General features: G+C 63.0%; 444 protein-coding genes, 1 tRNA gene, 4 pseudogenes and 1 riboswitch (2 of these 450 only partly in view). Of the genes and pseudogenes, 176 read left to right on the plus strand and 273 right to left on the minus strand.

Annotated features, from left to right (window positions below; translation table 11 throughout):
• On the minus strand, window positions 1-227 hold the start of the coding sequence (locus tag IC761_RS30080; RefSeq protein ID WP_195800278.1) for a quinone oxidoreductase family protein. Its footprint begins 787 nt before the window's first position; the window shows 227 of its 1,014 coding nt (coding positions 1-227); its start codon is at window positions 225-227; the stop codon falls past the left edge of the window.
• 2 nt (window positions 228-229) lie between these two features.
• Complete coding sequence (locus IC761_RS30085; protein WP_195800279.1) at window positions 230-1,201, minus strand: fumarylacetoacetate hydrolase family protein; 972 nt, start codon at window positions 1,199-1,201, stop codon at window positions 230-232.
• 907 nt (window positions 1,202-2,108) lie between these two features.
• Between IC761_RS30085 and IC761_RS30090 the strand changes: the two genes are divergently transcribed.
• Window positions 2,109-2,945, plus strand: a complete 837-nt coding sequence (locus tag IC761_RS30090) for an IclR family transcriptional regulator (protein WP_195800280.1) — start codon at window positions 2,109-2,111, stop codon at window positions 2,943-2,945.
• Between the two features lie 248 nt (window positions 2,946-3,193).
• Here the strand turns inward: IC761_RS30090 and IC761_RS30095 are convergent, their stop codons facing one another.
• The 7 genes from IC761_RS30095 to IC761_RS36120 all read right to left on the minus strand — a co-directional run bounded on the left by IC761_RS30095 (window position 3,194) and on the right by IC761_RS36120 (window position 8,709).
• A complete protein-coding gene (locus IC761_RS30095; RefSeq protein WP_195800281.1) occupies window positions 3,194-3,988 on the minus strand; it encodes an SDR family NAD(P)-dependent oxidoreductase in 795 nt (264 codons plus the stop codon).
• A gap of 226 nt (window positions 3,989-4,214) precedes the next feature.
• The gene (locus IC761_RS30100) at window positions 4,215-4,934 is read right to left on the minus strand and encodes an ABC transporter ATP-binding protein (protein ID WP_195800282.1); all 720 of its coding nucleotides are present in this window, start codon (window positions 4,932-4,934) and stop codon (window positions 4,215-4,217) included.
• Entirely contained in the window at window positions 4,934-5,686 is a 753-nt protein-coding gene (locus IC761_RS30105; RefSeq protein ID WP_195800283.1) for an ABC transporter ATP-binding protein, read from the minus strand. The genes IC761_RS30100 and IC761_RS30105 overlap by 1 nt, the downstream gene beginning before the upstream one ends.
• On the minus strand, window positions 5,683-6,558 hold the full coding sequence (locus tag IC761_RS30110) for a branched-chain amino acid ABC transporter permease (RefSeq protein WP_195800284.1): 876 nt from the start codon (window positions 6,556-6,558) through the stop codon (window positions 5,683-5,685). The genes IC761_RS30105 and IC761_RS30110 overlap by 4 nt, the downstream gene beginning before the upstream one ends.
• An 8-nt stretch (window positions 6,559-6,566) precedes the next feature.
• The gene (locus IC761_RS30115) at window positions 6,567-7,436 is read right to left on the minus strand and encodes a branched-chain amino acid ABC transporter permease (protein ID WP_195800285.1); all 870 of its coding nucleotides are present in this window, start codon (window positions 7,434-7,436) and stop codon (window positions 6,567-6,569) included.
• A gap of 33 nt (window positions 7,437-7,469) precedes the next feature.
• Window positions 7,470-8,552 (minus strand): ABC transporter substrate-binding protein, encoded by a 1,083-nt coding sequence (locus IC761_RS30120; protein WP_246791365.1) that lies wholly within the window; start codon window positions 8,550-8,552, stop codon window positions 7,470-7,472.
• 22 nt (window positions 8,553-8,574) lie between these two features.
• Window positions 8,575-8,709, minus strand: coding sequence for a hypothetical protein (locus IC761_RS36120; RefSeq protein ID WP_283814462.1), 135 nt, complete (start codon window positions 8,707-8,709; stop codon window positions 8,575-8,577).
• Window positions 8,710-9,622: 913 nt separating this feature from the next.
• On the opposite strand from IC761_RS36120, the gene IC761_RS30125 reads away from it, so the two are divergent.
• Window positions 9,623-9,760, plus strand: coding sequence for a hypothetical protein (locus tag IC761_RS30125; protein ID WP_438265061.1), 138 nt, complete (start codon window positions 9,623-9,625; stop codon window positions 9,758-9,760).
• A 933-nt stretch (window positions 9,761-10,693) separates the two neighbouring features.
• Here IC761_RS30125 and IC761_RS30130 read toward each other — a convergent pair.
• The 8 genes and pseudogenes from IC761_RS30130 to IC761_RS36230 form a co-directional block, all read right to left on the minus strand.
• Window positions 10,694-11,458: an SDR family NAD(P)-dependent oxidoreductase gene (locus tag IC761_RS30130; RefSeq protein WP_195804810.1), complete on the minus strand. Its 765-nt coding sequence runs from the start codon at window positions 11,456-11,458 to the stop codon at window positions 10,694-10,696.
• A gap of 62 nt (window positions 11,459-11,520) precedes the next feature.
• Window positions 11,521-12,294 (minus strand): enoyl-CoA hydratase/isomerase family protein, encoded by a 774-nt coding sequence (locus IC761_RS30135; protein ID WP_195800287.1) that lies wholly within the window; start codon window positions 12,292-12,294, stop codon window positions 11,521-11,523.
• Between the two features lie 163 nt (window positions 12,295-12,457).
• Window positions 12,458-13,039: a nuclear transport factor 2 family protein gene (locus tag IC761_RS30140; protein WP_195800288.1), complete on the minus strand. Its 582-nt coding sequence runs from the start codon at window positions 13,037-13,039 to the stop codon at window positions 12,458-12,460.
• 26 nt (window positions 13,040-13,065) lie between these two features.
• Window positions 13,066-14,472 (minus strand): FAD-dependent oxidoreductase, encoded by a 1,407-nt coding sequence (locus IC761_RS30145; protein WP_195800289.1) that lies wholly within the window; start codon window positions 14,470-14,472, stop codon window positions 13,066-13,068.
• Between the two features lie 28 nt (window positions 14,473-14,500).
• Window positions 14,501-15,088, minus strand: a complete 588-nt coding sequence (locus IC761_RS30150) for an NADPH-dependent FMN reductase (protein WP_210338495.1) — start codon at window positions 15,086-15,088, stop codon at window positions 14,501-14,503.
• Window positions 15,089-15,100: 12 nt separating this feature from the next.
• On the minus strand, window positions 15,101-16,246 hold the full coding sequence (locus IC761_RS30155) for an LLM class flavin-dependent oxidoreductase (RefSeq protein ID WP_246791366.1): 1,146 nt from the start codon (window positions 16,244-16,246) through the stop codon (window positions 15,101-15,103).
• A 378-nt stretch (window positions 16,247-16,624) separates the two neighbouring features.
• Window positions 16,625-17,494 (minus strand): substrate-binding domain-containing protein, encoded by an 870-nt coding sequence (locus IC761_RS30160; protein ID WP_246791367.1) that lies wholly within the window; start codon window positions 17,492-17,494, stop codon window positions 16,625-16,627.
• Window positions 17,495-17,599: 105 nt separating this feature from the next.
• Window positions 17,600-17,725: pseudogene (locus IC761_RS36230) on the minus strand (transcriptional regulator); the annotation flags it as partial.
• 635 nt (window positions 17,726-18,360) lie between these two features.
• On the opposite strand from IC761_RS36230, the gene IC761_RS30165 reads away from it, so the two are divergent.
• Together IC761_RS30165 and hisD are read left to right on the plus strand one after the other, a co-directional pair.
• The gene (locus tag IC761_RS30165; RefSeq protein WP_210338496.1) at window positions 18,361-18,903 is read left to right on the plus strand and encodes a DUF3237 domain-containing protein; all 543 of its coding nucleotides are present in this window, start codon (window positions 18,361-18,363) and stop codon (window positions 18,901-18,903) included.
• 131 nt (window positions 18,904-19,034) lie between these two features.
• Window positions 19,035-20,348 (plus strand): histidinol dehydrogenase, encoded by a 1,314-nt coding sequence (gene hisD / locus IC761_RS30170; RefSeq protein WP_195800293.1) that lies wholly within the window; start codon window positions 19,035-19,037, stop codon window positions 20,346-20,348.
• A gap of 203 nt (window positions 20,349-20,551) precedes the next feature.
• On the opposite strand, the gene IC761_RS30175 is transcribed toward hisD, so the two are convergent.
• Window positions 20,552-21,466, minus strand: a complete 915-nt coding sequence (locus IC761_RS30175) for a LysR family transcriptional regulator (protein ID WP_195800294.1) — start codon at window positions 21,464-21,466, stop codon at window positions 20,552-20,554.
• Between the two features lie 102 nt (window positions 21,467-21,568).
• Between IC761_RS30175 and IC761_RS30180 the strand changes: the two genes are divergently transcribed.
• From IC761_RS30180 to IC761_RS36010, 6 genes are all read left to right on the plus strand, one after another.
• The gene (locus IC761_RS30180) at window positions 21,569-22,177 is read left to right on the plus strand and encodes an FMN-dependent NADH-azoreductase (protein WP_195800295.1); all 609 of its coding nucleotides are present in this window, start codon (window positions 21,569-21,571) and stop codon (window positions 22,175-22,177) included.
• Between the two features lie 83 nt (window positions 22,178-22,260).
• Entirely contained in the window at window positions 22,261-23,136 is an 876-nt protein-coding gene (locus tag IC761_RS30185) for a pirin family protein (protein WP_195800296.1), read from the plus strand.
• A 334-nt stretch (window positions 23,137-23,470) separates the two neighbouring features.
• On the plus strand, window positions 23,471-23,707 hold the full coding sequence (locus tag IC761_RS30190; RefSeq protein ID WP_246791368.1) for an NAD(P)H-dependent oxidoreductase: 237 nt from the start codon (window positions 23,471-23,473) through the stop codon (window positions 23,705-23,707).
• 415 nt (window positions 23,708-24,122) lie between these two features.
• Window positions 24,123-24,890, plus strand: a complete 768-nt coding sequence (locus tag IC761_RS30195) for an SDR family NAD(P)-dependent oxidoreductase (protein WP_195800297.1) — start codon at window positions 24,123-24,125, stop codon at window positions 24,888-24,890.
• Window positions 24,891-25,031: 141 nt separating this feature from the next.
• Window positions 25,032-26,255 carry an ABC transporter substrate-binding protein gene (locus tag IC761_RS30200; protein ID WP_195800298.1) on the plus strand — a complete coding sequence of 408 codons (1,224 nt, stop codon included), beginning with the start codon at window positions 25,032-25,034 and terminating at the stop codon, window positions 26,253-26,255.
• 192 nt (window positions 26,256-26,447) lie between these two features.
• Window positions 26,448-26,693 (plus strand): pirin-like C-terminal cupin domain-containing protein, encoded by a 246-nt coding sequence (locus tag IC761_RS36010; RefSeq protein WP_246791369.1) that lies wholly within the window; start codon window positions 26,448-26,450, stop codon window positions 26,691-26,693.
• Between the two features lie 140 nt (window positions 26,694-26,833).
• Here the strand turns inward: IC761_RS36010 and IC761_RS36015 are convergent, their stop codons facing one another.
• From IC761_RS36015 to IC761_RS36020, 16 genes are all read right to left on the minus strand, one after another.
• Complete coding sequence (locus tag IC761_RS36015) at window positions 26,834-27,298, minus strand: hypothetical protein (protein ID WP_246791370.1); 465 nt, start codon at window positions 27,296-27,298, stop codon at window positions 26,834-26,836.
• A gap of 2 nt (window positions 27,299-27,300) precedes the next feature.
• Window positions 27,301-27,807, minus strand: coding sequence for a DUF6644 family protein (locus tag IC761_RS30210; RefSeq protein WP_210338497.1), 507 nt, complete (start codon window positions 27,805-27,807; stop codon window positions 27,301-27,303).
• Window positions 27,804-28,304, minus strand: a complete 501-nt coding sequence (locus IC761_RS30215; RefSeq protein ID WP_195800299.1) for a DUF6644 family protein — start codon at window positions 28,302-28,304, stop codon at window positions 27,804-27,806. The genes IC761_RS30210 and IC761_RS30215 overlap by 4 nt, the downstream gene beginning before the upstream one ends.
• A gap of 9 nt (window positions 28,305-28,313) precedes the next feature.
• Entirely contained in the window at window positions 28,314-28,703 is a 390-nt protein-coding gene (locus tag IC761_RS30220; protein WP_195800300.1) for a DUF6152 family protein, read from the minus strand.
• Between the two features lie 41 nt (window positions 28,704-28,744).
• Window positions 28,745-29,527: a hypothetical protein gene (locus IC761_RS30225; RefSeq protein ID WP_195800301.1), complete on the minus strand. Its 783-nt coding sequence runs from the start codon at window positions 29,525-29,527 to the stop codon at window positions 28,745-28,747.
• A gap of 119 nt (window positions 29,528-29,646) precedes the next feature.
• Window positions 29,647-30,129, minus strand: coding sequence for a MaoC family dehydratase (locus IC761_RS30230; protein ID WP_195800302.1), 483 nt, complete (start codon window positions 30,127-30,129; stop codon window positions 29,647-29,649).
• Complete coding sequence (locus IC761_RS30235) at window positions 30,126-31,286, minus strand: acyl-CoA dehydrogenase family protein (RefSeq protein ID WP_210338563.1); 1,161 nt, start codon at window positions 31,284-31,286, stop codon at window positions 30,126-30,128. The genes IC761_RS30230 and IC761_RS30235 overlap by 4 nt, the downstream gene beginning before the upstream one ends.
• An 11-nt stretch (window positions 31,287-31,297) precedes the next feature.
• Window positions 31,298-31,792, minus strand: a complete 495-nt coding sequence (locus IC761_RS30240) for a MaoC family dehydratase (RefSeq protein ID WP_195800304.1) — start codon at window positions 31,790-31,792, stop codon at window positions 31,298-31,300.
• A 111-nt stretch (window positions 31,793-31,903) separates the two neighbouring features.
• Window positions 31,904-32,932, minus strand: a complete 1,029-nt coding sequence (locus IC761_RS30245; protein ID WP_246791371.1) for a D-2-hydroxyacid dehydrogenase family protein — start codon at window positions 32,930-32,932, stop codon at window positions 31,904-31,906.
• Window positions 32,929-34,224 (minus strand): MFS transporter, encoded by a 1,296-nt coding sequence (locus IC761_RS30250; RefSeq protein WP_210338498.1) that lies wholly within the window; start codon window positions 34,222-34,224, stop codon window positions 32,929-32,931. The genes IC761_RS30245 and IC761_RS30250 overlap by 4 nt, the downstream gene beginning before the upstream one ends.
• Window positions 34,225-35,557: 1,333 nt before the next feature.
• The gene (locus IC761_RS30255) at window positions 35,558-36,910 is read right to left on the minus strand and encodes an MmgE/PrpD family protein (protein ID WP_195800306.1); all 1,353 of its coding nucleotides are present in this window, start codon (window positions 36,908-36,910) and stop codon (window positions 35,558-35,560) included.
• A gap of 62 nt (window positions 36,911-36,972) precedes the next feature.
• Window positions 36,973-37,665 (minus strand): alpha/beta hydrolase, encoded by a 693-nt coding sequence (locus IC761_RS30260; protein ID WP_195800307.1) that lies wholly within the window; start codon window positions 37,663-37,665, stop codon window positions 36,973-36,975.
• 98 nt (window positions 37,666-37,763) lie between these two features.
• A complete protein-coding gene (locus tag IC761_RS30265; protein WP_195800308.1) occupies window positions 37,764-38,672 on the minus strand; it encodes an HpcH/HpaI aldolase/citrate lyase family protein in 909 nt (302 codons plus the stop codon).
• Window positions 38,669-39,889 (minus strand): CaiB/BaiF CoA transferase family protein, encoded by a 1,221-nt coding sequence (locus tag IC761_RS30270; protein ID WP_195800309.1) that lies wholly within the window; start codon window positions 39,887-39,889, stop codon window positions 38,669-38,671. The genes IC761_RS30265 and IC761_RS30270 overlap by 4 nt, the downstream gene beginning before the upstream one ends.
• Window positions 39,890-39,983: 94 nt before the next feature.
• Window positions 39,984-40,148: a hotdog family protein gene (locus IC761_RS30275; protein WP_195800310.1), complete on the minus strand. Its 165-nt coding sequence runs from the start codon at window positions 40,146-40,148 to the stop codon at window positions 39,984-39,986.
• Window positions 40,145-40,483, minus strand: coding sequence for a hypothetical protein (locus tag IC761_RS36020; protein ID WP_246791372.1), 339 nt, complete (start codon window positions 40,481-40,483; stop codon window positions 40,145-40,147). Before IC761_RS36020 ends, IC761_RS30275 begins: the two co-directional genes overlap by 4 nt.
• Window positions 40,484-40,642: 159 nt before the next feature.
• Here IC761_RS36020 and IC761_RS30285 point away from each other — a divergent pair.
• Window positions 40,643-41,065: pseudogene (locus IC761_RS30285) on the plus strand (Lrp/AsnC family transcriptional regulator); the annotation flags it as partial.
• Window positions 41,066-41,168: 103 nt separating this feature from the next.
• Here the strand turns inward: IC761_RS30285 and IC761_RS30290 are convergent.
• The 14 genes from IC761_RS30290 to nac all read right to left on the minus strand — a co-directional run bounded on the left by IC761_RS30290 (window position 41,169) and on the right by nac (window position 53,750).
• Window positions 41,169-42,404 carry an ABC transporter substrate-binding protein gene (locus tag IC761_RS30290; RefSeq protein ID WP_438265062.1) on the minus strand — a complete coding sequence of 412 codons (1,236 nt, stop codon included), beginning with the start codon at window positions 42,402-42,404 and terminating at the stop codon, window positions 41,169-41,171.
• A 931-nt stretch (window positions 42,405-43,335) separates the two neighbouring features.
• Complete coding sequence (locus tag IC761_RS30295) at window positions 43,336-44,007, minus strand: 4-carboxy-4-hydroxy-2-oxoadipate aldolase/oxaloacetate decarboxylase (protein ID WP_195800312.1); 672 nt, start codon at window positions 44,005-44,007, stop codon at window positions 43,336-43,338.
• 118 nt (window positions 44,008-44,125) lie between these two features.
• Entirely contained in the window at window positions 44,126-44,971 is an 846-nt protein-coding gene (locus tag IC761_RS30300) for an ABC transporter substrate-binding protein (RefSeq protein ID WP_195800313.1), read from the minus strand.
• A 31-nt stretch (window positions 44,972-45,002) separates the two neighbouring features.
• Window positions 45,003-45,740 (minus strand): amino acid ABC transporter ATP-binding protein, encoded by a 738-nt coding sequence (locus tag IC761_RS30305; RefSeq protein WP_195800314.1) that lies wholly within the window; start codon window positions 45,738-45,740, stop codon window positions 45,003-45,005.
• Entirely contained in the window at window positions 45,737-46,510 is a 774-nt protein-coding gene (locus IC761_RS30310; protein ID WP_195800315.1) for an amino acid ABC transporter permease, read from the minus strand. The genes IC761_RS30305 and IC761_RS30310 overlap by 4 nt, the downstream gene beginning before the upstream one ends.
• Window positions 46,511-46,513: 3 nt before the next feature.
• The gene (locus IC761_RS30315; RefSeq protein WP_195800316.1) at window positions 46,514-47,215 is read right to left on the minus strand and encodes an amino acid ABC transporter permease; all 702 of its coding nucleotides are present in this window, start codon (window positions 47,213-47,215) and stop codon (window positions 46,514-46,516) included.
• Window positions 47,216-47,224: 9 nt separating this feature from the next.
• Window positions 47,225-47,989: an SDR family oxidoreductase gene (locus tag IC761_RS30320; protein ID WP_195800317.1), complete on the minus strand. Its 765-nt coding sequence runs from the start codon at window positions 47,987-47,989 to the stop codon at window positions 47,225-47,227.
• Between the two features lie 107 nt (window positions 47,990-48,096).
• Window positions 48,097-48,867, minus strand: a complete 771-nt coding sequence (locus IC761_RS30325; protein WP_195800318.1) for a LamB/YcsF family protein — start codon at window positions 48,865-48,867, stop codon at window positions 48,097-48,099.
• A gap of 2 nt (window positions 48,868-48,869) precedes the next feature.
• Window positions 48,870-49,283, minus strand: a complete 414-nt coding sequence (locus IC761_RS30330) for a biotin/lipoyl-containing protein (protein ID WP_195800319.1) — start codon at window positions 49,281-49,283, stop codon at window positions 48,870-48,872.
• On the minus strand, window positions 49,280-50,263 hold the full coding sequence (locus IC761_RS30335) for a 5-oxoprolinase subunit C family protein (RefSeq protein WP_195800320.1): 984 nt from the start codon (window positions 50,261-50,263) through the stop codon (window positions 49,280-49,282). Before IC761_RS30335 ends, IC761_RS30330 begins: the two co-directional genes overlap by 4 nt.
• Complete coding sequence (pxpB, locus tag IC761_RS30340) at window positions 50,260-50,919, minus strand: 5-oxoprolinase subunit PxpB (RefSeq protein ID WP_195800321.1); 660 nt, start codon at window positions 50,917-50,919, stop codon at window positions 50,260-50,262. The genes IC761_RS30335 and pxpB overlap by 4 nt, the downstream gene beginning before the upstream one ends.
• Window positions 50,916-52,271, minus strand: a complete 1,356-nt coding sequence (gene accC / locus IC761_RS30345) for an acetyl-CoA carboxylase biotin carboxylase subunit (protein WP_195800322.1) — start codon at window positions 52,269-52,271, stop codon at window positions 50,916-50,918. The genes pxpB and accC overlap by 4 nt, the downstream gene beginning before the upstream one ends.
• Window positions 52,272-52,278: 7 nt before the next feature.
• Window positions 52,279-52,707 (minus strand): acetyl-CoA carboxylase biotin carboxyl carrier protein, encoded by a 429-nt coding sequence (locus IC761_RS30350; RefSeq protein WP_195800323.1) that lies wholly within the window; start codon window positions 52,705-52,707, stop codon window positions 52,279-52,281.
• 146 nt (window positions 52,708-52,853) lie between these two features.
• Window positions 52,854-53,750, minus strand: coding sequence for a nitrogen assimilation transcriptional regulator NAC (nac, locus tag IC761_RS30355; RefSeq protein WP_195800324.1), 897 nt, complete (start codon window positions 53,748-53,750; stop codon window positions 52,854-52,856).
• A gap of 167 nt (window positions 53,751-53,917) precedes the next feature.
• Here nac and IC761_RS30360 point away from each other — a divergent pair, with 167 nt between their 5' ends.
• Window positions 53,918-55,147 (plus strand): aspartate transaminase, encoded by a 1,230-nt coding sequence (locus tag IC761_RS30360; RefSeq protein ID WP_210338499.1) that lies wholly within the window; start codon window positions 53,918-53,920, stop codon window positions 55,145-55,147.
• A gap of 572 nt (window positions 55,148-55,719) precedes the next feature.
• Here the strand turns inward: IC761_RS30360 and IC761_RS30365 are convergent.
• Genes IC761_RS30365 through IC761_RS30390 form a run of 6 tightly spaced genes read right to left on the minus strand, consistent with a single transcriptional unit; the run spans window position 55,720 to window position 61,445 of the window.
• Window positions 55,720-56,040: a 4Fe-4S dicluster domain-containing protein gene (locus IC761_RS30365; RefSeq protein WP_195800326.1), complete on the minus strand. Its 321-nt coding sequence runs from the start codon at window positions 56,038-56,040 to the stop codon at window positions 55,720-55,722.
• A complete protein-coding gene (locus IC761_RS30370) occupies window positions 56,037-57,665 on the minus strand; it encodes an FAD-dependent oxidoreductase (protein ID WP_195800327.1) in 1,629 nt (542 codons plus the stop codon). Before IC761_RS30370 ends, IC761_RS30365 begins: the two co-directional genes overlap by 4 nt.
• A 35-nt stretch (window positions 57,666-57,700) precedes the next feature.
• Window positions 57,701-58,576 carry an ABC transporter permease gene (locus IC761_RS30375; RefSeq protein WP_195800328.1) on the minus strand — a complete coding sequence of 292 codons (876 nt, stop codon included), beginning with the start codon at window positions 58,574-58,576 and terminating at the stop codon, window positions 57,701-57,703.
• Window positions 58,569-59,435, minus strand: a complete 867-nt coding sequence (locus IC761_RS30380) for an ABC transporter ATP-binding protein (RefSeq protein ID WP_195800329.1) — start codon at window positions 59,433-59,435, stop codon at window positions 58,569-58,571. Before IC761_RS30380 ends, IC761_RS30375 begins: the two co-directional genes overlap by 8 nt.
• Entirely contained in the window at window positions 59,432-60,478 is a 1,047-nt protein-coding gene (locus IC761_RS30385; protein WP_246791374.1) for an ABC transporter substrate-binding protein, read from the minus strand. The genes IC761_RS30380 and IC761_RS30385 overlap by 4 nt, the downstream gene beginning before the upstream one ends.
• Window positions 60,479-60,515: 37 nt before the next feature.
• Window positions 60,516-61,445, minus strand: a complete 930-nt coding sequence (locus tag IC761_RS30390) for a TauD/TfdA dioxygenase family protein (RefSeq protein WP_195800331.1) — start codon at window positions 61,443-61,445, stop codon at window positions 60,516-60,518.
• Window positions 61,446-62,098: 653 nt separating this feature from the next.
• Between IC761_RS30390 and IC761_RS30395 the strand changes: the two genes are divergently transcribed.
• Window positions 62,099-63,439, plus strand: a complete 1,341-nt coding sequence (locus tag IC761_RS30395; RefSeq protein ID WP_195800332.1) for an LLM class flavin-dependent oxidoreductase — start codon at window positions 62,099-62,101, stop codon at window positions 63,437-63,439.
• Window positions 63,440-63,595: 156 nt separating this feature from the next.
• Window positions 63,596-64,846, plus strand: a complete 1,251-nt coding sequence (locus IC761_RS30400) for an FAD/NAD(P)-binding protein (protein WP_368367078.1) — start codon at window positions 63,596-63,598, stop codon at window positions 64,844-64,846.
• Window positions 64,847-65,213: 367 nt separating this feature from the next.
• On the opposite strand, the gene IC761_RS30405 is transcribed toward IC761_RS30400, so the two are convergent.
• From IC761_RS30405 to IC761_RS30460, 12 genes are all read right to left on the minus strand, one after another.
• A complete protein-coding gene (locus IC761_RS30405; protein ID WP_246791375.1) occupies window positions 65,214-65,486 on the minus strand; it encodes an EAL domain-containing protein in 273 nt (90 codons plus the stop codon).
• A 2-nt stretch (window positions 65,487-65,488) separates the two neighbouring features.
• The gene (locus IC761_RS30410; RefSeq protein WP_195800333.1) at window positions 65,489-66,202 is read right to left on the minus strand and encodes an SDR family oxidoreductase; all 714 of its coding nucleotides are present in this window, start codon (window positions 66,200-66,202) and stop codon (window positions 65,489-65,491) included.
• A gap of 133 nt (window positions 66,203-66,335) precedes the next feature.
• Complete coding sequence (locus tag IC761_RS30415; protein ID WP_195800334.1) at window positions 66,336-67,739, minus strand: aspartate aminotransferase family protein; 1,404 nt, start codon at window positions 67,737-67,739, stop codon at window positions 66,336-66,338.
• Window positions 67,740-67,752: 13 nt separating this feature from the next.
• On the minus strand, window positions 67,753-69,231 hold the full coding sequence (locus IC761_RS30420; protein ID WP_195800335.1) for an NAD-dependent succinate-semialdehyde dehydrogenase: 1,479 nt from the start codon (window positions 69,229-69,231) through the stop codon (window positions 67,753-67,755).
• A gap of 357 nt (window positions 69,232-69,588) precedes the next feature.
• Complete coding sequence (locus IC761_RS30425; protein WP_195800336.1) at window positions 69,589-70,074, minus strand: Lrp/AsnC family transcriptional regulator; 486 nt, start codon at window positions 70,072-70,074, stop codon at window positions 69,589-69,591.
• Between the two features lie 205 nt (window positions 70,075-70,279).
• The gene (locus IC761_RS30430) at window positions 70,280-71,455 is read right to left on the minus strand and encodes a M24 family metallopeptidase (protein ID WP_195800337.1); all 1,176 of its coding nucleotides are present in this window, start codon (window positions 71,453-71,455) and stop codon (window positions 70,280-70,282) included.
• A 218-nt stretch (window positions 71,456-71,673) separates the two neighbouring features.
• Window positions 71,674-72,864 (minus strand): M20 family metallopeptidase, encoded by a 1,191-nt coding sequence (locus tag IC761_RS30435; RefSeq protein WP_195800338.1) that lies wholly within the window; start codon window positions 72,862-72,864, stop codon window positions 71,674-71,676.
• A 268-nt stretch (window positions 72,865-73,132) separates the two neighbouring features.
• Complete coding sequence (locus IC761_RS30440) at window positions 73,133-74,182, minus strand: extracellular solute-binding protein (protein ID WP_195800339.1); 1,050 nt, start codon at window positions 74,180-74,182, stop codon at window positions 73,133-73,135.
• 68 nt (window positions 74,183-74,250) lie between these two features.
• Complete coding sequence (locus tag IC761_RS30445) at window positions 74,251-75,339, minus strand: ABC transporter ATP-binding protein (protein WP_195800340.1); 1,089 nt, start codon at window positions 75,337-75,339, stop codon at window positions 74,251-74,253.
• Between the two features lie 8 nt (window positions 75,340-75,347).
• Window positions 75,348-76,148 carry an ABC transporter permease gene (locus IC761_RS30450; protein WP_195800341.1) on the minus strand — a complete coding sequence of 267 codons (801 nt, stop codon included), beginning with the start codon at window positions 76,146-76,148 and terminating at the stop codon, window positions 75,348-75,350.
• The gene (locus tag IC761_RS30455) at window positions 76,138-77,019 is read right to left on the minus strand and encodes an ABC transporter permease (protein WP_195800342.1); all 882 of its coding nucleotides are present in this window, start codon (window positions 77,017-77,019) and stop codon (window positions 76,138-76,140) included. The genes IC761_RS30450 and IC761_RS30455 overlap by 11 nt, the downstream gene beginning before the upstream one ends.
• Window positions 77,020-77,577: 558 nt before the next feature.
• Window positions 77,578-78,279 carry an aspartate/glutamate racemase family protein gene (locus IC761_RS30460; RefSeq protein WP_195800343.1) on the minus strand — a complete coding sequence of 234 codons (702 nt, stop codon included), beginning with the start codon at window positions 78,277-78,279 and terminating at the stop codon, window positions 77,578-77,580.
• 393 nt (window positions 78,280-78,672) lie between these two features.
• Here IC761_RS30460 and IC761_RS30465 point away from each other — a divergent pair, with 393 nt between their 5' ends.
• Entirely contained in the window at window positions 78,673-80,328 is a 1,656-nt protein-coding gene (locus IC761_RS30465) for an MFS transporter (protein WP_438265155.1), read from the plus strand.
• Window positions 80,329-80,683: 355 nt separating this feature from the next.
• On the opposite strand, the gene qhpR is transcribed toward IC761_RS30465, so the two are convergent.
• Window positions 80,684-81,625, minus strand: coding sequence for an AraC-like transcriptional regulator QhpR (gene qhpR, locus IC761_RS30470; RefSeq protein ID WP_195800344.1), 942 nt, complete (start codon window positions 81,623-81,625; stop codon window positions 80,684-80,686).
• A 339-nt stretch (window positions 81,626-81,964) separates the two neighbouring features.
• On the opposite strand from qhpR, the gene IC761_RS36260 reads away from it, so the two are divergent.
• The 3 genes from IC761_RS36260 to IC761_RS30480 are packed head-to-tail and all read left to right on the plus strand — an operon-like array spanning window position 81,965 to window position 85,486.
• On the plus strand, window positions 81,965-82,678 hold the full coding sequence (locus IC761_RS36260; RefSeq protein ID WP_438265063.1) for an APC family permease: 714 nt from the start codon (window positions 81,965-81,967) through the stop codon (window positions 82,676-82,678).
• Window positions 82,675-83,466, plus strand: a complete 792-nt coding sequence (locus IC761_RS36265) for an APC family permease (protein ID WP_438265064.1) — start codon at window positions 82,675-82,677, stop codon at window positions 83,464-83,466. Before IC761_RS36260 ends, IC761_RS36265 begins: the two co-directional genes overlap by 4 nt.
• A gap of 52 nt (window positions 83,467-83,518) precedes the next feature.
• Window positions 83,519-85,486, plus strand: a complete 1,968-nt coding sequence (locus IC761_RS30480) for a primary-amine oxidase (RefSeq protein ID WP_195800345.1) — start codon at window positions 83,519-83,521, stop codon at window positions 85,484-85,486.
• Between the two features lie 35 nt (window positions 85,487-85,521).
• On the opposite strand, the gene IC761_RS30485 is transcribed toward IC761_RS30480, so the two are convergent.
• Window positions 85,522-86,751, minus strand: a complete 1,230-nt coding sequence (locus IC761_RS30485) for a M20 family metallo-hydrolase (protein ID WP_195800346.1) — start codon at window positions 86,749-86,751, stop codon at window positions 85,522-85,524.
• Between the two features lie 66 nt (window positions 86,752-86,817).
• Window positions 86,818-88,161 carry an aspartate aminotransferase family protein gene (locus IC761_RS30490; protein ID WP_195800347.1) on the minus strand — a complete coding sequence of 448 codons (1,344 nt, stop codon included), beginning with the start codon at window positions 88,159-88,161 and terminating at the stop codon, window positions 86,818-86,820.
• A gap of 350 nt (window positions 88,162-88,511) precedes the next feature.
• Between IC761_RS30490 and IC761_RS30495 the strand changes: the two genes are divergently transcribed.
• From IC761_RS30495 to IC761_RS30505, 3 genes are all read left to right on the plus strand, one after another.
• The gene (locus IC761_RS30495; protein WP_195800348.1) at window positions 88,512-89,348 is read left to right on the plus strand and encodes a DeoR/GlpR family DNA-binding transcription regulator; all 837 of its coding nucleotides are present in this window, start codon (window positions 88,512-88,514) and stop codon (window positions 89,346-89,348) included.
• A 13-nt stretch (window positions 89,349-89,361) separates the two neighbouring features.
• The gene (locus tag IC761_RS30500) at window positions 89,362-90,393 is read left to right on the plus strand and encodes a helix-turn-helix domain-containing protein (protein WP_195800349.1); all 1,032 of its coding nucleotides are present in this window, start codon (window positions 89,362-89,364) and stop codon (window positions 90,391-90,393) included.
• An 85-nt stretch (window positions 90,394-90,478) separates the two neighbouring features.
• A complete protein-coding gene (locus IC761_RS30505) occupies window positions 90,479-91,252 on the plus strand; it encodes an inositol monophosphatase family protein (RefSeq protein ID WP_195804817.1) in 774 nt (257 codons plus the stop codon).
• A 33-nt stretch (window positions 91,253-91,285) separates the two neighbouring features.
• On the opposite strand, the gene IC761_RS30510 is transcribed toward IC761_RS30505, so the two are convergent.
• Together IC761_RS30510 and IC761_RS30515 are read right to left on the minus strand one after the other, a co-directional pair.
• Window positions 91,286-92,242, minus strand: coding sequence for a choline/ethanolamine kinase family protein (locus IC761_RS30510; RefSeq protein WP_195800350.1), 957 nt, complete (start codon window positions 92,240-92,242; stop codon window positions 91,286-91,288).
• Window positions 92,239-93,120: a phosphotransferase gene (locus IC761_RS30515; protein WP_246791376.1), complete on the minus strand. Its 882-nt coding sequence runs from the start codon at window positions 93,118-93,120 to the stop codon at window positions 92,239-92,241. The genes IC761_RS30510 and IC761_RS30515 overlap by 4 nt, the downstream gene beginning before the upstream one ends.
• Window positions 93,121-93,395: 275 nt before the next feature.
• On the opposite strand from IC761_RS30515, the gene IC761_RS30520 reads away from it, so the two are divergent.
• The gene (locus IC761_RS30520; protein ID WP_195800352.1) at window positions 93,396-94,802 is read left to right on the plus strand and encodes an amidase; all 1,407 of its coding nucleotides are present in this window, start codon (window positions 93,396-93,398) and stop codon (window positions 94,800-94,802) included.
• A 119-nt stretch (window positions 94,803-94,921) separates the two neighbouring features.
• Here the strand turns inward: IC761_RS30520 and IC761_RS30525 are convergent, their stop codons facing one another.
• The 4 genes from IC761_RS30525 to IC761_RS30540 form a co-directional block, all read right to left on the minus strand.
• Window positions 94,922-96,757, minus strand: a complete 1,836-nt coding sequence (locus IC761_RS30525) for an ABC transporter ATP-binding protein (protein ID WP_195800353.1) — start codon at window positions 96,755-96,757, stop codon at window positions 94,922-94,924.
• Window positions 96,744-97,661 (minus strand): ABC transporter permease, encoded by a 918-nt coding sequence (locus tag IC761_RS30530; protein WP_195800354.1) that lies wholly within the window; start codon window positions 97,659-97,661, stop codon window positions 96,744-96,746. Before IC761_RS30530 ends, IC761_RS30525 begins: the two co-directional genes overlap by 14 nt.
• A 2-nt stretch (window positions 97,662-97,663) precedes the next feature.
• Window positions 97,664-98,644 carry an ABC transporter permease gene (locus IC761_RS30535; protein WP_195800355.1) on the minus strand — a complete coding sequence of 327 codons (981 nt, stop codon included), beginning with the start codon at window positions 98,642-98,644 and terminating at the stop codon, window positions 97,664-97,666.
• 156 nt (window positions 98,645-98,800) lie between these two features.
• A complete protein-coding gene (locus IC761_RS30540) occupies window positions 98,801-100,363 on the minus strand; it encodes an ABC transporter substrate-binding protein (RefSeq protein ID WP_195800356.1) in 1,563 nt (520 codons plus the stop codon).
• Window positions 100,364-101,217: 854 nt separating this feature from the next.
• Here IC761_RS30540 and IC761_RS30545 point away from each other — a divergent pair.
• The 18 genes from IC761_RS30545 to IC761_RS30630 all read left to right on the plus strand — a co-directional run bounded on the left by IC761_RS30545 (window position 101,218) and on the right by IC761_RS30630 (window position 121,823).
• Complete coding sequence (locus tag IC761_RS30545; protein ID WP_195800357.1) at window positions 101,218-101,994, plus strand: ABC transporter ATP-binding protein; 777 nt, start codon at window positions 101,218-101,220, stop codon at window positions 101,992-101,994.
• On the plus strand, window positions 101,991-102,716 hold the full coding sequence (locus tag IC761_RS30550) for an ABC transporter ATP-binding protein (RefSeq protein WP_246791378.1): 726 nt from the start codon (window positions 101,991-101,993) through the stop codon (window positions 102,714-102,716). The genes IC761_RS30545 and IC761_RS30550 overlap by 4 nt, the downstream gene beginning before the upstream one ends.
• Before the next feature lie 2 nt (window positions 102,717-102,718).
• Window positions 102,719-103,633, plus strand: coding sequence for a branched-chain amino acid ABC transporter permease (locus tag IC761_RS30555; RefSeq protein WP_195800358.1), 915 nt, complete (start codon window positions 102,719-102,721; stop codon window positions 103,631-103,633).
• Window positions 103,634-103,672: 39 nt separating this feature from the next.
• Complete coding sequence (locus IC761_RS30560; RefSeq protein WP_246791379.1) at window positions 103,673-104,710, plus strand: branched-chain amino acid ABC transporter permease; 1,038 nt, start codon at window positions 103,673-103,675, stop codon at window positions 104,708-104,710.
• 28 nt (window positions 104,711-104,738) lie between these two features.
• Window positions 104,739-105,926 (plus strand): ABC transporter substrate-binding protein, encoded by a 1,188-nt coding sequence (locus IC761_RS30565; RefSeq protein WP_246791380.1) that lies wholly within the window; start codon window positions 104,739-104,741, stop codon window positions 105,924-105,926.
• Window positions 105,927-106,023: 97 nt separating this feature from the next.
• Window positions 106,024-106,752 (plus strand): LamB/YcsF family protein, encoded by a 729-nt coding sequence (locus IC761_RS30570; RefSeq protein WP_195800360.1) that lies wholly within the window; start codon window positions 106,024-106,026, stop codon window positions 106,750-106,752.
• Window positions 106,753-106,793: 41 nt separating this feature from the next.
• Window positions 106,794-107,036 carry an acetyl-CoA carboxylase gene (locus IC761_RS30575; RefSeq protein ID WP_195800361.1) on the plus strand — a complete coding sequence of 81 codons (243 nt, stop codon included), beginning with the start codon at window positions 106,794-106,796 and terminating at the stop codon, window positions 107,034-107,036.
• A gap of 16 nt (window positions 107,037-107,052) precedes the next feature.
• Window positions 107,053-108,453 (plus strand): acetyl-CoA carboxylase biotin carboxylase subunit, encoded by a 1,401-nt coding sequence (locus IC761_RS30580; protein WP_195800362.1) that lies wholly within the window; start codon window positions 107,053-107,055, stop codon window positions 108,451-108,453.
• A gap of 43 nt (window positions 108,454-108,496) precedes the next feature.
• Window positions 108,497-109,372, plus strand: a complete 876-nt coding sequence (locus tag IC761_RS30585) for a 5-oxoprolinase subunit B family protein (RefSeq protein WP_195800363.1) — start codon at window positions 108,497-108,499, stop codon at window positions 109,370-109,372.
• Entirely contained in the window at window positions 109,362-110,339 is a 978-nt protein-coding gene (locus IC761_RS30590) for a 5-oxoprolinase subunit C family protein (RefSeq protein WP_195800364.1), read from the plus strand. Before IC761_RS30585 ends, IC761_RS30590 begins: the two co-directional genes overlap by 11 nt.
• 212 nt (window positions 110,340-110,551) lie before the next feature.
• The gene (locus tag IC761_RS30595) at window positions 110,552-111,517 is read left to right on the plus strand and encodes a LysR family transcriptional regulator (protein WP_195800365.1); all 966 of its coding nucleotides are present in this window, start codon (window positions 110,552-110,554) and stop codon (window positions 111,515-111,517) included.
• 129 nt (window positions 111,518-111,646) lie between these two features.
• A complete protein-coding gene (locus tag IC761_RS30600) occupies window positions 111,647-112,606 on the plus strand; it encodes an AraC family transcriptional regulator (RefSeq protein WP_195800366.1) in 960 nt (319 codons plus the stop codon).
• 169 nt (window positions 112,607-112,775) lie between these two features.
• Window positions 112,776-114,800: a hydantoinase/oxoprolinase family protein gene (locus IC761_RS30605; RefSeq protein ID WP_195804820.1), complete on the plus strand. Its 2,025-nt coding sequence runs from the start codon at window positions 112,776-112,778 to the stop codon at window positions 114,798-114,800.
• 3 nt (window positions 114,801-114,803) lie between these two features.
• Complete coding sequence (locus IC761_RS30610; RefSeq protein ID WP_195800367.1) at window positions 114,804-116,765, plus strand: hydantoinase B/oxoprolinase family protein; 1,962 nt, start codon at window positions 114,804-114,806, stop codon at window positions 116,763-116,765.
• A gap of 20 nt (window positions 116,766-116,785) precedes the next feature.
• Window positions 116,786-117,640, plus strand: a complete 855-nt coding sequence (locus IC761_RS30615; protein WP_195800368.1) for an FAD binding domain-containing protein — start codon at window positions 116,786-116,788, stop codon at window positions 117,638-117,640.
• A gap of 16 nt (window positions 117,641-117,656) precedes the next feature.
• Complete coding sequence (locus tag IC761_RS30620; RefSeq protein ID WP_195800369.1) at window positions 117,657-118,115, plus strand: (2Fe-2S)-binding protein; 459 nt, start codon at window positions 117,657-117,659, stop codon at window positions 118,113-118,115.
• Between the two features lie 14 nt (window positions 118,116-118,129).
• Window positions 118,130-120,493 (plus strand): xanthine dehydrogenase family protein molybdopterin-binding subunit, encoded by a 2,364-nt coding sequence (locus tag IC761_RS30625; RefSeq protein ID WP_195800370.1) that lies wholly within the window; start codon window positions 118,130-118,132, stop codon window positions 120,491-120,493.
• A gap of 568 nt (window positions 120,494-121,061) precedes the next feature.
• The gene (locus tag IC761_RS30630; protein WP_195800371.1) at window positions 121,062-121,823 is read left to right on the plus strand and encodes a helix-turn-helix domain-containing protein; all 762 of its coding nucleotides are present in this window, start codon (window positions 121,062-121,064) and stop codon (window positions 121,821-121,823) included.
• Between the two features lie 381 nt (window positions 121,824-122,204).
• On the opposite strand, the gene IC761_RS36125 is transcribed toward IC761_RS30630, so the two are convergent.
• Window positions 122,205-122,336, minus strand: a complete 132-nt coding sequence (locus IC761_RS36125) for a hypothetical protein (RefSeq protein ID WP_283814464.1) — start codon at window positions 122,334-122,336, stop codon at window positions 122,205-122,207.
• 91 nt (window positions 122,337-122,427) lie between these two features.
• On the opposite strand from IC761_RS36125, the gene IC761_RS30635 reads away from it, so the two are divergent.
• Window positions 122,428-122,721 (plus strand): IclR family transcriptional regulator domain-containing protein, encoded by a 294-nt coding sequence (locus IC761_RS30635; protein WP_246791382.1) that lies wholly within the window; start codon window positions 122,428-122,430, stop codon window positions 122,719-122,721.
• Window positions 122,722-122,943: 222 nt separating this feature from the next.
• Here IC761_RS30635 and IC761_RS30640 read toward each other — a convergent pair whose 3' ends face one another.
• The 9 genes from IC761_RS30640 to IC761_RS30680 all read right to left on the minus strand — a co-directional run bounded on the left by IC761_RS30640 (window position 122,944) and on the right by IC761_RS30680 (window position 133,508).
• Complete coding sequence (locus IC761_RS30640; RefSeq protein WP_195800372.1) at window positions 122,944-123,471, minus strand: hypothetical protein; 528 nt, start codon at window positions 123,469-123,471, stop codon at window positions 122,944-122,946.
• A gap of 207 nt (window positions 123,472-123,678) precedes the next feature.
• Window positions 123,679-125,154 (minus strand): porin, encoded by a 1,476-nt coding sequence (locus tag IC761_RS30645; protein WP_246791597.1) that lies wholly within the window; start codon window positions 125,152-125,154, stop codon window positions 123,679-123,681.
• Window positions 125,155-126,073: 919 nt separating this feature from the next.
• Window positions 126,074-126,577 (minus strand): HIT family protein, encoded by a 504-nt coding sequence (locus IC761_RS30650; RefSeq protein ID WP_195800374.1) that lies wholly within the window; start codon window positions 126,575-126,577, stop codon window positions 126,074-126,076.
• A gap of 695 nt (window positions 126,578-127,272) precedes the next feature.
• A complete protein-coding gene (gene phnF / locus IC761_RS30655; RefSeq protein WP_195800375.1) occupies window positions 127,273-128,025 on the minus strand; it encodes a phosphonate metabolism transcriptional regulator PhnF in 753 nt (250 codons plus the stop codon).
• Window positions 128,026-128,420: 395 nt separating this feature from the next.
• Complete coding sequence (locus tag IC761_RS30660; RefSeq protein ID WP_195800376.1) at window positions 128,421-129,254, minus strand: carbohydrate ABC transporter permease; 834 nt, start codon at window positions 129,252-129,254, stop codon at window positions 128,421-128,423.
• On the minus strand, window positions 129,251-130,108 hold the full coding sequence (locus IC761_RS30665) for a carbohydrate ABC transporter permease (RefSeq protein ID WP_195804822.1): 858 nt from the start codon (window positions 130,106-130,108) through the stop codon (window positions 129,251-129,253). Before IC761_RS30665 ends, IC761_RS30660 begins: the two co-directional genes overlap by 4 nt.
• 83 nt (window positions 130,109-130,191) lie before the next feature.
• Entirely contained in the window at window positions 130,192-131,370 is a 1,179-nt protein-coding gene (locus tag IC761_RS30670; RefSeq protein ID WP_195800377.1) for an ABC transporter ATP-binding protein, read from the minus strand.
• Between the two features lie 529 nt (window positions 131,371-131,899).
• Complete coding sequence (locus IC761_RS30675; RefSeq protein WP_195800378.1) at window positions 131,900-133,171, minus strand: extracellular solute-binding protein; 1,272 nt, start codon at window positions 133,169-133,171, stop codon at window positions 131,900-131,902.
• Between the two features lie 160 nt (window positions 133,172-133,331).
• Window positions 133,332-133,508, minus strand: a complete 177-nt coding sequence (locus IC761_RS30680; RefSeq protein ID WP_195800379.1) for a hypothetical protein — start codon at window positions 133,506-133,508, stop codon at window positions 133,332-133,334.
• Between the two features lie 362 nt (window positions 133,509-133,870).
• Between IC761_RS30680 and IC761_RS30685 the strand changes: the two genes are divergently transcribed.
• The 10 genes from IC761_RS30685 (at window position 133,871) to IC761_RS30730 (ending at window position 142,079) form a co-directional block, all read left to right on the plus strand.
• Window positions 133,871-135,040: an alpha-D-ribose 1-methylphosphonate 5-triphosphate diphosphatase gene (locus IC761_RS30685; RefSeq protein WP_195800380.1), complete on the plus strand. Its 1,170-nt coding sequence runs from the start codon at window positions 133,871-133,873 to the stop codon at window positions 135,038-135,040.
• 24 nt (window positions 135,041-135,064) lie between these two features.
• Window positions 135,065-135,544 carry a phosphonate C-P lyase system protein PhnG gene (gene phnG, locus IC761_RS30690; RefSeq protein WP_195800381.1) on the plus strand — a complete coding sequence of 160 codons (480 nt, stop codon included), beginning with the start codon at window positions 135,065-135,067 and terminating at the stop codon, window positions 135,542-135,544.
• Window positions 135,534-136,130 (plus strand): phosphonate C-P lyase system protein PhnH, encoded by a 597-nt coding sequence (gene phnH, locus IC761_RS30695; RefSeq protein WP_195800382.1) that lies wholly within the window; start codon window positions 135,534-135,536, stop codon window positions 136,128-136,130. The genes phnG and phnH overlap by 11 nt, the downstream gene beginning before the upstream one ends.
• Window positions 136,127-137,311, plus strand: a complete 1,185-nt coding sequence (locus IC761_RS30700) for a carbon-phosphorus lyase complex subunit (protein WP_195800383.1) — start codon at window positions 136,127-136,129, stop codon at window positions 137,309-137,311. Before phnH ends, IC761_RS30700 begins: the two co-directional genes overlap by 4 nt.
• A gap of 61 nt (window positions 137,312-137,372) precedes the next feature.
• Window positions 137,373-138,167, plus strand: coding sequence for an alpha-D-ribose 1-methylphosphonate 5-phosphate C-P-lyase PhnJ (locus IC761_RS30705; RefSeq protein WP_246791598.1), 795 nt, complete (start codon window positions 137,373-137,375; stop codon window positions 138,165-138,167).
• Complete coding sequence (gene phnK, locus IC761_RS30710) at window positions 138,164-138,943, plus strand: phosphonate C-P lyase system protein PhnK (protein WP_195800384.1); 780 nt, start codon at window positions 138,164-138,166, stop codon at window positions 138,941-138,943. The genes IC761_RS30705 and phnK overlap by 4 nt, the downstream gene beginning before the upstream one ends.
• Window positions 138,944-138,958: 15 nt before the next feature.
• Complete coding sequence (gene phnL, locus IC761_RS30715; RefSeq protein ID WP_195800385.1) at window positions 138,959-139,690, plus strand: phosphonate C-P lyase system protein PhnL; 732 nt, start codon at window positions 138,959-138,961, stop codon at window positions 139,688-139,690.
• A complete protein-coding gene (locus IC761_RS30720; RefSeq protein WP_195800386.1) occupies window positions 139,690-140,418 on the plus strand; it encodes a DUF1045 domain-containing protein in 729 nt (242 codons plus the stop codon). The genes phnL and IC761_RS30720 overlap by 1 nt, the downstream gene beginning before the upstream one ends.
• A 4-nt stretch (window positions 140,419-140,422) precedes the next feature.
• Window positions 140,423-141,004, plus strand: coding sequence for a phosphonate metabolism protein/1,5-bisphosphokinase (PRPP-forming) PhnN (gene phnN, locus IC761_RS30725; protein ID WP_195800387.1), 582 nt, complete (start codon window positions 140,423-140,425; stop codon window positions 141,002-141,004).
• 157 nt (window positions 141,005-141,161) lie between these two features.
• A complete protein-coding gene (locus tag IC761_RS30730) occupies window positions 141,162-142,079 on the plus strand; it encodes a LysR family transcriptional regulator (protein ID WP_195800388.1) in 918 nt (305 codons plus the stop codon).
• Here IC761_RS30730 and IC761_RS30735 read toward each other — a convergent pair.
• The 20 genes from IC761_RS30735 to IC761_RS30830 form a co-directional block, all read right to left on the minus strand.
• Window positions 142,043-142,300, minus strand: a complete 258-nt coding sequence (locus IC761_RS30735) for a DUF2274 domain-containing protein (RefSeq protein WP_195800389.1) — start codon at window positions 142,298-142,300, stop codon at window positions 142,043-142,045. The two genes, IC761_RS30730 and IC761_RS30735, sit on opposite strands and share 37 nt — an antisense overlap.
• On the minus strand, window positions 142,297-143,505 hold the full coding sequence (locus IC761_RS30740; RefSeq protein ID WP_195800390.1) for a TraB/TrbI/VirB10 family type IV secretion system protein: 1,209 nt from the start codon (window positions 143,503-143,505) through the stop codon (window positions 142,297-142,299). Before IC761_RS30740 ends, IC761_RS30735 begins: the two co-directional genes overlap by 4 nt.
• Window positions 143,496-144,575, minus strand: coding sequence for a P-type conjugative transfer protein TrbG (trbG, locus tag IC761_RS30745; protein ID WP_195804823.1), 1,080 nt, complete (start codon window positions 144,573-144,575; stop codon window positions 143,496-143,498). The genes IC761_RS30740 and trbG overlap by 10 nt, the downstream gene beginning before the upstream one ends.
• The gene (gene trbF, locus IC761_RS30750; RefSeq protein WP_210338500.1) at window positions 144,575-145,261 is read right to left on the minus strand and encodes a conjugal transfer protein TrbF; all 687 of its coding nucleotides are present in this window, start codon (window positions 145,259-145,261) and stop codon (window positions 144,575-144,577) included. The genes trbG and trbF overlap by 1 nt, the downstream gene beginning before the upstream one ends.
• Window positions 145,262-145,264: 3 nt before the next feature.
• A complete protein-coding gene (trbL, locus tag IC761_RS30755; protein ID WP_195800391.1) occupies window positions 145,265-146,626 on the minus strand; it encodes a P-type conjugative transfer protein TrbL in 1,362 nt (453 codons plus the stop codon).
• Window positions 146,623-146,946: a putative entry exclusion protein TrbK-alt gene (gene trbK-alt / locus IC761_RS30760; RefSeq protein WP_246791383.1), complete on the minus strand. Its 324-nt coding sequence runs from the start codon at window positions 146,944-146,946 to the stop codon at window positions 146,623-146,625. Before trbK-alt ends, trbL begins: the two co-directional genes overlap by 4 nt.
• Before the next feature lie 7 nt (window positions 146,947-146,953).
• Window positions 146,954-147,712: a P-type conjugative transfer protein TrbJ gene (gene trbJ, locus IC761_RS30765; RefSeq protein WP_195800392.1), complete on the minus strand. Its 759-nt coding sequence runs from the start codon at window positions 147,710-147,712 to the stop codon at window positions 146,954-146,956.
• A complete protein-coding gene (trbE, locus tag IC761_RS30770) occupies window positions 147,709-150,147 on the minus strand; it encodes a conjugal transfer protein TrbE (RefSeq protein WP_195800393.1) in 2,439 nt (812 codons plus the stop codon). Before trbE ends, trbJ begins: the two co-directional genes overlap by 4 nt.
• Before the next feature lie 7 nt (window positions 150,148-150,154).
• Window positions 150,155-150,430 (minus strand): VirB3 family type IV secretion system protein, encoded by a 276-nt coding sequence (locus IC761_RS30775; RefSeq protein ID WP_195804826.1) that lies wholly within the window; start codon window positions 150,428-150,430, stop codon window positions 150,155-150,157.
• Window positions 150,430-150,771 carry a TrbC/VirB2 family type IV secretion system protein gene (locus IC761_RS30780; RefSeq protein WP_195800394.1) on the minus strand — a complete coding sequence of 114 codons (342 nt, stop codon included), beginning with the start codon at window positions 150,769-150,771 and terminating at the stop codon, window positions 150,430-150,432. The genes IC761_RS30775 and IC761_RS30780 overlap by 1 nt, the downstream gene beginning before the upstream one ends.
• Window positions 150,768-151,766 (minus strand): P-type conjugative transfer ATPase TrbB, encoded by a 999-nt coding sequence (gene trbB / locus IC761_RS30785; protein WP_195800395.1) that lies wholly within the window; start codon window positions 151,764-151,766, stop codon window positions 150,768-150,770. The genes IC761_RS30780 and trbB overlap by 4 nt, the downstream gene beginning before the upstream one ends.
• Window positions 151,767-152,244: 478 nt before the next feature.
• Window positions 152,245-153,294: an isopenicillin N synthase family dioxygenase gene (locus IC761_RS30790; protein WP_246791384.1), complete on the minus strand. Its 1,050-nt coding sequence runs from the start codon at window positions 153,292-153,294 to the stop codon at window positions 152,245-152,247.
• Window positions 153,295-153,456: 162 nt separating this feature from the next.
• On the minus strand, window positions 153,457-154,143 hold the full coding sequence (locus IC761_RS30795; protein ID WP_195800396.1) for an ABC transporter ATP-binding protein: 687 nt from the start codon (window positions 154,141-154,143) through the stop codon (window positions 153,457-153,459).
• Window positions 154,136-154,882, minus strand: a complete 747-nt coding sequence (locus IC761_RS30800; protein WP_195800397.1) for an ATP-binding cassette domain-containing protein — start codon at window positions 154,880-154,882, stop codon at window positions 154,136-154,138. Before IC761_RS30800 ends, IC761_RS30795 begins: the two co-directional genes overlap by 8 nt.
• Window positions 154,879-155,895 carry a branched-chain amino acid ABC transporter permease gene (locus IC761_RS30805; protein ID WP_195800398.1) on the minus strand — a complete coding sequence of 339 codons (1,017 nt, stop codon included), beginning with the start codon at window positions 155,893-155,895 and terminating at the stop codon, window positions 154,879-154,881. The genes IC761_RS30800 and IC761_RS30805 overlap by 4 nt, the downstream gene beginning before the upstream one ends.
• A 4-nt stretch (window positions 155,896-155,899) precedes the next feature.
• Window positions 155,900-156,763 (minus strand): branched-chain amino acid ABC transporter permease, encoded by an 864-nt coding sequence (locus IC761_RS30810; protein ID WP_195800399.1) that lies wholly within the window; start codon window positions 156,761-156,763, stop codon window positions 155,900-155,902.
• An 83-nt stretch (window positions 156,764-156,846) separates the two neighbouring features.
• A complete protein-coding gene (locus tag IC761_RS30815) occupies window positions 156,847-158,082 on the minus strand; it encodes an urea ABC transporter substrate-binding protein (RefSeq protein WP_195800400.1) in 1,236 nt (411 codons plus the stop codon).
• Between the two features lie 115 nt (window positions 158,083-158,197).
• Window positions 158,198-159,433 carry an ABC transporter substrate-binding protein gene (locus tag IC761_RS30820; protein WP_195800401.1) on the minus strand — a complete coding sequence of 412 codons (1,236 nt, stop codon included), beginning with the start codon at window positions 159,431-159,433 and terminating at the stop codon, window positions 158,198-158,200.
• Between the two features lie 126 nt (window positions 159,434-159,559).
• Window positions 159,560-160,396, minus strand: a complete 837-nt coding sequence (locus tag IC761_RS30825; protein WP_195800402.1) for a phosphodiesterase — start codon at window positions 160,394-160,396, stop codon at window positions 159,560-159,562.
• A 31-nt stretch (window positions 160,397-160,427) separates the two neighbouring features.
• On the minus strand, window positions 160,428-161,597 hold the full coding sequence (locus tag IC761_RS30830) for a cobalamin-independent methionine synthase II family protein (protein ID WP_195800403.1): 1,170 nt from the start codon (window positions 161,595-161,597) through the stop codon (window positions 160,428-160,430).
• Window positions 161,598-161,772: 175 nt separating this feature from the next.
• Between IC761_RS30830 and IC761_RS30835 the strand changes: the two genes are divergently transcribed.
• Window positions 161,773-162,648 (plus strand): LysR family transcriptional regulator, encoded by an 876-nt coding sequence (locus IC761_RS30835; RefSeq protein WP_195800404.1) that lies wholly within the window; start codon window positions 161,773-161,775, stop codon window positions 162,646-162,648.
• A 53-nt stretch (window positions 162,649-162,701) separates the two neighbouring features.
• On the opposite strand, the gene IC761_RS30840 is transcribed toward IC761_RS30835, so the two are convergent.
• The 4 genes and pseudogenes from IC761_RS30840 to IC761_RS30855 all read right to left on the minus strand — a co-directional run bounded on the left by IC761_RS30840 (window position 162,702) and on the right by IC761_RS30855 (window position 165,613).
• Window positions 162,702-163,340 (minus strand): DapH/DapD/GlmU-related protein, encoded by a 639-nt coding sequence (locus tag IC761_RS30840; protein ID WP_195800405.1) that lies wholly within the window; start codon window positions 163,338-163,340, stop codon window positions 162,702-162,704.
• A 221-nt stretch (window positions 163,341-163,561) separates the two neighbouring features.
• Window positions 163,562-163,847, minus strand: a pseudogene (locus IC761_RS30845) (P-type conjugative transfer ATPase TrbB); the annotation flags it as partial.
• A 342-nt stretch (window positions 163,848-164,189) separates the two neighbouring features.
• Complete coding sequence (locus IC761_RS30850; RefSeq protein WP_195800406.1) at window positions 164,190-164,885, minus strand: class I SAM-dependent methyltransferase; 696 nt, start codon at window positions 164,883-164,885, stop codon at window positions 164,190-164,192.
• 254 nt (window positions 164,886-165,139) lie between these two features.
• The gene (locus IC761_RS30855) at window positions 165,140-165,613 is read right to left on the minus strand and encodes a GNAT family N-acetyltransferase (protein ID WP_195800407.1); all 474 of its coding nucleotides are present in this window, start codon (window positions 165,611-165,613) and stop codon (window positions 165,140-165,142) included.
• A 342-nt stretch (window positions 165,614-165,955) separates the two neighbouring features.
• Here IC761_RS30855 and IC761_RS30860 point away from each other — a divergent pair, with 342 nt between their 5' ends.
• On the plus strand, window positions 165,956-167,149 hold the full coding sequence (locus IC761_RS30860; RefSeq protein ID WP_195800408.1) for an MFS transporter: 1,194 nt from the start codon (window positions 165,956-165,958) through the stop codon (window positions 167,147-167,149).
• Between the two features lie 44 nt (window positions 167,150-167,193).
• On the opposite strand, the gene IC761_RS30865 is transcribed toward IC761_RS30860, so the two are convergent.
• The 14 genes from IC761_RS30865 to IC761_RS30930 all read right to left on the minus strand — a co-directional run bounded on the left by IC761_RS30865 (window position 167,194) and on the right by IC761_RS30930 (window position 178,311).
• Window positions 167,194-167,634 (minus strand): CopG family transcriptional regulator, encoded by a 441-nt coding sequence (locus IC761_RS30865; RefSeq protein ID WP_195800409.1) that lies wholly within the window; start codon window positions 167,632-167,634, stop codon window positions 167,194-167,196.
• 7 nt (window positions 167,635-167,641) lie between these two features.
• Window positions 167,642-169,624, minus strand: a complete 1,983-nt coding sequence (locus IC761_RS30870) for a conjugal transfer protein TraG (protein WP_195800410.1) — start codon at window positions 169,622-169,624, stop codon at window positions 167,642-167,644.
• Between the two features lie 41 nt (window positions 169,625-169,665).
• On the minus strand, window positions 169,666-171,405 hold the full coding sequence (locus IC761_RS30875; protein ID WP_195800411.1) for a relaxase/mobilization nuclease domain-containing protein: 1,740 nt from the start codon (window positions 171,403-171,405) through the stop codon (window positions 169,666-169,668).
• An 888-nt stretch (window positions 171,406-172,293) separates the two neighbouring features.
• Window positions 172,294-172,974: a lytic transglycosylase domain-containing protein gene (locus IC761_RS30880; RefSeq protein WP_246791385.1), complete on the minus strand. Its 681-nt coding sequence runs from the start codon at window positions 172,972-172,974 to the stop codon at window positions 172,294-172,296.
• Between the two features lie 247 nt (window positions 172,975-173,221).
• Window positions 173,222-173,557: a DUF736 domain-containing protein gene (locus IC761_RS30885; protein ID WP_195800413.1), complete on the minus strand. Its 336-nt coding sequence runs from the start codon at window positions 173,555-173,557 to the stop codon at window positions 173,222-173,224.
• Window positions 173,558-173,592: 35 nt separating this feature from the next.
• On the minus strand, window positions 173,593-174,138 hold the full coding sequence (locus IC761_RS30890; protein WP_195800414.1) for a S26 family signal peptidase: 546 nt from the start codon (window positions 174,136-174,138) through the stop codon (window positions 173,593-173,595).
• Complete coding sequence (locus IC761_RS30895) at window positions 174,135-174,653, minus strand: DUF2840 domain-containing protein (RefSeq protein ID WP_195800415.1); 519 nt, start codon at window positions 174,651-174,653, stop codon at window positions 174,135-174,137. The genes IC761_RS30890 and IC761_RS30895 overlap by 4 nt, the downstream gene beginning before the upstream one ends.
• The gene (locus IC761_RS30900) at window positions 174,650-174,904 is read right to left on the minus strand and encodes a hypothetical protein (RefSeq protein WP_195800416.1); all 255 of its coding nucleotides are present in this window, start codon (window positions 174,902-174,904) and stop codon (window positions 174,650-174,652) included. Before IC761_RS30900 ends, IC761_RS30895 begins: the two co-directional genes overlap by 4 nt.
• Window positions 174,901-175,539, minus strand: a complete 639-nt coding sequence (gene parA, locus IC761_RS30905) for a ParA family partition ATPase (protein WP_195800417.1) — start codon at window positions 175,537-175,539, stop codon at window positions 174,901-174,903. The genes IC761_RS30900 and parA overlap by 4 nt, the downstream gene beginning before the upstream one ends.
• Complete coding sequence (locus IC761_RS30910) at window positions 175,536-176,657, minus strand: replication initiator protein A (protein ID WP_195804828.1); 1,122 nt, start codon at window positions 176,655-176,657, stop codon at window positions 175,536-175,538. Before IC761_RS30910 ends, parA begins: the two co-directional genes overlap by 4 nt.
• Window positions 176,658-176,670: 13 nt before the next feature.
• Window positions 176,671-176,922 carry a helix-turn-helix transcriptional regulator gene (locus tag IC761_RS30915; RefSeq protein ID WP_195800418.1) on the minus strand — a complete coding sequence of 84 codons (252 nt, stop codon included), beginning with the start codon at window positions 176,920-176,922 and terminating at the stop codon, window positions 176,671-176,673.
• A 208-nt stretch (window positions 176,923-177,130) separates the two neighbouring features.
• The gene (locus tag IC761_RS30920) at window positions 177,131-177,646 is read right to left on the minus strand and encodes a DUF2285 domain-containing protein (RefSeq protein WP_195800419.1); all 516 of its coding nucleotides are present in this window, start codon (window positions 177,644-177,646) and stop codon (window positions 177,131-177,133) included.
• A 61-nt stretch (window positions 177,647-177,707) separates the two neighbouring features.
• On the minus strand, window positions 177,708-177,917 hold the full coding sequence (locus tag IC761_RS30925; protein WP_195800420.1) for a transcriptional regulator domain-containing protein: 210 nt from the start codon (window positions 177,915-177,917) through the stop codon (window positions 177,708-177,710).
• A 130-nt stretch (window positions 177,918-178,047) separates the two neighbouring features.
• On the minus strand, window positions 178,048-178,311 hold the full coding sequence (locus IC761_RS30930) for a DUF2285 domain-containing protein (protein WP_195800421.1): 264 nt from the start codon (window positions 178,309-178,311) through the stop codon (window positions 178,048-178,050).
• A gap of 230 nt (window positions 178,312-178,541) precedes the next feature.
• Between IC761_RS30930 and IC761_RS30935 the strand changes: the two genes are divergently transcribed.
• Complete coding sequence (locus IC761_RS30935) at window positions 178,542-178,775, plus strand: helix-turn-helix domain-containing protein (protein WP_195800422.1); 234 nt, start codon at window positions 178,542-178,544, stop codon at window positions 178,773-178,775.
• 164 nt (window positions 178,776-178,939) lie between these two features.
• Window positions 178,940-179,356: a hypothetical protein gene (locus IC761_RS30940; protein WP_195800423.1), complete on the plus strand. Its 417-nt coding sequence runs from the start codon at window positions 178,940-178,942 to the stop codon at window positions 179,354-179,356.
• 107 nt (window positions 179,357-179,463) lie between these two features.
• On the opposite strand, the gene IC761_RS30945 is transcribed toward IC761_RS30940, so the two are convergent.
• The 3 genes from IC761_RS30945 to IC761_RS30955 form a co-directional block, all read right to left on the minus strand.
• Complete coding sequence (locus IC761_RS30945) at window positions 179,464-179,790, minus strand: DUF736 domain-containing protein (protein ID WP_195800424.1); 327 nt, start codon at window positions 179,788-179,790, stop codon at window positions 179,464-179,466.
• A 588-nt stretch (window positions 179,791-180,378) separates the two neighbouring features.
• The gene (locus IC761_RS30950) at window positions 180,379-180,828 is read right to left on the minus strand and encodes a hypothetical protein (RefSeq protein ID WP_195800425.1); all 450 of its coding nucleotides are present in this window, start codon (window positions 180,826-180,828) and stop codon (window positions 180,379-180,381) included.
• Window positions 180,829-180,973: 145 nt separating this feature from the next.
• Entirely contained in the window at window positions 180,974-181,141 is a 168-nt protein-coding gene (locus IC761_RS30955; protein ID WP_195800426.1) for a hypothetical protein, read from the minus strand.
• Window positions 181,142-181,499: 358 nt separating this feature from the next.
• Here IC761_RS30955 and IC761_RS30960 point away from each other — a divergent pair, with 358 nt between their 5' ends.
• On the plus strand, window positions 181,500-182,204 hold the full coding sequence (locus IC761_RS30960) for a hypothetical protein (RefSeq protein ID WP_195800427.1): 705 nt from the start codon (window positions 181,500-181,502) through the stop codon (window positions 182,202-182,204).
• Between the two features lie 144 nt (window positions 182,205-182,348).
• Here IC761_RS30960 and IC761_RS30965 read toward each other — a convergent pair whose 3' ends face one another.
• Both IC761_RS30965 and IC761_RS30970 read right to left on the minus strand, forming a co-directional pair.
• Window positions 182,349-183,317, minus strand: coding sequence for a phosphotransferase enzyme family protein (locus IC761_RS30965; protein WP_195800428.1), 969 nt, complete (start codon window positions 183,315-183,317; stop codon window positions 182,349-182,351).
• A 186-nt stretch (window positions 183,318-183,503) separates the two neighbouring features.
• Window positions 183,504-184,382 carry a protein-L-isoaspartate O-methyltransferase family protein gene (locus tag IC761_RS30970; protein WP_195800429.1) on the minus strand — a complete coding sequence of 293 codons (879 nt, stop codon included), beginning with the start codon at window positions 184,380-184,382 and terminating at the stop codon, window positions 183,504-183,506.
• Between the two features lie 117 nt (window positions 184,383-184,499).
• Here IC761_RS30970 and IC761_RS30975 point away from each other — a divergent pair, with 117 nt between their 5' ends.
• Both IC761_RS30975 and IC761_RS30980 read left to right on the plus strand, forming a co-directional pair.
• Window positions 184,500-185,084, plus strand: coding sequence for an RNA polymerase sigma factor (locus IC761_RS30975; RefSeq protein WP_246791386.1), 585 nt, complete (start codon window positions 184,500-184,502; stop codon window positions 185,082-185,084).
• A complete protein-coding gene (locus tag IC761_RS30980) occupies window positions 185,084-185,368 on the plus strand; it encodes a hypothetical protein (RefSeq protein WP_195800430.1) in 285 nt (94 codons plus the stop codon). Before IC761_RS30975 ends, IC761_RS30980 begins: the two co-directional genes overlap by 1 nt.
• Window positions 185,369-185,410: 42 nt before the next feature.
• Here IC761_RS30980 and IC761_RS30985 read toward each other — a convergent pair whose 3' ends face one another.
• The 3 genes from IC761_RS30985 to IC761_RS30995 all read right to left on the minus strand — a co-directional run bounded on the left by IC761_RS30985 (window position 185,411) and on the right by IC761_RS30995 (window position 192,066).
• Window positions 185,411-186,340, minus strand: a complete 930-nt coding sequence (locus IC761_RS30985; protein WP_195804830.1) for a DUF2493 domain-containing protein — start codon at window positions 186,338-186,340, stop codon at window positions 185,411-185,413.
• Window positions 186,341-186,667: 327 nt separating this feature from the next.
• Window positions 186,668-187,735, minus strand: coding sequence for a DUF7146 domain-containing protein (locus IC761_RS30990; RefSeq protein ID WP_195800431.1), 1,068 nt, complete (start codon window positions 187,733-187,735; stop codon window positions 186,668-186,670).
• Window positions 187,735-192,066: a strawberry notch family protein gene (locus tag IC761_RS30995; protein ID WP_195800432.1), complete on the minus strand. Its 4,332-nt coding sequence runs from the start codon at window positions 192,064-192,066 to the stop codon at window positions 187,735-187,737. Before IC761_RS30995 ends, IC761_RS30990 begins: the two co-directional genes overlap by 1 nt.
• A gap of 328 nt (window positions 192,067-192,394) precedes the next feature.
• Between IC761_RS30995 and IC761_RS31000 the strand changes: the two genes are divergently transcribed.
• Window positions 192,395-192,733 (plus strand): hypothetical protein, encoded by a 339-nt coding sequence (locus IC761_RS31000; RefSeq protein WP_195800433.1) that lies wholly within the window; start codon window positions 192,395-192,397, stop codon window positions 192,731-192,733.
• 40 nt (window positions 192,734-192,773) lie between these two features.
• On the opposite strand, the gene IC761_RS31005 is transcribed toward IC761_RS31000, so the two are convergent.
• Complete coding sequence (locus IC761_RS31005; protein WP_195800434.1) at window positions 192,774-194,909, minus strand: ParB/RepB/Spo0J family partition protein; 2,136 nt, start codon at window positions 194,907-194,909, stop codon at window positions 192,774-192,776.
• Window positions 194,910-195,037: 128 nt separating this feature from the next.
• The gene (locus tag IC761_RS31010) at window positions 195,038-195,988 is read right to left on the minus strand and encodes an ArdC family protein (RefSeq protein WP_195800435.1); all 951 of its coding nucleotides are present in this window, start codon (window positions 195,986-195,988) and stop codon (window positions 195,038-195,040) included.
• Window positions 195,989-196,631: 643 nt separating this feature from the next.
• On the opposite strand from IC761_RS31010, the pseudogene IC761_RS36025 reads away from it, so the two are divergent.
• A pseudogene (locus IC761_RS36025) lies at window positions 196,632-196,754 on the plus strand (SOS response-associated peptidase); the annotation flags it as partial.
• 61 nt (window positions 196,755-196,815) lie between these two features.
• Here IC761_RS36025 and IC761_RS31015 read toward each other — a convergent pair.
• The 4 genes from IC761_RS31015 to IC761_RS31030 are packed head-to-tail and all read right to left on the minus strand — an operon-like array spanning window position 196,816 to window position 206,112.
• Window positions 196,816-200,211: a TM0106 family RecB-like putative nuclease gene (locus tag IC761_RS31015; protein WP_195800436.1), complete on the minus strand. Its 3,396-nt coding sequence runs from the start codon at window positions 200,209-200,211 to the stop codon at window positions 196,816-196,818.
• A 24-nt stretch (window positions 200,212-200,235) separates the two neighbouring features.
• Entirely contained in the window at window positions 200,236-202,509 is a 2,274-nt protein-coding gene (locus IC761_RS31020; RefSeq protein WP_195800437.1) for a DEAD/DEAH box helicase, read from the minus strand.
• On the minus strand, window positions 202,478-203,797 hold the full coding sequence (locus tag IC761_RS31025) for an ATP-binding protein (protein ID WP_195800438.1): 1,320 nt from the start codon (window positions 203,795-203,797) through the stop codon (window positions 202,478-202,480). Before IC761_RS31025 ends, IC761_RS31020 begins: the two co-directional genes overlap by 32 nt.
• Entirely contained in the window at window positions 203,794-206,112 is a 2,319-nt protein-coding gene (locus tag IC761_RS31030; RefSeq protein ID WP_246791387.1) for a tellurite resistance TerB family protein, read from the minus strand. Before IC761_RS31030 ends, IC761_RS31025 begins: the two co-directional genes overlap by 4 nt.
• A gap of 563 nt (window positions 206,113-206,675) precedes the next feature.
• Here IC761_RS31030 and IC761_RS31035 point away from each other — a divergent pair.
• Window positions 206,676-211,433, plus strand: coding sequence for an AAA domain-containing protein (locus tag IC761_RS31035; protein ID WP_195800440.1), 4,758 nt, complete (start codon window positions 206,676-206,678; stop codon window positions 211,431-211,433).
• Window positions 211,434-211,453: 20 nt separating this feature from the next.
• Window positions 211,454-212,917: a hypothetical protein gene (locus IC761_RS31040; protein ID WP_246791388.1), complete on the plus strand. Its 1,464-nt coding sequence runs from the start codon at window positions 211,454-211,456 to the stop codon at window positions 212,915-212,917.
• A 238-nt stretch (window positions 212,918-213,155) separates the two neighbouring features.
• On the opposite strand, the gene IC761_RS31045 is transcribed toward IC761_RS31040, so the two are convergent.
• From IC761_RS31045 to IC761_RS31065, 5 genes are read right to left on the minus strand one after another with little or no spacing between them, the layout of a single operon-like run.
• A complete protein-coding gene (locus IC761_RS31045; protein WP_195800442.1) occupies window positions 213,156-214,664 on the minus strand; it encodes an SAVED domain-containing protein in 1,509 nt (502 codons plus the stop codon).
• Window positions 214,665-214,667: 3 nt separating this feature from the next.
• Complete coding sequence (locus tag IC761_RS31050; RefSeq protein ID WP_195800443.1) at window positions 214,668-215,546, minus strand: CBASS oligonucleotide cyclase; 879 nt, start codon at window positions 215,544-215,546, stop codon at window positions 214,668-214,670.
• Window positions 215,543-216,043, minus strand: coding sequence for a hypothetical protein (locus IC761_RS31055; RefSeq protein ID WP_195800444.1), 501 nt, complete (start codon window positions 216,041-216,043; stop codon window positions 215,543-215,545). The genes IC761_RS31050 and IC761_RS31055 overlap by 4 nt, the downstream gene beginning before the upstream one ends.
• The gene (locus tag IC761_RS31060; protein WP_195800445.1) at window positions 216,040-216,507 is read right to left on the minus strand and encodes a CBASS system Cap8 protein; all 468 of its coding nucleotides are present in this window, start codon (window positions 216,505-216,507) and stop codon (window positions 216,040-216,042) included. The genes IC761_RS31055 and IC761_RS31060 overlap by 4 nt, the downstream gene beginning before the upstream one ends.
• Window positions 216,504-217,379: an AAA family ATPase gene (locus tag IC761_RS31065; protein WP_195800446.1), complete on the minus strand. Its 876-nt coding sequence runs from the start codon at window positions 217,377-217,379 to the stop codon at window positions 216,504-216,506. Before IC761_RS31065 ends, IC761_RS31060 begins: the two co-directional genes overlap by 4 nt.
• Before the next feature lie 159 nt (window positions 217,380-217,538).
• On the opposite strand from IC761_RS31065, the gene IC761_RS31070 reads away from it, so the two are divergent.
• Window positions 217,539-217,862: a helix-turn-helix domain-containing protein gene (locus IC761_RS31070; RefSeq protein WP_074125173.1), complete on the plus strand. Its 324-nt coding sequence runs from the start codon at window positions 217,539-217,541 to the stop codon at window positions 217,860-217,862.
• Between the two features lie 5 nt (window positions 217,863-217,867).
• The gene (locus tag IC761_RS31075; protein ID WP_195800447.1) at window positions 217,868-218,767 is read left to right on the plus strand and encodes an ImmA/IrrE family metallo-endopeptidase; all 900 of its coding nucleotides are present in this window, start codon (window positions 217,868-217,870) and stop codon (window positions 218,765-218,767) included.
• Between the two features lie 228 nt (window positions 218,768-218,995).
• On the opposite strand, the gene IC761_RS31080 is transcribed toward IC761_RS31075, so the two are convergent.
• The 3 genes from IC761_RS31080 to IC761_RS31090 form a co-directional block, all read right to left on the minus strand.
• A tRNA-His gene (locus IC761_RS31080) sits at window positions 218,996-219,072 on the minus strand.
• A gap of 185 nt (window positions 219,073-219,257) precedes the next feature.
• Entirely contained in the window at window positions 219,258-219,695 is a 438-nt protein-coding gene (locus IC761_RS31085) for a phasin (protein ID WP_195800448.1), read from the minus strand.
• Between the two features lie 308 nt (window positions 219,696-220,003).
• Entirely contained in the window at window positions 220,004-220,381 is a 378-nt protein-coding gene (locus IC761_RS31090; RefSeq protein WP_195800449.1) for a phasin family protein, read from the minus strand.
• A 296-nt stretch (window positions 220,382-220,677) separates the two neighbouring features.
• Between IC761_RS31090 and IC761_RS31095 the strand changes: the two genes are divergently transcribed.
• Window positions 220,678-224,019, plus strand: coding sequence for a PAS domain-containing protein (locus tag IC761_RS31095; RefSeq protein WP_195800450.1), 3,342 nt, complete (start codon window positions 220,678-220,680; stop codon window positions 224,017-224,019).
• Window positions 224,020-224,094: 75 nt separating this feature from the next.
• Here the strand turns inward: IC761_RS31095 and IC761_RS31100 are convergent, their stop codons facing one another.
• The 10 genes from IC761_RS31100 to IC761_RS31145 form a co-directional block, all read right to left on the minus strand.
• Window positions 224,095-225,267, minus strand: coding sequence for a thiolase family protein (locus IC761_RS31100; protein ID WP_195800451.1), 1,173 nt, complete (start codon window positions 225,265-225,267; stop codon window positions 224,095-224,097).
• Between the two features lie 179 nt (window positions 225,268-225,446).
• On the minus strand, window positions 225,447-227,036 hold the full coding sequence (gene serA, locus IC761_RS31105; RefSeq protein ID WP_195800452.1) for a phosphoglycerate dehydrogenase: 1,590 nt from the start codon (window positions 227,034-227,036) through the stop codon (window positions 225,447-225,449).
• Window positions 227,037-227,152: 116 nt separating this feature from the next.
• A complete protein-coding gene (locus IC761_RS31110; RefSeq protein WP_195800453.1) occupies window positions 227,153-228,325 on the minus strand; it encodes a phosphoserine transaminase in 1,173 nt (390 codons plus the stop codon).
• 79 nt (window positions 228,326-228,404) lie between these two features.
• Window positions 228,405-228,659, minus strand: coding sequence for a hypothetical protein (locus IC761_RS31115; protein ID WP_246791389.1), 255 nt, complete (start codon window positions 228,657-228,659; stop codon window positions 228,405-228,407).
• A 110-nt stretch (window positions 228,660-228,769) separates the two neighbouring features.
• Window positions 228,770-229,234, minus strand: coding sequence for a GNAT family N-acetyltransferase (locus IC761_RS31120; protein ID WP_195800454.1), 465 nt, complete (start codon window positions 229,232-229,234; stop codon window positions 228,770-228,772).
• A gap of 17 nt (window positions 229,235-229,251) precedes the next feature.
• The gene (locus IC761_RS31125; protein WP_195800455.1) at window positions 229,252-229,842 is read right to left on the minus strand and encodes a glutathione S-transferase family protein; all 591 of its coding nucleotides are present in this window, start codon (window positions 229,840-229,842) and stop codon (window positions 229,252-229,254) included.
• A 72-nt stretch (window positions 229,843-229,914) separates the two neighbouring features.
• On the minus strand, window positions 229,915-230,739 hold the full coding sequence (locus IC761_RS31130) for an outer membrane protein (protein ID WP_195800456.1): 825 nt from the start codon (window positions 230,737-230,739) through the stop codon (window positions 229,915-229,917).
• Window positions 230,740-230,909: 170 nt separating this feature from the next.
• On the minus strand, window positions 230,910-231,746 hold the full coding sequence (locus IC761_RS31135; protein WP_195800457.1) for an outer membrane protein: 837 nt from the start codon (window positions 231,744-231,746) through the stop codon (window positions 230,910-230,912).
• Window positions 231,747-232,147: 401 nt separating this feature from the next.
• Window positions 232,148-233,491 carry a phosphoglucosamine mutase gene (glmM, locus tag IC761_RS31140; protein WP_195800458.1) on the minus strand — a complete coding sequence of 448 codons (1,344 nt, stop codon included), beginning with the start codon at window positions 233,489-233,491 and terminating at the stop codon, window positions 232,148-232,150.
• Window positions 233,492-233,710: 219 nt separating this feature from the next.
• Window positions 233,711-233,878 carry a hypothetical protein gene (locus IC761_RS31145; protein WP_195800459.1) on the minus strand — a complete coding sequence of 56 codons (168 nt, stop codon included), beginning with the start codon at window positions 233,876-233,878 and terminating at the stop codon, window positions 233,711-233,713.
• Window positions 233,879-233,983: 105 nt separating this feature from the next.
• Between IC761_RS31145 and IC761_RS31150 the strand changes: the two genes are divergently transcribed.
• The gene (locus IC761_RS31150; protein ID WP_195800460.1) at window positions 233,984-235,120 is read left to right on the plus strand and encodes an alpha-hydroxy acid oxidase; all 1,137 of its coding nucleotides are present in this window, start codon (window positions 233,984-233,986) and stop codon (window positions 235,118-235,120) included.
• A gap of 153 nt (window positions 235,121-235,273) precedes the next feature.
• On the opposite strand, the gene IC761_RS31155 is transcribed toward IC761_RS31150, so the two are convergent.
• The 8 genes from IC761_RS31155 to IC761_RS31190 all read right to left on the minus strand — a co-directional run bounded on the left by IC761_RS31155 (window position 235,274) and on the right by IC761_RS31190 (window position 243,912).
• Window positions 235,274-235,900 (minus strand): hypothetical protein, encoded by a 627-nt coding sequence (locus tag IC761_RS31155; RefSeq protein ID WP_195800461.1) that lies wholly within the window; start codon window positions 235,898-235,900, stop codon window positions 235,274-235,276.
• 56 nt (window positions 235,901-235,956) lie between these two features.
• Window positions 235,957-236,796 (minus strand): shikimate dehydrogenase, encoded by an 840-nt coding sequence (locus IC761_RS31160; RefSeq protein WP_195800462.1) that lies wholly within the window; start codon window positions 236,794-236,796, stop codon window positions 235,957-235,959.
• A gap of 54 nt (window positions 236,797-236,850) precedes the next feature.
• Complete coding sequence (locus tag IC761_RS31165) at window positions 236,851-237,495, minus strand: YoaK family protein (protein ID WP_195800463.1); 645 nt, start codon at window positions 237,493-237,495, stop codon at window positions 236,851-236,853.
• Between the two features lie 65 nt (window positions 237,496-237,560).
• Window positions 237,561-239,315 carry a SulP family inorganic anion transporter gene (locus IC761_RS31170; RefSeq protein ID WP_195800464.1) on the minus strand — a complete coding sequence of 585 codons (1,755 nt, stop codon included), beginning with the start codon at window positions 239,313-239,315 and terminating at the stop codon, window positions 237,561-237,563.
• A 106-nt stretch (window positions 239,316-239,421) separates the two neighbouring features.
• Window positions 239,422-239,694 carry a helix-turn-helix domain-containing protein gene (locus IC761_RS31175; RefSeq protein WP_195800465.1) on the minus strand — a complete coding sequence of 91 codons (273 nt, stop codon included), beginning with the start codon at window positions 239,692-239,694 and terminating at the stop codon, window positions 239,422-239,424.
• Between the two features lie 187 nt (window positions 239,695-239,881).
• Window positions 239,882-241,930, minus strand: a complete 2,049-nt coding sequence (locus IC761_RS31180) for an elongation factor G (RefSeq protein ID WP_195800466.1) — start codon at window positions 241,928-241,930, stop codon at window positions 239,882-239,884.
• Between the two features lie 137 nt (window positions 241,931-242,067).
• Window positions 242,068-242,547 (minus strand): DUF992 domain-containing protein, encoded by a 480-nt coding sequence (locus IC761_RS31185; protein ID WP_195800467.1) that lies wholly within the window; start codon window positions 242,545-242,547, stop codon window positions 242,068-242,070.
• A 162-nt stretch (window positions 242,548-242,709) separates the two neighbouring features.
• Window positions 242,710-243,912 (minus strand): pyridoxal phosphate-dependent aminotransferase, encoded by a 1,203-nt coding sequence (locus IC761_RS31190; RefSeq protein ID WP_195800468.1) that lies wholly within the window; start codon window positions 243,910-243,912, stop codon window positions 242,710-242,712.
• 471 nt (window positions 243,913-244,383) lie between these two features.
• Between IC761_RS31190 and IC761_RS31195 the strand changes: the two genes are divergently transcribed.
• The 6 genes from IC761_RS31195 (at window position 244,384) to IC761_RS31220 (ending at window position 248,287) form a co-directional block, all read left to right on the plus strand.
• Complete coding sequence (locus IC761_RS31195; RefSeq protein ID WP_195800469.1) at window positions 244,384-245,034, plus strand: glutathione S-transferase family protein; 651 nt, start codon at window positions 244,384-244,386, stop codon at window positions 245,032-245,034.
• Window positions 245,035-245,189: 155 nt separating this feature from the next.
• Complete coding sequence (locus tag IC761_RS31200) at window positions 245,190-245,366, plus strand: hypothetical protein (RefSeq protein WP_195800470.1); 177 nt, start codon at window positions 245,190-245,192, stop codon at window positions 245,364-245,366.
• Between the two features lie 78 nt (window positions 245,367-245,444).
• Window positions 245,445-245,591, plus strand: a complete 147-nt coding sequence (locus tag IC761_RS31205) for a hypothetical protein (protein ID WP_195800471.1) — start codon at window positions 245,445-245,447, stop codon at window positions 245,589-245,591.
• Window positions 245,592-245,740: 149 nt separating this feature from the next.
• A complete protein-coding gene (locus IC761_RS31210) occupies window positions 245,741-246,553 on the plus strand; it encodes a PAS-domain containing protein (RefSeq protein ID WP_195800472.1) in 813 nt (270 codons plus the stop codon).
• A gap of 72 nt (window positions 246,554-246,625) precedes the next feature.
• Window positions 246,626-247,081, plus strand: coding sequence for a GNAT family N-acetyltransferase (locus tag IC761_RS31215; protein ID WP_195800473.1), 456 nt, complete (start codon window positions 246,626-246,628; stop codon window positions 247,079-247,081).
• Window positions 247,082-247,345: 264 nt separating this feature from the next.
• Window positions 247,346-248,287 (plus strand): aldo/keto reductase, encoded by a 942-nt coding sequence (locus IC761_RS31220; protein WP_195800474.1) that lies wholly within the window; start codon window positions 247,346-247,348, stop codon window positions 248,285-248,287.
• Between the two features lie 16 nt (window positions 248,288-248,303).
• Here the strand turns inward: IC761_RS31220 and hmuQ are convergent, their stop codons facing one another.
• The 3 genes from hmuQ to IC761_RS31235 all read right to left on the minus strand — a co-directional run bounded on the left by hmuQ (window position 248,304) and on the right by IC761_RS31235 (window position 251,554).
• Window positions 248,304-248,627 carry a heme-degrading protein HmuQ gene (gene hmuQ / locus IC761_RS31225; protein ID WP_008544592.1) on the minus strand — a complete coding sequence of 108 codons (324 nt, stop codon included), beginning with the start codon at window positions 248,625-248,627 and terminating at the stop codon, window positions 248,304-248,306.
• Window positions 248,628-248,768: 141 nt separating this feature from the next.
• Window positions 248,769-249,986, minus strand: a complete 1,218-nt coding sequence (locus IC761_RS31230; protein WP_195800475.1) for a DUF1501 domain-containing protein — start codon at window positions 249,984-249,986, stop codon at window positions 248,769-248,771.
• Window positions 249,987-249,988: 2 nt separating this feature from the next.
• Window positions 249,989-251,554: a DUF1800 domain-containing protein gene (locus IC761_RS31235; RefSeq protein WP_195800476.1), complete on the minus strand. Its 1,566-nt coding sequence runs from the start codon at window positions 251,552-251,554 to the stop codon at window positions 249,989-249,991.
• A gap of 114 nt (window positions 251,555-251,668) precedes the next feature.
• On the opposite strand from IC761_RS31235, the gene IC761_RS31240 reads away from it, so the two are divergent.
• Window positions 251,669-251,866, plus strand: coding sequence for a cysteine-rich CWC family protein (locus IC761_RS31240; protein WP_195800477.1), 198 nt, complete (start codon window positions 251,669-251,671; stop codon window positions 251,864-251,866).
• Here IC761_RS31240 and IC761_RS31245 read toward each other — a convergent pair.
• The 3 genes from IC761_RS31245 to IC761_RS31255 all read right to left on the minus strand — a co-directional run bounded on the left by IC761_RS31245 (window position 251,863) and on the right by IC761_RS31255 (window position 253,691).
• On the minus strand, window positions 251,863-252,561 hold the full coding sequence (locus tag IC761_RS31245) for a glutathione S-transferase family protein (protein WP_195800478.1): 699 nt from the start codon (window positions 252,559-252,561) through the stop codon (window positions 251,863-251,865). The two genes, IC761_RS31240 and IC761_RS31245, sit on opposite strands and share 4 nt — an antisense overlap.
• A gap of 123 nt (window positions 252,562-252,684) precedes the next feature.
• Window positions 252,685-252,915, minus strand: a complete 231-nt coding sequence (locus tag IC761_RS31250) for a hypothetical protein (protein ID WP_195800479.1) — start codon at window positions 252,913-252,915, stop codon at window positions 252,685-252,687.
• Window positions 252,912-253,691: a sulfite exporter TauE/SafE family protein gene (locus IC761_RS31255; protein ID WP_195800480.1), complete on the minus strand. Its 780-nt coding sequence runs from the start codon at window positions 253,689-253,691 to the stop codon at window positions 252,912-252,914. The genes IC761_RS31250 and IC761_RS31255 overlap by 4 nt, the downstream gene beginning before the upstream one ends.
• A gap of 162 nt (window positions 253,692-253,853) precedes the next feature.
• On the opposite strand from IC761_RS31255, the gene IC761_RS31260 reads away from it, so the two are divergent.
• From IC761_RS31260 to IC761_RS31290, 7 genes are all read left to right on the plus strand, one after another.
• The gene (locus tag IC761_RS31260; RefSeq protein ID WP_195800481.1) at window positions 253,854-254,768 is read left to right on the plus strand and encodes a LysR substrate-binding domain-containing protein; all 915 of its coding nucleotides are present in this window, start codon (window positions 253,854-253,856) and stop codon (window positions 254,766-254,768) included.
• A 105-nt stretch (window positions 254,769-254,873) separates the two neighbouring features.
• The gene (locus IC761_RS31265; protein ID WP_195800482.1) at window positions 254,874-255,101 is read left to right on the plus strand and encodes a hypothetical protein; all 228 of its coding nucleotides are present in this window, start codon (window positions 254,874-254,876) and stop codon (window positions 255,099-255,101) included.
• A 55-nt stretch (window positions 255,102-255,156) separates the two neighbouring features.
• The gene (locus IC761_RS31270) at window positions 255,157-255,384 is read left to right on the plus strand and encodes a hypothetical protein (RefSeq protein ID WP_195800483.1); all 228 of its coding nucleotides are present in this window, start codon (window positions 255,157-255,159) and stop codon (window positions 255,382-255,384) included.
• A 237-nt stretch (window positions 255,385-255,621) separates the two neighbouring features.
• Window positions 255,622-256,851 carry a metallophosphoesterase family protein gene (locus IC761_RS31275; protein ID WP_195800484.1) on the plus strand — a complete coding sequence of 410 codons (1,230 nt, stop codon included), beginning with the start codon at window positions 255,622-255,624 and terminating at the stop codon, window positions 256,849-256,851.
• A gap of 271 nt (window positions 256,852-257,122) precedes the next feature.
• Window positions 257,123-260,026, plus strand: coding sequence for an excinuclease ABC subunit UvrB (uvrB, locus tag IC761_RS31280; RefSeq protein ID WP_195800485.1), 2,904 nt, complete (start codon window positions 257,123-257,125; stop codon window positions 260,024-260,026).
• A 45-nt stretch (window positions 260,027-260,071) separates the two neighbouring features.
• On the plus strand, window positions 260,072-260,839 hold the full coding sequence (locus IC761_RS31285) for a DpnI domain-containing protein (protein ID WP_195800486.1): 768 nt from the start codon (window positions 260,072-260,074) through the stop codon (window positions 260,837-260,839).
• Between the two features lie 53 nt (window positions 260,840-260,892).
• Window positions 260,893-261,129, plus strand: a complete 237-nt coding sequence (locus IC761_RS31290; protein WP_246791390.1) for a hypothetical protein — start codon at window positions 260,893-260,895, stop codon at window positions 261,127-261,129.
• 106 nt (window positions 261,130-261,235) lie between these two features.
• On the opposite strand, the gene IC761_RS31295 is transcribed toward IC761_RS31290, so the two are convergent.
• From IC761_RS31295 to IC761_RS31305, 3 genes are all read right to left on the minus strand, one after another.
• Window positions 261,236-261,622 (minus strand): hypothetical protein, encoded by a 387-nt coding sequence (locus tag IC761_RS31295; protein WP_195800488.1) that lies wholly within the window; start codon window positions 261,620-261,622, stop codon window positions 261,236-261,238.
• Between the two features lie 108 nt (window positions 261,623-261,730).
• On the minus strand, window positions 261,731-261,910 hold the full coding sequence (locus tag IC761_RS31300) for a hypothetical protein (protein WP_195800489.1): 180 nt from the start codon (window positions 261,908-261,910) through the stop codon (window positions 261,731-261,733).
• A gap of 95 nt (window positions 261,911-262,005) precedes the next feature.
• Window positions 262,006-262,242 carry a hypothetical protein gene (locus IC761_RS31305; RefSeq protein WP_195800490.1) on the minus strand — a complete coding sequence of 79 codons (237 nt, stop codon included), beginning with the start codon at window positions 262,240-262,242 and terminating at the stop codon, window positions 262,006-262,008.
• A gap of 281 nt (window positions 262,243-262,523) precedes the next feature.
• Here IC761_RS31305 and IC761_RS31310 point away from each other — a divergent pair, with 281 nt between their 5' ends.
• The 5 genes from IC761_RS31310 to IC761_RS31330 all read left to right on the plus strand — a co-directional run bounded on the left by IC761_RS31310 (window position 262,524) and on the right by IC761_RS31330 (window position 265,456).
• Window positions 262,524-262,802 (plus strand): hypothetical protein, encoded by a 279-nt coding sequence (locus IC761_RS31310; RefSeq protein WP_195800491.1) that lies wholly within the window; start codon window positions 262,524-262,526, stop codon window positions 262,800-262,802.
• Between the two features lie 195 nt (window positions 262,803-262,997).
• Entirely contained in the window at window positions 262,998-263,438 is a 441-nt protein-coding gene (locus tag IC761_RS31315; protein WP_195800492.1) for a nuclear transport factor 2 family protein, read from the plus strand.
• 207 nt (window positions 263,439-263,645) lie between these two features.
• Entirely contained in the window at window positions 263,646-264,566 is a 921-nt protein-coding gene (locus IC761_RS31320; RefSeq protein ID WP_195800493.1) for a hypothetical protein, read from the plus strand.
• A 172-nt stretch (window positions 264,567-264,738) separates the two neighbouring features.
• Window positions 264,739-265,161, plus strand: a complete 423-nt coding sequence (locus IC761_RS31325) for a hypothetical protein (protein ID WP_195800494.1) — start codon at window positions 264,739-264,741, stop codon at window positions 265,159-265,161.
• A gap of 157 nt (window positions 265,162-265,318) precedes the next feature.
• Window positions 265,319-265,456, plus strand: a complete 138-nt coding sequence (locus IC761_RS31330; protein ID WP_195800495.1) for a hypothetical protein — start codon at window positions 265,319-265,321, stop codon at window positions 265,454-265,456.
• A gap of 38 nt (window positions 265,457-265,494) precedes the next feature.
• On the opposite strand, the gene IC761_RS31335 is transcribed toward IC761_RS31330, so the two are convergent.
• The 3 genes from IC761_RS31335 to IC761_RS31345 all read right to left on the minus strand — a co-directional run bounded on the left by IC761_RS31335 (window position 265,495) and on the right by IC761_RS31345 (window position 266,775).
• On the minus strand, window positions 265,495-265,641 hold the full coding sequence (locus tag IC761_RS31335; RefSeq protein WP_195800496.1) for a hypothetical protein: 147 nt from the start codon (window positions 265,639-265,641) through the stop codon (window positions 265,495-265,497).
• Window positions 265,642-265,840: 199 nt separating this feature from the next.
• Window positions 265,841-266,323 carry a MaoC family dehydratase gene (locus tag IC761_RS31340; RefSeq protein ID WP_195800497.1) on the minus strand — a complete coding sequence of 161 codons (483 nt, stop codon included), beginning with the start codon at window positions 266,321-266,323 and terminating at the stop codon, window positions 265,841-265,843.
• Complete coding sequence (locus IC761_RS31345) at window positions 266,323-266,775, minus strand: MaoC family dehydratase (protein ID WP_195800498.1); 453 nt, start codon at window positions 266,773-266,775, stop codon at window positions 266,323-266,325. Before IC761_RS31345 ends, IC761_RS31340 begins: the two co-directional genes overlap by 1 nt.
• 161 nt (window positions 266,776-266,936) lie before the next feature.
• Between IC761_RS31345 and IC761_RS31350 the strand changes: the two genes are divergently transcribed.
• Window positions 266,937-267,233, plus strand: coding sequence for a DUF4282 domain-containing protein (locus IC761_RS31350; RefSeq protein WP_195800499.1), 297 nt, complete (start codon window positions 266,937-266,939; stop codon window positions 267,231-267,233).
• 116 nt (window positions 267,234-267,349) lie between these two features.
• On the opposite strand, the gene ychF is transcribed toward IC761_RS31350, so the two are convergent.
• The 4 genes from ychF to IC761_RS31370 all read right to left on the minus strand — a co-directional run bounded on the left by ychF (window position 267,350) and on the right by IC761_RS31370 (window position 270,404).
• Window positions 267,350-268,447, minus strand: a complete 1,098-nt coding sequence (ychF, locus tag IC761_RS31355; protein ID WP_195800500.1) for a redox-regulated ATPase YchF — start codon at window positions 268,445-268,447, stop codon at window positions 267,350-267,352.
• A 15-nt stretch (window positions 268,448-268,462) separates the two neighbouring features.
• Complete coding sequence (pth, locus tag IC761_RS31360; RefSeq protein WP_195800501.1) at window positions 268,463-269,077, minus strand: aminoacyl-tRNA hydrolase; 615 nt, start codon at window positions 269,075-269,077, stop codon at window positions 268,463-268,465.
• Between the two features lie 61 nt (window positions 269,078-269,138).
• Window positions 269,139-269,873 (minus strand): 50S ribosomal protein L25/general stress protein Ctc, encoded by a 735-nt coding sequence (locus tag IC761_RS31365; protein WP_195800502.1) that lies wholly within the window; start codon window positions 269,871-269,873, stop codon window positions 269,139-269,141.
• 279 nt (window positions 269,874-270,152) lie between these two features.
• On the minus strand, window positions 270,153-270,404 hold the full coding sequence (locus IC761_RS31370) for an accessory factor UbiK family protein (RefSeq protein ID WP_195800503.1): 252 nt from the start codon (window positions 270,402-270,404) through the stop codon (window positions 270,153-270,155).
• Between the two features lie 160 nt (window positions 270,405-270,564).
• On the opposite strand from IC761_RS31370, the gene IC761_RS31375 reads away from it, so the two are divergent.
• From IC761_RS31375 to IC761_RS31400, 6 genes are all read left to right on the plus strand, one after another.
• Window positions 270,565-271,296, plus strand: a complete 732-nt coding sequence (locus IC761_RS31375; RefSeq protein ID WP_195800504.1) for a dienelactone hydrolase family protein — start codon at window positions 270,565-270,567, stop codon at window positions 271,294-271,296.
• A gap of 15 nt (window positions 271,297-271,311) precedes the next feature.
• A complete protein-coding gene (lgt, locus tag IC761_RS31380; protein ID WP_195800505.1) occupies window positions 271,312-272,157 on the plus strand; it encodes a prolipoprotein diacylglyceryl transferase in 846 nt (281 codons plus the stop codon).
• Window positions 272,158-272,178: 21 nt separating this feature from the next.
• Window positions 272,179-273,294, plus strand: a complete 1,116-nt coding sequence (locus tag IC761_RS31385; protein WP_246791391.1) for a class I SAM-dependent methyltransferase — start codon at window positions 272,179-272,181, stop codon at window positions 273,292-273,294.
• Window positions 273,291-274,058 carry a peptidoglycan editing factor PgeF gene (gene pgeF / locus IC761_RS31390; protein WP_195800506.1) on the plus strand — a complete coding sequence of 256 codons (768 nt, stop codon included), beginning with the start codon at window positions 273,291-273,293 and terminating at the stop codon, window positions 274,056-274,058. The genes IC761_RS31385 and pgeF overlap by 4 nt, the downstream gene beginning before the upstream one ends.
• Before the next feature lie 189 nt (window positions 274,059-274,247).
• Window positions 274,248-274,865: a hypothetical protein gene (locus tag IC761_RS31395; RefSeq protein ID WP_195800507.1), complete on the plus strand. Its 618-nt coding sequence runs from the start codon at window positions 274,248-274,250 to the stop codon at window positions 274,863-274,865.
• A gap of 194 nt (window positions 274,866-275,059) precedes the next feature.
• On the plus strand, window positions 275,060-276,013 hold the full coding sequence (locus tag IC761_RS31400; protein ID WP_195800508.1) for a ribose-phosphate pyrophosphokinase: 954 nt from the start codon (window positions 275,060-275,062) through the stop codon (window positions 276,011-276,013).
• A gap of 98 nt (window positions 276,014-276,111) precedes the next feature.
• Here the strand turns inward: IC761_RS31400 and IC761_RS31405 are convergent, their stop codons facing one another.
• The 9 genes from IC761_RS31405 to IC761_RS31445 form a co-directional block, all read right to left on the minus strand.
• The gene (locus tag IC761_RS31405; protein ID WP_195800509.1) at window positions 276,112-276,573 is read right to left on the minus strand and encodes an SRPBCC family protein; all 462 of its coding nucleotides are present in this window, start codon (window positions 276,571-276,573) and stop codon (window positions 276,112-276,114) included.
• A gap of 10 nt (window positions 276,574-276,583) precedes the next feature.
• Complete coding sequence (locus IC761_RS31410; RefSeq protein WP_195800510.1) at window positions 276,584-277,423, minus strand: XdhC family protein; 840 nt, start codon at window positions 277,421-277,423, stop codon at window positions 276,584-276,586.
• Between the two features lie 11 nt (window positions 277,424-277,434).
• Window positions 277,435-278,643 carry a vWA domain-containing protein gene (locus IC761_RS31415; protein WP_195800511.1) on the minus strand — a complete coding sequence of 403 codons (1,209 nt, stop codon included), beginning with the start codon at window positions 278,641-278,643 and terminating at the stop codon, window positions 277,435-277,437.
• Window positions 278,640-279,506 (minus strand): AAA family ATPase, encoded by an 867-nt coding sequence (locus tag IC761_RS31420; RefSeq protein ID WP_195800512.1) that lies wholly within the window; start codon window positions 279,504-279,506, stop codon window positions 278,640-278,642. The genes IC761_RS31415 and IC761_RS31420 overlap by 4 nt, the downstream gene beginning before the upstream one ends.
• Window position 279,507: 1 nt before the next feature.
• A complete protein-coding gene (locus IC761_RS31425; protein WP_195800513.1) occupies window positions 279,508-281,928 on the minus strand; it encodes an aerobic carbon-monoxide dehydrogenase large subunit in 2,421 nt (806 codons plus the stop codon).
• Window positions 281,925-282,425, minus strand: a complete 501-nt coding sequence (locus IC761_RS31430; RefSeq protein ID WP_195800514.1) for a (2Fe-2S)-binding protein — start codon at window positions 282,423-282,425, stop codon at window positions 281,925-281,927. The genes IC761_RS31425 and IC761_RS31430 overlap by 4 nt, the downstream gene beginning before the upstream one ends.
• Before the next feature lie 12 nt (window positions 282,426-282,437).
• Complete coding sequence (locus tag IC761_RS31435; RefSeq protein ID WP_195800515.1) at window positions 282,438-283,301, minus strand: FAD binding domain-containing protein; 864 nt, start codon at window positions 283,299-283,301, stop codon at window positions 282,438-282,440.
• A 327-nt stretch (window positions 283,302-283,628) separates the two neighbouring features.
• Window positions 283,629-284,819, minus strand: a complete 1,191-nt coding sequence (locus IC761_RS31440) for an MHYT domain-containing protein (RefSeq protein ID WP_195804833.1) — start codon at window positions 284,817-284,819, stop codon at window positions 283,629-283,631.
• Between the two features lie 221 nt (window positions 284,820-285,040).
• Window positions 285,041-285,604 (minus strand): 6,7-dimethyl-8-ribityllumazine synthase, encoded by a 564-nt coding sequence (locus IC761_RS31445; protein ID WP_195800516.1) that lies wholly within the window; start codon window positions 285,602-285,604, stop codon window positions 285,041-285,043.
• Window positions 285,605-285,681: 77 nt separating this feature from the next.
• Window positions 285,682-285,839: riboswitch (FMN riboswitch) on the minus strand.
• Between the two features lie 408 nt (window positions 285,840-286,247).
• On the opposite strand from IC761_RS31445, the gene IC761_RS31450 reads away from it, so the two are divergent.
• Window positions 286,248-286,748 (plus strand): type III secretion system chaperone family protein, encoded by a 501-nt coding sequence (locus IC761_RS31450; protein ID WP_195804834.1) that lies wholly within the window; start codon window positions 286,248-286,250, stop codon window positions 286,746-286,748.
• Window positions 286,749-286,927: 179 nt separating this feature from the next.
• Entirely contained in the window at window positions 286,928-287,755 is an 828-nt protein-coding gene (proC, locus tag IC761_RS31455) for a pyrroline-5-carboxylate reductase (RefSeq protein WP_195800517.1), read from the plus strand.
• 6 nt (window positions 287,756-287,761) lie between these two features.
• Here proC and IC761_RS31460 read toward each other — a convergent pair whose 3' ends face one another.
• From IC761_RS31460 to IC761_RS31475, 4 genes are all read right to left on the minus strand, one after another.
• Window positions 287,762-288,157: a thioesterase family protein gene (locus IC761_RS31460; RefSeq protein WP_195800518.1), complete on the minus strand. Its 396-nt coding sequence runs from the start codon at window positions 288,155-288,157 to the stop codon at window positions 287,762-287,764.
• An 82-nt stretch (window positions 288,158-288,239) separates the two neighbouring features.
• Entirely contained in the window at window positions 288,240-288,443 is a 204-nt protein-coding gene (locus IC761_RS31465; protein ID WP_007596840.1) for a tautomerase family protein, read from the minus strand.
• Window positions 288,444-288,547: 104 nt separating this feature from the next.
• Window positions 288,548-290,068 carry a histidine--tRNA ligase gene (gene hisS, locus IC761_RS31470; protein ID WP_195800519.1) on the minus strand — a complete coding sequence of 507 codons (1,521 nt, stop codon included), beginning with the start codon at window positions 290,066-290,068 and terminating at the stop codon, window positions 288,548-288,550.
• 87 nt (window positions 290,069-290,155) lie between these two features.
• The gene (locus IC761_RS31475) at window positions 290,156-291,238 is read right to left on the minus strand and encodes a branched-chain amino acid aminotransferase (RefSeq protein ID WP_195800520.1); all 1,083 of its coding nucleotides are present in this window, start codon (window positions 291,236-291,238) and stop codon (window positions 290,156-290,158) included.
• Between the two features lie 339 nt (window positions 291,239-291,577).
• On the opposite strand from IC761_RS31475, the gene IC761_RS31480 reads away from it, so the two are divergent.
• Genes IC761_RS31480 through IC761_RS31490 form a run of 3 tightly spaced genes read left to right on the plus strand, consistent with a single transcriptional unit; the run spans window position 291,578 to window position 294,252 of the window.
• Entirely contained in the window at window positions 291,578-292,120 is a 543-nt protein-coding gene (locus tag IC761_RS31480) for a MarR family winged helix-turn-helix transcriptional regulator (RefSeq protein ID WP_246791392.1), read from the plus strand.
• Entirely contained in the window at window positions 292,117-292,848 is a 732-nt protein-coding gene (locus IC761_RS31485; RefSeq protein ID WP_195800521.1) for a response regulator, read from the plus strand. Before IC761_RS31480 ends, IC761_RS31485 begins: the two co-directional genes overlap by 4 nt.
• 18 nt (window positions 292,849-292,866) lie before the next feature.
• On the plus strand, window positions 292,867-294,252 hold the full coding sequence (locus IC761_RS31490) for an ATP-binding protein (protein WP_195800522.1): 1,386 nt from the start codon (window positions 292,867-292,869) through the stop codon (window positions 294,250-294,252).
• Between the two features lie 471 nt (window positions 294,253-294,723).
• Here IC761_RS31490 and IC761_RS31495 read toward each other — a convergent pair whose 3' ends face one another.
• Both IC761_RS31495 and IC761_RS31500 read right to left on the minus strand, forming a co-directional pair.
• Complete coding sequence (locus IC761_RS31495; RefSeq protein WP_195800523.1) at window positions 294,724-295,254, minus strand: DUF3617 domain-containing protein; 531 nt, start codon at window positions 295,252-295,254, stop codon at window positions 294,724-294,726.
• Between the two features lie 44 nt (window positions 295,255-295,298).
• Entirely contained in the window at window positions 295,299-295,607 is a 309-nt protein-coding gene (locus IC761_RS31500) for a hypothetical protein (protein WP_195800524.1), read from the minus strand.
• Window positions 295,608-295,789: 182 nt separating this feature from the next.
• Here IC761_RS31500 and IC761_RS31505 point away from each other — a divergent pair, with 182 nt between their 5' ends.
• The 4 genes from IC761_RS31505 (at window position 295,790) to IC761_RS31520 (ending at window position 298,457) form a co-directional block, all read left to right on the plus strand.
• A complete protein-coding gene (locus IC761_RS31505) occupies window positions 295,790-296,254 on the plus strand; it encodes a hypothetical protein (protein WP_195800525.1) in 465 nt (154 codons plus the stop codon).
• A gap of 119 nt (window positions 296,255-296,373) precedes the next feature.
• Window positions 296,374-297,075, plus strand: coding sequence for a ribonuclease T2 family protein (locus IC761_RS31510; RefSeq protein ID WP_195800526.1), 702 nt, complete (start codon window positions 296,374-296,376; stop codon window positions 297,073-297,075).
• A gap of 54 nt (window positions 297,076-297,129) precedes the next feature.
• On the plus strand, window positions 297,130-297,990 hold the full coding sequence (locus tag IC761_RS31515; protein WP_195800527.1) for a 23S rRNA (adenine(2030)-N(6))-methyltransferase RlmJ: 861 nt from the start codon (window positions 297,130-297,132) through the stop codon (window positions 297,988-297,990).
• A 251-nt stretch (window positions 297,991-298,241) separates the two neighbouring features.
• Entirely contained in the window at window positions 298,242-298,457 is a 216-nt protein-coding gene (locus tag IC761_RS31520; protein ID WP_027534220.1) for a cold-shock protein, read from the plus strand.
• 85 nt (window positions 298,458-298,542) lie between these two features.
• On the opposite strand, the gene IC761_RS31525 is transcribed toward IC761_RS31520, so the two are convergent.
• Entirely contained in the window at window positions 298,543-299,166 is a 624-nt protein-coding gene (locus IC761_RS31525; protein WP_195800528.1) for an outer membrane protein, read from the minus strand.
• A 252-nt stretch (window positions 299,167-299,418) separates the two neighbouring features.
• On the opposite strand from IC761_RS31525, the gene uvrC reads away from it, so the two are divergent.
• The 9 genes from uvrC (at window position 299,419) to IC761_RS31570 (ending at window position 308,218) form a co-directional block, all read left to right on the plus strand.
• A complete protein-coding gene (uvrC, locus tag IC761_RS31530) occupies window positions 299,419-301,494 on the plus strand; it encodes an excinuclease ABC subunit UvrC (protein WP_195800529.1) in 2,076 nt (691 codons plus the stop codon).
• Between the two features lie 105 nt (window positions 301,495-301,599).
• On the plus strand, window positions 301,600-302,217 hold the full coding sequence (pgsA, locus tag IC761_RS31535) for a CDP-diacylglycerol--glycerol-3-phosphate 3-phosphatidyltransferase (protein WP_195800530.1): 618 nt from the start codon (window positions 301,600-301,602) through the stop codon (window positions 302,215-302,217).
• The gene (gene moaD / locus IC761_RS31540) at window positions 302,214-302,465 is read left to right on the plus strand and encodes a molybdopterin converting factor subunit 1 (RefSeq protein ID WP_195800531.1); all 252 of its coding nucleotides are present in this window, start codon (window positions 302,214-302,216) and stop codon (window positions 302,463-302,465) included. Before pgsA ends, moaD begins: the two co-directional genes overlap by 4 nt.
• A gap of 3 nt (window positions 302,466-302,468) precedes the next feature.
• Window positions 302,469-302,951 carry a molybdenum cofactor biosynthesis protein MoaE gene (locus IC761_RS31545; RefSeq protein WP_195800532.1) on the plus strand — a complete coding sequence of 161 codons (483 nt, stop codon included), beginning with the start codon at window positions 302,469-302,471 and terminating at the stop codon, window positions 302,949-302,951.
• Window positions 302,951-303,910, plus strand: coding sequence for a 50S ribosomal protein L3 N(5)-glutamine methyltransferase (prmB, locus tag IC761_RS31550; RefSeq protein ID WP_195800533.1), 960 nt, complete (start codon window positions 302,951-302,953; stop codon window positions 303,908-303,910). Before IC761_RS31545 ends, prmB begins: the two co-directional genes overlap by 1 nt.
• A gap of 92 nt (window positions 303,911-304,002) precedes the next feature.
• Window positions 304,003-304,590, plus strand: a complete 588-nt coding sequence (locus IC761_RS31555) for a phage holin family protein (protein ID WP_195800534.1) — start codon at window positions 304,003-304,005, stop codon at window positions 304,588-304,590.
• A gap of 1 nt (window position 304,591) precedes the next feature.
• The gene (locus IC761_RS31560; RefSeq protein ID WP_195800535.1) at window positions 304,592-305,722 is read left to right on the plus strand and encodes a YihY/virulence factor BrkB family protein; all 1,131 of its coding nucleotides are present in this window, start codon (window positions 304,592-304,594) and stop codon (window positions 305,720-305,722) included.
• 153 nt (window positions 305,723-305,875) lie between these two features.
• Window positions 305,876-307,348, plus strand: a complete 1,473-nt coding sequence (locus IC761_RS31565; protein ID WP_195800536.1) for an EAL domain-containing protein — start codon at window positions 305,876-305,878, stop codon at window positions 307,346-307,348.
• A 15-nt stretch (window positions 307,349-307,363) separates the two neighbouring features.
• Window positions 307,364-308,218, plus strand: a complete 855-nt coding sequence (locus IC761_RS31570) for a TIGR01459 family HAD-type hydrolase (RefSeq protein WP_195800537.1) — start codon at window positions 307,364-307,366, stop codon at window positions 308,216-308,218.
• A gap of 63 nt (window positions 308,219-308,281) precedes the next feature.
• Here the strand turns inward: IC761_RS31570 and IC761_RS31575 are convergent, their stop codons facing one another.
• Entirely contained in the window at window positions 308,282-308,677 is a 396-nt protein-coding gene (locus tag IC761_RS31575; RefSeq protein ID WP_027551917.1) for a response regulator, read from the minus strand.
• Between the two features lie 227 nt (window positions 308,678-308,904).
• On the opposite strand from IC761_RS31575, the gene IC761_RS31580 reads away from it, so the two are divergent.
• From IC761_RS31580 to mutL, 8 genes are all read left to right on the plus strand, one after another.
• Window positions 308,905-309,876 carry a bifunctional riboflavin kinase/FAD synthetase gene (locus IC761_RS31580; RefSeq protein ID WP_195800538.1) on the plus strand — a complete coding sequence of 324 codons (972 nt, stop codon included), beginning with the start codon at window positions 308,905-308,907 and terminating at the stop codon, window positions 309,874-309,876.
• 220 nt (window positions 309,877-310,096) lie between these two features.
• A complete protein-coding gene (gene ileS / locus IC761_RS31585; RefSeq protein WP_195800539.1) occupies window positions 310,097-313,105 on the plus strand; it encodes an isoleucine--tRNA ligase in 3,009 nt (1,002 codons plus the stop codon).
• An 8-nt stretch (window positions 313,106-313,113) separates the two neighbouring features.
• Complete coding sequence (lspA, locus tag IC761_RS31590; RefSeq protein WP_195800540.1) at window positions 313,114-313,608, plus strand: signal peptidase II; 495 nt, start codon at window positions 313,114-313,116, stop codon at window positions 313,606-313,608.
• 93 nt (window positions 313,609-313,701) lie between these two features.
• Entirely contained in the window at window positions 313,702-314,427 is a 726-nt protein-coding gene (locus IC761_RS31595; protein WP_195800541.1) for a hypothetical protein, read from the plus strand.
• Between the two features lie 197 nt (window positions 314,428-314,624).
• Window positions 314,625-316,019, plus strand: coding sequence for a M16 family metallopeptidase (locus IC761_RS31600; RefSeq protein ID WP_438265065.1), 1,395 nt, complete (start codon window positions 314,625-314,627; stop codon window positions 316,017-316,019).
• Window positions 316,016-317,389: a M16 family metallopeptidase gene (locus IC761_RS31605; protein ID WP_195800543.1), complete on the plus strand. Its 1,374-nt coding sequence runs from the start codon at window positions 316,016-316,018 to the stop codon at window positions 317,387-317,389. The genes IC761_RS31600 and IC761_RS31605 overlap by 4 nt, the downstream gene beginning before the upstream one ends.
• 116 nt (window positions 317,390-317,505) lie before the next feature.
• The gene (gene arfB, locus IC761_RS31610) at window positions 317,506-317,922 is read left to right on the plus strand and encodes an alternative ribosome rescue aminoacyl-tRNA hydrolase ArfB (RefSeq protein WP_195800544.1); all 417 of its coding nucleotides are present in this window, start codon (window positions 317,506-317,508) and stop codon (window positions 317,920-317,922) included.
• Window positions 317,923-318,023: 101 nt separating this feature from the next.
• Complete coding sequence (gene mutL, locus IC761_RS31615; protein ID WP_195800545.1) at window positions 318,024-319,838, plus strand: DNA mismatch repair endonuclease MutL; 1,815 nt, start codon at window positions 318,024-318,026, stop codon at window positions 319,836-319,838.
• A gap of 1 nt (window position 319,839) precedes the next feature.
• On the opposite strand, the gene rsmD is transcribed toward mutL, so the two are convergent.
• Together rsmD and IC761_RS31625 are read right to left on the minus strand one after the other, a co-directional pair.
• Window positions 319,840-320,397, minus strand: coding sequence for a 16S rRNA (guanine(966)-N(2))-methyltransferase RsmD (rsmD, locus tag IC761_RS31620; RefSeq protein ID WP_195800546.1), 558 nt, complete (start codon window positions 320,395-320,397; stop codon window positions 319,840-319,842).
• Between the two features lies 1 nt (window position 320,398).
• Window positions 320,399-322,480, minus strand: coding sequence for a pseudouridine synthase (locus IC761_RS31625; RefSeq protein WP_195800547.1), 2,082 nt, complete (start codon window positions 322,478-322,480; stop codon window positions 320,399-320,401).
• A gap of 119 nt (window positions 322,481-322,599) precedes the next feature.
• Here IC761_RS31625 and IC761_RS31630 point away from each other — a divergent pair, with 119 nt between their 5' ends.
• Complete coding sequence (locus IC761_RS31630) at window positions 322,600-323,058, plus strand: nucleoside deaminase (RefSeq protein ID WP_195800548.1); 459 nt, start codon at window positions 322,600-322,602, stop codon at window positions 323,056-323,058.
• On the opposite strand, the gene IC761_RS31635 is transcribed toward IC761_RS31630, so the two are convergent.
• The 4 genes from IC761_RS31635 to IC761_RS31650 form a co-directional block, all read right to left on the minus strand.
• Window positions 323,055-323,960 carry an alpha/beta fold hydrolase gene (locus tag IC761_RS31635; RefSeq protein ID WP_195800549.1) on the minus strand — a complete coding sequence of 302 codons (906 nt, stop codon included), beginning with the start codon at window positions 323,958-323,960 and terminating at the stop codon, window positions 323,055-323,057. The two genes, IC761_RS31630 and IC761_RS31635, sit on opposite strands and share 4 nt — an antisense overlap.
• A gap of 74 nt (window positions 323,961-324,034) precedes the next feature.
• Window positions 324,035-325,318, minus strand: coding sequence for a phosphoribosylamine--glycine ligase (gene purD, locus IC761_RS31640; RefSeq protein ID WP_195800550.1), 1,284 nt, complete (start codon window positions 325,316-325,318; stop codon window positions 324,035-324,037).
• Window positions 325,319-325,554: 236 nt separating this feature from the next.
• Window positions 325,555-325,764: a hypothetical protein gene (locus tag IC761_RS36030; protein WP_246791393.1), complete on the minus strand. Its 210-nt coding sequence runs from the start codon at window positions 325,762-325,764 to the stop codon at window positions 325,555-325,557.
• A 4-nt stretch (window positions 325,765-325,768) separates the two neighbouring features.
• Window positions 325,769-325,972, minus strand: a complete 204-nt coding sequence (locus IC761_RS31650; protein ID WP_438265156.1) for a DUF3606 domain-containing protein — start codon at window positions 325,970-325,972, stop codon at window positions 325,769-325,771.
• Between the two features lie 142 nt (window positions 325,973-326,114).
• On the opposite strand from IC761_RS31650, the gene IC761_RS35755 reads away from it, so the two are divergent.
• The 4 genes from IC761_RS35755 (at window position 326,115) to IC761_RS31670 (ending at window position 330,591) form a co-directional block, all read left to right on the plus strand.
• Window positions 326,115-326,672, plus strand: coding sequence for a hypothetical protein (locus tag IC761_RS35755; protein ID WP_210338501.1), 558 nt, complete (start codon window positions 326,115-326,117; stop codon window positions 326,670-326,672).
• Window positions 326,673-327,088: 416 nt separating this feature from the next.
• Complete coding sequence (locus tag IC761_RS31660; RefSeq protein WP_195800552.1) at window positions 327,089-328,126, plus strand: hypothetical protein; 1,038 nt, start codon at window positions 327,089-327,091, stop codon at window positions 328,124-328,126.
• 453 nt (window positions 328,127-328,579) lie between these two features.
• Window positions 328,580-328,894, plus strand: coding sequence for a hypothetical protein (locus tag IC761_RS31665; RefSeq protein ID WP_195800553.1), 315 nt, complete (start codon window positions 328,580-328,582; stop codon window positions 328,892-328,894).
• On the plus strand, window positions 328,891-330,591 hold the full coding sequence (locus IC761_RS31670) for a tetratricopeptide repeat protein (protein WP_195800554.1): 1,701 nt from the start codon (window positions 328,891-328,893) through the stop codon (window positions 330,589-330,591). Before IC761_RS31665 ends, IC761_RS31670 begins: the two co-directional genes overlap by 4 nt.
• 144 nt (window positions 330,592-330,735) lie before the next feature.
• Here IC761_RS31670 and IC761_RS31675 read toward each other — a convergent pair whose 3' ends face one another.
• The 5 genes from IC761_RS31675 to IC761_RS31695 form a co-directional block, all read right to left on the minus strand.
• The gene (locus IC761_RS31675; protein ID WP_246791394.1) at window positions 330,736-331,149 is read right to left on the minus strand and encodes a hypothetical protein; all 414 of its coding nucleotides are present in this window, start codon (window positions 331,147-331,149) and stop codon (window positions 330,736-330,738) included.
• Between the two features lie 303 nt (window positions 331,150-331,452).
• Complete coding sequence (locus IC761_RS31680; protein ID WP_195800555.1) at window positions 331,453-331,752, minus strand: winged helix-turn-helix domain-containing protein; 300 nt, start codon at window positions 331,750-331,752, stop codon at window positions 331,453-331,455.
• Window positions 331,752-332,303, minus strand: a complete 552-nt coding sequence (locus tag IC761_RS31685; RefSeq protein WP_195800556.1) for a hypothetical protein — start codon at window positions 332,301-332,303, stop codon at window positions 331,752-331,754. The genes IC761_RS31680 and IC761_RS31685 overlap by 1 nt, the downstream gene beginning before the upstream one ends.
• A 242-nt stretch (window positions 332,304-332,545) precedes the next feature.
• Entirely contained in the window at window positions 332,546-333,133 is a 588-nt protein-coding gene (locus IC761_RS31690; protein ID WP_195800557.1) for an inner membrane-spanning protein YciB, read from the minus strand.
• A gap of 289 nt (window positions 333,134-333,422) precedes the next feature.
• On the minus strand, window positions 333,423-334,433 hold the full coding sequence (locus IC761_RS31695; RefSeq protein WP_195800558.1) for an alpha/beta hydrolase: 1,011 nt from the start codon (window positions 334,431-334,433) through the stop codon (window positions 333,423-333,425).
• Window positions 334,434-334,549: 116 nt separating this feature from the next.
• Here IC761_RS31695 and xseA point away from each other — a divergent pair, with 116 nt between their 5' ends.
• The gene (gene xseA, locus IC761_RS31700; protein ID WP_195800559.1) at window positions 334,550-336,184 is read left to right on the plus strand and encodes an exodeoxyribonuclease VII large subunit; all 1,635 of its coding nucleotides are present in this window, start codon (window positions 334,550-334,552) and stop codon (window positions 336,182-336,184) included.
• A gap of 183 nt (window positions 336,185-336,367) precedes the next feature.
• Here xseA and IC761_RS31705 read toward each other — a convergent pair whose 3' ends face one another.
• A complete protein-coding gene (locus tag IC761_RS31705) occupies window positions 336,368-336,517 on the minus strand; it encodes a hypothetical protein (protein WP_195800560.1) in 150 nt (49 codons plus the stop codon).
• 201 nt (window positions 336,518-336,718) lie between these two features.
• Entirely contained in the window at window positions 336,719-337,549 is an 831-nt protein-coding gene (locus tag IC761_RS31710) for a dienelactone hydrolase family protein (protein ID WP_195800561.1), read from the minus strand.
• 253 nt (window positions 337,550-337,802) lie between these two features.
• Here IC761_RS31710 and IC761_RS31715 point away from each other — a divergent pair, with 253 nt between their 5' ends.
• A complete protein-coding gene (locus IC761_RS31715) occupies window positions 337,803-338,030 on the plus strand; it encodes a DUF2093 domain-containing protein (RefSeq protein WP_195800562.1) in 228 nt (75 codons plus the stop codon).
• A 16-nt stretch (window positions 338,031-338,046) separates the two neighbouring features.
• Here IC761_RS31715 and IC761_RS31720 read toward each other — a convergent pair whose 3' ends face one another.
• The 8 genes from IC761_RS31720 to IC761_RS31755 form a co-directional block, all read right to left on the minus strand.
• Window positions 338,047-338,349, minus strand: coding sequence for a hypothetical protein (locus tag IC761_RS31720; RefSeq protein WP_195800563.1), 303 nt, complete (start codon window positions 338,347-338,349; stop codon window positions 338,047-338,049).
• Window positions 338,350-338,566: 217 nt separating this feature from the next.
• Entirely contained in the window at window positions 338,567-339,850 is a 1,284-nt protein-coding gene (locus IC761_RS31725) for an IS701 family transposase (protein WP_195800564.1), read from the minus strand.
• Window positions 339,851-340,045: 195 nt separating this feature from the next.
• Window positions 340,046-341,062 carry a tetraacyldisaccharide 4'-kinase gene (gene lpxK, locus IC761_RS31730; RefSeq protein ID WP_195800565.1) on the minus strand — a complete coding sequence of 339 codons (1,017 nt, stop codon included), beginning with the start codon at window positions 341,060-341,062 and terminating at the stop codon, window positions 340,046-340,048.
• Window positions 341,055-342,401, minus strand: coding sequence for a 3-deoxy-D-manno-octulosonic acid transferase (locus IC761_RS31735; protein ID WP_195800566.1), 1,347 nt, complete (start codon window positions 342,399-342,401; stop codon window positions 341,055-341,057). Before IC761_RS31735 ends, lpxK begins: the two co-directional genes overlap by 8 nt.
• A complete protein-coding gene (locus IC761_RS31740; RefSeq protein ID WP_195800567.1) occupies window positions 342,364-343,077 on the minus strand; it encodes a lysophospholipid acyltransferase family protein in 714 nt (237 codons plus the stop codon). Before IC761_RS31740 ends, IC761_RS31735 begins: the two co-directional genes overlap by 38 nt.
• Entirely contained in the window at window positions 343,074-343,319 is a 246-nt protein-coding gene (locus IC761_RS31745; protein ID WP_195800568.1) for a DUF4170 domain-containing protein, read from the minus strand. Before IC761_RS31745 ends, IC761_RS31740 begins: the two co-directional genes overlap by 4 nt.
• A 59-nt stretch (window positions 343,320-343,378) precedes the next feature.
• Window positions 343,379-344,197 (minus strand): 3'(2'),5'-bisphosphate nucleotidase CysQ, encoded by an 819-nt coding sequence (locus IC761_RS31750; RefSeq protein WP_195800569.1) that lies wholly within the window; start codon window positions 344,195-344,197, stop codon window positions 343,379-343,381.
• Window positions 344,184-345,581 carry a TldD/PmbA family protein gene (locus IC761_RS31755; protein ID WP_195800570.1) on the minus strand — a complete coding sequence of 466 codons (1,398 nt, stop codon included), beginning with the start codon at window positions 345,579-345,581 and terminating at the stop codon, window positions 344,184-344,186. The genes IC761_RS31750 and IC761_RS31755 overlap by 14 nt, the downstream gene beginning before the upstream one ends.
• 273 nt (window positions 345,582-345,854) lie before the next feature.
• Between IC761_RS31755 and IC761_RS31760 the strand changes: the two genes are divergently transcribed.
• The gene (locus IC761_RS31760; protein ID WP_195800571.1) at window positions 345,855-346,373 is read left to right on the plus strand and encodes a DUF6101 family protein; all 519 of its coding nucleotides are present in this window, start codon (window positions 345,855-345,857) and stop codon (window positions 346,371-346,373) included.
• 7 nt (window positions 346,374-346,380) lie between these two features.
• Here IC761_RS31760 and ubiA read toward each other — a convergent pair whose 3' ends face one another.
• Both ubiA and IC761_RS31770 read right to left on the minus strand, forming a co-directional pair.
• Complete coding sequence (gene ubiA, locus IC761_RS31765; RefSeq protein ID WP_195800572.1) at window positions 346,381-347,313, minus strand: 4-hydroxybenzoate octaprenyltransferase; 933 nt, start codon at window positions 347,311-347,313, stop codon at window positions 346,381-346,383.
• Complete coding sequence (locus IC761_RS31770) at window positions 347,310-347,981, minus strand: hypothetical protein (protein WP_195800573.1); 672 nt, start codon at window positions 347,979-347,981, stop codon at window positions 347,310-347,312. Before IC761_RS31770 ends, ubiA begins: the two co-directional genes overlap by 4 nt.
• A gap of 210 nt (window positions 347,982-348,191) precedes the next feature.
• Here IC761_RS31770 and IC761_RS31775 point away from each other — a divergent pair, with 210 nt between their 5' ends.
• Complete coding sequence (locus IC761_RS31775) at window positions 348,192-348,938, plus strand: 16S rRNA (uracil(1498)-N(3))-methyltransferase (protein ID WP_195800574.1); 747 nt, start codon at window positions 348,192-348,194, stop codon at window positions 348,936-348,938.
• Here the strand turns inward: IC761_RS31775 and IC761_RS31780 are convergent.
• Window positions 348,935-349,945, minus strand: a complete 1,011-nt coding sequence (locus IC761_RS31780; RefSeq protein WP_195804838.1) for a helix-turn-helix domain-containing protein — start codon at window positions 349,943-349,945, stop codon at window positions 348,935-348,937. The two genes, IC761_RS31775 and IC761_RS31780, sit on opposite strands and share 4 nt — an antisense overlap.
• A gap of 10 nt (window positions 349,946-349,955) precedes the next feature.
• Window positions 349,956-350,408 carry a hypothetical protein gene (locus tag IC761_RS31785; RefSeq protein WP_246791395.1) on the minus strand — a complete coding sequence of 151 codons (453 nt, stop codon included), beginning with the start codon at window positions 350,406-350,408 and terminating at the stop codon, window positions 349,956-349,958.
• A gap of 349 nt (window positions 350,409-350,757) precedes the next feature.
• On the opposite strand from IC761_RS31785, the gene IC761_RS31790 reads away from it, so the two are divergent.
• From IC761_RS31790 to IC761_RS31815, 6 genes are all read left to right on the plus strand, one after another.
• Entirely contained in the window at window positions 350,758-350,991 is a 234-nt protein-coding gene (locus IC761_RS31790; RefSeq protein ID WP_246791396.1) for a hypothetical protein, read from the plus strand.
• A 204-nt stretch (window positions 350,992-351,195) separates the two neighbouring features.
• Window positions 351,196-352,350 carry an ATP phosphoribosyltransferase regulatory subunit gene (locus IC761_RS31795; RefSeq protein WP_195800575.1) on the plus strand — a complete coding sequence of 385 codons (1,155 nt, stop codon included), beginning with the start codon at window positions 351,196-351,198 and terminating at the stop codon, window positions 352,348-352,350.
• Entirely contained in the window at window positions 352,347-353,324 is a 978-nt protein-coding gene (hisG, locus tag IC761_RS31800; RefSeq protein ID WP_195800576.1) for an ATP phosphoribosyltransferase, read from the plus strand. The genes IC761_RS31795 and hisG overlap by 4 nt, the downstream gene beginning before the upstream one ends.
• A 97-nt stretch (window positions 353,325-353,421) precedes the next feature.
• The gene (locus IC761_RS31805) at window positions 353,422-354,477 is read left to right on the plus strand and encodes a glycosyltransferase family 2 protein (protein ID WP_195800577.1); all 1,056 of its coding nucleotides are present in this window, start codon (window positions 353,422-353,424) and stop codon (window positions 354,475-354,477) included.
• Window positions 354,474-355,319, plus strand: a complete 846-nt coding sequence (locus tag IC761_RS31810) for a ChbG/HpnK family deacetylase (RefSeq protein WP_195800578.1) — start codon at window positions 354,474-354,476, stop codon at window positions 355,317-355,319. Before IC761_RS31805 ends, IC761_RS31810 begins: the two co-directional genes overlap by 4 nt.
• A gap of 124 nt (window positions 355,320-355,443) precedes the next feature.
• On the plus strand, window positions 355,444-356,256 hold the full coding sequence (locus tag IC761_RS31815; protein ID WP_195800579.1) for a DUF2076 domain-containing protein: 813 nt from the start codon (window positions 355,444-355,446) through the stop codon (window positions 356,254-356,256).
• A gap of 71 nt (window positions 356,257-356,327) precedes the next feature.
• On the opposite strand, the gene IC761_RS31820 is transcribed toward IC761_RS31815, so the two are convergent.
• On the minus strand, window positions 356,328-357,143 hold the full coding sequence (locus IC761_RS31820) for a L,D-transpeptidase (protein WP_195800580.1): 816 nt from the start codon (window positions 357,141-357,143) through the stop codon (window positions 356,328-356,330).
• A gap of 313 nt (window positions 357,144-357,456) precedes the next feature.
• On the opposite strand from IC761_RS31820, the gene IC761_RS31825 reads away from it, so the two are divergent.
• Entirely contained in the window at window positions 357,457-358,236 is a 780-nt protein-coding gene (locus tag IC761_RS31825; RefSeq protein WP_195800581.1) for a protein phosphatase CheZ, read from the plus strand.
• Between the two features lie 100 nt (window positions 358,237-358,336).
• Here IC761_RS31825 and IC761_RS31830 read toward each other — a convergent pair whose 3' ends face one another.
• The gene (locus IC761_RS31830; protein WP_195800582.1) at window positions 358,337-358,861 is read right to left on the minus strand and encodes a hypothetical protein; all 525 of its coding nucleotides are present in this window, start codon (window positions 358,859-358,861) and stop codon (window positions 358,337-358,339) included.
• A gap of 319 nt (window positions 358,862-359,180) precedes the next feature.
• Here IC761_RS31830 and IC761_RS31835 point away from each other — a divergent pair, with 319 nt between their 5' ends.
• From IC761_RS31835 to IC761_RS31845, 3 genes are all read left to right on the plus strand, one after another.
• The gene (locus tag IC761_RS31835) at window positions 359,181-359,477 is read left to right on the plus strand and encodes a co-chaperone GroES (protein ID WP_014491914.1); all 297 of its coding nucleotides are present in this window, start codon (window positions 359,181-359,183) and stop codon (window positions 359,475-359,477) included.
• 119 nt (window positions 359,478-359,596) lie between these two features.
• Window positions 359,597-361,228 carry a chaperonin GroEL gene (groL, locus tag IC761_RS31840; protein ID WP_195800583.1) on the plus strand — a complete coding sequence of 544 codons (1,632 nt, stop codon included), beginning with the start codon at window positions 359,597-359,599 and terminating at the stop codon, window positions 361,226-361,228.
• 136 nt (window positions 361,229-361,364) lie between these two features.
• Window positions 361,365-362,576, plus strand: a complete 1,212-nt coding sequence (locus IC761_RS31845; RefSeq protein ID WP_195800584.1) for a hypothetical protein — start codon at window positions 361,365-361,367, stop codon at window positions 362,574-362,576.
• 8 nt (window positions 362,577-362,584) lie between these two features.
• On the opposite strand, the gene IC761_RS31850 is transcribed toward IC761_RS31845, so the two are convergent.
• Both IC761_RS31850 and IC761_RS31855 read right to left on the minus strand, forming a co-directional pair.
• Window positions 362,585-362,983 carry an META domain-containing protein gene (locus tag IC761_RS31850; protein WP_195800585.1) on the minus strand — a complete coding sequence of 133 codons (399 nt, stop codon included), beginning with the start codon at window positions 362,981-362,983 and terminating at the stop codon, window positions 362,585-362,587.
• Between the two features lie 135 nt (window positions 362,984-363,118).
• Window positions 363,119-364,783 (minus strand): L-lactate permease, encoded by a 1,665-nt coding sequence (locus tag IC761_RS31855; protein ID WP_195800586.1) that lies wholly within the window; start codon window positions 364,781-364,783, stop codon window positions 363,119-363,121.
• A 315-nt stretch (window positions 364,784-365,098) separates the two neighbouring features.
• Here IC761_RS31855 and IC761_RS31860 point away from each other — a divergent pair, with 315 nt between their 5' ends.
• Window positions 365,099-366,853, plus strand: coding sequence for an ABC transporter ATP-binding protein/permease (locus tag IC761_RS31860; protein WP_195800587.1), 1,755 nt, complete (start codon window positions 365,099-365,101; stop codon window positions 366,851-366,853).
• Window positions 366,854-367,071: 218 nt separating this feature from the next.
• Here IC761_RS31860 and IC761_RS31865 read toward each other — a convergent pair whose 3' ends face one another.
• Window positions 367,072-368,076 carry a TorF family putative porin gene (locus IC761_RS31865; protein ID WP_195800588.1) on the minus strand — a complete coding sequence of 335 codons (1,005 nt, stop codon included), beginning with the start codon at window positions 368,074-368,076 and terminating at the stop codon, window positions 367,072-367,074.
• Window positions 368,077-368,322: 246 nt separating this feature from the next.
• On the opposite strand from IC761_RS31865, the gene IC761_RS31870 reads away from it, so the two are divergent.
• Window positions 368,323-368,481, plus strand: a complete 159-nt coding sequence (locus IC761_RS31870; protein WP_195800589.1) for a hypothetical protein — start codon at window positions 368,323-368,325, stop codon at window positions 368,479-368,481.
• Here IC761_RS31870 and IC761_RS31875 read toward each other — a convergent pair.
• The 3 genes from IC761_RS31875 to IC761_RS31885 all read right to left on the minus strand — a co-directional run bounded on the left by IC761_RS31875 (window position 368,478) and on the right by IC761_RS31885 (window position 371,435).
• Window positions 368,478-368,807, minus strand: a complete 330-nt coding sequence (locus IC761_RS31875) for a histone (RefSeq protein WP_195800590.1) — start codon at window positions 368,805-368,807, stop codon at window positions 368,478-368,480. The genes IC761_RS31870 and IC761_RS31875 overlap by 4 nt on opposite strands.
• A gap of 70 nt (window positions 368,808-368,877) precedes the next feature.
• On the minus strand, window positions 368,878-370,200 hold the full coding sequence (glcF, locus tag IC761_RS31880; protein WP_195800591.1) for a glycolate oxidase subunit GlcF: 1,323 nt from the start codon (window positions 370,198-370,200) through the stop codon (window positions 368,878-368,880).
• Complete coding sequence (locus IC761_RS31885; RefSeq protein ID WP_195800592.1) at window positions 370,197-371,435, minus strand: FAD-binding protein; 1,239 nt, start codon at window positions 371,433-371,435, stop codon at window positions 370,197-370,199. Before IC761_RS31885 ends, glcF begins: the two co-directional genes overlap by 4 nt.
• A 277-nt stretch (window positions 371,436-371,712) precedes the next feature.
• Between IC761_RS31885 and IC761_RS31890 the strand changes: the two genes are divergently transcribed.
• A complete protein-coding gene (locus IC761_RS31890) occupies window positions 371,713-372,048 on the plus strand; it encodes a putative quinol monooxygenase (protein WP_195800593.1) in 336 nt (111 codons plus the stop codon).
• A gap of 45 nt (window positions 372,049-372,093) precedes the next feature.
• On the opposite strand, the gene IC761_RS31895 is transcribed toward IC761_RS31890, so the two are convergent.
• Entirely contained in the window at window positions 372,094-373,254 is a 1,161-nt protein-coding gene (locus IC761_RS31895; RefSeq protein WP_195800594.1) for an acyltransferase family protein, read from the minus strand.
• A gap of 28 nt (window positions 373,255-373,282) precedes the next feature.
• Complete coding sequence (locus tag IC761_RS31900; protein ID WP_195800595.1) at window positions 373,283-374,776, minus strand: FAD-linked oxidase C-terminal domain-containing protein; 1,494 nt, start codon at window positions 374,774-374,776, stop codon at window positions 373,283-373,285.
• Window positions 374,777-375,031: 255 nt separating this feature from the next.
• Here IC761_RS31900 and cycA point away from each other — a divergent pair, with 255 nt between their 5' ends.
• Window positions 375,032-375,427, plus strand: a complete 396-nt coding sequence (cycA, locus tag IC761_RS31905; RefSeq protein ID WP_195800596.1) for a cytochrome c-550 CycA — start codon at window positions 375,032-375,034, stop codon at window positions 375,425-375,427.
• Window positions 375,428-375,445: 18 nt separating this feature from the next.
• Here cycA and IC761_RS31910 read toward each other — a convergent pair whose 3' ends face one another.
• Window positions 375,446-376,402, minus strand: a complete 957-nt coding sequence (locus IC761_RS31910) for an alpha/beta fold hydrolase (RefSeq protein ID WP_195800597.1) — start codon at window positions 376,400-376,402, stop codon at window positions 375,446-375,448.
• A gap of 332 nt (window positions 376,403-376,734) precedes the next feature.
• On the opposite strand from IC761_RS31910, the gene IC761_RS31915 reads away from it, so the two are divergent.
• Window positions 376,735-376,917 carry a hypothetical protein gene (locus IC761_RS31915; RefSeq protein ID WP_195800598.1) on the plus strand — a complete coding sequence of 61 codons (183 nt, stop codon included), beginning with the start codon at window positions 376,735-376,737 and terminating at the stop codon, window positions 376,915-376,917.
• A 2-nt stretch (window positions 376,918-376,919) separates the two neighbouring features.
• Here the strand turns inward: IC761_RS31915 and IC761_RS31920 are convergent, their stop codons facing one another.
• From IC761_RS31920 to IC761_RS31940, 5 genes are all read right to left on the minus strand, one after another.
• A complete protein-coding gene (locus tag IC761_RS31920) occupies window positions 376,920-377,180 on the minus strand; it encodes a hypothetical protein (protein WP_195800599.1) in 261 nt (86 codons plus the stop codon).
• Between the two features lie 126 nt (window positions 377,181-377,306).
• Window positions 377,307-377,945, minus strand: coding sequence for a tetratricopeptide repeat protein (locus IC761_RS31925; RefSeq protein WP_195800600.1), 639 nt, complete (start codon window positions 377,943-377,945; stop codon window positions 377,307-377,309).
• 106 nt (window positions 377,946-378,051) lie between these two features.
• Window positions 378,052-378,177 carry a type B 50S ribosomal protein L36 gene (ykgO, locus tag IC761_RS31930; protein WP_006611362.1) on the minus strand — a complete coding sequence of 42 codons (126 nt, stop codon included), beginning with the start codon at window positions 378,175-378,177 and terminating at the stop codon, window positions 378,052-378,054.
• 210 nt (window positions 378,178-378,387) lie between these two features.
• Entirely contained in the window at window positions 378,388-378,822 is a 435-nt protein-coding gene (locus tag IC761_RS31935; RefSeq protein WP_195800601.1) for a MaoC family dehydratase, read from the minus strand.
• Window positions 378,823-378,832: 10 nt separating this feature from the next.
• Window positions 378,833-379,309 carry a MaoC family dehydratase gene (locus tag IC761_RS31940; protein WP_195800602.1) on the minus strand — a complete coding sequence of 159 codons (477 nt, stop codon included), beginning with the start codon at window positions 379,307-379,309 and terminating at the stop codon, window positions 378,833-378,835.
• 135 nt (window positions 379,310-379,444) lie between these two features.
• Between IC761_RS31940 and IC761_RS31945 the strand changes: the two genes are divergently transcribed.
• On the plus strand, window positions 379,445-380,329 hold the full coding sequence (locus IC761_RS31945; RefSeq protein WP_195800603.1) for an amidohydrolase family protein: 885 nt from the start codon (window positions 379,445-379,447) through the stop codon (window positions 380,327-380,329).
• On the opposite strand, the gene IC761_RS31950 is transcribed toward IC761_RS31945, so the two are convergent.
• Window positions 380,326-381,006: a glutathione S-transferase family protein gene (locus tag IC761_RS31950; protein ID WP_195800604.1), complete on the minus strand. Its 681-nt coding sequence runs from the start codon at window positions 381,004-381,006 to the stop codon at window positions 380,326-380,328. The two genes, IC761_RS31945 and IC761_RS31950, sit on opposite strands and share 4 nt — an antisense overlap.
• Window positions 381,007-381,280: 274 nt before the next feature.
• On the opposite strand from IC761_RS31950, the gene IC761_RS31955 reads away from it, so the two are divergent.
• The 4 genes from IC761_RS31955 (at window position 381,281) to IC761_RS31970 (ending at window position 385,230) form a co-directional block, all read left to right on the plus strand.
• Window positions 381,281-382,198, plus strand: coding sequence for a LysR family transcriptional regulator (locus tag IC761_RS31955; protein ID WP_195800605.1), 918 nt, complete (start codon window positions 381,281-381,283; stop codon window positions 382,196-382,198).
• A 255-nt stretch (window positions 382,199-382,453) separates the two neighbouring features.
• Window positions 382,454-383,173, plus strand: a complete 720-nt coding sequence (locus tag IC761_RS31960; protein WP_195800606.1) for a hypothetical protein — start codon at window positions 382,454-382,456, stop codon at window positions 383,171-383,173.
• Window positions 383,174-383,246: 73 nt separating this feature from the next.
• Window positions 383,247-384,020: an alpha/beta fold hydrolase gene (locus IC761_RS31965; RefSeq protein ID WP_195800607.1), complete on the plus strand. Its 774-nt coding sequence runs from the start codon at window positions 383,247-383,249 to the stop codon at window positions 384,018-384,020.
• A gap of 103 nt (window positions 384,021-384,123) precedes the next feature.
• Window positions 384,124-385,230: an alkene reductase gene (locus IC761_RS31970; protein ID WP_195800608.1), complete on the plus strand. Its 1,107-nt coding sequence runs from the start codon at window positions 384,124-384,126 to the stop codon at window positions 385,228-385,230.
• A 145-nt stretch (window positions 385,231-385,375) separates the two neighbouring features.
• On the opposite strand, the gene IC761_RS35760 is transcribed toward IC761_RS31970, so the two are convergent.
• Window positions 385,376-385,696, minus strand: a complete 321-nt coding sequence (locus IC761_RS35760) for a hypothetical protein (protein WP_210338502.1) — start codon at window positions 385,694-385,696, stop codon at window positions 385,376-385,378.
• 98 nt (window positions 385,697-385,794) lie between these two features.
• Window positions 385,795-386,079 (minus strand): hypothetical protein, encoded by a 285-nt coding sequence (locus IC761_RS35765; protein ID WP_210338503.1) that lies wholly within the window; start codon window positions 386,077-386,079, stop codon window positions 385,795-385,797.
• 273 nt (window positions 386,080-386,352) lie between these two features.
• On the opposite strand from IC761_RS35765, the gene IC761_RS31980 reads away from it, so the two are divergent.
• Genes IC761_RS31980 through IC761_RS31990 form a run of 3 tightly spaced genes read left to right on the plus strand, consistent with a single transcriptional unit; the run spans window position 386,353 to window position 388,462 of the window.
• Window positions 386,353-387,084, plus strand: coding sequence for a haloacid dehalogenase type II (locus tag IC761_RS31980; RefSeq protein WP_195800609.1), 732 nt, complete (start codon window positions 386,353-386,355; stop codon window positions 387,082-387,084).
• Window positions 387,085-387,114: 30 nt separating this feature from the next.
• Window positions 387,115-387,582, plus strand: a complete 468-nt coding sequence (locus tag IC761_RS31985) for a YbaK/EbsC family protein (protein WP_195800610.1) — start codon at window positions 387,115-387,117, stop codon at window positions 387,580-387,582.
• A 52-nt stretch (window positions 387,583-387,634) separates the two neighbouring features.
• A complete protein-coding gene (locus tag IC761_RS31990) occupies window positions 387,635-388,462 on the plus strand; it encodes an adenylate/guanylate cyclase domain-containing protein (RefSeq protein ID WP_195800611.1) in 828 nt (275 codons plus the stop codon).
• 108 nt (window positions 388,463-388,570) lie between these two features.
• Here the strand turns inward: IC761_RS31990 and IC761_RS31995 are convergent, their stop codons facing one another.
• Together IC761_RS31995 and IC761_RS32000 are read right to left on the minus strand one after the other, a co-directional pair.
• Window positions 388,571-388,924: a hypothetical protein gene (locus IC761_RS31995; protein ID WP_195800612.1), complete on the minus strand. Its 354-nt coding sequence runs from the start codon at window positions 388,922-388,924 to the stop codon at window positions 388,571-388,573.
• Window positions 388,925-389,025: 101 nt separating this feature from the next.
• Entirely contained in the window at window positions 389,026-390,012 is a 987-nt protein-coding gene (locus tag IC761_RS32000) for a tripartite tricarboxylate transporter substrate binding protein (RefSeq protein WP_195804841.1), read from the minus strand.
• A gap of 147 nt (window positions 390,013-390,159) precedes the next feature.
• Between IC761_RS32000 and IC761_RS32005 the strand changes: the two genes are divergently transcribed.
• Complete coding sequence (locus tag IC761_RS32005) at window positions 390,160-390,417, plus strand: hypothetical protein (protein ID WP_195800613.1); 258 nt, start codon at window positions 390,160-390,162, stop codon at window positions 390,415-390,417.
• Window positions 390,418-390,546: 129 nt separating this feature from the next.
• On the opposite strand, the gene IC761_RS32010 is transcribed toward IC761_RS32005, so the two are convergent.
• On the minus strand, window positions 390,547-391,482 hold the full coding sequence (locus IC761_RS32010; protein ID WP_195800614.1) for a LysR family transcriptional regulator: 936 nt from the start codon (window positions 391,480-391,482) through the stop codon (window positions 390,547-390,549).
• A 115-nt stretch (window positions 391,483-391,597) separates the two neighbouring features.
• Between IC761_RS32010 and IC761_RS32015 the strand changes: the two genes are divergently transcribed.
• The 4 genes from IC761_RS32015 to IC761_RS36130 all read left to right on the plus strand — a co-directional run bounded on the left by IC761_RS32015 (window position 391,598) and on the right by IC761_RS36130 (window position 393,986).
• Window positions 391,598-392,350: an SDR family NAD(P)-dependent oxidoreductase gene (locus IC761_RS32015; protein WP_195800615.1), complete on the plus strand. Its 753-nt coding sequence runs from the start codon at window positions 391,598-391,600 to the stop codon at window positions 392,348-392,350.
• Window positions 392,351-392,389: 39 nt separating this feature from the next.
• Window positions 392,390-393,088, plus strand: coding sequence for a pirin family protein (locus IC761_RS32020; RefSeq protein ID WP_195800616.1), 699 nt, complete (start codon window positions 392,390-392,392; stop codon window positions 393,086-393,088).
• 46 nt (window positions 393,089-393,134) lie between these two features.
• Window positions 393,135-393,734, plus strand: a complete 600-nt coding sequence (gene wrbA, locus IC761_RS32025) for an NAD(P)H:quinone oxidoreductase (RefSeq protein WP_195800617.1) — start codon at window positions 393,135-393,137, stop codon at window positions 393,732-393,734.
• 117 nt (window positions 393,735-393,851) lie between these two features.
• Window positions 393,852-393,986 (plus strand): hypothetical protein, encoded by a 135-nt coding sequence (locus IC761_RS36130; protein ID WP_283814467.1) that lies wholly within the window; start codon window positions 393,852-393,854, stop codon window positions 393,984-393,986.
• Window positions 393,987-394,022: 36 nt separating this feature from the next.
• Here IC761_RS36130 and IC761_RS32030 read toward each other — a convergent pair whose 3' ends face one another.
• The 3 genes from IC761_RS32030 to IC761_RS32040 form a co-directional block, all read right to left on the minus strand.
• Entirely contained in the window at window positions 394,023-395,168 is a 1,146-nt protein-coding gene (locus tag IC761_RS32030; RefSeq protein ID WP_195800618.1) for a GNAT family N-acetyltransferase, read from the minus strand.
• Between the two features lie 145 nt (window positions 395,169-395,313).
• A complete protein-coding gene (locus IC761_RS32035; protein WP_195800619.1) occupies window positions 395,314-396,666 on the minus strand; it encodes an O-antigen ligase family protein in 1,353 nt (450 codons plus the stop codon).
• A 34-nt stretch (window positions 396,667-396,700) separates the two neighbouring features.
• On the minus strand, window positions 396,701-397,768 hold the full coding sequence (locus IC761_RS32040; RefSeq protein WP_195800620.1) for a glycosyltransferase family protein: 1,068 nt from the start codon (window positions 397,766-397,768) through the stop codon (window positions 396,701-396,703).
• A gap of 237 nt (window positions 397,769-398,005) precedes the next feature.
• Here IC761_RS32040 and IC761_RS32045 point away from each other — a divergent pair, with 237 nt between their 5' ends.
• Window positions 398,006-398,977 (plus strand): glycosyltransferase, encoded by a 972-nt coding sequence (locus tag IC761_RS32045; RefSeq protein WP_438265066.1) that lies wholly within the window; start codon window positions 398,006-398,008, stop codon window positions 398,975-398,977.
• An 18-nt stretch (window positions 398,978-398,995) separates the two neighbouring features.
• Here IC761_RS32045 and IC761_RS32050 read toward each other — a convergent pair whose 3' ends face one another.
• On the minus strand, window positions 398,996-400,024 hold the full coding sequence (locus tag IC761_RS32050) for a glycosyltransferase family 2 protein (RefSeq protein WP_195800621.1): 1,029 nt from the start codon (window positions 400,022-400,024) through the stop codon (window positions 398,996-398,998).
• 400 nt (window positions 400,025-400,424) lie between these two features.
• Between IC761_RS32050 and IC761_RS32055 the strand changes: the two genes are divergently transcribed.
• The 5 genes from IC761_RS32055 (at window position 400,425) to IC761_RS32075 (ending at window position 406,186) form a co-directional block, all read left to right on the plus strand.
• Complete coding sequence (locus IC761_RS32055) at window positions 400,425-401,210, plus strand: class I SAM-dependent methyltransferase (RefSeq protein ID WP_195800622.1); 786 nt, start codon at window positions 400,425-400,427, stop codon at window positions 401,208-401,210.
• A gap of 297 nt (window positions 401,211-401,507) precedes the next feature.
• Window positions 401,508-403,802 (plus strand): exopolysaccharide transport family protein, encoded by a 2,295-nt coding sequence (locus tag IC761_RS32060; protein WP_195800623.1) that lies wholly within the window; start codon window positions 401,508-401,510, stop codon window positions 403,800-403,802.
• On the plus strand, window positions 403,795-404,604 hold the full coding sequence (locus IC761_RS32065; RefSeq protein ID WP_195800624.1) for a WecB/TagA/CpsF family glycosyltransferase: 810 nt from the start codon (window positions 403,795-403,797) through the stop codon (window positions 404,602-404,604). The genes IC761_RS32060 and IC761_RS32065 overlap by 8 nt, the downstream gene beginning before the upstream one ends.
• Before the next feature lie 17 nt (window positions 404,605-404,621).
• Window positions 404,622-405,614, plus strand: coding sequence for a UDP-glucose 4-epimerase GalE (gene galE / locus IC761_RS32070; protein ID WP_195800625.1), 993 nt, complete (start codon window positions 404,622-404,624; stop codon window positions 405,612-405,614).
• Between the two features lie 230 nt (window positions 405,615-405,844).
• Window positions 405,845-406,186 (plus strand): hypothetical protein, encoded by a 342-nt coding sequence (locus IC761_RS32075; RefSeq protein WP_195800626.1) that lies wholly within the window; start codon window positions 405,845-405,847, stop codon window positions 406,184-406,186.
• Here the strand turns inward: IC761_RS32075 and IC761_RS32080 are convergent.
• The gene (locus tag IC761_RS32080; RefSeq protein WP_195800627.1) at window positions 406,160-410,275 is read right to left on the minus strand and encodes a bifunctional diguanylate cyclase/phosphodiesterase; all 4,116 of its coding nucleotides are present in this window, start codon (window positions 410,273-410,275) and stop codon (window positions 406,160-406,162) included. The two genes, IC761_RS32075 and IC761_RS32080, sit on opposite strands and share 27 nt — an antisense overlap.
• A 293-nt stretch (window positions 410,276-410,568) precedes the next feature.
• On the opposite strand from IC761_RS32080, the gene IC761_RS32085 reads away from it, so the two are divergent.
• From IC761_RS32085 to IC761_RS32095, 3 genes are read left to right on the plus strand one after another with little or no spacing between them, the layout of a single operon-like run.
• Window positions 410,569-411,621, plus strand: coding sequence for an Ldh family oxidoreductase (locus IC761_RS32085; RefSeq protein WP_195800628.1), 1,053 nt, complete (start codon window positions 410,569-410,571; stop codon window positions 411,619-411,621).
• 21 nt (window positions 411,622-411,642) lie between these two features.
• The gene (locus IC761_RS32090; RefSeq protein ID WP_195800629.1) at window positions 411,643-413,010 is read left to right on the plus strand and encodes an LLM class flavin-dependent oxidoreductase; all 1,368 of its coding nucleotides are present in this window, start codon (window positions 411,643-411,645) and stop codon (window positions 413,008-413,010) included.
• Between the two features lie 15 nt (window positions 413,011-413,025).
• On the plus strand, window positions 413,026-413,811 hold the full coding sequence (locus IC761_RS32095; RefSeq protein ID WP_195800630.1) for a fumarylacetoacetate hydrolase family protein: 786 nt from the start codon (window positions 413,026-413,028) through the stop codon (window positions 413,809-413,811).
• Between the two features lie 7 nt (window positions 413,812-413,818).
• On the opposite strand, the gene IC761_RS32100 is transcribed toward IC761_RS32095, so the two are convergent.
• The gene (locus IC761_RS32100; RefSeq protein WP_195800631.1) at window positions 413,819-414,274 is read right to left on the minus strand and encodes an Lrp/AsnC family transcriptional regulator; all 456 of its coding nucleotides are present in this window, start codon (window positions 414,272-414,274) and stop codon (window positions 413,819-413,821) included.
• A gap of 156 nt (window positions 414,275-414,430) precedes the next feature.
• Between IC761_RS32100 and IC761_RS32105 the strand changes: the two genes are divergently transcribed.
• Both IC761_RS32105 and iaaH read left to right on the plus strand, forming a co-directional pair.
• Complete coding sequence (locus IC761_RS32105; protein WP_195800632.1) at window positions 414,431-417,877, plus strand: indolepyruvate ferredoxin oxidoreductase family protein; 3,447 nt, start codon at window positions 414,431-414,433, stop codon at window positions 417,875-417,877.
• A gap of 75 nt (window positions 417,878-417,952) precedes the next feature.
• Complete coding sequence (gene iaaH, locus IC761_RS32110) at window positions 417,953-419,377, plus strand: indoleacetamide hydrolase (RefSeq protein ID WP_195800633.1); 1,425 nt, start codon at window positions 417,953-417,955, stop codon at window positions 419,375-419,377.
• Here the strand turns inward: iaaH and IC761_RS32115 are convergent.
• Window positions 419,372-420,283 (minus strand): LysR family transcriptional regulator, encoded by a 912-nt coding sequence (locus IC761_RS32115; protein WP_195800634.1) that lies wholly within the window; start codon window positions 420,281-420,283, stop codon window positions 419,372-419,374. The two genes, iaaH and IC761_RS32115, sit on opposite strands and share 6 nt — an antisense overlap.
• 140 nt (window positions 420,284-420,423) lie before the next feature.
• Here IC761_RS32115 and IC761_RS32120 point away from each other — a divergent pair, with 140 nt between their 5' ends.
• The 3 genes from IC761_RS32120 to IC761_RS32130 all read left to right on the plus strand — a co-directional run bounded on the left by IC761_RS32120 (window position 420,424) and on the right by IC761_RS32130 (window position 423,814).
• Complete coding sequence (locus IC761_RS32120) at window positions 420,424-421,575, plus strand: HlyD family secretion protein (protein WP_195800635.1); 1,152 nt, start codon at window positions 420,424-420,426, stop codon at window positions 421,573-421,575.
• A gap of 117 nt (window positions 421,576-421,692) precedes the next feature.
• Complete coding sequence (locus IC761_RS32125) at window positions 421,693-423,312, plus strand: MDR family MFS transporter (protein WP_195800636.1); 1,620 nt, start codon at window positions 421,693-421,695, stop codon at window positions 423,310-423,312.
• Window positions 423,313-423,352: 40 nt separating this feature from the next.
• On the plus strand, window positions 423,353-423,814 hold the full coding sequence (locus IC761_RS32130) for a carboxymuconolactone decarboxylase family protein (protein WP_195800637.1): 462 nt from the start codon (window positions 423,353-423,355) through the stop codon (window positions 423,812-423,814).
• Window positions 423,815-423,940: 126 nt separating this feature from the next.
• Here the strand turns inward: IC761_RS32130 and IC761_RS32135 are convergent, their stop codons facing one another.
• The 6 genes from IC761_RS32135 to IC761_RS32160 form a co-directional block, all read right to left on the minus strand.
• A complete protein-coding gene (locus IC761_RS32135) occupies window positions 423,941-424,801 on the minus strand; it encodes a D-amino-acid transaminase (RefSeq protein WP_195800638.1) in 861 nt (286 codons plus the stop codon).
• A gap of 197 nt (window positions 424,802-424,998) precedes the next feature.
• Window positions 424,999-425,730, minus strand: a complete 732-nt coding sequence (locus IC761_RS32140) for an amino acid ABC transporter ATP-binding protein (RefSeq protein ID WP_195800639.1) — start codon at window positions 425,728-425,730, stop codon at window positions 424,999-425,001.
• 12 nt (window positions 425,731-425,742) lie between these two features.
• A complete protein-coding gene (locus tag IC761_RS32145) occupies window positions 425,743-426,435 on the minus strand; it encodes an amino acid ABC transporter permease (RefSeq protein ID WP_195800640.1) in 693 nt (230 codons plus the stop codon).
• A 4-nt stretch (window positions 426,436-426,439) separates the two neighbouring features.
• Window positions 426,440-427,171, minus strand: a complete 732-nt coding sequence (locus tag IC761_RS32150) for an amino acid ABC transporter permease (RefSeq protein ID WP_195800641.1) — start codon at window positions 427,169-427,171, stop codon at window positions 426,440-426,442.
• Between the two features lie 138 nt (window positions 427,172-427,309).
• Window positions 427,310-428,221, minus strand: coding sequence for an amino acid ABC transporter substrate-binding protein (locus tag IC761_RS32155; RefSeq protein ID WP_195800642.1), 912 nt, complete (start codon window positions 428,219-428,221; stop codon window positions 427,310-427,312).
• A 98-nt stretch (window positions 428,222-428,319) separates the two neighbouring features.
• Entirely contained in the window at window positions 428,320-429,705 is a 1,386-nt protein-coding gene (locus tag IC761_RS32160; protein ID WP_195800643.1) for a M20 family metallopeptidase, read from the minus strand.
• 253 nt (window positions 429,706-429,958) lie between these two features.
• Between IC761_RS32160 and IC761_RS32165 the strand changes: the two genes are divergently transcribed.
• Window positions 429,959-431,338: an LLM class flavin-dependent oxidoreductase gene (locus IC761_RS32165; protein ID WP_195800644.1), complete on the plus strand. Its 1,380-nt coding sequence runs from the start codon at window positions 429,959-429,961 to the stop codon at window positions 431,336-431,338.
• 18 nt (window positions 431,339-431,356) lie between these two features.
• On the opposite strand, the gene IC761_RS32170 is transcribed toward IC761_RS32165, so the two are convergent.
• The 7 genes from IC761_RS32170 to IC761_RS32200 all read right to left on the minus strand — a co-directional run bounded on the left by IC761_RS32170 (window position 431,357) and on the right by IC761_RS32200 (window position 440,663).
• Window positions 431,357-432,538, minus strand: a complete 1,182-nt coding sequence (locus tag IC761_RS32170; RefSeq protein WP_195800645.1) for a polysaccharide deacetylase family protein — start codon at window positions 432,536-432,538, stop codon at window positions 431,357-431,359.
• 16 nt (window positions 432,539-432,554) lie between these two features.
• A complete protein-coding gene (locus tag IC761_RS32175) occupies window positions 432,555-433,838 on the minus strand; it encodes a lytic murein transglycosylase (protein WP_195800646.1) in 1,284 nt (427 codons plus the stop codon).
• 94 nt (window positions 433,839-433,932) lie between these two features.
• On the minus strand, window positions 433,933-435,066 hold the full coding sequence (locus IC761_RS32180; protein ID WP_195800647.1) for an outer membrane protein: 1,134 nt from the start codon (window positions 435,064-435,066) through the stop codon (window positions 433,933-433,935).
• The gene (locus IC761_RS32185) at window positions 435,023-436,453 is read right to left on the minus strand and encodes a S8 family peptidase (protein WP_195800648.1); all 1,431 of its coding nucleotides are present in this window, start codon (window positions 436,451-436,453) and stop codon (window positions 435,023-435,025) included. Before IC761_RS32185 ends, IC761_RS32180 begins: the two co-directional genes overlap by 44 nt.
• A complete protein-coding gene (locus IC761_RS32190) occupies window positions 436,450-437,331 on the minus strand; it encodes a hypothetical protein (protein WP_195800649.1) in 882 nt (293 codons plus the stop codon). The genes IC761_RS32185 and IC761_RS32190 overlap by 4 nt, the downstream gene beginning before the upstream one ends.
• A 152-nt stretch (window positions 437,332-437,483) precedes the next feature.
• Complete coding sequence (locus IC761_RS32195) at window positions 437,484-438,878, minus strand: L,D-transpeptidase scaffold domain-containing protein (RefSeq protein ID WP_195800650.1); 1,395 nt, start codon at window positions 438,876-438,878, stop codon at window positions 437,484-437,486.
• Window positions 438,879-439,001: 123 nt separating this feature from the next.
• Window positions 439,002-440,663 carry a thiamine pyrophosphate-binding protein gene (locus IC761_RS32200; protein ID WP_195800651.1) on the minus strand — a complete coding sequence of 554 codons (1,662 nt, stop codon included), beginning with the start codon at window positions 440,661-440,663 and terminating at the stop codon, window positions 439,002-439,004.
• Between the two features lie 140 nt (window positions 440,664-440,803).
• Between IC761_RS32200 and IC761_RS32205 the strand changes: the two genes are divergently transcribed.
• Window positions 440,804-441,232 carry a TfoX/Sxy family protein gene (locus IC761_RS32205; RefSeq protein WP_195800652.1) on the plus strand — a complete coding sequence of 143 codons (429 nt, stop codon included), beginning with the start codon at window positions 440,804-440,806 and terminating at the stop codon, window positions 441,230-441,232.
• On the opposite strand, the gene IC761_RS32210 is transcribed toward IC761_RS32205, so the two are convergent.
• From IC761_RS32210 to IC761_RS32220, 3 genes are all read right to left on the minus strand, one after another.
• Window positions 441,186-441,692, minus strand: a complete 507-nt coding sequence (locus tag IC761_RS32210; RefSeq protein ID WP_195800653.1) for a GFA family protein — start codon at window positions 441,690-441,692, stop codon at window positions 441,186-441,188. The two genes, IC761_RS32205 and IC761_RS32210, sit on opposite strands and share 47 nt — an antisense overlap.
• 155 nt (window positions 441,693-441,847) lie before the next feature.
• Window positions 441,848-442,972, minus strand: coding sequence for an alkene reductase (locus tag IC761_RS32215; RefSeq protein ID WP_195800654.1), 1,125 nt, complete (start codon window positions 442,970-442,972; stop codon window positions 441,848-441,850).
• Window positions 442,973-443,090: 118 nt separating this feature from the next.
• Complete coding sequence (locus IC761_RS32220; RefSeq protein WP_195800655.1) at window positions 443,091-444,587, minus strand: aldehyde dehydrogenase family protein; 1,497 nt, start codon at window positions 444,585-444,587, stop codon at window positions 443,091-443,093.
• Window positions 444,588-444,772: 185 nt separating this feature from the next.
• On the opposite strand from IC761_RS32220, the gene IC761_RS32225 reads away from it, so the two are divergent.
• The gene (locus IC761_RS32225) at window positions 444,773-445,618 is read left to right on the plus strand and encodes an SDR family NAD(P)-dependent oxidoreductase (RefSeq protein WP_195800656.1); all 846 of its coding nucleotides are present in this window, start codon (window positions 444,773-444,775) and stop codon (window positions 445,616-445,618) included.
• Between the two features lie 10 nt (window positions 445,619-445,628).
• Here the strand turns inward: IC761_RS32225 and IC761_RS32230 are convergent, their stop codons facing one another.
• From IC761_RS32230 to IC761_RS32255, 6 genes are all read right to left on the minus strand, one after another.
• Window positions 445,629-445,835, minus strand: coding sequence for a hypothetical protein (locus IC761_RS32230; RefSeq protein WP_195800657.1), 207 nt, complete (start codon window positions 445,833-445,835; stop codon window positions 445,629-445,631).
• Between the two features lie 73 nt (window positions 445,836-445,908).
• Window positions 445,909-446,322: a Rieske (2Fe-2S) protein gene (locus tag IC761_RS32235; protein WP_195800658.1), complete on the minus strand. Its 414-nt coding sequence runs from the start codon at window positions 446,320-446,322 to the stop codon at window positions 445,909-445,911.
• Window positions 446,323-446,329: 7 nt separating this feature from the next.
• Complete coding sequence (locus IC761_RS32240; protein ID WP_195800659.1) at window positions 446,330-447,442, minus strand: amidohydrolase family protein; 1,113 nt, start codon at window positions 447,440-447,442, stop codon at window positions 446,330-446,332.
• A gap of 15 nt (window positions 447,443-447,457) precedes the next feature.
• Complete coding sequence (locus tag IC761_RS32245) at window positions 447,458-448,519, minus strand: amidohydrolase family protein (RefSeq protein ID WP_195800660.1); 1,062 nt, start codon at window positions 448,517-448,519, stop codon at window positions 447,458-447,460.
• A 253-nt stretch (window positions 448,520-448,772) separates the two neighbouring features.
• A complete protein-coding gene (locus IC761_RS32250) occupies window positions 448,773-449,048 on the minus strand; it encodes a YiaA/YiaB family inner membrane protein (RefSeq protein WP_195800661.1) in 276 nt (91 codons plus the stop codon).
• A gap of 40 nt (window positions 449,049-449,088) precedes the next feature.
• Window positions 449,089-449,784 (minus strand): PspA/IM30 family protein, encoded by a 696-nt coding sequence (locus IC761_RS32255; protein WP_195800662.1) that lies wholly within the window; start codon window positions 449,782-449,784, stop codon window positions 449,089-449,091.
• A 101-nt stretch (window positions 449,785-449,885) separates the two neighbouring features.
• On the opposite strand from IC761_RS32255, the gene IC761_RS32260 reads away from it, so the two are divergent.
• Both IC761_RS32260 and hydA read left to right on the plus strand, forming a co-directional pair.
• Window positions 449,886-450,494, plus strand: a complete 609-nt coding sequence (locus IC761_RS32260; protein WP_195800663.1) for a TetR/AcrR family transcriptional regulator — start codon at window positions 449,886-449,888, stop codon at window positions 450,492-450,494.
• 113 nt (window positions 450,495-450,607) lie between these two features.
• Window positions 450,608-452,062, plus strand: a complete 1,455-nt coding sequence (hydA, locus tag IC761_RS32265) for a dihydropyrimidinase (RefSeq protein ID WP_195800664.1) — start codon at window positions 450,608-450,610, stop codon at window positions 452,060-452,062.
• 3 nt (window positions 452,063-452,065) lie between these two features.
• Here hydA and IC761_RS32270 read toward each other — a convergent pair whose 3' ends face one another.
• A complete protein-coding gene (locus IC761_RS32270; protein ID WP_195800665.1) occupies window positions 452,066-452,743 on the minus strand; it encodes a peroxiredoxin-like family protein in 678 nt (225 codons plus the stop codon).
• 98 nt (window positions 452,744-452,841) lie between these two features.
• On the opposite strand from IC761_RS32270, the gene IC761_RS32275 reads away from it, so the two are divergent.
• Together IC761_RS32275 and IC761_RS32280 are read left to right on the plus strand one after the other, a co-directional pair.
• Entirely contained in the window at window positions 452,842-453,747 is a 906-nt protein-coding gene (locus IC761_RS32275) for a LysR family transcriptional regulator (protein WP_195800666.1), read from the plus strand.
• Between the two features lie 63 nt (window positions 453,748-453,810).
• Window positions 453,811-454,978: the 5' portion of an ABC transporter substrate-binding protein gene (locus IC761_RS32280; RefSeq protein ID WP_195800667.1), read on the plus strand. Its footprint extends 455 nt past the window's final position; the window shows 1,168 of its 1,623 coding nt (coding positions 1-1,168); its start codon is at window positions 453,811-453,813; its stop codon lies off the right edge, out of view.

Raw genomic sequence — 454,978 nt, forward strand, 5'->3', positions numbered from 1 at the left:
CCGGAAACCTTCGCTCCGACCTCCCGTATGACGCCGGCTGCCTCCTGCCCGGGTATGAAGCCGGGCGGTGCAGGATACATGCCCCGGCGGAAATAGATGTCGCGGAAATTCAGGCCGACAGCACGCACATTCACCGTTACCTCGTCCTCGGCGGGCTCAGGCTCGGCCACCTCGCGCCACTGCAAGACTTCCGGCCCGCCGGTTTTGTCCATGACGATTGCGCGCATATTCAGGCGCTCGGCATGTATCTTCGCGCCGGAGGCAATTCGACATAGGGAGAGCCTTCCCTCACTTGGATGGACATGGAACCGATGCCGGCCACTTCCATCGATACGGTGTCGCCCCCTTTTATAGGAGATGGACGGATCTCACCATTGTGCCCCCACTGCTCGACCCAGCACAAATTCGGAGCCGTGCCCATCGCAATGACGTCGCCAACTTTTATCGTGGCACCCCGGGACACATAGGCAATCATCTCCTCGATCGAATAGATTGAATGTTCGGTATCACCCTCGCCGATGAGTTCGCCGTTTCGCGCCAGCTTCATTGGCACTTTTAGACGATCGCCGACCCGATATTTCTCGATTTCGGATTTTGTTACAATGCACGGACCAAGCGTATTGCCGCTATCTTTGCCCTTGGTAGGCGCAAGAGTATCGTGCCTGAGCACGTCTCGCGCAGACCAGTCGAGGAAAATCGTGTATCCGCCGATCGCTTCGCCCGCCTGCGCCGGTGTCATATCGCGTCCGCCCCTAGCCATAACGGCAGCAAGCTCGACCTCACAGTCATAGTAGCTGCTGTTCGGAGGGATGATCACGTCATCGCTCGGGCCGAGCAAAGCGCTATTATCACACACATAAAACATTGGATGACTGTAGAGCCGCTCTGGAAGCTTCCCCGTCCCCGCTCCGCCTGGCCCGCCGCCATCGGGGAACATCCACTTCAACGCCCCAAGAAAATGTACTTCGAATCCCATAAAGTCCTTCAGACTCGTCGGCTGAATTGGAGCCAGCAGCTTCACGTCAGCAAGCTTGAGCGAAGGACCGGCGGATAATCTTGTCTCGAGCGAAGCACGCTCCTCCGCACTCATCGCCAATACATCGACAATCGACTGAGCATCCCTCAACACGAAAAGATCCTCGCCCTTCCAGATGCAGGACTTCTCCTCCCCATAGCAAGTGGCGACCCTCACCAGTTTCACCTGACTTCTCCCTGGTATTTGCGCTGAATTTCCAGCGATATTGTGCCTAACCGTAATACGTGAAAATCATTTTCATATCAAGCTAGAATCTTGAATCGTTATCAATGGAAACTGGTTCTGGTGACTTCTGGCCGGATTGAGTTCCACGAAGCGCGAGACAACCACGCGGCGGTGCCGCACCCCTTTGCAAAAAGACGGTCAACAAGACTCAACGATTATCGGCGGACTGCAATAAGAACGCGAAAAAGGGGCGCCGCGATTGTTAAACCTTCTTGCGTTCTATCGGCGGTTTTGTCGTCGGTCGCGGCCCCCGGCGCAGAAGGTGGTACCGTCATCTTTCGAAAGGCGTAACGACTGTACAATGGAATGGTTGGTCGGGCTCGTCTTCAACCGAACTCCATTCATCATCATGGGAAGCTGCAAGTCGAGATCGGACGCATGATGCATGACGTTCTCTCCCGTGAGAGATTCACCGCACTACCGCAGCACATGCGCTAGCGCCATGGAGCTATTGTAACCGCTCACGTCCAGAACATCATCTTTCTTGCCGTCCGGATAGTATTCTGCTGAGACGGATTGGTGGGATCCCTCGCCAGCGACGTAATGATCCCGGTTTCTGCGCCGGCCGGCTGCATGACTTGGCTGATCGACGAGGAAGCATAAGACTCCAGGATTCGCGGATGCCAATCGATACTACGCGCTTGGCAGATGGCTTGAGCTCCGAATTTGGGGGTTGTCGCCAGAATCAAGGTGTCCACGCCAGTGGACTTGAGCGTGACTAGCTGCGAATCGGCAGTGTCATTGTTAAAAGCGCGCTTGCGTACTTCAGGATGATCAACGCTACCTTTGCAATGGCGCGCAATAGATGCTGAATATGCTTGAAGTCGAGGATCATTGGAGGAGCGCAATGACTGCGCGGGAGAAGTCGCGTCGCAAGCCACGCCAAGTCGAATTGCAGATTGCGGGATCGGAGGACATGGCGGACGATAGTCAGTTTCTCACAGCCCTCGCCCGCGGGTTGACCGTTCTTGAAACCTGCGTCAAGGCTGGCGCGCCAATTGGGACAGGTGAGATCACCAAGGAAACTGGGCTTTCTCTGCCGACGGTCTCCCGTATGGCCTACACTCTCTATCAACTTGGTTACCTTCAATACATCTCGCGGGAGCGGCTTTACGTTCCCGGGCCGCGCTCTGCGTTACTCTCCGCCTTGATTTCGATGCGTATTAACTTGCGAACTGTGGCCCGGCCGTTGATGGAAAAGCTGACGCGAGAGACAGATTGCAGCGTTGGGATCGGTACGCTCGTCGATAATCAAATGCGGTATCTCGATGCCTTCGAGGCTGAGTCGATAATCGGTTTGCGGCTCGATGTGGGAATGCAGCTGCCGGTTCTTAACACTGCTATAGGCCGCGCTTATCTTGCGGGAGTTTCAGCGGAAACCTGCGATGAGATTTGTGAAAAGCTGCGGCCGAGAGAAGAAGCGGAGTGGAACGACTTGCGCGCAAGAATCAAAAGTAGTCTGCGGCATTACAGAGACCATGGATATTGCATCAGTATCGGTGAGTGGCATAAGCAGATCAACTCGGTCGCCGCTCCCATTAGTGATCCGAGCACACGGGGGGTCTACGTAGTGGTAGCGGGGGCGCCAGCTTACTCCCTCCCCAAAGAACGGCTTCGCGAGGAAATTGGTCCGCGCCTTCTGGCATTGGTTGCCGACGTCAAAAAGGCGGTAGGCAGCGGGTAATACACACAGCAAGCGCAATCGACTTAACCCAGGATTGACGTAAATCACGCACCCACCTGTCCGCATCCAGCTGTTTCCATCCATCATGGGCTCGCAACCGCAAAAGAGGCGACGCTGGCACGATGGTCCACTTTTGCGGCACGGGGGAGGATTTCTATGGCGCGGCACCCGTGAAATCGACATGACCGCGTTTGCCACGCGTTCATTCCTCGCCGTCGAACACCTGCGATTACACATCCAGGGTGGATTCACGTGAGTTGCGATACGTTGGCCGGCGCGCGAAATACGGTAGATGATGCGCCACCGTCGACGGCCAGCACTTGGCCGGTAATGAAACTCGCTTCGTCGCTGGCGAGAAACAAACACGCTGCCGCAACTTCCGCCGCGCGGCCTGCGCGGCCGAGCGGCGTTATATCCACCGATATGGCGCGAAATCGCGTACTCGAGCGGAGCCGCTCCTCCGTAAGCGGGGTTTCGATAATGCCGGGTGCGATAGCATTAACGCGAACGCCGTGCACGGCGCAGTCGTTGGCCATCTGCCTGCTCAGGCCAATGACGCCCGCCTTCGTCACGGCGTAGGAAGAATTGTTGGGAAAACCGAGAAGCCCCTGTGCGGACGCGATGTTGACGATCGCGCCCCCTCGGCCTTCAGACCGACACAATCGAACGAACGTCCGTGAAATGCGAAACACACTACGTAGATTCACATCCAGAAATAGATCCAGCTCAGCATCCTCTGTATCGTAGATCGAGTGCGCCCCGCCTATTCCCGCGTTGTTGACAAGGATATCGGGAAGGCCGAGACCTGCTTTGGCCTTTTCGATGATCTCCTCGCCGGCGTCAGGGTTGCTAACGTTCACTTCAGCCGCGACTGCGCGACCACCTGCATGTGCGCAAAGTTCAACCGTCTGGCCGAGTCCGTCCGCGAGCCCTGCGGCGATCACCGTTGCTCCTTCGCTTGCAAAGGATACGGCAATGGCCCTTCCTATGCCGGAACCGGCGCCAGTCACGATCGCAACTTTTCCGTCCAACCTGGCCGACATCGAATACTCCTGTGAATGCCCTTGTTTTACTAACGTTCGGCGATTAATTCTTGTGAATCCAGCCACGACTGGGGCATTAGGGATGAAGGATGCAGCTATCGGTCAGTTACTGACGGACGCCAGCGTAAAGACCGCGTCGGCAGTGAGCGTCTCCGCGGGGTCCGGCCGCAGACCGTGCAACTTGCTCAGTAAGCATCTCTTCGCGCTCATCTCTTATGCGCCCCGCTCAGTACAATTCCATAAGCTTGGTGCGATCCATGATCGAGGCTGGCTTCCCCAAGTAAAGAATTCTTCCCGCCTTTAGCACAAGGGCAAGGTCGGCCACCCGCAGTGCGGTCTGGACGTTCTGTTCGACAAGGATGATCGAGAATTGCAGGATCTTCTGAGCGTCCTTAATGGTGATGAGCAGATCTTGGAATAGTTTGGGGGCAAGCCCGATCGACGGCTCGTCGAGCAACAGGCTCTTCGGGTTGGCAGCAAGTGTGCGTGCCAGCGAAAGCATCTGCTGCTGACCGCCGGACAGGAGCCCGGCCCTGCGGTAGAAAAACTCGCGCAAGATAGGCAAAGGCTCGACGACGCGCTCGATGCGTGCGTTGCGCTCTACCTGGCTGAGCTTGAACGCCGCGAGTCCGAGTTTCAAATTGTCCTCTACGGTGATGTTGGGGAAGACGCCCCTGCCTTCCGGCATATAAGAGATACCGTAGCGCATCCGTTCTACCGGCGGCACTCCCTGTAGATCCCTGCTGCGACAGGTGATGGTTCCCTCGCGCGGTGGCAACATGCCGTAGAGAAGCTTGAGCAGCGTAGACTTACCGGCTCCGTTGTGACCGATCAAAGCCATGGTTTGCCCTTGGCCGAGAGTAAAACTGATGTCGTTCAACACGATCCGATCAGCATAACCGGCGCTGACACCGGAGAGTTGCCATTCCGTTGCGACCGCGGACATCAGGCGACCTCCCCGAAATAAATGGCGGTCAACTCCGCATCGTTGAGGATGCGGTCCGGCGAACCTTGGTCGAGGACTGTGCCGCGATCCAGGAATGCAATCTCGTCGGAGATGCCCCGCACAATGTCGAGGTTGTGCTCGATGAGGCAGATGGCGACGCCGGCATCGACGCTCTCGCGCAAGACGGAAAAGAAACGGTCGTAAGAACTGAGGTCGAGGCCTGATCCAGGCTCGTCAAGAAGCCAGACATTGGCGTTCATCGCGATGATGCGGCCGAGCGAGAGGAATTTCTGCTCTCCATAGGAGATATCGACGGCTAGTTCGTCGCGCAGGTCGGCCAGACCGACCTGCCTGAGTATCTCCTCGGCCCCTTCACGCCAGATACGCTTATCAGATCCAGGCGCAAGGAACGACCAGGGGCTGCGCTCCATGACTGTCAGCACGTTCTCTAGCACGGTCATGTGGGAAAACAGGCGCAGCGCCTGGAAGGAACGCGCAATGCCTCTTAGCGCGATAGCACGAGGTGTCAGGCTCCGGATCGTCATGCCCTTATGAGTGACTGAGCCCTGATCCGGTCGAATGTGACCGGTTATGATGTTGAACATAGTGGTCTTACCGGCTCCGTTCGGCCCGACAAGTCCTGTTACTTTTCCGAAAGGCAGCGACAGAGTGACATGATTAGCGGCGGATATGCCGCCGAAATGCTTGCTAACATCCTTTAGTTGCAAAGCAATCCCGGTAGGCTTGCTCATGTCTTCGCCCTTGCTTTACCCACAATTCCAGCGGGTTGATAGATCATCAACAGTACCATCGCCAGACCATAGAGACTTTGCTGCAGATAACCGATGTTCTGCGGTGGCAGCGGCAACCAGCTCAGCGCCGCCGGCAGGAACTGGATCAGCGCGGCGCCGACGATCGGTCCAGCGATAGTGCCCGCCCCGCCGATAATGACCATCGCCATGATCAGCACGGAAACATTCAGCGTGAAGCCATCAGGATTCACGAAAGCAACGTTAAAGGCATAGAGCACACCCGCGACCGCGCAAAGCGCCGATGACGCCGCCACCGCGATTGATTTGATAACCGCCACGTTTTTGCCTGCGGCGGTGGCAGCAGTCTCGTCATCGCGAATCGCACGGAGGTCGCGCCCGAACGATGTCCGCAAGAGGATTATCACGGCTATTGCCACTAGCATGACCAGAACGAGCGTTACCGTCATAAACGCAAGCGGCGAGCTCAGTCGGTATCCGAACAGCACGGCGACTGGAATGCCAATCAGACCGTTCAGGCCACCTGTCACCGACTGCCACTGCTCGAACAAGGTGAAGGCGATGACCTGCAGCCCAAGCGAGGCGGCTACGAAATACTCCCCGCGGACTCGCAGCGCCGGCAGTGATACGCACACTGACGTGGCGGCGCAGGCCGTCATGGCAAGCGGAATCGCGATCGCCAGTTCCGCAGTGTAGTGAAGTGCAAGCAGTGCGGCGACATAAGCTCCGACGCCGTAAAACGCGGCGTGCGCCATTGAGAAAATGCCGGCATATCCGATCAGCAAGTTAAGGCTGATGGCAAGAATCATGCTGATCCCGGTTATCGTCAATAAGTTAGCGACATAGTTGGCCATGGGGCAACCTATACGCGGGATTTCTGGCCAAGGAGGCCGGACGGGCGCAGGAGGATGAATGCCAGCAGGATCACGAAGGTAACCGCATCACTCCAGCCCGCCGGCAGTCGCCAAAATGATAGGCTTTCCGCGACGCCCAACAGGAGGCCGCCGAGACCCGCGCCGCGCAAGCTACCAATGCCGCCGATGATCGTCGCAGCCAAACTGATTAGCATAACCCGATGCCCAGCCGACGGTGTCAGTCCAGCAATAATGGTCTGGAAGACGGCGGCGGGTACCACCAACAAGGACCCAATCATAAGGGCGATCACGCAGAGCCGCTTTGGGGATAGGCCGAAGACTGTAATCAATTCGGGATTGTCTGCAAGGCTACGCAGTGCGAGCCCCATCTGAGTACGCTCGAAGACATAGTTGAGAGCTAGGAAGATTAGCGGGGTTACCGCGAGTATGATCACTCCGAGCTGGGAAACATAAAGCCCCCGGAACGAATGAGCCCGCGACAAAGTTGACGTTACAGAAACAAAACCACTGCCGAAGATCATCGCGAGCACATTCTCCACGACGATTGCCACACCGAACGACGCGACGAAAATTGTGAAAAAAGCCCCTGCATCACGCTGCACCGGGCGGTAGACAAGCAACTGCACCAAAAAGCCGAACGTAGTGGCTAGAACGATCGCCGCCAGGACGGCGATGTGCCATGGAAAATCAAAGACGCTGACGCAGGCGTAGAAGCCATATCCTGCAATGAGATAGGTTGCACCGTGCGCATAGTGAAAAGTTCGAGTCATTCCGAAGACGATCGCGAATCCGACAGCCATCAGGGCATAGATGGCGCCGGCCTGGATGCCGTCCACGAGCAGCTGCAACAGGAGCATCGGAATTCCATTCGGGTGCGAGCGACAGACGCCCTATTGGAGGACATGTACAGCTTTGCCCTCAACGATATTGATCTGTTCGGGTACCGTCACCGTCCCGTCGTCGCGTAACTCAAGCTCACCACCAATTATCGCAAAGGACCTGATCTCGAGAAATTTGTCACGAATGGCCCTGCCGGTAACCTCTTTGCCAGACCTTTCGAGTTCACTGAGTGCCTTGGCCAGGATCATGATGGCGTTATAGAAATTGGCGTCGTAGGGGATTGGGTCCACGCCAAATTTCTGACGAAAGCCTTCGACGAAGCGCCGCGTCAATGGATCTTTCGCCGACCAATCCGCCTTTTGGCTGACATAGATCATGCCCTCACTTGCTGGGTCGGCGATAAGGCTCTGATAGCCAAGGGTAGCAACGCCGACGACTGGCGCGTTTACACCATTATCACGCAACTGTTTCACGAGTGAAACGAGCAAATCCCCACCTTGATAGGCAACGAACACCGCCTCGGCACCGCTCTCCCGCAATTTTGTGGCAACGCTGGCAAACTGCGAAGTCGAGCTGGAAAGTGCAAAAGAAGCAACGATCTCTTGGCCGTTCTTTGGTGCATCCTTGCTCAGGACTCTCGCAATACCCTGACCAAGTGGATCGTCTACATAGACCAAGGCGATCTTCTTGATATTCTTCTTCCCTGCCAGATACGGAAGAAGGGTGCTCACCTGGCCATCAGCGAGCGGGATAACACTATAGAGATATGGCGAGAGGCCAGCCAAGTCAGGTGACGACGCCGCCACATTCAACACCAGTACTTCTCCGCGCGCACCGAGCGGCGTGATCGCCTTCGTCACGCCCGAAATGCTGGTCAGCACAACCGGAACCCGCGTTATGCTAACCAGCTTGTTCATGGCGATGACAGCGACCTGTGCCTGGGCTTGACTATCTTCGAGCACCAGCTCGATCGGCTTCTTGAGCACTTTGTCGGCGTTGATTTGTTCGATTGCGAGCATCGTCGCTCGCAGATGCTGCTCTCCAATGGACGCGGTCTGCCCGCTCATAGGAAACAGCGCACCGATCTTGTAAGCATCTTGAGCGATCGCGCTGCTTCCCAACAGTACAGCCATGGCCACAGCGCCGGATAATCGCTTAAAAATTGTCACCATCTTCCTCCCATCCGGCACCGATCATGTTCGGATGCTCATTATTTGTATTTGCTTGTTTGGAAACTTGGGTGTCGGAAGCGACATCACCGGTTGATGCAGCAAGACCTTCACCGGTCATTTGCTACCTTCTCCCTCGCGGCCAAATCAACTTCCGGCTCTCTTCATCTTTGCTTCGCCTGATCGCCTCGCTAGACGCTTTTTTGGCGTTCATCGGAAGGTGAAGGTTCAGTTCTCGGCAGACCTCCCAGCAACGCGTGAAAATGATTTTCACTAATTGCGCTCGTTGTCAATGAGTTTTGATCGATGTCAAGCGGCTCTTTCCACGCTCCACGTCGTTCAAAGGTGCGGTTTTTGGCCCGAACTTGCCGATAAATCGTCTTCTACAATTGCCAACCATGCCATTCCCGCTGTTCTGAAATAACGAGATACTGCTGGGCAGCTTGACAAGAAGTGGATCGTGCTGTGTTTTGGGGGTGGCGGCATCGTGGGTAGGAAATTTCTATCCGCCCAAGGTTCGCACTTTCATCGACTTCCTGGCTTCCGGAAAAGCGTCTGCTCAGAGGCAGACGAGGAGCGATCGGCAAATTGATCTGCTCGACAAAAAAGTCGTGCCGCAGACAATCAATGGAAACAGAGCGGGCCCCGCATCGGGCAATTGCGGCGCTTGCAAGCCAAACAGCAACGCGAATGTCAACAACGCAACGATCCGCAAGACCCTGATGTTACTCGCGGCTTCTCTCTTCGTAGGATTCGGAAGTGTGTGATTCACTGTCGCATGCGCCTCCGTAGCGACTGGATTGCACGGCCGTGCTTGGATGCAAGACAGACCGAGTGGAGCGAGCACGGCCCGGATATGTCCGATCAAATCACTGGCCGAAGCGCCTCTCCCGCGTAACGTCAGCGTACGCCATTTTCCTACATGGCTCGGCAGTGGCTGCTGCGAGCTGCCGTTTCCTGCGCGCCCGGATTGCTTCTAGCACAGAGGCGGTTGTCGACTACGACCCTCTTGGCCACCGCGCCCGTCATGTCCAATGATGAACTCACAGAACAATGCCGTTCAGGCGGCGCCATCGAAAATACTGGTTCCGGGGGCGACTGGCGGCACGGGGCGCGCGATCGTCGCGCAAGCGCTCGCACGCGGCGAGGACGTGACCGTGCTCGTGCGCTGACCGAGAAAGCGGCGGACCTGGAAGGGGTGGAGCAGCGTGTTCGGCGCCGTGTTCAGGTTATGAAGCACCGAGGCAATCGCCGACGCTTGAGCGACGAGCGGCAAATACTCGGTCGCAACGAACAAACTGCCAGAGCAGGATGGTCTGGCCCTGTGCCTGCGGCATCGTCAGGCCCTAGCTCCGGTGAAGACGCATCAGCAGGATGTGGACCTGGAGAATGATCTGGTTCTCATCGTCCGCTTGTCGCCAATCAGGGCACGGAAGTGCTGGTTGGGCTTGTGGACATCCTCCCGGCAAACGTCATACCCGCCCCCGGGATGGTGCGCATCCTCACGTACCCATTGTCCATCGGAATTTCGCGATTTCCGTGGTGTGGATCCAGATCGTCCAAACAGCGTCTTGCAAAGATCGCAGCGAGTCGATGATGCATCGTTGCGATGCGGTCTGTCCCGATTCACCGTTGGCCATCACGGTAAAGTTCGGGGCAATGACCTCGATACGACTCTATAAGCCCAGGTAAGCTATCCGGATTGGCGCATCCGCTGCAGATTGTCTTACTGTGATCCACCGATCACCCACGTCAACGACGATAACTTTTTTCTCGGCGTTCGGCGCTGCGAGACGGTCCTCATCCTTCTTGTAGCAACCAGGAAAAAGGCCGGGGTCGACGATACGACCCCGGCAGTTGAGGGAGGAGCGCCTAGGGCGCCCAAGCCGGCATTCGCCAATCAATCTTATAGGCCCGCTGCCGGCGGCGGATTCGCGGTACGTTCGCCCGAAGCTCGCTCCGAGCCAAATGTCGGCGAGCATCCGTGAGCGGACCTCGCCTTGACGCACAATTCCTCCAGCTACAGGATCAATTATCGAGGTCGTTTCAAAGAACAGCTGCAGCTGATTGTTCAACGAAGTACGGCCCATACTTCGCATTTTTCCTCAATCCGCCGTCCAGCCACCGTCCAGAAGCAAGCTACTACCAGTGACCAAGCTGGAGGCATCGGAGGCCAAATAGACAATCGCCCCAAGTAGATCCTCGATTTGACCGAGCCGACCTAGTTTTATTTTTGACAGTACTTCAGCCTTGAAGTCAGCATCCTCAAAAAACGGCTTTGTCATCGGGGTCTCGATGAACGTGGGAGCGATTGTGTTGCTGCGGATTCCATGGGGCGCAAAATCGAGCGCAAAAGCTTTATTCATCCCTTCAAGCCCCCATTTAGAGGCGCAATAGAGCGATCGGTTGCGAGCACCGACATGGCCCATTTGAGAGCCAACATGTATGAGTGAGCCGCGAACCTCTTCTGCAATCATACGCTTCGCTGCGGCCTGTCCGACGAAGAAGGCGCCTTTTAGATTTAGACCGACAACCACATCGTAGTCCTCTTCGCTCACTTCGATTGCAGACTTCGGTCGGTTCGTTCCCGCATTGTTGATAAGAACATGATAAGCTGGCCGGCTTTTAAAAAAAGCCGCGACAGCAGCAATATCCGTGACGTCAAGTATCATCCAATCGGCGGTCTGACCTCGACCGCAGATCGCGTTCGCCGCGGCCTCGATCTCGCTCGATGAGCGCGCGATCAGCGTCACCTTGGCGCCTGCTTCCGCAAGCGCTGCGGCAGCGGCAAGCCCAATACCTCGCCCGGCGCCGGTCACGACGGCACGACGCCCATCAAGTCGAAAACTTGGTGTCGTGGGTAAGTGCATTTCCATTTCACTAAAGCCATTTCTTCGCGAGGCCTTCACGGACTCCGCCAAGCTGCAGTCCCTCAATACTTTTCCAAATAGAGATTCATGGTAGCGAGCGCCAAACCGTACGGTACCAGCTCGTGCATCTCGCGACGGATACGTTCCACGATGCACTTGCGCGTATTGCGCAGCGCGGTCGTCGAGCGCGTCGAAAGCTTTTCGGCGATCGTCCACGCGCGCGGGTTCAGCGCATCCCCAGACATCACCTCTCCGACCATGCCCAGCTCATGGGCTTGCCGTGCCGTCAGTTCCTCGTCCATGAGCAGGAAATAACGTCCGCGATTAGGTCCGAGCAGCATTGGAAAGAGAACGTGAACGCCGTCCCCAGGAACCAGCCCGGCAGGAAAATGACCGGAATCGGCGAATGTTGCCGTGTCTGCGGCAAGGACGATGTCGCAGAGTAGCGCGAGCTCGCAATGGCGTGTCGCCGGCCCATTGACTGCGGCGATCATCGGTGCCTCGATAGCCAGAAGTGCGTCCATCATGGCTATCATTTCGCGCTGTGCCGTGTTCGTGTACTCAGTGTCGGTCGGCGGACGGTCCGGCCAGTACTTGGTCGCATCGTTTGCAGTGATCCGCGGGCCGCAGAATTCGTTTCCGGCGCCCGTCAAAATGATCACGCGATTTCCATAATCATCGCCGACTTTCCGAAAGAGCTCGGGCAGTTCGAGATGTGCAAGCTTACTCCATTGCAGGGGACCACCGTTCGTATGCAGCGTGATCTGCAAGATGCCGTCCCGGCGTTCCAATTTCGCGCATTGATACCTGTCAGCATAGTTCTCAAAGGTGCTCATAGTTTCTCCCCTCATCAGTGATTGTCCGCCTATCGACAGGTGGCGCCGGGTTTCCAGCTTGGCTCGATCGGTCAGTTTGGCAGCAGGCGAAAACGGATCTGGTAAATATTTCCCCGAAGGACTGTTGAGGAACTGGCAAAGACATCCTGAAGCCTATTCGGAACTACTGGCATATGCCCAATGCACGTAGCTCTTGAAAAGAGAAGTCATCGCCGTCCCGACGGCCTCGCACCCAACTGGGGCCCCCTTTCGGCTCCGGCTGCATGTCGACGACAATTGACGATTCATAGACGATCGTACGTCTTTGAATCTTCCAACGGTTGTTTCGCCGCTCGAATCGATCAACGCTGCGCCCGGAAATCAGAAGCACCTTGCCTGAAGTCGTATTGCCCTCGACGTCTCCTACGAGCTGGGAGAGCGCATCTTTCGCTTCAGGCGGATAGCACTGAACCACCTGCGCGTAGCTTTCGACAAGTGCGAGGTCTGGTCCGGCGAAATCAATAAGGACGTTGCCAAAGCTGTGCCAGGAGACGCTGATCGTCTTATGCCGCTCCCTTACCCAGAAGACGAATTCCTCAACGGTCAGGTCTTTACCGTGATTGTCGACCGCATCCTCGTGGTAGACCTCCCGGATCAAGTTGTAATCCAGCCGGTCGATGGCACGGGAATAGCGGGCGAGCACGTCTAGAATCTCGATCCGATCGGCGGTCCGTTCGAGTGTGAATTGGTCGGTCCTGGCCGTCATATTGCCTCCCTGCGCCTTCTCGGGAATCACTTTGCTCTGGTTGTGGCGGCTGCGTTCCCACCTGCTAGCCTCCCGAATATGGCTGCTTTTCCAAGGGCAGATCCGCTCGAATAGTCCTGGCCGTGGAAGCCGCCGACAACCTCCCCGGCAGCGAAGACGCGCGGGATATGCTCACCATATGGGTTCACCAAGCGCATCGCGCGGTCTACGGCCAGACCGCAGTAGCTTGCAATCAGCGCGGTCGCACAAGGATATCCGTAAAACGGCGGTTTCTCGATTGTCGGTGGCACTCCGAAATTGCCGCTCAGACTCGCGCGGCCGAACTCGGTGTCGATCCCCGCGCGGATGTCGTCGTTGTAGCGCACCACGGTCTGCTCAAAGATCTGAGGGTCGATGCGGAGCCGCTCGGCTAGTTCCGCTAATGTATCGGCCCGAACCATAAGACCGTTCTTTTCTGCTAAGTCGTAGTTGCAGGGATTGGGCACCGGCTTGGACATTGCCATTATTCGGCCGTCGAGTATCTGGAAGCCGACCGCTTCAGGTTGCTTGAGGCAGGCTTCGCCGATTTCCTTGTATGAAATGGACTCGTTGACAAAGCGCTTGGCTGCGCGGTTCACAATGATGCTGCCATCATACATCGACACGATCAGGATCGGCCGATCATCACGCGCAGTACCAAGATAGGAATTCAACGAGAAGCCGAAAGTCCCCTTAAGATAACCGACGTCGCGATGGTCGGCGCCCAACGCCAGGCCCATCAGAAATCCGTCGCCCGTATTTGCCTCTCCGCCACCTCGGAGCGCGGCTCGCAGATGAGGCGCGTAGCGGTCGATGAGCTCCTCGCTCTGCGTGAATCCCCCCGTAGCGATCACTACGCCGGAAGTCACGCAAAACTCGAATGGGCCATCTTTGGCACAAACGGCAACCGTAACGGGATCATCATGGGAGCGCCCCGGGCGGATACGCTGAGCTGCGCACTCAGTGCGGTAGGCGATCCGCTGGACCTGCGAGATCCTTTTGCGGAGCGCTTCCATCATTTGGCGCGGATCGACTGAATGAGCCCTGGGGACCGACATGCTTGAGGCCAAGGTGACCGGACCGAACTCGACGCCGTGCCTCTGCAGCCATTCGTATGCGTCCAGCTGCCTCTCGACGTAAACGTCGGTAAGATCGGGATCGTTCTTGCCGTTACCGCACTTCATCAAGTCGGCGCGCAGCAAATCGACCGAGTCTTCGACGCCCAGCGCCTTCTGGGCCTCGGTTCCCGCGAAGGCAAAGCCTCCCCCGCTCTGCACTGTGCTTCCCCCGTAGCTGCTCGCCTTTTCTATCAGTGTGACCTCCGCGCCAGCTTCGGCCGCCGACAGGGCCGCGCAAAAGCCAGCCAGGCCTCCACCGGCTACGAGGACTTCCGCGCGCCTATTTTGTTTCGACACTACTAATCCTCTGTCTCATAACTCTGGATTAGGCCGCGCGCCCCATAGTCTTCCAGGCATTAGCCAGTTCGTAGACCTGTTGTCCGACAAGCTCGAGATGGGCGGTGACTGTCGGGTCGACACACTCGCCATCCTTGAAGGGTGTCTGGGCCGAGTTGATAGCGGCCCCGAAGGGTGTGGGCCAGGAACGCAGAGCATGTGCGACGGATCGAAGCGCGCTGAGAGTTGAACCGGTAGCTTGCCAGCCGTAGGCGCACACAATGATTCCGAACGCCCGCCCGTGGAGATAGGGGCGGACATCCGTGCGTAAGTCTTCGACGTAATCTAGCGCATTCTTGACTAGGCCGGAAATCGATCCGTGGTATCCCGGAGAGGCTATGATCACACCGTCAGCTTCCCTCAATGCTGTGATAAGTGCGGTCGCGCTAGCATCACGGTAGGGTAGATCGGGCGAGTAGAGCGGCAGCTCTAAATCGGAGCCCGCAAAGATACGCGTGCGGGCTCCAAGCGATCCGGCAGCCGCAATGGCATGCCGAAGCGCAGTCTCCGAGGTAGACCCGGGCCGGGTTGTACCGCCCAACCCGACTATGAACGGAGCATGCATGTGGGCCTCCATATCCGAGACATCTCAACCGGCCGCATTTGAATGCTGTGGTTTGAATTGTGCCCTGAGACCGCGAGTTTCGAGGATGGGCAACACGTCCCGATTGAAGCGTGCGATGCCATCCTTGAAATTCACAAACGTCATCAGCAGGCCATCCAGCCCTGCGTCGGACAGCGAATGAAGACGGTCAACGATGCTATCGGCAGAACCCACAATCAGCGCTCCTCCACCACCAGCCGCAAAGTTGCGGCGGAGTGAGTGCATCACTTCCGGTGAGGCTCCCTTGCTGGACACTTCTTGTTGCGCCACAAAGCGATCGACGCTCTCAGTGTCCGCATTCTCGACGGCGTAATATTCGACGTAGCGTTCGGCCTCTGCCTGGGTGTCGCGCTGAACTACGGGAGCGAAGGCCCACACTTGCACCTTGCGTCCGAACTCTTCGAGCGCGTACCGTTTGTAATCGGAAATCTGTTGTTGCCACGCCTCAGGACGTTCCGCGTTGAACAGAACGAAGCAGATGTCGGCCTGCTCGCAAGCAAAACGTCGTCCGATTTCGGAGCCGCCCGCGTTCATGATTGGAGGATAAGGTTTTTGGACGGGCTTGGGCATCGACATGCCCTTCTCGATATTGTAGAATTTCCCCTTGAAGTCGAACTCGTCTTCTTCGGTCCAGAGTCGTTTGAGGATCGCAAGCCATTCTGCCAAATGCTGGTATCGTTCGGTATGTTCCTTTAAGGGTGCACCGAACATCTCCAGTTCTGGCTTATTCCAGCCCGCTACAATGTTGAGCGCGAGCCGCCCGCCAGTAATGGCGTCGATCGTGGCACACTGCTTTGCCGCAACAATTGGATGCATCGTCGGCGCGTGAGTAGTCGGGAATATGGCTGAGTACCGCGTCGCTTGTCCGATCGCAGCTGAAAGGGTGAACGGATCGAAAACGACGCCCGTCGGGTGCTTTGTATTGCCGGGCACAAAGCCTTTATAGCGCGCGTACGCAACGATGGCTTCGTATCCGGCGCCGTCCGCCATCTTCGACGCTTCTAGGGCGTTGGCCCAACTTGGCCTGTAGGCTTCGGGAACGAGCGTCTGGGCCGAGCCCCTGCCATTTAAGCCGAAGATGCCGAGCTTGAGGCGGTTCTGTCCGAAGATGGGATTCGTCTGATCGTTCATAGCCATTTCCACGTGATGGTCGGAGCTCTTACTAGTCTCCGATATGTCGTGGATGACTCTAGGCTGGATCATCGCCGCGGATTAGCGGACAAGAGCGAAAAACATTATTTCCCGCCCGGAATGAATGGCCTGTCCTGCTGTAGCCGCGATCGATCTGTAGGAGGAAGCCGTCGCCATAGCTCGCCATTACGGATTGGCACACGGCGAGCGGCTGTGGCTGCATGCCCGCAAACTTCACAGACGCCTAATGCTGCTGGACCGTCCGATGGTGCGAGAGGATTGCGTACATGGTCAGCGGCCTTGCGACATGCGAAGCAGCGAGGCGCCCAATCGGCCTGCTCCATCGGCCAGTTCCAATTGAACGGACTCGCACAGATCCTATCCAGCGGGTCTGACGACGGCAGGCCGCCACACGTACTGAGTTTCGACCCTTTCAACCCCTACTTCTGGTCGTCGTGCAGAATTCCTTACGATCAAATCTCCCTTGACTATCACCTGTCGCGGCGAGGACGTACCTCGCTGGATCAAGTCCATGAGAAGACGTGTCGTTTCGCTCGTCATGATTTCGATCGGCTGCGAATAGCTCGTTAGCGAGAATGATGGCCATCTCGCCGGGCCGGCATCATCGAAGCCTACGATCGAGATGTCGTCGGGGATCCGAAGACCGAATTCGCTGCGACACACCTCCAACGCAGCCAGTGCCATGTGATCGTTTGCGCAAAAGAGCGCGTCGGGAATGGGACCTTGCTTGCACATCAGGCGAACCGCATCCCTGGCCGCTTCGAACTCGTAGTTGCCCACGATGCGCAGAGGCTCTCCATAGCCGTTCTGGGCCAACCAACTCGTGAAGCCATGCTCGCGCTCGCGACTAGTGGAAGTGTGTTCTAGACCGGCCATGAAGCAGAAGCGCCGGTGGCCACTAGCGGCAAGGAACTCCGCGATCGCGCGGGCTCCGTTAACATTATCACCGGTGACGCTCGACACGCTGCTATCGTTCGTCGCGCGATTGAACATTACCACCGGAATGCCGGAGTTGTCGCATTCCCGAGCCAGGCTCGAGGACATGGTCGTCGAACATAGCACCAGGCCGTCCACCTGAAACTGGAGTACTTTCTCAATCCCAAGATCGACCGTGCCGTCCTGATCGGGCGTGAAGAGCAGGACTTGGTAGCCGAGAGCTTGAAGCTCGCGCGAGAGTGCCTGAAGGGCCTGAGGATTGAACTGATTTTCAAGATAGCCGACCGCCACACCTATCACACGCGATTTGCGAGTGATGAGTGACCGCGCGATCAAGTTAGGCCTGTAGCCCAGCGTGCGTGCCGCTTTCAGAATCCGTTTACGCGTAGCTGCAGCGACGCTGGCACCAGGAGTGAATGCTCTTGAAACGGCGGATTGAGATACACCGGCGAGCTTCGCGACGTCAGTGGCGTTTACCTCGCGAGAGACCCGCTCGTCGCCTGCGTCTTGGCCCCTTCTCATATGCTGTCGCTCGCGGCGGAAAATCCCAAGTCTGCTTTACGACATAGCTTTGCTTCGCCGCAACGAAAGTGCCGAATTTTCACGTTTTGCTCCAGGCGCTGTAATCCTCACGTCCGGCCATGTTGCCCTCCAGTTGACATGCTCGAGCGATGCTGTTCATGCACCGCGGTTAGAGCAGTTGCTGTGAGGGCAATCCCGTCCCGCCGCGCATTCCGGTAGCTCGAGTCCTCGGGGCTATCGGTCCGAAATTGGCCGGCTCGTACAGTCATCTCCCAGATAGGCGGCTTGGACGGGTCGGCAGCCCCTGCACGTCCACCGTGGAGACAATCGGGAGCATCGATGCTCCGATCGATCCGGTTGCGACTGCACCGGCAAGGCTTCTTGACGTTGCGGTGGCAAGAGTGCTCTTCCCGACGGTTTCGCACGTTTCATGAAAATATTGCATACGAATGCAGAGCTCAATCGCGAGGAAGTCAGGGATGGTCCTGTCGTTGGCTAGAGATTACAGGGCGGTCTCGGTAGGAAACAAGCACCAAATCTCGCTCGAACATGCGGTTATGGTTGGGATTTCTTTAGAAAGACGCTGCAATGGCAGAGACTTCATAAGACTGACAGTCGAATGGGAAATCCGACACATGCAGGGAGAATCCAAAAGCGATGGACAAACGCCGATGATCGTGCATACGATTGCAAGAGGAAAAGCAGAGGACGTAAGAACCATCATGAGAAAGCTGATCGAAGAATTTGCGTTTGCCTTAACCCTGGAAGTGCCGACGCCCGTCGATCTGGGCAATATTCCAGCAGGAGGTCGGAAGGTGTCCACCATTGTCGGGGGCAAATTCGAGGGACCAACGCTGAGTGGACGGGTGATTGGCGGAAGCGACTGGCTGTTGATGCGGCCCGACGGCGTTCTCCAGATGGATGCCCGGCTTACGCTAGAAACAAAGGAGGGCCATGCCTTTGGCATGAGCTACACGGGATACCGCCACGGTCCCAGGGACGTGCTTGATCGACTGGGCCGTGGCGAAGCCGTCGACCCCGACACGTATTATTTCCGCGCGACCCCGGTCTTTGAGACGTCTTCTCCCGCGCTCGACTGGATCAACAGAACGATCTTCGCGGCGACCGGAACAAGGTCGGCGGAGGGGCCGACCTATTATATCTACGCGATCAAGTAGCCGGCATGCGAACCGAGCCCTCGCCCGCCGCTTGAGTGCATCGCGGCGAGAGGCGATTCAAAAGACAGATACTTGTGAATCTCATACGTGGCCCACGCGTGTGGATTGCAAAGCACTATTAGGGGAGCCGAATGTCCATTTGGTTGAAGCGAGCAGAGGCTCGCGACGCGGCCGACAGCAAGGTGCGCGGGATCGTCGAAGGCATCCTTGCCGACATCGAAAAGCGTGGCGATGTCGCGGTGCGCGAATTCTCGATCAAGTTCGACAATTGGGATCGAGAGAACTATCGTCTAAGCCCTGGAGAAATACAGGGCTGCATCGATCAGCTTGACGAAAGGGATCTGCGCGATATCGAGTTTGCGCAGAAGCAGGTCCGCAACTTCGCTCAAGTTCAGCGTGAAGCCTTGAAGGACGTCGAAGTTGAGACCCTGCCGGGTGTAGTGCTTGGGCATAAGAACGTGCCGGTTAATGCCGCCGGCTGCTACGTTCCGGGCGGCAAATACCCGCTGCTCGCTTCGGCACACATGTCCGTCATCACTGCAAAGGTCGCCGGCGTCAAGCGCGTCGTGACCTGCGCACCTCCGTTCGAGGGCAAGGCCGCACCGGCTATTGTTGCCGCGCAAGCCATGGCGGGTGCCGACGAGATTTACGTGCTCGGGGGTATACAGGCCGTCGGAGCCCTGGCGATCGGGACAGAGTCGGTCGCTTCCGTCGACATGCTTGTGGGCCCGGGGAACGCCTATGTCGCCGAAGCTAAGCGACAGCTTTTCGGTCGCGTCGGCATCGATCTCTTCGCCGGACCGACTGAGACGCTCGTCATTGCGGATGAATCAGTCGACGGCGAGATGTGCGCAACCGATCTGCTCGGGCAGGCTGAACATGGAGCGGATTCCCCTGCTATCCTGCTCACCACGAGCGAGAGGTTGGCGCGGGAGACGATGCGAGAGATCGAGCGGCTTCTCACAATCCTGCCGACTGCGGCGGTGGCGTCGCAGTCATGGTCACACTTTGGCGAAGTGATTGTCGCCGAGAACGAGGAAGAAATGGTTCGTATCGCCGATGAAATCTCATCGGAGCATGTGCAGGTCATGACTAGGGATCCAGATTATTTTCTGCGCAATATGACCAACTACGGCGCCTTGTTCTTGGGCCCGCGCACCAACGTCAGCTTTGGTGACAAGGTGATTGGTACGAATCATACCCTGCCCACGCGCAAAGCAGCTCGGTATACGGGGGGCCTTTGGGTGGGCAAATTCTTGAAGACATGCACCTACCAGAAAGTCCTGACCGACGAGGCATCGGCGATGATTGGTGAGTATTGTTCCCGCCTGTGTGCGCTTGAAGGCTTCGTGGGACACGCGGAGCAGGCAAATATTCGAGTGCGGCGCTATGGCCGGCGAAATGTGCCGTACGGTGGTAGGGCCGACCACATTGAGCGCCTGTGATCGAGGCGGTCCACCCCGCACATCTACCTCAACGCGGCGTCGACGCCCGGATTTAGAGCGGCGTCCGTCTGTTGCGGACCAACAATGTTGCGCGACACTCCCCTGCCCTTTTGCACGGAGGACCTCCTCCTTCTAGCGCAGTGTACGCGCCGCCTTCAGCTCGCGAAGTATCGCCGCTCGCCGCCCGCGACCGGCTCGGAAGGTCATCTTCCGGTCCCAACCAGTTGCTCCAGCAGCCATGAGCCGGCTGGTCCCGGAGGACGGTCCTGTCGATGCACAGCGGCGGTCGCGATCGTTGGACGACGCACATGTTTCGGCCACCTCGCGATCACCAGTTCCACAAGGCGACCTGCCTCGAGGTCGCTGGTGACCATGTGCACCGGCATATTACCCCAGCCCATTCCGGCCAGGAGCATCGCATGCTTCGCGCCCAGGTCCGCAAGGCGGCAGGTGCGTACGCTCACGACACCATTGTCGCGGCCTTTCGTCAGTTCCGAGCGGTCGGTCAGCACGAGCTGCAGGTGGTCGCGCAGGTCTTCGTCTTGCAGTGTCTCTCCGCTTTGCCTTTGCATCAGCGCCAAGGGATGCGTGGGCGCAGTGACCGGAACGAGTTCGATCGCATCCATGGCTACCGACGCCAACTCGTCCGATACGTTGGCGAAGTCGATGACGATGCCAAAGTCAGCGTGACCCTCCAGGACGGTCTTTACGGTCGCCCCCATGGACTCGACATAAAGCCGGGTCTGCACGGTCGGGAACCGCTGATCGAATTTCGACAGTACGATGAAGAGGGACGGCATCGGGAACATCGCGTCGACGACCATGGTCACTTCCGGCTCAATACCCTCGCGCAGCGCGCGTATCTGGCGCTCGAAGCCAGCGCTGGTCTCGATGACACGGCGCGCACGTGGAAGGAGCCCACGCCCGGCTTCGGTTAGATCCGGCCGATATCCGCTGCGGTCGAACAGGGGGACACCGACCGTCCCTTCGAGCTTCTGGATTGCGTAGGTGACGGAGGACTGCGAGCGGTTGAGCCGCCGGGCTGCCGCCGAAAAGCTCCCTTCCTCGACCGTGACCGCGAACACGTGCAACTGATCAAGGTTGATTCCGAACTCCATCGAATTCTCCGATAGACAATCTCCATTCTATCCCAGTTTTTTAGCGGAAGCAATAAGGCTATGTCCGGCGGCGAGTACGCAACGCACTGGATGGAGCACATCATGAAAATACTGCATGTCGATACAAGCATTACCGGCCCCGCCTCGGTCAGCCGCACGCTCTCTGCCGAAGTCGTCCGTGCCCAACGGCTGTTGCACCCCGACGCCGAGGTGACTGTTCGGGACCTTGCATCAGAGCCGATCGGCCATCTCTCCGGCGCGCATCTTCTGGCTGCGCAGGGAACCGTGCCCGAGCAGGAGGCTGTTCGCAACGACCTTTCTGCAGGACGCGGCGCGTTGGAGGAATTTCTCGCGGCGGACACCGTCGTCGTGGGTGCGCCGATGTACAATTTCACCATTCCAAGCCAACTGAAGGCGTGGATCGATCGTCTCGCGGTGCCGGGCGCCACCTTCCGCTACACCGAAAACGGCCCCGTGGGCCTGGCCGGACGCAAGAAGGTCATCGTCGCCTCCTCCCGCGGTGGCTTCTACGGGCCGGGCACAGCCGCCGAGGCGCTCGACCATCAGGAGACGTACCTGCGCGCGATCTTTAGCTTCATGGGCGTGACCGACCTTACGATCGTGCGGGCGGAAGGTGTTGCGCTGGGCGAGGAGGCCCGGGCGAAAGCCATCGATGGCGCGCGCAGCGAGATCGCCGGTTTGGCGGCCTAGTCGTTGGTCCGTCACGCTGTGCTCGCCGCATGCATTGCGGGGGCACGCTGGGCGGCCTCCAAACTCGATCGAGGAGACCTTCCATGACGAATCGCAGCGTTCTCTCCATCCGTACGCCCCGTCGCGAGCATATTGGCTCTCTCGAGACCCGTTTCGCGCTCGGCGATCCGATCGACCATGCCTACGACCCCTTCCTGACTTTAAGCCATCATGGCCCGCAGTTCTTCGGTCCGAACAACCAGGGCATGCCGTTCAGCGACCATCCCCATAGCGGCTTCGAAACCGTGACCTTCATCCTCGAAGGCGCGCTGGTTCACACCGACTCTGGCGGGCATCGGCGCACCGTCGAGAAGGGGGGCGTGCAGTGGATGACGGCGGGCGCCGGCGTGGTCCACAATGAGCAGGTCCCGCCAGACTTCTTTCGAACAGGCGGGCTGCTGGAGGTGATCCAGCTCTGGATCAACTTGCCATCGCGGCTGAAAATGACTCCGCCTGCCTATATCGGCGTTCAGGCCGAGGGTCTGCCTTCAGTGCCCCTGGCAGGCGGGGGTGGGAAGCTACATCTGGTCTCCGGCGAATATGCGGGCGCAGTCGCCCCGATACGCTCGATTACCGGCATGTTCATGTCCCAGGCAGATCTTGTTGCCGGCGGGCGGGTTGAACTACCCGCGCCACGCGGCCGCACTGTCCTCCTCTATGTGGTGCACGGCGAAGTGACGGTCGGCGGTCGGTCGGCGACTGGGGGCGACCTGATAGGTTTCGCTGACGATGGCGATGCGATCGCAGTCGAAGCGCTCTCCGACGCCATTCTCCTTTTCGGCCATGGCGATCCGATCCGCGAGCCTGTCGTGGCGCGTGGGCCGTTCGTTATGAACACCGAGGCGGAAATCGATCAAGCCTATAGCGATTTCCGCGCAGGCTTGTTCGGAGAGCCGCCGTCCGTCGCCGAGATCGCTTGAATGATGAACGGCGGGTTTCGAGAAACTCAAACGCCGCTTTGAATAGCGACAAAGAAGCGTGAAGCCGCCAAGCCGCAGCGGGCGACTGCCCTCCGAAGGCAAAGGTCACATGTTCGAATGGTGTCGAACGCGCCAGTCTTCTTATTTCTCAGGGCGATATGCGCGATACGATAAAAGCTCGATCGCATGCGCATTCGAGAGTCAGCACCCTGACAAAAACTCGACGCTGAGGGTCGATCGCTCAACAGTTTGCGACTTGTGACTCTTCATCGCGGCCCGGTTTCAAATAGGGTCGCGCTCAGGCGCCACTTTCCGCGACACCGAAAACGGCCCCGTGGGCCTGGCCGGACGCGAGAAGGTCAGCGTCGCCTCCTCCCGCGGTGGCTTCTACGGGCCGGGCACAGCCGCCGAGGCGTTCGACCACCAGGAGACGTACCTGCGCGCGATCTTTGGCTTCATGGGCGTGACCGATCTTACGATCGTGCGGGCGGAAGGTGTAGCGCTGGGCGAGGAGGCCCGGGCGACCGCCATCGATGGCGCGCGCAGCGAGATCGCCGGTTTGGCGGCCTAGTCGTTGGTGCGTCTCGCTGTGCTCGCCGCATGCATTGCGGGGCACGTTATTCGGGGACACGGCCGTCGAACTCAGGACCGGTGCGCAAATCCGACCAGCTGTTGACAGCGTCTGAAGATTATTCCGGCCTCTGAAAGAGTCTCTTGCGCCGGTGGCATTTGTCCGAGGCGTGGTTTCGCATACAGATCGTGCCAATATGAAGTTTCAGGGAAGAATCCGGACGGTCTCTTGACTGCGAACGGCATTGCCCAGTTGGGCGTTCTGATCACCGTTTTCGACCGTGGTCGGACCTCATCACCGTGCGCGATCACGTACCACGGGTCGCTCCGAAACGATTCTCGCGCCTCGGTTTGCCATCAATCGCGGCCTGACAGCCGTCGAGGCACGACAAGCCATACATTTCTCGGAGGGCCTCATGGTAGGTAGGCTTTCTGACAAGACAGCCATCGTCACTGGCGCGGGTTCGGGTATTGGCCGCGCGACCGCTATTCGTTTCGCTGAGGAAGGAGCAGTTGTAATCGCTTCGGGTCTCTCTGAGGGTCTCGAAGAGACCGCCGATCTGTGCAGAGCGAAAGGCGCCGTTGCCCTGGCCGTGGTCGCCGATGTCAGCCGGAGCGGTTCGGGGGAGGTCATACTTGACGCTGCCAACAATGTCTCCCGGTGTCCCAATGTGTTGGTGAATAATGTCGGTATCGCCGGCACGACCGCAGTCTACGATACGACGGACGAGGAGTTCGACCGCATCTTCGACATCAATCTCAAGAGCGTGCTGCGTATTTCTCGCCCATTTTTGCTGCTGTGTCGTTCCCAAGAGGCGCCAGGGTCGATCATCAACATATCCTCGGTGCAGGGCATTCTTGGATTTCAAAACAACGCATCCTATGCAGCGACCAAGGCTGGTGTCATAGGCTTGAGCAGGCAGATGGCCCACGATTGCGCCGCGTTCAATGTTCGGGTGAATGTGGTTGCACCCGGGATCATTGAACCGCCGCGGACTGAAGCCCGTCTGCGCGATCCAGCCTTCAGAAAATTTTCTGTTCAATCGACGCCGCTAGGCCGCGCCGGCCGTGCGGATGAGGTTGCCGCAGCATGCCTTTTCCTTGCCAGCGATGAAGCGAGTTTCATCACGGGTCAGGTACTCGCGGTAGACGGCGGGGCGTCGGCAACCGTGTTCCGTTCCTAGTGTTCGGAGACGACCATGCACTTTGTGAGCACCGGACAGTCACATTCAATACGGTCGCGATCTCGCTATGTCCGGCCGTCGACGTCAGCAGTTGGCTGAACAGGCCCAAAAGAAGTGAAATCCAAATCGGAGGAGAATGAAATGCTTTCTAGACAACTGATACCCGCAATGCTTTCGGTGGCTATCGCCACCTTTGCAGCGAGCGCGGCGCTCGCTCAGAAAAAATATGATGCTGGCGCTACAGATACTGAAATCAAAATTGGCAACTTGATGCCCTACAGTGGTCCAGCATCGTCCTACGGCGTGGTCGGGAAGGCCGAAGAAGCGTATTTCCGGATGACCAACGACCGCGGCGGTATCAACGGTCGCAAGATAAACTTCATATCCTACGACGACGCGTATTCACCGCCGAAGGCGGTCGAGCAGACTCGCAAGCTTGTTGAAGGCGACGAGGTGCTGCTCGTATTCAGTCCGGTCGGTACTCCATCGAATACGGCAATCCAGAAATATCTGAACGCCAAGAAGGTGCCGCAGCTCTTTGTCGCGAGCGGCTCCTCCAAATGGGATGATCCGAAGAACTTCCCGTGGACCATGGGGTTTCTATTGAATTATCAGACCGAGGCAGAAATCTATGCAAAATGGTTGATAAAGGAGAAGCCGGACGCGAAGATCGGAATTCTCTATCAGAACGACGACTTTGGAAAAGAGTATTTGAGGGGCGTTAAGGCCGGCTTGGGCGCCAAAGCTTCCAGCATCATTATGGAAGAGAGCTACGAGGTTTCTGAGCCATCGATCGATTCTCACATCATCAAGCTCAAGGCCGCCAGTCCCGACGTGCTGATGATCTTTGCGACCATCAAATTCGGTGCGCAAGCCATCAGAAAAGCCGCCGAACTCGGCTGGAACCCCCTGAAGATCATCAACAATGGAGCATCGTATGTCAGCAGCGTGATGAAGCCGGCTGGCTTCGAGAACGCGCAGGGCGCGCTATCTGCTGCCTTTGCCAAGGATATCTCGGACCCCCAATGGAAAGATGATCCCGGCATGAAGAGGTTGTCCGAGTTCCTTGACAAGTACATGCCGGGCGTCGACAGGACCGATGCCAACATCATATACGGCTACGGCGCGGCTCAGACACTCGTCAAGGTTCTGGAAATGTGTGGCGAAGATCTTACTCGCGCTAATGTCATGAAGCAGGCGGCGAGCCTGAAAGACGTCGCACCTGACACTCTGCTGCCTGGTGTAAAGATCAACACCAGCGCGACTTCCTATTCTGTGATCAGTCAGCTTCGTATGCAGCGATTCAAGGGCGATAGATGGGAGCTGTTTGGCGACCTCCTTGGTAAAGACACCCCTAGCGAATAGTGCGTTAAGGCGGTGATTTCCATAAGGCTCCTGCGGTTCTCCGCAGGGCTAACTTCTTCGGCTCGGAGCAAGCACGACTTCAGCCACTGTCCTGCCCCACTCTCGATCGTCGGAACAACTAGGGTCGCCGACGTCGAAAGCGTCGACGCTTGGCAGTGCGTAACGCGACATGCCGAGGCGGAACATAGCGAGGTGACGATCGGCCGTCGGTCGGCGCCTGGGGGCGATCTGATAGGTTTCGCCGACGACGGCGATGCGATCGCGGTCGAAGCGCCCTCTGACGCCACTCTCCTTTTCGGCCATGGCGATCCGATCCGCGAGCCTGTCGTGGCGCGTGGGCCGTTCGTTATGAACACCGAGGCGGAATCAATCAAGCCTATAGCGATTTCCGCGCAGGCTTGTTCGGAGAGCCGCTCGTCCATCGCCGAGATCGCTTGAATGATCGACCGGCGGAATTTCGGGAAACTCAAACGCCGCATCGAAAAGCGACAAAGAAGCGTGAAGCCGCCAAGCCATCCTCCCGCTCCAGGGACCCTCCAGGGGATGATAGCACCGAGTGGGCTTTACCAGTGCTGCAATCACTCCACCCCGTAATGGCGATGGCACGATGCGCAGACGCCGTCGAGGCGGTCGCTGACTTCAGTGACCGATTTCAGGTCATGGGCTTCCGCCGCCTGGTAGGCCTTGTCTGCGGCGGCGGCCAGTTTCTTCACATAGAGATTCCACTCCGCGTCCTGCGCCCGCCCGGGGATCATCAGCGCGTTGGTGGCTTCGGCCAGCGTCGCCGCGCCGCTGACGATGTCTTCCCAATCCTCGTCGGTCCTGGGCGATAGGTCGCGCTCACCTTTGGCGTCGATCACAGTGCCGTTGACGCTCCAGATCACCCGCGCGGCCGGCGTCAGCACATGCTCCATGAAGGTCTTCATGTCGACATGGGCTTGGAATGGCGTCGGCGAGGGGCTGTCGGACCGCGAGGGTGACGCGGAAAGGCCGGCGAAGGTGACTGTGGCGATCACGCTTACAGCAAATCGGGACCTGTTCATCGTCACAGCACCTGTATGGTGAAGCCGATCCAGCGTCCGCAGGCAACGACCGCGATCCAGAGCAGGATCGACAGCAGGCCTGCGATCCGCGCCGACATCGGCGGCCGCGCCTGCTTGTCCCATTGCGGCATGTCCTTGGCGCTGATGGCATGGAAGATGACCATGTTCAGCCACGCCGCGCAGATGAGCACCAGCTTGGCGAGAAAATAGCCGTTGCCGAGATATTTGGTCGCGTTGGAGATAAACAGGAGGAAGCCCGAGGTCGCCGCAATCGCGAACGCGCCCCACGTCACCGGCAGGATCGCGCTCGAAAGCCGGCTCACCGGCCGCCCGACCGAGGCGAAGCCGAGCAGCCGCAGATCGAGGGTCAGGATGGTGCCGACCACGAGGCAGATCGCGACCACATGCACCGACTCGACGGAGGGAAACAGCGTGTCGCTTTCGCGGATCGCCTCCGCGACGCCAGAGTCCTCGAAGAAGGCAACCAGATCGGAGAACTGCGACATCATCCAGCCTGCGTGTAAGCGATCCAGCGCCCGGCGAACAGAACGCCGCACCAGACGAGGACCGAGAGCGTGGCAAGCGCCTGCCCGGTCAGCCGCCGGCTGCGGTCCTCAAGGAAGCCCGGTGACCCCAGGGCCGTCCGCTGCAAGGTCGCTGTCAGCAGGATGGCAACCAGGAGCAGCGCCATCTTGAGATAAAAGGTGGTGTTGACCAGCGAGCGGCGCGGCTCGCCGATGATGAGCAGGCTGCCCGTGATCAGCAGCATGACGAGGACGGGCCAGATCGGCGGCAGGAAGCGCCGCATCACGTCGCGCAGCTGCTCGTCGCGCTCGAACAGGCGGAAGATCCGCAAATCCACCAGCACCGCGGAGGAGAACACGATCGCCACGCAGAGAATGTGGATGGTCTGAAGGGTCGGGATGATCCAGGTGACGGTCTGGATGGTGTGGCTGAGCGAGGTCGCCGCCAGCCACTTGGAAAGCCCGATCAGCAGCGCTTCCATCCCTCTAGCTCACTGCTCTTCCGGCTGCAGGCTGTAGGTCAGCTCCTTGCCGTCCGGCAGCGTCACCTTGCGCAGGAAGCCGCCCTGCCTGCCGTCGCGCAGCGGCAGATAATTGAACGTGGCGTGATCGCCTGGGCTCAGCGAGCGCTTGGTCCAGCCGGAGCGGGTGAGAACGCCGGGGCTCGACACCTCGAACACCCAGCTGCCGGCCTGCGGCCCTTCCTTGGCGTCGGTCTCTACCACGAAGGTGATGTGCGGGTTGGTCCAGTTGACCTGCCTGACGGTGCCTTGCACGGTCTGCGGATGGTCGCTGTCATAGGCAGCGTTCGAATGGTGCGCCACGGCCACGCCGGCCGAACCCAGCACAAGACACGCGGCAAGCAGAGTAGCGTTCGACATTGCGCTCATTCCCTTTTTCTCTGTCCTCTGACTTTGCCGGGCTATTTGGCGGTATGAACCGTCCCATACGCGCCTTGCGCGTTGGAGACGAAGATGTCGTTGCCGTGCTCGTCCTTGCCCGGCGTCAGATCTTCCTGCTCGCACTCGCCCTCGGTGACCTCGTAATGCCGGTTCGGGTAGCGGCGGAAAATCCGTGTCGTTTTCCAGGTCGCGGTGAGAACGTTCGGGGCGGTGATCTCGAGATCGTCGTGCATGACGTTCGGCTCGGTGAGATGGATGTGCTCGACGACATGCATATCGCCGTTGTTGGGGATGCCGACCGCCTCGCTGATCGCGATATAGGCCTGCGGCATGATCGCGACTGTGTCGGCCACCAGCGTGTCGTCCTCCCAATGGCCGATCGAATGGCCGTGCAGGGAAGGATCGGGATCCTCGGGATGCGGGCGGCCGTCCAGGTAGATGCGCCGCATCCGGTTGCCGTCGACCTCGCCCAGCATGGTGATGCGACCGGGCGTTGCAAGCAGCTCGAATGCGTTATGCGTCATCAGCATCCAGCTCGGCACGCCATGCGGCAGGCAATGGCTTAGGACGAGGAACGGCCGCCCAGCCTTCTCCTCGGCGATGAGATGCTGGACCTGCTTGAGAACTTCCGGTTTCCAAGGCGGCATGTTGGCCGTTTGCTGGCGCATCTGGTCATTGACGTCGGGCAGCCAGACGCCGCTGAGATCGGGTTCGGCGCGGGCGCCTGAGATCGTCGACGCCTGGAATAGGGCGGCAACACAAGCAACGAACGCGAATGTCTTCGTCAGCTTCCTGATAACCATACGACCTTGCGCCTTATTTCGCCGCATGATCCGCGAGCGTCGACGTGCAATACGGGCCCGCAGGCATTCGGGTGAGTTCGATCCTGGATGCCGGCCAGCACGGCCCTGCTCGGCCGCGCTCATGCCGGGCACCAGTGGCTTCGCCGCTTGACCAGCACCGTGCGCTCGGCCTCGCACACGATCTGGTCCGTGTCCGTGACCGCCCAATGGCGGAAGCGGACGACGCCGCCGTCCTCGCGATCGGGCGTGTCCTGTTTCTCCAGCACTTCCGAGTAGGCGTAGATATTCGTCCCGTGGTGCACGGGGGCCTTGAAAGCAATCTTCTCCACGGAGATCTCGGCGAGAGCGTTCTCCGAGGTATCTTGCGATGCAAGCCCCACCATGAGAGCGAAAGTCACGCCGCCGAACACCACCCGCCTGCCAAACGGCATCTGCGATGCGAGATGCTCGTTGAAGTGAGCGGAGGATGTGTTCATCACGAGGTTCGTGATCAGGACGTTCTCCAGCGGATCGAGAGTCTTTCCGCGGCCATGCTTGATCACCTCTCCGACGGTGAAGTCCTCGTAGTAGTTCGTATCGAGGGTGGTGCGGGACGCGCTCATGATTTTGCCTTCCCGAGCAGGTGATCCGAGATGATCCGTAGCTGGATCTCCGACGTTCCTTCGAAGATCTTCGTCAAGCGGGCGTCACGCCAGTAGCGTTCGGCGGCGAACAACGTCGTGTAGCCGCCGCCGCCGTGGATCTGGAGCCCCTCGCTGGCGACCTGCTCCGCCATCTCGGTCGCGAGATATTTGACCATCGCCGCTTCCTTGTCGCAGCGTCGACCACCGTCGATCTCGTCGCACACATGGTACATCAACTGCCGGCTTGCCTCTACCTCCGCGGCCATCTTTGCCAGCTTGAACCGGATCGCCTGGAAATCGCCGATGGGCCGACCGAATTGCTGACGTTCGCCCGCATATGCCGTCGCATCCTCGAGCGCGCCTCGCGCAAGCCCGATCGCGCGGGCCGCTGTCTGTGCACGTGCTTTCTCAAGGCCCTTGCTGACCATGTAGAAGGCCTTGCCTTCTTCGCCCATCACGTTCTCCGCGGGGACGCGCACGTTATCGAGCGCGAGCTCGAACGTCTTCCAGCCGAAGTACCCGATTTTCGGGATCGCTTGCCCGGACATGCCTTCCGGAAACTTTCCGCGCTCCTTCTCGACAAGGAATGCGGTGAGCCCGGCGAACCGCCGCTTGGGATCGATGTTCTGGTCCGAACGTGCGATGACGAGAATGCCGTCGGCAGCGTCGGCGAACGTGCACCAATACTTATTCCCGGTCAGGAGCCATGAATCGCCGTCGCGCACCGCCCGGCAGGAGATGTTCGATACGTCCGAGCCCGTCGAAGGCTCCGACATTGCGAAGGCGATCAGGTAGTCGCCAAGAGCCATTTTCCGCAGGTACTTCTCCCGCTGGTAGGGCGTCATCATGTCGACGGGCAGGAGACTGCCGGCGGTAGAGTGCCGGATAATGCTGCCGACGCTCATCCAGGCGCGCGCGAGTTCCTCTGTGACCAAGCAGTACTCGAACGCGCCGAGCCCGAGCCCGCCGTATTCTTCTGGGATCAGAATCCCGAAGAAGCCTAGCTCCGCCATCTTGTCGCGGAGAGCCATCGGAATTTCGCCGCGTTCTGGATCCAGGCGATTGGCGATGGGAAGAACTTCAGACATCGCGAAGTTGCGCGCGACCTCCTGGATCATCTTTCTTTGTTCGTTCATGTACGACACGGTCAGTTCCTCACGTTCATCATGTTGGTTCTGATATACTCGACGACGACATCGCCGCGCTGATTGAAACCCTGCGTGTGCCAGGTCACCAGCCCCATATCCGGCTTCGTCGCGGACACGCGTTTGTCCTGAACGGTGCTGACGGAGGTCACGGTGTCGCCGGAGTAACAGGAGCGAAGGAAGCGAAGTTTCTCGACGGCGACGAGCGCCCCGACCCGGCCGCCTTCGGTGAGATCCTCAACGCTGAGGCCGAATACAACGAGGTAGACGAAATACGGGTTGATCGGGATCTGGTCCTCGCCAAGCTTCTTTGCATATTCAAGATTGAAGTAAGTCGGATTGGCTGACAGAGTCAGCGTCGAGAACAGAACGCTTTCGCTCAGGTTGAGCGTGCGGCCCCAATGGTGCTCGATTCTTTTCCCGATCTCGAACTGGTCGTACGAGAAACCTTTGGGCCTCGTGACTGCCCGCCCGATGAAGTCCGGCCGCTCAGACATGTCGTCTCCTTAACTCGCCTGCAGATGTGCTGCTTGGTTTCGTCCACCCGATGCCTAGGAACGAGCGTGGACGCCGCAGGCGATTGCAACGTCCGTTCGGCCGTGTGGACGCTAGCTAATCAGTTCCGTCCTCCGCAGAGCTCGGGAGCCGAGTACATCCGGATTGAGCACCCGGATAGGACGAGCGGCGATGAAGGCTTCGACGTTCTCGGCGGTATCACCCCAGAAAATCTTGTAGATTTCCTCCGTCGAAAAACCGAGATGCGGCGTCACCACGACATTGTCCATCTTGCGCAATGGATGGTCCGGCGGAAGCGGCTCCACGTGGAATACGTCGAGACCCGCCCCTGCGATACGTTTCTCCTGAAGCGCGGCGATCAAGGCTTCTTCATCGACGAGCGGTCCCCGTGCCGTGTTGATCAGGTAAGCGCTCGGCTTCATCATCGCGATCTCGCGGGCACCAATCGTGTGACGGCTGCGGTCGCTCAGGACCAGATGCACGCTGACGATGTCGCTCTTCCGGAAGAGATCCTCCTTCGACACCAGGACGGTTCCAGCCTCGGCGGCTTTCTCTGCCGTCAGGTTCGAGCTCCAGGCATGGACCGTCATGTCGAAGGCCTTGGCAACCTGCACCATCTGGCGGCCCACTCGCCCCAGCCCGCAGAGACCCAATACCTTTCCGGTGAGCGACATGCCGACCGTGCTCTGCCAACCACCGGCGCGCATCCGCCTGTCTTCCAGGGCGACGTTCTTGGTGAGTGCGAGGAGATGCGCCCACGAGAGCTCGCACGTCACGGCGAGCGGGCCCCGCATCTCCGTGTAGGACACGACGATGCCAAGCTCCGTCGCCGCGGCGAGATCCAGTGTCCGATGGTAGGGACCGGTCACACAGATCAGCTTCAGGTTGGGCAAACCTTCGAGAAGTGCCCGCGGCAGGCTCATCCGCTCGCGAAGGCAGCAAATGACCTCGAACGGCTCCAGTTCCACCGCGGCCTCTTCCGGAACGGACAGGTTCCGGTCGAACACTTGGATCTGATACGTCTCCGCGACCTTCGACCAATCGACGAGCCGTGGCGAGATCCTGAGGACATCATCGAGAATGGCGAGGCGTCGCATCTCAGGGCCTTTCTTCGCTTTCATGCCTCAGGTAGGGAGGCGGGTCGGAGAACGGCGGTGCCAGGCGCATCGGCGTGAACAAGAACGTCGCCCGGTTCGGGTTGGTGCGGCCGAAGGAAGATCACACCGATCAGCGACAAGAGGCCGACGATCACCAAGTATGAGGCCGGGATCGTCTTGTTTCCCGTCCATTGGATCAAGGCTGTGATGATCATCTGAGAGAATCCGCCGATCAGGACGGTTGAAAGCGCGTACATCGTCGCGAAGCCGCTTGCCCGGACGCTCTTGGGGAAGCTCTCGGCCATGTGAGCATAATATCCGGAGATCATCGCCAGGAGGAAGCTCATCCCCGTGACCGTCGCGAGTAGGACGAGGGTGCTCGGCTTGGCGCTGATCAACATGAAGGCAGGATAGGCCAACACGATGATCAGGATACGCGCGATGATCTGGGGAGGCTTCCGCCCGAAGATGTCCGAAAGGTATCCGCCGAGCGGGGCGAGGACGGCGGTCGTGATCGCGGCGCACAGCCCCGCGCCGACCGACACGCTGACCGGCAATCCGAGCTCGTGGATGGCATAGGTCGGCATGTAAAGATTGAAGATCACGTAGGTGACGTTACCTCCAGCTGCCCCCAGCAGCGCCAGGATCGCGGTCTTCTTGTAGTTCGCGGCCATCACCGTGATCGGCGCGCGCTGCTTCGACTGGGCCGCGGTGACCTCGTCGAGGGTCTCCTCCAGCGTGCGGCGGAGATATCTGGCGATGGGGACAATCATGATGCCGAGAAAGAACGGAATTCGCCATCCCCAAGCGTTCAATTGCTCCGGTGTGAGGGATGCCGACGCGATCCAGGCGGCGCCCGAACCGAACATCGTCGCGATGCCCTGCGTCGCAAGCGCCCAGCTTGCGTAGAATCCACGCCGATTGCTCGGGGCCGATTCGACCAGCAAGGTCGTCAACGCCCCCGTCTCTCCGCCCGACGAGAAACCTTGGAGGAGCCGCCCCGCGAGGACGATGATCGGCGCCAAGAGGCCGACCTGTGCGTAGGTTGGCGCGATCCCGATCAGGCCGGTGCCGGTTGCCATTAGCAGCAGGGACAAGTTGACGGCTGCCTTGCGACCGCGGCTATCGGCGTAATTGCCGAAGAAGACCGCACCAATCGGACGCGCGCAATAACCAACGCCAAACACGCCGAGGGACAAGAGAATCTGCGCACCTGGATCCTGGGCCGGGAACATCACTTGACCGATCACGACGGCAAAGAATGTGTAGAGCGTCAGATCGAAATACTCGAAGGCGTTGCCGGCAGAGGCCGCCATGATGGTGCGGGCTTCCCACCACCACCGTGACTTTTCCCGATTGGTCATACTTGCTCCCCGTTCAAGCTCTATTCGTCTCACCCCTTGTCTCGAGGTGTTAATTGCACCCGGGTCACGCAACGATCGAACGGCGCACTCGCGCAGCGCCACCAACGCTGCCGCCGTTCTGAAGCGGGCGCTGTACCCGCTTCCCATCGGTCCCGGTCTCAAGCGATCCGAAGGACAAGTTGCGTTACGTGAGCCCAACCGGGCCCGCGCCTGCGACTGCAACCGTGTCCGCAACAGCCATGGTTATCCCTACTGTTCGTGCTCGTCGTTTGTCTGCCACCGGCAACGTCACGCCCCTGAATCACGAGGCGCGGCAGCGCGCTGCGAGTGGTCATTGAAAGGGTTAGTCAAAGCACGGCGCCGAAAAAATACCTTGAACGCAAATCATTCTTGTTTCGGTGGAAGCAATTACCGCAGCATCAAGCTGACGTCCCGCAGCGAAGACGGAAGACGATAGAGTCCGCACCATGACGAACGCTTTCCAGCGTACCCTGGCATCAAAACGGGAAGCAGCCCCCATCCCTTTGGGCCATGCTGCAAAGAACTTGAGGGCGAGCTGTTTGAATTTGGCGGTCCACCCGTTCGGGCCAGTGATGCGAACCCCTCGAACACGACGAGACGGGCTCTCTTCAAAGAGGTCAGCGCCTTTTCGGCCATGCTGGGACAGCTTAGATTTGTTGGAGCGACATTTCGCATGAAACAGTCTGCAGCGCTTCGCGCCCCTTATATACGATGACGGCTCAGCCATGGTCTGCATCATGCGATTCTGTCGAAGAGCTCTTTCGGGCGCCGTCCGGACCGCCTTGAACGGACTCCCTAGCCGTGGATGCACCTGCTCATTGCCTCACGCTTTCGCGGTTCCGCTTGGCATCTGGAGAATTTCGGCTCCAGTGTTGAGTATCACCGACCCGGGATTTTGTTCGCTTGCAAGCGCGCCCGCGCCCCCTGCAAAGACGGCTGTCCCGATCACCATCGCAACCATCGGAGCGACGTTTGGAGCAATGATCTCGATTCGATTTCTATGGCATCGCAAATGCCAGCACGGCTACGATGGGGGGGGTCGGCGGGCTCGATTCCAACGCTCAAATGATCGCATCGTATTGCCACTCGCCACGACAAGTTCGCGCCGAGCTTTCTCACTTCTCGTTCGCCAGCATCTCCTGGCTCACACCATTGCACCACGCGAACCAAATTAGCGCGTAGACATTGTGCTTCGGTTTTGCGCAAGGCCATATCGAAGGCGCCTCTATTTTGCGGCATAGCGCTTCAAAAGCTCGACGGCGCTCTAGCCCTGAGGACGCAACAGACTGAATAGCGTGCCGACGCTCGCCTTACGATCACATCTTAATACGGTGCGGCAAATTTCCGACGCCTGATCATCGCCGAGTATCGGCGACGCTAGTGTCATGAACTTGGATGCAAGCCGCTCCTCCTGCAGAGCGAGATTTGTCTCGGGCTTGTTGCTGTCGCAAGAGAACTCCTTGGCGGCACCATCGTTTAGGATCACCCGAACGAAACTGGCTGTCTCTCCAACTTTACCATCATACAGCAGTTCCACTTTTTGACGCCAGCTCTCGATATCGGGATCAGAAATATAGTCTTCGAAATTTGCAAGGTTGCCAGTGCTGATCCCTAACAGGGTCATCGCGACCGTATGGTGCAAACTGAATTTGGCTTGCAGAAAGGTCTTTGGATATCGAATCGCACAGATCCTTTCAGCATGTGGATGGATCCGAACCTCGATCTTGCTCACAGACTCAAACGGTATAGGCATAGTCTCCCTTGCTTTGCGTGCACATTCAATTGGCGCATGCGTAACAAAACAGGAAGCATCATACTTGAATACTGTATCCGGGATAAAATACCCGCGCTCGGCGGCATGTGGCTGTTCCGGTCCACCCTCGTGCGTCAGAGCGAATCCGTCGATCCCTGAAAAGACTGTCTCGGGCGCTGACAGGCCACTCATTGCAAGGGTCGCAGATAAGTGGCCATTGACGGATGCTCGACCTACCTGAATCGACTTCAAGGGCGTACCAAAGGCCGCGCGGAGGCCGGCCGCCTGGGTCGCGGCTATCGCGATAGCAGACAGAGTTTCAGTGCGCGAGGCAGACATAAAACTGCTCGCGGCGATGGCCGCCCCGAAGGTTCCCATCGTTGCCGTTGCATGGAAGCCCTTCCGGGGATGAGCAGGTCCCATGAGCCGTGATAGCGCACACATTCCCTCGTATCCGGCTACAAAGGCAGTAATCAAGTCATTCCATGTCCCCTTCCCGACCTCAGCGAGCGTTAGAACAACCGGTGCGATCGCAACCGTCACGTGGCCGGGAACCGCAGCATGTACATCATCGAAATCCAGGATGTGCCCGGCTGCTCCATTTATGAGCAACGCAGCATCCAGGCTGGTTCTTTCGCGAGTCCCGACGAGAGTAAAGCCATTTGAGGATGACGCCACTGCGCCTCGCAGCTTTTCGATCACGGGATCATTGGCAGCGGCTAGTGCAACCCCGATCCAGTCAAGTAAACAATGCCTGGCAAGTTGGACAACGTTCTCCGGCGCTGGTTTGCGGCGAAGTTCGACGATGCGATCGACTATCTCTCCGATGGAGCTTGTCGCGTTCGCTCCGTTGCTCGCGTCCATGTGCCTGCACTCCACACCAAAGTGACCATGGTTTCATGCTGCGCAACAGGGAGCGCGACATGTCATCCCAGAACGTCTTGCAATTGATTGAAAATCCAACCCCACACCGCGAGTGGCTGTTCGATATGAGAGTTGTGGTGGGCTCCAACGAAAATCGCCGCATCTGGCTGCAATTGACGTAGTTCGTGGGGCGAGATGAATGTATCCAGTTCGCCTGCAGCGAACGACACTCGAGAGTCCAACACACTTAGCAGGTTCGGTGGTTGGGCAGCTACGAAATGGGCCCGCGGATCGGCTGCCAATCTCCACTTCTCATGTTCTTTCACAACGCCTGCGCTCACCATCGGGCTTCTCGATCCCACAATGCCCTCTAAACCACTGACTTTGACATAGTGTTTTTTGGCGTCGATTTCATCGTCGAACCACCTGATCGGCCGCACCGCCCGGCGGGCGCTTCTTTCCAAATCTTCCCGTGACCATTCGAGTTTTATGCCTAATGCGAAGGCCCGTTTGACATCGACTCCGAACCAACCGCTTGCGAGCGCAACAGCCACGGCGGCCCCCATGGAATGACCGAGCACGTAAACGGGCTGTGCCTGGCAGAGAAGCTCTGCGACAGCGGCCGCGAAACGCCCTATGCCATAAGGCATCCCCCAGCACGACCTACCGTGTCCTGGAAGATCCGGAGCAAGCCAGCGTCCCGGCCATTCAGACTGCACATATTCAATCACCGGAAGCCATGCTTCCCCCGTCATGCCCATTCCATGAAGAAGAAGAAGAGTAGGCCCATTACGTCCACCCCGAAGAGTGCAACTGGCTTGGGTCATTTGCCTCGGCAGTCTTCCGGTGGAGATCAAAGGCCCATGCGCTGGGCATGTTCTACTAACAGTCGGTGGTTCCGCACCACCGCTGCGTCAAGCATCTGGCCCTCAAACAAAATGCTTCCGATCCCCTTCGCCTCCGCCTCCGCGTATGCGGACACCACTCTGCGCGCGAACTCGACCTTTTCTCGCGCTGGCGTAAACACCTCCATGGCTGGCGCGACCTGCAACGGATGGATCGCCCATTTTCCGGTGAATCCCATCGCGAGACCGCGACGCGCATCGGCAGTATAAGCATCGACATCGCGAACATCTAAGATTGGCGAGTCGATGGCATCTATTCCGACCGATCGCGCTGCCATGACCATCTGGTAACGGGCAAAATACCACAGTTCGTCCGCCTGCCCGGGCCGCTCGGCCGCCCTCATGTCGATACCCATGGACGCAGCAAAGTCACCCGCCCCAAAAATCAGGGCCTCCACGCGTTCGGAACTTCGAGCAATCTCGAATGCATTGTGAACCGCGTCGACATCTTCGATTATAACTTCGATTCCGATTTTGCGATTAAGTTGCGACTGCTTTTCCACCTGCTCCAAAAGCGTCACAACAAAATGGATGTCCGCCGCGACCTTCACTTTCGGAACCATGATCGTATCGAGGTTTGCGCCGGCGCGGCTAACAATCTCAACGATGTCCTGATAACAATTCGGATTGGATAGATCGTTGATCCGAACACACCTAACCTTATTGTCCCATTCAAGTTCGTTCAAAGCTCGGATGACTTGTTCACGCGCTTGTTTTTTGGCGGTTGGTGCAACAGCATCCTCCAGATCGAGAAAAACATGATCCGCGGGGTTCTGAGCGGCCTTCGCCAAAAGCTTGTCCGTGGTAGCCGGCACCGCCAGCTGAGCGCGGCGCGCTCGTTTCGTTCGGCTACTCATTTTGAGTTCTCCTTCACTGATAAGGTATCAAGCGACAGGCCTACTTCAGCGAGGATTGCAGCAGTATCCTCGCCCAAAAGAGGCGCGCGGCGCCGAATCGACCCGGGCGTGTCAAGAAAATGAACAGGAATGCCGGCGACATGTACCGGCGTCTGGGACCCGGGCTGCTCGACTGCAACGATCATTTTACGGATCTCGAAGTGCGGGTCTCGGACAATCTCGGCAGAACTGTACACCGGGCCAAACGGAAACACGCCGCCGAACAAGCGCATAAGTTCGGCCTTATCCCGCTGCCTCGTAAACGCGGAGATCGTTTCGTAAACCAGATCCTGATGCTTGATCCGTGCGTCTTGGGTCGACGTGCGGGGATCGACGATCAAATCAGGCCGCGAGATGATCTCGCAAAGTTGCTTCCACCAGGAGGCGGATTCGGCAATCCCAATCGCGATCCAGCCATCCCGTGCCGGCACCAAGCCGAAAGGAGACAAAATCGGGTGGCGGTTACCTTCCGGAACAGCCACGGTGCCCGCAAACGACCATTGATGGATGATCCGCTCGCAAATCGAGAGGACCCCATCGACCATCGCCACGTCCAAGAACTGGCCTTGTCCTGTTCGATTAGCATGGTGGAGCGCCGCGACAATTCCGAAAGCCATCATTACGCCAGGCACAAGATCTCCAATACCCGGACCGATCTTGGTCGGCACCTCTTTGTTGGGACCAGTGATGCTGATGATTCCGCCCATGGCTTGCGCCACGATGTCGTATGCAGGCCACTCATTGTACGGGCTGTCTCCCGTTCGGGAGTCCCCAAACCCGCGAATGGCCGCATAAACGAGCTTTGGATTCTCGTTGTGCAAAGTCTCGTAGGATAGTCCGAAGCGATCCATCACGCCCTGACGGAAATTCTCTACGACGACATCCGCCGTACGAACCAATGCGAGGAACGCTTCGCGATGGCTCACCTGCTTGAGGTCCAGAACTATACTTCGCTTGTTGCGATTGACGCTGGCAAAATAGCCGCCAAACGCACGCAAGCTGTCGTCTGGCCGAAAGGGACCGACAGACCTAGTCCGATCGCCAGCAGGCGGTTCGACCTTGATAACATCCGCCCCGTGGTCCGCCAGCGTCTGCGTGCAGTATGGGCCAGCGAGCATCTGCGTTAGGTCGATGACTCGTATACCCTCGAGCGCACCGCCTTTGTCGCTACCGCTCATAATTGTCTCCAATGACTCCGGCGCATCAGCAAAACGGCGCGCTCGGCCCCGCACACGACTTGTTCCGTATCCGTCACGGCCCAGTTTCGAAACCTCACGATCCCGCCGTCCTCGCGTTGCGGCGCGTCAGACTTCTCAAGTATTCTGAAAACGCGTAGATGAGCATTCCGTGAAAAGCGGGAGCCTTGAACGCAATCTTCTCGACGCTGATTTCGGTGATCGCATTTTCCGATGTATCTTCAGAAGCAACAATCATCATGGAACCGGGTCCGGCACTTGTGCTTCAGGAGACGACGCGTTCGGCCCATCTGTAGGCGAAACTGCCTGTCCGACAAATGCCACCGGCGCAAGAGACTCTTTCAAATGCCGGAATAATCGGCAGACGTCGTCATCGATCGCACCGCGAGCGTTGACGGCCAGATTGAGGGTCGCTGCCTCGAGCTCGTTGGGATCGGCTTTGACCCGCCAAAAGCCAGCGCCAAGCACGGTCTCGACCGCGATCGTCTCGCCGAGCGTACGGTGGACCATCTCGGAAAGACCGTTGACGAGGGCGGTCGCACTTATCGCGATTTCAATGGGCTTATCCGAGCGCACTTAATCACACCAAGCCCAACGGCCCTTTCACTTGGATAGCTGCTTGCAAAAGAGACGTATGCCGCTCGAAGACTGCCAGACATCGGTAGAAGACGGTACATGGCAATGCAACTTGCTCGGTGCGAATCAGCAATCGCGGGATGTAAGGAGAGCGTTTACGCCTCGCTCTCAGTGGCCGAGATCGGCGACCGGGTCGGCCTGTCATCCACGCCCTGCTGGAAGCGCATTCAGCGGCTGGAGGCTGCCGGCGTAATCCTGAAGCGCGTCGCGCTGGTCGACCAGAACAAGATCGGCCTCGGCCTTTCGGTGTTCGTCTCCGTGGAAAGCGCCGATCATTCGGATGCCTGGCTGAAGCGCTTTGCCGCGGCGGTCAGCGCCATGCCCGAGGTGATGGAATTCTACCGGATGGCCGGCGACGTCGACTACATGCTGCGCGTGGTCATTCCCGACATGCAGAGCTACGACGTGTTCTACAAGAAGCTGATCCACGCCGTCCCGCTCAAGAATGTCACCTCGCATTTCGCGATGGAGAAGATCAAGTCGATCACGGCTCTGCCGATGCCGCCTGTTACGGTTGACTAAGACGCTACCTTCTCGCGGAAAGACCGGTAACCACAATACGAAAATGGCGGCAGCTTCAGATTAGCCAGCGATGGCGAACGGCGGCCGCCAACAGCCGCATGGATCAATCGTTGACCATCGGCCCGAACGCCTCCCATCGTTTGCCTGTGAAACGCATCATCCGGAACTCCTTGACCACACGATAGTCGGTCGGGCTGGTGTTGACGGAGAGCCCCGGGAGCAGCAGATCGAGTTTCACGTTTTTCAGGCTCGTCGCTTGCGCCATGACATTCTCGCGCGAGAGATTGTCGCCGCATTGCTTCAAGACCTGCACCAGCAGCTCGGCGGCGCTATAGCCATAGACCGTGAAGATGCTCTTCCGGTCGCCTCCCGGATAATAGCCATCCATGAAGGCGCTCCATCGCTTCATGCCTTCGTCATCACGCCAGGTCGGGTCAGCGGCCTCCTTGAACGAGCTCGCCGAGATGATGCCCTTTGCGTTCTCAATGCCCGCCGGGCTCAGGACCGCGTCGATCGAGGACGAGCCTACGCCAAGGAGGTGAACGGGTTTCCAATCGAGCTCTGCCATCTTTCTGATGACTTGGGCGGCGAATTTCGAGGCAGCCATGTTGATGAGGACGTCGACACCGGCCGCCTTGAGACGCACGACCTGCGAGTCGACGGTCGGGTCCGACACATCGTATGAAGCGTCACTGACGATGAGTTCGCCTGCCCTTGCGCCGAGCGCGTCCTTCACCCCGGTCAGATAATCCCTGCCGGTCTCATCGTTCTGATAGAGCAGACCGATTCTGGCATTCGGATAGTTGTCCAGGATGAACCGCGCGTAGACGCGAATCTCCGTGCGCAGATTGGGAGCAAATCCCATCGTCCAGGGGAACTTGATCGGATCCTCGAAACGCGTCGACCGCCCGGCCACGAAGAGCTGAGGGATCTTGCGGTCATTGAGATATTTCTGAATCGCGATGTTCGAGGCATTGCCGAGCGTCTCGAATGTGAACAAGACCTCGTCGCTCTCTATGAGCTTGCGGACCTGCTCCACGGTCTTGGACGGCGTCGCCGCATCGTCGTAGGAAATCAACGTGATCTTGCGGCCATTGACGCCGCCATGATCATTGATCATGCGGAAATAGGCTGCCTGTACCTTGCCGATCGCGGAGGATGCCGACAGCGGACCGCTATAGGGCATCGTCTGGCCGATCTTGATCTCGGTATCACTTGCGCCTGGCCCATATTGACGATCACCTGCGAGCAAAGGGGTCGTGACGAAAAATCCGGCCACAAGGATTGCCGCTCTGGCCGCATTCGTGCGCAAGCTCTTACCCATCGCTGCAACCCTCATCGCTGGAGCGGAGCTCGTGGATTCGGGCGCCGTTCACGAGATGCATGCTCCTTCGCGAACTGAGGAGCGAACTCATCACGCAGCCCGCGAGAAAGCTGTTCGACCGGATTGGATCAGAGCGGACAAGCGCAGTCCAAAGAGCCCTGCCCGCGGTGCGTTGGGAAATCTTCCCGATGTTCGGCAAGCCTATAATCGACAACAAACAACAGCGTTGTGACAGTTTGGCGTTGGCCTTCGGACCAGCGATTGCGAATCCATTCGATGCATTGCGAAGCCCGCAATCGTGGAAACTTGGCGACCCCTGGGGAGAGACATCCGCGAGCGCCCTTAACGCCGATCGTCAAGCGAACAGCAGTCCTGCCCCACCGGCGAAACGAAGACAGGTCCGTTCGCCAAGTGAAGGACGAGATCAGCTTCTCGGTCGCAGGTGCTGTGCTGCTCTTGTTAGTTCGATCAAGTCCAGCCCGACTCCACATCATCTCTCGGACCGACTGCCCAGATTTGCCGTCGATAGAGTTTTCTTGATCTCCCAGGGCACACGTCGTGCACACGACGCCATCTAAGCGATTGAAAACCTTAAACTCTTGCTCCAATCCATCATGGCAAGTTTGAACTAACTACGGCCAAAAAGAACGGGGTCAATCAAGGGTGGTCCGCTTTGCGCCAAGAGCCGCCATCCCCCAAAGTTGCTTGTTGGCCCACCGTGGACGGTCTGCGGTGTTCGTACTTGATTTAGGCCGCTCGTGGTGCGTTGCGTCATCACGGCATCTACCGCGATGACGGCTCCTGGGCTTTGTCGCTGACGGCAGACGGCCTGCGCGATGGGAGGCATTCACTTCGATCTTGGTTGCCCGGGGAGCTCGGATATCCGGCAACGCTAAAAGTCGAACCACCAGAGAAGCAGCGGCCCTTTGGATGTTTACTCTTCAAATCAGCCGTAGGTGCAATTCTTCAGAGCAAGGACTTTGTCCATTCCCGAGAGTTCTAGGATGCTCCCCTTCGCTTCCAGCGCGGCCATCATCCGCGCTTCCTTGGTCTCGCGCTCTGCCGAAGCTTTGACAACCGCTGCAACATTGCTTTTCGGAACCACGACCACACCGTCATCATCTGCGCTAATGATGTCGCCGGGGTTGACGGCAACACCGCCGATCACAATCGGCCGATTGATAGTGCCGAGCGTCTCCTTGACCGTGCCTTTCATGGACAAGCCATAGCAGAAGACGTTGAATCCGCGTTTGCGGATCGCCAAGCCGTCGCGGACGCCGGCGTCCGTGACCAGGCCGACGATGCCCTTCGCCATGCAGGCCGTCGTCAACACCTCGCCAAATCCCCCCTGCTCCGGATGATCGCCGGCGCTGACGATCAAGACGTCGCCGGGCTGGGCGAGGCTGATCGCCGTAATGAGCATCAGGTTGTCGCTCGGATGACAGCTTGCCGTCAACGCCGGCCCGCAGGCGCGCATGCCCGAATAGATCGGCTTGATCCGAGATGTCAGCGCGCCCGTACGGCCCTGCGCCTCGTGCAAGGTCGAGGGCGCATATTGCGAGATTTCCTTGACGAGAGCCGCGTCGGGCCGTTCGAATGATCTGATGACGTGAACCATTGCTTGATATCCCTTGTTGATCGTTTAAGGCGCGCTCGGTCCGGGTGGCGGAGAACGCCACCCGCGCTGCGCAAGATGAACTCACCGTGGCCCGCAGCGCGCCGCTGCGGTCCGCGCATCACGGAATCGGCGTGAACTGCAATTGGCTGAGCGGGACGACCTTTTCCGTCCGCGTCAGGCGATATTCAGTCTCCGGACCGAGCCACTTGTTCCAGAGCTGATTGATCTCGCCGGCGCCGTCCATCGCGACAAGCGTCTCATTGATCTTGGCGAGCAGCGCGGGCTCATCCTTCTTCATTCCGACACCGATCGGTTCGAGTAGCATCGGGTCTTCGATCATCTTGAGCTCGACGCCGCCCTTCTTCGATTCGGCGACCAGCTTCACGATGGTCATCGTGTTGGCGACCATCCCAGCCGCCTTGTTCTGCTGGACCGCCATGAAGACGGATCCGGTGTCCTGAAACACGAGGGGATCGGAGCCGTTGAGCTTGATCGACAATTCCGACGTGGAACCCTTGGTTGAGGCCAGCCGCTTGCCCTTGAAATCGTCCTTGGTTTTGCCGGGATCGGTCGCCCTCACCGCCAGCATCTCCTTGGCGATATAGTAGGGATCACTGAACTGGATTTGCTCGGCCCGGCTTAGCGTATAGGCGAGGTTGGCGACCGCAATGTCGATGTGCCCAAGCTTGACCTCGGGAACCCGCGCCTCGACCGACAGTGGCGTGATCTTGGCGGTCACGCCGAGCCGCTTGGCGATGGCGCCGCACAGATCGACGTCAAACCCGACCATCTCGCGCGTCTTGGGATCCGGCGCCGCAAACGGCGGCACATCGGCAAACGTCCCGCAACGCAACTCCTTGCGCTGCATGATATCCTGGAATTGATCAGCTCGCGCCCCCGCGCTAGCCCCTGCGAGGCTCGCGGCAACGAGAGCGGCTGTCAATAATGGGGCGGTCGAATGCATGTGGGCCTCCTCCAACAAATCGACGATGAAACTACTGGCGCGTGCGCAAGTCCGACAGGAAGCGTTTGGCGCGGGGATGCTCCGGATTGCCAAAGAACTTGTCCGGCGACGCAATCTCGACGATGCGACCGGCATCCATGAACCAGACGCGGTCGGCCACTTCGCGCGCGAAACCCATCTCGTGGGTCACGCACATCATGGTCATTCCTTCGTTCGCGAGGCTGCGCATGACCGCGAGAACCTCGCCGACCATTTCCGGATCGAGCGCACTGGTCGGCTCGTCGAACAGCATCGCCGGGGGCTCCATCGCCAGCGCGCGTGCGATCGCGACGCGCTGCTGCTGACCGCCGGACAGTTGCGCCGGATGCGCTGACGCCTTCGATGCAAGCCCGACGCGATCCAGCAGCAACATCGCCTTGTCGTGGGCCGTGCTGCGATCGACACCTTTGATCCTCATCGGCGACAGCATGATATTGTCGAGCACAGACAAATGGGGAAAAAGGTTGAAGCTCTGGAACACGAAGCCGATGTGACTACGCAAGCGGTTGAGCTGCGTCCCGCTCATCCGGGCGTGGACGTTCTGATCGTCGAACATGAGCTCACCGGACTGAATTTCCTCGAGCCGATTGACGGTTCGGATCAGGGTCGACTTGCCCGAGCCGGACGGACCGCACACGACCACGACCTCGCCGCGCTTCACCTCGGCGTTGATGTCGGCAAGCGCCTGGTAGCTTCCGTACCACTTGTTGACGTTGCAGAATTTGATCATTGAATGATCTCCTGAACGCTCTCGGGCCCAATCGCTGCAGTGCCAACGGCGGTTGCCTGATCAGCGACTCCGTGTCCCGCACGCTTTGCGGCGATGCGGCGCTCCAGCCAGTTCGCGAGCTGCGTCAGCGTCCAACAGACCGCGAAATAGATGACGGCAAGAACGAAGAAGACCTCGAACGGCTTGGTCAGAAGCTGGTTGTTGATCTGGCTGGCCGCGAATGTCAGCTCGGGAACGTTTATGACGTAGGCCAGCGTCGTTTCCTTGATGGTGGCCACGAACTGGCTGAGAATGCTCGGGATCATGTTGTAGAGCGCCTGGGGCAGAATGACGTAGCGCATTGCCGAAATGTGACTATGGCCAAGCGCGCGCGCCGCATCCGTCTGTCCCCTGGGGAGAGCCTGAATGCCGGCACGAACGATCTCGCTCAGAAATGCCGCCTCGTAGACGACCAGTGTGCAGACCATCGCCACAAAGCCGGGCACGATACGTCCGATCAGCAGCGGCAGCAGAAAGTAGACCCAGAAGATAATCATCAAGAGCGGCACGCCGCGCATGACATAGACGAGCGCCGTGGCAGGCCAGTTCAAGACAGGCCAGGGAGAAATCCGGGCGAGCGCCACTAGAATGCTCAGCGGAAAGGCCAGACCGATGCCGAGAATGGACAGTATCAGCGTCGCAGCAATGCCACCGAGAGGACCATTCGGAAACTGTCCGATCAGCAAGAGCAGCCAGTTGTCCGTGACGATCTGGTAGATATTGATCAGCATGGGTCAGGTGGCTCCCACCCGAAGCGACCGGCGGCTCAGCCAGGCGCCAGCCGCCATCAGCAGCAGCGAACACGCGAGATAGACGATCGTCGCGATCAGATAGGTTTCGAACGTGCGGAAACTCTGGTTTTCGACCTCCTTCACCGCATGCATTAGTTCGGTGACGCCGATCGCGACTGCAAGGCTGCTGTTCTTGAACAGCGAAACCGTATGGTTGATGAGCGGGGGCAGCGCGTTGCGCACCGCTTGCGGCATCATCACATAGCGCATCGCGCTGATATAGCCGTGCCCGAGCGCCTTTGCCGCCTCCATCTGTCCGGCTGCAACCGACCGCAGGCCGGAGCGAAAATCCTCGCTGAAATAGGCCGCCTGGCACAGGCCAAGCCCGATCACGGCGAAGATCGCTTCACCGTTGTGAACGCTGATCCAGTCCTGAAGCGCAAGCGGAAGTAGGCTCGACATACCGAAGTACCACAGCATCAACTGCACAAGAGTGGGCACGTTCTGGTGATAGGAGATGTAGACGGCCACCGCGCGGTCTGCGATGCGGCTCGGCGCCAGTCGAATGATGAGCAGCAGGAGGCCGAGGCTCATCGCGAGCAGCCAGGAGCCGATCGCCACCACAAGCGTCATCTCGAAGCCGTCGAGCAGCATCCGGCTGTATTCGGGCTTGAGCAGGATCGCCGAGAGGTCGAGGCTGCTCATCGCGCGGACTCAGCGGCTCGGCTCGGCGGCGGATGCGGCGCCCTTCGCGGTCGACAATCCGCCGGGGACCTGGAGCGTCGGGGTGATCTCCATGTATCCGACGTTGACCGCAATGGGTGCGGCAATCGCAAACGCGATAGCGTCTGCGATGTCCTTGGCTTCGGGCAGCTCGTAGCCTTCGATGAAGCGCTCGTAGGTTTCCTTCGAGGCGCCGTGGACATGGGCAAAGATGTCGGTGGCGACGCGGCCGGGGCAGATCTCGGTGACGCGAACGCGGCGGCCGAACACGTCGATGCGGAGCTGGCTCGACAGCATGCTGATGCCGGCCTTGGTCGCGTGGTAGGAGGAGTTCCCCCCAAAATTGTAGGCGCCGGCGATCGAGCTGATGTTGACGATGTGGCCGCGGTCGCGCGCGGCCATGCCGGGCACGATCAGGCGGCAGAGATGCAAGGCCGCGCGCAGATTCACGTCGACGATGAGATCGATGTCCTCGGCGTCGGCCTTGAGAAACGACTTCGGCCGATCGACGCCGGCATTGTTGACGAGAATGTCGAACTCGACCTCTTTGGCAAGCTGCGTTACACCTGCGAGATCGGTCACATCGAGCGCGTGTGCGATGCAGCCGGTCCGTCGCGCCAGCTCCTCGAGGGCGTTGGCGCTGCGCGCCAGCGCGTGCACTTCCAGGCCCTCGCGGCACAATCGTTCGACGACAGCGGCGCCGATACCGGAAGAGGCGCCAGTGACGAGTGCCTTTCGATAGTCGGAAAACGGCATGGGCTGTCCTTGAGCTCGATGGTTTACGTTATCTCCTCGCCGCCACCCCGGCTAAGACGGAATAACTGTGGCGCGATAAGGCTGCCTTATGTCCGGGCATGCCCATCTCAGCGGCATCCTTGTCGCGAAATGGGCACAATGCAGGCACCGCTGGCCACGACTTCCTCGCGGATGGCTCTCGCCAGGTCGACGGCGCCGTCGGTATCGCCGTGCAACAGAATGCTGGCGGGACGCATTGCCAGCGTGTTGCCGCTGTGGGTCACAACGTTGCCCTGGCGCAGGATGCGCTTGACCCGCTCAAGCACGTGGGCGCGGTCGTGGATCACCGATCCGGCAAGCTTGCGCGAGACCAAGAGGCCGTCGTCGTCATAGGCGCGATCCGCCAGGAAGGTTGTCGCGGCCCGCAAGCCGCAATCGTGGGCGGCCGCTTCCATGGCGCGGCTTGCCGAGGTGAGCAGGATCAGTTTCGGATCGAAGGTTGCAACCGCGCGCACCAGGGCGGCCGCCAGGGCATGATCTGCCGCAACCATGTTGCCGAGCGCACCGTGAAAGCTCATATGGGTCATGCGCGCGCCGCGCGCGCGGCAGATGCCGTCGAGCGCTCCAAGCTGGTAGGTCACGATCGCGGCGAGCTCGGTGATATCGATCTGCATGACGCGGCGGCCAAAGCCCTGGCGATCGGGGAAGCCGACATGGGCGCCGATGTCGACGCCGCGCGCCATGGCGAGCTCCACTGTGCGCTGCATGATCAGCGGATCGCCCGCATGAAATCCACAAGCCAAGTTGGCCGACGACAGCACGTCCAAGAGCGCGGTGTCGTCGCCCATGCGCCAGGGCCCATAGCCCTCGGCAAGATCGGCATTGAGGTCGATGTTCATGGTCAAGCCTCGCTCGCGATGTCTGAAAGTCGGGCGATCTCGGCGCCAAACCCGACGAGCGCGCCCTCCTCTGCTACCACCTCCACGACGACCCCGTCACAGGGCGCATCGATCGGAACCAGCAGCGCGCCAACTTGCAATAGCGCGACCGCCTGGCCGGCGCGAACCAGACTTCCACAGGGCGCGAGCGGAACGCGCCGCATCGGATGGCTATGCAGCAGGGTCCCCACCATCGGCGCCCGCACGGCGACGGTGTGAGCGACTGCCCTCGCGCCGTCCGTCGTCTTCACCTGAAGCTCTTGCTGGATGGCGCACCCAAGGCGTAGCTGGCGGTCAGGCCCGCTCAGTTCAAGGTAGTCGATGCCCGCTTCGGCAAGCCATGACGAGAGTTGGTCAACATGCGGGAACGGCATCATTGCCCTCCCCGCCGTGCACGGAAAAGACCAACGAGGCGACGCGCTTCGGCAAGCCAGCGCTCGTTCGCATCCTGGGCCGCGACAGCGTCATCCCAAGTCACCTCGACAAAGCGAACGCGGCCGCCAATCGGCGTCTGCCCGAGGCGCCACAAGTCGGCCTCGATAACGGTTCCGATCTTGGGATAGCCCCCGGACGGCTGGGCATCGCGCATCTGCACGATGGGCTGACCGCCATGCGGCACCTGGATCACCCCCGGCACGATGCCGTGCGAACGCAATTCGAGCGGCGCCTTCGGCATCAATGGGGTGCCCTCGAGCCGAAACCCGTAGCGATCGCTTTGCGGCGAAATCCGCCATGGCTCGCTCCACAGACTTGCCTGAGCCTGCGGCGTATAGGCCTCGTACTCGGCAGCGCGAAGCACCCGTACGGCCGGCAGGCCATCCACCATCAGCGGCATCGCCAACGCTGGCGGATTAAGGCCCACGCGTGCACTCGCTGCTCGAAACGGTCCGGTTGCAATCTTGTCGCCTGTGCGAAGGGCGCGTCCTTCGAAACCACCAAATTCACCACGCAACTGCGTGCTGCGCGACCCCAGCACCGACGGCACATCGACGCCGCCGGCAAGGCAAAGATAGGCGCGGCTCGCTGCCCAACCGTCGCGTCTGGGAAGTCCGGGTTGAAGCACCTGTCCGGCGCGGGCATCATGCGCGCACCAAGGCAGGATCGCCAGATCATCGAGCCTCGCGTCGCAATCTGCTCCCGTCACGGCGAACGTCGTGTCCTCCTGGAAGCGGATCCGAAACGGAAAAATCTGGATCTCGATCACCGCCGCGTCATCGGGATTGCCGAGCAGGATGTTGCCGGCCGCGACTGCAAGGTCATCCATGGCGCCCGAGGTACCGACGCCCCATTTGAGCGCGCCCCTGCGGCCAAGATCCTGAATCGTCGCAAGTCCGCCGGTGGCGATGACCTCAATCATCGGATCACCGCCGCGATGCGAAAGCGGATGCTGTCACCGGGACGCAGCAGCGCCGGCGGGTCGCTGGCCGGGTCAAAGAAACGCATCTCGGTGCTGCCGATCGTATTCCAGCCGCTCGGCCCGGGCGATGCAGACACGCCGGTCTGACCGCCGCCGATTGAGACCGCGCCTCCCGGAATCCTCAGCGTGGGGATCTTGCGGCGCGGCGTCGCGATCCGCTGGTCCATGCCACCGAGATAGCAATAGCCGGGATGACTGCCGAGCGCGTAGACGTGATAGATCGGCGCACTGTGGATTTCGGCGATGTCGTCGAGGCTCAACCCCGTATGCGCAACGACGTCGGCGACATGCGGCCCGCCCTCGCCGCCATAGACCACCGGCAGCTCGATCAGCCGGCCTTCCAGCTTGAGCGCCGAGGCGCTGGCCCAGGCCGACCGTAACCTCGCTTCAATCGATGTGAGCGAGCTGGGGGGACGCACGAAGCTGAGCATGACGTTGTTCATGCCCGGCACGGCCTCGCGAATTTCAGGCCATTGCCCGGCCTCCTCGGCCAGCGCCCAGATCCGCCGCTGCGTGTCGAGCTCCGTCGGACCGGGCGCATCGAACAACAAGGCGCTCGTTCCAAGAAGACTGATCCGGGGCTCATCGGCGCTCATGCGTGAGGTGCTCCCTCGCGCAGGCGGCGTTCGAGATAGTGGATGTCAACCGCCCCGGAGCTGAATGCCGGGTCCAAGGCGATGCGGCGATGCAGCGGCAAATTGGTCGAGATCCCCGAGACGCTCATTTCATCGAGCGCGAGCCGCAGCCGCGCCAGCGCATCAGCACGATTATCGCCATGGACGATCAGCTTTGCGATCATGGAATCGTAGTGCGGCGAGACCGTGTAGCCGGCCCCGGCGTGGCTGTCGACGCGCACGCCGTAGCCGCCTGGCAGCTCCCAGCCGGTGATGCGGCCCGGCGACGGCGCGAAGGTATTCGGGTTCTCGGCATTGATCCGGCACTCGAAGGCATGCCCACGGCAGCGAATATCCGCTTGCGTCAAGGTAAGCCGCTCCCCGCGCGCGACGCGGATCTGCTGCTGGACGATGTCGATCCCGGCCGTCATCTCGGTGACGGGATGCTCGACCTGCAGCCGCGTGTTCATTTCGATGAAATAGAATGCACCGTCTTCGAACAGGAATTCGAAGGTGCCGAGCCCCTGGTACTCGATCTGCTGGCAGGCCCGCGCGCAGCGCTCGCCGATCTCGGCGACGAGCGCATCCGCGATTCCCGGCGCGGGCGCCTCCTCGATGACCTTCTGGTGACGGCGCTGGAGCGAGCAATCCCGGCTGCCAAGCCAAAGCGCCTGACCATGCCCATCGGCGAGCACCTGGATTTCAACGTGCCGGGGATGGGTTAGAAATTTTTCGATATAGACTTCACCGTTGTCGAAGGCGCGTCGCGCTTCCTCACGCGTGACGGCGAGCGCATCGAGCAGCGCGGCCTCCTCGGTGACGATCCGCATCCCTCGCCCGCCACCTCCGCCTGCGGCTTTGACGATGACGGGATAGCCGATCTCATGAGCGAGGCGACGAACGGCCTCGGGATCATCCGGCAAGGTTGCATCGGGGCCGGGAACGCAGGGCACGCCCGCCGCGCGCATCGCCTTCTTGGCGGCGACCTTGTCGCCCATGGTTCGAATGCAGGCGGCGGAAGGGCCGATGAACGTCAGGCCGGCTTCGACGACGCGCTCGGCGAACAGGGCGTTCTCGGCCAGAAATCCATATCCGGGGTGAACAGCTTCAGCACCCGTCGCGTTGGCCGCGAGCAAGATGGCGGCCTGATCGAGATAGCTATGCGTTGCCGCGGGTGGACCGATGCAGACCGCGACATCCGCGCGTTCGACATAGGGCGCATCACGATCGGCCTCGGAATAGACCACGATGGTGCGCAGGCCGAGGCTCCGACACGCTCGCTGGATACGAAGCGCAATCTCACCGCGGTTGGCGATCAGAACGGACTCGAACATGGTTACCTCAGACGGTGCGCATCAGCGGCTGACCTGCCTCGACGAGGGTTCCGGGAGCGACAAGGATCGCTTCGAGGATCCCGTCCCGTTCGGCGCGGACTTCGATGAACGTCTTCATCGCCTCGATGACACAGATCGCCATGCCGGCCTGGATCGCCTGACCAACCTCGACATAGGGCGGCTGATCCGGTCCGGGGCACAGATAGACGATGCCGGAAAGCGGCGCGCAGATCTCCGGCGCTGCTGCCACGGGCGTTTCTATCGACGTGTTCGGACGAGACGGCGATCGATCGGGAGCCGCAACCGGGGGTACGGAATGGCTCCGCACGCCATTGCGTACCAGCCGGAGCGTCCATCCGTCCTTGCTCGCCTCGAGTTCGGCGAGATCGGACGACGCCATTGCGTCAATGAACGCCTTGATCTGCGCCAGGTCCATCGGCGCCTACCGATCGCAGTCATGAGTATCAAACATGAATAAAGGCTAGCGCGCGAAGCGAACGCACACCAAGACGGAATGTATTTGACCCGATAAGGGGTGCTTATGTCCCGGGGCTCGCATCCGCGCCACACGCGCGGATCGTGTTACGACAGGCTCGCGACGAGTTCCAGGAGGATTTCCTTGATCGCCGAAGCGGGCTCGGACAGCGGCAAATGATCCGACTGGCAGAGCGCCAACGGGGCCTCAATAGTCGGTTCGACGATGCGAGACAGCCAGGCGTTGGAGGAACTGGCGACCTCACGCGCCATGGATTCCGGCAGGATCGTTGCGCCAAGACCGCTGGCAATGACGGCCGACAACGTTCCGGCCGATTCGATTTCCGCAACCACGCGAGGCGTCATCCCGAGTCCCGCGAATGCCTCGTTCACCATTTTTCGCACGACGTTGTAGGGCCGCGGGAGGTAGAGATCCAGATCAGCGATCGTACGCAACGGCAAATCGCTGGGGGACGCGACCATGCTGTCGGGGCCCACCAAATACAGTTGTTCCTTGAACAGCGGAAGGAACGTCAATCCATGCACGGTGGTCTGGCCGCCATAGAGCACTGCAATATCCATCCGTCCATTCATCACGAGCTCCGACAGCGTGCTGCCATAGGTCTCGTTCAGATAGAGCAGGATGCCGGGGTGACGCGCCCGCGCAGTGCGCAGAAGCGGCAACGCCAGGCGCGCGGCAGCCGTTCCCGGCGCGAGCCCGACTGACACGGCGCCGGACAAGCCCTGCCCCGCCGCCTTCATGTCGGCGTTGGCCTGGTCCCATTGCCGCAAGATGAGCTGGGCATGCCGGTAGAGAACCTTACCGGCTTCGGTTGGCACCACACCGCGCTTGGTGCGCAATAATAGCTGCTGACGTACCTCGCCCTCCAACGTCGCCAATTGCTGGCTGAGCGCCGGCTGCGCCACGTGAAGAATGTCGGCGGCCTGCGTCAGACTGCCGATGTCGACAATCTTCACGAAGTATTGCAGGCGCCTCAAGTTCACGTCGCTTCTCCCGTTCCGCCGAACGTATCCACCGAACCCCGAACTCTAGTCGATTTCTGCGCCAGCCATAAGAGGTTCTTATCGAGGGAGACCGAAGTCATCTTGGCCACGGCCTCCGCGGAGGATTAGACCTTTCGACTTCAGCCTGACATCAAGGGATGCCTGCCGTGAACTCCTACAACCCCGCAGGGCGCATCAGACGCATCAAGCCGTCACCCAGCACTGTTGCCGCCGATCGGGCCAACGAGCTGCGGCGACAGGGCAAGCAGATCGTGAGTCTAGTGGTCGGCGAGCCGGATTTCGACACGCCGGCCCACATCCGCAAGGCGGCCGCATACGCGATGGACCATGGCGCGACCCGCTACACCTCGATGCGGGGAACGCAGGAATTGCGGGAGGCGATCGCAGCCAAGCTCAAGCGCGAGAACGCGCTGAGCTACGGCGTCGACGAGATCATCGTGACCAACGGCGCCAAGAGCGCGATCTACAGCGCGCTCGCAGCGACCGTCGATGTCGGTGACGAGGTCATCATTCCGGCGCCCTACTGGGTGTCCTATCCGGACATGGTGCTGGCTTGCGACGGCACGCCGGTGACGATCAGCTGCGGCGAGAACCATGGCTTCAAGCTGTCGCCGGGGCAGCTGGAAGAAGCTATCACGCCGAAAACGCGCTGGCTGCTGATCAACTCGCCGAGCAATCCGACCGGCGCCAGCTATACCGCTGCCGAGTACCGCGCGCTCGCGGACGTGCTCGTCAAGCATCCGCACGTCATGGTCATGACTGACGACATCTACGAGCACATTCGTTTCGACGGCAAGCCGACTCCGCATCTCCTGAACGCCGCGCCCGAACTGCGCGACCGTACCCTCGCCATCAACGGCGTGTCCAAGACCTATGCCATGACCGGCTGGCGTATCGGCTGGGTTGCCGGCCCGCGGACTCTGATCGGCGCGCTTGATACGTTGTTGTCGCAGTCCGCGGGAACCTGCTGCGCGGTGAGCCAGGCGGCGGCAACCGCCGCGCTCAACGGTGATCAGTCCTTCATCGTGGAGAGCGTCGCCATCTACAAGCAGCGGCGCGACGCCATCCTGCCGCTCCTGAACGCAATCCCCGGTCTGAGCTGCCAGGCGCCAGACGGCGCATTCTACCTGTTCGTGAATTGCGCCGGCCTGATCGGCAAGACCACGGAGGATGGCAAGCGGATCGAGACTGACAACGATGTGGTGCTTTACTTCCTCGACACCTTCGGCGTGGCGCTGGTCGCTGGCGCGGCCTACGGACTCTCACCTTACTTCAGGCTGTCAATCGCGACATCTCTGGAAGCTCTGACAGAGGGGGTTGAACGCTTAGCGCGCGCCACCGCGACACTCCGAGGCCTCCCATCGAGGCTGGATTGATCCAAGGGGGCCTCACCAATCCCTCGGAGTCGCCATGTCGTATCTGCGTGATGGCATCGTGCTTGGCGGGGGTTCCCGAACAGTCTCGGCCTTGAAGCAAATGGTTATTTCTCAAAAACCCCGTAGCAGCTGCGTTCGAGGGACGACCAAGTCGGTCTTCCCCCCACATGAACCGTCGATTTCGCGGTCGTGGTAACGGCAGTTTCCCTGCACCATCGCCAGCACGAAGCCAGCTCTCTGTAGTAGCGCACGAGATCAGATTCTCGGTCGCAGCTGGATGCGTTGCTCTTATCAAGTTTGACTGCGTCGAGCCCGAACGTCCGCTTCACGCCTCGGACCGACTGCTCAGATTTGCCGTCAATAGATTCTTTTGGATCTCCCGGTGCACACGCCGCCTCTTAAACTATTGAAAATATTTAACTCTCACTCCAATCCATCATGGGCAAGTTTGATCCCGGAGTCCCTGTAGGTTCAAATCCCGGAGGCGCAACCACCGATACCGACATTCGATTCCGGTTTGATGACGATATAACTTGCTTATTTTATTCATATTTTAGGTGGCGAGCGTCAACCTAACGACCGAAAAGCAAGTAGCTTTGGTCGACGCCGCGGAGATCGCGGGTCTCCTCGGTCCAGCCGACGGCGCGGCGATAGCTGCCCATCGTGTCCGCTTGCTTGAGCGCTGCGAGGTCGACTGGACGGGTCTCATCCGCGAAAGGCGAGACGTAGAGCGCGTCTTCCGGGCAATAGAGTTCGCAGAGGAAGCAGGTCTGGCAATCGCCCTGGCGGGCGATCACCGGAATGCCGTCGGTCTTGTCGAACACGTTGGTCGGGCACACGTTGACGCAGATGTCGCAGGACGTGCAACGCTCTGTATCGATAACCTCGATCATTCCGCCGCCTCCGCGTAAGCTGCCTCAGGATGAGGCCGGACCGAGGTCCAGACCTCGTCAAGTCCGCCCGTCGTCACATAGTGACGCTGCCGGTGATCCAGATCGGGGAAATCGTCGCGCCGATGCATTCCGCGGCTTTCCTGACGCGCCAGCGCGCTGCGGTACATCCAGCGCGCTGTCGCCAGCATCGCCGCGCTTTCACGGGCGCGCAACACCTCGGACGTGTCGGCCGCATCGGCATCGGACACGTCACGCCACGAGGCGTCAAGCCGCCGCAGCGCGCCATCGAGCCGCGAAGCGTCGCGGAAATAGTTCAGCTCATACGGGAAGACCTCGTCCTGGACAGCCCTCGCCAGCGCGGCCGGATCAAACGCGCGCCGCGAGCGACTGCGAAAGCCAATGGTTCCCATAGACGACAGCGTTCGCCCGGCGGCCGTACCGGCCTGCCTCGCGTAGGCAGCGGCGCCCTGCCCCGCGAGCGTCCCCGACGACATCGCCCAGGCGGCGTTGTGGCTGCCGCCGCCGGTGAAGCCGCCGCAGATCAGTTCGCGCGTCGCCGCGTCGCCCGCGGCATAGAGACCCGGTACACTGGTGGCGCAGCAGTCGTCGACAATGCGAAGGCCGCCGGTGCCGCGCACGGTGCCTTCGAGCCGCAACGTCACTGGGAAGCGATCTCTGAACGGATCGATGCCGGTGCGGTCGAACGGCAGGAAGAAATTCGGTTGCGCCGTGCGCATGTGCCGCTGCACGTCCTCATCGGCCTTGTCGAGCCGCGCATAGACCGGCCCCTCGAGCAGCGCGCGGGCGATCGCCGATCGCCCGCCCTTGGACGCCGCACCGGGCACGACGCTGCCATCGTCATAAGTGAAAGTAGCCCAGCCGTAGAACAGCGTTTTGGTCACCGAACCGAACGCCGGCGAGATAGCATACGGATTGGAAAATTCCATGCTGCTGAACTCGGCACCTATTTCCGCGGCCATCAGATAGCCATCGCCGGTGAGCACGTTCGATCCCAAGGTCTTGCTCAGGAACGCGCAGCCGCCGGTCGCGATTACGACGGCTCTCGCGCGCACCGTCCAGTGATCCTGCTTCTGGCGGCGCACGCCGCTCGCCCCCGCAGCAGCGCCGTCCTCATCCACCAGCAATTCGAGCGCCGGGCTGTGATCTAGGATGGTGACGCCCGCCTGCTTGGTCCGCTTGCGCATCAACCGCATATATTCGGGGCCTTGCAGCGAGTTGCGCTGCGATATGCCGTGCTCATCATCCGGATAGGGATAACCCCAGTCCGCGAGGCGATTGCTCTGCTGATAGGTGAGATCGAGCACACGCGCCATCCAGCGGCGATCCTGCAAGAAGCCGCCGAGCTTCTCGCGACCGGCCATGGCGGCCTCGCGCTCCGCCGGCACCGGATCGACGTACCAGACGCCGGTGCCCGCCGCCGCCGTGGCGCCCGAAGTGCCGCAAAAGCCTTTGTCGGCGAGCACGACGCGCGCGCCACGCTCGGCCGCGCTGACCGCGGCCCAGGTGCCCGCGGGCCCGCCGCCGAGCACCAGCACGTCGGCGTCATATTCGACGGATCCGCTTGGTGCGGCCCTGCGCTCGGCGCGGTTGATTTGGTTCGTCATTGATCACGTCTCCCGTTCGAACAATCGGTCTGCGCTCATGCCGCCACCTGTGCCTTCCAGCGCATGAAGCGCCGCTCCAGCGCTTCGAGCACGGCGTTGAGCGCCAGCCCGATCACCGTGATACTCAGAATGCCGAAATACATTTGCGGGATCAGGAAGCTGTATTGGCTGTTAATGATGAGATAGCCGAGCCCGGCCTTGGCCCCGACCATTTCGGAAGCGACAAGCACCAGCATAGCCGAGGCGCTGGCGAGGCGAATGCCAACGAAGATTGTCGGGAGTGCCGCCGGCAGGATCACCTTCCGGAATAATTGCTGCGGCGTCGCTCCCATTGTCCGCGCCGACTTGATCAGGAGCGGATCGACTTGCTTCACCGCGGCGATGGTGTTGAGCAACAGCGGCCAGGCGCAGCTATAGATCACCATGGTGATCTTCGACATCTCCCCGATGCCGAGCAACAGGATGAACACCGGCAGCAGTGCCAGCGGCGCGGTGTTGCGGCAGATCTCGATGATCTGGTTCAGGAGATTGGCCAGTCGGGCATACCAGCCGACGGCGAGGCCAAGCGGGACACTCAATGCAACCGAGATCAGGAATCCGCTCAATGCGCGCAGCAGGCTCGCCGAGACGTCGTCATAGAGCTCGCCGGTTTGGGAAAGCTGCCAGCCCGCAGCAATCACATCCGAGATCGGCGGCAGAAACACCGGATCGATCAAGCCGAGCCGCGGGGCGGCCTCCCACACCGCCAGCAACGCGATGAGCACCAGCGAGCGAAGCCCGAACGCGGCAAGCCGGTGCGCGGCCGCACGAACACTGCCGACGATCGGTAACGATCGGCGATCTGCGCCGGATATGGACTTGGGACGCCCCTGCGCCAGTTCCAACAGCGCCAGTGTCTCCAGACTAGACATGGGCCACCTCCTTCACGTCCCGATTCACAGGCCGCGCGCTCAGGTCGCCGCTCAATTGTCCCTGCTGCGCTTTCTGCACCTCATCGCGGAGCAGGCTCCAGAGCTGGTGCCTGACATGGCCGAACTCCGGCAGCGAGCGCACATCGTCAGCCTCGCTGCGCAGTGCGGCTGGAATCTCGATCACCTGCTTAATCCGGCCCGGGCGCGAGGTCATCACCGCGACGCGCTGGCCGAGCACGACGGCCTCGTCGATGCCGTGGGTGATGAAGACGATGGTTTTGCCGGTGGCGCGCCAGATCCGCAACAGCTCGCCTTGCAGCGTCTCGCGGGTTTGTGCGTCGAGCGCGGCAAACGGCTCGTCCATCAACAGCACCTCAGGGTCGTAAGCGAGGCTGCGCGCGATCGCGACGCGCTGCTTCATGCCGCCGGACAATTCGTGCGGATAGCGGTTGGCAAAACCGGACAGGCCGACGAGATCGAGGAAATGCCGCGCGATCTCGCGCCGTTGCTTTGCGTTCAGCCCGGCGATGTCGAGCCCGAACTCGACATTTTCCGCGGCGGTGCGCCAGGGAAACAGCGCGTATTGCTGGAACACGATGCCGCGGTCGCGGCCGGGCCCCGTGATCGGCCGTCCGTCGAGCAGGATGCGGCCGCTGGTCGGCGTGGAGAGTCCACCCAGGAGGTCAAGGAGCGTCGATTTCCCGCAGCCGCTAGGGCCGACCAGGGCCAGGAACTCGCCGGCGCCGACGTCCAGCGTTATATCCTCCAGGGCGGTGAAGCGGTCCGCGGGACCGCTTCCCTCGCTGCGCGTCACGAATTCCTTGCGGACGCGCTCAAAGCTGATCTTGACCGGGCTCATTGCGCCTCCGCCGTCTTGCCGGGGCGGAAATAATTGAACGCGTTGGTATAGGTATCGGAGGCCTTGATCTGGCCGGGCTTGAACAGGCCATCCTTTTCCAGCCAGTCGATCCACACCTGGATTTCGGCGTTCGAGATCACGCCGCCCTTGGTCGCAACGCCGGTGCTCTTCCAGTACTTGATCGAGGAGGCATCCTCATTGCGCTTTCGCTCAGTGATGATTCTATCGAAGCGCGCTCGCACCTCTTCTGCCGGTGTCGTCTGCGCCCAGGCAATCGCGCGCGAGATACCTTCAATCAGCCTGCGCGACGCTTCCGGATTGTCCTTGATGAACTTGTCGCGCAGCACATAGGAGCCGCCGGTGAACTGACCAAACAGGTCGGTGTCGTTGAACAGCGAGTGGATGCCGCCGCGATCGAGCGCCTTGTCCCGCAGCACGCCGCTGAGCGCGCTCACCTCGACCTGGCCCTGGCGCAGCGCCTGTTCGCCGCTCACCGGCGGGATCGCCACAAGCGTCACCTGCTTGGCCTCGCTTGCGGAGAGACCGTTGCGGGCGAGATATTCGCGCAGCACGAACTCCAGATGCGCACCCAGCGTATTGACGGCGACCTTCTTTCCGATCAGGTCGCGCGCCGTCTTGATCGGGCTGTCGTCCTTTACGTAGTAGCCGTAATAGGTGTTGGCGTCCGAGCCGTAGTAGCCGACCACGGCCTTTATCGGCGCGCGCGCCGCGATCAGTTTCAGGATCGCGCCATAGAAGGCGCCACCGATATCGATGTCGCCGGTCACCACGGTCTGGATGTCCTGCGGGCCGCTGATCGTATTGCCGACCCATTTCAGCTTCAGCGGTGCGAGATAGCCGAGGTCGTCGGCGAGCTCGATAAACGTCACCTGCCCGGCCCAGCCCTGATAGCGGATCTCGGTCTTGTCGAGCGGCGGCTCGGCGAAGGCGGGAGCCGCGAGGCCGAGCGCCAATACGCCGGCAAGCAGCAGCCGCGCCGCCTTGCGAGCGGCATGCTGCCGCGCGCGAACAAATCGAACCATCGAGTTCATTCTGGTAAATCCTGTCTGTGAAGCGGGATCAAGCGGCCTTGGCCGACTGCGGTTTCGGCGCCTTGATGCGGGTCACGCTGCGGCGCCCGTCGACGCTGAGCGGCACCTCGCCATCGATGGTGGCGCGGCGGACGACGCGGTGTTGATCGCCGTAATCGTTGACCGCGTAGTGCTGGGTCGCGCGATTGTCCCAGATCGCGACGTCACCGGCCTGCCAGGTCCAGCGCACGGTGTTTTCCGGCGCGGTGATGTGGGACTGGAACAGGTCGAACAGCTTTTGGCCGTCGTATTTCGGCAGGCCCACGAAGCGCTGCACGAAATTGCCGAGCACGAGCGTGCGCTCGCCGGTCTCGGGATGGACCCGCACCACCGGATGCTCGGTTTCGTAGGTCGTGCCGGTAAACACTTCGTCGAAGTGCTTGCGGTCCGCCTCCGACGCGCGCGTCTTGACAGCGTAGTCATAAGCGTTGCTGTGGACCGCCCAGAGCTCCTCGGCGAGCTTGCGCAGCGGCGCCGGCAGATCGAGATAGGCCGCGGCCGTGTTCGACCACACGGTGTCGCCGCCGAAAGGCGGGATCACCACGCCCCGCAGCACCGATATTTTCGGATAGGCGTCGACGAAGGTGACGTCCGTGTGCCACTGGTCGGCGCGGCCGCCGCCGCGGTCCGAGTCCAGCTCCAGGATCGACGAGGTGCCCTTGGTCGCTCCGACCGTCGGATGCGGCACCAGTTTTCCGAGCCGGACGGCGAAGCGCTCCTGCTCGGCATCGTCGAGATGTCCCTGATTGCGAAAGAAGATCACCTTGTGCTCGAGCAGAACTTTGTTGATGGCCCGAATGACTTCATCAGACAGGTTGCCCGACAGCTTGACGTTCCTGACCTCGGCGCCAAGCCGCGCCGCGCGCTTAATGATGTCGGCACGCGGAATGACATTGTCGGTGGTGGTCGTATTGCTCATGTTCGTGGTCTTCCCTGTGGTGGTCTGGACAAGGCTCCGCCATGCGCCGGCCACGCCGGCGGCGGTGCATGATGGGTAATGTCTTGGCTTTCGGTCCTGGTGGACCGCTAGGGGGTCCGGTGGCGGCTAGATCGTGCGCCGCGCACCGGCCGGCGGTACAGCTCTCCGCCATCGCCTCAGTGCAGCACGGCGCGCACAGAGCCGAACTCTGCCGGGCTGCTTCGCGAACGACGAGTGGATCTGATTGCCGCATGGTGAACGACCTCGCTTGTACCTTGCAGATCGTAAAAGCGATCGCGATCCAGTCAATGAAACGAAACCAGCTTTGTTTGGCGCGGGGCGCAATGATCGCTTCGTTGGTCACGCAGAGACCGGAATATTTGCGATGATGACAGTCTACGCGAACGCTTTGTATGCCTGACAGCGGGCGCAATCGCGTCGATCGGCGCTCGAAACAACTCAACTCGCCGGCCTTCCTCATCGAGACGAACGCACTCGTCTCCGATCAATGACGCATTCACACGCTTCATGCTTGCTTTGCTCGCAACAACGCAAATTCATTTCATCGACAGCTTTGCGATCGCCGACATAGAGTCGAGCGAAACAACGAGCGCGACGACACCCGACAACGCTAGACATTTGCGAGCCAGGCCATGAGCAAACGGCAACTTTCCCTGAATTTCTTCATCTATCCGGACGGCCATCACGAGGCGGCCTGGCGTCACAAGGCTTCGACGACGGACCGCATCCTCGACGTCACCTACTATCAGGAGCTGGCTCAACCCGCCGAAGCGCACAAGTTCGACGCGGTGTTCTTCGCCGACGGTCCGGCGCTGGCGGACAATGTCCGCTACGCCCAGCGGTTCCGGTTGGAGCCAATCACCCTGCTCACCGCAATCGCGTCCGCCACCAAACGCATCGGGCTGATCGCGACGGCATCGACGACCTACACCGAGCCCTACAATCTCGCGCGGCTGTTCGCCTCGCTCGATCACATCAGTAGGGGACGTGCGGGTTGGAATATCGTGACGACGAGCTCGCCGCAAGCCGCCCAGAACTTCGGCCTGCCCGAGCATCCGCCGCATCACGAACGCTATGAACGGGCGCGCGAATATCTCGATGTTATCACGAGGCTATGGGACAGTTGGGAAGACGACGCGCTGGTCAACGATCCCGTCTCGGGCATTTTCGCGGACACGAGCAAGATCCACGCGATCGACCACATCGGAAAGCATTTTCGTGTGCGCGGTCCGCTCAATGTCTCGCGGCCGCCGCAGGGCCGGCCGGTCTATGTCCAGGCGGGCTCGTCCGAGGACGGACGCGCATTTGCCGCGCGCTTTGCCGAAGCTATCTTTACTGCGCACCAGACGCTGGCGAGCGCGCAGGAGTTTTATGCCGACATCAAGCGTCAGACGCGCGGTTTCGACCGTAGTCCCGACCAGATCAAGATCCTGCCCGGTATCTCGCCGTTCATCGCCAGCACGCAGGTCGAGGCCGACAGGCTCCAGGAGGAGTTCAACGCGTTGATCCAACCGGAATTCTCGCTGACCCAGCTCCGCCAGATGACCGGGCTCGATCTCACCGGCTTCGATCTCGATGGCCCCTTTCCGCGTCATCTGATCGACACCAGCGGCGCGCGCGGCGTCGCCAGCCGCCTCAAGCTCGTGGTCGACATCGTCGACCGCGAGAAGCCGACGATCCGCCAGCTCGTGCAGCGCCTTGCCGGCGCGCGCGGCCATTGGGTCATCGCCGGCCCCCCGGAGAAGATCGCCGACAACATCCAGACTTGGTTCGAGAACGGTGCCGCCGATGGCTTCAACGTCATGCCGCCCTTCCTGCCCGGCGGCTTCGATCTCTTCGCCGGACAGGTCGTACCGATTCTGCGCAAACGTGGCCTGTTCCGCCACGACTACATCGGCAGGACGCTGCGTGATCATTACGGCTTGGACCGTCCGGAAAGCGTGTTCTCAAGATCCGTTGAGGCGATCGCCTGACCGCTTGGAACAGAAACGGAGCATTCGATTCGTCGCGAAACATTCCGCCTGCTTCAGTGCTTTCCGCTGGCATGAATTTCCAAAGACACGAATGCACAACGAAAAGGCCCGCGGTCGCCCATTTGAGTATGCTGATCCAAAACAGGGAGGCAGCGCATGGCCAGCCGGCACGCGATTGTCATCGGCGGTGGCGCCAGCGGCGTACTGCTTGCCTATCAGCTCTTGCGCCAGGGCAGCACGGTCTTCCGCGTCACGCTGATCGAGCGGCGATCCGAGATCGGCCGCGGCCTCGCCTATCACACCGGCAATCCCGATCACCTGCTCAATGTGCGGGCAGGCAATATGAGCGCCCTGCCCGAGGATCCAGATCATTTCGTGCGCTGGCTTGCCGCGCGCGACCTTTGCGGTGCTGACCCCTACTGCTTCGTCCCGCGGCGGGTCTTTGGCGATTACATCGAGAGCTTGATCCAGCCGCTGATCGAACGCGAGCCGGGATCGCGCGGCCTCACCCTGGTAAACGACGAATGTGTCGCGATCAGCGAAGGCCGGACGGGCGTCATGATCCGGCTTGCGAATGGCACACGGCTGTCCGGCGACATCGCCATTCTTGCGACAGGTCACGAGTCCCGTCACGCGCCACTCGCCTGCTATGCTGACCCTTGGGCGCCGCACGCCAATGACGGCATCGCCGGGGACTCGCCGCTCCTGATTCTCGGCACCGGCCTCACCATGGTCGACTTCGTGCTGTCGCGATTGCGCGAAGGCCATAGCGGACCGATCATCGCCATGTCGCGCCGCGGGCTGCTGTCGAGAGCGCACCGCCGCGTCGAGCCGCTGCACATCGATGATGCGGAGATCCCTTTTGGGGCCAGCGCCAGCCGATTGCTGCGTTGGCTACGTGATCGCGTCGAGACCCATCGCGCTGAAGGTGGCGACTGGCGCAGCGTCATTGACGGAATGCGGCCCTTCACCCAGCGTCTCTGGCGCGAGCTTCCGCCACGCTCAAGGCAGCGCTTTCTCGAGCACGCGCGCGCCTGGTGGGAGGTCCACCGGCACCGGATGGCGCCTGAGGTCGAGGAAAGGATCACCACCGCGATTACGGATGACCGGTTAAGCCTCATCGCGGCCAAAATCATCGACATCATTCCGCTCACCAATGGCGCGCGGGTCCTCTATCGCAGACGCGGCAGGAACCAGGCGGACAGCCTTGATGTCGCAGCGATCGTCGATTGCAGCGGGATCGTACGGGATCCCAGCGTCACGACGAATCCGGCGCTCCGCAGCCTGTTCGCTCAGGGCCTTGGGCGGATCGATTCCTTGCGCATCGGCATTGATGTCGGATTCGATGGCGCCCTGATCGATCGCGAGGGGCACCGTCCCGCCGGCTGTACGCGGTGGGGCCGCTGACACGTTCGGCGTACTGGGAGATCGTCGCGATCCCCGACATCCGCAATCAATGCGCCGAGCTCGCCAGCCATCTGGTCGAGATTCACGGCGAAACGACGACGAATGTTCTTCGGACTACCTCCTCCCGGGCGGTTGCAAGATTTATGCGGCTCAGCGCCCGGTGACGCGAGTTCGCTGTAGATCGGCTTGGCCCTCGCCCCCCAAATCGGCGCCCGAGGTTGACCCCGCCACATCCGCCGAACCTCACACCCGAAGAAAGTGCTTCTCGGCACGTGCGCGAGCCCTGAGCGCGGGCATCGTCGTTGGCTAAGAACAGCTCGTTTGAGGCCGAAACTGCAAGTAGTGAGCTTATACTGTTCAGACGGCTTTAAGGGGTGGCGCGCACCAGCAATCGCTTCGGATCAACTTGTTCGACAACGACTGGATCAGGACGTCCGATGAGATAGCCTTGCATTTCGTCGCAGCCCTCCTGCGAGAGGAGCGACATCTGTGCCTCAGTTTCGATCCTTTCTGCAAGCACGGGCACGCCCAACCCATGCGCAAGACCGATGACGGCGCGCACGATTGCCAGCGCGCGTTCGCTCTGTCCAAGCGACGCGCGCCTGCATTGAACGGGCAGCAACGAAGGCGGGCGGGTCACGGTTAGATGAAACCGGCGCTTTTGCCCCCGTCGATGACGATCGTTGTACCATTCAAGAACTCCGCCTTGCGCGAACATATGAAGCCGACGAGTTCGCCGATCTCGTTGGCCCGACCTGCGCGGCCGAGGGGATTGTCGCCGGCGATTGTTTTCATCGCCTCTGCCCGGGAAATGTTGCGTTCCGATGCGAGTGCATCAACGCGTGCGCGAACACGGCCCGTGTCAAAATAGCCAGGGGCGACGACATTCACGCGAACATTATCCTTCGCGGCGCTCCTGGCGAGAATCTTCGCCATATTTGCGATCGCCGACCGGAACGTGCTTGCAAGGACGAGATGTGCCGACGGCTCACGCGCCTCGGCGCCCGTAATGAAAACGATATCGCCGTTCCCTCGCTCGCGCATATGTGGAAGAGCCCTGCGCACCAGTCGCACTGCGCTCATCAGGAGCATTTCGAAAGCCTGGCACCAAAGATCGTCAGACAGATCCTCGACAGTTCCGTAAGCCATATGGCCCGAATTGATCACCAAGCAATCGATGTGAGGCAGATGTGCCAAAGCCTGGTCAAAGAGAGCTTCCGTATCTCGAGGGTCGCGCAAATCCGAACAGACACCGAAAACACGAGATCCGCCAGCGATGGTCTCAAGCTGTCGAACCGATGCCGCCATCTTTTTCGGGTCGCGGCCGGTAAGCACGAGATCAAAGCCGTCGGACACTAGCTTCTCAGCAATCCCTAAGCCGATGCCTGCCGTACCAGCCGTTATGAGTGCCGTTCGTCCCATATCGTTCCCACCGCAATAGCGCTCAAGTGGTGGCGCTGGCCGCCAGGAATGGCGGCCCGCCGGAGGCCTAGATTTTTTGCCCCTCATGAACCAGTTGGTCCATGACCGAACGAACAGCGGACTCCGCAATGGACACCAACTCATCGACCTCGGCCTTGGTGATGACGAGCGGAGGCGCAAAACCGAGGATATCGCCATGCGGCATGGCCCGGGCAATCAGTCCACGATCCCGCGCCGCCTTTGAAACCCGTGCGCCGACGTTCAGCCCGGGATCGAAGCGGGTCTTCTTCTCGCGATCTGCCACAAACTCGATTGCTCCCATGAGGCCGACACCGCGTACTTCTCCGACGATCGGCAGCTGGGCGAACTTGGCTTGCAGCTGAGCCTGGAAGTAACTTCCGACCGTGTCGGCCTTGCCGGGAAGATCCTCGTTCTCGACGATGTCGAGCACAGCATTGGCCGCAGCCGCGCCGATCGGGTGACCAGAATAAGTGTAACCGTGGGAGAATGAGCCGACCCGGTCGGCAGCGTCTTCCATGACCTGATAGACTTTCTCGCCGACGATTGCGCCGGACAGTGGAAAATAGGCCGATGTCAGACCTTTGGCGACGGTGATCAGATCGGGTTCTATCCCGTAGCGGTCAGAGCCGAACATCGAACCCGTACGACCGAACCCAGTGATGACTTCATCGGCAATGAGAAGAACGTCGTGTTTGCGCAGCACAGCCTGAATGGCTTCCCAATACCCTTCCGGTGGCGGCGTTATACCCCCTGTGCCAAGGACGGGCTCGCCGATGAAGGCACCGACCGTTTCGGGCCCCTCCCGTTGAATTAGTTCGTCAAGCTCTGCGGCGCGGCGCTTCGAAAATTCGACCTCGGTTTCACCGGGATGTCCGCCCCAGTAGTGATGTGGAACGCCCGTATGAACGATCTGTGAAAATGGCAGGTCCATGTGATCGTGATAGAAGCTCATGCCGGTCATCGAGCCGGAGATGATGCTGCATCCGTGATAGCCACGATCTCTCGATATGATCTTCTTCTTTTTCGGCTTGCCGCGAAGATTGTTGTAATACCAAACAAGCTTGGCCTGGGTTTCGTTGGCGTCCGAGCCAGACATTCCATAGAACACCTTGCTCATCTTGCCCGGCGCCATCTTCACCAGGCGATCGGAGAGAATGGCAAGCTCATCCGTCGTATGTGCGGCGTAGGAGTGATAGTAGGCAAGGCGATAGGCCTGTCTGGAAATTGCTTCGGCCACTTCGGTCCGCCCGTAGCCGACATTCACGCAATAGAGACCGGCAAAACCATCGATGAACTCCTTGCCCGCGGCATCCTGGATGCGAATGCCCTTGCCGGTCTCAACAATAGTCGGATCACCGAGTTTGCCAGTCGCAAAATCCTTCAGCTGTGTGAAAGGATGGAGGACCGAACGGCGGTCCAATTCGCTGATCTTTGCGATATCGATCGTCACTGTTGTTGTCCTTTCAAGCTGCAAGGCTGCCGAGGCAAACGTATTTCGGCTCCAGATACTCGGTTAATCCGAGCTTCGAACCTTCCCGGCCGAGCCCCGACTGCTTCCAACCTCCAAACGGTATTGGCGCGCCGGTGAATTTCGGCGTGTTCACGGCAACCATTCCGTACTCGAGTCGATCGGTGACACGCATCGCCCGCGCGAGATCTCGTGTGTAGACGTACGCGGCCAGTCCCATTTCGGAGTTGTTCGCCCGCGCAATGACCTCGTTCTCATCGTCGAAGGGGAGAATCGCTGCCACGGGACCAAAGGTCTCCTCTCTTGCGATCAGCATATCGTCCGTGACGTCTGCAAGCACGGTGGGTGTGACGAAGCTGCCTCCCAGGGGGCTGTCCTGCCCGCCCGCCACGAGGCGCGCGCCTGCAGACAAGGCTTGTGAGATGTGCTGACGGCATTTTTCTGCCACCGAGGGGCGCGTCATCGGACCGATCTCGGTGCCGCTCTCCAAGCCATGGCCGACTTTCAATCTCGCCGCCGCCTTCGCGAAGTCCTGCACAAAGCGCTGGTAGATGCCGCGTTGAACGTAGATGCGGTTCGCGGCCAGACAATCCTGGCCCGAGGTCGAAAACTTGGCGCCAATGCAGCCGGTGACCGAAGCTTCGAGGACGGCGTCATCGAACAGCAGGAACGGCGCGTGACCTCCGAGTTCCATGGATGTCTTTTTCACTGTCTGAGCTGATTGACCGAGCAACAGGCGTCCCACTTCCGTCGATCCGGTGAACGAGAAAGCACGAATTTCGGCATGCTCGAGCAACCTCTTGGCCAGAGGTGCCGCCTCTCCAGTGATGACCTGAAAGACGCCGGGAGGCATTCCCACTTCTTCAGCCAGCTTTGCAAGCGCCAAAGCCGAAAGCGGCGTCTCTGGAGCGGGCTTGACGATCATCGTGCAGCCTGCGGCAAGTGCGGCCGCGGCCTTGCGCGTAATCATCGCAGATGGAAAATTCCAAGGCGTAATTGCGAGGGTCACCCCGACCGGCTGCATCTGAACGGACAGTTTGCTGCTCGGCAGGTGACTGGGAATCGTATCGCCGTACGCGCGCAGGCCCTCGGCAGCGAACCACTCCACGAAATTTGCGCCATAGGCGATTTCGCCGCGCGCCTCGGAAAGCGGTTTGCCCTGTTCGCAGGTCATGATGACCGCAAGATCCTCGGCATTCTGTCTCATGGTCGAAGCCCAAGCGCGCAAAATCGCGCCCCGCTCATTGGGCAGGCGGTCACGCCAATCCAGGAATGCTCGGGCGGCGGCCCCGACCGCGAAATCGACTTCGCTGGAGCTGCAAGCTGTCACGTTACAAAGGAGCTCTCCCGTTGCAGGATCCGTTACCGGAAGGGTCTGGCCGGTTTCGCGCCAGGCACCGTCGAGAAAAGCCCTCGTTTCGATCAAATCCGGCTGTCTCAGCTTCTTTAGTGCCGCGGGGGCGAGGCCCTTCATGGATGACTTCCCAGTTCAGCATCAGTGAGCCGCAATTTAGAGCTAGCGGCTCACAGGAAAGCAGCGAGTGCGACCCGCTTCGCTCCTTAATCCTGCGAATAATCGGCGGTTTTCGCAGGATTGCGGCTACCACGGCGATCCGACGCCGATACTCCGATTGCAGCTGTTGCACAGCCGACGACCGTCCAGAATTCACGCCTCGAAACCTCAGGGGAAGATTGCGCAGAATGGCAGCGCTAAATCGCAATCGTCATTGCACATGCTCGCAAAGCAACAAAGGTTCGGAGCTGTTCTAGCCGGCGCCAGATGGCTTGACGCATGGAGGCCAATTGCAAGTCCGATTGGGCAACACGAGCCCTAGCCGGCAGCCTCGGGCGCTTCAATGGGAATGGTGAATCCGACTTTCACCCGATCCATGATCACCAACGTTTTGAATCCCTTGATGTCCGGGTTCTCGTAGAAGAAGCGGCGCGTGAATTGCTCGTAGCCTTCCATGTCGGTTGCCGTGACAATGATCACGAAATCCGCTTCTCCCGTGACATAATAGCCGCTCATGACCTCAGCATTGGCGCGCAGTGCTTGCTTGAAGCGGTCAATGATGTCTGCCCGTTCTCGTTCGAGCGAAACCAGCACCAACATGGAAACGGGGCGACCGACGGCCTTTGGCGAAACGATAGATACGTCCGCCTCGATGATTCTGCTGTCGCGAAGCTTTTTAAGTCGGCGTTGGACGGCGGTGGCGGAAAGGCCGACCCGCTCGCCTATCTCATCGGATGTCAGACGATTGTTGCTCTGGACAAGCGTCATGATGCGCGCATCCAAGCGATCGTATTCGACGGCCATTCGCCTATTTCCTGCGTATGACCGAACAATAGCGCAGTTTCACTGCAAGTACCAGACGTTAGTCACAGTTTATCGGCGACCTGAATGCGCTCCACTTTCAGACCGGCCAATCCGGGGCTCGAATACCCCAACCGCCGTCCCGGCACTTGCCTGCAGGCTCGGATCGCCGCGCCTGCAGGCAGCCGCAACTGCCCCTGAAGTTGCGTTACGACGAAATCTCGAACAGTTCACGCGGCAGCTTCGTAAATGGTTCACCACCGGCGTCGGTCACGCGAAACGTTTCGCTGATCACATAGCCGACATCTTCATCGATCCAGTTTCCAAGCATGAGGTGAAACGTCATGTTTGGCTTCAGGACGGTCATGTCACCTTCCTTCAGGCTCGCCGTCGGTTCTGTCCAATCGATCCCGACGGCATAGCCACACCGCGACTCCTTCTCGAAGCCATGTTTTTTCAGTGTGGTGTTGAAAGCCGCTGCGACATCGTGACAGGTCCTTCCGGTCTTGGCCGCCGCCAGTGCAGCTTCAAGACCGGCGACCTCTCCTTCATGCAGCCGACGTATCACGTCTGACGGCTTGCCAATCGACATGGTGCGCATCAGTGGAGACGTATAGCCGTGACGCACGCCGCTGAATTCGAGATTGACCTGCGAACCCTGTTGGAGAACGTCCTCGGTCCAGCGAATGTGACACGTAGACGTGCGCGGCGTAGCGCATAGAAAGAAGCTCGCGAGATCCGTTCCGGGCTTGCCGTTCGCGCCACGCACCAGCGTCGCTATGATCTCCGCGGATGCGTCTGCTTCGCGCACTCGCGGGCGGATGACGTCCTTGGCTTTGAGCATACCGGCGTCGGAAATGGCGGCGGCTTCGCGCATCATCGCGATTTCCAGATCCGATTTCACGCCTCGAATCCAGGTAACGGCGTTGGTGCAATCGACGATTTTTGCTTCGGCCGCCCGGGACCTGAACTTCTCTACCGTCGATGCCGGCAAAAGCTTCGCCTCAAGGCCGATCCCCTTGTGGCCGATCCCCTTGTCCAAGATGAAATCGATGATCGCGTCGTATCCGTCACGATCGGGATTGGCGATCAGCGCTTCCGGGTAGCCGATCACACGGCTTCGATCGATGAACATCTGATGGAGCGCCGCTGGTCCGTCCATACGGCGCGTAAGGAAGGTCGGCTCCTCATCCTTCAAGGAGACGACCAGACCTTGAGGCACATACCCGGACTTCGACGTGTATCCCGAAAGGTATGTGATGTTGGCTGGCGCCGTGACCACCAGGACTTCGACCTCGCGTCGCTCCATCTCCGATTTGACGGCAGTCAATCGTCGCAGATATTCAGAGCGGGGGAACGCCTGCGAGGCTTTTGGCATTGTCATGATTTCAGCTCCTTGGGTGAACTACCGAGTTCTTTTGTTGTGTCATCGATCCGTGTCGGCACGCCGGAGCACGTTGGCCCTCGCGCCGGCGGAAGCCCCAAATCACTCCATAGCTGGTCGGACGACCGTCCGAAGAAGCGAGCGGCCTTTTTAGCGCAATACCAACCGTCATCGGTCCGAGAGTCTTTGGCTTGTGGGGGAGATCGAACATCGTGGCGCTACGAATTCAGCATTTCCAGACAGTACCGAACCGTCAGTTCGGTTGTCGGAACAAGCAGGTTGTCCGACGCTCCGAAAGTCGGCGTATGCACGCCGGACTGATTGCCCCGTTCTTCGCTACCAAACCAGAAATAGATCGAAGGTACGCAGGCGGAATAGAAGCCGAAGTCATCACTGCCGCCGCCGGCGATCGGCGACTTCTTGTCGGAAAACTTGTCTTCGCCAACCGTCTCGACGACAAGTCGTCGAAAGCGTTCGACCATGTCAGTATCATTTACGACAGGCGGCTCGCCCAATCTGTGGGAAAATTCCGCTTTCCCCCGGTGCATGGCGGCGACGCCTTCCGCTATTTCACGAACGCGCTGAACCAAGAGCGTTCTCCGCTCCGCACTGCTCGTCCTGATCGTGCCCGTCATGGCGACGGAAGGACAAATGATGTTCGTGGCCTCGCCCCCGGCGATCGTGCCGATCGTGATGATCGCACCATCGTCGAAAGGCATTTCGCGCGATACGACTTTCTGGACCTCGTTGATGAACGCGCCTGCCATCGCGATTGCATCCACCCCGGCATGCGGCCTGGCGCCATGTGCCATCGTTCCGATGAGCTTGAGCGCGAATTGATCGGCTGACTTGGTCACTGCGCCTGCGCGTGCACCGTACACGCCGGCGGGCAGATCGGTCTTGACGTGAAAGCCGATGGCAGCATCGAACCCGCTGAGCAAGCCCTCTTCGGCCACCGAACGGCCACCGAGCGGCTCAGCTTCCTCGGCAGGTTGGAAAAACACGCGAAGCTTGCCGGAAAAATTCTCGCGCATCCGGTGGAATGCGAGCGCGGTACCCATGGCGATCGATGCATGCATATCGTGGCCGCAGGCGTGCATCAAACCGGGAACTTGCGAGCGGTAGGACAGGTCGTCTCGCGTTTCCTGGATCGGCAATGCATCGATGTCGCCGCGCACGGCGACGGAACGCCGCGGTCCGTGCGCAGACCCTTCGATGTCGACGTAGAGGCCGGTGTTGTGAAACGTCTTCGCGCCCGAGAGTCCGAATCTCTCCAGAGTTTCGAGGATTCGTTGCCGGGTTTTCCATTCATTGTTGGAAAGCTCCGGCTCGCGATGCATGGCGTGACGCATCTCGATGATTGCGTCTTGCTCGACACCGGAAAGCAGGTTGTTCGCGATTGTTTTCATTGTCACCTCCCCAAGGCGTCGCGTTGAAGCTCAGCTCCTGCGTAGCAGGCAAAGAGCGGCGGAAAGCACCGACTCGTCTGGGTATGGCGCAGCAATGCTGCAACTTTTCTTGCCGACGCGCACATTTGCGGAGACATCTTCTTCCATGGTGGGCGCCAGTGCTGGAACGATCGATTCCTCGCCAGGGGCGCCCAAAAGGCGCCCCAAGTCGAATACGCATGAGGATCCAAGTGTCGACGCTGGACCGATCCACTTGGGCTCGGAGCTGTCAGCTTCTCAGCTCCTTCGTCATCCTCTCTCCGAGCGCTGCGCCTTGCGCCATGAAGGCCTTCCAGTCGATCGGCCTCTTCAATGCCGCCCGCTCCCGAGAATTGATGAGGATGTCCGCTGCCAGATCGCCGAGCGCTACATCGGTCGTCGGTCCGTAGCGGAGCGCTTTCGGTACGGCAAGCATGCCTTGATCGGAAAGAAGCTGATTGATGTAGGCCAGCGCGGCCTCCTTGTTGCGGCAGCCGCGCACGATGTTCGTGTACGACGTGACGGCGTAGATGCCCTCTCGTGCGACAACCGTTTGCAACGGCGTTCCCGATTTCCGCGCCTCATAGGCTCGGCCGTCCCACAACGTCCCGGCCTGCGCCTCACCTTGTGTAAAGGCTTGCAGTTGCGCGACCGAGCTGGGAGGTGTCGCAACGATGTTGTCCTTGGCCGCGGCGATCAGTTTGAAAGCGGGATCCATGTTTGCCAAAGAGCCGCCATTGCCCTCGGCAAGCGCAAGCAGGACCATCCAGCCTGTATAGTTATTGGCGGGCATGGTCGAAACCTTCCCCTTCAAGTCTGGCCGCGCGATGTCCGAAAAGCCGGTCAGAGGCGGCTTGACCGTGTTCGCGTTGTAGACCGGCACGATCGACGCCACGCTGAACGGCGCACCGTAATCGCCGAATTCACGAAAACCCGGAAGCACGCGCGAAAGATTGGAGGCATCCGACGTGCCGAATGTCTCCAATATGCCTCCCGCAATGGCCTGAGGTATGAGCGGGCTGTCAGCCATCAAGAGGTCGATGTGAGGGCTGCTTTTATTGGAAAGAAGCTTTGCGATGTCGGCGGATGGGCTCGAAGGGATATATTCGATCTTGAGGCCTGTGCTTTCTTCGAGGGGCTTCGCCACGCCCTCGATGAGAGCCTTGTCGTAAGTGCCTCCGTAGCCATTGATCCGAAGCGTCACGCCGGAAAACTTCTTCTGCTGAGCATGCACTGCCGGCGCTACGATGGCCGCCAGAGCCGATGCGGCACCTGCCGCGAGAAAGTCCCGTCTTCTCATCAACTCCTCCTCTACTACTTTTGCTTTGCGAAAACTTGGCTGGCGTCGGGCAAAATCTGCCCCGCACGTCATTGAATCGGGGGCACGAAGCGAAGGCCATCCGGGTCGATGGCGATATCGATCTGCTCCCCAGGGTTGGGCTTTTGGCCAACGGGAAACTGGGTATCCATGATCAGCTTGGAGCCGCCGACGCGAAGGTGGAGCCGGGTAAGGGCACCGTGATAGTCACTCGCCTCGACCACCGCGCGGCGCGCGGGTAGCCCCGGCATCTCGTCCGCCTTCTTCACGTTCTCCGGCCTGATGACGGCGGTAATCCTTCCTGCCTGCCCACAAGCTGGCAGGCTCAATCCATCGTCCGTTCTGAACTCTCTTCCGTCGAGACTCTGCCCTTCCAACAGAGAGCACTGTCCGATGAATTCGGCGACGAATCGCGTCGCTGGAGCATCGTAGATCTCCTCTGGACTGCCCACCTGCTCCACCGCGCCTTTGTTCATGACGACGATACGATCGGCCAGTGTGAGGGCCTCGTCCTGATCGTGAGTCACGAAAAGCGTGGTCATTTCCAGACTGCAGATCAGTTTGTGCAGGTCTTCTCGAAGACGTACGCGAAGCTGCGCGTCCAGATTCGAGAAAGGCTCATCGAGAAGAAGCACTTTCGGCTGAAGGGCAAGCGCCCGGGCAAGTGCGACACGTTGTTGCTGACCTCCCGAAAGCTCTCGCGGGTAGCGTTCGGCAAGGTGCTGCAGCTCCACCCGGCGCAGCATATCGCCAACGCGCTTCACCCTTTCCGATCGCTTCATGCCGATATTGACCAGCCCGTACTCGACGTTCTTGGTGACGGTCATGTGTGGAAAGAGAGCGTAGTTCTGAAAAACGATGCCGACGTCACGCTTATATGCGGGAACGCGCGTCACATCCTGGCCTTCGATCAGGATCTCTCCGCTCGTCGGCGAAATAAACCCGGCCAACATGCGTAGCGTCGTCGTCTTGCCGCATCCTGACGGACCGAGAAGACACACCAACTCGCCGCGGCGAATCTCGAGCGAAAAGTCCGGCACAACCGTGTTTGCGCCGTAGTCCTTCCTCAGGTTGCGGAAGGACACGATCGTTTCGCGCCGCTGGCTGGACGCACGTGCATCTTGAACAAGAGTGTGCATGTTTCTCCTTAAATGATGGACTTTGGTCCCGAGATGCGGTCGGCGATCAAAATGGCCACTAATGTGAAGACGATAACGACTGAGGACACGGCGGCAACGAGCGGATCTACGGTTTGCTCGACGTAGGCCAATACCTGGACTGGAAGGGTGACATTACCTCCGGCGCCCAAAAAGACCGAGAGGCTGACATTTCCGAAGGATGTGACGAATGCGAACACACCAGCGGAAATTATTGCCGGCACCAGCAGCGGGATCGTTACTGTTCTCAAGATCGTCGCCGGTGTTGCTCGCAAGCTCATTGCGGCCTGCTCGAGATTGCGATCGAACAACACCATGCCGGCCGATAGCGTGCGGACCACATAGGGAAGCGTCACGACCACATGTCCGATGAGCAGGCCAAGGAAAGTTTGACTTAGGCCGATCCAGACTTGCAGCTGCATCAACCCCAAGCCGAGGACCACCGCCGGGATTAGCAGCGGAGAGAGCATCAGACCTCGCATTAGCTCTCGACCAGAAAACTCGTACCGCTCGATTGCGAAGGCTGCTGCGAAACCAAACAGAAGAGACAGCACTGTCGCGAGCGCCGCCACCTTCAGACTCAGAGTCAATGAATCGATGAAGAGCGAGCTATCCCAGAACGCGTAGTACCAGCGCAGCGAGAAGCCGGTCGGCGGGAAACGCATCGCGTCCCCCGACGTGAAGGACGTCGCGACGACGATGACGGCGGGAAGGATGAGCGTAAGATATACGAGCACACGAACCAGCTTGCCCACCGCAGCCAATATTCTGTCGACAGCGTCACCGAACATGGAGGCCTCTCGTGAGCGGACGAATGATTGTCGCGTTCAGCGCCGCCATCAGTCCGAACCCTACGGCGAGCAGAATGAAAGCCATTGCGGCACCAAACGGCCAATTGGATGTGCTCAGGATTTGATCATAGATGAATCCACCAACCATTTGAGCACGTGGACCGCCAACCAATCGCGGAGTCACAAATGCAGAGACGGCCATGACGAAAATGAGTGACAATCCTGCCAGGATGCCTGGCGTCGAGAGAGGAATGATCACTTTGATGAACGTCCTCGCTCGATTTGCGCGCAGGCTGGTGGAAGCTTGCTCGAGAACGGGATCTATCTGCATGACGACATTCATCACCGAGAGGATCATGAACGGCAAGAACTGCTGAATCAGAACGATCACGACTGCGGTACGATTGAAGAGAAGGTGCTGCGGACTCGACACGATGCCCAGCGACACGAGCAAACTGTTGATCAGTCCCTGTCGCCCTAGCAACACGATCCATCCGAACACGACCACCACCAGGCTCAGCGTCAAAGGGACGATCACCATCAGCATGCGCAAGCGACGTTTGGCCGGTGGGTGGCGAGCGAGAGAATAGCCAACGGGGAAGCCAAGGATCAGGCAGCCAAGGCAGACGATCAACGCATACGCCACGGTCTCCCCAAGCACCGACAAGTACAGGGAGTCGCCAAAGAACTTCGCATACTGAGCGAGCGAGTAACCTTCTGCTCCGATGGTCGTGTTGCCAGGATAGAAGCTTATCCGCAGGACGATGCCGGCTGGGATCAACAGAAACACGAGAAGGGTCAGCGATGCCGGCGCCAAGAGTGGCAACCAGTATTTTTTTCCGCCTTCCGGCTCAGTTGCGGACGATTTCATGCCGTGTCCTCGGAGAAGTCATTGAACCAGCGCTTATCCATCGTGCGTTGCACTCAGGTGCGCTTCCTGGCCGCCGTGGTCTCAATCGTCACGTCGCGACCGTCAGAGGTTAACCCCGTGAGATCGATGAAAATCTGTAAAATTGTTGGAAATCGCGCAGGATTTCTGCGCATATTTCAGGCCAGCGCAGCATTCAGGCTGAAATGCAGGCTCTGGCGCGAGGTGGAAAACGCTGGGCACATGCCGTCGAACAGTCGAAACGAGGCTGGGAAGATGCGATTGCCAGAAGCCGAAAATCCAGCGTCCGACCGCTCTTCAGCCAGTCTGGCGGAAGCAACTTTCGGGCCGGTTCAGGATTTTGGTTTCGAATGCATCAGAAAGTTGATGCGCGCTTGCGCGAGGTCCCCCTCCCGCGACGATATCGTCCAGCTCGCCCTACGCCCAAAGCAGCGACGGGGCCCCGGACCACCCGTCGCGGTGAACCACCACTCCCCCACTCCCTCGAACCCAAGCACGGTCATCGACCGCACGAAAGCAACTACCCTTCGTGCCAAAGTTTCAGTCGAGGGCAGCAACGGTCGCGCGGCACAGGCTCACGATGTCGTAGACCGGCAGTCCGCTAAGACGACGGATGGCGGGCGCGACAATCGGGAATCCTGCGCACTCGAGCAAAATCGCAGCGATCTCCGGGTGCGCCGTGCGGAGGCGTCCAACACATTTTTCCACGTCCGATTCGATGCTGGCAACGCTGGTCGCTGGCACGGGACGCTTCATTTCATTGTGCCAGAACTCTCCGCCTTCGATTCCGCCGATCACAATTCGCCCGCGCTGCGCCGCGTTTTCGACACCGAGCAGATCCTCGCTGCAATGCGCAGAATCATACGTCAGCACCGCGATCTTCGCGGACGACGGCAGCTGGCGCAGCAATGTCGAAATCAATAACAGGCTCGACATCACCACGGGGACGTTCACTGCCGCCGCGATCGCCGCCTGATGCCGGATCGAAAAGCCGCAATTCGAGCTGATCGCGATGGCACCTCGCCCAACGAGACGCTGAGCCGCCCGAACATAAGGCAGCTCGAGCGAGGGATCGCCGCGGACGACGTTCTCGACCCAAGCCCCAGGTACCGTCTCGAAAATGATCGGGCACTCGAATGTATCGGGATGGCGTAATGACCCAAGGCTTGGCGCGGGGCGAGGAGCATCGGGCGGCAGACCACGCTCGAGTTCCAGGATGCCAAGAGAGCGACGGCTTGCCATGCGATCCTCCGGAGAGTTGCCCTAAGAATTGTCACGGGTGAGAGCATAGACAGGTTCGAAGCCGGCTTTTCGCCAATACTGCGCGGGTGGCGCGTAAATCCTGCGCGAAATCGGGCATGGCAGCACTATTTCGACTCCATCTAGCTGGAGGCGACCAGAATAACTTTGGCCCCTTCGAGGGATCGATGCCGGTCTCTTGATGCGTACACATCGCGACGAAACGCCGGAATACGGCAAGCTTTCCCTGCAATAGGCCGAAATTCTGCGCAAGATGTCGGTATCGCTCCTACTTCCGCGGTTCATAGTGGAATAATCTCGGCCCAAGCGACAGCAATCGCCCGCCGATAAACCGGAGCAATGCTGGCGTACTTCGTGAAAGATGACTTGGAAGTTATGAACAAGGTGATGCGTACAAATACGCACGCGATCTCATCGGCACAGTTTTCACCCCTCAAAAATAGAACGTTCCGTGCCATCTGGCTCGCCGGACTGGTATCCGGGCTCGGTTGGCTGATCCAGACGATCGCCATGAGTTGGCTTATGGCGACAATCTCATCATCGAACCTGATGGTCGCACTCGTCCAGGCCGCAACGACTTTGCCTCCGTTCCTCCTTTCGGTCGTTGCCGGCGCGATCGTCGACAACTTCGACCGCCGTAAAGTCATGTTGATTGCGCGATGCTTGATGACTGCAGCAGGTGCCACACTGACTACCGTGGTCGCCGTGGGCTTTCTCGATCCTTGGGTCATTCTTGGCTTCAGCTTTTTGGCTGGCTGTGGGATCGCGTTCAACGACCCTGCCTGGCAGGCCTCGGTCGGCGATATCGTAGACAGGCGCGATCTTCCTGCAGCCATCACGCTGACTTCTGTCGGCTTCAATACGATCCGTAGTATCGGACCAGCGCTTGGAGGCATCATCCTTGCTTCATTTGGGCCCCTTACAGCCTTCGCTGTCTATACACTTTGCCTGGCTGTGCCATTGATCGTGGTATGGCGCTGCAGGTGGCAGGTTCGTACATCGTCTCTACCACGCGAGCCGCTGACCACTGCGATTTGCGACGGCGTCCGTTTCGGTGCGATGTCAGCGGAAATAATGTCAGCAATTGTACGCGGCATCCTTTTTGGCTTGGCGGGAATCGCGGTACTCGCGCTCCTCCCTTTGGTCGTTCGTGACCATTTGCAGGGTGGGCCAGTCGCCTACGGAGCCCTGATGGCCGGCTTCGGCGGCGGTGCTCTTTTGGCCGGCTTCTTTTCCGGCTTCTTGAGGCGAATTTTGCCTGAGGAAGGTCTACTGAAATTGGCATGCTTCGCCTGTGCGGCATGTTCGGTATCGTTGGCGCTAACCTCTTCTTTTTCAGTGGCGGCGGTCGCTCTCACCTCGGGCGGGGCAGGATGGGTTATTGGCTGGTCCGGGACCAACATAAGTGTTCAATGGTCAAGCCCGCGCTGGATCGTCGGCCGCACAATCTCGATCTACTATGCACTGACGAATGGTGGCATAGCGATAGGCAGCTGGCTCTGGGGAGCGACAGCTGAAAACTATTCTTTGACAGCGGCGTTGGAAGGCTCGGCCGGAGCTTTGTTGCTTGTTGCCGCTATTGGCATCCTCTTGCCTATCCACGAGCGCGTTGAAGCTGATATTGCTCCTTCAGAAGCGGTTCATATCCCTGCGGTCGCTCTTGATCTGGAGCCGCGCAGCGGTCCGATCATGATCAAGGTCGACTATGTAATACCGCCGGAAAAACTGGAGGCTTTTTTGGGCCTGATGAGCCAGCGCCGCCGCGTGCAGAGTCGCATCGGCGCGCGCCAATGGACCCTGTTGCGCAACCTTCAAGACCCTTCTCGGTGGACCGAAACATTTCGTACGGCGACCTGGGCCGATTATCTGCGGCTGAAGCATCGCCTGACAACCGCGGACAAACAACTCGATGAGCGCGTTTTTCAGCTGCACGCAGGCGTACTTCCTCCATCGATAGATCTCTCGATCGAGCGACCGACAACACCAATTCGGAAGACCGTTCCATTGCGGCCCGATATCCCCCAGCTATGATTTCGAGGTCCAACCGGTAGCAGCGACGACATCAGTTGAACATCGGGGCCGGCCTCCCCTTCCCCTACCACTCGTCGGCGATCCCACTGACTATTGGTCAGCTTCGATATCTTGCTCGCCAACGCAAAAAGCTGGAGCGTGTCCAGCGAGATCTGGATCGTACGATCCAAGCCATCCTGGACGATGTGCCCGGCGCTCAGCACAAAGACAAAATTGGTTGTCTTGATGCCCGCGAGGCAGACCTGACTGAGCTGCTGGCAAACATTGAAGAGCCACCGCCTCTTCTGCATTCGAACATGGCGGAGATCTACCGCCGCGGCCACATGCGGCGTAAGATTCACACTGCCCGAGCGACCTATCTGGCAGCGATCCTTTCCCGCCTGCGGAATTCACCCGGCGACTCACCCGTCTGGAGCTTGAATCCCCGGGAAAACGCACTTGTCTCGCTGTAACCAAGATGAAGCGCCACTGAAGTTACCGGCAGGCTGCTCTCAGCCAGCATGCACCTGGCGATCCGCGAACGCACGCGATTACGGATGTCCAGATAGCTGATATCGCAAGCGGCGAGCTTGCGCTGAAATGAACGCTCGCTCATGCCAAAGTCGGCGGCCACGGCCTCGATGTCCGTGACGTCGGATCGACACAGCGATGATGCGACCCACGCCTCGATGCTTGCGATGAAATCGAGCTGCCTGGTTCGAAGCGCCATTGTGCCGGCAAGTTCGGCCTCAAGCCTGGCATGCAGGTTTTCATCGGCGTCGCGCAGCGGCCGGGTCAATAGTCTGGCGGGGAAGATCAGCGCATTCTCGCGCTTCTCGAAACGCAGCGGGCAATCGAACTGCTGCCTGTAAAATGGCAGGTCGTCGCCTGCGGCATGCTCGAACTCAACGCAGCTTGGTTGCCAATCGGACCCCAGGAAGTTCGCCAGCATGGAATATTCCAGGGCAAGCGTGAAACCCGCATCCTGGACCCGGAAACGAACCGCGTGGTCGGAGATCACATAGGCCAGCCGCGCCTGACCATCGCTGACCGAAAGGGTACTGTGCGTGTCAGTCTGAATGCTGCCGAAATAGCGCGTGAACTTTTCAAGCGCGTCACCCACGGTTCTCGCCGTCTGCATCAGACGACTGACCGGGCCGATCGACGACAACCTGCATTCCTTGCCGAGTTCGAGGCCAAGCGTACTGTTGCCGAATTCGCAAGCCGCCGTCTCCAGCATCGACGTGAATGCAACCAGCGGCAACATGCCCTGCGGATCCTGCAACATCGCATGTGGAATGCCGACACGGGCATTCACGCCGCAAGCACCTGGACGCCGCCTCGCCAGCACAACGAGGAGCTCCTGCGCGGCAGACGCCGTGATAGTTCCTGATCCAGACATCTCCACCATTGCTAAGATCAAGTGCCTCGAGGTTCCCAGGATCGAAATCTAGCAAAAACTGCGCCAATGACAGCGGATTGCCCTTGAGACCACTCACATTGGTGGGCTTCTCGCGGAGCGTTTGGCGCCTACTGTCAATCCCGACAGCCCCGGGCATGCATAGTGTCATGGCGACGACCCCGCCTGGGCGTCAGCCGGGGCCTGCGCACCAGCGCCGGTTCCGGGCGGATCCAGGAAAGCCAGATTGGAGCAGACTTGACGGCAAACTTGGCAGCAAACCTGGAGGCTCCCAACCAGTTGCGGCGCAACGCTGTCGGCGTCGCACACGTCGTGTTTTTCGTGGTCGCGGCGGCCGCTCCCCTGACGGCCGTGGCCGGCGTCACGCCCGCAGCGTTTGCCTATGGCAACGGTCCCGGCGTTCCCGGCACGTTTCTGCTGGTTGGCGTTCTTTATCTGCTGTTCAGCGTCGGCTTTACCGCGATGAGCAAATTCATCAGCAGCGCAGGCGGGTTTTATCCCTACATCACGGCCGGTCTCGGCCGGCCAGCCGGCGCGCTGATCGCGCAGATCGCGCAGATCGCGCTTGCGACCTACAACGCGATCGATATCGCGGTCTATGGCCTGTTTGGCTTTTTTGCCAACGATATCATCAAGTCGCAGGGCGGGCCCGATATCGCCTGGCGGATTTATGCTTTCGGCCTGGGCATCGCGGTTTATTTTTGCGGCACCCGCAATATCGCATTCAGCGGCAAGGTGCTTGGCTTCTGCATGATCGCGGAAATCGCCATCCTTCTGCTGCTCGCATTGGCAATTCTTGCAAATGGCGGCGGCCCTGAATCGATCCACGCGGCCCCATTTGGATCGCAGGCGATCTTCGCCAAGGACTTCGGCGTCGCGCTGGTGTTCGTCGTGTCCTCCTTTATCGGCATCCTTTATCGGCATCCTTTATCGGCATCGAGGCGACCGTGATCTTCGGTGAAGAGGCCCGCGACCCGCGCCGAACCATTCCGAAGGCCACGTACATTGCTGTGAGTCTGATTGCCGTGTTCTACGCGTTCTCCACCTGGGTGATCGCCTTTCACTACGGCCCGTCAAACATCCAGGCTGAGGCCAACGCGCATACTACGACGATCTATATAAGTGCGATTCGAACGCTGCTCGGGCCGGTGCTCGCCCTGATCATGAATGCCCTGCTGCTGACCAGTATTTTCGCGTGTGCGCTGTCGTTCCACAACACCATCAACCGCTACTTCTACGCCATTGGCCACGAGGGGCTGATGTGGAGCGGCCTCGCCCGCACCAACGGCTATCATGGAGCATCGCACGTGGCCGGCGCAATTCAAACTGCACTGGCGATGGGCGTCACCGCCGTTTTCGCCATCACTAGGCACGACCCATACGCGGTCGTCGTGGCGTGGATGGGAACGTTTTCGAGCCTCGGGATCTCGGTCATCCAGGTGATCGTATCGATCGCCGCGATCGTTTTTTTCCGGAAAGATCCGCGCGGCCTTGGCATTTTTCACCGATTGATCGCGCCGGGGCTGAGCGCACTCGGCCTCGGCGCCTGCCTCGTGGTGATGGCGGTCAATCTCGCCGTCGTCAGCGGTTCAGACTCTCTGGTCGTGGACTGCTTTCCAGCGATACAGGCGGCGATCGGCGCGGCGGGTTTGGCTTCTCCGTCTGGACCAGATTCCGTCGTCCCGCGGTCTATGCGAATCTCGGTCGCGCCTTTGAATGAACGATTGAGAACGTCCTAACGTAAAGCGATGCGTCCGTTCTGTGCTTGGCGCATCAGACAATGGAGACATCATGAGCGTTACAGCCGAACTGGATCATTGCTGCGCTGCATCTTCGCCGACAGCGGCCGAGGCCCTCGCCGTGAAGCATCCGCTGCAGGCTTTGACGCCGGCAGAGATCATCCGCGTTGCGGCCATCGTCAACAGCGATCCGCCCTACGGAACCGATACGCGATTCGAGACGATCGAACTGTACGAACCCGAAAAATTGGTGGCGCGCGATTTCAAGCCGGGAATGCCGATCAGCCGGCGCGCGCGTGTCAACGTCTTCAGCACGGCGAAAATCGGCGTCACGCGATTGGTGGTTTCACTGGACAGCAACGAGATCGTGTCGCGGAAGGAAGTGCCGACGGCACGGCCGACGATTCAACTCGAGCAGTTCCTCGCCATCGAAGGTATTGTGCGACAGGACCCCGAGTTCATCGCCGGCTGTGCCAGGCGCGGCATCACCGACATGACGACTGTGTGTATCGATCCCTGGTCGGCCGGCAACTTCTCGATTCCTGGCGAAGAAGGCCGGCACCTGTGCCACGTCTTTGCCTGGCTGCGCCTGCGCGAGAACGAGAATTTCTACGCTCACCCGATCGAGGGCCTCAATGCAGTGATCGACCTCAAGACCTGGGAAGTGATCCGGGTCGACGATCACGGCGTCATCCCCATCCCCATGAAAGAGGCCAATTACGAGCGAGAATTTGTCCAGAGCAAGCGCAAGCCGTTGAAGCCGATTGACGTGGTGCAGCCGGAGGGCGTCAATTTCAGGCTCGACGGCAATCAGCTGTCCTGGGACAAATGGCGCTTCGTCATCGGCTTCAACGCGCGGGAATCGCTGACCTTGCACGACATCAGCTACGACGGGCGGCCGATCATGCACCGCGCCTCGCTGGTCGAGATGGTGGTGCCCTATGGCAGCCCGACCAACGGCCATTTTCGCAAGAACGTGTTCGACATCGGCGAATACGGCATCGGAAAGCTCGCAAACTCGCTGACGCTCGGTTGCGACTGCCTAGGTGCGATCGAGTATCTCGACGTCCACCTCAACACCATGAACGGCGATGTCTCGACGATCGAAAAGGCGATCTGCATCCACGAGGAGGATTCCGGCCTGCTGTGGAAGCACTGGGATTTCCGCACGGATCGTGCCGAAGTGCGGCGCGCACGAAAGCTCGTTGTTTCCTGCATCTGCACGGTCGGCAACTACGAATATGCCCTGTACTGGTATTTTCACATCGATGGCACGATCGAATTCGAGATGAAGGCGACCGGCATCATCAATACCGCGGCCTGCATCCCGGGTCAGCCCGGAAAATATGCCCGAGAGGTCATGCCCGGCGTGGTCGGTCACATCCACCAGCACATTTTCTGCGCGCGGCTTGATGTGGCCATCGATGGCGATCAGAACAGCTTCGTCGAGTGCAATACGGTCGCTGAGCCCGAGGGTCCCGACAACCCGTACGGCAATGCGTTCTATGAAGAACAGACCTTGCTCACGACGGAACGCACCGCGGCACGCAAGGCCAACGCGGCGAGTCAGCGCTACTGGAAGGTCATCAACCCGAACAAGACCAACTATGCCGGCTCGCCCACGGGCTACAAGCTCGACGCGATGAATTGCGTGACCCCCTTTGTCAACGCCAACTCGCCCTCCGGGAAGCGTGCCAGCTTCGTCCAGAACCACGTATGGGTCACGGCATTCGACACCGAGCAGCGTTACCCCGCGGGCGAATATATGAACCACTCCGACGGCAGCGGCGGTCTGGCCGATTTCATCGCCAACGACCGTCCCATCGACAACACCGATATCGTGCTTTGGCACGTCTTCGGCCTGCATCATCCGGTCCGGATCGAAGACTTCCCGGTGCAGCCTTGCGTCACCACGGGCTTCAAGCTGACGCCATCGGGGTTCTTCAATGGCAACCCCTGCATCGACCTTCCTCCGGAGGTCAACCAGGCGAGCTGCTACGCCATGCCGGAACGAAGCTGATACTCACTGCACCACGTGAATATAGCCGTGGCACTTCAACTTTCCCTCGTGGTGACCATCCGCCACAGGGTTTCGACCAGCACGGCATAGCCCTTGTCGAGCGCCTCTGGTGCAGTGAATTCTCGCGGATTGTGACTGAGCCCACCCCGGCTCGGGACAAATATGAGCGAAGCTGGAATGCGCTTCTGGATCGCTAATGCGTCGTGCCCCGTGACGGTCTTCAGTGTCAGGGCCTTGCAGCCGAGATCGCTGGCGGCCGCCAGGACCAGTTCGACGCCAGCTGGATCGAGCAAGGACGCCGATCTCCTCTCGTCGGCGGCGATCGAAATGTCGACTCCAATTTCGCGCGACTCGCGTTCGATCCGTTTCAGAAAACGGTCGCTGATGGCAAAGACCACGGCTTCGTCTTCATGCCTGATCTCGAACCACACCCGAACACGGCCGGCGACCACATTCGGCGAATTCGGGTAAACGCTGATGCGCGCTGCGGAAGCATGTGCGCCCGCATTTTCGCGCGCGACCTCGACGTAGAGGGCTTCGATCGCGCGGGCTGATGCGCGCAAGGCATCGCGGCGCAGTGCCATCGGCGTCGGGCCAGTATGAGAATAATCCCCCTCGAACACGACCGATATCTTGCGGGTCATCCAGGCGCCGGAAACCGCGGCAATGTCCCCCGCCGCTTGCTCCAGGCGATCGCCTTGCTCCACGTGAAGCTCCACATAGCGCACAGGACGATGCTCGAGCGGCGTGATGCCACAATAGCCGATCACAGCCAGCGCATCGCCCAATGTGACGCCGTCGCTATCGGCGCAGGCATACGCATCCTGCAAGCTCAAGCCGCCGGCGAAAACCGAGCTGCCGGTCAGGCTTGGCTGGAAACGGGCCCCCTCCTCATTCGTCCAGTTCGCGACAGCCAGGTTACGCCGTGCGGCGCCAGGATTAGCAAGGCAGCGATCCCTGACCGCTTCAACCGCAAGAAGCCCCGCCAGCACGCCATAGGCACCATCGTATCGGCCACCTGTCGGCTGGGAATCGAGGTGCGAGCCGGTGATCACTATCTCGTCCGTCGCAGGTTCAAGAACCGCGACGCCAAACATGTTACCGATCGCATCGGTCCTCGGGACAAGGCCCCGATTGCCGATCTCGCGCAGAAATAGATTTCGCGCCTCCTTGTCGAGGGCCGTCACCGCAAGCCTGCAGACCCCGCCATCCTCCGTCGCGCCGATGGCCGCGAAACTTGCAATGAGATCGTTCAACGCGGTCATGTTCGCTCCAGATATACGATCAAGTTCTTCGGTCTCGTCTGGCGAAGTTGCCTTTCAGCGGACCCTTTAAGCCAGAGGGATCGCGCGCAACTCCTCGTCGCAGGCGGCGATGAAGATGTCGGCGTGGTCCTTGCCGAAACATAGCGGCGGGCGAATCTTGAGCGTACTGCCGAAGGGGCCGGCGGCGCCAATCAGAATGCCGCGCTGGCGCAGGCGGTTGATCAGCTGGCTTGCGAGTTCCGGCGCCGGTTCCTTGGTTTCGCGGTCGCGCACGAGCTCGAGACCAATGAACAGCCCGGCGCCGCGCACATCCCCGATCTCGATGTGGCGATTGCCGATGTCACGCAGTCCATCCAGAAGATGGCGGCCGACCTCCCGCGCATTCTGCATCAGGCCCTCCTCCTCGATCACGTCGAGCACGGCAAGCCCGGCCGCCGCGGCCACCGGATTGCCGCCGAACGTGTTGAAGTACTTCACCTCTTCAGCGAAGCGATCGAGCAGCGGTGCCCTCATGGCGACGCCTCCCATCGGAAAGCCGTTGCCCATGGGCTTGCCCATCGTCACGATGTCGGGGACGACGCCGTGTCGCGCGAAGCCCCACATCGCCGCGCCCGTGCGCCCGAATCCGGGCTGCACTTCGTCGGCGATGAACAACCCCTGGCGCTCGTGGACGAGCTTCACGGTCGGCGCCAGGAAGCCGGCCGGATCGGCATAGACGCCGTCGCTCGAAAAAATCGTGTCCACCAGCAGCCCGGCGAACCCGACACCCGTTTGCTCGAGGTCGTCGATTGCAGCTGCAACGCTGTCGGCGAAGCTCTTGCCGGGATCGCCGACCGGGTTACGGAACATCTCAGGCACGGGCACCACTCGCACATGAGGCGGCAATGGCTGGCCGGGACGTGAAGACGGCGACACGTCAGTCACGGCCGTGGTGTTACCATGATAGGCGGTCTCGGTGACGATGAAGCCGGCCCGGCCGGTTGCAACCTTCGCGATCCGCAGCGCGAGATCGTTGGCTTCGCTGCCGGTGCACGTCAGCACCACATGGTCGATCTCGGGCGGAAACGTCGCCAGCAGACGCTCCGCATAAGCATCGACGACATCGTTGAGATAGCGCGTGTGCGTGTTGAGCACGCCGACCTGTCGGCGGATGGCCTCGACGACACGCGGATGCGAATGCCCGACCGAGGGCACGTTGTTATAGAGATCGAGATAGCGGCGGCCCTCGACGTCGAACATATAGACGCCTTCCGCGCGCTCCATCCGGATCGGCTCCTGGTAAAACAGGACCGAGGCTTTGCCGAAGGATCGCAGGCGTCGTTGCATCGCCTCCCCGAGCTCGGTGTCCATCGAGGACGCACGGCTCTGGTCAAAGGCGTTCAACGCCAGAATCTCTCTTTCCTTCTGCATCGCCCGCCTCCTCCGACCCACGCCTGCGCAAGCCCAAGCAGTTGCTGCAGCGATCGTGCCGCAGCCATTCCACGACTAAGTTGGAGAAATGTGCGAATTCCCACAATAACAAGCGGGTCAGAGGCAAAAGACATCGGAGCGTCAGACACACAGCCGCGCGCAACCCTAGATGATCTATAAACTTCAATGGCTTGCATACAACGAAGCGACGCCTTGCGAAAATAGTAGGCAATCGACCGCTCAAAATTTGAGGGACTTGCCACAAACTTGGTGTGGTTTCCCAACCTACCTTGAGAAAGGATCGCTGCTGCCGACGACCGGATCCGTCAGGGATCGGTGAGGACAGCTGAATGACGAGCGAGCGGTTACAAACCAGCGACGTCCCACAGGCCGACAAGCGGCAGCGAAAGGCCGATGGCGATCGCCTCACGAAGATCGCGCGGCACAAGCACATCATCTCGCAACTCACCGCCGCTCCCACTCTGCGGGCCTCCGAGATTGCGGCCGTGCTTGGCGTCTCCGGCGAAACCATACGCCGCGACCTCGTGGAGCTTCAGGAACAGAAGCTCATCAATCGCACCTATGGCGGCGCCTCTCGTCCGTTCGCGCTCGAACCCGCCCTCACCGACCGCAAGGCGATCATGATCGCCGAACGCGAAGCGATCGCCGCCGTGATCGCCGACCTCGTTCTGCCGAACGAAGTCCTGATGCTCGCCGCCGGCGCCACGACATTCCATATCGCGCGACGGCTGGCTTCGCGCGCGCGCGACATCACGGTCATCACGCACGACTATGCAATTGCGGGCGCGCTCGCCGTGAATTCGTCGATCCGAGTGCTCTGCTGCCCGGGCCGCTATCACCCGACCGAGGGCTACGTGTTCGGTACCCAGACAATCGCCAACATCAACAGCTATGAGGCCAACCGCGCCATCGTGAGCGCGACCGGCATCAGCGCCCGTGGCGCGAACGATGCGGATGATGAGGCCGGCGCCATCTATGGCGCGATGCTGAAGCGCGCCGCGGAAGCGATCCTCGTCGCCGATCACAGCAAGTTCGACCAGCGCGCGCTGACCGTGTTCGCGCATTGGACCGATATCGACCGTCTGGTTACCGATCGGCAACCGGAAGGATCTCTGGCAACTGCACTCCGTGAGGCCGGAACGGAGTTGATCGTTGCCCAACCCTGAGAAAGACCGAACCATGGCACGCCTCACCTCTCTTGCTGCCCGCGAGGAGCATACCTGCCTTGATGGTCATGAGGATAAGGGCCCGGTACTGCATCGGCGAACCCGGATCGGACGCTTGGATCTTGAACTCATCGAGCCGGGCTGGGCCTTTGCTCGTAAGTGGGAACGGGCTGCCCATGTGACTGATGCATCCTATGTGCTCGCGTTGCCTCTGACGGGATGCGTGGCCTTCAGCCAGGACGGCCGGGTCGGCACTGCCCGACCCGGCGAATATGTCCTGCTCAGCGAACTCGCCTTCTACGAACTGTCTTCGGATAAGACGGCGCGCTTTTTGGTGCTGCGGATCCCCGCCGTGGAATTGCGCGGGCGGCTCGTCTCGATCGAAGACCACATCAGCCGACGCTTCAAGCCGAACGAACGGATGACCCGCCTGCTGGCCGGAATGATCGGAAGCGTCGCCGAACTCTTCATCGACTGCCCGCCGCCCAATCCACAGGCGCTTGCAACTGAAATCGTCGGCTTCGTGGCGCTGACGATCGGATCGGAAGACCGGGGTGCCGCCACCGACGTCCGCAACGCACGCTATCATCTGCGTCGCCGGATCGTCGACTTCATCGAAAGCAATCTCAGCGACCAGTCGCTGTCACCGAAGAAAATCGCGGCCAGCAGCCGCATCTCGCTAAGCTATCTCTACAGTCTGTTCAACGACAATGAGACGACGGTCAGCCAGTTCGTCCAGACCAAGCGGCTGCAGCGGGCCTATGAAATCCTGGTCGCCGATCCGAAGGGCCATCGCACCGTATCCGAGGTTGCCTACGAAGTCGGCTTCAAGAACGTGTCGCATTTCTCGCGCTGTTTCAGCCGTCATTTCAAGATCGCGCCGCGTGACGCTCGCCAGACGCCCGCGGCCGCGCAGCAGGCGGGCACAAACGTGCGCCCTGCGCAGCCGAAAGGATCGTCCTCGCCACAAATCGCTTCCTCGCGCAACGCCTTTGACTCCCCGTATTGGGACGTCCGCAAGCAACCGCTTCACGAGACGTTCTAGGGACCATCTTCTCGAGGCCAGGCGTCGCGCTCCCTGTGCGCCGACGTGCTTTTTCCTGGAGAAACCATTGGACGAAATTCAAGACATGATATCGGCGGGCGAGCTCGCTTCGTTCTTCCATGAACTTGCCGACGTCGCTGGCCGGATTGCATTGCCTCATTTCCGCTCCAGCGTCGATTTCGAGCGCAAGGAGGATCTGACGCCGGTGACGATCGCCGATCGTGCGATCGAGGTGGAATTGCGACGCCTGATCAGCTCGCGCTTCCCCGATCACGGCATCCTTGGCGAGGAGATGGGATCGACCTTGGGCGATCGCTATACCTGGTATCTCGATCCGATCGACGGGACGAAAAGCTTCATCTCGGGAATGCCGCTGTTCGGTACGCTTGTGGCGCTCGCCGACGAGCGCGAGGGTGTGGTTGTCGCCGGCATGATCGACATGCCTGCGCTCGCCGAACGGTGGTACGGCACGCCACGCGGCGCCACCTTCAACGGCAAGCCGGCCAAGGTGAGCCGCACGGTGAAATTGGAAGACGCACAGATCTACACATCGTCGCCGGATTTCTTTACGCCGCAGGACTGGGCCCGCTACGACGTGCTGAGCAAAAAAGCCATGTTTCGGCGATTTGGCGGCGACTGCTACCAGTATGGGCTGTTGGCATCCGGCCACTGCGATCTCGTCGTCGAAACGTCGCTCAAGTCGTTCGATTTCATGGCATTGATCCCCGTGATCGAAGGTGCCGGCGGGATCATACGCGATTGGGATGGGCGGCCGCTCACGCCCGACTCGGACGGACGCGTGATCGCTGCTGCGAACGAAAGCCTGCTGAAACAGGCCTTGGCCGTCTTGAAGCAATAATTGCGAGAGGCCCGCCGGGCCGGTCGGCGCGCCTCACACCAGCCGCAACCAGCCATCCCAGCGCGGGTCATACATCACGTCGTGGGCGCGCATGTATTTCCAGACGCCATACTTCTGATAGTCGAAATCCCAGCTGTTGAGCTTGCGGTTGACGACCGCCCATGAGGCCCATTTCATGTCCGCGAGCGCACGGTTGAGGATGACGCGCGCGATCATCTGCGGACGAACTTCGCCCAGATATTGCTCGATAAGAGTTTCCGTCAGCTTCTCGTCAAAGAACATTTCGGCAAACAGCACGCCGAGCTCGTAGCTGCGCTCATTGTTGGAGGCAAATTCGTAGTCGATCAGCTTCATCGGCTTGGGTTCGCCGGCTTCCGCTGAAATGAGGAAATTTCCCGGCATGGGGTCGTTGAAACACGGTACAAGATCGAGGCCCGATGCCAGGAAGGCGGCCTTGGCCTGATTGTAGCGGTGCATGAGCCAGGGCATGTCTTGCGGAAAATGTGCGCCAAGCTCCTTGCCCTGCTCGATATGTTCCTCGATCATGTCAAAGATCGTTTTGGTCTGGCCGAGCTTTGGGCCGCCGTGCAAGCGGCGGTAGAGATTGAGAACGTCGGACTGGATGCCGGGATCACCGAAATCAGCGTTGGTACAGGCGCGATAGCCCTCCAGAAATTCGCTGATCTCCAGCCCGTCCGCCGCGTCGAAGAAGATAACTTCCGGTCCAACATCCATGGCGTGGGCATTGCGCGCGGCCTCGTTGGCGGTCACGCGATCGATGAACATCTCCGAGCCCTCGCCGGGCACCTTGACGAAATAGCGGCGGCCGTCGCCGGAAATCTCGACCAGCCAGTTCTGGTTCGACAGGCCGCCGACCAGCGGCGCATAGGCGGCCGCCTTGCCGCGCCATTGCGGTACGCGAGCAATTGCAGCTTCGACATTGCGTTCGTGGACCGTGGTCCCCTCGCCGAGTTGTCTGCGAACGGTCATGCGAGCCTCCGAAGCATTTCGCCGAAGCGCGGCTCCCGGACCGCCATGCGGCAACGCACGAAGCGCCAACTGGCAAATTTGTAGAACTCGAGCGTATTGCGGGCCGACCTGGCAGCGAGCAGCGCGCCGATCAGTCCCCAGCGCAGATCATCCGCCACGCCATAAATGCGCGCCCGATTGAACGCACCTTCCTCGAATGCGCCGGCATTTCGAATGAAAGCGTCGCGCGCCTCGGGCTCTTGGGCAAAGGCCTCGACGAGGAAACTGCCGATATCCTCCAGCGGGTCTGCCGTCGTCGCGCGGTCCCAGTCGATCAAACGTATCTCACCGGCATCGCTGATCAGAATGTTCGAGACGTTGCCATCGCCGTGGATCGGTACCGGAGTGATATCAAGTTCCCCGAAGGCATCCGCCGCAAAGCGTAACTCCTTGACCATCCATTCGGCGTCCAAAGGCAGTTGGGCGTTCGCTGCCATCGCCGCGGTATAAAAATCCTCGATCTCGTCAAAAACGCTCTTGCGCCGCGGAAGCGGTTGTCCTGTCTGGAACAGACGCCGGGCCGCAATGACGGCGTCGACGATTTTGGGCTCCAGCATCCGCTCCAGGGTGCCGACCCGCCAACCTCGGTTGAGGTCCTCCATCACCAGATGGCCAGCCTTCGCATCAGCCAAGAGCACCTTCGGGCCAATGCCGAGGTCGGATGCGCGCTGGGCTGATTCAAAAGCACAGGCTACGTCGATATAGAGCTCGGCATCGCGATCCATGCGCTTGATGAAGATGCTTTCATCGCTTCCCTTCCGGGTGGCGCGCCAGGGAAAGCCGTCGACACCGCGCCAGCTCGGCGACGCCAGAACCGGTATGGCGGGCTCAATCACCATGTCACCAGATCCCCATCCCGGGAGACCGGCAATGTGGCTTCGGATCGTAGCTAGTTCCGTTCCAGATGAACTCATGGCGACGTCTGATCTCGCGTGCTTGTTCGGCCGACTTTCGTGCCCGCCAAATTTGATCAAGACAGATTTTGATCAAGACAGATGCAAAAGGGATGCCTCGCGCTCCACCAAATCGTGCCCTTGGAGCAGCGGCCCTACCCTAACGCAGGCTATTTTCGCTATCCGGACAGTGATCCTTGACGCCACCATTTGGGGCCTACATGTCTGCTGCAGAACTGATCGGGATGAACCTTGCCGAGCTGACAGAGGCTTACGCCTCGCGCGCATTGTCACCTGTTGAGGTCTTGCGGACCACCCTCAGCCATGCCGAGGAGGTCAATACCGCGATCAACGCCCTGTTCTCCTTCCGTCCGGAGCAGGCCTTGGCCAGCGCGCAACAGTCGGAAGCACGATGGAAGTCCGGGGCTGCGCTGGGCCCGCTCGACGGCGTCCCGATGACCGTCAAGGACAGCGTCGCCATGATCGGCTGGCCCTACTTTCACGGTATCGGGGCCAACCGCGCCCTGCCGCCCTCGAACTACGATTCACCGCCGGCGCTCGCGCTGCACGAAGCCGGCGCGGTGATCTTTGCAAAAGCCACCATGCCGGATTGTGGCCTGATGGCATCCGGCATCAGCTCGCTGCACGGCATCACCCGCAATCCCTGGGGCCTCGCCTGGAACACCGGCGGCTCGTCCGCCGGCGCCGGCGCCTCCGTTGCGGGCGGTGCCGGATATGTCTCGGTCGGAACTGACATCGCGGGCTCCGTTCGCCTTCCAGCAGCGCATTGCGGACTGGCCGGACTGAAACCGACCCACGGACGCGTGCCGCATCTGCCGGCCGACACCATGCGCATGGCGGGTCCCATGGGCCGTAGCGTCGATGATATTGCCCGCCTCCTGACCGTACTGACGCGGCAGGACGAACGCGACACATGGAGCCTTCCCGCGGACGGCGTGCGCTACCACGAGCGCCTCAAGTGCGATGTGAAGGGCCTGAAGATCGGCGTCCTCACCGACATGGGTTTTGGCATGAAGCCCGAAGCGGTCGTACGCGAGACCGTCGAGGCCGCCGGCAAGCTGCTCGCCGACGCAGGCGCCGTCGTCGAGCCCTTTGTCTCGCCACTCGACTATGACGCCTACGAGGCCATCGACCTGTTCCTTCAGGTCCGCGGCTATCTCGAATACACGTCGCTGCCCCCACACAGCGACACTGCACGCGACATCAATCCTTATGTTCGCGCGTGGTCCCTCGGCGGAGCGAAGCACTCCGGCACAGACCTTTACCGGGCACTGGGCCGGATCGCCAAGATGAAGGCGGCGCTGCTGGCGGCCTTCGAAGGCTGGGACTATGTCATTTCACCGACGTTGCCGGTGGTGAATTTTCCAGCGGAGGAGCCGGGTGTCTCCCGCGACATGCCGCTCGCGCACACACACTTCGCCGCCATGTTCAACCAGACCTGCCAGCCCGCCTCAACGGTCTGCATGGCATTCGACTCCCGCCATCTGCCAATCGGCGTGCAGGTTATCGGCCATCGCTTCGATGATCTCGGCGTGCTCCAGGTGACCAAGGCGCTCGAAGATATGCGCACCGTCAAGATGGACTGGCCGTTCAAGCCAAGGGCCTGACAATAAAAATATTAAAACAACCCCATGCACAGTAGCCGGGACCCACCGGCGTGATGCCTGTGAATCCTGCGAAATCATTGATATGGCGGGTTAATCAACGGGCACGACGCAGTCGCACTCTAGGCGGCCGCTTGCGCCTTATTCCCGTCAAGCAGATGGCAGGCGGCGAAGCGCCCGGGCGAATGTTCGACGAGTTTCGGCGTCTCCATCCGGCAGCGCCCGAATGCCTTCGGGCAGCGCGAAGCGAAGCTGCAACCCGCCGGGATATCGATCGGACTGGGCGGCTCGCCCTCCAGCAGGAAATCGGACGGATCGAACGGCTTCTCCTCCAGTGTCGGGGCCGCCGACAGCAACGCCTTCGTATACGGATGCTGCGCATCGAAAAACAGATCGTGATTGTCGGCAATCTCGACCATCTCACCGAGATACATGACCGCAATTCGCGTGCAGACCTTCCGCACCATCGCCAGATCGTGCGAAATGAAGACGTAGGTGAGGTCGTTCTTGTCCTGCAGTTTCGAGAACAGCTCGATCAGCCTGCCCTGCTCACGCTGGTCCAGTGACGACAAGGTCTCGTCGAGGATCAGGAGCTTGGGGTCGAGAATCAGGGCCCGCGCGATCGAGATGCGCTGTCGCTCGCCGGTGGAGAGCGCGTTCGGCAACTGGTCGTAAAGTTCGGCGGCAAGACCGACCTCGGCCATCGCCGCGATCACCCGCTTCCGCAGATCGGCGCGCTTGATACGGCCACGGATCAGAAGGCTTTCCTCGATCATGCGGCCGACCGTGGTGCGCGGTGGCAAGGCGTTGTAGGGGTCCTGCAGAAGCAGCTGGAACTCGTTGCGCTTGCGGATCAGATCGCCTGACGACAGGGTTCCGAGCGACGTCCCGTTCAGGACGATGCTGCCGCTGTCAGGCGTCTCCAGCCAGGCCAGGAGCCGGGTCAGGGTCGACTTGCCGCAGCCGGATTCACCGACAATGCCGAAATTCTCGCGCGGCATGATGTCGAGCGTCACGCCGCGCACGGCCTGCACGTTGCTGTAGCTGTTGAACGTGCCGCGCTTGCGGGCCCGATAGGTGCGATGGACATTCTCCACTTTCATCAGCGGAGCCTCGCCCTGGGCCTGACGGCGGACAAGCGGGCCTTCCGCTGTCGCCCACATCTGCGGCACGCTCGCGATGGCCTTGCGCGTGTAGTCGGATTGCGGGGATGCCAGCAGGTCGGCAAAGGCCTGCTGCTCGACGAACCGGCCCTGGTGCAGCACGGCCGTCCGGTCGCCGAACTGGCCGAGCGTCGGCAAGGACGACGACAGGTAGATCGTTGCCATCTTGTGGCGCGTACAGAGGTCATGAAGCAGTGCCACGATCTGCGCGGCAATGGTGACGTCCAGCGGCTGGGTAACGTTATCGGCGATGAGAACCGCTGGTTCGGCGCAAATGGCGTCGACAATCATCGCACGCTGCATCATGCCGCCAGAGAATTTCGACGGGTAGTCCCAGTAGCGCTCCTTCGGCGAAGGAATTCGGACCTCACCAAGGAGCTGCATGACCCGGTCCCGGCATTCCCGCTTGTTCCATTCAGGCCTGACGCTATGCAGTTTCTCCGCGATCTGGACGCCGACCGGCACGGTCGGATCGAGCGAGCTCTGCGGCTTGGAGCCGATATAGGCGATGTCACGTCCGATCCGGACCTCCTGCGCCCCGGCGCCGAGGATATCATGACCGGCGAAGGCGACCCGCCCGGCGCGATATTGCAGGCTTTCCGGCAACCAATTCGCGAGCGCGCGGCTGAGCACGGTCTTTCCCGCGCCGCTCTCGCCATAGATGCCGAAGATCTCCGACGAGCCGAGGCGGAAGCTGATGTGATCGAGGATCGGAGCTGCGCCCGGCATCGTGGCAGCGACCGTCAGATCGTCGATTTCGAGAATGAGCGAGAGATCCACCTCAGAGACCTCCATAGATCCGGTTGCGCGCCTTTTCCAGCGCCGAGCCCATGAGATTGATCGAGGTCAGCGCGATGGCGAGGAAAATGCCCGGGATGGTCCCGATCCACCAGGCATTGAGCAGATATTTGCGGGAATCGGCGATGATGCTGCCAAAGCTCGGCGTCGGCGGCTGAATGCCGAGCCCAAGAAAGCCGAGGATCGCTTCGAAGATCATCATGCGGGCGACATCGAGCACTGCGACGAAAGCGATCGGCGGCAGGATGTTGGGCGCCGCGAACAGCAACAGGATCCGCCAATCTCCGGCCCCAAGCACGCGCAAGCCGCGCACATATTCCTTGCCGCGCTCGGCGACTGCGGCACTGCGGGCCACCCGCGCGTAAAGCGGCCAGCCAGACAGCGCGAGCACGATGATGATGGTCGGAACGGTCGGCCGCGATACGCCAAGAATCGTGATCGCCAGGATGATCATCGGAATCGAGAGCTGGGCGTCGGTGATCCGCATGATGATGGTGTCCCACCATTTGCCCTTGAAGCCCGCGAACAGGCCGAGGCCGCAGCCGATGATGAAGATGAGCAACACCGTGACGATGCCGACCAGCAGCGAATAGCGCAAGCCTATCAGGCTGCGCATCAGGATGTCGCGGCCGAGTTGATCGGTGCCCAGCACGTGATCCCAGGTCCATTTGTCACCGAGGTAGACGGGCGCCAGGAACTTGTCCTTCACCACCATTTTGGTGGCGCTGACCGAGGAGACCTCGGGATAGATCGCGGACGCGAGCAGCAGCGCGACGAAAACAAAGAAGCCGATCTTGAAGCTCGTCATGCCCCAGGCTGCAGCCAGGATCCGCCTATTGACCGATCGGATGCGAGCCGTCCCGGACACCGGCTCCGCAGCGATGACTGTGGTGGCCGTCATGGTCAGATCTCCACGCGAGGATCGATCAGGTAGGCGACCAGATCCACGATGATATTGATGAAGACAAAGACGGCGCTGGTCGTGATGGCGATGCCCTGAATGACTGGGAAATCGCGCCCGACGACGGACACAACGGTCAGATTGCCGAGGCCCGGATAATCAAAGATGTACTCGATCACCAGCACGCCGCCGATCAGGCTCGAGAGCTGGATGCCGAGCAAATTGACCAGCGGCACTGCCGCATTACGCAGCGCATGGGAATAGACGATGCGCCGGCGCGAAAGGCCGCGGACGCGGGCTTCATCGATGAAAGACGCCTGCATCACCTCGCCCAGTGACGTCGTCAGCGTCCGGATGATGAAGGGAGCGATCTCGACCGCCAGCACGAGGGCCGGCAGTATGACGTAAGAGAACCCCTGATAGCCGAGCGCCGGAAGCAGCTTCAGCTTGATCGACAGAAACAGGATCAGGACGATCGCGAGCCAGAAATTCGGGATCGACACGAACAGCGACTGCATGCCGAACGCCAAGGCGTTCTGCCATCGATGCTGATGCAGGCCGCCGGCTATCCCGACCGGAAACGAGAGCAGCAGCGCGAATAGCAGGGCCATGCCACCCAATTGCAGCGTGAACGGCAGGCGTTCGAGAATGAGATCGGTCACCCGCGCCATATCCGACTTTGTCGGATCGATATATTGCCCACCGGCCGCAATCATGCCGCTGCGCGGTCGCAGATAGGACTGCCCGAGATCGCCCTGGAGCAGACCGCCCATATAGCGGCCATATTGCACGATGATGGGATCACGCAGCCCCATCTTGGTCGCCACCTGCTCGACCACGTCGGGCGGCGCCATGCCGCCGACGATCAGGCGGACGGGGTCGCCGGGAACCACGCGCAACAGCGTAAAGATGATCAGCGAGGTGATGACGACGATCAGGAGGCCCTGCGCGATCCGCTTGACCAGGAATTCCAGGATCAACATCGGGAAGAGCTACCCTTGTATTCGTCGAGAACTCCGGCAGGCCGGGTTGTCCAGCCTGCACCCGACCTGAGAAAACCGGCACGTCGGACAAGTCCGACCTGCGGCCGACCTAAGAAAACCGACTGGTCGGACAAGTCCGACCTGTCGGAGCAATCATCATGCCAGCGTGGCCTTGGTCATGTCCTGCATGCCGTTCGGGTAGATGTAGAGACCATCCAGCTTCTTGCTGTAGGCGTGGATGAAGACCGACGTGAACAGCGCCAGCGCCGGCGCCTTCTTGGCGATCATCGGGAGCGTCTCGGTCTGCAGGATCTTCTTGCGTTCCTCGATTGAGGTAGCGTTGCGCTCCTTGTCGAGGACGGCATCGATGTCCTTGTCGACGATGCCGGTGATGCGCTTGGACGAGGAATGGAAGTGGGTGCGCAGCACCAGATCCGGCTCGGGCGAACCCGTGCACCAACCGCAGTCGATCATATTGCCTTCGCCGCCGCCGGGCTTGTCATAGAGCAAGTTGCCCCAGGCCGCGACCTCGAGGGTCTGAAGATTGACCTTGAAACCCTGCTCCTGGAGCATGCCGGTGATCAGTTCGGCATATTCCTTGGTCTTCGGATAGAACCCGACCGAGGTGTAATAGGTGAGTTCCGGAAGGCCTTGGCCCTTCGGGAAGCCGGCTTCCGCCAGCAGCTTCTGGGCCTTGGCTGGATCGAACTCCGGATAATCGGCGACCTCCGCATAGCCAAACTTCACCGGCGAGATATGCGCCTTGGAGTAGGTTCCGGAGACGCCAAGCACCTCCAGCACCTGCTTACGATCGATGGAGTGGCAGGCCGCCAGCCGGATACGCGGATCGTCGAACGGCTTCTTGGAGCAGCGGAAGAACAGATATTTGTTCTCGACCGACACCGCCTTGTGGATGTTGAAGCGAGCATCCTTGGAAATAGTCTCGACCTGCTCCTGCTCCAACCGCTCGATAATGTCCGCCGAGCCATTCAGCAACGACAGCGTCCGGGTCGTGGTATCGCCGACGAAGTGATATTCGACGCCGGGGATCTTCGGTGCTCCGAGGAAGAAATCGGTATTCGCGGCAAGGACGGTGGTATCGCCCTTCTGCTCGACATACTTGTAAGGCCCGGTGCCGTTCATGCGGGCTGACAGCTGTGCCTTATTGGCAACGTCCTTGGCGGACATGATCGGCAGGAACGAAGACAGATAGTAATAGAGCGTTGCCGGATAGCCCTGCGCCCTGGTGTTGATACGGCAGGTGAAATCATCGACGACGTCGACGGAGACGAGGCCCGGATACCATTGCGCCGGTCGATCGGGCAGGCAGCCATATTCATAGGTTGCCTTGACGTCGGCTGCCGTAAACGGCGTGCCGTCATGAAACTTGATGCCCTTCCGAAGCTTGACTTCCATCGTGGAAGCATCGATCGGCGTCATGGACTCGGCCAATTCGAAGATCAGCTCATCCGGCTTGTCCGGTTTCATCGGCGCCCGCGTCAGATAGCCGAACACGAACCCTTCGACGATGAGCTGGCCAAGATTGGTGTGCGTGGTCGGATCCCAATTCCCGCTCAGCGCCTCCGCGCCGAGAAATCGCAGTGCCTTGCCTTCGGCGGCAAAGGCGGAGTTCATCAGAAAATCTGGATTGACCCGTCCGAAGCCCAACGCTGCGGCACCGGCAAGCCCCCCTAACATCAAATCTCTACGGTTGATCATGTCCTATCCCTCGATGATTTCGGCAACGCTGAAACTGCTCTCGAGGCCGCGAGGCGCTCTGCCGTTTCGATCGTCTTGCGCATTTGCGTCTTGCGTAACTTGCAAAGCGTAGACCAAAGGCAGCGGTTGCCCGATTCCTGCTGCTCCACGATTCCGTTGCTGACACTCCCGGGTGCGACGATAGCGCGCGCAGGTTTTGCCCCTCCGGAGCGCGTCGCTCAACTCCAAGGCAGTCGCGCCCGTCCGCTGTGCAGGACAGGAATGATGGACGCCGAGAACAGCGGTTCGGCGCCGGCGACCGTATGATCCCTGCACTTTGGAGTGAACCACTGGAGCCCGAGCTAGCCACGCAATTCGCGGCATAATCTCGGACCTCGACGGCGACCAATCCAGACGTGTTGAAACCCGTACACGATGGATATGACCCTTGCGTCGCTGCGCTGCGCGACGAGATCAGTCGCGCTTTTCCATCGCTCCTCCGCGATTCCAGAAAACCACGATCGGTGAACCACAGCGATCACGGCTTTTCGCGCCCGGCAGCGAACATTCTCAAAGCCTTTCACGCGCAGCGATTCTGTACTCTGCGTATAGCTAATTTCGTTCAGCTTGGCTCTCACGCGCGCCACTCACCGGCTTGGACTCGCGAGTTACACGAATGCCATTGACCACATTCGCCCGCTAAAATCGCTCGGCGATCGATCGAAATTCGAGCGATCGGCCGCCCTCACCTCGCTGAAAGTCAGCATCATCAGAATTTCCGATATCAGCGAACAATATTTCGAATTTTACAATCGCCTCCCGCAACGCAAAAATCCGTCTGTGGTTGGCGGCGAGTGAAGTGAGAAGGCCTTGAGATGACTTCCGGTGGCTTGGAGTTGGTCGCTCGCGACGTCAGCGTCCAATTCGAAGGCTTGAAAGCGCTGTCCAAAGTCACCCTCTCTGTACCGCGGGGACGTATCACCGGATTGATCGGCCCCAACGGCGCCGGGAAGACGACACTCATCAACGTACTGACGGGATTCCAGCCGGTCGGTACAGGGATCGTGGAACTGGAAGGCGAAGCGCTCATTGGCATCGCGGCACACAAGCTGCGACGCAAGGGTGTTGCGCGCACGTTCCAGTCCGGCCGTCTCTTCCGCGACCTGCCGGTCGTGGACAATCTGGAGGTGACCGGCGTCGGTCTTGGCCAGACTCGGCGCGAGGCGATCACGGAAGCCGAGCGCGTGATGGCGTGGCTCGGCATATCGCACCTCGCCGGCACGATCGCAGGCGCCCTGCCCTACACCGACGAGCGCCGCGTCGCCATCGGCCGCGCCATCATGTGCACGCCGCGTTATCTGCTGCTGGATGAACCGGCAGCGGGCATGTCCGAGCATGAAAGCCACGATCTGGCCGTCATCATCAGGCGGATCGCCGGTGAGCTCCGCGTCGGCGTGCTGCTGATCGAGCACAATATCGGGCTGGTCCTCGAGCTCTGCGAGCGCATCTTCGTCCTCGATTCCGGCGAGATCATTGAAGTCGGAGATCCTGCGCAGATCCGCGACAGCGACGCCGTCCGGCATGCCTACATGGGCACGCAGCGCGAGGAAGCGATTCCGGCCCTTGCTGCGGCCGAAGCAGGCGTCGCATGATGACGCCGCTCGCCGTCGACGAGATCACGGTAACCTACGGACGCCTGACCGCCTTGCGAGGCGTGACGCTGGAGATCGCCGAGGGCGAGGTCCTGTTCGTGACCGGCCCCAACGGCGCCGGCAAGTCGACCCTGCTGAATGCCATTGCGGGCGTCGTGCCGACGGGATCGGGCAGCATCACGATCGACGGCGCGAGAGTCACGGGAGCCTCGCCGGAGGACATCGCCCGGCGCGGCTTTTCGCTGGTGCCGGAAGGACGCAACGTCTTTGGCGCACTGAGCATCGAGGAGAATCTGAAGGTCGGCACCGGCATGCGGACCGACAGGAACAAGATCGCCGGCGATCTGGAGTCCGTCTACGACGAATTCCCGATGCTGGCTGATCGACGGCATACTGCGGCCGGCATGCTCTCCGGTGGCCAGCAGCAGATGCTCGTCATCGGCCGCGCACTGATGACGGCGCCCCGCATCATGGCGATCGACGAGCCGTCGCTCGGCCTCGCGCCCAAGATCATCGATCAGGTCTACGAAATCCTGATGCGGCTGCGATCGCAGCGCAGGCTCACCCTGCTGATCGTCGAGCAGAGTTCGGCGCGCGCCATGATGACCGGCGGACGCATGATCCTGATCCGCGGCGGACGCATCGTGCTCGAAGGCGCGGCCGCAGACATGGTCAAAGACGAACGCCTCAAGCAGGCCTATTTCGGCTTCGGAGACCACTGAGAATGACAGCGGTCCTGCAAATCATCTTCGACGCGCTGAGCCTCGGCAGTCTCTACGCCCTCGGCGCACTGGGCATCGCCCTGATCTTCGGCGTCATGCGTCTCGTCAACTTCGCCCATGGCGACTTCATCGCCTTCTGCGTGTTCGCGATGCTGTGGCCGTCGATCAACGCGACGGCCGTCGTCTTTGCCGGCAACCTGCCGTTCTTTCTCCTGATTCCGCTGTTGCTGCTCGTCGGGGCCGGACTTTCGATCCTGTCGGAGATCATCGTCTTCCGCCGCTTCCGCAACACCAATCCGGCGACGATGATGATCGCCTCCTTCGCCCTCGGCTTCGTCATCCGCCACGTCCTGCTGATGTTCTATTCGAGTCGGCCGAAATCGATCACGCTGTGGCCGAGCCTCGGCCTGCCGGTCGATTTTCTCGGCGCCCACATCCCGATGCTGCAAGTCGTGACCATCATCATCACGCTGGTTACGCTCGCCGTGCTCGTGCTGTTCCTCAAGCGCACGCGCTACGGTCTCGAAATGCGCGCGGCGGCCGAGAACTTCACCATGGCACGCATGCTCGGCGTCCGCGCCAACGGCGTCATCCTGCTGGCCTTCGCCATCAGCGGCATGCTGGCCGCCGCGATCGGATTGATCCTGGCTACCATCTCCGGCACCGCCGATATCAACATGGGCGCCAACGTCATGTTGATTGCCTTCATCGCCACCGTGATCGGCGGTCTCGGCAGTGTGCCCGGCGCGGTTGCCGGCGGCTTCATCATTGGCGCCGCCAGCGTCGTGTTCCAGGCAACCTTGCCGCACGACGCGCGGGTCTTCCGCGACGCCTTCGTCTATGGCGCGGTGATCGTCGTGCTCCTGGTGCGGCCGCAGGGCCTGTTCGCACCAAAATCCGCCAAGCAGAGAGTTTGATCGATGCCGCAGCGACCATCAGTCATCCGGCAAACGATCATGACACCGATCATCCTGATCGTGGTGCTGCTGGTCATGGCGGCCCTGACCTACCAATTCGGCAGCCGCGCCTTCAACCGGACCGCCGTCGAGATGTTCATCAACATCATGATCGTGGTCGGCCTTTACGTGTTCGTCGGCAATTCGGGCCTGCTCTCGTTCGGACACATCAGCTTCATGTGCCTCGGCGCCTACATGACCGCCTGGCTGGCGATCCCCCCGATGATGAAATCGATCACGCTCAAGGGGCTACCCGCGTGGCTGTTGCACACGCAGCTACCGATGTGGGTGGCCACGCCGATCTCGGGTTTGTTCGCGGCCTTGTTCGCGCTCATCGTCGGGCGCGTCATCATGCGCCTGTCGGGGATTGCCGCCTCGATCGCCACCTTCGGGCTGCTCGGTGTCGTCAACAACGTCTATTCGAACTGGGATTCCGTCACGGGCGGACAAGGTTCGATCGTCGGCATACCGCCAACCATGAACGTCTGGATTGGATGGCTGGGTGCGGGGGTTGCGATCGCGATCGCTTATCTCTACGCGATCTCCCGCTCCGGGCTCGCGCTGCGCGCCACGCGCGACGAGTCCGTCGCCGCCAGTGCCTCCGGGATCGACATTGTCCGTGAGCGGTTGATCGCCTTCGTGGTCAGCGCCTTCATCATCGGCCTCGCCGGCGCGCTCTACGCGCACTTCCTGAGTATCGTCAATCCCGGCGCCTTTTATCTGCGGACGACCTTCATCACGCTGTCGATGCTGGTGGTCGGCGGCATGTACAGCCTGAGCGGGGCGGTCACCGGCGTCGTCGCGATCTCGGTGCTGATCGAGCTGTTCCGCAGCCTGGAAAAGGGCATCAACCTCGGCGGAGCGACCGTCGCGCTGCCGAACGGGATCCAGGAGATCGCGATCGGCATCATCACCATCGTCATCCTGATGTACCTGCCGACCGGCCTGACCCGCAACCAGGAGTTCTCCTGGCGCGGATGGCCGATGCAACGACGGTTGTCACGCCCCGTGCGGACGGCACTGAAGGAATCGAACTGAAGGTCACTGCACAATCGGAGGAATGGTTATGCGTCTTATGAAAATACTGGGCATCCTGGCTGGACTGTCCACGCTCTCGTTCACAGCGGCCAAGGCGGCCGACGAGATCGTCATCGGATTTGCGACCGCGGCGTCGGGCTTCATGCAGGCCTATGACAAGCCGGCGCAGGATGCGGCGATGATCCGGATCGACGAGATCAACAAGGCCGGCGGCCTGCTCGGCAAGAAGATCAAGACCGTGTCGGCCGACACCAAGACCGACCAGGCCGAAGGCGCCAAGGCCGGCCTTGCAGTGCTCGACCAGGGCGCCGACCTCGTGATCGTCTCGTGCGACTACGATTTCGGCGCGCCGGCAGCGCTCCAGGCGCAGGCGGCGGGCAAGGTCTCGTTCTTCCTCTGCGCCGAGTCGATCAAGGCCGGCATCCCCGGCGTCGGCCCCTACTCGTTCTCCGCCTCGGTTCTGGCGGCCGTGCAGGGGGCGACCATGGCGGAATGGGCCTACGACAAGAAGAATGCCCGCAGCTTCTACCGGCTGCTCGACAGCTGGACCGTCTACAACAAGGGCATTTGCGACGGCTTCGACTGGATGATGCCGAAGCTGAAGGACGCGACGCTGGCCGGAAGCGACACGTTCAAGAATGACGACGCCTCGATCGCATCCCAGATCACGCGCATCAAGAGCCTGCCGAAGGAGCCCGACGCGATCATGGTCTGCACCATGATGCCGGGCGCGGTTTCGGCCATCAAGCAGATCCGGGCCGCAGGCATCAAATCGATGATCCTCAACGGCTCCAGCATGGACGGCAGCTATTGGCTGAACGCCATTCCGGACCTGTCGAACTTCTACGTCCCGGTGCAAGGCTCGATCTACGGCGACGATCCCAACCCGAAGGTCAACGAGTTCAACAAGAAGTACAAGGAAGCAACCGGCGGCGATCCCTCCAGCCAGTACGTCTATCCCGGCTATGTCCTGATTGACGTGTGGGCCAAGGCGGTGGAACGCGCCAAGACCACCGACGCACCGGCCGTCGTTGCCGAACTGGAAAAGATGAACAACGAGGCCACGCTGTTCGGGCCGCGCACCTTCAACAAGGACATCCATCACCAGAACCAGGGCCGTTACCTGATCATCGATACCGAGGGGGGCAAGCCGAAGATGGTCGATCAGTGGACGATCTCGGAGAAGATCCCGGTCGACTATCTGGTGTCGAAGTAGATTGGCGAAGCGCCGCCCGCGGTGCACCTGCGGGCGGCCTTGCGCCTTGGGTCGAATGCAAGCCTTGAATGCAAGCCGTTGAGAGGAAACAAGAGAGATGGTCGTGATTAATTGCGACATGGGCGAGGCCTATGGCCTCTACAAGATGGGCGACGACAAGGGGTTGATGCCCCATATCGACGTTGCCAACGTGGCCTGCGGCTTCCATGCATCCGACTTCAATCACATGCGCAAGACTGTGCAGCTCGCCAAGCAATTCGGCGTCAAGGTTGGCGCCCATCCTTCGCTGCCGGACCTGCAAGGGTTTGGACGGCGGGAGATGAAGATCGACCGCGAGGAGCTGACCAACTGCCTGCTCTACCAGATCGGCGCGCTCAAGGCGTTCCTGGACGCCGAGGGCGTGCCGCTCAATCACATCAAGCCACACGGCGCGCTCTACGGCATGGCGGCGCGGAACGAGGAGATCGCGGAGGCGATCGCCGATGCTGCCGATGTCTACAAGGTACCGCTCCTCGGCATGAAGGGGACGCTGCATCAGATGGTCTACGAGCGGCGCGGCCACACCTTCGTCGCCGAGTACTACGCCGACCTCGACTACAATGCCGACGGCAGCCTCATCATCACGCGCGAGCACGAAGCCAAGGATCCGACCGATGCGGCCTCGCGGTGCACGCGGGCGGTGAATGAAGGCAAGACCCGCACGGTGGCCGGAAACGACGTCCTGGTCGGAGCCGATTCCATCTGCATCCACTCCGACACGCCCAATGCCGTCGCGATCGCGCACGCCGTTCGCGAGGCGGTCCGCCCCTACCTCACCGCGCGGTGAGGCGGGAAGACCCGAAGAGACGAGCCCATCAGGAGGTCCCCATGGCAACACAGCAGATATTCTCGCCGCTCCCCGGCATATTCTACCGCAAGCCCGCACCCGACAAGCCGGACTACAAGAGCGACGGGGACACGATCACGGAGAACGACACGATCGGGCTCATCGAGGTGATGAAATCGTTCAACGAGGTGAAAGCCGGCGCGGCGGGCAAGATTTTGCGCTTCCTGGCGGAGAATGAGGACGCCGTGATGGCAGGACAGGCAATTGCCGAGATTGATGTTTGAAACCTTTCGACCGGCCATGACGATCCAAAAGCTCCTCATCGCCAATCGCGGCGAGATCGCGGTCCGCATCATTCGTGCGGCGCGCGAGCTCGGCATTGCGACCGTCCAGGTCTACAGCAAGGCCGACAAGGACTCGCTCGCCGTCCGGCTCGCGGACGAGTCGATCGAGATCGGCCCGCCGCAGGCTTCGAAGTCATATCTCAACCAGACGACGATCCTCGCCGCGGCCGCGACGACCGGTGCCGACGCGATCCATCCCGGCTACGGCTTCCTGGCCGAGAATGCCGAATTCGCGGCGGCCGTCGAGGCGGCCGGGCTGATCTTTGTCGGCCCGACCGCGCACGCGATCCGGCTGATGGGCGACAAGGTCGCGGCCCGGAAGGCAGCTGCCGCGGCCGGCGTTCCGACCGTCCCCGGCAGCGATGGACGCCTGGAGTCGCCCGACGCGGCCTTCGCCCTGGTCGAGAAGACCGGCTTTCCCGTGATGATCAAGGCTGCGGCCGGCGGTGGCGGACGCGGCATCCGCATCGCGCGCTCGGCCGAGGAGTTTCATCATCTGATGCCGCAGGCGCAGGCGGAAGCGCTCGCCGCCTTCGGCGACGGCGGGCTCTATGTCGAGAAGCTGATCGAAGGCGCGCGGCACATCGAGGTACAGATCCTCGGTGACGGGCACGACGTCATCCATTGCTTCGAGCGCGAGTGCTCGCTGCAACGCCGCCGTCAGAAGGTCTGGGAAGAAGCTCCCTCGCCGTCGCTGACGCCCGCCATTCGCGACAAGCTCTGTTCGTCGGCCGTCGCGCTCGCCAAGGCCGTCGACTATCGCGGCGCCGGCACGCTCGAATATCTCTATGACGATCGCAGCCAGGAATTCTACTTCCTGGAGATGAACACGCGCATCCAGGTCGAGCACCCCGTGACGGAGATGGTCACCGGCATCGACCTCGTGTGCGAGATGATCCAGATTGCCGGCGGCGAGCCCCTGCGCATCGGCCAGGATCAGGTTCACGTCCACGGCCATTCGATCGAAGTCCGCATCAATGCCGAGGATCCGGCCAAGGGCTTTCTCCCGAGCCCCGGCACGATCAGCGCGCTCAGCGTCCCCAGCGGAGACGGCGTGCGCTTCGACAGCATGCTCTATCAGGGCTACACCGTGCCGCCGTTCTACGACAGCCTTCTCGGCAAGCTGATCGTGCACGATGAGGACAGGCCAAGTGCGATCCGGCGGCTCGAGCGCGCACTCGTCGAGCTCAGCGTGGAAGGCCTGGCCACCACAAAACCGCTGCATCAGGCGCTCGCACGTGATCCAGAGGTCCTGGCCGGGTGCTTTCACACGGCCTGGCTCGAGCCATGGCTGGAAGCCCACGCTGCCTCGCTTGGCGCGGCAGAGCCGTCACCCACCGCCAAGGTCGTCCGATGACCGCAAGAGAATCTGCCCCGTCAGCAACAGGAGGCCGCTAGTCATGCAAACCCGATTTTCCTACGGCGGCGACGAGCACATCTTTGCCGAGGTCGCCGAGTCCATGTCGCTGGAAGCCTTTTTCAAGGGCCTCTTCATCACCAATGCGGTGCGCGACGCCGAGATCAAGGGCGTCACGGAGATCTGCCCGGCCAATGCGTCCTATCAGGTCAAGTTCGATCCGGATCAAATCAAGCCCGACGATCTGCTTGCCGAGCTGAAACGTCTGGATTCCGCGTCCGAGACATCCGCCCCCGTCATCAAGACGCGGATCATCGAAATCCCCGTTCTCTACAATGATCCCTGGACACACGAGACGCTGATGCGCTTCCGCGAGCGCCATCAGGATCCCAACGGCACCGATCTCGAATACGCCGCGCGTATCAATGGGCTCGATGGAGTCGATTCCTTCATCAAAGCGCACTCCAGCGCGCCCTGGTTCGTCTCGATGGTCGGCTTCGTCGCCGGCCTGCCGTTCCTCTACCAGATGGTGGAGCGGCAGCGGCAGATCCAGGCGCCGAAATATCTGCGCCCGCGCACGGACACGCCGAAACTCACCGTCGGGCACGGCGGATGCTTCAGCTGCATCTATTCGGTGCGCGGCGCCGGCGGCTACCAGATGTTCGGCATCACGCCGATGCCGATCTACGATCCCAACCAGACGATCAGTTACCTGCGCGACTTCATGTGCCTGTTCAAGCCGGGCGACATCGTGAAATGGAAACCGATCGACCGATCGGCCTATGACGCGGCGGTCGCCGATGTCGATGCGGGTCGTTTTGCCCCTGTGATCCGCGATGTCTCGTTCTCGCTGACCGAGTTCAACCAGGACATCGATGCCTATAACCGCAAGCTCGAGGGGGTTCTCCATGGCCATTAAGGTTTTGAAGCCGGGTCTTGCGACCACCGTCCAGGACCTTGGGCGTCCCGGCTATTATCACATCGGCATTCCGCTTTCGGGCGGCATGGATCGTCACGCGCTTGCGGCTGCAAACCTGCTTGTCGGCAACGCGGAAGGCGCTGCGGTCCTCGAAGCCGTGTTCATGGGGCCGGAGCTCGAGTTCACCGACGACGCCCTGGTCGCGATCACCGGCGCCGAGCTGCCGCCGAAACTCGATGGCGAGCCGCGCGAGACCTGGACGAGCTTCAAGGTGAAGCGTGGTCAAAAGCTCTCCTTCGATTTCCTCAAGCAGGGCGCGCGCGGTTACATCGCGATCGCCGGCGGCATCGACGTGCCGCTCGTGTTGGGCTCACGTTCCACCTACGCGCTCGGCGGGCTCGGCGGCTTCAAGGGCCGGAAGCTCGAGGCCGGTGACGAGCTTCCGATCGGCAACGCCGGCGCAGCGGTCAAGGACGGCCGCTCGGTCGCGAAGGATCTGCGCGGCCTGCCGGCGGCGATGCCAACGGAATTGCGCGTCATGCCCGGCCTCTATTGGCACCGCATCACCGAGACCGCTGGCAACGGCTTCTTCAGCGGCACCTGGAAGGTCGCGCCGGAAGCCGACCGGATCGGCTATCGTTTCAGGGGCGGCAAGCCGCTCGAGTTCGTGCCGCGCGAGCCGCCCTTCGGGGCCGGTTCCGATCCGTCCAACATCACCGATGCCTGCTACCCCTACGGTTCGATCCAGGTTCCCGGCGGCACCGAGCCGATCGTGCTGCATCGTGACGCCGTCTCGGGCGGCGGCTATTTCATGGTCGGAACGGTCATCGCAGCGGACATGGATCTGATCGGCCAGCTGCAACCCAATACGCCGGTGAGGTTCGTCAAGGTCGGGATGGACGAAGCACTTGCGGCGCGCAAGAGCCGGGCCGAGTTGCTGGGCAAGCTCCGGGGCGCATTGGCGTAGAGCTCCTGGACCTCAGGGCCAAAGGGGCGGTACGCTCGGCTGCCAGGAGCCGAGACAACCGCGCATGGGCGCTTGCCCTATTCTACCAATCTTGTTGCTTCAGTCGCCCACGAGCCCGTTGGGCACGAGAGTTGCAGAGACGAATCTTGCGCCGAGAAGCAGCGCTCAACCGCTCGTGAGTTAGGCAAATTCAAAATATCGGATCGACCGCGATGTCCGTTTCCCTGAAACAAATCCGCTATTTCGTCGCCGCCGCCGAGACTGGACGTATCAGCCAGGCGGCCATCGACCTGAACGTATCGCAATCCGCGGTAACCGCCGCGATCCAGCAGCTCGAAGCGACGGTCTGCGCCCGTCTGCTGGAACGCACGCCAACCGGCGTGACCGTCACCATGGAAGGCAGCCGGTTCCTGTCGCAGGGACGACAAATCCTCGCAGCGGTCGCCGAAGCCGTACGCGGGACCCATATGTCGGCGGGGCCGCTGTTCGGAACCGTGCGCGTCGGCGTCACCTACACTGTTTCCGGTTATTTCCTGCCGCGCCATCAGATGCGTTTCCAGGCAAGCTTTCCCGGGATCAAAGTCGAGCTGTTCGAGGCACCGCGCGACGTGCTCGAACGCGCGCTCGTTGACGGCGCGCTCGATCTCGGCGTCATGCTGGTCTCGAACCTGCACAATAATGCCATGCTCGCGAGCGAGACCTTGCTGCGGTCGCCACGCCGGTTGTGGCTCGCTCCCGATCATCCGCTCACGCGCGCCGAGCGGGTCCATCTCGCGGAGATTGCGACCTACCCATACGTCATGCTCACCGTCGACGAGGCCAAGCATACCTCGATGCGCTATTGGAACGCCTTGTCGCTCGAACCGCGGACGATCTTCCGCACCTCCTCGGTCGAAGCCGTCCGGTCCATGGTCGCAGGCGGAATGGGCATTACCATCCTGTCCGATCTCGTCTACCGACCCTGGTCGCTCGAGGGCCAGCGGATCGAGACCCGCGTCATCGAGAACGAAGTGCCTAGCATGGACGTTGGACTGGCCTGGCGCCGCGACTCCAAATTCTCCGAGGCGACGAAAGCTTTCCGCGACTTCATGCGCTTTGCCGTGGCCGGCGTCGGTTCGGCACGCCCCCCTGTCGGTACCGATCACCGGCAGCGGTCGGAGGAGGCCATCGAAATCTAAGATACCCGCCTCCGCTTTATTCGATTTGACGCCGTCCCGTCGTCCTCGCCAAGATTCGGTCGATCGCGGCGGTCCACGCAATGAGAGAGAGCAAGGCCCGAACGAGCGACGGCGGGGACGGAGTGCGGCATGCAGGCTACTCATGCGACCAGCGATGTTCCTCCGCAAAGTCGGCGGCATTTCTGGCAGGACGTCGTCTCCAAGACTTATTTCCCGCTCGATCTTGTCTTTCCCGGCGGCCGCGACTTCCATGCGAGCCTGGGCGCCTGGACCATGGGCCCCCTCTCGGTCTCCCGCAACGTCTCGAATGGGCTGCTCTACAGGCGCCACGAACGGCACCTGGTAAACGAGCGGGAAGAATGTTTCCTCATCACGGTCCCTGAGCTCGCTGAAATCCGCTTTGAGCAGGACGGCAAGGACGTCCGATGCCAGCCAGGCGCATTCGTGATCGAGCGAAGCCATTTGCCATATGAATTCAGCCATCACGATCCGGCGGCGCTATGGGTCCTGAAAGTGCCAAGCGCCGTGCTGCGCACCCGGATATCCCGTCCCGAACGCCTCGCTACGCTGCAATTCGACGCCAGCCGCAGCGTAGGCGCGCTGTTCGTCGACACCTTGCGGTTTGCCGGTGAGCGCATCGCGGCAATGGACGATGCGGCCCACGCCGTGATGGGCAAGCACCTGATCGATCTTCTGGCAATGGTGATCGAGGCCGACGAACGCGTGCTGACGGGCCACTCCTCCTCCGTTCGCAACGGCCACCTGCATCGCTGCGAGCTGTTCATTCGCTCGCGTCTCGACGATATGCGGCTCACACCGCAAATGGTCGCGGACGGCTGCGGCATCTCGCTCAGATATCTGCACCAGATCTTTGAGGGAGAGGGCATTACCGTTTGCGCCTATATTCGGAACCAGCGCCTGTCGATGTCCGACACCATGCTGCGCGATCCCACCTGCCGAATGAGCATCTCGGAGATCGCCTACCAATGCGGTTTCGGCGACCAGGCGCAGTTCAGCCGGAACTACCGCGCCCGGTTCGGCTGCACCCCGAGCGATGCTCGCGCCGCATCGCGTGCCGCCCTGCCCTGAAGCGCCATCCGCGCAGCACCACTGACTGATCCCCAGGCATCCCGCTGCCGATCCTGGCGCGACAACCGTTCGTGCTCTCTCGCACAAGACTTCCTGCGCTCAGCGTCAAGAAAAGCGGTCGACGATCTGCCTATGATCGACGAACGCAATTCGATGAGGAAGTCGCATGGTGCAGAACCTTCGCGTGGCCGTCGACGTCGGCGGTACCTTTACCGACATCTGCATCATGGACGAAGCAACCGGCCTCATCCGTATTGAAAAGACCTCGTCGACGCGCGATCCCATCGAGGGGATCATGGGCGGCGTATCCAAGGCCGGCATCGACCTTGCCGAGGTGGCGCTGTTCTCTCACGGCACGACCGTTGCGACCAACGCGCTGATCACACGCCGCCTGCCCCGCACCGCCGTGGTCACGACCAAGGGGTTTCGCGACGTCATCGAGATCCGACGCGCCAACAAGGAAGACCTCTGGGATACCTACAAGGATGTCGTCAAGCCTTACGTCCCGCGGCGCGACCGCCTGACCGTCCCCGAACGCGTCGATGCGGGCGGCATCGTGATCGAGCCGCTCGATCTCGAGGCGGCACGCAACGTCGCGCGCATCCTCAAGCGCCGCGGCGTTGCTGCGATCGCCGTCTGCTTCATGAATGCCTATCTCAACGGCGCCAATGAGAGGGCGATGCGCGATATCCTCCTCGAGGAAATGCCCGACATTCCGGTCTCGATCTCCTCACAGGTGCTCCCCGAAATCTTCGAGCACGAACGGTTCTCGACCACGGTCGCGAATGCCGTCGTGAGCCCGGTCGTGGTCAGCTACACGAGCAGGCTCGGCGAACGTCTCGCCGACGAGGGCTATACCCGCGATCTCCTGCTGCTGCACACCGGCGGCGGCGTCATGACGCCGGCAAGCGTCAAGGATTTCGCCGCGCGCCTGGCGGGATCGGGCATTGCCGCCGGCGCCATCGCCAGCCGCTACATCGCCGGCCTCTGCGGCTTTCCCAATTCGATCGGCCTCGACATGGGGGGCACCTCGACCGACGTCTCGCTGGCCTATGAAGGGCAGTCGCGCATCACCAAGGACTGGTATATCGAGTTCGGCTATCCGATCCGCTTTGCCTCTATCGAGGTCCTCACCATCGGTGCGGGCGGCGGATCGCTGGCCTGGACCGACCCGGCCGGCTCGCTGCGGAACGGCCCGCAATCGGCCGGCGCCTTTCCGGGCCCCGCCTGCTACAGCAACGGCAACACGCAGCCGACCAATACGGACGCCAACGTCACGCTCGGTCGCCTCGGCACCAATCTCGCGGGCGGCAAGGTGAAGCTTGACCCCGCGCTGGCACGCCAGGCGGTCGAGGACGGCGTCGCAAAGCCATTCGGGCTCGGCCTGCACGAGGCTGCCGACGCGATCGTCAAGGTCGCCAACGCCAACATGTCGGATGCCGTGCGACTGATCTCGATCAGCCGCGGCTACGATCCGCGCGACTTCGCCCTGGTGGCCTTCGGCGGCGCCGGCGCCCTGCACGGGGTCGATGTCGCCCGTGAGCTTGCGATCCCCGTCGTCATCGTGCCGCCCAATCCGGGCGTGACCTCGGCGCTCGGCTGTCTCCTGGTCGACATGCAGCACGATTTTTCGCAGAGCTGCATGGTCGGTGCCGATGAGGCCGATGCCGCCGATATCGAGGCACAGTTCGCGGTCCTGGAGAAAGACGCACTCGCCCGGCTCACCCACGAAGGCATCGCACCAGAGGACATCGTGCTCCAGCGATCGATCGACATGATGTATCGCGGCCAATGGCGATCGCTCGCGGTCCGTGCGCCGAGCCCCATCGGCGTGATCGCCGACCTCGTCCAGAGCTTTCACGCCGAGCACAAGCGTGAGTACAATTTCCGCCGCGACAGTGCACCCGTCAGCTTCTTCCGTCTCAATCTGAAGGCGGTGGGCGTCGTCCCCAAGGCGGAGTTCGCCATCCACGAACCGACCGGTGTCACCCCTGAGCCGGTTGGCCGCCGCAGGGTGTGGTTCGACGGCAACGGGTTGGACACGCCCGTCTACGAGCGCGACGACCTGCCCTGCGGCTTCTGCTTTCAAGGCCCCGCGATCATCGAGCAGGTCGATGCGACCACGGTCGTTCCGCCTGGCGCCAGCGCAGAGGTCGACAAGTATCTCAACATCATCATCCGCGTGAAGGAGTGAACCATGGCCGGCGATCTCGCGCTCGACCCCGTGACCTTCGAGGTCCTCAAGAACTCCTTCATCACCAGCGTCGACCAAATGGGCGAGCAGGTGCTGCGCACCTGCTACTCCTTCGTCATCTACAACCGCGATTTTTCCAGCGCGCTGCACGACGCTCACGGCGAATGCGCGGCACAGGGCAATCAGGACATCGCCGTTCATGTCGGCACGTTGCATTTCACCTGCAAGGACGTCATGCGCCACTTCGACGGCGACATCCATGAAGGCGACGTCTTCGCCATCAACGACCCCTACGCCGGCGGCACGCACTTCCCGGATGTGCGCCTGATCCGGCCGATTTTTGCCGACGGCAAGATCATCGCCTTCAGCCAGTCGAACGGCCATTGGTCGGATGTCGGCGGCAGCGTGCCGGGATCATTCGACGTCGCCGCGCGCGAAATGTTCCGCGAAGGCCTGCGCATCACGCCAATCCGCCTGTTCGACAAGGGCCGCTTCTGCAAGGACGTCGCGCATCTGATCGCCTCCAACACTCGCGACCCCGTTTCGATCATCGGCGACATCCAGGCGCAATCCCAGGCGACCCAGGTCTGCGAGCGCGAGATCCTGCGCCTCGTCAACAAATATGGCCGCGACACCGTCGAGACCGGGCTCGCCGCCGTGCAGGACTATGTCGAACGCTCGGTCCGCCAGCGCATCGCAGCCCTACCCGATGGAGAATGGGAGACGGTCGACTTCATCGACCGCGATCCCGCCGGCGGCGAAGGCATGATCCCGATCCGCATCAAGCTGACGATCAAGGGCGACCGCGCGATCTATGACTTCACCGGCAGTCATCCGACCATCGGCTCGATCTACAATTCTGCTTTCGGTACCACCTTCTCGGCGGTGGCGGCCGGCATGAAGACTTTCTTCCCGGATCTCCCGCTCAACTCCGGATTCTACCGCTGCTTCGAGATCATCGCGCCGGAAGGCTCGATCGTCGATGCCAAATGGCCGACCGCGGTCACCGGGTTCCTGATGCCGTTCGAAAAGATCATGAACTCGATCTACGAGATGTGGTCGAAGCTGATGCCGGAGCGCGCGCTCGCCTGTGCCTTCAATCTCGAATATTTGCTCACCGGCGGGCTCGACGCCCGCAGCTCCGACAAGCCCATCTTCATGTTCTACGACTGGTTGCCTGGCGGCTGGGGCGGACGCAACGGCAAGGACGGCAGCAATGTCACGACGGCATGCTTCGGCACCGGCCTGATGTCGCAGCCCGTGGAAGGCCAGGAGCGCGCCAACCCGATCCTGACCACGGAATGCGAGATCCTCAAGGACTCGCCCGGTCCGGGCAAGTGGCGCGGCGGCGCCGGAGTGGTCAAGACCTCGCGCATGCTTCAGGCGGAGAAGACCGTCATCTCCTATATCTGCGACCGCGAGCGTGCCGTGGTATGGGGCATCGAAGGCGGTCTGCCGTCGATGCCGCACGGCCTGACGTTGACGCGTGCGGGCGGCCAGGCCGAGGAGCGGCTCGGCTCGATCTTCTCTGACGTTCCGATCGGCGAAGGCGACATCTTCACGCGCCCGACCGCCGGCGGCGGCGGGTTCGGCGACCCGCTCGAACGTGACCCGGCCCTCGTGATCGAAGACATCAAGGACGACTACGTCTCGATCGAGCGCGCCGCCAAGGATTACGGCGTTGTCGTGCACACCGTCGACGCTGAGCTGTGCGAATATGAGGTCGACAAGGCCGCGACCGCAGCGCTTCGCACCAAAATCAGGGCCGAGCGTGTCGCCAATGTACGGCTTGATCCGGAGACCGTCGCGGAGCGTTTTCGCAGCGGCGCGATCGGCGTGCTCGACGTGATCCGCCAGCATGCCGTGATCCTCGACTGGGGCACCGGCGCCCTGCTGCCGAAATCCACAAGCCAGTTCCGCGAAGTATTTGAGCGCCGCTCGGTGGCAAAATGGAGCGCAAGCTGACCGATCGAAACGAGAGCTCCATGGATACGCCCATTTCGGGGTCGGTTTACGTCGCCCCGTCGCTATCGACGGCGCTCGACGCGCTCCACGAAGGCGGCTCCGCAGCTGCGCCCTTCGCTGGCGGCACCTGGATCATGCGCGCGCCAATCCGGCACGAGCAGCTCAAGTCCCGTTACGTCGCAATCGGGAAAATTCCAGAGCTCCACACGATCAAGGTCGATGCCGATGCGGTCGAGATCGGCGCCGCGGTCACACACGCCGCGCTGGCCACAGCGCTGGCGGAACTTGGGGAATTTGACGTGCTCACTGCGGCTGCCGGCCACTCCGCTAATCCGGCCATCCGCACGATGGCGACCATCGGCGGCAACCTGGCAACGACCGCATTCGCAGCGGCCGATTGCGTGCCCGCGCTGCTCTGCCTCGATGCCGAAGTCGAGATCGCGAGCCGTGACGATCGGGAGCGGACCAGCCTGGAGCAGTTCCTGACGATGAGATCGACGCTTGCGCCCGGGCGGCTGCTCCACCGGATCATCGTGCCTCGGCGCGACCGCAAGACGGTTCACGCTCGCCTGCCGCTACGGCGAGCCGGAGATTATCCGACCGCCATTGTCAGTCTCGCCATGATCCTCGACGACGCCGGGCTCGTTGAGACGGCGCGCATCGCCGTAGGTTCAGTCGAGCCGGTTGCGCGCCGATGGGGGCGTCTCGAGACTGCGCTCATCGGGCATCCGCTAAATGCGGCAAAGGCCGCGGAAGCTGCGGCCGAGCTGGCGGATGAATTTGCGGGTCGCGACGCCGCAGACGTGCCCGGCTGGTACCGCGTGCGCGTACTGCCAGGCCTCGTCCGCCGCGCCGTCGCCGCGCTTGGCTCTTGAACCGTCGGGGATGAACATGGGCCTCAGCATGACCATCAACGGCGATCACCTCACCTCCACGGCCGATCCCGTCACCCCGCTCGTCGACGTCCTGCGCGAGGACTTTCATCTGACCGGCGCCAAGCCCGTGTGTCGCGAAGGGTTCTGCGGCGCCTGCATGGTGTTGATCGACGGCAATCCGACCCCGTCGTGCCTGATACCGGCAGCGCTCGCCCAAGGCTGCGATATCCGCACCGTCGAGGGGCTGGCCGCAAATGGCAGGTTGAACCCGATCCAGGCCGCACTCGAGGCCTGCGATGCTGTCCAATGCGGCATGTGCTTTCCCGGCATGGTCGTCAGCCTGACCCATCTCCTGACGACCCGCCCCGAGGCGACCCGCGACGACATTCGTGCCGCGCTGACGGGCAACATCTGCCGTTGCACCGGATATGAGCGCATCATTGAGGCTGCGCTGCTTGCGCTTGCTACGCCATGACGGGAGACGCAAGAATGTCCGACGCTTCCGCAACCATGAACTTCCGGCGGCGCGACGCCGCTGACAAGTTGCGCGGCCGCACACGCTACACCATCGATCGCTACCTGCCCGGCATGCTGCACGCGGCGGTATTGCGCGCCAGCGTACCGTCGGGCCGGATCACCCGTCTCGACACCTCCAGGGCTGCTCGCATGCCCGGCGTGCGCGCCATCGTGACCGCGGCGGATGCACCCGGCATGATCGGGATCGGCATCGCCGACCATCCACTCTTTGCCCGCGACGTGATCCGCTATGACGGCGAACCGATCGCCGCGATCGCGGCAGACACGCTGATGCAGGCGCGGGCCGCGCTTGCGGCCATCGACGTCGAGATTGAACCGCTGCCTGTGGTGCTCACCATGGCGGATGCGCTTGCTGTTGACGCTCCGCTCGTCCATCCCGCCTGGCGCAACTACGAGGTTCTGCTCGCAGGCGGTGCCCGCGGAGGCAACGTCGCCTGGGAAGCGACCGTCGTTCGCGGCGACGTCGACGTCGCTTTTGCCCGGCCCGATGTCGAGATCATCGAAAGCTGCTTCCGCGTCGGCCGCCAGAACCATGTCGCCTTCGAGCCGCGCGCGGTGGTCGCAAGCTACGAAGATGGACGCTTCCATATCGAGACGTCCACCCAGGTGCCCTGGACCATCCGCAACGCGACCGCGCGCCTGCTGGGCGTACCGGCCTCCCAGGTCCGCGTCACCGTGCCGCCAGTCGGGGGCGGCTTCGGCCTCAAATTCGATCTTGCGATCGAGCCCTTTGCTGCCTTGCTCGCACGGGCGAGCGGACGGCCCGTCCGGCTCGTCAATTCGCGCGAAGAGGAAATGCTCACCTGCCTGTTTCGCGAAAACGCCGACATCCGTATTCGCTCGGCGGTGACGCGACGAGGCGAGATCGTCGGACGCGAAGCCGTGGTCTTGATGGACTGCGGCGCCTACGGCGGCGAGCAGATTTTCCTGACCACCATGACCGCTCACACGCTCGGCGGAAACTACCGGCTCGGCGCGGTACGGCTGGTGTCGCGCGCGATCTACACCAACACCGCCCCGAACGGCGCGTTCCGTGCCTGCAACGGCGTCTACAACACCTTCGCGCTCGAGCGGCATACCGACGAAATCGCGGCCCGGATCGGCATGGATCCGCTCGTCTTCCGTCGCCGCAACGTGCTGGGCGACAGCGATTTCGGTGCCACCGGCCAGGTGTTCGAAGGCGACGTGCTTGGCCCGATGCTTGACCGGATGGATACGATGCGCGATGCCGCCGCAATACCGCCCAAGCGAACCGACGGCCGGCTCTACGGACGCGCGACCGCCGTTGGAACATGGTTCGTCTTTGTCGGTCCCTCGGCCGCGACCGTGAACATGAATGCCGATGGCACAGCCACGCTGGTGACGTCGGGGGTCGAGATCGGGTCAGGCTCCATGATGCAGGCATTGCCCCAGATCGTGGCAGGTACGCTTGGCCTTGCACCCGACGACGTCATCGTGCGCGCGGCGGACACGGATGCCGCCGGCTATGATGTCGGTGTCGGAGGCGGCCGTACGACCGTCTCGCTTGGTGCGGCCAGTCTATCGGCGGCCCAAGAGGTGCGCACGAAGCTGCTGAAGGTCGCCTCCGAGATGATCGAAGCCGCGCCCGGGGACCTCGTCATGCGAGCCGGCCGCATCGAGATCGCCGGAGCGCCCGGCTCCGGCCGCACGATCTCCGAGGTTGCGACCCGCGCCCAGGCCCAGTTCGGGCCGGTGTCCGGCACCGGCGCTTTCACGGGATCAGGCGTGCCGGCGATGCCCGGCTGCGTTGCCGGTCATTTCATCGACGCGATCGACATCCCCGTCTTCGCCGTCCATGACTGCGAGGTCGCCGTCGACACGGAGACAGGACACGTCGAGGTGTTGAGCTATCGCGTCGTCCAGGACGTTGGTCGCGCATTGAACCCGCGAGCGATCCATGGCCAGATCCAGGGCGGCGTGGTTCAGGGATTGGGTTACGCCCTGCACGAGGAAGTCACGATCGGCAGCAATGGCCGAGTCCGTCAGAATGGGTTTGAGACCTATCGCGTGCCCTTGGCGCTCGACATCTTACCTGTCGAGATCAATCTCTATGAGGGCGCACCGTCAATCGGACCGCTCGGCACCAAGGGAGCAGGCGAGGTCCCGATCCTCAATGTCGGCGCGGCCATTGCGTGTGCGGTTGCCAACGCGACAGGAAAGCGCGTCCAGGAGCTGCCGTTGACACCGCCGCGGGTACTCGCGCTTCTCCTTGACCGAGAGCCGGCGCTCTCCCTCCCCCACATTGCCGACTCTTGGATAGATAATCTGGTGCGCCCTCACGGTACCGCTGAATAGAAATAGACAACAAAGCGACAAGATCCGAGTCTTTGCCAAGCACTGGCACTGTGAGCGAGCAAGCGCGACGAGGGCCCCGTTTGTCGGCTGCAGATTTTTGACAGGAAACGATCGCCAGTCGCGACGTTGCATGACCAGCGCGCGCACTGGATCGCAGCAAATCGTAGCTTGGCGTACAAAATCGTACGATTAGTAGCGGGAGAGCGCTACCGCCTTTGCCCACACCAACCAAATCTGCGATATTTTCTCCAGTGGCCCGCCTAAAGTCTCCCGGCTCGACCGGCGATAGGTTCAAATCAGGGACACGCAACACCCGATCCCGGCGAAATGAAACATCTGTTCCTGGGATCGAGGTTTCGCAAGAATCGTTGGCTGCCGGGGCTCGCAACAGCCGATTCCTGCGATTGGTCGAGAAGTGCATTCCGAGGTTGGCCGCGTAGTTGCAGCGGTCCTGCTTATTGAGGTTTTGGCCACCGCCTAAAATTTGTAAATAGTTGCCCGATATCCACGCAATACCGTAGCTAACCACGCAAAGCGTGGTATAAGAACGCATTGCGTGGAGACGGTTATGGCAGAAATCACAGAGATGACTCCCGAGGAAGTGCGGACGTTCCGAGAGGAATTCGATCTGACCAAAGCCGAACTGTCGGAGAGGCTGGGGAGTGCGCTTCGCACGGTGGAGGACTGGGAAGCCGGGCGTCGCCAGTCCCCCTCAATGTTGCGCGTGGCCCTAGCAGCGATCGCCCGCGAGCTCTCCCCGTGGTGCGCCACTCCCAAGCTTTGCCCATCTTCGACGATCGATGACGTTGGCCAGGTAGTGCGGAAAATGTTTGCTCGGCTGGGCGATGACCATGTTGTCGACTTAAGCGATCTCTTCGAACGCTGCCTCAGTTCGGACGCGACGCCCGCCGAAAGGCTGTTGTTGGCGCACTGCATGGAAATATCGGACGGTTATAACAGGGTCGACCCGCTCGAAGAGTGGTCGTCGCGACCAATGAAGGGGTGGCACACGTCAATGGCCTTTCGACCCGAAATTGACGGTGTCCGGCCTTCTCTTGGGTTTGAGACGCGACACGACAATGTGGCGAAGCGGATGGCGGTATTTATCGACACCCACCGCCCCGGCGAGCGCCTTCCGGAGAAACTCCGTACCGAAACAGCACTTGTTGCACGAGGCGTCCGTGTCATCTCGCTCAGCGCAAACGACGTCCTCGTTGACGGCGAGAGCAGCAAGGAGACGATCGAGACTGTTCTAAGTGAAATGGCGGAGGAAGTCCTGTGCGAGGCTGGCCAGATCAGTCACGCGTGGAAAAGGCCGGATCGTCGATGAAGCGGTCGGATATCGCGTGACCTTAACACTGGTGGAGGAAGGATAGAGGCGGGGATGCCGACGTTAACTGAGATAACGTAAAGCCGGAGCTGCGCGGTTTCTCGTCCTAGATCGATGGCCTTGAAGTTGCATCAATGGGAGGTGTCCATCCTCAAAAATCAATTGGCGCACGCAGGAGGCGGCGCTTGAGCAGTAGCTTCGATAGCCAAAGCGACAGATCGATTGTCCATCGGATGCGTGATCGCACGTTCGTCGACGCCTTCAGTGACGCTCTCGACAGAGCCTGAGATTTTTGTGGAGTGCGTCAATGCTCAGTTGCAGCGATTCGCAACGTTTCCTTCGTCTCTGCAACATTCCTTTCGAAGGCCCACCGAGTCAGTTTCAGGCTGCGCGAACCGTCGTTAGAAACTTCTGGACTTCGGTCTTCAGCCGCGCGCTGTCGTTGGACAGCATCTGTGCGAAGGCGAGCAGTTGAGTTGAAGGCGAGCCGGTCTCGGCTGCGCCGTGTTTCACGTCGGTTATCCGCGACGGCAACCAGCGCATCTGCCTCTATCGGGTCAATTCGCCCCGCGCCGTCAGGCATCATCTTGACGAAGGACAGCGCTTGCCGCTCGATCGCGGCGCGGCGGGGCATGTGCTCGCCGCCTATGGCGACCAGAGCGGATCGAACCGCAAGATGGTGCTGGCGCAGGGATATTATGTCTCGCTCGGCGAGCGCGATCCGGAGGTTGCGGCCGCGGCCGTCCCTCTGATCGACGGCCAGGGCAAATTGCGCGGCGCATTGTCGGTGTCGGCCATTCGCATGCGCTTTGATACGCAGGCGCAGAAGATGGCGTTGAAGGCGCTCAAGTCAGAAGCGCGGGCGTTGGCCGGATTACTGCCGGCAAGCGAAGCGTGATCGGGAGGCACGCGATCGCAGACCGCGCGATGGCGATATCGCAACGTCCGCGTAAAGGCCGGCGCAAAGCAGGAAGAGGTTGCCCGCCGCTTCAACGTCAGCAGCTCGACGATTTCGCGGCTGAAGCCTTCTAGGCGCTAGGCGCAGATTCCTGAGACTTTGAGCCGCTCGAATAGGCCTTGGCCCATTTTGTCAGCTTTTCGGAAAGCCAGACTTGGCCATCTACGGCAGCCTGCACCATCTCGAAGAACTCGGACCGCCCACCACGCTAAACATGAGACCGTGCTTCGGAAGCGTTTGGCCCGCTTTCTTAACGTCCTTGGTATTTTTGTTGGCAAAGACATATACGTCTTCATTCGGGTACCGCTTCGCTGCGGCATGACCCGCGAGATTCCGAAAAGTACGGAATTTCGAAATGGCAGCCAGCCAGGTCAGCGTTTCTTCGACCGGCTCAGTGTTCGGGTCGAGCGTTCGCACAACATCGGACAGCGCGTCGGTCAACGCTACGTCGGTGATCTTGGGATATTCCTTCTTCCACTTTTCAGGCAGCTTGCCCGCTAAGTAAAACACCTCTAAGGCCCGGCGCAGATTAAGGTCGATGAAACAAAAGCATTGGATCAATCGGCCAAAGCAGCGGAAGTCAGTCCCCTCAAGCTCCGGCAATGCCGCGATCTCTTCGCCTGACATCTTGCTCAGGGCTTCGGAGATCGCGTCAACCTTGTCGGAACTAATTTCGTCAGGTAGAGTCATATATTTCGCGGTTTCGGTTGTCGGCTTGGATGACTAGTCCAAAACGTCAGCAGCCATAGGCCCTTTTTCGAATGCCTTGCCTTCATTCTCTAGCGTCTTGGGCCGATTGTCTGCGTTAGCAATAAACGCCGCCAGGCTGTCAAGGTGCAATAACGGGCATCGCCGTTTTTCTAGGGGGATACCGTTCCCTCATTTACTGGAGAGATCTCACCAGTTTCGCTGTACACGCAGGAGCAGGCTCACCGTGCTCTGATCCTTCAGCTCATAAGTAGCACCCGGCTTGGCGATACCCGTTTGAACCGGCAGCGTTACTGTGCTTCCGCCCGCATATTTCTGATCGAGTACGGTGTAAGTTAGATCGGCCGAAAAGGTCAGGTTCTTGACTGGCGTCCAGGTCGTGCGTGTACCGACGACTTCGTAATTGAAGTCGGGGTTACATCCAGGACCTCCGCTCGACAATGCGAGACTGGAAACGAACGCTCCGCACATATAGCTCTTGGCGGTACTGCTATATCGCACAGCAGCCCATGCTCCGTAGATGCTGCTGGCCCAGTACGGATTCCAGTTGTGGGTATATCCACCATTAAAACCGTAGGTAGTTGTCAGTTGCTGGCCAGAACCGGCAGTGAACACCGAATCCGACAGACCTCCAATGCCGAGGCTTTGGTAGGCACCCGTCAGGCCGGTCCCACTGTACATCGCGTAGGTGGCCGGCACTAAGTTCTGGAAGTTGTAGCGGCTCGCACCGTTTGTATACACCCCAGTCAGATTGATGGTATCACCCGGGCCAGTCGGCAGGTTCTTGATCGACAATGCCAACTGTCCAGCCCAGCCCCATTTATCGCTCGGGTGACCGGTCAATTCGGTGGCACCATAATATGCGGCATGGTTGTCATGGGCTGCGACGGACGCCTGAAAAAGTCCCCAAGCCTGGTCAACGCGAAGGCTCGCGACAAGATCCGGCGCTCTCGAACCACCAATGTCGCTGGCGCCATATGTACCGGTCGCAAGGCCTGTGGCCGACGCGCCGCTCACGTTCCAAATATTGGACGTGTATTTGGCAACCTGATCCTGGGCCGAAAAAGAAGCCGTGATTCCCTGACCGAAGTCTGCAGTATATGCAATTTGGTTCACCGGGTCGCCGCCGCCGCTACCTGGCAGTTCGACATTGTTAGCTGGATACTCGGCCCAAGGCGTAGCGAACTGCGTTTGTGCCTGACCGAAGGTGAAACCGGCAAATTGGATAAATGCGTAGTAGAGCGCGAATGTACCGCCCCCGGCAGCATCACCTGAGTACGTCGTGGCGCCGCCAGTGAGACCCGCGCCAGCACCGCCGTAGCCACCCGTCGTCCACTGGAAGCGACCTTCGAAAAACGTCCGAAGTACACCGTACTCCGTCGCCGTGCGCGTATCGATGTCAAGAGCATCGCGAGAACGCATGGTGTAGTAATTGCTAAGGGAGTTGTTGGCCCCGCTCCCGCCGTTCACCCGGCCCGGCACCAGAGTTGTCTCGGCGCGCAGGTATCCACCCACTTGGATGCAGGTATCGCTCCCCGGAATGTAGTAGAAGCCCGCGCCATACAACGAGCAGACCTTCACGTACTCGATTGCCTTTGCTTTGACGGGAAGGTCAGCGGCCAAGGCCCCATCAAAAACCACGAGCCCCGCCGCAGAAGCTAACACAATCTGCTTGATGACACTCCTGAACCTTGCACGATCCCTGCGGCACGTTGGAATCGAGTCGGAGCGCAGCTGAACCCTGGCCAATCTGGAGCCTGGCCCTGGAAGCCCCAGAGTGCCGCCGATTAATGCCGTTCGCGAGCCGGATGTTGGACGGCAGATTTTCTCGCCCGAAATTTGCCTGATGAGTTCTTTCAACACTAAAGCCTCCATTCAATAAAACACAATCGTCGACGTTACGTATTCAGTCGACGTCCCCGGTCGAACGAGAGCACGATGCCAAGGCGTTCGGCGTGCGCTGGGGTGATATCCCGCGAGACCTATCGCTGGTTGGCAACGTGTCAGGTCAAATTCGACAGACGCGCTTGCCGTTCTGCGCCTGCGAAGATGAGCCTCGCGTCTGAAGGGCCGATGTCGGTTCGTTGAAGCGGCACTGACAGTTTCCGGATGAATTCGGAAAACGTACCTTCAGACGAAACAAACGTCGGCCCTGGCGTGTGCGTAACTCACTCGCCGAAGCGAATGCGCGCTTCCTTGTTTTGTGCGGCCATTCGGTGTGGCGTGAGGACTGCGATCCGAATACTGCGGCTAGCGCTGGCAAACAGAGTGAAAGTGGAGCGTCGACCATGATTAGCCGAGCTGTTTGCCGCAGGTGAGGAGGGAATAGGCCGCAACAGTTAGCGGGTGAAAATCGCGGTTCGCGTGGGCGGCAGTCGAGGACGTCAAATGCAGAATGTCGCGCACTCTGAGCCGTATGGTGATCCGAGCAAGGTAACGCGGGATACCAAAAGCCAGAAAAATGCAGCAAGGAGATCCCATCAGCAACGAAAGCAACTGAATCGTTTTCGTCTTACTCAGTCGCTGCTGATGGGTTTGCTCGAAACACCACTTCGGATGTCGGCGCGAGAAGCTGATTAGCTTCTCATGAGCTTCTTCCTGCCTCGTGTTCAAACGAGAAGTCGATTCCATGCCGATCGGCAATGTTCTTTAACCCCGACCTGAGCTGATCGCGGATGCTCAAAAGGTCCTCATCGGTGGGATGGACGCTTTCCACGATTTCGCGATCGATGCTCCAGATGGCATCTTCCGGCAATGGATCGGTGCCGTATCGCGGTATGATATTCCAATGCACATGTTTCCAGCTATTGCCAAAGAAAGCGACGTTCATTTTCTTTGCATTGAACGAACTTTGCACAGCCTCCGCGACAATCGACATTTCGACCAGATGGCGCGCAGCAAAATCATTCGGTAGCTCATGAAGTTCTTGCGCTGGAAGCTTGCACGTAAAAAAACAATACCCTCTAAAATACTGCCGATTTTTGCTGAGAGTTAAATACCCCGTATTGAGCTCTGCAACGAAGTGCCGTTCGTCGGCTCGATCGACACGGTTTAGCGCATCCTTGATTGAGATCACTGTTTCAGACATCGCGATTTCTCTCTTTACGGATGGCAGATCTTCAAGCTGCCGGTCGATGAGTCTTTAATATTCGGCATAAAAAAGTTCGTGACATTGCGATCCACGCAGGCCTGGCCGTGGAAAGCGAGCCGATGAGCACGGTCGCTTATCGCTTGGTCTCCTCCGGCATGACAGAAAGAATGTCCATTTTGAGGGACCGCGCCGCCGTTTCTCCAAGCGCGAGCAGTGTAGTCGAAGACGAAAATCGACCAAATGGGTGGCTGGATGACGAAGGTCATAGCGGAAGTAAGGCGTCCTCGTTGACACCGGCAGATGGCCTTGAAGAACCCATCCAGGGAGTTGCTACTCGTCACGTAACCTCTTTCGAAGACCAGTTCTGCCGCCGGGCGCGGTCGACAAGTTTTGCGGAATGTAATGCAGCGTTCGACGCGAAAGGATAGTGGCTCATCTGTGAGACATCGTTGACAAAAGCGGTACGAATCAGGAATTCGTATGGAACGATAGTTGCCAGCGCACACTCAGGACCCCGCTAGTCTAAGGCAGGCGGTCTTCGTCATTCAGAACTTGGGGGACGAACGCAGGTCTGAAGCTTGGAGCTGGGATGAGCGGTCCCACTGAATCGAAGATGAGGAACGGGATGGATAGCCTTCGGCAATTGGCAAACGCACCTCAGCCGAACACAGGTCGGCCCGGGCCTCGGACTGTCACTCGCTAAATCGAATGACGATTTCCATGTGTTGCGGAGCCATTCGAGCCCTTGAGACCACGATCGGAATGCCCTCGACGTCCACATTGATGTTGGTCATTAGGATCACCGGTTGCCGGCGCGGCAGACCGAGCAAATGGGAATCCAGCTGCGATAGTAACCCGGCAGAGATCCGCGTCTCGAACCGCCGATAGTCTGGGACGCCGAAGTGTCTCCAGGACTCTGTGAGACTGCCGGTCCGTTCGATTAACGCCTCGATCCCCTCGAACCGAGGCAGCGGGAAATAATTCGATGTGATCGAGGCGGCGATGCCGTCGATCATCATCAGTGTATCGACCCTACGCGCGAACTGGGCCTGAGGCACACGAAGGTCGCGCGCGAGGTCCTTGTCAACGCGGACGCGCGCTGAGCCGACGAAGCGGCGCTGGCCGTTCCGCTGCATATCGCGCAGGGCCGCGGTCAGACGGGTCTGGGAACCCAATCGGGAGTGGACGATGCGCTCCTTGACGAAGGTACCTCGTCCCTGCTCTATGCGCACATAGTCGCGCTCTCTAAGAACCGAGAACGCGCGGCGCACGGTGTTGCGGTGAACGCCGAAGGTCGCCGCCAACTCAGTTTCCGTAGGCAGGCGTTCGCCCGGCTTATATCTCCCGCCGATGATATCCTTGCGGATAGCCTCGACCACGATCCGCCAGAGCGAAGTCGCGCCCCGCCTGGCGTAGAGGGAAGATGGTTGATCGTGGCCGGTCATCGGTCTCGAGCTTGTGGTTGGTGGGAAAGTGTGCGGTAAGACCGCGCCAACGTCCAGCCGCTTAGCATATCAAACCGGCGCGCCAACGAGCGTAAGGGCAGATCGTCGTCGAAATCCGGCCGAAAGCTGCTGCGCGCAGCAGGAAATCGGCGGGAAGGTAGACGACGGTCCCCTCCGTGGCCGGCTGTACCTCGAACTCGGCTCCACGTGTGCGCCCGACTCCAGCGAGGGACCGAGGAACGCGGTGATACTCCGGAGCACGGATCCCTGCGCCCTGTATCCGATTGTCCTAGACGTAGCCAGTTCGGGACGGAGCCGCCCAAACAATGTCGATAGAAGCTCCGGCCGATTTCGATGCCGCACCCTGCATTGCCCGTACGTTCAAAAAAGCTACGTCATTTGACTGCTCCCCCTGTCATTCCCTCGACGAACCATTTCTGAGCGACGAGGAAGGCGACGACGAGGGGGAGGATGACGATTGTAGCCGCGGCCATGAGGGGCCCGTAGTCGCTCCCTGCCTCCTCATTCGCGAACGCAATGATCCCGAGCGGTGGCGGCATCAGGCTCTCGGAGCGCACCGCTATCAGCGGCCAGAACAGGTCGTTCCAGCGGCCGACGACGGAGAAGATTGAGAAAGCGATCACAGCGGGCATCGCCATCGGCACCATCACCTTCCAAACGATCGCCAGTTCCGAGAGTCCGTCGAGCCGCGCCGCGTGGACCACGTCGTCGGGAATCGTCTTGAACACCTGACGAAAGAGGAAAATGCCAAACGGCGAGACTACAAAGGGAAAGATCAGTGCTGCATAGGTATTCAAGATGCCGAGTTCATAGGCGAGCACGAACAGCGGCAGCGACAGCACCTGGTGCGGCAGAAGGAGTCCGATCAGTACGAAACCGAAGATCACATCCCGGCCGGGAAAGCGCAGCTTGGCAAGTGCATAGGCGCAAGGGGCGCAGATCAGGATCTGAAGCGTCAGGATTGCGGCGCAGACGAGGACGCCGTTGGCCATGAAGCGTGGCAGCGGCGCAGAGGTCAGCGCTTTGCTGTAGTTCTGCACCGCATACCATTGCTCGGGGAGAAACGAGAAGTGTTCGCGAAAGATTTCCCCCGGCGGCTTAAACGACAGGCTGACCATCCAGACAAAGGGGACGAGTATGAGGGCTGCCGTGGTTAACAACACGGCGTGGCGCCCAATGGCGGCATGAAGAGGAAGGCGGCCATTCATTGGTAGTGTACCCTCTTGTCCATGACGCGAGCTTGAATGAGCGTCAGTGCCACAACAATGACGAGGAAGACGACGGCGATGGCCGCACCGTAGCCGGTGCGCAAATATTCGAAACTCTCGCGGTAGAGCGTGTAGAGCAGTACATCCGAGGCGTGGCCTGGTCCACCTTGGGTCAAAACCTTGACGGTATCGAATACCTCGAACGCGCGAAGCGCCACAACGATGACGACGAACATCAATACCGGACCGAGCATTGGCAAGGTGACGGTGCGGAAGCGATCGAGCCAGAGGTCGGCGCCGTCGATCTCGGCAGCATCGTAGAGGTCGCGGGGGATCGACTTGAGGCCGGCAAGGAAGAGGACCATGGCGAAGCCGAGGTTTTGCCAGATGCCGATGATAGCGAGCACCGGCAAGGCGGTCACCTCGTCGCGCAGCCAGTTCGCTGTGGGCAGCCCCAGCGCAGAGAAGGTCTGGTTGACGAGGCCGATGGTGGGATGGAGCAACGCCTCCCATGCGATGGCCATAGCGGCCAGCGTCGCCATGAAGGGCAGGAAGTGAATAGCGCGATACAGAGCGCGCAGCGACCGCCCGCTCTCGATCAGCATTGCGATGCCAAGGCCGAGGATTACGGTGCCGGGCACGACGACGGCGACATAGAAGATGCTGTTGAGGAGCGCGGCACGAAACCCCTCATCGGCGAACAACTCGCGAAAGTTCGCAATTCCGACGAAGGCGAAGGAGCGCGCGCCGAAGTGCCAATCGGTTAGTGCGATGACGAAGACGGCGAGCACGGGCACGAAGAACAGCACGAAAAGCAGTAGGACCGCCGGCCCGGCGAGCGCGTAGGCCGCCATACCCTCGGCAAGGCGCTGTCGGCGCAGACGGACCTGCGCGGCCCGCGTTGGTGCCTCGACCGATTGAGTGGAACTGAGTGCGTTCACAGAGCGGCCTGCCGCATCGGGGTAACCTTGTTGATCCCGGCCGATCCGCTGAGCCTGAGCCGCTTGCCGTCCTGACCAAAGACCAGGATGCGGTCGGGGTTCACTGACAAATGCAGCATTTGGCCAAGCGCAATCTGCGGCGCCCGCTCAGCGGCGAGCCGGGCAATAAGCGGATGATCGAGACCGGCGAGGTCGAGATGGACGAAGAGATCGGAGCCCATGTGCTCAATGAGCCGAACCGCCCCGATCAAGGTATTGACTCCGCCACACTCGGAAAGGTGGAAGGCTTCCGGACGGATGCCGAGTGCGAGCGCCGTACCGGGCGGCGCGTCGGAGAGAGTCTGGAAGCTAGTGCCGGCAGCGGCGATCAAACCCCGCTCGCGCACCAACGCATCGAGCAGGTTGATCTTGGGGCTTCCGACGAATTCGGCCACGCGGCGGTCGTCGGGATCGGCATAGATCTCTTGGGGTGGAGCGACCTGGATCAAGTCGCCGTCGAGCATCACTGCGACGCGATCAGAGAGCGTCATCGCCTCGGCCTGATCGTGGGTGACGTAGATGAAGGTGACGCCGAGACGGCGGTGGAGGTCTTTGATCTCTGCGCGCATCTGGACCCGGAGCTTGGCGTCCAGATTACTGAGCGGCTCGTCCATTAAAAAGACGGCCGGATGGCGGACCATCGCGCGGCCCACGGCGACGCGCTGACGTTGGCCGCCGGACAGCTGGCCGGGCTTTCGGGACAGCAGATGACCGATGCCGAGCGCCCTTGCGGTGCGGTCGACTTCTGCGTCGATCTCGGCCGACAGTCGCCGGGTGCCCGGCACGACCCATCCCACGATCGGCAGCCTTTGCCAGGCATTCAGTTGCCGCATTCGGAGCGGTACGGCCATATTGGCGGCGACCGTCATGTGGGGATAAAGCGCGTACGACTGGAACACCATGGCGACATCGCGAAGCTTTGGCCGCATGCCATCGACCAGGCTCTCACCGATCCTCACGGAGCCGCTGTCCTGCACTTCCAACCCGGCCAAAATCCTGAGAAGCGTCGACTTACCACACCCCGACGGCCCCAACAGCGTCAAGAACTCCCCCTTCTCGATCGCAAGCGAAATCCCCCGAAGGACCGGCGTTGGGCCAAAGGATTTGGTAATCTGATCAAGGTGGATGTCACTCATGTGCGAATGTCTTTCCAGGGCCGCCCCTGATCGTGAAGGGGCTCTTGCTGAGGCATGTTCAGCGATCGCTATCGGGTCTCGATGAAACCGCGCTGACAGAATAGGTACAACTGCGCCATTCATACCCATTCCGAGGGGCCTTAGGAAATTTCCAGAGGTTGAAACGAAACTATTGCCACGTCTTATAATTGAGTCAAAGGCGCGGCCGAAATCATCCGGACGCATCTTTCTTCTGAGCGCGCTGCACCGCCTCCGTGAGGTCATCTTGGAAGGTGCTGCGTCGGGGATCGACCGGCACGTCGTGCAGCGCGCGCCTTACCCTGCAAGACCGGAAGCCCACGTAAATTCTGGCGCGCTGAACGCCAGATAGCCGGTCGACCGCTCGCGCCGAATCAATGCCCGTCGGCGCAGTCAACAGGGTGCAGGAGCTCTCGCCCAGAGGAGGAATTGTGGGAACAGGGCGACGGCCCTTCCGAAGTATGATCGACCGCCTCCGCGCACCAAGGTGGCGCCAAAAACACCACAGGAATTAGGGCTTCGGCAGGAGTTTCCTGACGTCTCGAACCATGTCGGGAAGCGCTTCGTCCGGTGTCCGCTTGAGCGTTACAATACTTTGCAGGTGGTCTCGAATCACCGCGGTGATGCGCCCCCCGTTTTCGCCGGGATATACGTTCATGCTTTTTATCCGGGCAACCTCCGCGAGGCCAGCGAGGGCGTTCGGCTTGGATTTGAAATAGTCGCCAAGGTATTTCGGGTCCTTGATCGCGATTGTGTTGACGGGCGTGAAACCGGTCTTCGACACCATCAGCGTCTGCGCCTCCGGGCCGAGGGCGAATTTCAGGTATTTCCACGCCGCTCGCTGCTTCGCTGGGTCCCGAGCCATGATCGCCAATCCGCCACCGCCAGAGGGCATCCGGCCATCGACAGCCGATTGGGGAAAGGGACCGGTGCGAATATCGAGCGCGGGTCCGGCGTTGGCCGTCAATTGTTCCAGGCGCGAATTGGAGGCAACATAGATGCCGATCTTGCCCGAAGCGAAGGCTTGGCGCGCCTGTTCGGAGGTCATGTCGACCATGCCAGCCTCCCCGAAACGGCGCATCAGTTGCAAGGCGGCTTGGCCGGCAGGGCCATCGAAGGCGATCTTTCCATCGGGCGTGAACACGTCGCCGCCGTGGCTGTAGACGAGCGCGTGAAACGACCAATTGTAGCTGTCGGGATAATATTCAAAGAAGATCGGAACAAATGCGGGGGCAGTCCTGCGGATGTCGTTGGCGAGCGACAGGATCTCGTTCCAGGAAAGGTCCAAGTTCGAAAGATCCGGACGCACCTTACGAATGATGTCCATGTTGTAATAGACAATGCTCGTTGATACCGATTCCGGAAGGGCGATCGTCTTGCCTTTCCATTCCGTCGCAGCGAGCGCCCCAGGCGCTACGCCCACTGCGGCCCATGACGGGTCGGAGGCGAGGAAGCCATCGAGTGGGACTAGCAGTCCTCGCTCGGCAAGGACCGGCATGTCCGGATAGCAGAGCGAGGCAACGACGTCGGGTAGATCCCCGGTGACCGCCGCCCTTAGGAGTTGCTGCAACAAGGCCGGGCAGTCGGCGGCGTTAGCCTCCGTGACGATCCGGACGTCTGGGTTCTGTTGCATGAAGCGCTCGATGATCGGCTGGCGGAAGAGGCCGTCACGCGCCGGAAAGGCGTAGCCCACCCGCAGAGTGACCGGATCGGCACAGGCTGCAGTCGCCCCGATCAGCGCCCCGGCGACGGCCGATACCAGCAAAGACATCGCTTTCATCATGGCAAACCTTTCTTGGAAGGGTAACAATTCATTGCTGCGCCGAACCGGCATTGTGCTGGACAGGCTCAAAATTAAGCCCGACGGATGAAGCCGCATTGACGGGATTAGAACAACATCACTACTTGTACCTTCGGAAAGAACCGCACTGGCTTGCGACCTTTCAGTCCCTATTGGCGACGATCTGAATCGGCCCAGCTAGCAGAATTTTTGCCGCTGGTTTCATGTAATGACGGCAGGCGCGCGCGTCCTCGACAACATGATCGGCGTGGCCGGCCGCGGCATCGACATTAATGTTGGTCAAGAAAACAATTGGCTGGCGGCGCCGCAGCCAATTCATTCCGCATCGGCACGACCCAGGTCGAGCCGGAGATCACGGCCGAGGCTCTCTTCCGCCCGCATCCGGCTGAAAGCAATGAAGCACGGTTCGCCACCCGAGGGCATAAGCGCAAGACCACGCAAAGTCGCGATGTAGGACTGATGGGATGCGACTTTACTCGCTTCCTAACAAAGGAGCTACGCCCTTCTCGATCCGTAGGAGATTGCGTTCACTCAACGAGGTACCATTTAGGACACTCTCGATCGAGGACATTGTACCACTCGATCAAAGTAACACGATTTGTCATCGTGACGTCTCTCACCACCCCTTTAACAGCTGATAGAACTCAAGCCGGTTTAAAGGCAAGAAAGAGGCGCCCTCTAATGGGTCAATCGGCGAATACGCTTAGTCAAGCTCGACAAGACATCCTCCAATCCAGCGAGGTTGTCCTGACCAACGCCAAGATCGTGACCCGGTCGGCGTGTTTCAAAGGAACGGTTCAGATTGTCGACGGCATGATCGCTGACATCTCGGCAGCCAATGTGACAGCGCGGGGCGCGGTCGACTTTGAAGGCAATTATTTGCTGCCTGGTTTGATTGACGTCCATACCGACCACCTCGAAAAGCAGATCTTGCCGCGGGCCGGCATGACTTGGGATCCCCTCGGCGCCGCGATCGCCCACGACGTCCAGGTCTGCGCGGCGGGCACCACGACGGTGTTCGACTCCCTGATTGTCGGGGCGGTGGGCAATCCAGAACGGCGACGCCTGCTGCCGCTCATGCTGGAAGGTCTCGACGAGGCGCGCCGGCACGGGCTGCTCAGGGCCAATCACCTGCTTCACTTGCGCTGCGACGCCCGAGAGCCCGACCTCATTGAACTCTTTCTTACCTATGCCGACCGGTCAGAGCTTCGGTTCGTGACTATCATGGACGACGGGCCGCGGCGGGACCCGGAGCGCTTCCGCCATCTGGAACGCCGCAAGAATACGCTCGAGGTGGAGATCGAAGCGGCGATACTCGCCGTCGCCAGCACAGAGGACTGCACCGAGGATAATCGGCGTCGCCTCGTGGCGCACTGTCGCGCGCGGGGCCTCCCCTTAGCCAGCCATGACGACACCGCCGCGGAGCACATCGCCGAAGCGATCGGGTTCAGGCTTGCTATCTCTGAATTCCCGATCACCCTGGAGGCGGCGAAGGCTGCCCGCGCCGCCGGCATGACGATTATCGTCGGTGGCCCCAACCTCGTCGCCGGGCGCTCGCATATCGGCAATGTCTCGGTGCGGGAACTGGCGCGGGACGACCTGATCGACATTATCAGCTCCGACTACATTCCTGCGAGCATACTTCGCGCGATCTGGTATCTGGCGGCTCAGTCAGAGGGGCCGTCGCTCGCCGAGGCCGTACTGTTCGGCAGCCTGCGACCGGCAGAGACCTTCGGGCTTTCCGACCGTGGCGAGATCGCGGTGGGCAAGCGCGCCGACCTCATCCGCGTCGCCGACCGAAACGGACCGATTGTGCGCGCGGTTTGGACGGCCGGCAGGCCGGTGCTCTGAAGCGAGGCGAAAAGAGAAGTGAGTATGTCCGCGACGCAAATTGCTGCCGCCGATCGGTGCACCCGTCAGGTTTGGATGACGTTGCTCGCCAAGGCGCCACTCGCCGAATTGGAGCGACACTGGGCGGTGATCGCCCGTCCGAAGTTTCAATGGATCCGTCGGCCCGAATATGGCGCCACCATGCTGCGAGGGGCGGTTGGACGGACCGGCGCCGTGTTCAATCTCGGCGAGGCGACGGTTACGCGCTGTACGCTCCAGATCGAAACGGGCGAAATCGGCATCGCTTATGTGCTCGGCCGTAACAAGCGCCACGCCGCACTTGCTGCTCTGTTCGACGCCTTGATGCAGCGCGACCTAGCCACCAGGACCGGTGCGATCGCCCCGGTGATCGCCGCGCTCGACCAATATCTGCGCGAGGCGGAGCGAGCGGTCCGGTGCGAGACCCAACGTAGCAAGGTCGATTTCTTCATGCTGGGGCGGGAGGCCAATGGCGATGACCGCTGATCTCGTACCGCCCGCCTTCCGCGATCCCGTTCACGACTCGCAGTCGGCCTTCCGTCGGCTCCTGAGAGCGTTGTCGCGGCCTGGCACCCCGGTTTCGCTTCCCGGTCCAGCCCAACCGCCGGCGCCGATGGGCGGACCGCTCGCTGCCATTGCTCTGACACTCGCGGACACTGATTGCCCGATCTGGCTGGACGGGGCCCTCTCGACGGAGCCGGTCCGACGCTACCTTCACTTCCATACCAACGCGCCGCAGGTTGCCGATACGAAGGCCGCGGCCATCGCCCTGATTGGTGATGCAGGTCGCCTGGCGCCCATCGGCGGTTTCCATCCGGGCGAGGCCGCCTATCCAGACCGCTCGACGACGCTCGTCCTCCAGGTGCCGGCGCTCACCGGCGGGCCTACCGTCCGCCTCTGCGGGCCGGGGATCGAAACCACGGCGAGTTTCGCGCCCCGGGGCCTCCCGGACTGGTTTTGGGCGGCATGGCGCGAGAATGCCGCACGCTATCCCCTCGGCGTCGACATCTTCCTCACCGACGACCGTGACGTTGTCGGCCTGCCGCGCTCCACCAAGGTTGAGGCACCATGATTACCTCCATCAAGGGCGGCGAAGCCGCGATCGCCGCATCGCACCGGCTCCTCGCAAAACGCCGGCGTGGCAACCCGGCTGTCGCCGATATCGGCGTCAACCAGATCCGCGAACAATTGTCGCTCGCCGTCGATCGTGTGATGAGCGAAGGCTCACTCTACGACCCGGCACTGGCGGCACTGGCTATCAAGCAGGCCGAGGGCGACCTCACCGAGGCAATCTATCTGTTGCGAGCATTCCGGACCACGCTGGCCCGCTTCGGCTATGCCGAGCCAATCGACACAGCGGCGATGGTGGTGCGCCGACGGATCGCGACAACCCACAAGGACGTGCCGGGCGGACAACTCCTCGGACCGACCTACGACTATACCCATCGCATCCTTGATGTCGCTCTGTTAGGAGAGGCAGGCAGCGACGACCTTTCCGATCTCGTCGATGGCGGCGACGGAACGAACGAGGGCGACAGCAGCGATCCCGCGCCCGACGCGGTGGCTCTCGCGCTGACGAGAGACTGCGGCGTGCTGGCACGAGCCGACCTAGTCGAGGAGCCCAGATCGGACGGAGAAGAAAAGGTCGCCGACATCACCCGCGATCCCGTGGTGTTTCCGTCCAGACGGGACGAGCGTTTGCAAGCTCTCGCACGCGGGGACGAGGGTTTCCTGATGGGGCTTTGCTATTCGAGCATGCGCGGCTATGGGCGCAATCATCCTTTCGTCGCTGAGTTGCGCTACGGTGATGCTGCCGTTGTCCTCACCATCCCCGAACTCGACATCCCGGTCGGCATCGGAACGCTCCGCGTCACCGAATGCCAGACAGTGCATCTGACCACCGGCGACGGGTCTCTGCCGCCGCGTTACACGCGAGGCTATGGACTCGTCTTTGGTCATGGCGAACGCAAGGCGCTTTCGATGGCGATCGTCGACCGCTCGTTGCGCTCAGCCGAACTGGGCGAGCGTGTCGCCTACCCTGCCCAGGATGACGAATTCGTCCTCTCACATTCCGATAGTGTCGCAGCCTCCGGTTTGGTGCAGCACCTCAAGCTGCCTCATTATGTCGATTTCCAAGCTGAGATGCAGATGCTCGATCAGATGCGCGCAGAGCACGCCGCACGTCGAGAGAAGCCCAGTTCCGAGACCATTCCCGAACTGGACCGGACCCCAGAGGTGGATTGTGCAGACTGACCTCGAATTCGACGACTCCGTCGGCTACAGCTTCGCGTACCTCGACGAGTTGACAAAGCGGATGATCCGGCGGGCGATCCTGAAGGCGGTGGCCGTGCCCGGCTACCAGGTGCCGTTCGGCAGCCGCGAGATGCCACTGCCGCCCGGCTGGGGCACCGGCGGGCTCCAGGTCACTGCGAGCATTCTGGGCCGGGACGACCGGCTGAAAGTGATTGATCAGGGCGCCGACGACACGACCAATGCGGTCTCGATCCGCGATTTCTTCGCTAAGGTCGCTGATGTCACAACGACTGAGCGCACCGCAGAGGCGACGATCATCCAGACCCGTCACCGGATTCCTGAGCGGGCACTGACGGAAGATCAGATCATCGTCTTCCAAGTCCCGCAGCCAGAGCCTTTGCGCCGCTTCATTCCGGAGGAAACGGTTGCGCGGAAGATCCATGCCTTTGCACGCTATGGCATCATGTACGTGCGCCTCTACGAGGATATTTCCCAGCTGGGCCAGGTCGCCATGTCGAGCGACTATCCGGTCATCGTCAACGGGCGCTACCTCGCCTCGCCGTCGCCGATCCCGAAATTCGACAATCCCAAGCTTCACCGCAGCCGCGCCCTCGCCATTTTTGGCGCCGGGCGAGAACGTCGCATTCACGCCATCCCGCCCTTCACCGATGTTAAAAGTCTCGATTTTGCCGATTACCCTTTCACAGTGCAGCGCTTCGAAGCGTGCTGCTCGCTTTGCGGCGCGCAGGACAGCTATCTCGACGAAATCCTCCTTGATGATCGCGGCAGGCGGGCATTCGTCTGCTCGGATACCGCCTATTGCGCCGAGCGGCGCGGCGAAAGGACCGAAGCATGAAGCCGAGAGCGAGGGATATTTTGCGTGCCGACCGCGTCTCGAAGCTCTTCGGGCGTATCCCAGCTTGCAACTCGGTGTCGTTCTCGCTGCGGGAGGGCGAAGTTCTTGGCATCGTCGGTGAGAGCGGCTCGGGCAAGTCAACATTGCTGCGCTGCCTTGCTGGCCGCATCCCACCGGACGCCGGCACGGTCCGGATCGCCTCAGATGACCATCTCGTCGATCTCTGGGCGATGGACGAAGCCTCGCGCGAGCAATTCCTGCCGACGACAGTCTCGCTCATCCACCAGAACCCGCGCGATGGATTACGCCTCGATATCAGCGCCGGCGGCAATATTGCCGAGCCTCTGATGGCCGCCGGCGGCCGCCACTACGGCTCGTTGCGCGCGACGGCGCTGGAATGGCTTGAGAAGGTCGATATTGAGAGCCGCCGCGTCGACGACCCGCCCGAGATCTTTTCCGGCGGGATGCAACAGCGTTTGCAGATCGCTCGGGGACTCGCTACTCATCCCCGCCTTGTGCTGATGGACGAGCCGACCGGCGGACTCGATGTCTCCGTCCAGGCAAAGCTTCTCGACCTGCTGCGCCGCCTCGTGCACGAACTTGGCATTGCCGTTGTTGTCGTCACCCACGATATCGGAGTGGCACGTCTGCTCGCCGACCGGCTGATGGTGATGCAGCACGGGCGCGTGATTGAAGAAGGACTTACCGACCAGGTGCTCGATGATCCTCACCACCCCTATACGCAACTGCTCGTTTCCTCCGTGCTGCAAGTCTAAGGAAGGGCACCGGTCATGACCATCCTCTTCAGCGTCGGCGGCCTTTCCAAGACCTTCACGCTTCATACCCAGGGCGGCGCAGAAATCGATGTCTTTAACGACATCTCCCTCGAGGTCCGGGCGGGCGAGTGCGTCTGCCTGCACGGCCCCTCTGGGGCCGGCAAGTCGACGTTGCTGCGCTCGCTGTACGCCAACTACAAACCGGACGCCGGGCACATCCTCTTGCAACACGGCGGCGAATCGATCGACCTCGTGAGCGCCGAGCCGTGGGAAGTGATCGAGGTGCGGCGTCGGACGATCGGCTATGTCAGCCAGTTTCTGCGCGTCATCCCGCGCGTCGCCACCATCGATATCGTCACCGAACCGATGATCGCCATCGGTATCCCGGCAGATGAAGCGCATGCGAAAGCGAAGGCGCTGCTCGCCCGCCTTAACATCCCCAAGCGGCTTTGGTCTCTGGCGCCCGCGACCTTCTCCGGCGGTGAGCAGCAGCGCGTCAATATCGCGCGCGGCTTCATGGTCGACTACCCTGTCCTGCTCCTCGACGAGCCGACAGCTTCGCTCGACGCCACCAACCGCCAGAGCGTAGTTCAGCTAATCAACGAGGCCAAGGCGCGCGGGGCTGGCATCGTCGGCATCTTCCATGATGAGGAGGTGCGCAAGGCTGTCACCGACCGGCTGTTCGAGGTGCGCCAGATGCCGGTTCGCAAATCTCGGCGCAGCACCACAGCGCAGATGGTCGCATAATGCCCGAGTCGTTCTCGCCCCGCTACGCGATCTACTACACACCAGCACCGGATCACCCGCTGACGGTGGCAGCGAGAGCCTGGCTCGGGCGCGACTCGTTTGCTGGGGGCGCGCACAGGGCTCATGTTGAGTCCGTTGCTGCGGATCCGGTTCGCGGCACTCTGACCGCTGCGCCGCGCCACTACGGGTTCCATGCGACGCTCATGGCGCCGTTTCGCCTGAGGCAGGATCGTACGGTCGAAGAACTGGAGCGGGCGCTCCGCACGTTCGCGGCGGCTTGGCCTCCCTGCCCGATCGGCCCCCTGAAGATTGATATGCTCGGCAGTTTCTTCGCCCTGGTTCCTGTGAGTTCGATCCCCACTTTGCATGGCTTTGCTTCGCACATCGTCGAGGAGTTCGATCGTTTCCGGGCACCTTTGACCCAGGACGAGTTTCAACGGCGTTTGCGCAGCCCACTCGACGACATTGAGACCACCCAGCTCGTGCGATGGGGCTATCCTTACGTCTTCGATCGCTTCCGCTTTCACATGACGCTAACCGATCAGGTTCCCGCGGAAAGGCGAGCCGATGTGCGGGAAGAGTTGGATGCGATTTTCGGGCCGTTGCTCTTGGAAGACTACGCCATCGATGCTCTTTCCCTTTTTACTCAAGAACGGCCCAGCGCCGATTTCGTCGTGCGGTCGCAGTTCGTGTTGGGGAGCCGCGCCCTCCTCAAGGAGGCGGTGTGAGCTGATGACCCCTGCACGCCGCCACCTGATTCTCGTTGTTGGCCCCAGCGGAGTGGGCAAGGACGCCCTGATCGATTTTGCCCGCGCGCGGTTGCGGTGCGAGCCTAATTTTCATTTTGTCCGCCGGATCATCACCAGGCCTGCTTCCATCGGCGAGGATCACGAACCTGTCGATATCGAAGAATTCCAACGCCGAGCCCGCGCCGGCGCGTTCGCCCTGCATTGGCAAGCGCATGGGCTCTTCTACGGGATTCCTGCAACAGTCAACGACCAGCTTGATCGCGGCATAGTCGTGGTCGCCAATGGTTCCCGGGCGATCGTGCCCCTGGCCCGTCAACGCTATCCGCAACTACGTGTCGTCAATGTCACCGCACCCGTTGACGTCCTGTCCAAGCGCTTGGTGGGGCGCGGACGGGAGAGCGATTCATCATTGAAGCAGCGGCTTGCGCGAAACAACCCAAATCCGATCGGAGAGGATGTGCTGCACATAGACAATGGCGGGTCGTTGAATGTCGCCGGTGAGCGGTTCATGGATGCGCTGCGAGCCTGCCGTCAAGCAAGCAGTATCATGAGCAGTCCTCACTGACGAAATAACGGCCACTCCATCGATGTGGTGAAGGATAGGAAACACAGAGCTTTGGGAGCGACCGCCAAGGCCGAATCGGAGGATGCTGAGATAGTGCAAGCAACTGAAATGACCCGTTCAAACCTGGTTAACGGCAACTCGCCATAGGGCTTCGACCGTGCCTGTGGAATTTCGAGAACTGCGCTGGGCGATCGTCGCGTCCCAGCATCGGAGCCTGCGCCAAGCGGCAGAGACGCTCAGAATCAAGCAGTCGACGCTCAGTCGCAGCCTGCGCAATCTCGAAAACAAGTTGGGCGGCACTCTGTTCGAGCGCACCAATGGCGGCACGCGACCGACCATGGAAGGTCAGGAATTCCTCGGCTCCGCGCGACGCATCGTCGGCGAAACCGAAGCAATCGCCGCTCGCTTCAAGACCCGCTCGCGAGGCGAGAGCGGTCGATTGACCATTGGCGTCCACGCCTCACTCTCAGCCGGCAATCTCCGGGCCACCCTCCTCGACCATCGGCAACGCTTCCCCGATGTCGATACGTATCTGGTCGACGGATCGAGCGACCATCTGATTTCCGACCTCGCCAGTTCTGCCATTGACGTCGCAGTCGTGGCCGAACCCAATCCAAGGTGGAGCGACGGATCGTTGACGGTCTGGAGCGAACGTGTCGTCGCCGCTCTTCCCAAGAATCATCCGCTGACAGGTCGTGATGTGGTTCACTGGGGCGAACTAAGGCGCGAACTGCTTTTGTCGTCACAACGCGGTCCAGGACCGGAATTCCACAAGCTTCTCGTCAGCAAAATGGGAAGTTCTGATCCGTGCCCATTGCTTCGTCACGATGTGGCGCTCGACCGGCTTCTCGCCTTGGTCGGCGCCGGTTGGGGTATCCTGCTGGTATTGGAAAGTGCGACCGGCGCCACCTATCCGGGTGTCACCTTCCGCGAGGTACATGATGCCGAAGGGCCGACACGGTTGAGCTTCCGCGCCTATTGGCGCGAGGCCAACGGCAATCCATCGCTGCGTCCGTTCCTCGACCTGCTTCGCGAGCGCTATCCGGACCTCTCGGCTGCCCCAGGGACGGACTGAGCAGCATTTCGGCGTGCCTTCGCAAACGCACGGTCGGTCGCCATGAAACGCTCGATCATCGGCGCGATCAATTTGGCAGGCTCGGTCGGCGTCGTCGCGCCTTCGCTCCGCGTCAGAATCTCGGCGTAGACTTTGAGATCCCTGAAGACCGCCGCCGGCAGTTCGACCGTGAGCTTGACCGGCTTGTCGTCTTCAAGCGGCCCAAGCTTGAGCTTCGTCATCGTGTTCCTCCCTTACCATAGGGCGCCAGCACCAAATCGCGCGTGACGATGACCCGCACCGGGAAACCTGGCCGGATGGTCAGTGTCGGCTGGATGTTGAGCTGGCGCTGTACGATCTGTTGACCAGTCTGGCTGATGCTGTTGGACGCGCCGCTGCGGATCGCTTGAATGAGGTTGTTTTCATTCTGGCTCGTGCCGGCCTCGGCGCCGACGCTGAGCAGGGTCGAAAGGACGGCGGCCTTGAACAGCATGCCCCAATGGTTGTCGACCTCGTCCTCGAGCCCGGCATACCCCCCGGTGTCGGCGCCGGGCTGGCGCTCCAGCACGATCGAGGTGCCGTCCGACATGATGATGCGGGTCCAGACCAGGAGGATGCGAGACTGGCCGAACGCGACGGAGCTGTCGTATTGGCCGATCAGCTTCGCGCCCTGGGGCACCAGAAGATATTTGCCGGATGGGCTGTCATAGACCGCATCGGTTACCTGGGCGGTGACTTGACCGGGCAGATCGGAGCGAATGCCCGTGATGAGCGCAGCCGGAATCACGGTGCCGGCTTGCACGACGTAAGGTGAAGCCTTGGCCTCAAGCCGGTCCGGACTGACGGTGCGCTTGTCCGTCGACGCGTTGAGGAAGGCCGTCTTGCGGTCCTGCATGTTCTGGGCGGATCCGGCGTCGACAGGTGGTGTCGCGGCCGGGGTCGTCGCGGTCCCGGCGGAGGCATTCGGGATGACTTGGCCGACGCTCTGCGGTTGCTGAACGGACTGGGCGAACAGGCGGCTGACCCGCGCCGCCTCGATTTCCTGAGCCTTGTGCTGCGTCTCCGGATCGGACGTCGTTCCAGGGATCACGGTGTTCGGTGCAGCGCCTGCGTTAAGGATCGGCTTGCCGAGATCGCCGGGCAGCGGCGGCCCGAGCGGCGGCGCTTGACGCGGCAGACCGGTATAGTCCTTGGGCAACCCGGCCAGGCCCTCAGCCGAAGGCCTGTTCTGGATGCTGAGCAACTCCTGGCCGGCTTGCTGCTCGTTGCGGGTCTGCAGCGCGTAGCCGAGCGCGCCCGCGACTGCGAGGGCCGACACTGCGCCGAGGCCGACCAGCATCTTGCGTGAGAGGCGTGTGACGCGCGGTCGCTCGCCTCGGAGCCGAAGGTCCGGCGGCGCGATGGGCGGAATGTCGCGTTGATGTTCGTGTTCGTCCCCTATCGCCATGAGCGCGGCCTTCCGTCAGTGCGGACGATGCGCACGCGCCGCTCGCTGTCCTTGTCACCCAGACGCAATTCGGCGGCCGCGAACAGGCGATCGACGATGTAGTAGTTGCGGTTCGCCCGGTAGTTGACCAGCTCGGAGCCCCCGGCCGGACCGATGACAAACAGCGGCGGCATTTCGCCCTGCGCGATCCCGCTGGGAAACTCGATGTAGACCTTGTTTCCGTCATCGAAGGCGCGCAGCGGCCGCCAGGCCGGATCATCGCCCTCGATCGCGTAGCGGAAGTTGATCGAGCCGAGATCGACGCCGGCCGCGATTGGCGTGGCGGCCTCAGCCGTTGCGTTCTGTCGCCGAAGAGCGATGAGCTGGTCCTCGGGGTACTGCCAGGAGACCGAGGCCATGTAGGTCTTCTCCGTCGAGCGCAGCTCAAGCAGGTAGGTCCGCCGGTCGGTGTTGATGACGAGATTGGTGATCAATTCCGGCCGCGTCGGCTTGGCCAGGATATGGATCTTCCTGGTCGCGCCCGCGCCGCTCTCGGTATCGCCGATGATCCAGCGCACGGTGTCGCCGGAGGCGACCGGACCGGATCCGACGAGTTGCTCGCCGTCCTGCAGAGCGATGTCCGTAATCTGGCCGGGCGCCGTATAGACCTGGTAGAGGGCTCCGCCGGAGAAGGGATAGACCTGGACCGCGTTGATGAAGCCGTTGCGGACCGGCTGCACCCGTGCGGCGGCGTTGGCCTGTTTGACGCGAACCTTGGGATCGGCGGCTTCGGGGACGTGTTTGCCCGCGGCGAGGGGTTTCAACTGCCCGGGCAGCGGCAGGAGCTTCGGCAATTCAACGATCTTGACGGGAGCCGGCGGATCGACGGTGAGCGTCGCCGGCTCCGCGCTATCGTAGTTGATGTCGGGCGGGATGAAATTGTGCGCGCAGCCGCCAAGCGCCGGGACGAATATCAGCAAAGCCGCAAGTACGGATTTACGGAAGTACGTATCGCTATCTTTCCGGCTTTGATGAACGATGGAGAAGCGTGAAGCCGGACCGCCGGCTTTGGAGAACATCGGCGGGGTCATTATCCCAGCTCCTTCGACCAGTTGATGGCGTTGACGTAGATGCCGAGTGGATTCTTGCGCAGCCGATCGGCGTCGGTGGGCGGCTGAATCGCGATGGTGAGTATCGCGGTCCAACGTGTGGTGCCGGCGAGCGCCCCGTCTTGATAGCGGTGCTCGACCCAGGCGATGCGGAAGCTGTCGGGCGAGGCGCGGATGACGCTGGAGACGTCGATGGCAACCTGCTGCTTGCCGAGATTGGCGAAGGGGTCATTGGCGCGGGCGTAGTCGTTCAGCGCCGCCGCGCCCGTCGTGGTCGTAAAATCATAAGCCTGCAGCCAGTTGTGCCGCACGATGATCGGGTCGGCCGGAAGTGAGCGCACGATCTCGATGAAGTGGGCGAGATACCAGGCAATCTGCGGGTCGTTCGGCCGGTAGTCGGCCACAGCGGGCGCTATCGCTTGCGCCTCGCCGAACTTGTCGACCTGCACCACCCAGGGAACGACGGTGCCGTGCGTCGATTGCCAGACGAGCCCGCCGGCGAGGCCGCAGCTAAGGATCAGCGAACCGAAGGCCATCAGCCGCCAGTTCTTCGCCTGCACGCGAGCGGAGCCAATACGGTCGTCCCAAACTTGCGCGGCGCGCTGATATGGGGTTGCAGGTTCGGGCATGCGGCCGTAGCGGACCGACGACCGGCGGAAGATCGACATTGGTTATTCTCCTTGCCTGAGATCGACGGCATGGCCGCCGCCATGGCTGTCACCGGATTTGAGGGCTTGCGCCGCGGTCTGCGCGCCGTGGACCATCGTCTGGTTGCGCTTCACGCGGTCGGCCCAGGCGGGCGGACCGCTCTCGCTCGCCGCCTGAGACGCGGCTCCATCGTTTGCGACCCCGCCACCCTCAACCGTTCCCATGGTCGAGGAGCCACCCGTGTTTGCGAAACTGGCGCGGGCGCCGGCGGCAAAACTCTCGTTCATGGCGCCGGCGGCTTGCGCAGCGGCGCGTCTGACGGGAGCTGCAACAGCGCCGGCCGCCGCGCGGCCCGCACCGCCGAGACCGGACGCGACGCCGCCAGCACCGGACCGACCGGCTGATGCGAGGCTGTAGGCCGACGACATGCCGCCCGCCATCGCCGCACCACCGCGCGCGGCGGCCGCAGCACCAGAGGCAGCAGTCATCGCTCCCCGCCCCGCGAGACCGAGCGCCGCGCCGCCCGCCATCGCCGTGCCGGCGACGGCGAGGCCGGTGCCGACCACAGCACCCGCGCCCAGCTGCGGTGCGCCGGATACAAGACCGGTGGCGATGCCGGGCCCGAATATGCCGAGGCCGAGCATGGCGAGTGCGGCGAGCACCACAGAGAGCGCCTGCTCGATGGTCGGTTGGCCGCCGCCATAGGCTGTGGTGAACTGGGAGAACAGCCCGGTGCCGATGCCGACGATGACAGCGAGCACCATCACCTTGATGCCGGAGGCGACGACGTTGCCCAGCACCTTTTCCGCGAGGAAGGCCGTCTTGTTGAAGAGGGCGAATGGAATGAGGATGAAGCCGGCGAGCGTCGTCAGCTTGAACTCGAGCAGCGTGACGAACAGCTGCACCGCCAGAATGAAGAAGGCGATCAGCACCAGGAGCCAGGACACCATCAGCACGGCAATCTGGACGAAGTTTGCAAAGAAGCTGGTGAAGCCCATCATCTGGCTTGCGGCGTCGAGCAGCGGTTGGCCGGCGTCGAGCCCGACCTGCGCCAGCCGGCCGGGCCGCAGGAAATCTGCTGTCGAGATCGACGAGCCGCCGGCCTTCAGGCCGAGGCCGGCGAAACTGTTGAAGATGACGCCTGAGAGATTGTTGAAGTTGGTGATGATGAAGGCAAAGAACCCGATGTAGAGCGTCTTCTTGACCAGCCGCTGCAGGATGTCCTCGTCTGCGCCCCACGCCCAGAACAGGCCGGCCAACGTGATGTCGATGACGATCAACGTCGACGACAGATAGGTGACCTCGCCTTTGATCAGGCCGAAACCTGAATCGATGTAGGTGGTGAAGGTATTGAGGAAGGTGTCGATGACGCCGACATTGTTCATGGCCGCTTGTCTCCCTCCGTCGCGTTCGCAGGCGGAGTGGCCGGCGCGGCCTGCGGCGACAACGGCCGCGCCGGCCTGCCGAAGAAGCGCGCGCGGTTCTCCTCCCAGACCGCCTGGCAGTGCGGATCTTCGGCATCCTCGGGGCCAAGCGCGCGGCAGCGGCGCAGCTCGGCCGACAGATCATCGGGCGCTGAGACGGCAGGGGCATCAGTAATGAGCCGCGGCACGGGACGCCGATGGATGAAGGACAGAATGGCCATGAAGACGGCCAGCAGAACGACCATCGCGGCGGCGCGCCAAAAATCAGAGCGATCCATCATGCGCGCCTCAGTGGCCGCCGAACATGGTGACGTTGCCGGGCTGGTAGCCGCTGCGCGTCGAGAAGATCTTGTACTGCTGCTGGCCCTGCGACTCGGTCGCCGTCGCGCGCGCCTGCTCCAGTGCGTCCGCGCGCCCCTTCGCAGCGAGCACTGCGACAAGATCGGAGAGCTGCTGGGATTGCAGGGCGAGGAGCTGGTTGCCGGCCTGGGCGGCCTGAAGGGCGCCGCTTGCCGACTGGCTGGCGGTGACCAACGAACTCATGGCGCCGGAGTTGGTCGAGATATTGCCGACGACGCCGGCCTGCACCTTCAGCGAATCCTCGAAGGCGCCCACCGAATTCTGCCAACGACTTTGAGCCGCGGCAACCATTGTCGCATTGGACCCCGTAGCCGCCGCCGTGCCGTAGACGCTCGAGTACGCCGTCTGGATGCGTTCGACGTTGAAGGCGATGTTCTGGGCCTGGCTCAGCAGCGACTGGGTCCGGGCGACCTGCGCCTGAAGCTGGGTCAGCGTCGACAACGGCAGGTTGGCGAGGTTCTTTCCCTGGTTCAGCAGGCTCTGGGCCTGATTGGTCAGCATCTGGATCTGATTGTTGATCTGCTGCAGCTCGCGCGCCGCAGTCAGCACGTTCTGGCTGAAGTTGGTGGGGTCGTAGACGATCCACTGCGCGAAGGCTCGCGTCGTCACAGGCGGCGAGATCGACAAAGCGAGCGAGAGAGCGGTTGCGGTGATCAAGGCTGCGCGCCGCGTCTTAAGGGCGGTCATGATGGCACCTCCAGGTTTGTCAGGTCAGGGATGAGATCGGCGGCCCAGAGCAGCTCGTGATCGGCGAGCCAGGTGGGCGTGAAGTCGTCGCGGCCGTGCTCGGCGAGCAGCCGTTCGATTGCGGCATGGTCGGCCTTGGAGGACGCGGCGCAGAAAGCGAGCGCGACCGGCCCGAGGCCCAGCTCGAAAAGCCGATTGCCACGGCGGGATTGACAGTAATAGTCCCGCTTCGGCGTCGCGCGCGCGATGATCTCGATCTGGCGGTCGTTCAAACCGAACCGCTGGTAGATGGCGGTGATCTGCGGTTCGATCGCGCGCTCGTTCGGCAGGAAGATGCGCGTCGGGCAGCTCTCGACGATCGCCGGCGCAATGTTGCTGCCGTCGATGTCGGAGAGGGATTGGGTTGCGAAGACGACGGACGCATTCTTCTTCCGTAGCGTCTTCAGCCACTCCCTCAGCTGTTGCGCAAAGGCCGGATCGTCGAGGACGAGCCAACCCTCGTCGATGATGAGAAGGGTCGGCCGGCCATCGAGCCGTCCCTCGATACGATGGAAGAGGTAGGTGAGGACGGCGGGTGCTGCTCCAGCGCCAATCAAGCCCTCGGTCTCGAACGCCTGCACCGACGCGAAGCCGAGTTGCTCGGCCTCGGCGTCGAGCAGGCGGCCGGAGGGGCCGCCGACACAATAGGGTTGCAGCGCCTGCTTGAGCGCGGTTGATTGCAACAGGACCGTCAAGCCGGTGATCGTGCGTTCCTCGACCGGCGAGGAAGCCAGCGAGGTCAACGCCGACCAGACGTGCTCCTTCGCGGTCGGATCGATGGTGACGCCTTCCTTGGCAAGGATCGCGCTCACCCATTCGGCAGCCCAGGCGCGCTCCGCCGCATCGCCGATGCGTGCGAGTGGTTGAAGGGAGACGGAATCCTCCGCACTGTTCGACAGGCTTCCGCCGAGGTCGTGCCAGTCACCGCCCATGGCAAGCGCAGCTGTGCGGATGGAGCCGCCGAAATCGAAGGCGAAGATCTGGCTCTTCCGGTAGCGCCGGAACTGGATCGCCATCAGCGCCAGCAGCACGGACTTGCCGGCGCCGGTCGGGCCGACGATCAGGGTGTGGCCGACGTCGCCGACATGCAGCGAGAAGCGGAACGGCGTCGAGCCTTCGGTCTTGCCGAAGAACAGCGGGGCGCTGCGGAAATGCTCATCGCGGTCCGGGCCGGCCCAGACCGCCGAAAGCGGAATCATGTGGGCCAGGTTCAATGTCGAGAGTGGCGGCTGGCGGACGTTGGCGTAGGCGTGCCCCGGCAGAGAGCCAAGCCAGGCTTCGAGCGCATTCACCCCTTCCGGCATGCAGGTGAAGTCGCGCCCCTGGATCACCTTCTCGACCAGGCGAAGCTTCTCAGCGGCAAGACCTGCGTCCTCGTCCCAGACGGTGACGGTCGCGGTGACGTAGGCCTGGCCGACGTCGTCGGTGCCAAGTTCCTGCAAGGCAAGATCGGCGTCGGCGGCCTTGTTCGCCGCATCACTATCGACCAGTGTCGAGGCCTCGTTGGTCATGACCTCCTTGACGATGGCGGCGATCGACTTTCGCTTGGCGAACCACTGCCGGCGGATCTTGGTCAGCAATTTCACCGCCTCGGTCTTGTCGAGGAGGATCGCGCGGGTCGACCAGCGATAGGGAAAGGCGAGCCGGTTCAGCTCGTCGAGAATTCCGGGATGGGTTGCGGTCGGAAAGCCGACCACGGTGAGCGTGCGAAGGTGATGGTTGCCGAGGCGCGGCTCGAGGCCGCCGGCGAGCGGCTCATCTGCGAGCAACGCGTCGAGATGCATCGGCGTCTCGGGGACGCGTACGCGCTGTTGCCGGGTCGAGATGGTCGAATGCAGGTAGGTCAGCGTCTCGCCGTCGTCGAGCCACGCCACCTCGGGCATGAACCCTTCGACCAGTTGCAGGACGCGGTTGGTGCGATCGACGAAGCCACGCAGCAGCTCGTGAGGATCGACGCCGCGCTGCGCACGGCCCTCATAGAGCCAGGCTTCAACGCGCGATGCGTCCTCGGCCGGCGGGAGCCAGACGAAGGTGAGGTAATAGCGGCTCTCGAAATGCGCACCGGCCTCCTCGAAAGCGTCCTGCCGCTCCAGATCGACCAGCGCTGATGCGGCGTCAGGAAAACTGTTGTGCGGATAGGTCTGGGCGGCGAGGCGCTGGGCTTCGACGAAGATCGCCCAGCCCGAGCCGAGACGGCGCAGCGCGTTGTTGAGGCGGGCCGTCACGCCGACGAGCTCGGCAGGCGTCGCGCTGTCGAGATCCGGACCACGGAAGCGCGCGGTGCGCTGGAACGCCCCGTCCTTGTTGAGGACGACGCCTTGCGCGACCAAAGCGGCCCAAGGCAGGAAGTCGGCCAGACCGGCGGGCCGGTTGCTGTATTCGGCGAGGTTCAGCATGGAAGCCTCACACGCCGAGATAGGATGGATAGCGGAGGTGGCGTCGAACGACGTCCACGAACTGCGGGTCGCGCTTGGCCGCCCAGACGGCGGCGGCATGGCCCACGGCCCACATCAGTACGCCGGGAATCCAGAGGCGGAGGCCGAGCGCGATAGCGGCCGCCAACGTCCCGTTGGCGATCGCAACCGTGCGGGGCGCGCCACCCATGAGGATCGCCTCGGTCAGCGCGCGATGGACCGGCGCAAAGAAGCCCGGCACTTCCGGATCGACGACAGCGGCCATCACACCAGCGCTCCGCCGGAGAAGGAGAAGAAGGTCAGGAAGAAGCTCGACGCGGCGAAGGCGATCGACAGACCGAAGACGATCTGGATCAGCCGGCGGAAGCCGCCGGAACTATCGCCGAACGCGAGCGTCAGGCCGGTCACGGTGATGATGATGACCGACATGATCTTGGCGACCGGACCTTGCACCGACTCCAGGATCTGATTGAGCGGCGTCTCCCACGGCATCGAGGCGCCGGAGGCGTGGGCCGCGGGCGCGAACGCGACGGAGATCAAGGCAATCGCCGTGAGGTCGGCGAAGCGGCGGCGAGCGTGACGGATCGCGGAAGGGAACTGAATCATGATAAGTCCTTGGGAAGCGAGGATTGGCCGTCCGCCCTGGCCGACTGGACGCAGTAATCGCCGGTGGCGGGATCGAGGCCGGCGACGAGAGCAAGTTCGGCGAGGCGGCGTTCGCTGCCGCGGCCGCGCAGCACCGCGACGAGATTGATGGTCTCGGCGATCAGCGCCTTGGGAACAGTGAGGACGGCTTCCTGAATGAGCTGCTCGAGGCGGCGGAGCGCACCCAGTGCGGAGCCTGCGTGAATCGTTCCAATCCCGCCGGGATGGCCCGTGCCCCAGGCCTTGAGGAGCTCCAGGGCTTCGCCGCCCCGGACCTCGCCAATCGGAATCCGGTCGGGGCGTAGACGCAAGGAGGACCGAACCAGATCGGACAGGGATGCCACGCCATCCTTGGTGCGCAACGCGACCAGATTGGGCGCGCGGCACTGCAGCTCACGCGTATCCTCGATCAGGACCACGCGGTCGGTGGTGCCGGCGATCTCGGCCAGCAGTGCGTTTGTGAGCGTGGTCTTGCCGGTCGAGGTGCCGCCGGCGACCAGGATGTTCTTGCGGGCGGCGACGGCCTCGCGGAGCACGCCCGCCTGGGCCGCCGTCATGATACCGGCCGCCGCGTAATCATCCAGGGTGAAGACAGCGACCGCGGGCTTGCGGATCGCAAAGGCTGGCGCGGCAACGACGGGCGGGAGAAGCCCCTCGAACCTCTCCCCCGTCTCGGGAAGCTCGGCCGAGACGCGCGGCTTCTCGGCATGCACCTCGGCGCCAACATGGTGCGCGACCAGGCGCACGATCCGCTCGCCGTCGGCGGCGGACATCGTTCGTCCGCTATCCTCCAGCCCGCCGGACAGCCGGTCGATCCAGAGCCGACCGTCGGGGTTGAGCATCACCTCGACGATCGAGGGGTCTTCGAGGAAGGTCGCGATCGCGGGGCCGAGCGCGGTGCGCAGCATGCGCGCGCCACGCGAGAACGCTTCCGAATGGATTGAAGTGCCCGCCACGATCGTCCCCCGGAGGCCGATCGCGGCAAGCGATCGGCGATGGGGACGGATAGAAAAGGCACGGAATGGGTTAGTTCAACAAGTATTCAGGTGGCGTAGGAGTGCAGCGTAGAGGAGAGAAAAAATACTTGCTACGGCGTGGGCGCACTGTGGACGCGCCGAGAGATGCAAGCGGCTTCTAACGACATTGGCACGTAGGATACTGCCGTTTGTCTTGCCTCCCAATTGAACTCGGCTTTGAATTTGCTCGCTTAACGAATATCGATCGAAAGATGTAATGTCTCCGGATCGCGCTTTCGCATTCTACTTGCGCCGCTAAAGCATCCTCCAATTCGGCCCCAAATGCAGGCGGCCAAACCCGGTCACCTGATCGCACGGCGAGATCATTGCGACGCGCCGACTTGCGTCAGCAATAACGGACCATGTGTGCGCTGCCGGCACGCGCAATCTTCCGTCCGCCGGTGTAAGCAATGCAAAGTTACGCGGTGAGACCCGAGTAGTGAGCCCGGGCAACATCTGGATGAGAGCGAAGCCGCGCCTTCAAATGGTTTGCACCGACATCGTTCAGAATAGGGTTTTGAGGATCGACCGTGACGCCTCGCTCAGCGAGCTTGATACCCTCGGGCAGATCGAGAGGCGGTATTTTTGCACCGTAGTACGCGCCGAGGAAGAATACGACCGAGTAACGCTCCACGCCAGCAGGCGGCGTCACAACAGCATGGACGTCGGCTCGAACAAACCCGTTCGTCACAAGTTCAAGCAGTTCACCGGTGTTGACGATGAAGGCACCGGCAAGCGGAGGAGCATCGATCCAGTCGCCCGCTTCTGTCCTCACTTTCAGACCTGCCACTTCGTCATTGAGAAGGATCGTGACGAGACCACCATCCTTGTGAGCGCCAACGCCCTGCTCTGACGCAGCTTGATCCTTTCCCGGGTAGCGAAGGATCTTGAGGTGTTGCGCGGGGTGCGGATCGAAGATCGGAGCGAAAACGTTTTCCGGCTGGCCGAGCGCTGTCGCGATCGCGCCCAGAACATCCTTGGCAACTCGCGTAACTTCGGCCTGGTAATCAAGGATAACGCTCCTCAAATCCGGCAACGCATCCGGCCATTGGTTCGGCCCAAGGACACGTTTCCAGAGGGGATCATCCTCAGAGAGTTCCTGTGTTTCGCCCTCCGTATCGAAGTCGACCTGCTCGCGCCAGTCCTGCTTACCGCCCGTAAGCTCGAAACCGGCCCTGTTATAGCCGCGGAAGCGAGGCGTCTTGACCATCTCGATGGCGAGCTTGTCTTTTTCCGGGAGAGCAAAAAATGCTCTTGATACATTCAGCACACGTTGGGTTGTTTCTTCGCTGACGCCATGACCAATCAGATAGAAGAAGCCGCAATCGTGCAAAATCTCTCGAAGCGATACGATAAACGCCGCACGCTCGGCGGCTTGGCCGTGAAAGCGCGAGATATCTACCGTCGGCAAAGACGTCGTTTGATTTCCGAAGCTCATGGTTTTTCCTTGTAACGAAGGTTCGAACATGTAGCGAAATCAGCAACGGTCGCTCGCCGCGAAGCGAGCTCCGTAGGATTCCGAGTAATCGACGGCCTGCAAAAGGCCGAAACCCGCAATGCATCTGAGCCGTCGCTCTCGGTCGAGAAAGCAGCACCCTCGACTTTGCCGCGCGGTCGGCGGCAGGCTCGATCAGGTCTGAAGTGCGGCGTCGCCCAGAAGTTCGTCGGGTGATCGTTGGGCCACGATTTCGCCTTTCTGGACGACGAGTGCCCGTCCAGCCAACGAAGCAACGAAGCTCAGATCCTGATCAGCGATAATCATCGCGGTGTTTTCGGTTCGGCGGATCGACAACAGGCACTCGGCAATTTCATCGGTCACCGAGGGTTGGATACCTTCTGTCAGCTCGTCGAGGAGAAGGAGCCGTGGCGAGGGAACGACGGCACGCGCGAGCGCAAGCAACTGCCGTTCACCGCCGCTGAGGGCGGAACTGCGACGGTCGAGCAGTTTCTCGAGCCGCGGGAACAGCGAGAGGATTTCGCTGATAGGCCTGATGCGCGCCTTGGTCGGCGTCATGCCGGCGAGTGCAAGATTTTCCCGGACTGTAAGGTCGGGGAAGCCCTGCCCGCCTTGCGGGGTGTAGCCGATGCCCAATCGCGCTCGCCGATGCGCAGGCGATCGTTCGACTGCGATCCCATCCAGCTCGATACGTCCGCCCTCGGTTGACAGCAAGCCCATGAGCGTTTTGAGCAAGGTTGTCTTGCCCATGCCGTTCAGGCCAACGATGCCGAGCACTTCCTCCGCCGCAAGTTCAAAGCTCAAACGACGCAGGACCTGGGTTCTGCCATAGCCCGCGCTCAACCGTTCGACCTTAAGCATGGGCTGTCACCGTTTCCTTTTTGCGACCGAGATAGATGTCTCGAACCGTCTCGTTCGCTTCGATCCTTTCCATGCTGTCTTCCACCAAAACCCGGCCTCTGTGCAGGACCGTGACCTTCTGGGCGAGGCGAGCAATGAACTCGAGGTCGTGCTCGACAACGATGACCGTGGCACGGGCGTTCAGGCGTTTGATTATACTGACCGTCTTCAACATCTCGTCGCGCGTCATGCCGGCGGTCGGCTCGTCGAGGAGTGCAAGGCGTGGATGGCTTGCGAGAAGCATGCCGAGCTCGCACCACTGCCGATGCGCATGGGAGAGCGTCGCCGCCTGCTGTTTGGCCAGCCGCTCGTCGAAACCAATTTCATCCAGCGTCAACTCGACAACCTTCTCCAGCTCACGTTTTGCAAGTGCCCGACGCAAGGCTGCAAGGTAGATGTTCTCGCGAACACTCAGCCCGGCATACACTGTGGGAATCTGGTTCTTGATGGCTATGCCCAGGCGGGCGATGCGATGCGTCGCAAAACCTTGCAAATTCCGACCGTCGAATAGGACCTGGCCGCTGGTGGGCTGATGCTGGTGCGTAAGGCATTTGAACAGGGTGCTCTTGCCAGCACCATTTGGACCGATCAGGCAGCGGATCTCGCCCGCCATGATATCGAGATCGACACCGTCGACCGCTACGACCCCGCCGAAGCGCTTGACCAGACCGCGCGTTGCGAGAATTGGGGATGCGCTCATGCCGGTTTCTCCTTGCGCCGTAAGGTGCCGGAACGCCGCAGAAACGGCAGATCCGCAATCCTTTGGATCGTCGGCAAAATGCCCTGCGGCGCCAGCAAGACAAACAGCAGGATTGTCGCGCCGAAGATCAGTTCCGTGTTGAACGTCTGGTTTGCGCCGAGCTGGCTGCTGAGAAACTGAAAGCCGAAGCTTGCGATCATGGGCCCGACATAGGTGCCGAGTCCGCCGGCGATCACCCACAGAAGGAATTGCGAGGCTTGCGAGAGATCGAAGACGTTCGGGCTGACGAAACCCATCACCGCAGTATAAAGCGCGCCGCCAAGACCCGCGATGGCGGCGCTTAAGCCAAAGCCCACGAGCTTGTAGAAGCGAATATCATAGCCGAGCAGTTCGCTACGCAACTCGCTTTCGCGGATCGCCGCCATGATCCGTCCGGCATTGCTCGCGCGCACGAACGAGAGCACGATATACACGGCGGCAAGGGCGAGCAGGCAGATTGAAAATGTCGCTTCCACCGACAAGGATGTCTGCGGCTCCCCCGGCATGTTGAGTGGAGGTATGGCCGTGATGCCGTTGAAGCCGCCAAGCGGAACCGAGCCGATGCGGAAGGAGGGATCAGCGGTCGAAGTCATGAAGGAATAGAAGATCAGCGTCACGCAGAGTGTGATGACGCCAAGATAGACGTCGCCGAGACGGCTGAAGAACAGGAAATAGCCGAGGATCAGCGAGAATGCGGCCGGTAAGGCTATCCCGATCAGCAGCGCAAGCGTGCTGTCGCCCAGATTGGAGACCGCAATCGCATAACCGTAAGCGCCGAGACCGAAAAAAGCCGAATGGCCCAAATTCAGGACGCCGAGCGTCCCCCAGACCAGGGCGAGGCCGAGCACGGCGATCGCCATTGCTGAAAAGGCCGACAGATTGACCAGGCTGAAAGGCTCCAGCACAAACGGCCCGAGAGCCGCGAAAAGCGCGAGAGCGACAGGAACAAAGGCATGTTTTAGTTGACGCAGCATGGCGTTATCGAGCTCCGGTCCACAAGCTGGAGACGCCCGTTGGCAACAGGCGCAGGATGATCACGGCCAACAGCAGAAGCGAGGCCTGGCCGACGACGGGTGTCGCGAAATAGGAAAGCAACGCCTCGACCGGCCCGAGAATCGCCGCGGCCGACAGAAAGCCCGTGATCAAGGCGCCGCCGCCGCTGATGACTGTGACGAAAGCGCGGGCGACGTAGGCGGAACCCATGTGGGGAAGGACGCCGGATATGGGCGCGAGGAGAGCGCCGGCCAAGCCGCTGATCGCCGCGCCTACAATAAAGGTGGCGGCATACGCACGATCGCAATTGATCCCCAGCGTCGCTGCCATTTCCGAATTCTGTATCGCCGCCCGCGCGATCAGTCCGTATTTCGTCCAGCGCAACGCCAGGAGAGAACACACGACGAGCAGCGCCGTGATTGCACTCAAGAGCAGTTGATAAGCACCGATGGAATAGGCCCCAACCGGAATATTGCCTAACGGTGCGCTCACGCCCATGGTCGTGTTGCCGAAAATGGCGGTTACGACGCCGATCAAAAAGAGGCTGAGACCCCAGGTCGCCAACATCGTCGTCACCAGATGCCCGTAAAGTCGACGAATGATGAGGCGCTCGACCACAGCCCCGATCAGACCGACGACGATAGGGGCGACGATCAGCATGGAGAGCCACAGATTGATGCCGGCATGAGTAGCGATCACCGTCGTGTATCCGCCCAGCATAATGAATTCGCCATGGGCGAAGTTGATGACCCGCATCATTCCGAAAATGACGGCGAGCCCCAGGCTGACCAGAACGAGAAGGGCGACGGAATTCACCACCGTGAAGCACAATATGACGAACTGATCCATGATGTATCCCGATCTGCGAAAAGCGGAGACAATCGAATAAGGCTGCGATGTTGCCCGAGGTTCGGCGCTGCTACCCCGGCTTGCTAGATCTGCGGCATCAGAAAGTCCGTCTGGTTCGGATTGGTGAAGACATTGCACTTGCCGCCATAGGTATCCGGCGGGATCTGTTCTTTCTTCTCGATCAGGCTCCAGACGCGGTTCTTGACGGTCACGATGTGAACATCTTGCGACGTGTTGTGGGTGGGACCATCAGTGGTCATGACCCCGGCCGGACCGTCCCACCGGATGCCGCTTTCAAATGCCGCAAGCACTGCGTCGCGCTCGAAGCTGCCCGCCCGCTTGACGGCTTCAGCCCAGAGCATGACTCCGCTGTAGCCGCCGAACACTTCGCCGTTGATGTAGGGATGGTTTTTGCCGGCCACCGCTTCGACCCTGCTCAGAAATTCCTTGTTCTTTGGCGTGTCGAGCTCCTGGAAATAGTTGTAGGCGACGGTTATGCCGTCGGTTTCGTCGGGCGTAAGAACCTCATGCTCATTGCCCGCGGCAAAGACGATCGAAATGATCGGGATTTTCTTCAGCATCCCGGCCGCCGCCCACTGGCGATAGAAGGACATGGCCGGGCCACCCACCAGGCAGGAATGGACGATGTCCGGTTTTGCCGCCTGGATTTTGGCGATGGCCGCAGTGAAGTCGGTTACGTCCAGGGGATAGTAGTCCTCCGCCAGCACCTCGCCGCCTTCGCGCTTCCCCACCACATGATTCCAGATGCCGAAATTGCGCGGCGCGTTATAGTCCGACGCGATATAATAGAGCTTCTTGCCCAACTTCTTGAACGACCATTCGAGCAGCGGAACCACCTGCTGATTGCCGCCCGTATTGACGCAGAAGGTGTTCTTCTCGCAGAGGCCGCCCTCGTAGAACGAGCCATAGACGAACGGTATCTTGTAGCGGCGCAACACCGGACGCGTCGCTTCGCGCGCGGCGCCGGAGAGCGCGCCCTGCACCATAACGCACCTGTCGTTCAGCACCGCCGCTTGCGCGTATTGCGGGTACTTCTTGATGTCCGATTGGCAGTCATAGACTTTAAGATCGATCTTCTTTCCAAGAAGGCCACCGGCGGCATTGATTTCATCGACGGCGACCTTCATGCACAAATTGGACGGAACGCCATAAATATCGAGTGCTCCGGTCAAATCGTGCAGCGAGGCAATGGCGACCGTGTCTGATGCCGCCATGGCGCGACCGGTCAATGAGCCGGCGAGGGATGCGGCGGAAAGCGCCGCGGAAGAGCCGAGAAACGTGCGACGGGACAGATTCAAGAGAAATCTCCTTGGCGTTGTCGAAAGAAGGGTCATGACTTCTCGCCTCAACCGATAGACGCGGAACCAGACCAACGAGGCCGCGGCGCGAATGCGGCGCCGCGCGCTCAAGCGCTTATGTCTGCGGCATCAACCACTCTGTCTGGTTCGGATGGGCGATGACGTTGCATCTGCCGTCATAGGTATTCGGTGGGTTCTGCTTTTTGGTCTCGATCAGACTCCACACGCGATCCTGGACTCTGATGATGCGCACGTCCTGGATCGTATGGTGCGTCGGGCCATCAGTGACCATCGTTCCGCCGGGCCCTTCCCAAGTGATCCCGCTCTCCCATGCCTTCCTGACCGCTTCGGGCTCGAAGCTATTCGCACGCTTGACGCACTCCGCCCACAACATGACGGTCGTGTAGCCTCCGATTGCCTCTCCGTTGATGTAGGTATGGTCTTTGCCCATGGACTCGGCAAAACGTGCGAGAAAGGCTTTATTCTGCGGGGTATCGAGCTCCTGAAAATAGTTGTAGGCAACATAGATGCCGTTCGTCTCTTGAGGCGAAAGGATCTCAGGCTCCCGGCCACCACCAAAAATAATCGAGATAATCGGAATCTTGTTCAGCATTCCGGCCGCCGCCCACTGGCGATAAAACGACATCGACGGGCCGCCGACCAGACAGGAATGGATGAAGTCCGGCTTCGCCGCCTGGATCTTGGCGATTGCCGCGGTGAAGTCGGTCACGTCCAAGGGGTAGTAGTCGTCAGCAAGCACCTCGCCGCCTTCGCGCTTTGCCATGACGTGATTCCAAAGCCCGAACACGCGCGGCGCGTTATAGTCCGACGCGATATAGTAAAGCTTCTTGCCCAAATTCTTGAACGACCATTCGAGCAGCGGAACGACCTGTTGATTTCCTTCCGTGTTGCAGCAGAAGATATTTTGCTCGCACGCGCCCCCCTCGTAAATCGAGCCATAGAAATACGGTACTTTGTATCTGTGCAGGACCGGTCGCGTGGCTTCCCGAGCGGCGCCGGTCAAGGCGCCCACCGCCATCACGGCCCGGTCACTTAGCGCTGCTTGCTGCGCGTATTGCGGACCCTTGTTGACGTCGGACTGGCAGTCATAGGCCTTCAAGACCACCTGCTTGCCCAAGAGCCCGCCCGCCTTGTTCAATTCCTTGACGGCAAATTCCGTACACATATTCGACGGAGCGCCATAGACGTTGAGCCCTCCGGTCAAGTCGTATAGCGAGGCTATGGTGACGCTATCTGAGGCGGCGAAGGCGGGACCCGCAACTGAGCCGACCATGGATGCGGCGGATGCCGCGACGGAAGAACGGAGAAGCGTGCGGCGTGAGATATTCATGAGAGTGCTCCTTGGTCCTGAAAAGAAGAGCCCAAATGGCGCGAACAACTGCTCCGCCGGGGCTAGACGACGGACAGGCAGGCGTGACGATCGTCGGCGAGGAGCGAGACCCCGCCGCATACGGGGTCAGGGTTGCGTTCGTCGTGCCATTGGAACGACTTGACGCTCAACAGGCAGGTCCGGATCGTATAGATACTTTGCACTTCCATCGAGGAAGTCGTGCGTATGGACGACAACGGCGTCCGCATTCAGGAATGCGATCGCATAGGCTGGGGGCTCCATACTGCAGGGAATTCCGCGCTTCACGCTGAAATCAAGCCACGACTGGTGGTTCAAACCGCGCAAGGTGGAAAAGGGAATGCTTCGCCAGCTTCCGGCGATGGGGCGATGAACATGCCCGAAGAACAGGTGGCGGATGCGGTGCCCGTCGAGAACCGTTCCGAACGCTGCGCCGTCGTCGAGCATGATCTCGTCCATCGGCCGGAAATGGACCGGCAACGGCGGGTGATGCATGAAGAGATAGACCGGCCTGTCTTTCGCTTCCTCCAGCCTCGCCCGCAGCCATGCCTCGCGGGCTTCACAATATTCGCCGGCGTGGCTGTCCGATCGGTTGGTGTCGAGGAACAGAATCCGCCCGGCCGGTGTGTCGAGCAAAGACTGGACGAAGCCGTGCTCATCCACGGGCGCATCCGGGAACACACTTCGGAACTGGTGGCGGTCGTCATGGTTTCCGATCAGAAGCCGCACAGGCATCGGAAGGACGCTGAGGGCTTCGCGCAGACGAAGATAGGCGCCCCTCTCGCCATGATGGGCAAGATCCCCCGTGATTACGCAAAGGTCGGCATCCGCGTGGTGCGCAGCAACGTCCAGCAGGCAGGCCTTCAGGCGCTCGCCCGGATCATTGTCGAACAGACGATGACCTGGCGGGACCAGGTGAAGGTCGGTGATTTGGATGATCTTCATTGTTTGCCTTTGGTCTGACACCGCGAGGTCACTAAGCTGCGGCTTCTGTCGAGCGGCTGGATGAACTCTTCCAGAGCCGGCGGGACGCGATGTCGGCGCCTTGCACCAGGGACTCGAGCTTGCGCCAAGCAATATCCGGATCGACAGTGTGGAAGCTTGCAAAGCTGGCAAAACCGCAGTCCGTACCGCCGATCACCCGCTCCCGGCCAACCAGATTGGCGTATTGCTCGATGCGCTGCGCTACGACTTCGGGATGCTCTATGTAGTTCGTGCAGGTATCGATGACGCCGGGTACGATGATCTTGTCGTCGGGAAGCTTCGTCTGCTTGAAAAGGCTCCATTCATGGGCATGGCGTGGATTGGCAGCCTCGAGAAGGATGGCCTGCGGTCGCGCCGTGACGATGATGTCGAAGATTTCGTGAAGATCGATGTCGTGATGGTGGGGCGATTCGTAATTGCCCCAGCAAAGGTGCAATCGCATGCGATCAGCGGGGATATCGCGCAGGGCGTGATTGAGAACTGCGACATGAAGCCCGATCTCCTTGCGGAAGTCCGCGACCTCCATCGGCTTCTCCCGGAAGTGACGGCCAAGCGCCAGATCCGGGCAGTCGATCTGCAGAAGGACACCCGATGCGGCGATGGCGTCATACTCCTGCTTCATTGCATCAGCCAACGCGTAGAGATAGGCTTCCTGCGAGGGATAGAACTTGTTCGGCATGTAGTGAGCCATGATCCCCGGAGAAGACGCGTTCATGAACCCTTCTTCGACGGAAACCGTCGCGAGCGCCGCCTTGAAGTTGGCGATATCCGTCGCGACGATTTCATTGCCGTGATAAGTGAGAGGCCCGACGCAGGCTGGCGTCTTGATGTCCAGAACGACGCGCTTGGCGAAATTCGGAAACTCCGCGATCTCGGAAAGCGCCAAGGGTTGATCGACGCCGGTCAGGCCCGTCATGCGATCGCGGGCATAGGTCGAATAGGCGTATTTGCTCATCTCGCCGTCGTCGACGACGGAGATGCCGAGGTCGGCCTGCCGCTTGACGACGTCCACAACCGCCGAAGCCACTTCTTGCGGCAATGTCGCCCGCCCCTCAGCACTGAGTTCGCTTTTTTCCCGGGCCGACAATTTGGCTTCGAGAGCCGCTGGACGCGGCAAGCTTCCGACATGGGTCGTAAGAATCCGATCGGTGCTGATCTTCATCGAGATCTCCTGACTGACGATGAACCGCTGAGGCTCGTAACCTGGGACGATGCGATCCGTATGAGCAGAGCATCATTCCCAACCTTGGCCAGGCGAGGAGATAACAAATCCAATTGACGTCCACGTGTCGTAATATTAGATTAACTAATGGACGAATGAGCACGCGCCCTGCCCGATGAAGATCAGCTCGAACCAGATGGCGGCCTTCACCGAGGTCTTCCGGCACCGAAGCGTCTCAAAGGCCGCGACAGCTCTCGGCATCACACAGTCGGCCGTCACCCAGCATCTCGCCAAGCTAGAGAAGCGCATGGGTGCGACGTTGTTCATTCGCTATCGATCGGGCCTCGAACCAACAAAGCCGGCGCAAGAACTGTTTGCGCTGACGGATCGGGTCCGGGTTCTCGAACAACTCGTAGCCGAAAAGATCGACGCCTACGGCGCGCTGTCGGAGGGACATTTAACGGTCATCGCGAATGCGCCACGGCCAGCGATGCCGATCATTGCGGAGTTCTCACGTCGTTATCCGGGCGTGAAAATTGCGTTCTCTCTGTTGGCTTGGGCGGTTGCGATGGAAAGGGTGGCCGCCCGCGACGTCGATATCGCCATCATTACTGAGCCGGGGGATATGCCTGGAATCTCCCGTCATGAGCTAAGCACGACTCGTCTCATGGCCGTGCTCCGACGCGAACATCCACTCGCCAAAAAAGCACGCATCGATCTGGCTGAGCTTGCGCGTGAGACCATGCTTTTGACGGAGGACGGGTCGTTGACCCAGCGCGAGGTGCTTCGGACCTGCGCGCATGCAGGTATCAAGCTTTCGAACACTATCCAGGTGACGACCTATCCCGTCCTAAAAGAAGCGGTTCTACACGGCATTGGCGTCGGCATACTTCTGGATGACAGCATTTTTCCTTCGAGGCACATCGTCATGAGACCGGTGGTCCAACTTGACGTGGACTTCAAAACTTATGTCGTAAGCCCACGAGACAAGGGGGACTTGAAATTCGTCCGAGCATTCGTGGACACCGCTTCGGATTGCGAAGCACCATGACGGCGTCGGAAGAACAAAACACTGCCGCTTGCAAGCCCGAACACCGTATTTGACTAGGAGCTTTCGGCCCATCGCGCACAGAAAGCCTCGACGTCGGTCGACTGAAAGTCCCCAAGACGTGCCATGATGATTTCAAATGGCCAGTTCCACCAGGCAACCTGAGCAAGCTTTGCCGCCGTCTCACGACTAAATCGCTCCCGAATCTGGCGGGCGGGCACACCACCGACAATGGTGTAAGGCTGCACATCGCGCGTCACCACCGCGCCCGCCGCCAGCACAGCGCCGTCGCCCACCGTCACGCCGGGCAGCACGATAACCGCGTGGCCAATCCAAACGTCATTGCCGATGACCACTTGATGGTCCCGTCGCTCGGCAAAGAAGGTATGATCGCGCTGCGCCGTCTCCGAATAGTATTCGGGGCAATAGGTGAAACGGTGCAGCGACGGACGGCCGATGGGGTGATTTGGCGCACCGATCCGAACCTGCGCGGCAACAGCGCAGAAGCGCCCAATCTCTGCATTCCCGACTATGCAGCCCTGCCCGAGATAAGAGTAATCGCCAAGTGTCGAATACTCAACGATACTGTTCTCGAGTATTTCGCAGCACTTGCCGATGGTACTCTCTCGCAACTTGACGGTAGGCTCGATAACTGTTTCGGTGATTTTTGGCGGCGAGCGAGGCGCTTCATTCATTTTTTGCCGTTCCCGTGTCAGCGAATGCAAGCTCGAAGCGGGCAGTGAGCCGCATTCTCGATATCCAGCGCCTCGCACGGTGTCACCCAAGGTGTCAAGGGACGCGGTACGATGGCGATCGTTTGAAGTCCGGCGACCACTTCGCTGTAATGGGCAACCTTCTCCTGCAATCAATTGCTCAAGCGTGTGAACCTTTTCGAGACCGGCAAACAGCTGGCGACCGGCGCCGCAACTACGGTCTTAAGAAGCCCATCGAACCTCTCTCCCGGCTCGGGAAGCTCGGCCGAGGCGCGCGGCTTCTCGGCATGCACCTCAGCGCCGACATGGTGCGCGACCAGGCGCACGGTCCCGCTCGCCGTCGGCGGCGGACATCGTTCCTCCGCTATCCTCCAGCCGGCCGGACAGCCGGTCGATCCAGAGGCGGCCGTCGGGGTTGAGCATCACCTCGACGATCGATGGGTCTTCGAGGAACGTGGCTATCGCGGGGCCCAGCGCGGTGCGCCGCATACGCGTGCCACGCGAAAAGGCTTCCGAATGGAGTGAAGTGCCCGCCACGATCGTCCCCCCGTCGAAGGCCAATCGCGGCAAGCGATCGGCGACGGGGATGGATAGAAAAGGCAGGGAATGGATCAGTTCAACAAGTATTCGATCGTCGTAGGGATCGTGCGTAGAGCAGAGAAAGAATACTTGCTGGGACGTGGGCTCATCTGTGGACGCGCTGAGAGATACAAGCGGCTACTGACGACATTTGCGTGCAGTCGGATACTGCCATCTCTCCGGCCGCTCAATTGAACCTCGTCTGTGACGCGATGTGCTCGCCTCACAAGCCTGAGACCACAAGGACCGAGCTCATGCTTTTACCGCCGAGAAGAAGAGGAATCGGGGCTTAGTCGTCAGGCTCTGGTAGGCTTCCGGGAAGCGAGTGCGGGCGCGCGGATCGGGCTGTGGCTCACGCAATATATCGATGTGAAATCCAGCCAAATTGAGGGCGTCGAACATGGCATGAAGCGGACGATGCCAGAAGCGCATCGTCATGGACTCGCCACCACGCTGCCAGGTCTCGCTAAAGCTATAGGTCTCGAAGTAATTGTCGCTGCCGCCCAACTGGTGACCCATGAAGGGATGGTGCGTGGAAATAACCAGGCGACCGCTGTGGGCCAGCAGGCGATTGAACTCCGAAAGAGGCGGTGACCAGTCCGGCAGATAGTGCATGACCAACGAGGCAACGATCAGATCGAAAGCGCCATCGTCAAATGGCAATGGTTCATTCAGGTCGGCCAGTAGGAATTGCCCTCGTCCTTCTAGGCGGCGTTGCGCGATTTCCAGCAAGCCTGCACTCGAATCGATACCGGTCAGTATCGCCCCGCGATCAACGAGGGCCGCAGCATGCGCACCACCGCCGCATCCCGCATCGAGTACTCGAAATCCCGCGACATTCCCAACCAGAGAAAGAATTGCCGGCCGTTCATAATAGGCATTCCAGGCATTGGTCTCGTTGTCAGCGTCATAGGCTTCGGCGAACGCATCGTAATCATTTTCAGACATTGTTTCTCCTCGCCAGCGGATCACCGAGAGACCGCGCATTCGACAGCAAATTGTACAGTCTATAGTGTCTACATCGATATCGACGTCAGGGATTTTCTCTTTGATCGCCGAGCTACCGCGGGATAAGTTCCGTACCTGCATTACTCGTGAGGCGGAGTTCGAAATGCCGCCGATGCCAGCCGAAAAGCAGGCGTTTGCGAAGCGACGAATCGCCAGGCGTGCTGTCGCAACAGACGCAGCAGCAGTGTCGAAGTTCACAGTTCCATATGCACGATCTCGATAGGCTCACCGCCGAGACCGTGAGAGAAGTAGCCCCTGCCTGTGCTTCTAAAGCCGTGCCTTTGGTAGAAGCCTTCGGCATTGATCGTCGCTTCGAGCCTCACTGGACCGTCATGGCCTAACCGTGCCTGGACAATCCCGATCTCGAGCAGCCGCCGACCCAGTCCGGCGCCAGCGGCTTCTGGCAAGATAAATAAGCGTGTTACTTCGCCAGGCTCTGCGTCGACAAATCCGACCACAATGCGGCCGCGCATACACACGGTCATTCGCCCCTTGGCGATAAGCTCTTCGTAAAATGCCGGTGTACGCTCACCCATCCAATTCTCGATTTGATGGCGAGAATAGGATGCGCGTGCTAGGCCGCCGATCGAGGCCTTGGTGACGTTGAAAACCGCCTCCGCGTCCTCGCGGCAAGCGGCCCTAAAGGAAACATCGTCGTCGGACGTCATGAGAACTGGACTCCAGATGCTCCTGTCTAGTTCGGTTTGCGAGTTTGCCGGAGCTTGGTCAACCGTGGTCGGCGGATTGGCGAATACCTGCCTACCCGAGCAGACTCTTATGACCATGAAAGCGAACCACGGCATGTTCGCACTTTTACTGCGGCTCTTAGCGGATGTTTTGCGCGGTACGACGCAGGTTTCCTGCAGATATCGCCAGGACGCGCGATGATTCCCAGCAGCCCCTAGGACATCGCAAATGTCAGATGCAAAACTGCCTCTTGAATCGGCGAATTTGTCAGGTCACTAGGAGACGACAATGCCAACCACGATCTCCCTTGAGGCAAATTCAACGTGAAAGGTTTGGAAAGACCTCTGTTCATCGCCTTTTCGTCGGCTTCTTTCTTTATCGTTGGTGTCGGTATTGTTCTGCCTGCTTGGGTAGCTTTCCACATTGGTGGTTCTGGACTGGTTGGAGTGGTGTTACTCTCATCGAGCATGGCCGGCATATTGCTCGCACCGGTCGCCGGCCACCTGGCCGATCGTCATGATCGCGCACAGGTCACAGTGGCGGGGCAGACGATCCGAGCCTTGGGGCTGGCCCTTCTCGCGCCCGCTGGATTCGCTACAGACTCTCTATCGCCAGTTCTCCTCATCAGTTCCGGCGTATTGGGAGCCTTCGGCTTCGCGCTCCTGTCGGGATCACTGAGCGGCATTTTGCAGGCAATCGTCCCCGAAGCACAACGCATGGGGTTCGCCGTTCGACTTTCCCTTTTTAATCAGCTGGGCATAGCGATCGGGACGGGTGCTACCGGGCTTGCCATCGACAGGCTCGGCAGTCCCACGTCCGCACTGATGTTTGCGGCGGCGGCTCTCACATGTCTTCCTTTGTTGAAGCCGATCACAGCGCAGGCCCGCGACGTCCGATCGTCTCAACGGCTTAGCTTGCTTCCTGCTTCACGGCAGGCTCTCAGCTATTTGCTCACCAGCCCTCAAGCCCTCTCAGCGGCGGCGACTGTCGGGCTGGCATTTGCCGTGATCCAGGTTACCAACCTTCTCCTTCCGGGTTTTGTGATCCGATCGCTCGGCGGTGACAGTGGCCTTTTTGGCTTGCTCGAAATGGCTGCCGCGATCACTGGAATAGTCGCACTGGCGGTGGTGGGTCTTCCGTCCATAGCGAAACGTCTGCAAGGTCTCACACCAGCAATCCTGGCTATTGCTGGCGCATCCCTGTTCTTCTTCTCTCTCGCGCCGAATCGCGACGTCGCCATCGTTCTCTATTGTGTGGCCGGCATGCTCTGGAACGTGTCGCGAGCGGTGGCCAACGGCCACCTTTTGACTGTTGTGGATGCCGGCATGATTGGCCGCGTGCAGGCGTTCACGACCTTGCTTACAGGCGGCTTCGGGCTTGCGATATATCTCCTCCCCACAATTATGCGAGGAGCCTCCGAGGCAACTCTCTACATGGCATGTAGCGTGGTCATCGTGGTCTGCGTCGGCGGGCTATACCTTTGGACCAGAGGTCAGGAGCAGTCGCGGAAATCCTGATTTTCGTGGTCAGTTTGGCTGCATTGAACTTCAAGAGAAACGTTTTAGTCACCTTGAAGCGAGCCAGTCTGCTGAACATCCTCCGGGATCTCCTGCCGCAATTTCGGGCCCTGATTGAGTCGGCGACCCAACGCTGCGACGAAGTTATCATAACGCGCTCCGGCCTGTGCCCGCGCGGCCTTGGCGGCCGGTTCGGGGAGTGGCGGTGTTGTCGTGAGCCAGAAGCGGATGAAGAGAGCGATCGTCTCGACCGAAATCCCGACATCCCGCTCAAGGCGCGCGATCCGGCGATCGATCTGGTCGAGGCGCTTGGCAATGGCTGCTTCACGCCGTTCGTCGGCGTCCGGCGACAGAAAGGACGCAATGGCGGCTTCGGCGATGAGCGACAGCGACTGCTCGCGCCGGGCGGCATAGGCCGACAGCGCCTTCATGACATCAGGATCGAGATAGACCGACATCTGGGCTTTCTTCTTCGGCGCGGTCATGCCTGCCTCACAGTCCGAGATCGTCGCCGGGATCGAGCGATGCCTGGCGCGCGACGCCCTGCATGATGTCGGTCATGCGCCTGATCCGCGGGGCATCCTCATCGGCCTCGTCGGTGAGGTCAGACGCGAACTCGTTATCGATCGGTTCCTTGTTTTCCACGATGTCTCGGACCAGTTCCGGCTGCCGCCTGCGGTCAGCGGTCCTTGGATCTTCGTCGTCCGTCTGGTCGTCGGTCGACGCCTCCAATGTCGTTGGACGGGGCGGCAGTGGCCGGGAACTCCAATCGTCCAGCCGCCCATCATTGGGTTTGGTCAGCGTCGGCGGCGCCAGGATGCGCTCCTGGAAGCGCCCGTCCTCGTAATAGCGCGCCTTCTTCGCGCGGATCGGATGGAGACCCGACATCATGACGATCTCGTCCGATGGCGGCAGCTGCATCATCTCGCCGGGCGTCAGCAGCGGGCGGGCGGTCTCCGACCGCGACACCATCAGATGACCGAGCCAAGGCGCGAGCCGGCTGCCGGCATAGTTCTTCATTGCCTTCATCTCGGTCGCGGTGCCGAGCGCGTCGCTCACCCTCTTCGCGGTCCGCTCGTCATTGGTCGCGAAGCTGACCCGGACGTGACAATTGTCGAGGATCGAGTTGTTGGGGCCATAGGCCTTCTCGATCTGGTTCAGCGACTGGGCGATCAGGAAGCTCTTGATGCCGTAACCCGCCATGAAGGCCAGGGCGGACTCGAAGAAGTCCAGCCGGCCGAGCGCCGGGAATTCGTCGAGCATCAGGAGGAGCCGGCGCCTGCCGGCCTTGGACTGGAGATCCTCGGTCAGGCGGCGGCCGATCTGGTTGAGGATCAAGCGGATCAGCGGCTTGGTGCGGTTGATGTCCGAAGGCGGAACCACGAGGTACAGCGTGGTCGGCTGGTCGGCGCCGACGATGTCGGTGATCCGCCAGTCACAGCGCCGTGTCACCTCCGCCACCACGGGATCCCGGTAGAGGCCGAGGTACGACATCGCGGTGCTCAAGACGCCGGAGCGTTCGTTGCCGGATTTGTTCAGCAGCTCGCGCGCGGCGGAAGCGACGACGGGATGGACGCCGGCCTCACCGAGATGGGGCGTGCGCATCATGGCGGCAAGCGTCGACTCGATCGGCCGCTTCGGATCGGACAGAAAGGCTGCGACGCCGGCGAGCGTCTTGTCCTGCTCGGCATAGAGGACGTGAAGAATGGCGCCGACCAGGAGCGCGTGACTGGTTTTCTCCCAGTGGTTCCGCTTCTCGAGGCTACCCTCCGGGTCGACCAGGATGTCGGCGATGTTCTGGACGTCGCGCACCTCCCACTCGCCGCGGCGAACCTCCAGCAGCGGATTGTAGGCCGAGGACTTTGGGTTGGTCGGGTCGAACAGGAGCACGCGGCCATGTTGAGCACGGAAGCCGGCGGTGAGCTGCCAATTCTCGCCCTTGATATCGTGGACGATCGCCGACCCCGGCCAGGTCAGGAGCGAAGGGATGACGAGGCCGACGCCCTTGCCACTCCGGGTGGGTGCGAAACAAAGGACATGCTCCGGCCCGTCATGGCGGAGATAGGCGCGCTCAAACCGGCCGAGAACCACCCCATCAGGCCCGAGCAAGCCGGCCTGCTCGATCTCCTTTGCATCAGCCCATCGGGCGGAGCCATAGGTCTCGGCATTCTCCGCCTCGCGGGCGCGCCAGACCGACATGCCGATCGCCACCGCCGCGGCGATGATCCCGCCGGATGCTGCGATGTAGGCGCCCTCGATGAAAACCTGTGGCGCATAGGCGTCGTAGGCATACCACCACCAAAAGAAGGCGGGCGGGAGATAGAACGGAAAATGCAGCAGCTCGAACCAGGGCTGCCCCAGTTGCGGTTGGAAGCCGAGCTGCCAGGCGGTCCACTCCGTCGCGGTCCAGATCGTCAACAGGACGATCGCGAAGACCGTGACGACCTGGCCCCAGAGAATCTTGGTCGCGGACATGGCGGCCGTCCTTTCCCGAAGTCGGTGGTTGGAGGGATCGTTCATAGCCCGAGCCCCCGGCTGCGCCCAAAACCCCAATCGATGCCGCCGTCGCTGCGGGCCACGCCGGAGACGTGACGGCCGAGCTGCTTTTCGAGTGAGGGTGTCCAGGGCACGAGCTGGAAGCCGAGCCCGTCGTCGATCATGGCAAAGCGGCCGGAGGCGAGCGCGAAGCGCTGCCGATAAGCGCCGGCGACATACTCGCCCGCCGCGGCCGCGTTGAACGGCTGACCCGTCTCCGCCGCGAGCTGCTTGCCGAGGGCTTCGATCTCCCGGCGTCGAAGCGTGCCGATCAGGTTGTGCGAGAAGACGAGGCCGCGCGCCTGGCGTTCTGCAAGACCCTGCTCAATAAGCTGCTCGGCCCGCCGTTGCATGGCCTCGCGGACCTCGGCTCCGAAGCCAGCTTGGCCAAGCGCCACAGGGTCGCGTGCGACGGCCTGCCGGTCGAGCCATGTCGCGCCGCTGGCCGTCACCTGATCCTCGATGGAGATATCCGAGCGCACGGCGATCGCGACACGACGCCGGCCTTGTGCGTCATCGAATTTGCGGAGCTCGACGACCGAGCCCGGCGCGCTGTCGCCGGCAGCGTCGAGGTCGGGGAGCCTGATGTGGTGAGTGCGGCCATCGACGCCGTCGACCACCGCATAGGCGGTTGCCTTGAGTTCGTCGTCGAGACCACGATCGACGAGGCGTCCGATGACGGGGACGTCGAGGCTTTCGCCTGATAGCACGTAGCTCGCGGTCCCGCGCTCGATGCCACGTTCGGTCAGCCCGCGATGGATGCGCTTGATGATGTCACCGCGCTCGCCGAGTTCGCGCAACGTCGTCTCGGCGGCCTCGTCCATGACCCATTGCCCTGGCCCGATCTGGTGGGCGAGGCCGAGACTCTCCAGACGCCGCAGCCGGCCGACCTTCAACGCATGGAACTGATCGGGCTGCTGCGCCGGATTGGGCGCAAGGTCGATGACGCCGTGCCGGTCTGCGTCGCGAACAAGCTGGCGGTCGAGCTGTGTCCAGCGTTCGGCCTCGACCTGGCGCTCGAGCGAGCGGCGGATATCGAGATCGGTGCGCAATCCCAGCTCTTGCGCGACCAAGTCCTGGGCGCGGGCGCGCATCCCGTCCTTGATGTAGTCGCGGGAGATGACGAGGTCCTGGCTGTCTTCGGCGATGCCGCGCACGATGAGGTGGACGTGCGGGTGCTGGGTGTTCCAGTGATCGACGCCCACCCAGTCCAGCTTGGTGCTGAGATCCTTCTCCATTTGCCCGACCAGCTCCCGCGCAAAACCCCTGAGGTCGGCCATCTCGGGCGCATCCTCGGGCGAGACGATGAAACGGAAATGGTGGCGGTCATTCTGACAGCGCTCAGCGAAGGCCTTTGGATCGGCATCCTCGGTGCCCGGGCCCAACAGCCGGGCCTTCTCCCCGTCCCGGGTAACGCCCTCGCGCCGGAGGTAGCCGAGATGGGCTCCGAGCGGCGCCGAGCGCGTTCTATGACGAACGACGCGGGTCTTGATCGTCACCAGACGCGAGCGGCCGGTGAGCAGACGGTTTGCCCGCACGCTGGCGACCCGGCCGCGGCCGAAGGTCGAGCGGCTGGCGGACCCGAGGCGACCCTGTCGCGAGATCCCGCCACCGGCGCGCTGAGCCGCGGCAAGGGCCTGCGCGATGAAGGGCTTGGCGCGCTGGCTTCGCGAGGAGCGGATGCGGCCGGGTCGCGCCTGGAAATCGTTCTCTTCAGCCATTGCCAGCCTCGGCAATGTGCGAGAAGCAGAAACCCTGCAATGAGTTGATGGTGAAGCGCACATTGCGCGGCGAAGCCACACATTGCCAAATCAGAGAAAAACTAAAGCAAGAACAACCGACCGACCGAGCCGCACCTTGCGGCCTTTTATCTCGCCCTCGTTCGGTCGTTGCTTCTCTCCTCATGTTCTCCCGGTCGCTGGTTCCCAGGACCCAACTTCGAAGCCAAAAGGCTCTCGGTGCACGCGGCGGTTTGCGACAAAATGCAGTTCGGGTCGTTGCGGTGGATCCTCTCATAGCGCCTGCCCGAACACGGCGGCTGGTGGCCGATTCATTGCGAAAGAGCCGCAGCGACTTCGCAGTTGACTTGCGAAGCCCCCACTGTTTGCGAGCGTTTGCGATAGCGATCGTTACCCGAAGGGCCGAGACACCCGTAGGGTGGCTCGGTGAGGAGCGAAGCGACGAGTAGAGCGCGGGCCGAAGGCATCGCCCGTACGCCATCAGCACGTTATGATCGCACTCCTGCGCGAACTCTTGCCGCGTGAGCGAGGGTCCTTCAGCAGCAAACCCGAACGTCTTGGCGTCATGACCATGTTGTGGCGTTTCGAATGTAAACCGAATGTCCGTCACGGGACGCCCGCGACGTGGAAACTGACGAGTGATATCACGAGCTGCCCGATGTGCAGCCGCCGGACGCTTACTCGTTGCCTGCTCTTCTCCCTCGCCTGCTCTTTCCTTCTCGCAAGAACATGCTGAAACACGCCTCCGCACGAATTCGGAACCGATGGCGGTAGCTCGCCGCCATCGCGCAGCGGATATCCAGATGTCCGCAGCACGGGTGCTCGCAGCCGTGTATCGATCCGGATTTTCGTGTTGGCGACGTCGCCCATTCATTGCGATCGTCCCGTTGCCCCGAGTGCGACAAACAGACCCTCCGACCGCGGCGCGATGGCCGAGAGATCGTGCACGCGAACCGCAGCCGGCATGTCGTTCGTGGGTCGATCAGGTGTCGCTCGCGCGGCAGATGGCGGACCCTCAGCGTGCCCGAAAAAGAGCGGCGCCCACGTCCAGGATGATCGAGAGAAGGCCGCGATGAGGAGAGGTTCTGGCGTCCTCTCCGCATCGACAAAAGGGACGATGGCCGCGACATAGGCTGTGGTCTCCGTTGGCAGCGGACGATGTCTGTCGCGGTAATCCTCGTAGCGGCCGGGGCCCGCGTTGTAGGCCGCGAGGAAGCCCGGCGAGCCGTAGCGGTCATGCAGCTCGCGAAGGAAGGCCGCGCCAGCCAGGATGTTGTCATGCGGATCGAAGGGATCGCGTCCGAGACCATAGCGAGCGCGCATATCCGCCCAGGTCTTGGGCATGAGTTGCATCAGGCCGAGCGCGCCTTTGGGTGAAACCGCGCGCGGCTCACCATGGCTCTCGATCCGCATCACGGCGCGAATCCATGCCGCCGGAATGCCGAAGCGCCGCGCGGCTTCCGCCACAGGCATGGCATAGCGATCGCTCGCCGACTGACGTGGCGCCGGTGCGGCCTGTGCGGACACCGCCAGCGATGGCCCGCCGATCACGAGCAGGCCAGCGAGAAGGATGGCAAAACCCGCCTTGTCTCCGCCATGACGTGAGCGTGCCCTCGTGCTCGCATCCGTCAAGGGTTCGCGCGGTGCGCCGGCCTGCGGCCGCCCTTGTCCGCCGCTGTGCGCGACGGCCGACTGACGCTCGAGCGGGACGAAGGGATGAGACGGCTTTCCCGCAAACAAAGGGATGGAGCTTGGATGCGCCTGATTGCCGGCACGCGTACCAGGACTCTGCATGCAATCAATCCCGCTCGGCACGTTGGGGCAGACGATTCCAGTTCAGCACCCAGGCCGATTTGTCGTCGCCCGATTGGAAGAGGTTGGCGCGAATCGGCCGCGGCAGCGCCGGGTCGTCGATGATGAGCGAAACGTAGTCGCCCGCCTTCTCTCCAGTCCGCTTCCAACCTGCGCCGATCTCCGGGCCCTCGGCATCGCCAAGGTGGATGCGGTAGTCCGGCGCATTCTCGGCATGCGAGGATTCGGCCGGAGTGAGGATGAGAATCCGCTCGAAAAGAAGCGTTTGAATGCGCCCGGTGAAGCCGGACTTCTCGCGGGTGAACTGACCGATTTGCGCCATGGGAAATCTCCTTGGTTGGCGGGTTGGGAAGCGGGTCAATGGGTGGCGGCGCGCCAGACGAAGCGGCCATGGCCCTCCTCGTCGGTCCAAAGCGGGACCGCGCGGGCGACGAGCGAGGTGACGGGGAGCGGACCGAAATAGCGGCCGTCCAGGCTGTCCGGGACGGACGGGTTCATGAGGAAGACTTCGCCCGGTTGCAGGGTGTGGCAGCCGCTCCAGCGCGGCAGCGGACGGCCGAGATGGTCGCGATCATGTGCGGCGCCGACATCGACACGATCGACGGTGATGGCCTCGCCGGACCGGCACACGGTTTGCCCTGGCAGCGCCATCACATGCTTCAGCAGCAGCACACTTTTCGGAAGAAAGCCGCCGTCGGCAAGCAGGCCTGCGATCGGCTCCGGTAGTCGCACCGCGACCAGTTCCAAGGCGTGCAGCTCTCCAACCGGATGCAGCGCATACAGCCCTATCGGCGTGCTCGCCGTGGCGTTCCAGATCAGCCGCGGCGCGGGATGAACGAACGCGAGGCCGCTCGCCACGAGCATCGCTATGTATGTCAACATCACGTAGCCGAAGCGGGTCATGGCGTGACGCTCCGGCGCTTGAGCCAGGCCACATGCTGCTCGCGCGTGTAGGCGCGCGGCTCATGGCCGGCGGCGAGGCGGTTGTGCAGATGCCGCCAGTATTCGGGTGCGACGTCGGCCGGATCGATCCTTAGCGCCTCGATGGCGTCGATCGCCTGCAGCACGCGCTCGACCTTCGGCCAGCTATCGACGCGAAGAAGGATCTCGCCACCGGGCCGCACGAACGGCAGCGTCTGATAGCGATTGCCGGGCGCTACGGCGCACACGATGTCCATGCGCGAGACGACGGTGCCGTAGTCGTTCGATGCCCAGCGGACGAAGCCGAAGATGCTGCCGGGCGCAAAGCTCGAAATACTGCGACGGCGGTCGAGAATCTTCTCTTCAGTGCGCCGGCCGAAGCGGAGCCAGTGCTCGATCCTCTTCTCGATCCAGGTCAGTTCGACTTGCGTGAGCACAACGTCGCGCCGGTGCGAGGGCGGCATGGCGCGCGGCGGCAAGGCCTCGTTGTCGTTCATGACGGCTCTCCGGGATCGTTGGGGAATTCGCGCGCCAGCAATTCGCGGAGCATCTCGGCCACGGTGACGCCGCGCTGGAACGCGGCGACCTTGATGCGGCCGCGCAGGGCCTGTGTGACGTCGATGGTCAGTCGCGCGGTGAAGGCGGCTGCGTCATTCACGCCGCGTGGCGTTACATCGCTGGCCTTGATCCAGCTTTCGGCATCGCCAGGGCGCGACGCGAAGCCGCGCTTGGTGGAGCGCTCGCTCATGGCGCGAACCTCGCGACTTCAGCGGCGAGCGCGGTGATCTCACGGGCGGCGGCGCACTGCTTGGCGAACTCGAAGACGAGGCGGCCGGATTGCGCGGCATCGGCGAAGACGACGCGTTGGCCGATGGTGCTTCCGAGCACCGGCGGATCGTGATCGGCGAGCGTTTCAGCGGTTTCGCGGGCGATGATCGTGCGCGCGCCGCAGCGGTTGAGGACAAAGCGCGCGGCGAGCTGTGGCCGGTAGATACGAGCCTCCCGCAGCAGAGCGCGCATCTCGGCCGACGCCCAGCCATCGAACGGCGAAGGCTGCACGGGGATCAGCACCAGATCAGACGCCAGCAGCGCCGAACGCATCAAGCCAGCGACGCGCGGCGGCCCGTCAATGACGACATGATCGGCGGTGCGCGCGATCTCCGGCGCCTCGCGATGGAGCGTATCGCGCGCGAGGCCAACGACGCCGAACAACCGTGGGACGTTCTCCCGTGCCCGCTGCTGCGACCAGTCCAATGCCGAGCCCTGCGGGTCGGCATCGATCAGGGTCACGCGCTTTCCGCGCAGCGCCCATTCACCGGCGAGATGCAGGGCGAGCGTGGTCTTGCCGACCCCGCCCTTCTGGTTGAGCACGGCGACGATCATCGCTTGCCTCCCGTCTTGCGGTCGAGAAGCGGCAGAGATGGTTGGCTTGGAGGCTTGGTTGGCTGCGGCTCAGCACCACTCGCCGCGGCGTTATCCGCAAGACGTACCGCCCCACTACAACAGTTAGATTCTAAGTTAGACTCTAAGTTAAGGCCCGGAATCACGGTTTCCGGCCAAAGCGTTAGTTGCGGTTCGCGCGTGCGAAGTCCCGATAGGGCTGCGTACGGAATCCCGAACCGGTTTGCGTGCGAAGTCCCGAGCACTTCCACAGCACCGTCCACAGGGGCAGTGGATAATTTCGCCGGCACGATGCGCAGCAACTCGCGGCGCGCCTTCCGCTCGATACGCAAGCAATAGCCCGGCAACGGCTGGCGCGCCGCGATGCGCCGGATCTGCAGCGCAAAATCAGAAACACGCACCAGGCTGCCCGACTTCGCATGGAGGTGCGCGACCTCGAATAGCCAGCCTCTCGGCTGGCGACCGGCGTGCTTGCGCGCAACGCGGTAGAGCCAGCGCTCGATCCCGCCGGTCAGGCTGAAATAGGCCGGATCGATCGTGAGAACGAGTGAGCGATCAATGACGCCGCGATAGAACCAGTCGGGGAGGACGAATTCCATCCCCTGCACCCGACCGTCGCGCGTCGCGCATTCCTCCCACTCATTGATCCAGGAGAACTGGTGTCGCCGCCAATGCTTGCCCTGCCGGATGGTGGTGCGGATAACCGTCGCCTGCAGGCGGGCCAATGCCCCCTTCAGCAGCTTGTAGTCGCGGGCGCCGGTCTGCCGGCCCACGGCTGTCAGGAGCTGGTAAGGCGTGAAGCGCAGGAAGCGCGAGGTTTTGAGACCGAGGTTCTCGGCCTCGACAATCTGGCTGGCCGCCCAAATCAGCACGTCGGCGTCCCAGATCGTCGCCATGCCGTGCTCGGGAACCGCATAAACCTCGACGCGGATGTCGCCGGCTTCATAAAGGATCGGCGTCGTGCGCTTGGCCTTTGCGAGCGAGAAGAATGGCCGTTCCATCAGGTCGCGCTGGTCGCGCGGGCTGGCGTCGCCGGTGGCGACGACGAACGGGTCGAGCTTGCTTCGCTCGCTGGGCGTAATGAGGCGGCGCAATGACATGGCGAGCGTCGCTTCAGCGATGCGCATTGCCAGCGGTGCGGGCCTCGACGTAGCGAGGATCTGACGTTGAGCTGCAGGCGGCCTGATCGGCCCAGGCTTCGAGATCGCTGATGGCGTAGACAACGCGGCCGCCGAGCTTGCGGAAGGTCGGGCCGTTGCCGTGACAACGATATTTCTCAAGCGTGCGCGACGAGAGGCCAAGGAGGCGCGCGGCCTCAGGCGTGCGCACGTAGCGCGTGGTGAGCTGCGCGGTCCGGTCGAGCATGGGAGATCTCCGTCTTGCCTTGAAGCGCCGCGGCCAAGTCGCGGCATGTCGGGGCCAGAGTGGCGGAGAGTTCGGGCGTTGGGGGTGGACGAAAGTTTACGCGGATTTGTGTCCCCCCACGGTCGCAGCAAGGCGAACCGAGGCGCTATCAGCGGGGCGCGGTTTTGGCGTCATCACGGCGGATGGTTTGGAGGGATCGAGAGGCCGGTCAGAGGCCGCGCAGGAGTTTCAGATAGCCTCGTTCGACCAAGGCGATCGAATCATGAATGAGGCGGTTGGCCTTACGGCGGGCATGCGAATCCTTCCACTCGACCGAACGGCGGTGGGCATGGTCGGACGCGAGCACCTTCGCTGCCACGTCCCGAGGACCACCGCCCAGATCGTGAACGTCGAAGGCGTGAAGGAGCTGAATCAGTCGCCGCTTCTGGAACGACGTGAGCCGCAGCGCCGCCGGCAGAAGACTGATGCGTTGGCCAGCAAGGCGGCGCGCAAAGCGAAGCGCCACGTCGGCCCGCAGTTCGCCCATGCTGTCGAGCGGCAGAAGCACGGCGGGACGCTGCGCGGCCTGCTCGTCACGCAAACGGACATGAAGTTCACCCGATCCCTCCGCGATCACCAGTTCGCGACCGTCAGCATCTGTCCGCTCGACAGGCGGCTGTCCGAAAGCATCGCGATCGATCGAATGAACGGTCGTGAAGCCCGACGGCGCGGGCTCCAGGATCAAAGTTCCAGGTGATGCCTCGGGCAGCCAAATGGCTGGTTCGGGCCCAACCGGAGAGGCGGGGTCATGGGCGAAATCGCAACCCCCATCGGCGTGCGAAACCAGTTCGGATGGTCTCAGGATCAGCGCCGTCGCGCGCGACCTGGCGCTTCGTGCGGGCAAAGTCGCGGCGGTAGTCCGCGTTGCGGCGAAGGAACTCGAGGGCGAAGCCCGGGCGCTCAAGGCGATTGAGGCGATCGATGGTCTCCGGCGAGCGCCAGTACTGGGTCGGCATGGTGTGTCATCTCTGCTTTCTGTTTGTCCTCCCGAAGGAGGGGACACACCACGGTCCGGAAAATCGGCTCGGCGGGCTAGACCTTCAGGTTGCATCACGCGAGATCGCAATTTGCGTGACGGAACGCAGTTCACTGCATCCGCGGTTCCAAAAGATGCTGATATCCGGCTTCCGACATCCATCGCGCCCGGGCGAGATGGCTGTCGTGGACGAGTTTGGCACGATCCGGTTCGCGCGCAGGGTCGAGGCCGAAGATCACGCAGACCACCTCCCGCCAGTCAGCGCCCTCTTCTTCGGCCATCAACAACCGAACATAGATTGCAAGATGTTTCTCGTCGTAGGTGTTCACGCGATCGGTTATTGGCGGCTGATCCCGGAATGGCAGTTCGTTCATTGCAATTGCCCCCACAGATCAATGCGGCGATTAGAATTCATCTAAGCCCCGGAACTTTGCAAGCCGCGAAACCGTCACATGCGATTTGCGCGCGATGCGCAGATCGTATCACGGCGCTCCCCGCGAGCGGCAAACCAGGCCCAATCCAGAAGATATGAATAGCACACCGCCGTACGAATCGGAACGATCGTTCCTGGAACGATCGTGCCGATGTGAGTTCCCTTGTCGCCATGGATCTCAAGGAGGTCATGGCGATCAATCTGCGTCGGATACGTCATGTGAAGAAGATGACGCAGGAAGAATTGGCCGATGGCGCCGGACTGAGTGTCCGTTACGTCGGCGCAATCGAACGCGCCGATGTGTCGGCCAGCGTGACGGTGCTCGGCCGAATCGCGAAGGCACTAGGCGTCGAAGCAGCCGATTTGATTAAACGAACGGCGGCTCATCCTCATCGGGCGCGCTGACAGAGTGTATTTGTGCTATGCTGCCGCATTGACTGGTTAAGAACCAACTCCGCGCTGCGTCACGCTTAAGTGGATAGGCGGCTTCGGCCAAATCTGCTCTGTTTCCAAGGACGCTTGCTCCACCCAAGGGATTGGCGGCATGGTTGGAGGATGGATTAGCCACGATGACCTTATACGAGCACTTGCCTGCCGACATCCGCGAAGTCGTGGACGCTTATGTCGCGGACCTCAAGCCCCAACCTTGGCGAATTCGCTTCCTCTTGCTGATTGATGTCCTCCAAGAGAAATTGGAGACCGGGGCCGCCGCTGAGCACTTGCGTCTGCTTCAACAATGGACCGGCATCGTGACGGCGATCTTGGAGCACTTGCCGCCTGACAGTTCGGTCGTCGAATGTTTGGGGTTGATGAGCATCAGCTTCAACGACCATTGGCGCGCTCAAGCGCTCGGCCAGATCGAACGGGATCCCACAGTGCTGGATCGGTTGCTCGCAATTTGCCCCGACTGGGAAGACATCGTCAAAACCGTGTTGGAGACCAATCAAAGGCGGCCGATCAAGGCGGGACAGGTCCGCGGTCGCTGATCGGGACCAACCGGCCATCCGCACCGGCTCGCGAAGCTCTGCACGGCCAGCTCTTGAGCAAGGTGATGCCCCGCCCGGGCCAGCCGGGCGAGGCATCGCGGATCGGATCAGTCGCCGTTGCGGCGGCTGGGACGGGACCAGATCAGGCTGAAGCCCTCGCCGTCCTCGTCGTTGAAGAGGTTGGCGAAGATCGGAGCGGTGAAGCTCGGATCATCTAGCTTGAGGCCCAGATAGTCGCGGCCCTCGTTGGAGCGCTTGGACCAGGCGGCGCCGATCTCGACGCGGCCGCAGTAGACCCGGTGGCTGGGGGCGTTCTCGCCGGTGCGGGTGGTTTCGGGGACGATCCGGACATTCTTGGCCTGGACCGAGAGGGTGACGATTTCGCCGGCGAATTCGTTCGAGCCGGTCTTCTTGAAGGTGCCGATGGTCGCCATGGTAGTTCTCCTTGATCTCTGTTTTCCGAGCCCGCACCTTGCGGCCTCGATGGTGATCGACAGGCCGGAGGCGATCGACGGCGCACCCCGAAGGGGCTCGACAGCAAAGGAGGAACTTTCTTGCCTCGCGCGAGGAATGACGGCGCGGCCGGCAGGGGAAGAAAGTTGTGACGCCGCTGTTGCGCCATAGGCGGTCGAGGCCTCAGCCGGCCTTCGGCTAGATCCATCCATCGAAGAGGCCGATTGGTGCGCTCGATCAGAACAGATCTGACATCAAGGAGAACGTGGCGATGCTCGCGCCCGCAAAGTCCGGCAAGCGAATTCGACGGAGATTGGCTCCCGTGCTGCCCGGCGACGGACGGATCTAAGTTTCCGCGACCGCAATTAAGCGATGGGCCCATCGACTCGACTTGTTGGCCGTGTTCGTGAGGCGTCATCGCCTGGACCACCGCGTCTCAACCGCCGCCGCTAGCTCGGCCACCCCGCAATGACTCAAGTCTCAACGCACAGACCGCTGCCTATCGAGTATCGAGGATGAGCACTGCGAGCGCTCGGCGCGCTTGATCTGGTCCCACTCCACGACCGCCGCTACTGTGTTAGCCCTGCGCCAAATCCCGTCCGGCTGGTCCGGGTGCGGCCATTGCCGTAAAAGCGGATGAACGCCGTGATTGTGACCGCGGTCGCGCCAACGATCGCAAAGATCGTTTGCCAGATGGGCGAAGGCATTGCCATCCGGGCGATTCCGCGCGTCGCGTTATAGCCGGCGACGGTCGCAGGCGCGATATAGAGGAGGAGGATCAGGAGTCTAAGCCAAGTCCATGGCACGAAGGCGAACGCGAGTTGGCCAATACAAATGGTTGCACCACCCGCCACAAGCCCTGCTGCGGTGCCGCCGAGCACACCGGCGCCAGTGTGGAAGGCCCAGATGCCGATCGTCAGGCCAACAGAGAGGGGTAGCGCGAAGACAGCAAGCGTGAAGAGCAGCCAGCAGAAAAAGCCGATGCCAACGACGACGAGCAGCGGTCCAAAGAAGATCATGGCGGTGGTCTCCGTGAGCTAAAGGTCTGACGGTCACGCCTTCCACCACCACCACGGCGTACGCATGAGTATAACGGGAAACGACCACGATCGGGAGCGGAGATCCCGAGGGAATTCCGCAGCCGTCGCGTAACGATCCGCCCCTTCACGGCTGGAAAGGGTCGAATTCGTGGAGGATGGCGGCGGGATCGCCATCATATTCACCGGACGGCATGACACCGTATCCGCCTATGCCGGTGCGGAAGATAACGACGCAGACCATGAGGGTGGTGGCGAGGTTCCAGGCGTTGGCGAAAGCGAGCGATTGAGACATCGATCCGGCTCCTGTGCTGAGGCGGGGACCATCCCCGCGCGACAGGCGCCCGATGTGTCCGGCCGGGGCCGCGATCACCGCGCAGACGAAGGCGGAGCGGCGGCACGCATCAGCATAAGCCGACCCCTTGTGGGTTGATGGCGTCAGGCACTCGGCTGGGACCAAGGATCAGCGCTATGGAAGCGGGGTGGTGTCCGCCGGCAGGAGCCCGGTTGTCAGGATCGCGTGGCTTTCGGCTGGAACATCATTGCCGTCACGGTGCGACGGCTGATCGGCTAGGATGAATTGTGAGTCGACGCGCGGTAGAGGTCGTCACAATCATTCGAGCCTCAACAGACAAAACATTAGGTAACAAGCCATGGGAGAGATCAACATCCCCCGCGTTCAACAGAATGCTCTCAAAGAGATCGACGACAACGAACTGAACAGGCTTGTCGATCAGGCGATCCGGGAAGAACGAATGGGTGATCTGAATCGGCTGCCTCTCACAAGCTGCGGTCCCTACATCTCAAAAAAGCTCCACTACTTCGAACAGGCCCTAGCGAAACACCGCGAGGCCAAGGCGCCACGAAAGCGCGCGGAAACAGCACACACCCTGCAGCGCGCGGGCAGTGATTTATCCTTCGCGGTCGATGCCATGAAGCGACGAATGGAAGAGGAACGGAAGGAAGGGCAGATCTTCTACGTCGATGACCCGATCGTGCCGCCTTACCACTTCGATAAACACCTGATTGTCAGAGTGAGCTATCGGTGGCGCCGGACCGTCGATGATGATTGGACGTCCGGCAGCATAACGTTCGTCCATGACGTAGATCTACGTCCCAACTATACGATCCCTGCTCCCAAACGAAAGCCGAGCGCCGCCAAGCAGGAGCAGGATCGGCAGACCGAATTGGCTGAAACATGGCAGCACCTGATGAGAGGAGCGCTCTATTCGGTCAGGGACTATTTTAGGGAAGGTGGTGACGGAGACAAGATTCCGCAGACCTTTCAGGCGGCGGTCGATTCGCATACCCGCGGGCTGAATAATCACAGCACTCGGTTCTGGCACCAGCCCGCCTGATTTTTTCGAGGCCTGCTCCCATCGCCTTCGAGCCGCCTGATTCTTGCTCCTTCAGGCTCGCAGGCTCGGCAGCGGTTTCGCGGTCTGACAGATACATTCCGAAAGTCGCACTGGGGTCGATTCACGACCCCGCAAGTCCTTACATCAGGAAGCGAATGCGCGGAAATCGCCGTCGGCCGCCTTGCGCAAGGTCGTCTCCGCTTGGCCCAGAACAACATCCCACAGCGCTGTGTCTAACTCGCAATAGTCGAACAGGAATTGCATAATGCGCAGCTGATGTTCAGCCACCATCCAGCGCACAGAATGGACGAAGGATTCACTTTCGACCAAGCCATATCCAGCGAGGAACGATCTCCACAACAGGCCGGCATTCCCCTCGTTCATGAATTCCAACCATAGAACCATGGCCGCCAGGTCGAGCCATTGAGGGCCGCTACCACAATCATCGAAATCGAAAAATGTGATGCGCTCACCCTCGATCCGCATGTTCATCGGCCGGACATCGCCATGACAAAGCCCAGCCGGGCCAATTGCTTTGTTTGCACCGAGGCCCACGAGCAGATCCAATGATTTTCCGATCTCATTGGCAACAAGTTGAGATCTATCGGCGATCATCGCGAGGGTCTGCTTGCGCCTGTCGTCGCTCAAGAGCTCCCTCTTCGGGGCAAGAGCCGCGAGACGATTCTGTCGATGCAAATGTGACAGGGCGGCACCCGCGCGATGCCAATCTGCCGCGGTTGCCGCCAACTCACGCCCCGCAGCTGGAGTGAACACCCCAAGAAGGCGTTTGCTGCCATCAGGCAATTCGAAGGTAGAGAACGACCGGCCCACAAGATCGATCAGAGGTCGAGAGACCTCAAGTGCGGGCGTACCTTCAACGGCTTGGAGCACAGCCATTTCGTCGGCGACGTCAGCGACAGAGCGGCCCCAGTTTCGATATAAGCGGATGAAAGCCAGATCTTGCGACCCGTCACGAACGACAAAGGTCCAATTTGCACCCTTGACAACTGTTGAGATGCTTCCGGTGAGGTTATAGGCACCTGCAACATATCCGGAAATCGCCCGTTCGACAGTCGCTCGCAATTCCTGTTCCATGTCCACTTGGTTCAGCATTAAAGGGCGCTCGAATTACCACGAGGGCAACGCTTCGTCCCTTGACAGCTGAAATGCGGTGAGCAGAGCAGCTATGCGGCAGCATGGAAAAAGGACCATCCTGAGAAACCGTGGGGGAGGATACCTGGAGACATCATGTTTGGGCTGAGGACTGCCCAACGTGAGACGGTCTCGAAATCAGCCTGATCATTTCGAAGGGGCGGCATCTCCTTCGATGGCCTCGCGCTCCAGCCAAAACCCTCCCGCTTGAAACCAGACCTTTTCTGCATCGTTGTGGCTCGGATCACCCACGTGCAGCGCGCGAATTGGAACTTTGCCGGGCGGCAGGCCTTCGAGCGCCTCATGCAGACGTTGTCCCGCCTCCTCGTCGCGTCCGCCGATGCAAGGATAGATCGAGACGGCACCAATCGAAAAGGCCTCGAATCGGTTTCGACCCCGGATCACGCGAAGAAGAAAGCCCCTCCAGGAATCGTCAGTCAGCGGCATCAGAAGCCGGCCGCGTTCGACCAACCGATCGAGCCAGAGGCGGGATGGGTGGGTCGATCCGGCGAATACGATGATGACGTCAAGTTCACCGACGTCCACGGCCCGGCCGTCGCCTGCGACCACGTTCACCTGCGGCCAGTTCACGAGATTCGCTCGGGCTTGGGAGGCCAGCATCGGGTCGGCTTCAACTGCAGTCACGCGACCGACGGATCCGACGATCTCAGCCAGCACCGCCGAATAGTACCCGGTCCCGGCACCGACCTGGAGCACGCGTTCGCCCCGCGCGATGTCGAGATGCTCCAAGTTGCGGGCCCAGAAGCTCGGCATCCCATTGTTGAGATTGCGGCTCGCATCGATCGCCACGAGAACGTCATGATAAAGCCAGCGCGGGTTGGTATCGGGGGTCAGGAATGCGTCGCTGTACGGGTCCGAGATGATGCGCCAGGGGCCAAGGCTGACGAATTGCTCGCGTGGAACAGACGCGAATGCCTCGATCAACTGCGGGTTACGCAGCACCGGGACCTTGTATCGCAGGTCTTCGGCATACCAGCGGCGCGCCGCCGCCAACGTGTCGTCCATGGAGGCTCTCCTGTTGTAATACAGACGATGCGCCTGAGGAGCACCCACGCGGACACGTCAAAATTTTTTCCATCCGCTGTCCGCACTGGGCCAGGTGAAGCGCATAACGATGTGACCATGGAACGATTGACGATAGCTCCCAAGTCCGATGACGCGGTTGGCCGCGCGGTCGATGTCGCGGCCGCCATCGATGCACTGTCCGATATCGAGCTCGTGCGGCTAAAAGCTCTGGCGCGGTTGTGGGGCCGCAACCTGCCGGGAGGACTGGGCTGGAACGACATCCTCCACGAGGCGATCGCACGTGTCCTCGATGGTTCGCGCCCTTGGCCGGCCGACGTACCCATCCTGGCGTTCCTGTCGGGCGTCATGCGCAGCATTTGCAACGATTATTGGCGGCGTGCGCGGCTTGAGCAAAGGCTGCTTGTGAGCCGCGATGATCCGGACCAGCGAAGCTGGCCCGGTGAGGAGGGCGATGAAGTGCCCGACCCGGAGCGGGTGCTGGCCGCCGCGCAGACATTGGCCAACGTCTATCGGCTGTTCGAAGACGATCCGCTGGCGCTGAAGATAATTGCGGGCCTGGCCGACGGCCTGGCAGCCAGAGAGATCTGCAAAGTCAACGGCATATCCGAGCTCGACTACGACACGACGCGACGGCGGATGCGACGCGCTCTGCTGCGCGATCAACGGAACTGGAGCAAGTGATGACACGCTGGCACCCAAGTCGCGATCTGATCCGCTTGCTCGAAGCACTGAGCGAGGAAATCCTCGACACGAGTGACGAGGAGGTGCGGCAGACCTCCGGTCTGCAAGGATGGACAATCGCCAACACCGCCCTCGAGGTCAGAGGGGTGATCAAGGCTGCGCGTGGGGACGAGAGTGGGAGCCTTGCTCGAAATTGTGATCTGAACGAAGATCCGAGCGAACCCGGAGCAAGGCTGCGGCGGACGCGTGCGGGTCGCGGCGCGTCGCACGATCAGCGGCACTGAACGATCCCGAGGGCACCTAGTCTTCGGAATTTGCGGCAGCGCTCACGCGCCGCCGAATTTCCAGACGGGGATGCCGAGCTTCTTGGCCTTGTCAGCGAGATTGTCCTGAATGCCCGTGCCTGGGAAGTGCATCACCCCGATCGGCAGCTCGTCGAGCATCGCATCGTTGCGTTTGAACGGAGCGGCCTTGGCATGCTTTGTCCAGTCGGGCTTAAAGGCGATCTGCGGGACCTTGCGGTTGTCGGCCCACTTGGCGGCGATCAGCTCGGCGCCCTTGGGAGATCCGCCGTGCAGCAGCACCATGTCCGCATGCTTGGCGTGCACTTGGTCAAGTTTGGCCCAGATCAACCGGTGATCGTTGAAGTCGAGACCGCCGGTCAGCGCGACCTTTGGGCCGGGCGGCATGAGCACCTGATTGTCGGCGCGCTTCTTCGCGGCCAGGAAATCGCGGCTATCGATCATCGCGGAGGTCAGATTGCGGTGGTTGACCCTCGAGCCGTTGCGCGGCCGCCAGGCGGAATGAGTGTGGCGCTCAAACTCGTCGGCAGCCTGATCGCGCATCAGCTCAAAGGCGTTGCGTCGCTCGATCAGCGTCTGCCCTTCCGCCGTCAGGCGCTCCAGCTCGACGGATTTGATCTCGCTGCCGTCTTGCTCCCGCTGCGACCGCCGCTGTGCCATCTCGTTGTCGTCGAGCCCGCGCTCGATCCTGTCGACGGCACGATGGAAGACGTTCACAGTCGACCAGAGCAGGTCTTCGAGATCGGGCTCAAGACGAGTATCGGACAGCGCCACCACAAGGGCATCGAAGATCTCGGCGACGCTGCCGGCGAGGACCCGCGCTTCAGGAAGCCGCCGGGGATCGGGCTCGTCGTGGAAGGGGCGGTAGCCATAGAGCTGGAGTTCCTGGAGGATTTGGTCGGTCGGGGATGAACTGTGGTGCGGCTCGAAATCGTTGTCGTGGTCGGCGGTCATTGCGGCTTTCCTCGTCGGATCGACCGCGCCCATCGCGGCCTTCATGGCGACGAAGGCGGCGGGCGGAACGGACTTGCACCCGCAGCGTGAGCTGTGGGCCGGAGCCTTGGCGGAGGACCGAAGGGGGCCGACTATTTTGCCTCGCGATGTAAAGGCGGCTCCGCCGCCGACGGAAAATAGTCGGCCCACGAGGTTGCCGGTCCGGACCGCTTGCCGCCCGATCGCCCTCTCGGAAGGCCGTGGGTACGGACCTCTCCGGCGCCGAGGGGAAGCAGGACCACCGGCCCGCTGGTAACGCAGCGGCCACGCCACCCCTGCCCGTTCCGGCTATGCCGCCAGCTCCATAAAGCGGGCGACGTCGTGCGCCGCAATCTGCATACGGCTCGAGGTCCGAAGGGCGTCAAATCCGAGCAGGCGAAGATCCTCGTTGAAGTCGCCAAGCCGTGGCGAGATCACCATTGGCTCGATCCCGGCCTCCTGCGCCCGATCGATCAAGGTCGCCATGGCGCTATCACCGGCAGGATCGTCATCGCGGGCGATGTAGAGGCGGCGGAGCGTGTCCGGGAGAAGGATGGCAGAAAGATGCGCTGCCGAGAGGGCTGCGACCATCGGCATCGTCGGCAGGACGCTGCGGAGCGACAGCATCGTCTCGATGCCCTCGCCGGCCGCCATGACTTCGCCAGCTACGCCAAATCGAACGGCGTGACCAAGCAGGTCGCCCATCGCCCGCCTTGGCGTGTCGATCCGCGCCTTGCCGAGCGTCGTCTCGCTGAAGCCTTCGGGGTCAAGCCAGGTGCGATGCGCGCCGGTCAGATGGCCGAAGCGATCCGTGACGGCGGCGATCATCGCCGGCCAGGTCTCGGTCGGGCTGTGGTCGTCGGGCCGGTAATAGCAGCGTGGGTGAAAGCGCAGACTTCCGGTTTCGTGCAAAGCCGTAATGCCGCGATTGCGGAGATACGCTTCCACGAGTGTGCCCACGATCGACTGTGATATGCCGAAGAGCCGCCGCGCTGCCTCTGGCGATCCAAGGGGCGCAGGCGATTTTCTCGACCGGAGGCGACTTGGCTCTGGCTGCAGTTCTGAACTCGGCAGACTCAGAAAGCGTCGTGCCTCATTGGCGACATCGCGAAAGTCGGTGAGCCCGCAGCTCTCGCGGATCACGTCGAGCAGATCGCCATGTTCGGCCGAGGCGGCATCTCGCCAATGCCCGGCGGCGCCAGGACCCGATTCCGGTCCGCTGAGTCGAACGAACATCGACCGGCCGGGCGTATTGCGGACGTCGCCCACTGTCCAGTAGCGGCCCTGGCGCCGCCCGTTGGACAGGTAATGGCGGCAGACCGCTTCGGCGTCACGCGCGAGACGGCGGGCCAGTTCGGAGGCATTGGCGCGGGCCATCAGGCGACCCCCCGCTCGCCGATGCGCGCGATCGGATAGTGGTCGAGCACCTTTGCCAAGACGGTGACGCCGGTCGCATCTGATGGCACGAACATGCGTAGCTTCCACGAGATGATCTCGCTGAAGAGGCCGTAAGCGCGCAGCCGGTCACGCATCGCATCGGTGAAGCCGGACAGCTCGATGCGATGGGTGCCCATCACGCGGACACGACGGAGCTGCAGGTCCTCGGCGAGGTCGAGCACGGCGCGCCCCTCCATCAGCGCCGAGAAAGCTTCGTGTGGGCTCAAGCTGCCAGTGCCGGTCGCGCAAGCGTTCGCCGCCCAGGCTGGCGAGACCCTGCGACCGATGATGCGCTCACCCTCGTCGGTCTGGAGCCGATAGACGCGGGTCGACTCGTTCGGCAGTCGCTTCCAAATCGGCAACAGCAAGCCTGCGACGATGTGGAGAGTGCTATCTGCAAACTCGGGTACCTCGACGACTTCGCCGTTCCATGCCGCGGCGAACCTCGCACGATCCGCAGGCAGCCAGTGGCTTTCGACCATCATTTTCATTGAAGCGTGATGGTGCTCCATGGGGCGGATCAGCCGCACGCGGCGTTCGATCTCGCCGTCATCGAGCATGAGGCTCGGCGCAGGAATCTGCACCGCGGCGCGCCCTGAGCGCTCGTTGAGCAGTAGCACCACCCGAGCATCGGCAAGATGATCAAGCGCGTGATTCAGCGTCATGGGGCGATTGCGCCGGCGCTCGGTGATGGTGAGCAGCCGGGTTTCCGCGCCGGTTGCAGGGTGCGTATAGATCGTGCGCCGGTCGGTGACGACAAAGCTCTCGGCCTGCAATGTCTCCAGGCCGGTGTCGTAGACGCCGCTGGCGATCGCGCCCTCGACCTTGGCGTTCAGCAACTGCTCGAAGGCTGTGAACAGCAAACTTTGCAGGTCGATGGTGAGCGCGAGCAGGCGGTTCAGGAACGTGGTGATCGGGGGCAGCTCGTCCTTGAGGCCGTTCACGTCCACGAGCTTCAGGCCCGTGGCGTCCTCGAAGATCTGGAGCGAGCAGCCTTCGACCTTGCCTCGCACGAGCAGCAGATAGAGCTGGCGCAGCGCATCTCGGGCGTAATGGCTCTCAAGATTGTCCTCGGGCCGGAACAGGCCCTGGCCGCCGGTCTGGCGCTGGCCGCGCGTGATGGCACCCAGCGTGTCGAGCCGGCGGGCAATGGTCGAGAGGAAGCGCTTTTCCGCCTTCACGTCGGTGGCGATGGGCCGGAACAGAGGCGGCTGCGCCTGGTTGGTGCGGTTCGTTCGACCGAGACCCTGGATCGCGGCGTCAGCCTTCCAGCCCGGCTCGAGCAAATAGTGGACGCGAAGCCGGCGATTCCGCGCCGAGAGTTCGGCGTGGTAGCTGCGGCCCGTGCCGCCCGCCTCCGAGAAGACAAGCACGCGTTTGAAGTCATCCATGAAGGCGGCGGTTTCTGCGAGATTGGCGGAGGCGGCACGGTTCTCAACGGCAAGGCGGTCACCCTTGCGCACCACACGTCGCGAACGTCCGGTCACTTCCGCCACGAGCTCCGTGCCGAAACGCTGTACGATCTGGTCGAGCGCGCCAGGAACCGGCGGAAGCGAAGCGAGCCGCTCGATCAGCTCATTGCGACGGGCGACGGCCTCGCGGCTCTCGACCGGCTGGCCGTCGCGGAACACGGGCCGGGACGCGAGATTGCCCTCGCCGTCGGTGAAGGGCTCATAGAGCTGCACCGGGAAGGAATGGGCGAGGTAATCCAGCACGTATTCGCGCGGCGTGATGTCCACGCGCACATCGTTCCATTCCTCAGGTGGGATTTCGGCGAGCCGCCGCTCCATCAGCGCCTCGCCGGTCGACACGATCTGGATGACGGCGGCATGGCCCTCGGCCAGATCCCGCTCGATCGAGCGGACCAGGGTCGGCGTCTTCATGCTGGTGAGCAGATGGCCGAAGAAGCGCTGCTTGGCGGACTCGAAGGCTGAGCGCGCGGCTGACTTCGCCTGGCGGTTGAGCGTGCCGGTCTCGCCGGTGATGTTGGAGGCCTGCATCGCCGCCTCGAGGTGATTGTGGATGACGCTGAAGGCACCGGCGTAGGCGTCGTAGATGCGCCGCTGCTCGTCGGTGAGCTGATGTTCGACCAGTTCGTATTCGACGCCGTCGTAGGAAAGTGAGCGGGCGGTGTAGAGGCCGAGCGAGCGAAGGTCGCGGGAGAGCACCTCCATCGCCGCGACGCCGCCATCCTCGATGGCCTCCACGAACTCGGCGCGGGTGGCGAATGGAAAATCCTCGCCGCCCCAAAGCCCGAGTCGCTGGGCGTAGGCGAGATTGTGGACCGTGATGGCGCCGGTCGCCGAGACGTAAACGATGCGGGCATCGGGCAGCGCATGCTGAAGGCGCAAGCCCGCGCGCCCCTGCTGCGAGGGCGCGACATCGCCGCGCTCGCCCTTGCCGCCACCGGCATTCTGCATGGCATGGCTCTCGTCGAAAATGATAACGCCGTCGAAGTCGGAGCCCAACCATTGAACAATCTGCCGGACGCGCGAAAGCTTCTCGCCGCGGTCGTCGGACCGCAGCGTAGCGTAGGTTAAAAATAGGACGCCTTCGGCCAAGCGGATGTCGCGCCCTTGAGGGAAGCGCGAGAGCGGCGTGACCAGCAGGCGCTCCATGCCGAGCGCCGACCAGTCGCGCTGCGCGTCCTCGAGCAGCTTGTCGGATTTCGAGATCCAGACCGCCTTGCGCCGGCCCTGCAGCCAATTGTCGAGAATGATGCCGGCGGACTGGCGACCCTTGCCGGCGCCGGTGCCGTCGCCGAGCATGAAGCCTCGGCGGAAACGGACGGCGTTCGGTGCGCCGTCGCGGGCGGCCATGACGAGGTCGAAGGTCTCGTCAACCGTCCAGGCGCCGGCGAGATAGTTACCATGCGCCTCGCCGGCGTAGATCACGGTCTCAAGCTGGGCGTCGGACAGGATGCCGCCGCTGACGAGGTTGGCCGGCAGCCGGGGCCTGTGACCCGGCTTCGGTGGCACGACCGAGGCCATCGCGGCCGACTGCACCAGCTTGGTCGGATGCGCCTGCGCGCGGGGGATCCGGATCGATTGCAGCCGGTATTCCTCGTAGATGGCGTCGCTGAGGCGCGCGGCCTCGGGCGGCGTCCAATCGATCGTCTCATAGACGAGGTCAACCGCTTCGGGGGCGGATACCGACGGCTTGGCCGACTGTGCGGCGGGCCGTGCGAGATAGCCGCGCACCGTGCGAGGGGCCCGTGATGCTGACATCGGAAGCGCGCCGGTAGGTGCGACGTTCAGGCGAGGTGGAACATGTTCGCCGATCCAGTGGAGCAGCGTCGCGACGTCGGGCGCGATTCCCGGCGATTGTGGGAACGCGTGCGGATCATCGGCCGGCACTTTGTCGATGACGGTGAGGCGCGTCTCGATCGTGGTGCCGTGCTTGGCAAAGACCGCACCGGCGATCGCCGCGGTGAACACTAGGCGGCCACGTTCCTGCAATCGGGCGAAGGCGTCTCGCCAGGCTGAGGCTTCGGGTGAGAAGTTTGCGCCGGTGATCGCGACCAGCCGGCCACCATCGGCAAGACGCGCCAGCGCCGAGGCGATGTGACGGTACGCAGTGTCGGCCATGCGGCCGGAGACGTTCGCCGTCGCAGAAAATGGCGGGTTCATCAGCACGACGCTCGGGACGACGGCGGGATCGAGGTGATCGTCGATTTGGGCCGCGTCGAGGCGCGTGACGGAAATGGCCGGAAAGAGGGGCGAGAGCAACCTGGCCCGGGTCTCGGCCAGTTCGTTCAGCACGAGCCCGCTGCCAGCAATCTCGGCGAGGATGGCGAGCAGCCCGGTGCCTGCGGACGGCTCCAGCACGCGATCCGTCGCCGAGATGGCGGCCGCGGTCAGCGCGGCCAGGCCGAGCGGGATCGGCGTCGAGAATTGCTGGAAAGCCTCGCTCTCGGCAGAGCGGCGCGTGTGGGTGGGCAGAAGTCCCGCGATCTTGTCCAAAGCGCAAAGTCGTGAAGCCGCAGGGTAGGCTTTGCGAAAAAGCGCCTTTCCGTATTTGCGCAGGAACAGGACAGTGGCGACCTCACAGGCGTCATAGGCCGTCTTCCAATCCCAGGCGCCTGTCGAATCGGATGCGCCGCAGGCCAATTCCATCGCGGCGCGCAGGGTTGCGGCGTCGATGCGTCGGCCACGCTCAAGATGTGGGACAAGCTGCTCGGCGGTAGCGATGACGACGCTGACGCCCTCGGGAGCGCGCGCAGGCGAGATCACGGCGGCCTCGTCGGCCGCAATCGAGAAAAGGTCGTTCATGAAGGGAAGCCTCAAGGAGAGCAGGAACGAGCGAGCCGGCCGGCGCTCTCTCTCGGACCGCATCGGCTCAAACCCGTCCCGGCCCGCCTCTCACTCTGCGCCCGGCGCCTTGAACCGCTATCGCCGGGACATTACGTACGCTGTGTCAGAGTCGCTGCGCGCTTGCGCGGCAAGAACCGCTTATGGCGCGAGCCTCAAGAGCTGAATGGCCTGGTCAACAGGCCGCCGCTGACCTGCCTCCGCGCTTTTGCGCGGGGCGGGTCTCGGCATGCGGTTCACGAGCCCCGACAAGACCATCGAACCGCATCGCACAATGAAGGAGGGTTTGATGGCTCAAATCTTGAAATTTCCTGCCAAGAAGATCGAACCGGTCACCGTTCGCAACGGCAGCAAGCACCGTATCAGCGTCGAGGTGCTCGATGATGTTCGGCCGCGACGCATCCGGTGGAGGGTTCAGTTCGAGATCCAGGAAGCAGCAGGGTTTGCTGCTTTGAAAGGCTTTACCGATAGCGCCGTAGCCTATGGCTATCGACATCGCTTCCAGGTGAGCAGCACGCGGGCGGTACAGCGGTTCGTGGCGGAAACGTCCAGCCTCGTCGCCGCCGGCAAGATCGCGATCTGGATCGACGGCCTGCAGGTGCAGCCTCGGGTGGTTCGCAGCGCATAAAAACTGGCTGGGGCGAGCATCGTCGCCCCAGCCAGTGTTCCTACTCAGCAGCTGTCATGCGCGGCCCGTCCGCTTCATCGGCCGGAGTGTCCTCGTCGTCACCGGCGAGGAATTCCGGCAGCGCCTCACCATTGCCTTCGGGCTCCACGGCGCTGGCGGTCGTCGCCTGGTCGGCGTCGGGCATCCGCAGGGGTTCGGGCAACCAGCCGGTCTCGGCCAGGAGCCGTTCGGCCTCCTTGGCCATGTCGCCCTTTTTCAGATGATCGATGAGCTGGGCGGCGCGCTCGCCGGCCCCCTCCCGTACCGCCTCCAGGATGCGGCGCTTCGGCACGCGGCCGAGATAGTTCTCGACGGTGGGGCGCCAACCGGATTCCACCATGTTGAGGTCAACGGCCCAGGCGATGCGATCGGCCTCAGTGATCCGCTGCTCGACGATGTGCGGGGTGACGCCACCGCCGTAGCGGTCGCCTTTCTCGTAGAGCGCGTTGACGCCGAACGAGGCGCAGTGCGCAAAGAGCGCTGCCTGCTCGTCGCCCGTGAGACTGATGAGCCAGTCCCAGAGGTCGACCTTGTCCTTCGGCAGGCGCTCCTCCCAGGTCTTGTGGCGCGCGTCGATCGCCTTGGCTGCCGGGCTGTCCTTCAGCCCTAGCGCCTGAACAGGGAAGCTGACGTTGCGCACCAATACCTCCATCGCCGCCCCGTAGGAGGAATAGCGGGAGAAGACGTCGAGGCAGAATTTGTGCAGCACCGCTTGGAAGGCGACCGAAGGCGTGGTCGCCAGCTTGTCGCGCAATGCCAAAGTCCGCTCCGCCGTGAGCTCGGTCACCAGGCGATCCGGTAGCGGTTTCACCGCATCATCATCCTCGTCCTCAGGCTCCGTAACCTGCCCGCCGATGGTGATGACGGCGCGCTGGATAGCCGGCGCTGATGGTTCGGCACCGTCGACGGCCGCGGCAGCGGGTTCGACATCGCTGTCCTGCTCTGACTCGGCCACGGGCAGCTCGTCCTCGGGCCGGACGTAGCCGCGATCGACCGACAGCGCGCCTTCGGCGTCGATGCTGACGAACACACCCGCGCGTGCGATGTCGGCAGGCTGATAGGTGATGGGTCGATCATCGAATGCGGCGAGAGCCGTCTCGATTTCGCCAAGCCGCTGGTCAACTTCGTCGGGCAGCTCATCTGCGCCGTCATGCTCGGCTTCGAGCTTGGCATATTCGGCCTTGAGCACCTCGATGGTCGCCTGCTCTTCGGCGGCGAGGCCGCATTGCACGCCGTCCAGCACGCGCAAGCCACGCGTATGGGCGTAGGGGAAGTCGATCGCGACCTCGATCCACTTCCAACCTTCGGCGGCAACTGTCTCGGTCTCGGTCTTGAGCTTCTCTGTGACCAGGCGATCGAGCAACGGCACGTCCTGCAGCCAACCCCCGTCATCGTGTTGGAACAGGTCGCGCAGCACGACGCCGCCAGCTTCCTCGTAGGCATCGAGCCCGATGAATTGGGCCCGGCGATCGGAGGCGCGGACAGTGTATTCCGTGAGCATCCGGCGGATCTGGTACGGCTCGTCGTTTTGCGATCGGCTCACATTATCCCAAACCTGCTCCTGACGCGTAAGGTCGCCGGTGACGGAAAAGGCCATGAGCTGCTCCAGCGTCATGCCGTCGTCAGCGTAGACGTCGTGCAGCTTCGGCGATACGGACGCCAGACGCAGGCGCTGCTTGACGATCGCCGGTGTCACGAAATGCCGTGCCGCGATGTCCTCTTCGCTCATACCGCCATTTCGGAGGATCTGGAACGCGCGGAATTGGTCAAGGGGATGAAGACCGATGCGCTCGTCGTTTTCCGCAAGCGAGTCGTCCTCGGCAATACCGCCGTCCCTGACCACGCAGGGGACAGGCTGCGTCTTCGCCATGCGCTTCTGCTTCACCAAAAGCTCGAGCGCGCGGTAGCGCCGGCCACCGGCGGGTACCTCAAACATACCGGTCTCCGTGCCATCGGTATCGACGACGGCACGGACGCTGAGGCTTTGCAGCAACGTGCGCTGGGCAATGCTCTCCGCTAGTTGCTCGATCGAGATGCCGGACTTTACGCGCCGGACATTGGACTGGCTCAAGACCAGCTTGTTGAAGGGGATGTCTCGGGACGGACTGAGTTTGATCTTCTGAACGGCGCTTGCCATGTCGGATTCTCCGCGACGGGCGGCCGAAAGACTCTCTCTCGACCTCCAACCCGTCACGAAAACCCCACCCCTCCCCTCACTCTCTGACGCGCCGCCGCGAACGCAAGTTGAAACAGCCGGCGGATGCACTAGGCGGCCTCCTCGTTGCCCTCATCGACGGAGGCGATCGGCCGTTGCGGAAAGCCGAGCAGGAAATCGGCGGCCCTCGATGCCGCGCTCGCCGCGCGCACGACGGCGCGGTTGTCCTCGCGCAACAGCTCCAGCCACGATCCGATGTAGTCGGCGTGACGCACGGTGGGCACGATGCCAAGCGAAGCGCAGACGAACGCACCCGCCATCTCGGCCACCAGTTCCTCGCGTGCGTAGGATTTCGAGCCCATCGAGCCAGTGAGATCCCGACCGAGCCGGGAAGCGGCTCCGCTCCAATGCGAAAGCTCGTGGAAGGCGGTCCGATGCCAGTTGATCGGCTCGAAATACGCCGCCGGCGGCGGAACCTGCACGAAATCGCCGGTCGTATTGTAGTACGCGCGCGCCCCGCCAATGCGGAAGTCGGCACCGGTTGCGGCGATTAGCGCTTCCGCCTGCGGTTCAATCTGATCCGATGGCGGCGGGACAATTGAGCCAGCGACGTCGTCCGGCAAGCCAGCGCACTGGTCGATGTTGAATACGGTAAATCGCTTGAGGAATGGGATCGTACCCGGCTCTTCCCCTGTCGCTGCGGCGAGCTGGCGCTCGCCCTGGGGAACGAACCGATCGGCATAGACGACGGTCGTTCCCCGCTCGCCCTTCCTGACATGGCCGCCGAGCCCGAGGGCCTGACGAAATGTCAGCCAGCTCTGACCAGAGAAACCGCACTCAATAACGGCACCCCACAAAATCAGCACGTTGAGTCCAGAATAGCCGCGCTGCGTGGACGCATTGCGCGGCATGGCGAGCGGCGCCTTGATCGCAGCGGTCCCCCATGGCTGGACCCACGGGACACGGCCGGCCTCCAGTTCGGCGATGATCTTGTCGGTGATTTCGGTGTAAAGGCTTGCCCGTTCGTGACCGGGGCGCGCACGTGATTTCCGGTTAAGCATCGCGGTTCTCCGAGACGGGCGCCGGGAGCCTCTCTCCCAACCCTCAACCCGTCACGGCGAACCCGGTCGGCACTCTCACTCTCAAGGCGCGCGGACGCGGCACCGGAGAACGATGGTTATCTCCGATGAGGGTTCCGAGAACCGCACTCCCGCTTCATGGTCTTTAGTTTTGCGGCCGAATCGCTCCCTGCCTGGCGACGTCGCTGACATGCGATCATGAAGTAAAAGGCGGAGCGCCGAAGCGAAGCGGAGGCAGAGGAAAAGGCACCCGCAGGAGGGTCAGCATAGCGCCGACGCGTAGCGGCGGGACCCGGGACCGAGTGCAGTCGCGAGACCGGTTTAAGAAGGCACCCGGGCTCGGGGCAGTGATAGCGACGCCGGAATGAAATGACGGCGGGACCCGAGAGCGAGTGCCTCCGGCGAGCGACTCATGATCGCGCGAGAGATCGAAGCCGGATGGCCGTGACGCGAAGCGGCACGGTTCACGAGAGCTCGGTCCGCGACCAGCGGACGCGCCCAACGCACCTAGCCTCAACGAAAATGGCGCCCCAGCTTTCCTATGTCCCCGGGGATGGATGAGCCCTTTGTCTTAAGCCGATTTCCGCTGCGGTTTGGCCGTCGGCTTCTTCGCCGCAACTTCCTTCTCGAGACCTGGATGACGGCGCCTCCGGACGAAGCTCTCAACCTGCAGCGGCCGCTTCCGGGTGGGTCGCTCCGGATCGTCGCCCGCGGCGTCAAGGAAGATCCGGCCGGGCCGGCCGCGTGACCGGCGAAGACGACGATCAGGGGACGCCCCCGTCCCGCCAGCGCAAGATCATCCACGTCGACTAGAGATTCGCCGCCAGTTCCAGATAACGGCAAAAGGCGTTGGCGAGTTGCATCTGTCGGGGCGTTCTGCATTCCACCTCGAACAGTCGAGGAGATGCCACGACGACGCAGATGCATTTCGCCCGCGATGTAGCCACGTTCAATCGATTAGCACTGTAGAGAAACTCCATTCCCCGGGGAGCGTCCAAGTAGCTGGATGTCGTCATCGAATAGATCACTATGGGGGCTTCGCGTCCTTGGAACTTGTCCACCGTCCCGATGCGGGCGCCGGGAATGCGCTCCTGAAGCTCGAACACCTGCGCGTTGTATGGGGCGATGATCAGGATGTCGTCCAGTTCGACCGATGTCTCGACGCCGTCGCGATTGGTCCAGGTCGTTCCGTTACCTAGAATCTCCGAAACGAGGTCGCGGACGGCGTCCGCTTCCTCTCGCGACGAGCTCTGATTGCCGTCGTGCGCGACAGGTAGATAACGGAGACCGGCGCCGTTAAGCCTACCAATCGACGTGATCTTCTGATTCTCTTGGCCGGGATGGGGATGCAGGCGACCGTCGTAGAACATTTCAGAGTTGAACGAGCAGATCTGCGGATGCAGGCGCCACGTCTCGGGGAGAAAGAGACCTCGGTCGGGGGGCACGGTGGCGTGGGGGCCAAGGATATGGTCGAGAGACGAGACATCGACGCCGTCGGGATGGCTCCCTTTGATCGGCTGTTCGAGTTGTCTCGGATCGCCCAAGAGAACGATGCTTCGCGCGGCCTGCGAAACGGCAAGGACGTTCGCCAGCGACATCTGGGCGGCTTCGTCGATGAAGAGCACATCGACGATCTGCGCCGCATCGGGTCGCGCCCAAAACCAGGCGGTCGCACCGCCGACCTTGCAGTCGGAATCCAGAGCATCGAGGAACGCCGTGTTGTCAGTCGTGAAGCGCAAACCCGGCAGATCGTCCTCCCTCTCGGACGGCTTCTGGATGCATTTGATCGGAAGACCCTGTTCGCGGGCTGTGGAGACGACCTCGTCCAGAAGATTGCGGATGACCTTATGGCTGTTCGCCGTGATCCCGACTTTCTTCCCCTCCTTGGCGAGGGCACAGATCATCCGAGCACCGGTATAGGTCTTTCCTGCCCCCGGGGGTCCCTGTACCGGAAACACGCTGTTGTCGAGATTGAGCGCTATGCGGATCGCCGCCTGCATGGTCGTCTCGCCGTTCACCTGGAATTGCTGCCCCACGAGTCGCGGAGCCGCCGCCATCAATAGATCGCGGGCGGCGCGATGGTCGCCTTCCCCGACCATTCCATGGTCGGCCACATACTCGCCGATCCGCATCAGCGAGTCGGCGAGAACCTGAGTGCCGACGAAGCTGTGTGTGAAGACCGCCTCGGGATGCAACGAGGCCGTGTCTCCGCGCTTCTTGACGTCGATCGTACGCTCTTCGAGCGACATCGCGACGACCCGTCCGAAATCGTCGCCGCCGATGCTGTGCAACTTGTCTCCGACGCGGATGTCGGTGTCCTGCAGCGCGAAGCGATACCGATGGACCGGGACCTTGGCCGTCCCGCCGACTTGCTGCAGGAACGCCAGTTCCGCGATCCCGTCGCGCTCGTGAAGCAGATCCTCGGCGGACAGGTCTCGAAGCCGGAAGAAGTCCCACCAGACGGCTTTGTTCTCGCGCCCATGCCAATCGAGCATAAACGCCAAAAGCCAACGCGCCTGCTGCTCGGAGCTTCGCTCTGCGACGTCGTCCGGCACGCCTTCCGTTAGACGTCCTACAAGCGCGGCGACCTTCTTGTGCCATTCGTCGAGTTCGGCGCTGACCTCCGACGTCCCCGGCGCCGGCCGGTCGACGATCGCCCCGCCGGCGATGACGTCGGCCCGAACCGACTCGAGCCAACGTCGCAAAGCATCCGTCGAGGTGCAGTCGTCCCGGTTGTAGCCCCTGATCGCTTCCTTGTCGCTTTCGGGTATACCGGCCGCGTCCGACAACTCAAGCCGTGCCTGCGTCCGCGCCATCACCGCACCGACGTCGTCGAGCGGAACGGTTCTGACGAAGGAATACAAAGGTTCGAGCTTCTTGATGGAGTAGCTCTCCACGCTGGCTCTAATGGCGTGCCGGACGACGGAATAGAGGTCAACGAAGGTTTCGGCGCGCAGCAGGCTATCGACCTCGTTCTCGCGCGTCGCATATCGGCCCATGAGCCGTTTCATCGCCGCCGGTTCGTAAGGCGCGAAATGGTAAATGTGCAGGTCCGGATAGATTTTGAGTCGATCCATCACGAAATCGACGAAACGCTCGAATGCGATCCTTTCTTCCTGACGGTTGGAAGCCCAGTCGCCGACGTACCGCGGCTGGCCGCCTTCGTCGGAGTAAGTGTATCCGAAGAGGAATTCCAATCCGCCGTCGCCTACGAACGGATCGCCCTCGAAGTCGAAGAATATGTCGCCGTGGGAAGGTTCGGGCAGTCGCGCAAGGCCGAATCCCGCGATCGGCGACAAGGTCTCGTAGAGGACCGAGCCGCTCTCGCGTCCTTCGACCTGGATGCGGGCCTGCTCGCGGACCTTCTCGAAGCTTTTGACGTTTCCTCTTTCTGGTCTCCACTGGAGCGGCAACGGCAGGGCGGCGAGCGCAGCCATCGACTCCACCCCATTCCTCTCCAGTTCGCCCATCTGCGATTTGCTGATTCCGGCGACGAGCGACATGTGATCGTCGGCCCTCCTTCGCTCGTCGCAGTGCCTCCGCCATCGGCATATCCCGCAGTGGTCGATGGGCTCGGGATAGACGGAGCCCAAGAGCGTCCCCGACACTGCTTCCTCCAGGCTGCGGCGGACATGCCGGTAGTAAGCTGCGTAATCGGCGACCCGGTACGTCTCCGGCGTGAAGTTGGTGCCTGGCGTGACGACCAGCGCGGATGTCGGCTCGGCCTGTTGAATTTCGGACAACAGGTCCGAATAGAGCGAGATCTGAAGGATCGTGCTGCCCTTCGTCTGCCGCGCGAGCTTGGTGTCGATGACTTCATATGACCAGGCGCCGAAGCGGCTCGGCGTTTCGACCCTTGTGAGGATGTCCGCGCGGCCGTTCCAGTGCCCCGCCTGCAACGCGCCCTGGACGATGATCGAGTCTCCGCGGGCCATGGCGGCGCTGGTGGCTGCGAGCGAGTTGGCGTCAACGCCTACGCCTTCCACGACCGTCGCGGCTCGACCGTCGGCCTTGAGGTGCTCAACGAATTCACGTTCGTGCAGCGTCCCCCTCTCGGCCAGCACTTCGAGCACCGGATCCCAGATCTTGGGCTTGTCCAGCTCGCCGTCGACGACCTTGAGGTCGAGCGATGTCAGATAGCGGCAGTTCAGATGCCCCACCAGATCGCCGGCACTGAGGTTGAGCGTTCCCGCGACTTTGTACATTTTTCCCCCGCTCTTTGGAGCGCGTCAGTGGAGTCCGCCGTCGCTTCCCGCTCCGTGCGCATGGCACACGGTCCGCGCCATGCCGTTGATGCCGGTTATCGGCCCGCTGTTCTGTCGGGCCCACAAGGCCTTGGCCAGGGGTTGCGGGACCTGCTCCCGGAACTTGCCGGCCGTTACATTCTCGACAAACGCTGCTAGCCCGATGGGATCCACGTCCTCCGCATCTGCCAGGAGCTTCAACTTCGCCGAAGCATCGAATACGTTCGTTTCGGAAAGTGTAAGACCGAGGTCATGGACCTCGCCCGGAATTCCGACCATCGCGGCGGCGGCTCCGAAGACGGCGATCGCCTGGGACCCCCGCCACAGAAAGACGTGAAGATTCCTCTCCTCCTGTACGCAGATCGTCGTCTCAAGACCGAGAGACCGGAACATCTCTCTTCCTTCGGCCAGCAGCGAACGCCCCTTGTCGTCGAGATAGGGTGGCACGTCCGACGCCAGGTAGACCTGCCGCATCTCCGCCGCCAATCGATCGTGGAGGCGCTCTCCATTGGCCCGTTCGAATCGGGGCACAACACCTCCTGGATGCGGCGCCACGAACAGAGTGTTCGTCTTCTCGTCGAGATCCTGTACGATCCAGCGTTGGCCGGCGAAGACGACCAGGCTGTCCTTATGGACGGGAAATGAAATCGGGAGAGTCCCGAGTGTCCGCCCTCCGACCGTGAGGCGCCATTCGTCGGGCGACTCGAACACGGCGAAGAAATTGCGCGATTGGACGATCCGTTCGCCCTCCTTCCCCAGCATGATGGTGCCGTCGCTCGCTTGCTCCACGAACTTGACCGCCTCCGAAGACAGATGCCGGAGCAGATCGGCGAACTCGGACACCGAGATCGAGGCGAAGGGACCCGGGCCGCACAATAGATCGTACATCGGTCGAGCCCTTATGCCGCCGCGTTCCGCGATTACAGACAGGATCTGGTGGATGAGCGTCGACGCCGTTTCGGGCACCTCGCCGGCCGGCTCGACGAACCGTTCCAGGAGCAGCCGGACGACGGCTACCGACCGTATCGTGTTGGACCGAAGCCTATCCAACATACCGGAGTCCTGATCGATGTTAGGTTCGCGCACATAGACCCGCAGGATCGAAGGGGTGCCGCGCCGGCGCCCCGTGCGTCCGAGCCTCTGCTTCAGCGACGATAGCGATCTGGGCGATCCGATCTGGGCGACGGACTTCATGGATCCAATGTCGACGCCGAGTTCCAACGTCGACGTGCAGATCGCGGTCGTCGGAAGCCTCGCGTCCTTCAAGCGGTCTTCGAGATCCTCGCGCAAGCTCTTCGAGAGGCTGCCGTGATGGGGGAAAAATTCGTTCGGGACCTTCGCTGCTTCGCAACGCCTCCTCAATCTGTCCGCGGCCGACTCGACAGTGCGGCGCGACCCGCCGAAGACAAGATTGTTCGTCCCGCGGAGGGTGGCGAACAGATGATCCGCGATGTCGTCCAGCGCAATCCTTCTCGGCGTTTCTTCCGCACCGGCGGCACCTTCGGCATGATCGGGATCGTCGAGCTCGGGCGGCTCGACGAACCCACGTATCTGAAGCCTGAGCTCCGGCGAATCGGATTTGGCCTCGAGAATCTCAACTGAGTGCGGTACAGCAGGACGCAGCCAGGCGGCGGCCTGCGGAAGATCGCCGATCGTCGCGGACAGTCCGACCCGCCGCGCGGCCTTTTTCGACATCGCGTCGATGCGGCGAAGTAGGCTCGCCACATGAAGTCCCCTCGGCCCCTGGAGGAAGGAATGAAGCTCGTCGATCACGATGAACGCGGCCGTCGACAGCAACCGCGAGGCGTCGGCCGGTCGGCGGGTGAACATGGCTTCGATCGACTCGGGCGTGATCAGGGCGATGCCCTGCGGCTTGGCCAAGGCCCGCTTCTTGTCGGCCTGCGGCGCATCCCCGTGCCATTTCACGACTGGAATGCCCATTTTGTCGCACAATTCGTCCAGGCGCTTGAACTGGTCGTTTATCAGCGCCTTCAAAGGACTGACATAGAGGACGGAAAAGCCCGGTTCCTTGCGCTCCGCCACCTTGGTGAGGATGGGCAGGAAAGCCGCTTCCGTCTTTCCGGCCGCAGTCGTCGCCGCGATCAGGATGTCGCGATCGCCGTCCAGCACCGCATTCACGGTGCGAGCCTGGATCTCCCTCAGTTCGTCCCAACCTTGATCTCTGATCCAGCGACGGATCGTCGGGTGAAGCTTGTCGTAGGCTTCGTCAAGGGTTGAGTCGGAGGCTGGTGAGCTCATCGCCGTCTCCGCTTGCATCGCCGTCCGCCGAAACTTCCGGTGCGTCCGGTGCGATCGGTATGTGATCTAGAAGATCTTCCCAGCGCGCACCCGGATTCTGTTCGAGCACCGACAGCATGTGAACGAACGCTTTCACTGTCGAACGTGGGGTCCTGAAATATGCCTCTCCGATCTTTCGATCGCAGTGTTCCATGAATCCGGTGAGGGCCTCGTCGGGTATCAGATATTTGGATGGGTCACCGCTTGCGAACACCATCCTGATGTTGCCTAGCAGCACCAGCAGATCCTCGGGCGTCAGACTCTGGAGCCGGATGACCGGTCCCGAAAGGTCGACGAGACCGCCGTGCGCGAAGGTATTCTCCGCCAACCGCGATTGAAGCGCTTCGTAACTGAACAAGCCGCGGCGGGTATCGAGCAGAAATTCGGGCGTTCCGCACATGACGAACCCGATGCCGGACGTGGTGCCCTGCAGCGAGTCGTTCACAATGTCCAGGATCTGCTCGTAGTTCTGCTTCCGGGCCTGGGAATTCTGTAGCTTGTAGATATTGGCCATTTCGTCGAACATCACGACCAGACCCGCGTAGCCCGCGACCTTCACGAGGCATGCCAGCGATTTCAGCGAGTCGTAGACGTTTTCGTCGTCGATGATCGTCCGAACTCCGAGATCCTTCTTCGCATCCGTCTTCGTCGAATATTCGCCGCGCAGCCATCGGACGGCGCATTGCTTGAGGGCATCGTTCGATTCCTCGCTGCCCCGCCAGTATGCTTTCAGGACGGTGGCGAAGTCGTATCCGCCGGCGAAACCGGTGATCTGCGCGAGCTTCTCGTCGATGACCTTCTCGATCGGCACGCCCTTGTCGCCGCCTTCCTTAGCGGCGTCGGTCACCAGCCTTTCGATCACGCTCTGTAGCGCGCCGCCTTCGGGCTTGTTCCGCGTGGCCATATTGTTCACGGCTTCGGAATAGAGCGCACGCGCCTGGCCACCGCTCGCGTGGATACGCCTGTTAGGCGACAGATCGGCGTGCATCGTGACGCATTTTCGCTCGAGCGCGATGAGACGCACGATGCTCGCGAAGAACGTCTTTCCCGCTCCGTATTCGCCGATAATGAATCTCACCGCGGCACCGGAGTCCGCTATCCGGTCGATGTCGCGCAGCAGGGCTGCGATCTCTCCGGCGCGCCCTACCTGTATGTGCGCCAAACCCAGGCGAGGCACCACGCCCGCCGACAGAGCCTGAATGATCGTATCGCGTTCCTTGGGCCGGATTGTCTTGACGGATTTGCTCATGCGGCCTTGTCCTTCATCTCGGCGATTTTCCCTCGAAGATGCGGCGTGACGACGACTTCATCGCCGTCTTCGATCAGCGCTTCATCGAAGCGATCGAACGACCAGTCGTTGATCCGTTCGATGGCACCATCCGGCAACAGGCGCATCTCCTTCGCGTGTCGGTCGAATTCGGTCCGCGTCATCGACCCGCGAAGCTCCAGGAGCTCCACCAGTTCGGTGTGCGGCCCGTCGAGTCCGTCCAGAGCGGCCTGTTCGGGAGGAGCTTGTTGCGGCTGGACGACGTCCTCGGCGAAGATATCAGAAAGGAGCGCCGACACCGCCTCCGTGTCCCTGCGCGTTCGCGCCAGTCGCGCGGCATCGATGGAAATTCCCCTTGCGGCGACGGCCGGAGGAATCGGCGACGGCGCTTCCTTCGGTAACGGTACCCCTGCGGCCCGATCCTCGCCGCTGATCGGCACGGGATCGTCGGCCTGCCTTGCGGCGGCGCTATGGAGTCCCGAGTACACGCGCTCCTTCGGCAACCCGAGCGACTTGTGGAGCCTTTCCAGGAATTTCACTTCGCCAGCGTCCACGTTTCCGTTGCCGCCGATCACTGCTATGGCCGCGTCCGCGATGGCCTGGCGCTCGCCTTCGGTGGTTTCGGCGAGCCTGCGCATCACCCTCGCCTGCTTCGGCGGATTGTTGAACGTCGTCACTGCGAAAGCAATCAGCCGCGCCTGCTCGACCCCGGACAGATCGGTGGCGGAGCGGATCCGCGCGATCGTGCGCTGGAGTTCCTCGTACGATGCATCCCCGTCCGCCGCGGCCGCCAGCACCGCGACCTCGACTTGCGCCTTGACGGCCCTGAACGACGCCCGGTCGGGATCGACGGGGCCACCGTTCGGAGCCCTGAACACGAACACCTGCTCATCGGCGCGCGGGACGCTACTTCCGTATCGGCGGTCGGGCTCGATGGCGACCCCGATCGAATCCAACGCGCGGCCTAGTTCGTTGGCGGCCGCGGCCGAAATCTTCCCGTCCGCGGGCACTTCGATGCCCGCCATTTCCAACAGCGCCTGTGCCGTAGTGCTTCCGCGTCCGTGATCGCCCACGACGGCTTCGATCCGGTGCCGGAAATCGACTATCGCGCCCGTGCTCGTGCTTTGCTGCAGATCGGCGGGCAGCAATTTCGCTGCGGCCATCGAATTTCTGGCCGAAGGTTTTCGGCCGACGAAGCGACTGAATGAGTCCAGCTCGTCGGTGCAGTCGATCACCAGCTTCTGCAGTCCGGGCAACGGTTTCGTCACGCGGGCCACATCCACGTGCTGCTCGTGCGGGCCGCGGACCGCCACGTCGAATGCACCGCTCGCCGCCCGATAGCGCAGCGCGATCCGGTCTTTGCCGTTCACCGGAAGGCCTGCGGGATAGATCCGGTCAAACCGCAACCGCCACAACGCGACGAACTCGCCGAAGCAACGGACTGCCGGTGTCCTCAGGTACGTGTCCGGCATCGCAAGAACCCAGCGCAACGCGTCCTCGGCCGACAACGTTGGCGCTTCGGCTAAGCGGTTTCCGAGGTATAGGCGGGTCGGTAAATCCATCTCGGGTCCGCCGCGCCGCTCTGGAGACAGCCCGCTTACTTCGAGGCCTTCGCCTTGGGCTAGTCGGGCGAAGTTGAGGAAACTGCTCGCGTAGCCGTGGAACGAGTTGTTGGCGCCATAGATCGCGAGAAGTCTCTCGACCTCTCGGACGAGCAGGGATGCATCGTCTCCTCCCTCCAGGAACAGACGATGTTCGAGGCCATACAGGAAGATGAAGACCAGCCCGATTCCGTAGGACGGATCCCGCCTGCCGCCAGCCATCCAATCGAGGAAAGCACGACGGGCTCCGGGAGACATGTCCGCGTAGGACGGCCAGTACGGCATCGAGCTGCCCTCGACGTCCGCCGATCCCGAGGCCGGAAGTTTCGGGTTGATGGCGTATTGGCGCGTGGCGCTTTCCGCGAGCGGGAGCCAGCCCCCGTAGTAGAACATTCCGCCGGAAAGCTCGGCCCTACCGAACTTGACGGTTTCACCGCTCCGGATCCACCGTGCTGGGGGCGAACGTTCGACCCGTGCGGAAGGACCTTGGGAAGCGCGGGTCCGCAACCCGGTATCCAGAGGCGGTGGCTTGAGACCGGTCGGATCGGCTCGTTTCGCCGACCTCGCACGGGACACGAAGTACGGAATGGAGATCAGCCCGCAAACGAGGGCTATTGCCCCGATCGCCGCCGCGTTCTCCACCGCGAAGCGGTAGACGGCCGACACCGCGGCGGCCAAAGCGCCGAACAAAATCAACAGGATCGTCCCACCCGACGAATTGCCCCGCCGCCTAGCCATGAAAATCCATAAGATAATACTGCCGGTCCCGGCCCGTCTTATGGGGCGACATTCGCACGACACACAACCGTAAGGAAAGGGTCGGGCCTCGATAATTCGGGCAATCGGACTATCCTTCAGACTATCGCCCGAAGACCATTGTGGAATCCCTTACTGCGGAAGCAATGGAGGGCCCGGCTGCATTGAGCTCTTACTGCACGATGCGCATGCCACGTGCGAGCGGAGCCGAAGCCGGAAGTGCCGTACCGCTCGCGTGCGGCACAAAATCGCACATTGGCGAGAATGAAACGCCGGCGGAGCCGAATCGGCCTATCTCATACGATAAAAGGGGTGGCAACGACGCCGGAGCGGAACTATTGCCGAACGATGCAACCTGAGGGAGCATCACCAATCGGTTAGTGTTCGGTCAACTCTCTGGTTACTGGCGGGCGTCCGAGAGGACACCGCAATGCTGTATTTCAGGCGCCTGGGCGGAAATTCCGCCCTCACCTTTCGCGGTCGCGACATGGGATTGGGACTTCATGGATATCAATTTCTTTCGGCCCCAGGGTCCTCAGCCCACGGAGATGGAGGGACTAGCCGAGATGGGCCGTGTCCTCCCTAGGCCGTGGAAGGGGTTCGCGAATTTCGTTATGCGGCAACGCGGTCGACGTGGTCAAGACCGTGAAATCGACGCCGTCATCGTAGCGTTCGATCGGATCATTCTTGTCGATCTGAAGCATATTCGCGGCCGCATCGAGAACCGCGGCGGCTTCTGGCATCGGGGCGGCGACAACCTTGGTCCTTCGCCGGCGCACAAGATCCGCGAGAACGCGAAGATGCTCGCCTCTCTCATAAAATCCGAAGTCCACAAGATCCCGGGGGTTCCGCCGGTTGAAAGCATCGTCGTTCTCACCCATCCGGATTGCGATCCGAGCGGATTGGATCAGGTCGAGCTCGACAGAACCGTAAAGTTGGCGAACTTCCTGAAGATTTCGCGCGAGCAGAATTTTCAAAACCTGTTCACGACCCATTCGGTGTATGGAGCTTCAAACCCGCTTTGCTCGGGACATTTCGGTGCAACGCTGCAGAAGTTCTTTCAGAACGGAAAGCTGTTCGAACCCCGGAAGACCCGGTTCCACGGCTTCGTACCCGTCGGCGAGCCGGAATTCAGCCACAAGCTCTTCGAAGAATTCGCTTGCCATCAACCCGAAGATCCTAACTACACGGGATTGCTCAGGCTTTGGGACTTCACCGTCGAAAGCGAATTAATCGTAGAAGAAGCGCGGCGCCCCGTAGCCGAGCGCGAGCGGGCCGTGCTTGGGCACATCCGGGTGCAAGACCCCGCTCTCTACGAGAACTACGTGCTCAGATCGATCCATTTCGACGCCGAGTACACCCTTAGATACTCCGAAATCTTCGACAAGCTTCCGGATCTCGAGAGGCTCAACAGATTCCAGGGTGCCCTTAAAGATCTGACCTTCGAGCGAAGGGTCGAATTGTCTCGGCTATTTCTGGACCGGATCGCGAGCCTTCATCGCATCCGCGTCGCCCATCGAGACCTCGATCGGCACTCGGTGTGGATCGACGAGCGCCGAAGCAAGGTCGTCCTATCGGGTTTCGGTGCCGCTCATTTTCCGGAGCGAACGTCGATCGGCGGAACGCGCTCGAAGCTTCAGGCGAGCGGATTCAGAGTACCGGAGGATGTCGGCGAGAGCTCGGCCGGAACACCGTTTCAGCAGGACGTGTTTCTCGCGGGCGCGCTCGTCTGGGGGCTCCTGTCTGGAGAGCGTCTTCAGTCCATGGACCGCGTGCCGGTATGGACGTCCGGGACGATCAAAGGCTCGGATGTCCCCGACGCGTTCAGGAGCTGGTTCGATCGTTGTCTGAAGATCGAGGCGCGAGAACGCTTCGACAACTGCGTCGAAGCCGCAGACGCTTTCGCTGAACTCGTGCGCAAGACGGAGAAGGCCTCCCTCGAGAAGCAATTGGACGCTTATCGACGCGACGTCGATCCGATCTCGGACTACGAGCCGACCGAATGGATCAGCAAGAAGCCATATCGGGTGTATAAGGCGGAACGGGATGGCGAAGCTCTCTTCGTCAAAAGCTGGCCAGAACGCGTCCTGGGTGAGCGCAGGAAGTCCACGGCACGCCTGATCGAGTTCTTCGCCAAGGCCAATGCCTTGAGACGCGTGGACGCGAGTTGGCTACCGAGAACCGACGTTGCGTGTCTCTGCACCGATGGTCTACTGCTGGTGCAGGAGTGGGTAGAGGGCGAGCGCCTTTCCGAATGCAACACCGCGGATTGGACGCCCGAAGCCCTCCGGCGTTTCATCGTGGCGCTTGCCGACGCGGTGGACGAACTCCACAAACTCGATCTGGTCCATGGGGACCTATCGCCGAAAAACATCATCGTTCGCCTCGACGGCGACGTGCCGCGTCCGATCCTCGTCGATGCCGTGGATTTCTCCACCGACGAGGAAGGGAGGCGGACACCGGTGTACTGTCCGCCGGAAGACAATGACCTGCGGATCCGCGACCGCTTTGCGGTCGGACAGATCACCGCGGAACTGGCCGAGGTCTGCAGGGACGAGGAGACAAAGACGCTCTTCGCGCTGGGGGTATCGAAGAGCGCCGAGGGTGCCGCGCCCTGGCTAACGCTCAAGACTCTCAAAGATACGATCGCCATGCGCCGGCGGCGCCCCGCGAACGCGAGGCTCGAACTCGAAGTCGAGATGCAGAGAGTCGGCTTTGAGGGCAGGATGCTGTCGGATAACGGCGTATTCCACGTCATAAAACCGAAGAAGGCTCCGAACTCGATAGAAATTTTCGGATTCGATCAGCGCCTCATCGTCGACTTCGACCCCGCCGACTCGAAGCCCTTCGATGCGGTCGCGAGCAAGATCGGCATGCGGGAAGCCGCTTGGGCTCAGGGGCATCGCATATTCTCGTTCGAGGGATCGGTCACGGTACGACGGTCTCGCGCAACCAGGTTCGCCGGCTTCGACGATCTGCCTGCGCTTATCGCCGCGCACTTGACCGCCGTCTCGGTCTCGAAGGACGCCGTCACCCCCGCAGAGACCGTAGACGCGAAGACCAGCGCGCCGGAGCCCGCGCAGCCGCCGAAGCGTGGTTTTCCCGTCAAGGATTTCTGGCACGGCACAATTCTGGTCGAGGAGGAGATCAGCCCAGAGGTCACCCTCGCCACCGAGCCGCGGTACGACGACGAGGAGCGTACCCTGTATCTCGTCGCCGAAGACAACATTCCGGACGTCGATCCAAGCGACGGGCAGGCGGTCGGCGTCCAATGGAACGGCTACAAGCTCGGCGATCTTGACACCGAGCGAACCCGAGGAACGACCGTTGTTGTCAGGAACGTTCGCAGCGCGCGCGGTCTGCACAAGGGCGACATCCTGAAGATTCCCGACGACCTCATCAGCTTTCAACGCCGCTCTCGCGCCATCTCGCGTATTCTCGACGGGAAGTCGACGATACCCAATCTGATAAGATACTTCGATCCGGAAGGGGATATGACGCCGCAGACCTTCGGACCCGAGGTTCGCGACGAAGACCTGACGCGATACGGTCTCAACCCCGACCAAAACGAGGCATTCAAGCATCTCTGGAAGCACGGGCCGCTGGGGCTGCTTCAAGGACCACCTGGGACCGGCAAGACGACCTTCATCGCCGCCTTCGTCCATTTTGCTCTGACACAATCGAGGCTCAGCAACGTCCTCGTCCTGTCACAATCGCACGAGGCGGTAAACAACGCCGCGGAAAAAATCCTGCATACCGCTTCGAAGCTCGGAGGGGACATCGACCTCCTGCGCGTTGGACAGCACTCGAAGATATCGCCAATGCTGCACAAATTTCATGCCCGCGCGATCCAAGATCGATATCGCGAGCTGTTCCGAGCCGCCGTTAAGGAACGAGTGGTACCGCCGGCGAATCGCCTGGGACTGGACAGAAACTACATTGAAGAGGCCATTGAGGTCGAAAACACGCTTGGATCGCTTCTACGTCAGATCGAATTCTGCGAGCAGGACATCGCGACATCGAACGATCAGGACACTGTGGCAGCGGCGAAAGAGAGGGCAGAAAGACTGAAGGAGGCCTGGACCGACGCCGCAGCGGAGCGTTCCGTGTCGATCGACGGCGACCCACGCGGTGCTCTGGAGGAGGTCCGTGCCGGCATCGCCGAGAGATACGCCGTGCATGATCCAGACGCGCGACGGCGGCTTTTGCGCATTCACGGCCTGGCGATGGAGTGGGGCGCTACGCTCGGAATGCGCGGGAGAAGTCTCGAAGAGCTATTCGCCAGGAGCCGAAATCTCATCAGCGGCACATGCGTCGGAATCGGGCGACAAGGAATCCAGATCGACAAGAACGTGTTCGATCTAGTCATCATCGACGAGGCGGCGCGCTGCACGCCGGGCGAGCTCGCCGTCGGAATGCAGTCGGGCCGACGCGTCCTCCTTGTGGGCGACCACAAGCAGCTTCCGCCGCTGTACGGCCACGAACTGACTGAGGCGCTGGGCGTGCGGCTGAATCTCGCCTCCAAGAAGGATCTACGGCGAAGCGATTTCGAGCGGGCATTTCACTCGACATACGGCTCGGCAGTCGCCCGCACGCTGAAGCGACAATACCGGATGGCCCCGAAGATCGGGAAAATGGTAGCCAAGATTTTTTACCCGGGTCAGGATCTGGCGACGCAGCGCGGAGACCCGCCCGACTACTACCGGCTTCTCCCGCGACCGTTAGACGACGAGATCGTCTGGTTGGATACTGGCTTCTCCAAATCGACGAGGAGGGAGAGCGATTCCGGCAGCAGCTTCGTGAACAGACGGGAAGCGACCGCCATCGTCTCGTGCCTGAAGACGATCGCCGGTTCAACTGAATTCCTCCAATCCGCGAGCGACGACCTCAAGGAGGACGAGCCCCTCATCGGCGTCATCTGCATGTACGCTCCGCAGGTCGGCCTGGTGGAGGAGATGCTTATCACGTCCGGCCTTGCACCCGAATTCAGGAAGCTAGTGAAGGTCGGAACGGTCGACAGCTATCAGGGAAAGGAAAACCGAATCGTCATTCTATCTCTGGTACGGAGCAATCCGGAACGCGACATGGGCTTCATCCGCGCCGCGAACCGCGTGAACGTCGCGGTTTCCCGCGCGATGGAGCGGCTTGTGATCGTCGGATCGGTTCGCATGTTCGACAGAAGTCGGAGTTCGTTCTCGTCTGTCATCCACGAACTGAGAGCCGCAGACCGCATCGTCGCGCTCGGAAAGGAATGGCAATGACGTCAGAGGCGCCCAAGCACGTGGACATCGACGTGGCCACCTTCGCGGTCCGTTGTCAGAAGTTCAGAATCGCCGCGCTCGTCATGAAGAGAACCTCCATACCGCTTGCGACCGAATATGCAACGCGTCTCGTTCATCTTATTCCAGGCATCCGGTTGGACGACATGCTCGCATTCTTCGACTTCGATCCTTCCGAGTCCAAGATCCTTCTTCAGGACGTCTTGAGCACGGGGCTCGTCGAGGAACGCAACGGACAGCTTCATCTGTCGCAGCGGGGCTGGAAATCCCTGTCGCCCGATTCGGACAGACTGGACCTCTTCGAGGTGGAGGAAATCAACACGACGGTCGCCTTCGAGCTTGCCGCGCTCACTCCGGTCGAGGAAAGCTCGCTCAACGCTCGCGAAGCCAAGGTGGTCGAGGAGCTCAAGCTGCCGAACCGCGAGAAGGCCGCCGCCGCCGGCGCCGAAGCCGCGGAGGCATTTGATCTGCACTTTCAAGAGTGGCGCGCTACCCAGGCAAGGCGACGTTGGCTCGACGAGGACACGCGGCTGACGTCGATCGAGGATATCCAGCCGATCGCAGCCGCCACGGCGGTCTTCCAGATACCGGTGCGCTGGCGTCCTGCGGACGAAGCAGGAGTTTCTCCCGACTTCTCCGAACTCTCCAGTCGCGGTCGGCCGGGGTCCAGAAGTCCCCTTATCTCTGCGATCAGCGAGCAAATGAAGTCCGTGGTGGCGCCTTCGGACCACCATCTCGCATTCGAACTTGTGGATCGGATCGACGGAGGAATTCTGCGTCGTGGCGGCGTCAGATCCTCGATCGAGCGCGAGCAATGGATAAGGGCGGCCGCGAGTTCCGACGGACATCAATTGAAAGGGGTAGGCGCCCCGGGACTCCGCCTCGTAGGGTCCGTGGCATCCGACAAGTTACGTTCCGCTTTGCTCGATTGGACTCAATCTACGGCGAACGCGACGTCAACGACCCGGACACCAGTGTTCTGGTTGCCGCCCGCCGTTTCGTCATGGGGACGCAACGTTCCGTTCGTCAACCTCGCTCGGGATCTGTCCATAGCCAATCAAATCGACGACGGAACCGTGCTTCTCGCGCGGGCCGGCAGCACATACGACCGAAAGTCGTGGACCAGACTCTACGCGCAGGCCAACCGACAGCCTGCGCTGTTCGACCGTTGTCTCGCCATTCCTTCTAAGGAGCTTCCCTCGGCCCTTGAGATCATACTGAAGCCAAGCAGCTGGGTGGCAATTCTCATCCACTCGCCCGATTCAACCTCCAACTATCCGCTTCCGTTCGGATACATTACGGCAGACCCGACGATAGTCGGCAGCTACAAGCAGAGCATAGCGGAGCTCGCCGCCAAGGCCGAGGGCACCGCAGCACTTCTTTGGACGAAGGCGGATGAGGATCCTCATCGGGCCCTCACCTCAATCGATGCCGCGCTCGACATCGGCGTCGCCGACCCAGATTGACGAGATCGCGCGCATCGTCCGAGCGCAATCTCGCTCCTTCGCTGCTGAAGACGCCAGGACCGAGGCGCGGTCCCGCGAAATCCGCCCCTGTGGCGGTCTCCAGCCGCAGTGAACTCGAACGCATCTCACTTGTGTTGCTGGAGAAACCAGATGCCGCTTCCCGAAGCGGTCCGCCTCGTGGGTGTCTGGCTATCTTCGCTGCAGAGCGATGAACGAGGCGACGGCACAGGGGTACGCGCTACGGCAGTTCGAGGCCCACGCTGTAGTCGCCGTCGCGCAGGCCATCGAAATCCCACTCATAGATCGAAACGGGTCCGATCGCGGCTTGGCTCTGGCCCAGAAAGAATGCGAAGGCGTTCGGCCCCGCGATGAAGAGATGGACACGGCGCGGCCCACCCTTGGCCGAAGCGCGTATCGCGCCCAGCAAGGACAAAACCATCGCCGCCGCATGGCTGCCGGATCGCACGCTTTGGTAAGACGGGCCGCCCACGGGGGTTGCCGTCATGAGCGCGCCGACGGCGGTAAGATTCTGGACGTAGCGGCGAACCGCCGGCCCCACGTCGTGCGTCAACGAGACGGCGACCGCGAGGTCCACCCCGATGGAGTGGACCGTTTCCTCGACGATTGAGAGCGTCGGCCAGGCCGGATCGAGCGGCTTGTCCGTCGCCGACCAGATGTGCCGCCCGCCCGCCCGCTGCTCGATTTCGATGGCCTTCCCGGACTTGACATTGAGGATCGCGCCGACGCCGAACGCCAGGGAGACGTGCGTGTCCAGGATCAGGCGCAGTTGGTCCTTGTCGCGCGCGGACTGGATCAGAAACCGACTGAGTTCCGGGAAAACGTCTGCCTTCCACCTGGCCTGGTCGCGGATGTAACGGCCGTCGAAGTGCGGAACGAGGTTCACTGACTCTTCGCTGCGCGCCTCGATGTCGTCGATGGGGTGCATGAACGATCGTACGCCAAGCGTCTTGGGCCGCGGCTGCGCCGGCGCGAGGAGCCCCTCGTCTGCGACGAGATCGCGAAACGACGTGGCGTCGAACGTGTTGCGTCCCTGCGCGTGGAGCTTCCCGATCAGGTCGTCGTAGAAGAAGCCGGTCTCGGACGGCGGCACTCGACGCATGCCGACCGCCGCGAAGCGGTCGTTCAGCCGTTCGCGAAGGTCGGCGCCGGACTCCAGGCGCTGCGTGATGGCCAAGGTCCGCGCCACGAGCCGCAGCGCGTCTTGATCGATGCCGAGATGCCCCGACCATGCTTCGCGCACCTTACCCATCATGCTTCTGGGCGTGGTGCCGTCGAATAGCCGATCCAGATCGAGCGCATGAGTGTGCATGCGTATCAGGCGGGACAGCGCGTCGTCCGCCTGCGGCCGCCAGTTCGTCACCAGCCGCAACCGCGCGCCCACGCCGTTCGGCGCGTACTGAAGCTGTGCCGCAAGAGCCCGCTGGAGAAGCGACACGGATTGGGCGTTCGAGAACGCGGGATCGATGAGGTCGAGGTGACCGAATTGCCCAGGCGTAGCGTGCCACTTGCATTGCAGGTGGTCGCGCAGGATTTTGTCCCCGTAGTGGTCCCGCGGGCCCTTGGCGGCCACGTACTCCACCGTCACGTCGTCGAACGCGCGCGGTCCGCTTTCGAAACTCACGCGCGCAACATAGCTTTCCGGGACGAGCAGCAGCGGCGCGCACAGCCAGAACATCCGTGCTTGGAAATCGTCGCCCTGGGTTCGGACCGCTACGGCTTGCGTCATGTTCTAGCTCTTCGGAAAGTAGCGACCCATGATCGATGCCCACACCGCCAGGGCTTCGCCCTGCTTACCCTGTTGCGCCAGGCGAACGGCCCGGGACGCTTCGGTCTCGGCGCGGCGCAACGCCGCCTCCGCATTCTTGATCAGATCGGGCGTCATCTGGTCAGATACCGGCGGGCCCAAACCCGCGGGATCCTTCCACTCCTGCCGGATGCCGTCCAAGGCGGCCGCGAAGAACCTCCGGACCTCGCCGGGATAGGTCGTGAACGGACCGTCGACGAGGTCCTGCGCCATCACTTCGATCAGGAAGGACGGTTTGATGGGCTTGTCCGCCGAACGGTTCCACCGCTTCAGCATCTTGACGAGCGGCACCCATTTCCCGCTTAGATTCTTGTTCTTCGCCGTGGACTTCTCGGCGTGGATCTCGGGATCGGTCTTGATCCACTTTCCGAGATCGCGGTCCGCGATCTCGTAGCAGTCGGAAAGCTCGATGGCGGGCACGGCGTCGATCGACAGGACCTTGCCTTCCTTGTCCGACGTATTCCTCTCGAACTCGACGGTGGCGCAGCGCCGCCCCGGCTGTACGGCGTCCTTGCCGAACTCGCCGCGCAGGCGATCGACGAACGCGTCGAGCACCTCGCTCGGCGTCTTCGAGCGCCGGTGCTGGTCCTTCGGACCGAGCGTGAAAAAGATGTCGACGTCCTTCAGCGGCTTCGTCTTCGTGTGCCGGTCGTAGGACCCGGTCAGAAAATCGCGGTCGATATCGAATCCGCCGCGGATGCAGTCGCGCACCTTGTTGTGCTTGCGGATCGTATCGGTCCGCTCCGTCTCGCTGAGTTCCAGGCGCTGCCGGAAGGTCTCGAATGCTTCTTCCACTGTGATCATTTGTAATACGCCATCGATGCCATGATGTCGGGAGTGGAGACGATCGTTCCCGCCTCGCGCCTGACCAAGCTGCCGAGCGACTTGAACGAGGTCCAGGACATGTTGCCCGGCAGCGCCGCGCCGGCGCGCGGCACCAGGAGAACCCGGTAGATGCAACCGGCCGGCGGCGTGCTGGTCTTGGCGAACGAACCCTCGAGGAACTCGCGGTCGACCCACATCTCGTCGACGCCGTTGCCGTCGTAGCGGATCGGGAAATCCCAGCGGCCCGAGGCGTCGGCGCTGCCCGGTTTGTAGAATTCGATGACGATCTTTTCGAGATCGCTCCGCTCCAGAAGCTCCCGCGCGCCGGCGTCGACCCAATCGGTCCAGGCGTCGAGCAGCGCCACCGGGCTCAGGTTGTAGTACGAGATGAGATATTTCAGCACGTTGCGCATCTTGTCGGACACGTACTTGGCCGTATGCGTGCGCGAATAGGTCGAGGTGAAGGTGGCGCTCATGACTTGCCCAGCACTCCCCAATCGATCGCGAGGTCGGCAGCGGCGGCCTTCGTCGCCTCCTCTTCGTCCGCCGGCGGCGACGCGACGTCGTGGACGCTGAGGCGCGGCGCCCGGCTCTTGAGCGCGTCATTCATCCACGTCACGTCGCCAGCTTCGATCGGCGCCGTGATCTTCCAGCCGCTCCCGCCCGTGGGATTCCAGGTCAGCTTGTCGATGGAGGAGCCGAGCTCGATGGCGTCCTCGTTGTAGCGGCAATAGATCACGAGGCGATCGCCGTTGCCCTTGACGACGATCGGCACCGTCGCCGGGTGTTCGTCCGCGATGAGCGATTCCATGATGCTCGCCGCCGCCTTCAGCGTGGCCGCATCGGGTGTGTCGGCGCCCGAGATCAGCGCGACGATCGCCGCCCATGTCTCGCCTGCGGAGCGCACCGGGATCGAGGCGATCTCGCGCTTGACCTTCATCCGAACTTCTCCTGCGCCTTCTCGATCTCGAGCGCCTGCTTCAGCGCCTTCAGCACCTGGTCGGCCTGCAGCTTGTTGAGGTCGCGCGCGGTCTCGACGCTCGAGGCCGCGGCCGAGATCATCGCCTTGCGCAAGCGGCGCCCGTCGAGCCCGTCGGAGGCCTTCACGAAAGCGGGGATCTGGCCGTTCAGCCCCGAAAGCTTGGGCCACTGCGTGGCGAGGGTGGCGAGGGTGTCGGCGATGATCTCCTGACGCGCATGCGCGTTCGGCAGACCGATGTCCTCGATCAGATCGGCGCGGGACAGCAGCGCGCGGTCCACGGCTCTCGGGAAGTTGGTGGTGGCGATCAGCAATGTGTTGCGGTGCTTGCGCGCAAGCAGGTCGATGCCGGCCAGGGCCGCGTCGGCTGCCCGATGCGCGTCGACCGGATTGGTCTCCAGGCTCATGCGCTGCCGGTCCGCCGCCAGCGTTTCGACCTCGTCGAGAAGCACGATGGTCGGTCCGTGCGCGGCGTGTTCCGGGATCAACTGGTCGAAGATCTTCAAGACCTCCTTCTGGCTCTTGCCGTGCGAGGCGCTGCCGAGCGCGTGCGGATCGAGCTGAAGGAACTTGACCTTCTTCGGCGTGAGGGCTTCGGCGACTTGGTTGGCGAGGCCGCGGGCGAGCGTCGTCTTGCCGGTGCCGGGCGGCCCGGCGAGCACGATCAGACCGTGGACCGGTATGCGCTCGAACGGGAAGTGCTGGCGCAGCTGAAAGGCGAGAAGCGCCTGCGCGACGAGGCGGATCCGGACGGCATCGTCCAATTTGATCGCCGACCAGGCGGCGGCGTAATCCGCGTGCGGCAGTTGGGCTTCATCGCTGATGGCGTCCATTTTGTCCCCTCGGCGGCTCACGGCCGGAGCCGTTTTGGCGTCCGATGAGGACGATGGTAACTATACAGATAAATCGAACGATTGATCCTGTCAAGGACGGCGCTATAGAATCGTCCAATTGAATCGGACGCCCGCTTCGGGACTGCTGAAAGGCTTGGGATGTCGTTGGCGACGAAGTTGAAAGAATTGCGGGTACGCAAGAAGCAGTCGCTGCAGGATGTTGCCGACGCGATAGGCGCGTCGAAGACCCATGTTTGGGATCTGGAGACCGGGCGGAGCAGCAATCCGTCGGTCGACCTGTTGACGAAACTGGCGACTCACTTCCAGGTCCGGATCGCCGATCTGGTCGGCGAGAATCCGAACGCGGCCGACGAGGACGAGAAGCATGTCGCCTTGTTTCGCGAGCTCAAGCAGCTTTCGGACCCCGACCTCGAGACAATTCGCATCCTGATGCAGCGGCTGAAGGATCCCGATCGAAAGTAGCCTCGATGCAGATCTCGCGTATCGACCTAGCCGACAAGGGCTCGCCCGAGGGACTGGTAATGGCCCTGCTCAAGGCCGAACCGAATCTGCCCATCCCGGTCCCGATTGAGGAGCTCTGCGGCCGGCTCGACATCATCGAGATCCAGGGGCTCACGACGCAAGGCTTCGAAGGCGGTCTGCTGACCGACCGCGAGCGAAGCCGGGGCATCGTCCTCGTCAAGAACGGGGTATCGCCTCAACGTCGCCGGTTCACCATCGGCCACGAGCTCGGCCATTTTCTGATGCCCTCGCACGTACCCGACGAGGAAGGCCGCTTCCTGTGCTCGCAGCGCGATATGGCGATGCTCAACCCCAAGGAAGGCGACCGCCGCGCGAAGATGGAAGTCGAGGCGAACCGCTTTTCGTCGCTCGTCTTGATGCCGCCGCCGAGACTGAGGGCTGAGACCGGCAATCGCGCGCCGAGCATCGAGCACATGCTCTCCCTCGCGACTAAGTTCGACGTGAGCAAGGACGCGATGGCCCGCGCATACGCCGAATACCATTCGGCGACGATCGCCTTCGTTGTCGTCCGCGGCGGCAAGGTGGGCGCGGTCTACCGCAACAGAACCAGATTTCCCTTCGTCACCGCGCTGCGCGGCAAGCCGGTTCCGGAGCGGTCGCTGTTTTATCGGAAGGGTTTGCAGGTCGGCGTGCCCAGCGACATCGACTCGCGCCTGCCCGACAACTGGATCGACGTCGAACGAGGGCGGCAGGCTCCGACGATGAGCGAACAAGTCTACCTGCAGTCCAACGGCTTCGCGCTGATCATGCTGTGGTACGAGCCCGCAGACGAGCCTGATTTCGACGCGGATGCCGAACGGACCGCGAAAGAGCGTCTCCAGCATCGACTGTCGCGTTTGTCCTGAACGGATCGCGTGGTGAGCGACTACAAGGGTCTCGCTGTAGGAAGACGCGCTCGGACGCAACCGTCTTCAGCGACGCAGCCAATGCACGAAGCGCAAAACCTCCACCAAGCTTTTTCGAGCGGACGGATTAGTGCAACGCCGAAGGATCAGCGCCCGCGCCATGGTATCTATGTGGTAGCTACAGCGGAAAACCAAACCGAAACATTTTTTATAAGCACTTGATTTCGTTGGTACAGTTGGGTGGGCTCGAACCACCGACCTCCTGTTCCACAGACAGGCGCTCTAACCAACTGAGCTACAACTGCATCCTTGCGAGCCGCACCTCATGGGCGCCCTTGACGGGCCGACAACTGAGGGGGCTGGACGGGGCGGAAACTAGGTGCAACGGCCGTTTTTGGCAAGGCCGCAAACCCCGATAATCGCCCCTATTTCCAAGACAAAACCCGGGCCCTGGGGCCCGGGTTTCTTAAATTCAGGCCAGCCGATCCGCTTAGGCGGCGGGGGGCGTGTAGAGCTTCGAGGCGCTCGCCTTGATCGGCTCGGCGGTCGCGGTCGCGGCCCGCTGGGCGATCTCGAGGAGCTCCTTGGCCTGGGCCTGGAAGGTCTCGAGCTGGGTCTTGGTGTGGCCGGTCCACAGCGCTAGCGCGTCCGACGGCGACTTCACGCCGAGCAGTTCCTGGGCGAAGTCCAGATGGGCGGTGGTATTGGCCTTCATGAACTCCATCAGCTTGGTGGTGTACTCGCTCGCGCCCTTGTTGGCTGAGGCGAACACGGCCTCGATGGTGCCGTTGTGGCTTTCGGCGGCGTCCTTGAACTTGGCGTAGTTTTCGCGGGCCTGCGAAACGCCCTTTTCGGCGAACGCACGCACCTGCTCCGGAACCTCGAACGGAATGACCGAGGAGGAGAATGGGTCAGTCGCACCTGTCATGGTTGTCCCTCACGATAGTGGTAAAATGGAGTGAGCCTTCTGGCGCGCCCGCCGGCCCCGATTACAGGCCGCAACGCGGGTACGAAGACTGGAAACGCGTTTACAAACGAGATGGCTCGCCCAGCGCTCCGTAATATCCGTGCCTAACATGTCAACATTGTGCGCCGCAATGTGATCCCGGGGGGCGATGGGAAAATTTAATCCCGGGCAGGGTGCGGGGTTCGGATTGGGGAAACTGGGGGGTGAGGTATTTTCGTGCTGTCGTTCCGGGCTCGCGACTTCGTCGCGTCCCGGAATGACGGCGGGGGCTAATGCTTCGGCTGGGTCGCGTCCATGGCGGCGCGGTGAACGATCTGGCCCATTTCGTTGGCCTGGTCGGCCAGCGCCTTCATCTGGGACTGCACATATTCGCCATGCAGCCGCATCACCTCGGAGAGGTCCTTGGCGTGGACCAGCGACTGGGCATAGTTCAGCGAGGCCTGCACATTGGCCTCGGCAAAGGTGAGCGCCCGGGCGCTGAGATCCTTGGCGCCGGCGCGCATGGTGGCGCCGTGTTCCTCCAGCGAGCCGGCGGCGGCCTGGGCGTTGGCGAGCAGTTTTTCAAAGGCCTCGCGGGCCTGCTTGAAGCTCGATTCCGCCATGGATCGCATCTCCGGCGGAAGGTCGAAATGTGCCTGGTCGGTCATTGCCACTCCTGTCCTGGTTGCTTGGCCCTGAAGGCCGTCCCCCGACGCGCCCGCGCGGCCCGAGAATACCGATCAACGGTATTGCCGGTGTGACGCGGGCCTCCGAATCCTGCGGATGCAACGTAAGCTCGGCTTGCGGGTTCAGCCACATTAAGGTTATCGCGGCTTAAGGTCGCCTCCCCTAGACTGGGGCCGTGGACCCGCCCGCCCCTGCGCGCGATACTAACCCTTTCTTAAGGCTGTCATTCCCGGCAGCCATGACGTCTGATGCCTGACACGAGATACAAGCCGGTTGGATGAGTAGTTCGGATTTCCAGTTGCGAGGCGTGGGTGATCCGCGGCTGGCCGTGCATGCGACCTCTCCGCTTCCGGCGTGGCTCTGGTCGATCGACGGCTCGCGCGTGCTGTGGGCCAACGCGGTCGGCGCGAGGTTCTTCGGCGCGCCGAATGCCGCAACGCTCGCCGAGAGGATCTTCGGACCGGCCGACAGCCATCGCCGCCAGGTCGCGCAGCTGGCGCGGCGGCTGACCGCGGGCGGCACTGTGAGGCTGGAGCGGCTGCGCGGCTTCGGCGCCTCGCTCGGCACGCTGATGACCTGCGCCTGCGCGCGGCTCGAGTTTGCCGATGGCAGCCATCTTTCTGAAGGAAGACATGCCGTGCTCGTCACCGCGATGGATGCGACCGGGCGCACCATGCCGCTGGTCGAGCGGCTGCATCGTCTGGTCGACGGCGCCAAGGTGCCGATGGCGGCGTTCACGCCGGACGGACTGTTCATTGGCGCGAGTGAGGCGGCCCGTCCGCTGCAAGGCTTTCGCGATCTCGGCGAGGCCGGCCTCGACAAGGTGCGCAGCGATGCGCTGGCCCATGGCCGCGTCGAGATGCCGATCGGCATCGGCAACATGGTGCTGCAACGGGTCGGCACGGGTGCCGATATCGGTCTGGTCGCGATGATCGAGCCCGTGCAGGCGGCGCCTGAAGCGGCCGCGCCGGAGAGTGCGCTGACCACAGCGGCGGCGGTGCAGCCGGAGCAGCCCGCCGTCGAGACGCCGGGCGAGCCGCAGCCATCGACTGAGGCGCCGAGCGGAATACCGCTGTTCGATCCCTTTGCCGAGGCCGACGAAACGCCGGCGCCGGTCGAAATCGTCCGCCAAACTCCGGTTGAAAACCCGCCAGAGGCCATTGTGTCGCCGCAGCCGGAGCCGATCACGGCAGCCATGGCCGAGCCGCCATCCGACCCAGCGGAGCCGCCCGCTCCGCGCCAGCATCCGCTGCGCTTCCTCTGGCAGATGGATGCGGAGGGCCGCTTTGTGCTCGCGAGCGGCGAGTTCATCCGCCTGATCGGCCCGCACACCGCTTCCGGCTTTGGCCGGCCATGGCACGAGATCGCCGAACGATTTGCGCTCGATCCGGAGGGACGCGTGGCGCAGGCGCTGGCGAGCCATGACACCTGGGCCGGCATCACCGTGGCCTGGCCCGCCGATGGCGGCGAGCCTCTCGCGGTCGAGCTTGCGGGGCTGCCGGTCTACGACAGCGCGCGCCATTTTGCCGGCTTCAAGGGTTTTGGCGTCTGCCGCGATCTCGACGGCCTCAACCGGCTCGATGCGCTGCGGCGGTACGAGCTGATCGCCGAGCCCGCGGCGCAGAGCCTGTCCGCCGACATCGTCCCGCCCGAGGCGGAGGCGCCGCCTCCGCCGACCGAGCCACCGCCGACCGAGCCTGAGCCTGAACCGACCGACCATCTCACCGAAGCGAATTCACACCCAACACATCTGGAAACGCCCGTGGAAACGCCTCCCAATGTCGTGCCGTTCCGCCCCCATGGCGATCTCAGATCACTCAATGATCAGAGCTCGCCGACGCTGACGCCGGTTGAGAACAGCGCGTTCAACGAGCTCGCCCGGCAATTGGCCGAGCGGCTGGAACGCGAGAAGCAAACAATCGTGGCTGAAACGTCCGAGCCGCTGACGAGCGAGATCGCGCCCGAGGCGCCGCCCGCCGCGACCGAGCCGCCGCCGGTTGAAGCCGGGGCGCCGCCGGCTGCGGCCGAATGGCTGACCGAGCCCGCGCCGCCTGCGCGCGGCGACAGCGCGCGCGACCGTACGCTGCTCGATCTCTTGCCGACCGGCATTCTGATCTATCGCCTCGACCGCCTGCTCTACGCCAACCCCGCTTTCCTCGCGCGCATGGGCTATGCCAACCTGACCACGCTGGAGGACGCCGGCGGGCTCGATGCGCTCTATGTCGAGCCGGGCGTCTCGACGGCGAGCAGCACCTCGCAGGGAGGCACGCCGGTGACGATCAGCGCGACGGTTGCGAATGGCGAGCAGCCGCTTGCGACCACGGAAGCGCATCTGCACACGATCGACTGGAACGGCGAGAGCGCGCATGCGCTGATCTGCGGATTGCCGCCGGCTGCTATCGTCGCGCCGCCCGTTGCCGCCGCGCCCGTTTTCGCTGAACCTGTTGTCGCCGAACCTGTTGTCGCCGAATCCTTCCCCTACGCGCCCGAGCTCGAATCAGCAGTCGGCGATGCCGACGCGGAGGATCTCGCCGCGATCCTCGACACCACGGCCGAGGGCATCGTGATGTTCGATGCCGAAGGCAACATCCACGCCTGCAACCGCAGCGCTGAGGCGCTGTTCGGCTATGACGGCGAAACGCTGTTGCAGCAGAACCTGGTGGCCCTGTTCGTGCCGGAGAGCCAGCAGATCGTCATCGACTATCTCGAAAGCATGAAGAGCGAGGACATCGCGAGCCTGCTCGACCACGGCCGCGAGGTGCTGGGCCGCGAGAAGAAGGGCGGCGTGATTCCGCTCGCCATGATCATGGGCCGCACCAGGCCCGACGGCCCGAACTTCTTCGCCGTGTTCCGCGACCTCTCGCAGAGCAAGACGAGCGAGAGCGAGCTGACGCAGGCGCGACGCCTGGTCGACGGTGCGGCCAACGCCAAGGCCGACATGCTGGCGCGGATCAGCCACGAGATCCGCACGCCGCTCAACGCCATCATCGGCTTTGCCGAGGTGATGATCTCCGAGCGGTTTGGTGCGCTCGGCAACGAGCGCTATGGCGAGTACATGAAGGACATCCGCGCCTCCGGCGAGCGCGTCATCACCATCATCGACGATCTGCTGGAACTGTCGCGGATCGAGACCGGCAAGCTCGATCTCAACTTCGCCAATCTCAATCTCAACGACCTCGTCGAAGCCTGCGTCACGGTGATGCAGCCGCAGGCCAATCGCGAGCGCATCATCATCCGTACCTCGCTTGCGCATGCGCTGCCGCAGGTGACGGCCGATGCGCGCGCGATGCGGCAGGCGACCATGAACCTGATCTCCAACTCGATCCGGCTCGCAACCGCCGGCGGCCAGGTCATCGTCTCGACCGCGATGACCGATCGCGGCGAGATTGCCTTGCGCATCCGCGACACCGGCCATGGGTTGAGCGAGAAGGAAGTCGCCGCTGCGCTGGAGCCGTTCCGCACGCCGCCGCCCGGAGACGCCTCGGACAATTCGGCGCTGAGCCTGTCGCTGACCAAGGCGCTGGTCGAAGCCAACCGCGCCCAGTTCAACATCAAGAGCGCAGCAAATACGGGAACGCTGATCGAGGTCGTGTTCGCGCCGGTGGTGGCGCGGGCTTAGCCGCGCGAACACGCCGCCCAAACAAAAGGGGCACGGCTTGCGCCGTGCCCTTTTGCATTCCGTGAGACACTCGTCTCAGCTATAGATCTCGAACAGCCCCGCGCCACCCTGGCCGCCGCCGATGCACATGGTGACGACGCCCCATTTGGCCTTGCGACGGGCGCCTTCCTGGAGCAGATGGCCGGTGAGACGGGCGCCGGTCATGCCGAAGGGATGGCCGATCGCGATCGAGCCGCCGTTGACGTTGTACTTATCGGGATCGATGCCGAGCTTGTCGCGCGAATAGAGGCACTGGCTGGCGAAGGCTTCGTTGAGCTCCCAGAGATCGATGTCGTCGATCTTGAGGCCATGGCGCTTCAAAAGCTTCGGCACGGCAAAGATCGGGCCGATGCCCATCTCGTCCGGCTCGCAGCCGGCCGAGGCCCAGGCAACGAAGCGGCCCATCGGATTGAGGCCGCGCTTCTCGGCGTCCTTGGCTTCCATCAGCACCACGGCGGCAGCACCATCCGAGAGCTGGCTGGCATTGCCGGCGGTAACGTATTTGCCGGGGCCCTTCACCGGCTCGAGCTTTGCCAACCCTTCCAGCGTGGTTTCAGGGCGGTTGCACTCATCGCGATCGACGACGTAGTCGACGATGCTCTCGGCTTTGGTCGCCTTGTCGACGAGCTTCATCTGGGTCTTCATCGGGACGATCTCGTCCTTGAACTTGTTGGCCTGCTGGGCTGCCGCCATGCGGCGCTGCGATTCCAGCGAATATTCGTCCTGATATTCGCGGCTGAGCTTGTAGCGCTCGGCGACGATGTCGGCGGTGTCGATCATCGCCATGAAGATGTCGGGCGCGGTCTTGAGCAGCTCCGGATCGACCCATTCCTTCGGCGAGCCGCCGCCCGGGATCGAGATGCTCTCGACGCCGCCGGCGACGATGCAGTCGGAGCCGTCCGAACGGATCGAGTTGGCGGCCATCGCGATGGTCTGGAGGCCCGAGGAGCAGAAGCGGTTCACCGAGACACCGCCGGTCGACTTCGGCAGGCCTGCGAGCAGCGCGGCCTGGCGGCCGATATTCGGCGCGCCATGGGCGCAATTGCCGAGATAGCAGTCCTCGACATAATCCTTCTCGACGCCGGCGCGGTCGACCGCATGGTGGATGGCGTGGGCTGCAAGCGACATCGGCGGCGTGATGTTGAACCCGCCGCGGCCGGATTTTGCGAGGCCCGTGCGCGCATAGGAAACGATGACGGCTTCACGCATTATTTTCTCCCTTTCGAACATTGGTACGAAGCGTTCTGGCCGCCATTGGTACACAAAGTTTGGCGAGCGCGGGAGAAATAAAGCGCGGCGCTGCATCGACAAAAACGCCGCCCTCTCGGGCGGCGTTGTTCCGCAGGTCGGAATATATGATGGACGTCATTCCGTGAGGCGCCTGCGCCTCAGAATTTCAGCGCCTTGACCTGCTTGACCTGCGGCAGCGCCTGCACCTTGGCGAGCAGGTCGGCCGGCACCGCGCCGTCGACCTCGACCAGCGCGATGGCGTCGCCGCCCTGCGCGACGCGGCCGAGATGGAAGGTCGCGATGTTGATCTTGGCATCGCCGAGCAGGCTTGCAAATGCGCCGATGAAGCCCGGCTTGTCCTCGTTGGTGACGTAGATCATCGACTTGCCGAACTCGGCATCGACGCGGATGCCCTTGATATCGACCAGGCGCGGCTTGCCGTCGTGATAGACAGTGCCGGACACCGAGCGCTCCTGGCGTTCGGTCGCCACCGTCACGGTGATCAGGCTCTCATAGTCGCTCTGGGCGGCGCGCACGATCTCGTCGACCACCATGCCGCGCTCCTTGGCGACGACCGGCGCGGACACCACGTTGACCTCGCCCAGCATCGGCCGCAGCAGGCCGGACAATACCGCTGACGTGATCGCCTTGATCTTCATCTCGGCGACGTGGCCCTCATAGGTGATCTCGACCTTGAGGATGCCGGATTCGGTGAGCTGGCCCGCGAACGAGCCGAGCTTCTCGGCAAGCGCGATGAACGGCTTCAGCTTCGGCGCCTCTTCCGCGGTGATCGAGGGGAAGTTGACGGCGTTCGAGATCGCGCCGGTGAGCAGATAGTCCGACATCTGCTCTGCGACCTGAAGCGCGACGTTCTCCTGCGCTTCCGTGGTGGACGCGCCGAGATGCGGCGTGCAGATCACGTTGGGATGGCCGAACAGCACGTTGGTGTTGGCGGGCTCCTCGACGAAGACGTCGAAGGCGGCGCCAGCAATGTGCTTGGAATTGAGCGCATCGACCACGGCCTGCTCGTCGACCAGGCCGCCGCGGGCGCAGTTGATCAGGCGCACGCCCTTCTTCATCTTGGCGATCGCGGAAGCGTCGATGATGTTCCTGGTCTTCTCGGTGAGCGGCGTGTGCAGCGTGATGAAATCGGCGCGCTTGAGGAGATCGTCGAGATCGACCTTCTCGACGCCGATGTCCTTGGCGCGCTCCGGCGACAGGAACGGATCGAAGGCGATGACCTTCATGCGCAGGCCGAGCGCGCGGTCGGCGACGATCGAGCCGATATTGCCGCAGCCGACCACGCCAAGCACCTTGCCGGTGATCTCGACGCCCATGAATCGGTTCTTCTCCCACTTGCCGGCCTGGGTCGAGGCGTCGGCCTGCGGGATCTCGCGGGCTAGTGCCAGCATCAGCGTGATGGCGTGCTCGGCGGTGGTGATCGAATTGCCGAACGGCGTGTTCATCACGATGATGCCCTTGGCCGTCGCAGCCGGGATCTCGACATTGTCGACGCCGATGCCGGCGCGGCCGATCACCTTGAGATTGGTCGCCTTCTCCAGGATTTTTGCGGTTGCCTTGGTCGCGGAGCGGATCGCGAGGCCGTCGTAATTGCCGATGATCTCGGCAAGCTTGTCCTTGTCCTTGCCGAGGTTCGGCTGGAAGTCGACCTCGACGCCGCGATCCCTGAAGATCTGCACGGCAGCGGGCGAGAGCGCGTCGGAAATGAGAACTTTGGGTTTGGTCATGGGGTGATCCTCTGCCTTCCCTGATGGAAGGGACGACGTTCGACCGGAATCGGTGGATGTCTCGAAGCAATTTCTTCGACCTCCCCCCGCAGGAACGGGGAGAGGCGAAAAGACAATCAGGCTGCCTTGGCCAGCGTGGCCTTGGTCTCGGCAAAGGCCCAGTCGATCCACTGCGTCAGCAGCTCGACGTCCCTGGCCTCGACGGTGGCGCCGCACCAGATGCGCAAGCCAGCCGGCGCGTCGCGGTAGTACGCGAAGTCGTAGCCGGCGCCTTCCTTCTCGACCAGCGCGACCAGCTTCTTGGAGAACTCGGCTTGCGCGTCGTCCGAGAGCGAGGTGATCGCGGGATCGGTGAACTTCAGGCACACCGAGGTGTTGGAGCGGATCGCGGCATCCTTGGCCAGGAAGTCGATCCAGGGCGTCTTCGCCTTCCAGTCGGCCAGCACCTTGGTGTTGGCATCGGCGCGCGCGATCAGCGCCTTGAGGCCGCCGATCGACTTTGCCCAGTTCAGCGCGTCGAGATAATCCTCGACGCAGAGCATCGACGGCGTGTTGATGGTCTCGCCGACGAAGATGCCTTCGTTGATCTTGCCACCCTTGGTCATGCGGAAAATCTTCGGCAGCGGCCAGGCCGGCTTGTAGGTCTCGAGCCGTTCCACCGCGCGAGGCGACAGGATCAGCATGCCGTGCGCAGCCTCGCCGCCGAGCGCCTTCTGCCAGGAGAAGGTGACGACATCGAGCTTTGCAAAATCGAGCGGCTGCGCGAATGCTGCCGAGGTCGCGTCGCAGATCGTCAGACCCTCGCGGTCCGCCTTGATCCAGTCGGCATTGGGCACGCGCACGCCCGAAGTGGTGCCGTTCCAGGTGAAGACGACGTCGGACTTCGGATCGACCTTGGAGAGGTCGGGGATTTCACCATAGGCCGCGTTGAGCTTGGTGACGTCCTTGAGCTTCAACTCCTTGATGATGTCGCTGACCCAGCCCTCGCCAAAGGATTCCCAGGCGAGCGTGGTGACGGGCCGCGCACCAAGCAGCGACCACAGCGCCATCTCGACCGCGCCGGTATCGGAGGCCGGCACGATGCCGATGCGATAATCGGCGGGCACTTCAAGCACTTCGCGCGTCAGATCGATCGCGAGCTTGAGCTTGGTCTTGCCGACCTTCGCGCGATGCGAACGGCCGAGCGCTGCGTCCTTGAGATTTTGGGCATTCCAGCCTGGGCGCTTGGCGCAGGGGCCGGAGGAGAAATGCGGCACGGTCGGCCGCGAAGCGGGCTTCGCTACAGTCATGATCTACCCTTCCAGATAGTAAGCCTCCCGTTGGGGGGAGGTGTCCCGCCGCGGCTGATACGGGAAACAGGAAGAGTCGTCAAGGAAGTTCCGGCGCCTCACGCTGGAGTGATGGCAATTCCGGCGCGATTCCAGGGGATTCGACAGACGTCAGCGCGTTCAGCAAGTCCGTGGCCTCGCTGATCAATTGCACAGCGCGGCGGCGGCTGCCGACTTTCAAAATGCTCTTGTCATTGGCCCGCACAACGTAATCGTTGCCGACCTTGATCATGGAATAGCTTGTCATCGAAATCCCCGAACCGACCGAGCCCGGTTTGAGACGCTGGCGTAGCACTGTTCGTTCCTCGATCAACGTGAACGACGAACGGGTAGTTTATCAGCTGTTAAGATGAACGAATGCGCGATCCGATTTCGTTGATCGCGCAACGCTCGCGATCAGCTGCCTCAAAAGCGGACAGTCATGCCGACATGGCTCGCCGAAAATCCGAGCCGCTTGTAGAAGCGCTGCGCGTCGACGCGGCTCGAATGCGTCAGCAATTCGACCAGAATGCAACCGCGCGCCTTTGCTTCCGTGACCGCCCATTGCACCAACTTTTCTCCAATTCCGCGGCTGCGGCAATCAGTGGCAACACGGACATCCTCGAGCAGGCCGCGGATGCCGCCTTGCGAGCTGATGCCCGGCAGGATTGCGAGTTGCAGGCAGCCGACCACCCTGCCCTCGCTTTCGGCGACCACGAGCAGGAGATTGGGATTGCGTTCGACCCGTTCGAACGCTTCGTAATAGACCTCAGGCAGCGGGTCCTCCAGCCGCTCGCGGGCGCGCCCGAGATGGTCGTCGGCAAGCATCGCGATCATCGCCGCGACGTCCTCGCGGCGCGCGGGGCGGATGGCAACGGACGTATCATTCATCGACGAAAACTCCAGGCTCAACGCGCGGGCGGAAGGCCGAGAAAGGCCTCGGTGTCAGCGATCCAGCGGCGGATGGCCGCATAACGGCCGAGATCGAAACCGCCTTCATGCGCGAGGCGGGTATAGGCGAGCAGCGAGACGTCGGCGAGCGAAGCTACCTCGCCGGCGAAGAAACGTTTCGCGGCAAGATGCTGCTCCATGCAATCGAGCGCCGCATGGCCGCGCTTGACCTTGTCGGGGTCGAGCTCGGAGGCCTCCTTGCCGAGATAGACCAGCTGGAAACGGCACACCGCGATATAGGGCTCGTGGCTGTATTGTTCCCAGAACAGCCATTCGTCCATCTTGGCGGCGGCAAAGGCGTCGCGCGGAATGAGCGCGCTGTCGCGCGCGAGATAGCGGATAATGGCGTTGGACTGCGCCAGCGTGCGTCCGTCGTCGAAGGCTATGGTCGGCACCTGGCCGGCGCCGTTCATCGCCAAAAATTGCGGCGTGCGCGTCTCGCCCTTGCGCGTGTCGATCTCGATCCAGCGATAGGGCAGCGCGAGCTTGTCGCACACCCACTTCACCTTCAGACAATTGCCGGAATTGCTATCGCCGAAAATCTTCACTGCCACCGCTCCCCATGGAGCGACAGAGCATCAGGGCCGGGGCGCCCTGTCAATCAGCGCCATGCGCGCGCGTCAGAACTTGTAGCCGAGACCCGCGCGAACCGTGTTGATGTTGGTGTCGATGTTGGTGGTGAAGCGGATGTATTCCCATTCGGCGCGCGCGAAGAGGCCGCCGACGAGGTTGACGTCGACGCCGAGACCCGCGGTATAGCCGTAGATCATGTGATTGTGCACGGTATCGTTGGCGCTCAGCGGCTGGAGGCTCGTATATGTCCCGCCGATCGTCGTGCTGACCGCATCCTCAACCAGAACGGTGCGCGAGATGTCGGCCTTGCCGAGCGCGAAGCCGCCAAAGATGTAGGGCAGGAAGCAGCCCCAGGCATAGGCCGCTCGGCCGCGGAACGTCGCCATGTCCGAGATCGAGATTCCGGCCGACGACGTCACCTTGACGTCGTGAAAGAAGCCATCGGTCAGCGCGCTGCCGCTGACAAGTTCCTTGGACGCCTGCGACATGCCGCCGTATGAGCCGTGCAGATAGCTCACCTCGAGGCCGTAGACGACGTCCTCCCACTGAGCGTTATATCCGAAGAAAGCACCGTATCCGCTCGACCGGTGTGACTCTCCGCCGAGACCGAGATTCCAGTTTGCGACATCCATCTGCTGGATGACGTTGTGGTCGAGCAGCGTGGCCAGCATATTCGTGTTGCTGCCGCTGAAATGTTCGTCGGAGGCGCCGTAGCCGCCCTGGGCGCCGGCATAGAAGCCCTGCCAGTTGACACTGGACTGGCTGAGACCGTCGCTCAGGCTGCCGCGCAGGATGGGAAGATCCGGCATATCGGCCGCGTGTGCGGCAGATGCCGTCCCCAACACCACCGCAGCCAACAAAAGCCCACGCATTGCAACGCTCCATCGAACTCGAACTTTCGCTCGTGATCATGGCTCGTTAACCTTAACCAATGGTTTGCGTCGGAGGCTTTCGTCGCGATCGAGCAATGAAAAAACCGCAAAGCAAAACGGCGCGGGATGATCCCGCGCCGTTAAGAGAGTTTAAGCGATCGAGCGAGCGATCAGCCCTTGGTGACGAGCGGCGGCGGCGCGTAGACCGGCGGGCTGTTGAGATCCCAGCGCACGCCGAGCTTGACGTCGTGCGAGGTGATGTCCTTGACCTTGATCGTCGAAGAGCCGGAGATGCTGCCGTCAAACGCGCGGAAGTTACCGGGCGCAGCGTCGCCGAGATCCATGTAGCTGTAGGCCAGTTCGACCGTGAAGCCGGGGTTGACCTTGTAGGCGAGACCGGCGTGAGCGGCCCAGGCGAAGTTCCACTTTCCGTTATCGCCGAAATAGGTGACGCTGTTGGAGAGAGCGCCGGCGGTGTAACGAATGCCGCTGTCCTGGAAGCTCGAGAGCTTGTTGTAGGAGCCGCCGACACCGGCGCCGATGAACGGCGTGATGCACCACCAGGTGCCGAGATCGACATAGGCGTTGGCCATGACGACCCACTCGGACTTGCTGCCGGTGTAGGTGTTGGCTTCGACGTCGGTCGGGCCGAGGACGACGCTGTCCGAACCGTGCAGATTGGCCTTGCCGCGATACTGGCCGATCACATCGGCGCGGAACCAGTTGTTGAAGCGATAACCGACACCGAGATCGAACAGCGGCGAGGAGTCGAAGCCGAGGCCGTTCGTCGTGGTCGGGAACGCAGCCGCAGTCGCGCTCTCGACGCGCTTGGCGCTCTGGTTGGTCATGCCGACGTCGCCGCGCAGATACCAGCCGCCGAAATCGGCAGGCGGAGCCGGCGGCGCGTACATGGGGGGCGGAGCTGCGATCGGCATGTCGGCGGCGAACGCCATCGACGAGATCAGTGACGCCGCACCCGCGGCAAGGAGAGACTTAACGCTACGCATTGGCTTCGTCCTTATGGCCGGTGAGGCAAAATGCAGGTGCCCCACGTTCTGGAAACTCACAGGCGGACGATGGCACCAAATGCTTAAGCGCCACTTAACCCTAATTTTTAAGGTTGATTTTTTCTGACCACTCGCGCGGATGCGGCGCAAGCGTTGCAAAAATGCGGCAACGAGGCGCCGCAATTGCTAACGATGTGTGAAGGCGCACTGCGGCGAGAGAGGATGCGTTAACGCGCGTGCGGCGGATGTTTGGGCAGGAGACCGGAATCCTAGGGTGGGCAAAGGCGCACTTGCGCCGTGCCCACCGTCTTTCCGATACAGCGACAGACGCGTGGGCACGCTTCGCTTTGCCCACCCTACGACATCTGTGATCGGGGATAGAGGGCGCTCAACCGGCGCGCTTACGCCGCCGCTTGTCCCAGCGCGGAGACGATGGTGTCGACGACTTCCTCGACCAGATGGCGGTCTTCGCCTTCGCCCATGACGCGGATCACGGGCTCGGTGCCGGAGGAGCGGATCAGGAGGCGGCCGTGGCCGTTGAGGCGCTTCTCGCCGTCGGAGATCGCCGACTTGACGTCGGAATCATCGAGCGGCTTGCCGCCCTTGTGGCGGACGTTCTTGAGGATCTGCGGCAGCGGATCGAAGCGGTGGCAGACCTCGGACACCGGCCGGCGCAGCTTCTGCACCACCGCCAGCACCTGCAATGCGGCAACGAAGCCGTCGCCGGTGGTGGCGTAGTCCGACAGGATGATGTGGCCGGACTGCTCGCCGCCGAGATTGTAACCGCCGCCCAGCATCTGCTCGAGCACGTAGCGGTCGCCGACCGGCGTGCGAACGAGATCGAGCCCCTGCCCTTTCAGGAAACGCTCGAGCCCGAGATTGGACATCACGGTGGCGACGATGCCGGGCCGCGACAAACGCCCGTCTTCCTTCCAGCTCTGCGCGATCACCGCGAGCAATTGGTCGCCGTCGACGACATGGCCGCGCTCGTCGACAAGGATGACGCGGTCGGCGTCACCGTCCAGTGCAATGCCGATGTCGGCGCGCATCTCGCGCACCTTCTTCGACAGCGCTTCCGGCGAAGTCGAGCCGCAATCCTTGTTGATGTTGAAACCGTCGGGCTCGACGCCGATCGGCACCACGTCGGCACCCAGTTCCCACAGTGCTTCCGGCACCACCTTGTAGGCGGCGCCATTGGCGCAATCGACCACGACGCGCAGGCCGTCCAGCGAGAGGTCGCGCGGCAGCGTGCGCTTGGCGAATTCGATGTAGCGGTCATGCACGCCGTCGATGCGGCGGGCGCGGCCGAGGCTCGCGCTCTGTGCGAGCCGCTTGTCGATGGGCTCGTCGAGCAGCTGCTCGATCTGCTTCTCGACGTCGTCGGAGAGCTTGAAACCCTGCGGGCCGAACAGCTTGATGCCGTTGTCCTCGAACAGATTGTGCGAGGCCGAGATCATCACGCCGAGATCGGCGCGCATCGACTTGGTCAGCATCGCCACCGCCGGCGTCGGCATCGGGCCGACCAGCAGCACGTCCATGCCGACCGAGGTGAAGCCTGCGACCATGGCGTATTCGATCATGTAGCCGGACAGGCGGGTGTCCTTGCCGATCACGACGCGGTGGCGGTGATCACCGCGCTGAAACGCGAGGCCCGCGGCCTGGCCGACCTTGAGCGCGAGCTCCGGCGTGATCAGTCCGTTGGCGCGGCCCCGAATCCCGTCGGTCCCGAAATATTTGCGGCTCATCATCGTCCCCCACGCAACAACCAGGGATCCCCATCACAACCTCCGGGTGCCCGAACGGGCCCCGCATCCCTGATTTGCTGAGGTCTTATAAAGCCATCGCGGCTAACTTGGCTTCAAAAAATATGATGAATCATTACGGAACCGGGACCGCGCCCGCCCCGGTAACTTATTGTTAACGTTATATTTCCGGTTTGATCACCGGAACGAAACGGAACCGCACTAGTCGGTCCGCTTCACATGACCGTCGCCGCGGCTCGGCGCCGGCTGGGTGACGTTGACGGGATCGGAGCCCGGGAAGGTCTCCTCCAGCCCCTCTTCCAGGGCGTCCTCGAGGTCCTGCTTCTCCTTGATCTCTTCCGGCGAAGGTCCCGCGTGCGGTCTCTTCATGGCGCGCTCCTCTACAGACGATTTGGCTGTGCATCCAACCATGCTAGATGACCCCTCAATCTTCCGATGCAAGACTCTCGAGACAAGACGGGCCGGGGAACGTTCATGAAGCACATCACCTGTATCGACGATCTTCGCACGCTGCATCAGCGCCGCGTGCCGAAGGCGTTCTTCGATTATTGCGACCGCGGCTCCTATGCCGAGGAAACGCTGCGCGCCAATCGCGAGGACATGCAGGGCATCAAGTTCCGCCAGCGCATCCTGGTCGACGTCTCCAAGCGCGACACCTCGACCACGATCCTCGGCGAGCCTTCGACCATGCCGCTGATGCTCGCGCCTGTCGGCCTGCTCGGCATGCAGCATGGCGACGGCGAGATCCACGCCTGCCGCGCCGCGCAGGCCGCCGGCATCCCGTTCACGCAGTCGACGATGTCGATCTGCTCGATCGAGGACATCGCCGCCAATGTCGAGAAGCCGTTCTGGTTCCAGCTCTACGTGATGAAGGACCGCGGCTTCATCAAGGAACTGATCCAGCGCGCAATGGCGGCAAAGTGCAGTGCGCTGGTGCTGACCGTCGATTTGCAGGTGATCGGCCAGCGCCATGCCGACATCAAGAACGGCATGACGGTGCCGCCCGAATGGTCGCTGTCGAAGCTGATCGATTTCGCAACCAAGCCGGCCTGGGTTGCCGGCGTGCTGCAAGGCAAGCGCCGCACCTTCGGCAACATCGCCGGCCACGTGAAGAACACCGAGGATCTCAATCGCCTCGCCGAGTGGACCGCGTCGCAGTTCGACACCTCCCTGAGCTGGAAGGACGTCGAGTGGGTCCGCAGCATCTGGCCGGGCAAGCTCGTCATCAAGGGCATTCTGGACGTCGAGGACGCCGAGGAGGCCGCCAAGACCGGCGCACAGGCGCTGGTGGTGTCGAACCATGGCGGCCGTCAGCTCGACGGCGCGCCGTCCTCGATCGAGGTGCTGCCGGAGATCGCGGACGCGGTCAGCTCCAAGATGGAGATCATGTTCGACGGCGGCATCCGCTCCGGCCAGGACGTGATGCGCGCGCTGGCGCTCGGCGCCAAGTCCTGCATGATCGGCCGCGCTTATGCGTATGGCTTGGGTGCCGGCGGCCAGGCCGGCGTCGCCAAGGCGATCGACATCATCCAGAAGGAGCTGCTTACGACCATGGGCCTGTGCGGCGTCAACGGGATCGACGAGATCGACGATCACGTGATTGCGGTGTAAACGCAGCAGCGGTGCCGTAGGGTGGGTTAGCTCTGCGGCTGCGCGAAGCGCTGTCCGCTGAGCGTAACCCGCCAACTTCGGTCCGCATTGGCGGAAGCATGGTGGGTTACGGCTTCGCCTAACCCACCCTACAAGTTCTTCCCTCGTCGCCCCTCACATCGGCGGGGTCAGGCCGTCACGGCCGACACTGACACGGTTGGTCTCGAACGAGCCGTCCGGCAATTGCTTCATGAAGGCGATGACCTTGGCGCCGGCCTTCAGGTCGGTTTTGTCGCCGGGCACGTAGGTCACCACCGGCGTCATGTCGGAGACGAACACCTTCTTCTCGCCGTCCTTGTACTTCACGAGCAAGGTATGGCCGTCATTGCCGACCACGCTCTCCGCCACGGTCGCGTTGGTCATGCTGGAGTCGGGCTTCAGATCCCAGGGACGCGAGCCTTCGCCGGTGCCGCGCATGCTTTCCGGGAACACGTGGACCTCGACGGCGTTGTTGCCGCCATCCGGCCCGGGCACGGTGGTGGCGCCGACGAAGGAGCCGACCTTGATGTCGGCGAGTGAAATCTTGGTGATGCCGGCCACGCGCAGGTCGGATGCGATGTGGAGCTTGACGTCCTCACCGCTGCGCGACTTGACCAGCATGGTATCGCCCTCGAGGCTCTCGATGGTGCCGCGGACGCGGGTCGGCACCGGGGCCTTCTGCGCGAACGCCGCGAAGGTCGAGATGGCCACCATTGTGACGGCAAGGATTGGACGCGTGAAAGTTGCACGTTGAACAGACATGAAGGTCTCCGATTGTCCCTACGGATAGAGAACTCCGGAGAGGGCGCGCTATTCGCTCAAGTCTTTGTGAGATCGGCCTCGACCAGAGCGCGCAGCTCGGCGGTCACCTCGGGCGTTCGGCCAAACCACAGCGCGAAGCCGCGCACCGCCTGGTGCAGGAGCATGCCGAGCCCGTCGGCGGTCCTCAGGCCGCGCGCCTTGGCCGCCGCGAGCAGCGGCGTCACCAGCGGGACATAGACGAGGTCGGCGACGACAGAGGCTTGCGGCAGGCGCGCCACGTCGATATCGAGCGCCGGCTGGCCGTGCATGCCGAGCGACGTGGTGTTGACGAGAAGCTTTGCGCGCGGGAGAACGTCGTTGATCCCGTCCCAGGAAAGCGGACGCACGTTCGGCCCGAACTGCTTTGCCAGCGCCTCGGCCCGCGCGATGGTCCGGTTGGCGAGATGGACGCGCGCGACGCCGCGCTCGACGAGCCCGAACACGACCGCGCGCGAGGAACCGCCGGCGCCCAGCACGAGCGCCTCCTCGACCCTGTCCCAGCCGGGCGCGCTGGCATCGAGATTGTTGATGAAGCCCTCGACGTCGGTGTTGGTCGAGCGCAGCTCGCCGTCTTCGAACCACAGCGTGTTGGCGGCGCCCACGGCCCTCGCGCGCGCGTCCGGCGTCGAGAGCGCCAGCACGCCTTCCTTGTGCGGAATGGTGACGTTGGCGCCGACAAAGCCGCGCAGCGACAGTCGCAGCACGAAGTCGCGGAGATCGTCGGGCGGAACGGCCTCGATGACATAGCCGCCTGCAATGCCGAGCGTGCGCAGCCAGTAATGATGGATCAACGGCGAGCGCGAATGCGCTGCTGGCCATCCGATCAAACAGGCCGCGGGAGCCTTGGTCACGATCATCCTTCCCTAAGAGACAGTGCGGGAGGCGATCCATTTCGCGTCCCGCAGGCTCTGTCAAGCGCGCGGGCGCCGCATCACGACGGCCACGATCGCGCTCAGGGCGAGCGCCGCAGCTGCAGCAAACCAGATCGCGGACAGGGTGATCCGGGCATAGACGAGCGCGCCGGCCGCCGAGCCCGCCACCAGCGCCGCCCAGAGCGAGAGGTTCGGCGCCCAGCCCCAGCGCGGCCCGCCGGTGAGGCTGACGGCGAGCAGCTGGCCGACCTTGACCAGCGCGCCCGTGACATAGGTGAGGCCGAGGCCGGCGCCGCCGTCGATCTGGAACACGGCATTCTCCAGGCCCATCGCCAGCACGATCCCGGCAATGGCTGGGCCTTGCAGGCCGAACGCGTGGCACAGCGCGGCCCCGGCAAGCAGTGCGGCCTCGGTGAGGAGCAGCCAGGGTTGTCGTTCGGTGCCGCCGCCGAGCACCATGAGGCTGCCGGCCGCGGCTCCGGCCACGAACAGCGTGATCAAGCCAAGCGCCTCGGCGGCCTCGCGCCAATGTGCTTTGGCAAGACTGACCCCCATGCGCGTGGAATTGCCGCTCATGAACGAGACGAACAGGCCGCCGAGATGCAGAAAGCCGACGCCGTCGACATAGCCGGCCAGCGCACTGAGCGCGCAAGCCAGCGCGATATTGCGACGCGAATTGAGCATTCCCTGCACCACCGCCGTGACGCGGCAGTGTCGGTCAAATCGAAAGGCTTGAGAAGGGCGCGACGTCAGCTCGCCGCAATGTCCTCGGCCGCGGGCTGGACCGCGCCGCCCTTGATGTCGGCGACCGCGCGCGCGATGGTCTCGCGATAGCGCGCCCGCGGCGGCGTCACGCCATGGGTGAGCAGCGCGCGGCGGACGGTGGGCGATGCGCCCGTGATGAACAGCCTGATGCCCTGGCGGTGGGCTTTTGCGGCGACGCGGCCGAGCACGTTGGCCGCGGTGGAATCCAGGAACGGCACCGCGGCGAAATCGACGACAAAGCCCTTGCGCTTGTCGGCGATGCCGTCGAGCACGCCGCCGATAGCGGAGGCTGCACCGAAGAAGAACGCGCCGGTGATGCGATAGACCAGCACGTCGCGATCGATCGCGAGCCCGGCATCATAACGCACACGCTCGCCATTGCCGTCATCGGGACGATCGTCGGCGACCAGCGGCGTGCGTTCCTCGATCCCGGTCATCTCCGCCATGCGATGGATGAACAGCACCGCGCCGAGCGCGAAGCCGACCAGAATGCCTTCGGTCAGGTCGCGGAAGATGGTGAGCAGGAAGGTCGCGAGCAGCACGATCGCATCGCCCCAGGAGGAGCGCAGCAGCGTGGCGAATTCCTGCTTCTCCGCCATGGTCCAGGCCACCACCACCAGCACGGCGGCGAGCGCGGCCAACGGAATGTAGCTCGCAAGCGGCGCCGCGATCAGCATGAACAGCAACAGGAAGACGGAATGCAGCATGCCCGCGATCGGCCCGCGCGCGCCGGCGCGGATGTTGGTGGCGGTCCGCGCGATCAGGCCGGTAACGCAGATGCCGCCGAACAGCGCCGAGCCGATATTGGCGACACCTTGCGCCACCAGCTCGCAATTGGAGCGGTGACGGCGTCCGGTCATGCCGTCGGCCACCACCGCTGAGAGCAGCGATTCGATGGCCGCGAGCAGCGCGAACGAGATCGCATCCGGCAGTACCGCTTGCGCCTTCGCCAGTGAAAACACGGGCAGTGCCGGTAACGGCAATTGGCGCGGGATACCGCCGAAGCGCGTGCCGATGGTCTCGACCGGCAGCGAGAGCGCGGCGCTCGCGACCGCCGCGAACACGACCGCGATCAGGATGCCGGGCCAGGACGGCCGCCAGCGCCGCAAGGTCGCAATGATCGCGACGCTGACGACAGCGACCGCGACGGCCGACGGATTGACGGTGTGAAGGCCTGCCGCCAGCGCGATGAGCTTCGGAACGAATTCACCGGGCTCCTTCCCCGCGAGCGTGATGCCGCCGAGATCGCGAAGCTGACTGGCAAAAATGATCACGGCGATGCCGGCGGTGAAGCCGACCGTCACCGGATAGGGAATGAACTTGATGTAGGTGCCGATGCGCAGCAGGCCGGCAGCGACCAGGAACAGGCCGGCCATCAGGGTGGCGAGGATCACGCCGTCGACGCCATGCCGCTCCGCGGTCACCGCGACCAGCACGATGAAGGCGCCCGCGGGTCCGCCGATCTGGAAGCGGCTGCCGCCGAGCAAGGACACTATGAAGCCGCCGACGACCGCCGTGTAGAGCCCGCGGTCGGGCGTCACGCCCGAGGCGATCGCGATCGCCATCGACAATGGCAGCGCCACGATCGCGACGGTGAGGCCGGCAAAGACGTCGGCGCGGAAATCCGCAAGCCCATAGCCCTCGCGCCAGACCGTGACGAGTTTTGGCAGATAGAGTTCGGCAAAGGTCGGCTGGCGCAGCCGGTGCAGCCCGCTTGCATGATCGCTTGTGATGCTCATGTCAGCAAAGTGCTCCGCTGGCCCCACAACGCTCCGGTGCATCGTGCGGCATGTGCGTGCGACGATGCGCTAGTCCATCCTGATCCCGAGCACGATCAACGCCCGATCATGCCCCCACCTTGCGCGGCGGTCCCGGCTCCTTCAGTCGAACGCCGCGTCCGCCGCCGTCGCTGCGCGCCTGCTCGCCGATCAGCTCGACGCCGGCCCGATCGAACGCCTCGACCACCCTGATCAAGGTCTCGACCACGCCGCGCACATTGCCGGTCGAGGCCTCCATCCGCTGGATGGTCGGCAGCGACACGCCGGCGAGCTCGGCCAGGGTTCTCTGGTCAATGCCAAGCAGCGCACGCGCTGCCCGCATCTGGAACGACGTGATCACCGTGGCCTCACGTGTCAGATCTTATAAGTGATATCTGGTGCATGCACAATGATGTAAAATACATCATTGAAAAGCGAGTGCAAGGGCCCGACTGCCTCCGCGAGCAATAACACGTGGAGAGGGCGCGGACTTGCTTCTCCTCTCCCCGCGAAAGCGGAGAGAGGAGAGAGAGTGATGCTTTACCGGCTCACGCCGCGTCGCGATGTGCGGCGATGATCTGGTCGGCTGCGCGGCCGGTCACCTCGGCCATGTGGTCGAACTGGCGCGTAAAACTGCCGGCTCCGGCCGTGGCCGAACGCAGTTCGACGATCAGCTCGCCGATCTCGGCTTCCGGCATCATGGCGCGGACAGAGTCCCAGCCGCTCCAACCGTCGCGGGTGTCGAAGCCGAGGATCTGGCCGCGCCGCGCCGACAGGATCGCGTTGATCTTGGCGGTGGCATCGGTCGGACAGACGATCTCGACCACGTGGATCGGCTCCAGCAACACCGACTGGCATTGCGGCAGGCCTTCGTTGAGCCCGACCCGCGCCGCCGTGCGGAAGGCGAGGTCGGAGGAATCGACGCTGTGATAGGAGCCGTCGGTCAGCGTCACCTGCAAATCGGTCACGGGGAAGCCGAGCGGGCCGCGCGCGAGCCCGTCGACGACGCCCTCTTCCACCGCGCCGATGTAGTTGCGTGGCACCGCGCCGCCGACGACCTTTTCGGCGAACCTGAAGCCCTCGCCGCGCGGCAGCGGCCTGATGTCGAGCACGACGTCGCCGAACTGGCCGTGGCCGCCGGACTGCTTCTTGTGGCGGCCACGCTGGGTGATCGGCTTACGGATGGTCTCCTGATAGCCGATCGCGGGCGGATGCGAGGTGATCTTGACGCCGAAGCGATCGCGCAGGCGTTCGCTGGCGACGCGCAAATGCATCTCGCCCTGTCCCCACAGCACGGTGTCGTGGGTCTTGGCGTTCTGCACGACGACGAGCGATGGATCCTCCTCATGCAGCCGCGCCAGCGCCTGGCCGAGCTTGACGTCGTCCTTGCGGTCGGTGGCCGCAATCGAGATCGCAAGCACCGGCGGCGTCGGCTCGCTGGCTGCGAGCGCAGCGGGCGCAGTCTTGCCGCTCGAGACCGTGTCGCCAGTCGCGACAGGATCAAGCTTGGCGAGCGCCACCGTGTCGCCGGCTTCGGCCGCGGCACGCTTGGTGTCGTAGGCGCCGTTGACGGCGAGAATGCCGGAGATGCGGCTCGCGCCGCCGGAGGAGGATTGCAGCGTGGCGCCGTCATCGAGATGGCCGGCGAGCAGCCGCGTCAGCGACAGCTTTCCGCCGTGCTGCGAGTGCAGCGTCTTGAAGACGAAACCGAGCGCATCCTTGCTCTCGGGTGCGCCAAGACGTTTTGCGGTCGCGGTGATATCAGGCGCCTCGTGGCGCAGCGCCTTCATCAAACGCAGCACGCCGTTTTCGCGCGCGGCGGCGCCGAGCAGCACCGGACAGATCTGGCCTTCGCGCAATTCGCGGGCGAGATCGTCGAACACGGCATCGCGCGGCGGCTGGATGTCTTCGAGCAATTGCTCCATCAGCGCGTCGTCGTGGTCGGCAAGCTTCTCCAGCATCGAGAAGCGCGCCTCCTTCTCGCGATCGAGATTTCCGCCGTCGAGCGCGACCACCTCGCTGGCCTTGTGCTCGCGATAGACGAACGCGCGCTCGAGCGCGAGATCGACGAAGCCCTCGATCAGATCGCCCTTCCAGATCGGGATCTGGCGCAGCACCAGCGGCACGCGCGAAGCGGGCTGAAGCGTCTCCAGCGTCTCACGGATACGCTTGTTGGCGCGATCGATCTTGTTGAGGAACAGGAAGCGCGGGATCTTCAATTCCTCCAGCTCGCGCAGGATGATCTGAAGCTGGGGCAGCTTCTTCTCGTCGGCTTCGCAGACCACGATGGCGGCGTCGACCGCGGGCAGCGCGGCGCGCATGTCGTGGGCGAACTCGACGGAACCGGCACAATCCAGGAAGGTGTAGCTGTCGCCCATGAAACTCGTGGTAACGGCAGTCAGGCCAACGGTCATCTTGTGATGACGGGCCTCAGGCGTGGCGTCGCCGACGGAGGTTCCGGCATCGACGCTGCCGGCGCGCGGGATTGCGCCCGTGCGCGCCAGGATCGCTTCGAGAAGTGTGGTTTTACCGCTTTGGAAAGGGCCCACCAGCGCGATGCACCGTGGACCTCGGGGACTTCTGACGTCTTGTCCCATTCGCCGCCTCCTTGGTGTGGAGCTCGGCCCATGATTGGGTCGGCAAACGGTAATGCTCTGCCCGTCCCCGAGATTTGGCAAGCATCAAACGTCGCTGCGGTGCGTCGTCAGTTCGACTAGGTCTTAACGACCAGTTCTCAACGGCCCGGACGGAGTTCCAGACTCTCGAGGCCGGCAGCGACGTTGAGGCCGACCTGGCCCTGCACGCTCAGCGGCTGGAGTGCGATCGAATTGTTGGAGCCGCCGACCAGCACGTTGCCGCCGAGGCCGACGCCGACCGAGGCGCTGCCCTGTGCGCCGGCATAATTGCCGGAGAGATCGCCAGGGCCGAGCCGGTCGACCGGTGCGAACACGCCCCAGGCAAGCGCCGTCTCCTGGGTGATGCCGAGATCGAGGCCGACTTTGCGGATCGTCGCGACATAGCGGTCGTCGGGCACGCCATCGGCGCGCAGCACGCAACCGAGATTGGTCACCGATCCCACCACGAAGCCGATGCTGGCGCCGCCGCGGCATTCGAGCACCCCGACCCGCACCATCCGCTGCTGCGCGCTGGCGCCGGCAACCGAGGCAACGAGGCTGGCTGCGATCAGCCCGGCGAGGAGGAAGGAACGGCGCATGAAAATATCTCCGGCGATGATTGGAACGCGAGCACTGGCGGGCACTGTGCAAGCCACGCGGGAGTTCTATGCCACAAGAGTGATGGCGGTGCCAGATTTCGTGGAGCAATAAAAAGGCCCGCCTGCGAAGCGGGCCTTCTCAATTCTGAACGGCGAACGAACTTAACGAAGATTGCCGCAGAAGCGCTGGATGCGCTTGCAGGCGTCTTCGAGGTCGGAGGTCTTGGTGGCGTAGGAGATGCGGAACGCCGGGCCGAGGCCGAAGGCCGAACCCTGCACCACCGCGACGCCTTCGGTCTCGAGCAGCTCGGTGACGAACTGTTCGTCATTCGAGATCAAATTGCCCGACGGCGCCTTCCTGCCGATCGTGCCGGCGCAGGACGGATAGACGTAGAATGCGCCCTCGGGACGCGGGCACTCGATGCCGTTGGCCTGGTTGAGCATGGAGACGACGAGGTCGCGGCGCTCCTTGAACACCTTGTTGTTGGCCGGGATGAAGTCCTGCGGACCGTTCAGCGCCTCGACCGAGGCCCACTGCGCGATCGAGCACGGGTTCGAGGTCGACTGCGACTGGATGGTCGACATCGCCTTGATCAGCTGCGCCGGGCCGCCGGCATAGCCGATGCGCCAGCCGGTCATGCAATAGGCCTTCGACACGCCGTTCACGGTGAGCGTGCGATCGTAGAGGCCGGGCTCGACCTGCGCGACGGTCGTGAACTGGAAATCGTCATAGACGAGGTGCTCGTACATGTCGTCGGTCATCACCCACACATGCGGATGCTTGACCAGCACGTCGGTGAGCGCCTTCAGCTCGGCCCTGGTGTAGGCCGCACCGGTCGGGTTCGACGGCGAGCACAGGATCACCCATTTGGTCTTCGGCGTGATGGCGCGCTCGAGCGCTTCGGCCTGGAGCCTGAAGCCGGCCGCCGCGGTGCAGACCACCGGCACCGGCTCGCCGCCCGCGAGCGCCACCATCTCGGGATAGCTGACCCAATAGGGCGCCGGGATGATCACCTCGTCGCCCGGGTTGATGGTCGCCATCAGCGCGTTGTAGAGCACCTGCTTGCCGCCGGTGCCGACGATGATCTGGTTCGGCTTGTAGACGACGCCGTTCTCGCGCTGAAATTTCGCGATGATCGCTTCCTTCAGCTCGGGGATGCCGTCGACCGCGGTGTACTTGGTCTTGCCGGCTTCGATGGCGTGGATCGCCGCCAGCTTGATGTTGGCGGGCGTGTCGAAGTCGGGCTCGCCGGCACCCAGGCCGATGACGTTGCGGCCCGCCGCTTTCAGCGCGCGTGCTTTATCCGTGACCGCGATGGTCGCGGACGGCTTCACACGGTCGAGCGCAGCGGCAAGGAAGGACATCGTCATCTCCTGACAAGCGTCGTGAAGCCGTTGGCCTCACGACTCTGATTGTGGGAATGGAGCCACCCTAAAACGTGTGCCGCTGCACCGCAAGAAACTTCGGCCCGATCCCGAAAAAGTTTACGGATTTGAGCGTTTCCAGGCGCGATTTCCCGCAACAATCCGCAACTTTGCTGTCCAAATCGCTCATATCCGGCAAGGCCTGTCCTCGGAGCAATTTTGCGGCTTTGGAGTGCCGCAAAACTGACGACCAGCTGACGTTGCAAGGTGACGCATGCGCATGTTGACGCAAGCGTGATCTGATTTGCGGCGTCGCACGACAATGTTCTTCCGCCGCATTGCAATGCGGTAGAGTTTTCGAGTTTTTCTATAGGCCGGCCCTTGCGGCGGATTCGCATCGGCATCATTGTTTAGCCGCGTTGCGGGGCAACAAGCGCCGCGCCTTCCCTTCCTCGGAATCGAAATCCCGGAATGTACAAGCTCTATTCGATGCAACGCTCGGGCAACAGCTACAAGGTCCGCCTTGCGCTGGCGCTCTTGAACGTGCCCTACGAAGCCATCGAGGTGGACATTCTGCGCGGCGAGAGCAAGACGCCGGACTTCCTCGCGAAGAACCCGTCGGGCCAGGTGCCGCTGCTCGAGGTCGGCGACAACCGCTATCTCGCCGAGTCCAACGCGATCCTGTGGTTCGTCGCGGTCGGCACGCCGCTTGCGCCGGAGAATCGCATCGATCGCGCCGAGGCGTTGCAATGGATGTTCTTCGAGCAGCACGCGCTCGAGCCGAACATCGGCGCGGCCTATTTCTGGCTGTCGCTGGTCAAGGGCGGGCGCGACCTCCAGACCCACGCGCTGGAGGACTGGATGGAGCGCGGCTATGGCGCACTCCAGGTGATGGAGAACCACCTCAAGGCCAATTCCTACTTCGCCGCGCGCCAGCTCACGGTCGCCGACATCGCGCTCTACGGCTACACCCATGTCGCCGACCGTTGCGACTTCGACCTCCAGGCGTTCCCGGCGATCCGGGACTGGTTGAAGCGCGTCGAGGCGGCGCCCGGCTTCGTGGCGATGGACTGGCGCCCCGCCGACGTCGACGACCCCGCCAGCATCGCGGCGGGTGCCTGAAAACCGGTGCAGCGTCAAGAAATAGCGGGGATCGCGTTAACTTTTGCCGCAATCCCGCCATTTTCGGCGCGATAGCCGCCGCAATATTGCCAGTTGAAATTGTGAGATTGTTCGGCGTCGCGGGTGATTCGCTCGCACGTTGAAGGATTTAGACCATGATTCGGGCGTCCGGCACGGTCGGCTTTCAGGGCCGTCCCGCTATTGCCGCCTCTTCCCGGTTGACCCAGGCCGTGGCGGCCTCGCTCGCCATCGCGGCGCTGTCACTCTGTCTGATCGTCACCCTCACGGTGCTGACGACCAAGGCGACCATGGCGATGGGTCTGCCGGTCTGATCCCCGTCTCATCCTGGACCAGCCCTTCAAAGCGCGCCCTGTGAGCACCCGCGCCAACAGGCATGCGGCAGGACAGCCATGAAGTCACCGGTGGTACTCGTTGCAATTACGCTGACCGCGGCCATCCTGGTCGCGGCCTCGCTGTTGATCCTGACCGGCACACGCAAGCCGTTCGGCACCTCGACGTGGATTGCGCCGATGCGTGTCGTCCGCAATATCGCGTGATGCCGGCTCATTTGGCCTAAAATCATCCGAAAGCTTTGCCTCTGACGGCAGGCACGCCTTAAGCACCGCGCGCGAAATCACAGCACGATCGCGCAACGATCGGTCAGTCTTGCGCTGTTAGCTCTTTCAGGAAGGAGCGAGGCAGGGCCATGCGGTTTGGATGGCAAGCCATTGCCGGTCCGGCGCTGACGGCAGCGACCGCGCTGCTGGCGATCCCGCTCGACCGTCACGCGCCCGCCCTCGCGCTTGCGCCGCTGTTCGTCTGCATCGTCGCGCTCGCCGGCTCGCTGTCCGGATTTGCGTCCGCGCTTGGCAGCGCCACCATCGCCGCGATCGGAACGGGGCTGCTCGCGCTCAGTCATCGTACCGCGCCTGGCCTCGCCGCAGCGGATCTCATGCAGCTCGGCCTGCTGGCGGTCACGGCCGGCGCCACCGCCGCGATCACCGGCCTGATGCGCGAGCGCCTGCTCGACGCCTTCGCCGCCGAGCGGCGCAACCACGCCACGGCCGCGCGCCTGTCCGCCGCGCTCGACCAAGTCGATATCGGCATCGTGCTGCTCGACGCCGAGACCCGCGCCGAATTCATCAACCGCGCATTTCGCGACTATTTTGCGCTGCCCGACGAGAAGGCCGATGACAGGCCGCCCTTCATTGCGCTGATGTATCACGGCCGCGACACCGGCGCGTTCGAACTGCCGGAGGACGAGTTGGGCGCCTTCATCGCGCAGCGCATCGAGATGGTGCGGATCGGGGATGCGACGCCGATCAACATCAATTTGCGCAATGGCGAGGTGCTGCGCTTCGTCTGCACGGCACTGCCCGACGGCGGCCGCATGCTGAGCTACACACCGGTGACCGATCTCGTGCGCCACACCGATGCACCCGCGCGCGCCGACTACTACCGCTCGCTGCGCGATCCCACCGGCCGCAAGCTGATCCGGTATCTTCGCGTCGCGGAGTGATGCAACAGCACGATTGATCGGTGCGCCCTTCATCACGTATGAAGGACGCCTCAGAGATCGCGGAATTTCCAGATGTCACTCACCATTCGCGCCGTCACGCGGCAGGACTACGATCAATGGCTGCCGCTGTGGGACGGCTACAACGCCTTCTACGGCCGCGCCGGTGCGACCGCGCTCGCACCCGAGATCACGCGGGTGACGTGGCAGCGCTTCTTCGATGCCTACGAGCCGGTGCACGCGCTGGTCGCCGACAGCGACGGCCGGCTGCTTGGTCTCACGCACTATCTGTTTCATCGCAGCACCACCGCGATCGAGCCATCCTGTTACTTGCAGGATCTGTTCACGCTCGAGGCCGCGCGCGGAAAAGGCGTCGCCTCGGCGTTGATCTACGGCGTCTATGAGCGCGCCAAGCTCGCAGGGTGCCCGCGCGTCTATTGGCAGACGCATGAAACCAACGTCACCGCGCAGAGCCTGTACGACAAGGTCGCGGAACGCTCCGGCTTCATCGTCTATCGCAAGATCTTCTGATTTTTGCAGGGCCGGGGCGCCCTGTGGATAACTTACCTGTCACCCGCGCGTAACACTTATGGACTAGGTTGCGCCTGCGTCTGATCAGGCCCCCCGTCACCGATCAAGCGCCCCAAAGCGGTCCCCGTCAGTCGCCGCGTCTAACGGGGGCCGCGTTTTTTTGTCCGCAGTTTCTTTGAGCATGGCAGCAACGCAGGCTGGCTGCTTGCCGCTGCATGACACCGCGGTCAAAATGGATCCTGTTTTTTTCTGACAGGATCTTCCATGGAAATTCGCAATCTCGGCGGTTCCGGCCTGCGCGTGTCCGCGGTCGGCATCGGCTGCAACAATTTCGGCCAGCGCACGGATCTCGAGACCTCGCGCAGGGTGATCCACCGCGCGCTCGATCTTGGCGTCACGCTGTTCGACACCGCCGACATCTATTCCAACATGGGCGGCTCGGAAAACGTGCTTGGTGCGGTGCTGGGCGATCGCCGCAAGGACATCGTGCTCGCGACGAAATACTCCAAGCCGATGGCGGAGGACGGAACCAAGCAGGGCGCCTCGCGCCGCTACATCATGGAGGCGGTGGAGGCGAGCCTGAAGCGGCTGAAGACCGATTACATCGATCTCTACCAGCAGCACGACTACGATCCGCTGACGCCGATCGAGGAAAGCTTGCGCGCGCTCGACGATCTCGTCCGCCAGGGCAAGGTCCGCTACATCGGCAATTCGAACTTCCCGGCCTGGCGGGTCGCAGAGGCAGAGTACGTCGCACGCGCGATGAATGTCAGCCGCTTCGTCTCGTGCCAGGACGAGTACTCCCTCGTCGTGCGCGACATCGAGAAGGACCTGCTGCCGGCAGCAACGGAATACAAGCTTGGACTGCTGCCGTTCTTCCCGCTCGCAAGCGGGCTTCTGACCGGCAAATACAGAAAGGGCGAGACCGCGCCTGACGACACCCGCTTCGGCAAGGTGGCGCGGCTGCGCGATCGCTACGTCACGCCGCGCAACGAGGACATCGTCGAGAAGCTCGAGGCCTTCGCGCAGACGCGCGGGCACAGCATGCTCGAGCTCGCTTTCTCCTGGCTTGCCGGCCGCCCGCAGGTCTCCAGCGTCATCGCCGGCGCCACTCGCGTCGAGCAGGTCGAGCAGAACGTCAAGGCGATCGCCTGGAAGCTCAGCGTGGACGATCTGGCCGAGATCGACAGGATCACGTTGGGCTGATGCTTGCGGCGCGGCGCTACTTGGCGCCGCGTCCGACCGTCTGCATCACCTCAAAGCCCTCGAACTGGGGATGGCCGAGATAAAGCGGCTTGTTGTCGCCGGCTTTGTGATGCGCGGCGCGAAACGCCTCTGATTTCGTCCAGGCCTCGAACGCCGCGTGGTTCGCCCACACGGTGTGCGAGGCATACAGCGTGTGATCCTCGAGCTCCGGCCCGCGCAGCAGATGGAATTCGACGAAACCCGGCACCTTGTCGAGGTGGGTGTCGCGCGAGAGCCAGACCTGCTCGAAAGCAGCCTCAGAGCCCTTGGCGACGCGGAAGCGGTTCATGGCGATATACATGCGGGCGGTCTCCTGATGTTCGGCTCATCATGTCGTCATTCCGGGACGCGCCGCAAGGCGAGGGCCAGGAATCCATTTTGCTATTGAGCCCGGTGAGAAATGGATTCCGGGCTCGCGCTACGCGCGCCCCGGAATGACGGTTTAAGTCACCAGCCCCTTCATCGGACGCGCGGCGGCGCTGTCCGGGAAGACGGTCCGGGCCAGCACCTGATCCGATAGGCCGAACTGGTCTTGCAGTACGCCCTTGATCACGGAGCGCAAATCTGTGGTGGGCTTGAGGTCGCGCCCTTCATAGAGATTGGCAGGCTTGAGGCCGGGCCAGTCGGAGATGACGCGGCCGCCTTTCACCGCGCCGCCGGCGAGCAGCGCGATGGTGCCGGTGCCGTGATCGGTGCCGTCGGTGCCGTTGATGCGCGCGGTGCGGCCGAACTCGGTGGCGACGACGACGGCGGTGTTGCGCCAGCGATCGCCAAGGCCGCTCTCGAATTCGGCGATCGCGCCGTCGAGACCGCCGAGCAGGAAGGCGAGACGCCCGACCGGGCCGCCTTCATTGGCGTGCGTGTCCCAACCGTCGAAGGCGAGTGCGGCGATGCGCGGGCCATCGTCGGCGGCCATCAGCTTGGCGGCGCCGCGCGCGACTTGTCGCATCTGTGCAACCTGATTGCCCGGCTTCGGCTTCATGTCGTCGCCGCTCGCGGCCTTCTCCAACTGGAGGCCTTGTGACAGCGCCGAGGCCAACGCGGGATCGCGGTGGCGGTAGAGATCGACCAGCCGCATCGCGGTGTCGTCGTCGGCCTGCGGCAGTGCGACCGGCGCCCAGCCGACGGTCGGCGCCGCGCCGCGCAGTACCAGCGGCGTGGTCGGGCCGACCGCAAGTCCGCTCGACACGCGCTCGCCGCGCGGCAGCGCTTCGAGCGCGCGGTTGAGCCAGCCGGACTGCACGCGGCCCGGCCCGGCGTAACCGCTTTCGAGCACATCCTGGCCGTCGAAATGCGAGCGGTCGCGATAGGGTGTCGCAACCGCATGGATCACCGCGGCATGATTGTCGCGATACATGCGGGCGAATTCCGGCATCGACGGATGCAGCGCAAAAAAACTATCGAGCATCAGCGCGGGATGCGCGCCATCCGCCGTCAGCGCGATCGAGCCGTGCAGGCCGGCATAGTCGGGATCGCCGACCGGCGCGACGGTGGAGAGCCCGTCCAGCGCGCCGCGCAGGATCACGACGATGAGACGCGGATCGCGCCCGTCGGCCGCGCGGGCGAATTTCGGTAAATAGGCCCAGGCCGCGAAGGAGGCACCGCCAAGCAGAAGGCCGCGGCGCGAGGTGAGGAGCCGGTTCTCGACGCAGTCGATCATCATCATCTCCTCTGGATTTCAGGCGACATCAGCAGCAGCGCCAAGGCCTGCTGGCGCGATTCCGCGCGCTCGATGGTCCGTCGCGTTTCGACCGACGCCGCATCGGCTGCGGCAAATTCAAGGAGGTCGAGCGGATCGATGTTGTTGCCGAGCCGCGCGCCCATCTGGGAGGCGATGTCGAGCCGCAGCTTGATGCCTTCGGGCGCGGCCCAGGCGGCGCTGGTGTCGGGAAAGCCGTTGGGTCCGGCCGGCGACCACAAGGGCTGGCCGAGCAAATTGAGATTGCCGAGATAGCCGCCCGGGTCCTCAGGCACGCGCGCGAGCAGCCGTCCGCTCGCGACCAGGAAATCGTAGGGTGAGCGCATCTTGGTCAGCGGCGCCTGCCACGCTTCGTTGGAATCGACCAGCGCCGTTGCGAACGCCTTCAGATCGCCGTCGGTCTTGACGAAGACGTCGCGCAGCCGCGCGACCAGGGTCGGCGGCGGGTCGTCGGCGACGAAGTGGCGGACGAATTTGGTGGCGATGAAATTCGCGGTCGAGGGATGACGCGCGATGTCGGCGAGCGCGGCCTCGCCCTGCGCGAGGCCCGTCGCCTCGTAGGTCTTGCCGAGCAGCACTTGTGCCCCCGGCTGGTGCGCATTGGCGTTGAACGCGAAGGAGCCGGGCACTCCGAGCTGTCCTTGCCGCCCGGCAAAGGTCCAGCCCGTGATGATGCGCGCCAGCGAGGTGACGTCCTCCTGCGTGTAGCCGCCGCCGACGCCGAGCGTATGCAGCTCCATGATCTCGCGGGCGAGATTTTCGTTCAGCCCGCGCTTGCGGTTCTGCCCGGCGCGCGAATCCGGCCCCAGCGATTGCTGGTTGTCGAGGAAGAACAGCATCGCCGGATGCTGCTCGACCGCCTTCAGCATCTCGGCGAAGCGCCCGAGCACGTGCGGCCGGATCGCCTCGCGCTCGAACGCGCCGGCCCACATCCGCGCCAGCTCGCCCTTGTTGGCGGAGATGCAGAAATGATTGGACCAGAACACGACGAGGCGCTCGGTGAAGCCGCAATCGACCAGGGTGGCGCGCTGCAACCGCGCCAGCGCCTCGGCGCGAAACGTTTTCTGGATCACGTTGAGCGGTTGCGGTGACGGCTTTGCAGCGGGCGGCGCAGCCGCGTTGGGCTGCATGGTGTCGGGCTTCGCTGCGCCGTCCGCCGGCTTCGCCTCGGCCATCTGGCCGGCGATCTCGGTCATCACCGTGTTGAGCGAGAGATTGCGACGCAATGTGTTGTCGGGCTTGGGGGCAGCCGGCGGCGGCGCTGACGGCGCCTCGGCCGGCGTGGCGGCTTTGGCCGCTTCGCGCGCCTGCTTGACCTGGTCCTGATAGGCGAAGGCGGCCTGGCCAAGCTGCGGCGTCGATTGCAGGCCCGGCGCCTCCAGCAGCACGCCGAAAGGGCGCGCCAATTCCGCCTTCACAAAGCCGCGCGGATCGGAGGCCGCGTTGATGAGATCGCCGGATGCGCCGCCGCGGGCACCGAAGCCGAAACGGTTCAGCGCAACGAGGGCGGCTTGCGAATCGCGGGCCATCGATTTGTCCTCCGCGCGTTGCCAGCCGCTTCCCTGGTCTGTGCGCGACGCCTAATATAGCGTAGCGGGAGATGAACCCGACATGAAAATGACGGCGAAGCTTTTGCGTAAATCATGACAAATCCGAAAGAATTCTCGTTGCAGGAGCCGCAGCCCCGCCGTCTCGCCTGTTCCCGCTGCGGCACCGAGTTCGGCTGCGATCCCTCGGGCAATTGCTGGTGCGCGGAGGAGACGGCAAAGCTGCCGATGCCGGTCAAGCGCGAGGACTGCCTGTGCCGGGAGTGTTTGCGCAAGGCGGCGGCTACAGCCTAAACCGCATGCCCCGGCGATCTGCGCGCCATGCCGTCGAACGCGTCGAGCAGCTTGTCACGCCACGCATAGACCGGATCATCCGCCTCCAGCAGCTTGAACGGGCTGGTCACGCGCGCCCATTGAAAGCCGCCGAACACGATGTAGTCCGCGTAGTTCGGCGCCTTGCCGCCGATGAAGGGCTGCGTCTTGAACGTCTGCCGCATCACCTCGAGCGATTTGCGGAATGCGGCCACGCCCGTGTCGCGGCCCGCCATGACGTCTTCCAGACTCTTGCCGCCGAAGCGAGCCTCGCGCGATGTGCGGAAATAGTCGGCATCGACCTCGGCGAGATGCTTCGGGATGTCGGCGATGATCAGCGGAAAGATGCCGCCGACGATGGCGATGTCGCCCCAGGCGTTGAGCATGCGCGCCATGGCCCGGCCGCCCTCGCCGCCGAACAGCGACGGGCGGTCGGGGAAATTGTCCTCGAGATAATTCGCGATCGCCCAGGAATCGACCACCGGCCTGTCGTGATGCAACAGCACCGGCACCTTCTCCGAGCCATGCGGCGCGATCGTGCTCTTCTCGGTGAACCGCCAGGGCAGCGATTCCGCCGACAGTCCCTTATGCGCCAGCGCCATCCGCGTGCGCCAGCAATACGGGCTGAAGGGGCGCGCGGCGTCGGTGCCGACGAGTTCGTAGAGCTTGAGTGACATGGAAGGTGGCCTCCACATGCTCCGTCATTGCGAGGAGCCCTTGCGACGAAGCAATCCAGACTGCCTCCGCGGGCGCATTCTGGATTGCTTCGCTGACGCTCGCAATGACGATGTGGTGAGGCGTCACCGCCCGTTCGTGCGCAGCAGCCTTTCGCCGTCTTCCGTCACCGCGATGATCAGGCCAATGCCTGCAATCGTCTCGCGCGCGACATAGCCGCGGTCGGCGGCATCCTCCCAGATGGTGAGGCGCGGGCACGAGGTCTTCCAGGTCGAGATCACCTCGGCATAGGTGCGCGGCTCGCGCGCGATCCATTCGACGAAGTCCAGCACCAGCGGGTCGGCGCGACAGCTCATTGCAAACCTCCCTTGGCAAAGGCGGCCAATACTGGCGTGCGAACCAGCAGCCAGCCGCCATAGGCGATGTAGTAGCAGGCGACGGTGGTGATCAGCTTGTTCGACCAGGCGATGAATTGCTGGTCGGTCATGGCTTCGAGCAGCCGCCGCGCCAGCGTGGTGCCGAGCATCGAGGCTGCGATCGCGACGCCGGCCAGCACCGGATCGAGCGTGGCGGCCTGGTCGATCACGCCGCCGAAATAGATCAGCTTGGTGAAATGGCTGACGAGCTGGCACATCGCCTTGGTCGCCACTTTCTCGCGCCGGCCGAAATCGCCGCCAAGGAAGAAGGTGTCGAGCAGCGGACCGGAGACGCCGGTCATCAGCATCAGGCCCATGCAGATCGTGCCGTAGACGCTGCCCTGCCAGAGTCTATCAGGGTCGGGCTTGATATTCGAAGGCAGCAGCCGCGCCATGAACGGCGTGGCCCCCAGCAGCAACAGCGCCATCGGCTTGTCCGGCACGTAGCGGGTCAGCGACCAGGCCGCCAGCGCGATGGCAGCGCCGACCATATAATTCGCGACCGGCCGCCAGCGGATATGCGCGCGCCACAGCAAAGCGCGCCAGCCGTTCGACGCCATCTGCGTGATCGCGTGCAGCACCATCGCGGTCGGCAGCGGCATCAGCGCCAGCAGCACGCCGATCAGGATCAGCCCGCCCGCCATGCCGAACAGCCCCGACAGGAAGGCGGTGGCGACCATCAGCAATCCGAGGGCAGCGATCATGATGGGCGTCAAAGGTTTCTCCTGGAGTGGCACGTTGAATAAGGAGCGCACGCTGCGTGCACTCCCTCGCCCTACCGTTGTGGGGAGAGGCGAAAGAGAGCGTGCCTCGCTTGCCCCGCTTGCGCAAACTGAGTTATCTTGGCCTGGCATCAGCTTTCCTGAGGGTCCTTGCTTTTGCGGCGGCTGCTCTTTCTCAACGGCATCAAGGCATTCGAGGCGGCGGCGCGGACCGGCAGCTTTGCCTCCGCCGGCGTCGAGCTGAACGTTTCGGCCGCTGCCGTCAGCCGCATGGTGCATCTCTTGGAAGAGCGGCTCGGCGTCGCGCTGTTCGAGCGCAAGGCCAACAAGCTCGTGCTGACGCAGGCCGGCCGCGCCTATCAGAGCGGGCTGACGCCGATCTTCGATGCGCTGGCAAGCCTCACCGCGCAGGTGACGGCGCCGTCAAGCGTCCGCGTGCTCACCATCGGCGTCGGCCACACCTTTGCGATGCGCTGGCTGATCCCGCGGCTGTCGGAGTTTCGCAGCGAGGAGCCGGACATCGAGGTGCGCTTCACCACCGGCGGCGCCGAGGCGCCGTTCGGCGAGGACTGGAGCTGCGGCATCAAGCTTGGCACCGGCGACTGGCCCGGCCTCGTCGCCGAGCCGCTGTTCGCCGGCGATCTGACCCCGGTCTGCGTGCCGCGCCTCGCCAACGGCCTGAAGCGTCCGGCCGACCTCAAAGGCCCCGGCCTGATCCGCGTCACGCATTCGCCGGAGGACTGGCCGATCTGGCTCAAGGCCGCCGGCCTGACGCGCATCAACGCGCGCGGGCCGGAGTTCCAGTTCTACGGCCAGGCGCTCCAGGCCGCCGCCGACGGGCTCGGCATCGCCATGGGGATCCGGCCCTATATCGACGACGATCTTGCCGCCGGCCGGCTGGTGGCGCCGTTCGACCTGTCGGTGCCCAAGGGCATGCGCTGGTACCTGCTCTATCGCAGCTTCCAGACCGAGCAGCGCGATTTCGCCGCGTTCCGCCGCTGGATCATGCGCACCGCTGCGGAACCCGCGACCCGGCCGCGACGGCTCGGACGCGCCGCCGGACGAGGGTGATCACCCTTCCGGGTGAAAAAGCTGGTCGCTTGTGAACGGCTTCACATACCGAAATCCACAAACGTGGTCCTCTAACCCTCCGACAAGAGCATTTGGGGACTACCAATGACGACCCTTTACGACGGTTTTGACATCGAATCCTTCGAAGCTGGCAAGGGACTGTGGCACGCCCGGATCCGCCGCGCCGATTTCAGCCCGGTGGCCATCGACGGCGTGCTGTTCCCGGCCATGGAGGTCGGCTTCGCCTGGCCCGATCCCGACGCCGCGATCGCCGACGCCAAGCATCACATCGACCGCTTCCGCCGGCGCGCCGAAGACAGCGACGACGAATAAGCGAGCCCGACTGCAAGCAGATCGAAGACAGCGCGGCGTAACAGGGGAACCGGTCATGTCCATCATCGACATCGAAGACGCACCGCGGCCGCGGATCTACGCTCGCAATGTGTTGTCGAGATGCCCGGAATGCGACAGCGATCTCGCGGTGCTCCGCGTGATCAGCGGTCGCGCGGGATGCGAGTACTGGACCATGCGCTGCACCGATTGCGGCGGCATCCATCTCGACATCCTCGAGCCGCGCGTGACGGCCGAGGACGACGGGCCGCTTCCGGCGGCGTGACGTTCCCGGCCTGCCGCGGAAGCCGGGCAGACAGCCTCCCGGGAAAATCATGCAATCGTCTTCTTAAGGTTGCAATCACCCAATAGCGTTGTGGTTTCCCAGACAGGAGGCCGTCCAATGGCTAGAGGTGCTCATACCCATCTTCCTGATCCCATCTTTCACGAACCTGTTTTCGGCGAGACCGAGAAGCTTCCGGACCCCAACGGTTTCTCCACATCGCACCCGAGTGATTCGAAGTTGTACGGGCAGATCCAGGATCTGCTGACCAAAGACGTTGTCGCGATTCCACCTTCGCGGGTCGCCGACAACGCCGTGGTTCCGCTTTCGGACGCCTATGGAAACCACGGGCCGCAGGTCATCAAGCTGATCGAGGATGCCGGCAAGATCATCTTTCATGCCCTCGGCGATTCCGGTGCTTCCGACGTCCGCAAATTTGCCAATGAGCTGCATGTCGCCGACCAGGTGACGCTCGACGCCGCGTCGTCGACGGGAGGCAACCGGCCCGCATTCCTGTTCCATCTCGGCGACGTCGTCTACAATTTCGGCGAGGCGCAGTACTATTACGACCAGTTCTACGAGCCATTCCGAAACTATCCCGCGCCGATCTTCGCGATCCCCGGCAATCACGATTCCTTCGTCGTGCCGGGCACGAAGGAAGGGCACGAGCCGCTGACGACGTTCCAGCGCAATTTCTGCGCCAAGGACCGCATCATCACGCAGGAGGCCGGCTCGCTGCACCGGACTGCCATGATCCAGCCCGGGGTCTATTTCGCGCTGGACGCGCCCTTCGTCAGGATCATCGGCCTGTTCAGCAACGCGCTCGAGGATCCCGGCGTGATCTCGAACCAGGATGGCAAATGGTCCGAAGTCTCCGACGCCCAGATCAAGTTCCTGCACGCCCAGCTCAAGAAGATCAAGGATGAGAAATACAATGGTGCGGTTCTGATCGCCACGCATCACCCGCCCTTCAGCTACGCGCCGCACGACAGCGGAGGCGGCACCGGCGGCAATCACGGCTCGAGCACCGTGATGCTCCAGCAGATCGACAATGTCTGCCGCGCCGAAGGCGTCTGTCCGCATGCCTTCCTGTCGGCGCATGCCCACAATTACCAGCGCTACACCCGTGTCATCGAATTCGGCGGCAAGGAGATCGACGTGCCGTTCATCGTGTGCGGTGACGGCGGTCACAACGTCAATCCGCTGGTGCGCGCCGCGCACGGCCACCCGGCGCAGGAACCGAATGCCGGTTCCGACGTCGGCTATCTCGAAGGCAAGCACAAGCCGGCCTGGGCCAAGCAGCTGCTGCTGGAGAAATATGACGACCAGAATTACGGCTATCTGCGCATCCATGTCGACAAAGAGGAGCTCAAGATCGGCTTCCACCAGGTCGGCGTGCGGACGCTGGCGCAATCGCGTTATGACATGGTGACGGTGAACCTCGCCGATCATGCGATGGTGGCGAACTGAGCGGCGGCATCGGCACTGGGCTCCCTATCCCGCTTGCGGGGGAGGGCTGGGGTGGGGGTATCTCCGCGTCGGGATCGTCAGGGATTGCGCGGAATGTCCCTGCGTGGCGAGAGCCCTCACCCGCCGCGCTCTGAGAGCGCGTCGGCCTCTCCCGCAAGCGGGAGAGGCGGAACAAGCCCAGCGCATCCTGCTGCCAACCTGCTGTCAGCAGCCTGACTTGCGACGGGCATTCGCCCTTTCCCGAGCGGCGGACTCGTCCCATATTCGGGGCATGGCGAAGAAACCTGCTCCCCCAAAATCCCCGACATCCAAGGCACCTCACTCGAAGGCGCATCGGCCCGATGTGCAGCCGATCGGGCCGGCGCTGGCCGAATTGCTCAATCCCGCGATCAATCGCGGCGATGCCGGGCTTGGGTCGGGCACCGGCCTCCAGCCGCCGCCGGACAATTCGCGCGACCGCCGCGCCGGCGGCGAGGCCGCCGCACACCGCGCGCGGGCGTCAACGCCGAAGGACTTTCCCGCCGACCGTCCCGCCGGGCTGGAGGAGGCGCCACAGGCCAACTACGGAACCGCGGCCACGATCCCGACGCTCGATCCGGAGCTGGCGCGACAGCTCGGCCTTCCCACCGAGGAGGACGATGCCGAGGCGCTGGCGCGACCGCCGCGCTCCAAGATGGAGGCACTCGGCGTCAAGGCCACGGCCGACGCGCTGGAATCCTTGATCCGCGAGGGCCGGCCGGAGTTCCGCAAGGACGACGGCTCCCTGAAAGTGTGGACGCCACACCGGCCGCCGCGCCCGGAAAAGTCCGAAGGCGGCGTCCGCTTCGAGATCAAGTCGGAATACGAGCCGCGCGGCGACCAGCCGACCGCGATCAAGGAACTGGTCGAGGGCATCGAACGCAACGATCGTTCGCAGGTGCTGCTCGGGGTCACCGGCTCCGGCAAGACCTACACCATGGCCAAGGTGATCGAGGCGACGCAGCGCCCCGCCATCATCCTGGCGCCGAACAAGACGCTGGCCGCCCAGCTCTATGGCGAGTTCAAGAGCTTTTTTCCGGACAACGCGGTCGAATATTTCGTCAGCTATTACGACTACTATCAGCCGGAAGCCTATGTTCCGCGCACGGACACGTACATCGAGAAGGACTCCTCGATCAACGAGCAGATCGACCGCATGCGCCATTCGGCGACGCGCGCGCTGCTTGAGCGCGACGACGTCATCATCGTCGCCTCGGTGTCCTGCATCTACGGTATCGGCTCGGTCGAGACCTACACCGCGATGACCTTCGCGCTGAAGAAGGGCGAGCGCATCGATCAGCGCCAGCTCATCGCCGACCTCGTCGCGCTCCAGTACAAGCGGACGCAAGCCGATTTCACCCGCGGCACGTTTCGCGTGCGCGGCGACGTCATCGACATTTTTCCGGCGCACTATGAGGACCGCGCCTGGCGCGTGAATCTGTTCGGCGACACCATCGAGACCATCGAGGAGTTCGATCCGCTCACCGGCCACAAGCAGGACGAGCTCGAATTCATCAAGATGTACGCCAATTCGCACTATGTGACGCCGCGCCCGACGCTGGTGCAGGCGATCAAGTCGATCAAGTCGGAACTGAAGATGCGGCTCGACCAGCTCCACGACCAGGGGCGCCTGCTGGAGGCGCAACGGCTGGAGCAGCGCACCACCTTCGATCTCGAGATGATGGAGGCGACCGGAAGCTGCGCCGGCATCGAGAATTATTCGCGCTATCTCACCGGGCGCCTGCCCGGCGAACCGCCGCCGACGCTGTTCGAATATGTCCCCGACAACGCCTTGGTGTTCGCCGACGAAAGCCACGTCACCGTGCCGCAGATCGGCGGCATGTTCCGCGGCGACTTCCGCCGCAAGGCAACGCTGGCGGAATACGGCTTCCGTCTGCCGTCCTGCATGGACAACCGCCCGCTCCGGTTCGAGGAATGGGACATGATGCGGCCGCAGACGGTCGCGGTGTCGGCGACGCCGAGCGGCTGGGAGCTGAACGAGAGCGGCGGCGTGTTCGTCGAGCAGGTCATTCGCCCGACCGGCTTGATCGATCCGCCCGTCGATATTCGCCCTGCCCGGACGCAGGTGGATGATCTGGTCGGCGAGGTGCGCGCGACCGCCCAAGCCGGCTATCGTTCGCTGATCACGGTTCTCACAAAACGCATGGCGGAGGATCTCACCGAATATCTGCACGAGCAGGGCATTCGCGTCCGCTACATGCACTCCGATATCGACACCATCGAGCGCATCGAGATCATCCGCGATTTGCGCCTCGGCGCCTTCGACGCGCTGGTCGGCATCAATTTGCTGCGCGAAGGCCTCGACATTCCCGAATGCGCGCTGGTCGCGATTCTCGATGCCGACAAGGAAGGCTTTCTGCGCAGCGAGACCTCGCTGATCCAGACCATCGGCCGCGCCGCGCGCAATGTCGACGGCAAGGTGATCCTCTATGCCGACCAGATGACGGGATCGATGGAGCGCGCGATTGCCGAGACCAACCGCCGCCGCGAAAAGCAGGTCGAGTACAACACCGCCAACGGCATCACGCCGGCGAGCGTGAAGAAGAACATCGGCGACATCCTCAACTCCGTCTACGAGCGCGACCACGTGCTGGTCGAGGTCGGCGGCCACGACATGACCGACGACGTCATCTCGATCGGCCACAATTTTGAGGCCGTGCTCGCCGATCTCGAAACAAGGATGCGCGAAGCCGCCGCCGATTTGAACTTCGAGGAAGCCGCCCGGCTCCGCGACGAAGTCAAGCGCCTGCGCGCGACCGAGCTCGCCGTGGTCGACGACCCCACCGTCAAGCAGCGCGCCGTCGCCGGCAAGGCCGGCGCCTATGCGGGCACGAAGAAGTATGGCGACGCCGCGAATTTGCCGGTCAGCGCGATGAAGAGAAAGACCGTGGGCTCCGCGCTGAAAGCCAGCGGCGGAAGCAGCGGCTCGAAGGTCCACAAGCCGCATCTCGACGAGATGCACGGCCCGGAATCCTTACCTTACCGCGAGAGCCCGAGCCTGCCGTCAAAACCGTTCGGCAGCACCAGCCGGATCATCCAGCCAACGGACTCGCGGCAGTCCGGGCCGGAGTTCGGGCCGGCGCCGAAGTCGACGGGCGGGATGCCGGGGCGACGGGGTGGGTGGAAGAAGAGGTAGGGCGGCAGCGCTAGCAATCCCTGCGAGTTTCGCTACGCTACCCCTATGAAACTCGGCTTCGAAGAAACCCAGTCCTCGTACACCAGCGGCTCGCAAAACGCTCGCGCATGGACCGAGGCTTGGGTAAAGGCCTGGGCCTATTGTCCTCACTGCGGCAGCGCAACCATGTCGCAGTTTCCGAACAACAGCCCGGTCGCTGACTTTCTTTGCAAATCGTGCAAGGAAGAATTTGAGCTCAAGAGCCAAAAAGGAAAGTTCGGCCCGACTGTGTCGGACGGCGCCTACAAGACGAAGTGCGAGCGGCTTGCTGCGAGCAACAATCCAAACCTATTACTGATGAACTACGACCGCAGATCACTCGCGGTCGTCAACCTATTCATCGTGCCGAAGCACTTCTTCGTCCCAGAGATTATTCAAGAACGAAAGCCGCTGGCGGCTACCGCGCGGCGCGCCGGCTGGATCGGATCGAACATTCTGCTAAGCAAGGTGCCCGAGTCCGGTAAAATCCATATCGTGCAGAACGGCGTAATCCGGCCCAAGGAATTGGTCCTTGAAGAATGGCGGAAGACGCTCTTTCTGCGAAGCAAGTCTTTGGAAGCGCGCGGCTGGTTGCTGGACGTGTTGAAATGCGTGGAGTCGCTAGGCAAGCGCGAATTCACGCTTGAGGAAGCCTATGCCTTCGATCGACATCTCGGCGAACTCTATCCGGGCAACCAGAACGTTCGACCAAAGATACGCCAACAGCTTCAGTACCTACGCGATCGTGGATTTATCGAGTTCGTTTCTCGCGGCAGCTATCGTTTGAAATCGTGAGGTCGGATATGGCCTGGTTCCTAAATTTCTACCGATGTGTTCGGTGCAGGAAGATGTGGACTGATGAATGGTCTTGCACCTGCGACGACGAATGCCCGCACTGCGCCTTCCGCGACATGACGCCGTTCAACAGTGAGGACTTAACCGAACTGATCGTTGAGGAAAGCGGAAAATTCGTTGTGCTACGCTCATCCGAACAGGCGGAGGACGATCCCGACTACGAGGAGCTTGGCCGCTTTCCAACCCGAGATGCAGCGAAGGATTTCCTGCGCTCTTATGAGCCGAATTGAGCGCGGCTCGCGGATAAATTCTGTGCAAACGTTAGGACACGGCTTCGCCGGGCTATGGATTCCGGGCTCGCCGCTCCGCGGCGCCCCGGAATGACGAGCGGATAGATCACCCCACGCTCGCCGTCACCACCCCCAACACCGACAGCAGCAGCACGGTGGTCATGAGCTGGAGCGACGCCACCGGCTGGGTGCGCCATGCGGTGATCTTGTCGGCGAGCGGCAGGGTCGGATCGAAGAATTTTGGTTCGTAGACGGTCTTGAAGACGGCAGGGAAGCTCGGGCCCAGGGTGACCGCGAGCAGCGCGTGCATCAGCGAGGCGGCGGCGACGAAGATGGCGACGCCGGGGTCGCCGACGAGGTCGTGGTTGCCGAACAGTTTGAGCAGCATCGCCGCGGTGGCAAAGGTCGGAAAACTCTGGAGGACCGCCGTCAGCGCGAGGCCTTCGAGCGCGTTGCGCAGGCGGGACTTCCTTGCGGCGGCGATGGTGGCCATGGCACGTCTCCGAGATGACATGCCCATGACGTTATGCGCGCCGGGATGGGGGTGATGTGAGATGGGTCACGCCCTGCCGGGAGACAGGACCCGCGGTCGCGAACAGCCTTAGAGCTGACGGAAAAATACCAGGTAAATTGCGAGGCCGATCGTCGAGAACGACAGCAAGACGCCGAGCCAATTGTATTTGACGCCCGGCGAACGGGACGCGTTTCCCACGAAAGCGACGAGGAAATACAGGAACAGGATTGCGAGGACGACGCCCCACAAGAACTTCCCGACGGCCATCGACCCCCGCCCGATTCAACCCCAGCGTTTGCGAGTGGAATTTACCATCGGCGCGTACTGGATGGAAGGCCGCGGGTGCGCGGTTTTCAGCGCCTCTACAGCTTGCCCTGCCCGTTCACCTGGCTCTGCTGTTGCTGCTGCTTGTCCTGCTCGTTGGCGCGGTGGCGGCCGTAGAGGCAGCCGGCGGCCGCTCCTAGCACGCCGTGATGGCCGGCATAGTGGCCGGCGACGCCGCCGACGATGGCGCCCTTGATGCAGCCTTTTGCGTTGGCGGCGGGGGCGGCGGCAAGCATGAGCAGCGTGGCGGCGATAGCGATGAGCGGGGATTTCATGGACCGATGTCTCCGGATGCAATGTCGGCATCTCAACGGGCATGGGCCGGTCCGGGTTCCTGTGCCCGGCGCCCCGGCCATTGCGCGAATTTCCTGCCATCGTCCCGGAGTATGGGTCCCGGCCTTCGCCGGGACGACACCGAGGTTGTGGCGCGACCTTCGCCAGGACGACACCGGAGTGGCGCGCGCTCGCGCGTCGCTATCAGCCCCTGTTGAACCTCCTTCCCCGGTCGCCAGACCCACTTCCTGGGCGTTGTCCGCGCCGGCTGGGGTCTGGGCCGATGAGAGTCGCGTTGCTTGCAATGTTGGGGCTGTTTTTGGGCGCGCTCAGCGGGGCTGCGCTCGGCATCGGGGCCGGGCTCGCCTGGGTCGAGATCGCACAGACCACGAGCTTCGAGGGCTATAGCGGCACGCTGGTGTTCTTCACCTTCCTGCCGCTGGGAGCCGCCATCGGCGGCATTGGCGGATCGCTGCTGTTCGGGATGCTGGCGATGCGTGACGACGCCATCGCGATCGAGCGCAAACCGGTAGCGGAGCGGGCGCGCGGCCACGGCCGATAGAACCCACGTAGGATTACGGGGTTCTATTGTAAATCTCACATTCCGCGCTCACTTGTGCATTGCAAAAACGTGAATTGCGTTTTTCCCGGAAACCCCTATTTGTTCGTACACGAATGAATTGAGCAGCTCCCCGGCGCCTACTGTGCATGGGGTTGTTTTTCGTTTTTCTGCAAGCCAGCTTCGGATCGACCCAAAATGACAGAGCACAGCCTCTGGCGTTTCTCGCGTGCGTTGCACCGCGCGATCAACGACCGGCAGTTCGCGGACATCGAGGCCCTGATCGACGAGGACGTCGAGTGGGCGATCTATGGCCCGATCGACATGTTTCCGTTCCTTGGCGCGCGCCAGGGCAAGGCGGCCGTGCTCCAGGTCATCCGTCAGCTCGCCGACAATTTCCACGTCCGCCGTTTCGAGCGCGAGAGCATCATGCTCGGCGTCGATCAGGCCTCCTCGATGCTGCGCTATTCGCTCACGGCGCTCGATTCCGACAAGCCGATCAGCTTGCGGGTGGCGCAGTTCGCCCAGTTCAGGGCGGACCGGCTGATCAGCATGCGCGTGCTGATCGACACCTTCGATCTGGTCGAGCAGGCACTCGGCCGCGCCATTCATCTGCCGAAGATGACCGGCGTCGGCTGAGGGGGACGCCAACGGGCCCCGCAATCCGGGACCGATGAATGAAGCACCCGTGACGTCCTGGCCTCCAGCCCCGCCGGATGCCGTCGTGGAGACGCTCGTTCATCGGGCGCGCGCCTGTCGCGCGGCCCGTTGGTTCGTTATTTCATGCCACAATTTCGCAACGAAACTTCCGCATCCTCTGCGCGAACTGGGCTCGCGGGCAAGGCAATGCAATTCTCGACAGGTTTTCGCTGGACCAGGCTGCCGGTGCTGGCGGCCGCGTTCATTTTCGGCGCGGCGGTGACGGCCTCGGCGCAGATCATTCCGCCCTTCTCCCCCGCCCCCTCCGCGACCACGCCTGACGATGACGCCGAGGCCGCCGAGACGCCGGATGTCAACGACCCCGACGTGCTCAAGGGGATCGACGTCGACAAGCTCGACTGGAGCCAGCTCGCGATCGATGCCGGCACGCTCAACGACATCATCGCCGCCAAGAAGCGCGCGAAGGCCGCGGCCAATAACGGGATGAACTGGTCGTCCAACGCCAATGCCAACGGCTCCTCGGGGGTGAAGGTCAAGCAGTCTGTGTCCTCGTTCTGGGACACCCGCATCGGCGCCGACATGACGGTGGCGAAGGAGCCGACCACGATGTCGGAGCTTCTGGCGCAGAAGGCCGCCAATGGCGGCAACCTGCCGCAATCCTCCGGCAGCGCCTGGGCCGCGGCGACGGCCCCGGGCGCGGGCCCGGTCTGGGACAAGACGGCGGTGGAAGCCCGGGTCGATCCCGGCTCTGAGCAAAGCAAGCTCGGGGCGTCGCTGACCAAATCGGTGCCGCTGTCAGGCGATTATTCGCTGACGCTCCAGAACGGCTACAGCGTCAACCAGCAGGGCTCGACACCGCTGCCCGGTGTCGGCGGCCACATCACGCGCAACTACGAGACCGACCAGTCCGCCAAGGTCGAGATCACCGGCACCGGCACCAGCGTCACCGCCGGCCAGACGCTGTCGACCACCGACGACAAATGGCTGCGCAAGTTCGGCGCCGAGCAGAAGCTGTTCGACAACGTCACCGTCTCCGGCTCCGTCGGCGAGACCTCGCAGGGCGCGATCAACAAGAGCCTGTCGGCGGGCTGGAAGAAAAGCTGGTGAATCTTCTTTAGACTCTCGTAACCATGCGCCACGGCAAAGCCCCCGAATGGTCCGCCCTTGCCGCATCTCGGCCGCGTTGCGGTCAAAATCCGACGCCCTGATGCCAAGGCCTTACAGACGTCGTCGTGCGGGGGACACTCGCGCTGCGCTCAACGCGAACAGGGGAACAACGATGAACGCCATGCGTCCGGAAAAGACCGAGACCACCGAGACTGAGACGGTCGACACCAATCTCGCCGCCGTCACGGAAGTCGAGGCCGGCATCCGCGATTTCGTCCGCAACGACATCGCCTATCTGCGCCGGCCGGCGGCGACCACGACCGACGCGCCGCCGCTCGATCCGAGCGCGGAAGCCACCGTCACCAACGTCAACTCGCTGATCCAGCGCGTCGCCGGCACGTCGCTTGCCGAGATCGAGAATCTGATCTCCGAGCTCGAGAGCCTGCGCGACCTGCTCCATGCCGAGGGCCAGCGCGTCCAGCGCGAGATCTCCGGCTACGCCCAGCTCAGCCAGGCCGCGATGAAGTCGACCCGCATGATCGCCGACAATGTCGCGCAGTGGAAGCGTGCCGCCGACGGCCTACGCAACAGCTGATCGCTGGCAAGACGCATCACCAGCCGCCGCGTTCCGGAAGGGGCGCGGCGGTTTCGATTCGTGGGCTCTTGTGCCCCCGCCTTTGAACCCTCCGCCCCTCGCCGGCGACCAATGCCAGGCGCCCATAGCCGTTACGGCCGGGCCTGGGGACATCTTCATGGAAAGCATTCGGCCCGATAACACGGACCCGATTCCGCTGCGGCCCGCGCCGAATCAGTTCGGCACGATCATGCTGCGTTTTGTCGGATTGTTGGTGGTTGCGGTCGCGGTGCTGGCGTTCGTCTATAGCCGCTGAGCGAGGCCGGATCCCGACCCCGCGGAGTTAACGAACTCTTAACGGCTGGCGTCGACCGACGAGGCTTCCAGGGTGTAGCCACCATCGGCATAGCCCTTCACCACCATGCCGGCGATCAGCATCACAGCCAGCGTCGCGGTAGCGAAGATAAATCCGACCAGCTTGAGTGCGCCGCGGTCTGCCATGGTCCTCGTTCCCTGTCCTCTACCCACTTCGTTCAAATAGACAGCGACAGGTTCATAATTGGTTAGCAACTCGATGGTTCCGCCAGCTCCGTTGCGGGCCAGCCATCTCGCCAAGGCTTATGGCAGCAGCCCCGAATCGCGTCCATAGCGCGCGGGCAACACTCGCGCGCTCTTTTCAGCTGTTCATCCTGGAACGGATCTAACCGACCTTCGTCCGCATCGGCACGAAGGCGCTCGCGGTGATGGAGTAGACCTCCTCGCCGCGCTGGTTGGCGCCGGTGGTGCGGGCGGTCAGGATGCCCCAGCCGGGGCGCGAGCCGGAGGCGCGCTTGTCGACGACCACATTGGCGTAAGAGATGGTGTCGCCGGCGAGCACCGGCCTGATCCAGCGCAGGTCGCGAAAGCCCGGCGACGGGCCCCACACCGCGACCTCCTCGCCGCGCGCGATGGCCTCCTTCATCAGGCGCTGGCCGTCCGCGACCAGAAGACTCATGCAGGCCGAGCCGACATGCCAGCCGGAGGCGGCGAGCCCGCCGAACAGCGAGTTCTTGCCTTCCTCCTCGTCGAGGTGAAAGCGCTGAGGATCGAATTTGGCGGCGAAGGTCTTGATGGACTCCGCCGTGAAATCGTAGGCGCCGATCTCGCGGCGATGGCCGATCTCGATGTCTTCGAAGAACCGCATCAGACCGCTCCCTCGCGCCGCTTGATCAGGATCGGCGAGGTCATCTCGCACAGCGCCTCACCCTTGGCGTTGCGCATGGTGCATTTGAACTTGACGATGCCGAGCTCGGGCCGGCTCTTCGAGGTGCGGGCCTCCACGACATCGACGTCGAGCATGAGATCGTCGCCGGGTCGCAAGGGCGAGAGCCAGCGCACCTCATCGACACCGGGCGAGCCGAGCGAAGCGGCGCGGGTAATGAAACCGTCGGCCATCATCCGCATCATCAGCGAGCAGAGATGCCAGCCCGAGCCGGACAGGCCGCGCAGCATGCTTTTGCCAGCGGCCTCCTCGTCGAGATGCATCGGCTGCGGATCGAACTCGGCGGCGAAGGCCAAAATCTCGTCGCGAGTGACATGGCGCGGGCCGAACGTTCCATACCGGCCGGTCGGGAAATCTTCGAAGGTCAGGGTCATCTTGGCAATGCTTTGCGGGACGGACAGATTGTGGCCGCACTTTGCGGCAATCTCAACCCGCCGGCCCGCATGGCTCGTGCTACATTCGGCGAGTCGGGCCGGTACCTGCCTCATCGTCAGATCGACGCGGGCCACTGGCGCGATTTGCCCGGGGGAGAGAGATGTTTTCATTCAGCGATCTGTTTCAGTGGGACCGCTTCATCACGCCGACGATCATCAAGACCTTCTACTGGCTGGTGATCGGCGTGATCTGCCTGTTCGGCCTCTCCGGAATCTTCGCTGGCCTCACCGCGATGGCGATCAGCCCGTTCGCCGGCTTCCTGATCGTGCTGGAGTCGATCGCCGGCGTCGTCGTCGGAATCGTGTTCTCGCGCATCGCCGCGGAATTGATCCTGATCGTGTTCCGCATCAACGAGCATCTCGGCGCGATCAGGGATCAGGGCGGCGGGGTGCGGTGACACCGGCGCAGGTGTCGAGGGTGGGTTAGCGTAGCGTAACCCACCTCTTCTGCTTCCGCGGATGCAAACAGCGGTGAGTTACGCTCCGCTAACCCACCCTACGAAGCCCGCAAGCCCTACGTATTAAACCGGAAATGCATCACGTCGCCATCGGCGACGACGTAGTCCTTGCCTTCGAGGCGCAGCTTGCCGGCATCGCGGGCGCCGGCTTCGCCGTTCAGCGCGACGTAGTCGTCATAGGCGATGGTCTCGGCGCGGATAAAGCCCTTTTCGAAATCGGTGTGGATCACGCCGGCCGCGCCAGGTGCCTTGGTGCCGCGATGGATGGTCCACGCGCGCGCCTCCTTCGGACCCACCGTAAAGTAGGTGATGAGCTGGAGCAGCGAATAGCCGGCGCGGATCAGGCGGTCGAGGCCGGCTTCTTCGAGGCCGAGCGTTTCCAGGAAGTCGGTACGCTCCTCACGCGAGATCGTCGCGATCTCGGATTCGATCTTTGCGGAGATGACGACGGCAACGGCGTCCTCTTTCGCGGCCTGCTCCTCGACCGCCTTGGAGAAGGCATTGCCGGCGGCGGCCGAGCTCTCCTCGACGTTGCAGACATAGAGCACAGGCTTCGACGACAGCAGCCCGAGCATCGAGAAGGCGCGCTCCTCCTCGGCCTTGCGCTCGACCAGGCGCGCGGGCTTGCCCTCGCGCAGCAGCACCAGCGTGCGGTTGACGAGGTCGAGCTGCTCCTTGGCGTCCTTGTCGTTGCCCTTGGCCTTCTTGGTGAGGTTGTCGACCCGTTTCTCGAGGCTGTCGAGATCGGCCAGCATCAGCTCGGTCTCGATGGTCTCGATGTCGGCGAGCGGGGCGATCTTACCCTCGACATGGGTGATGTCGGAATCCTCAAAGCAGCGCACGACATGCGCGATGGCGTCGACCTCGCGGATGTTGGCCAGAAACTGGTTGCCGAGGCCTTCGCCCTTGGAGGCGCCGCGCACGAGGCCGGCGATGTCGACGAATGTCAGCCGGGTCGGAATGATCTGCGCCGATTTCGCGATCGCCGACAGCTTGTCGAGCCGCGGATCGGGCACCGCGACCTCGCCGACATTCGGCTCGATGGTGCAGAACGGATAGTTCGCAGCCTGCGCCGCGGCCGTCTCGGTCAGCGCGTTGAACAAGGTCGACTTGCCGACATTGGGCAACCCGACAATCCCGCATTTGAATCCCATAGTGTCCTCTGAGTCTTAAGTAGGCGGGCGGCGATTACCGCGCTTGCCGAAGCCTGCAGCCTGCAGGGCGATGTGCACTTTGTTCTGAAAACTTGAGTCTTGATTGCGTATCAGCAGCCCAACATTCTCTGTGACCGAATTGATCATTGGTCTCAACCATTCCATATCTAAGGGCGTGAAATCGCCAAGGACGTATCCTTCAACTTGGCTTTTATGGATTGGTCGTCCGACTCCAATGCGGACACGCCGATAATCTGGACCGATTTTTTCGGTGATTGAGCCGAGACCGTTGTGTCCCGCGTCAGTACCGTCAGCCTTGACACGAAATCCGCCCGGAGGGAGTTCGATTTCATCGTGAAATACGGATAGGTCAGATCGGTGCAGCTTATAAAAGCTCAGCACACTCAACACTGCGTATCCCGAAGCGTTCATATAGGTCGAAGGCTTGAGAAGCATGATAGGCTCGCCGTCGATCACGCCGGTGGCTAACTCGCCCTCGAAGCGGGGATGCTTGCGCCACGGATTGAAATGATAGCGCTCTGCTATCGCGTCGACGATAATAAATCCGACATTATGTCGGTTGAGCCGATACTGCGCGCCGGGATTGCCGAGCCCAACAAAGAGTCGCATGACGCGGCGCGCCCCTGGCTCGGCGCGCGATCAAGGATCGCGCGCCGAGCTCTTTGAGAGATTACTTCTTCTTGTCGCCGCCGGCGGGAGCCTTGGCAGCAGCAGCAGCCGGAGCCGCAGCGCCCGCGGCCGGAGCCGCCGCACCTGCCGCCGGAGCAGCGGCCGCACCAGCCGCCGGAGCCGCGCCACCGGCAGCAGCCGCAGCTGCGGCCTTCTGCTCTTCGGCGTATCCGGACGGCGGCACGATGGTGACGAGGGTCGCGTCCTCGCGGGTCAGCGCCTTGACGCCGGCCGGCAGCTTGACGTCCGACAGATGGAGCGAGTGACCGATTTCCAGCGAACCGACATCGGCCTCGATGTATTGCGGAATGTTCTCGGCGCCACATTCGAGCTCGATCGCGTGCGCGACGATGTTGACGGTGCCGCCGCGCTTCACGCCGGGCGAGCCTTCCGCCTTCACGACATGCAAGGGAACGCTGATGCGGATGGTGGCGCCTTCACCGAGGCGCATGAAGTCGACGTGGATCGGGAAGTCCTTGACCGGATCAAGGTGGTAGTCGCGCGGAATCACGCGGTGCGTCTTGCCGTCGAGTTCGACGTCGACCAGCGTGGTCAGGAACCGACCGGCGAGGATGCGCTGGCGCAGTTCGCGATCGTCAACCGAGATCGGGAGCGGGGGCTGGTTGTTACCATAGATCACTCCGGGCACTCTCCCGGCGCGACGCTCAGCCCGGGCGGCCCCCTTGCCGCTCTTCGGACGTGCGGTCGCCTTCAATTCCTTGACGGTCGTCGCCATAACGTTAAGTCCTTGTTTTTGCAAAAGTTAATGGGCCGCAACGCGGCCCATGGCATAGTCCACAGCAAGCCTCCAGGGGTGCGGGGGCCGCGGACGTGGCGGGCTTTTACCCGGAAGACGCGGAAATGACAAGGAAATGCGGGGATTTTTTGCGGGGACCGGTGCCGCCCGGAACCCCGTCATGGCCGGGCTTGTCCCGGCCATCCACGTGTCGCCATCCTTGAAGATTAGGCGTGGATGCCCGGGACAAGCCCGGGCACGACGACCTTAAGGCTGCCATCACCCGCCGAGCTTGGCCTCCAGCGCCGCGATCCGCGCCTTCAGCGTCTCGTTCTCCTCGCGCGCCAGGCGGGCCATGTCCTTGACCGCCTCGAACTCCTCGCGCTTGACGAGGTCCATATCGCGCAGGAATTTCTCGGCCTGCGTCCGCATCACCGTGTCGAACTCGCGCTTGACACCTTGGGCCGCGCCGGCGGCGTCGTTCATCATGCGGCCGATCTCGTCGAAAAACCGGTTGGTGGTCTGGGTCATGTCGGCCTCCGATAAACTTTGCGCGAACTCGCAGGAGACAATGGCAATCCGCGGAGCCCGGTTCAAGGGCCGAGGCGCGGTATCCTTGTCATGCCCCGGTTTCCTTGCAATCGTATTCAACGTCCCTGCATAACAAGAATCACAAGGCGGAACGCAAGACATGATCGAGCAGCAGATCGCTATTCCCACCAAGGACGGCCACACCGCGACCTTCATCGCTCATCCCGAGCGCGGCGGACCGTTCCCGGTCATCCTGTTCTACATGGATGCGCCGGCGATCCGTGAAGAGCTGCGCGATATGGCGCGCCGGCTCGCGACATCGGGCTATTATGTGATGCTGCCGAACCTCTATTACCGCTCCGGCGTGATGGAGCTCGGCGCGCTGCCGGCCGATCCGAATGCGCCGGAGCGCAAGCGCATGTTCGCGCTGATGGGCTCACTCACGATTGCCATGATCATGGACGACACCAGGGCGCTGCTCACCTATGCCGAAGGCCAGACGGCCGCGAACACAGAGATCGTCGGCACCGTCGGCTATTGCATGAGTGGCCGCTACGCGATGAATGCCGCCACGCATTTCCCCGATCGCGTCAAGGCCGCCGCCTCGGTCTACGGCACACAGCTTGCGACCGACCAGAACGACAGCCCGCATCTCGCCGCCGGCAAGACCAAAGCCGAGCTCTATTTCGCCTGTGCGGAGAGCGACATCTACGCACCGCCGGAGGTGATCGCGAAAGTCGCCGACAGCATGAAGAACGCCAACGCCGAGGTCGAGATCTATCCCGGCACGCATCACGGCTTCGCCTTCCCCAAGCGTCCGGTCTACGACCGCGACGCCGCCGAGCGGCATTGGGAGCGGCTGCTCGCGCTCTATCGCCGCAACCTCGTCTAGACCTTCGAAGGCGCGATGCCCTTACTGCTCATCGACTTCCCCTCGTTCAATCCGACCGCGCTCGCGATCGGCCCGTTCGCGATCCGCTGGTACGCGCTCGCCTATATCTGCGGCATCGTGTTCGGCTGGCTCTATGCGCGCTCGCTCTTGAAGAACGAGCGCCTGTGGGGCGGCCCCGCGCCGATCTCGCTGGTGCAGATCGACGATTTCATCCTCTGGGTCACGCTCGGCATCATCCTCGGTGGGCGCACCGGCTATGTGCTGTTCTACAATCTGCCCTTCTTCATCGAGCATCCCACCGCGATCTTCCGATTGTGGGAGGGCGGCATGTCGTTCCATGGCGGCTTCCTCGGCTGCGTCGTCGCGGTAATGTGGTTTGCCTATCGCAACCGGATCTCGATCCTGTCGCTCGGCGACATCACCACCGCGGTCGCACCGGTCGGGCTGCTGCTGGGGCGGATCGCCAATTTCATCAACGGCGAATTGTGGGGCCGCGCGACAGACCCGGACCTGCCCTGGGCGATGATCTTCCCCAACGATCCCACCCATCTGCCGCGCCATCCAAGCCAGCTCTATGAAGCCGGCATGGAGGGCATTTTGCTGTTCACGGCGCTCGCCGTGATGATCCGCTTCGGAGCGCTGAAGCGGCCCGGCATGATCCTCGGTGCCTTCATCCTGATCTACGGCCTGACCCGCATCGCCGGCGAGCATTTCCGCGAACCGGACGTTCAGCTCGGCTTCCTCTGGGGCGGATTAACCATGGGCATGCTGTTGTCGATCCCGATGCTTATTGTCGGCGGCATACTTATTGTATGGGCTATCAGGCGCGGTGCACCGAAGCCAATCAATGCCGTTCGTTAATTCATTTCGAGAAAGCAGACTGTGACCGACTCGCTGTTGAACGAGATCAAGGCACTGATCAAATCCTCAGGCCCCATGCCGGTCTGGCGGTACATGGAACTGTGCCTGATGCATCCGCGCTACGGCTATTACGTCTCCCGCGATCCTCTGGGACGCGAGGGCGACTTCACCACCGCCCCCGAAGTCAGCCAGATGTTCGGCGAGTTGCTGGGACTGTGGACCGCCTCAGTGTGGAAACAGATGGGCTCGCCGCAATCCTTGCGGCTGATCGAGATCGGTCCCGGCCGCGGCACCATGATGGCGGATGCGCTGCGCGCCTTGCGCGTGCTGCCGCCGCTGTACCAGGCGCTTCAGATCCACCTGGTCGAGGTCAACCCGGTGCTGCGCGAGCGGCAGCAGGCGACGCTGTCGAGCGTGCGCAACATTGCCTGGCACGACAGCATCGACGACGTGCCGGAAGGCCCGAGCATCATCCTCGCCAACGAATATTTCGACGTGCTGCCGATCCGCCAGATGGTCAAGCGCGAGGGCGGCTGGCACGAGCGCGTGATCGAGGTCGATCCCAACGGCAAGCTTCAGTTCGGCGCAGCGGCCGAGCCGACTCCGCGCTTCGACATCCTGCTGCCACCGCTGGTCCGCGCGGCCCCCGTCGGGGCGGTGTTCGAATGGCGGCCCGATACGGAGATCATGAAGCTCGCCTCGCGCGTGCGCGACCAGGACGGCGCGGCGTTGATCATCGACTACGGCCATCTGCGCAGCGACGCCGGCGACACTTTTCAGGCGATTGCGCGCCATACGTTCACCGACCCACTGAAGGCGCCGGGCCAGGCCGATGTCACCGCCCATGTCGATTTCCAGGCGCTGGCCCGTGCCGCCGAAGACGTCGGCGCCCGCGTGCACGGGCCGGTGACGCAGGGCGATTTCCTCAAGCGCGTCGGCATCGATACCCGCGCTGCCGCGCTGATGCAGAAGGCGACGCCGGAGGTTGCCACCGACATTTCCGTGGCGCTGAAGCGCCTGACCGATACGGGACGCAGCGGCATGGGCTCAATGTTCAAGGTGCTCGGCATCTCGGAGCCGCGGCTGACGGGCCTTGCCGGCCTCAGCGATCTCGAGCGGGCTGGAGGCGCATCATGACGCTTGCTTCGTCACTGCTGTCGGCGGTGCCCGGATTGCGCCATTCCTTTTTCACCCGTGAAGGCGGTGTTTCCGGCGGCATCTATGCCGCGCTGAATGGCGGGCTCGGCTCCAATGACGATCCGGCCAATGTCGCAGAAAACCGCCGCCGTATGGCCGAGCATGTCGGCGTCGCGGCGGAACGCTTTCTCAGCCTGCACCAGATCCATTCGCCCGACGTCCTCGTCGCCGAGACGCCGTGGCCGAGCGGCCCGCGGCCGAAGGGCGACGCGATGGTGACGAAGACGCCCGGCATCGCGCTCGGCGTCTCCACCGCCGATTGCGGCCCGGTGCTGTTCGTCGATCCCAACGCGCGCGTGATCGGTGGCGCCCATGCCGGGTGGAAGGGCGCACTGACCGGCGTGCTGGAATCCACGATTCTCGCGATGGAAAAGCTCGGCGCCACACGCGCCGGCATCATCGCCGCGATCGGCCCGTTGATCCGCCAGGAGAGCTACGAGGTCGGCAACGAGTTCGTGGCGCGCTTCATCGAGGCGGATGCCGAGAACGCGGTATTCTTCATCCCGGCGGTCCGCGAAGGCCACGCGATGTTCGACCTTGCCGGTTTCATCCGGAAGCGGCTGGAGGCCGCCGGCATTCTGATGATCGACGATCTCGGTCTGGACACCTATGCGGACGAACGCTTCTTCAGCTATCGCCGCTCGGTGCATCGCAAGGAGCCGGATTACGGCCGCCACATCCACGCCATCGCGCTGGAGGGGTGAACACAAGGGCAACCTCGTGTCATTCCGGGTTGATGTGCAGCATCGAACCCTGGAATCCATCGTGCTGCACATTCCACGGCGAAATGGATTCCGGGCTCGCACCAAGTGGCGCGCCCCCGGAATGACAGTGGTATGTGGCGCCTCTGCCCTAGACCTTAATCGATTTTAACGATATCGCTGCCCTCCATAATGAGGGACGCGTCATCCATCTTGCGCCGCGCGGGTTCGCGCGTGCTGGCGGTCACGCTGCTTGCGGCAGCGACCGCGCTCGGCGGCTGCGCCGGCGGCGGCGGTAGTGCTGCCAACTCCTATGCGATGGCGCCGAGCGCCGGCTCTGGCGCGACGGTGGCCTTCGAGTCGATCGACGGACCCCCGCCGCAGGTGTTCGACCGCATGGTTGGCGTGCTCGACAGCGAATCCAAGCTGCGCAGCCTCTCCGTCGTCTCCCGCGAGGGGACGGCCGCCTACCGCGTGCGTAGCTACCTCTCAGCCCAAGTGGTGCGCGGCAAGACCGTGATCGCCTGGGTCTGGGACGTCTACGACGCCAACCAGCAGCGGGCGCTGCGGCTGTCCGGCGAGGAACCGACCTCGGCCAAGGGCGGCCGCGATCCCTGGTCGGCCGCCGACGATCTGGTGCTGCGGAGGATCGCCCAGGCCGGATTCAGCGGACTTTCCAACATGATCACCGGCACCCCGGATGCGCCGGGCGCCGTGCCTAGCCTTCGGGGACCGGCGGTGGCGAGCACGAGCCCGGAGGCGCCTGCCCCGGGCGTGCCGACCGCGGCACTCGGCTATGCGGAACGATAACCAGCGCTAAACCACGGCCTCAAGTGCCGGCCAAACCTTTGGCCCGATTCGGGATTTTCGCCGGGATAACGTAGCATCCCGGGTTGCCAGTTTGGCCTTCGGCCTGATATTTCCTCGCCCGTCGTAACCGTGCTGCCAGTGGGTATTCTCTGATGTTGAACGTCGTATCCAGCAAAGCGCGGGAGGAAGCGTCCATGTCGGCCAAGAACGGCTCCATCAAGCTCGTCTCCGGCAACTCCAATCCCGCTCTCGCGCAAGCCATCGCGCAGGGCCTGGACCTGCCGCTGACCAAAGCGGTGGTGCGGCGCTTCGCGGACATGGAGATCTTCGTCGAGATCCAGGAGAACGTCCGCGGCTCGGATGCCTTCATCATCCAGTCGACCTCGTTCCCGGCGAACGACCATCTGATGGAATTGCTGATCATCACCGACGCGCTGCGCCGCTCTTCTGCGCGCCGCATCACCGCGGTGCTGCCTTATTTCGGCTACGCCCGGCAGGACCGCAAATCGGGCTCGCGCACGCCGATCTCGGCCAAGCTCGTCGCCAATCTGATCACCCAGGCCGGCGTCGATCGCGTCATGACGCTCGATTTGCATGCCGGCCAGATCCAGGGCTTCTTCGACATCCCGACCGACAATCTCTACGCCGCGCCGCTGATGGTGCGCGACATCAAGGAGCGGTTCGACCTCTCCAAGGTGATGGTGATCTCGCCCGACGTCGGCGGCGTGGCACGTGCGCGCGGCTTGGCCAAGCGCATAAACACCCCGCTCGCGATCGTCGACAAGCGGCGCGAACGGGCGGGCGAATCCGAAGTCATGAACGTGATTGGCGATGTCTCCGGCTACACCTGCATCCTGATCGACGACATCGTCGACTCCGGCGGCACGCTGGTGAACGCAGCCGATGCGCTGATCGCCAAGGGCGCCAAGGACGTCTACGCCTACATCACCCACGGCGTCCTCTCCGGCGGCGCGGCGGCCCGGATCGCAGGCTCCAAGCTGAGGGAGCTCGTGATCACCGACTCGATCCTGCCGACCGAGGCGGTGGTCAAGGCGCCGAACATCCGCACGCTGCCGATCGCCAGCCTGATCTCTGACGCGATCGCGCGCACCGCGGCGGAAGAATCGGTGTCGAGCCTGTTCGACTAAGCCTGCTGGACCTTGTAGGGTGGGTTAGCGAAGCGTAACCCACCGCCTTGTTTCCTTGCCGATCGACCTTGGTGGGTTACGCCTACGGCTAACCCACCCTACGCACCCGCCTCGGCCTTCGCGCCGACCACATCTGCAAACGACTTGAAAAACTCCCCCGCGAGCTTGGTCGCGGTCGAGTTGATGAGCCGCGCGCCTAGCTGGGCGAGCTTGCCGCCGATCTGGGCGTCGACGTCATAGTGCAGCACCGTGGCGGTCGCGCCCTCGGTTGTCAGCCGCACCACCGCACTGCCCTTGGCAAAGCCGGCGACGCCGCCGGAGCCTTCGCCCGAGATGCGATAGGCGTTGGGCGGATCGAGATCGGACAACGTCACCTTGCCGCTGAAGGTCGCCTTCACCGGGCCGACCTTGAAGATCACCGTCGCCGTCATCTCGTTCGGACCGGTCACCTCCAGCGACTGACAGCCGGGGATGCACTGTTTCAGCACATCTGGATCGTTCAGCGCGGCCCACACCTGATTGCGTGAGGCGGGGATGCGCTGGCTGTCATTCATCTGCATGATCGGTCTCTCACTCTCTGCTTGCGATCTGGTTTGCGGCGCGCTGGCCGCGCCGTCGTTCCACGGTGATCTCGGCGAGGATCGACATCGCGATCTCCTCGGGCGTGATGGCGCCGAGATCGAGCCCCGCCGGCGCCTTGACGTCGTCGGTCCCGGCGGCGGTCGCGCCCTCAGCGATGAGCTTGGCGCGGAGCGAAGCCATCTTGCGACGGCTGCCGACGAAGGCGTGATAGTCAGCCTTGGTCGCAACGGCGGCGCGCAACGCGGCTTCGTCGCCCTTGCCCTGGGTCGAAACCACGACGAAGCGTTTAGCGTCGTTGAGCTCGCCGAGCTGGTAGCCGTCGATGATCGCATCGGCGTCCGGTTTCGCGGCGAGATCGGCGGCTGGCGCGGCGAGCGTGACGTGATAGCCGAGCACGCGTGCCTGCGCGGCAAGCGAGAGCGCCACCGGGCTCGCACCAAGAATGACGAGCGAAGGATGCGGCAGCACCGGTTCGACGAAGATATCCATCGTGCCCTTGCTCGGGCACATGTTGCTGGCAAAGCGGATGCCGTCGCGGCTCTCGCCCGCGCTGACGCCGAGCTCGGCCAAGAGGTTTTCCGGCTGCACCGAGACCATCCGCGGCGCGCCGTCGGCGAGCGCCTCCCGCGCCGCCTTCAGCACCGCGCCCCTGGCGCAGCCGCCGCCGATCCAACCCGCGACGATGGTGCCGTCGGCCGCGATGATCGCCTTGGCGCCAGCCTTCGCTGCCGTCACCGACACCGTCCGCACCACCGTCGCGAGCACGAAGGCGCGCTCGGCAGCCTTCATCTGCGCCACGAGATCGAGCACTTCGACATGAGCGGTCATCGCAACATCCCTCAGAGCTTCGCCAGATAGGGTTCGAGCGCGCGCAGGCTTTGCAGCGAGTTCGCGGGCGCATAGAGATCGACGTGCGGCAGCGCCGCCTTGATGCCGCGCGCCTCCGGCGCATAGCCCTCCCACGCCATCATCGGATTGAGCCAAACGATGCGACGGCAACGCCGGTGCAGCGCGGCCATTTCCCGTCCGAGCAAGGCGGCGTCGCCGGTCTCATAGCCGTCGGAGACGATCATCACGCAGCTGCGCGAATGGATCACGCGCGAAGCATGCCAGCGGTTGAAGGTCTGGAGACTCTCGCCGATCTTCGTGCCGCCGCCCGCGCCCTGCGCCATGATCGAGAGCCGATCGAGCGCGCGACCCGCATCCCTCTCCTTCATCGCATCGGAGACATAGGCGAGGCGGGTGTGAAACAGAAAGGCCTCGGCCTCGCGGAACTGGTCGAGCACGCCGTGGATGAAGCGCAGAAACAGCGAGGTATACATGCTCATCGAGCCGGAGGCATCGAGGAGCACGATCAGCCGCAACGGCTTGTCTTTGCGCTGCCGCTTCACGAGCGAGATCGGAACGCCGCCATGGCTGATGTTGCGATGGATAGTACGCCGGAGATCGAGCCTGTAGCCGCGTCGGCGTGCCAGATCGCGCCGCGTCAGCCGTGTGCGCATCGCGCGCGCGAGCTGCGCCGCTGCCTCATGGGCCTCGGCGACCTGATCGGGGTCGCTGAGCTTTCTGAAATCGACGTCGGCGAGATTGTCCGCCCGCGAAGCACCCTCCATTCGGCCTTCACCGGAGCGTCCCTCCGGCGCGTCGTCGGACGACGGAAGCTGGTCGGCGACGGACTGTCCGCTGCCCTGCTCCGCCGACTTGTCCTGCAAGCCCTTCAGCGATGGATTGCTGGATGTTGGCACCGAGCCGATCGTGCGAGAGCGTGACCGCACGCGCTTGCCGAGCCAGAATGCATCGAACAGCCCGTCGAACTTGTCCCAATCAGACTTGCGCGCCGAGAACAGATGCTTGAACGCCGCGCGGAGCAGGTTCGGCCGCACCGCGTAACCGGCGGACATCAGCGTTGCGGCATCCTGTCCCTCGGCGAGGCCGACGCGAAAGCCTGCGTCGCGCAACGTGCGCAGGAAGGCGGCAAGCCTTGCGGACACGAGCTTGGAGACCTCGTTGAGGTCGTCAAATTCGGGGCTGGAGCCACAGCAGCTCATGCAACCTTCCCCAACAGGCGCTGCGTCACTTCCGGAGTGACGCGGGCGCGGTCTTCATGGGTCTTCAACAGGCAGATCAGCGTCTCATGCACGATCTCGGACGCATCGTGGAGATTGCTGACGTCGAGGCCGACCAGAGCCGCCGCCCAGTCCAGCGTCTCCGCGACGCCCGGGACTTTGCGCAACTCCTCCTTCCGCACGCCTTCGACCATGCGCGCGATCTGGAGCGACAGCGATGGGCCGGCACCCGCGACGCGCGCCAGGATGATCCGGGTTTCGCGATCGACGTCGGGATAGTCGACATAGTGATAGAGGCAGCGCCGGCGCAGCGCGTCGGACAGCTCGCGCGTGCCGTTCGAGGTCAGCACCACTTGCGGGATGGTCATTGCGGGAATGGTGCCAAGCTCGGGGATCGAGACCTGGAAGTCGGACAACAGCTCCAGCAGGAAGGCCTCAAACTCGTCGTCGGCGCGGTCGATCTCGTCGATCAGCAGCACCGGGGCCCGCGCACGGCGGATCGCGGCGAGCAGCGGGCGTTCGAGCAGGTATTTTTCTGAAAACACCTGGTCCTCGATGCTATCGCTGCCCCGATGCGCCTGGATCGCCAGCAGCTGGCGCTGGTAGTTCCACTCGTAGAGCGCGGAGGACTGATCAAGCCCCTCGTAGCATTGCAGCCGGATCAGCTCGGTCGCGTGCACTTTGGCCAGCGCCTTCGCCACCTCGGTCTTGCCGACGCCCGCCTCGCCTTCAAGCAGCAGCGGACGCCGCAACAATCGCATCAGCGAGATCGCGGTCGCGAGCTCCGCATCGGCGATGTAGCCCGATGCGGCCAAGGCTTGCGCGATCTCGTCACGGCCCTTCATGCTACGCCACCGCGCCCAGATCCTTCGCCGCCTTCCAGTTGCGCCAGAAATCGTGCGGCATCTGGATATGCGTGCTCCCTAAGAACGAGAACGCATCGTTGACGGCATTGGAGAAGGCCGGCACGCCGCCGACATTCGGGCTCTCGCCGACGCCCTTGGCGCCGATCGGGTGATGCGGCGACGGGGTGACGGTGAAGTCGGTTTCCCAGTGCGGCGTCTCCACCGCAGTCGGCATGAAGAAATCCATGAACGAGCCGGTGACGACGTTGCCGACCTCGTCGTAGCGGATCTCCTGCCCCATCGCGATGGCGAAAGCTTCGGTCAGGCCGCCATGGACCTGGCCCTCGATGATCATCGGATTGATGCGGGTGCCGCAATCGTCCAGCGCATAGAAGCGCCGGACCTTGTACACGCCGGTGTCGACATCGATGTCCATCACGCAGAGATACGCGCCAAAAGGATAAGTCATGTTGGGCGGATCGTAATAGCTCACCGCTTCCAGCCCCGGCTCCATGCCCGGCGGCACCGAATTGTACGCCGCCCAGCAGATATCCTTCATCGACATGAATTTTTCCGGCAGACCCTTCACCCGGAAACCGTCGATGTCGAATTCGAGATCGTCCTCGTGGACCTCGAGCTTGTAGGCCGCGATCATCTGCGCCTTGGCCTTGATCTTTCGCGCAGCCATGGCGATGGCCGCACCCGCAACGGGCGTCGAGCGCGAGCCATAGGTGCCGAGCCCGTAGGGCGCGGTGTCGGTGTTGCCCTCTTCCACCATGATGTTGTCGGCGGGAATTCCGATCTCGGTCGCGATAATCTGCGCCCAGGTGGTCTCGTGGCCCTGGCCCTGGCTCTTGGTGCCCATGCGCGCGATGCCCGCACCGGTCGGATGCATGCGGATCTCGCAGGAATCGAACATCGCGATGCCCAGGATGTCGCAATTCTTCGACGGACCGGCGCCGACGATTTCGGTGAAGAAGGAGATGCCGAGCCCCATGATCTCGCGGGTCTCGCCACGCTTGAAGGCTGCCCGCTTCTCCGCCTGCTCTTTCCGGAGCGCAGCGTAGCCGGTCGTCTCCATCATCTTGCGCATGGCGGTGTGGTAGTCGCCGGAATCGTATTCCCAGCCCAGCGCGGAGTGATACGGGAATTGCTCCGGCTTGATGAAGTTTTTCAGCCGCAGCTCCGCCGGGTCCATGTTGAGCTTCTGCGCCAGAATATCCATGGCGCGCTCGATGCAATAAGCCGCCTCCGTGACGCGGAACGAGCAACGGTAGGCGACGCCACCGGGCGCCTTGTTGGTGTAGACGCCGTCCACCGCCAGATGCGCGGTCGGGAAGTCATAGGACCCCGTGACGATGTTGAAGAAGCCGGCCGGCCATTTCGACGGGTCGGCGCAAGCGTCGAACGCGCCGTGATCGGCGAGCACATGGACGCGAAGACCCGTGACCTTGCCGTCTTTCGTCGCGGCGATCTCGGTGGTCATGTGGTAATCGCGCGCGAACGAGGTCGCGGTGAGGTTCTCGATGCGGTCCTCGACCCATTTCACCGGCTTGCCGGTGACGATGGAGGCCACGGCGGCGCAGATGTAACCGGGATAGGCGCCGACCTTGTTGCCAAAACCGCCGCCGATGTCGGGCGCGATGACGTGGATCTTCTGCTCCGGCAGCTTTGCGATCAGCGCCACCACGGTGCGGATCACATGCGGGGCCTGGAACGTGCCGTAGATCGTGAGCTCACCCTTGATCTTGTCGAAGGAGCAGACGCACTGGCAGGTCTCCAGTGGCGACGGATGGGTGCGGTGATAGGAGATCATCTCCTTGATCTTGACTTCGGCCTTGTTGAAGGCGGCGTCGGTCAGCTCCTTGTCGCCGACCGTCCACTCGAAAATGTGGTTGTGGTGCTTGCGCGGGCCGTGCGCACCCGCCGTCTTGCCGGCAAGATCCTCGCGCAGCACCGGCGCGTCCGCATCCATCGACTTGAAGGGATCGACCAGTGGCGGTAGCGGCTCGTATTCGACGATCACCTTGTTGATGCCGTCATCGGCCGCATAGCGGTCGGTGGCGACGACGAAGGCGACCTCCTGGTTCTGGAACAGCACCTTGCCGTCCGCGAGAACCATCTGCACGTCGCCGGCCAAGGTCGGCATCCAGGCGAGGTTGACGGTCTTCAGCGTCTCGGCGGTGATGACCGCGAGCACGCCCGGCACCTTCAGCGCCTCGCTGTCGTCGATCTTCTTGACCCGCGCATGCGGATGCGGCGAGCGGACGAAGTCGCCATGCAGCATGCCCGGCAATTTGACATCGTCGACATAATTGCCCTTGCCTTGCGTGAAGCGGATGTCCTCGACGCGCTTGCGCTTGCAGCCCATGCCTTCGAGAGCGGCACTGCGTTGTTCCCGCGTGGGAGTCATATCGTTCATTCTGCGGCCTCCCGGAATTCCACGCCGTTGATTTTTGCGGCGGCGTATTGAATGGCTTTGACGATGTTCTGGTAGCCGGTGCAGCGGCAGATGTTGCCGGAGATGCCCATCCGGATTTCCGGCTCGCTCGGCGAGGGATTTTCCTTCAGCAGGCGATGCGCCCGCACGATCATGCCAGGCGTGCAGAAGCCGCATTGCAGGCCGTGCATCATGCGGAACCCTTCCTGAAGCGCGGACAGCGTGCCGTCGGCGTTGGCCATGCCCTCGATCGTGGTGATGTCGCTTCCCTCCGCCTGCACCGCAAACATCGTGCAGGACTTCACCGACATGCCGTCGATATCGACAGTACAAGCGCCGCAATGGGTCGTCTCGCAGCCGATATGGGTGCCGGTCATCTGCAAGTTCTCGCGGATGAAATGCACCAGCAACGTGCGCGGCTCGACGAGGCCTTCGACCTCGGCGCCGTTCACCTTCATGGTCACATGTGTTTTGGCCATCGATCCTCTCCCCTACTTGGCGACGGCCGCGGCGCGTTGCAGCGCGCGCGTCACCATGATGCCGCCGACATGTTTTCGGTATTCGACCGGCCCGCGGGCATCGGCGGCAGGCGCCATGATTGCCTCGGCTGCGACCGCAGCTTTCTTCAAGGTCGCGGCGTCGAGGCTGGTCCCGATCACGACCTTGGCGGCGTCGGCGGCCAGCAGCGGCGTCTCGTGGACGTTGGTGAGGCCGATTGAACAGGTCGCGACCTTGCCGCCCGCCAGGGTCAGCACGACGGCCGCAGCCGCGGTCGCGTAATCGCCGACCTTGCGCTTGAGCTTTTCGTAGGCGTAGCCGTGACCGGTCGCCGGCACGGGGACCGAGACGGAGGTCAGGATCTCGCCGGGCTCGAGCGCGGTGAAATAGGCGCCCTGGTAGAAATCCGCGGCCGGAACGTCACGGGCGCCACTGGCGCCTTCGAGGCGGTAGGTCGCACCCAATGTCATCATCAGCGCCGGCATGTCGTTGCCGGGATCGCCATTGGCGACATTGCCGCCGATCGTGCCGCGGTAGCGCACCTGCGGATCGGCGATCAGCAGCGCCGCCTCGTGCATGATCGGCATCGCCTTCGCGACCTCATCCGAGGCCAGCAGCTCGTGCTGGGTGGTCATCGCGCCGATGACGAGATTGTTGCCGTCGCGGCTGATGCCCTTGAGGGCGGCGATGCCGTGCAGATCGACCAGATGGGCGGGGGTGGCGAGCCGAAGCTTCATCATCGGCACCAGGCTGTGGCCGCCGGCCAGCGGCCGCGCATCCTCGCCGAGGTCGGACAACAGTTTGACGGCGTCGGCGACACTCGCCGGCCGGTGATAGCTGAATGAGCCCGGGATCATCATCTCCTCCCACAATCGTCCTTGGCGCGTGACGGCGCGGACGTTGGGGCAAGGCTCACTCCGGGCGGAGTGAGCCGCAACATGAGCGGCACAAAGGCGGGCTTTTTGCACGAATTGCGGGTGGGGACGCACGAATTGCGTCAGGTGAGGCGACGTATGGGCGGCTTGCTCCGCTGCAACCTCTCCCGCTTGCGGGGGAGGTCGGCGCGAAGGCGCCGGGTGGGGGCTTTCTCCTCTTTGGGGTAGTCTCACCGCGGAGACACCCTCTCCCCACCCCTCTCCCGCAAGCGGGAGAGGGAGCGCACCTTCACCCTGGTTAGGTCGGTCTTACGCCTGCCGCCGGTTCGCCAGCCCCAGCCGCGCCTTCACCTCGGCGATCTTGGCCCGACTCACCGGCACCCGGTGTGGTGACGGGCCGTCGAGCTCGAGCACCGCGCCGTCTCCCTCTTTCCGGACCAGCGCGACATGGGGGATGGCGACGATATGGCTGCGGTGAACCCGCAGGAACAGCGAGGGATCGAGCTGCGCCTCGGCCTCCGAGATCGACCAGGGACACATCCGCTCGCGGGTGCCGTCGTGGACGCGGGTGTAGTGTGCATCGGCGCGGACGCTGCGGACATTGGCCGTCTCGATGAAATGGGTTCCGTCGGCGCTTTCGACCGGTAACCGGGGAACTGGCGCACGGGGCGGCTGGCCGAGACCGCCGAGCGGCGCCGACTTGGGCCATGGCGATACGGCGACCTGAGCTGCCGGCTCTGGCGCAACGGGCGGAGAGATCGGTTCCGCCAACACGATCGCCGCTTGCCGCCGATCCGGCACCAGCGAGAGCAGGAAGCCGGCGGCGATCACGAAGCAGAGGACGGCGACCACGATGGACAGGATTTGCTGCGACGCGGCGAGACTGCCGCCGAGATGGTGATGCCCGCCCGCCGTCAGCGGCTCGAAATGCATGCCGAGCATCGCGGTGTAATGCATGCCGGAGACGGCAACGCCGAAGGCGATCGAGCTGACGATCAGGCGAATTCCCTCCTGCTGCGCCAGGAAAGCGCGCAGGCCGCCGTAGGCGGTGACGATCGCGACCACGATCGACAGCCAGACCATGGTCGGGTCGTGCGCGATGCTGAAGGACCCGGCCAGTCCATGGATCCCGACATAATGCATGCTGGCGATGCCGACGCCGAGCAGGATGGCCGACGAGGCCACGCGCTTGAGGGACGGCTCGCCGATCGAGACAAAGAAAAGCGAGATGCCGACCACCAGCGCGCAGATCAGAAACGAGATGATGGTGGGAAGGACCAGATAGACCGTATCCGGCGGCAGCGGCGCCGCCAACATGCCGACGAAATGCATGGTCCAAATACCGACGGCCAGAAACGCCGCCGCGCCCGCGAGCATCACGCGGTTACTGACGCCGGGCGTGTTGCGGATGCGAGCCGCAAGCGCAAAGCCGGTATAGCCACCCAGGCTCGCTATCGCCACGGAAAGCGCGACGAGATAGGGATCGTGTCCTTCGAACATGATCTTGTCGGCCGCCCGTCTCCACGGCACGGCCTCCTCCCGCCGCCGACTTTATAGGGACGGCGGCGGGATTGACAATCAGCCGCGTGTGAAGGGACGAGCAGAGCCTCATGGTGAGAAGGCGCGCAGCGCCGTCTCGAACCATGGGCTCCATTCGGGCCTTCATCCTTCGAGACGCGCTACGCGCTCCTCAGGATGAGGGGTGAGAGTCTTTGCGACCGCTACACAATTCCCGCAGCGACCTGGCCGCGCAGGCGCTCCAGGCCGAGCAATGTCTCCGCGCACGCTGCCGCGACCTCGACGCCCTTGATTGCAAAGTGCTTGCGGAAGAAATCGTAATGCACCTCGGTCTCGTGGAATTGCTGCGGCGTCAGCACGGCGGAGAATACCGGCACCTCGGTGCGGAGCTGCACGTCCATCAGCGCCTTGATCACGGTGTCGGCAACGAACTCGTGGCGATAGATGCCGCCGTCGACGACGAGGCCGGCCGCGACGATCGCGGTGTAGCGCCGCGTCTTGGCGAGAACCTGTGCATGCAGCGGGATCTCGAACGAGCCTGGTACCTCGAACACGTCGACATGGGTGAGGTGCCGCGCCTCGGCTTCCTTCAGGAAGGCGAAGCGCGCCTCCTGCACGACGTCGTGATGCCAGCAGGCCTCGACGAAGGCGACCCGCTGCGGCTTGGCGAAACGCGGATGCTCGGGTACCGGCGGCGGATCCACTGGAACCGGCGGCGGCTGCGTCTGGGAATTTTCGGCTTGGGGGTCTGGCAACATCTGATTCATGGCTTTCCTCGGTTCAAGGACCAGAATCAGGGCACACGGAACGACAAACAGCCGCATCTTCCGATGCGTCTGCCACCGACCGTTCTCTTTCATCCGGACTGTGACCGTCGGCTTCGGAATTGCACCGAATCTGCTGACCCTTCCCCTCAGAAAAAACTTGGGGAAGGCGCTCGCGGGCTTAGGCTTTTCGGCCCTTACCGCCGGTGGGGACTTTCACCCCGCCCTGAGAACATCGGCCGCCCGGGATGAGCGGCCTGAGAGGAAATATGACGCCGACCGGCGGCGGCAGCAAGCGCGTTCCGCATGAAAAACCGCATGGTCCCATGCCGCGATGGCGGTCCGGCCCTCGCGCGGCGGAATTAACGATTGGCGCGTTCCGGAGATTCCGATTCCGGTTTGTTCTCTCCGTTAAGAATTGTGGCCGAGAGATGAGCTGTGGACGACGGAGTCCTGGCTTGTGGACGGACTCGCGACCCCGTTGCGCAGATTCCGCAAATCACATCAGTTGATCCGCGACAGGCTCGCGCTGGTCCCGGGATCGCAACAGCGACTCCCGGGGGAACGCGAAAGCGACGTTGAGGGAGCGCGCCGGGCCGACCGCGTGCGTATCAAAGACAACAAGAAGGCAAGAGGTCGAGACGGCATGTCCCTGCTCGAAGGCACTATCGATTCCCGAAATCACCCGCTTGCGGTGGTCGAGGATATCGCGGCCAGCAACAACTGGCCGTTTGAACGCTCCGGCGAAGACGAGCTCACGATTGTCTCGAAGGGACAATGGACCGACTACCAGCTCTCCTTCACCTGGATGGGCGAGATCGAGGCGCTGCATCTGGCTTGCGCCTTCGACATGAAGATTCCGCTCGCGCGCAGGTCTGAGGTGCAGCGACTGGTTGCCGCGATCAATGAGCAATTGTGGGTCGGGCACTTCGATCTCTGGACCAACACCGGCATGATCATGCACCGCCAGGCGCTGGTGCTGCCCGGCGGGCTCACCGCATCGACCGCGCAATGCGAAGCCATGCTCGCCGGCGCCATCCACGCCTGCGAGCGCTATTTTCCGGCGTTCCAATTTGTGGTGTGGGCGGGTAAGACCACCGCGCAGGCCATGGACGCCGCGATGTTCGATACGGTGGGTGAGGCGTAAGTCTTTCCTCATCGTCGTCCCAGACAAGCGTAGCGAAGCGGAGCGCCGATCCGGGACCCATACCGCGTGATTTGGCCGTATCGCACGATGCTTGTTGCCAACACCTCGATCCATTAGAACCGCCTGTGGTTATGGGTCCCGGCCTTCGCCGGGACGACACCGAATTCGTGGCGACAGCGATGGCAGATAACAGCGCTCTTCAAAACATCACCGGCACCATCCTGCTCGCCGGCGCCGGCAAGATGGGCGGCGCGATGCTGACGGGGTGGTTGGCCGGCGGGCTCGATCCGCGCCGCGTCGCGGTGATCGACCCATTCATCTCGCCCGAGATTACAGCGCTGGCCGTCAAGGGCGTCGCGCTCAATCCGGACGTGAAGGCGGCCGGCCAGGTCGAGACGATGGTCGTCGCGGTGAAGCCGCAGATGTTCCGCGAGGCCGGCGCCAAGCTGAAGCCGTTCGTCTCGGACAAGACGTCGGTCGTGTCGATCATGGCGGGAACCACAATTCTCTCGCTTCAGGAGGTCTGCGGCGGCGCCGTGGTGCGGGCGATGCCGAACACGCCGGCCGCGATCGGCCGCGGCATCACCGTGGCGGTGGCCGCGCACAATGTCAGCGCACATCAGCGCGCGGTCGCCGATGCGCTGCTGCGCGCCACCGGCTCGGTCGAATGGGTCGAGGATGAAAGCCTGATGGATGCGGTGACCGCGGTCTCCGGCTCGGGTCCGGCTTACGTGTTCCTGCTCGCCGAAGAGCTCGCCCGCGCCGGTGTGGAAGCGGGATTGCCCGAGGCGCTGGCAACGAAGCTCGCGCGCGAGACCGTCGCGGGCTCCGGCGAGCTGCTGCACCAGTCCGATCTTCCCTCCGCCACGCTGCGCCAGAACGTCACCTCGCCCGGCGGTACCACGGCCGCAGCGCTGGGCGTGCTGATGGGCGAGCCGGGCTTGCGCGACTTGATGATCCGCGCGATTGCGGCAGCGACGAAGCGGTCGAAGGAGCTGGCGAAGTAGCCGCGCCTACGTCGCCCCCAACCGCTTGTTGAACATCTCGACATTGACGAGCCCGCGCGCATGGCGGCCTTCGCCGAGCTTGCGCGTGCCCTCGAACGCTTCGACCTCGAAGCGGATCACGCGGCGCTCGACCGCGACCACCTTCGCCGTGGTCCGCACCGTCGCGCCGACCCGCGCTGCGGCGAGATGGCGGATGTCGACCTCGGTGCCGACCGTGACCCAACCGGGCCGAAGCGCGGAACGGATCGCGTCGCCCGAGGTCATCTCCATTTCCAGGATCATCATCGGCGTCGCATAGACAAAGGGCATGCCGGGCACAAAATGCCCGACCGTGCGCTCCAGCGGCACCACCAGAGTGCGTTCGGCGCTCATGCCGATTGTGATGAAATCGCGTGCGTCCATGGTGCCTCGCTGTCGTCCCGCACAAGCGCGCCCTCAAGCGCGCGCCGATCCGGGACGACGGCTGTGATTGCCGTCGCGGCGCCTACTTCTTCGCCGCCGCGGCGCGCTCCACAAAGGTCTTGCCGCCCTTCATCTTGTGCGCGAGCGGAGCTTCGTTGATCTGGATGACGACGGCGTCAGCATCGACGCCGAGGTTCTTGACCAGCGCCTGGGTGATGTCGCGCATCATGCCGGCCTTTTGTTCGTCGGTGCGGCCCACGGCCATGCTGACGGTGATCTCAGGCATTTTGTTCTCTCCCTTGTGGCCGAATGCCGGCCATTCATGACAGGCATATCAAACAGGACGTGGATGTCTGGGACAAGCCCGGGCATGACGGCTGTTGCGAATGGCTATCCCCAGCTCACGTCATGGCGCGCCAGGACTTCGCGCACTTTTGCGACGAGATCGGCTTCGCTGCACGAGAATTGCGCCGGGCGGCTCTCGCGCCATTCCTGGTTCGAGGCGATTGCCGCGGCCGCCTTCGCGCCTTCGATCAAATCCTTGATCTGCACTTCGCCGCGGGCCTTCTCGTCGGAGCCCTGGATGATGACGCAAGGCGCGTTGCGGCGGTCGGCATATTTGAGCTGGTTGCCCATGTTCTTGGGATTGCCGAGATAGAGCTCGGCGCGGATGCCGGCGGTGCGCAAGGACGCCACCATCTTCTGATAGTCGGCGACGCGGTCGCGGTCGAACACGGTGACGACGACGGGGCCGACTTCCGGCCGCGTGTCGAGCTTGCCGAGCAGCGTCAGCGCGGCCTGGAGCCGTGACACGCCGATGGAGAATCCGGTCGCCGGCACCGGCTCGCCGCGGAAGCGCGAGACGAGGCCGTCGTAACGGCCGCCACCGCCAACCGAGCCGAAGCGCACCGGGCGGCCCTTCTCGTCCTTGGTGTCGAGCAGGAGTTCGACCTCGTAGACCGGGCCGGTGTAATATTCGAGGCCGCGGACGACGGAGGGATCGATCTTGATGCGATCAGCGCCGTAACCCGACGCCATGACCAGCCTAGCAATCTCTTCCAGCTCGCTCACGCCAGCCTGACCAACCTCGCTCTTGGCCAGGTAAGTTTCTGCCGCGGCAATGGCCTCTTTCCAATCGTCGCGCGGTTTGGTGATGGCGAGAACGACGTCCGCCTCCGCCGCGCTCAAATTGGCGCCTTTCGTGAAGTCGCCCTTGCCTTCTTCGCCGCCATCCCATCGTCCGGGGCCGAGCAATTTGCACACTTCATCGGCCGAAAATTTGTCGAGCTTGTCGATCGCGCGCAGCACGGTCAACCTGCGGCCTGCGTTCTCCTCACCCGCGAGCCCGATAGCTTCCAGCACTCCGTCGAGCACCTTGCGATTGTTCACCTTCACCACGTATTGGCCGCGCGCAACGCCAAGCGCTTCCATCGTGTCGGCCGCCATCATGCAGATCTCGGCATCCGCCGCCGGCGTCGCCGAGCCGACCGTGTCGGCATCGAACTGCATGAACTGGCGGAAGCGGCCGGGGCCGGGCTTCTCGTTGCGGAACACGTAGCCGACGCGGTAGCTGCGATAGGGCAGGACCAGACCGTCGGTGCCGTAGCGCTCGCCGACATAGCGCGCGAGCGGCGCGGTCAGGTCGTAGCGCAAGCTGATCCACTGCTCGTCGTCGTCCTGGAACGAGAACACGCCCTCGTTCGGACGGTCCAGGTCGGGCAGGAACTTGCCGAGCGCGTCGGTGTATTCCATCGCCGGCGTCTCTACCGGCTCGAAGCCGTAAAGCTCGTAGACGGCGCGGATCTTCTCGACCATCTCGCGCGTCGCCCGGATCGCGGCGGGATCGCGATCCTCGAGCCCGCGCGGCAGGCGCGCCTTCAGTTTCTGCGGTTTTTTGGATTTTTCGGCCATGCGGGCATTTACCAGCCGACGCGCGACGCGGCAACCGCAGTTCTTTGCCCCTTCTCCCCGCGTTCGGGGAGAAGGGAAGAGAGAGCCTCAAAACACCTTGCGGATCCAGTTGTGCGGATCGTTGGTGCGGCCGTACTGGATATCGACGAGCTGCTTGCGCAGGCCCATCGCAACCGGGCCGGCGGCGCCGCCGCTGATCTCGAAATCGCCGCTGACCGAGCGCACCTTGCCGATCGGCGAGATCACCGCGGCGGTGCCGCAGGCAAAGGCTTCCTTCAGCCGGCCCGAGGCCGCATCCTTGCGCCACTGGTCGAGCGAGTACGGCTCCTCGCGCACGGTCTTGCCGGCATCGCGGGCGAGCGCGATGATGGAGTCGCGGGTGATGCCGGGCAGGATGGTGCCGAGCGGCGGCGTCGACAGCGAGCCGTCGTCGAACACGAAGAACACGTTCATGCCGCCGAGCTCCTCGATGTAACGGCGCTCGACCGCGTCGAGGAAGACGACCTGATCGCAGCCGTGCTGGATCGCCTCCGCCTGCGCGCGCAGGCTCGCGGCATAATTGCCGCCGCATTTGACGGCGCCGGTGCCGCCGATGGCCGCGCGCGTGTAGTTCTCTGAGACCCAGATCGAGACCGGGGCCGGACCACCCTTGAAATAGGAGCCGACCGGCGAGGCGATCACTGCAAAGATGTATTCGGACGACGGCTTGACGCCGAGAAAGGTCTCGCTCGCGATCATGAAGGGGCGCAGGTACAGGCTGCCCTCGCCGCCGGGCATCCAGGCACGGTCGATACGAACGACCTGCTCGACCGCCTCGATGAAGACGTCCTCGGGGATCTGCGCCATCGCCATGCGATCGGCAGAGTCCTTGAAGCGGCGCGCGTTGGCGTCGGGGCGGAACAGGTTCACGCCGCCGTCGTCGCGCTTGTAGGCCTTCAGACCCTCGAAGATTTCCTGGGCGTAGTGCAGCACCGCGCCGGCCGGATCGAGCTGGAAGTTGGCGCGCGCTTCGACGCGTGCGTCATACCAGCCGCCCTTGGCCTGGTTGTAGCGAACCACCGCCATGTGATCGGTGAAGACGCGTCCGAAGCCGGGGTCGACCAGCTTGGCGACCCGGTCCTTCTCGGACGTCGGACTGGATGCGGGCTGGATGTCGAATTTCATGCTCATGTCCTTGCCTCCCGCTGCCGGTGGCGGCGCTGTTCTGGCGCCGGCCTGCCCTGTTTCGGGCCCGGCTGGCTTGATTGGGTTTCTGGCCGAACCCCCGCCAGCCTTGTTACGGCCGGTTTCCGTGGCCAGCATGTCGCCGAGGACATGCTTTTGCGGAAGGCAGAAGTCCAGTATGTTTTGCCGAAATGCCGCTCGACAATCGCACGGTAGATCTGATCCGGCCGTCGCCGCCTGTCCGGCTCCCTCCGGCCGCCCTTGGAAAATGCCACCCGACGCGAAACGATCTAAAATTTCGTCCGGGCTGATCGTTTTGTAACATTGAACCCAAGATACGTCAATATGCCTGACATAAATTTCGCGACTCCCCCTCAAGACACCGCCGAGCCACGGCCGGCGGCGGGCGACGGAGGCAATTTGCGCTGGGATATCATCGAGCTGCTGTTCTTCGCCTACCGCGATTTCGTCGGCGATCCCGACCAGGAGCTGGAGGCGTTCGGCTTCGGCCGGGCCCATCACCGGGTCATGCATTTCGTCTACCGCTATCCCGGCCTCAAGGTCGCCGACCTCCTCGACGTCCTGCGCATCACCAAGCAGTCGCTCGGCCGCGTGCTCAAGCAGCTCTTGGACGAGGGCTATATCGTGCAGAAGACCGGCGACAACGACCGCCGCCAGCGCCTGCTCTACGCGACGCCGAAGGGCGAAGCGTTGGTGCAGAAGCTCGCAGGCCTCCAGACCACGCGGATCACCAAGGCGCTGGCCGAGATGGCGCCGCAGGATGCCGAGACCGTCAAGCGCTTCCTGCGCGCGATGATCGACCGCGACGATCCGGACAAGGTGCTGGAGACGATCTTCGCCACCATCCAGCAAGACGCAAAGGAGTGACCGTGCCGCTCGCTGCCACGCTCGCCCGCCCGCCGGCGCAACCGGCCGACGATGCCCCGCATCTCCTGCTGGTCGACGACGACCGCCGCATCCGCGATCTCTTGTCGCGCTTCCTCGCCGCCGAGGGTTACCGCGTCACCACCGCGGCCAGCGCCGGCGATGCCCGCGCCAAGCTGCTGGGACTGCATTTCGACCTGCTCATCCTCGACGTCATGATGCCCGGCGAGACCGGTTTCGATCTCGCCCGGTTCATCCGGACCTCCTCATCGGTGCCGATCGTGATGCTCACCGCGCGCCACGAAGCGGAAGCCCGCATCGAGGGGCTTCAGATCGGCGCCGACGATTACGTCGCCAAACCGTTCGAGCCGCGCGAGCTCGCGCTGCGCATCAACAACATCCTCAAGCGCGCGGCGCCGCCGATGCAAGTCACGGCGGTGGAGAAGATCGCGTTCGGCCCCTATGTCTACCATCTCGATCGCGGCGAGTTGCGCCAGGGCGAGGACGTCATTCACCTCACCGATCGCGAGCGCGAGATGCTGCGTATCCTGTCGGAGACGCCGGGCGAGACCGTGCCGCGCAGCGCGCTCACTGGCAATGGCAGCGTGAACGAGCGCGCGGTCGACGTGCAGATCAACCGCCTGCGGCGCAAGATCGAGACCGATCCCGCCAATCCGCTGTTCCTCCAGGCGGTGCGCGGCATCGGCTACCGGCTGGTGGCCTCACCATAAATCAGTGAAGCGCGACCGATGAGCACGATCGATACCGGCCTGACGCTGCTGCGAAGCGCCGCCGACCGCGTGTCGGCCGCCAATGGCTGGATGGGCAACGCGTTCAAGGGTTGGATGCCGACCGGCCTCTATGCCCGCGCGCTGCTGATCATGATCGTGCCGATGGTGATCCTGCAAACCGTGGTCGCCTTCGTGTTCATGGAGCGGCACTGGAACACGGTGACGCGGCGCTTGTCGCAGGCCGTGGTGCAGGACGTCGCCAGCCTCATTGACGTCTACAAGGGTTATCCGCAGGACAAGGACCGCGCGCAACTGCGCCGCATCGCCGAGCGCATGCAGCTGGTGGTCGATTTTCTTCCCGTCGGCGACATGCCGCCGCCGGGGCCAAAACCGTTCTTCTCGCTGCTCGACCAGACGCTGTCGGTGCAGCTTGGCCGCCAGATCGGACGCTCGTTCTGGATCGATACGGTCGGCCGCTCCAACCTCGTCGAGATCCGCATCCAGCTTGATGATGCCGTGATGCGCGTGTTCGCGCAGCGCAGCGCCGCCTACGCCTCGAACTCGGAGATCTTTCTGTTCTGGATGGTCGGCACGTCCTCGATCCTGCTGATCGTCGCGGTGCTGTTCCTGCGCAACCAGATCAAGCCGATCCTGCGCCTTGCGGATGCCGCCGAAAGCTTTGGCAAGGGCCGCGAGGCGCCGAACTTCCGCCCCCGCGGCGCGCGCGAGGTGCGGCGCGCCGCGGTCGCCTTCCTCGAGATGAAATCGCGCATCGAGCGCACGATGGAGCAGCGCACCGCGATGCTCGCCGGCGTCAGCCACGATCTGCGCACCATCCTGACGCGCTTCAAGCTCGAGCTTGAGCTGATCGGCGACAGCCCCGAACTCGAGGGCATGCGCAAGGACGTCGACGAGATGTCGATGATGCTGGAAGACTATCTCGCCTTTGCCCGCGGCGATTCCGGCGAGCAGTCGCAGCCGACCGATATGTCGCAGGCGCTCGAGGAGCTGCGCAGCGACGCCGAACGCCACGGCCACACCGCGACCGTCGCCTTCAATGGCCTGCCCGTGGTCACGGTGAAGCCGGCCTCGTTCAAGCGCTGCCTCGCCAACCTCGTCACCAATGCCGCGCGCTACGGCAAGAGCATCGCCATCACCGGCCAGCGCGATCACCGCTATCTGACCGTCACCGTCGACGACGACGGCCCCGGCATTCCCGTCCATTTGCGCGAAGAGGTGTTCAAGCCGTTCCTGCGGCTCGACAACGCCCGCAACCAGGACGAGGGCGGCACAGGCTTGGGCCTCGCCATCGCCCGCGACATCGCCCGCTCTCATGGCGGCGACATCACGCTCGGCGACAGCCCGATGGGCGGGTTGCGCGCGAGCGTGAGAATTCCGGTGTAGTGGAAGGTCGCGCCGCTACAAGCGCGGCAATCCGGCGGAGCTAGCGAAAGCATGAATGGCGAGGACGGATTCGTAGCCAGATTCCTGTCACCATTCGATGAGAGTGCAGTCATCATTGAGGATGACGGCAGGGTCGCATATGCCTACATGCTCGGTGCAGGCGGGCGGATTTGCAGCGATGTTTGGCTGTACAATCGTTGCCCAGCCCCGGTTGAACCTGAGTGGCACAGTCCGGCCAACATGCCGTTCGCCAATCCTGCTTCTTTCGTCAACCAAAGCTCTCGCTTCTCACCTCCCGACTCGGCCCAAAGCTTCGCCGTAGAGTGGGGCCAAATAGACGGCCTCGTCGTCGCCGAAGTTTTTCTGCTTGGCGCATATCTCGCGAGGTTGAAGGCTGGGGGGTCAAGCCAGGTTGGTCGGCCTTGGCGGCCAAGGACGGTCCGTTGGCGCAAGTGTTGAGATAGCGCCCACCTACTTCGGCAGCAACGCCTTCAGCTTGTCCACGTCGCGGACGTTCATCTTGAAGCCGCCGGGCATCACGATATCGCCGGGCTTCTGATCGGGCTTGCAGGCGCCCAGCCATTTGGCTTCGAGCGTCATGGTCGAGTCGCGGCCCGTGGCGCCCGCCGCGCCGCCTTGGGCGTGCGAGGAGGTCTTCACCGTGTAGGCCGAACTGAAATCGCCGACGATCTCGGCATGCGAGGTCGTGGTCATGCCGGCGACATTGCACTCGGAATCGCTGACATAGCCGGTCGACGTCTTCTTGATGTCCTGCTTGGAGCAGATCTGCTTGGCCATCGGGGAGACGTTGTTGTTCATGTCCTTGTCGACGGTCTCGTCGGTGCAGTGCTGCATGGTCATTTCCGGCATCGCCGAGCCGCTCCTGACCATCTTCAATTCCCACAAGCCGGCCTTGCGCACCGGCAGATCGTCGGCACAGGCCGCCCCGGCGGACAAAACAAGACAAATCACCGAACCGAGCAAAGCAACCTTGCGCGTCATGCGAGAGACTCCCGGCTGAGATGTCGTGCGGTGACGAGAGCGCCTCAGTAGAGCGTGCGGATCGGTTGATCGGCCGCGCCATAGGGCACCCAGCGGCACGCAAACGAAATGTAGCCGCCCTCATAGGCCTGTATCGCGAGGAATTTGACCACCTTGCCGTACCGCGCGCAGTGATCGACGGCGACCTGCCGCGCATCGGTCTGGGTCGCCATCGAATAGGCGATAATGCCGCCGGTGTCGTTGCCCTTGAAGGGCGGCACAGGAAGGATATCGGCGCGCGCCGACTGGCTCGCCATCATACCCGAGACAACTACCAGGCTGGCAAGAAGGCCCGCGGCCGCAATGATTCGCATTCCCGTCACTCCGATTGGTTGGTGGCAGTTTACGGTGCCGGCGCGGCTGTGAAAAGAACGGAAGGCCTGCCTGGCGCTTCATTGCGATCAACTCGTGGCCAAGTGTTGCCGCGCTGCACTTGACCCCGCCGGGCCTTCGCGGCACCGTCCGACCTCCGCAGATCATGCTGTCTGGATTGCCCATGCGCGCCTCGACCTCCTTGAAATCGCTCCGTTTTGCCGCTGTTCTCGGCCTCATGTTCGGAGCGCTGTCGCTCGGTGAGGCCAAGGCCGCCAATCCGCTGGAGCTGAACTTCTGGCTGAGCGGCCCGCGCTATGACGGCCGCGTCGCCAATTGCGAGACGGCCCTGCCGACGATCGCGACCCAGTTCTGGGAGAAGGAAAGCTCGTTTTGGAATTCGCCGTTGAAGATCACGGGCTTCGCGGACGTCCACGAGACCGCGTTCCGGCCCTGGGCCTCCGACAACATTCCGCGCCGCTACTGCACCGGCGAGGCCATGCTCACTGACGGCAAGATGCGCAGGGTGCACTTCTCGATCATCGAGGATGGCGGCTTTGCCGGTTACGGCCAGGGCGTCGAATGGTGTGTGGTCGGGCTCGACCGCAACTGGGCGTACAATCCCGCCTGCCGCGCCGCGAAGCCTTGATTGCGAAGGCCTGATTCGAGACGATCAAGCGGCGGGATCGCGGCCAGCTCAAATTTGTTCTTGAAATGTTCTCATCGCCTGCTAGGCTCGCCTGCACAGTCTAGTTGAGGGGCGTCACCATGTTTCATTCCAGATTGCATTCGTTCTCCCGCCTGATGATTTCGCTCACGCTTGCTGCCGGGCTGGTCGGGCTCGCAGGGGGCGCGAAGGCGCAGGACAGACGGCAGAACGCGCCCGGCGAGTTCGATTTCTATGTGCTGTCACTATCCTGGTCGCCGTCCTTCTGCGAGGAAGCGGCCGAGCGTGGCCGCGGCGGCGGGCGCTCGAATATCCAGTGCGAGGGACGGCCCTATTCCTTCGTGGTGCATGGCTTGTGGCCGCAATATGAGAACGGCTTTCCGGAATATTGCCAGCGGCCCTCGCCGCGGCTGAACCGCAACATCGTCTCCTCGATGCTCGATTTGATGCCGGCTCCAGGCCTGATCTTCAATGAATGGGACAAGCACGGCACCTGCTCGGGGCTGTCCGACCGCAGCTATTTCGAAACGATCCGAAAAGCGCGCGCCGCGATCAAGATTCCGGCCGAATATCTCGATCTGTCGCAGGCCAAGACGGTGGCGCCGGCCGAGGTCGAGGAGGCCTTCATCAAGGCCAATCCGGGCCTGAGCAATGCGGCCGTCTCCGTGACCTGCAACCGGACGCGGCTCTCTGAAGTCCGCATCTGCCTCAGCAAGGATTTGCAGTTCCGCGCCTGCGAGGAGATCGACCGTCGCGCCTGCCGCCGCGACCAGCTGACGATGCCGCCGATCAGGGGCGGATAGAGCCAGGCTCTCGTGCCTCTTTGCTGAAGCCGTCACGTGGCGTAGTGCTCTTGCATGAACTACCGCCACGCCTTCCATGCCGGCAACTTCGCCGATGTCATCAAGCACATCGTGCTGGCGCGCATCCTGACCTATTTGCAGGACAAGCCGGCCGCCTTCCGCGTCATCGACACCCATGCCGGGGCCGGCCTCTACGATCTCGACAGCGACGAGGCAAGGCGCGGCGGCGAGTGGCTGACGGGGATCGCGCGGCTGATGCAGGCGCGCCTGTCGAACGAGACCGTCACGCTGATCAAGCCCTATCTCGACATCGTCCGCGCCTTCAATCCGAAGGGCGAGCTCAAGGCCTATCCCGGCTCGCCATTGATCGCGCGCGGCCTGATGCGGCCACAGGACCGGCTCGTTGCCTGCGAGCTCGAGCCGAAAGCGCGCAAGGCGCTGATCGACGTGCTGCGCCGCGACGAGCAGGCCCGCGTGGTCGATCTCGACGGCTGGGTGGCGCTGCCGGCTTTCGTGCCGCCGAAGGAACGGCGCGGGCTCGTGCTGATCGACCCGCCCTTCGAGGCAAAAGACGAATTCGAAACGCTTGGCGAGGCCTTCTCCTCCGCCTTCGCGAAATGGCCGACCGGTATCTATGTAATCTGGTATCCCGCCAAGAGCCGCCGCGCTACCGATGCGCTCGCGCAACTGGTGGCGCGCGCGGCAGTTGCAGCAAAGCCTCCGGGAAAATGCCTGCGGCTCGAGTTCAGCGTCGCACCACAGACCGATGGTGCACCGCTCGCCACCACCGGACTCTTGATCGTCAATGCGCCCTACACGTTGCAAGGCGAGCTCAAGACGATCCTGCCCGAGCTGGAGATGCCGCTCGGCCAAGGCGGCGCTGCCAGATTCCGATTAGAGGTACCGAGGCCGTAACGCCCCGGCAATCTTGGGAAAAATATGCAGTAGCGGTAGTCAATCTGCAAAGAACCGTATTATGCTGTTTCCGTGACTGGCTTTACGTTCCGCTTCCGCGAATGGTTGCGGCGGAGTGAAGGCCCTAAGAAAGATCCGACCGGACCGAAAGGTCCGCCCAAGGATGGCCAGCTCCCGGGCTTCGTGAGGCCCGGTCATGTCGTGACGTGAGTCTGCGTCGCGACGGAGGAGCAATGAGGGGGAGTTTCCCGATGGCCAATACGGGAACGGTCAAGTTCTTCAACGGCGAGCGCGGCTACGGTTTTATCAAGCCGGACGACGGCGGTCGCGATGTCTTCGTTCACATCACCGCTGTGGAGCGGGCGGGACTGAAGGACCTTGCCGAAGGACAGCGTATCACGTTCGAAGTCGAACCGGACAAGAAGGGGAAGGGGCCGAAGGCGGTCAATCTAGTGATCCTCTCCTAGCGGGCCTCTCCCAAAACCTGGCGCAAAAAAAGTCCCGGCCGCGAGCGGCCGGGAGGCTGTTGTCCGGTATTTTCTTATTTCGCTATCAGAAGTGATAGTTCACGCCTGCGCGCACAACGCTGGCGCTATAGCCGTTTGACACGCCTGTAATTGCGAACTGGCTCGTCGACAGATCGATGTAGAGGTATTCGAGCTTGGCGCTCCAGTTCGGCGCGAGGCCGACTTCTGCGCCGATGCCGGCGGTCCAGCCGGCCGAGGTGTGCGATTCCGTCCAGCCGAAGGTCTGCGCGCGCAGCTCGCCGAAGGCGAGGCCGGCGGTGCCGTAGAACAGCACGTTGCTGAAGGCATAGCCGGCGCGGCCGCGCAGCGTGCCGAACCAGGGATTGGAGAACTTCCACGGCGCAAAGGTGTCGTCGGCACCTGCGGCCTGGATGTCGCCCTCGACGCCGAACACCCACGGGCCGTTCTGGAAATTGTAGCCAGCCTGCACGCCGCCGACGAAGCCGGAGGGCTTGGCGGGATTGTTGTCTATCGAGCCCCACTCATAGCCGAGATTGGCGCCGAGATAGGGGCCTGCCCAGCTATAGGCGTTGAGCGGCTGGTTGACCGTATAGGGCGCGCGCTGCCCGTAATTGAGATCGGCGGCCTCTGCCGAAGCTGTCCAGCCGGCTGCAACCAACGCGGCTGCGCCCACAACGAGCCTCTTCATCACACACTCCAACGCAACTGCCGCAACCGCCTGCGATGCCCGCGCCGCCGCGCAAGGCTAGACCGCATGGTTACGGAACCACCACTTTTTCGCGTAAGATTTATCGAGAGTTTTAAGTTAAAGGCCTGTTAAGACCCGTTACCGCGCTCTTAACAGACTTAAGGAAGCGTTACCGGGAACTGCGACCGTCATCCTGTGTGTGCAGCATGGCCGGAACTTCAAATCGGTACCCGCAGCGCCTAAATTCGCATCATGGTTCACGATTCCACCGACAACCCGGATGACGCACGCGCACGGAAATCCCGGCGCGACGTGACCCCGGATGCTCCGTCCCAGGAGACACTCCAGCAGACGGCGGCGCCCGACCTCGATCCCGCCACCAATGGCGGCGACGACGAGGACGATGCGCGGCTGCCTGAAATCCTGGAGGAGAGCGGCGCGGTCGGCGAAGGCCCGCTGGCGACCGGCCATGAGGCGATCGAGCGTGCGGTCCGGCTGGCGCCGACTTCGCCGGGCGTCTATCGCATGCTCAATGCGAACGCCGACGTTCTCTATGTCGGCAAGGCCAAGAACGTCAAAAAGCGCCTGTCCAACTACGCGCGGCAGAGTGCGCCGCAGCCGGCGCGCATCCTGCGCATGATCGCGGCCACGGTCACGGTCGAGATCGTCTCGACCACGACCGAGACCGAGGCACTGCTGCTGGAAGCCAACCTCATCAAGCAGCTGCGGCCGCGCTTCAACGTGCAGCTGCGCGACGACAAGTCGTTTCCCTACATCCTGATCACCGGCGACCATTGGGCGCCGCAGATCCTGAAGCATCGCGGCGCGCAGACCCGCCCCGGTCGCTATTTCGGCCCGTTCGCCTCCGCCGGCGCCGTCAATCGCACCATCACGGCGTTGCAGCGCGCGTTCCTGATCCGCTCCTGCACAGACTCCTTCTTCGAGAGCCGTACCCGGCCCTGCCTGCTCTACCAGATCCGCCGCTGCGCCGGCCCCTGCACCCGCGAGATCGACTTTCCCGGCTATACGACACTGGTGCGCGAGGCGACCGACTTCCTGTCCGGCAAGAGCCATGCGGTGAAGCAGGAACTCGCGGCCGAGATGGAGAAGGCCTCCGGCGAGCTCGAATTCGAGAGCGCCGCGCTCTACCGCGACCGCCTGGCTGCACTCTCCGCAATCCAGTCGCAGCAGGGCATCAATCCGCGCACGGTGGAGGAAGCCGACGTGTTCGCGATCCACCAGGAAGGCGGCTTCTCCTGCGTCGAGGTGTTCTTCTTCCGCACCGGACAGAACTGGGGCAACCGCGCCTATTTCCCGCGCGCGGAGAAGACGTATACGCCGGAAGAGGTGCTGGGCTCATTCCTTGCCCAGTTCTACGACGACAAGCCGCCGCCGAAGAACATCCTGCTCTCGCACGAGATCGAGGAGGGCGAACTGCTTGCCAATGCGCTCACGATCAAGGCCGGCCGCAAGGTCGAGGTCACCGCGCCCAAGCGCGGCGAGAAAAAGGAGCTGGTCGCCCACGCGCTGACCAACGCGCGCGAGGCGCTCGGCCGCAAGCTGGCCGATACCGCGACGCAAAGCCGGCTGCTCGACGCGATGGCGACCACGCTCAACCTGCCACATGCGCCGAAACGCATCGAGGTCTACGACAACAGCCACATCCAGGGCACCAATGCGGTCGGCGCAATGATCGTCGCCGGCCCGGATGGCTTCGTGAAGAACCAGTACCGCAAGTTCAACATCAAGTCGGAAGGACTTACGCCCGGCGACGATTACGGCATGATGCGCGAGGTGCTGGAGCGCCGCTTCAAGCGCCTGATCAATCCGCCCGAGGAAGGCGTGGCCAAGGCGAAGGACGACGACTTCCCGCAATGGCCTGATCTCGTCATCATCGACGGCGGCCGCGGCCAGCTCAACGCGGTCCGGGACATTTTTGCAAATCTCGGCCTGACCCAGGTGTCGCTGATGTCGGTCGCCAAGGGGCCGGACCGGGATGCCGGCCGGGAGACCCTGTTCATGCCGGACCGCGAGGCGATCAAGCTGGAGCCGCGCGACCCCGTGCTCTACTTCATCCAGCGCCTGCGGGACGAAGCCCACCGCTTCGTCATCGGCTCGCACCGCAAGCTGCGCAAGAAGGACATCCGCGAGGCCGGTTTGCAGGAAATTCCCGGCATCGGCCCGTCGCGCAAACGTGCCTTGCTGCACCATTTCGGAACGCTGAAGGAGATCGAACGGGCCTCGATCGCCGATCTTGGCAAGGTTCCGGGGGTGAGCGCCGAGAGCGCCCGCAGAATTTTCGAGTATTTCCATCCCCAGCCGGGATGAACTAAAGAGGCCCAGAAGAACCATGGTCATATGGTCGTCGCATCCTGCCCGTCATTTGTGAGCGGGACGGTTGACCTTCAGGCTGCCGGGGTATTGGTAAGACGGATGAACATCGCCACGACACGAGGGACGACCAGCCGCGCGATGTCCCTCCCTAACATCCTGACCTATGGCCGGATCGCCGCGATCCCGGTCGTGGTCGGATGCATCTATGCGCAGTCGATCATGGACTATCCGCTGTGGCTGCGCTGGGTCGCGGTCGCGATCTTCATCGGCGCAGCGGTGACGGACTATCTCGACGGCTATTACGCGCGGATCTGGAATCAGCAATCGGCGTTCGGTCGGATGCTCGACCCGATCGCCGACAAGCTGCTGGTCGCCTCCTGCCTCCTGATGCTGGCCGCCGACGGCATTATCCATGGCTGGTCGCTGTGGGCTGCCATCGTGATCCTGTGCCGCGAGATTCTGGTCTCGGGCCTGCGCGAATATCTCGCCGCGCTCCGTGTCAGCGTGCCCGTGACCAAGCTCGCCAAGTGGAAGACCACGGTCCAGCTCGTCGCCATCGGCTTCCTGCTCGCAGGTCCCGCCGGTGACGAGGTCGTTCCCATGGTCTCGCTGATCGGCCTCGTCCTGCTATGGGCCTCGGCAATCCTGACCATGTACACCGGCTACGATTATTTCCGCTCCGGCATCCATCACCTCATCAAGGAGGATGAGGTATGAAGCTGAAATACTTCGCCTGGGTGCGCGAGCGCATCGGCATGGCCGAGGAGACTATCGAGCCACCCGCCACGGTGCGCACCGTGGAGGAACTGATCGCCTGGCTGTCCGGCCGCGGCGAGGCCTATGCCTATGCGTTCGAGAAGCCGAAGGTGATCCGCGCCGCGATCGACCATGCCCACGTCCGGCCAGACGCCGCGATCGCCGGCGCCCGCGAGATCGCGTTCTTTCCGCCGATGACCGGCGGCTAGGCCATGACCTCTCCTGTCACCACCTGCCCCGTCACCATCCGCATCCAGGACGACGATTTCGACATCGCGCGCGAGATCGCGGTGCTGACCAAAAGCCGCACCGACATCGGCGCGGTCGTGAGCTTTTCCGGCATCTGCCGCGCCGACGAGGACAGTTCGAAGATCTCGGCGCTCACGCTCGAACATTATCCGGGCATGGCGGAAGACGAGATCAAGCGCCATGTCGATGAAGCCGTCTCGCGCTGGCCGCTGAACGGCGTCACCATCATCCATCGCGTCGGCCGGTTCATGCCGGGCCAGAACATCGTGCTGGTGCTGACCGCCTCGCAACATCGCAAGGCGGCGTTTGAGGCGGCCGAATTCCTGATGGACTATCTCAAGACCAGCGCTCCGTTCTGGAAGAAGGAAGAGAGCGCCACCGGCACCGGCTGGGTCGAGGCCCAGGCCCGTGACGACGAAGCCGCCGCACGCTGGACCCGATCCTGATGGCAAGAGCTGTGAAGAGAACCGCGCGGAGCCGCGCCGCGCCAAAACTCGCCAAGGTCGGCCGTGGCGAGCTGCTGACGCTGATCGATTTCGTCCGCTATGCGGTGAGCCGCTTCGTCGAGGCTAAGCTCGCCTTCGCCCACGGCACCACCGATCCGGTCGCGGAAGCGGTCTTCCTCGTCTGCGAGGCCCTGCACCTGCATCCCGACCAGTTCGAGATCTTTGGCCATGCCTGCGTCACCGCGGCGGAAGGCAGGACCCTCCTCGATTTGATCCACAAGCGCGTCACCACGCGCAAACCGGCCGCCTACCTCATCAATAAAATCTACATGCGCGGCCTGCCCTTCTATGTCGACGAGCGCGTCATCGTTCCGCGCTCCTTCATCGGCGAGCTGCTGGACTCTCATTTCGGCGGCGACGGCGAGACCGGCTCGCTGATCGACGACCCCACGGCCGTCGAGCGCGTTCTCGATCTCTGCACCGGCTCGGGGTGTCTCGCGATCCTCTCCGCGCATCATTTCCCGAACGCCACGGTCGATGCCGTAGACATTTCCAAGGGCGCGCTCGAAGTCGCCGCGCGCAATGTCGGGGAGTACGGGCTGGATGAGCGGATCACGCTCCATCGCGGCGATCTGTTCGCACCGCTCGGCGATAACAAATACGATCTGATCATCACCAATCCGCCTTACGTCGACGCCGAGGGCATGGCGGCGCTGCCGCCGGAGTGCCGGGCCGAACCAAAGCTCGCCCTCGACGGCGGGCCCGACGGCCTCGAGGTGGTCCGCCGCATCCTGCGCGATGCGCCCGACCATCTCACGCCGGACGGCGGCCTGATCTGCGAGATCGGCCGCGGCCGCGAGCTGCTGGACGAGGCCTTCCCGGAGCTGCCGCTGCTCTGGCTCGACACCGAGGAGTCCGAGGGCGAAGTGTTCTGGATCGCGGCCGCCGATCTCGGCTGATTCGACGCGGCAGCTGCGCCCCGCGCGGAACAAGTCAAATTCCGCCACGTTCATCCCCCGACGAACTTTTCTCGCTCTCGGAGGATGTCCGCATGCTCGCGCCGTCGGGCGAATTGCTGCGCGCCGGCGTGGCGCTGAAACTCAACCACCTCAAGCGCGCCACCCAGTCGTATCTGCGCGACCGCACCAATCAGGCCACGGGACGCGCGACCTCTTATGCGGTTGCGGCGGGACTGTTCGCAGCGGCAGGGCTGTTCCTGATCGCGACGTTCTTCGTCGGCCTGATCGCCCTGTACCGCTGGGTTGCGATCACCTACGGACAATTCTGGGGGTTTGGTGCCGTCGCGGCCGTGCTCCTGGTGCTCGCCACATCCTGCGCTGGCCTGGCGATGGCCCAGATCAACCGCAAGACAAGGCCGATCGTGCCGCTTGCCAGCCGCATGCGCGTTGCGATCGCCACGCCGCGGATTCCGCGCGGGACGGTCAAGCAGGCGGCGAAAGAGGTCGCGACGGCAATTCCGCTGGCGCCGCTCGCGCCGGGCGAGCGCGACCATGGCGGCAACGCCAGATCGGCCCGGACCAACCGCCCTGTGCAGCTTGGCCTGATGCTGGCCGCGATCGGATTGCTGGGCTTCGCGGCCGCGCGCCGGCGGCGCCATCGACATGGACTGGACGCCTGACATGCGGACGCGGCACACCGAGCCGCTCGACAGCTGGCTGCTGGTCGCCGCGACGGCGGTCTTGGTACTGACCGCAGAACGCTATTTTCAGGAGTCCGGCTTCATCCGACCCGGGCCTCCGCAAGACCGTCGCAACAACGAAGCAAACTCCCCGGAGGCGAGCCCGGCAGGCGCGGCGATGCAGCCCGGCCATGGCCGGTGCTCGAGAAGCCCGTTCGCAATCCCCTGGCCGGGCTGGAAGGATATCTTCTGGCGCACCTACCAGCGCGTCGACGACGATCGCCTGCTCGCGACCGCTGGCGGCGTCGTCTTCTTCGGGCTGCTCGCGATCTTTCCCGCCGTGACCGCGCTGGTCTCATCCTATGGCCTGTTCGCCGATCCCTCGACAATCAGCGCCAATCTTCAGACGCTCGCGACCATGCTGCCCGAAGGCTCGTTCCAGATCGTCGAGGATCAGGTCGTGCGCGTGGTCTCGAAAGGCAATACCGCGCTCGGGACCACCTTTCTGTTCGGTCTTGTGCTCGCAATCTGGAGCGCCAATGCCGGCGTCAAATCGATCTTCGACGCCCTCAACGTCGCCTATGAGGAACGCGAGAAGCGCAGCTTCATCAAGCTCAACCTGATTTCCCTGAGCTTCACGGTCGGCGCCATCGCCGCGCTCTTGCTGATGGTCGGCGCCGTGGTCGCCTTCCCGCTCGCACTCGATCACCTCGGCATCGCGCCCGAAAGCAAGCTGATCGTGGCGCTCGCGCGATGGCCCCTGCTGCTCGCGATCCTGCTGGCGGCGCTTGCCGTCCTCTACCGCTTCGCGCCCAGCCGCAACGCACCACGCTGGCAATGGCTGAGCGTTGGCGCGGTGACGGCCGCCCTGCTCTGGATCGCCGGGTCGGCGCTGCTGTCCTGGTATCTCTCGGCCTTCACCAATTACAACGCGACCTATGGCTCGCTGGGGGCGGCGATCGGCCTGATGACGTGGATGTGGATGTCGGCGATCGTCATCATGTTCGGGGCCGAACTGAACTCGGAGATCGAGCGGCAGACCTTGCGCGACACGGCGACGGGGCGCCCCAGGCCGCTCGGCAGCCGCGAGGCGGTGTCGGCGGACACGGTCGGCACCGCCGCGCCGTCCTGACGCCGGAGCACGCGTGCTCGCGACCACTATCCCCTCGAATCAACAATGATGTTAGGGTGATTGCTGCTTGGGGAGCATGAGGCGCGACGGGTTCGAATTGCGACCCGTGTTTTCCCGGGTGAGGCAGTCGGCTCTTGAGGCGTAACGCGCGGCATGATTCGCATTTCGACGATCTTCATCGCCATCTGCATGGTTCTGGTCGCAGCCTCGCTCGGGCTGGTGCTCTACTCGGTCGCCGGCATCAGCGGAACCGAATCCGCGATCGTGGCGCTGACAGCGCTGACGTTCCTGATCCTCTACAACGCCGTCTCGATGCGGTTGCGCGACCGCACCGACGTCGGCGGCCAGATCGCCGATCTGTCGCGCGGCACCGCCGACCTCGCCCGCCAGGTGGCCGAGTTCGGCCGCCGGTTAGCTGCGATCGAGGGGCGCATCGCCTCGTCCAACTCGACCAATTCCGACCGCATCCAGTCGGTGGTCGGTGAGATCAACGAGCTTGGCGGGCTGGTCAGGCAGCTTGCCGCGACCGTATCGACCCATGAGGACCTCCTGGCCGGCGGCGCGCCGGCGTCCGCTCCAGCCGAGAAACCGGACTTGAAACCGGACCTGGACGCCCCGATCGATCTGATCGCTACCGCTGACGAACGGCCGGCGGCCCCGCCACCGCTTCCTGTCGCACTGCGGCCTGCCCCACCGGTCCAGACCGCCAATCCCGTTCAGACGGCAGGCGGACGCAACCAGACCCAGCTGCTTGCGACACTGCGCAACGCCATCGACGAGAACCGCGTCGATATCTTCCTCCAGCCGATGGTGACGCTGCCACAGCGGAAGGTGCGCTTCTACGAGGCGGTGACGCGCGTGCGCGACGAGCGCGAGCAGTTGATCGCCGCCGAGGAGTTCATCAGCATTGCGGAGGCCTCCGGCCTGATCGGACGCATCGACAACATGGTGATGCTGCGCTGCGTGCAGGTGCTGCGCCGGCTGATGGTCCGCAACAAGGACGTCGGCGTGTTCTGCAACGTTGCGGCCTCCACGCTCGGCAACTCCACCACCTTCGCGCAATGTCTCGACTTCCTCGAAGCCAACCGGGCGCTGGCGCCGTCGCTGGTGCTGGAGTTCAAGCAATCGACCTTCCGCGGCCTCGGTCCGGTGGAGACCGAGAATCTCGCAGCGCTCGCGCAACGCGGTTTCCGCTTCTCGATCGACCATGTCACGGACTTGAGGATCGAGCCGCGCGAGCTCGCCGACCGCGGCGTGCGCTTCATCAAGGTACCTGCGTCCCTGCTGCTCGACCCGAAGCAGACCTCGACCTCGGACATTCATCCGTCCGACCTGTCCGATCTGCTCGGCCGCTTCGGCATCGACCTGATCGCCGAGCGGATCGAGGGCGAGCGCGCGGTGGTCGACCTGCTCGACTATGACGTGCGGTTCGGCCAGGGCTTTCTGTTCGCGCCGCCCCGGCCATTGCGGCCCGAGGGGGCATCTGCTACCGGCGGGGCCGCGCCGAACCAGGCGCAGGACATTCAGGGATCCAATGGCTCCGCTTCCACCAACCCAGGCGCGACGTCTGGCGCCGCTCCATCACAGCGCATCACCGGCAACGCGGCGCTCGCGCGCCGGATCTGATCGGCCCCACGCATCATGACCACGCTGCATTTCGCCGAAACCCTGCGCGAGCTGGTGGGCGGGGTCGACGTCGTGCTCAGCGACATCTGGGGCGTGGTCCACAACGGTCTGGAATCCTTCCCCGAGGCTTGCGAGGCGCTGCACACCTATCGCAGCCGCGGCGGTACGGTGATCCTGATCACCAATGCACCCCGCCCGGCCGACTCCGTGCAACGGCAATTGCGCAAGCTCGGCGTCGCCGATGAAACCTATGACGCGATCGTCTCCTCCGGCGACCTGACGCGGCTCTATGTCGCCGACCATCCGGGACGGAAAATGTTCTGGCTCGGCCCCGAGCGCGACAACTCGATCTATCGCGGTCTTGATGCGAAGACCGCTCCGCTGGAGGAGGCCGACTACATCGTCTGCACCGGCCTCTACGACGACGAGACCGAGACCGCGGAAGACTATCGCGGCATGATGCTGAAGGCGCGCGAGCGCAAGCTGACGCTGGTTTGCGCCAATCCCGACATCGTGGTGGAACGCGGCGACCGGCTGATCTATTGCGCCGGCGCGATCGCCGAGCTCTACCGCGAGCTCGGCGGCGAGGTGATCTTCTACGGCAAGCCGCACCGGCCGATCTATGAGCGCGCGATGCGGCTCGCCGGCGAACGCCAGGGCCACATGATCGACCGAAAAAAGGTGCTGGCGATCGGCGATTCCGTCCGCACCGACTTAACCGGTGCGCGCGAGTTCGGCATCGACTGCCTGTTCGTCACCCGCGGCATCCATTCCGAGGAGTTCGAGGGCCTCGACCAGCTCGACCCGGCCTCGGTGATGGAATTGTTCGGCCATCCGCCGAAGGCGCTGATGCGCGAACTGAAGTGGTGAGCAAACGCAAAAAGCCCGGGACAAGCCCGGGCTTTCCAAATTCACCTGAAGGCTTGATCGCGCTTACGCGCTGGCCATATCCGGGAAAACCGCCTCGATCTTGGTCTTCAGCGTCGCCGCGTTGAACGGCTTGACGATGTAGTTGTTCACGCCGGCCTTCTTGGCCGCGATCACGTTCTCGGTCTTGGATTCCGCCGTGATCATGATGAAAGGCGTGGTGGCGAGGTTCGGATCCGCGCGCACTTCGCGCAGCAAATCGTAGCCCGTCATCGGCTCCATGTTCCAGTCGGAGATCACGAGCCCGTACTTCTTGCCGCGCATCTTGTTCAGCGCCGCCGAACCGTCGCTGGCATCATCGATATTATCGAAGCCAAGCTGCTTCAGCAGATTCCGGATGATACGGATCATGGTGCTGTAGTCGTCCACCACCAGAACCGGCATCGACAAATCAACCGCCATCTCGACTCCCCCAACGCATACCCAGGAATATTTACGATCGGACCCGCCAGGCCGGGGCCCGCAGTTCCACGTTCCAAGGACTAGCACCAAGGCGTTAAACAGCGCGTTAACTGGGACAGCCTTCGAAGAATGGAAATCGCGCCCGATGCGGTCGCTCCCCCCGCTTGACTTCATCGGGCAGGTCAAGCCACGGTCCGACCGGTCCCGCCGGCTCGAGAATTCCCCTGATGGCCCCGCAATTTACCGTTATCCGCGATACCACGCCGGATTCTGCGATTTTAGGGGGCGCCGTGGTCGCCATGGGCAATTTCGACGGGGTCCATCTCGGCCACCGGGCGGTAATTGCGGCAGCCCTGGAAATGGGCCGGGCGCATGGCCGCCCTGCGCTTGCATTGACCTTCGAGCCGCATCCGCGCCGGTTCTTCAGCCCGAACACCCCGCAATTCCGCCTCACGGACGAGCGCGCCAAGCTGCGGCTTCTGGCCGGGACTGGGCTTGCCGGCGCGGTGGTCATGACGTTCAACAAGGCGAGAGCCGGGACTTCCGCGCAAGATTTCATTCACCATGACCTGATCGGACGCCTCGGCGTCAGCGGCATCGCGGTCGGCTACGACTTCCATTTCGGCAAAGGTCGCGTCGGCTCGCCGAGCCTCCTGGTCAATGAGGCGCCCCGGCTCGGCATCGAGGTCGATGTGCAGCCGCACATCGATATCGACGAGCGCCCGGTCTCCTCCAGCGCGATCCGCATTGCGCTGGCCGAAGGCCTCCTCGACGAGGCCACCACCATGCTGGGCGGCCCCTGGTTCATTACTGGAGACGTGATCCATGGCGAGAAGCGCGGCCGCGACCTCGGCTATCCCACCGCAAACATCCGCCTCGATGCCAATTGCGGGTTGAAGCACGGCATCTATGCCGTGCGGGTCGGCCGCGGCGCCGAGCGGCTCAACGGGGTGGCAAGCTTCGGCCGCCGACCGACCTTTGATAATGGCGCGCCGCTCCTGGAAATCTTCCTGTTCGACTTCAAGGGCGACCTTTACGGCCAGGCGCTGGACTGCGCCTTTATCGGCTTCATCCGTGAGGAGCAGAAATTCGACAGCCTGGACGCCCTGATCCGCCAGATGGACGACGATTCCGCCCGCGCCCGCGCCATGCTGGCCGCCGCCCCGGAGGCGTATCCGCGGCTCGGGGCGGTCGATTGAAGGCCTGAAACGGCCCCCGTCGGGCCTTTGCGCTTCTACCTTTTGCGCTTCCCTTGGCCCCCTGCTATGGAGAGCCCATGTTTGCGCGGCGCATCATAGGGATTAGCGGCCCGGCTTCCGCCTGAGCCATTCGGCTCGGCGCAAGACCGGGATTTTGTCGTTTCACCCCGCGATTCCGCATCGCCGCCTGTTCCCGCGCCATTCCGAGCCAGTCATCCCCATGTCCGAAAAGCCGCAAAAGTCCCAAAAGTCTGAAGCCAAAGACTATTCGAAGACCCTGTTCCTGCCGCAGACCGACTTCCCGATGCGCGCCGGCCTGCCGCAGCGCGAGCCGGAGATCCTCAAGCGCTGGTACGAGATCGGCCTCTACGAGAAACTGCGCGAAAGCGCGAAGGGCCGCGACAAGTTCGTGCTGCATGACGGACCGCCCTACGCCAACGGCAACATCCATATCGGCACGTCGCTGAACAAGATCCTGAAGGATCTCGTCACCAAGAGCCAGCAGATGCTCGGCTTCGATTCCAACTACGTGCCGGGCTGGGACTGTCACGGCCTGCCGATCGAGTGGAAGGTCGAGGAGGAGCATTATCGCAAGAAGGGCAAGCAGAAGCCCGACTTCCGCGACAGCACCGCGATGATCGATTTCCGCAAGGAGTGCCGCGCCTATGCGACGCACTGGCTCGACGTGCAGCGCGAGGAGTTCAAGCGTCTCGGCGTGATCGGCGACTGGGCGCATCCCTACGCCACCATGAGCTATCCGGCCGAAGCCCAGATCGCGCGCGAGCTGATGAAGTTCGCTGCCAACGGCACGCTCTATCGCGGCTCCAAGCCCGTGATGTGGAGCGTGGTTGAGAAGACCGCGCTGGCCGAAGCCGAGGTCGAGTACGAGGACTACACGTCCGACATGGTCTGGGTGAAATTCCCGGTCACCTCACCGGCGCATGGCGCGCTCGCCGCCGCAAGCGTCGTGATCTGGACCACCACGCCCTGGACGCTGCCGGGCAACCGCGCCATCTCGTTCTCGTCGAAGATCGCCTATGGCCTCTACAAGGTGACGGACGCGCCCGCCGACAATTGGGCCAGGACCGGCGACCTCCTGATCCTCGCCGACGCGCTCGCCGAAGAGGTGTTCAAGCAGGCGCGCGTCACGTCTTACGAGAAGGTGCGCGACATCCCCGGCGACACCATGGACGCGATCGAATGCGCCCATCCGCTCAAGGGTCTTGCCGGCGGCTACGACTTCATCGTGCCGCTGCTGTCCGGCGATCACGTCACCGACGACACCGGCACCGGCTTCGTGCACACCGCGCCGAGCCACGGCCGCGAGGACTTCGACGTCTGGACGGCGAATACCCGCGAGCTCGATTCCCGCGGCATCAACAGCGCGATCCCCTACACCGTCGACGAGAACGGCGCCTATACCGACCACGCGCCGGGCTTTGCCGGCAAGCGCGTCATCAACGACAAGGGCGAGAAGGGCGATGCCAACGAGGCCGTGATCAAGGCCCTTATCGAGAGGGGCATGCTGCTCGCGCGCGGCCGGCTCAAGCATCAATATCCGCATTCCTGGCGCTCCAAGAAGCCGGTGATCTTCCGCAACACGCCGCAATGGTTCATCGCGATGGACAAGGACATCGCGGTTGAAGGCAAGACCAGGTCCGGCGACACGCTGCGCGCCCGCGCGCTGCACGCGATCTCGGTGACGCAATGGGTGCCGCCGTCCGGCGAGAACCGCATCAACGGCATGATCGAGGCGCGGCCCGACTGGGTGATCTCGCGCCAGCGCGCCTGGGGCGTGCCGATCGCCGTGTTCGTGCGCGAGACGGGCGACGGCTCCGCCGAGATCCTCCAGGACGAGGCCGTCAACACCCGCATCGGCGACGCCTTCGAGAAGGAGGGTGCCGACGCCTGGTACGCGACAGGCGCACGCGAGCGCTTCCTCGGCTCACGTGCCAACGAGGACTGGCAGAAAGTCGACGACATCCTCGATGTCTGGTTCGATTCCGGCTCGACGCACGCCTTCGTGCTCGAAGACCCCGTGCACTTCCCCGGCCTTGCCGGCATCAAGCGCAAGGTCGACGGCGGCAATGATACCGTGATGTACCTGGAAGGCTCGGACCAGCATCGCGGCTGGTTCCACTCCTCGCTGCTGGAAAGCTGCGGCACCCGCGGCCGCGCGCCCTATGACGTCGTGCTGACCCACGGCTTCACTCAGGCCGAGGACGGCCGCAAGATGTCGAAGTCGCTCGGCAACACCATCGAGCCGCAGGCCGTTATCAAGGAATCCGGCGCCGACATCTTGCGGCTCTGGGTCGCCGCCAGCGACTACACCGACGATCAGCGCATCGGCCCCGAGATCCTGAAGAACACGGTCGAGACCTACCGCAAGCTGCGCAACACCGTGCGCTGGATGCTCGGCACGCTGCATCATTTCAAGCCGGCCGACGCGGTCGCGCCGGCCGAAATGCCAGAGCTCGAACGGCTGATGCTGCACGAGCTCGCGCTCCGCGCCGAGGCGATCGACAAGGCCTACGAGACGTTCGACTTCAAGAGCGTGGTGGCGACGCTGTCGGCGTTCCTGAACAGCGAACTCTCCGCGTTCTATTTCGATATCCGCAAGGACACGCTCTATTGCGATCCGCCGTCGTCGCTGACGCGCAAAGCGGCGCTGACGACGATCGACATGCTGTGCTCATCGATCCTGAAATGGCTCGCGCCGGTGTTGAGCTTCACCGCGGAGGAGGCGTGGCGGATGTATCGGCCCGATGCCGAGCCCTCGGTGCATCTGACACTGTTCCCGGAGGGGGTTGAAAAGCTCCGTGACGAAAAGCTCGCCGCGAAGTGGGAGACGATCCGCAACGTCCGCCGCGTCGTCACCGGTGCGCTCGAGCTCGAACGCGCGGCCAAGAACATCGGCTCGTCGCTGGAGGCCTCGCCAGTGATCTATGTCGCCGATCGCGACATGCTGGCGACGCTTTTTGATGTCGATCTTGCCGAAATCTGCATCACCTCGAACTACGAGGTGCGTGAGGGCGAGCCGCCGGCGTCCGCGTTCCGCCTCGATGCCGTGCCCGGCGTCGCCGTGGTGGTGGAGAAGGCGGTCGGCACCAAATGCGCCCGCTCCTGGAAGATCTCGCCGACGGTCGGCGAAGATCCTGAATACCCCGACGTCACCCCGCGCGACGCCAAGGCGTTGCGCGAATGGAAGGCGCTGGGGGGGGCGGTCTGATCCCGACCATGACCCCCGTCCGCGCCGGCCTCATCTCGGCCATCGTCACGGTCATCCTCGACCAGGCCTCAAAGCTCTGGCTGCTGAACGTGCTCGACCTCGCCCATCGCGGCGCGGTGAAGGTGACGCCGTTCTTCGACCTGGTGCTGGCCTGGAACATCGGCATCAGCTTCGGCTGGCTCCAGAACGACAACCAGGCGGCGCAGATCGCGCTAATGGCGGTGAAAGTCATCGCCGTGGTCGCGCTGGCGATCTGGATGGCCCGGTCCCGTACAAGGCTGGCCACCGTCGGGCTGGGGCTGATCATCGGCGGCGCCGTCGGCAACGGCATCGACCGCCTGGCCTACGGCGCGGTGGTCGATTTCGCCCTGTTCCATGTCGAGATCGCTGGAAATACCTTTAATTGGTACGTCTTCAACCTGGCCGACGTGGCCATCGTTGCCGGGGTGGCGGCGCTATTGTATGATTCCTTCCTGGGGGTACCCGCCGCAAAAGCGCCCTGATCCCGGCCGATACGGGCCGGAGGTGGAACCTGGCTTGGCGAGGACGGCCGCGCATGGCGTGGCCATCTGCCACAATATGGAACAGGTACAGTTATGCGCAGCTCCGAGACCAGCGTTTCAATGGGTCTAGACCCCCGGAAGGGGATTTGGCGGGTGCTGAAATTGTCCGCCGTTGCACTCGGCATCGGCCTCGTCATGTCGGCAGGCCCGGTCCGCGCCGGTGACGACGACGATGACGATGACGGCATGAGCTTCGAAGAGAAGATCATCGACAATCTGATGTCCGGCATCGGTGCCAAGAGCATGGAGAAGAAAGGTATCGAGTACCGCGAGCGGTCGCCGCTGGTGGTGCCGCCCAAGCTCGACCTGCCGCCGCCCGCCGGCGCGGAAGCCAAGAACGCGCCGAACTGGCCGAAGGATCCCGACGAGAAGCGCCGCAAGGAGGCGATCGCCCAGCGGAAGAAGGCGGTCAAGGCGACGGAGAACTGGCAGGCCGCCCAGCCGATGACGCCCGCCGAGATGAAGGCCGGCCAAACCGCCGCCCCCGAGCGCACGAACAACGATCCGATCCAGCCGGGCACCAACGGCAACCCGTCGCTGAGCCCGGCCCAGCTCGGTTTTACCGGCGGCCTGTGGAACATGATGACGAACAACAAAGGCGAGACCAAGCAATTCACGACCGAGCCGCCGCGCCAGTCGCTGACCGAGCCGCCGCCAGGATATCAGACGCCTTCGTCGAGCTATGCCTATGGCGCCGGTGAGGACAAGACGCGTCATACCTATTTCGACATCATGTCCGGCAAGGACAGGGAACAATAGCGTCCCTCGCCTGCCGCTACACGCGACCGGCGCGAACTGGCGTCGGCGCCTTGTACGCAGGACGCGGTCCATAAATTGCTTATCAGTAACTTGCCTACGCGTTGAGTTCTCTGCTTCGTGACGCGAAGCCTCAGCCGCACGGTGTACGATGCCGTGCCTCCGAGCCGGAGATCCGGGCTCGCCCTTTCATAAGGATCATGATGTCCTCTTACCGATCGGCCGCCTGCCTCCTTGCCGTGCTGCTTTCGACGAGTGTCCTGACGGCCGGCGCCGCCCTCGCCCAGACCACGGTAACCTCGGCTCCGCCCGCGAGCTTCACGCTTAGCAACGGCCTTCAGGTCGTGGTGATCCCGGACCACCGCACGCCAGTGGTCACCGAGATGATCTGGTACAAGGTCGGCTCGGCCGACGAGACGCCGGGCAAGTCCGGCCTCGCCCATTTCCTCGAACATCTGATGTTCAAGGGCACCGAGAAGCATCCGGTCGGCGAGTTCTCCCAGACCGTGCTCCGCGTCGGTGGCAACGAGAACGCCTCGACCTCAGTCGACTACACCAATTACTACCAGCGCGTGCCGCGCGAGCAATTGCCGACCATGATGGAGTTCGAGGCCGATCGCATGACCGGCCTCATCCTCAAGGACGAGAACGTGCTGCCCGAGCGCGACGTCGTGCTCGAAGAATACAACATGCGGGTTGCCAACAGCCCTGACGCGCGGCTCAACGAGCAGATCATGGCCGCGCTCTATCTCAACCATCCCTACGGCCGTCCGGTGATCGGCTGGCACCAGGAGATCGAGAAGCTCAATCGCGAGGACGCGCTCGCCTTCTACCGCCGCTTCTACGCGCCCAACAACGCGATCCTGGTGATCGCCGGCGACGTCGAGGCCGCCGATGTCCGGCCGCTGGTCGAGCGCAATTTCGGCCCGATCGCGGCCCAGCCCGCGATCCCCGCACAGCGCATCCGCCCGCAGGAGCCGGAGCCGGCCGCACCGCGCACCGTTACGCTGTCCGACCCGCGGGTCGAACAGCCCAGCCTGCGACGCTATTACCTGGTGCCCTCGGCAACGACGGCCGCGGCCGGCGAGAGCGCAGCCCTCGACGTGCTCGCGCAATTGATGGGCAGCGGCAGCAATTCCTATCTCTACCGCGCGCTCGTCGTCGACAAGCCGCTCGCGGTCTCCGCGAGCGCCGGCTATTCCAGCATCTCGCTCGATCCGACCCAGTTCTCAGTCTCGGCTGCGCCGAAACCCGGTGTCAGCTTCGCGGATGTCGAGCAGGTGATCGACGGCGTCATCGCCGACATCGTGGCGAACCCGATCCGCGCCGAGGATCTCGAGCGGGTCAAGACCCAGCTCATCGCGGAGGCGATCTACGCCCAGGACAATCAGGCCGTGCTGGCGCGCTGGTATGGCGGCGCGCTGACCACGGGCCTCTCGATCGAGGACATCAGGAGCTGGCCCGATCGCATCCGCGCCGTCACCGCCGAGCAGGTCCGCGCCGCGGCGCAGAAATGGCTCGAGAAGAAGCGCTCGGTAACGGGCTATCTGATCAAGGACACCGCGACCACCAAGCGCGAGGAGAAGCGTTCGTGACCCATCCTTTCCTTCGCGCACGCCATTTCGCGTTATCCGCCGTCACCGGCGCTGCCCTCGCACTTGCCTCGGTATCGCCGTCGCAGGCCGCCGCCAAGATCCAGCACCTGCTCTCGCCCGGCGGCATCGAGGCCTGGTTCGTGCAGGACGCCACCGTGCCGCTGATCGCCATGGAATATTCCTTTGCCGGCGGCTCGGCGCAGGATCCCAAGGACAAGCCGGGCGTCGCCAACCTAGTCGGCGACCTCCTCGACGAAGGCTCTGGTGATCTCGATTCCAAGACTTTCCATGAGCGGCTCGACCGCCGCGCCATCGAGCTCTCCTTCAGCGCCACCCGCGACACCTTCCGCGGCAGCCTGCGCATGCTGCGCGACAACAAGGACGAGGCCTTCGATCTGTTGCGCTCGGCGCTGACCTCGCCGCATTTCGAAGCGGCGGATGTCGAGCGCATTCGCTCCCAGGTCATCTCGGGACTGCGCCGCGAGACCACCAACCCGTCGTCGCTGGCGAGCCGCAAATTCCTCGAGATCGCCTTCGGCGATCACCCGTACGGCCGGCAGACCAACGGTACGCTGGACAGCGTACCCACCATCACGGTCGCCGACATGAAGGACTATGTCGGGCGCATCCTCGCCAGGGACACGCTGAAGATCGCGGTGGTCGGCGACGTCGATCCTGCCACCCTCGGCAAGCTGCTCGATCACGCCTTTGGCGCCCTGCCCGCCAAGGCCAGCCTCATGCCGGTTCCCGACATCGAGGCGACCAAGCCGCCGCAGCGCGCCTTCGTACCGCTCGACGTGCCGCAGACGGTGATCACCTTCGGCGGCCCCGGCGTGAAGCGCAACGATCCGAACTTCATGCCGGCCTACGTGGTCAATCACATCCTCGGCGGTGGCGGTTTGTCCTCGCGGCTCTATCATGAGGTCCGCGAGAAGCGCGGGCTCGCCTATTCGGTGTTTGAATCGCTGCTCTGGATGGAACATTCGGCGGTCTTCATCGGCAACACCGGCACGCGCGCCGACCGCGCCGGCGACACTATCGATGCCATCGAGAAGGAAGTGCGCCGTATCGCCGACGAGGGTCCGACCCAGCAGGAGCTCGACGAGGCCAAGTCCTACCTCAAGGGATCGCAGATGCTGGCGCTCGACACCTCCTCCAAGCTCGCGCAGGCGCTGCTGCAATATCAACAGGACAAGCTGCCGATCGACTATATCGAGAAGCGCAACGCCATCGTCGACGCGGTGACGCTGGACGACGCCAAGGCCGCCGCCAAGCGACTGTGGGGTCAGGGGCTCCTGACCGTCATCGTCGGCCGCGCGCCGCAGGCCGCGGCGCAACCGGTGGCGGCACCGGCGACGAAGTCGAACTGACGTCCATCATATTTCCTGAAATGGCCGGGCTCGCCCGGCCATTTGCGTTTCCACCATCCACCATTGCCGAACGTGGACGTTCCGGGATATGTCCGGACATCACGAATGGTGGCATCATGCTGCGGATATCCCGCGATCTCGTCATCGACGAGGACGATATCGAGATCGGCTTTGTCCGCGCCTCCGGCCCGGGCGGGCAAAATGTCAACAAGGTCTCGACCTCGGCCCAGCTGCGCTTCGACACGCGCAAGCTGACCATCCCGGAGGACGCAACGATCCGGCTCGCCCGCATCGCCGGCCAGCGCATGACCAAGGACGGCGTGATCGTGATCCACGCCCAGCGCTTCCGCACCCAGGAACGCAACCGCCAGGACGCCATCGACCGGCTCGTCGAGATCCTGACCGAAGCGATGATCCGGCCGACACCGCGACGCGCGACGCGACCGACCTTTGCCTCCAAGCAGCGCCGGCTCGACGGCAAGAAGCGCCGCAGCGACGTCAAGGCCGGACGCGGCGGGCAGTTCGACGATTAGGACCCGGGTTCGTTATGGCATGTGGGCAGTCAGGACTTGCCCCATGCAATTGTGCGCCGGCCGGACTAAATTGGGCACCTGAACGCTCACTGAGTTCCTTCATGCCCGTCCGCCAATTGCCAGAGCAGGTCGTCAACCGCATCGCTGCCGGCGAGGTGGTCGAACGGCCCGCGAGTGTGGTCAAGGAACTCGTGGAGAACGCGATCGATGCCGGCGCAAGCCGGATCGATGTCTTCACCGATGGCGGCGGGCGGCGGCGGATCGGCATCACCGACGACGGCGGCGGCATGACGGCGAAGGATCTGTCGCTCGCGGTCGAGCGTCACGCTACGTCCAAGCTCGACGACGAGGATTTGCTCCAGATCCGTACGCTCGGGTTCCGCGGCGAGGCCCTGCCCTCGATCGGCTCGGTGGCACGGCTGTCGATCACGACGCGGCACACCAGCGAGCCGCATGCCTGGGCGCTCTCAGTCGAGGGCGGTGACAAATCGGAGATCATGCCGGCGGCGCTGGCACACGGCACCCGCGTCGAGGTCAACGACCTCTTCTATGCGACGCCGGCGCGGCTGAAGTTTCTGAAGACCGACCGCACCGAGGCCGAAGCGATCCGCGAGGTGGTGCGGCGGCTGGCGATGGCGCGCCCCGATATCGCCTTCACGCTCGCCGGCGAGGAGCGCGCACCGGTCACCTGGGCCGCGGCGCTGCCAGGCGCCGCCGGGCGGCTGACGCGACTCGGCGATATCCTCGGCCCGGAGTTTCGCAGCCATGCGATCGAGGTTCACGCCGAGCGCGAGGGCATCGTCGTCGCCGGCTATGCGGCCGCACCAGCTCTGACCAAAGCGAACGCGCTCGGGCAATATCTCTTCGTCAACGGCCGCCCGGTGCGCGACAAGCTGATCCTGGGCGCCGTGCGCGCCGCCTATGCCGACTACCTGCCGCGTGACCGTCATCCGGTGCTGGCGCTGTTCGTCACGCTCGACCCGCGCGAGGTCGACGCCAACGTACATCCGGCCAAGACCGAGGTGCGCTTCCGCAATGCGGGTCTCGTCCGTGCACTGATCGTGCACGGCTTGAAGGAAGCGCTCGCACGCGAAGGTCGCCGCACCGCGGCTAACAGTGGCGAGAGTGCCTTGTCCTCGTTCCGGCCCGCCTTCACGCCACAGCGTCCGGCCGGCTGGGACTGGCGGGCCTCGCCGTCCGCGCCAGTTGCGCCGATGCCGTCATTCGACGGAGCGGCCGCGCCCGCTTTCGCCGAGCGCGCGCAAGCCGCCTTCGACGTCGGTGCTCCCAGCGCTGACGTGCGGTTCGAGACGCAGGCCGTGAGCGAGCTCGTCGACCGCCCGCTTGGCGCCGCGCGCACGCAGCTCCACGAAACCTATATCGTGTCGCAGACCCGCGACGGCCTGATCATCGTCGACCAGCACGCCGCGCATGAGCGCATCGTCTATGAGCGCCTCAAGGCGTCGCTGGCCGAAAACGGCGTGCAGCGGCAGATCCTGCTGATCCCCGAGATCGTCGAGATGGACGAAGCCATTGTGGAGCGCCTGCTCGAGCGTAGCGAGGAGCTTGCGTCGTTCGGGCTTGCGATCGAATCCTTCGGCCCCGGCGCGGTCGCGGTGCGCGAGACGCCGTCGCTGCTCGGCAAGACCAATGCGGGCGGGCTGCTTCGCGATCTTTCCGAGCACATGGCTGAATGGGACGAGGCGCTGCCACTGGAGCGCCGCCTGATGCACGTCGCCGCCACCATGGCCTGCCACGGCTCGGTGCGCGCCGGCCGCAGGCTGAGGCCGGAAGAGATGAACGCCCTGCTCCGCGAGATGGAGGAGACGCCGAATTCCGGCCAGTGCAACCATGGCCGGCCGACCTATGTCGAGCTGAAGCTCGCCGATGTGGAGAAGCTGTTCGGGCGGAGGTGAATTACGCGTTGCGCTTCAAAAATACGAATTCCGTGTCGTCATACGCCCGCCGCTCCAATTCCTCGAACCCTTCCGGCGTTGCGAACTGCGCGGCCTTGGCCTCTTCCACCACAAGCAGCGCACCAGGCGTCAACCAGCCGCCATCACGCAAGGAGGCCAGCGCCGTCTCCGCAAACCCCTTGCCATAGGGCGGATCGAGGAACACCAGGGAGAACGGCTCGACGGGATGCGCGGGGCCGAGATCGGTCGCGTCGCGGCGATAGACTTTTGTGACGCCGCCGAGACCCAGCGTCTCGACGTTGTTGCGCAGCAGCGCCCGCGCCTCGGCGCCATTGTCGACGAACAGCGTGAACTTCGCGCCGCGAGAGGACGCCTCGATGCCGAGCGCGCCGGTGCCGGCAAAGAGATCGAGCACGCGCGCATCCACGATCGGATCGTCATAGGCATGCACGAGAATGTTGAACACGGACTCGCGCAGGCGATCCGCGGTGGGACGGATGTCGCGCGAGGACGGTGAGGCGAGATTGCGCCCCTTCAAGCGACCGCCGACCACGCGCATGCTATTCGTCCCGCGGCGTCAGATCGCGTTTGCCGTGATAGCCGCGCTTGGGACGGCGCGGCGGGCCGTATCCGTTGGCCGCTTCCTCGTTGCGCTCGCGCGCCTCGTCGCTGCCGGTACGCTGCACCAGCACGCGGCGGCCCTTGCGGTCGGCAATCACGGCGCGCTTGGACGGCTTGTTCTCGCTCGCCGCATCGCCCTCGCCTGCCGATGATTTCTGCGGCACGTCGAACTGCGCCCCGGATTTTTCGATCACCTTGTCGCCAAGCTGCTCGCGCAGCACGCGCGAACGGATCTCCTCGACCTGGCCCTCGGGCACCTCGCCGAGCTGGAACGGTCCGTAGGAGACGCGGATCAGCCGGTTCACCTCGAGCCCGAGATGGGCGCAGACGTTGCGCACCTCGCGATTCTTGCCTTCGCGGATCGCGAACACCAGCCAGACATTGGCGCCCTGGTCGCGCTCCAGCGTCGCTTCGATCGGGCCGTATTTGACGCCCTCGACCTCGATGCCTTCCTTGAGCTGGTCGAGTTGGGCCTGCGTGACATCGCCATGGGCGCGGACGCGGTAGCGGCGCAGCCAGCCGGTGTCGGGCAGCTCGAGCGTACGCGCGAGCCCGCCATCATTGGTGAGCAGCAGCAAGCCTTCGGTGTTGAAGTCGAGCCGGCCGATCGAGATCAGCCGCGGCAGGCCTTCGGGCAGATTGTCGAACACGGTCGGACGGCGCTCGGGGTCGTCATGCGTCGTCATCAGCCCGCGCGGCTTGTGATAAAGAAACAGCCGCGTGCGCTCGCGCTCCGGCAGTGGCTTGCCGTCGACCAGAACGACGTCGTTCTTGGTGATGTCGAGCGCCGGCGAGTTGATGACACGGCCGTTGACGGTGACGCGGCCCTGCGTGACCATCTCCTCGGCATCGCGGCGCGAGGCAAGGCCCGCGCGCGCCAGCGCCTTGGCGATGCGCTCGCCGGCCTTTTTCGGCTTCGGCGCGTCTTCGCGCCGCGGCCGGCCCTCGAAATCACGATCGCGCTCGCGATAGGCGCCACGGCCGCCAAAGGCGGGGCGCTTCTCGAAGATCCTGCTGTCGTCCTCGTTTTCGCGGCGCGGACGATCGCCGAAACGGCCTTCGCTGCGCGGATGCTCGTGCCAGTCGGAGCGGCCTTCGGAGCGCTCGCGCGGACGATCGAATTTCGGGCGGTCACCACCGCGTCCACCACGCTCGCCATCACCATCGCGACGGGGCCGATCGAATTTGGGACGATCCTCGCGCGAGCGATCGAATTTGGGACGGTCGCGGAACGGACGATCACCCGACGGACGATCGTCGCGCGAACGCGAGAAACGCGGGCGGTCCTCGCCGCCTTCGCGCTTCTGCCAGGGTTTGTCGGCACCGCGATCGCGGCCACCAAAATCCTTGCGTGGCCCGCGATCCGGCGCTCCCCGCGAAAATTTCCGCTCGCCGTCGAACTTGCGTTCGGGGCGCTCGCCGCGCGGCGCGCGATCACCGCGATCGAAATTCGGGCGGTCTCCAGGCGGCTTGAAGCTGCGCTCGCCACGATCCTCGCGCGGCCCGCCCCGCGAGAACTTGCGTTCACCATCGAACTTGCGTTCCGGACGATCGCCACGCGGCGCATAGGGCCGCTTGTCACCGAACTTCTTGTCGCCGGACCGGCCGGCCGGACGCGAATCGTCGCGGTCCCGGCTGCGCGGCGGACGGTCGTCGCGGCCATAGGACGGACGATCCCCACGCGGCTTGAAGGAGCGCTTCTCGCCATCGCGGGCTCCGCGATCGGAGAAGGGTCGGTCGCCACGCGGTTTGAAGCTGCGCTCCTCGCCGCCGCGGTCGTCGCGCTTGAAGCGGGGACGGTCGGAAAAATCGCGGCGGGGGGCATCGCCCTCCTCGCGGCGGCGGAACGGACGGCTATCACGGTCACCACGGGGCGGCGGCCGGCTGTCGCGATCGCCCTTGCCCTCGAAGCCGCGCTTGGCGAACTTCTTGTCGGGACCGCGCGGTTTGCCGCTACGGCCGCCTTTGGGGGGGCCTCGCCGGCCGCGGGAATCGTTGTCTTTGTCGCTATCGCGAGGCATGAATAATCTCACTCAGGGGGTGGCCAAAAAGCATTGTGCGCGCTCATTCAGAGCCGCATGCTCAGGCGAAATCGGTAAGCACTTCTGCTGAAGGCGCAGCTACTAGCAGGTTTCTTCGGATGATACGAGGCTTGAAAGCCCCCTCTTTCATGGATTTGGCGCTTCTGGCGGCCGAAAATGCCGGAAAAGCGGGCGAAGTTCCGATCGGATGCGTGGTGGTCCGCGATGACGAGGTGATCGCCACCGCCGGTAATCGGACGCTGACCGACCACGACCCCACGGCCCATGCCGAGATCATCGCGCTGCGCGAGGCCGCCAGGAAAATCGGCAGCGAGCGCCTGGTCGACTGCGACCTCTACGTGACGCTGGAGCCCTGCACCATGTGTGCGGGCGCGATCTCCTTTGCAAGGGTCCGGCGGCTCTATTACGGCGCGGCCGATCCCAAGGGCGGCGCGGTGGAATCAGGCGTGCGATTCTTTGCGTCCCCGACCTGCCACCACGCGCCGGATGTCTATTCCGGCGTCGGCGAGAGCGAGGCGGCGCGGCTGCTCAAGGAGTTCTTTCGCGAGCGGCGTTAACCGCCCGCGAAGAACGCACGCAGCGCCCTGGCGGTGACGTCGGGGTTCTCCTCGGTGAGGAAGTGGCCGGAGTCCACCGGCTGGCCTTCGACCTTGGTCGCCCATTGCTTCCAGGTGTCGAGCGGGGTTGCGGCGGCTTGCGCAATGCCTGCGCCACCCCACAGCGCCAGCATCGGAATGGTGATCTTCTTGCCGGACTCGAAGTCGGCCTTGTCGAGGTCGTAGTCGAAATAGGCCCCGGCGCGATAATCCTCGCACATCGCATGCACGCGGGCGGGATCGCGGAACGGGGCGATGTAGTGCTCGAGCGCGCGCGGGTCGATGGCCTCGAGCGTCTTCGACTTGGTCTGGCTCGCCATCTTGAAGCGCAGGAAGAACTCGCCATTGGCGGAGATCAGCGTCTCCGGCAGCGGCGCGGGCTGGGCGAGAAACGTCCAGTGATAGATCTTCAGCGCATAGGCGCGGTTCATCCGCTCCCAGTAATTATACGTCGGCAGGATATCGAGCACCGCGAGCTTCGACAGCCGGCCGGGATGGTCGAGCGCCAGCCGGTACGAGACGCGGCCGCCGCGGTCGTGGCCGGCGAGCGCGAAGTGGACGTGGCCGAGGCTCTCCATCGCCTCCACCATCGCCTTGGCCATGGCGCGCTTGCTGTAGGGCATGTGCAGCGGATCGCTCTCGGGCATGTCGGACCAGCCATAGCCCGGCAGGTCGGCGATGATCAGCGTGAACTTGTCCGAGAGCTGCGGCGCGACGCGGTGCCACATCACATGGGTCTCGGAGAAGCCGTGCAGCAGCAACAGCGGCGGCCCCTTGCCGCCGACGCGGGCGAAGATGCGACAGAGCGAGGTGTTGATCCATTCGGAGGCGAAGCCGGGATAGAGGTCGGCGAGATCGGACATCGGCTCCACTCTCAAACGTCGAAAACAACCCCATGCACAGTAGAGCAGCCTTTGATTTACTTATACAATTTTCGTCAGCCCCTGGACTTCTCGGCGTCCACCGCCTGCCAGCCGATGTCGCGGCGGCAGAAGCCGTCCGGCCAGTTGATGCGGTCGACGGCCTGATAGGCGCGCGCCTGCGCCTCGGTCACGGTGGCGCCCAGCGCGCAGACATTGAGCACGCGGCCGCCATTGGCGAGGATCGCGCCGTCCTTCGCAACCGTGCCGGCGTGGAAGATCTCGACGGTGTCGACCCGAGCCGCGTCATCGAGCCCCTCGATCCGCGTGCCCTTCCGGGTGTCGCCGGGATAGCCTTTTGCTGCCATCACCACCGTCAATGCAGACTCCGGATACCAGCGCAGGTCAAAGTTCTTCAGCTGGCCGTCGCAGGCGGCGAGGAACGCCGGCACGATGTCCGACATCATGCGCAGCATCAGCACCTGGCACTCGGGATCGCCGAAGCGGACGTTGAACTCGAACAGCTTTGGGCCCTGCGTCGTCAGCATGATCCCGGCATAGAGAATGCCGCGGAACGGCGTGCCGCGGCTCTTCATGCCGGCGACCGTCGGCAGAATGATTTTTGCCATGATCGCATCGTGGATCGCCGGCGTCACCAGCGGCGTCGGCGAATATGCGCCCATGCCGCCGGTGTTCGGGCCGACATCGTGGTCGAACACGCGCTTGTGGTCCTGCGCGGAGGCCAGCGGAATGGCGGTCTCGCCGTCGCACAGCGCAAAGAAGCTGATCTCGCGGCCGGGCAGAAACTCCTCGATCACGGCTTCAGTGCCGGCCTCGCCAAAGGCGCCCTCGAACATCATGGCGATGGCGTCCTCCGCCTCGCGCACGGTCTTGGCGACGACGACGCCCTTGCCGGCGGCAAGCCCGTCGGCCTTCACGACGATCGGCGCGCCCTGGCTCTGCACATAGGCGCGCGCATCATCGGCATTGGTGAATCGCTCATAGGCGCCGGTCGGAATGCCGAATTCGGTGCACAGCGCCTTGGTAAAACCCTTGGAGCTTTCGAGCTGGGCCGGGATCCTGTTCGGCCCGAACGCCTTGATGCCGGCGGCGGTGAGATCGTCGACGATGCCGGCCGCCAGCGGCGTCTCCGGGCCGACCACCACGAGCTCGACCGCGTTCTGCTTGCAGAAGCCGATCACGGCGCCATGGTCGGCGACATCGAGCGCCACGCATTCCGCCTCGCGCGCGATGCCGGCATTGCCGGGCGCGCACCAGAGTTTGGTCACCAGGGGGGAGGCTGCGATCTTCCACGCCAGGGCATGTTCGCGGCCGCCGGAACCAAGCAGGAGAATGTGCATCGAGGGCTCGAAATGAGGGGTTTTGCTGGGGCCGGAGGTCGCATGAATCGGGGTGGGTGTGAAGGGGGTGAGGCCTGAACTCCCCGTCATTCCGGGGCGCGGCCCGCATACCAAAGGCTTGGGCTCAGCGGCGGAGCCATCCAAGAGCGTTGGCGCGCAAGGAGAGCAGCCAATTCCAGAGGCGAGCGAACCACGGCAGCGTGAAGAGTTTTGGGCGGACGATCCTGAACAGTCTTTCAACCAGAAACAGGCTGGCCCGCGTAGGCGCAAACGATGACGGCGGTGCCGGTGATCCAATGCCCTTCGCCCGCAATCGCGACGGCAGCGAGCTTCAGGGGCTCGACGATGCTGGCCGGGATGAGAAGCAGCACGAGGGATTGGTAAGGCCCCAATCCCTCGATGTAGCGACGCAGCCGCGATGGCCGATGTGACGCGGGCCGCGACATCGGACTACCGCCCCAGCCTCTTCTCCACCTTCTTCCTGGTGTTGCCGACTTTTCTCACCGCCTTCTTGACGGCCGAGGCCGACCGTCCGGTTTTCCTGGCCTCGTATTGGACCTCGTAGTCTTGCCCGCCGGCGACGCGGCTGCGGTCCTGCTTGCGCCCGCGGGTGGTCTGTTTCTTTGCCTTCTTCGCCATGACACTCCTCCTCATGGCGCAACGCAGGACCAAGTCGCCCGGTTCCGCGCGCCCTTCCCCGCTTTGATGACCGCGATGCGCGATGCGCCGCGCGCGGCGCGACGCGAATTGGAACGGACCGATGGCGGACGGCTTGATGGCTGAAAGGAGTGCCATCATGAACATCTCCCGCTTTGCGCTCGTCATGGCCGTTATCATTCCCTGCTCCGCGTTCGCCCAAGGTGGCGGTGGCGGTGGAGCTGGTGGTGGAGGCGCAGGCGGAGCATCATCGTCAGCCGGCGCGGGAGGCGCAGCCTCCTCTTCAGGGACGGCGGGTGCAGCCGCAACATCTCCATCCGGTTCAGTCGGGACCGGTGCTGCAGGGACGGGTGTTACAGGGACCGGTGCAAATGCGAACGCAACGACGACACCCAACCTCAACACTGGATCAGCCACGGGAAACGCTGCGGGCGGCAATTTCAACAGCCCCTCGCCCACCCAATCCGGTGCAAATCTTCCAACAGGCAACGGCAATGGACTGACAACGGGAGCGGCACCCGGCACCAACACGGCCGGCACGGCCGCCCCGTCGGGTGCGCCCGCAAACGCACAAGGCGCCCCCGCGGGCGGCATCGGCAGGCCGATGACACAGGACGAAAAGGGCAGTGACGACAGGATCGATCAAGAGAACAACCGCGCCGACAAGATCGTGGGGAAGATTTGCAAAAACTGCTGAATGGCACCCTGTGCATCGCTTTCGTCGCAGCGCTTGCGTTGAATGAGCCTGCCGAGGCCAGGCACCACAGGCAGCACACGCATCCCGTCGCATCCGTGACAGGCGAGCCCAACGCCACCAAGCCTGCCGCGGATCCGCCTCGCGATCCCGCCGACATAGCGCTGGAGAAGAAGATCAAGAGCATCTGCCGCGGCTGCTAAGCGGGATGCTTGGCCAGGCGACCGGCAGGGGCTACTCAGGGGTGCAGTCCAGCACACCCAATTCATAAGGCTTGGGCACTCGATATGGTCGATCATCGAGTGCATTATCACCGTAACTCCAGAATTACCGGAAACATTCATCCCCATGTGTATTGCGGCGTTAGAACTCGAAAGGGTAGCATCGCTGAAGGACTTAGAACCGCGGGGCGTGCAGAGGTGTTCAACAAGCCTTTGGTGATCGTAGTCGGGGCCGGCGCAAGCCATGACGTTTACGGCCTTCCGCTGGGCGGAAAGTTGGCAGAACAGATCGCTCGCGACACAGACTTCATGTTTGGTGAGTACGTGAACCGACCGACCCGAGGAGATCCTGATCTCTTTGAGCACGTGCTCTATAAGAAGTTCCACGGCGATCGAGCGAAGCTCGATCGCTATACGTCGGCGGGGCACAAGCTCTCGGCTGCCATTGGCTCTGCGGTATCGGTCGACGACGCGCTCTACCAACTGAGTGATTTCCCGGAAGCTGTTGAGCTCGGTAAGGTTTGCATCATGCGCCGCATTTTGGCGGCAGAGGCAGCAAGCGATCTGAAGGTAAAGCCGGATCTTGGTGAGCCGTCGCCAACAGCCGGTAGAGAAGGTTGGATTGAGCAGCTGTTCTCAATGGCTATTGCCAATCATAAGCTTGCCGATGTTCCACACGCGTTCAAGCGGCTCACCATCATCAACTTTAACTATGATCGATGCATCGAGCACTATCTGTTTTGGTCACTTAAGAGGATCGGATTGTCAACGGATGAAGCGGCAAGCACAGTAGCTGGCCTCAATATCTTACGGCCCTATGGCACGCTCGGCTCGATCTTACCCGGTTCAAGGACGTTTCTACAATTCGGCGCCAATGCCAACTCTTCTGTTTCCCTCGATCTCACAAGCCGAATAAGGACCTTCACCGAGAGCCAGTCCCTCCATGACACTGATCAGCTTGCAGCTTCGTTAGAAGCAGCAGCGATGATCATCTTCCTGGGTTTTGGCTTTCACCCGCAGAACCTAAGGCTGCTTGCAATGCCAAAGCAACAGAACTGGCGTGGCGCAAGGACCATAGCGACAGCGTTCAAGGTCCACGATGCCAACTTGCCCGAGCTAAGGGCGGCAATATCTGAAACGATGCGGATTGATTCCACGCGAATCGAGTTTCATTCGATGACTGCCTCGACCATTCTGAAAGAACTGCGGATGAAAATTAATATGGCGATCGGCTAACTGTGCCCTCGTCCGCACATTTTGGCCGAGCGAGGTGCGATCGCCTTGCTATTAGGGCTCGCACCCGTTGCTGACGGGTTATGTCGGGCTTACGAATTACTACGAATTACGGTGACAGTGCACTCAATTCGTCTGCTCTCTTGGGAGTTAAGTGCACTGTCACCGTAATTCCATAGAACTTCGCGCTGCAGCGAGATGAAGCGGCCAAGACACTACGGCATCCCAGTCTTCTATCTGAAGAAATGGTGTTACGGTGACAGCGCACTAAATTCGAAGGCCAACACATCAATTGACATGGTTTAGTGCACTGTCACCGGAATCCCTAACTCCTTGTCCACCGAGACGTTCGTTGCAGCAAATACGAGCTTGAGAGTGCCGATATGAGACGTTACCCTAGGGTTGTGACCACCGATTGCAATCGAATTTTGCTCCGGCAGTCTGAGGAGCGTATTGATGGATATGTGGATGCTCAAGATAGCGGGCCAAATCGCCGGCATCGGTGGTCTAGCTCTAGTCATTCTTCTTATTCTTTTTCGGAACATCATTCGTAAGAATATATTCCCGACCTTGAAGAAGGATGATGCTTACCGCCTCCTGAGGCTTATTACTCTTCTTACTTTCCTTGTCGCGCTGGCTGGAATAGCTGCTTGGATTCTTAGCACGTCGCAAAGTCTAATTTCCCCAAGATTGCCTCCGCAAAATTCGACTTCGCAAAACTCTTCAGTTGTTGGCAACAATAACTCCGTAAACCAGAAAATTGAGAAATGAATGAGCGTTGGCATCCGCCGATTTCGCTGAGACGTGCCGTTCGCATAGGCGCTTTTTTTCTATGCTTGAATGGGATAGGAGCGGCACAAGACACAAAGCAGGAGTCCAACATAAGCGGCAACAATAATACTGTTGTCCAGATCATTGGGGGAAAGACGCCAAATGAACTACGAGAAATTTCCGAAAGCGCAGTGAAGCTTGCGCAGCTATCAAAAGATAGCGGGATCGCTATTGCGGTCTTGCAACGTTTCTTTATGGACGTAAACGAGGCCAATGTTTCGCCAGAGAACTGGCCTGCAAAGCTTACTGAAATAGCAACTCGCTATAACGAACTGCGGACTCAATTGGCGGAGCGCAGCTCAAGCAGTGCCGCCAGCGCAGCCTTACGGGATCAAGCGAGAGCAGCGCTTGATGCGGGGCAATTCGATGTTGCCGAGAATCTGCTAGGGCAGTCTAAACAACTGAACTTGACTGCAGTCGCCCGACTGGACAGCGAAAAAGACAAAGTCCTTAATGAGGCTGCGGTCGATGCTGGAGCGCAGGGTAGCGCTGCACTTCTGCGTTACGACTTCGCCGCCGCAGCAAAGTATTTCACCGAAGCTCTCGGCCTGGCGAAACGCTCAGGCGATCGCGCAAAGCAGATGAGGTTTGCCTATAAAGCAGGACAGAGCTTTTATGAGGCTGACGAACTCGAAAAGGCGTTAGCACCCGCGACCGAAGGGGTAGCCCTTCGCAAAGAGATTACTGACACCGAGATTTCAGAGTGCGCAACGCTGACATCACTCGCCTGGATACAAGCGGCGCTTCTTCAGTTTGGCTCTGGCATGCGAAGCTACCAGGCGTGCTTGAACACATTCGAAGGCCGACCGCTCGAATATCTTCGCGAGCTCGACAACTATGCCTTTTTCCTTAAGCAAAATCACAATCCTGAACTGGCATTAATCGCCCAGCAGAAGGCTGTTGCGATTGCCAAATCGCTCCCGACGATCAGCATCGACGACCATGCAAAACTGCTCTGCAATCTTGGCGACACCTACCTCGATTTAGAGCAATATGAACTTGCCAGACAGACGCTAACGGAAGCTACAAATTTCGACGATGGCCGCTCCGATCACGTCGGCACACATCGCTGGGTATGTCTGCACAATCTCGGAACAAGCTACGGCTATCTAGAGCGATACGAAAAGGCTGACGCAATACTCAAGTCGGCGTTGGCTTTTGCTCTTGAATATTACGGCGAGAGAGGATCCGTTGCTATAACATTGTGGCAATTGGGTTGGGTGAACGAGAACTGGTATAAGATGGATGAGGCTCGAAATTACTATCACAGAGCTCTTGAAATCTGGGAGAGGCCTCCAGTTCAACGGCAACGTGCTGCAATGGCAACTGCCAAACTAGCGAAACTAGCACCAGGCCCCCTTGGAGTCGTGGTTCGTCCCTTGAGCGCCGATCTCAAAAAGCAAAAGGGAAGGCAATCACCTTCGGGTTGGGAGATATTGTTTGTCGAGCACGATGGCGTCGCGGCCAATGCGGGGCTTATGCGGGGCGATATCATCGTCACTGTCGATGGCAAGACGGTAAGTAGTATGAAGGACGACCTGCGAACCTATATAAAAAGTAAGAAGGCAGGGAGCGATTGCTCACTCAAAGTGAAACGAGGCGACGCCTGGCTAACTATAACTCTACCGAACTTGTAAGAGTGCAATCATCATATTCGTTCGGAGCGCCTTAAAGCACGTCTTTGGCCTTCATACGCAGTTGCGGTGACAATGCGTTTAATTCAAAGTCAAAGCAAAGCATCAGTTGGCGCGGTTTAGTGCACTCTCACCGCAATCCCCGGATCAATCATTCGCACCGACATCCGTAAAGAGGAATCCCGCCGGCGTCTTGGTGAAGACGAAGATGAGGTCGCCGCAGAAGACGAAGTAATTGTCGTTGTTCTCCTGATCGCGATCGTAGACGGCCTTGCCGCGCTGGATACACGCGCGATTTTTTGCCGTGAACGAGGTCGGATAGGTCTTGGCACGAAATTGCGCGGCGTCGCCAATTGCCTTGTCGTTCATGAACGGCAATCGCGTCATGCCGGCGACGGCGGCGGAATCGTTTGCCTTCAGCGCCGCACGAAACTTCCCGATGAAGCCATCGAATTCCTTCTGCAAGGCAGGAGAAGCGACGGCTTGCTTGGGCGCCTGGGCGACGGCTGGAGCAAGGTTCACGAGGGCGGCTGCGAGCACAATTCTCGACAAAAATCTCACGGGTCCGCTCCGTCCATCGGCTAATCGAGGTCTTTCGACCGAAAGAAATCCATGGTGATCTGTTGCGTTAGGGACTTTCTGGCTCGCCGGCGCGGCGTTGTCCCCGATGGTGACAGTGCACCAAATCCCAAAGCCCAGGCATCCATCTGACATCGTTTAGTGAGCTGTCACCGTCATCGGTTCAAGCGGGAGCGGGACTCGCCGGGAGAACCCCTCACCCGAGTGAGTCCGTGTTGACCGGCGGAGATGCCCTCTCCCGCAAGGGGCGAGGGCACAACAATCAGCAGCGCGATGGCGGCGGAGCTACACCTGCCTCCCCGCAATGATCTCCTGCAAGGTCGCCACATGCCGCGCAAACGCGCCGCGTCCTGCAGCTGTTGCAGTCACCGTGGTCTGCGGCTTCTTGCCCACAAAGGCCTTCTCCACGGCGACATACCCCGCCTTGGCGAGCGTCTCGATATGGGCGCCGAGATTGCCGTCGGTGGCGCCGGTGAGCTTCTTGAGGCGCGCGAATTCCAGGCCGGCGGACACGGGCAGCGCGTTGAGCGCCGCCATGATCTTCAGCCGCAGCGGCTGGTGGATGATGTCGTCGAGCTCGGCCATCAGATCCGCCGCATCCAGAGACCGCCGAGGATCAGCCCGCCGCCATTGACGAAGGCCATCCAGAGCGGGAATGCCGCGCCGATGTAGAAGAAGCCGATCAGCGTTAGCACAGTGATGCCGACCCCGATCGCGACGAACGCGGTGCCGAACCAGAGACCGGCGATGGTGTAGAACAGCATGAAGTAGACCGGCCAGAACGCGCCTTGCTGTCGCGGCGTGAAGTGACCGAGGATGTCGATGCAGAAGAAGCCGAACGCAAAGAACAGGATAAGGGTCAGGAATATCCTGACATCGAAATTGCGCCCGCCCTTGTATGATCGATAGTAGACGCCGATCGCAACGAGGCCGGCCACCCCCACCACGTCGACCGCGATCCAGGTGTACGCGCCGTAGCGCGGCCAGAGCCAGGTCGCAACATTGCCGGCGAACACCAGCGCGCCCCACAGAATCGCTGCGACGCTGCCCTGGTCATAGAGCTGCGATTGCCGTACCCGCTGGACGATATCGTCGATCTCGGCCAGCGCTTCAGAGGCCTGCTTGCTGTCGATCATGTCGTCCTCTTTCAGCCCCAGGGCCATCGCATATCGGTCTCAGTGACATCCGAGCGCACGCCTCGTCCTTCGAGACGACCGCTCCGCGGTCTCCTCAGGATGAGGCTCAACGGCAGCTTTGCCTATCAATCAGCTGCCACGCATTCGGTCCTCATCCTGAGGGCCCGCCGAAGGCGGGCGTCTCGAAGGATGGCCGCGAGCGCGTTTCCTGCCACGTTTTGCTCATATGCGATTGCCCCCCTTCAACCCGGCATCGGTGCGACATCGCGCGGGCGGTCGCCGGCAAGACGTCGTCTGCGGCCGATGGTGCGCATCACCGCGTAGCCGATCAGGAACATCAGGGCTTTGCTGACGATGCCATAGATCGACATGACCGCTGACCAGGTCGCAACGTCGACATTGAGCGCCACGATCACGTTCAGCGCGGCAGAGACAAACATCAGGCCCGACCAGGCGTACCCGAGGATGATTGCGATGTCCGGCACCAGCTCGAGCGCGATCGGCGGCAGGTAGCGGTTCATCCAGCCCCGCTTCAGCATCACGATTCCGACGATGACGTAGATCACGCTCGGCTTGATCATCATGAAGCGCGGATCGTTGGTGATCAGCGTGACGGTGCCGGCGCCGAGCACCAGAAACAGGCTCATCCACTGCATGGTGTCGATCGGCTTGCGGCGCGCGACTTGCCAGCCGATCTGGGCCAGGCCCAGCACCATGCCGAGCACCACCGACAGGGTCACGTTATGGGTCAGCAGATAAAGCGCGAGAAAGAACAGCGTCGCCGCCATGTCGAGCAGCAGCAGTTTTCCGGCCTGGAACAGGTTCTTCATGGGCGGCTCCACGGCTGATCGCTGACGGCAGGGCCATCGCATGCGAGTTTCAGGCGGACTGCGCAGCTTGCTCCAGCCTCTCCCGCTTGCGGGAGAGGCCGACGCGATCGCAGAGCGCGGCGGGTGAGGGCTCTCTCCGCTTGGGGATTTGCTCCGCAATTCTCGACGATCCCATTGCGGCGACAGCCCTCTCCCCGACCCTCCCCCGCAAGCGGGGGAGGGAGCCTACCGCCGATGCCGCTCCATCGTTCGCTCTCATATGCGATTGCCCTGCCACCACCGGGACGCATCATGACTGGCCCGCTCCCCGTGTCGCGACGTCCTCGGCGATCGCATTGACGGCCTTCGGGACCGTGACCATGCCCATGTGATTGACGCCCTCGATCAGCTTGACGTCGACCGAGGGTTTGATGGCCTGCACGGCTTCCGCGTATTTGTCCGAGATCATCATCTCGTCCTCGGCCCCGCCGAAGATCGTCATCGGATGCGTCACCGCGGCGAGATCGAGGCGATAGCCGTGCGTGGCGAAATTGCGCGTCAAGCGGTCGGAATAGGTCGGCACCAAAATCCGCTCGGAGTTTGGCGGCACCGCGAAGGCGAGCACCGGAAGCTGCGCGCAGCAATCGATGCCGAGCTTGCGCAACGCGGTGAGGGCGAGGAAGCGCGGCATGTCGGCATTGGCCCAGCCGCCGGAATGCGGCTTGTTGGTCGGCGCGTCATAGCCGAGATAGGGCGCGACCAGCACGGTGCGCACGAACATGTCCTGCATGATCGGCGTCGCGGCGACGCGCAGCGAGAAGCCGCCGCCGGCGGAATGCCCGATCAGGGTCAGCGGCAGATCCGGCGCGCTCTTGCGGACATGGGCGACGAAGTCGACGAGATCGTCCTCGAGCTGGCCGACATAGCCGATGTCGCCGCGGGTGCCGGAGGCACCGTGGCCGCGTGTATCCAGCGCCCAGGTCGCGACGCCGTGCGCGGCCATCGCCGCGGTCAGGGCGTGGTTGACCGTGCCGGAGGAGCCGGACGAGCCGTGGATGAAGATGGCGCCGCGACCGGTGTCGGCCCCCTTCGGCGCGTAGTGGCGGAAGCCGAGCCAGGTGCCGTCGCGGGCCTGGAAACGCTCGAGTGGCGGCAGCGTGGACCAGTCGATGCCCTTGGCGGAGTCCGCGACCGAGCGCATCTCCGCAGGCCGCTCCAGCGGCATCGCGATCAGGGCGGTGAAGATCAGCGCCACGGCGCCGACCGCGCAGAGACCCCATTTCAGCAAGCCCAGCACCCCTCGCAGCAACCGCATCGCCATGGCCCAAACTCCCTGACCAGATCATCAGAGAACTCTATATTACAGAGTACTCTTGTGATCAAGAGCCGGATTCGCGCTGGCCGGCGAAAATCCTTAACGTCTGAAACGACCCCAACATGCCGAATCGTTTGCCGATGCCGCCTGCGGAACCGCTGCCCAATACGCCTGAATTCACCGTCTCCGAGCTCTCGCAGTCCCTGAGGCGGACGGTGGAGGACACCTATGGCCATGTCCGGGTCCGCGGCGAAATCTCCGGGTTCCGTGGCGCGCATTCCTCCGGCCATTGCTATTTCGCGCTGAAGGACGAGAGCGCCAAGATCGAGGCGGTGATCTGGAAGGGCGTGCACTCGCGGATGCGCTTCAAGCCCCAGGAAGGGCTCGAGGTCATTGCCACCGGCAAGCTCACGACCTATCCGGGCTCGTCCAAGTATCAGATCGTGATCGAGGCGCTGGAGCCGGCCGGCATCGGCGCGCTGATGGCGCTGATGGAGGAGCGCAAGAAGAAGCTCGCCGCCGAGGGCCTGTTCGACGAGGCGCGCAAGCAGCTCTTGCCCTGGCTGCCGGAGGTGATCGGCGTGGTGACCTCGCCGACCGGCGCCGTGATCCGCGACATCCTGCACCGGCTGGAGGATCGCTTCCCCCGCCACGTGCTGGTGTGGCCGGTGAAAGTTCAGGGCGAAGGCTCGGCCGAGCAGGTTGCGGCTGCGATCCGCGGCTTCAACGCGATCCCTGCGGGCGGCAGGATTCCGCGGCCCGACGTGCTCATCGTCGCGCGCGGCGGCGGCTCGCTGGAGGATCTCTGGTCGTTCAACGAGGAGATCGTGGTGCGGGCGGCGGCCGAGAGCATGATCCCGCTGATCTCGGCGGTCGGCCACGAGACCGACATCACGCTGATCGATTTCGTCGCCGACAAGCGCGCGCCGACGCCGACGGCGGCGGCCGAGATGGCGGTGCCGGTGCGCAGCGAATTGTTCGTCGAGGTCGCCGATCTCGCGCGCCGCACCCGCGCCTATTGGCAGCGTGCCCATGAGAGCCGCCGCAGCGAATTGCGTGCCGCCGCGCGCGCGCTGCCCGCGGCGCCCGACCTGCTCGCGATCCCGCGGCAGCGGCTGGATTCGGCAGGCAGCGCCCTGCCCCGCGGGCTCAAGGCCAACACCCATGCGCATTTCCGCAGGTTCACCGCGGCAAGCGCAAAACTGACGCTGCGGGTGCTGCACGGGCAGATTTCGCAGGCCGATCACCGGCTCACGGTGTGCGGCGAGCGGCTCGGGCTTTCCGCGCGCTCGCTGCTGCGGCAGCGGCGCGATCGCTTTGCCGGGCTTGAACTACGCCTGCGCGCCTCAAAACTCTCCAACGCGCAGGCGCAGCGCAACGCGATTCTCCGGCAGCGCGAGCGCACGCAGCGGCTGTCCGAGCGCGCCGGCCGTGCGCTGGCGACGCTGTTGCAGCGGCTCGATGCGCGCGTCGAGAACAGCGGCAAGCTGCTCTCGGCGCTGTCCTATCGCGGCGTGCTCGCCCGCGGCTTTGCGCTGGTGCGGGATGACGCCGGCCATCCGCTGCATTCGGCAGACGCGATTGGGCCCGGCGCACGCGTCGAGATCGAGTTCGCGGATGGACGTGTGGCGGCGACCGCGGATGCCGATCGGCCGGCGCCGGCGGCCAAGCGCGCGCCGCCGAAGCCGGCCGCGCAGGAGACAAGACCCGCGCCCAAGCGCGTGGGCAAGCCGGTGGATCAGGGCAGCTTGTTTTAAAGGCTTTCCTTGGTGTCGTCCCGGCCTAGTGCGCAATTGCGCACGGGGGCCGGGACCCATAACCCCAGGGAGAAGTTTGGCGAAGACTCGTCGGTCGGTACTCATACCTCACGCAATCGATGAATCACGCGGTATGGGTCCCGGCCTTCGCCGGGACGACGATGGGAGAGATATTCGCCAGCCTCAGCGGCAGCTCAATCCCGCATCCATCGTGGTCCAGAAGCCGCAATGTTCCGGCGCGAGCTGGGGCGCGCCGGCGTGGGCTTCGAACAGGAAGATCACGACGGTGAAGACGACGAAGGCGGAGGTGAAGAGGGCGAGGCGATTGCGCATGAACGATGCGTTTAGTCGACATCATGGTCGAACTAAGGCGCCGACACAGGCTGAAACCGGCTCGCGGCGCGATCCGTAGATTCCCGGTCGGCCCGCTTTGGATGGCGTAGCCCGGATGGAGCGCAGCGTAATCCGGGGTGCATGCGACGGATACAGGGGTCCCGGATTGCGCTTCGCTCCATCCGGGCTACGAGAACCACGCTACCGCGCCAGCCACGCCGCGACCTGTTTCTGCGAATCCGCGCGCGCGTCCGCATCGGTGCCGAGATGGCCGTGCTCGGGCGTTGCGGCGTCGCCGGTGCCTGCGAGCGCATGCAGCGGCGTGTTGGCGCGATCGAAATCGTGATAGGCGCCGGGATAGACCACGATGCGCGTCAGCGCGCTGCGGCCGAGCGCGCCGTCCACCATCTGCCGGCAGGCAGGCGGCGAGGAGACGTCGTCCTTGCCGCCGATCAGGACCAGCGTCGGCACCCGCGTGCTCCAGCCGAGGCCGGCGGAGATGCGGCAATCCGGATAGAAGGCGATGGCCGCGCGGAAATCCGGGTTGGCATCGCGCGCGGCATTCTGCGGGCGCACCGCCCAGAGCAGCGCGCTGGCGCCATTGGCCCAGCCGATCAGGCTGACGCGATCGCGCGCGACCCAATTCTGCTTCATCAGCCAGGCGCGCGTCGCCACGATGTCGGCGACGCGCTCGCGCCGCGCCTTGACGTGGCCTTCCTTGACCCGGCATTGCGGCCCGAGCTCGCGCGAACCGTAGCTGTCGGGCAATAGCACCGCGTTACCGGCCTTCAACAGGTCCTCGGCCCAGTCGCGGTAGCGCGGCAGCACGGCATCGGGATGGCCGCCGAGGCCGCCGCAACCATGCAGCGCCACCACGGTCGGAAACGGCCCCTCGCCTTCGGGCTTGAAGAGCTGCGCATGCAGCACGCCACCCGACAGGGGAATGTCGATCTGTTGCGGCGCAGGCGCAGGCGCCGCGCGCGCAGCCGACATCAGGAGTGTTAACAACAGGGCGGCTAATCGAAGGCGCATGGGACGATCCTTCGCCGCAGCACGAGAGCCATTTCCGTTCCGATGGAATCGCAACATGGCTCTAGATTCTTGCTTTGACGCGTTTTCTTTACGCGAACCGGAATCCACTTCGCTCGAAAACGCTCTATCACGCGAAAACAGCGGAAAAACATCACAAGTCGGTGGGTTTCACGGGCGGACAAGGCATCCTATTTATGCTACATCCCGTCCAACATATCGTTCCCTCAGGGGGCATCCACGGAGACTTCCAACCGTGCTGAACAAGTTCGGCCCCTCGGGCCATGGCGAAGCGCAAGTGCAATATCTCGACGGCGATTTCCGCGTGATCTCGCCGGGCACCTATGTGCGCTGCGCGATCACCGACACGCGGATTCCGCTCGACGAATTGAAATACTGGAGCGTCGACCTGCAAGAGGCCTACGCCACGCCGGCGGCCGTGTTGCAGCGGCATTTTCCCGGCGCGCCGAAGCCGCAGGCGTGAGGCCGCATCGGCGCGGCTATTGCGGCTCCGCGCCATCCCCGCCCATGCAAGTCTTGATAAGGCTCTTCCGGGGCTCGCCGACGAGCTTCTGATCGATCGCCTGCTTCAGGCAATCCACCCGCGCCTGCGCCATGCAGAGCTGCATCTGGTCGCGCTTGTCCTGCCCCTTCAGGTTTTGCGTCGAGCCGAGACAGCTGACGCGCTTGGTCGCGGGAACCGGGACCGCGGCGGCTGGCGCCGCGGGCGCCGGCGTCGTTTGTGCAAGCGCGGGTGTAACAATCAGACACACAATGGCGGCGGCAGCGAGGGGCAGTTTCATGAGACGACTCCTGATCGTCAGAAAGCGATAGGAGTCTTGCGATGAATGTCGGGTGAATGGCGAACTGTCGTAGGGTGGGTTAGTCTTACTGCGTCATGGTCGTCGCCGTCCATTTGACGCTGCGCTGGTGCCACAGCACGGACATCGCGGCAGGGTTTTGATGAGCGCGCGGATCAACCGGGCGCGCATGGTTGCGATCGAGTTCGGGATGTGGCGTTCAGGCCGCGTGGGCGGAGCCTCTGGGTCGATAATCGTCGGGTAAGCGAGGTAGCGGGACTGGCGCGGCGGAACGAGGTCCTGAGGGGGGAATCGTCGCCTGCTCGGCGATCAGGAAGCCGTAGGCTGCGATGCACAGAGTTGCGTGGTGATGGAAGCCACGCCAGCCGCGTCCCTCGTAGTGACTGAGCCCGACCTCTTGCTTGAGTTCTTGATAGTCGCGCTCGATGCGCCAGCGAAGCTTGGCGAGATCGACGAGCCGCTCGAAGCTGATGGTCTCCGGCAGCGTTGAGAGCCAGTATTTGGTAGGCTCTGCTTCCCCCTCGGGCCATTCGATCAGCAGCCATTCCGGCGACAGCTTCTCGGGGATCAGTTTGTTGTACCCGACACGGACGCGCACACGTGCAAAGCGCGAGGACAGCCGGTCGGCCGAGCCTTCCCGCCACGTCACCGTACGCCAGGCCTGCTTCGGCAGAGCAAGCGTCACTTCCTTGGCCGAGACAAGATCGGGCTCGTCGCGTCGGCCGGTATTGTTCAGCGGCTTGTCCTTGCGCCGTGGGCGAGTGCCGGGTCGCCACATCAATGTATTAGGCAAAATGCCGGCTACATAGAGCACGCCCAAGGCTGTCATTCCCGCGCGTAGCCGCGAGTCATTGCCATAGGCCGTGTCCATCAATCCGACACCGCGCGGCAGGCCGGCCTCGCAAGCCCAACGTATCTGCTCCAGCGCGATCTCTGGTTTGGTCCTAAACTTGATCTCCTTCGGAACGCCCGCCTTCTTCCGGCGCGCGCGATCCTTCGCCCAAGTCTCCGGCAAATACAGCCGATAAGTCGCTGGAAGACTGGCGGCATGGTTGGCGATCGACAGAGACACCGCCACCTGGCAGTTGGCCTGCTTGCCGAGCTGACCGCAATATTGGTGGTGGACGCCGACCGAATGCTTGCCCTGCTTGGGGAATGACGTGTCGTCGATGATCCACGCCTCGATCGGCCCGCTCTTCTCGATCGCGGGCAGCGCCATCTCGCGGACCTTGGCAAGCACGTCCGCGTCCGACCAGGTCGCGTTACCGACAAAATGCAACAGTGATTGGTGCTGGGCTGCCGTCCGCGCCGGGGCCGTGCGCGCCGCCATCGGCTCGACGCTCTTGCGTTCACCCGGCAGCATCAAGCCGGTGCAATAGTCACGCAGTGGTCTCATCCGCACGGCCTGACCGATCACACTTCCAAGCCCCGCCACATACGCCGTAAACCGTGCCTCGCTGCCTTCACCCTGATTGAGATCCATCTGGCCCCCCGTGTGCCAAACATTGAATCTCTTCAAATATTTGATTCTACGCCCCCGCGGGCGCGACCGAATGACTCAGTAAGGTTAGCCGAAGGCGTAACCCACCATGCATCCGCGCATGCGGAACGAAGTTGGTGGGTTACGCCAAGCGGTCTGCGCTTCGCGCAGTCCGCAGGGCTAACCCACCCTACGCGATCATCGCTTGCTGAACCGCCGCTCGCGGGCCTGGTAGAGATGATCGCTGATGACGCGGCGGAGCGTCGCGAGGTCGTCGAACTCGAGCCGGACCGCAAACGGCACGATGCCGTCAGGAACGCCCGCGGTGCCGCGCAGCCGCGCGAGATCTTTTTCCGTCGTCACCAGCATGAGCTGCTCGCGCGCCGCATCGGCCGCGAGCGCGGCGAGCTCCGCTTGCGAGAACATGTGGTGATCGGCGAAGGGCCGCGTGCGCGCGACATCGATGCCGCTGGTGCGCAGCGTGCGGAAGAAGCGCTCGGGATCGCCGATGCCGGCAAACGCAAGCACGGGCTTGCCGAACAGCTGCCCAACGGAAGCCGCATCCGGCCTCAGCCGCGCGCGCAGCACCGGTTTTTCGCGCGCGGCAATCTCGGCCGCGACATCGTCGGCGGCATGGCCGTCGCCGATCAGCACCAGCGCGTCGGTGCGCGACAGCTGCGCCCTCAGCGGCGCGCGCAGGGGGCCGGCGGGAAACACCTTGCCGTTGCCGAGGCCACGGTCGCTGTCGATCACGATCAGCGAGGCGTCCTTCAACAGCTTCGGATTCTGGAAGCCGTCATCCATCAGGATCACGGTGGCGCCCTGTGATTTGGCCAGCGCCACGCCTTCGAGGCGGTCGCGCGCGACCGCGACCGGGACGTCGCGCACCATCATCAGCGGCTCGTCGCCAATGTCGGCCGCGGTGTGACGCATCCGATCGACCATCACCGGGCCCTTGAGGCGCCCGCCATAGCCGCGGCTGAGCACCACCGGCGTCTCGCCGAGCTCGCGCAGCAGCCTGGTCAGCGCCAGCACGGCCGGCGTCTTGCCGGCGCCGCCGACGTGATAATTGCCGACGCAGAGCACGGGGATGCCGGCGTCAAAACCCCGGCGTGCCATGCGGCGCGCCGCGATCGCGCCATAGAGCGCGCCGAGGGGACGGAGGACATGCGACTTCGGGGAACGTGGCCGGTACCAGAAGGCCGGCTCACGCATTGGCGGCTCCCATCTCGATGCGCAGCTGCATCAGATACGGTTCGAGCGCGGCCATGGTGCGGTCCAGCGCGCCGCCGAGCTGCTCGACCACACCGGCGCCGGCCTGCTGCATCTTGTCGCGCAGCGCGGGATCGGCGAGCAGCTGGCCGAGCTGCTTGACCAGCGCCTCCTGCGTGTCGGCCTGGCGCGCGCCGCCGCGACCGTCGAGCGCCTCATAGACGTCGGTGAAGTTGAAGACGTGCGGGCCGTGGACGATCGCCGCCCCGAGCTTGATCGCCTCGATCGGATTCTGGCCGCCATGGCGGATCAGCGATCCGCCCATGAACACGATTGGCGAGAGCCGGTAGAACAGGCCGAGCTCGCCCATGGTGTCGGCGACATAGACGTCGGTGGTGGCCGTGAGCGGCTCGTCGCGCGAGCGCAGCGCCGGCTTCAGGCCGGACGCCGTGATCAGGCCCGATATCGACGAGCCGCGATCCGGATGCCGCGGCACGATCACGGTCAGAAGCTGCGGAAAGAAGCCGACCAGGCTGCGATGCGCCGCGACCAGCATCTCGTCCTCGCCCGGATGGGTCGAGGCCGCGACGATGATCGGACGCCCGCGCGTCATCGCCATCAGCCGCTCCAGCTTGGCGGGATCGGCCGGCGGCGCCGGCACGTCGAGCTTGAGATTGCCGGTGGTGACGACGTCACGGCCACCGAGCGCGGCGAAGCGTTCGGCATCGGTCTTGGACTGCGCGAGACAGATGTCGAACCGCGACAGCAGCGCCGAGATGGTGCCGTACATCCGCCGCCAGCGCGGGAAGGAGCGCGGCGACATCCGCCCGTTGATCACCACCATCGGAACGCGCCGCGCGGCGCCGGCCAGGATCAGGTTCGGCCACAGGTCGGATTCGATGAACAGCGCCAGCGACGGCTTCCAGTGATCGAGGAAGCGCGCGACATAGCGCGGGGAATCATACGGCACGTATTGATGGATGACGTCGGGCGGAAAGCGCTTTGCCACGACCGCAGCCGAGGTGACGGTGCCGGAGGTGAGGAGGATGCGCAGGTTCAGATCGCGCAGGCGCTCGATCAGCGCGGCCGCGGCCAGCACCTCGCCGACGCTGGCGCCGTGGATCCAGACCAGCGGGCCGTGCGGCCGCACGTCCCGGGACAGGCCCCGCCGCTCGCCGACGCGCGCGGGATCCTCCTTGCCCTGCCTCAGCCGCCGCTTGATCAACGCAGGCGCGAGCGGCATCAGGCCGGTCGCCAGGCGCTGATACATCCGCAGCGTCATCGGAAGCGCATTGGGCAGCGAACTAGACATCATGGGGCCCCGGGCGGCCGAGCTGCGCATAGGCGCGGCGGGTCGCTTCGTTCAGCGTGTCCTCCAGGTCCTGCCGCAGCGCCTCCATGGCGGCGGCATCGGCGTCCGGCGGCACATGGATTTCCTTGATCCCGACCAATGCGCCCCGCCCGAATGGCAGGTTGATGGTGGTGCGGTCCCAGTTCTTCAGCCGGATGAAGCGGCTGGTCGCCATCGCGAAAGGCATGATCGGCCGCCCCGATTCCCGTGCCAGCATGATAATGCCAAGCCCTGCCACGCGCGAGCGCTTCGGGACATCGGCGGTCAGCGCGACATTACAGCCGTCCTGGAGCGTCCGCACCATCTCCTTGAAGGCGCCGACGCCACCCTTGCGGTGAAAGGCCCCGCCATGGTCGCCGGACCCCCGGATGGTGCCGATGCCGAGCCGCTCGGCGGCGATCGCATTGAACTCGCCGTCGCGGTGCCGCGAGATCAGGACCCTGGCCTTGTAGGAGTCCTTGTTCTTGATGAACGGGGTGAGGAAATGCTGGCCGTGCCAGAAGGCGAAGATCGCCGGGATCTGCGGCTCGACGAGGTCGTAGACATCAGGCGGATCGAACGCGAAGGTGTTGGTCCGCCAGACCAGACGCAGATATTCGGCCGCCAGGACCCCGACGGCACGCTGAAACCAGCTGCTTCGCAGCGTATTGCGAAGCAGTCTTTTCAACGCGCCTTCGTTTCTTCATTCGGGTCGAGCAGCCGGTGGAGGTGGACGATGAAATAGCGCATCTGCGCATTGTCGACCGTGCTCTGCGCCTTGGCGCGCCAGGCGACGTGAGCGGACGCATAATTCGGGTAGAGACCGACGATCTCGACGTCGTCCAGGTTCTTGAAGGTGTTGTGCTCGAGGTCGAGCAGTTCGCCACCAATGACGAGATGAAGCAGTTGTTGCGGGGCACTATCTGGCATGGGTTCGGTTCCTAACGGGCTGCCCGGCATAGCAGTGGTCGACAAGCACGCGGACGCGCTCAGGGCAAGGGACGGTTTCGAAAATGCGCGACAATGCTCGCATGACGATCGCGTCCCGCTGCCACCAGCACCCCGTGCGCCACTTCCCGGCGGTTATAGAGGATGGGTTCTCCGGAGAGGTCGCTCATCCTACCATCCGCTTCCTGCACGATCAAATCGGCCGCCGCAAGGTCCCAATCATGGCTGTTGCCCCCCGCAAAAGCCGCATCCAGCACGCCATTGGCAACCCGGCACAGGCGAAGCGCCAGCGAGCCGATTCGCGGATGCAGCTTGATGTCGCCGCCGAGCGTATTGAGCCGCTCGACCATCGGCTTCGGGCCGGCGACACGGGAGAAGTCGAGCGCGGCGCCGGGCGCGGCCGTGACCTGCCGGTCGTTGACCGTCGTGCCCCGGCCGCGGGCCGCGAAAAAGAACTCGTCACTGGTCGGCGCGAACACCGCGGCGAGCACGGGCGCGGAATTCTCAACCAGCGCGACGCTGACGCACCATTCGTCATGGCCGTTGAGATAGTTGCGGGTGCCGTCGATGGGATCGACCACCCAGGTCAGCCGCCGTGACAGCCGCGTGGAATCGTCGGCGCTCTCCTCCGACAGCCAGCCATAGTCGGGCGTGGCGGCACGCAGGCGCGCTTCGAGCAAATCGTTGACGGCGATGTCGGCTTCCGAGACCGGCGAGGATGCGCCCTTGATCCACTTCTTCAGCTCGGTGCGGAACATCGACTGCGCGAGGCTGCCCGCCTCCCGCACCGTGTCTTTCAGCAGTGCCGCGTCGTGCGTCAGGGTGGTTGCGTCGAGGGAGTTCGCGTCAGCGTCCGCCAAGCGTCAAACCCTCGATGCGCACCGTCGGCGCATTGATGCCGTAGCGGAACTCGAGATCGTTGGCCGGCTGCATCGACTTGAAGATCTCGAACAGATGGCCGGCGATCGTGACCTCGCTGACGGGATAGGTCAGCTCGCCGTTCTCGATCCAGAAGCCGGAGGCGCCGCGGCTGTAATCGCCGGTGACGCCATTGACGCCGGAGCCGATCAGGTCGGTGACGTAAAAGCCCTGCTTGATGTCGGAGATCAGTTCCTTCGGCGTCGGAGAGCCGGCTTCGAGATGCAGATTATACGGCCCGGGCGACGGCGAGGACGAGACGCCGCGATGGGCATGGCCGGTGGTGGTCAGCCCGAGCTCGCGCGCGGTGGCGCAGTCGAGCAGCCAGGTCGTCAGCACGCCCTCGTCGATCAGCGCGATCTTCTTCACCGCGACGCCTTCGGCGTCAAAAGTCTGCGAGCGCAGGCCGCGCTTGCGCAGGGGATCGTCGATGATGCGGATGTTTTTGGCGAACAGCTGCTGGCCGAGCTTGTCCTTCAGGAAGCTGGTCTTGCGCGCGATCGAGGCGCCGTTGATGGCGCCGACGACATGGCCGACCAGCGAGCCGGCGACGCGCGGGTCGAACACGACCGGCACCTTGCAGGTCTCGACCTTGCGCGGGTTGAACCGCGCCACGGTGCGCTCGCCGGCGGAACGGCCGACGATCTCAGGCGACAGCAGATCGGCGCCATGCGGCGCAGAGGTGAAGTCGTAATCGCGCTCCATGCTGGTGCCTTCGCCGACGATCGCGGTCGCCGAGATGCCCTGGCTGGAACGCAAGTAAGAACCGTGGAAGCCGGTCGAGGTGACGAGCACCATGCCGCCCATGCCGGCCGAGGCCGAGGCGCCGCCGGATTTGGCCACACCCTTCACGGCGAGGGCTGCGGCTTCCGCTTCCAGCGCGCGGCGCTCGAGCTCGGCGGTTGCCGGAATATCGGGATCGAGCAGATCGAGCTCGGGGAAGTCGCGCGCGAGCAGCGCGGGATCGGCCAGCCCGACATATTTGTCGTCGGGCGCGACGCGTGCCATTGCCACCGCGCGCTCGGCAAGCTTGGTGACGGCGTCGCCGCTGGCGTCATTGGTCGACACCACTGCCTGGCGCCGGCCGACCAGCACGCGCAGGCCGACATCGTCGCCCTCGGACCGCTCGGATTCCTCGACGCGGCCGTCGCGCACCTCGACGCCCTGCGAGACGCCGCGCACTGCGACCGCATCGGCCGCATCCGCGCCGGCGCGCTTGGCCGCCTCCACCAGCCGCTGTGCGAGATCCGACAGCGCGGACTGATCGAACAGGTCGCGATTGGTTTTGGGCGAAAGCGTCGAGCTTGCGGATGGTGAAGAGTTCACGAACGAAATCCTGTCGGGGCGGGGTTCGGGCTTGGGACGGCCAAACCCACCAGATGTGCCCAAATGGTGCGGACTTCAAGCATTTTCAGCCTGTCAAAAGCTCAGATTCGCAGCTTCCGCGCAACGTCTCGTCAATCATGCGCGCCAAGCTCTTGTCAATCATGCGTGGCGGTGACGCTGGATTAACCAGCCTTTTTAAGCGGTTTCCGAAAAGCGCGCGCTAAGGTCCTCGCATCGACCGGGAACATAATCCTGGCGGGGAGAACGAAAGCCGTGAGGCGTCAAACAGCAACATGCGGGGCCAACCCCGCTGGGTCGAGCCGCTCACTGCGGCTCGACCCTCTTTCCCTTCCGGTCCGCTTCGATGCGCATGACCCGCGCGCCGACGGATATGTCCGGCAGATCGAGCTTCATCGCGAACGCGTCGTGCTGCGCCGTGCCGTCCGCGGCATGCAGATGGCGATCAACGTCCGCGTCAGCGACTTCACCGGCGTTGCCTTGCGCGGCAACGACGAGGCCCAGACCCTGGTGCTGGTGCACCGCGATCCCTCGCTCTCGGTTCCGCTGCTGGTCAGCGCCGATGGCGACGAGCTTGCGGAAGCCTGGGCGATCTGGAGCGAAATCTTCGCTCTGCCGCAGCTCGACGAAGGCGCCCGCAAGCCCGCTCCGCGCCGCCGCCGCGCCAACGCGATCCGCGCCCGCCGCCCGAAATTCTTGATGCGCCGGCGCATCGCCATGGCGCGCCAGCTGCCGATCCATCGCGACGAGCGCGAGATCATCGCACGGACCTGAAGCGAAGCTACGCCGCCCGCATCACCGCGTCGGCGAGCAATCCTGCAAGCAGCAACAGCCCCGCTTTCTTGTTCGACTTGAACAGGCGGAGACAAAGCGCGGGATCGTCGATCCTGAGCCGCACGATCTGCGACGCCAGATGCGCAGCGAAGGCCGCAAGCCCGAGCCAGGCCGGCCAGCGCGCATCGCTAGACGCCAGCGCCACACCGATCAGCATCACCGCTAGGCCGTAGAACAGGATCAGAGCCTGGTGCGTATGCGCGCCGAACAGGCGTGCGGTCGATTTGACGCCGATCAGCGCGTCGTCCTCGGCGTCCTGATGCGCGTAGATCGTGTCATAGCCGATCACCCAGGTGATCGCGCCGGCATAGAGCACCAGCGCCGTCACATCGATGCGTCCGAAGGTGACGGCAAATCCCATCAACGCGCCCCAGGAGAAGGCGAGGCCCAGGAAGACCTGCGGCCACCAGGTAATCCGCTTCATGAAGGGATAGATCGCGACGATCAGAAGCGAGGCGATGCCGGTCGCAACCGCGAAGCGGTTGAATTGCAGGAGCACCACGAGCCCGATCAGCGCCTGCGCGACCATGAAGGCCAGCGCCTGCTTCGTGCTCAGCTGCCCCGACGGCAGCGGCCGCGAGCGCGTGCGCTCGACCCTGGCATCGAGATCGCGGTCGGTGATGTCGTTCCAGGCGCAACCGGCGCCGCGCATCGCGAAGGCGCCGACGAAGAACAGGATGATGGTGAGCGGCAGGCGGCTGACGTCGTGCGCCATCGCACTCGCGAGCGCCGCCGACCACCAGCACGGCATCAGCAACAGCCATGAGCCGATCGGACGATCGAAGCGCGACAGCCGCAGATACGGTCGCGCCCATGGCGGCGCGAGCGTATCGACCCAGTTGCCGGTGGAATCGGCAACGCGGGCGCTCACGTCGCTCATCGGGTGAGGACGTTGCCGTTAAGCGTGTCGAAGGTGCTGCCGCCCTTCTTGCCGGCATTGGCCTCGGGCGCCGAGCCCGAACCCAAGACCTCGCTCAGAGACGGGCCGGCCGGACCGCGCGGCTGGTTCTGCATCTGCTGCGCAACGTTGCAGACCTTCGCCTGCATGGCCTCTGTGTTCTTGTGGCCGTTCTTCATCTGGTCGCCGACCTGGGCCGGAATCCCGCATTTGGCGGCATTCGCCTCGACATACTTGATCATCTTGAATTCGGCCTGACTGAAATTCTTGATCAGCTTGCAGGCCTCGTCCGGCGCAGCATGACGGTCGCTCGCGGCCTTGATCAGCTTGCCGCGTTTCTCGGCTTCCTCGCGCAGCGGCATAAAAGCCTTCATGCAATCCTCGCCGGGGCCGCCCTGCGTCGGCGGAGCTGCGCTGAAGCCGCCTCCACCGATCGGAGCAGCGCCGTTGGCGGGGAAGGAGGCTTGCGGCGCGGTGCCGACGGATGCGACCGGGGCCGAGCCGTTCACGGGCGGAAACGCGGAATCGGGCGCAGTCTGACCTGGCAGCGGCGCCGGGAATCCCTGGGCCTGAGCGCCCGCGGCACCCATGACAACCATGGGGATGGTGACCATGGCGGCGGCGATCGGAACCATCAAACGACGGATCATCAAGATAGTCTCTCCGGCAGGAGCTACGGGGTTCGGCGTCTTCCCAATTGAAGCGCAACCAGCGTGTTCGCTTTTTTACGATTCCCACCGGCGCTTAACAACCCGTCGAATAGGGCAATAGCGCGGCGCGGAGACGCACCAGTTTGGCAATATTTACCCCCGAAATGGCTGCTTTCGGTTAAGAACGGCGGCAAATCGGACTTTTGATCAATGCCTGCCTTCGATTTTCGCGGCCCTCGCCTGTTCATCGACGCCCCCCTCGCCCAGGACACCAGGGTCGAGCTCGACCGTGACCAGAGCAATTATCTCGGCAATGTGCTCCGGCTGGCCGCAGGCGCCGAGGTGCTGGCCTTCAACGGCCGCGACGGCGAATGGCAGGCCGCGATCGAGGGCCGGAAGCGGCCGGACGTCCTGGTGATCCTCCAGCAGACCCGCCCCCAGGACCGGCTACCCGACCTCGCCTACGTCTTCGCCCCGCTCAAGCATGCCCGGCTGGATTACATGGTCCAGAAGGCCATCGAGATGGGGGCCGCCACGCTGCAACCGGTCCTGACCCGGTTCACCCAGGCCTCCCGCGTCAACACCGAGCGGATGCGCGCCAACGTGGTCGAGGCAGCGGAACAGTGTGGCATTTTGAGCATCGCCGCGGTTGCCGAACCGGTGCCGCTGGAGCGGTATCTCAGTCAGCGCCCCGCGGGCCGCCTGCTCATCTTCTGCGACGAGGCAGCGGAGGTCCAAAGCCCCGTTCAAAGCCTGCAAGACGCAAGCAAGGCCGGCCAGGGCGTCGACGTGCTGATCGGCCCTGAAGGCGGCTTTGCCGAGGAAGAGCGCGCGCTGCTGCTGCGGCAGCCGAACATCCTAAGGCTGGCCATGGGTCCGCGGATCATGCGGGCTGACACCGCCGCGGTGGCAGCGTTGGCGCTGGTGCAGGCGGTGCTGGGCGATTGGGGCGGCTAAATTGCCTCCCGCATCGCGCGATGCAGTGTCTCGGACGGCAACTCACCGAACGCCGCTCTGTAGCTCGCCGCGAACTCGCTCAAATGCCAGAAGCCGTGCGCAATCGCACAGGCCTTGACGCTGCGCCGCTCGGGGCCGATGCGCAGCTGCTTGCGCACCGACCAGAGCCGCAAGACCCGGCTGTAGCGATGCGGGCTCATGCCGCAGATCGCCTGGGTCGCACTCTGGAGCGTGCGAACGGACACGCCCACGCGCTGCGCCATTTCGGTCGTCTTGTGCCAGATCGTCAGATCATTCCGGATCAATGCCTCCATCTCCGCAACGATCCGCCGATAGCTGTCCGCTGTGGAGTGCGCAGGCCCGCTGTTCACGCTGGTCCGGATGGCAGCATCGATCGTACTGAGCAGGGATTGTTCGACAGCGGTTCGCGACGTCGGCCCGTCGAAAAAGTCTGGATCATAGGCTGCGGTTTCGAGCGCGGTCGAAATCGAGCGACGCAGGGAACCGAGCAGGTCCGATGCCGGCTTCAGCAAATAATAGCCGTCAGCCAGTTGCGCCCAAGGCTCACGCTCGGGCGAACTGAAATAGACAACGGCCATCAGGCGCCCCTCCGGCTCATAGACCAGGCAGTCGGATTGCCCCTTGAGAATGACCACTGAACTACCGATGGTTTGCCCGTTGATGCGGGTCGCGCTCACGTCATCCATCGGCACCACCACCGCGACGGCATTCATCAGCTGATAGCCGCGAATGATCCGCGGGAACGTCTTCACCAGGGACAGGGTCAGGTTCGGCAGGCCGAGCCGGGCACGCATGATTGCAGTCGCCCCGGCAGACAAGGGCATGCTCGACGCACCCGCATATTTCTCGCTTTCGCCGAAATGATCGATGTCAAACGATTGGAGCTCGAGCGCCGAGGATGCCCTGAGCCCCTGGAACGTCAATACGTCGTTCGCTGCTCTTCTTTGCGATCTGGCGCGGGCAATGTCGAGATGGCGTTGATCCATGTCCGGCCGCTTACTTCGCCTTTCTCGCGGATGCAGCGTCCTTGGGGGCACGCAGATCATCCGGTCCGTTGATGCCGGCGCGCTTGAGATCGCGAAGCAGCTTCGTGAGCAGCAGCATGTTGGTCTTCTGCAGTTCGTGGTTGTTTCCGAACCTGAAGGCGTTCTGCTCGGTCACGATGAGTCCGGCTTTGGTCTCGGCGAGAATCTTTCGCCTCTTCAATCCGGTCACGCGACGGCGAACCGTCTCGAGTGGAAGGCTGAGAAAGCGCGAGAGTGCTGCACGAGACACTCCTTGCTTGATCACATCCGGCTCGACCGCGTGAATGCTGGAAAATTTCTCGTCCAGTGACGGATCGTTCATCACATTGATGACGTTCGCATTGAGAATCGCATGAACGATGAGAAGGTCCATCGGGTCGAATTCGTCGTAGTACCGGAACATCTCGCTGATCGAGAACAGCATATAGGCGAGCGTATGTCGCGAGACCGTCCGAGTAATGTCTGATGCATTGCGCATGAATCGGAAACCAACATTCACATTGTAAACGAAGGCAGCGGCAAGCGGGTCATCCCGCATACCCAAAATGAGTATGCGACAACTTGCCAGCCGTCCTCAATTTCTCATTGTGGCGTTGGCCTGCTGTTGCAGGTGCATTGAATCGCGTGGGTCGAGCAATTTCGCGATGGCAATGAGGACCGTCGGCGTGCGTGCCCGAGCGGTGCCTCCGAAACTTAAATGCACGACCGCCGGATCTAACCGTTTCGACGAGGCCCGCTCCATTCAGACGGCGGTCGCGCAGGATCACATGGCCATGGAAGACGGCATCGAATCCGACATGTGGCGACGCGAGGAATTGCGACTGATCAAAACGTTCATCGGGATCACGGACCCGCGCAAAAGGCAGAGGATTCTCGAACTGGCAGAGCAACTGGCGGACGAGGCGTCGTCAGACGCAGCAGGTCATGGTTTCGCCGCGACCGACGCGCCACTTGCAGGAGCGTCCGTCGGCGCTTCGGGCTCAGCTTGCGACGAAACCGGATGCTAATGAAATAAGGTATCAAGCTACCTCACGGCAAACCCGAGCTTTGCCGCCCATCGATGGCTCAGCCTCGCTCCGATACTGTTAAGCGATTGATCTATTGGAGGTCGAAACCGCCATCGACCCATGCTAAGGGCTGCGCCAATCCGAGTGCCTCCCTTTGGCCTTCCCCTTGCCCAGCCCGGTTCCACCGGGCCGATGGACCCCGAGATGACCGCGAGTGCCACCTCAAATGCTGCCGGCTCCGCCGCCTGGGCGGATACGCTGCTGTTGTCGTTCGGGCAGGCCGGCTACGTCCGGGCCGAGCCCGCCATCCTGCAACCGGCCGAGCCGTTCCTCGACCTCTCCGGCGAGGACATCCGCAAGAGCCTGTATCTGACGACGGATCTCTCGGGCGAGGAGCTCTGCCTGCGCCCGGATCTGACCATCCCCGTCGCGCGCGACTACCTCGCCTCGGGACGCGCCGGCCAGCCGGCCGGGTTCAGCTATCTCGGTCCGGTGTTCCGCTACCGCAGCGGCCAAGCCAGCGAATTCCTGCAAGCCGGCATCGAGTCGTTCGGCCGCCAGGACCGCGCCGCGGCCGATGCCGAAATGCTGGCGCTGGCGCTCGAGGCCACGTCGGCCTTCGGCGTCCCTGACGTCGAGATCCGCACCGGCGACGTGGCGCTGTTCAACGCGTTGCTCGATGCGCTCGACCTCTACCCGGTCTGGCGCCGCCGGCTGGTCAAGGACTTCAACCGCAAGATCAGCCTGGAGCAGGATCTGGAGCGGCTGGCGCGCACGACCGCCACCACCCGCAGCGAATATGAGGGCGTGCTGGCTGCGCTCGCCGGCTCCGACCGCAAGGCGGCGCTCGCCTTCGTCACCGATCTGATGTCGATCGCCGGCACCACCAATGTCGGCGGCCGCACCACCGCCGAGATCGCCGACCGCTTCCTCGAGCAATCGACCTTGAAGGGCGGCGCGCTGCCGCGCGAGGCGATCGCCGTGCTAAAGCGCTTCCTGTCGATCGCGGGCAATCCGGACGACGCCATCGCCGAGCTGCGCGCGCTCACGGCTGACGCGAAGCTCGACATTGCCGCGGCGATCGACCAGTTCGAGAGCCGCGTCGGGTTCATGGCGGCGCGCGGCATCGACGTGAAGGCAACACGCTTCTCGACCGCGTTCGGGCGCGGCCTCGACTATTACACCGGCTTCGAGTTCGAGCTGCATCACAGGGGCAACGGCGCCGAGCCGCTGGTCGCCGGCGGTCGCTACGACCGGCTGCTGACGCAGCTTGGATCGTCCGAGCCAATCGCCGCCGTCGGCTTCTCGGTCTGGATCGACACGCTAACCCGGGTCGGCCGCAAGGAGCTCACATCATGAGCGCGCCATTCGTTCTGGCCGTTCCCTCCAAGGGCCGCCTTCAGGAGAACGCCGAGGCCTTCTTCGCCCGTGCTGGCCTCAAGCTGTCGAAGGCCGGCGGCGCCCGCGACTACCGCGGCACCATCGCGGGCCTCGACAATGTCGAGGTCGCCTATCTGTCAGCGAGCGAGATCGCCGCGCAGCTCGCCCGCGGCTTCGCGCATCTCGGCGTCACCGGCGAGGACCTGGTGCGCGAGAACATCGCGGATGCCGACAAGCACGTCGCCCTGATCGACGGGCTCGGCTTCGGCTATGCCGACGTCGTCGTCGCGGTGCCGCAGGCCTGGATCGACGTCCGCACCATGGCCGATCTCGACGACGTCACCACCGGTTTCCGCGAGCAGCATCACATGCGGATGCGGGTCGCGACCAAGTTCATCAACCTCACCCGCGCCTTCTTCCAGAGCCACGGTATCGTCGACTACCGCATCGTCGAGAGCGCCGGCGCGACCGAAGGTGCACCGGCGGCCGGCGCAGCCGAGATGATCGTCGACATCACCACGACCGGCGCCACGCTCGCAGCCAATGGGCTGCGGGTGCTCGACGACGGCGTGATCCTGCGCAGCCAGGCCAATCTGGTCGCCGCGAAGGGGGCCAACTGGACGCCTGAGGCGCGCGAGACCGCGCGCGTCATCCTCGATCACATCGCGGCGCGGGCCCGGGCCAACAAGTACCGCGAGGTCCGCACCCGCTTCCGGCAGTGCGACGCGGCCTTGCTGGACCAGGCCCACAAAAGGTTCGGGGTCGAAACGCCGTTCGGCGGCCCGACCTCGTCGGGCATGCTGACGCTGCACTGCCCACCGGGGCAGCTCTATGGGCTCGCGAGCTTCCTGCGCGAACATGGCGCCGAGACCGTCTCGGTGGTCTCGCTCGACTACGTGTTCGATCGGGAGAACCCGCTCTTCGCCAGGCTCGAGGCGTTCCTGCGGCAGTGAGCCTCAGGTCCGTTCAGCATGGCGACAGCAAGTCGCAGCTACCATATGCTGTGGGACACCTCGCAAGAAGATTTAAACGCCTCTGGAACCTTGATCGATGACGCTGGGCTCTGACGTTTCCGCCCTGACGACCACCGCGACGAGCGCCGCCGCGAAGGGGCTGTCGATTGTCGTCCCCGTCTACAACGAGGCGGCGGGCCTGGCCTCCCTGCACCAGCGCATCTGCGATCTCGCGAAGACCTTGCGGCAGCGCTATCGGCTTGCTTGCGAGGTCGTCTATGTCGACGACGGCAGCGCGGACGCGACGTTGTCGATCGCCCGTGGCCTGCCGGCCGATGCGATCGACGTCCAGGTGGTGTCGCTGTCGCGCAATTTCGGCAAGGAGGCGGCGCTGATGGCCGGCCTCGACCACGCCCGGCTCGGCGCCGTGATGTTCATGGACGGCGACGGCCAGCATCCGCCGGCGCTGGTCGAGCAGCTGGTGCGGCACTGGATCGACGACGGTTACGACGTCGTCTACACCGCCAAGGCGCATCGCGACAACGAGACCTTCCTGCGCCGGCTCGCCGTGCACGGCTTCTACGCGCTGATCAATTGGGGTGCGCGCCAGAAGATTCCGGAAGACGCCGGCGATTTCCGCCTGCTCTCGCCGCGTGCGGTCGCAGCCCTTCGTCAACTCCCCGAGCGCAACCGCTTCTTCAAGGGGCTCGCCAGCTGGATCGGCTTCCGCCAGATTCGCGTCGACTACGAGCCCGCCCCGCGCGTCCATGGCGTGACGACCTTCAACGCCACGCGCCTGCTCGGCCTGTCGATCGAAGGCCTGACCTCGTTCTCGGTGGCACCGTTGCGCTTTGCCAGCCTGCTCGGCGTGATCCTCGCCGGCGGCGCCTTCCTGTTCGGCCTCTCGATCCTGTGGGAGGTCTGGACCACCGGCAAGCAGGTGCCTGGCTATCCCTCGCTCGTGGTCGGCCTGATGACGATCGGCGGCGTGCAGCTGATCATGATCGGCATCGTCGGCGAATATATCGGCAAGATCCTCTCCGAGCTGAAGGCGCGCCCGATCTACTTCGTCGCCGAGCACAGCGAAAAGCATCTTGAGGCCGTCAAGGCCGACAAGGAGGCCGACGCGTCGAGCCGGACGGCGGCCGAATGAGCGCGGCCGCGAGCCCGCGGCGAATCTGGCTCTGCGCCGACGATTACGGCATCAGCCCGGGCGTCAACCGCGCCATCCGCGACCTGATCGAGCACGGCCGCCTCAACGCGACATCGGTGATGATGGTGGGCCCCGCGATCGAGCGCGGCGAGGTCGACGCGCTCGCGACATCGGCGAAGGCGAGCCCACGCTGCGCGATCGGACTGCATGTGACGCTGTCGGCGCCGTTCCGGCCGCTGACCATGCATTTCCGTCCGCTCGACGGCGACATGTTTTTGCCGTTTCCGAAACTGCTGCGCGCCGGATTGGCGCGGCGGCTCGACCGCGAGTTCTTTCGCAACGAGGTCAGGGCGCAGCTCGCCGCCTTCGCGGAAGCCTTCGGCCGCGCACCGGACTTCGTCGACGGCCATCAGCATGTGCAGCTGTTTCCGCAGGTGCGCGACGGCTTTGTCGATGCGGTCACTGAGGTCGCGCCAAACGCCTGGGTGCGACAGGGCGGGCGGGACTTGCCGTTGGCGCAGCGGCTGGCCTCACCCAAAGCCATGGTGCTCGACATGCTGAGCGCACAATTCCGCCGCTGCGCCGGCAGCGCCGGCCTCAGCTTCAATCCAGCTTTCGCCGGCGCCTATGACTTCACCCGCGCGGCCGATTTCGGCGCGCTGATGCGGCAATTTTTGGCGGGCCTGCCGGACGGCGGCCTCGTGATGTGCCACCCCGGTTTTGTCGACGATATCCTCAGAGGTCTCGATCCGATGACTGACGTCCGCGAACGCGAGCATGCCTATCTCAAAGGCGATGCGTTCCCGCAGCTGCTGGCCGCCAGCAACGTGACATTGGGATGAACCCGGCAAAGGCAAGCGGCGGGGCAGCTTGTCGCATACCGAAATTTAATCCAGCCGCCACTTTTGGGGCCACAATGGAACCCTACATCTCGGTCGCGCTTGATTGGCGCGAGGGAGATTGACCATGACGCCGCAGGAACGCCAGCTCGTTGACGAGCTTTTCGACCGGCTTTCGAAACTCGAGAATGCACCGCGCGATCCCGACGCGATCACCGCGATCTCGGACGGCTTGCGCAAGGCGCCCGGCGCGATCTATGCGCTGGTGCAGACCACGCTGTTGCAGGACGAAGCGCTCAAGCGCGCCCATAATCGCATCCAGGAGCTGGAAGCGGCCCATGCGCCCGCGCAGGCCCAGTCCGGCGGCTTCCTCGATACCATGCGCGACACCCTGTTCGGCTCGAGCCCCTCGCGCGGCTCGGTTCCCAATGTACCGCCGCGTGATCAGCGGCCGGTGTGGAACAGCGGCCAGACGATGCAGCAGGCGCAGCCCGGTTACGGCCAGCCGCCTTATGGACAGGCTTATGGTCAGGGCCAAGGGCAAGGTTACGGCGCGCCGCCGGTCGGCGGTGGCGGCGGCTCGTTCCTCGGCACGGCAGCTGCGGCCGCGGCCGGCGTGGTCGGCGGCTCGCTGCTGCTCTCCAGTATCCGCGGCATGATGGGCGGCGGATCGCATCAGGCATTTGGTGACACCACCATCATCGAGGAGCGCGGAGGCGGTAGTCCTTGGGGCGGTAGCGACCAGTCCGGCGGCTCGCTCGCGCGCGACGCCGGCCTCAACGATATCGGATCGAACCGGGATTCGCGTCAGGGCTTGTTCGATCAGACGTCGAACGACCGCGACGACAACGATCAGGACCACGATAACAACGACAATATGGACACGGCCGACGACAGCGACTTCGGCGGCGGAGACGATGGCGGCAGCGATTACGCGTGAGGCTGCTCGATAGTCCCAAAACAGAAACGGCCGCCGATGAGGCGACCGTTTTCATTTCAAACATCAGATGATCACATCACCACGACCCTGGTGCCGACATTGACGCGGCCATAGAGGTCGATGACGTCCTCGTTGCGCATGCGGATGCAGCCGGAGGAGACGTTGGTGCCGATGGTCCAGGGCTCGTTGGAGCCGTGGATGCGGTAGAGCGTCGAGCCCAGATACATCGCGCGTGCGCCGAGCGGATTTTCCGGACCGCCTTCCATGTGCCTGGGAAGGTCGGGACGGCGGGCGATCATTTCCGCCGGCGGCGTCCAGTCCGGCCATTCGCGTTTCGCCGTGATCGACTTCACGCCGGTCCAGGTGAAGCCCTCGCGTCCGACGCCGATGCCGTAGCGCATCGCGCGGCCGTTGCCCTCGACGAGATAGAGGAACTTGTTCGAGGAATCGACCACGATCGTGCCGGCAGTTTCCTTGCCGCTATAGTCAACGAGTTGCTTCTCGAACTTCGGATCGAACGCACGCTGGCGCGGATCGACCGCCTCCTGCTGGAGGCCCGCGCCTTGCTGATATCCACCCTGCATCTGCGGGTCGCCCATCGGCGGTAGGCGGCGCGGATCGTAATAGGCCGGCTGCTGCTGATACATCGGCTGCTGCGGCGCATAGGCCGGGCCGCGGCCGGGGCCGTCGCCGAACAGGAATTCGATGAAGCCGCCGCCCATGTTGGCATTGGAGGCGACGCGCACCGGCGCCGGCGGCACCCGCGGCTGATAGAGCACCGCGGGCGGATCGTTCGGCACCGTGTTGTCGAAGGCGCTGGCGCTGTTGGCGCCGGCCATGAAGGTGCAAGCGCTGCCGAGCAGCGCGACAGACATTTTCTTGAACATCGACGTACTCTGTACTGTTTCGTCTAGTTGCATTCGCCGCCGAACGCGTTGGCTGATCCGCACTCGCGACGTGGTCAATAAAGAGCAAAAGCCGTTTCGTTTGGTAAACGGAAACGGCGTTTTGATTCACCACGTCGCGAGCGGAGGGCCAATTTGGCGATCAGCGTTTATTTTCGATGAACGCGAGAAGCGCATGGTTAACCGCCGGTTTTCGCACCGTCGCGCGCGGCCGCACAACAGTTCCTGCTGTGAACTTCGTGTTAAATCGCTTCTGCCTACAAAGACGCGTGAGTGAGGTGGGGGGAGTATCCTGATGGCTGTTCACCGCAAACGTTTTCGTGTCGAAGATATCGTCGGTGGCGAGATGCCGATTCTTGATGTAACCGAAGAGGCAACCCCGATGCATAGCGAGATCATGGCGGAGCTGCGCGCGATCCGCGCACAGATGGCAAAGGGCGCGGTCCCGATGTCCGGCAGCGCGGCCATGGCGGCGATCGACGCGTCCACGGCCCACGAGCTTTCCGAAGCACGCACCATGCTCGATACCTATCGGGCGCAGATCGAGCAGTGCGAGAAGCTGAAGGTCGAGCTCGACCTCATCCACGACGCCATCGACCGCACCAAGCGCGAGATCGCGACCCTGCACGGCAAGAGCTTCGACGGCGGCGAGATGGCCAAGGTCAATGGCGAACTCGGCGCGGTGGTCGGCGGCACCGAGCAGGCGACCCAGCAGATCCTCGAAGCGGCTGAATCGATCGATCAGGCGGCCAGCGCGATGTCCAAGGTCGACTCGGTCGACCAGCAGAAGCGGCTCGCCGACGACATCCAGGAACGCGTCATCTCGATCTTCGAGGCCTGCAACTTCCAGGACCTGACCGGCCAGCGCATCAGCAAGGTCATGACCACGATGAAGTTCATCGAGCAGCACATCAATGCGATGATGGACATCTGGGGCGGCGTCGACGCGATCAAGGCCCACGTGCCGGCGCCGGTCGACCAGCGCAGCGACGACGAGAAGCTCCTCAACGGCCCGAAGCTCGCCGGCGACGTCGGGCATGCCTCGCAGGACGACATCGACGCGCTGTTCGACTGAGCGGACGCGACAAAGGGAAAACAAAACGCCGGCGCGAGCCGGCGTTTTTTTATTGCTCTCGTCACGCTCGCAATGACGCGTGGTTAGGACCGTATCCCGATCACGCCCTCGGCGCGCAGCGGACGTAGACCATGTTGCCGTAGCGGGTGGCGGCGTCCTTGTCGACGAAGCGGGTGATCATGACGCGGCCGTCGAAGGAGACGATCTCGCGGTCCTGCTCGCCAGGGGTCGGGCCGGACGGGCCGATATAGTTCTTGCCGCTCGGCGAGCCCTTCAGCCGCAGCTCCTGCGGCGTGGCCTGGTCGGCGAGATGCATGACCACGCCGCCGGACGTGCCGGCGCCGATCACGTAAGGGTTCTTGCACTGCGCCCGGGCCGCAGCCTCGGTGCGGGCGCGGTCGGCAGGGTTCTGGAATGAGGCGAGGCCCCAGCGGCCGACGATCTCGTCGGCGCGGATCGATGCCGGCATTTCCGGCGCGGTGCCGGGCTCGGCCTCGGGCGCAGGCTGGGACGAGGAGAAGGACGGCAGGCTCAGGCCGCCGCCGCCGCAGGCGCCCAGCAGCAGCGCCAGGCATGAGGCGGCCGCCAGATTGGCAACCGTGCGCGCGTGAGCTGAACTGATCATGGCATTCCCCCGAACGAGACCATGGCCGCACCCCTCCTGCAGCCAAGCGCAAAACCGCTGCCGTAGCAATGACGTCGTAATATACGCCCGCGCCGGAATCGAGTTTCCGTAGACACCATCCTATATCCGCCTCACCAATCGCTTAACCACCTTTGCTTGACAGGATCGCAGCCAAGCCATATTCCCGGGCGCACTATTAGCACTCGGAAAGACCGATTGCTAAGCGCACTGTTCGATCCTCGGGACGAGGGTCGACGGGAGCGCCGCCCTCACCCACTTCCGCTGCTTTCGGAAAAGCGAGCCTCCAAAGGGAAACTTCATGGCTAAGTCCAAATTTCGTCCGCTGCATGACCGTGTCGTGGTCAAACGTATCGACGCCGAGGAAAAGACCAAGGGCGGCATCATCATCCCCGACACCGCCAAGGAAAAGCCGTCCCAGGGCGAAGTCGTCGCCGTCGGCCCCGGCGGTCGCGACGAAGCGGGCAAGCTGATCCCGATCGACCTCAAGGTCGGCGACCGCGTGCTGTTCGGCAAATGGTCGGGCACCGAGGTCAAGATCGACAACGAGGAGCTCCTGATCATGAAGGAGTCGGACATCATGGGCGTGATGGCCTAAGGCCGATCGCCTGAACAGCCGCTGAATGCCGGTGCCCGGGTCCCGACGATCCGGGCATCCATCATTCCGCCGCTCAGCACGACACAAGACACATCACGAAACACGAGGGATTGCAGACCATGGCTGCCAAAGACGTCAAATTCTCCGGAGACGCGCGCGATCGCATGCTGCGCGGCGTCGACATTCTCGCCAACGCCGTCAAGGTGACGCTCGGCCCGAAGGGCCGCAACGTCGTCATCGAGAAGAGCTTCGGCGCGCCCCGCATCACCAAGGACGGCGTCACCGTCGCCAAGGAGATCGAGCTCGAGGACAAGTTCGAGAACATGGGCGCCCAGATGGTGCGTGAGGTCGCCTCCAAGACCAATGACACCGCCGGCGACGGCACCACCACCGCAACCGTGCTGGCCCAGGCCATCGTGCGCGAAGGCGCCAAGTCGGTTGCTGCCGGCATGAACCCGATGGACCTCAAGCGCGGCATCGACATCGCCGTCAATGCCGTCGTCAAGGACATCGAAAAGCGCGCCAAGCCGGTCGCCGCCTCCTCCGAGGTCGCCCAGGTCGGCACCATCTCGGCCAACGGCGATGCCGCCATCGGCAAGATGATCGCGCAGGCGATGCAGAAGGTCGGCAACGAGGGCGTCATCACCGTCGAGGAGAACAAGTCGCTCGACACCGAGGTCGACATCGTCGAGGGCATGAAGTTCGACCGCGGCTATCTGTCGCCCTACTTCGTCACCAACGCCGAGAAGATGACCGCCGAGCTCGAGGACGCCTACATCCTCCTGCACGAGAAGAAGCTCTCGGGCCTTCAGGCCATGCTGCCGGTGCTCGAAGCCGTGGTGCAGTCCGGCAAGCCGCTCGTCATCGTCGCCGAGGACGTCGAGGGCGAGGCGCTGGCCACCCTCGTGGTCAATCGCCTGCGTGGCGGCCTCAAGGTTGCCGCCGTCAAGGCGCCGGGCTTCGGTGACCGCCGCAAGGCGATGCTGGAGGACCTCGCGATCCTGACCGGCGGCCAGCTGATCTCCGAAGATCTCGGCATCAAGCTCGAGAACGTCACGGTAAAGATGCTGGGACGCGCCGGCAAGGTGGTGATCGACAAGGAGAACACCACGATCGTCAAGGGCGCCGGCAAGAAGCCGGAGATCGAGGCGCGCGTCGGCCAGATCAAGGCGCAGATCGAGGAGACCACCTCGGACTACGACCGCGAGAAGCTCCAGGAGCGCCTCGCCAAGCTCGCCGGCGGCGTCGCGGTGATCCGCGTCGGCGGCGCCACCGAGATCGAGGTCAAGGAGAAGAAGGACCGCGTCGAGGACGCGCTCAACGCCACCCGCGCCGCGGTGCAGGAAGGCATCGTCCCCGGCGGCGGCGTCGCGCTGCTGCGCGCCAAGAAGGCTGTGGGGCGTCTCACCAACGCCAATGCCGACGTCCAGGCCGGCATCAACATCGTGCTGAAGGCGCTGGAAGCTCCGATCCGCCAGATCTCGGAGAATGCCGGCGTCGAGGGCTCGATCGTGGTCGGCAAGATCCTGGAGAACAAGTCGGAGACCTTCGGTTTCGACGCCCAGACCGAGGACTATGTCGACATGGTCGAGAAGGGCATCATCGATCCCGCCAAGGTGGTGCGCACCGCGCTCCAGGACGCCTCCTCCGTGGCCGGCCTGCTGGTGACCACCGAGGCGATGGTCGCCGAAGCGCCGAAGAAGGACGCCCCGCCCGCCATGCCGGCCGGCGGCGGCATGGGCGGTTTCTAAGCCCTCCGTTCCATTGCAATGATGCGAAGGCCGCCTCCGGGCGGCCTTCTTTTTGTCGACCATGGGCTGCGCTTCAACCGGCGGCCAAAACCCACTACGGTGGCGCGCCGATTCTGTTTCCGCGAGGATTTCGCCGATGCGCGCGCTTCTGATTTGCTCCACCGCCGTTTTGGCGATCCTGCTTGCCGTTTCGCCCGAACGCGCGTCCGCCCAGATGAAGCTGTCGCCGAAGGCCGCGGCGCCGGGCGGCACGGAGACGCGCTATTTCACCTCGATCGACGGGCTGATGGACGGCAATGCCGACGTCATCCTGAAGGAGACCAGGTCCGGCAAGACGGTGACGGCAGCGGTGCTCGACGTCTGTTACCCTGTCGCGAAGAATTCCGACCGCAAGGACCGCTTCGTCGTCAATCTCCAGGTCGCGGGCCAGACGCTGACCGGCACCACCTCGAGCCTTGGCGAGAAGGCCCCGGTCACCGTCAAGCTGATGCGCAGAGCCACCGGAGACACCTTCGAATTCCGCGGTCAGATCGGCATCGGCGGGGTCGTGACCGAGGTCGCCTCACCCGACAATGCCGATTTGAGCGAAAAGGAATTTCAGGACAACCAGACCACCGACGACGGCATCACGCCGCAGCCGAAGGATTTTACCGAGGTCTCGCCGGAGGCAATCGCGGTCAAGGTCAAGCTCGATGCTGCGACCGACTTCCTGAAGAGCCTCAGGGGCCAGGACGTCGAGGTGACGCTGGCGAGCCTCAGCGTCGGCTGCGACGCGCTGCGCGCCGGCGAGCAGACCGTCAACATGTCGGTCGATCCGGAGCGCGCAGCCGCGCTGCTGGCGAAATTCAAGGCGATGTCCGGCGTCACCGCAGTGGGCTGGACCGCAGGGTTGATGGAGATGGACCGCACCATCCGCATCGCCGCCGCCGACTGGCGCGACGGCGACAAGGTCAACCGCGACAAGCTTGCAGCCGCGGTTGCGGGCGTGCTGAGCAAGACGCTCGCGGCGAAACCGGTCTCGCAGAGCTTCAGCCCTACCACCGGCAAGCTCAAGCTGGTGTTCAAGCGGCCGAACCAGGATTTCCCGGCACTCGAGCTGACCGATACGATCGAGGTCTCAGGCCTCGTCTCCGCCGACAAGCCGGGCACCACCGACAGATTGATGGTCTGGATCGGCAACCCCTCGACCACCACGGCTGACGAAAGCACCGGCGCCAAGCTCAACGTCTCGGACGAAGCCGCGGCCGACGACGAAGGCGACCAGCCCGACGACAATGGCTCGATCGAGGCGCTCGCCAAGGAGCTGAAGGGCCAGCGCTGGGACGCCGACAAGTCGGTGTGGAAGTGACGTAAGCCTCAATTCCCGTTCGCGCGAAACCGCAACGGCTTCGGGCCGATCAGCGTGAGCACGTCGCCCTGGCGCTTCCAGGTCTCGACACTGCTGAGCGCAGCGACAAGATCGTCGTCGGCCAGAGCCCTTGCGGGCGGACAGGAACGATCCTGAATTGGGCCGGGGACGAAGATCACGGTGTTGCCGGCTACCGAAAACTGGCCCTTGCCGCCCTTGCACCAGAGCTCCAGCACGACCTCGCCATTGTCGCCGATCTCGATGTTCGGAATCCGTTTCGAGCCGGGCTGCGGCACGGCTTCCAGCGTCATCTCGGTGCCGAATGGAAAACCATCCTCGGAACGCGCTGCAACCGTCATCGACAGCAGCGCGACCGCTGCACAGACCAACCGCTTGAACGAAACCATGAGACCTCTCGACCGACCCGATTTGCCGGGTCTTCTATAGGACGGCGATGCCTTTGAGAAGGTTCGTCGATTCGAGACAGGAAAATCCCCGCGGGCCGGGACCCGCGGGGATTTCGTCGCAACTCCCTCGTCGCGTTACTTCAGCACCAGCGCCGTGAACGGATAGACATAGGCCTGCAACGTCACGAGCACGCCGACGAGACAGGCGAGCACGATCGAGTGCCAGAACACGAAGCGCAGGATGGTGCCTTCGTGGCCATACCAGTTGGTGGCGGTGGAGGCGACCACGATCGACTGCGCGTCGATCATCTTGCCCATGACGCCGCCGGACGAGTTCGCCGCGCCCATCAGGATCGGCGACAGGCCGAGTTGCTGGGACGTGATCTTCTGGAGATTGCCGAACAGGATGTTCGAGGACGTATCCGACCCGGTCAGAGCCACGCCCAACCAGCCGAGCAATGTGCCGAAGAAGGGGTAGAGCACGCCGGTTGCGGCAAAGGCGAGACCGAGCGTCGCGTCGACGCCGGAGAGGCGCGTCAGCGTACCGATCGCGAGCATCGCCGAGATCGTGATCAGCGAGATCGCGCAGAGCCGGATGGTGCGGCCATATTCGGTCAGCAGCCGGCCCGGCCCGACGCCCATCAGGAAGCCGGAGATAATGGCCGCGATCAGCATGCCGGTGCCAGTGAAGGACAGGTAGGTAAAGCCGAACACCGCCGCCTCCTTGGTCGGCCCTGGCGCCACCGGCGGCATCTTGTTGATCATCTGGTGCAGCTCGGGAACGGGATAGTTCCAGACGAAAATCGAGTTCGCCCAAGTCTTGAAAGCGCCGTTGCCCCAGACCAGCATCACGATGCAGACGATGATCCACGGCAACAACGCGCTGAACAACTCACCGGAGGTGAGCGGCGTCTTGTCGAGCGGCTTTGCAGCCGCCATCGTGGCCGCCGATTCATCGCGGCCGCGCAGCGCCGGCGACAGCCAGAGCTGCCTCGGCTGCCAGACGCGCAGGAACAGGATCAACGCGCCCATCGAGATCAGCGATGCGCCGATGTCGACGATCCAGGGATTGACGTAGTTCGAGATCACGAATTGCGGGATCGCGAAGGAGACGCCGGTGACGAGAATCGCCGGCCAGATGTCCTTCATGGCCTTCCAGCCCGCAAACGCCCACACCACCCAGAACGGCACGATCAGCGAGAAGAACGGCAATTGCCGTCCGACCATCGCGCCGAGGATGTAGGGATCGAGCCCCGTGACCGAGGCGAGCCCCTGGATCGGCGTGCCCAGCGCGCCATAGGCGACCGGCGCCGTGTTGGCGATCAGCGACAGACCGGAAGCTGCAAGCGGCGAGAAGCCGAGGCCGATCAGCACCGCGCCGGTGATCGCAACCGGCGTGCCGAAGCCCGAGGCGCCCTCGAAGAAGGCGCCGAATGAAAAGGCGATCAGCAGCAATTGCAGCCGCCGGTCCTCGGTGACGCCGCCGACCGCGCGCTTGAGAAGCTCGAAGCGTCCGGTCGTCACCGTCACCTGGTAGAGGAAGATGACGTTGAGAACGATCCAGCCGATCGGAAAGAAGCCGGTCACGATGCCGAGGATCGAGGCGCGGATCGACATGTTCACCGGCATGGTGAAGACGAAGATCGTGATCAAATTGGTCACGATCACGGCGATGACCGCGGCGATATGAGCCTGAACGCGCCCGCTCGCGATCAGGACCAGCAGCGTGACGACAGGTACCGCCGCCGCGATGGTCGACAGCACGGGGCTGTGCAGCGGATCATAGATTTGATTCCACATGGTCTTCCTCCCCCACGCATATGTGTGGCAGGCGGCCCGCGTGGACAGCCGAACCTGCTTGACGCTGGAAGCGATAACCCCCGAGTTGGATGCGAATTCCTCGCGAATGCATGCGGTTCCCGTCCGCTCACAAGCTCGCGAAGTCCCGGAGCCCCCACCCCGCGCCGTTAAAGCCCATGCTAGGGTTGCAAGCCCGCCCAAGCCAACGCAAATTGCACAATCTGCGACTTTAGTCTAAGCGCGCTTATTTCCGGCGTTGCCTCAAGCCTTTGGCTCAGGGCATTTGCCCACATCCCCTCCAGGAGACAGAGCTCTGTGAAGAACATCAGCGCCACGCTCGCGATCGTCTGGCGAATCGCCGGCCCCTATTTTCGATCCGAGGACAAATGGGCGGGTCGCGGCCTGCTCGTCGCAGTCGTTGCGATGGAGCTGGCGCTGGTAGCGATTAATGTCCTCGTCAGCCAGTGGCAGAACCGGTTCTTCAGCGCGATCCAGGAATATCAATTGGATCAGTTCGTCAGAGAAATCTGGATCTTTCTTGGCCTTGCTTCCATCTACATCGCGCTGGCGGTCTACAAGCTGTACCTGAACCAGTGGCTCCAGATTCGCTGGCGGCAATGGCTGACGAAACATTATCTCCGCGAATGGCTCGACGGTGCCACGCACTATCGCATGCAGCTCAAGGGCGACGCCGCAGACAATCCGGATCAGCGTATCACCGAGGACGTCAAGAACTTCGTCGAGCAGACGCTGGTCATCGGCCTCGGCCTGCTGTCGTCAATCGTGACGCTGGCCTCGTTCGTCGTCATCCTCTGGGGTTTGTCCAACAAGGCGCCCCTGCACCTTTACGGCACCGATATCGTCGTCCCCGGTTTTCTGGTCTGGTGTGCGCTGGTTTACGCAATCCTCGGTACGGCGCTGACGCATTGGATCGGCGCCCCGCTCATCAACCTCAATTTCGAGCAGCAGCGCTTTGAAGCTGATTTCCGCTTCAACCTGATCCGTGTGCGCGAAAATTCCGAGCAGATCGCCCTTTTGAAAGGTGAGAGCGCGGAGCGAGGCCAACTTTTGCAGCGCTTTGGTTTCGTCATCGGCAACTGGTACGCGATCATGAGCCGGACCAAGCGCCTCACCGCCTTCACGGCAAGCTACAGTCAGGCCGCAGTGATCTTTCCCTATGTGGTGGTGGCGCCGGCTTATTTCGCCAAGAGAATCCAGCTCGGCGACATGATGCAGACCGGCTCGGCGTTCGGCAGCGTGCAGGATGCGCTGTCCTTCTTCGTCACGGCCTACCGCTCGATCGCCGAATGGCGCGCGATCGTCGCGCGTCTCGACGGCTTCGAAATGTCGGTCAGCTCGGCGGTCAACCTCGCGGCACACGAGCCGACCATCAGCGTTGCACCATCGAACGGCAGGGCGATCACACTCAAGCAGTTGCTGGTGAAACTGCCGAACGGCGAGCCGCTGGTCAGCCTGGATGCCTTCGCGGTCCAGCCGACGGAGCGGGTGCTGGTGACTGGGCCATCCGGCTCCGGCAAGTCGACCCTGTTTCGGGCCGTCGCCGGCATCTGGCCGTTCGGCAGTGGGGCGATCGGCATCCCCGAGAAAACCAGGCTGATGATGCTGCCGCAACGACCATATTTCCCGATCGGCACACTCGGAGACGCCATGGTCTACCCGGCCGAGCACGGCACAATCGCGCCCGAGAGGATGGCAGAGGCGCTGACGGCGGTCGGCCTGCCACGTCTGGCAAAGCGGCTGGACGAAGAAGGCCACTGGAACCGGATGCTGTCGCTCGGCGAACAGCAACGCCTGGGATTGGCCCGCGCGCTGCTGCATGCGCCGGATTATCTGTTCCTGGACGAGGCAACGGCCTCGCTCGACGAGCCTTCCGAGGCCCGGCTCTACCGGCTGCTGGCGGAGAAGCTGCCGCAAGCCACCATCGTCTCGATCGGCCACCGCTCGACGCTCGACGCCTTCCACACCCGCAAGGTGACGATGGTGGAGGACGGCGACATCCACGTTCTCGGCGACGAGCCGGCCAAGGCGGAGCCAAGCACGGTGCGCTAAGGCGCGAGGCACGGCGGGCCAACGGGCTATCGCATCGACAGGACCGAGGGGCGGCTCCCTTGCCCCTCGACCTGTGGTCCTTATTCAGGCCTCGTCATTGCGTGGAGCGCGTGCGCCGCTCTCTCGCTCGCACTTTGACGCGCAGGCCCCCACCTCGCCGCAAAGCAAAAGGGCGGCAGATTGCTCTGCCGCCCTCGGGAGTCGTCTCGGGAAGAAACTTACTTCAGGTTGCTCATCGCCGTCAGGTCGAAGGACAGCTTGGCAACACCAGCCGCGCCGCACCAGTTGGAGCCAGCGCCGCCCGGGTTGATCGGGGTCACGCTGGTGGTGCCAGTGGCGTTGAAAGCGCTGGTGAAGGCGTTGCAATCACCCTTGTTCAGGTCGGTGTCGGAGTAACGCAGATCCAGCGTGAACACCTTGTAGGTGAAGCCGATGCCGATGTTCCAGGTGTTGTAGTCCTTGTAGGGAATACCGTTGGCGAACACGGTGCCCGCGCCGGTGCCGTAGAAGGCGTCCGACGTACCGAACCACTGACGGCCGAACTCACCCGACACGTACATGCCGACGCCGGAGGCGCCGAAGACGGTGCTGGGCGCGGTGTACTTGGCGGTCAACGAGGCGTAGTTGCCCCAGGCACCCGAATTCAGGAAGTTCGGCGAGTAGTACTCGGTCGCGCCGACCGTAAAGCTGTCGTTGATGGTGTAGTTCACCTTGCCGTAGACTTCGAAGAAGCTGACGTCCTTCTTCATGACGTTGCCGTCGGCGAGGAAGATCGTGGTCGTGCTGACGCCGCAGACGTTGCCGCCGGGAATTCCGCCAGTGAGCACGTTGTCGGCGCAGCTTCCGCCCGGATACAGGTAGCCCCAGACGCCGATGTCGAAGGCGAACGCGCCGAAGGTCGGCCGGATACCGCCGTAGATGTCGACTTCAGCCGCGGCGCGGTTGGCGAAGGAAATGCTCTCGGCCGAGACGCCGACGTAGAGCTGCAGGTCCTTGTTGATGTTGTAGCGCGGCTCGAAATAGGCCGCCACTGACGGCTTGTGATTCGACTGCGTGACGCCGCGGAAGATGTAATCGTTCATGATCGCGCCGCCGAAGGCGACGTCCCAGGGATCAAATGCGGGCGCCGGAGGGGCCTTCATTGCCTTCAAGGGCATGTCCGCCGCGAAAGCCGAGCCCGTCACCATTGCCAGCGCCGTTGCCAACAAAGTCACTTTCTTCATTTCGATCCCCATCACCAGTTCTTACTCAGTCGGTTTCCCGGAAGCCCCCCGGGGCGTACGACCCGTCTGCAAAATTGCGTTACCGCGGCAATCTGTATTGAGGGATGCAAACCGTGAAGCAAAAAACACGTGCATCTGCCGACTTTTTAGGCGTTCCGACGATTCCACGAAAGGTTGTCAGCCTGTGTGGCTTCTGGATCACATTATTTTCACTCCGGAGTGCACAAAGAGACCGGATTATTGCGGATGCCCGCCGTCCCGTGGCGTGAGCGCGACGAATCGGGCTGGCGTCAAAAATGGCAGCCGCCCGCTGCTGCGGCAGCGATGCAAAAAGGCCGCAGCGTCGCCGCTGCGGCCTTCCTGTTGTTGATCGTCGTCCCGGGATGGAGCCAGCCCTTGGCTTAACCCTGACCCTCGGCCGGCGTCGGTTCCGCAGAAGACGAAGGCATCGCCCAGCTCGTCTCGGCGGCCGGCTCGGGAGCCGGCGCTGCCGGCTTCGGTGCGGGAGCTGCCTTCGCCTTCTTCGGAGCCGCTTTCTTCGCAGCCTTCTTCGGCGCCGCCTTCTTTGCCACCGACTTCTTGGCTGACTTCTTGGCGGCCTTCTTCGCAGATTTCTTCGCAGACTTCTTCGCGGTCTTCTTGGCAGCCTTCTTCTTCGTCGCCTTCTTCGCCGCTACGACCTTCTTGGCCTTTTTGGCCTTCTTGCTTTTTTTCTTTTTCGCTTTCGCCATCGTGGTCCTCCTGTTGCCGCCGAACAATGGTCGATCAGGCGTCCTTCTGCCGTCACCTCGGGAGGAAAGCTCAGCTCGACGCAGTCAATGCCGGCCGCGACCCGCCCGTAGCCCAATCGAGAAGCTCAATCGTGTGTACGACCGGAACTGACGTGCCACTGGCAATCTGCACCATGCAGCCGATATTGCCCGCGGCAATCATGTCCGGCTTGACGCTTGCGATGTTGGCGACCTTGCGATCACGCAACCTGCCCGCAAGCTCGGGCTGGAGAATGTTGTAGGTCCCCGCCGAACCGCAACACAAATGACTCTCCGGGACATCTTTCACCACGAATCCATTCTTGGAAAGCAATTCTTTCGGAAGGCTCGTGATTTTCTGTCCGTGCTGCAGCGAACACGCGGAATGATAGGCCACGACGACGTTGTCCTGTCGCGTCGTCGGAGCTAGTCCGAGCACGGCGACGTATTCGGTGATGTCCTTTGCGAGCGCGGAAACCCGCGCGGCATCGGCGGCAAGCGCGTGGTCCTCGCGCAGCAGATAGCCGTAGTCCTTGATCATGGTGCCACAGCCGGACGCCGTCACCAGGATGGCGTCGAGCCCCTCGCCTGCCGCCTCCGCACTCCACGCCGCGACATTGGCGCGGGCGCGTGCGAGCGCATCGTCGTCGTGGCCGAGGTGATGGGTCAGCGCGCCGCAGCATTGCTCGTCCCTGACCAGCACGACCTCGATGCCGTGGCGGGTGAGAAGGCCGATGGCCGCCTGGTTGATGCGTGGCGCCAGCACCTGCTGGGCGCAGCCCTGGAGCAACGCGACCCGGCCGCGCTTCTTGCCGAGCGCTGCGAACACGCTGCCCGGGAGAGGGCCAGGCGACGGCAGCCGGTCTGGGGCCAGCGCCAGCATCGCCTTGATGCGCTGGATCAGACCGGGCGTCGCCGACGGCCGCGGGGTCGGCAGGAAGACGGCGAAGGGCCGGGCCAGCCTCGCCAGCCGCATGCTGAGGCGGAACCGCTGCGGATCGGGCAGCACGAAGGCGAGCACCTGCCGCAACAGCCGCTCGACCAGCGGCCGCTGATAGCTCTGCTCGATCCTGACCCGCGCCTGGTCGACGAGGTGCATGTAGTTCACCCCAGAGGGGCAGGTCGTCATGCAGGACAGGCACGACAGGCAGCGGTCGACATGCTTGACCACCTCGGCTGTCGGCGCCTGGTCCTTCTCCAGCATCTCCTTGATCAGGTAGATGCGGCCGCGCGGGCTATCGAGCTCGTCGCCGAGCAGCACATAGGTCGGACAGGTTGCAGTGCAGAAGCCGCAATGGACGCAGGCGCGCAGGATCTTGTCGGCCTCCGCGATGTCGGGATCGGCGAGCTGCGCGAGTGAGAATTCGGTCTTCATGCCACAGCGCCCCGCGTCTGCCGTCCACGGTTCAAAATGGTCTTCGGATCGAAACTGGCGCGGACCCGCTCGCTCAGGGCGGCAACCCCGGGTGCCTGCGGATGGAACACATCGATCGCACGCCTGACATCCTCGGCCGCCCGGATCAGCGTTGCGTGCCCGCCGACGGCATTGGCGTGCAGGCGCACGGCCGGCGCATGCGCATCGCCCTTCGGCGGCAGCGCCGCCCAGATCAGCCCGCCGCCCCAATCGTAGATCACGTCGCCGCCGGTCTCGCGCGCCAATTGCGCACCGAGCGCCGCGCCTGAGGCCGGCGGACAAACGATCCGCCAGACCGGCCAGGCGCCGAGCGCACCGCTCGCCGCAAATGGCAGCACGTCGCGGACCATCGCCCACAACGCGGCGGACGCCGCGTCGTCGATCAGGGTCGCAGTTCCGAACGGCGCCAGCAATTCGCGGAGCGAGCCAGCCCGGTGGGCGGCGGAGGCCGTGATGCCCTCAAGCCGCAGCGCGGTCAGCGCCTCACCCTGGCCCGCGATATCGCCGAGCCCGTCAGTGCTGGCCCGGAACGCCGATTTCGGCAGGTGCGCCGCAGCAGAGACATCGAAGGGCGAGCCGAGCGCCGCGGTCATGGCCTTGTTGGCCGTGGCATCGTCGAGCCCGCGCAACAGCAACGTCCGCTCGGCCTCCGGCTTTGGCATCACCTTCAGCGTCACCTCGGTCATCACCGACAGCGTTCCCCAGGAACCCGCCAGCAGCTTGCAGAGATCGTAGCCGGTAACGTTCTTCACCACCTTGCCGCCGGTCTTGAAGCTGTCACCGAAGCCCGAGACCGCATGCGCCCCCAACAGATGGTCGCGCGCCCCGCCTGCCTTGATGCGGCGCGGGCCGGCAAGGCCCGCCGCGATCATGCCGCCGATGGTGCCCAGCGCGGGCGTGCCCAAGAGCGGCGCGGTGTTGATCGGCTCGAAGGCGAATTGCTGGTTCTTGGCGTCGATCAGCGACAGCACGTCGGCCAGCGGCGCGCCGGCCTGGAGCGTGACAATCAATTCGTTGGGTTCGTAGGACGTGACCGCGTTCAGCGCGGAGAGGTCGAGCACGGCGTTGGTCGCCATCGCGTGGCCGATGCTGCGCTTGCTGCCATGACCGATGATCTCGAGCGGCTGCTCGTTGGCAATCGCCGCGCGCACAACCTCTTCGACGTCTTTGGCGTCTCTGACCCTGAGCGTATCCACGCTGCTAGCGGGTAACGAAATTCGTCGCCAAAATCAAATGCGGCGTGACGCCGGCGATCATTGCCGGCGCGATGGCGGTCCGGCCCGCGACGAAAATCCATCAGGCCCCCCTGCGAGATCCAACCGCAACGCTTCGATCATGGTCGAAGCGTTCACGACATCGACACTTCGATCACCGGCGAACCAAACCCTGCGGGCCATCGCTACAAGGTTGCGCCATGGATGTCGTCGTCATCTCAAGCCCAGATCTCAAGCCCAGCAGCAAGGAGCGAGGACCATGAACCACTATGCCACGCAGAAATCGATCAGCGACGCCGTCGACGGCGGCGGCCTGCTCGTCGTCGCGCAATGGGAGGCGAAGCCGGGCGAGTCCGACAAAATCGCCGCGATCCTCGACCGCTTCCTGCCGGAGGCGCAGCGCGAGGACGGCGTCAAGCTGTTCCTGATCTCGCGCGCCAAAGAGAATCCGGCTCAGTTCCTGTTCTACGAGCTGTTCCGCGACGAGGCGGCGTTCAAGGCGCATCAGGAGAGCGCACATTTCAAGACCTACATCGCCGGCGAAGCCCTGCCGCTGCTGGCGAAGCGCGAGCGGGCGCAATACGGGATGCTGTGAGCCTGAACGCTCCAAGCACCGCGGCTTGAGCCGCGGTGCTGCGTGCTAGATGATCGCGCGCAGCGGTGATTTCCGCAGAATCAAGGCCGACGCCGCGAAGCTGCCGATGGCCGCCAGCATGGTCAGCGAGAACGCCTTTGCGATCGCCCCCATCGGCAGCATGTGCAGGAGCAGCGCAAAGCCGATCAGGATCGGCGGATGGATCAGATAGACGCCGAACGCGTTGTCGGAAAGCCATTTGGCGACCGGCCCCTGCGCGTCGAAATAGCGGCGATAGATTGCGAGCATCACGAGCCCCATGCCGACGCAGACCAGCGCCTCCCACAGGCACCTTCCGGCGCTGACGAGATTGAAGCCGCCGGCATAAAGCGTGGTATCGCCGCTCAAGCCGCCGCCGAACAGCACGAGCGCTGCGAACAGCGGCACCGAGAGCGCCAGCGCGCACAGCCCCCAACGGCTGCAGGACCGCTCGGCAAGCTCCGCCATCCAATTGCCGCGATAGCCGAACGCACCCGCCGTGAACATCAGGACATATTGCGGAAAGTCGCCGGGATGGACGTTAAGCACCGAGGCGTCGGCATGCACGGCGAGGCGAACGGCAAATGTCGCTACGGCCATCGCAATAATGAACAGCACGATCGCAGTCCCGCGTGGCGTGACTGCCCATTCTCGCCACCCTGACAGGCGAACCAAGCCATAGGCAAGCGAGAACAGGAGCAGCGCCGCGCAGAACCACATCGGGCCGGTCTCGGAGAGCCACTCGCCGTCCTGAAGATGGGTCAGCCATTGATGGCCGAAGCCGCCTTTGCCCCAGGTCTTTGACAGGAAATACTGCGTCAGCGGGCCGATCACGAGCATGTAGAGCAAGGTCGGCAGTCCGAGCCGGATCAGCCGATCGCGGGCGAAGGCGGCAAATCCCTTCCGGTCGAACGAGGCGGCAGCGAAATAGCCGGCGATAAAGAACAGCACGGCCATGAAGAAGGCCTGAAGGAAGCTCTGGTAGATGCCGAAGGAGAGCGCGGTGCCGAAGCCCGTCGCCTGCCGGTCCACATAGTACCAATTGCCGAAGGGACTGTAGGTGTCGACCGCGTGCATGCTGAGCACGAGAATAATCATCGACCAGCGGATGTTGTCGATGAACAAGAGCCGCGAGGCCGCAGGCGCTACGGTGCTCTCCGACGTGGCATTCACCGCAACGTCCGCCATGTCGCCACCATGCCAGACAGACCGGCCCTCAGAACCGCGGGATGTCCGGGAATGCGACCTTGCCGGCATGCACATGCATGCGGCCGAGCTCGGCGCAGCGATGCAGGGTCGGAAACACTTTTCCGGGATTGAGCAGGCCTTGCGCATCGAAGGCGCATTTCAACCGCTGCTGCTGGTTGAGGTCGATCTCGCTGAACATGTCGCCCATCAGGTCGCGCTTCTCGATGCCGACGCCGTGCTCGCCGGTGAGCACGCCGCCGAACTCGACGCAGGCGCGCAGGATGTCGGCGCCGAAGGCTTCGGCGCGCTCGATCTCGCCGGGCTTGTTGGCATCGTAGAGGATCAGCGGGTGCAGATTGCCGTCGCCGGCATGGAACACGTTGGCGCAGCCGAGCTGGTATTTTTCACCGAGCTCACGGATGCGCGCCAGGGCCTTCGGCAGCGCGCCGCGCGGGATGGTCCCGTCCATGCAGAGATAGTCGGGCGAGATGCGGCCGACGGCGGGAAACGCAGCCTTGCGGCCGGCCCAGAACAGATTGCGCTCGGCCTCCGAGGTCGAGATCTGGCAGCTGGTCGAGCCGCAGGCATTTGCAATCGTCTCGACACGCGTGATCAGCTCATCGACCTCGACGGACGGGCCGTCGAGCTCGATGATGAGCAGCGCATCGACATCGAGGGGATAGCCGGCATGGACGAAGGCCTCGGCGGCGTGGATCGCCGGCTTGTCCATCATCTCCATGCCGCCGGGGATGATGCCGGCGCCGATGATGCGCGCGACGCATTCGCCGGCCGCCTCGACTTCGGCGAAGCCGACCATCAGCGCGCGCGCCGTCTCCGGCTTTTGCAGGATGCGCACCGTAATCTCGGTGATGACGCCGAGCAGGCCCTCGGAGCCGGTGATGACGCCCATCAGATCGTAGCCGGAATTTTCGCACCCCTTGCCGCCGATGCGCAGGATCTCGCCGCTCATCAGGACGATCTCGCAACCGAGCACGTTGTTGGTGGTCATGCCGTATTTCAGGCAGTGCACGCCGCCGGAATTTTCCGCGACATTGCCGCCGATCGAGCAGGCGATCTGCGAGGACGGATCGGGTGCGTAATAGAAGCCGGCATGGACGACCGCCTGGCTGATCGCGAGATTGGTAACGCCGGGCTCGGTAACGACGACGCGGTTGTCGAAATCGATCTCGCGGATGCGCTTGAACTTGCCGAGCCCCAACAGCACGCCGTCTTCCAGCGGCAGCGCGCCGCCGGACAGCGAGGTACCGGAGCCGCGCGGCACCACCTTGATACCCTGGGCGGCACAATACTTCAGAACCAGCGAAACCTGCTCGGTCGTATCGGGCAGCACCACGACCATCGGCGGCTGGCGATAGGCGGTCAGCCCGTCGGACTCATAGGCCCGCATCTCGGCCGCGCTGTCGATCACACCCTCACCTGGCACGATGGCGCGCAAGGCTGCAATGATCTCGGCGCGGCGCGCGAGCACGGCCTGGTCGCTCGCAGGCATCATGATGGCCATGATTTATCCTTCCGGCTCGCGCCGCACATTTGAATTGTTGCTGGCAAATCAACCACGTCTGCGACGATTTGGGTAGGCCATCCGAAAGTCCGAGCTGCGATCTTCCGCGACTTCGCTCTGGGACAAGTGGGAAATGATGAAACCTGTCATGGTTTCGTGGCTTGTCCAAGCCGAGCGGGCCATGCCAGAAATGACGGGTCCGACGATCGCCGACGAGACTAAGAGCCCCACCGGGAAAGAGACGAAGAGCACCCTATGAAAAAACTGACTTTTGGCGCGCTGATGATCCTCACCGTCACTGCCACGGCCTCCAGCGCGATGGCGCAGGATGTCGCGGCCGGCAAATCGTCGTTCAACAAGTGCCTGGCCTGCCACGCGATCGGCGAAGGCGCCAAGAACAAGGTCGGCCCCGAGCTCAACGGCATCGACGGCCGCAAGTCCGGCACCGCGCCCGACTATAATTATTCCGATGCGAACAAGAATTCCGGCATCACCTGGGGCGAGGCGGTGTTCAAGGAGTACATCAAGGACCCCAAGGCCAAGATTCCCGGCACCAAGATGGCGTTCGCCGGCGTCAAGAACGAGACCGAGATCAACAATCTCTGGGCCTATGTCTCGCAGTTCGACAAGGACGGGAAAACCAAGCAGTAAGCGCGAGGTGGGCGGCCGCTAATCGGCGGCCGCCTGCGCCGGAACGATTCCGTCGATCATCGTCTCGACTTCCGCCTTTACGAGCTCCGGCACGGCGTTCTGCACCATGTGGCCGAGATCGGGTAGCACGATCAGCTTGGCATTTGGGACCATCGCTGCGAACGGGCGCGCGTGGATATCGGTCTTCACGGTCTTGTCGGGCTGGCCGGCGATGATCGTCACCGGCACCTTGATCTCGCCGTAGCGGGCGACTTGCGCAGCGACCGACGCCTTCAACGTCACCAGGTCGTAGGCATTGGCGATGAACTCGCGCGGGCGCAGCAACAGCGGCGTCGCGGACTCCGTCACGAAACCGTCCGGCATCGTCTGCGGCAGGAAGACGTTGCGCGCACCGGAGTCGGTGACGAAATAGCCCAGCGGCAGCGTGATGGTGTAGGCAAGCAGCGGGCCGATCACCGGCGTTGCAATGATCTCGTTGTAACGGCCGACGCCGCCGCGCCAGGGATGGGTGACGGGCGCCAGCATCACGAGGCCGGCGACGCGGCGCGGGTGATCGAGCGCCAGCCGCGCGCCGAGTGCACCGCTCCAGGAATGCACGACAAAGACGGCGCGATCGATCCCGAGCTTCGTCAGCGCCTCGTCGATCATCCGCGCCTGGATCTCGGGCGTCGAATCCCCTCGTCTGGCGCGCGTGCTCCAGCCGTGGCCGGGACGATCGATCAGGATGACGCGACGCTGCTTCGCGAGGAGATCGCCGAGCGGGTGCCGCATCACTTCGAGATTGGAGCTTGCGCCGTGCAGCATCACGATCGGCAGGCCCGCCTCGCGCGGGCCGATATCGACGATGTGAAGCGTTGCACCGCCGACCTCGATCATCCGCCCCTGGGGAGGAAAAGCCCGCTGCACGGCGACGATGCCGGCCTGCGTGACCAGCGCCAACACGACCAGCGCCGTCACGGCTGACATCACGATCATGGAGAGAGTCCGGGCAATCCAGGGCACATGGCAGCTACGGGTCTTGGCAGGAGGCAGTTTCGTCTGATGGGCATCGGCGCCTCCACCGGAAATGCCGGGGCTGTGGATATGTGCATAATCTCGGCCAGCAAAAACGCAATGAAATCAACGATCCTCCCGTGTGACACATAAGCCTCGGACCAGCTTCATGCAGTCGTCATCGCGGCTTCCATATAATCGCCACGGTCGGTTCCGCCATTTGGACGCGGGTGGGCGCCGATCCTCCTCGCAACCCCAGGGGATGCAGGAAAGGCCGGCAGGATTTGTCCTGGTTTGAACCGGAGGATTTTTCGATGAGCTTCAGATCGAACGACACCGCGATCGACGAGATCGTCGCGAGCTGCAACGGCGATTTGCGAGGTGCCGTCCGGGCGCTGCTCCTGATCAACGAGCATCTCGAGACCGAGCTCGCGAAGGCTTATGCCGCAGCAGTCGATCGTGGCCTCGCCGAACGCGGCGGCAGCGTACTGCATTAGCCCTAGTTCGTGCCGTCCTCGGCCTTCTCGTCGTCGGGCGTGGGCGCGGGACAGGCGCGGATGGTCGAGCGCGCAAGCCTCGCATCGGCCTTGGACTTGTAGGGGCCGTCGCCGAACCAGATGTCGCCGTTGATGACCGGATTGCTGGTCACGATGTCGCATTTGCCGGTGGCGCGATTGCCGACCACCCAGAACAGTCCATCGGCGAGGCTCGCCGTCCCCGACGCCAACAGCAAGCTACCTGCAAGGATCATATGCTTCATGGCTGTGCTCCTGCCATGCAGAGGTAGGCCCGTGGCTGTATCGCCGATAGCCCTCGCATCGCGACGCCTTCGATCGTGGTTAATCCACGCGCGCCACGATCGCTCGAAAGATGATCGAGTTAGAGGCTAGATGTCGCGGCCTTCGACCTTCTCGGTCAGCGACTTGACCTGTTCGGGAATCTTCTCGAGATGCGGATTGACGGCCAGCGCCTTGCGATAGGCCTCCAGCGCCCGCTTCTCGTCGCCGACCTCCTGCATGATCATGCCGAGCCCTGCCAGCGCGCCGAAATGACGGGGCTCCCGGATCAACACCTCGCGGATGTCGGCGAGCGAGCGGGCATAGTCGTTCTGCATGTAATAGAGCGTGGCACGCCGGTTCCAGGCCTCGATGTAGTCGGGCCGGAGCTTGATGACGGAATCCAGGAGCTTGATCGCGACGTCGATCTTCTGCGCGTCAACTGCGGCCTTGGCCCGCGCCATCAACAGCGCTGCGGTGTCGCTCGGGGTCTGGAGCCAGATCGCCCAGATCCGCGCCTCGACATGCTTGGCGCTGACATCGTCAGGCGCGGCCTTCAGCGCGCCGAACAGGAAATCCAGATTCTTGGTGCGATCGATCTTGGGCAGCTTGGCCGGCGCCTCCGGCAGCTTCTTCTGCTGCTTCGCCGACGGGGCCGGATCGTCCTGCGCCAGAGCCGGCGCGAGGCCCAAGGCGCCCAGAGCGAGGGCCAGACACAAGGTGCGCGCGAAAAGGAATCTCACTGCCATGATCAAAGTCTAAACGCGCAAAGCCGCCCTTGCCAAGCAAAGGCGGCGTCAAACTCGTGTGAGACCGTGGTCTTGCGGGGCGCGCGCGGCGTCCGCGAGGGCAAGCTCAGCCCTGGCGAGCCTTGAAGCGGCGCTGCACCTTGTTGATCACATAAACCCGGCCCTTGCGGCGGACCAAGCGGTTGGCGCGGTGACGACCGCGCAGCGATTTCAGCGAGTTACGGACCTTCATGGCAGAATCCTGAACGTTCGAAAGGCCGTGTTCGGCACTACCGTTTCGGCACGCGCGAATGTGGCAAAATGAGATCTTTCCCGCTGGCGGACCGGCCGCCCGGGATGGGGCGGTTTCTAAGCCATGGTGGGACCGCATGTCAATGCAAACAGCCCCCCAGCCAGCAAATCCTTGAAAACAACCCCATGCACAGTAAGGAACCGGCCGTTTTCACAATGGAAATTCGACCATGGCCTCGCCGGTCGCGACCCCCTCCTCGTTCTGGTTCCGGACCACGACGTCGATCACGACCCAGCGCGATTTGGCGGTGACCTGCTTCGCCTTGATGATGCCGGAGGGCCGGATGGTGTCGCCGGGCCGGACCGGCTTCAGCCATCTTGTCTCGAGCCGGCGGTGGATGGCACCGGCCGGATAGGCCCAGTCGGTGATCATGCGGGAGATCAGGCCGAAATTGTTCATGCCGTGCATGATCACGCCGCCGAACTGGGTCTTGCCGAAACTGCCCTTCATGTAGTCGTCGTCGAGATGCAGCGGGTTGTAGTCGAGCGAGGCATCGCAGAACAGGCGGATGGAGTCGCGGGACACGGCGAAACCTGGCCCTTCGATGGTATCGCCGGCGTTGAGGCTTTCAAACGTCACGGTCATGGCCATCTCCTCATATCGGCCTGATGGTCCAGCCGCGGCCGGAGCAGATCACCTCGCCCGCCTGATTGAAGAAGACATTGTCGTGAACGACGAACAGTCGCTCGCGCTTGATGAACTTGTCGAGCGCGCGGGCCTCGAGCCGGATGACATCGCCGGGGCGCGCCGGAACATTGTAGCTCCAGGACTGCCCGGCATTGACCGTGCCCGGCGAACGCATCCAATCGTCCGCAGGCGTGCAGGCGAACATCAGCATGATATGGATCGAGGGTGGCGCAATCAGCCCGCCGTAGCGGGTCGTCTTCGCGTAGGCCTCGTCGAAATAGAGCGGATGGGTTTCGCCGACCGACCTGCAATAGAGCGCGATCGCCTCGTGGGTGAGCGTATAGGGGATGGTCCTGCGCGGCTCACCCGGGACGATCTCGTCCCATCCCTTGCGCGACTGCGCGTCCTTCCAAAAATCGGTCTCAAAGGCTTGCGCCTCAGCCATTTTCGGCCTCCCCTTGCCTTTATTGTTGCCGAAAACAGTAGCGCAGGGACCGCCGCCCACCAATGCCCCCGTGAGGGCACTTGCCAAATTCGTTATATCATATAATCAATTTGGCAACCGGTCGGGAGGACACCAATGCCGAAGCTGAAGCTGCCGAATATCGACGACGTCGTCGCCATCGACATCCACACCCATGCCGAGGAGCCCTGCGGCTGCCATGCCGACGACGGCTATGACGACTTCCAGGCGCAGATGGCGGAGTATTTCAAGTCGCCCAACAAGCATCCGCCGACCGTGCCGGAGACCGCGGCCTATTACCGCTCCAAGAACATCGCCGCCGTGATCTTCCCGGTCGACGCCGAACGCGAGACCGGCTTCCGCCGCTACAACAATTACGAGATGATCGAGGCCGCCTCCGACCATCTCGACGTCCTCATCCCCTTCGTCTCGATCGACCCGCACAAGGGCAAGCTCGGCGCACGCGAGGCGCGCAAGCTGATCGAGGACTACGGCGTGCGCGGCTTCAAATTCCATCCGACCATGCAGGGTTTTTACGCCAACGACCGCATGGCCTATCCGCTCTACGAAGAGATCAACAATGGCGGCGCGATCGCGCTGTTCCACACCGGCCAGACCGGCGTCGGCTCCGGCATGCCCGGCGGCATGGGCATGCGGCTGAAATATTCCAACCCGATGTACATGGACGACGTCGCGGCCGATTTCCCCGACCTCAAGATCATCCTCGCCCACCCTTCCTTCCCCTGGCAGGAAGAGGCGCTGTCGGTCGCGACCCACAAGCCGAACGTCTATATCGACCTCTCGGGCTGGTCGCCAAAATACTTCCCGCCGATCCTGGTGCGCTACATCAACTCGATCTTGCAGGACAAGATGCTGTTCGGCTCGGACTGGCCGGTGATCACGCCGGACCGCTGGCTGTCGGACTTCGCCAAGATCGAGATCCGCGACGAGATCCGGCCGAAGGTGCTGAAGGCGAACGCAAGGAAGCTGCTGGGGATCTAAATCTGGGATTTGGCCGTTGCCAAACCGGCGGCCATGTCCTTGACCTTTGCCCAAGTTGTCGCCCTGAACGATGGACGGTTTTCCGCGCGTGCGAGCCAATTGACCAGCTTGGAGTGCTTCGCCGTCAGTTCGTGCCATTCCGGCGTTTGCGCGAAGAAATCGAAGTGCGGCGCGACCATCAGATCAGCCAGACTGATGTTGTCTCCGCCGAACCAATCCGCCTCGCCAAGCAGGCGCGCCAGCTCGGTGAATACAACATGCGCGCGCGGCATCGCCTCAAGCACCGCGTCCTCGTCGGTCGGCTGCCCGAATAGCAACGGCCGAATGACGCGCTGGAACGTGATGATGTTGCCGCAGCCCTGGAAGAGATACCAGTCGACGATGTTCATCACCTGGTCCATCCGCGCCGCCGCTCTGGGATCGGCCGGTGTCAGCGCGGGCTGCGGCAGAACACGGTCGAGATAGCGCAGCACGGCCTGGGTTTCGTAGACCGAGAACGCGCCATGATCGAGCACGGGCATGCGGCCGAACGGATGGCGCGAGAGATGCTCCGGCTGCCGTGATGTCCCGGGCTGGAGCGCGACAAGCCGCCAATCGGCGCCTTTCTCTTCAAGCGCAGCCATGGCAGCGCGGGCATACGGACTGCCCGGCGTGGCGTGAACGACAAACTCCGACATGTGACGGCCTTTTGGTTTGGGGCCGTCCTTGCGCGATCATTGCAGTTTCGAAGCGGCCGGCGGCGAGACGACCTCGCCTTACAGCCGAGTTTAGCTCAAGATCCCGCCAATAGCGAATGACCGACACGGCGATTCTCCGTGTTGTCGAGTCTGGATGTTTTCGTCGGTTGCGGCACTGGCCAGTAGCCGGCCCTTCCCGCTATGTTCGATGCACCGATCACATCGGGCCGATGCCCAGATCAGCTAGCCGTTTTTGTCGTGAGTATGCCGCCGGATGAAAGACATTTTCGCTCTCAAGCTGTTTACGCGCGTGGCGCGGCTGGGCAGCTTTTCGGCGGCGGCACGGGAGTGCAACCTGTCGCAATCCCAGGCCTCGCGCATCGTTGCCGATCTCGAAGAATCGCTCGGCGCGCGCTTGTTGTCGCGCACCACCCGCGCGGTGGTGCCGACCGAGGCGGGAAGCGAATTCCTGGCCAAGATGGAGCCGATTCTGGACGCGCTCGACGAGGCCGAGCAAAGCGTGCGCGAAGGCGGCGAGCTGCGTGGCACCTTGCGGCTCGGCATGCCCTCCAGCATGGCCATCCGCGAAGTCATTCCACGGCTCACCCCCTTCGCCGCAAAATATCCCAAGCTGAACATTCAGGTCCTGCTCGATGACAAGCGGCAGGATTTGGTGCGCGAAGCCGTCGACGTCGCCATTCGCATTGGCCGCCTCACCGACTCCAGCGCGACCGCCAGGCTCATTGCCAGGATCACGCGCGTGATCGTCGCTGCGCCCTCCTATCTCGCGCAAGCGGGCATGCCGGAGGTGCCCGCAGACCTTTCGCGCCACCGCATCATCGGCGGGCCCGCGACGCTGGTGCCGACCGCTTGGCAGTTCGAGCGGGACGGCAAGACAGAAACGCTGGAGCTGTCGCCGCACCTCTCCACCAATGACAATGAAGCCACCGTTGCGGCCGCCACCGCCGGCATGGGCATCACCTCCACGCAGCAATGGGCTTGCCGCCGCGAATTGCAAAGCGGTGCATTGGTCAGGCTGATGCCGGATTGGAAAACGCGGGACATTCCCGTGCACGCCTATTTTCCAGCTGGCCGCGCCACCCGCGCAGCAGCGCGTGCCCTGATCGATTTCCTCGCCGGCGAGTTTCGCCGGGAGGAGGAGCAAGCGACAAAAGCGGCAAAGACGGACTGAATTGCCGACGGTACTGTGTCGCGTCAGGCGATAAGCCGTCCCGCCGCAGAACTAAACCCGATCGATTTCAAAGCGCTTTGGGGTTTTCGGTCAGTCCGCCGCGCGACCATGGGGCTGAATGGCCGCCGGCCGCCTATGTGGATCGTACATAAATCTTAGCGAAAACCGATGGCTACAGGCATCTGCTGACGCCGGGTACCCATTCTCCACCGACGACGGGCTTCGAACACGGCCGGTCCCAACAGGAGAATGAAGATGAACGACCTTCTCGCCTTCGCCGTTGAAGCCCATGGCGGTCTCGCCCGCTGGGACGCCTTCTCCCGCCTGCGGGCCGAGCTCTCGGTTGGCGGTGCCATCTGGCAGATCAAGCAGCAGCCCGGCCTGCTCACCGACAAGGTGTTCGAGATCGACACGCATGCCGAGCGGCTTTCGATCACGCCGTTTGCAACTCCGAAGCATCGCAGCGTGTTTGTGCCGGATCGCCTCACGCTGGAATCCCTCGACGGCACTGTTTGCGAGATGCGCAACGATCCCGAGACGGCCTTCAAAGGCCAGGTCCGGGAAACGCCGTGGGACAAATTCCACGTCGCCTATTTCGTCAGCGAAGCGCTATGGACCTACCTGACTTCGCCGTTCCTCTACACCTATCCGGGCTTCGTCAGCGAGGAGATCGAGCCCTGGCAGGAGAACGGCGAAACCTGGCGCCGTCTCCAGGTGACCTTCCCCGATTACATCAGGAGCCATACCCGCACGCAGGTCACGCATTTCGGCCCCGATGGCCTGATGCGGCGCCATGACTACACCGTCGACATCCTCGGCGGCGCGACGGGCGCCAACTACACCACCGACTACCGTACCTTCCAGGGCATCAAGATGCCGACCAAGCGCCGCATCTACGCCTACGACGATGCGATGCAGAAGGTGCCCGATCCGCTGCTGGTCTCGCTCGATTTCGGCAAGCTGTCCTTCAGCTAAGCCCCTTCAACCCATCTCACACCATCCTCAACCCAAACCAACCAAACCGACTTCAACCCAAAGGAACTGTGTCATGACCAAGCTCATCCGTAACCTGCTCGCCGCCACCACCGCTCTCACCACTCTTATCGGCTTCGCCCCGGCCCAGGCCGCTCCCCCCGGTGCGACCAAGAACATCGTGCTGGTGCACGGTGCCTTCGTCGACGGCTCAGGCTGGAAAGCGATCGCCGAGATCCTGCGCAAGCGCGGCTACAATGTCAGCATCGTGCAACCGCCTGAAACCTCGCTCGAGGACGACGTCGCCGCGACCAACCGTGTGCTCGACGGACTGGATGGTCCAGCGGTGCTGGTCGGCCACAGCTATGGCGGCGTCATCATCACAGTGGCCGGCAATCATCCGCAGGTGAAGAACCTGGTCTACGTCGCGGCGTTGCAGCCCGACGCTGGCGAAAGCGCTGGCCAATTGCTCGGGAGCAAGCCGGCTGCCACCAACTACATCGTGCCTTCCAAGGACGGCTTCCTGACCATTCAGCGCGAACACTTCCAGGATGCTTTCGCGGCAGACCTTCCGAAAGCCGAGGCCGACTTCATCGGTGCCTCGCAGGTGGCGACGTCGGGCAAGGCACTCTCCACGCCTGTCACCTCGCCGGCGTGGAAGGTGAAGCCGAGCTTTGCGATCGTTGCGACGCAGGACCGGGCCATCAACCCGGACCTCGAACGCTCGATGTATACGCGATCGCATGCGGTGACGACCGAGATCGCCGCAAGCCACGCCGTCTACATCTCGCAGCCGGCTGCGGTCGCCAAGGTGATCGAACAGGCTGCGGCCGCCGCCGTCACGCACTGAACCGAACACCTCCAGCCATCCCACAAACACGCAATTTGCCACGCGCCGGCGAGCACCGGATGACGACGCTCGCCGGACGATCCCAACCACAGGAGAAGAAACCATGTCCAAACTCTACAGCCCCGTCCAGATCGGTGCGATCCGTCTGGACCATCGTATCGTCCAGGCCCCGCTAACCCGGCTTCGTTCCGACCAACCCGGCGACGTCCCGGGCGCCATGATGGTGAAGTACTACGCGCAGCGCGCCTCGAAAGGTGGCCTGCAGATCGCCGAAGCCACGCCCGTCTCGGTGCAGGGCCGCGGCTATCTCGGCGCGCCCGGAATCTACAGCGACGCGCAGGTCGCGGGCTGGCGCAAGGTTGTCGACGCCGTTCACGCCAAAGGCGGCGTGATCGTCCTGCAGCTCTGGCACGTCGGCCGGCAGAGCCATGTGTCGATGACCGGCGGCGTTGCGCCGCTCGCGCCGTCGGCCGTTCCGGTCGAAGACCTCGTCTTCACCAGGGATGGTTGGATCAAGGCCTCACCGAACCGCGCGCTCGAGGTCGCCGAGATCAAGGAGATCGTCGAGCAATTCCGCCAGGGTGCGATCCGCGCCAAGGCAGCCGGCTTCGACGGCGTCGAGATTCACGGCGCCAACGGCTATCTGATCGATCAGTTCTTGCAGGACGGTTCGAACAAGCGGACCGACAGCTACGGCGGGTCGATCGAGAACCGCACGCGTTTCCTGCTCGAGGTCACCGAGGCCGTCACCTCGGTCTGGAGTGGCGATCGCGTTGGCGTTCGGTTGGGTCCGAGCGGCACCTTCGGATCGATGTCCGACAGCAATCCGGATGGGCTGTTTGGCTACGCGGCTCAGCAACTCAATCGCTTCGGCCTCGCCTATCTGCACCTGATCGAACCGCGGATCGACGGATCCAAACTTCGCGCGGACGGATTGCCGCCCGTTGCCGCCCATCAGCTCCGCCGCGTCTTCAAGGGCCCGATCATTGCCGCCGGCGGTTTCGAGCGCGACAGCGCTGAGGCGATCGTTGATACCGGCGATGCCGACCTCGTCGCCTTTGGCCGGCATTTTGCCGCGAACCCGGACCTGGTGCAGCGCCTGCGCCGCAATCTGCCGCTCAACCCGCATGATCGCGACACCTTCTACGGGGGCGGCGAGCGGGGGTATACTGACTATCAGTTCCTCGCAGAGACTGCAGTCATTGCATGAAATCGACAAAGAAGGCCCGGAGCAATCCGGGCCTTTCGGTATCAGGCTCCAAACCATCGCTAGATCAACTTGTCCTCACAGACAAGATGCTGTTCGGCTCGGACGGGCCGGTGATCACGAGCTTGCACGGACCCGCACGGACGTTTCAGCCAATCCATTTGAAGGCGCGGGCGAGAAATGCAACACCATTCTCAGCTTGCCACTCCCCATGGGCCATTATTACTTTCGATGGTTCCCAACTCATCATCTTTGCTTTGGCTTCGCGGAGCTTTTTGCGGTCGACGAAGGAGAGGCGCCAATCAAGTGGCGCATATCCCGCGCCTTCCACAATCTTCGAGAGCCGCGCGAGCCATCGTTGCCAGGGCGCCCAATTCTCGAGAAGCCATCTTGATGAAAAGTTCTCGGAAAAATCTGCCAAAATCGCCGTGCGCGATGGGATGTGGAGAAAGGCGATTTCATCCATCATGAGGGAGCCGCGAACCCAGCACTGGTCGATTTGTCCAGCCCAAGCGGCCGGCGGCTCATCTGTCAGCGGCGACTGAAACGGGAGATCACTCCGCTTCCTTATCGTGGAGGCAGGTCCCCAAAGCTCCGCGTCAGGAAATGCCGCATGCCAGTCACCGAGATAAAATGGTGTATCTTGTTGGGGCTCACCAAATGTGCCGGTCGGCCGAAAGTCTGGATCTCGTTTCGCAAATTAGCGCCGAGTTCGATCGGCGACCAAATCCAAAGATCCCCATTTTGCAGGCGGACGACAACGCTGCGGGTTGGATAAGGGAAACCGTGAAAACTGACGTTGCTTCCCTCGATAATCCAGATGTTCTCGGCGATTGGAACAAAGGCTGCCATCGGGAGCACCTCTGAAGGGCATGATTGTCATCGATCCCTGGCGGGAGCCGATAGATGTCAGTCAATCCACAAATGTCTCGAATGGATCCTCTTCGGGTCAAACCCGCTACGCTCTGGTCGAGCAGATTTTCCAGTGAAGCTCCGAAACCTGCCGCGTTCGGTAAGAGTACCAACCGCTGGGCGGCGGAACGGCACCCACTCGCCTTTCCGTCTTGGATCGTTGTCTTCATCCTGTATAGTCTCGCGCCTGTAACAATCCCGAGGACCGTACAATTGAGCATCAAAGCCGTCGTCTTCGACGCCTACGGAACGCTCTACGACATCCAGTCCGTCGCCGACATCACCGAGGATGCGTTTCCGGGCTATGGCGAGATCATCACGCAGGTCTGGCGGATCAAGCAGCTCGAATACACCTGGTTGCGCTCGCTGATGCGGCGCTACCAGGATTTTTCTGCGATCACGCGCGACTCGCTTGCCTATACGCTGCGCCTGCTCGGACTCGCCTATGAGGGCGAGGCTTTCGAGCGCGTGATCGAGAAATATCTGCATCTCGATCTCTATCCGGATGCAGCAGATGCGCTTGCGGCGCTGAAGCCGCGAAAGCTTGCCATCCTCTCCAATGGCAGCCCGGACATGCTGAATGCGCTGGTGCGCAATTCCGGTCTCGACCGCCTGCTCGATGCCACCATCAGCGTCGATGCGAAGAAGATATTCAAGCCGAGCCCGCAGGCCTATGAGCTGATCGGCGAGGTGCTCGGCACCAAGCCGGACGAGGTTTTGTTCGTCTCCTCCAATCCCTGGGACGTGGCCGGTGCGAAAGCGTTCGGGCTCAACGTCGCCTGGATCGAACGGGTGACTCCGGAGGCGATGGCGCTGGCTTGCGTCGAGAACGAACTCGTGGCACCGCTGACGATGTTCAAGGCGATCCGCACCCAGATGGACGAACTCGGCTTTGCGCCGGATCATCGTGTCCGTTCGCTCTCGGAGCTGTCCGGGATCGCCTAGGGATGATCGCCGCCCGCCCGTGAGACTTGAATGAGCCTGGAATCCGTTCGCGCCTTTTTCGCCGAGAAAGCCCCCGACATCTCCGTCATGGAATCCCCGATCAGCTCCGCGACCGTGACGCTGGCCGCCGAAGCCTATGGGGTCGAGCCCGGCATGATCGCCAAGACGCTGTCGCTGCGCGTCGGCGAGCGTGTGATCCTGATCGTCGCGGCCGGCACCTCGCGGATGGACAACAAGAAGGTGAAGGCGCAGTTCGGCGGCAAGCCGAAGATGCTCGGGCTGGAAGAGGTCGCCGAGATCACCGGCCACGAGGTCGGCGGCGTCTGCCCGTTCGGGCTGAAATCACCGCTGCCGGTTTATTGCGACGTGTCGCTGAAGGCGTTCGATGTGGTGGTGCCGGCCGCGGGCTCGACCCACAGCGCCGTGCGCATCACGCCGGAGCGAATGGCCGAGCTGACCGCCGCAGAGTGGGTCGACGTCTGCGAGGTCAGGCCGTAAAGCTGCGGGATGCCTGATGCATTTGCCAGTTGGGGAGGCTAATGTGAGGACCATGACCGATGACAAGGTAAAACGACGACTGACCACCGTGCTGTGCGCTGACGTGTACGGCTATTCCCGCCTCATGGAGGCCGACGAGACGGGAACGCTGGAGACGCTCCGCCGCTATCGCACGGCCATTGCGGGATTGGTCGCGCGTCATGACGGCCGCATCGTGAATACCTGGGGCGATGCCGTGATCGCCGAGTTCGCCAGCGTCGTCGAGGCCGTGCAATGTGCGGTCGAGATTCAGCAGGAAATTGCCAATCAGGATTCAGAGCACTCGCAGCCGATGCGATTTCGCATCGGCATCAACCTCGGCGATGTGATGGTGGACGGTTCCGACATCTATGGCGACGGGGTCAATATCGCGTCACGGCTGCAAGAGCTCGCCGAACCCGGCGGCGTCGTGATCTCGAGCTCCGTCTACGACCAGGTGCACAACAAACTAGCCGTCGGCTTCGACTGTCTCGGCCAGCGACCCATGAAGAATGTTGCTCCCGTGACGAGCTATCGGGTGACCATGAGCGGCCAAGCCGCCGGGCGAGAGAGCTTCACAGTCGACGAAAGCCCAACCCGCGGCCGGGAAGCGGATAGGCTGCGCCTTGGCGACAGGCGCGAGCCATCCTCGTGGACGCATGTCGTCTCGGATTTGCTGCCAAGGCTGCCCCGCTCCATTGCAACGGCGCTCACGGTGTCGGCCTTTCTGATTCTGATCAATGTTTTCACCGGCATGCACAAGATCTGGTTCCATTGGCCAGTCGCCGTCATTCTCTTCGGCGCCCTGTTGCGGACAGCGCTCCGGCATCGACCTGAATCGGACAGCAAGGGCGAGCGCTGAACGAGGCGGTGCGACGACGTCGTCCGAACCAGGTGCCAAAACTCTTCGGCGAACCCGCCACAGCGACGCCACCCGCTGACCTCTGCGCAGGTTTTTCCGGATCAATCTTCAGTCGTCGTCATCGTTGTAAGGGCGCGGAGCCGGTGCGACCGCAGGCGGCGGCGCAGCATTGTAGCGCGGCGCCGGCACGCCTCGGCCGCGCGGGACCGGCTGGGGCGGCGGTGCCTGATTGTTGGACTGGAACACCGCACGGCATGCGCTCGACAATTGCGGCGTGTTCGCCTGCAGGCAGGCGACGATGCGGTTCTCGTCCGGAATCTGGTCACTGCACAGGCGCCAGACGTCGGGCGTACAGGCCATCTGCTGTTCCAGGGTGCCGCGATGCTCTTGCGCGAACGCGGAGCTCGCGACCATCCCGCCGATCGAAAGTGCAACACTGAGCGCGATGTGCCCTGTCCGCATTTGCTGGTCCTTCTCGAAGCCGCCAATTCTCGTCAATTAATAAGGCGCGGGAAGGTTTCTTACCGGACAACAAGACGTGAAGGTGAGCCCTTGTCGGGAACCTATTCCACCCTGCCGATCTTCTTGACTGCCGCGATCAGCCGGGCGCTGTCGGCCGCAACAAATTCCGAGAAGGCCGGTGCGTCCTGATAGGCGACGAGACTGCCTGAGGCATCGAAGGTCTTGAGCACGTCGGGGCTCGCCATCGCCTGCGCCATCGCTTCGCGCAGGCGGCTCGCGATCGGCGCCGGCAGCGAGCTCTGTGCAAAGAGCCCGGCCCAGATGTACATTTCGACGTCCTTGTAGCCAAGCTCCTGGAAGGTCGGTACATCCGGAAAGCTCGCAATGCGCTGCGCGCCGCAATTGCCGAGCACGCGCAGCTTGCCGTCGTCGACCTGCGGCTTCAGCGTGCCGGGTGCCGCCGCAATCCCCTGCACCGTGCCGCTGAGCAGCGCCGTCAGCGCCGGCCCGGCACCGCGGAACGGCACGTGCAGCAGCTTGATGCCGGCACTGTTGGCAAACATCTCCATCGCCACATGCAGCGTGCCGTAGGGACCGGACGAGCCATAGGTGATCTGGCCCGGCCGCTTCTTCGCATCCTCGACAAAATCCTGCGCCGTCTTCCACGGTGCCGACGCCGGCACTGCAAGCAGCGTGGGATCGGCCAGCACGCGCGCGATCGGCATGAACTGCGACACCTCGTAGGCGACGGGACGGTCGAACAGCCGGTCGGCCTCGGGGAGCACCGCGAGCGAGGATAGCGTCATCAGGAGCGTATAGCCGTCGGGCTCGGCCCGCGCGGCAGCAGCGTTGCCGACCGATCCGCCCGCCCCGCCCGCGCGGTTGTCGACGACGACGGCCTTGCCGAGGATCCGCTCCAGCGCCTGCGCGACGGGGCGCGCCGCGAGATCGGCCTGCCCGCCGGCCGGAAACGGCACGATCATGGTGATGTTGCGGACGGGATAGGTTTGCGCGAAGGCCTTGTCCGGCACGGCGCTCCGCAACAACGGCAATGCCGCAGCGGCGCGCAAGAGATTGCGTCGATCCATCATAGTCCCCTCCCCCCGATTTTCTTTTGTGCCGCCAGCCTAGCGTGCTGCGCAGCAAGAACAAGGCGTTAACGAAGCATTGACCATGTCGGCCCCCGTCAGGAACGCGTCCGTGAGCCCGCCGTTGCCCTTTTGACGGAGTGAGTGATGCGGACTGTTGCAACCATCGACGTCGCCCTGGACGAGATACTGGTGAATCTTGCAACGATCGTCCTGCGACTTTCGAAGCCCGAACTGACGCAAACGCCGGATGCGCGCCGCGCGCTGGCGCAATCGGTCCGTCAATACGCCGTGTGCGCGGCACGCTCGACCGACCCGCGGGTACATGAATTGAAGACGCAGTTGGAAGAGACGGTGAAGCCGAACTTGCGCATCGTATCGATCGATGGCGTGAAGGTGTCGTAGTCGGGCCGCCTTAGGCAAGGCGTGGGCACGCTTCGCTTTGCCCACCCTACGATAGCCGTTTAATGGATAGACTAGCGAGCTTCCGTAGGGTGGGCAAAGGCGCTCTTGCGCCGTGCCCACCACGGAGATTTACCCCGCCTTCCCGCCCTTCTTCGGCTTCCGCTTGCACGTGCCCGGCAGCTTGGCCGCGAGGAAATCACCGAGCGCGTCCACGCGGGCGGGGCGCGGGCCGCCGGGCGGCGTCACCAGATGCACGGCGCCTTCGGCCTGCTTCCAGTCCTTCAGGATGATCTCGACCTCGCCGGACGAGATGGCATCGCCGACGATGAATTCGGGCAGCTCGGCGATGCCGAGGCCGGCGATCAGCGCCGGCATCACGGCCTCGCCGTTGTTGACGCGGAGCTGGCCGCCCGGGCGGACGCTCGCCTGCTCGCCGGCGGAATTGGTGTAGTGCCAGACGTTGGGCGTCGAGAGATAGGCATAGCTGAAGCATTTGTGCTCGGCGAGGTGCATCGGATGCGTCGGCCGGCCGTGCTTCTTGAGGTAGGACGGCGCAGCCACCGTGAAGCGCGGCATGGTGAAGAGCCGCCGCGCGATCAGCGAGGAATCCGGCAGCCGCGCGATCCGCACCGCCATGTCAAAGCCCTCGCCGATGAGATCGACGGTCGCATCGCTCAAGTGCAGATCCACCGAGACTTCCGGATAAGTTTCGAAAAATTCCGGCAGCAGCGGCGCAACCGCCTTGATGCCGAACGTCATGGGCACGGCGAGCCGCACCAGGCCGCGCGGTGCCACCGATTGCGCCAGTGCCTCGTTCTCGGCCGCCTCGCCGTCGGCAAGCAGCCGCGTGGCGCGATCGGCGAGCTTGTGGCCGGCGTCGGTCAGCGCCAGGCGCCGCGAGGTGCGGTTGAACAGCCGGGCGCCGAGCCGCTCCTCCAGCCGGGTGACGGCCTTGGAGACGGTGGCCTTGGACATGGCGAGCTCGCTCGCAGCTCCCGCAAACGACCGTAATTCCACGACTTTTGCGAAAATCGCCAGCGCCTCGAAATCGGGGAGTTTTGCCATGGACGCCTATCCGAAGGTTCAATCGGGAAACAATGCGTTTCAACAGTTTCTATTTCTATACCACAGGCAGGGGCTTATCCAAGGGTCATCAGAAATTCAGGACTGGAGAAATCCAATGACCAAGAAGCTCTCAGGCAAGGTTGCCCTCGTCACCGGCGGCTCCCGCGGCATCGGCGCGGCCTCAGCCCGCGCGCTCGCCGATGAAGGCGCTGACGTCGCCATCAGCTATGTCGCTTCGCCCGAAAAGGCCGAAGCCGTCGTCGCCGAACTGAAGGCCCGGGGCGTCAAGGCCCGCGCTTTCAAGGCCGACCAGGCTTCGGCCAAGGACGTCACCAAGCTCGTCAACGACGTCGCCAAGGAATTCGGCCATCTCGACATCCTCGTCAACAACGCCGGCGTCGCCGCGGGCGGTGCGACCGACGATGTCAAGGCCGACACCGACGCGCTCGCCCGCCAGGACCAGGTCAACGTGCACGGCGTGATCGCGGCGATCCGCGCCGCCTCGCAGCTCATGGGTGAAGGCGGACGCATCGTCACCGTCGGCTCGATGCTCGCCGACCGCGCCTCGTTCCCGGGCCTCGCCGACTACGTCGCCACCAAGGCGGCGGTGGTCGGCTACACCAAGGGCGCGGCGCGCGACCTCGGCCCGCGCGGCATCACCGTCAACGTGGTGCAGCCCGGCTCGATCAACACCGACATGAACCCGGACGACGACCGCGACTTCGCGGAAGCGCAGCGCAAGCAGCACGCGCTGCAGCGCTTCGGCCGCCCCGAGGAAGTCGCCGCCGGCATCGTCTTCCTGGCAAGCCCGGAAGCCTCCTTCGTCACCGGCACCGTGCTCAATGTCGACGGCGGATTCGGCGCCTGATCCAGGCGCCACCACCGTCCCAATCAAGGAGTTACGCACATGATCGAACTCAGACCTTTCAACAAGCTCGGCGGCGCCGATCACGGTTGGCTGAAAGCAAAACATCATTTCTCCTTCGCTGGCCATTACGACCCGAGCAACATGGGTCACGGCGCCTTGCGGGTGTGGAACGACGACGAGATCGCACCGAACACCGGCTTTCCCGCCCATCCCCACGCCAACATGGAAATCATCACCTATGTGCGCGAGGGCGCGATCACCCATCAGGACAGCCTCGGCAACGAGGGGCGTACTGAAGCGGGCGACGTGCAGGTGATGAGCGCCGGCAGCGGCATCCGCCACTCCGAGTACAATCTCGAGCCGACCAGGACGCAGATCTTCCAGATCTGGATCGAGCCGAATGCACGCGGCGGCCAGCCGACCTGGGGCTCGAAACCGTTTCCGAAGGCCGATCGTTCCGGCAGGCTCGTCACCATCGCGAGCGGCATCGCCGGTGATACCGACGCACTGCCGATCCGCGCCGATGCGCGGGTGCTCGCCACCACGCTGAAGGCCGGCGAGAGCGCGGAATACGAGCCCGAGCGGTCGCGGCACCTCTATCTGGTGCCGGCGGCGGGCTCGGTCGAGATCAACGGCGTGCGCGTCAACGCCCGCGACGGCGCCGCGATCCGGGACGAAAAGAAGCTGAAGATCACAGCCCTGGAAGATTCAGAGCTCGTGCTCGTCGACGCGGCGTGACAACCCAGACAACCAATCATCCCACTCAATCCCAACGGAGACCATCATGACCAAAGTTCTCGTCCTTTATTATTCCGCCTATGGCCACATCGAAGCGATGGCGAATGCCGTTGCCGAGGGCGCACGCGAAGCCGGTGCCACCGTCGACATCAAGCGCGTGCCCGAGCTCGTGCCCGCCGAAGTCGCCAAGGCCTCGTATTACAAGGTCGACCAGGCCGCGCCCGTCGCTGAGATCGCGGACCTCGCCAATTACGACGCGATCATCGTCGGCACCGGCACCCGCTTCGGCCGGATGGCCTCGCAGATGGCGAACTTCCTCGACCAGGCCGGCGGGCTCTGGATGAAGGGCGCGCTGCACGGCAAGGTCGGCGGCGCTTTCACCGCCACCGCGACCCAGCATGGCGGCCAGGAGACGACGCTGTTCTCGATCATCACCAATCTGTTGCATTTCGGCATGGTGATCGTCGGCATGAATTACGGCTTTGCCGGCCAGATGAAGCTCGACGAGGTGACAGGCGGTGCGCCCTATGGCGCCACCACGATCACCGGCGGCGACGGCAGCCGCCAGCCCAGCGCCAACGAGCTCGCCGGCGCGCGCTATCAGGGGCGCCAGATCGCGGAGACCGCCAAGAAGCTGCACGGTTAAGCTTCGCGACCAACTGCATGGCTGATGCGACGCGGGCGGCATTCTCTTTCGGGAATGCCGCCCCATTTACGTGCGCAGGAACGACAGCGCTTACGACACGCAGGGCTTACGACACGAATGGCTTTCGAACTTCTCTTGATGGCGCAGATGATCCGCAGGCCGGCCCAGGCCCTGGCGCGCCGCTGGTACTGCCGCAGCCTGTTCCGCGCCTCGCGCGGCCGCTTTCACTGTGCTGAATGTACGGGATCGTGAAGCCAGATCGGATGAGGCAAGCGCCGCGCCCGCGGCTTATCGCGATGGCTTGCCCATCGCCCGCGCCGCAAAGGCCGCGAGCTTCGGATGGCGGCGCAAGCCCTGCGCGGCATGGTCGCGCAGGACGTAAGGCAGCCCGCGCCAGGACAGCGCGACGCTGACATCGGTCAACGGGACCTGCTCGGCGCCGAAGCGGCGCTTGTAGTCGTGATTGCCGATGCTGAGATCGAAGCGTCGCACACCCTGTTCATGCAGCGCGGCCATGGTGCGCTCGGTCACCAGCAGCCCGGGCGAGCAGTTCGCCCACCGCTTGCCGGCATGACCGATGCGCAACAGGAAATAGGTTGCGCCATATCTGACCCCGAGGGTGGTGGCGACGGTGCCCTCGTCGCAAACCAGCGCCGAGACGATTGCATAGCCTTCCGCAACACCTTTCCGCGAGACCTCGCGGTAGAAGCCGGCGTGAGCCTCGTCGTTGAGGACGAAGCGCGAGCCGAGCTTTTGCATGCGCTCCTGCTGCTGCACGTCCATCACGTCGAGCAGCTCGTGTGCGCGCGCGACATCGGTGGCGATCTCGAACCGCGCGCCGGCATGGCGGCTGAACACGCGCCAGCAGCGCGGCATCTGCATGCGCTTGATCGAGGTCTGGTAGTCCGCATAGTCGTCGCCCGTCAGCACGAGATTGCCGTTGAGCGAGCAGGAGCCGAGACGGCCGAGCGACACCAGCGGATTCGGCCTGGCGCCGACATAGGCCGGCATCTTCTTGAGGCGAAGGACATCGAAGCGGTCGGGCAAGGCGCGCAAGGCCTCGACCAGCGCCGCGCCGATCGCGCGACCGGCGGCGGCGTCGATCGTGGCGTCGCAGGCGAGGATCGGCGCGTTGTTGTCGGAGACCCCGAGATCGGCAAACTCGACGACGCGGATGCCGCGCCTGACGTGGCTGATCATCGGCACCACCGCGATGTCCTTGCCGGTCGTGGCATCGGAGATCACCGCGATGAGCGGCGCGACGCCGCCGAACGCCGCGTACCAGGCGTCGAGCCAGTAACCATGCTGGAAGGCGGTGCGATGGCCCGCATTCAGGCGCAACGCGGCCCGTCTCCAGTCACGTACGAAATCGACTGAGATTCCCGACGTGCTGGACACCCGACCATCTAGTTGCTCGACGCTGAGGAACGCCATTCGCGGGGGCATACAGTTACTGAACGTTTCCAGATAGATTATGTTTTGTCGCAGACCACAAGTTACGTCGCTGCTTATCGTTAAGCCGATACCGTCGCGACGGGCGCTATGTCCCGATATGGAACGCGAAGGCTGCGACAAGCTGTCATCGATCGGGTTCCATCTGCGCGACGCATTGGAACCGGGCGAGAAAATGCAAGCCCGCCACGGCAAGCGCGAACATGAACCAGACCGGATTCTGCCGTTCGAGCAGGAAGGTTTCGGTAGTCCCGAAATAGAGGCCAAACAGCCATATGGTCAGGAACAGCTTGCCCAGCGCGTTGCTGCGATTGTGCGCCTGGGTCGCCTGGAAATTGCGGAGCGGCGCGAGAACGAAGATGAGGATGACGAGCAGCAGGCCGGGCAGGCCGATCGTGATGGCGAGATCGAGATAGGAGTTATGGCTGTGCGCCGCCGTCACCGCCCATTCGGCGCCCTTCGCGGTCTGCCGCTCGGTGACGTCGTCCCAGAACGCCGCATAGCCGTGGCCGATGAGCGGCTTTTCGGCGACGGCGGCGAGCGCGAACTCCCAGATATCGGAGCGGCCGGTGAAGGTGGGATCGACGGGGAGCAGCCGCGTGATCGACGACAATGCGGGGCTTGCGACGCTGCCGACCGTCAGAAGGTTCATCACGATCAGCGGTGCGAAGCAGATGATCCGCTTCAGCCACAGGCTCCGCGTGACGTAGACCAGCGAGGCGAGGGCATAGACGGAAAGGCACAGCACCGACGAGGTCTTGCCGCCGGTGAAGATCAGGAAGATGCCGGCCAACACGGCAATCGCGGGCCCCATCACGAACGAGCCCACGGCGGTGAGGTAGATGCCGACATAGACCAGAATGGTCATCACCGGCGAGGCGACGTTCTTGTGGCCAAAGCTGCCGCGCCAGTCGCCGGCAAGCTGCGGCTCGGTGATGTCGAGCGCGCTGTGGATCGAATATTGCGGGGCGAGGACAACGCCGAGATAGCACAGCGCCAGCAACGCGAGTGCTGCGCCGCCGAGGCAGAGATTAAAGCTCCGCTGTGTCGGCGGCAGCAGCGGCAACAGCACCGCGAGCGAGGTGACGCTGGCCGCGAGCACGAAGCGCTGGATCGAGACCTCGCGGCTCTCGGAGAGGACCACATTGATCAGCATCCAGCCGACGAGGCAGAGATGCAGCGGCGTCACCAGGGTCTTCAGCGAGGGGGCATCGGTGGCAAGCGCAAACAGCACGGCGATTGCCGCCAGCAGGCCGAAGGTGATGTAGTTCAGCGCCATGCGTCCGCCGACGACGTTGGCGACGTCCTCGCTGCGCAGGTCGGGGAACGGGTCGAGCGTCACCAGCACCAGCAGCAGGGCCACCACCGCGACCAGGCAGCGCGCCATCTGCACGACGTTGAGCTTCGCGAGCTCGCCGCGGAGCGCAGGGCCGAACGATCGGGCCTCGACGTCAGTCATGTCTGCGGCGCTGCGATCCATGCCTCAAGGCCGGTCTGGGACGATGAGGATGGGTCTAGCCCATCCCCGTTAACCATCCGTCAACCAGCATGCCGGAGCCGGCCTCAACCTGCTGCTGTCGCGCCACGCTGCGCGCGATCTCGTAATATTGCAGCGCGCGCTGCTCCAGCGTGAGGTTGTCCAGGATATAGCTGCGCGGATCGAACCGGCCCGCGCTAGAGCCAGCCCAGAAATCATCCCAGCGCTCCTCGAAGCCCGCGCGATCGGTGAATTTGAGGCCGCAGCGATCATCCCAATAGGGCACCGACGACACCGGCTCGAACCGGACGCGGTGCGGATAATAATCGGGATCCGGCCAGGGACCGCCGGGATCCCAGGCGAATACCGGCACACCGCTCGACAAGGCCTGCTGATAGGCGATGCCCTGGCTCTCGTTCTGGCACAGGAAGATCATCGCGCGCGAGCGCGAAAGCGCGGCCTGATAGTCTTCCTCCTTGTAGCTGCCGTAACGCAGCTCGGCGAAGGAGCGGCCCTCCTTGATCAGCCGCTGGCGAACCGGCTCGACCAGTTCCGGCACGTGGCGGCCGCGATCCCAGCTGACCTTGTCGTAGAGGAGAACGTCGACGGTCTTGTCGCGCGGGCGCGACGGCGCCCACAGATCGGTGTCGATGCCGACCGGCCAGACTTCGGTGTCAGGCCAATACGGCCGGTACATCTCGGCATACCAGGGGCCGGGCACCACGACCTTCTTCACCGGCAGCCGCTTGAACAGATCAGGGTCGTCGAGCGGATGATTGTGGGCGGCGACGCCCAGCAGGATCGGGTTCTTCCACGCGAACTTGTCGAGCAGGAAGGTGCGGCCGACGATGCAGGCGACTTCGTCCGGATGCTGCGCGACGTGGCCGTAGTCGTTGACGCGGTAGCGGATGCCGAGCCGGTCGAGCCCGGCACAGAGATTGAGGAACACGCGCAGCTGTCCGCTCATGCGCGGCTCGCCAAACAGCATGCGGCGGGCCATGCGGCGCAGATGACGGTCGCCGGGAAACCAGCGATCGTCCTTGTCCTCGTAGAACAGGTTGAGGATCATGTCGTCGGGATCGTAATCGAATGTCTTTGCGGGCACTTCAGTCCATCCGCGGCAATCAGGCCTGTAGTCTCGCATGAGACCAGCTGTCACACCTCTTCAAACCTGCGACAGACTTAACGCCACAGGCTTAACGCTAATTGACGAAACCGCCGTCGCGACGTCCTTCGCAGCAACGATTTCAGCGCCATGCGAGTATCATCCGCAACGGCCGAGACTGCGATCGCAGCGACGAGACGCGGCCCGGTTAACAGTTCATTAACGACGAGCCATCGCTTGACCACAGCCGACGCTACGCTGGATGCACCGACCGCAACGTCCGCGGCGACGGAAGCGCGCGCCATGTCGGCTGTGGTGTCAGTCGTTGTTCCCGCCAAGAATGCCGCGATCTTCATCGGCGAAACGATCGACAGCGCGCTCATGCAAAGCGGTGTCGACGAAATCATCGTCGTGGACGACGGCTCGACCGACGATACCGTTGCCATCGTGCGGTCAATCGACGATCCGCGGCTGCGCCTGTTGAGGAACGACGCCACCGGCGTGTCAGCCGCGCGAAACCTCGGCGCCCGCAGCGCACGCGGGGACTGGCTGATCTTCCTCGATGCCGACGACCGCCTGCGCGCCGGCGCCGTCACGACGCTGCTCAAGGCAGCCAAGGCCGCACCCCGCGCGGTTCTGGTCTATGGCGACTACAACACGATCGACAGCGCCGGGCAGGCGATCGGTCGCCGCGGCCTCCTCAAGGGCCGCCAGAAGCCGTCCGGCAACGTGCTGGAGCGGCTCGCGAGCGGCAATTTCATCGTCAATGGCGGCATCATGCTGGTCCGCGCCGATGCGTTCCGGACCAGCGGCGGTTTCGACCATTCGCTGAGATATTGCGAGGACTGGCATTGCTGGTGCCGCCTCGCCGCGATCGGCGAATTCGCCTACGTGCCAAAGCTTCTGCTCGACTATCGCCTGCATACGGCCAACACCATGAATGCCGCGGTGCGGACGCCGGAGGATTTTTTCCCGGCTGTCGCGCGCGTGTTCAGCGATGAACTGATCCTGACGAAGCTGCCCGACGGCTCAGCACCCCGCCTGCGGCAGGCGGCCGAAATCCATCTCGTGACCTATTCGGCGACGCAGGCCGTTCGCTTCGGCAGGTATCGCGAGGCTCTCGCTTATCTCGGCATGGTCGGCCGGCGGTCGCTCAAGGCGGTGCCGCGGTCGGCGGCCAAGATTGCGCTTGCCTGCATTGGCATCTAGACGATCGGCCTCACGGCGTCAGGACGCGATCTTCGTCGCCTCATAGGGCTTCTGCTCAATGCCAAAAGCAGCGAGCGCGGCACCTAACGCGACCATGACCGGATGCATCGCGACCACGGCCTTCGAGTTCGTCAGCAGACGTGCGCCGCGAACCACCGACAGCGGCAGCCGTCCGAGCATCTGCGCAAACACCCGCACCCGTCCTGCCGCAGTCCGTGCGGCCTTGGACTGCACGCGATAATTGATCGCACCGATACGCAGGCCCCGCTTTGCGATCCAGCTGATGCTGGTGCGGTTCTGCGGCACGGTCTCGGTGATGACGGCCTCCGCCGTCCAGTGGAAGGTCATGCCGGCGTCGCGGCAGCGCACGAAGAAGTCGCAATCGCCGCCGCCGAGAAAATTGAAGCGCAGATCGAAGGCCGGACTGCCGAGCCGGTCGAACGCGGCGCGCGTGATCAGGCAATTGCCGCAGCCATAGATCAGCGGCACCGCACCCGTATAGTCGTAGGCGGGACAGAAGGCGGGATGACGCGCGAGCCAGGGCTGGCTGCCGTCGTCGAACATTGGCAGCACGGGACCGCCGACCACGTCGGCACCGGTTGCCTCCGCGGTGCGGGCCATCAGCTCGAGCCAGTCGGGCGAGGCGATCTCGTCGTCGTCGATCATGAGGAAGCGGGTTGCGGCCGGAAACAGCGCCTGCGCCGTCTCGAACGCGGCGTTGATCGCCTGACAATTGCCCTGCCGCCTCTCGACCAGGCAGATGCCCTGGAGCTTGCCGGCGGCGAGATATTCCGCGGCGACCGGCGCGCTCTCGCGCTTGGCGGCATCGTTCTCGACCATGACGACAGCGAAGGAGCGCGCCGTGCGCTGGTTCACCAGCGAGTCCAGTGTCAGCCGCAGATGCTGCGGGCGGCGGAAGCAGGGAATGCAGACGACGATGCCCACCGACAGGTCGATGACGCGCGAGCTCGCCGCGACCTCACGGTTGGGATCGCGCAAATTTTCCGAGATCCGGCTGGCGGACAGGTCTGTCGGGATCAGCGTCATTGCGTCCTAGATGCCTGAGATATGTTGAAAAAGCCCTGCCGCATGCACCGACGCCGTCCCGCGACGGCACAGCGCCGCGAGACAGATGCGTCCCGAAATGAGTAACCGGCCCTGGCCGCAAGTCGCGTCGCGCTGCCGATCTTCCGGCAACGCAAACGTCCCACCATGCGCTTAACCGCTTTCGCGTGTTTTCCCTGAAAATCCATGCGCGCGTGCTACTGCAATTTGCAGTCCACAACAGCTGCGACGCCGCGATGCGGACGATGCCGTAGTTAACGCAGGGTCGCATTAACCCGAACGTAAGCACCGCGACCGGTGACACCATGCGGCATCAGATTTGCTCTTCGGACATGCGAGATTTTTCCTGTAAATTTGAGTCGAACAAGCGCGGTCAGAGAACATGAACAAATCAGCCACGATCGATTTCGCGACAGCCACCAACGCCCCGACACAGAGCCAGGCCCTGCTCAACCTCGTCGCAGGCGAAGCCCGCGACAGCCTGCTCGGTGTTCACGAAGTGCTTCGCCGCGAGCTACCGCAAGGCCCGCTTGCGATCTACGAGGCCGGCGGCGGCTCGTCGAGCTTCCTGCCGACCGACGTGCTCGGCCGTAGCCACGTCACCGTGGTCGACATCGACGAGGACCAGATCCACAACAACACCTACGCGCAGGACGCGATCCTCGGCGACGTGCAGACCTATCGCTTCGGCCCCGACACTTTCGATGTCGTGATCTGCTACAACGTGATCGAGCACCTGCCCGACGTCGAAGCGGCCCTCTTGAACTTCCGCGACGCGCTCAAGCACGGCGGCATGATCCTGATCGGCGCGCCCAATCCGCACTCGCTGTCCGGCGTCGTTACCAAATACTCGCCGCACTGGTTCCATGTCTGGTTCTACCGGCATATCCGCGGCATCAAGAATGCAGGCCTGCCCGGCGAGCCGCCGTTCCCGACCTTCTTCCATCCGCTGGTGACGCTGTCCAGGCTCGAGGCGTTTGCCGCCGCCAATGGCCTGGAGATGGTCTACCGCCGCGAGGTCGAAAGCCCGCGCTATCCCGAAATGCGCCTGCGCAAGCCGCTGTTGGCCGCCCTCGTCGACGCCGGCGCCGCGGTGATGAACGCCGGGCTTCCGCGCGGCACTGACGTCCGTCGCGGCGACTATCACGTCATCCTGCGAAAGCGCTGACAGCCATGCGCGTACAGCCCGGCCATGACGTTGCGAGGCCGGACGCACGCCTGCCGGACGGCATGCCCGGTAACGAACCGTTAATCATCGAGGGAGCGACGCATCGAAAGCGTCACAACGACGCCGCAAACAGCGGCCTGCGCTTAAACGCTTTGTTTGCCATTTCGGTGAATAGTCCCTCAATGAGTATGGTTAATTTTCCCTGTTGCGTTGATTGGGCACCTATATCCCGGGTGCATGGCGTAGAGCGAAGAGTAACCCCTCAGCCTGCGGCAGCTGGAATGGAAGCTGGGGATCATGCTTGACTATAACCAGCCGATAGATCGGGCCAGAAATCCGACCCGGTCGGAGGCCCCTCAGCAGAGATCCGAGGCCAGCTTCAACCTGCTGGAGCTCGTCAGCCTGCTATGGCGGCGCAAGATTGCGATAGCCGCGGCTGCCCTGATCGGCGCGAGCCTTGCCGTGACCATCGGCAAAAGCCTGACGCCGCGCTACACCGCAACCGCCCAGCTCTACGTCGATCCGCGCGAGCTGCAGCTCGTCGATCGCGAGCTCACGCCGCGCGCCCAGGACGTCTCCGGCATGTCCATGGTGGTGGAGAGCCAGGCGCGCCTGATCACCTCCAACAGCGTGCTGCTCCAGGTCATCCAGCAGGCCAATCTCGACAAGGATCCAGAATTCGGCGGTGGTGGCAACGGCAAGAGTCTGATGTCGTCGCTGCTCGGCCTGATCGGCCTCCAGCTCCGCGCGCCCTCCGTCGCAGAGACCAGGGAAGTGCAGCTCGCGGCGCTCGACGCGCTGAACAAGCACATCACGATCCGCAAGGGCGAAAAGAGCTTCATCGTCGACATCGAAGTCTGGTCGACCGATCCGGCCAAGGCGGCGATGCTCGCCAACACGCTGACCAACACCTATCTCACGGAGTCGCGCAACTCGCAGGCCCTCGCCGCCCGGCGCGCCACCAGTGAATTGTCCGGCCGGCTGAAGGAGCTGCGCGAACGGCTGCGCAACGCCGAGACCGCGCTTGCCACCTACAAGGCCCAGAACAATTTCGTCGGCACCCAGGATTCGCTGATCTCTGACCAGCAACTCTCCTCCAGCAATCAGCGGCTCTCCGCGGCCCGCGCGGCGACGATGGACGCGCAGGCGCGGCTGGACCAGATCGAGGCGAACAAGCGGACCGCTGCGGATGCAGGCGCGATCCCCGAAGCGCTGCAATCGCCGACGATCGCGAACCTCCGCGCGCAATATGCCGACGCCCGCAAGAAATACGCGGAGCAGACCGCCGAGCTCGGGCCGCGTCATCCGGCACTGCGCCAGACCGAGAAGCAGGTCGAGGATCTCAAGCGCACGATCAGCGAGGAGATCGACCGCTTCGCCCAATCCGCCAAGAACGATTTGACGCGCGCGCGCGATTACGAGGCCTCGCTCAACCGGGCGCTGGAAGTGCAGAAGCGGCAGAGCGTCCAGCTCAGCCAGGCCGCGGTCCGCCTGCGCGAGCTCGAGCGCGAGGCCGATGCCAGCCGCGATGTCTATCAATCCTTCCTCAAGCGCTCGCGCGAGACCGAAGAGCAGGAGACGCTCAACACGTCGGCCGCCCGAATCATCGGCGAAGCAACGGTGCCGCAACGGCGCTCGTTCCCGCCGGCGATGAGCCTGTTCGCCATGATCGGCTTCATCTTCGGCGCGCTCGCCGCCGCGAGCTGGTTCGTCACAGCCGAGCACCTGCTCGCCGGCGCGACCTCGCCCGAACCGACCCGCCGAGAGCGCACGCCGGCGCCGGACGCTTCCAGGGCGACACCGGACAATGGCGCGCCGCCGCCACCGCTTGCGCTGGTGGAGAAGCCCCTGATCGCACGCCTCCAGGAGGCCGACGTCATGCGCACGCTCGGTGCCATTCTCGTCACCGGCGGCGGCGTCGATCTCACGCGGCTGGGCTGGCCGACGCTGCGCCCCGGCTTTCCGCTGACGACGCTCTTGAACGCTTTGCGCGACATGCGCGCCGCGATGGCCCGCCGTGCCGGCGGCAAGCCGATGCCGGTGATCGCGCTCGTCGGCACCGGTGAGACCGTCGGGCGCAGCGTGACCGCCCTGAACTTCGCGCTCGCCGCAGCCCGCGACGGCAGCCGCGTGCTGATGATCGATGCCGACCACCAGGCGCACGCGCTTTCGAACAAGGTCAACCGCGCCGGCAGGAGCGCACCGGCTAAAGTCGGCTGGCTCTCGATCGGCGGCAAGGCCGCGCGCGAGATCGAGACCGTCAACGGCGTCTCGGTTCTACCGATGGCCGAGACCGATGCCGGCAAGGCCACGGACACGATCCGCAAGGCGATCACGCAGGCTCGCGCTGCCGGTGGCCATGATCTCATCATCCTCGACGGCCCCGCGATGCCGCTGTCGGCTGCCGGCCGCAAGCTGCTCGAGGCCACCGATGCGCTCGTTGCGGTGCTGCCGACCAGCCTCGACATCAACGACAGCATGGAAGACATACTGACCGCGCTCGGCGGCGCTCAGCGCAAGCTCGTCGGCGTCGTGCTCGACGAGCTCACCCCCGCATCCCAAACGCGCCAGCGAGGCAGACAATATGCTTGAGCGCCGCGTCAATCTGGACGGACGGGCCGCAACCGCCGAGGTGCCGCGGATCACCGTCGGCGGCCTGCGCATGGCCGCGCTCGACCTGGAAGCAACCGCCGATTTCATGATCGAGGCCACCGACCCGCGCCATCGCATCGGCCGCCCGCTGTTCCTGACCTCGGCCAACGGCGAGGTGCTGGCGCGCTGCTCGACCGAGCCGCAGACCGAACGCCTGTTTCGCGCCGCCGACCTGATCAATGCCGACGGTCAGCCGCTGGTGGCGGCCTCAAGACTGCAATCATGGTTCCCGCTGCCGGAACGCGTTGCGACCACCGACCTGTTCCACGTCGTCGCGCGCAAGGCGGAGGCCGCCGGCCGCACCTTCTACATGTTAGGCGCCAGCGAGGAAGAGAACGCCACCGCGGTCAGGAAAGTCCAGAACTTGTATCCGAAACTCAAGATCGTCGGATACAGCCATGGTTATCTCAGCGGCGATGCCTTGCGTGCCAAGGTCGAGGAGATCAACGCACTCGCGCCGGATTGCCTGTGGGTCGCGCTCGGCGTGCCCAGCGAGCAGGCCTTCGTCGAGGAGTTCACGCAGCTGCTGACCAATGTCGGCGTCATCAAGACGTCGGGCGGCCTGTTCAACTTCCTGTCGGGCAGTCGCTCCCGTGCGCCGAAATGGATGCAGAAGGTCGGACTCGAATGGGCTTGGCGCACCTGGCTCGAACCGCGGCGCCTGTTCTGGCGCTATTTGACCACCAACCCCCGCGCGATCTATCTTCTCTTCAGCCGCAACCGGCCGTTTAATAATCGCTGAAAAGAGCAAAAGACGACATGACCGACCGACCGACTGTCCTCGTCACGGGAGGCGCGGGCTATATCGGCTCGCATGCCTGCCGCGCTTTGGCCGCAGCCGGCTACCAGCCGGTCGTTTATGACAATCTTTCGACAGGTCATCGCAGTTTCGTTGCCGGCCCGCTCGCAATCGGCGACCTGCTCGATGGCGCCGCGCTTGCGCGGGCCTTTGCAGACCACAAGGTCACGGCGGTGATGCATTTCGCGGCAGCGAGCCTCGTCGGCGAATCCATGACCGACCCGCAGAAATACTACATCAACAATGTGCAGGGCACGTTGTCGCTGCTCCAGGCGATGCGCAACGCGGGCTGCCACCGCATCGTGTTCTCATCGACCGGCGCGGTCTATGGCAACGCCGATTCCAAGGAACTGCCGGAAGATTTTCCCTGCGCGCCGATCAATCCCTATGGCGCCTCGAAATGGATGATCGAGCGCATGCTCGCCGATTATCGCACGGCCTATGGCTTCGGCGCGTTCTGCCTGCGCTATTTCAATGCCAGCGGCGCCGATCCGGCCGGCGGCATCGGCGAATTGCGCGACAACGAGACGCATCTCATTCCGCGCGCGATGATGGCGTTGCAGGGTCATGTCGACTTCGCCGTGTTCGGCGACGATTACGACACACCGGACGGCACCGCGATCCGCGACTACATCCATGTCACTGACCTCGCCGCAGCGCATGTCGCGGCGCTGAAGCTGCTGGAAACGGGCCAGGCTGGCGGCAGCTTCAATCTCGGCACCGGCTCCGGCTTCTCGGTGCGCGAGATCCTGACCGCGATCAGGCAGGAGACCGGGCGCGAGGTGCCGCACACCGTCAAGCCACGCCGTGCCGGCGATCCCACTTATCTGGTCGCAGACCCCTCCGCCGCGCGAAAAGTGCTGAATTTTGTGCCGCGCCATTCGGACCTGCCAACCGTGATCCGGACCGCCTGGGCCTGGCACCAGACGGCGCATCCGCTCAAGGCGCGTTAAGCAACCGTAACATCCGTACCTTGCCTGCCGTGCCTCCGAGCGGCTAGAATGGCTGTTCGCTGCCGCCGTTTGCGCTTCGCCGACGGCCGCATTTTCAGGCATCGCCGACGATGATGTCGGCCTGCATGGCTTGGCCAGCTTTGTGCCAGCCGATTTTTCCGAGCGTCAGGACCTCGATCAAGTCTGCGTATCGACCTGTCATCAGGCTCGGATCAAGGAGTATCGACCCTATGCATCAGGCTGCCCGCCTGGAGTTCGAGCGCGCGATGGAAGAGTTCGTTCGTTGGCACGTCGTGCCCGAGGGCGAACGATCGCCCGCGCCAGCCTGGTGGTGGGGGCCGGCCATGGCCGTGGTCGACGATCATGAGCCGATGAGCGGGACCTGGTGTTGTGAGCTCGGCTTATGCGCGGGCGCAAGCTTCGCCGACGGTGCGCGCACGATTCTGGCGCTGTTCGTCGAGCAGACGTCGCTGACGGGCCCCCAGGATTTTCCGAGCAAGGCCGAGAGCGGGGATCACGAGGTGCGCGAGTTGCACCCGCAGCCGTCAGACGACAGCGCGTTTCAGCCGTAGCGCCGCGGCCTCATTGGCGGCCGAATCCGGCTCCGGCTGGAGCGGCGGCGCGACGAGCAGCTCCATTGGCCGCAACAGCTCGGCCACTTGCCGCGCCGGCAACGGCTTGGAAATCAGGAAGCCCTGCATCTCGTCGCAACCATGGGTGCGCAGGAACGCCTCCTGTTCGGCGTTCTCGACACCTTCGGCGACGACGGTCATGCCGAGCGCCTTGCCCATGCTGATGATCGCCTGCGCGATCGCCTGATCCTCCGAATCCTGCGGCAGGTCGCGCACGAAGGAGCGGTCGATCTTGATGGTGTCGATCGGAAAGTGCTTCATCAACGACATCGACGAATAACCGGTGCCGAAATCGTCGATGGCAAGCCGGATGCCGCGGCTCTGAATCGCATCGAGCACCTTCAGCGCCCGTCCGACATTGCGCATCATCATGCTCTCGGTGACCTCGAGCTGGAGCAGCACCGGCGACATGCCGCTAGCCGCAAGCGCCTCGTCGACGTCCTGCAACAGATGCTCGTCGACGAACTGCCGCGGCGACAGGTTGACCGCCATCGACAGCGGCAACAGGCCGCGACGCTGCCAGGCCATGGCCTGCGCGCAGGCCTCCTTCAACACCCAGCGGCCGATCGGCACAATCAGTCCGGTTTCCTCGGCGAGCGGAATGAATTGCGCCGGCGAGATGTTGCCGAGATCGGGATGGGTCCAGCGCAACAGTGCTTCCACGCCGGTGATCTGGCTGGTCGCCATGTCGACCTTGGGCTGGTAGTGCAACGAGAACTGCTCGCGCTCCAGCGCCCGGCGCAGCGCGCTTTCGAGCGAGAGCCGCTCGATCGATTGCGTCTTCACTTCCTTGGAGAAGAAGCGATAGCCGTTCTTGCCGTCCTCCTTGGCGAGATACATCGCCATGTCGGCATTCTTGGTCAGCGTCTGCGCGTCGGCGCCGTTGGCCGGATACATCGCGATGCCGATCGAGGCCGTGGTGTGGCACTCATGGCCGGCGAGCTCCATCGGCTTGCCGAGCGCGGCCAACAGTTCGGTCGAGATGCGCTGGACGTCGTCGATCTCGCCGCACTGGTCGAGGATCACGACGAACTCGTCGCCGCCGAGTCGGGCCACCACGTCGCCCGCCCGCAGCGCATTGCGCAAGCGATCTGCGACTTCGAGCAGCAGCAGATCGCCGGCCTCGTGGCCGAGCGAATCGTTGATGACCTTGAAGCGGTCGAGATCGATGAACAGCACCGCAAAGCGGTGATCGTGGCGTTGCGCGGTCTCGATCGCCTCGCGCAACAGACCGTTGAACGTCTCGCGGTTCGGCAGATTGGTCAGGCTGTCATGCGACGCAAGGTATTCGATCCGCTCGTCGGCCTTGTTCTTCTCGTCGGCGCGATCGAAATTCTCCATCGCAAAAGAGACGTTGTCGGCGAGACGCTGCAACAGCTCGGAGAATTCGGCGGTGAAGATGTCCTTCTCGATCGACATGTAGATCATGACGCCGACGGCTGCGCCGTGAATCAGCAGTGGGAATGCGGCGCCCGCCCGTGCGCCATCCTTGCGAACGAGGGCGTGGAACGCCGCAACGCGGCTGTCGCTCAGATAGTCATTGCTGATGCAGGGCTGCCGGGTGCGGAATGCCGTGCCTGCCATTCCCTTGCCCTCCGGGCGTTCGGGATCGGTCGAAAGGCGGGTGTGACGCGTCGTCTCGGCCGCGGGACCCGCGGCCGCAACGATCTCGAGCAGGTCGCTGCCGGGTTTCGCAAGCGCGATGGTGGTTGAGGTGAATTTGCCGCCGGCCGAGGCCGCCCGACAGACGAGGTCATAGAGCTCGTCGCGGGAATTCGCCCGCATGATCGCCTCGTTGGTGGCGCTCAGCGCCGCGAACATCCGCGTCAGGCGCTCCTTCTGCGCCTCGGTGCGGGCCTTCTCCTCGGCGCGGTCGAAATTGTCGAGCGCGAAAGAGACGTTTTCCGCGAGGCGTCCAAGCAGCTCCACGAGATCCGGCGTGAACGTATTCTCTTCCGGTGCCAGAAACAGCAAAATGCCGATCGGCTCCTCGCCAGCCCGCAGCAACGGAAAGCTGGCGGCCGCTCTGGTTCCATCTTCGGTCGCCTTGACGTGCCAGTGGGCGGACCGCGGGTCGTTCAGATAGTCGTTGATCACGCTGGGCGCGCGGGTCCGCAGCGAAATCCCGATGATTCCCTGCCCCTCGGGATGATCCGCGGACACATGACATGTGCGCCGAACCATGCGCTCCTGCAGACGTCCCTTCACGGCAACGACGCGAACAAGCTCTTTTGCCTCATCGAGGATGCCGATGGTCGTCGAGGCAAACACGTCGCCAAGCACGGCGGCCTGACACACCACCTCGAACAGCTCTTCGCGCGTCTTGGCGCGCATGATGGCTTCGTTGGTGGCGCTGAGCGCCTCGAACATGCCGCTGAGACGGTTGCGTTGCCTGTCGGCCCGTGCCTTGTCTTCGGCCCGATCGAAATTCTCCAGCGCAAAGGTCACGTTGGCCTGGAGGCGTTGCAGCAGCTCGACGAATTCGGGCGTGAACGCGTCGCGTTCCGGCGAGTTGAACAGAAGCACGCCTTCGACGCGGTCGCCATTGAAGAGTGGCAGCGCCGCGGAGGATCCGATTCCGTTGCGGCGGGCATTTTCCTGCCAGGGTCTGATGCGGTCATCGGCCAGCACGTCGTTGCTGATGGCCGGCTGGCGCGTACGGTAAGCAGTGCCGCTCAATCCCCGGCCCTCGGGGATCTGATCGGAGGTAGAGAGCTTGAACGTGCGCACCACATCCGAGTTCGGGCCGTAGCTGGCAACGACGCGGAGTAATTCGGCGTCGTGATCGACGAGCGTGATGTTGGCCGACGTGAACTTGGCGCCCTTCGCCGTCGCCTCGCAGACGAGGTCGAACAGCTCGGACCGCGACCGCGCGCGCAGGATCGCTTCATTGGTAGCGCTCAACGCTGCGTACATGCGCGCCAGGCGGTCCTCCTCGGCGGCAATCCGCGCCTTCTCGGCTTCGCGCTCGAAATTGTCGATGGCAAAACAGACGTTTTCGGCGATGCGCAGCATGAGGGCGACGATCTCCTCGTCTTTCGCCCAGGACTGGCTGAGGAAGGACAGGATGACACCGATGCTTTCGCCGTGCCTCGTCAGCGGTGCGACGATGCAGGCGGCGACACCGGTGTTGATGTTGGCTTGCTCCCACGGCGTGCCCTTGGTGCGGTTCGCCAGATCGCGTTCGACATGCGGCTTCTGCGAGCGGAACACCTGACCGGAGATGCCGCGGCCATAGGGATTGTCGGGATCGACGGAGTAGCGGGTCTGGGTGACGATCTCCATGTTCTGACCGGTGCCGGCAACTGGCACCAGCCAATGGGAGTCCGGCTCCTTCAGCAGAACAAAGGTCGCCAGCGACTTGCCGCCATGCACGGAGGCATCGCAGACGAGCTGATACAGCTCCTGCTCGTTCTTGGCGCGCAGGATGGCTTCATTGGTCGCGCTCAACGCGCCGAACATGCGATTGAGCCGCCGCGTCGCGCGGTCGCCGGCCTGGCGCGCCGTCTCTCGCGCGAAATTGTCCAGGGCATAGGAGATGTTCGCCGACATGCGCTCGAACAGCGACACCATCTCGGCGTCGAGCGAGCCGGCTTCGCTGCGGGTCACGAACAGAACGCCGACGCTCTCGCCGTTGCAGAGCAGCGGCAGCGCCGCCGCAGCGCCGATATGGGCCCTGCTCGCGCCCTCTCGCCACGCCAGCGAGCGCGGGTCGTTCAGATAATCATTGCTGATGCAGAGCTTCTGGTTGCGGAAGGCCTCGCCACCGACGCCCGAGCCTTCCGGCGTGCCGTCTTCCGTGGTGATCTCGATTGCATTCAGGCGCGCGACGTCCTCGCCGCAACCGGCGGCGAAGCGCAGCCGTCCGCGCTCCGGCTCCACGAGGAACACGGCAACGGCCATGAAGTCTCCACTCGCAAACCCGGCGTCGCAGACCTTCTGGTACAGCTCATCCGGCGATTTCGCGTAGAGGATCGCTTCATTGATGGCGCTCAACGCCGCAAAGGTGCGCGCGAGTGTCGTCGGCACGATCTCAGCTCCCGGGCATTTCTGCCTTTTTTTCCCGGATGCCTTTATGAGGGCCGATCGCCTAAGTGGTCGTTATTGCGCGCTGGAAACCAGCGATCACAGTGAATGAGCTGCGAACGACGAGCGCAAATCTGTCGGGAATACCGCCGCGCGGGAGGAATCCGCAACCAAAGGCGCGTTCTCTTTACGAATTTGCAGCCCTGTATTGGTTTACGGGAGATTGATATCGGCGCGGCGCTTTGAGACGATGGCTCGCAACAACGCCCGCCAAGGGCTGTGACCGAGGGAACGCCATGCCCATCGTCAAGGCCGATCGCCTCACTTGCGTCAGCGCCGCGCTGCTCCGCGCCGCCGGCGCCTCCAAGGAAGAAGCCGACGCCGTTGCCACGGGCTGCGTCAACGCCAATCTCGCCGGCCACGACTCCCATGGCGTGATCGCGGTTCCGACCTATATCGACCGTATCAAGGCGGGGCACATCGTTCCCGGCGCCAAATGGACCATCGTCCAGGAATCGCCAACCACGACCGTCATCGACGGCCATTGGGGCTTCGGCTTCCACGTCAATGCCAAGGCGATGGCCCTGACCATCGAGAAGGCGAAGACGGCCAACGTCGCCGCCTGCACCGTGTTCCGGCAAAGCCATGTCGGCCGCCTCGCCGCCTATCCGCTGATGGCGATGCGCGAGGGCATGATCGGCATTGCGACCGCTGACTCCGGCCGCTCGCCAAAACACGTTGCGCCGTTCGGCGGCAAGGAGGCGCGGCTCGGCACCAACCCGATCTCGATCGCCGTGCCGTCCGATCTCGATACGCCGTTTTATCTCGACATGGCGACATCCGCGGTCGCGGCGGGAAAAATCCAGCTCGCGGTCGCCCGTGGCGAAGAAATTCCGACCGGATGGATCATCGATGCGGAGGGACGGCACACCACCGATCCGACCCAATACCGCAAGGGCGGCGCATTGCTGCCGCTCGGCGGCACCGAGGGTTACAAGGGCAGCGGGCTGGCCGCCATGGTCGAGGTGCTCTGCGGCCTGCTCACCGGGCTCGGCTTCGGCGTCGAGCCGACCGGGCGGCACAATGACGGATGCTTCATGGCGGTGTTCAACGTCGCCGCGTTCCGCCCGCTGAAGGAGTTCAAGCGTGAGGTCGCGGAGTTCGCGCGCTATCTGAAATCGACGCCGCCGTCCGAGGGTAGCCAGGGCGTCTACTATCCGGGCGAGATCGAGGGCGTGCGCGAGCAACAGCGGCTGCGCGACGGCATCGCGGTCGAGGACGCGACCTGGGACAGGTTGCGCGCGCTGGCCCGCGATTACAGGCTCGACACCGTCCTCGATCTGTCCTGACGCAATTCGGAGAACAGCAGCATGACACGGCAGATGGTCCTGGTCGGCTTCCTTCAGGCGCAGAATTGCACGAACTTGCCGAGCTCGTGGCGGCATCCGGACTCGCGCAGCGATTCGATGTCGGCTGACTATTATCAGGAGATCGCGCGAATTCTGGAGGCCGGCAAATTCCACATGGCCTTCTTCGACGATCGTCTGGCGATGCCGGACCGCTACGGCAACGACCACGCCCACACCGTCGAATACGGCATCCGCTGCGTGAAGATGGATCCGCTGATCGTGCTGACCACGATGGGGATGGCCACCGACAAGCTCGGGCTGGGCGCGACCTGCTCGACCACCTATTACGAGCCCTTCGACGTCGCGCGCCGTTTTGCGACGCTCGACTTGATGTCCGGCGGGCGCGCCGGCTGGAATGTCGTGACCTCGCTCAACGACGGCGAGGCCCTGAACATGGGGCGGGATTCCCATCCCGAACATGATTCCCGCTACGACAAGGCCGACGAGTTCATGGAGGTCGTGCTCGGCCATTGGGATACGTGGGAGGACGGTGCGCTGATCATGGACAAGACAAGCGGCCGCTTTGCCGATCCAAGCAAGGTGAAGCGGCTCGATCACAAGGGACCGGCCTTCAAGTCCCGCGGACCGTTCACCGTGCCGCGCTCGGACCAGGGCCATCCCGTCATCATCCAGGCCGGCGCATCCGGCCGCGGCCAGCGCTTCGCCGGGCGCTGGGGCGAGGTGATCTTCACCGCCGCGCGCAATCTCGCCGCGGCCAAGGAAGGCTACGCGTCCGTGCGCAACGAGGCCGCGAAAGCCGGCCGCGATCCGGAGCAGATGTTCCTCTGCAATCTGACGACGCCGGTCTGTGCTGCGACCAAGGCGGAAGCCGAAGACAAGATGGCGCTGATCAACAAGCTGCCGCTCGAGATCGACGCGCTGTCGCTGCTCGCCGAGGCGCTCAACTACGACTTCGCCTCCAAGGATCTCGATGCGCCGCTGACGACGGACGAGCTGAAGAGCATGCAGGGCATTTTGGGCATCCGCGATGGCGTGCTGAAGACTTCGGGCAAAAGCAATCCGAGCGCGCGTGACTTCGTCACCTTCTCCGGCCGCGGCCAGGTCCACGACGCCATGGTCGGCGGGCCCAAGGAGATCGCAGACAAGTTAGAGGAGATGTTCGTCGAGCGCAGCTGCGACGGTTTTGTCATCGCCGCGACCTATGTGCCGGGATCCTACGGCGATTTCGTGCAGCACATCGTGCCGGAATTGCAGCGCCGTGGCCTGTTCCAGAAGGACTATCGCGGCAAGACGTTGCGGGAAAATCTCGGGCTGAAGCGGCCGGCGGCCGGCGCGTGGAAAGTGCAGCCGCGCGATGCCGCGGAATAACGACGAGGACATGACATGCGCTGGCTGAAATTCACCGCCTCCGGCAAGACCTCCTGGGGGATCATTGAGGGCGACCGGGTGATCGCAATCGACGGCGACCCCTTTGGCGAATGGCAGCGGACCTCACGCACGCATCCGCTTAGCGACGCCAAGATCGAGCTGCCGCTGATCCCGCGCACTTTCTACTGCGTCGGCTTGAACTATCTAAAACACCTGAAGGAGGCCGCCGACAAGCGCGGCGAGGTGCCGGCCGTGCCCGAACGGCCCGAGATCGGTTATCGCGCGCAGAACGCGCTGATCGCACATGACGAGGACGTCGTGATCCCGTCCTTCGCGACCGAGAAGATCCACTACGAGGGCGAGCTCGCCGTCGTCATCGGCAAGAAGGTGAAGCACCTCACCGAGGCGAACGCGATGGATTGCGTGTTCGGCTACACCATCGGCAACGATGTCAGCGAGCGCAGCTGGCAGAAGGCCGATCGCAGCCTGTGGCGCTCGAAGAATGCCGACACATTCAAGCCAATGGGCCCGTGGATCGAGACCGAGGCCGATCTCGCCAAGATGGAGACCATCGTCCGGGTCAACGGCAAGGAGACCAACCGCTTCCACACCAACGATATGATCTTTGGCGTGGTACCGTTCCTGGTCGAGCTGACCAAATATTTTACGCTGTGGCCGGGCGACGTGATCTGGATGGGCACGGATGGTGCCTCACCTGACATCAAGCATGGTGACATCGTGGAGATCGAGATCACCGGTATCGGCATGTTGCGGAACAGGTTTGTGCGGGAGGGGCAGTAGCACCTCCTCAAAACGGCAGCGCTACGCCTGTCTTGATCTCCTTCAGCACCACGTTGCTGCGGACATAGCGGATGCCGGGAATGCGGAACATGAATTCGTCGAGGAATTTGTTGTAGGCGACCATGTCCTGCACGACGACGCGCAAATGATAGTCGGCATCGCCTGTCGTCGCAAAGCACTCCAGCACCTCACGGCGCTTCGTGACCCGCGCAACGAACTCTTCGACAAACTTGGCGTCGTGCCGCTCCAGCGAGACGTGGAGGATTGCTGACATTGCAAAGCCAGCCTGCTCGCGCGACACCAGCGCCGCGTAGCCACAGATGATTCCGGTCTCCTCCAGCGCGCGCACCCGGCGCCAGCAGGCCGAGGTCGACATGCCGACCTCATCGGCAAGCTGCTGGTTGGTGGCGCGGCCATCCTTCTGGAGATGCGCGAGAATCCGTGTGTCCTGCTCTTCGATCATCAATCGCCCTCAAATCGGGCAACTTTACCAAATTTGATGCGTCTGTGCAAAATATCACCGCATCGGCGTCCTTGACGGGATAAATAGGTAAGACCTACCAGCGCCCCCGGCCTAACCTCCACACCTATTCGGCAGGAAGCCGCACGAGGTCCGCCTATGGACGCCATTCCGTCACTCGACGCCTATGAGCTCTCCGACCGCTACGAGCGCGAGGAGGGCCGCGTCTTCCTCACGGGCACGCAGGCGATCGTCCGCATCGCGCTCGACCAGGCCCGGCGCGACCGCGCACGCGGACTCAACACGGCCGGCTTCATCTCCGGCTATCGCGGCTCGCCGCTCGGCGGCGTCGATCTCGAACTGTGGCGCATCAAGGAGCGATTGAAGCGAGACCGCATCGAATTCCTGCCCGCTGTGAACGAGGACCTTGCGGCCACGGCCGTGCTCGGCTCGCAGCAGGTCGAGACGCAAGCGGACCGCGAGGTCGATGGCGTGTTCGGGCTCTGGTACGGCAAGGGTCCCGGCGTCGACCGCTCCGGCGACGCCCTCAAGCACGGCAACGCCTACGGCTCCTCGCCACATGGCGGCGTGCTGGTGGTCGCCGGCGACGACCATGGCTGCGTGTCGTCGTCGATGCCGCACCAGTCCGACGTCGCCTTCATGAGCTGGTTCGTGCCGACGCTGCATCCGGCCGATGTCGGTGAATATCTGGCGTTCGGCGAATATGGCTACGCGCTGAGCCGGTTCTCCGGCATGTGGGTCGGCTTCAAGGCGATCTCGGAGATCGTGGAGTCGGGCGCATCCGTTCCGCTGCGCCCACCGCGCCTCTTCCGCGCCCCCGACTTCACGCCACCGCCCAGCGGCCTGCACTATCGCTGGCCCGATCTGCCCGGCCCGCAGATCGAGGAGCGGCTGGAGGCGAAGAAGCACGCGGTCTACGCCTTCGCAAAGGCCAATCCGATCGACCGCCATATCTACGATATCCCAAACGCCACTTACGGCATCGTCACGACAGGCAAGGCGCATCTCGATCTGATGGAAGCGTTGCGGCTGATGGGGCTCGACGAGGCCGCCTGCCGCAGCATTGGCATCGACATCTACAAGGTCGGCATGGTCTGGCCGCTGGCGCTTCACGACGCGATGGACTTTGTGAAGGGCAAACGCGAGATCCTGGTGGTTGAGGAAAAGCGCGGCATCATCGAGAGCCAGTTCAAGGAATATTTTTACGACTATCCCGGTGCAAAGCCCGAGCGCATGGTCGGCAAGCACGACGAACGCGGGGCGCGGCTGATCTCCTGGATCGGCGAACTGTCGCCGCGTGCGCTGGCATCCGTGCTGGCGAAGCGGCTCGATCCGCTGTTTCCAGGGCTCAATCTCGCCGCACGCGCCGCCGCCCTTCTGCCAGAGGCCGAGCGCACCATCAACGTTACAGGCGCAACGCGCACGCCCTATTTCTGTTCGGGCTGCCCGCACAACACGTCGACGAAAGTGCCAGAGGGATCGAAAGCGCTGGCCGGCATCGGCTGCCATTTCATGGCGAGCTGGATGGACCGCGAGACCTCGTCGCTGATCCAGATGGGCGGCGAAGGCGTGAACTGGGCCGCCTCGTCGCGATTTACCGGCTACAAGCACGTCTTCCAGAACCTCGGCGAAGGTACTTACTATCATTCCGGCTCGATGGCCATCCGGCAGGCGATCGCCGCAAAAGCCAATATCACCTACAAGATCCTGTTCAACGACGCCGTCGCCATGACCGGCGGCCAGCCGGTTGACGGCCCCGTCAGCGTCCATGCCATTGCGCACAGCGTCCGCGCCGAAGGTGTCGCCCGCATCGCGCTGGTGTCGGACAATCCCGCGCAATTTGTGCCTGGAGACTTGCCCATCAGCGTCACCATCCATCCGCGCGAGGAGATGGACGCCGTGCAGCGTGAGCTGCGCGACGTCTCCGGCGTCTCGGTGCTGATCTATCAGCAGACCTGCGCGACAGAGAAGCGGCGTCGCCGCAAGCGCGGACAGATGGCCGATCCAAAACGCTTCGCCTATATCAACGATCTCGTCTGCGAAGGCTGCGGCGATTGCTCGGTCGAATCCAACTGCCTTAGCGTCGAGCCGAAGGAGACACCGTTCGGGCGCAAGCGCCAGATCAATCTCTCCGCCTGCAACAAGGATTTTTCCTGCCTCAACGGCTTCTGCCCGAGTTTTGTGACGGTCGAAGGCGCCACACGCCGAAGGAAGGCTGCGAGCGGAATCGATGCAGTCAGCCGTGCCGCTACGCTTCCTCTTCCCTCGCCGGCAATGCTTGATCGCCCCTACGATCTGCTGGTGACCGGCGTCGGCGGCACCGGCGTGATCACGGTCGGCGCGCTGATCGGCATGGCCGCGCATCTCGAACGCCGCGGCGTCTCGGTCCTCGACTTTACCGGCTTTGCGCAAAAGTTCGGGCCCGTGCTGAGCTATCTCCGTCTCGCCGCTTCGCCCGAGGCCTTGCACCAGGTACGCATCGACCAGGGCGCCGCCGATGCGCTGATCGGCTGCGACTTCGTCGTCAGCTCCTCGCCGAAGGCCTCCGGCACTTATCGCCGTGGCACCCGCGCGGCGATCAACACCGCGGAGATGCCGACCGGCGACGTCGTCCGCTTCCGCGATGCCGATCTCGCCTCGCGTGTACGCCTGCGCGCGATCCGGGAGGTCATCGGCAACGACAATCTCGACACCATCAATGCGAACGCGCTGGCCGAGCGCCTGCTTGGCGATGCCGTCTATGCCAACATCATCATGCTCGGCTTCGCCTGGCAGCGCGGACTGGTTCCGATTTCGCTGCCAGCGCTGCTGCGCGCGATCGAGCTCAACGGCGTCGCGGTCGAGCGCAACAAGCAGGCTTTTGCCTGGGGTCGGATCGCCGACGCCGATCCGGAGTTTTTGCTGAAAGCTGACGAGACGCCAATAGCGGAGACGCTTGACCAGTTGATCGCGCGTCGCGCCGATTTTCTCATCGCCTATCAGGACGAAGCCTATGCGGCGCGCTACCGGGCGGCCGTCGAAAGAGTTCGTGTCGCCGAAGCTGCCCTCGACAGCGAGGCGCTGACTGAGACGACTGCACGCGCTTTGTTCAAGCTGATGGCCTACAAGGACGAATATGAGGTGGCCCGCCTGCACATGAAGAGCGGCTTTCTCGACGAGCTGAAGCGCGAGTTCGAGGACGGCTTCAGCGTTCAATACCACCTCGCCCCGCCTTTCCTACCGACCGGGCACGACGCGCGCGGCCGCCCGCGCAAGCGCGCCTTCGGCCAGTGGATCCAGATCCCGCTCGCCCTGCTGGCGCGGCTGAAGCGATTGCGCGGGACGCGGTTCGATCCATTTGGCCACACCGCCGAGCGGCGTACGGAGCGGGAGCTGATCGGCTGGTATGAGGGCGTGATCGAACGGATGCTGGGCGAACTGGATGCAGCGCATCTGCCCGATCTCATCGCAATTGCCAAGGCGCCCATGGAGATCGGCGGCTACGGCCCGGTGAAGGACGCGGCGATTGCCAGGGTGAAGCCCGAAGTCGAGCGCCTGCTCGCCGCTGTCACGGCAACGCCGGCAAAGATGCGCGCTTACGGTTGACGCCGCGTCGGCTTGGCCTCAGCCTCCCGGATTGAAAGCGCTCGCTGATGGCGCGCAACAATCGGGTGATGCATCATGGATTTCGACCAGTTGACCCTGACCCAGGCGGCCGCGGATCTCTGCACCGGCACGGTGACCAGTATGGCACTCACCAAAGAAGCACTCGCCCGCGCCAAGGCCGACGCCGACCTCAATGCCTTCGTCACGCTGGACGAAACCGGCGCCTTGAGGGCCGCGGCGGCGTTCGATGCGGCCGGGGACAAGAGCAAACCGCTGGGCGGCGTTCCCGTCGTGATCAAGGACAATATCGAGGTGGCCGGGCTTCCCTGTAGTGCCGGCACCCCCGCGCTGAAGGATTACGTTCCGACGGCCGACGCGCCCGTGGTCGCCAAGCTGCGCGCGGCCGGTGCGGTCATCATCGGCAAGACCAGCATGCATGAGCTCGCCTTCGGCATTTCCGGCTACAATACCGCGTTCAAGACCGGCCCGGAGTTCGGCGTGCGCAACGCCTATGATCGCACCCTGATCGCCGGCGGCTCCTCGTCGGGAACGGGCGCCGCGCTCGGTGCGCGGATCGTGGCCGGCGGGCTCGGCACCGACACCGGCGGATCAGTCCGGGTCCCGGCGGCGCTGAACGGATGCGCCTCGCTGCGCCCGACCGTCGGCCGCTATCCGCAAGCCGGCATCGCGCCGATCTCGCACACCCGCGACACAGCGGGGCCGATGGCTGCGACCATGGCGGATGTCGAACTGCTCGATCGGGTCATTGCGGGTGGCGATACGGTTGCGCCGGCCGATCTGAAGCAGGTGCGGATCGGCATCGTCAAGACGATGTTCGCCAATCTCGACGCCGACACCGAGGCCGCGTTCAACGCGGCAATCGCGAAAGTAACGGCTCAGGGCGTCACGGTGGTCGAGATCGAGATGCCGGAGCTTGCCGAACTCAACAGCCAGGTCGGCTTTCCCGTTGCGCTGTACGAGGCCTTTGACGACATGGTGGCCTATCTCGCGCACACCGGCACCGGCATCACGATCGAGGCGCTGGCGCAGGACATCGCCAGTCCCGATGTGAAGGGTACCTATGACGGCCTGGTGATCCCGCGAAAGCTGCCCGGCCCGGACAATACGCTGGTCGACGCCAAGCCGATTTATGACGCTGCAATCAAGACTGCGCGGCCGGCGCTTCAGGCGCTCTACGGCAGGACATTTTCCGCCAACAAGCTCGATGCCATCGCGTTCCCGACCACACCTTGCGTCGCGATCGCTTCCAACGCGGACTCCAGCAGTCTCGAGAATTTCGGACTGTTCATCCAGAACACCGATCCCGGCAGCAATGCCGGCATTCCCGGCATCCAGATTCCGATCGCGCTCGGCGCGACCAGCAAGCTTCCAATTGGGCTCGAGCTCGACGGCCCGGCCGGAAGCGATCGCCGCCTGCTCGCGGTCGGCATGGCGCTCGACAGCGTGTTCGGACGGCTGCCGCCGCCGCGCCGGTCATGAATACGGATTGATCAGCTTCTGCTGCTCGGCGCTGTGATGCACGAGCATATCGATGAAGGTGCGCACCTTCGCCGACAAATGATGCCGGTGCGGATAGACGGCATTCATCGACATCTCGACCGGCCGATATTCCGGCAGGAGACGCACCAGCCGGCCGGCGTCGAGATCGTTCTGCACCAGAAAGCCGGCAAGAAGGCCGACGCCGGCGCCCTCCAGCACCATCCGTCGCAACGCCTCGCCGCTGTTGGTGACGAGGCTGCCCGAGATGCGCACCGATGCCGGCGCACCCTTGCGGTCGAAAAAGCGCCACTCGTCGCCGAAGGGATAGTTCAGGTGGCGGCCGCAATTGTGCTCGGAGAGCTCGGCGAGCTGCTGCACGCGACCGTGCTTCTCCAGATAATCATGCGAGCAGCACAGCACGTGGCGCCAGGTGGCGAGGCTGCGGACGATGAGGCTCGAATCCGGCGGCGGCGTCATGCGCAGCGCGACGTCATAGCCCTCCTCGATCAAATCGACATCGGCTTCGCCCATCCGCAAATCGATCTTCACCTCTGGATAGGTCGACAGCAGCTTTGAGACCACCGGCGTCACGAACGGGACCATATGCGTGGCGGTGTAGATGCGCAGCGTGCCGCGCGGCACCGACTGGAGGGCGCCGGCGATGTCGTCGGCCTGCTCGATGTCGGAGAGGATCTGGACGCAGCGGTCGTAATAGGCCTTGCCGATCTCGGTGACGCTGACCTTGCGGGTGGTGCGGTTGAGCAGCCTCGCGCCGAGCCGCTCCTCCAGCGCCTGGATGTGATTGCTCACCATGGTCGTGGACATGTTGAGCTTGCGGGCGGCGGCAGAGAAGCCGCCGGTGTCAACGACCCGGACGAAGGCGGTCAGGCTGGTCAGCCGATCCATGGGCGCCTCAGATTATGCAGCGTCGGTGGACAATCATTTTGCTTTTTGGCGGATTATCACAAGGGCCGGGACAACGCATCTTGCGGGTATCAACAGCGCGCCCCCTTCGGAACGGGACGTCTGGAAATCCGGAGGATGTCATGTCGAACGCATCTTATGCTACTGAAACAACTGATAAAATCAGCCTGAAGCCGTCCCGCCAGGCGGTCAAGCGGGCGGCGCTCGCCCTGGCGCTGGCCCTCGGCGTCGCCGCTGTCGGCGACTTTGGCTACAATTACCTGACCACCGGCCGCTACCTGGAATCGACCGATGACGCCTATGTGAAGGCGGATTCCACCATCATCGCACCGAAGGTCTCGGGCTACATCGCCCAGGTGCTGGTCGGCGATAACGAGAAGGTCAAGGCCGGCCAGCTGCTGGCCAAGATCGACGACCGCGACTTCAAGGCGGCGCTCGGCCAGGCTCGCGCCGACGTCGCCGCTGCCGAAGCCTCGGTGCGCAATCTCGATGCCCAGCTCGAGCTGCAACAGCCGGTGATCGAGCAGAGCACGGCCGATGTCTCGGCCGCAGATGCCAATCTGAAATTCGCGCAGGAAGAGCGCGCCCGCTACGACGATCTGATGAAGTCGGGCTCTGGGACGATCCAGCGCGCGCAGCAGACCGATGCAGCGCTCCGCGCCAGCAACGCGCAATTGCAGCACGCGAAATCGGGTCTGGTGGCCGCGCAGCGCAAGGTCGACGTGCTCACCACACAGCGCGCCCAAGCCACTGCCCAGCTCGATCGCGCCCGCGCGGTTGCTGACCAGGCCGAACTGAACCTGTCCTATACTGAAATCACCGCGCCGGTGGACGGTACGGTCGGCGCCCGCAGCTTGCGCGTCGGCCAATTCGTGCAGGCCGGCACGCAGTTGATGGCGGTGGTGCCGCTCGATGCGGTCTATGTGGTGGCCAATTTCAAGGAGACGCAGCTCACCAATGTCCGCGCCGGCCAGCCGGTTGAGCTGATCGTCGACAGCTTTCGCAATCGCACGCTGCACGGTCATGTCGACAGCCTTTCGCCGGCCAGCGGACTTGAATTCGCGCTGCTGCCTCCCGACAATGCGACAGGCAACTTCACCAAGATCGTGCAGCGCGTCCCGGTGAAGATCGTGCTGGACGACCGCGCCCTCACCGGCCTGTTGCGGCCGGGCATGTCGGCGGTGCCGACCGTCGACACCAAGGCGACCGTGGTGGCCGAGCGTGAGACCGCCAAGCGCGTTGCCGACAACGCGAGCCGGCCGAACGGCGGCTGACGCCCTCAGATCCCGGCAGGATTATCAAATCCAGCCGGATGATCCTTCCAGAACTTCGCCGATTATCGAAATTAACCGCCTAATGCATCCTGTCTCTGTAACCGAGACGAGGCTTCCATGAGCACGCTCCAACCGATCCTTTCCGCCACCGACGCCGCAAACCTCCCCGCTCCCACCGCGGCTCCTGCAACACCGACCGTTTCCACCAAGACGTGGATCGCCGTGATCGGCGCCACGCTCGGCGCCTTCATGGCGGTGTTGAACATCCAGATCGTCAACGCCTCGCTTGCCGACATCCAGGGCGCGATCGGCGCCGGCATCGACGACGGCGGCTGGATCTCGACCTCCTATCTGATCGCCGAGATCGTGGTGATCCCCCTATCCGGCTGGCTCGCGCAGGTGTTCTCGATCTGGATCTATCTGCTGACCAACGCAATCCTGTTCCTGCTGCTCTCGGCGGCCTGTGCACTGGCACAGGACCTGCCGCAGATGATCGTGCTCCGCGCCGTGCAAGGCTTCACCGGCGGTGTGCTGATCCCGATGGCGTTCACGCTCATCATCACGCTGCTGCCGCGCGGAAAACAGCCGGTCGGCCTTGCGCTGTTCGCGCTGTCGGCGACGTTTGCGCCGGCGATCGGCCCAACGATCGGCGGCTATCTCACCGAGAATTTCGGCTGGCAGTACATCTTCTACGTCAACCTCGCGCCCGGCGCGATCATGGTCGGCATGCTCTGGTACGCGCTGGACACCAAGCCGATGAAGCTGTCGTTGCTGCGCGACGGTGACTGGGCCGGCATCATCACCATGGCGATCGGCCTGTCTGCACTCCAGACCGTGTTGGAGGAAGGCAACAAGGACGACTGGTTCGGCTCGCCCTTCATCGTCAAGCTCACGGTGATTGCAGCAGTTGCGCTGACCGCGTTCTTCATCATTGAGCTCACGGTGAAGAAGCCGCTCTTGAACCTGCGTCTGCTGGCCCGCCGCAATTTCGGCTTCGGCATGCTCGCGAACTTCCTGCTCGGCGTCGCGCTGTACGGCTCGGTGTTCATCCTGCCGCAATATCTGTCCCGCATCCAGGGCTACAATTCCGAGCAGATCGGCATGGTGCTGGCCTGGACCGGTCTGCCGCAGCTCGTGCTGATCCCGCTGGTGCCGCGGCTGATGCAGAAGTTCGACGCGCGGATCATCATCGGCGTCGGCTTCATTCTGTTCGCCGCCTCCAACTTCATGAACATCGACATGACCAACGACTACGCGTCCGACCAGCTGCTGTGGCCCAACGTCGTGCGCGCCATCGGCCAGGCCCTTGTCATGGCGCCGCTGTCGGCGGTGGCGACGGCCGGCATCGAAGCGGAGAATGCGGGCTCGGCCTCCGGCCTGTTCAACATGATGCGCAATCTCGGCGGCGCTGTCGGCATCGCGCTGCTCCAGACCGTGTTGACCAAGCGCGAGCAGTATCACTCCAACGTGCTGATGCAGTCGGTCTCGGTGTTCGAGCAGGCCACCCGCACGCGGCTGGAGCAGCTCACCCAGTATTTCATCAATCACGGCGTGCTCGACCGTGCCGATGCCGCCCATCGCGCCTATGTCGCGATCGGCCATGTCGTGCAGAAGCAGGCCTACATCTTCGCCTTCAGCGACACCTTCTATCTGCTCGGCGTGGCGCTGATCGTCGCCTTCATCGCCTCCCTCTTCCTGAAGAAGCCCGGCCATGTCTCGGCCGGTGGCGCCCACTGACCCTCAACCCCAAACCTCAACTCAAGCAAGGAGAACGACCATGAAACCCCGCATGAATTTCTACCAGGCCGCCCCCGACACGATGAAGGCGCTGATGGCGCTCGAAGAGCAGATCCAGTCTACGGGGCTGGAGAAATCGCTGATCGAGCTCGTCAAGATCCGGGCCTCCCAGATCAACGGCTGCGCCTTCTGCATCAACATGCACACCGAAGACGCCCGCAAGCGCGGCGAGACCGAGCAACGCATCTATCTGCTGAATGCCTGGCGCGAATCCCCGCTCTACACCGAGCGCGAGCGCGCCGCGCTGGCCTGGACCGAGTCGGTGACGTTGATCGCGAACACGCACGCACCGGATGATGTCTACGAGCAAGTCCGCGCCCAGTTCTCCGACTCGGAAACCGTGAACCTGACCACGCTGATCGGCGCCATCAACGCCTGGAACAGGCTGGCGATCGCGTTCCGCGCGGTTCATCCGGCGAAGGTGAGGGCGTCGGTGGCGTAGGCTACAAGAACAGATCTCGTAGGGTGGGCAAAGCGCAAGCGTGCCCACCTTCTATCCAATTCATGGGAAGACGTGGGCATGGCGCAAGTGCGCCTTTGCCCACCCTACGATAGCCGAGGGCGCGCCTTAAACCGCCGTCGCCTTCGCGAACTCGACATAGATCTCGCGGAGCCGCGTCGCCATCGGGCCGGGCTTGCCGTCGCCGATGGCCTTGCCGTCGACCGTCACCACCGGCTGCACGAACTGCGAGGCGGAGGTGATGAAGGCTTCCTTCGCGGCAAGCGCCTCAGCCACCGTGAAGGACCGCTCTTCGACACGGAGCTGGCGTTCTTCGGCAAGCGCGATCACGGCCTTGCGGGTGCAGCCCGGCAGGATCGCGTTGGAATTCTTGCGGGTGACGATGACGTCGTCCTTGGTGAGAATGAACGCCGTGGACGAACCGCCTTCGGTCACATAGCCCTCCTGCAGCATCCAGGCCTCGCCCGCGCCGGCTTCTGCCGCGGCCTGCTTCGCCAGCACCTGCGCGAGCAGCGCGACGCTCTTGATGTCGCGGCGCTCCCAGCGAATGTCGGGCACCGTGATGACCTTGATGCCGGTCTTTGCCGAGGCCGCGTTGATGATGTCCTTCGCGGAGGTGAACATCACCAGGCTCGACTTGACGTCGCCCTTCGGGAAGGGGAAGTCGCGACCCTTGTCGGCGCCTCGCGTGACCTGGAGATAGACGAGGCCGCTTGCGACCTTGTTGCGCGCGATCAGCTCCTTCTGGATCTCGGTGACGCGCTCGAGCGTCTCCGGAAGCCTCAAGCTGATCTCCCCGACCGACCGCTCCAGCCGCGCCAGATGCGAGGCGTTGTCGACCAGCTTGCCGTCCAGCACCGCCGAGACCTCGTAGATGCCGTCGGCGAACAGAAAGCCGCGGTCGAGCACCGAGATTTTTGCTTCAGAAAGCGGGACGAATGAGCCGTTGACGTAGGCGATCGAGTCCAAGGCAGGTCTCCTGACGGAATGGGGAATTTGGGGCGTTATACGCCAGTTGAGGGGGCCGAGCACCCTCGTTTCGTCATTCCGGGGCATTCGCAAAGCGAATGAGCCCGGAATCCATAACCACCATCGGGAGTATGGACCCTCAGATGCGCAATTGCGCATCATAGCTCGCACGATGCGCGCCCCGGGATGACGATCAGTTAGTGCGACAGGATCTTCGACAGGAACTTCTGCGCGCGGTCGCTGCGGGGCTTGCCGAAGAAATCGTCCTTCGGCGCGTCCTCGACGATCTCGCCGCGGTCCATGAAGATGACGCGGTTGGCGACCTTGCGGGCAAAGCCCATTTCGTGGGTCACGACCATCATGGTCATGCCTTCGCGGGCGAGATCGACCATGACGTCGAGCACCTCGCTGACCATTTCCGGGTCGAGCGCCGAGGTCGGCTCGTCGAACAGCATGACGATCGGATCCATCGCGAGTGCGCGGGCGATGGCGACGCGCTGCTGCTGGCCGCCGGAGAGCTGGGCCGGAAATTTTTGCGCCTGCTCCTTCAGCCCGACGCGCTCCAGCAGCTGCATGCCCTTCGCCACCGCCTTGTCGTGCGATCGGCCGAGCACCTTCTGCTGCGCGAGGCAGAGATTCTCGATGATCTTCAGATGCGGGAACAGCTCGAAATGCTGGAACACCATGCCGACGCGCGAGCGCAGCTTTGGCAGATTGGTCTTGGGATCGTTGACCTTGGTGCCGTCGACACTGATGTCGCCGCCCTGGAACGGCTCCAGCGCGTTGACGCATTTGATCAGCGTCGACTTGCCCGAGCCCGAGGGGCCGCAGACCACGACGACCTCACCCTTGGTGACGCTGGTGGTGCAGTCGGTCAGCACCTGGAAGGTCGGGCTGTACCATTTGTTGACGTGGCTGATTTCGATCATGACCGATTGGCTCTATCGAATGATGGCGATGCGCGACTGGAGGCGGCGAACGCCGAAAGACGCGATACAGGAAATGGTGAAGTAGACGACGGCAGCGAACAGATACATTTCGACCAGGCGCCCGTCGCGCTGGGCGATCTTGCTGGCCGCGCCCAGAAAGTCGGGGATCGACAGCACGTAAACCAGCGAGGTGTCCTGGAACAGCACGATGGTCTGCGTCAGCAGCACCGGCAACATGTTGCGGAACGCCTGCGGCAGCACGACGTAGCGCATGCTCTGGGCGTAGCTGAGGCCGAGCGCACTGGCCGCGGCCGGCTGGCCGCGCGAGATCGACTGGATGCCGGCGCGCATGATCTCGGAGAAATACGCCGCCTCGAACATGATGAAGGTGATGAGCGAGGATGCGAATGCGCCAACGCTGATCGGGCGCGAGGCGCCGGTCAGCCACTGCCCGATATACGGCACCAGGAAGTAGAACCAGAAGATGACGAGCACCAGCGGCAGCGAGCGCATGAAGTCGACATAGAGGCCGGCGATGCGTCCAAGAACTCTGTAACCGGAGAGCCGCATCAGTGCGATGGCCGTGCCGAAGATCAGGCCGCCGAGTGCGGCGAGCGCCGTCAGCGTGACGGTGAACGTCATGCCCTCATAGAACAGATAGGGCAGCGCGCGGCGGATGACATCGAAATCGAAATTGCTGAGCATCGCGCTATTTCCCCGAGATGTAGCCGGGGATCGCGACGTAGCGCTCGAGGAAGCGCATCCCTGTCACGATGATGGCATTGGTGAGGAGATAGATCAGTGTCGCGGCCGTGAAGGCCTCGAACACCTGGAACGAGAACTCCTGCATCGAGCGCGCCTGACCGGTCAACTCGACCAGACCGATGGTGATGGCGACCGCCGTGTTCTTGATGGTATTGAGGAACTCCGACGTCAGGGGCGGCAGGATGATGCGGAACGCCATCGGCAGCAGCACATAGCGATAGCCCTGCACGGTGGTGAGCCCGAGCGCAGTCGCCGCCATCTTCTGCCCGCGCGGCAGCGAACCGATGCCGGCCTGCAATTGTACCGCGACGCGCGCCGACATGAAGAAGCCGATGCCGATCGCGGCCGTCCAGAACGGCGCGTTCGGCAATTGCTTCAGCCACAGCCCCGCAGCCTTCGGCAGCAGCTCCGGCAGCACGAAGAACCACAGGAACAGCTGCACCAACAGCGGCATGTTGCGGAAGAACTCGACCCAGCAGAAGCCGAACCAGTACGCGCCCTTCGACGGCAGCGTGCGCATGACGCCGATGAGCGAGCCGAAGATCAGCGCGATGACCCAGGCGAGCAGCGCCGTCTTCAGGGTCAGCACCAGTCCCGACAGCAACATGTCGAGATAGTTGCCGGTCCCCATCGGGTTCGGCTCGAAGAAAATTCCCCAATTCCAGTGGTAGTTCACGTGTCCCCCGCGCGAACGCGCCAATCACAGATCTCTTAACGAGGCCATTGGCGCCTATGCAAATGTCCGGCCACTTCCCTCCGGAATGACCGGAATGCCTTACCTCTCCCCGCACGCGGGGAGAGGTAAAATAGCATCTTACTTATAGTCGTCCGGGATCGGCGAGTCCGAGGGCTTTGCGAACTCGTTCTTCAGCTCGGCCGAGATCGGGGTGTTGAGGTTGAGACCCTTCGGCGGGATCTTGGCCGTGAACCACTTGTCGTAGATCTTCTGGCCTTCGCCGGAGGTGTAGAGCGCAGCGGTTGCGGCATCGACCACCTTCTTGAAGGGCGCGTCGTCCTTGCGGAGCATGATGCCGTAGGGCTCGGGCTTGGAGAACGCATCCTTGGAGATGACGTAATCGTCCGGCGATTTCGAGCCGGCCACGAGGCTCGCGAGCAGGATGTCGTCCATCACGAAGGCAACCGCGCGGTCGGTCTCGACCATCAGGAAGGCTTCGGCGTGATCCTTGGCCGGGATGATGTTGGCGCCGAGGCCCTTGGCGACGTTGGCTTCGGTCAGCTGCTTGATGTTGGTGGTGCCTGCGGTGGAGACCACCGTCTTGCCCTTGAGGTCATCGATCGACTTGAGGCCGCTCGACTTCTTGAACACGTAGCGGCTCGCGGTCAGGAAGTGGGTGTTGGTGAAGGCGACCTGCTTCTGGCGCTCGGCATTGTTGGTGGTCGAACCGCATTCGAGGTCGATGGTGCCGTTGGCCATCAGCGGGATGCGGGTCGCCGAGGTGACCGGGTTGAGCTTGACCTCGAGCTTGTCGAGCTTGAGCTCCTTCTTCACGGCATCGACGATCTTGTAGCAGATGTCCATCGCGAACCCGACGGGCTTCTGGTTGTCGTCGAGATAGGAGAACGGGATCGAGGAATCGCGGAAGCCGAGCGTGATGGCGCCGGTGTCCTTGATGTTCTTCAACGTGCCGGTGAGTTCCTCGGCGCCGGCCTGGCTGACGGCAAAGGTCGCGACGAGCGCGAGGCCGATGTGACGGAAATGTTTCACTTTTTCTCCCCTTTCAGGATGATGCGGCCGGATGCAAGCACATCTCGGCCCGGATTAGAATGTGACTTTCGGCTTGATGCCGGCTCGGGTTAACGGGCTCAGGTGAGAGGCTTTGGCAATTCCCCGAGATCCCAGAACAGGCCGGCCATCACCGTCAAGGCCTCTTCGGTCAATGGCAGCAGGATGTGCTCATTGGGCGCATGCTGGGAACAGCCGGGATAGGAGTGCGGAACCCAGATCGTCGGCAGGCCCAGAATCTCGGAAAACACGTCGTTCGGCAGCGAGCCACCGAAGTTCGGCAACACCGCCGGCGCCTTGCCGGTGGTCTCCTTCACCGAATCCGCCGCCCATGTAATCCAAGGGCTGTCGAAATCGGTGCGCGAGGCGGCAAAGCTCTGTGCGGCGCGCACCTCGACCATCGGAAAGCCCTTCGCAACCAGATGCGCGCGGACGGCGTCGATCAGGCCGTCGACCTTGGTGCCGACCACGAAACGCAGTTGCAGCACGGCGTTGGCGTGGCCGGGAATGGCATTCGCGGGCTTCGCGATATTGCCTGATGACATCGCCAGCACTTCGAGCGTGTTCCAAGCATAGAGCCGTTCGGCCGCCGACAATCCGTCCTCGCCCCAATTCTCTGCAAGCGCCGGCTCGTCCTCGGTCGGCACCACCTGCACGTCGGCGAGATAGCTTCGGATCTGGTTGGTGAGGCGCGGCGGCTTCAGCGCCTCGAGCTGAAGACGGCCGTGGCCATCGACCAGCGTCGAGATCGCATTGACCAGAATGGTCGCGGGGTTGGCGAGCACGCCGCCCCAATTGCCGGAGTGATGGCCGCCGTCGCGCAAGTTCACGTCGAGATGGATGCGGATGCCGCCGCGGCAGCCGAGGAACAGCGTCGGCCGATCCGCCGACAAGCGCGGCCCGTCGGAGGCCATGAACAAATCGGCCTTGAGCGCGTCGCGATTGAGATCGCAGACCTTGCCGAGATCGGGCGAGCCGATCTCCTCGCCCATCTCGACAATGAATTTCGCATTGAAGCCGAGCTTGCCGCCGCGGGCCTCGCGTACCGCGCGGAGTGCAGCCATGTTGATGCTGTGCTGGCCCTTGTTGTCGGCGGTGCCGCGGCCGTAAAGGCGAATGCCCGACGCGGTCGTACGCCAGGGATCGCGGCCGTCGCGCCACTCACCTTCCATGCCGTCGACGACGTCACCATGGCCGTAGATCAGAACGGTCGGCGCGGACGCGCTCTCTTGATGCTCGGCGAACAGGAACGGCGCCTTGCCGCTCGGGGATTCGACGATGCGGCTGGTGAAGTCGAGCGCCGCGAAAGCCGGCGCCATCTCCCGTTCCAGATAGGCGCGCAACTCAGTCCCGCGCGACGGATTCTGGCTCTCGGTCCGGTAGCCGACGCGGCGGTCGAGCTCGGTGAGGAACGTACCGGATTTGAAGTCGTCCCGTGCGCGGGCGATGGCGTCGGCTCTGGTCATTGCTTTCGTTTTCAAGGTTTCGAAGCGGAAGAGCGCAGTGGGCTACACTGGGCCTCGAAAGTGGCGGGGATCGGTATCGTTCTTGTAGTTCTCTTGGGATTTCGTTCTTGCTCCCTTGAGATTGGCTTGCCAAGGGCGGGAGCGCCGCTGATTTTGGCCTTGCCAAGCGCAAGTTATATGCAAGAACTTCGCCAAGTTGGGGCGCACGTCTATCATTCGAAGAGCGCTCAGTACAGGGCGCCGGGGGACCAGCATGGCCAAGCAGATCAGGCTCAACGCATTTGCGATGAATTGCGTCGCACATCAATCGCCGGGGCTGTGGACCCATCCGCGCGACCGCACCGCCGAATATAACCGCCTGCCCTACTGGATCGATCTCGCCAGGACGCTGGAACGCGGGCGCTTCGACGGACTGTTCCTGGCCGACGTGCTCGGCGTCTACGACGTCTATGGCAACAGCCCTGACGCAGCCTTGCGCAATGCAGCACAGACGCCGTCGAACGAGCCGCTGCTGCTACTCTCGGCAATGGCGGCGGTGACGAAAAATCTCGGCTTCGGCGTCACCAGCAATCTCTCGTTCGAGCCGCCCTATCCGTTCGCGCGGCGGATGTCGACGCTCGATCATCTCACCGAAGGCCGGATCGGCTGGAACGTCGTCACCGGCTATCTCGACAGCGCCGCGCGCGGTGCCGGCAAGGAGAAGCAGGTCGGGCATGACGACCGCTACGACATCGCCGACGAGTATATGGAGGTGGTCTACAAGCTCTGGGAGGGCAGCTGGGAGGACGACGCGGTATTGCGCGACCGCAAGCGCGGCATCTTCACCGATCCGTCAAAAGTTCATCGCGTCAATCATGAGAGCGCGAATTACCGCATCAACAACACCATTCATCTGAGCGAGCCGTCGCCGCAGCGCACGCCCGTGCTGTACCAGGCCGGCACCTCGCCGCGCGGCCGGCAGTTCGCCGCGAAGCACGCCGAATGCGTGTTCATGTCAGGACCGTCGGCCAAGATCATTGGGCCGCGGGTCTCCGCGATCCGCCAGGAGGCCGCCGCACTCGGCCGCAACCCGGCCGAGATTTTGATGTTCTCGATGATGACGATCATCCTCGGCAACACGGAAGCCGAAGCGGTGGCGAAATATGCCGACTACCGCTCGCATATCAGCCCCGAGGGCGCGCTGGCGCTGATGTCGGGTTGGACCGGCGTCGACTTCTCCGGCTACGACCTCGACCAGCAGGTCCGCCATGTCCAGAACGACGCCGGCCGCAGCGCGATGGACAACGTCACCCGCGCCGACCCCGACCGCGTCTGGACCGTGCGCGACGTCATCGAGCATGTCGGCATCGGCGGGGCCGGCCCGGTCGTGGTCGGCACGCCCGAGAGCGTCGCCGACAAGATCGAGGATTGGTTCGAGAAGACTGACGTCGACGGCCTCAACGTTGCCTTTGCGATCTCGCCGGGCGATTTTGAGGACATCGCCGACATGCTGGTGCCAGAACTGACCAGACGCGGACGGTACAAGCCGGAGTATGCCAAAGGCACGCTGCGGGAGAAGCTGTTCGGCGCGGGCCGCGCCAGGCTCGATGCGCCGCATCCGGCGGCGGGATATCGGGTGGGAAAGAAGGCGTAACCTTCAACCACCACTGCCTCATTCTCCCGCTGCCCGGCGACAGTCGAGCCACTTGATGAAGCCGACCGCCGGTCGCTTCATGAGACTAGCCAGGACCAGATGCGCCTTGGCGTCGGTATCATGGAAGAGAATGAAGCCGCGGCGCCACAGCAGCATGAGCGCGAAGACGCGCCGTTCGATCTCAGCCGGCGCCAGCATCTGGTGCCAGTCCTGAGAGTCGATATTCCACAGCGCGACCTTCACGTTCTGCGCGGCAAAAAACACTTCACTTCCCGGCAGCCGCTGCCCATAGGGAGGTCGAAACAACGCGACGCGGGAATTCGGGGCTGCCGCGCCAATCAACGCCTGGCTTCGCACAACCGATTCCCGCCATTGCGGCCAGGTGGCGTGGGAATAGTGGCTCCATCCGTGTGAACCAATGCACATCCCCGCATAGAGATCACTGACCGCGCGGGCGGACGTCGCCTGCGCGCGGGCTTGGAGCCGTTCGCCCAGGGCGAAGAAGATTGCATTAATCCCGCTTCTGCGAAGCCATTCGGTCAGCTGCATCGTGGCGTCAGCGCCGGATCCCACAACTTCGCTTGGGCCATCATCGAAGGTCAGCACGAACTGCCGGTCCGCCAGCTCCCAGCCCTGTAGCTCCCTGTCGTTGTACACGTCGATCTCGCTGCTGACGCGTGGAAACAGCGCAGCCAATCGAAGCAGTTCGTTGAGATATGTCTTGTGAAACCTGATCGCGTCGTTGAGCCAAGGCCGGTAGCGCGCGTCGACGCTGCTTTCGGACAGCGCGAGCGCAGACTTTCGCAGATCTCGCGCCTCGATCGTCACGGGACAGAAAGCGTCGGCATTGCCGCATCCCTCGATCGCGATCGCATAATTCGCCGCAAGAATGCGCCAAAGCTTGCGGCGCACGCGTTCGACCGAGGGCATGTCCACGATTTCGATATTGAGCTGCGCTCTCAGCTCCGGCGCCGTGAGGCTTTCGCTCTCGGCAAGCGCGCGGGCGAACACGAGCTCCTCGGCGCGCGATCTCCGGTCAAACCCGCTCGAGGAATCAATCACATCCGGCCAGGTCTCCTGGCGAGGGATTGCCACTTGCGATGGGCCTGCGCCGTACACTCCGGCGAACGGCAGGATGATGCTCGCGGCAATCAACCAAACCACCCCTGATCCGGAGAACGTCGATCGAGCCTTGTTCATTGGAACAGTCCGCGACCTAGGGATGACGCAAGTGGTCCAGCAATGCGCTCGAGGCAAATCCATCCGGAACGAGATTGGCCTTCTTCTCGAACGCCACGATCGCGGCGCTGGTGCGCGGGCCCAGCATGCCATCGCTTGGACCGGCATCAAAACCGTTTGACCGCAGCAGCGACTGGAGCTCCATCCGCTCAGCACTCGACAACACCCGCTCATCGCGCGGCCAGGGTTTGGAAATCCCGGCCTCGCCGCGAATGCGCCCGGCAAGCTGACAGACGGCGAAGGCGTAAGCGTAAGCCGGGTTGTATTGCTTGATGACGTCGAAATTTGGCAACAGCAAAAACGGCGGCCCGCGATGACCGGCTGGCACGGACAGGTTTGCCAGTTGCCGCTGATCAATGCTCCCATCGGCCAGCGGCCTCACCTCGGATTTCATCCATTCCGCGATCGGCCTGCGCTCGAGTACCAGGGCATAGTCGAAACCGGACGGCAGGTCGACTTCGACGGCACAAGGCGCATTGGCGCTCCAGCCGCTGGCATGCAGAACGTTTGCGATCGAGGCGAGCACATCCGACACATCGTCGATGATATCGGGCCTGCCATTTCCATCGAAATCGACTGCATAGTTGAGAAAAGTCGTGGGCATGAATTGCCCGCCGCCGAAGGCGCCCGACCACGATCCCCGGAAGCGATCGGCGGCGACATAGCCCCGCTGCAATATTTCGAGCGCAGCCAGGAACTGATCGCGAAAGTAGGCCTGTCGGCGTCCGCTACAGGCAAGCGTTGCGGTCGAGCGGATGACGGAAAACGGCCCGACCTCAGTGCCGTAATTGGTCTCCACACCCCAGATCGCAGCGATCACGTAGCGATCGACGCCGAACGCCTCTTCAACGGCATCGAACTGTGCACGAAAGCGCTCCAGCGCCGCTCGGCCAGCCGCGATCTTGCCATCGTTCACGACGATGTCGAGATACTGCCAGAGCGCCAGCTCGAACTCCGGTTGGAATTGCAGGCGTTCGAGAACCACCGGATCCGGTTCAAGCGCCGACGTCGCACCGTCGAATGTTTGCCGCGAGACGCGACGCAGGGCCTCCGGGGCAATCTGGGCCATGCAGGATTTGAACGCGCGCGCAGTATCCGACGGCTCGTCAGGCGCGATCGTCGCGCTGCCGGCGGCTGATCGATCGTCCGCGGCGCTCGCATGGCCGCAAAGGCTGGCCACGAGGAACGTCGCCGCGGCAAGGCCGCGATGAATTCGCGCAACCGACGCAGGATTGATGTTCTGACCTCGCTTCGGAAGCATCAGGCATCGCCACCACAGCACTGGCACGCACAGACTCAGCCGGAAAATCAAACCTGATCTCCCGGCGAGCTCGAAACAACGGCCCTGCTCTTCCCTACGGAGGAGGCGGAGCCGCACCCGGACGATAGTTGAAGCCAACCGCTATCCGCATCTGATTGCTGCGGACGTTGTAGTCGAACCCGGGGGAGAAGAGTGGCGCGCGAAAAGTGTCACCGCAGAACCATGAATAAGTGGCCTGACCATAGGCGGTCCACTGTCCATTGCCCATATGCCAGTCCGGCCGCGTCAATTCCGCGCCAATCCCGACCAAAGCGCCGGTCGCCGTGTGGCTCTCTCGCAGGACCGGGCCGGTGAAATTGCTTTCCAGATCGTAATTCAGGAACTCGACGCCGCCGAGCGCGTAAAGCTGCGCCCGTGGCGTGACCCAATATCCCGCCTTGACGCCCAGATCAGCGGTCCAGTTGTAGTGCGTGCCGATGAAAGAGCCGCCCGGAAAACCGTGATCCACGGACTGCCCGAGATAGTTGAACGACGCAAACGGGCCGAAGGTTGCGCCCGGCAATCCAAATCCGCCGAAATCGTATCCTCCCTGGACCCCGATCCCACCGAGAACATCGGAATCGTTGAGCCGGCTGGTCGTGGTCATGGTCCCCGTGATGCGCTCACGGATCATCGGATTCGAGAAAGCCCCGGATCCGTTCATGCCGATGTAGAACCCGCTCCAGGTGTAGGGCACTGGCGTGATGGGCGTCATCCCGCCCACCATGCTGCCGCCGGTCGGCTGGAATTGCAGCGTTGTGCCGTCAGGAAGAGTGATGGTTCCACCGTTCTGAACCACCTCACTCGGGACCTGGGTCGTGTACGGCGGCTTGCCGATGGTCTCGACGAGGACGTCGAAATAAGCGGTCGTCTTGCGTACGTCGGTCTTGTTGTCGGCAGGAATGTGCTTCCTGGCGGTCGCGTGGTGCTTGTCGAGATGAAGCTTGTAGGAATGATGCGTCGGCTCGCCGGTCGAGGTCTTGCCGGTTAGAGTGATGGTCGTGCTGCTCTGTTCGGTGTCGGGCTTTTTTGCCGTCACATCCGTGTCGTTGACGACGGCATGGGCGGCGCTCGAGAGTGCGAGCGTCGCAAAGCATGCAAGTAGCATTGTCCTGAACTTAAGCATTACCCCCTCCAGAGAAAGACTAACCAACATTGAGCTTGTATCGCACTTCACGCTGCGCCCCATTGCCGTGCTGCACGATCAACCGGACATTCCAGACCTTGGCTCCCGCGAGAGCGGAAGCCGCAATATCGCCGAGTGGACCATCGGATGAAACCGGCTTGGCGATCGTTCCCACCGGTTTCCACGTTTGCGGATTATCGCCCTGCCCGATCTCGATGCGCGCCGACTTGAAGGCATTGGCATCGGCCGTTCCAAACACGCGCACCACGGTCGCATTGCCTTTCTGAACCGGCGCGAGCCTGCTGATGCCGGCAAGAAGGAAGTAGTCCTTGGGTGCCGCGAGCGCGGCACTCGCATCGACAATTCCGTAGCCGGTATATTGGTCGACACCCGGGAGCCCGACGTCACGCGCCGTGCTCTTGATGATCTGCATCACCTGCACGTTGGTCAGGCTCGGATCCTTCGCAATCATCAAAGACGCCAGGCCCGTGACCAGAGGTGCGGCGAACGACGTGCCGCTTGCGCGGTAGTAGCGCTTGTCGGAGCCGACAAAATGCGATCCGGCGATGTACTTGCCGCCTGGGATCGACACCATGGTGTCCGTCCGACGGGCGCGAAGGCTCATCACGTCGACGCCGGGCGCGGCAACGGAGATGTTCTTGCCCCAGTTCGAGAACGGCGCGTGCTGATCGTTGACATCCGTTGCACCGACGACGAGCACTTTGTCGGAGGCGGCGATCCCGTAATTGCTGACGTCGACGCCCTCATTGCCGGCCGCCGCGACGATGACCGCCCCCTTGGAAAAGGCGTGCTCGACCGCCGCGCGCTCGGCCTCCGTGATCTTGTTGCCGCCAATGCTGAGGTTGATGACGCGCGCGCCGTGATCGGCAGCAAAGGTGATGGCTTCGGCGATCTTGCTGGCACGCGCACGACCGAAATCGTCGATGCCCTTGAGGATCATCAGCCGCGCGAATGGATTGACTCCGGCCATCCCGTCCTTGTCGCTCCAGGCCGCGGCGATGATGCCGGCAACCAGCGTCCCGTGTCCGTCGTGATCCCAGGGGCGGTTGTTGTTCTGGATGAAATTCCAGCCGATGACGTCATCGACAAAACCGTCCTTGTCGTCGTCGATGCCGTTCCCTTGCGTTTCCGCGGGATTGCGCCAGAGACTGTCCCAGCTGAAGTTTCGGTGATCCCAGTCCAGCCCGGTATCGATCACCGCGACAATGACGGGCTGGGCGTCGCGTTTCACAAGACGCCAGGCCGATTGCGGCGAGCTGTCAAATCCGATGCGCTGCAGCGCCCATTGATCGGCAAACTCCTGCTTCCACGAACCTTTGCTCGAGAAGTAGCGCACCTCCGGCGGCGACAGCATGTCCTCCGCGCCGGCCGGACTGCCGCACATCAGCATGCACTGCAAGACAAGGAGGAGCGAGAAGCGGCCTTTCATCGCGCGCTCCGCAGATGGATCGTGACGGACGGAATCTCTCCGTCGTGCCCGCCGGCTCCCTCGATCGACGCCCTCGCCTGACGAACGGGAGGGACCTGCTTGCTCCTGCAAGCGTCGTCACCGATCGGCGGAGCGTTCCCATAGTTGAAGACCTTGAAATCCAGCGTCTTATACGCGCTCGAGAGACTGAGCTTGCCGAAACCGTAGCTGCTCAATTCGCTCCGCTTCAAACTTGCCGTGCAGGTGTTGTCGAGGCCCGTCGTGCAGCCGGGAAATGCAAGATCATATCCACCGTCGAGCTTCACGGGGGACGACCAGGGGAGCATGTGCTCCGGCGACATCAGCGCAAAGGTCTGTCCCGACTCGGATCCCGTGTAGTGCAGACCGATCGTGTCGTCCGGGGGCGGTGTCTTTTTCCCGGAGTCGCTCGGCGGTCCGCCGAGATCGCCGACAACCGGCACGACATCGGTGCCATCGTCTGGAGGTTTCGGGGTATTGTTGCCCTGAGCAGGAGGATCATCCGTATTCAGCGTCATGGTCGGAGGCGTATTTTGCGCCGGATCGTCCGTGTTCAAAGTCATCGTCTGTGACGGCTGAAGCAGGATATACGGTCCGGTATAGAGAGGCGCTGGTGTCGGCGATGGATCCGGCTGCGGATCGAAGCGAGAGAAATCGTATTGGATCCAGATGTGACTGTAGGGCGATAGCCCACCGAAGCCGCTGAGGCCGCCGGTGTAACCGACCCATGTCGTGTATCCGCATCCATCCCAGGAGGTGCTGATCTGCGGCGGCGGCGCGCTCACGGGATCTGCGGCCGTCGCAATCTGAGTTTGCGCGGCAAGCAATGCGGGGAAAATTGACCAAGCGAACTTGCGCATGAGTCACAACTGCGAAAATTACAACTGAGAATGGAAATTTACCGGGCAATCTTAGTACGGTTCGTTGTGGCAAAAGCGGCACATTTAGAAATATTCACGCCCGTGTGCGCCGGCTGACGGCCGCGCCGACGACGATCGGTTTGGCCTCTTAATCAAGTCCGACCAACGACTTGCTTGAGCCGCGACGTCACATTGCGGGCATCGAGCGCGGCCTCAACTTTTGCGTCCAAGCCGTAGATATCGGGCAGCAGAACCAGCGCGCCCTTGGCGTCCACATAGGCCGTTTGATAGGTCAGGTGAACGGGGATCGGCTTGGGAAACCTGAACTCGATCTCGTTGGGGCCAAACAGCGAAAACAGGCGTTCAGGCGGATACTGCTCGCCCGGATATGCGCTCGCAAGCAGAAAGCCCGCATAATAGATCGCATTCTCCACCCGGACGCAGCCGTGGCTATAGGCGCGTTCGTCCTGATCAAACAGCCGCTGATCGGGTGTGTCGTGCTGATAGACGAGAAACTTGTTTGGGAAATTGAAGCGCACGTGGCCTTCGGCGTTTTCGTCACCGGGAGCTTGGTAGAGGCGCAACGTTCCGTTCGCCCGCCACTCGGCCTTCAGTCCAAGCCGATCCAGCACGTCGGGATCCTTCTCCAACCTCGGCATGATCTCTCGTTTCACCATCTCGTCCGGTACATTCCAGATCGGATTGAGCGTGAGCGACGTCATGGGAACGCTGAGCAAGGGCGTCGGAAGCGCACGCTCACCGACGATTGCTCGTCCGATGAATTTCACCACGCCTTCCTGCGTGAACGTCAGCCGGTATTGAGGAATGTTGACGATGACGTTGGTTGCCCCGAGGTCGCGAGGATACCAGCGCCATCGCTCCATGTTATCGATGATGGTTCGGATCTTGCCTGACCGCGAGGCGAGGTTATTCTCTGCTGCAGGGCCCGCACGCAACTCGGCCAGCTTAGTCCTCAACGCGCGGTATTCGGCGGCGGACGGCGCCAGCAAATTCAGCGCGCCACCGACATCGGTCATGCCAGCGAGTTCATCGAGCAATGGACGCACCTCGAAGCGCGTGCGCTCGAATTGGGTCATGCGCCCGAAATCATCGCCGGATATTCTCCCGAATTGAACATCCCGCGCATAGCGCAATACCGCGGCGGTCAATTCGAGCTCCGAACGCGCCATCGCGCCGTCGGAGGCAAGCGACATAGGCGCGATCCGGTAGTCGACGGGATCAAGCCCTTCCGAGCCCGCCTGCGCCAGCAACTGGATCGCCGACACGCCGCGCGCGTTCGGCCTTCCATCGTCAATCCAGACACGTTCGTATCGCCGGGACCGATAGAAGCCGAGAACCGCGGCGCGGTCGGACCATCTGGGAAAGAGGCGATCAGCTATTCGCGCGTTCAGCAGCAGCTTCAGTCTGAGGGGACTGCTCTCGCCTTGTTCGGGCAGCTTCAGTGGCCAATAGATTCGCCAACCCGCCAAAGCCGCCAGCAAAAGAGCGGCGACTCCCAGAGAGACGCTTGCGCGGCGGCCGAGCATCTTGGATGTTTGCTCCAGTAGTCGTGTCCGTTGCGATATTCGTCCGCGCTTCAAATCCGATTGGTTTGGCAACCGACCATCCAGATGGCCGGGCACCGATCAAGACTGACAGGTTATTCCACCTCACACCTTCCCGTCCACCATCACCTCGATCAGCTTCGTTCCCGGCCGGTTGAACGCCGACGACAGCGCCGCCTTCAGCTCACGGTGATCACTGACCTTGATCGCTTCGCAGCCCAGCGCCTTCGCCATGCCGGCGAAATCCACCGGCGGATCGGCGAAATCCATGCCGACGTAATTGTCATCGCCATGGAAGGCAAGCAGGCGCTGCTTGATGATGCGATAGCCGCCATTGTTGGCGATGACGACGTTGAGCGGCAGCTTGTGATGCGCCGCCGTCCACAGCGACTGGATCGAATACATCGCGCTGCCGTCGCCTGAGAAACAAACGACAGGTCGATCCGGATTGGCGATGCTGGCGCCGACCGAGGCCGGCAGACCCCAGCCGATGCCGCCGGAGGCGAGCCCGTGATAGCCGTAGCGATCGCGGTGCGGACGCAGCGCCGTGATCTGGCGGCTGGAGGTGAGGCCTTCGTCGACGAGGATGGCATTGGCCGGCATCGCCTCGACCATTTGCAGCACCAGATAGTCTGGATCGATCGGCGCTCGGCCTGCACTCCTGCCGATCTGCTCGACCAACGCGGCACGGCGCGCGCTCCAATTCTTCGGCGCCAGCTCGGCGAGGCGCTGCCTGGCGCGTTGCACCAGTATGGCGCCGCCCATCTCCTTCAGCACCGGGATCAGCGCACGCAGCGTCTCCTTCACATCGGCCTTGAGCGCAATCTCCGCACCAAAATTCTTGGCGATCTCCCAATCAGCCAGGCCGACCTGGAGAATGGGCAATCCGTCCGGCAGCGGGTCGACCTCGCTATAGACCGACATGCGTACAGGATCGCCGCCGAGCGCGACCAACAGATCGTAGGGTGCGAGCGTATCGCGCGCGGCCTTCTGCACACGCGCCAGCGTGCCGACGAAGCTCGGGCTCTCGGAGAGGAAGTGCGAGCCATAGGGCGTCGAGGACTGGTAGGCGGCGGCGCCCAGCAGCTCGGCGAGCTCGGCAGCCTCCTTCAGCGCATCGCTCTTCACCACCTCGTCCATGGTGACGACCACCGGGCGCTCGGCTTTCAACAGGCGCGCAGCAAAGGCGCGCAGCGCCTCGTCCGACGGTTTTGTTCGTGCATCGATGCGGGTGGAACGACCGAGATCGATGCCGGCCTCGCTGTTGAGGATGTCGCCCGGCAGCGAGATGAACACCGGCCCGGTCGGCGGCGTCATCGCGACCTTGGCAGCGCGGCGCACGATGCGCGGCAGATCCTCAAGCCGCGTCACCTCGACGGCCCATTTCACCAGCGGCTCGGCCATGCGCACCAAGGGTCCGTAGAGCACCGGCTCCATCAGGCCGTGGCCCTGCTCCTGCTGGCCCGCGGTCAGGATCATCGGCGTGCCCGTGAACTGGGCGTTGTAGAGCGAGCCCATCGCATTGCCGAGGCCGGGCGCGACGTGGACATTGCATGCGACCAGCTTCCCGGAGGCGCGGCTGTAGCCGTCGGCGATCGCCACCACCAGGCTCTCCTGCATCGCCATCACATAGGTGAGGTCGGGATGGTCCTTCAGCGCATGCATGATCGGCAGCTCGGTGGTACCGGGATTGCCGAACAGGTGCGTAATGCCCTCGTCCTTGAGCAGCGCGAGAAAAGCGGAGCGGCCGGTGATCTTGTTCTTCATGTTTCCTCCAGGAGCGGCCGTTGCCGCAAGGGCGGAGGCATGATGGACGAAGTCACGGGATGCGCGCAAGGAAGCGCGGTCATGGCTGCGTTGCGCACGCGAGGAGAAGCTGGAAAGATGGGCCGAAGCCGGAGGACGTCATGGCTTACGATGAAGGCACCGCCGCACGGGTTCGCAGATTGCTGGCAGGCCAACGCCACGTGGCGGAAAAGAAGATGATGGGCGGGCTTTGCTTCATGGTGGACAACGTCATGTGCTGCACCATCAGCGGCCGTGGCGGCATGCTGTTTCGTGTCGGCCCGGAAGCGCATGCGGGCATGTTGAAAAAGCCACACACGAGCCCAATGGAAATGCGCGGGCGCATCATGACCGGCTTCGTCCGGGTGTCCGACGAGGGCACGCGAACCGAGGCCGGGCTCAGGGTCTGGGTGAAACGCGCACTCGATTTCGTGGCAACGATGCCGGCCAAGCCGCCGGCGAAGAAGGCTGCGCCGCGCACGGCGGCGCCGACAAGCACAAAGGCTAAAGCGCCTCCTCGCGGCCGAGTTCGAACAGGTCTTCGCCGCTAGCGCGCTTCTTCTTTTTCGAGCGCTGCCAGACCACGCCCGGAAAGCCCTTCAGCGGCACCAGCGGTTCGCCGGTATAGGCCCATTCCTGGAGCTCTTCGATCGCGATGTGATAAAGCGGCTGGCGGCCGGTGCGCTCTTTGAACAGTGCGCGGGGGATGTTGACCATATGCGGACCACGCGGGCGCTCATAGGCGATCGGCGTGCCGCAATGGGCGCAGAAGCTGCGCGCGGTTTTGGTCGCCTTGTCCTCGTAGCGGGTGAGCGCGGTCTTGCCAGAGGTGATGCGAAAGCGCGTTTTCCAGCTGCCGACATAGGTGGCGTAGGCCGCGCCATGGGCACGGCGGCTACTGGCCGAATGATCGTGCCAGGCCCAGCGCGCGGGGACGTCGATCTCGAAGGTAACCTTGCCGCAGAGGCACTGGCCGGTGGCGATACCTGCGGCAGCTGCGGCTTTTGCCATCGAAGTCTCCTCATCGTCATTACGACGACAATACACGATTGTCATTCCGGGACGCGCCGAAAGGCGCGGACCCGGAATCCATCGAGCGGCAAGCCAGGACGTGAAACGGATTCCGGGCGCGACGCTCCGCGTCGCCCCGGAATGACAGGGAACGCTTACGCCGGCGTCAATTCGTACACGGGATAATCCGTATAGCCCTTCTCCTCGCCGCCATAGAACGTCGCGCGGCTATATGGCGTGATCGGGTAATCGTGCGCGAGGCGCCGCGGCAGGTCGGGGTTGGAGATGAAGATCCGGCCGAAGGCGATGATGTCGGCGTGGCCGTCGGCGATCGCGGCATTGGCGCTCTCACCGGTAAAGCCGCCAGCGGTCATGAGCACCCCGCTGTAGTGCGGACGGAACAGCACCATGGCCGAGGGCACGTTCTCCCAATGAACGTCCGCACGACCGGCGCCGCTCGAACGCGGCTCGATGAAATGCAGATAGGCCAGACCGAGCTTGTCGAGCGCCTTCACCACATGGGTGTAGAGCGGCATCGGATCAGGCTCGCCGGAATCGTTGGCGATGCCGTGCGGCGACAGCCGCACGCCGACGCGGTTGGCGCCCCAGACGTCGATCGCGGCCTGCGTGACTTCAAGCAGCAGCCGCGCGCGGTTCTCGATCGACCCGCCATATTGGTCGGTGCGCTGATTGCTGCGCGACTGCAAAAACTGCTCGAGCAGATAGCCGTTGGCGCCGTGGATCTCGACGCCGTCGAAGCCGGCGGCGAGCGCGTTCTTCGCGCCCAGCCGGAACGCTTCGACGATGCCCTTGACCTCGTCGGTCTCCAGCGCGCGGGGCGTCTCGTAATCGGCGATCTTGCCGTCGGCGGTCATCGCCTTCATGCCTTCCGCCTTGATCGCGATCGCCGAGGCCGACACCGGCATCGCGCCACCGTGGAACGAGGAATGCGAGACGCGGCCGACATGCCAGATCTGGAGGAAGATGATGCCGCCCTTGGCGTGCACGGCGTCGACCACCTTACGCCAGCCGGCAATCTGCGCCTCCGAATAGATGCCCGGCGTCGCCGGATTGCCGCGGCCGTGCGAGAGCACTGGCGACGCCTCGGCGATGATCAGGCCGCCTGGCGTGGCGCGCTGGCCGTAATATTCGGCGTTGAGCGGCCGCGGCGAAAAGCTCTCACGCTCGGCCCGCATCCGGGTGAGCGGCGCCATCGCGACGCGATGCGCGAGCTTGTACGGACCGACCTGCAACGGTTGGAACAACGCCGGATATTTCATGCTGGCCCCAATTGGCTATGGAAGGATGCGCATCATATAGCGAGGGCGGCCGCCGGAAAAGGCACCGCCCCCGCAAGAGAAAATATTCCCTCTCGCGGGAGGCGAGAGAGAAGGAAACCTACGCCGTCTTGATCCAGACGGCCTTCACGTTGAGATATTCCTCGACATGCTGCTTGCCGGATTCGCGGCCGTAGCCGCTCATCTTGTAGCCGCCGAAGGGCATGGCGGGGTCCATCGCCTGGTAGCAATTCACCCACACCGAGCCGGCGCGCAGGCTCTTCGCGACCGCGTGCGCCTTACTGACGTCGCGCGTCCACAGGCCCGAGCCGAGGCCGAATGTGGTGTTGTTGGCGCGCTTGATCAGCTCGTCCATGTCCTTGAAGGCGATCGCTGAGATCACCGGACCGAAGATCTCCTCCTGCGCGATGCGCATGTTGTCCTGGACATTGGCGAACACGGTCGGCGAGACGAAGAAGCCCTTGGCCAACGCGCCTTCGGTGACGCGGCCGCCGCCGGCGAGCGCCTTGGCGCCTTCCTTCTGGCCGATGTCGAGATAGCCGGTGACGCGCTCGAGCTGCTGCTCGGACACCAGCGGTCCGATCTGGGTGTTCGGATCGAGGCCGTTGCCGACTTGCAGCTTCTTGCCGAACTCGGCGACGCGGCCGACGAACTCTTCGTAGATCGACTGCTCGACGAACAGGCGCGTGCCCGCGCTGCAGATCTGGCCGGAGTTGGCGAACACCGCCATCGCCGCACCCGGCACGGCGGCATCGAGATCGGCGTCGCCAAACACGATGTCCGGCGACTTGCCGCCGAGCTCGAGCGAGACGCGCTTGAGGTTGCCGGCCGAGGCGCGGATGATCGACTGTCCCGTGACATGCGAGCCGGTGAAGGCAACCTTGTCGACGTCGTGATGCGAGGCAAGCGCTGCGCCCGCGGTCTCGCCGTATCCGGGGACGACGTTGATGACGCCTGCCGGCACGCCGGCTTCCATCGCGAGCTCGGCGATGCGCAGCGAGGTCAGCGGCGCTTCTTCGGCGGGCTTCAGCACCACGGTGCAACCGGTCGCGATCGCCGGGCCGATCTTCCAGATCGTCGCGGTGAGCGGACCGTTCCAGGGAATGATGGCGCCGACGACGCCGACAGGCTCCTTCAGCGTGTAGGAGAAGATCTCGCCGGGTAGCGAGTTCTCGACGGTCTCGCCGTGGATCGCAGTGGTCTGGCCGGCGTAATAGCGCAGCATGCCGACGGCACGCAGGCGGTAGGCGCGGGTGCGGCTGAGCGGAGCGCCCATGTCGAGCGTGTCGAGCTGCGACAATTCGTCGAAATTTTTCTCGACGAGATCGGCGAGCTTGAGCAGCAGGTTCTGCCGCTCGAACGGCTTGACCTTGCTCCAGGGCCCCTCGAAGGCGCGGCGGGCGGCCGAGACGGCGCGGTCGATATCTTCCTTGTCGCCCTCGGCGACGGTTGCGAGCAGTTCGCCGGTCGCTGGGTTATGGGTTTCGAAGCGCTTGCCGGAGGCCGCGTCGACCCACTTCCCATCGATCAGCATCTGCTTGTAGGACCCGTTGGCGAACGGATGGCGCGTGATCGGAATAGCCTGCGACACAGCCATGGCTGCACTCCCTAGTCAGGTGATTGATTGGTTTCGATCTGGGTGGGATCGTTAGGTGAAACAGAATACAGCGAGGCCGGAAAGGCGTAAAGTCGGCGTGGAACGAAGACCTCCCATTCCGACTTGTGCAGGGTCGCGCGAGTGCCATGTATAGGTCGCTCGAGCACCTCTTCTGGAGAATGAGCATGCCGCATCCCGTCATCACCAAGAACAACGTCGCCGTGGTCACCGGGGGTGCGTCCGGCATCGGCCTTGCCGCGGCCACGGCCTTCGCGCGCGCCGGGATGAAGGTGTGCATCGTCGATGTCGACCAGGCGCGGCTAGCCGAGGCCGCAACAAAACTGTCATCCATCGCGGGAACCCCGAATGTGATGACCTCCGCAGTCGACGTCAGCAACGCCGAGAGCGTCAAGGAACTGGAACGCGCGGTGGGCGCGCGTTTCGGCGGCACCGACCTCTTGATGAACAATGCCGGCATCCAGCCGGGCAGCACGCTGTTCGGCGAGCCAGACAATTGGCATCACATCATTGGCGTCAACATGTGGGGCATAATCAACGGGTCGCGCATCTTCACTCCCAACATGATCGCGCGCGGCAAGGCCGGGCTGATCATTAACACCGGCTCGAAGCAAGGCATCACCACACCGCCCGGCGATCCCGCCTACAACGTCTCCAAGGCGGGCGTAAAAGCGTTTACGGAAGCGCTCCAGCACGAGCTCCGAAATACGAAAGACTGCCACATTACGGCGCATCTGCTGATCCCCGGCTTCGTATTCACCGGCTTGACCGCAAAGGGCCGCACCGAAAAACCGGCCGCCGCGTGGACGCCAGAGCAGACCGTGGATTTCATGCTGGCCCGGCTCGAGGCCGGCGATTTCTACATCCTGTGCCCGGACAACGATGTGCCGCGCGCGCTCGACGAGAAGCGGATGCTGTGGGCGGCCGGCGACATCGTCGAGAACCGTCCGCCGCTGTCACGCTGGCACCCGGACCATGCGGATGCGTTCGCGAGGTTCGTGAAGGGCGAATAGGCGGCGGGGCCTACAGCGTCTCCTGCTGATGCCCGCAATTCTTGCAGGCGAACTTGACGCGGCTCTGGCCTTTTTCCGCCTGGACCCGGTTCGGCGCGCCGCATTTGCCGCAGACGGCCTCGATGCGGGTCGTGCCCTGCTTCACGACGATGGTCTTCTTTTCCATCGATTCGCGGATCAGGCGCTCGGCCTCTTCGCGCAGGGATTGTTTCGACAAAGCTCGTCTCCGCCTCTGGAAAGCGCGAGAGCCATATCGCACCCGCGATAAAATCTCAATCCGAAACGGGCGCTCAGATCTCGACAATCACATAGCTGTCCTCGACATGCACCGGGAAGGTCTCGGCGACATAGGGGCCCTTCTGCAATTCCTCGCCGCGCTCGACCGCGACCGGATATGACCGGATCTTGACGCGGTTCGGATCGAACCAGGACTGGCCGCTGCGCATGTCGAATTCCCAGCCATGCCAGGGACAGCGCAGCATCTCGCCGACGCGCGACCGCTCATAGACGCCGGGCTCGGGCGAGGTCAGCCGCGCCACACAGGCGGCTTTCTCCAGTGGGGCGCCCTCGTGCGGGCAGCGGTTCAGGAGCGCAAAGAACTCGCCGTTGACATGGAACACAACGATGTCGCGCCCGGCGATATCGACGACCTTGTTGCCGCCGGGCGGGATCTCGGTTGTGCGCGCGACGATGTGACGGGCCATGCGGGTCTCAGAACTTGTAGACCGCACGGGCATTGGTAGAGAAGATCTTCTTCCGCTCGGCCTCGGTCAGCGGTGTCTTGAAGGCGAAGCGTGGATCGTCGAAATCCCAGTGCGGATAGTCCGACGAGAACAGCAAACGGTCAATGCCGACCCATTCGATCAGCGAGCGCAGATGCCGCGCCTCGTCGGGCTCGTCGATCGGCTGGGTCGTGAACCAGAATTGATCGCGAACATATTCCGACGGCTTGCGCTTGAGGTGCGGCACCTCGCTGCGGAAGCGCTCAAAATGCTGGTCCATGCGCCACACCGCTGACGGGATCCAGCCGAAGCCACCCTCGATGAAGACGAACTTCAGCTTGGGAAAGCGCTCCGGCACGCCTTCGATGACGAGGCTCGCCAGCTGGGCCGCGATGGTGTGCGCATTGGATTGGTGCTCCTCGACATAATAGGACGGCCAACCGCCGCCGGTCGGGGCGTGGCCGCCATAGCCGCCGACATGAATGCCGAGCGGCAGATCGAGCTCCTGCGCCCGCTCGTAGATCGGCCAGTAACGGCGGCGGCCGAGCGGCTCGTTGGCACGCGGCGAGACGTTGATCTGGATATATTCGCCGATCCTGGCACAGCGCTCGATCTCGGCAATCGCAAGATCAGTCCCGTCCTGCCCGACCAGGATCGAGGCCTTCAGGCGCGGATCGCGATGTGACCAGAACGCCAGCTGCCAATCGTTGATGGCGCGCTGGATAGCCGCGCCGAATTCGAGGTTCTGCTGTGAGAAGATGAAGAGGTCGAGCACCTGCAAGATCCCGAATTCGACATCGAGCGGATCGAGATGCTGCTTCTGCATGAAGGCGAGATCGGAGCCCGGCGGCCCGCCGGTTGGCGGCCAGGCATCGCGCCGCGCGATCAATGGCGAAGAGCGCGGATAGGGCGTGGTGAAGAGGTACGGCGTGCGCAGATGGCTGCCGTATTCCTTCAGATGATGCTGCCAGCGTTTTGGCAGGAACTCGTTGAGATCATCCGTCGAGCGCAAGCTCGGATGCACGTCGCAATCGACGATGCGCAGCCGCGAGGCGGCGGGTTTCTCGTCGTCACGCAGCGGACGGTCGATGACCTCACTCATGCGATCCTCCAAAATTCAGTTCAAGAGTAGCCGCGGAAACGTCTCCAGCGGATTGTCGACGCACATTTTCGATATGATACCCTTCGGCAAGTACGGCGGAATCGGATCGTCGCCGTCGAACTGCCAGTGCGGATAGTCGGAGGCGAACAGGAACATTTTTTCGGAGCCGATCTGGTCGATGATCTCCTCGACGCTTTTGGCGTCGCCCGGCGCATCGAACGGCTGCATGGTGACGCGGAAATTGTCGCGGATGATGGAGGCCGGCTCGCGCTCGACCCAGGGCACCTCGACGCGCACGCCGCGCCAGGTCTTGTTGGCGCGCCACATGAAGGCCGGCAGCCAGCTCACGCCAGACTCCATCAGCACGACCTTGAGGTTTGGATATTTGCCGAACACGCCCTCGTAGATCAGGCTCAACATCTGCGCCTGAAACGCCTGCGCTTCGACGAAGTAATATTCGTAGCGGTGCGACGGCCAGCCGGCTGAGCTCGGCGCCTGCCGATATTGCGTGCCGGCGTGGATCGCGAGCGGCAGCTTGTACTTTTCCGCGAGCTGGTAAACCGGCCAGAAATGCCGCCGGCCCAGCAGCGTTTCGCCCTGCGCCAGCACCAGGATGGAAACGAAGCGGTTGTCGCCGGCGCGGCGCTCGATCTCCTCGATGGCGAGATCCGGCGCCTGCATCGGCACCACGATCGATGCACGCAGGCGCGGGTCGCGCGACAACCACTCGGCGGCGATCCAGTCGTTGATCGCCTTGCAGAAATCCGCCGCCATATAGGCGTCAAACACGGCCTGCGCGCCGTAGAGCACGTTGAGGATGGCGTGGCTCGCACCGAGCTGATCGAACGCGCCCTTCTGCACCATCGCGAGATCGGAGCCCGGCTTGGCGCCGTTGGCCGGCCGCCAGTCGGCGCGACCTGAAAACGGCATGCTTGGCGGATAGGAGGTGAGATCGAGGCCGTCGATGGCGCGGCTCACGACCTGCTCTTTCCAGTGATCGCTGAGATAAGGCAGCAGCGTCGTGCGCGTGCCACCAACCGCCGGGTGGATATCGCAGTCGATCCGCGTCACCGCCATGGAGCTTCCTCGCGCCGTCTTAATTGGCGGCGTCCTCTGCACCGCCCGCGCAGAGTGCGCCGGCCTGCGCCCACGCGCAAGGGCGCAGCCCTGCGCGATCCGTCATGGCTCGGTTGCATTTCGCAGGCGCGATATGATCACTGTGATCATCGCGTGCGGCGACGGCTCGATGGTGAATAGCCCAAAGCGCGGACGGCGGATGCTTCGGTATCCACCGCCTCAATGTCGCTTCACGCTTTCATGCGCTCTCGCCTCAAGCCGCCTTGGAGACCTCCATCAGCAACCGCTCGGCCTTGGCATCCTCGATACGGTTCACGAGCCTGCCGCTCTCGTGATTGTCACGCACGGTCTTGGTCAGGGTGACGCAGGTCTGGATCAGCATCACGATGCCCATCGTGAGATAGCCCTTCATCCAGAGGTCGATCGGCAGGAAGAAGATGCCGATTGCGACGAGGAAGGCGGAGGCTGCGAAGGACGCGTAAGTGAAGGTCACCCAGGCGCCGCTATGGGGTTGGCCGTTCTGGTTCATGATCGTCTCCTGAGGGTTCGAATGATGATCGAGTTTGAGATCAGGCGGTCGGCGCGTGCTTGGACTTCAACCGCGCCAGCACGTCGTCCGCGGTTGTCTTGAGCCGTGGGCCAAAGCCCTGTTCGGCGAGTTTCTCGGCGGTGGCGAGCGGACCGGTGGCCGCGTCGAGCTCGAACAGAGCGTCATCGGCGGCCTGGGCCTCCATTTGCCGGTCACGTAGGCGCCTCAGCGTGCTCTCGGCTTCCGGCAGCGTGGCCTCGTAGGGCCGCGCCGCCTCGATGCCGCTGCGGCGGAGCGAACGCACCGCCTCCGAGGCGCGGGCCAGGCGGCGGCCGCGATCGAGCTCGGTGATACGGGCCTGCGCGCTTGCGACGTGCCGCTTCAGCCGCGCGATCTCGGTCGCGAACAGCGCACGCGCCGTCATCGCCGCGTCGCGGTCGGCCTCAAGGCCTGCGATGGCCTCGGCCGCTTCCCTCGCCAGATCCTCCCGGCCGCCATCGAGCGCCGCAACCGCGCGGGTCTCGAGATCAGCGATGCGGGCATTGGTCGCCTCGAGCTTGCGGCCCTCCTGCTGGTCCTGCGCGATCGCCAGCGCCAGCGTCCGCTTGCTGCGCTCGACGGCCGCGGCCGCATCGCGCATCTGCTGGTCGAGGATCAGAAGAGCGGTGCGGTCTTCCAGCTCCTCGCCGGCGGCGGCTACGCTGCCGCGGAAAAGTGTCACGACGGTCTTGAACATTGTTTGCTCCCTGTTATGAGCAGTGCTCACACGTGCCTTGTAGCATATCTTGAGCGTCGCTCAAGGTAAATTTGAACAATGCTCACGTCTTTGGTTAAAAAATGTCTAAAGCCTTGGAACGACGAGAGAAACTTCGCAGCGACCTGATCCTGGCGGCCGAACGGATGATCGCCGATCGCGGTCTGGCCGGCCTGAAGACCCGGGATCTTGCCCGCGAGATCGGCTGCGCCAACGGCGCTGTCTACAATCTCGTCGCCGATGTCGACGAGCTGATCCTGCGGGTCGGCTCGCGCACGCTGCTCCGGCTCGACGATGCGCTCAGCGCTGCCGAGAACGCTGCGGTCCCCTCGCCGCGGGGGACGCTGGTCCGCATCGCGATTGCTTATTGCGACTTCGCCGCCGAAAATCTCGAACTCTGGCGCGCGCTGTTCGAGCATCGCATGGCTGCCGACAAGATCGTCCCCGACTGGTCCATCGACGACCAGATGCAGCCGTTCCGCCACATCTACAAGCCGCTGGCGTTGCTGCTTCCGAAGCGCAGCCCGGAGGAGCTCGGCATCACCGCGCGCAGCCTGTTCTCGGCCGTCCATGGCATGGTGGCGCTCGGGCTGGAGCAGAAGCTGGTCGCCGTTCCGCTGCCGGCGCTGCGGGACGAGATCGCAGTGCTGGTGCGTGCAATGCTGGACGGGCTGGTCGCGCGCGCGGATTAGTCCGCGCATTGCGGCAAGCGCAGGGTGGCTGACTAAATTTTCGTCTGTTGCATCGCGCTTGGCGCGCCTAGCTTTCGCCGCGACCCATCTTCTGCACCCACCCGGAGTCCCCCATGTCCCTCCTTATCCGCGGCGGCACTGTCGTCAATCATGATCATTCGCGCCGAGCGGACGTGCTGATCGACGGCGAGACCATCGTCGCGGTCGGCGCGTCGATCGCGGCGCCGACCGGCGCCGAGATCATCGATGCCGGCGGCGCCTACATCATCCCCGGAGGCATCGATCCGCACACCCATCTCGAAATGCCGTTCATGGGCACCGTCACCGCCGACGATTTCGAATCCGGAACGATGGCGGCGCTGACCGGTGGCACCACCATGGTGGTGGATTTCTGCCTGCCCGATCCAGGCCAGTCGATGCTCGCGGCCTATCAGGAATGGCGGCACAAATCCGAGAAGGCGGCTACCGACTACGGCTTCCACATGGCGGTGACGTCATGGTCGAAGCAGATCTATGACGAGATGGAGACCGTGGTCAAAACCTACGGCATCAACACCTTCAAGCATTTCATGGCCTACAAAGGCGCGCTGATGGTGAACGACGACGAGCTCTACAATTCGTTCGCGCGCTGCGCCCATCTCGGCGCGATGCCGGTGGTGCATGCGGAGAACGGCGACGTCGTCGCCCTGATGCAGGAAGCCTTGATCGCGCGCGGCGTCACAGGCCCCGAGGGTCACGCTTATTCGCGGCCGCCGGAGGTCGAGGGCGAGGCCACCAACCGCGCCATCATGATCGCGGACATGACGGGCACGCCGGTCTATATCGTGCACACCAGCTGCCGCGAGGCGCATGAGGCCATCGCCCGCGCGCGGGCCGCGGGAAAGCGCGTCTACGGCGAGCCGCTGGTCCAGCATCTGCTGCTCGACGAGGGTGAGTATCAGAACAGGGACTGGGACCATTCCGCGCAGCGCGTGATGTCGCCGCCATTCCGCGACAAGTCGCATCAGGACAGTCTGTGGGCGGGCCTGCAATCAGGCTCGCTGCAAGTGGTCGCGACCGACCACTGCGCCTTCACCACAGAGCAGAAGCGCTTCGGGCTCGGTGATTTCAGGAAGATCCCGAACGGCACCGGCGGCCTGGAAGATCGCCTTGCGCTGTTGTGGACCGCGGGCGTCGCCACGGGACGGCTGACCAAGGAAGAATTCGTCGCGGTGACCTCGGCGAACATCGCCCGCATTCTCAACATCTATCCGCGCAAGGGCGCGGTCGCCGTCGGCTCGGATGCCGATGTCGTGGTGTGGGACCCGAAGGCGAGCAAGACCATCAGCGCGAAGCGGCAGATGAGCCGGATCGATTACAACGTATTCGAAGGCTTTTCCTGCACCGGCGGGCCAGCCGCGACATTGTCGCGCGGCCGCATCGTGTGGAAGGACGGTGATCTGCGCGCCGAAGCCGGCGACGGGCACTACGTCGAGCGTCCCGCCTTCTCGCCGGTGCATGTGGCGAATTCGACCTGGAAAGAGCTGACCGCTCCGCGCGCCGTTAGCCGCGGAGCGGTGACGCCGTAGCGCTCAGGCCGCTTTGCCCGTCCGCAGCCGATCGAGCACCGGCAGCAGCTCGGACGGATCAGGCCGGTGGGTGTAGTCCGGATTCACTTCCGCGTAGCCGATGATGCCGTCGCGGCCGATGACGTAGCGCGCGGGCATCGGCAGCACCCAGGACGGATTGTCGTTGAAGGTCGGCAGATCGTTCTTGAACGACTTGTAGAGCGAGACGAGATCGGCCGGCAGCGCGAAGCGGATGCCGAAGGCATCGGCGACCTCGCTCCTGACGTCGCTCAGGATTGGGAACGACAGCTTGTTGTCGCGCTCGGACTTACGGCTGTTCGGCGCGGTCTGCGGTGAGATCGCAACCAGGCTTGCACCGCGCGCGGCGATCTCCGGCAACGCCTCCTGGAGCGCCTGGAGCTCGAGGTTACAGTACGGGCACCAGACGCCGCGATAGAAGGTCACGACCAGCGGTCCCTTCGCGAGCAGGTCGCGCGAGGCGACCTGCTTGCCGTCCGGATCCTTGAGCAAAAATTCCGGCGCGGCGTCGCCGGCCTTCTTTGCGCGCTGCGCCTGGCCGCTTGAGATCAGCCCGGCGGTGGCACGATGCATGGTGTCGAGCGCCTCCTTGGTCGGCTTGATCGGAAAACGGCCACCTTCGAAATCGGCTTTGAAGGCATCGAGCTTGTCTTGCAGGGCCATGGGAAATCTCCATCGGTTGCTGTTGGCCCCGTCTATCTGGATCATTTGCAAGCAAAGGGGTATACGGCAGAATTGGACAACATTTATTTGGTTTTCAAATGAGCGACCGCCTCCAGGAATTGACCGTCTTCGTGCGCGCAGCCGAGAGCGGCAGCTTTTCACAGGCCGCGCGCGAGCTCGGCCTGTCGCAGCCCTCGGTGTCGCGGATCATCGGCGAGCTTGAGGCACGACTCGGCGTCAGGCTGCTGCTGCGGACCACGCGCCGCATCACCGTCACCGATGCCGGCGCGCTGTTCCTGACCCGCGCGCGCGAAGTGCTCGCCGATATCGAAGACGCCGAGGACGCGGCGCGCGGGATCGACTCGCTGCGTGGGACCATCCGCATTGCGATGCCCGTGATGTACGGCGCCCGGAATATCATTCCGCGCCTGCCGAAATTCCTGACTACGCATCCTCTGCTGCGCGTGGAGCTGTCCGTGTCCGATGAGCGGCAGGACCTCGTCGCCGAGGGCACCGATGTCGCGATTCGACTCGGCCCGCTCGGCGATTCCGGCTTTGGCGCACGAAGCCTCGGATTGCTGCCGCGGCTCGTGGCGGCTTCTCCGGCCTATCTTGCCGCCCGCGGCACACCAAAGACGCCAGCAGACCTCGCCTCGCATGATTGCATCTTCGGTCCCGGCCAGTCCGGTCGCACCGGCTGGTCGTTCACCCGGAATGGAACGGAAACCTCTGTCGATGTCCTCGGCCGCATCTTTACCGATTCCGGCCCGGGCGTGTTTGCCTGCGTGCTGGCGGGATTGGGCATCGCCATCACGTCGCCCGTCATGGCCGGGCCGGAGATCACCGCGGGCACGCTGGTGCCCCTGCTGAAGAGCTACAAGCTCTCGCCACTCGAAGTGCACGCCATTTTTCCGAGCGGCCGACGTCCGTCGAGCAAGGTACGCGCACTGGTCGATTATCTCGCGGCCGACATGGGCCGATCCGCGCGAGATGCGACGCCATGAAGCGCGGCTGATGGCATGCACCTTGCCTCTTAATATCGCACATCTCTCGCAACAGAGGCACCAATGAGCGCATCATCTTTCGACGTGACCCGCCGCAATGTGGTGCTCGGCGGTCTGAGTACGGCCGGATTGACGGCCATCGCGCCGCGCTTCGCCTCGGCGCAAGGGCGCGCTGAGACGCTGCTGGTGGTGCAAGAGCTCGGACCGAACTCGCTCGACATGCAGGGCGTCGGCTCGAACCAGACCGTGAACGGCCTGTCCTGGAACTGCTATGATCGCCTGCTGAGCTACGCGTCCAAGACATTGCCTGATGGGACGGTGTCCTATGACCGCGAAAACCTCGCGCCAGAGCTCGCCGAGAGCTGGGAGGTGGCTGCCGACGGCATGTCCTGCACCTTCAAGCTCAGGCGAGATGCAAAATTCCACGATGGTGCGCCGGTGACAGCGAAGGACGTCAAATGGTCGTTCGACCGCGCGGTGAAGGTCGGCGGCTTTCCGACCTTCCAGATGTCGGCGGGATCGCTGGAGAAGCCCGAACAGTTCGTGGTGGTCGACGACCACACCTTCCGCATCGACTATGAGCGGAAAGACAAGATGCTGCTGTTCAACGTCGCCGTCGTCGTGCCCTTCATCATCAACTCCGAGCTCGCCAAGAAGAACGCGACGGCCGAAGACCCTTGGGCGCTCGCCTGGCTCAAGACCAACGAAGCCGGCGGCGGCGCCTACAGGATCGAAAGCTGGAAGCCGGGCAGCGAGACTGTGCTGACGCGCTTCGATGACTGGAAGAGCGGGCCGCTGCCCAAGATCAAGCGCGTGATCGCGCGCGACGTTCCCTCTGCCGGCACGCGCCGCGCCATGCTGGAGCGAGGCGATGCGGATCTTTCGACCGGTTTTGCGCCGCGCGATTTCGAGCAGATCATCAAAGAGGGCAAGGTCAAGGTTTCGGGCGTGCCTATCCCCAACGCGCTATGGTATGTGGCGTTGAACACCGCAAAGCCGCCATTCGACAATATCAAGCTGCGTCAGGCCATCGCCTGGGCGATGCCTTATGAGCAGATCCAGGCTAGCGCCTTCTTCGGACGCGCGGTTCCGATGTATGGCGGGGCGATGGAGGTCTCAAAGCCGGTGTGGCCGCAGCCGTTCCCGTATGTCACCGATCTCGACAAGGCCAAGGCGCTGTTGAAGGAGGCCGGCTTCGAGGCCGGCCTGGAGACGACGCTATCGCTCGACA

The sequence above is a fragment of the Bradyrhizobium commune genome, assembly GCF_015624505.1.
Taxonomy (GTDB): Bacteria; Pseudomonadota; Alphaproteobacteria; order Rhizobiales; family Xanthobacteraceae; genus Bradyrhizobium; species Bradyrhizobium commune.

Bases quoted from the DNA above. Each gene is read 5' to 3' on its own strand.
- IC761_RS30805 (WP_195800398.1), bottom strand. From the start codon at position 155,895: ATGCTGCGTCAACTAAAACATGCCTTTGTTCCTGTCGCTCTCGCGCTT.
- IC761_RS30820 (WP_195800401.1), bottom strand. From the start codon at position 159,433: ATGAATATCTCACGCCGCACGCTTCTCCGTTCTTCCGTCGCGGCATCC.
- IC761_RS32200 (WP_195800651.1), bottom strand. From the start codon at position 440,663: ATGAAGAACAAGATCACCGGCCGCTCCGCTTTTCTCGCGCTGCTCAAG.
- IC761_RS30425 (WP_195800336.1), bottom strand. From the start codon at position 70,074: ATGGCCGTCGAATACGATCGCTTGGATGCGCGCATCATGACGCTTGTC.
- IC761_RS32215 (WP_195800654.1), bottom strand. From the start codon at position 442,972: ATGAAATATCCGGCGTTGTTCCAACCGTTGCAGGTCGGTCCGTACAAG.
- IC761_RS31375 (WP_195800504.1), top strand. From the start codon at position 270,565: ATGATCGAGCAGCAGATCGCTATTCCCACCAAGGACGGCCACACCGCG.
- IC761_RS31460 (WP_195800518.1), bottom strand. From the start codon at position 288,157: ATGGACGCACGCGATTTCATCACAATCGGCATGAGCGCCGAACGCACT.
- trbG (WP_195804823.1), bottom strand. From the start codon at position 144,575: ATGACCCCGCCGATGTTCTCCAAAGCCGGCGGTCCGGCTTCACGCTTC.
- IC761_RS30585 (WP_195800363.1), top strand. From the start codon at position 108,497: ATGCAAACCCGATTTTCCTACGGCGGCGACGAGCACATCTTTGCCGAG.
- IC761_RS31510 (WP_195800526.1), top strand. From the start codon at position 296,374: ATGTTTCATTCCAGATTGCATTCGTTCTCCCGCCTGATGATTTCGCTC.
- galE (WP_195800625.1), top strand. From the start codon at position 404,622: ATGACCGACCGACCGACTGTCCTCGTCACGGGAGGCGCGGGCTATATC.
- IC761_RS31500 (WP_195800524.1), bottom strand. From the start codon at position 295,607: ATGCGAATCATTGCGGCCGCGGGCCTTCTTGCCAGCCTGGTAGTTGTC.
- IC761_RS30370 (WP_195800327.1), bottom strand. From the start codon at position 57,665: ATGACGAACCAAATCAACCGCGCCGAGCGCAGGGCCGCACCAAGCGGA.
- IC761_RS31505 (WP_195800525.1), top strand. From the start codon at position 295,790: ATGCGCGCCTCGACCTCCTTGAAATCGCTCCGTTTTGCCGCTGTTCTC.
- trbF (WP_210338500.1), bottom strand. From the start codon at position 145,261: ATGTCGATCTTCCGCCGGTCGTCGGTCCGCTACGGCCGCATGCCCGAA.
- trbL (WP_195800391.1), bottom strand. From the start codon at position 146,626: ATGAACAATGTCGGCGTCATCGACACCTTCCTCAATACCTTCACCACC.
- IC761_RS31515 (WP_195800527.1), top strand. From the start codon at position 297,130: ATGAACTACCGCCACGCCTTCCATGCCGGCAACTTCGCCGATGTCATC.
- IC761_RS32035 (WP_195800619.1), bottom strand. From the start codon at position 396,666: ATGGATCGCAGCGCCGCAGACATGACTGACGTCGAGGCCCGATCGTTC.
- IC761_RS31495 (WP_195800523.1), bottom strand. From the start codon at position 295,254: ATGACGCGCAAGGTTGCTTTGCTCGGTTCGGTGATTTGTCTTGTTTTG.
- pgsA (WP_195800530.1), top strand. From the start codon at position 301,600: ATGAACATCGCCACGACACGAGGGACGACCAGCCGCGCGATGTCCCTC.
- IC761_RS31925 (WP_195800600.1), bottom strand. From the start codon at position 377,945: ATGGCAGTGAGATTCCTTTTCGCGCGCACCTTGTGTCTGGCCCTCGCT.
- IC761_RS30275 (WP_195800310.1), bottom strand. From the start codon at position 40,148: ATGATGATTGTTGCTTCTGAAGATACATCGGAAAATGCGATCACCGAA.
- IC761_RS31940 (WP_195800602.1), bottom strand. From the start codon at position 379,309: ATGGCTGAGGCGCAAGCCTTTGAGACCGATTTTTGGAAGGACGCGCAG.
- IC761_RS30515 (WP_246791376.1), bottom strand. From the start codon at position 93,120: ATGGTGATTGAGCCCGCCATACCGGTTCTGGCGTCGCCGAGCTGGCGC.
- IC761_RS31150 (WP_195800460.1), top strand. From the start codon at position 233,984: ATGAAGCACATCACCTGTATCGACGATCTTCGCACGCTGCATCAGCGC.
- IC761_RS31855 (WP_195800586.1), bottom strand. From the start codon at position 364,783: ATGTGGAATCAAATCTATGATCCGCTGCACAGCCCCGTGCTGTCGACC.
- IC761_RS30125 (WP_438265061.1), top strand. From the start codon at position 9,623: ATGATGAACTCACAGAACAATGCCGTTCAGGCGGCGCCATCGAAAATA.
- IC761_RS30775 (WP_195804826.1), bottom strand. From the start codon at position 150,430: ATGGCCGCTGTCGTCGATCCGGAAGTGCCGGGCTTCTTTGCGCCGGTC.
- IC761_RS30530 (WP_195800354.1), bottom strand. From the start codon at position 97,661: ATGACGGCCACCACAGTCATCGCTGCGGAGCCGGTGTCCGGGACGGCT.
- IC761_RS31725 (WP_195800564.1), bottom strand. From the start codon at position 339,850: ATGGATCTCAATCAGGGTGAAGGCAGCGAGGCACGGTTTACGGCGTAT.
- IC761_RS31100 (WP_195800451.1), bottom strand. From the start codon at position 225,267: ATGCGTGAAGCCGTCATCGTTTCCTATGCGCGCACGGGCCTCGCAAAA.
- IC761_RS35755 (WP_210338501.1), top strand. From the start codon at position 326,115: ATGAACATCTCCCGCTTTGCGCTCGTCATGGCCGTTATCATTCCCTGC.
- IC761_RS30625 (WP_195800370.1), top strand. From the start codon at position 118,130: ATGTCCGACGCTTCCGCAACCATGAACTTCCGGCGGCGCGACGCCGCT.
- IC761_RS32030 (WP_195800618.1), bottom strand. From the start codon at position 395,168: ATGGCGTTCCTCAGCGTCGAGCAACTAGATGGTCGGGTGTCCAGCACG.
- IC761_RS36120 (WP_283814462.1), bottom strand. From the start codon at position 8,709: ATGACCGGTGAAGGTCTTGCTGCATCAACCGGTGATGTCGCTTCCGAC.
- IC761_RS36015 (WP_246791370.1), bottom strand. From the start codon at position 27,298: ATGAACAGGTCCCGATTTGCTGTAAGCGTGATCGCCACAGTCACCTTC.
- IC761_RS31710 (WP_195800561.1), bottom strand. From the start codon at position 337,549: ATGCGCCTTCGATTAGCCGCCCTGTTGTTAACACTCCTGATGTCGGCT.
- IC761_RS31440 (WP_195804833.1), bottom strand. From the start codon at position 284,819: ATGTTCGAAGGACACGATCCCTATCTCGTCGCGCTTTCCGTGGCGATA.
- IC761_RS31600 (WP_438265065.1), top strand. From the start codon at position 314,625: ATGATGTCCTCTTACCGATCGGCCGCCTGCCTCCTTGCCGTGCTGCTT.
- IC761_RS31835 (WP_014491914.1), top strand. From the start codon at position 359,181: ATGGCTAAGTCCAAATTTCGTCCGCTGCATGACCGTGTCGTGGTCAAA.
- IC761_RS30385 (WP_246791374.1), bottom strand. From the start codon at position 60,478: ATGGTTCGATTTGTTCGCGCGCGGCAGCATGCCGCTCGCAAGGCGGCG.
- IC761_RS30165 (WP_210338496.1), top strand. From the start codon at position 18,361: ATGCAGGGAGAATCCAAAAGCGATGGACAAACGCCGATGATCGTGCAT.
- IC761_RS30220 (WP_195800300.1), bottom strand. From the start codon at position 28,703: ATGTCGAACGCTACTCTGCTTGCCGCGTGTCTTGTGCTGGGTTCGGCC.
- IC761_RS31190 (WP_195800468.1), bottom strand. From the start codon at position 243,912: ATGTCCTTCCTTGCCGCTGCGCTCGACCGTGTGAAGCCGTCCGCGACC.
- IC761_RS30195 (WP_195800297.1), top strand. From the start codon at position 24,123: ATGGTAGGTAGGCTTTCTGACAAGACAGCCATCGTCACTGGCGCGGGT.
- IC761_RS31045 (WP_195800442.1), bottom strand. From the start codon at position 214,664: ATGACGCAAGCCGTAGCGGTCCGAACCCAGGGCGACGATTTCCAAGCA.
- IC761_RS31830 (WP_195800582.1), bottom strand. From the start codon at position 358,861: ATGATCAGTTCAGCTCACGCGCGCACGGTTGCCAATCTGGCGGCCGCC.
- trbK-alt (WP_246791383.1), bottom strand. From the start codon at position 146,946: ATGATGGATCGCTCTGATTTTTGGCGCGCCGCCGCGATGGTCGTTCTG.
- IC761_RS30940 (WP_195800423.1), top strand. From the start codon at position 178,940: ATGACCTTATACGAGCACTTGCCTGCCGACATCCGCGAAGTCGTGGAC.
- mutL (WP_195800545.1), top strand. From the start codon at position 318,024: ATGCCCGTCCGCCAATTGCCAGAGCAGGTCGTCAACCGCATCGCTGCC.
- IC761_RS31410 (WP_195800510.1), bottom strand. From the start codon at position 277,423: ATGACCGCTCATGTCGAAGTGCTCGATCTCGTGGCGCAGATGAAGGCT.
- lpxK (WP_195800565.1), bottom strand. From the start codon at position 341,062: ATGCGTGAGCCGGCCTTCTGGTACCGGCCACGTTCCCCGAAGTCGCAT.
- uvrC (WP_195800529.1), top strand. From the start codon at position 299,419: ATGGTTCACGATTCCACCGACAACCCGGATGACGCACGCGCACGGAAA.
- IC761_RS31900 (WP_195800595.1), bottom strand. From the start codon at position 374,776: ATGGCCATCATGATGCCTGCGAGCGACCAGGCCGTGCTCGCGCGCCGC.
- IC761_RS30095 (WP_195800281.1), bottom strand. From the start codon at position 3,988: ATGTCGGCCAGGTTGGACGGAAAAGTTGCGATCGTGACTGGCGCCGGT.
- IC761_RS32160 (WP_195800643.1), bottom strand. From the start codon at position 429,705: ATGACCAGAGCCGACGCCATCGCCCGCGCACGGGACGACTTCAAATCC.
- IC761_RS30970 (WP_195800429.1), bottom strand. From the start codon at position 184,382: ATGGACGACACGTTGGCGGCGGCGCGCCGCTGGTATGCCGAAGACCTG.
- rsmD (WP_195800546.1), bottom strand. From the start codon at position 320,397: ATGCGCGTGGTCGGCGGTCGCTTGAAGGGGCGCAATCTCGCCTCACCG.
- IC761_RS30230 (WP_195800302.1), bottom strand. From the start codon at position 30,129: ATGAGCGCGTCCCGCACCACCCTCGATACGAACTACTACGAGGACTTC.
- IC761_RS31650 (WP_438265156.1), bottom strand. From the start codon at position 325,972: ATGAGGAGGAGTGTCATGGCGAAGAAGGCAAAGAAACAGACCACCCGC.
- IC761_RS30705 (WP_246791598.1), top strand. From the start codon at position 137,373: ATGATCCGGCGGGCGATCCTGAAGGCGGTGGCCGTGCCCGGCTACCAG.
- hisG (WP_195800576.1), top strand. From the start codon at position 352,347: ATGAGCGCGCCATTCGTTCTGGCCGTTCCCTCCAAGGGCCGCCTTCAG.
- IC761_RS31480 (WP_246791392.1), top strand. From the start codon at position 291,578: ATGCCTGACATAAATTTCGCGACTCCCCCTCAAGACACCGCCGAGCCA.
- IC761_RS31005 (WP_195800434.1), bottom strand. From the start codon at position 194,909: ATGGCAAGCGCCGTTCAGAAGATCAAACTCAGTCCGTCCCGAGACATC.
- IC761_RS31785 (WP_246791395.1), bottom strand. From the start codon at position 350,408: ATGCTGTTCTCGATCAGCGAGATGTTCCGGTACTACGACGAATTCGAC.
- IC761_RS31245 (WP_195800478.1), bottom strand. From the start codon at position 252,561: ATGTCACTCAAGCTCTACGAACTCGTCGGCACCGACGCCGCGCGCCCC.
- IC761_RS32145 (WP_195800640.1), bottom strand. From the start codon at position 426,435: ATGCTCAGCAATTTCGATTTCGATGTCATCCGCCGCGCGCTGCCCTAT.
- IC761_RS31665 (WP_195800553.1), top strand. From the start codon at position 328,580: ATGGATATGTGGATGCTCAAGATAGCGGGCCAAATCGCCGGCATCGGT.
- IC761_RS32050 (WP_195800621.1), bottom strand. From the start codon at position 400,024: ATGACGCTGATCCCGACAGACCTGTCCGCCAGCCGGATCTCGGAAAAT.
- IC761_RS30420 (WP_195800335.1), bottom strand. From the start codon at position 69,231: ATGAAGGGCCTCGCCCCCGCGGCACTAAAGAAGCTGAGACAGCCGGAT.
- IC761_RS30335 (WP_195800320.1), bottom strand. From the start codon at position 50,263: ATGATTGAGGTCATCGCCACCGGCGGACTTGCGACGATTCAGGATCTT.
- IC761_RS31305 (WP_195800490.1), bottom strand. From the start codon at position 262,242: ATGAAATCCCCGCTCATCGCTATCGCCGCCACGCTGCTCATGCTTGCC.
- IC761_RS30685 (WP_195800380.1), top strand. From the start codon at position 133,871: ATGGGTCAATCGGCGAATACGCTTAGTCAAGCTCGACAAGACATCCTC.
- IC761_RS30120 (WP_246791365.1), bottom strand. From the start codon at position 8,552: ATGGCTGTACTGTTGGGAAGCAGCGCGATCGCTCAAGATGCTTACAAG.
- IC761_RS30910 (WP_195804828.1), bottom strand. From the start codon at position 176,657: ATGTCATTGCGCCGCCTCATTACGCCCAGCGAGCGAAGCAAGCTCGAC.
- IC761_RS30830 (WP_195800403.1), bottom strand. From the start codon at position 161,597: ATGAAGATCAGCACCGATCGGATTCTTACGACCCATGTCGGAAGCTTG.
- IC761_RS31990 (WP_195800611.1), top strand. From the start codon at position 387,635: ATGACCGATGACAAGGTAAAACGACGACTGACCACCGTGCTGTGCGCT.
- IC761_RS31775 (WP_195800574.1), top strand. From the start codon at position 348,192: ATGCCTGCCTTCGATTTTCGCGGCCCTCGCCTGTTCATCGACGCCCCC.
- IC761_RS30535 (WP_195800355.1), bottom strand. From the start codon at position 98,644: ATGTTGATCCTGGAATTCCTGGTCAAGCGGATCGCGCAGGGCCTCCTG.
- IC761_RS31420 (WP_195800512.1), bottom strand. From the start codon at position 279,506: ATGAAGGGCCGTGACGAGATCGCGCAAGCCTTGGCCGCATCGGGCTAC.
- IC761_RS31170 (WP_195800464.1), bottom strand. From the start codon at position 239,315: ATGAGCATCACAAGCGATCATGCAAGCGGGCTGCACCGGCTGCGCCAG.
- IC761_RS31820 (WP_195800580.1), bottom strand. From the start codon at position 357,143: ATGTTCAAGAAAATGTCTGTCGCGCTGCTCGGCAGCGCTTGCACCTTC.
- IC761_RS32120 (WP_195800635.1), top strand. From the start codon at position 420,424: ATGTCGAACGCATCTTATGCTACTGAAACAACTGATAAAATCAGCCTG.
- IC761_RS30570 (WP_195800360.1), top strand. From the start codon at position 106,024: ATGGTCGTGATTAATTGCGACATGGGCGAGGCCTATGGCCTCTACAAG.
- IC761_RS31065 (WP_195800446.1), bottom strand. From the start codon at position 217,379: ATGGACGCCATCAGCGATGAAGCCCAACTGCCGCACGCGGATTACGCC.
- IC761_RS30545 (WP_195800357.1), top strand. From the start codon at position 101,218: ATGACTTCCGGTGGCTTGGAGTTGGTCGCTCGCGACGTCAGCGTCCAA.
- IC761_RS32010 (WP_195800614.1), bottom strand. From the start codon at position 391,482: ATGGCAAAACTCCCCGATTTCGAGGCGCTGGCGATTTTCGCAAAAGTC.
- IC761_RS31445 (WP_195800516.1), bottom strand. From the start codon at position 285,604: ATGAATCAGATGTTGCCAGACCCCCAAGCCGAAAATTCCCAGACGCAG.
- trbJ (WP_195800392.1), bottom strand. From the start codon at position 147,712: ATGACCGCCCTTAAGACGCGGCGCGCAGCCTTGATCACCGCAACCGCT.
- ychF (WP_195800500.1), bottom strand. From the start codon at position 268,447: ATGGGATTCAAATGCGGGATTGTCGGGTTGCCCAATGTCGGCAAGTCG.
- IC761_RS32235 (WP_195800658.1), bottom strand. From the start codon at position 446,322: ATGGCCCGTCACATCGTCGCGCGCACAACCGAGATCCCGCCCGGCGGC.
- IC761_RS31780 (WP_195804838.1), bottom strand. From the start codon at position 349,945: ATGGATCAACGCCATCTCGACATTGCCCGCGCCAGATCGCAAAGAAGA.
- IC761_RS30990 (WP_195800431.1), bottom strand. From the start codon at position 187,735: ATGGCCCGCGCCAATGCCTCCGAACTGGCCCGCCGTCTCGCGCGTGAC.
- groL (WP_195800583.1), top strand. From the start codon at position 359,597: ATGGCTGCCAAAGACGTCAAATTCTCCGGAGACGCGCGCGATCGCATG.
- IC761_RS30575 (WP_195800361.1), top strand. From the start codon at position 106,794: ATGGCAACACAGCAGATATTCTCGCCGCTCCCCGGCATATTCTACCGC.
- IC761_RS30835 (WP_195800404.1), top strand. From the start codon at position 161,773: ATGAAGATCAGCTCGAACCAGATGGCGGCCTTCACCGAGGTCTTCCGG.
- IC761_RS30955 (WP_195800426.1), bottom strand. From the start codon at position 181,141: ATGTCTCAATCGCTCGCTTTCGCCAACGCCTGGAACCTCGCCACCACC.
- phnL (WP_195800385.1), top strand. From the start codon at position 138,959: ATGACCATCCTCTTCAGCGTCGGCGGCCTTTCCAAGACCTTCACGCTT.
- IC761_RS31555 (WP_195800534.1), top strand. From the start codon at position 304,003: ATGCTCGCGCCGTCGGGCGAATTGCTGCGCGCCGGCGTGGCGCTGAAA.
- pgeF (WP_195800506.1), top strand. From the start codon at position 273,291: ATGACGCTTGCTTCGTCACTGCTGTCGGCGGTGCCCGGATTGCGCCAT.
- IC761_RS31130 (WP_195800456.1), bottom strand. From the start codon at position 230,739: ATGCGTGGGCTTTTGTTGGCTGCGGTGGTGTTGGGGACGGCATCTGCC.
- IC761_RS31365 (WP_195800502.1), bottom strand. From the start codon at position 269,873: ATGGCGACGACCGTCAAGGAATTGAAGGCGACCGCACGTCCGAAGAGC.
- IC761_RS30110 (WP_195800284.1), bottom strand. From the start codon at position 6,558: ATGGCCAACTATGTCGCTAACTTATTGACGATAACCGGGATCAGCATG.
- IC761_RS32015 (WP_195800615.1), top strand. From the start codon at position 391,598: ATGACCAAGAAGCTCTCAGGCAAGGTTGCCCTCGTCACCGGCGGCTCC.
- IC761_RS31165 (WP_195800463.1), bottom strand. From the start codon at position 237,495: ATGCTCAATTCGCGTCGCAATATCGCGCTGGCTTGCGCGCTCAGTGCG.
- IC761_RS31350 (WP_195800499.1), top strand. From the start codon at position 266,937: ATGTTTTCATTCAGCGATCTGTTTCAGTGGGACCGCTTCATCACGCCG.
- lspA (WP_195800540.1), top strand. From the start codon at position 313,114: ATGACCCCCGTCCGCGCCGGCCTCATCTCGGCCATCGTCACGGTCATC.
- IC761_RS30260 (WP_195800307.1), bottom strand. From the start codon at position 37,665: ATGACGGGGGAAGCATGGCTTCCGGTGATTGAATATGTGCAGTCTGAA.
- IC761_RS31815 (WP_195800579.1), top strand. From the start codon at position 355,444: ATGACGCCGCAGGAACGCCAGCTCGTTGACGAGCTTTTCGACCGGCTT.
- IC761_RS32140 (WP_195800639.1), bottom strand. From the start codon at position 425,730: ATGATCGAAATCAGCCACGTCAACAAATGGTACAGCCCGACCTTCCAG.
- IC761_RS31525 (WP_195800528.1), bottom strand. From the start codon at position 299,166: ATGAAGAGGCTCGTTGTGGGCGCAGCCGCGTTGGTTGCAGCCGGCTGG.
- wrbA (WP_195800617.1), top strand. From the start codon at position 393,135: ATGACCAAAGTTCTCGTCCTTTATTATTCCGCCTATGGCCACATCGAA.
- IC761_RS32020 (WP_195800616.1), top strand. From the start codon at position 392,390: ATGATCGAACTCAGACCTTTCAACAAGCTCGGCGGCGCCGATCACGGT.
- IC761_RS32210 (WP_195800653.1), bottom strand. From the start codon at position 441,692: ATGGCAAAAGCCGCAGCTGCCGCAGGTATCGCCACCGGCCAGTGCCTC.
- serA (WP_195800452.1), bottom strand. From the start codon at position 227,036: ATGACCAAACCCAAAGTTCTCATTTCCGACGCGCTCTCGCCCGCTGCC.
- IC761_RS31120 (WP_195800454.1), bottom strand. From the start codon at position 229,234: ATGAATGATACGTCCGTTGCCATCCGCCCCGCGCGCCGCGAGGACGTC.
- IC761_RS32180 (WP_195800647.1), bottom strand. From the start codon at position 435,066: ATGGGGCGCAGCGTGAAGTGCGATACAAGCTCAATGTTGGTTAGTCTT.
- IC761_RS30290 (WP_438265062.1), bottom strand. From the start codon at position 42,404: ATGAGGGTTGCAGCGATGGGTAAGAGCTTGCGCACGAATGCGGCCAGA.
- IC761_RS30980 (WP_195800430.1), top strand. From the start codon at position 185,084: ATGACACGCTGGCACCCAAGTCGCGATCTGATCCGCTTGCTCGAAGCA.
- IC761_RS31875 (WP_195800590.1), bottom strand. From the start codon at position 368,807: ATGGCGAAAGCGAAAAAGAAAAAAAGCAAGAAGGCCAAAAAGGCCAAG.
- IC761_RS31965 (WP_195800607.1), top strand. From the start codon at position 383,247: ATGACCAAGCTCATCCGTAACCTGCTCGCCGCCACCACCGCTCTCACC.
- IC761_RS31290 (WP_246791390.1), top strand. From the start codon at position 260,893: ATGTGGACTGATGAATGGTCTTGCACCTGCGACGACGAATGCCCGCAC.
- IC761_RS31635 (WP_195800549.1), bottom strand. From the start codon at position 323,960: ATGTCCGATCTCGCCGACCTCTATCCCGGCTTCGCCTCCGAATGGATC.
- IC761_RS31395 (WP_195800507.1), top strand. From the start codon at position 274,248: ATGAGGGACGCGTCATCCATCTTGCGCCGCGCGGGTTCGCGCGTGCTG.
- IC761_RS32130 (WP_195800637.1), top strand. From the start codon at position 423,353: ATGAAACCCCGCATGAATTTCTACCAGGCCGCCCCCGACACGATGAAG.
- IC761_RS30800 (WP_195800397.1), bottom strand. From the start codon at position 154,882: ATGAGCGCATCCCCAATTCTCGCAACGCGCGGTCTGGTCAAGCGCTTC.
- IC761_RS30210 (WP_210338497.1), bottom strand. From the start codon at position 27,807: ATGATGTCGCAGTTCTCCGATCTGGTTGCCTTCTTCGAGGACTCTGGC.
- IC761_RS30935 (WP_195800422.1), top strand. From the start codon at position 178,542: ATGGATCTCAAGGAGGTCATGGCGATCAATCTGCGTCGGATACGTCAT.
- IC761_RS30675 (WP_195800378.1), bottom strand. From the start codon at position 133,171: ATGATGAAAGCGATGTCTTTGCTGGTATCGGCCGTCGCCGGGGCGCTG.
- IC761_RS31920 (WP_195800599.1), bottom strand. From the start codon at position 377,180: ATGAAGCATATGATCCTTGCAGGTAGCTTGCTGTTGGCGTCGGGGACG.
- IC761_RS31795 (WP_195800575.1), top strand. From the start codon at position 351,196: ATGACCGCGAGTGCCACCTCAAATGCTGCCGGCTCCGCCGCCTGGGCG.
- IC761_RS31050 (WP_195800443.1), bottom strand. From the start codon at position 215,546: ATGATCACAGTGGAAGAAGCATTCGAGACCTTCCGGCAGCGCCTGGAA.
- IC761_RS30550 (WP_246791378.1), top strand. From the start codon at position 101,991: ATGATGACGCCGCTCGCCGTCGACGAGATCACGGTAACCTACGGACGC.
- IC761_RS31070 (WP_074125173.1), top strand. From the start codon at position 217,539: ATGTCGTTGGCGACGAAGTTGAAAGAATTGCGGGTACGCAAGAAGCAG.
- IC761_RS31735 (WP_195800566.1), bottom strand. From the start codon at position 342,401: ATGCGCAGCTCGGCCGCCCGGGGCCCCATGATGTCTAGTTCGCTGCCC.
- pth (WP_195800501.1), bottom strand. From the start codon at position 269,077: ATGCGACTCTTTGTTGGGCTCGGCAATCCCGGCGCGCAGTATCGGCTC.
- IC761_RS30620 (WP_195800369.1), top strand. From the start codon at position 117,657: ATGGGCCTCAGCATGACCATCAACGGCGATCACCTCACCTCCACGGCC.
- IC761_RS31680 (WP_195800555.1), bottom strand. From the start codon at position 331,752: ATGGCCGAGCTCGACGACATCATCCACCAGCCGCTGCGGCTGAAGATC.
- ykgO (WP_006611362.1), bottom strand. From the start codon at position 378,177: ATGAAGGTCCGTAACTCGCTGAAATCGCTGCGCGGTCGTCACCGCGCC.
- hisS (WP_195800519.1), bottom strand. From the start codon at position 290,068: ATGGCCGAAAAATCCAAAAAACCGCAGAAACTGAAGGCGCGCCTGCCG.
- IC761_RS30105 (WP_195800283.1), bottom strand. From the start codon at position 5,686: ATGAGCAAGCCTACCGGGATTGCTTTGCAACTAAAGGATGTTAGCAAG.
- IC761_RS30975 (WP_246791386.1), top strand. From the start codon at position 184,500: ATGGAACGATTGACGATAGCTCCCAAGTCCGATGACGCGGTTGGCCGC.
- IC761_RS30885 (WP_195800413.1), bottom strand. From the start codon at position 173,557: ATGGCGCAAATCGGTCAGTTCACCCGCGAGAAGTCCGGCTTCACCGGG.
- IC761_RS32075 (WP_195800626.1), top strand. From the start codon at position 405,845: ATGCATCAGGCTGCCCGCCTGGAGTTCGAGCGCGCGATGGAAGAGTTC.
- IC761_RS35760 (WP_210338502.1), bottom strand. From the start codon at position 385,696: ATGATGGATGAAATCGCCTTTCTCCACATCCCATCGCGCACGGCGATT.
- IC761_RS30900 (WP_195800416.1), bottom strand. From the start codon at position 174,904: ATGAGCGAGCGCTCCACCAAGCGCGGCTTCGCGTCGCGCCCTGGCGAT.
- IC761_RS31160 (WP_195800462.1), bottom strand. From the start codon at position 236,796: ATGATCGTGACCAAGGCTCCCGCGGCCTGTTTGATCGGATGGCCAGCA.
- IC761_RS31185 (WP_195800467.1), bottom strand. From the start codon at position 242,547: ATGCGCCGTTCCTTCCTCCTCGCCGGGCTGATCGCAGCCAGCCTCGTT.
- glmM (WP_195800458.1), bottom strand. From the start codon at position 233,491: ATGAGCCGCAAATATTTCGGGACCGACGGGATTCGGGGCCGCGCCAAC.
- IC761_RS30890 (WP_195800414.1), bottom strand. From the start codon at position 174,138: ATGACCCGCTTCGGCTACGTGATGTTGACATACATAGCGATGCTCGTG.
- IC761_RS31705 (WP_195800560.1), bottom strand. From the start codon at position 336,517: ATGCGCAATCGCCTCGCCCTCTTCACCTCCGCCTTCGTCGTCTTCACC.
- hmuQ (WP_008544592.1), bottom strand. From the start codon at position 248,627: ATGTATATCGCCATGAACCGCTTCCGCGTCGCCAAGGGCTCTGAGGCT.
- IC761_RS31490 (WP_195800522.1), top strand. From the start codon at position 292,867: ATGAGCACGATCGATACCGGCCTGACGCTGCTGCGAAGCGCCGCCGAC.
- IC761_RS31025 (WP_195800438.1), bottom strand. From the start codon at position 203,797: ATGAGCAAATCCGTCAAGACAATCCGGCCCAAGGAACGCGATACGATC.
- IC761_RS30720 (WP_195800386.1), top strand. From the start codon at position 139,690: ATGCCCGAGTCGTTCTCGCCCCGCTACGCGATCTACTACACACCAGCA.
- IC761_RS30810 (WP_195800399.1), bottom strand. From the start codon at position 156,763: ATGGATCAGTTCGTCATATTGTGCTTCACGGTGGTGAATTCCGTCGCC.
- IC761_RS30965 (WP_195800428.1), bottom strand. From the start codon at position 183,317: ATGCTGAACCAAGTGGACATGGAACAGGAATTGCGAGCGACTGTCGAA.
- moaD (WP_195800531.1), top strand. From the start codon at position 302,214: ATGAAGCTGAAATACTTCGCCTGGGTGCGCGAGCGCATCGGCATGGCC.
- IC761_RS31145 (WP_195800459.1), bottom strand. From the start codon at position 233,878: ATGAAGAGACCGCACGCGGGACCTTCGCCGGAAGAGATCAAGGAGAAG.
- IC761_RS30540 (WP_195800356.1), bottom strand. From the start codon at position 100,363: ATGATCAACCGTAGAGATTTGATGTTAGGGGGGCTTGCCGGTGCCGCA.
- phnG (WP_195800381.1), top strand. From the start codon at position 135,065: ATGTCCGCGACGCAAATTGCTGCCGCCGATCGGTGCACCCGTCAGGTT.
- IC761_RS32060 (WP_195800623.1), top strand. From the start codon at position 401,508: ATGCTTGACTATAACCAGCCGATAGATCGGGCCAGAAATCCGACCCGG.
- IC761_RS30295 (WP_195800312.1), bottom strand. From the start codon at position 44,007: ATGGTTCACGTCATCAGATCATTCGAACGGCCCGACGCGGCTCTCGTC.
- IC761_RS31970 (WP_195800608.1), top strand. From the start codon at position 384,124: ATGTCCAAACTCTACAGCCCCGTCCAGATCGGTGCGATCCGTCTGGAC.
- IC761_RS30400 (WP_368367078.1), top strand. From the start codon at position 63,596: ATGGCCAGCCGGCACGCGATTGTCATCGGCGGTGGCGCCAGCGGCGTA.
- IC761_RS30240 (WP_195800304.1), bottom strand. From the start codon at position 31,792: ATGTCTGAGCGGCCGGACTTCATCGGGCGGGCAGTCACGAGGCCCAAA.
- IC761_RS30265 (WP_195800308.1), bottom strand. From the start codon at position 38,672: ATGAGTAGCCGAACGAAACGAGCGCGCCGCGCTCAGCTGGCGGTGCCG.
- IC761_RS32175 (WP_195800646.1), bottom strand. From the start codon at position 433,838: ATGCTTCCGAAGCGAGGTCAGAACATCAATCCTGCGTCGGTTGCGCGA.
- IC761_RS30390 (WP_195800331.1), bottom strand. From the start codon at position 61,445: ATGAGCAATACGACCACCACCGACAATGTCATTCCGCGTGCCGACATC.
- glcF (WP_195800591.1), bottom strand. From the start codon at position 370,200: ATGAAGACCGAATTCTCACTCGCGCAGCTCGCCGATCCCGACATCGCG.
- IC761_RS31110 (WP_195800453.1), bottom strand. From the start codon at position 228,325: ATGACTGTAGCGAAGCCCGCTTCGCGGCCGACCGTGCCGCATTTCTCC.
- IC761_RS32055 (WP_195800622.1), top strand. From the start codon at position 400,425: ATGAACAAATCAGCCACGATCGATTTCGCGACAGCCACCAACGCCCCG.
- IC761_RS30305 (WP_195800314.1), bottom strand. From the start codon at position 45,740: ATGATCAAATTCTGCAACGTCAACAAGTGGTACGGAAGCTACCAGGCG.
- IC761_RS32205 (WP_195800652.1), top strand. From the start codon at position 440,804: ATGGCTTACGATGAAGGCACCGCCGCACGGGTTCGCAGATTGCTGGCA.
- IC761_RS31075 (WP_195800447.1), top strand. From the start codon at position 217,868: ATGCAGATCTCGCGTATCGACCTAGCCGACAAGGGCTCGCCCGAGGGA.
- IC761_RS30320 (WP_195800317.1), bottom strand. From the start codon at position 47,989: ATGCCGTTTTCCGACTATCGAAAGGCACTCGTCACTGGCGCCTCTTCC.
- IC761_RS30350 (WP_195800323.1), bottom strand. From the start codon at position 52,707: ATGGACCTGGCGCAGATCAAGGCGTTCATTGACGCAATGGCGTCGTCC.
- IC761_RS31580 (WP_195800538.1), top strand. From the start codon at position 308,905: ATGGCCCCGCAATTTACCGTTATCCGCGATACCACGCCGGATTCTGCG.
- IC761_RS30700 (WP_195800383.1), top strand. From the start codon at position 136,127: ATGATTACCTCCATCAAGGGCGGCGAAGCCGCGATCGCCGCATCGCAC.
- IC761_RS30300 (WP_195800313.1), bottom strand. From the start codon at position 44,971: ATGCATTCGACCGCCCCATTATTGACAGCCGCTCTCGTTGCCGCGAGC.
- IC761_RS31035 (WP_195800440.1), top strand. From the start codon at position 206,676: ATGGATATCAATTTCTTTCGGCCCCAGGGTCCTCAGCCCACGGAGATG.
- IC761_RS31015 (WP_195800436.1), bottom strand. From the start codon at position 200,211: ATGTACAAAGTCGCGGGAACGCTCAACCTCAGTGCCGGCGATCTGGTG.
- IC761_RS32185 (WP_195800648.1), bottom strand. From the start codon at position 436,453: ATGAAAGGCCGCTTCTCGCTCCTCCTTGTCTTGCAGTGCATGCTGATG.
- IC761_RS31995 (WP_195800612.1), bottom strand. From the start codon at position 388,924: ATGCGGACAGGGCACATCGCGCTCAGTGTTGCACTTTCGATCGGCGGG.
- IC761_RS31240 (WP_195800477.1), top strand. From the start codon at position 251,669: ATGACAAATCCGAAAGAATTCTCGTTGCAGGAGCCGCAGCCCCGCCGT.
- IC761_RS30455 (WP_195800342.1), bottom strand. From the start codon at position 77,019: ATGAAATCGTCCGCAACTGAGCCGGAAGGCGGAAAAAAATACTGGTTG.
- IC761_RS32250 (WP_195800661.1), bottom strand. From the start codon at position 449,048: ATGAACCAGAACGGCCAACCCCATAGCGGCGCCTGGGTGACCTTCACT.
- IC761_RS31625 (WP_195800547.1), bottom strand. From the start codon at position 322,480: ATGCCTCGCGATAGCGACAAAGACAACGATTCCCGCGGCCGGCGAGGC.
- IC761_RS31425 (WP_195800513.1), bottom strand. From the start codon at position 281,928: ATGAACGATATGACTCCCACGCGGGAACAACGCAGTGCCGCTCTCGAA.
- IC761_RS31215 (WP_195800473.1), top strand. From the start codon at position 246,626: ATGTCACTCACCATTCGCGCCGTCACGCGGCAGGACTACGATCAATGG.
- IC761_RS30520 (WP_195800352.1), top strand. From the start codon at position 93,396: ATGTCTGCTGCAGAACTGATCGGGATGAACCTTGCCGAGCTGACAGAG.
- IC761_RS31060 (WP_195800445.1), bottom strand. From the start codon at position 216,507: ATGAAGGTCAAGCGCGAGATCGCCTCGATCCCGGTGCGCTCCGCAGGC.
- IC761_RS30505 (WP_195804817.1), top strand. From the start codon at position 90,479: ATGATATCGGCGGGCGAGCTCGCTTCGTTCTTCCATGAACTTGCCGAC.
- IC761_RS32095 (WP_195800630.1), top strand. From the start codon at position 413,026: ATGCGCTGGCTGAAATTCACCGCCTCCGGCAAGACCTCCTGGGGGATC.
- IC761_RS35765 (WP_210338503.1), bottom strand. From the start codon at position 386,079: ATGGCAGCCTTTGTTCCAATCGCCGAGAACATCTGGATTATCGAGGGA.
- IC761_RS32125 (WP_195800636.1), top strand. From the start codon at position 421,693: ATGAGCACGCTCCAACCGATCCTTTCCGCCACCGACGCCGCAAACCTC.
- IC761_RS30395 (WP_195800332.1), top strand. From the start codon at position 62,099: ATGAGCAAACGGCAACTTTCCCTGAATTTCTTCATCTATCCGGACGGC.
- IC761_RS31370 (WP_195800503.1), bottom strand. From the start codon at position 270,404: ATGACCCAGACCACCAACCGGTTTTTCGACGAGATCGGCCGCATGATG.
- IC761_RS31690 (WP_195800557.1), bottom strand. From the start codon at position 333,133: ATGAAGAACCTGTTCCAGGCCGGAAAACTGCTGCTGCTCGACATGGCG.
- IC761_RS31685 (WP_195800556.1), bottom strand. From the start codon at position 332,303: ATGATCGACAGCAAGCAGGCCTCTGAAGCGCTGGCCGAGATCGACGAT.
- IC761_RS30875 (WP_195800411.1), bottom strand. From the start codon at position 171,405: ATGGCTGAAGAGAACGATTTCCAGGCGCGACCCGGCCGCATCCGCTCC.
- IC761_RS30490 (WP_195800347.1), bottom strand. From the start codon at position 88,161: ATGCAGAAGGAAAGAGAGATTCTGGCGTTGAACGCCTTTGACCAGAGC.
- IC761_RS30945 (WP_195800424.1), bottom strand. From the start codon at position 179,790: ATGGCGACCATCGGCACCTTCAAGAAGACCGGCTCGAACGAATTCGCC.
- IC761_RS31435 (WP_195800515.1), bottom strand. From the start codon at position 283,301: ATGATCCCGGGCTCATTCAGCTATCACCGGCCGGCGAGTGTCGCCGAC.
- IC761_RS30445 (WP_195800340.1), bottom strand. From the start codon at position 75,339: ATGCACACTCTTGTTCAAGATGCACGTGCGTCCAGCCAGCGGCGCGAA.
- IC761_RS30460 (WP_195800343.1), bottom strand. From the start codon at position 78,279: ATGGCAAGCCGTCGCTCTCTTGGCATCCTGGAACTCGAGCGTGGTCTG.
- IC761_RS30255 (WP_195800306.1), bottom strand. From the start codon at position 36,910: ATGGACGCGAGCAACGGAGCGAACGCGACAAGCTCCATCGGAGAGATA.
- IC761_RS32255 (WP_195800662.1), bottom strand. From the start codon at position 449,784: ATGTTCAAGACCGTCGTGACACTTTTCCGCGGCAGCGTAGCCGCCGCC.
- ileS (WP_195800539.1), top strand. From the start codon at position 310,097: ATGTCCGAAAAGCCGCAAAAGTCCCAAAAGTCTGAAGCCAAAGACTAT.
- IC761_RS31790 (WP_246791396.1), top strand. From the start codon at position 350,758: ATGGAAGACGGCATCGAATCCGACATGTGGCGACGCGAGGAATTGCGA.
- IC761_RS31945 (WP_195800603.1), top strand. From the start codon at position 379,445: ATGCCGAAGCTGAAGCTGCCGAATATCGACGACGTCGTCGCCATCGAC.
- IC761_RS30090 (WP_195800280.1), top strand. From the start codon at position 2,109: ATGACTGCGCGGGAGAAGTCGCGTCGCAAGCCACGCCAAGTCGAATTG.
- IC761_RS30870 (WP_195800410.1), bottom strand. From the start codon at position 169,624: ATGTCCGCGACCAAGATTCTCTGGGGCCAGGTCGTCACGGTCTTCGCG.
- IC761_RS31955 (WP_195800605.1), top strand. From the start codon at position 381,281: ATGAAAGACATTTTCGCTCTCAAGCTGTTTACGCGCGTGGCGCGGCTG.
- IC761_RS30565 (WP_246791380.1), top strand. From the start codon at position 104,739: ATGCGTCTTATGAAAATACTGGGCATCCTGGCTGGACTGTCCACGCTC.
- IC761_RS31865 (WP_195800588.1), bottom strand. From the start codon at position 368,076: ATGAAGAAAGTGACTTTGTTGGCAACGGCGCTGGCAATGGTGACGGGC.
- IC761_RS30865 (WP_195800409.1), bottom strand. From the start codon at position 167,634: ATGACCGCGCCGAAGAAGAAAGCCCAGATGTCGGTCTATCTCGATCCT.
- IC761_RS32220 (WP_195800655.1), bottom strand. From the start codon at position 444,587: ATGGCTGTGTCGCAGGCTATTCCGATCACGCGCCATCCGTTCGCCAAC.
- IC761_RS31950 (WP_195800604.1), bottom strand. From the start codon at position 381,006: ATGTCGGAGTTTGTCGTTCACGCCACGCCGGGCAGTCCGTATGCCCGC.
- IC761_RS30630 (WP_195800371.1), top strand. From the start codon at position 121,062: ATGGCAGAAATCACAGAGATGACTCCCGAGGAAGTGCGGACGTTCCGA.
- IC761_RS32275 (WP_195800666.1), top strand. From the start codon at position 452,842: ATGAGCGACCGCCTCCAGGAATTGACCGTCTTCGTGCGCGCAGCCGAG.
- IC761_RS32000 (WP_195804841.1), bottom strand. From the start codon at position 390,012: ATGGATCGACGCAATCTCTTGCGCGCCGCTGCGGCATTGCCGTTGTTG.
- iaaH (WP_195800633.1), top strand. From the start codon at position 417,953: ATGGATTTCGACCAGTTGACCCTGACCCAGGCGGCCGCGGATCTCTGC.
- IC761_RS30850 (WP_195800406.1), bottom strand. From the start codon at position 164,885: ATGTCTGAAAATGATTACGATGCGTTCGCCGAAGCCTATGACGCTGAC.
- IC761_RS32090 (WP_195800629.1), top strand. From the start codon at position 411,643: ATGACACGGCAGATGGTCCTGGTCGGCTTCCTTCAGGCGCAGAATTGC.
- IC761_RS30525 (WP_195800353.1), bottom strand. From the start codon at position 96,757: ATGGAGGTCTCTGAGGTGGATCTCTCGCTCATTCTCGAAATCGACGAT.
- phnF (WP_195800375.1), bottom strand. From the start codon at position 128,025: ATGACCGGCCACGATCAACCATCTTCCCTCTACGCCAGGCGGGGCGCG.
- IC761_RS31520 (WP_027534220.1), top strand. From the start codon at position 298,242: ATGGCCAATACGGGAACGGTCAAGTTCTTCAACGGCGAGCGCGGCTAC.
- IC761_RS30595 (WP_195800365.1), top strand. From the start codon at position 110,552: ATGTCCGTTTCCCTGAAACAAATCCGCTATTTCGTCGCCGCCGCCGAG.
- IC761_RS30600 (WP_195800366.1), top strand. From the start codon at position 111,647: ATGCAGGCTACTCATGCGACCAGCGATGTTCCTCCGCAAAGTCGGCGG.
- IC761_RS31770 (WP_195800573.1), bottom strand. From the start codon at position 347,981: ATGATCCGTCGTTTGATGGTTCCGATCGCCGCCGCCATGGTCACCATC.
- IC761_RS31465 (WP_007596840.1), bottom strand. From the start codon at position 288,443: ATGCCTGAGATCACCGTCAGCATGGCCGTGGGCCGCACCGACGAACAA.
- IC761_RS31960 (WP_195800606.1), top strand. From the start codon at position 382,454: ATGAACGACCTTCTCGCCTTCGCCGTTGAAGCCCATGGCGGTCTCGCC.
- IC761_RS36130 (WP_283814467.1), top strand. From the start codon at position 393,852: ATGGCTTTCGAACTTCTCTTGATGGCGCAGATGATCCGCAGGCCGGCC.
- IC761_RS30790 (WP_246791384.1), bottom strand. From the start codon at position 153,294: ATGTTCGAACCTTCGTTACAAGGAAAAACCATGAGCTTCGGAAATCAA.
- IC761_RS32260 (WP_195800663.1), top strand. From the start codon at position 449,886: ATGTCTAAAGCCTTGGAACGACGAGAGAAACTTCGCAGCGACCTGATC.
- IC761_RS30155 (WP_246791366.1), bottom strand. From the start codon at position 16,246: ATGAACGATCAGACGAATCCCATCTTCGGACAGAACCGCCTCAAGCTC.
- trbE (WP_195800393.1), bottom strand. From the start codon at position 150,147: ATGCTGAACCTCGCCGAATACAGCAACCGGCCCGCCGGTCTGGCCGAC.
- IC761_RS31670 (WP_195800554.1), top strand. From the start codon at position 328,891: ATGAATGAGCGTTGGCATCCGCCGATTTCGCTGAGACGTGCCGTTCGC.
- IC761_RS31180 (WP_195800466.1), bottom strand. From the start codon at position 241,930: ATGGGACAAGACGTCAGAAGTCCCCGAGGTCCACGGTGCATCGCGCTG.
- IC761_RS30795 (WP_195800396.1), bottom strand. From the start codon at position 154,143: ATGCTTAAGGTCGAACGGTTGAGCGCGGGCTATGGCAGAACCCAGGTC.
- accC (WP_195800322.1), bottom strand. From the start codon at position 52,271: ATGTTCGAGTCCGTTCTGATCGCCAACCGCGGTGAGATTGCGCTTCGT.
- IC761_RS30330 (WP_195800319.1), bottom strand. From the start codon at position 49,283: ATGATGCCGTTCCCGCATGTTGACCAACTCTCGTCATGGCTTGCCGAA.
- IC761_RS30270 (WP_195800309.1), bottom strand. From the start codon at position 39,889: ATGAGCGGTAGCGACAAAGGCGGTGCGCTCGAGGGTATACGAGTCATC.
- IC761_RS30840 (WP_195800405.1), bottom strand. From the start codon at position 163,340: ATGAATGAAGCGCCTCGCTCGCCGCCAAAAATCACCGAAACAGTTATC.
- proC (WP_195800517.1), top strand. From the start codon at position 286,928: ATGGCAGATAACAGCGCTCTTCAAAACATCACCGGCACCATCCTGCTC.
- IC761_RS30950 (WP_195800425.1), bottom strand. From the start codon at position 180,828: ATGATCTTCTTTGGACCGCTGCTCGTCGTCGTTGGCATCGGCTTTTTC.
- IC761_RS30180 (WP_195800295.1), top strand. From the start codon at position 21,569: ATGAAAATACTGCATGTCGATACAAGCATTACCGGCCCCGCCTCGGTC.
- IC761_RS30215 (WP_195800299.1), bottom strand. From the start codon at position 28,304: ATGGAAGCGCTGCTGATCGGGCTTTCCAAGTGGCTGGCGGCGACCTCG.
- IC761_RS31335 (WP_195800496.1), bottom strand. From the start codon at position 265,641: ATGGCAGACCGCGGCGCACTCAAGCTGGTCGGATTTATCTTCGCTACC.
- IC761_RS30825 (WP_195800402.1), bottom strand. From the start codon at position 160,396: ATGAAGATCATCCAAATCACCGACCTTCACCTGGTCCCGCCAGGTCAT.
- IC761_RS30100 (WP_195800282.1), bottom strand. From the start codon at position 4,934: ATGTCCGCGGTCGCAACGGAATGGCAACTCTCCGGTGTCAGCGCCGGT.
- IC761_RS31265 (WP_195800482.1), top strand. From the start codon at position 254,874: ATGACGACCCTTTACGACGGTTTTGACATCGAATCCTTCGAAGCTGGC.
- IC761_RS31985 (WP_195800610.1), top strand. From the start codon at position 387,115: ATGAGCCTGGAATCCGTTCGCGCCTTTTTCGCCGAGAAAGCCCCCGAC.
- IC761_RS31205 (WP_195800471.1), top strand. From the start codon at position 245,445: ATGAAGTCACCGGTGGTACTCGTTGCAATTACGCTGACCGCGGCCATC.
- IC761_RS30135 (WP_195800287.1), bottom strand. From the start codon at position 12,294: ATGAGCACCTTTGAGAACTATGCTGACAGGTATCAATGCGCGAAATTG.
- IC761_RS31250 (WP_195800479.1), bottom strand. From the start codon at position 252,915: ATGAGCTGTCGCGCCGACCCGCTGGTGCTGGACTTCGTCGAATGGATC.
- IC761_RS30485 (WP_195800346.1), bottom strand. From the start codon at position 86,751: ATGACCGCGTTGAACGATCTCATTGCAAGTTTCGCGGCCATCGGCGCG.
- IC761_RS31570 (WP_195800537.1), top strand. From the start codon at position 307,364: ATGACCACGCTGCATTTCGCCGAAACCCTGCGCGAGCTGGTGGGCGGG.
- IC761_RS31340 (WP_195800497.1), bottom strand. From the start codon at position 266,323: ATGCGGTTCTTCGAAGACATCGAGATCGGCCATCGCCGCGAGATCGGC.
- IC761_RS30670 (WP_195800377.1), bottom strand. From the start codon at position 131,370: ATGAGTGACATCCACCTTGATCAGATTACCAAATCCTTTGGCCCAACG.
- IC761_RS31020 (WP_195800437.1), bottom strand. From the start codon at position 202,509: ATGAGCTCACCAGCCTCCGACTCAACCCTTGACGAAGCCTACGACAAG.
- IC761_RS31195 (WP_195800469.1), top strand. From the start codon at position 244,384: ATGTACAAGCTCTATTCGATGCAACGCTCGGGCAACAGCTACAAGGTC.
- IC761_RS31330 (WP_195800495.1), top strand. From the start codon at position 265,319: ATGGAAAGCATTCGGCCCGATAACACGGACCCGATTCCGCTGCGGCCC.
- IC761_RS31430 (WP_195800514.1), bottom strand. From the start codon at position 282,425: ATGGCCAAAACACATGTGACCATGAAGGTGAACGGCGCCGAGGTCGAA.
- IC761_RS30985 (WP_195804830.1), bottom strand. From the start codon at position 186,340: ATGACCGCCGACCACGACAACGATTTCGAGCCGCACCACAGTTCATCC.
- IC761_RS30440 (WP_195800339.1), bottom strand. From the start codon at position 74,182: ATGAGAAGACGGGACTTTCTCGCGGCAGGTGCCGCATCGGCTCTGGCG.
- IC761_RS31325 (WP_195800494.1), top strand. From the start codon at position 264,739: ATGAACGCCATGCGTCCGGAAAAGACCGAGACCACCGAGACTGAGACG.
- IC761_RS30310 (WP_195800315.1), bottom strand. From the start codon at position 46,510: ATGCTGATCAATATCTACCAGATCGTCACGGACAACTGGCTGCTCTTG.
- IC761_RS30640 (WP_195800372.1), bottom strand. From the start codon at position 123,471: ATGACTCTACCTGACGAAATTAGTTCCGACAAGGTTGACGCGATCTCC.
- IC761_RS30250 (WP_210338498.1), bottom strand. From the start codon at position 34,224: ATGGCGGCCTCTGCCGGCAACGCCTTCGAGTATTTCGATCTGACGCTC.
- IC761_RS31475 (WP_195800520.1), bottom strand. From the start codon at position 291,238: ATGAGCATGAAATTCGACATCCAGCCCGCATCCAGTCCGACGTCCGAG.
- IC761_RS31400 (WP_195800508.1), top strand. From the start codon at position 275,060: ATGTCGGCCAAGAACGGCTCCATCAAGCTCGTCTCCGGCAACTCCAAT.
- IC761_RS31695 (WP_195800558.1), bottom strand. From the start codon at position 334,433: ATGGCGATGCGGTTGCTGCGAGGGGTGCTGGGCTTGCTGAAATGGGGT.
- IC761_RS30615 (WP_195800368.1), top strand. From the start codon at position 116,786: ATGGATACGCCCATTTCGGGGTCGGTTTACGTCGCCCCGTCGCTATCG.
- IC761_RS30995 (WP_195800432.1), bottom strand. From the start codon at position 192,066: ATGAACGACCTTTTCTCGATTGCGGCCGACGAGGCCGCCGTGATCTCG.
- IC761_RS32270 (WP_195800665.1), bottom strand. From the start codon at position 452,743: ATGGCCCTGCAAGACAAGCTCGATGCCTTCAAAGCCGATTTCGAAGGT.
- IC761_RS30115 (WP_195800285.1), bottom strand. From the start codon at position 7,436: ATGCTCCTGTTGCAGCTGCTCGTGGACGGCATCCAGGCCGGCGCCATC.
- IC761_RS30855 (WP_195800407.1), bottom strand. From the start codon at position 165,613: ATGACGTCCGACGACGATGTTTCCTTTAGGGCCGCTTGCCGCGAGGAC.
- IC761_RS30235 (WP_210338563.1), bottom strand. From the start codon at position 31,286: ATGAACGAACAAAGAAAGATGATCCAGGAGGTCGCGCGCAACTTCGCG.
- IC761_RS31810 (WP_195800578.1), top strand. From the start codon at position 354,474: ATGAGCGCGGCCGCGAGCCCGCGGCGAATCTGGCTCTGCGCCGACGAT.
- IC761_RS31230 (WP_195800475.1), bottom strand. From the start codon at position 249,986: ATGATCGACTGCGTCGAGAACCGGCTCCTCACCTCGCGCCGCGGCCTT.
- IC761_RS32005 (WP_195800613.1), top strand. From the start codon at position 390,160: ATGCGGACTGTTGCAACCATCGACGTCGCCCTGGACGAGATACTGGTG.
- IC761_RS30365 (WP_195800326.1), bottom strand. From the start codon at position 56,040: ATGATCGAGGTTATCGATACAGAGCGTTGCACGTCCTGCGACATCTGC.
- IC761_RS30315 (WP_195800316.1), bottom strand. From the start codon at position 47,215: ATGAGCAGCCTCGACCTCTCGGCGATCCTGCTCAAGCCCGAATACAGC.
- IC761_RS31270 (WP_195800483.1), top strand. From the start codon at position 255,157: ATGTCCATCATCGACATCGAAGACGCACCGCGGCCGCGGATCTACGCT.
- IC761_RS30225 (WP_195800301.1), bottom strand. From the start codon at position 29,527: ATGGTTATCAGGAAGCTGACGAAGACATTCGCGTTCGTTGCTTGTGTT.
- IC761_RS30915 (WP_195800418.1), bottom strand. From the start codon at position 176,922: ATGCTCGACCGGACCGCGCAGCTCACCACGCGCTACGTGCGCACGCCT.
- IC761_RS31845 (WP_195800584.1), top strand. From the start codon at position 361,365: ATGCGCGCGCTTCTGATTTGCTCCACCGCCGTTTTGGCGATCCTGCTT.
- IC761_RS32065 (WP_195800624.1), top strand. From the start codon at position 403,795: ATGCTTGAGCGCCGCGTCAATCTGGACGGACGGGCCGCAACCGCCGAG.
- IC761_RS32115 (WP_195800634.1), bottom strand. From the start codon at position 420,283: ATGGATCGGCTGACCAGCCTGACCGCCTTCGTCCGGGTCGTTGACACC.
- IC761_RS30580 (WP_195800362.1), top strand. From the start codon at position 107,053: ATGACGATCCAAAAGCTCCTCATCGCCAATCGCGGCGAGATCGCGGTC.
- IC761_RS30245 (WP_246791371.1), bottom strand. From the start codon at position 32,932: ATGAAAGCGAAGAAAGGCCCTGAGATGCGACGCCTCGCCATTCTCGAT.
- IC761_RS30430 (WP_195800337.1), bottom strand. From the start codon at position 71,455: ATGACAATGCCAAAAGCCTCGCAGGCGTTCCCCCGCTCTGAATATCTG.
- phnK (WP_195800384.1), top strand. From the start codon at position 138,164: ATGAAGCCGAGAGCGAGGGATATTTTGCGTGCCGACCGCGTCTCGAAG.
- IC761_RS30665 (WP_195804822.1), bottom strand. From the start codon at position 130,108: ATGGCGGCCTACGCGCTCGCCGGGCCGGCGGTCCTACTGCTTTTCGTG.
- pxpB (WP_195800321.1), bottom strand. From the start codon at position 50,919: ATGAGCGCCGATGAGCCCCGGATCAGTCTTCTTGGAACGAGCGCCTTG.
- IC761_RS30680 (WP_195800379.1), bottom strand. From the start codon at position 133,508: ATGAATTGGCTGCGGCGCCGCCAGCCAATTGTTTTCTTGACCAACATT.
- IC761_RS31895 (WP_195800594.1), bottom strand. From the start codon at position 373,254: ATGGCGGACGTTGCGGTGAATGCCACGTCGGAGAGCACCGTAGCGCCT.
- IC761_RS31850 (WP_195800585.1), bottom strand. From the start codon at position 362,983: ATGGTTTCGTTCAAGCGGTTGGTCTGTGCAGCGGTCGCGCTGCTGTCG.
- IC761_RS31910 (WP_195800597.1), bottom strand. From the start codon at position 376,402: ATGATCGTGATGTCAGCCGTGACGGCGCTGGTCGTGTTGGCGCTGGTC.
- IC761_RS31285 (WP_195800486.1), top strand. From the start codon at position 260,072: ATGAAACTCGGCTTCGAAGAAACCCAGTCCTCGTACACCAGCGGCTCG.
- cycA (WP_195800596.1), top strand. From the start codon at position 375,032: ATGAAAAAACTGACTTTTGGCGCGCTGATGATCCTCACCGTCACTGCC.
- IC761_RS31055 (WP_195800444.1), bottom strand. From the start codon at position 216,043: ATGAGCGCCACCTTCACCTCGACCTATTCGCGCACGCATACGGCCAAG.
- prmB (WP_195800533.1), top strand. From the start codon at position 302,951: ATGGCAAGAGCTGTGAAGAGAACCGCGCGGAGCCGCGCCGCGCCAAAA.
- IC761_RS31235 (WP_195800476.1), bottom strand. From the start codon at position 251,554: ATGGCCCGCGATTCGCAAGCCGCCCTCGTTGCGCTGAACCGTTTCGGC.
- IC761_RS30780 (WP_195800394.1), bottom strand. From the start codon at position 150,771: ATGATTCAGTTCCCTTCCGCGATCCGTCACGCTCGCCGCCGCTTCGCC.
- xseA (WP_195800559.1), top strand. From the start codon at position 334,550: ATGCCGAATCGTTTGCCGATGCCGCCTGCGGAACCGCTGCCCAATACG.
- phnN (WP_195800387.1), top strand. From the start codon at position 140,423: ATGACCCCTGCACGCCGCCACCTGATTCTCGTTGTTGGCCCCAGCGGA.
- IC761_RS32100 (WP_195800631.1), bottom strand. From the start codon at position 414,274: ATGATCGAAGAGCAGGACACACGGATTCTCGCGCATCTCCAGAAGGAT.
- IC761_RS31560 (WP_195800535.1), top strand. From the start codon at position 304,592: ATGCGGACGCGGCACACCGAGCCGCTCGACAGCTGGCTGCTGGTCGCC.
- IC761_RS31825 (WP_195800581.1), top strand. From the start codon at position 357,457: ATGGCTGTTCACCGCAAACGTTTTCGTGTCGAAGATATCGTCGGTGGC.
- IC761_RS31595 (WP_195800541.1), top strand. From the start codon at position 313,702: ATGCGCAGCTCCGAGACCAGCGTTTCAATGGGTCTAGACCCCCGGAAG.
- IC761_RS30140 (WP_195800288.1), bottom strand. From the start codon at position 13,039: ATGACGGCCAGGACCGACCAATTCACACTCGAACGGACCGCCGATCGG.
- IC761_RS31870 (WP_195800589.1), top strand. From the start codon at position 368,323: ATGCCCGCCGTCCCGTGGCGTGAGCGCGACGAATCGGGCTGGCGTCAA.
- uvrB (WP_195800485.1), top strand. From the start codon at position 257,123: ATGGCGAAGAAACCTGCTCCCCCAAAATCCCCGACATCCAAGGCACCT.
- IC761_RS32240 (WP_195800659.1), bottom strand. From the start codon at position 447,442: ATGAGTGAGGTCATCGACCGTCCGCTGCGTGACGACGAGAAACCCGCC.
- IC761_RS31450 (WP_195804834.1), top strand. From the start codon at position 286,248: ATGTCCCTGCTCGAAGGCACTATCGATTCCCGAAATCACCCGCTTGCG.
- IC761_RS31300 (WP_195800489.1), bottom strand. From the start codon at position 261,910: ATGGCCGTCGGGAAGTTCTTGTGGGGCGTCGTCCTCGCAATCCTGTTC.
- IC761_RS30185 (WP_195800296.1), top strand. From the start codon at position 22,261: ATGACGAATCGCAGCGTTCTCTCCATCCGTACGCCCCGTCGCGAGCAT.
- parA (WP_195800417.1), bottom strand. From the start codon at position 175,539: ATGATCGTCGCCGTGCTCAACCAGAAGGGCGGGGTCGGCAAGACCACG.
- IC761_RS31315 (WP_195800492.1), top strand. From the start codon at position 262,998: ATGACAGAGCACAGCCTCTGGCGTTTCTCGCGTGCGTTGCACCGCGCG.
- IC761_RS30200 (WP_195800298.1), top strand. From the start codon at position 25,032: ATGCTTTCTAGACAACTGATACCCGCAATGCTTTCGGTGGCTATCGCC.
- IC761_RS31805 (WP_195800577.1), top strand. From the start codon at position 353,422: ATGACGCTGGGCTCTGACGTTTCCGCCCTGACGACCACCGCGACGAGC.
- IC761_RS36030 (WP_246791393.1), bottom strand. From the start codon at position 325,764: ATGTCGCGGCCCGCGTCACATCGGCCATCGCGGCTGCGTCGCTACATC.
- IC761_RS30480 (WP_195800345.1), top strand. From the start codon at position 83,519: ATGAGCGTTACAGCCGAACTGGATCATTGCTGCGCTGCATCTTCGCCG.
- IC761_RS30735 (WP_195800389.1), bottom strand. From the start codon at position 142,300: ATGACGAAGCTCAAGCTTGGGCCGCTTGAAGACGACAAGCCGGTCAAG.
- lgt (WP_195800505.1), top strand. From the start codon at position 271,312: ATGCCCTTACTGCTCATCGACTTCCCCTCGTTCAATCCGACCGCGCTC.
- IC761_RS31095 (WP_195800450.1), top strand. From the start codon at position 220,678: ATGAGTAGTTCGGATTTCCAGTTGCGAGGCGTGGGTGATCCGCGGCTG.
- arfB (WP_195800544.1), top strand. From the start codon at position 317,506: ATGCTGCGGATATCCCGCGATCTCGTCATCGACGAGGACGATATCGAG.
- IC761_RS30590 (WP_195800364.1), top strand. From the start codon at position 109,362: ATGGCCATTAAGGTTTTGAAGCCGGGTCTTGCGACCACCGTCCAGGAC.
- IC761_RS31915 (WP_195800598.1), top strand. From the start codon at position 376,735: ATGAGCTTCAGATCGAACGACACCGCGATCGACGAGATCGTCGCGAGC.
- IC761_RS30555 (WP_195800358.1), top strand. From the start codon at position 102,719: ATGACAGCGGTCCTGCAAATCATCTTCGACGCGCTGAGCCTCGGCAGT.
- IC761_RS32245 (WP_195800660.1), bottom strand. From the start codon at position 448,519: ATGGCGGTGACGCGGATCGACTGCGATATCCACCCGGCGGTTGGTGGC.
- IC761_RS31890 (WP_195800593.1), top strand. From the start codon at position 371,713: ATGAACCACTATGCCACGCAGAAATCGATCAGCGACGCCGTCGACGGC.
- IC761_RS30650 (WP_195800374.1), bottom strand. From the start codon at position 126,577: ATGTCTGAAACAGTGATCTCAATCAAGGATGCGCTAAACCGTGTCGAT.
- IC761_RS30930 (WP_195800421.1), bottom strand. From the start codon at position 178,311: ATGAACGAACTGCCATTCCGGGATCAGCCGCCAATAACCGATCGCGTG.
- IC761_RS32105 (WP_195800632.1), top strand. From the start codon at position 414,431: ATGGACGCCATTCCGTCACTCGACGCCTATGAGCTCTCCGACCGCTAC.
- phnH (WP_195800382.1), top strand. From the start codon at position 135,534: ATGACCGCTGATCTCGTACCGCCCGCCTTCCGCGATCCCGTTCACGAC.
- hydA (WP_195800664.1), top strand. From the start codon at position 450,608: ATGTCCCTCCTTATCCGCGGCGGCACTGTCGTCAATCATGATCATTCG.
- IC761_RS30500 (WP_195800349.1), top strand. From the start codon at position 89,362: ATGGCACGCCTCACCTCTCTTGCTGCCCGCGAGGAGCATACCTGCCTT.
- IC761_RS32195 (WP_195800650.1), bottom strand. From the start codon at position 438,878: ATGCTCGGCCGCCGCGCAAGCGTCTCTCTGGGAGTCGCCGCTCTTTTG.
- IC761_RS31415 (WP_195800511.1), bottom strand. From the start codon at position 278,643: ATGAGCTGCTGTGGCTCCAGCCCCGAATTTGACGACCTCAACGAGGTC.
- IC761_RS31545 (WP_195800532.1), top strand. From the start codon at position 302,469: ATGACCTCTCCTGTCACCACCTGCCCCGTCACCATCCGCATCCAGGAC.
- IC761_RS31135 (WP_195800457.1), bottom strand. From the start codon at position 231,746: ATGCGTAGCGTTAAGTCTCTCCTTGCCGCGGGTGCGGCGTCACTGATC.
- IC761_RS32190 (WP_195800649.1), bottom strand. From the start codon at position 437,331: ATGCGCAAGTTCGCTTGGTCAATTTTCCCCGCATTGCTTGCCGCGCAA.
- IC761_RS32165 (WP_195800644.1), top strand. From the start codon at position 429,959: ATGGCCAAGCAGATCAGGCTCAACGCATTTGCGATGAATTGCGTCGCA.
- IC761_RS31320 (WP_195800493.1), top strand. From the start codon at position 263,646: ATGCAATTCTCGACAGGTTTTCGCTGGACCAGGCTGCCGGTGCTGGCG.
- IC761_RS31345 (WP_195800498.1), bottom strand. From the start codon at position 266,775: ATGACCCTGACCTTCGAAGATTTCCCGACCGGCCGGTATGGAACGTTC.
- IC761_RS32085 (WP_195800628.1), top strand. From the start codon at position 410,569: ATGCCCATCGTCAAGGCCGATCGCCTCACTTGCGTCAGCGCCGCGCTG.
- IC761_RS31405 (WP_195800509.1), bottom strand. From the start codon at position 276,573: ATGCAGATGAATGACAGCCAGCGCATCCCCGCCTCACGCAATCAGGTG.
- IC761_RS31200 (WP_195800470.1), top strand. From the start codon at position 245,190: ATGATTCGGGCGTCCGGCACGGTCGGCTTTCAGGGCCGTCCCGCTATT.
- IC761_RS30660 (WP_195800376.1), bottom strand. From the start codon at position 129,254: ATGAATGGCCGCCTTCCTCTTCATGCCGCCATTGGGCGCCACGCCGTG.
- IC761_RS31085 (WP_195800448.1), bottom strand. From the start codon at position 219,695: ATGACAGGTGCGACTGACCCATTCTCCTCCTCGGTCATTCCGTTCGAG.
- IC761_RS30325 (WP_195800318.1), bottom strand. From the start codon at position 48,867: ATGAACATCGACCTCAATGCCGATCTTGCCGAGGGCTATGGGCCCTGG.
- hisD (WP_195800293.1), top strand. From the start codon at position 19,035: ATGTCCATTTGGTTGAAGCGAGCAGAGGCTCGCGACGCGGCCGACAGC.
- IC761_RS30895 (WP_195800415.1), bottom strand. From the start codon at position 174,653: ATGAACGACAACGAGGCCTTGCCGCCGCGCGCCATGCCGCCCTCGCAC.
- IC761_RS30380 (WP_195800329.1), bottom strand. From the start codon at position 59,435: ATGAGCCCGGTCAAGATCAGCTTTGAGCGCGTCCGCAAGGAATTCGTG.
- IC761_RS30960 (WP_195800427.1), top strand. From the start codon at position 181,500: ATGGGAGAGATCAACATCCCCCGCGTTCAACAGAATGCTCTCAAAGAG.
- IC761_RS31565 (WP_195800536.1), top strand. From the start codon at position 305,876: ATGATTCGCATTTCGACGATCTTCATCGCCATCTGCATGGTTCTGGTC.
- IC761_RS31210 (WP_195800472.1), top strand. From the start codon at position 245,741: ATGCGGTTTGGATGGCAAGCCATTGCCGGTCCGGCGCTGACGGCAGCG.
- IC761_RS30130 (WP_195804810.1), bottom strand. From the start codon at position 11,458: ATGCACTTACCCACGACACCAAGTTTTCGACTTGATGGGCGTCGTGCC.
- IC761_RS31310 (WP_195800491.1), top strand. From the start codon at position 262,524: ATGAGAGTCGCGTTGCTTGCAATGTTGGGGCTGTTTTTGGGCGCGCTC.
- IC761_RS30560 (WP_246791379.1), top strand. From the start codon at position 103,673: ATGACACCGATCATCCTGATCGTGGTGCTGCTGGTCATGGCGGCCCTG.
- IC761_RS30375 (WP_195800328.1), bottom strand. From the start codon at position 58,576: ATGTCTAGTCTGGAGACACTGGCGCTGTTGGAACTGGCGCAGGGGCGT.
- IC761_RS30495 (WP_195800348.1), top strand. From the start codon at position 88,512: ATGACGAGCGAGCGGTTACAAACCAGCGACGTCCCACAGGCCGACAAG.
- IC761_RS30175 (WP_195800294.1), bottom strand. From the start codon at position 21,466: ATGGAGTTCGGAATCAACCTTGATCAGTTGCACGTGTTCGCGGTCACG.
- IC761_RS30740 (WP_195800390.1), bottom strand. From the start codon at position 143,505: ATGGCGATAGGGGACGAACACGAACATCAACGCGACATTCCGCCCATC.
- IC761_RS31630 (WP_195800548.1), top strand. From the start codon at position 322,600: ATGATACGAGGCTTGAAAGCCCCCTCTTTCATGGATTTGGCGCTTCTG.
- IC761_RS30450 (WP_195800341.1), bottom strand. From the start codon at position 76,148: ATGTTCGGTGACGCTGTCGACAGAATATTGGCTGCGGTGGGCAAGCTG.
- IC761_RS31155 (WP_195800461.1), bottom strand. From the start codon at position 235,900: ATGTCTGTTCAACGTGCAACTTTCACGCGTCCAATCCTTGCCGTCACA.
- IC761_RS32225 (WP_195800656.1), top strand. From the start codon at position 444,773: ATGCCGCATCCCGTCATCACCAAGAACAACGTCGCCGTGGTCACCGGG.
- IC761_RS30465 (WP_438265155.1), top strand. From the start codon at position 78,673: ATGAACAAGGTGATGCGTACAAATACGCACGCGATCTCATCGGCACAG.
- IC761_RS31575 (WP_027551917.1), bottom strand. From the start codon at position 308,677: ATGGCGGTTGATTTGTCGATGCCGGTTCTGGTGGTGGACGACTACAGC.
- IC761_RS30925 (WP_195800420.1), bottom strand. From the start codon at position 177,917: ATGCCGACCCAGTACTGGCGCTCGCCGGAGACCATCGATCGCCTCAAT.
- IC761_RS30435 (WP_195800338.1), bottom strand. From the start codon at position 72,864: ATGAAAACAATCGCGAACAACCTGCTTTCCGGTGTCGAGCAAGACGCA.
- IC761_RS31935 (WP_195800601.1), bottom strand. From the start codon at position 378,822: ATGACCGTGACGTTTGAAAGCCTCAACGCCGGCGATACCATCGAAGGG.
- IC761_RS31745 (WP_195800568.1), bottom strand. From the start codon at position 343,319: ATGCCAGATAGTGCCCCGCAACAACTGCTTCATCTCGTCATTGGTGGC.
- IC761_RS30150 (WP_210338495.1), bottom strand. From the start codon at position 15,088: ATGGAGGCCCACATGCATGCTCCGTTCATAGTCGGGTTGGGCGGTACA.
- ubiA (WP_195800572.1), bottom strand. From the start codon at position 347,313: ATGAGCGACGTGAGCGCCCGCGTTGCCGATTCCACCGGCAACTGGGTC.
- IC761_RS30510 (WP_195800350.1), bottom strand. From the start codon at position 92,242: ATGACCGTTCGCAGACAACTCGGCGAGGGGACCACGGTCCACGAACGC.
- IC761_RS31000 (WP_195800433.1), top strand. From the start codon at position 192,395: ATGGCTCAAATCTTGAAATTTCCTGCCAAGAAGATCGAACCGGTCACC.
- IC761_RS31720 (WP_195800563.1), bottom strand. From the start codon at position 338,349: ATGAAACTGCCCCTCGCTGCCGCCGCCATTGTGTGTCTGATTGTTACA.
- IC761_RS31090 (WP_195800449.1), bottom strand. From the start codon at position 220,381: ATGACCGACCAGGCACATTTCGACCTTCCGCCGGAGATGCGATCCATG.
- IC761_RS31220 (WP_195800474.1), top strand. From the start codon at position 247,346: ATGGAAATTCGCAATCTCGGCGGTTCCGGCCTGCGCGTGTCCGCGGTC.
- IC761_RS30610 (WP_195800367.1), top strand. From the start codon at position 114,804: ATGGCCGGCGATCTCGCGCTCGACCCCGTGACCTTCGAGGTCCTCAAG.
- IC761_RS31010 (WP_195800435.1), bottom strand. From the start codon at position 195,988: ATGCTTAACCGGAAATCACGTGCGCGCCCCGGTCACGAACGGGCAAGC.
- IC761_RS31295 (WP_195800488.1), bottom strand. From the start codon at position 261,622: ATGGCCACCATCGCCGCCGCAAGGAAGTCCCGCCTGCGCAACGCGCTC.
- IC761_RS32170 (WP_195800645.1), bottom strand. From the start codon at position 432,538: ATGAACAAGGCTCGATCGACGTTCTCCGGATCAGGGGTGGTTTGGTTG.
- purD (WP_195800550.1), bottom strand. From the start codon at position 325,318: ATGCACATTCTCCTGCTTGGTTCCGGCGGCCGCGAACATGCCCTGGCG.